Source organism: Streptomyces sp. Ag109_O5-10 (assembly GCF_900105755.1).
Taxonomy (GTDB): Bacteria; Actinomycetota; Actinomycetes; order Streptomycetales; family Streptomycetaceae; genus Streptomyces.
Genome location: NZ_FNTQ01000001.1, coordinates 7,649,020 through 8,102,490, shown reverse-complemented (window position 1 = coordinate 8,102,490; position 453,471 = coordinate 7,649,020). Strand labels below are relative to the sequence as shown.

The 453,471-nt window shown below is 72.2% G+C and carries 403 protein-coding genes, 7 tRNA genes, 3 rRNA genes, 5 pseudogenes and 3 riboswitches (2 of these 421 cut by a window edge); of the genes and pseudogenes, 160 read left to right on the top strand and 258 right to left on the bottom strand.

Annotated features, from left to right (window positions below; translation table 11 throughout):
* The 4 genes from BLW82_RS36960 to BLW82_RS36945 form a co-directional block, all read left to right on the top strand.
* Window positions 1-1,506 carry the 3' portion of a sugar ABC transporter ATP-binding protein gene (locus tag BLW82_RS36960; RefSeq protein WP_093505963.1) on the top strand. 114 nt of this gene lie to the left of the window's left edge, so only the last 1,506 of its 1,620 coding nucleotides appear in the window; the start codon falls outside the window, past its left edge; the stop codon is at window positions 1,504-1,506.
* Window positions 1,503-2,600, top strand: a complete 1,098-nt coding sequence (locus tag BLW82_RS36955; RefSeq protein ID WP_093505962.1) for an ABC transporter permease — start codon at window positions 1,503-1,505, stop codon at window positions 2,598-2,600. The genes BLW82_RS36960 and BLW82_RS36955 overlap by 4 nt, the downstream gene beginning before the upstream one ends.
* A complete protein-coding gene (locus BLW82_RS36950; protein WP_093505960.1) occupies window positions 2,597-3,775 on the top strand; it encodes a substrate-binding domain-containing protein in 1,179 nt (392 codons plus the stop codon). The genes BLW82_RS36955 and BLW82_RS36950 overlap by 4 nt, the downstream gene beginning before the upstream one ends.
* 104 nt (window positions 3,776-3,879) lie before the next feature.
* The gene (locus BLW82_RS36945) at window positions 3,880-4,503 is read left to right on the top strand and encodes a DedA family protein (RefSeq protein WP_093508466.1); all 624 of its coding nucleotides are present in this window, start codon (window positions 3,880-3,882) and stop codon (window positions 4,501-4,503) included.
* A gap of 224 nt (window positions 4,504-4,727) precedes the next feature.
* On the opposite strand, the gene BLW82_RS36935 is transcribed toward BLW82_RS36945, so the two are convergent.
* Window positions 4,728-5,747 (bottom strand): Lrp/AsnC family transcriptional regulator, encoded by a 1,020-nt coding sequence (locus BLW82_RS36935; RefSeq protein ID WP_093505956.1) that lies wholly within the window; start codon window positions 5,745-5,747, stop codon window positions 4,728-4,730.
* A gap of 193 nt (window positions 5,748-5,940) precedes the next feature.
* Here BLW82_RS36935 and BLW82_RS36930 point away from each other — a divergent pair, with 193 nt between their 5' ends.
* Window positions 5,941-7,533, top strand: a complete 1,593-nt coding sequence (locus BLW82_RS36930; protein ID WP_177233185.1) for an MFS transporter — start codon at window positions 5,941-5,943, stop codon at window positions 7,531-7,533.
* Between the two features lie 4 nt (window positions 7,534-7,537).
* On the opposite strand, the gene BLW82_RS36925 is transcribed toward BLW82_RS36930, so the two are convergent.
* Complete coding sequence (locus BLW82_RS36925) at window positions 7,538-8,869, bottom strand: enolase C-terminal domain-like protein (RefSeq protein ID WP_093505954.1); 1,332 nt, start codon at window positions 8,867-8,869, stop codon at window positions 7,538-7,540.
* 256 nt (window positions 8,870-9,125) lie between these two features.
* On the opposite strand from BLW82_RS36925, the gene BLW82_RS36920 reads away from it, so the two are divergent.
* Together BLW82_RS36920 and BLW82_RS36915 are read left to right on the top strand one after the other, a co-directional pair.
* Window positions 9,126-9,494, top strand: a complete 369-nt coding sequence (locus BLW82_RS36920; RefSeq protein ID WP_093505952.1) for a DUF779 domain-containing protein — start codon at window positions 9,126-9,128, stop codon at window positions 9,492-9,494.
* Between the two features lie 141 nt (window positions 9,495-9,635).
* Complete coding sequence (locus BLW82_RS36915; RefSeq protein WP_256216067.1) at window positions 9,636-10,808, top strand: phosphodiester glycosidase family protein; 1,173 nt, start codon at window positions 9,636-9,638, stop codon at window positions 10,806-10,808.
* 21 nt (window positions 10,809-10,829) lie between these two features.
* On the opposite strand, the gene BLW82_RS36910 is transcribed toward BLW82_RS36915, so the two are convergent.
* From BLW82_RS36910 to BLW82_RS36890, 6 genes are all read right to left on the bottom strand, one after another.
* Window positions 10,830-11,024: a hypothetical protein gene (locus BLW82_RS36910; protein ID WP_093505948.1), complete on the bottom strand. Its 195-nt coding sequence runs from the start codon at window positions 11,022-11,024 to the stop codon at window positions 10,830-10,832.
* A 101-nt stretch (window positions 11,025-11,125) separates the two neighbouring features.
* Window positions 11,126-11,269, bottom strand: coding sequence for a hypothetical protein (locus BLW82_RS44710; RefSeq protein WP_177233184.1), 144 nt, complete (start codon window positions 11,267-11,269; stop codon window positions 11,126-11,128).
* Window positions 11,270-11,350: 81 nt separating this feature from the next.
* On the bottom strand, window positions 11,351-12,424 hold the full coding sequence (locus BLW82_RS36905) for an acyl-CoA dehydrogenase family protein (protein ID WP_093505946.1): 1,074 nt from the start codon (window positions 12,422-12,424) through the stop codon (window positions 11,351-11,353).
* Window positions 12,421-13,602 (bottom strand): acyl-CoA dehydrogenase family protein, encoded by a 1,182-nt coding sequence (locus BLW82_RS36900; RefSeq protein ID WP_093505944.1) that lies wholly within the window; start codon window positions 13,600-13,602, stop codon window positions 12,421-12,423. The genes BLW82_RS36905 and BLW82_RS36900 overlap by 4 nt, the downstream gene beginning before the upstream one ends.
* Entirely contained in the window at window positions 13,599-14,567 is a 969-nt protein-coding gene (locus BLW82_RS36895; RefSeq protein WP_093505942.1) for an NADPH:quinone oxidoreductase family protein, read from the bottom strand. The genes BLW82_RS36900 and BLW82_RS36895 overlap by 4 nt, the downstream gene beginning before the upstream one ends.
* A gap of 120 nt (window positions 14,568-14,687) precedes the next feature.
* A complete protein-coding gene (locus tag BLW82_RS36890; RefSeq protein ID WP_093505940.1) occupies window positions 14,688-15,260 on the bottom strand; it encodes a helix-turn-helix domain-containing protein in 573 nt (190 codons plus the stop codon).
* 78 nt (window positions 15,261-15,338) lie between these two features.
* On the opposite strand from BLW82_RS36890, the gene BLW82_RS36885 reads away from it, so the two are divergent.
* From BLW82_RS36885 to BLW82_RS36865, 5 genes are all read left to right on the top strand, one after another.
* Complete coding sequence (locus tag BLW82_RS36885) at window positions 15,339-16,274, top strand: NAD(P)/FAD-dependent oxidoreductase (protein WP_093505938.1); 936 nt, start codon at window positions 15,339-15,341, stop codon at window positions 16,272-16,274.
* 54 nt (window positions 16,275-16,328) lie between these two features.
* Window positions 16,329-17,867: an ATP-dependent DNA ligase gene (locus tag BLW82_RS36880; protein WP_093505936.1), complete on the top strand. Its 1,539-nt coding sequence runs from the start codon at window positions 16,329-16,331 to the stop codon at window positions 17,865-17,867.
* Complete coding sequence (locus BLW82_RS36875; protein ID WP_093505934.1) at window positions 17,864-18,331, top strand: NUDIX hydrolase; 468 nt, start codon at window positions 17,864-17,866, stop codon at window positions 18,329-18,331. Before BLW82_RS36880 ends, BLW82_RS36875 begins: the two co-directional genes overlap by 4 nt.
* 75 nt (window positions 18,332-18,406) lie before the next feature.
* Complete coding sequence (locus BLW82_RS36870; protein WP_093505932.1) at window positions 18,407-19,792, top strand: NADP-dependent succinic semialdehyde dehydrogenase; 1,386 nt, start codon at window positions 18,407-18,409, stop codon at window positions 19,790-19,792.
* A 25-nt stretch (window positions 19,793-19,817) separates the two neighbouring features.
* On the top strand, window positions 19,818-20,048 hold the full coding sequence (locus BLW82_RS36865; RefSeq protein ID WP_089105419.1) for a DUF6213 family protein: 231 nt from the start codon (window positions 19,818-19,820) through the stop codon (window positions 20,046-20,048).
* 61 nt (window positions 20,049-20,109) lie between these two features.
* On the opposite strand, the gene BLW82_RS36860 is transcribed toward BLW82_RS36865, so the two are convergent.
* Window positions 20,110-20,772 carry a thiaminase II/PqqC family protein gene (locus tag BLW82_RS36860; RefSeq protein WP_093505929.1) on the bottom strand — a complete coding sequence of 221 codons (663 nt, stop codon included), beginning with the start codon at window positions 20,770-20,772 and terminating at the stop codon, window positions 20,110-20,112.
* A gap of 184 nt (window positions 20,773-20,956) precedes the next feature.
* Here BLW82_RS36860 and BLW82_RS36855 point away from each other — a divergent pair, with 184 nt between their 5' ends.
* The 3 genes from BLW82_RS36855 to BLW82_RS36845 are packed head-to-tail and all read left to right on the top strand — an operon-like array spanning window position 20,957 to window position 23,817.
* Window positions 20,957-22,024, top strand: coding sequence for a type III polyketide synthase (locus tag BLW82_RS36855; RefSeq protein WP_093505927.1), 1,068 nt, complete (start codon window positions 20,957-20,959; stop codon window positions 22,022-22,024).
* A 2-nt stretch (window positions 22,025-22,026) separates the two neighbouring features.
* Entirely contained in the window at window positions 22,027-23,289 is a 1,263-nt protein-coding gene (locus tag BLW82_RS36850) for a cytochrome P450 (RefSeq protein ID WP_093505925.1), read from the top strand.
* Between the two features lie 6 nt (window positions 23,290-23,295).
* Window positions 23,296-23,817 carry a cupin domain-containing protein gene (locus BLW82_RS36845; protein WP_093505923.1) on the top strand — a complete coding sequence of 174 codons (522 nt, stop codon included), beginning with the start codon at window positions 23,296-23,298 and terminating at the stop codon, window positions 23,815-23,817.
* A 109-nt stretch (window positions 23,818-23,926) separates the two neighbouring features.
* Here the strand turns inward: BLW82_RS36845 and BLW82_RS36840 are convergent, their stop codons facing one another.
* Window positions 23,927-25,153: an acyl-CoA dehydrogenase family protein gene (locus BLW82_RS36840; RefSeq protein ID WP_093505921.1), complete on the bottom strand. Its 1,227-nt coding sequence runs from the start codon at window positions 25,151-25,153 to the stop codon at window positions 23,927-23,929.
* A 173-nt stretch (window positions 25,154-25,326) separates the two neighbouring features.
* Here BLW82_RS36840 and BLW82_RS36835 point away from each other — a divergent pair, with 173 nt between their 5' ends.
* Complete coding sequence (locus BLW82_RS36835; RefSeq protein ID WP_093505920.1) at window positions 25,327-25,971, top strand: TetR/AcrR family transcriptional regulator; 645 nt, start codon at window positions 25,327-25,329, stop codon at window positions 25,969-25,971.
* Window positions 25,972-26,089: 118 nt separating this feature from the next.
* On the opposite strand, the gene def is transcribed toward BLW82_RS36835, so the two are convergent.
* Window positions 26,090-26,629, bottom strand: coding sequence for a peptide deformylase (gene def / locus BLW82_RS36830; protein WP_093505918.1), 540 nt, complete (start codon window positions 26,627-26,629; stop codon window positions 26,090-26,092).
* A gap of 151 nt (window positions 26,630-26,780) precedes the next feature.
* Here def and BLW82_RS36825 point away from each other — a divergent pair, with 151 nt between their 5' ends.
* From BLW82_RS36825 to BLW82_RS36805, 5 genes are all read left to right on the top strand, one after another.
* Window positions 26,781-28,019, top strand: a complete 1,239-nt coding sequence (locus tag BLW82_RS36825) for a Mur ligase family protein (RefSeq protein WP_093505916.1) — start codon at window positions 26,781-26,783, stop codon at window positions 28,017-28,019.
* A 20-nt stretch (window positions 28,020-28,039) separates the two neighbouring features.
* Window positions 28,040-28,768 (top strand): type 1 glutamine amidotransferase, encoded by a 729-nt coding sequence (locus BLW82_RS36820; protein WP_093505915.1) that lies wholly within the window; start codon window positions 28,040-28,042, stop codon window positions 28,766-28,768.
* Window positions 28,769-28,948: 180 nt separating this feature from the next.
* Entirely contained in the window at window positions 28,949-29,974 is a 1,026-nt protein-coding gene (locus tag BLW82_RS36815; protein WP_093505913.1) for a 6-phosphofructokinase, read from the top strand.
* Window positions 29,975-30,173: 199 nt separating this feature from the next.
* Window positions 30,174-31,124: a cytochrome c oxidase assembly protein gene (locus BLW82_RS36810; RefSeq protein ID WP_093505911.1), complete on the top strand. Its 951-nt coding sequence runs from the start codon at window positions 30,174-30,176 to the stop codon at window positions 31,122-31,124.
* A 44-nt stretch (window positions 31,125-31,168) separates the two neighbouring features.
* A complete protein-coding gene (locus BLW82_RS36805) occupies window positions 31,169-31,348 on the top strand; it encodes a hypothetical protein (protein ID WP_093505909.1) in 180 nt (59 codons plus the stop codon).
* A 137-nt stretch (window positions 31,349-31,485) separates the two neighbouring features.
* On the opposite strand, the gene BLW82_RS36800 is transcribed toward BLW82_RS36805, so the two are convergent.
* From BLW82_RS36800 to BLW82_RS36785, 4 genes are read right to left on the bottom strand one after another with little or no spacing between them, the layout of a single operon-like run.
* Window positions 31,486-32,667 carry a sensor histidine kinase gene (locus BLW82_RS36800; RefSeq protein ID WP_093505907.1) on the bottom strand — a complete coding sequence of 394 codons (1,182 nt, stop codon included), beginning with the start codon at window positions 32,665-32,667 and terminating at the stop codon, window positions 31,486-31,488.
* Window positions 32,664-34,376: a sodium/solute symporter gene (locus tag BLW82_RS36795; RefSeq protein WP_093505905.1), complete on the bottom strand. Its 1,713-nt coding sequence runs from the start codon at window positions 34,374-34,376 to the stop codon at window positions 32,664-32,666. Before BLW82_RS36795 ends, BLW82_RS36800 begins: the two co-directional genes overlap by 4 nt.
* A 42-nt stretch (window positions 34,377-34,418) precedes the next feature.
* Window positions 34,419-34,787 carry a hypothetical protein gene (locus BLW82_RS36790; RefSeq protein ID WP_093505903.1) on the bottom strand — a complete coding sequence of 123 codons (369 nt, stop codon included), beginning with the start codon at window positions 34,785-34,787 and terminating at the stop codon, window positions 34,419-34,421.
* 2 nt (window positions 34,788-34,789) lie between these two features.
* The gene (locus BLW82_RS36785) at window positions 34,790-35,539 is read right to left on the bottom strand and encodes a LytR/AlgR family response regulator transcription factor (RefSeq protein WP_093505901.1); all 750 of its coding nucleotides are present in this window, start codon (window positions 35,537-35,539) and stop codon (window positions 34,790-34,792) included.
* Between the two features lie 111 nt (window positions 35,540-35,650).
* On the opposite strand from BLW82_RS36785, the gene BLW82_RS36780 reads away from it, so the two are divergent.
* From BLW82_RS36780 to rocD, 3 genes are all read left to right on the top strand, one after another.
* A complete protein-coding gene (locus BLW82_RS36780) occupies window positions 35,651-36,136 on the top strand; it encodes an Lrp/AsnC family transcriptional regulator (protein WP_093505900.1) in 486 nt (161 codons plus the stop codon).
* 145 nt (window positions 36,137-36,281) lie between these two features.
* Window positions 36,282-37,091: a dimethylargininase gene (gene ddaH, locus BLW82_RS36775; RefSeq protein WP_093505898.1), complete on the top strand. Its 810-nt coding sequence runs from the start codon at window positions 36,282-36,284 to the stop codon at window positions 37,089-37,091.
* Between the two features lie 29 nt (window positions 37,092-37,120).
* A complete protein-coding gene (gene rocD / locus BLW82_RS36770; RefSeq protein ID WP_093505896.1) occupies window positions 37,121-38,341 on the top strand; it encodes an ornithine--oxo-acid transaminase in 1,221 nt (406 codons plus the stop codon).
* Between the two features lie 44 nt (window positions 38,342-38,385).
* Here the strand turns inward: rocD and BLW82_RS36765 are convergent, their stop codons facing one another.
* On the bottom strand, window positions 38,386-39,003 hold the full coding sequence (locus tag BLW82_RS36765; protein WP_093505894.1) for a DUF305 domain-containing protein: 618 nt from the start codon (window positions 39,001-39,003) through the stop codon (window positions 38,386-38,388).
* Window positions 39,004-39,083: 80 nt separating this feature from the next.
* A complete protein-coding gene (locus BLW82_RS36760) occupies window positions 39,084-39,491 on the bottom strand; it encodes a DUF6153 family protein (RefSeq protein WP_093505892.1) in 408 nt (135 codons plus the stop codon).
* A 395-nt stretch (window positions 39,492-39,886) separates the two neighbouring features.
* Here BLW82_RS36760 and BLW82_RS36755 point away from each other — a divergent pair, with 395 nt between their 5' ends.
* Window positions 39,887-41,107 (top strand): metallophosphoesterase, encoded by a 1,221-nt coding sequence (locus tag BLW82_RS36755; RefSeq protein ID WP_093505891.1) that lies wholly within the window; start codon window positions 39,887-39,889, stop codon window positions 41,105-41,107.
* Window positions 41,108-41,231: 124 nt separating this feature from the next.
* On the opposite strand, the gene BLW82_RS36750 is transcribed toward BLW82_RS36755, so the two are convergent.
* Complete coding sequence (locus BLW82_RS36750; protein WP_093505888.1) at window positions 41,232-41,921, bottom strand: response regulator; 690 nt, start codon at window positions 41,919-41,921, stop codon at window positions 41,232-41,234.
* On the bottom strand, window positions 41,918-43,612 hold the full coding sequence (locus BLW82_RS36745; protein WP_256216066.1) for an ATP-binding protein: 1,695 nt from the start codon (window positions 43,610-43,612) through the stop codon (window positions 41,918-41,920). The genes BLW82_RS36750 and BLW82_RS36745 overlap by 4 nt, the downstream gene beginning before the upstream one ends.
* A gap of 258 nt (window positions 43,613-43,870) precedes the next feature.
* On the opposite strand from BLW82_RS36745, the gene BLW82_RS36740 reads away from it, so the two are divergent.
* The 3 genes from BLW82_RS36740 to BLW82_RS36730 all read left to right on the top strand — a co-directional run bounded on the left by BLW82_RS36740 (window position 43,871) and on the right by BLW82_RS36730 (window position 46,759).
* A complete protein-coding gene (locus BLW82_RS36740; protein WP_093505884.1) occupies window positions 43,871-44,731 on the top strand; it encodes an ABC transporter ATP-binding protein in 861 nt (286 codons plus the stop codon).
* Window positions 44,728-45,609 carry an ABC transporter permease gene (locus BLW82_RS36735; RefSeq protein WP_093505882.1) on the top strand — a complete coding sequence of 294 codons (882 nt, stop codon included), beginning with the start codon at window positions 44,728-44,730 and terminating at the stop codon, window positions 45,607-45,609. Before BLW82_RS36740 ends, BLW82_RS36735 begins: the two co-directional genes overlap by 4 nt.
* Window positions 45,610-45,670: 61 nt before the next feature.
* The gene (locus BLW82_RS36730) at window positions 45,671-46,759 is read left to right on the top strand and encodes an ABC transporter substrate-binding protein (protein ID WP_218162392.1); all 1,089 of its coding nucleotides are present in this window, start codon (window positions 45,671-45,673) and stop codon (window positions 46,757-46,759) included.
* Between the two features lie 233 nt (window positions 46,760-46,992).
* On the opposite strand, the gene BLW82_RS45820 is transcribed toward BLW82_RS36730, so the two are convergent.
* On the bottom strand, window positions 46,993-47,298 hold the full coding sequence (locus BLW82_RS45820; RefSeq protein WP_256216065.1) for a hypothetical protein: 306 nt from the start codon (window positions 47,296-47,298) through the stop codon (window positions 46,993-46,995).
* On the opposite strand from BLW82_RS45820, the gene BLW82_RS45815 reads away from it, so the two are divergent.
* The gene (locus BLW82_RS45815; RefSeq protein ID WP_371131518.1) at window positions 47,185-47,961 is read left to right on the top strand and encodes an ABC transporter permease; all 777 of its coding nucleotides are present in this window, start codon (window positions 47,185-47,187) and stop codon (window positions 47,959-47,961) included. The two genes, BLW82_RS45820 and BLW82_RS45815, sit on opposite strands and share 114 nt — an antisense overlap.
* Window positions 47,962-48,037: 76 nt before the next feature.
* Entirely contained in the window at window positions 48,038-48,760 is a 723-nt protein-coding gene (locus BLW82_RS36720) for a lysophospholipid acyltransferase family protein (RefSeq protein ID WP_093505878.1), read from the top strand.
* Window positions 48,761-48,832: 72 nt separating this feature from the next.
* Here the strand turns inward: BLW82_RS36720 and BLW82_RS36715 are convergent, their stop codons facing one another.
* The 8 genes from BLW82_RS36715 to BLW82_RS36680 form a co-directional block, all read right to left on the bottom strand.
* A complete protein-coding gene (locus tag BLW82_RS36715) occupies window positions 48,833-50,437 on the bottom strand; it encodes an alpha/beta hydrolase (RefSeq protein WP_177233183.1) in 1,605 nt (534 codons plus the stop codon).
* Window positions 50,438-50,566: 129 nt separating this feature from the next.
* A complete protein-coding gene (locus BLW82_RS36710; protein WP_093505876.1) occupies window positions 50,567-51,328 on the bottom strand; it encodes an urease accessory protein UreD in 762 nt (253 codons plus the stop codon).
* Window positions 51,325-52,002 (bottom strand): urease accessory protein UreG, encoded by a 678-nt coding sequence (gene ureG / locus BLW82_RS36705; protein ID WP_093505874.1) that lies wholly within the window; start codon window positions 52,000-52,002, stop codon window positions 51,325-51,327. The genes BLW82_RS36710 and ureG overlap by 4 nt, the downstream gene beginning before the upstream one ends.
* Before the next feature lie 188 nt (window positions 52,003-52,190).
* Window positions 52,191-52,868: an urease accessory protein UreF gene (locus tag BLW82_RS36700; RefSeq protein WP_093505872.1), complete on the bottom strand. Its 678-nt coding sequence runs from the start codon at window positions 52,866-52,868 to the stop codon at window positions 52,191-52,193.
* Window positions 52,869-52,883: 15 nt separating this feature from the next.
* Entirely contained in the window at window positions 52,884-54,605 is a 1,722-nt protein-coding gene (locus BLW82_RS36695; RefSeq protein WP_093505870.1) for an urease subunit alpha, read from the bottom strand.
* Window positions 54,598-54,909: an urease subunit beta gene (locus BLW82_RS36690; RefSeq protein ID WP_093505868.1), complete on the bottom strand. Its 312-nt coding sequence runs from the start codon at window positions 54,907-54,909 to the stop codon at window positions 54,598-54,600. The genes BLW82_RS36695 and BLW82_RS36690 overlap by 8 nt, the downstream gene beginning before the upstream one ends.
* 11 nt (window positions 54,910-54,920) lie before the next feature.
* On the bottom strand, window positions 54,921-55,223 hold the full coding sequence (locus BLW82_RS36685) for an urease subunit gamma (RefSeq protein WP_037782101.1): 303 nt from the start codon (window positions 55,221-55,223) through the stop codon (window positions 54,921-54,923).
* A 423-nt stretch (window positions 55,224-55,646) separates the two neighbouring features.
* Window positions 55,647-55,937 carry a type II toxin-antitoxin system Phd/YefM family antitoxin gene (locus BLW82_RS36680; protein ID WP_093505866.1) on the bottom strand — a complete coding sequence of 97 codons (291 nt, stop codon included), beginning with the start codon at window positions 55,935-55,937 and terminating at the stop codon, window positions 55,647-55,649.
* A gap of 140 nt (window positions 55,938-56,077) precedes the next feature.
* Here BLW82_RS36680 and BLW82_RS36675 point away from each other — a divergent pair, with 140 nt between their 5' ends.
* From BLW82_RS36675 to BLW82_RS36665, 3 genes are all read left to right on the top strand, one after another.
* A complete protein-coding gene (locus BLW82_RS36675; protein WP_093505864.1) occupies window positions 56,078-56,713 on the top strand; it encodes an ATP-dependent Clp protease proteolytic subunit in 636 nt (211 codons plus the stop codon).
* Window positions 56,714-56,720: 7 nt separating this feature from the next.
* Window positions 56,721-57,029: a hypothetical protein gene (locus BLW82_RS36670; RefSeq protein WP_093505863.1), complete on the top strand. Its 309-nt coding sequence runs from the start codon at window positions 56,721-56,723 to the stop codon at window positions 57,027-57,029.
* Window positions 57,030-57,390: 361 nt separating this feature from the next.
* Window positions 57,391-57,575, top strand: a riboswitch (cyclic di-AMP (ydaO/yuaA leader).
* A 3-nt stretch (window positions 57,576-57,578) separates the two neighbouring features.
* Window positions 57,579-58,052, top strand: coding sequence for a C40 family peptidase (locus tag BLW82_RS36665; RefSeq protein ID WP_093505861.1), 474 nt, complete (start codon window positions 57,579-57,581; stop codon window positions 58,050-58,052).
* Between the two features lie 37 nt (window positions 58,053-58,089).
* Here BLW82_RS36665 and BLW82_RS36660 read toward each other — a convergent pair whose 3' ends face one another.
* The gene (locus tag BLW82_RS36660) at window positions 58,090-58,545 is read right to left on the bottom strand and encodes an ATP-binding protein (RefSeq protein ID WP_093505859.1); all 456 of its coding nucleotides are present in this window, start codon (window positions 58,543-58,545) and stop codon (window positions 58,090-58,092) included.
* 212 nt (window positions 58,546-58,757) lie between these two features.
* Between BLW82_RS36660 and BLW82_RS36655 the strand changes: the two are divergent.
* Both BLW82_RS36655 and BLW82_RS36650 read left to right on the top strand, forming a co-directional pair.
* Window positions 58,758-59,617: pseudogene (locus tag BLW82_RS36655) on the top strand (helix-turn-helix domain-containing protein).
* A 9-nt stretch (window positions 59,618-59,626) separates the two neighbouring features.
* Window positions 59,627-59,854, top strand: a complete 228-nt coding sequence (locus BLW82_RS36650; RefSeq protein WP_093505857.1) for a DUF397 domain-containing protein — start codon at window positions 59,627-59,629, stop codon at window positions 59,852-59,854.
* Window positions 59,855-59,963: 109 nt separating this feature from the next.
* Here the strand turns inward: BLW82_RS36650 and BLW82_RS36645 are convergent, their stop codons facing one another.
* Window positions 59,964-61,091 (bottom strand): 8-amino-7-oxononanoate synthase, encoded by a 1,128-nt coding sequence (locus BLW82_RS36645; RefSeq protein WP_093505855.1) that lies wholly within the window; start codon window positions 61,089-61,091, stop codon window positions 59,964-59,966.
* Between the two features lie 147 nt (window positions 61,092-61,238).
* Between BLW82_RS36645 and bioB the strand changes: the two genes are divergently transcribed.
* Genes bioB through bioD form a run of 3 tightly spaced genes read left to right on the top strand, consistent with a single transcriptional unit; the run spans window position 61,239 to window position 64,448 of the window.
* Window positions 61,239-62,450, top strand: a complete 1,212-nt coding sequence (gene bioB, locus BLW82_RS36640) for a biotin synthase BioB (protein ID WP_093505853.1) — start codon at window positions 61,239-61,241, stop codon at window positions 62,448-62,450.
* Window positions 62,443-63,729: an adenosylmethionine--8-amino-7-oxononanoate transaminase gene (locus BLW82_RS36635; RefSeq protein WP_093505852.1), complete on the top strand. Its 1,287-nt coding sequence runs from the start codon at window positions 62,443-62,445 to the stop codon at window positions 63,727-63,729. The genes bioB and BLW82_RS36635 overlap by 8 nt, the downstream gene beginning before the upstream one ends.
* A 2-nt stretch (window positions 63,730-63,731) precedes the next feature.
* Entirely contained in the window at window positions 63,732-64,448 is a 717-nt protein-coding gene (gene bioD, locus BLW82_RS36630) for a dethiobiotin synthase (protein ID WP_093505850.1), read from the top strand.
* Between the two features lie 151 nt (window positions 64,449-64,599).
* Here the strand turns inward: bioD and BLW82_RS36625 are convergent, their stop codons facing one another.
* Window positions 64,600-66,774: a helix-turn-helix transcriptional regulator gene (locus BLW82_RS36625; protein WP_093505848.1), complete on the bottom strand. Its 2,175-nt coding sequence runs from the start codon at window positions 66,772-66,774 to the stop codon at window positions 64,600-64,602.
* Window positions 66,775-66,890: 116 nt separating this feature from the next.
* On the opposite strand from BLW82_RS36625, the gene BLW82_RS36620 reads away from it, so the two are divergent.
* A complete protein-coding gene (locus BLW82_RS36620; RefSeq protein WP_093505846.1) occupies window positions 66,891-67,577 on the top strand; it encodes an esterase/lipase family protein in 687 nt (228 codons plus the stop codon).
* Window positions 67,578-67,656: 79 nt separating this feature from the next.
* Window positions 67,657-68,340 (top strand): class I SAM-dependent methyltransferase, encoded by a 684-nt coding sequence (locus BLW82_RS36615; protein WP_093505844.1) that lies wholly within the window; start codon window positions 67,657-67,659, stop codon window positions 68,338-68,340.
* Between the two features lie 19 nt (window positions 68,341-68,359).
* Here the strand turns inward: BLW82_RS36615 and BLW82_RS36610 are convergent, their stop codons facing one another.
* A complete protein-coding gene (locus tag BLW82_RS36610) occupies window positions 68,360-68,734 on the bottom strand; it encodes a fic family toxin-antitoxin system, toxin component (protein WP_093505843.1) in 375 nt (124 codons plus the stop codon).
* A gap of 4 nt (window positions 68,735-68,738) precedes the next feature.
* Window positions 68,739-68,990: a toxin-antitoxin system HicB family antitoxin gene (locus tag BLW82_RS36605; protein WP_093505841.1), complete on the bottom strand. Its 252-nt coding sequence runs from the start codon at window positions 68,988-68,990 to the stop codon at window positions 68,739-68,741.
* Between the two features lie 152 nt (window positions 68,991-69,142).
* Here BLW82_RS36605 and BLW82_RS36600 point away from each other — a divergent pair, with 152 nt between their 5' ends.
* A complete protein-coding gene (locus BLW82_RS36600; protein ID WP_093505839.1) occupies window positions 69,143-69,931 on the top strand; it encodes an ABC transporter ATP-binding protein in 789 nt (262 codons plus the stop codon).
* 4 nt (window positions 69,932-69,935) lie between these two features.
* Window positions 69,936-72,503: an ABC transporter permease gene (locus BLW82_RS36595; RefSeq protein WP_093505837.1), complete on the top strand. Its 2,568-nt coding sequence runs from the start codon at window positions 69,936-69,938 to the stop codon at window positions 72,501-72,503.
* Window positions 72,504-72,921: 418 nt separating this feature from the next.
* On the opposite strand, the gene BLW82_RS36590 is transcribed toward BLW82_RS36595, so the two are convergent.
* The 3 genes and pseudogenes from BLW82_RS36590 to BLW82_RS36580 all read right to left on the bottom strand — a co-directional run bounded on the left by BLW82_RS36590 (window position 72,922) and on the right by BLW82_RS36580 (window position 76,556).
* Window positions 72,922-74,514, bottom strand: a complete 1,593-nt coding sequence (locus BLW82_RS36590) for an FAD-dependent oxidoreductase (RefSeq protein WP_177233182.1) — start codon at window positions 74,512-74,514, stop codon at window positions 72,922-72,924.
* Window positions 74,511-75,238: pseudogene (locus tag BLW82_RS36585) on the bottom strand (class I SAM-dependent methyltransferase). The gene BLW82_RS36590 and the pseudogene BLW82_RS36585 overlap by 4 nt, the downstream one beginning before the upstream one ends.
* Before the next feature lie 70 nt (window positions 75,239-75,308).
* Entirely contained in the window at window positions 75,309-76,556 is a 1,248-nt protein-coding gene (locus BLW82_RS36580) for a lycopene cyclase family protein (protein WP_093505835.1), read from the bottom strand.
* Between the two features lie 350 nt (window positions 76,557-76,906).
* Between BLW82_RS36580 and BLW82_RS36575 the strand changes: the two genes are divergently transcribed.
* The 5 genes from BLW82_RS36575 (at window position 76,907) to BLW82_RS36555 (ending at window position 83,858) form a co-directional block, all read left to right on the top strand.
* The gene (locus tag BLW82_RS36575) at window positions 76,907-78,361 is read left to right on the top strand and encodes a polyprenyl synthetase family protein (RefSeq protein WP_256216063.1); all 1,455 of its coding nucleotides are present in this window, start codon (window positions 76,907-76,909) and stop codon (window positions 78,359-78,361) included.
* Window positions 78,358-80,133: a phytoene desaturase family protein gene (gene crtI / locus BLW82_RS36570; RefSeq protein WP_093505833.1), complete on the top strand. Its 1,776-nt coding sequence runs from the start codon at window positions 78,358-78,360 to the stop codon at window positions 80,131-80,133. Before BLW82_RS36575 ends, crtI begins: the two co-directional genes overlap by 4 nt.
* Window positions 80,130-81,158 carry a phytoene/squalene synthase family protein gene (locus BLW82_RS36565; protein WP_093505831.1) on the top strand — a complete coding sequence of 343 codons (1,029 nt, stop codon included), beginning with the start codon at window positions 80,130-80,132 and terminating at the stop codon, window positions 81,156-81,158. Before crtI ends, BLW82_RS36565 begins: the two co-directional genes overlap by 4 nt.
* The gene (locus BLW82_RS36560) at window positions 81,155-82,162 is read left to right on the top strand and encodes a Rieske (2Fe-2S) protein (RefSeq protein WP_093505829.1); all 1,008 of its coding nucleotides are present in this window, start codon (window positions 81,155-81,157) and stop codon (window positions 82,160-82,162) included. The genes BLW82_RS36565 and BLW82_RS36560 overlap by 4 nt, the downstream gene beginning before the upstream one ends.
* A 322-nt stretch (window positions 82,163-82,484) precedes the next feature.
* Window positions 82,485-83,858: a cryptochrome/photolyase family protein gene (locus BLW82_RS36555; RefSeq protein ID WP_093505827.1), complete on the top strand. Its 1,374-nt coding sequence runs from the start codon at window positions 82,485-82,487 to the stop codon at window positions 83,856-83,858.
* 308 nt (window positions 83,859-84,166) lie between these two features.
* On the opposite strand, the gene BLW82_RS36550 is transcribed toward BLW82_RS36555, so the two are convergent.
* From BLW82_RS36550 to BLW82_RS36535, 4 genes are all read right to left on the bottom strand, one after another.
* The gene (locus tag BLW82_RS36550; RefSeq protein ID WP_093505825.1) at window positions 84,167-85,177 is read right to left on the bottom strand and encodes a MerR family transcriptional regulator; all 1,011 of its coding nucleotides are present in this window, start codon (window positions 85,175-85,177) and stop codon (window positions 84,167-84,169) included.
* Between the two features lie 79 nt (window positions 85,178-85,256).
* Entirely contained in the window at window positions 85,257-85,853 is a 597-nt protein-coding gene (locus BLW82_RS36545) for an RNA polymerase sigma factor (protein WP_093505823.1), read from the bottom strand.
* A 150-nt stretch (window positions 85,854-86,003) separates the two neighbouring features.
* On the bottom strand, window positions 86,004-88,127 hold the full coding sequence (locus tag BLW82_RS36540; RefSeq protein ID WP_093505821.1) for an MMPL family transporter: 2,124 nt from the start codon (window positions 88,125-88,127) through the stop codon (window positions 86,004-86,006).
* Window positions 88,128-88,279: 152 nt separating this feature from the next.
* Window positions 88,280-88,843, bottom strand: a complete 564-nt coding sequence (locus BLW82_RS36535; RefSeq protein ID WP_371131517.1) for a MarR family winged helix-turn-helix transcriptional regulator — start codon at window positions 88,841-88,843, stop codon at window positions 88,280-88,282.
* Between the two features lie 130 nt (window positions 88,844-88,973).
* Here BLW82_RS36535 and BLW82_RS36530 point away from each other — a divergent pair, with 130 nt between their 5' ends.
* The 7 genes from BLW82_RS36530 to mug all read left to right on the top strand — a co-directional run bounded on the left by BLW82_RS36530 (window position 88,974) and on the right by mug (window position 95,379).
* Window positions 88,974-89,393 carry a GNAT family N-acetyltransferase gene (locus tag BLW82_RS36530; RefSeq protein ID WP_093505819.1) on the top strand — a complete coding sequence of 140 codons (420 nt, stop codon included), beginning with the start codon at window positions 88,974-88,976 and terminating at the stop codon, window positions 89,391-89,393.
* Between the two features lie 360 nt (window positions 89,394-89,753).
* Window positions 89,754-91,091: a hemolysin family protein gene (locus tag BLW82_RS36525; RefSeq protein WP_093505817.1), complete on the top strand. Its 1,338-nt coding sequence runs from the start codon at window positions 89,754-89,756 to the stop codon at window positions 91,089-91,091.
* The gene (locus BLW82_RS36520) at window positions 91,088-92,101 is read left to right on the top strand and encodes a hemolysin family protein (protein ID WP_093505815.1); all 1,014 of its coding nucleotides are present in this window, start codon (window positions 91,088-91,090) and stop codon (window positions 92,099-92,101) included. The genes BLW82_RS36525 and BLW82_RS36520 overlap by 4 nt, the downstream gene beginning before the upstream one ends.
* 79 nt (window positions 92,102-92,180) lie before the next feature.
* Complete coding sequence (locus BLW82_RS36515) at window positions 92,181-92,963, top strand: SGNH/GDSL hydrolase family protein (RefSeq protein WP_093505813.1); 783 nt, start codon at window positions 92,181-92,183, stop codon at window positions 92,961-92,963.
* A 10-nt stretch (window positions 92,964-92,973) separates the two neighbouring features.
* On the top strand, window positions 92,974-93,318 hold the full coding sequence (locus BLW82_RS36510; RefSeq protein WP_093505811.1) for a DUF4326 domain-containing protein: 345 nt from the start codon (window positions 92,974-92,976) through the stop codon (window positions 93,316-93,318).
* Between the two features lie 73 nt (window positions 93,319-93,391).
* Window positions 93,392-94,837 (top strand): adenylosuccinate lyase, encoded by a 1,446-nt coding sequence (gene purB, locus BLW82_RS36505; RefSeq protein ID WP_093505809.1) that lies wholly within the window; start codon window positions 93,392-93,394, stop codon window positions 94,835-94,837.
* Window positions 94,834-95,379, top strand: a complete 546-nt coding sequence (gene mug / locus BLW82_RS36500) for a G/U mismatch-specific DNA glycosylase (protein WP_093508461.1) — start codon at window positions 94,834-94,836, stop codon at window positions 95,377-95,379. Before purB ends, mug begins: the two co-directional genes overlap by 4 nt.
* A 4-nt stretch (window positions 95,380-95,383) precedes the next feature.
* Here the strand turns inward: mug and BLW82_RS36495 are convergent, their stop codons facing one another.
* Window positions 95,384-95,824, bottom strand: coding sequence for a hypothetical protein (locus tag BLW82_RS36495; protein ID WP_093505807.1), 441 nt, complete (start codon window positions 95,822-95,824; stop codon window positions 95,384-95,386).
* A 239-nt stretch (window positions 95,825-96,063) separates the two neighbouring features.
* Between BLW82_RS36495 and BLW82_RS36490 the strand changes: the two genes are divergently transcribed.
* Entirely contained in the window at window positions 96,064-97,221 is a 1,158-nt protein-coding gene (locus tag BLW82_RS36490) for an ROK family transcriptional regulator (protein WP_093505805.1), read from the top strand.
* Window positions 97,222-97,309: 88 nt separating this feature from the next.
* Here the strand turns inward: BLW82_RS36490 and BLW82_RS36485 are convergent, their stop codons facing one another.
* On the bottom strand, window positions 97,310-98,071 hold the full coding sequence (locus tag BLW82_RS36485; RefSeq protein WP_093505803.1) for a GntR family transcriptional regulator: 762 nt from the start codon (window positions 98,069-98,071) through the stop codon (window positions 97,310-97,312).
* Window positions 98,072-98,631: 560 nt separating this feature from the next.
* Between BLW82_RS36485 and BLW82_RS36480 the strand changes: the two genes are divergently transcribed.
* The 3 genes and pseudogenes from BLW82_RS36480 to BLW82_RS36470 all read left to right on the top strand — a co-directional run bounded on the left by BLW82_RS36480 (window position 98,632) and on the right by BLW82_RS36470 (window position 101,845).
* Entirely contained in the window at window positions 98,632-99,462 is an 831-nt protein-coding gene (locus BLW82_RS36480; RefSeq protein WP_093505801.1) for an alpha/beta fold hydrolase, read from the top strand.
* Window positions 99,463-99,693: 231 nt separating this feature from the next.
* Window positions 99,694-99,879: pseudogene (locus tag BLW82_RS36475) on the top strand (alkaline phosphatase); the annotation flags it as partial.
* A gap of 526 nt (window positions 99,880-100,405) precedes the next feature.
* Window positions 100,406-101,845, top strand: coding sequence for a GNAT family N-acetyltransferase (locus tag BLW82_RS36470; protein ID WP_256216062.1), 1,440 nt, complete (start codon window positions 100,406-100,408; stop codon window positions 101,843-101,845).
* Here the strand turns inward: BLW82_RS36470 and BLW82_RS36465 are convergent.
* On the bottom strand, window positions 101,842-103,113 hold the full coding sequence (locus BLW82_RS36465) for a trans-sulfuration enzyme family protein (RefSeq protein WP_256216061.1): 1,272 nt from the start codon (window positions 103,111-103,113) through the stop codon (window positions 101,842-101,844). The genes BLW82_RS36470 and BLW82_RS36465 overlap by 4 nt on opposite strands.
* 59 nt (window positions 103,114-103,172) lie before the next feature.
* On the opposite strand from BLW82_RS36465, the gene BLW82_RS36460 reads away from it, so the two are divergent.
* The 6 genes from BLW82_RS36460 to BLW82_RS36435 all read left to right on the top strand — a co-directional run bounded on the left by BLW82_RS36460 (window position 103,173) and on the right by BLW82_RS36435 (window position 109,466).
* On the top strand, window positions 103,173-103,664 hold the full coding sequence (locus BLW82_RS36460; protein WP_093505797.1) for an Lrp/AsnC family transcriptional regulator: 492 nt from the start codon (window positions 103,173-103,175) through the stop codon (window positions 103,662-103,664).
* A gap of 33 nt (window positions 103,665-103,697) precedes the next feature.
* Complete coding sequence (locus tag BLW82_RS36455) at window positions 103,698-105,386, top strand: DUF885 domain-containing protein (RefSeq protein ID WP_093505795.1); 1,689 nt, start codon at window positions 103,698-103,700, stop codon at window positions 105,384-105,386.
* Window positions 105,387-105,773: 387 nt separating this feature from the next.
* Window positions 105,774-106,445 carry a hypothetical protein gene (locus tag BLW82_RS36450; protein WP_093505793.1) on the top strand — a complete coding sequence of 224 codons (672 nt, stop codon included), beginning with the start codon at window positions 105,774-105,776 and terminating at the stop codon, window positions 106,443-106,445.
* Between the two features lie 148 nt (window positions 106,446-106,593).
* Window positions 106,594-106,821, top strand: coding sequence for a ferredoxin (locus tag BLW82_RS36445; RefSeq protein ID WP_093508459.1), 228 nt, complete (start codon window positions 106,594-106,596; stop codon window positions 106,819-106,821).
* Window positions 106,808-108,202 carry an NAD(P)/FAD-dependent oxidoreductase gene (locus BLW82_RS36440; protein WP_093505791.1) on the top strand — a complete coding sequence of 465 codons (1,395 nt, stop codon included), beginning with the start codon at window positions 106,808-106,810 and terminating at the stop codon, window positions 108,200-108,202. The genes BLW82_RS36445 and BLW82_RS36440 overlap by 14 nt, the downstream gene beginning before the upstream one ends.
* Window positions 108,203-108,236: 34 nt before the next feature.
* On the top strand, window positions 108,237-109,466 hold the full coding sequence (locus BLW82_RS36435; RefSeq protein ID WP_093505789.1) for a cytochrome P450: 1,230 nt from the start codon (window positions 108,237-108,239) through the stop codon (window positions 109,464-109,466).
* 7 nt (window positions 109,467-109,473) lie between these two features.
* On the opposite strand, the gene BLW82_RS36430 is transcribed toward BLW82_RS36435, so the two are convergent.
* Both BLW82_RS36430 and BLW82_RS36425 read right to left on the bottom strand, forming a co-directional pair.
* Entirely contained in the window at window positions 109,474-109,989 is a 516-nt protein-coding gene (locus BLW82_RS36430) for an immunity 21 family protein (RefSeq protein WP_093505787.1), read from the bottom strand.
* 47 nt (window positions 109,990-110,036) lie between these two features.
* The gene (locus tag BLW82_RS36425; RefSeq protein WP_093505785.1) at window positions 110,037-110,510 is read right to left on the bottom strand and encodes a rhodanese-like domain-containing protein; all 474 of its coding nucleotides are present in this window, start codon (window positions 110,508-110,510) and stop codon (window positions 110,037-110,039) included.
* Window positions 110,511-110,648: 138 nt separating this feature from the next.
* On the opposite strand from BLW82_RS36425, the gene BLW82_RS36420 reads away from it, so the two are divergent.
* Complete coding sequence (locus tag BLW82_RS36420; protein ID WP_093505783.1) at window positions 110,649-111,095, top strand: Lrp/AsnC family transcriptional regulator; 447 nt, start codon at window positions 110,649-110,651, stop codon at window positions 111,093-111,095.
* Between the two features lie 213 nt (window positions 111,096-111,308).
* Here the strand turns inward: BLW82_RS36420 and BLW82_RS36415 are convergent, their stop codons facing one another.
* The 8 genes from BLW82_RS36415 to BLW82_RS36380 all read right to left on the bottom strand — a co-directional run bounded on the left by BLW82_RS36415 (window position 111,309) and on the right by BLW82_RS36380 (window position 120,842).
* The gene (locus tag BLW82_RS36415) at window positions 111,309-114,299 is read right to left on the bottom strand and encodes an AAA family ATPase (protein ID WP_093505781.1); all 2,991 of its coding nucleotides are present in this window, start codon (window positions 114,297-114,299) and stop codon (window positions 111,309-111,311) included.
* Between the two features lie 34 nt (window positions 114,300-114,333).
* Window positions 114,334-115,497 (bottom strand): exonuclease SbcCD subunit D, encoded by a 1,164-nt coding sequence (locus BLW82_RS36410; RefSeq protein ID WP_093505779.1) that lies wholly within the window; start codon window positions 115,495-115,497, stop codon window positions 114,334-114,336.
* A gap of 211 nt (window positions 115,498-115,708) precedes the next feature.
* A complete protein-coding gene (locus BLW82_RS36405; protein ID WP_093505777.1) occupies window positions 115,709-116,470 on the bottom strand; it encodes a cupin domain-containing protein in 762 nt (253 codons plus the stop codon).
* Complete coding sequence (locus BLW82_RS36400; protein WP_093505775.1) at window positions 116,464-117,390, bottom strand: DUF6807 domain-containing protein; 927 nt, start codon at window positions 117,388-117,390, stop codon at window positions 116,464-116,466. The genes BLW82_RS36405 and BLW82_RS36400 overlap by 7 nt, the downstream gene beginning before the upstream one ends.
* Window positions 117,387-118,505, bottom strand: coding sequence for a Gfo/Idh/MocA family protein (locus tag BLW82_RS36395; protein ID WP_093505773.1), 1,119 nt, complete (start codon window positions 118,503-118,505; stop codon window positions 117,387-117,389). Before BLW82_RS36395 ends, BLW82_RS36400 begins: the two co-directional genes overlap by 4 nt.
* A 347-nt stretch (window positions 118,506-118,852) precedes the next feature.
* Window positions 118,853-119,479, bottom strand: coding sequence for a YigZ family protein (locus BLW82_RS36390; RefSeq protein ID WP_093505771.1), 627 nt, complete (start codon window positions 119,477-119,479; stop codon window positions 118,853-118,855).
* A gap of 35 nt (window positions 119,480-119,514) precedes the next feature.
* The gene (locus tag BLW82_RS36385; RefSeq protein ID WP_093505769.1) at window positions 119,515-120,060 is read right to left on the bottom strand and encodes a SixA phosphatase family protein; all 546 of its coding nucleotides are present in this window, start codon (window positions 120,058-120,060) and stop codon (window positions 119,515-119,517) included.
* On the bottom strand, window positions 120,057-120,842 hold the full coding sequence (locus BLW82_RS36380) for a hypothetical protein (protein ID WP_093508458.1): 786 nt from the start codon (window positions 120,840-120,842) through the stop codon (window positions 120,057-120,059). Before BLW82_RS36380 ends, BLW82_RS36385 begins: the two co-directional genes overlap by 4 nt.
* Before the next feature lie 206 nt (window positions 120,843-121,048).
* Here BLW82_RS36380 and BLW82_RS36375 point away from each other — a divergent pair, with 206 nt between their 5' ends.
* The 3 genes from BLW82_RS36375 to BLW82_RS36365 all read left to right on the top strand — a co-directional run bounded on the left by BLW82_RS36375 (window position 121,049) and on the right by BLW82_RS36365 (window position 124,639).
* Window positions 121,049-121,462 (top strand): CoA-binding protein, encoded by a 414-nt coding sequence (locus BLW82_RS36375; protein WP_093505767.1) that lies wholly within the window; start codon window positions 121,049-121,051, stop codon window positions 121,460-121,462.
* Window positions 121,463-121,702: 240 nt separating this feature from the next.
* A complete protein-coding gene (locus BLW82_RS36370; protein ID WP_256216060.1) occupies window positions 121,703-123,340 on the top strand; it encodes an APC family permease in 1,638 nt (545 codons plus the stop codon).
* 75 nt (window positions 123,341-123,415) lie between these two features.
* Complete coding sequence (locus tag BLW82_RS36365; protein WP_093505765.1) at window positions 123,416-124,639, top strand: 4-hydroxybenzoate 3-monooxygenase; 1,224 nt, start codon at window positions 123,416-123,418, stop codon at window positions 124,637-124,639.
* A gap of 30 nt (window positions 124,640-124,669) precedes the next feature.
* Here the strand turns inward: BLW82_RS36365 and BLW82_RS36360 are convergent, their stop codons facing one another.
* Window positions 124,670-125,035 (bottom strand): ArsR/SmtB family transcription factor, encoded by a 366-nt coding sequence (locus BLW82_RS36360; RefSeq protein ID WP_177233181.1) that lies wholly within the window; start codon window positions 125,033-125,035, stop codon window positions 124,670-124,672.
* Window positions 125,036-125,191: 156 nt separating this feature from the next.
* Here BLW82_RS36360 and BLW82_RS36355 point away from each other — a divergent pair, with 156 nt between their 5' ends.
* Window positions 125,192-126,400 carry a cation diffusion facilitator family transporter gene (locus tag BLW82_RS36355; protein ID WP_371131442.1) on the top strand — a complete coding sequence of 403 codons (1,209 nt, stop codon included), beginning with the start codon at window positions 125,192-125,194 and terminating at the stop codon, window positions 126,398-126,400.
* 111 nt (window positions 126,401-126,511) lie between these two features.
* Here BLW82_RS36355 and BLW82_RS36350 read toward each other — a convergent pair whose 3' ends face one another.
* From BLW82_RS36350 to BLW82_RS36335, 4 genes are all read right to left on the bottom strand, one after another.
* A complete protein-coding gene (locus BLW82_RS36350) occupies window positions 126,512-127,066 on the bottom strand; it encodes a YbaK/EbsC family protein (RefSeq protein WP_093505761.1) in 555 nt (184 codons plus the stop codon).
* 31 nt (window positions 127,067-127,097) lie between these two features.
* Complete coding sequence (locus BLW82_RS36345; protein WP_093508455.1) at window positions 127,098-127,670, bottom strand: helix-turn-helix domain-containing protein; 573 nt, start codon at window positions 127,668-127,670, stop codon at window positions 127,098-127,100.
* Window positions 127,671-127,796: 126 nt separating this feature from the next.
* Window positions 127,797-128,645, bottom strand: a complete 849-nt coding sequence (locus BLW82_RS36340) for a DUF1206 domain-containing protein (protein ID WP_177233180.1) — start codon at window positions 128,643-128,645, stop codon at window positions 127,797-127,799.
* Between the two features lie 83 nt (window positions 128,646-128,728).
* Window positions 128,729-129,493, bottom strand: a complete 765-nt coding sequence (locus tag BLW82_RS36335) for an acyltransferase (RefSeq protein ID WP_093505759.1) — start codon at window positions 129,491-129,493, stop codon at window positions 128,729-128,731.
* 106 nt (window positions 129,494-129,599) lie between these two features.
* On the opposite strand from BLW82_RS36335, the gene BLW82_RS36330 reads away from it, so the two are divergent.
* Window positions 129,600-130,127, top strand: coding sequence for a gamma carbonic anhydrase family protein (locus tag BLW82_RS36330; protein ID WP_093505758.1), 528 nt, complete (start codon window positions 129,600-129,602; stop codon window positions 130,125-130,127).
* Window positions 130,128-130,189: 62 nt separating this feature from the next.
* Here BLW82_RS36330 and BLW82_RS36325 read toward each other — a convergent pair whose 3' ends face one another.
* Window positions 130,190-130,834, bottom strand: a complete 645-nt coding sequence (locus BLW82_RS36325; protein WP_093505756.1) for a DedA family protein — start codon at window positions 130,832-130,834, stop codon at window positions 130,190-130,192.
* A 199-nt stretch (window positions 130,835-131,033) separates the two neighbouring features.
* Between BLW82_RS36325 and BLW82_RS36320 the strand changes: the two genes are divergently transcribed.
* On the top strand, window positions 131,034-132,026 hold the full coding sequence (locus tag BLW82_RS36320) for a lysylphosphatidylglycerol synthase transmembrane domain-containing protein (protein WP_093505754.1): 993 nt from the start codon (window positions 131,034-131,036) through the stop codon (window positions 132,024-132,026).
* A 9-nt stretch (window positions 132,027-132,035) separates the two neighbouring features.
* On the opposite strand, the gene BLW82_RS36315 is transcribed toward BLW82_RS36320, so the two are convergent.
* The 7 genes from BLW82_RS36315 to BLW82_RS36285 all read right to left on the bottom strand — a co-directional run bounded on the left by BLW82_RS36315 (window position 132,036) and on the right by BLW82_RS36285 (window position 148,490).
* Window positions 132,036-133,091: a class I SAM-dependent methyltransferase gene (locus BLW82_RS36315; RefSeq protein ID WP_093505752.1), complete on the bottom strand. Its 1,056-nt coding sequence runs from the start codon at window positions 133,089-133,091 to the stop codon at window positions 132,036-132,038.
* Complete coding sequence (locus tag BLW82_RS36310) at window positions 133,075-134,265, bottom strand: glycosyltransferase (protein ID WP_093505750.1); 1,191 nt, start codon at window positions 134,263-134,265, stop codon at window positions 133,075-133,077. Before BLW82_RS36310 ends, BLW82_RS36315 begins: the two co-directional genes overlap by 17 nt.
* Window positions 134,262-135,077: an alpha/beta fold hydrolase gene (locus BLW82_RS36305; RefSeq protein ID WP_093505748.1), complete on the bottom strand. Its 816-nt coding sequence runs from the start codon at window positions 135,075-135,077 to the stop codon at window positions 134,262-134,264. The genes BLW82_RS36310 and BLW82_RS36305 overlap by 4 nt, the downstream gene beginning before the upstream one ends.
* Before the next feature lie 3 nt (window positions 135,078-135,080).
* The gene (locus BLW82_RS36300) at window positions 135,081-135,398 is read right to left on the bottom strand and encodes an acyl carrier protein (RefSeq protein ID WP_093505746.1); all 318 of its coding nucleotides are present in this window, start codon (window positions 135,396-135,398) and stop codon (window positions 135,081-135,083) included.
* Complete coding sequence (locus tag BLW82_RS36295; protein WP_093505744.1) at window positions 135,395-140,254, bottom strand: type I polyketide synthase; 4,860 nt, start codon at window positions 140,252-140,254, stop codon at window positions 135,395-135,397. Before BLW82_RS36295 ends, BLW82_RS36300 begins: the two co-directional genes overlap by 4 nt.
* A 1-nt stretch (window position 140,255) precedes the next feature.
* Window positions 140,256-147,164: a type I polyketide synthase gene (locus tag BLW82_RS36290; RefSeq protein ID WP_093505742.1), complete on the bottom strand. Its 6,909-nt coding sequence runs from the start codon at window positions 147,162-147,164 to the stop codon at window positions 140,256-140,258.
* Between the two features lie 720 nt (window positions 147,165-147,884).
* A complete protein-coding gene (locus BLW82_RS36285; RefSeq protein ID WP_093505740.1) occupies window positions 147,885-148,490 on the bottom strand; it encodes a CGNR zinc finger domain-containing protein in 606 nt (201 codons plus the stop codon).
* 290 nt (window positions 148,491-148,780) lie between these two features.
* On the opposite strand from BLW82_RS36285, the gene BLW82_RS36280 reads away from it, so the two are divergent.
* Together BLW82_RS36280 and BLW82_RS36275 are read left to right on the top strand one after the other, a co-directional pair.
* Window positions 148,781-149,506, top strand: a complete 726-nt coding sequence (locus BLW82_RS36280) for a flavin reductase family protein (RefSeq protein WP_093505738.1) — start codon at window positions 148,781-148,783, stop codon at window positions 149,504-149,506.
* Window positions 149,507-149,609: 103 nt separating this feature from the next.
* A complete protein-coding gene (locus tag BLW82_RS36275; RefSeq protein ID WP_143063733.1) occupies window positions 149,610-150,626 on the top strand; it encodes a hypothetical protein in 1,017 nt (338 codons plus the stop codon).
* Here BLW82_RS36275 and BLW82_RS36270 read toward each other — a convergent pair.
* Complete coding sequence (locus BLW82_RS36270) at window positions 150,621-151,271, bottom strand: DUF1707 SHOCT-like domain-containing protein (protein ID WP_093505734.1); 651 nt, start codon at window positions 151,269-151,271, stop codon at window positions 150,621-150,623. The genes BLW82_RS36275 and BLW82_RS36270 overlap by 6 nt on opposite strands.
* Window positions 151,272-151,459: 188 nt before the next feature.
* The gene (locus BLW82_RS36265) at window positions 151,460-153,304 is read right to left on the bottom strand and encodes an RICIN domain-containing protein (RefSeq protein WP_256216059.1); all 1,845 of its coding nucleotides are present in this window, start codon (window positions 153,302-153,304) and stop codon (window positions 151,460-151,462) included.
* A gap of 417 nt (window positions 153,305-153,721) precedes the next feature.
* On the opposite strand from BLW82_RS36265, the gene galU reads away from it, so the two are divergent.
* Window positions 153,722-154,669 (top strand): UTP--glucose-1-phosphate uridylyltransferase GalU, encoded by a 948-nt coding sequence (gene galU / locus BLW82_RS36260; RefSeq protein WP_093505730.1) that lies wholly within the window; start codon window positions 153,722-153,724, stop codon window positions 154,667-154,669.
* A 93-nt stretch (window positions 154,670-154,762) separates the two neighbouring features.
* Here galU and BLW82_RS36255 read toward each other — a convergent pair whose 3' ends face one another.
* Window positions 154,763-155,200, bottom strand: coding sequence for a DUF4442 domain-containing protein (locus BLW82_RS36255; RefSeq protein ID WP_093505729.1), 438 nt, complete (start codon window positions 155,198-155,200; stop codon window positions 154,763-154,765).
* Window positions 155,201-155,342: 142 nt separating this feature from the next.
* Between BLW82_RS36255 and BLW82_RS36250 the strand changes: the two genes are divergently transcribed.
* Window positions 155,343-156,341 (top strand): DUF8017 domain-containing protein, encoded by a 999-nt coding sequence (locus BLW82_RS36250; RefSeq protein ID WP_093505727.1) that lies wholly within the window; start codon window positions 155,343-155,345, stop codon window positions 156,339-156,341.
* A 138-nt stretch (window positions 156,342-156,479) separates the two neighbouring features.
* Window positions 156,480-157,808 (top strand): MFS transporter, encoded by a 1,329-nt coding sequence (locus BLW82_RS36245; RefSeq protein WP_093505725.1) that lies wholly within the window; start codon window positions 156,480-156,482, stop codon window positions 157,806-157,808.
* Here BLW82_RS36245 and BLW82_RS36240 read toward each other — a convergent pair.
* Together BLW82_RS36240 and tuf are read right to left on the bottom strand one after the other, a co-directional pair.
* Window positions 157,770-158,615, bottom strand: a complete 846-nt coding sequence (locus BLW82_RS36240; protein ID WP_093505723.1) for a spermidine synthase — start codon at window positions 158,613-158,615, stop codon at window positions 157,770-157,772. The two genes, BLW82_RS36245 and BLW82_RS36240, sit on opposite strands and share 39 nt — an antisense overlap.
* Window positions 158,616-158,797: 182 nt before the next feature.
* The gene (gene tuf / locus BLW82_RS36235) at window positions 158,798-159,967 is read right to left on the bottom strand and encodes an elongation factor Tu (RefSeq protein WP_093505720.1); all 1,170 of its coding nucleotides are present in this window, start codon (window positions 159,965-159,967) and stop codon (window positions 158,798-158,800) included.
* A 314-nt stretch (window positions 159,968-160,281) separates the two neighbouring features.
* Between tuf and BLW82_RS36230 the strand changes: the two genes are divergently transcribed.
* Window positions 160,282-161,046, top strand: coding sequence for a TVP38/TMEM64 family protein (locus BLW82_RS36230; protein WP_093505718.1), 765 nt, complete (start codon window positions 160,282-160,284; stop codon window positions 161,044-161,046).
* A gap of 94 nt (window positions 161,047-161,140) precedes the next feature.
* Here BLW82_RS36230 and BLW82_RS36225 read toward each other — a convergent pair whose 3' ends face one another.
* Window positions 161,141-162,313: a thiolase family protein gene (locus BLW82_RS36225; protein ID WP_093505716.1), complete on the bottom strand. Its 1,173-nt coding sequence runs from the start codon at window positions 162,311-162,313 to the stop codon at window positions 161,141-161,143.
* Window positions 162,314-162,416: 103 nt separating this feature from the next.
* Between BLW82_RS36225 and BLW82_RS36220 the strand changes: the two genes are divergently transcribed.
* The gene (locus BLW82_RS36220) at window positions 162,417-162,887 is read left to right on the top strand and encodes a winged helix-turn-helix transcriptional regulator (protein WP_093505714.1); all 471 of its coding nucleotides are present in this window, start codon (window positions 162,417-162,419) and stop codon (window positions 162,885-162,887) included.
* Window positions 162,888-162,905: 18 nt separating this feature from the next.
* Here BLW82_RS36220 and BLW82_RS36215 read toward each other — a convergent pair whose 3' ends face one another.
* Both BLW82_RS36215 and BLW82_RS44705 read right to left on the bottom strand, forming a co-directional pair.
* Window positions 162,906-163,835 (bottom strand): DUF6807 domain-containing protein, encoded by a 930-nt coding sequence (locus BLW82_RS36215; RefSeq protein WP_093505712.1) that lies wholly within the window; start codon window positions 163,833-163,835, stop codon window positions 162,906-162,908.
* Complete coding sequence (locus tag BLW82_RS44705) at window positions 163,832-164,002, bottom strand: hypothetical protein (protein ID WP_177233179.1); 171 nt, start codon at window positions 164,000-164,002, stop codon at window positions 163,832-163,834. The genes BLW82_RS36215 and BLW82_RS44705 overlap by 4 nt, the downstream gene beginning before the upstream one ends.
* A gap of 336 nt (window positions 164,003-164,338) precedes the next feature.
* Here BLW82_RS44705 and BLW82_RS36210 point away from each other — a divergent pair, with 336 nt between their 5' ends.
* A complete protein-coding gene (locus tag BLW82_RS36210; protein ID WP_093505710.1) occupies window positions 164,339-165,214 on the top strand; it encodes an undecaprenyl-diphosphate phosphatase in 876 nt (291 codons plus the stop codon).
* 176 nt (window positions 165,215-165,390) lie between these two features.
* On the opposite strand, the gene BLW82_RS36205 is transcribed toward BLW82_RS36210, so the two are convergent.
* Window positions 165,391-165,765, bottom strand: a complete 375-nt coding sequence (locus BLW82_RS36205) for a nuclear transport factor 2 family protein (RefSeq protein ID WP_093505708.1) — start codon at window positions 165,763-165,765, stop codon at window positions 165,391-165,393.
* A gap of 51 nt (window positions 165,766-165,816) precedes the next feature.
* The gene (locus tag BLW82_RS36200) at window positions 165,817-166,524 is read right to left on the bottom strand and encodes an alpha/beta fold hydrolase (RefSeq protein ID WP_093505706.1); all 708 of its coding nucleotides are present in this window, start codon (window positions 166,522-166,524) and stop codon (window positions 165,817-165,819) included.
* A 134-nt stretch (window positions 166,525-166,658) separates the two neighbouring features.
* Here BLW82_RS36200 and BLW82_RS36195 point away from each other — a divergent pair, with 134 nt between their 5' ends.
* Together BLW82_RS36195 and BLW82_RS36190 are read left to right on the top strand one after the other, a co-directional pair.
* Window positions 166,659-167,483 (top strand): helix-turn-helix domain-containing protein, encoded by an 825-nt coding sequence (locus BLW82_RS36195; protein WP_093505705.1) that lies wholly within the window; start codon window positions 166,659-166,661, stop codon window positions 167,481-167,483.
* Between the two features lie 250 nt (window positions 167,484-167,733).
* Window positions 167,734-167,913, top strand: coding sequence for a hypothetical protein (locus BLW82_RS36190; RefSeq protein WP_093505703.1), 180 nt, complete (start codon window positions 167,734-167,736; stop codon window positions 167,911-167,913).
* A 12-nt stretch (window positions 167,914-167,925) separates the two neighbouring features.
* On the opposite strand, the gene BLW82_RS36185 is transcribed toward BLW82_RS36190, so the two are convergent.
* Window positions 167,926-168,666 carry an SDR family oxidoreductase gene (locus BLW82_RS36185; RefSeq protein WP_093505700.1) on the bottom strand — a complete coding sequence of 247 codons (741 nt, stop codon included), beginning with the start codon at window positions 168,664-168,666 and terminating at the stop codon, window positions 167,926-167,928.
* A gap of 71 nt (window positions 168,667-168,737) precedes the next feature.
* The gene (locus BLW82_RS36180) at window positions 168,738-169,358 is read right to left on the bottom strand and encodes a phosphotransferase family protein (RefSeq protein WP_093508453.1); all 621 of its coding nucleotides are present in this window, start codon (window positions 169,356-169,358) and stop codon (window positions 168,738-168,740) included.
* On the opposite strand from BLW82_RS36180, the gene BLW82_RS36175 reads away from it, so the two are divergent.
* Window positions 169,266-169,802: a DinB family protein gene (locus BLW82_RS36175; protein ID WP_093505698.1), complete on the top strand. Its 537-nt coding sequence runs from the start codon at window positions 169,266-169,268 to the stop codon at window positions 169,800-169,802. The genes BLW82_RS36180 and BLW82_RS36175 overlap by 93 nt on opposite strands.
* Window positions 169,803-169,862: 60 nt before the next feature.
* Here the strand turns inward: BLW82_RS36175 and BLW82_RS36170 are convergent, their stop codons facing one another.
* Window positions 169,863-170,426: a dihydrofolate reductase family protein gene (locus BLW82_RS36170; protein ID WP_093505696.1), complete on the bottom strand. Its 564-nt coding sequence runs from the start codon at window positions 170,424-170,426 to the stop codon at window positions 169,863-169,865.
* Window positions 170,427-170,592: 166 nt separating this feature from the next.
* Here BLW82_RS36170 and BLW82_RS36165 point away from each other — a divergent pair, with 166 nt between their 5' ends.
* Both BLW82_RS36165 and lnt read left to right on the top strand, forming a co-directional pair.
* Entirely contained in the window at window positions 170,593-171,078 is a 486-nt protein-coding gene (locus tag BLW82_RS36165; protein WP_093505694.1) for a nuclear transport factor 2 family protein, read from the top strand.
* Window positions 171,079-171,154: 76 nt separating this feature from the next.
* On the top strand, window positions 171,155-172,729 hold the full coding sequence (gene lnt / locus BLW82_RS36160) for an apolipoprotein N-acyltransferase (protein WP_093505691.1): 1,575 nt from the start codon (window positions 171,155-171,157) through the stop codon (window positions 172,727-172,729).
* On the opposite strand, the gene BLW82_RS36155 is transcribed toward lnt, so the two are convergent.
* On the bottom strand, window positions 172,647-173,558 hold the full coding sequence (locus BLW82_RS36155) for a Gfo/Idh/MocA family protein (RefSeq protein ID WP_093505689.1): 912 nt from the start codon (window positions 173,556-173,558) through the stop codon (window positions 172,647-172,649). The two genes, lnt and BLW82_RS36155, sit on opposite strands and share 83 nt — an antisense overlap.
* A gap of 98 nt (window positions 173,559-173,656) precedes the next feature.
* On the opposite strand from BLW82_RS36155, the gene BLW82_RS36150 reads away from it, so the two are divergent.
* The gene (locus tag BLW82_RS36150) at window positions 173,657-174,169 is read left to right on the top strand and encodes a DinB family protein (protein ID WP_093505687.1); all 513 of its coding nucleotides are present in this window, start codon (window positions 173,657-173,659) and stop codon (window positions 174,167-174,169) included.
* Window positions 174,170-174,281: 112 nt separating this feature from the next.
* Window positions 174,282-174,755 (top strand): hypothetical protein, encoded by a 474-nt coding sequence (locus BLW82_RS36145; RefSeq protein ID WP_093505685.1) that lies wholly within the window; start codon window positions 174,282-174,284, stop codon window positions 174,753-174,755.
* 15 nt (window positions 174,756-174,770) lie between these two features.
* Here the strand turns inward: BLW82_RS36145 and BLW82_RS36140 are convergent, their stop codons facing one another.
* From BLW82_RS36140 to BLW82_RS36110, 7 genes are all read right to left on the bottom strand, one after another.
* Window positions 174,771-175,271 carry a hypothetical protein gene (locus BLW82_RS36140; protein WP_093505683.1) on the bottom strand — a complete coding sequence of 167 codons (501 nt, stop codon included), beginning with the start codon at window positions 175,269-175,271 and terminating at the stop codon, window positions 174,771-174,773.
* Between the two features lie 337 nt (window positions 175,272-175,608).
* Window positions 175,609-176,295 carry a uracil-DNA glycosylase gene (ung, locus tag BLW82_RS36135; RefSeq protein ID WP_093505681.1) on the bottom strand — a complete coding sequence of 229 codons (687 nt, stop codon included), beginning with the start codon at window positions 176,293-176,295 and terminating at the stop codon, window positions 175,609-175,611.
* 93 nt (window positions 176,296-176,388) lie between these two features.
* The gene (locus tag BLW82_RS36130; RefSeq protein ID WP_093505679.1) at window positions 176,389-177,966 is read right to left on the bottom strand and encodes an ABC transporter substrate-binding protein; all 1,578 of its coding nucleotides are present in this window, start codon (window positions 177,964-177,966) and stop codon (window positions 176,389-176,391) included.
* A 211-nt stretch (window positions 177,967-178,177) separates the two neighbouring features.
* On the bottom strand, window positions 178,178-178,939 hold the full coding sequence (locus tag BLW82_RS36125) for an SDR family oxidoreductase (RefSeq protein WP_093505677.1): 762 nt from the start codon (window positions 178,937-178,939) through the stop codon (window positions 178,178-178,180).
* Between the two features lie 31 nt (window positions 178,940-178,970).
* Window positions 178,971-179,732 carry a 3-oxoacyl-ACP reductase FabG gene (gene fabG, locus BLW82_RS36120; protein ID WP_093505675.1) on the bottom strand — a complete coding sequence of 254 codons (762 nt, stop codon included), beginning with the start codon at window positions 179,730-179,732 and terminating at the stop codon, window positions 178,971-178,973.
* A gap of 148 nt (window positions 179,733-179,880) precedes the next feature.
* On the bottom strand, window positions 179,881-180,297 hold the full coding sequence (locus BLW82_RS36115; protein ID WP_177233346.1) for a DUF3037 domain-containing protein: 417 nt from the start codon (window positions 180,295-180,297) through the stop codon (window positions 179,881-179,883).
* A 29-nt stretch (window positions 180,298-180,326) separates the two neighbouring features.
* Window positions 180,327-181,091 carry a HipA family kinase gene (locus BLW82_RS36110; RefSeq protein ID WP_093505671.1) on the bottom strand — a complete coding sequence of 255 codons (765 nt, stop codon included), beginning with the start codon at window positions 181,089-181,091 and terminating at the stop codon, window positions 180,327-180,329.
* A 530-nt stretch (window positions 181,092-181,621) separates the two neighbouring features.
* Between BLW82_RS36110 and BLW82_RS36105 the strand changes: the two genes are divergently transcribed.
* Window positions 181,622-182,122, top strand: a complete 501-nt coding sequence (locus BLW82_RS36105; protein WP_093505669.1) for a Rieske (2Fe-2S) protein — start codon at window positions 181,622-181,624, stop codon at window positions 182,120-182,122.
* A 3-nt stretch (window positions 182,123-182,125) separates the two neighbouring features.
* On the opposite strand, the gene BLW82_RS36100 is transcribed toward BLW82_RS36105, so the two are convergent.
* Window positions 182,126-182,773 carry a cysteine hydrolase family protein gene (locus BLW82_RS36100; RefSeq protein WP_093505667.1) on the bottom strand — a complete coding sequence of 216 codons (648 nt, stop codon included), beginning with the start codon at window positions 182,771-182,773 and terminating at the stop codon, window positions 182,126-182,128.
* An 88-nt stretch (window positions 182,774-182,861) separates the two neighbouring features.
* Between BLW82_RS36100 and BLW82_RS36095 the strand changes: the two genes are divergently transcribed.
* The gene (locus tag BLW82_RS36095) at window positions 182,862-183,329 is read left to right on the top strand and encodes a pyridoxamine 5'-phosphate oxidase family protein (protein ID WP_093505665.1); all 468 of its coding nucleotides are present in this window, start codon (window positions 182,862-182,864) and stop codon (window positions 183,327-183,329) included.
* Window positions 183,330-183,352: 23 nt separating this feature from the next.
* Here BLW82_RS36095 and BLW82_RS36090 read toward each other — a convergent pair whose 3' ends face one another.
* Window positions 183,353-184,255 carry a LysR family transcriptional regulator gene (locus BLW82_RS36090; protein WP_093505663.1) on the bottom strand — a complete coding sequence of 301 codons (903 nt, stop codon included), beginning with the start codon at window positions 184,253-184,255 and terminating at the stop codon, window positions 183,353-183,355.
* 75 nt (window positions 184,256-184,330) lie between these two features.
* Between BLW82_RS36090 and BLW82_RS36085 the strand changes: the two genes are divergently transcribed.
* A complete protein-coding gene (locus BLW82_RS36085; protein WP_093505661.1) occupies window positions 184,331-185,284 on the top strand; it encodes a DMT family transporter in 954 nt (317 codons plus the stop codon).
* A gap of 138 nt (window positions 185,285-185,422) precedes the next feature.
* On the opposite strand, the gene BLW82_RS36080 is transcribed toward BLW82_RS36085, so the two are convergent.
* Window positions 185,423-186,751 carry an aminotransferase class I/II-fold pyridoxal phosphate-dependent enzyme gene (locus tag BLW82_RS36080; RefSeq protein WP_093505659.1) on the bottom strand — a complete coding sequence of 443 codons (1,329 nt, stop codon included), beginning with the start codon at window positions 186,749-186,751 and terminating at the stop codon, window positions 185,423-185,425.
* A gap of 35 nt (window positions 186,752-186,786) precedes the next feature.
* On the opposite strand from BLW82_RS36080, the gene BLW82_RS36075 reads away from it, so the two are divergent.
* Window positions 186,787-187,476 carry a pyridoxamine 5'-phosphate oxidase family protein gene (locus BLW82_RS36075; protein WP_093505657.1) on the top strand — a complete coding sequence of 230 codons (690 nt, stop codon included), beginning with the start codon at window positions 186,787-186,789 and terminating at the stop codon, window positions 187,474-187,476.
* Window positions 187,477-187,559: 83 nt separating this feature from the next.
* On the opposite strand, the pseudogene BLW82_RS36070 reads toward BLW82_RS36075, so the two are convergent.
* Window positions 187,560-188,527 (bottom strand): annotated as a pseudogene (locus BLW82_RS36070) (DMT family transporter).
* A 46-nt stretch (window positions 188,528-188,573) separates the two neighbouring features.
* Window positions 188,574-189,179, bottom strand: coding sequence for a Clp protease N-terminal domain-containing protein (locus BLW82_RS36065; protein WP_107408590.1), 606 nt, complete (start codon window positions 189,177-189,179; stop codon window positions 188,574-188,576).
* A 152-nt stretch (window positions 189,180-189,331) separates the two neighbouring features.
* Between BLW82_RS36065 and BLW82_RS36060 the strand changes: the two genes are divergently transcribed.
* Both BLW82_RS36060 and BLW82_RS36055 read left to right on the top strand, forming a co-directional pair.
* A complete protein-coding gene (locus BLW82_RS36060) occupies window positions 189,332-189,574 on the top strand; it encodes a hypothetical protein (protein ID WP_371131530.1) in 243 nt (80 codons plus the stop codon).
* A gap of 113 nt (window positions 189,575-189,687) precedes the next feature.
* The gene (locus tag BLW82_RS36055; RefSeq protein WP_093505655.1) at window positions 189,688-190,116 is read left to right on the top strand and encodes a type II toxin-antitoxin system Rv0910 family toxin; all 429 of its coding nucleotides are present in this window, start codon (window positions 189,688-189,690) and stop codon (window positions 190,114-190,116) included.
* A gap of 72 nt (window positions 190,117-190,188) precedes the next feature.
* Here BLW82_RS36055 and BLW82_RS36050 read toward each other — a convergent pair whose 3' ends face one another.
* The gene (locus tag BLW82_RS36050; RefSeq protein ID WP_093508451.1) at window positions 190,189-190,824 is read right to left on the bottom strand and encodes a PadR family transcriptional regulator; all 636 of its coding nucleotides are present in this window, start codon (window positions 190,822-190,824) and stop codon (window positions 190,189-190,191) included.
* 168 nt (window positions 190,825-190,992) lie between these two features.
* Here BLW82_RS36050 and argG point away from each other — a divergent pair, with 168 nt between their 5' ends.
* On the top strand, window positions 190,993-192,441 hold the full coding sequence (gene argG / locus BLW82_RS36045) for an argininosuccinate synthase (RefSeq protein ID WP_093505653.1): 1,449 nt from the start codon (window positions 190,993-190,995) through the stop codon (window positions 192,439-192,441).
* Between the two features lie 629 nt (window positions 192,442-193,070).
* Window positions 193,071-193,883, top strand: a complete 813-nt coding sequence (locus BLW82_RS36040) for a PhzF family phenazine biosynthesis protein (protein WP_093505651.1) — start codon at window positions 193,071-193,073, stop codon at window positions 193,881-193,883.
* Here the strand turns inward: BLW82_RS36040 and BLW82_RS36035 are convergent.
* Together BLW82_RS36035 and BLW82_RS36030 are read right to left on the bottom strand one after the other, a co-directional pair.
* The gene (locus BLW82_RS36035) at window positions 193,873-194,673 is read right to left on the bottom strand and encodes a CPBP family intramembrane glutamic endopeptidase (protein ID WP_093505649.1); all 801 of its coding nucleotides are present in this window, start codon (window positions 194,671-194,673) and stop codon (window positions 193,873-193,875) included. The two genes, BLW82_RS36040 and BLW82_RS36035, sit on opposite strands and share 11 nt — an antisense overlap.
* A 200-nt stretch (window positions 194,674-194,873) precedes the next feature.
* Window positions 194,874-196,394 carry a glutamate-cysteine ligase family protein gene (locus tag BLW82_RS36030; protein ID WP_093505647.1) on the bottom strand — a complete coding sequence of 507 codons (1,521 nt, stop codon included), beginning with the start codon at window positions 196,392-196,394 and terminating at the stop codon, window positions 194,874-194,876.
* 556 nt (window positions 196,395-196,950) lie between these two features.
* Between BLW82_RS36030 and BLW82_RS36025 the strand changes: the two genes are divergently transcribed.
* The gene (locus BLW82_RS36025; RefSeq protein WP_093505645.1) at window positions 196,951-197,535 is read left to right on the top strand and encodes a hypothetical protein; all 585 of its coding nucleotides are present in this window, start codon (window positions 196,951-196,953) and stop codon (window positions 197,533-197,535) included.
* A 277-nt stretch (window positions 197,536-197,812) separates the two neighbouring features.
* Window positions 197,813-198,019 (top strand): DUF5999 family protein, encoded by a 207-nt coding sequence (locus tag BLW82_RS36020; protein WP_093505643.1) that lies wholly within the window; start codon window positions 197,813-197,815, stop codon window positions 198,017-198,019.
* Between the two features lie 105 nt (window positions 198,020-198,124).
* On the opposite strand, the gene BLW82_RS36015 is transcribed toward BLW82_RS36020, so the two are convergent.
* The 8 genes from BLW82_RS36015 to BLW82_RS35980 all read right to left on the bottom strand — a co-directional run bounded on the left by BLW82_RS36015 (window position 198,125) and on the right by BLW82_RS35980 (window position 207,828).
* A complete protein-coding gene (locus BLW82_RS36015) occupies window positions 198,125-199,177 on the bottom strand; it encodes an endo-1,4-beta-xylanase (protein ID WP_093505641.1) in 1,053 nt (350 codons plus the stop codon).
* Window positions 199,178-199,206: 29 nt separating this feature from the next.
* Window positions 199,207-200,040: a carbohydrate ABC transporter permease gene (locus BLW82_RS36010; protein WP_093505639.1), complete on the bottom strand. Its 834-nt coding sequence runs from the start codon at window positions 200,038-200,040 to the stop codon at window positions 199,207-199,209.
* Window positions 200,037-201,032, bottom strand: a complete 996-nt coding sequence (locus tag BLW82_RS36005; RefSeq protein ID WP_093505637.1) for a carbohydrate ABC transporter permease — start codon at window positions 201,030-201,032, stop codon at window positions 200,037-200,039. Before BLW82_RS36005 ends, BLW82_RS36010 begins: the two co-directional genes overlap by 4 nt.
* Before the next feature lie 8 nt (window positions 201,033-201,040).
* Complete coding sequence (locus tag BLW82_RS36000) at window positions 201,041-202,336, bottom strand: extracellular solute-binding protein (protein WP_093505635.1); 1,296 nt, start codon at window positions 202,334-202,336, stop codon at window positions 201,041-201,043.
* 158 nt (window positions 202,337-202,494) lie between these two features.
* Entirely contained in the window at window positions 202,495-204,027 is a 1,533-nt protein-coding gene (locus BLW82_RS35995; RefSeq protein WP_093505633.1) for a glycoside hydrolase family 43 protein, read from the bottom strand.
* 98 nt (window positions 204,028-204,125) lie between these two features.
* Complete coding sequence (locus tag BLW82_RS35990; protein ID WP_093505631.1) at window positions 204,126-205,949, bottom strand: amino acid permease; 1,824 nt, start codon at window positions 205,947-205,949, stop codon at window positions 204,126-204,128.
* A 149-nt stretch (window positions 205,950-206,098) separates the two neighbouring features.
* Window positions 206,099-207,433 (bottom strand): diaminopimelate decarboxylase, encoded by a 1,335-nt coding sequence (gene lysA, locus BLW82_RS35985; protein WP_093505629.1) that lies wholly within the window; start codon window positions 207,431-207,433, stop codon window positions 206,099-206,101.
* A 47-nt stretch (window positions 207,434-207,480) separates the two neighbouring features.
* Window positions 207,481-207,828: an SAV_915 family protein gene (locus BLW82_RS35980; RefSeq protein ID WP_093505627.1), complete on the bottom strand. Its 348-nt coding sequence runs from the start codon at window positions 207,826-207,828 to the stop codon at window positions 207,481-207,483.
* A 366-nt stretch (window positions 207,829-208,194) separates the two neighbouring features.
* Here BLW82_RS35980 and BLW82_RS35975 point away from each other — a divergent pair, with 366 nt between their 5' ends.
* Window positions 208,195-208,683 carry a universal stress protein gene (locus tag BLW82_RS35975; protein ID WP_256216058.1) on the top strand — a complete coding sequence of 163 codons (489 nt, stop codon included), beginning with the start codon at window positions 208,195-208,197 and terminating at the stop codon, window positions 208,681-208,683.
* A gap of 27 nt (window positions 208,684-208,710) precedes the next feature.
* On the opposite strand, the gene BLW82_RS35970 is transcribed toward BLW82_RS35975, so the two are convergent.
* From BLW82_RS35970 to BLW82_RS35940, 7 genes are all read right to left on the bottom strand, one after another.
* Window positions 208,711-211,251 (bottom strand): sensor histidine kinase, encoded by a 2,541-nt coding sequence (locus BLW82_RS35970; RefSeq protein ID WP_093505625.1) that lies wholly within the window; start codon window positions 211,249-211,251, stop codon window positions 208,711-208,713.
* A 1-nt stretch (window position 211,252) separates the two neighbouring features.
* Window positions 211,253-211,936: a response regulator gene (locus BLW82_RS35965; protein ID WP_093505623.1), complete on the bottom strand. Its 684-nt coding sequence runs from the start codon at window positions 211,934-211,936 to the stop codon at window positions 211,253-211,255.
* Window positions 211,937-211,940: 4 nt separating this feature from the next.
* Window positions 211,941-212,609 (bottom strand): potassium-transporting ATPase subunit C, encoded by a 669-nt coding sequence (locus BLW82_RS35960; RefSeq protein WP_093508450.1) that lies wholly within the window; start codon window positions 212,607-212,609, stop codon window positions 211,941-211,943.
* A 5-nt stretch (window positions 212,610-212,614) separates the two neighbouring features.
* Complete coding sequence (gene kdpB / locus BLW82_RS35955) at window positions 212,615-214,714, bottom strand: potassium-transporting ATPase subunit KdpB (protein ID WP_093505621.1); 2,100 nt, start codon at window positions 214,712-214,714, stop codon at window positions 212,615-212,617.
* A gap of 29 nt (window positions 214,715-214,743) precedes the next feature.
* Window positions 214,744-216,408, bottom strand: coding sequence for a potassium-transporting ATPase subunit KdpA (gene kdpA, locus BLW82_RS35950; RefSeq protein ID WP_093505619.1), 1,665 nt, complete (start codon window positions 216,406-216,408; stop codon window positions 214,744-214,746).
* Between the two features lie 7 nt (window positions 216,409-216,415).
* On the bottom strand, window positions 216,416-216,505 hold the full coding sequence (kdpF, locus tag BLW82_RS35945; RefSeq protein WP_016434100.1) for a K(+)-transporting ATPase subunit F: 90 nt from the start codon (window positions 216,503-216,505) through the stop codon (window positions 216,416-216,418).
* Between the two features lie 297 nt (window positions 216,506-216,802).
* A complete protein-coding gene (locus BLW82_RS35940) occupies window positions 216,803-218,644 on the bottom strand; it encodes an APC family permease (RefSeq protein ID WP_093505617.1) in 1,842 nt (613 codons plus the stop codon).
* 286 nt (window positions 218,645-218,930) lie between these two features.
* Between BLW82_RS35940 and BLW82_RS35935 the strand changes: the two genes are divergently transcribed.
* Window positions 218,931-219,431: a hypothetical protein gene (locus BLW82_RS35935; RefSeq protein ID WP_093508449.1), complete on the top strand. Its 501-nt coding sequence runs from the start codon at window positions 218,931-218,933 to the stop codon at window positions 219,429-219,431.
* Here BLW82_RS35935 and BLW82_RS35930 read toward each other — a convergent pair.
* Together BLW82_RS35930 and BLW82_RS35925 are read right to left on the bottom strand one after the other, a co-directional pair.
* Window positions 219,409-221,229, bottom strand: a complete 1,821-nt coding sequence (locus BLW82_RS35930) for a potassium channel family protein (protein WP_093505615.1) — start codon at window positions 221,227-221,229, stop codon at window positions 219,409-219,411. The genes BLW82_RS35935 and BLW82_RS35930 overlap by 23 nt on opposite strands.
* A 186-nt stretch (window positions 221,230-221,415) precedes the next feature.
* Entirely contained in the window at window positions 221,416-223,935 is a 2,520-nt protein-coding gene (locus BLW82_RS35925; protein ID WP_093505613.1) for a sensor histidine kinase, read from the bottom strand.
* Between the two features lie 182 nt (window positions 223,936-224,117).
* Here BLW82_RS35925 and BLW82_RS35920 point away from each other — a divergent pair, with 182 nt between their 5' ends.
* Window positions 224,118-225,677: a Na+/H+ antiporter gene (locus BLW82_RS35920; protein WP_093505611.1), complete on the top strand. Its 1,560-nt coding sequence runs from the start codon at window positions 224,118-224,120 to the stop codon at window positions 225,675-225,677.
* Window positions 225,678-225,701: 24 nt separating this feature from the next.
* On the opposite strand, the gene BLW82_RS35915 is transcribed toward BLW82_RS35920, so the two are convergent.
* Window positions 225,702-227,114 carry a hypothetical protein gene (locus tag BLW82_RS35915; RefSeq protein ID WP_093505609.1) on the bottom strand — a complete coding sequence of 471 codons (1,413 nt, stop codon included), beginning with the start codon at window positions 227,112-227,114 and terminating at the stop codon, window positions 225,702-225,704.
* Window positions 227,115-227,874: 760 nt separating this feature from the next.
* On the opposite strand from BLW82_RS35915, the gene BLW82_RS46390 reads away from it, so the two are divergent.
* From BLW82_RS46390 to BLW82_RS35880, 7 genes are all read left to right on the top strand, one after another.
* On the top strand, window positions 227,875-228,387 hold the full coding sequence (locus tag BLW82_RS46390; protein ID WP_177233176.1) for a hypothetical protein: 513 nt from the start codon (window positions 227,875-227,877) through the stop codon (window positions 228,385-228,387).
* 137 nt (window positions 228,388-228,524) lie between these two features.
* On the top strand, window positions 228,525-230,480 hold the full coding sequence (locus BLW82_RS35905) for an APC family permease (protein WP_093505607.1): 1,956 nt from the start codon (window positions 228,525-228,527) through the stop codon (window positions 230,478-230,480).
* Between the two features lie 139 nt (window positions 230,481-230,619).
* Window positions 230,620-231,141, top strand: a complete 522-nt coding sequence (locus BLW82_RS35900) for a hypothetical protein (RefSeq protein WP_093505605.1) — start codon at window positions 230,620-230,622, stop codon at window positions 231,139-231,141.
* A 50-nt stretch (window positions 231,142-231,191) separates the two neighbouring features.
* Window positions 231,192-231,587: a TOBE domain-containing protein gene (locus BLW82_RS35895; protein WP_093505603.1), complete on the top strand. Its 396-nt coding sequence runs from the start codon at window positions 231,192-231,194 to the stop codon at window positions 231,585-231,587.
* Window positions 231,588-232,074: 487 nt separating this feature from the next.
* Window positions 232,075-232,899, top strand: a complete 825-nt coding sequence (gene modA / locus BLW82_RS35890) for a molybdate ABC transporter substrate-binding protein (RefSeq protein WP_093505601.1) — start codon at window positions 232,075-232,077, stop codon at window positions 232,897-232,899.
* On the top strand, window positions 232,896-233,744 hold the full coding sequence (modB, locus tag BLW82_RS35885; RefSeq protein ID WP_093505599.1) for a molybdate ABC transporter permease subunit: 849 nt from the start codon (window positions 232,896-232,898) through the stop codon (window positions 233,742-233,744). The genes modA and modB overlap by 4 nt, the downstream gene beginning before the upstream one ends.
* Before the next feature lie 10 nt (window positions 233,745-233,754).
* Window positions 233,755-234,981: an ABC transporter ATP-binding protein gene (locus tag BLW82_RS35880; RefSeq protein WP_256216057.1), complete on the top strand. Its 1,227-nt coding sequence runs from the start codon at window positions 233,755-233,757 to the stop codon at window positions 234,979-234,981.
* A gap of 48 nt (window positions 234,982-235,029) precedes the next feature.
* On the opposite strand, the gene gcvP is transcribed toward BLW82_RS35880, so the two are convergent.
* Window positions 235,030-237,915: an aminomethyl-transferring glycine dehydrogenase gene (gene gcvP, locus BLW82_RS35875; protein ID WP_093505597.1), complete on the bottom strand. Its 2,886-nt coding sequence runs from the start codon at window positions 237,913-237,915 to the stop codon at window positions 235,030-235,032.
* 177 nt (window positions 237,916-238,092) lie between these two features.
* Window positions 238,093-238,186: riboswitch (glycine riboswitch) on the bottom strand.
* 113 nt (window positions 238,187-238,299) lie between these two features.
* Between gcvP and BLW82_RS35870 the strand changes: the two genes are divergently transcribed.
* A complete protein-coding gene (locus tag BLW82_RS35870; RefSeq protein ID WP_177233175.1) occupies window positions 238,300-238,680 on the top strand; it encodes a PRC-barrel domain-containing protein in 381 nt (126 codons plus the stop codon).
* A gap of 221 nt (window positions 238,681-238,901) precedes the next feature.
* On the opposite strand, the gene BLW82_RS35865 is transcribed toward BLW82_RS35870, so the two are convergent.
* The 14 genes from BLW82_RS35865 to BLW82_RS35800 all read right to left on the bottom strand — a co-directional run bounded on the left by BLW82_RS35865 (window position 238,902) and on the right by BLW82_RS35800 (window position 255,758).
* Complete coding sequence (locus tag BLW82_RS35865; protein WP_093505593.1) at window positions 238,902-240,266, bottom strand: DNA polymerase IV; 1,365 nt, start codon at window positions 240,264-240,266, stop codon at window positions 238,902-238,904.
* A 79-nt stretch (window positions 240,267-240,345) separates the two neighbouring features.
* A complete protein-coding gene (locus tag BLW82_RS35860) occupies window positions 240,346-241,527 on the bottom strand; it encodes an IS30 family transposase (protein WP_107408616.1) in 1,182 nt (393 codons plus the stop codon).
* A gap of 274 nt (window positions 241,528-241,801) precedes the next feature.
* Window positions 241,802-242,446: a MerR family transcriptional regulator gene (locus BLW82_RS35855; RefSeq protein ID WP_093505591.1), complete on the bottom strand. Its 645-nt coding sequence runs from the start codon at window positions 242,444-242,446 to the stop codon at window positions 241,802-241,804.
* Between the two features lie 297 nt (window positions 242,447-242,743).
* Window positions 242,744-243,217, bottom strand: coding sequence for a bifunctional nuclease family protein (locus BLW82_RS35850; RefSeq protein ID WP_026253112.1), 474 nt, complete (start codon window positions 243,215-243,217; stop codon window positions 242,744-242,746).
* Between the two features lie 91 nt (window positions 243,218-243,308).
* On the bottom strand, window positions 243,309-244,046 hold the full coding sequence (locus BLW82_RS35845; protein ID WP_093505589.1) for a transcriptional regulator FtsR: 738 nt from the start codon (window positions 244,044-244,046) through the stop codon (window positions 243,309-243,311).
* A gap of 41 nt (window positions 244,047-244,087) precedes the next feature.
* Window positions 244,088-244,918, bottom strand: coding sequence for an FHA domain-containing protein (locus BLW82_RS35840; protein WP_218162391.1), 831 nt, complete (start codon window positions 244,916-244,918; stop codon window positions 244,088-244,090).
* Between the two features lie 190 nt (window positions 244,919-245,108).
* Complete coding sequence (locus BLW82_RS35835; RefSeq protein WP_093505586.1) at window positions 245,109-245,942, bottom strand: DUF881 domain-containing protein; 834 nt, start codon at window positions 245,940-245,942, stop codon at window positions 245,109-245,111.
* A gap of 5 nt (window positions 245,943-245,947) precedes the next feature.
* Window positions 245,948-246,280 carry a small basic family protein gene (locus BLW82_RS35830; protein ID WP_046727248.1) on the bottom strand — a complete coding sequence of 111 codons (333 nt, stop codon included), beginning with the start codon at window positions 246,278-246,280 and terminating at the stop codon, window positions 245,948-245,950.
* Window positions 246,277-247,188 (bottom strand): DUF881 domain-containing protein, encoded by a 912-nt coding sequence (locus BLW82_RS35825; protein ID WP_256216055.1) that lies wholly within the window; start codon window positions 247,186-247,188, stop codon window positions 246,277-246,279. Before BLW82_RS35825 ends, BLW82_RS35830 begins: the two co-directional genes overlap by 4 nt.
* A gap of 108 nt (window positions 247,189-247,296) precedes the next feature.
* Window positions 247,297-249,792 (bottom strand): mannose-1-phosphate guanyltransferase, encoded by a 2,496-nt coding sequence (locus BLW82_RS35820; protein WP_093505584.1) that lies wholly within the window; start codon window positions 249,790-249,792, stop codon window positions 247,297-247,299.
* Between the two features lie 125 nt (window positions 249,793-249,917).
* Complete coding sequence (locus BLW82_RS35815; RefSeq protein ID WP_093505582.1) at window positions 249,918-250,526, bottom strand: cardiolipin synthase ClsA; 609 nt, start codon at window positions 250,524-250,526, stop codon at window positions 249,918-249,920.
* A gap of 112 nt (window positions 250,527-250,638) precedes the next feature.
* A 5S ribosomal RNA gene (rrf, locus tag BLW82_RS35810) occupies window positions 250,639-250,755 on the bottom strand.
* 69 nt (window positions 250,756-250,824) lie between these two features.
* Window positions 250,825-253,932, bottom strand: a 23S ribosomal RNA gene (locus tag BLW82_RS35805).
* 301 nt (window positions 253,933-254,233) lie between these two features.
* Window positions 254,234-255,758 (bottom strand): 16S ribosomal RNA (locus tag BLW82_RS35800).
* The 16S, 23S and 5S rRNA genes sit together here, the layout of an rRNA operon.
* Window positions 255,759-256,307: 549 nt before the next feature.
* Here BLW82_RS35800 and BLW82_RS35790 point away from each other — a divergent pair.
* The gene (locus BLW82_RS35790; RefSeq protein ID WP_093505579.1) at window positions 256,308-256,757 is read left to right on the top strand and encodes a PTS sugar transporter subunit IIA; all 450 of its coding nucleotides are present in this window, start codon (window positions 256,308-256,310) and stop codon (window positions 256,755-256,757) included.
* 114 nt (window positions 256,758-256,871) lie between these two features.
* Window positions 256,872-258,542 carry a phosphoenolpyruvate--protein phosphotransferase gene (gene ptsP, locus BLW82_RS35785; RefSeq protein ID WP_093505577.1) on the top strand — a complete coding sequence of 557 codons (1,671 nt, stop codon included), beginning with the start codon at window positions 256,872-256,874 and terminating at the stop codon, window positions 258,540-258,542.
* An 80-nt stretch (window positions 258,543-258,622) separates the two neighbouring features.
* On the opposite strand, the gene BLW82_RS35780 is transcribed toward ptsP, so the two are convergent.
* Both BLW82_RS35780 and BLW82_RS35775 read right to left on the bottom strand, forming a co-directional pair.
* Window positions 258,623-259,516 carry a hypothetical protein gene (locus tag BLW82_RS35780; RefSeq protein ID WP_093505575.1) on the bottom strand — a complete coding sequence of 298 codons (894 nt, stop codon included), beginning with the start codon at window positions 259,514-259,516 and terminating at the stop codon, window positions 258,623-258,625.
* 86 nt (window positions 259,517-259,602) lie between these two features.
* On the bottom strand, window positions 259,603-261,579 hold the full coding sequence (locus BLW82_RS35775; RefSeq protein ID WP_093505573.1) for an acetoacetate--CoA ligase: 1,977 nt from the start codon (window positions 261,577-261,579) through the stop codon (window positions 259,603-259,605).
* Window positions 261,580-261,793: 214 nt separating this feature from the next.
* On the opposite strand from BLW82_RS35775, the gene BLW82_RS35770 reads away from it, so the two are divergent.
* Complete coding sequence (locus BLW82_RS35770) at window positions 261,794-264,154, top strand: glycoside hydrolase family 31 protein (protein ID WP_093505571.1); 2,361 nt, start codon at window positions 261,794-261,796, stop codon at window positions 264,152-264,154.
* A 10-nt stretch (window positions 264,155-264,164) separates the two neighbouring features.
* Here BLW82_RS35770 and BLW82_RS35765 read toward each other — a convergent pair whose 3' ends face one another.
* Window positions 264,165-264,698, bottom strand: coding sequence for an NUDIX domain-containing protein (locus BLW82_RS35765; protein ID WP_093505569.1), 534 nt, complete (start codon window positions 264,696-264,698; stop codon window positions 264,165-264,167).
* 195 nt (window positions 264,699-264,893) lie between these two features.
* Here BLW82_RS35765 and BLW82_RS35760 point away from each other — a divergent pair, with 195 nt between their 5' ends.
* The 5 genes from BLW82_RS35760 (at window position 264,894) to glpK (ending at window position 269,403) form a co-directional block, all read left to right on the top strand.
* Window positions 264,894-265,340: a Zn-ribbon domain-containing OB-fold protein gene (locus BLW82_RS35760; RefSeq protein WP_093505567.1), complete on the top strand. Its 447-nt coding sequence runs from the start codon at window positions 264,894-264,896 to the stop codon at window positions 265,338-265,340.
* Window positions 265,337-266,527, top strand: coding sequence for a lipid-transfer protein (locus BLW82_RS35755; RefSeq protein WP_093505565.1), 1,191 nt, complete (start codon window positions 265,337-265,339; stop codon window positions 266,525-266,527). The genes BLW82_RS35760 and BLW82_RS35755 overlap by 4 nt, the downstream gene beginning before the upstream one ends.
* Before the next feature lie 59 nt (window positions 266,528-266,586).
* Window positions 266,587-266,802, top strand: a complete 216-nt coding sequence (locus BLW82_RS44695; protein ID WP_093505563.1) for an EAL domain-containing protein — start codon at window positions 266,587-266,589, stop codon at window positions 266,800-266,802.
* 236 nt (window positions 266,803-267,038) lie between these two features.
* A complete protein-coding gene (locus tag BLW82_RS35745) occupies window positions 267,039-267,776 on the top strand; it encodes an MIP/aquaporin family protein (protein WP_093505561.1) in 738 nt (245 codons plus the stop codon).
* A gap of 109 nt (window positions 267,777-267,885) precedes the next feature.
* Entirely contained in the window at window positions 267,886-269,403 is a 1,518-nt protein-coding gene (glpK, locus tag BLW82_RS35740) for a glycerol kinase GlpK (RefSeq protein ID WP_093505559.1), read from the top strand.
* A gap of 61 nt (window positions 269,404-269,464) precedes the next feature.
* On the opposite strand, the gene BLW82_RS35735 is transcribed toward glpK, so the two are convergent.
* The 5 genes from BLW82_RS35735 to BLW82_RS35715 are packed head-to-tail and all read right to left on the bottom strand — an operon-like array spanning window position 269,465 to window position 277,390.
* Window positions 269,465-270,070 carry a GTP-binding protein gene (locus tag BLW82_RS35735; RefSeq protein WP_093505557.1) on the bottom strand — a complete coding sequence of 202 codons (606 nt, stop codon included), beginning with the start codon at window positions 270,068-270,070 and terminating at the stop codon, window positions 269,465-269,467.
* A 34-nt stretch (window positions 270,071-270,104) separates the two neighbouring features.
* Window positions 270,105-273,695, bottom strand: coding sequence for a hydantoinase B/oxoprolinase family protein (locus tag BLW82_RS35730; protein ID WP_093505555.1), 3,591 nt, complete (start codon window positions 273,693-273,695; stop codon window positions 270,105-270,107).
* Window positions 273,696-273,719: 24 nt separating this feature from the next.
* Entirely contained in the window at window positions 273,720-274,115 is a 396-nt protein-coding gene (locus BLW82_RS35725; RefSeq protein ID WP_093505553.1) for a DUF742 domain-containing protein, read from the bottom strand.
* A gap of 9 nt (window positions 274,116-274,124) precedes the next feature.
* Window positions 274,125-274,559 (bottom strand): roadblock/LC7 domain-containing protein, encoded by a 435-nt coding sequence (locus BLW82_RS35720; RefSeq protein ID WP_093505551.1) that lies wholly within the window; start codon window positions 274,557-274,559, stop codon window positions 274,125-274,127.
* Complete coding sequence (locus BLW82_RS35715) at window positions 274,556-277,390, bottom strand: nitrate- and nitrite sensing domain-containing protein (protein ID WP_093508447.1); 2,835 nt, start codon at window positions 277,388-277,390, stop codon at window positions 274,556-274,558. Before BLW82_RS35715 ends, BLW82_RS35720 begins: the two co-directional genes overlap by 4 nt.
* 433 nt (window positions 277,391-277,823) lie before the next feature.
* Here BLW82_RS35715 and BLW82_RS35710 point away from each other — a divergent pair, with 433 nt between their 5' ends.
* Window positions 277,824-278,294, top strand: coding sequence for a hypothetical protein (locus tag BLW82_RS35710; RefSeq protein WP_093505549.1), 471 nt, complete (start codon window positions 277,824-277,826; stop codon window positions 278,292-278,294).
* Between the two features lie 14 nt (window positions 278,295-278,308).
* On the opposite strand, the gene BLW82_RS35705 is transcribed toward BLW82_RS35710, so the two are convergent.
* From BLW82_RS35705 to BLW82_RS35690, 4 genes are all read right to left on the bottom strand, one after another.
* Window positions 278,309-282,919 (bottom strand): hypothetical protein, encoded by a 4,611-nt coding sequence (locus tag BLW82_RS35705; RefSeq protein ID WP_093505547.1) that lies wholly within the window; start codon window positions 282,917-282,919, stop codon window positions 278,309-278,311.
* A 63-nt stretch (window positions 282,920-282,982) separates the two neighbouring features.
* Window positions 282,983-283,852, bottom strand: coding sequence for a hypothetical protein (locus BLW82_RS35700; protein ID WP_093505545.1), 870 nt, complete (start codon window positions 283,850-283,852; stop codon window positions 282,983-282,985).
* 106 nt (window positions 283,853-283,958) lie between these two features.
* On the bottom strand, window positions 283,959-285,488 hold the full coding sequence (locus BLW82_RS35695) for a hypothetical protein (protein ID WP_093505543.1): 1,530 nt from the start codon (window positions 285,486-285,488) through the stop codon (window positions 283,959-283,961).
* A 167-nt stretch (window positions 285,489-285,655) separates the two neighbouring features.
* The gene (locus BLW82_RS35690; RefSeq protein WP_093505541.1) at window positions 285,656-286,351 is read right to left on the bottom strand and encodes a GntR family transcriptional regulator; all 696 of its coding nucleotides are present in this window, start codon (window positions 286,349-286,351) and stop codon (window positions 285,656-285,658) included.
* A 174-nt stretch (window positions 286,352-286,525) separates the two neighbouring features.
* Between BLW82_RS35690 and BLW82_RS35685 the strand changes: the two genes are divergently transcribed.
* The 5 genes from BLW82_RS35685 (at window position 286,526) to BLW82_RS35660 (ending at window position 291,086) form a co-directional block, all read left to right on the top strand.
* Complete coding sequence (locus BLW82_RS35685) at window positions 286,526-287,845, top strand: MFS transporter (protein ID WP_093505539.1); 1,320 nt, start codon at window positions 286,526-286,528, stop codon at window positions 287,843-287,845.
* Window positions 287,842-288,690 carry a putative hydro-lyase gene (locus BLW82_RS35680; RefSeq protein WP_093505537.1) on the top strand — a complete coding sequence of 283 codons (849 nt, stop codon included), beginning with the start codon at window positions 287,842-287,844 and terminating at the stop codon, window positions 288,688-288,690. The genes BLW82_RS35685 and BLW82_RS35680 overlap by 4 nt, the downstream gene beginning before the upstream one ends.
* A gap of 19 nt (window positions 288,691-288,709) precedes the next feature.
* Entirely contained in the window at window positions 288,710-289,468 is a 759-nt protein-coding gene (locus BLW82_RS35675; protein ID WP_093505535.1) for a LamB/YcsF family protein, read from the top strand.
* Between the two features lie 134 nt (window positions 289,469-289,602).
* Window positions 289,603-290,220 (top strand): 5-oxoprolinase subunit B family protein, encoded by a 618-nt coding sequence (locus tag BLW82_RS35665; protein WP_256216249.1) that lies wholly within the window; start codon window positions 289,603-289,605, stop codon window positions 290,218-290,220.
* Window positions 290,217-291,086, top strand: a complete 870-nt coding sequence (locus BLW82_RS35660) for a 5-oxoprolinase subunit C family protein (protein WP_093505533.1) — start codon at window positions 290,217-290,219, stop codon at window positions 291,084-291,086. The genes BLW82_RS35665 and BLW82_RS35660 overlap by 4 nt, the downstream gene beginning before the upstream one ends.
* A gap of 91 nt (window positions 291,087-291,177) precedes the next feature.
* Here BLW82_RS35660 and BLW82_RS35655 read toward each other — a convergent pair whose 3' ends face one another.
* The 5 genes from BLW82_RS35655 to BLW82_RS35635 form a co-directional block, all read right to left on the bottom strand.
* Window positions 291,178-292,029 (bottom strand): SGNH/GDSL hydrolase family protein, encoded by an 852-nt coding sequence (locus tag BLW82_RS35655; RefSeq protein ID WP_093505531.1) that lies wholly within the window; start codon window positions 292,027-292,029, stop codon window positions 291,178-291,180.
* Window positions 292,026-293,255 carry a glycosyltransferase gene (locus BLW82_RS35650; protein ID WP_093505529.1) on the bottom strand — a complete coding sequence of 410 codons (1,230 nt, stop codon included), beginning with the start codon at window positions 293,253-293,255 and terminating at the stop codon, window positions 292,026-292,028. The genes BLW82_RS35655 and BLW82_RS35650 overlap by 4 nt, the downstream gene beginning before the upstream one ends.
* Window positions 293,252-294,382 carry a glycosyltransferase family 4 protein gene (locus BLW82_RS35645; RefSeq protein WP_093505527.1) on the bottom strand — a complete coding sequence of 377 codons (1,131 nt, stop codon included), beginning with the start codon at window positions 294,380-294,382 and terminating at the stop codon, window positions 293,252-293,254. Before BLW82_RS35645 ends, BLW82_RS35650 begins: the two co-directional genes overlap by 4 nt.
* A gap of 264 nt (window positions 294,383-294,646) precedes the next feature.
* Window positions 294,647-296,065, bottom strand: a complete 1,419-nt coding sequence (locus BLW82_RS35640; protein WP_093505525.1) for a HEAT repeat domain-containing protein — start codon at window positions 296,063-296,065, stop codon at window positions 294,647-294,649.
* Between the two features lie 301 nt (window positions 296,066-296,366).
* The gene (locus BLW82_RS35635) at window positions 296,367-296,759 is read right to left on the bottom strand and encodes an ankyrin repeat domain-containing protein (protein ID WP_093505523.1); all 393 of its coding nucleotides are present in this window, start codon (window positions 296,757-296,759) and stop codon (window positions 296,367-296,369) included.
* A 341-nt stretch (window positions 296,760-297,100) separates the two neighbouring features.
* Here BLW82_RS35635 and BLW82_RS35630 point away from each other — a divergent pair, with 341 nt between their 5' ends.
* Both BLW82_RS35630 and BLW82_RS35625 read left to right on the top strand, forming a co-directional pair.
* Window positions 297,101-297,295, top strand: coding sequence for a hypothetical protein (locus BLW82_RS35630; protein ID WP_093505521.1), 195 nt, complete (start codon window positions 297,101-297,103; stop codon window positions 297,293-297,295).
* Window positions 297,296-297,331: 36 nt separating this feature from the next.
* The gene (locus BLW82_RS35625; RefSeq protein WP_093505519.1) at window positions 297,332-298,891 is read left to right on the top strand and encodes a hypothetical protein; all 1,560 of its coding nucleotides are present in this window, start codon (window positions 297,332-297,334) and stop codon (window positions 298,889-298,891) included.
* Between the two features lie 127 nt (window positions 298,892-299,018).
* Here the strand turns inward: BLW82_RS35625 and BLW82_RS35620 are convergent, their stop codons facing one another.
* Window positions 299,019-300,521, bottom strand: a complete 1,503-nt coding sequence (locus BLW82_RS35620; RefSeq protein WP_093505517.1) for an SCO1417 family PLP biosynthesis transcription factor — start codon at window positions 300,519-300,521, stop codon at window positions 299,019-299,021.
* A gap of 165 nt (window positions 300,522-300,686) precedes the next feature.
* On the opposite strand from BLW82_RS35620, the gene BLW82_RS35615 reads away from it, so the two are divergent.
* From BLW82_RS35615 to BLW82_RS35600, 4 genes are all read left to right on the top strand, one after another.
* Complete coding sequence (locus BLW82_RS35615; protein ID WP_093505515.1) at window positions 300,687-301,340, top strand: membrane protein YczE; 654 nt, start codon at window positions 300,687-300,689, stop codon at window positions 301,338-301,340.
* Window positions 301,337-302,104: a glycerophosphodiester phosphodiesterase family protein gene (locus BLW82_RS35610; protein WP_093505513.1), complete on the top strand. Its 768-nt coding sequence runs from the start codon at window positions 301,337-301,339 to the stop codon at window positions 302,102-302,104. The genes BLW82_RS35615 and BLW82_RS35610 overlap by 4 nt, the downstream gene beginning before the upstream one ends.
* A 41-nt stretch (window positions 302,105-302,145) precedes the next feature.
* On the top strand, window positions 302,146-303,492 hold the full coding sequence (locus BLW82_RS35605) for an MFS transporter (RefSeq protein ID WP_107408588.1): 1,347 nt from the start codon (window positions 302,146-302,148) through the stop codon (window positions 303,490-303,492).
* 255 nt (window positions 303,493-303,747) lie between these two features.
* Window positions 303,748-304,122, top strand: a complete 375-nt coding sequence (locus BLW82_RS35600; RefSeq protein ID WP_010046329.1) for an RNA polymerase-binding protein RbpA — start codon at window positions 303,748-303,750, stop codon at window positions 304,120-304,122.
* A 115-nt stretch (window positions 304,123-304,237) separates the two neighbouring features.
* Here BLW82_RS35600 and fxsA read toward each other — a convergent pair whose 3' ends face one another.
* The 4 genes from fxsA to BLW82_RS35580 all read right to left on the bottom strand — a co-directional run bounded on the left by fxsA (window position 304,238) and on the right by BLW82_RS35580 (window position 308,613).
* Entirely contained in the window at window positions 304,238-304,801 is a 564-nt protein-coding gene (gene fxsA, locus BLW82_RS35595) for an FxsA family membrane protein (protein ID WP_093505511.1), read from the bottom strand.
* A 78-nt stretch (window positions 304,802-304,879) separates the two neighbouring features.
* Window positions 304,880-305,674 carry a polyprenol monophosphomannose synthase gene (locus BLW82_RS35590; protein WP_093505509.1) on the bottom strand — a complete coding sequence of 265 codons (795 nt, stop codon included), beginning with the start codon at window positions 305,672-305,674 and terminating at the stop codon, window positions 304,880-304,882.
* Between the two features lie 616 nt (window positions 305,675-306,290).
* Window positions 306,291-307,907, bottom strand: a complete 1,617-nt coding sequence (locus BLW82_RS35585) for an amidohydrolase (RefSeq protein WP_093505507.1) — start codon at window positions 307,905-307,907, stop codon at window positions 306,291-306,293.
* Window positions 307,908-308,172: 265 nt separating this feature from the next.
* Window positions 308,173-308,613, bottom strand: coding sequence for an Lrp/AsnC family transcriptional regulator (locus tag BLW82_RS35580; RefSeq protein ID WP_093505505.1), 441 nt, complete (start codon window positions 308,611-308,613; stop codon window positions 308,173-308,175).
* A 267-nt stretch (window positions 308,614-308,880) separates the two neighbouring features.
* Between BLW82_RS35580 and BLW82_RS35575 the strand changes: the two genes are divergently transcribed.
* The gene (locus BLW82_RS35575) at window positions 308,881-309,333 is read left to right on the top strand and encodes a hypothetical protein (protein ID WP_093505503.1); all 453 of its coding nucleotides are present in this window, start codon (window positions 308,881-308,883) and stop codon (window positions 309,331-309,333) included.
* A gap of 1 nt (window position 309,334) precedes the next feature.
* On the opposite strand, the gene BLW82_RS35570 is transcribed toward BLW82_RS35575, so the two are convergent.
* Window positions 309,335-310,438, bottom strand: a complete 1,104-nt coding sequence (locus tag BLW82_RS35570) for a phosphotransferase family protein (protein ID WP_093505501.1) — start codon at window positions 310,436-310,438, stop codon at window positions 309,335-309,337.
* 14 nt (window positions 310,439-310,452) lie between these two features.
* Window positions 310,453-311,553 carry an Rv3169 family protein gene (locus tag BLW82_RS35565; RefSeq protein ID WP_093505499.1) on the bottom strand — a complete coding sequence of 367 codons (1,101 nt, stop codon included), beginning with the start codon at window positions 311,551-311,553 and terminating at the stop codon, window positions 310,453-310,455.
* A gap of 146 nt (window positions 311,554-311,699) precedes the next feature.
* On the opposite strand from BLW82_RS35565, the gene BLW82_RS35560 reads away from it, so the two are divergent.
* Window positions 311,700-311,951, top strand: a complete 252-nt coding sequence (locus BLW82_RS35560) for a hypothetical protein (RefSeq protein WP_177233174.1) — start codon at window positions 311,700-311,702, stop codon at window positions 311,949-311,951.
* Here the strand turns inward: BLW82_RS35560 and BLW82_RS35555 are convergent.
* Window positions 311,914-313,086, bottom strand: coding sequence for an acyl-CoA dehydrogenase family protein (locus tag BLW82_RS35555; protein ID WP_093505497.1), 1,173 nt, complete (start codon window positions 313,084-313,086; stop codon window positions 311,914-311,916). The genes BLW82_RS35560 and BLW82_RS35555 overlap by 38 nt on opposite strands.
* A gap of 330 nt (window positions 313,087-313,416) precedes the next feature.
* On the opposite strand from BLW82_RS35555, the gene BLW82_RS35550 reads away from it, so the two are divergent.
* Window positions 313,417-314,658: a glycoside hydrolase family 18 protein gene (locus BLW82_RS35550; protein ID WP_093505495.1), complete on the top strand. Its 1,242-nt coding sequence runs from the start codon at window positions 313,417-313,419 to the stop codon at window positions 314,656-314,658.
* A gap of 92 nt (window positions 314,659-314,750) precedes the next feature.
* Here BLW82_RS35550 and BLW82_RS35545 read toward each other — a convergent pair whose 3' ends face one another.
* The 5 genes from BLW82_RS35545 to BLW82_RS35530 all read right to left on the bottom strand — a co-directional run bounded on the left by BLW82_RS35545 (window position 314,751) and on the right by BLW82_RS35530 (window position 319,914).
* A complete protein-coding gene (locus BLW82_RS35545) occupies window positions 314,751-315,410 on the bottom strand; it encodes a TetR/AcrR family transcriptional regulator (RefSeq protein WP_093505493.1) in 660 nt (219 codons plus the stop codon).
* A gap of 53 nt (window positions 315,411-315,463) precedes the next feature.
* Window positions 315,464-315,604 carry an SCO1431 family membrane protein gene (locus BLW82_RS43575; protein ID WP_107408622.1) on the bottom strand — a complete coding sequence of 47 codons (141 nt, stop codon included), beginning with the start codon at window positions 315,602-315,604 and terminating at the stop codon, window positions 315,464-315,466.
* 95 nt (window positions 315,605-315,699) lie between these two features.
* Window positions 315,700-317,127 carry a peptidase C39 family protein gene (locus tag BLW82_RS35540; RefSeq protein ID WP_093505491.1) on the bottom strand — a complete coding sequence of 476 codons (1,428 nt, stop codon included), beginning with the start codon at window positions 317,125-317,127 and terminating at the stop codon, window positions 315,700-315,702.
* Between the two features lie 294 nt (window positions 317,128-317,421).
* Complete coding sequence (locus tag BLW82_RS35535; RefSeq protein WP_256216248.1) at window positions 317,422-318,876, bottom strand: amino acid permease; 1,455 nt, start codon at window positions 318,874-318,876, stop codon at window positions 317,422-317,424.
* Between the two features lie 87 nt (window positions 318,877-318,963).
* The gene (locus tag BLW82_RS35530) at window positions 318,964-319,914 is read right to left on the bottom strand and encodes a hypothetical protein (protein ID WP_093508444.1); all 951 of its coding nucleotides are present in this window, start codon (window positions 319,912-319,914) and stop codon (window positions 318,964-318,966) included.
* 242 nt (window positions 319,915-320,156) lie between these two features.
* Here BLW82_RS35530 and BLW82_RS35525 point away from each other — a divergent pair, with 242 nt between their 5' ends.
* Together BLW82_RS35525 and BLW82_RS35520 are read left to right on the top strand one after the other, a co-directional pair.
* Window positions 320,157-320,777 (top strand): uridine kinase family protein, encoded by a 621-nt coding sequence (locus BLW82_RS35525; protein ID WP_093505487.1) that lies wholly within the window; start codon window positions 320,157-320,159, stop codon window positions 320,775-320,777.
* A 430-nt stretch (window positions 320,778-321,207) separates the two neighbouring features.
* The gene (locus BLW82_RS35520; RefSeq protein WP_093508443.1) at window positions 321,208-323,070 is read left to right on the top strand and encodes an AAA family ATPase; all 1,863 of its coding nucleotides are present in this window, start codon (window positions 321,208-321,210) and stop codon (window positions 323,068-323,070) included.
* Between the two features lie 90 nt (window positions 323,071-323,160).
* Here the strand turns inward: BLW82_RS35520 and BLW82_RS35515 are convergent, their stop codons facing one another.
* The 10 genes from BLW82_RS35515 to BLW82_RS35470 all read right to left on the bottom strand — a co-directional run bounded on the left by BLW82_RS35515 (window position 323,161) and on the right by BLW82_RS35470 (window position 332,420).
* The gene (locus BLW82_RS35515; protein ID WP_093505485.1) at window positions 323,161-324,249 is read right to left on the bottom strand and encodes a hemolysin family protein; all 1,089 of its coding nucleotides are present in this window, start codon (window positions 324,247-324,249) and stop codon (window positions 323,161-323,163) included.
* Window positions 324,246-325,574, bottom strand: a complete 1,329-nt coding sequence (locus BLW82_RS35510) for a hemolysin family protein (RefSeq protein ID WP_093505483.1) — start codon at window positions 325,572-325,574, stop codon at window positions 324,246-324,248. The genes BLW82_RS35515 and BLW82_RS35510 overlap by 4 nt, the downstream gene beginning before the upstream one ends.
* 256 nt (window positions 325,575-325,830) lie before the next feature.
* The gene (locus BLW82_RS35505; RefSeq protein WP_093505482.1) at window positions 325,831-326,286 is read right to left on the bottom strand and encodes a PH domain-containing protein; all 456 of its coding nucleotides are present in this window, start codon (window positions 326,284-326,286) and stop codon (window positions 325,831-325,833) included.
* Window positions 326,287-326,300: 14 nt separating this feature from the next.
* Window positions 326,301-327,149, bottom strand: a complete 849-nt coding sequence (hisG, locus tag BLW82_RS35500) for an ATP phosphoribosyltransferase (RefSeq protein WP_093505480.1) — start codon at window positions 327,147-327,149, stop codon at window positions 326,301-326,303.
* Between the two features lie 60 nt (window positions 327,150-327,209).
* Window positions 327,210-327,482: a phosphoribosyl-ATP diphosphatase gene (locus BLW82_RS35495; protein WP_093505478.1), complete on the bottom strand. Its 273-nt coding sequence runs from the start codon at window positions 327,480-327,482 to the stop codon at window positions 327,210-327,212.
* Between the two features lie 34 nt (window positions 327,483-327,516).
* Window positions 327,517-328,002: a 6,7-dimethyl-8-ribityllumazine synthase gene (gene ribH / locus BLW82_RS35490; RefSeq protein WP_093505477.1), complete on the bottom strand. Its 486-nt coding sequence runs from the start codon at window positions 328,000-328,002 to the stop codon at window positions 327,517-327,519.
* A gap of 49 nt (window positions 328,003-328,051) precedes the next feature.
* Window positions 328,052-329,344, bottom strand: a complete 1,293-nt coding sequence (locus BLW82_RS35485; protein WP_093505475.1) for a bifunctional 3,4-dihydroxy-2-butanone-4-phosphate synthase/GTP cyclohydrolase II — start codon at window positions 329,342-329,344, stop codon at window positions 328,052-328,054.
* A complete protein-coding gene (locus BLW82_RS35480; RefSeq protein WP_093505473.1) occupies window positions 329,341-329,991 on the bottom strand; it encodes a nicotinamide mononucleotide transporter family protein in 651 nt (216 codons plus the stop codon). The genes BLW82_RS35485 and BLW82_RS35480 overlap by 4 nt, the downstream gene beginning before the upstream one ends.
* On the bottom strand, window positions 329,988-330,608 hold the full coding sequence (locus tag BLW82_RS35475; RefSeq protein WP_093505471.1) for a riboflavin synthase: 621 nt from the start codon (window positions 330,606-330,608) through the stop codon (window positions 329,988-329,990). The genes BLW82_RS35480 and BLW82_RS35475 overlap by 4 nt, the downstream gene beginning before the upstream one ends.
* A 156-nt stretch (window positions 330,609-330,764) precedes the next feature.
* Window positions 330,765-330,895: riboswitch (FMN riboswitch) on the bottom strand.
* A 274-nt stretch (window positions 330,896-331,169) separates the two neighbouring features.
* Window positions 331,170-332,420, bottom strand: a complete 1,251-nt coding sequence (locus tag BLW82_RS35470) for an ROK family transcriptional regulator (RefSeq protein ID WP_093505469.1) — start codon at window positions 332,418-332,420, stop codon at window positions 331,170-331,172.
* 130 nt (window positions 332,421-332,550) lie between these two features.
* Between BLW82_RS35470 and BLW82_RS35465 the strand changes: the two genes are divergently transcribed.
* Window positions 332,551-333,765, top strand: a complete 1,215-nt coding sequence (locus tag BLW82_RS35465) for an MFS transporter (RefSeq protein ID WP_093505467.1) — start codon at window positions 332,551-332,553, stop codon at window positions 333,763-333,765.
* Here BLW82_RS35465 and BLW82_RS35460 read toward each other — a convergent pair.
* Both BLW82_RS35460 and BLW82_RS35455 read right to left on the bottom strand, forming a co-directional pair.
* On the bottom strand, window positions 333,725-334,183 hold the full coding sequence (locus BLW82_RS35460; protein ID WP_093505465.1) for an acyl-CoA thioesterase: 459 nt from the start codon (window positions 334,181-334,183) through the stop codon (window positions 333,725-333,727). The two genes, BLW82_RS35465 and BLW82_RS35460, sit on opposite strands and share 41 nt — an antisense overlap.
* An 86-nt stretch (window positions 334,184-334,269) precedes the next feature.
* Window positions 334,270-335,529: an alginate lyase family protein gene (locus tag BLW82_RS35455; protein WP_093505463.1), complete on the bottom strand. Its 1,260-nt coding sequence runs from the start codon at window positions 335,527-335,529 to the stop codon at window positions 334,270-334,272.
* A 132-nt stretch (window positions 335,530-335,661) separates the two neighbouring features.
* On the opposite strand from BLW82_RS35455, the gene BLW82_RS35450 reads away from it, so the two are divergent.
* From BLW82_RS35450 to BLW82_RS35440, 3 genes are all read left to right on the top strand, one after another.
* The gene (locus BLW82_RS35450) at window positions 335,662-337,041 is read left to right on the top strand and encodes a uracil-xanthine permease family protein (RefSeq protein WP_093505461.1); all 1,380 of its coding nucleotides are present in this window, start codon (window positions 335,662-335,664) and stop codon (window positions 337,039-337,041) included.
* 87 nt (window positions 337,042-337,128) lie between these two features.
* Window positions 337,129-337,824: a DUF5995 family protein gene (locus tag BLW82_RS35445; protein ID WP_093505459.1), complete on the top strand. Its 696-nt coding sequence runs from the start codon at window positions 337,129-337,131 to the stop codon at window positions 337,822-337,824.
* 85 nt (window positions 337,825-337,909) lie between these two features.
* Window positions 337,910-338,839 (top strand): LLM class F420-dependent oxidoreductase, encoded by a 930-nt coding sequence (locus BLW82_RS35440; RefSeq protein WP_093505457.1) that lies wholly within the window; start codon window positions 337,910-337,912, stop codon window positions 338,837-338,839.
* Window positions 338,840-338,943: 104 nt separating this feature from the next.
* Here the strand turns inward: BLW82_RS35440 and BLW82_RS35435 are convergent, their stop codons facing one another.
* From BLW82_RS35435 to BLW82_RS35390, 10 genes are all read right to left on the bottom strand, one after another.
* A complete protein-coding gene (locus BLW82_RS35435) occupies window positions 338,944-340,641 on the bottom strand; it encodes a flavin monoamine oxidase family protein (RefSeq protein ID WP_093505455.1) in 1,698 nt (565 codons plus the stop codon).
* A gap of 54 nt (window positions 340,642-340,695) precedes the next feature.
* On the bottom strand, window positions 340,696-341,484 hold the full coding sequence (locus BLW82_RS35430) for a carbon-nitrogen hydrolase family protein (protein WP_093505453.1): 789 nt from the start codon (window positions 341,482-341,484) through the stop codon (window positions 340,696-340,698).
* A 148-nt stretch (window positions 341,485-341,632) separates the two neighbouring features.
* The gene (locus BLW82_RS35425; protein WP_093505451.1) at window positions 341,633-342,013 is read right to left on the bottom strand and encodes a DUF742 domain-containing protein; all 381 of its coding nucleotides are present in this window, start codon (window positions 342,011-342,013) and stop codon (window positions 341,633-341,635) included.
* 7 nt (window positions 342,014-342,020) lie between these two features.
* Window positions 342,021-342,476, bottom strand: coding sequence for a roadblock/LC7 domain-containing protein (locus BLW82_RS35420; RefSeq protein ID WP_093505449.1), 456 nt, complete (start codon window positions 342,474-342,476; stop codon window positions 342,021-342,023).
* Window positions 342,466-344,766, bottom strand: coding sequence for a sensor histidine kinase (locus BLW82_RS35415; RefSeq protein WP_093505447.1), 2,301 nt, complete (start codon window positions 344,764-344,766; stop codon window positions 342,466-342,468). Before BLW82_RS35415 ends, BLW82_RS35420 begins: the two co-directional genes overlap by 11 nt.
* Window positions 344,767-344,862: 96 nt before the next feature.
* Entirely contained in the window at window positions 344,863-346,314 is a 1,452-nt protein-coding gene (locus BLW82_RS35410; RefSeq protein ID WP_093505445.1) for an HAD-IA family hydrolase, read from the bottom strand.
* 42 nt (window positions 346,315-346,356) lie between these two features.
* Complete coding sequence (locus BLW82_RS35405; protein WP_093508442.1) at window positions 346,357-347,433, bottom strand: ABC transporter ATP-binding protein; 1,077 nt, start codon at window positions 347,431-347,433, stop codon at window positions 346,357-346,359.
* Window positions 347,434-347,438: 5 nt separating this feature from the next.
* Window positions 347,439-348,257 (bottom strand): ABC transporter permease, encoded by an 819-nt coding sequence (locus BLW82_RS35400; RefSeq protein ID WP_093505443.1) that lies wholly within the window; start codon window positions 348,255-348,257, stop codon window positions 347,439-347,441.
* The gene (locus BLW82_RS35395) at window positions 348,242-349,141 is read right to left on the bottom strand and encodes an ABC transporter permease (RefSeq protein ID WP_093505441.1); all 900 of its coding nucleotides are present in this window, start codon (window positions 349,139-349,141) and stop codon (window positions 348,242-348,244) included. Before BLW82_RS35395 ends, BLW82_RS35400 begins: the two co-directional genes overlap by 16 nt.
* A complete protein-coding gene (locus BLW82_RS35390) occupies window positions 349,138-350,298 on the bottom strand; it encodes an ABC transporter substrate-binding protein (protein WP_093505439.1) in 1,161 nt (386 codons plus the stop codon). The genes BLW82_RS35395 and BLW82_RS35390 overlap by 4 nt, the downstream gene beginning before the upstream one ends.
* A gap of 237 nt (window positions 350,299-350,535) precedes the next feature.
* On the opposite strand from BLW82_RS35390, the gene BLW82_RS35385 reads away from it, so the two are divergent.
* A complete protein-coding gene (locus BLW82_RS35385) occupies window positions 350,536-351,276 on the top strand; it encodes a GntR family transcriptional regulator (protein WP_093505437.1) in 741 nt (246 codons plus the stop codon).
* 171 nt (window positions 351,277-351,447) lie between these two features.
* Here the strand turns inward: BLW82_RS35385 and BLW82_RS35380 are convergent, their stop codons facing one another.
* From BLW82_RS35380 to BLW82_RS35360, 4 genes are all read right to left on the bottom strand, one after another.
* Complete coding sequence (locus BLW82_RS35380; RefSeq protein ID WP_046726552.1) at window positions 351,448-351,900, bottom strand: Lrp/AsnC family transcriptional regulator; 453 nt, start codon at window positions 351,898-351,900, stop codon at window positions 351,448-351,450.
* A 284-nt stretch (window positions 351,901-352,184) separates the two neighbouring features.
* Complete coding sequence (locus BLW82_RS35370; RefSeq protein ID WP_177233173.1) at window positions 352,185-353,627, bottom strand: GuaB1 family IMP dehydrogenase-related protein; 1,443 nt, start codon at window positions 353,625-353,627, stop codon at window positions 352,185-352,187.
* 312 nt (window positions 353,628-353,939) lie between these two features.
* Window positions 353,940-354,608: an alpha/beta hydrolase gene (locus BLW82_RS35365; protein WP_218162390.1), complete on the bottom strand. Its 669-nt coding sequence runs from the start codon at window positions 354,606-354,608 to the stop codon at window positions 353,940-353,942.
* 5 nt (window positions 354,609-354,613) lie between these two features.
* The gene (locus BLW82_RS35360) at window positions 354,614-355,579 is read right to left on the bottom strand and encodes a Dyp-type peroxidase (protein WP_256216053.1); all 966 of its coding nucleotides are present in this window, start codon (window positions 355,577-355,579) and stop codon (window positions 354,614-354,616) included.
* Window positions 355,580-356,005: 426 nt separating this feature from the next.
* On the opposite strand from BLW82_RS35360, the gene BLW82_RS35355 reads away from it, so the two are divergent.
* Together BLW82_RS35355 and BLW82_RS35350 are read left to right on the top strand one after the other, a co-directional pair.
* Window positions 356,006-357,322, top strand: coding sequence for an MFS transporter (locus BLW82_RS35355; protein ID WP_093505427.1), 1,317 nt, complete (start codon window positions 356,006-356,008; stop codon window positions 357,320-357,322).
* A 63-nt stretch (window positions 357,323-357,385) separates the two neighbouring features.
* The gene (locus BLW82_RS35350; RefSeq protein ID WP_093505425.1) at window positions 357,386-357,976 is read left to right on the top strand and encodes a TetR/AcrR family transcriptional regulator; all 591 of its coding nucleotides are present in this window, start codon (window positions 357,386-357,388) and stop codon (window positions 357,974-357,976) included.
* An 87-nt stretch (window positions 357,977-358,063) separates the two neighbouring features.
* Here BLW82_RS35350 and BLW82_RS35345 read toward each other — a convergent pair whose 3' ends face one another.
* The 4 genes from BLW82_RS35345 to BLW82_RS35325 form a co-directional block, all read right to left on the bottom strand.
* Entirely contained in the window at window positions 358,064-359,107 is a 1,044-nt protein-coding gene (locus tag BLW82_RS35345) for a sugar-binding transcriptional regulator (protein ID WP_177233172.1), read from the bottom strand.
* 78 nt (window positions 359,108-359,185) lie between these two features.
* On the bottom strand, window positions 359,186-359,872 hold the full coding sequence (gene rpe / locus BLW82_RS35340; protein ID WP_093505421.1) for a ribulose-phosphate 3-epimerase: 687 nt from the start codon (window positions 359,870-359,872) through the stop codon (window positions 359,186-359,188).
* A 741-nt stretch (window positions 359,873-360,613) separates the two neighbouring features.
* Window positions 360,614-361,306, bottom strand: coding sequence for a response regulator (locus BLW82_RS35330; RefSeq protein ID WP_093505419.1), 693 nt, complete (start codon window positions 361,304-361,306; stop codon window positions 360,614-360,616).
* Window positions 361,303-362,913 (bottom strand): sensor histidine kinase, encoded by a 1,611-nt coding sequence (locus tag BLW82_RS35325; RefSeq protein ID WP_371131441.1) that lies wholly within the window; start codon window positions 362,911-362,913, stop codon window positions 361,303-361,305. The genes BLW82_RS35330 and BLW82_RS35325 overlap by 4 nt, the downstream gene beginning before the upstream one ends.
* A 137-nt stretch (window positions 362,914-363,050) precedes the next feature.
* Here BLW82_RS35325 and BLW82_RS35320 point away from each other — a divergent pair, with 137 nt between their 5' ends.
* Together BLW82_RS35320 and BLW82_RS35315 are read left to right on the top strand one after the other, a co-directional pair.
* Window positions 363,051-364,037, top strand: coding sequence for a Bug family tripartite tricarboxylate transporter substrate binding protein (locus BLW82_RS35320; RefSeq protein WP_093505415.1), 987 nt, complete (start codon window positions 363,051-363,053; stop codon window positions 364,035-364,037).
* A gap of 150 nt (window positions 364,038-364,187) precedes the next feature.
* Complete coding sequence (locus BLW82_RS35315; RefSeq protein WP_093505413.1) at window positions 364,188-365,633, top strand: GntP family permease; 1,446 nt, start codon at window positions 364,188-364,190, stop codon at window positions 365,631-365,633.
* Between the two features lie 202 nt (window positions 365,634-365,835).
* Here the strand turns inward: BLW82_RS35315 and BLW82_RS35310 are convergent, their stop codons facing one another.
* Together BLW82_RS35310 and fmt are read right to left on the bottom strand one after the other, a co-directional pair.
* Window positions 365,836-367,254 carry an RsmB/NOP family class I SAM-dependent RNA methyltransferase gene (locus BLW82_RS35310; protein WP_093505411.1) on the bottom strand — a complete coding sequence of 473 codons (1,419 nt, stop codon included), beginning with the start codon at window positions 367,252-367,254 and terminating at the stop codon, window positions 365,836-365,838.
* An 86-nt stretch (window positions 367,255-367,340) separates the two neighbouring features.
* Window positions 367,341-368,273, bottom strand: a complete 933-nt coding sequence (fmt, locus tag BLW82_RS35305; protein WP_093505409.1) for a methionyl-tRNA formyltransferase — start codon at window positions 368,271-368,273, stop codon at window positions 367,341-367,343.
* Between the two features lie 452 nt (window positions 368,274-368,725).
* Between fmt and BLW82_RS35300 the strand changes: the two genes are divergently transcribed.
* Complete coding sequence (locus tag BLW82_RS35300) at window positions 368,726-369,271, top strand: hypothetical protein (RefSeq protein ID WP_093505407.1); 546 nt, start codon at window positions 368,726-368,728, stop codon at window positions 369,269-369,271.
* An 88-nt stretch (window positions 369,272-369,359) separates the two neighbouring features.
* On the opposite strand, the gene BLW82_RS35295 is transcribed toward BLW82_RS35300, so the two are convergent.
* The 14 genes from BLW82_RS35295 to pyrR form a co-directional block, all read right to left on the bottom strand.
* Window positions 369,360-371,519 (bottom strand): primosomal protein N', encoded by a 2,160-nt coding sequence (locus BLW82_RS35295; protein WP_093505405.1) that lies wholly within the window; start codon window positions 371,517-371,519, stop codon window positions 369,360-369,362.
* A 405-nt stretch (window positions 371,520-371,924) separates the two neighbouring features.
* Complete coding sequence (metK, locus tag BLW82_RS35290; protein WP_093505403.1) at window positions 371,925-373,133, bottom strand: methionine adenosyltransferase; 1,209 nt, start codon at window positions 373,131-373,133, stop codon at window positions 371,925-371,927.
* Window positions 373,134-373,372: 239 nt separating this feature from the next.
* Window positions 373,373-374,578: a bifunctional phosphopantothenoylcysteine decarboxylase/phosphopantothenate--cysteine ligase CoaBC gene (gene coaBC / locus BLW82_RS35285; protein WP_093505401.1), complete on the bottom strand. Its 1,206-nt coding sequence runs from the start codon at window positions 374,576-374,578 to the stop codon at window positions 373,373-373,375.
* A gap of 97 nt (window positions 374,579-374,675) precedes the next feature.
* Complete coding sequence (gene rpoZ / locus BLW82_RS35280) at window positions 374,676-374,948, bottom strand: DNA-directed RNA polymerase subunit omega (RefSeq protein WP_005319902.1); 273 nt, start codon at window positions 374,946-374,948, stop codon at window positions 374,676-374,678.
* Window positions 374,949-374,999: 51 nt separating this feature from the next.
* Complete coding sequence (gmk, locus tag BLW82_RS35275; RefSeq protein ID WP_093505400.1) at window positions 375,000-375,593, bottom strand: guanylate kinase; 594 nt, start codon at window positions 375,591-375,593, stop codon at window positions 375,000-375,002.
* 60 nt (window positions 375,594-375,653) lie between these two features.
* Window positions 375,654-375,977, bottom strand: a complete 324-nt coding sequence (locus BLW82_RS35270) for an integration host factor (protein ID WP_003977346.1) — start codon at window positions 375,975-375,977, stop codon at window positions 375,654-375,656.
* Window positions 375,978-376,255: 278 nt separating this feature from the next.
* Window positions 376,256-377,101 (bottom strand): orotidine-5'-phosphate decarboxylase, encoded by an 846-nt coding sequence (gene pyrF, locus BLW82_RS35265; RefSeq protein ID WP_093505398.1) that lies wholly within the window; start codon window positions 377,099-377,101, stop codon window positions 376,256-376,258.
* Window positions 377,098-378,204 (bottom strand): quinone-dependent dihydroorotate dehydrogenase, encoded by a 1,107-nt coding sequence (locus tag BLW82_RS35260; protein ID WP_093505396.1) that lies wholly within the window; start codon window positions 378,202-378,204, stop codon window positions 377,098-377,100. Before BLW82_RS35260 ends, pyrF begins: the two co-directional genes overlap by 4 nt.
* 147 nt (window positions 378,205-378,351) lie before the next feature.
* Window positions 378,352-381,663 carry a carbamoyl-phosphate synthase large subunit gene (carB, locus tag BLW82_RS35255; protein WP_093505394.1) on the bottom strand — a complete coding sequence of 1,104 codons (3,312 nt, stop codon included), beginning with the start codon at window positions 381,661-381,663 and terminating at the stop codon, window positions 378,352-378,354.
* The gene (gene carA / locus BLW82_RS35250; RefSeq protein ID WP_093505392.1) at window positions 381,656-382,798 is read right to left on the bottom strand and encodes a glutamine-hydrolyzing carbamoyl-phosphate synthase small subunit; all 1,143 of its coding nucleotides are present in this window, start codon (window positions 382,796-382,798) and stop codon (window positions 381,656-381,658) included. Before carA ends, carB begins: the two co-directional genes overlap by 8 nt.
* Entirely contained in the window at window positions 382,795-383,364 is a 570-nt protein-coding gene (locus BLW82_RS35245; RefSeq protein WP_093505390.1) for a PH-like domain-containing protein, read from the bottom strand. Before BLW82_RS35245 ends, carA begins: the two co-directional genes overlap by 4 nt.
* A complete protein-coding gene (locus BLW82_RS35240; protein ID WP_093505388.1) occupies window positions 383,361-384,647 on the bottom strand; it encodes a dihydroorotase in 1,287 nt (428 codons plus the stop codon). The genes BLW82_RS35245 and BLW82_RS35240 overlap by 4 nt, the downstream gene beginning before the upstream one ends.
* A 5-nt stretch (window positions 384,648-384,652) precedes the next feature.
* On the bottom strand, window positions 384,653-385,633 hold the full coding sequence (locus BLW82_RS35235; RefSeq protein WP_093505386.1) for an aspartate carbamoyltransferase catalytic subunit: 981 nt from the start codon (window positions 385,631-385,633) through the stop codon (window positions 384,653-384,655).
* Window positions 385,634-385,718: 85 nt separating this feature from the next.
* The gene (pyrR, locus tag BLW82_RS35230) at window positions 385,719-386,318 is read right to left on the bottom strand and encodes a bifunctional pyr operon transcriptional regulator/uracil phosphoribosyltransferase PyrR (protein WP_093505384.1); all 600 of its coding nucleotides are present in this window, start codon (window positions 386,316-386,318) and stop codon (window positions 385,719-385,721) included.
* Between the two features lie 253 nt (window positions 386,319-386,571).
* On the opposite strand from pyrR, the gene bldD reads away from it, so the two are divergent.
* On the top strand, window positions 386,572-387,075 hold the full coding sequence (gene bldD, locus BLW82_RS35225; RefSeq protein ID WP_093505382.1) for a transcriptional regulator BldD: 504 nt from the start codon (window positions 386,572-386,574) through the stop codon (window positions 387,073-387,075).
* A gap of 285 nt (window positions 387,076-387,360) precedes the next feature.
* Here the strand turns inward: bldD and nusB are convergent, their stop codons facing one another.
* The 13 genes from nusB to BLW82_RS35155 all read right to left on the bottom strand — a co-directional run bounded on the left by nusB (window position 387,361) and on the right by BLW82_RS35155 (window position 400,442).
* A complete protein-coding gene (gene nusB / locus BLW82_RS35220) occupies window positions 387,361-387,792 on the bottom strand; it encodes a transcription antitermination factor NusB (protein ID WP_093505380.1) in 432 nt (143 codons plus the stop codon).
* 2 nt (window positions 387,793-387,794) lie between these two features.
* Window positions 387,795-388,361 carry an elongation factor P gene (gene efp, locus BLW82_RS35215; protein WP_046726575.1) on the bottom strand — a complete coding sequence of 189 codons (567 nt, stop codon included), beginning with the start codon at window positions 388,359-388,361 and terminating at the stop codon, window positions 387,795-387,797.
* Window positions 388,362-388,413: 52 nt separating this feature from the next.
* A complete protein-coding gene (locus tag BLW82_RS35210; protein ID WP_093505378.1) occupies window positions 388,414-389,520 on the bottom strand; it encodes an aminopeptidase P family protein in 1,107 nt (368 codons plus the stop codon).
* A gap of 399 nt (window positions 389,521-389,919) precedes the next feature.
* Window positions 389,920-390,729 (bottom strand): Pro-rich N-terminal domain-containing protein, encoded by an 810-nt coding sequence (locus BLW82_RS35205; RefSeq protein WP_093505376.1) that lies wholly within the window; start codon window positions 390,727-390,729, stop codon window positions 389,920-389,922.
* 142 nt (window positions 390,730-390,871) lie between these two features.
* On the bottom strand, window positions 390,872-391,963 hold the full coding sequence (gene aroB / locus BLW82_RS35200) for a 3-dehydroquinate synthase (protein WP_093505374.1): 1,092 nt from the start codon (window positions 391,961-391,963) through the stop codon (window positions 390,872-390,874).
* The gene (locus BLW82_RS35195) at window positions 391,960-392,442 is read right to left on the bottom strand and encodes a shikimate kinase (RefSeq protein ID WP_093508441.1); all 483 of its coding nucleotides are present in this window, start codon (window positions 392,440-392,442) and stop codon (window positions 391,960-391,962) included. Before BLW82_RS35195 ends, aroB begins: the two co-directional genes overlap by 4 nt.
* A 32-nt stretch (window positions 392,443-392,474) precedes the next feature.
* On the bottom strand, window positions 392,475-393,659 hold the full coding sequence (aroC, locus tag BLW82_RS35190) for a chorismate synthase (RefSeq protein ID WP_093505372.1): 1,185 nt from the start codon (window positions 393,657-393,659) through the stop codon (window positions 392,475-392,477).
* 166 nt (window positions 393,660-393,825) lie between these two features.
* Window positions 393,826-394,668: a shikimate dehydrogenase gene (locus BLW82_RS35185; RefSeq protein WP_093505370.1), complete on the bottom strand. Its 843-nt coding sequence runs from the start codon at window positions 394,666-394,668 to the stop codon at window positions 393,826-393,828.
* Window positions 394,649-396,367, bottom strand: coding sequence for an endolytic transglycosylase MltG (gene mltG, locus BLW82_RS35180; RefSeq protein ID WP_093505368.1), 1,719 nt, complete (start codon window positions 396,365-396,367; stop codon window positions 394,649-394,651). Before mltG ends, BLW82_RS35185 begins: the two co-directional genes overlap by 20 nt.
* Before the next feature lie 123 nt (window positions 396,368-396,490).
* A complete protein-coding gene (ruvX, locus tag BLW82_RS35170; RefSeq protein ID WP_093505364.1) occupies window positions 396,491-396,955 on the bottom strand; it encodes a Holliday junction resolvase RuvX in 465 nt (154 codons plus the stop codon).
* Between the two features lie 14 nt (window positions 396,956-396,969).
* Window positions 396,970-399,642, bottom strand: coding sequence for an alanine--tRNA ligase (gene alaS, locus BLW82_RS35165; RefSeq protein ID WP_093505362.1), 2,673 nt, complete (start codon window positions 399,640-399,642; stop codon window positions 396,970-396,972).
* Complete coding sequence (locus BLW82_RS35160) at window positions 399,642-399,989, bottom strand: hypothetical protein (RefSeq protein ID WP_093505360.1); 348 nt, start codon at window positions 399,987-399,989, stop codon at window positions 399,642-399,644. Before BLW82_RS35160 ends, alaS begins: the two co-directional genes overlap by 1 nt.
* A gap of 12 nt (window positions 399,990-400,001) precedes the next feature.
* Window positions 400,002-400,442 carry a DUF948 domain-containing protein gene (locus BLW82_RS35155; protein ID WP_093505358.1) on the bottom strand — a complete coding sequence of 147 codons (441 nt, stop codon included), beginning with the start codon at window positions 400,440-400,442 and terminating at the stop codon, window positions 400,002-400,004.
* A 146-nt stretch (window positions 400,443-400,588) separates the two neighbouring features.
* On the opposite strand from BLW82_RS35155, the gene BLW82_RS35150 reads away from it, so the two are divergent.
* Window positions 400,589-402,754 carry an ATP-binding protein gene (locus BLW82_RS35150; RefSeq protein WP_177233171.1) on the top strand — a complete coding sequence of 722 codons (2,166 nt, stop codon included), beginning with the start codon at window positions 400,589-400,591 and terminating at the stop codon, window positions 402,752-402,754.
* 27 nt (window positions 402,755-402,781) lie between these two features.
* Here BLW82_RS35150 and rpsD read toward each other — a convergent pair whose 3' ends face one another.
* From rpsD to BLW82_RS35135, 3 genes are all read right to left on the bottom strand, one after another.
* Window positions 402,782-403,396 (bottom strand): 30S ribosomal protein S4, encoded by a 615-nt coding sequence (gene rpsD / locus BLW82_RS35145; protein ID WP_093505354.1) that lies wholly within the window; start codon window positions 403,394-403,396, stop codon window positions 402,782-402,784.
* A gap of 309 nt (window positions 403,397-403,705) precedes the next feature.
* The gene (locus BLW82_RS35140; RefSeq protein ID WP_093505352.1) at window positions 403,706-405,061 is read right to left on the bottom strand and encodes a replication-associated recombination protein A; all 1,356 of its coding nucleotides are present in this window, start codon (window positions 405,059-405,061) and stop codon (window positions 403,706-403,708) included.
* A 59-nt stretch (window positions 405,062-405,120) separates the two neighbouring features.
* Window positions 405,121-405,777: a vitamin K epoxide reductase family protein gene (locus BLW82_RS35135; RefSeq protein WP_093505350.1), complete on the bottom strand. Its 657-nt coding sequence runs from the start codon at window positions 405,775-405,777 to the stop codon at window positions 405,121-405,123.
* 146 nt (window positions 405,778-405,923) lie between these two features.
* On the opposite strand from BLW82_RS35135, the gene BLW82_RS46385 reads away from it, so the two are divergent.
* Window positions 405,924-406,145 carry a hypothetical protein gene (locus BLW82_RS46385; protein WP_143063732.1) on the top strand — a complete coding sequence of 74 codons (222 nt, stop codon included), beginning with the start codon at window positions 405,924-405,926 and terminating at the stop codon, window positions 406,143-406,145.
* Between the two features lie 265 nt (window positions 406,146-406,410).
* On the opposite strand, the gene hisS is transcribed toward BLW82_RS46385, so the two are convergent.
* Together hisS and BLW82_RS35120 are read right to left on the bottom strand one after the other, a co-directional pair.
* Entirely contained in the window at window positions 406,411-407,673 is a 1,263-nt protein-coding gene (gene hisS, locus BLW82_RS35125; protein ID WP_093505346.1) for a histidine--tRNA ligase, read from the bottom strand.
* A gap of 11 nt (window positions 407,674-407,684) precedes the next feature.
* Complete coding sequence (locus BLW82_RS35120; protein ID WP_093505344.1) at window positions 407,685-408,395, bottom strand: MBL fold metallo-hydrolase; 711 nt, start codon at window positions 408,393-408,395, stop codon at window positions 407,685-407,687.
* A 178-nt stretch (window positions 408,396-408,573) separates the two neighbouring features.
* Here BLW82_RS35120 and BLW82_RS35115 point away from each other — a divergent pair, with 178 nt between their 5' ends.
* Window positions 408,574-409,395 carry a peptidylprolyl isomerase gene (locus tag BLW82_RS35115; RefSeq protein ID WP_093505342.1) on the top strand — a complete coding sequence of 274 codons (822 nt, stop codon included), beginning with the start codon at window positions 408,574-408,576 and terminating at the stop codon, window positions 409,393-409,395.
* A gap of 135 nt (window positions 409,396-409,530) precedes the next feature.
* Window positions 409,531-410,760, top strand: a complete 1,230-nt coding sequence (locus BLW82_RS35110) for a DUF349 domain-containing protein (RefSeq protein ID WP_093505340.1) — start codon at window positions 409,531-409,533, stop codon at window positions 410,758-410,760.
* 74 nt (window positions 410,761-410,834) lie between these two features.
* Here the strand turns inward: BLW82_RS35110 and BLW82_RS35105 are convergent, their stop codons facing one another.
* The 15 genes from BLW82_RS35105 to pgsA form a co-directional block, all read right to left on the bottom strand.
* On the bottom strand, window positions 410,835-413,363 hold the full coding sequence (locus tag BLW82_RS35105) for a RelA/SpoT family protein (protein ID WP_093505338.1): 2,529 nt from the start codon (window positions 413,361-413,363) through the stop codon (window positions 410,835-410,837).
* Between the two features lie 229 nt (window positions 413,364-413,592).
* Window positions 413,593-414,132, bottom strand: coding sequence for an adenine phosphoribosyltransferase (locus BLW82_RS35100; protein ID WP_093505336.1), 540 nt, complete (start codon window positions 414,130-414,132; stop codon window positions 413,593-413,595).
* Window positions 414,129-415,238 carry a protein translocase subunit SecF gene (gene secF, locus BLW82_RS35095; RefSeq protein WP_093505334.1) on the bottom strand — a complete coding sequence of 370 codons (1,110 nt, stop codon included), beginning with the start codon at window positions 415,236-415,238 and terminating at the stop codon, window positions 414,129-414,131. The genes BLW82_RS35100 and secF overlap by 4 nt, the downstream gene beginning before the upstream one ends.
* Window positions 415,239-415,241: 3 nt before the next feature.
* Entirely contained in the window at window positions 415,242-417,047 is a 1,806-nt protein-coding gene (gene secD / locus BLW82_RS35090) for a protein translocase subunit SecD (protein ID WP_177233170.1), read from the bottom strand.
* Window positions 417,048-417,188: 141 nt separating this feature from the next.
* Window positions 417,189-417,719, bottom strand: a complete 531-nt coding sequence (yajC, locus tag BLW82_RS35085; RefSeq protein ID WP_093505330.1) for a preprotein translocase subunit YajC — start codon at window positions 417,717-417,719, stop codon at window positions 417,189-417,191.
* Between the two features lie 281 nt (window positions 417,720-418,000).
* A complete protein-coding gene (ruvB, locus tag BLW82_RS35080; RefSeq protein ID WP_093505328.1) occupies window positions 418,001-419,080 on the bottom strand; it encodes a Holliday junction branch migration DNA helicase RuvB in 1,080 nt (359 codons plus the stop codon).
* Window positions 419,081-419,107: 27 nt separating this feature from the next.
* Window positions 419,108-419,713: a Holliday junction branch migration protein RuvA gene (ruvA, locus tag BLW82_RS35075; RefSeq protein WP_093505326.1), complete on the bottom strand. Its 606-nt coding sequence runs from the start codon at window positions 419,711-419,713 to the stop codon at window positions 419,108-419,110.
* Window positions 419,710-420,249 carry a crossover junction endodeoxyribonuclease RuvC gene (gene ruvC, locus BLW82_RS35070; RefSeq protein ID WP_093505324.1) on the bottom strand — a complete coding sequence of 180 codons (540 nt, stop codon included), beginning with the start codon at window positions 420,247-420,249 and terminating at the stop codon, window positions 419,710-419,712. Before ruvC ends, ruvA begins: the two co-directional genes overlap by 4 nt.
* A gap of 125 nt (window positions 420,250-420,374) precedes the next feature.
* Window positions 420,375-421,127, bottom strand: a complete 753-nt coding sequence (locus BLW82_RS35065) for a YebC/PmpR family DNA-binding transcriptional regulator (RefSeq protein ID WP_093505322.1) — start codon at window positions 421,125-421,127, stop codon at window positions 420,375-420,377.
* 52 nt (window positions 421,128-421,179) lie between these two features.
* On the bottom strand, window positions 421,180-421,782 hold the full coding sequence (pdxT, locus tag BLW82_RS35060) for a pyridoxal 5'-phosphate synthase glutaminase subunit PdxT (RefSeq protein WP_093505320.1): 603 nt from the start codon (window positions 421,780-421,782) through the stop codon (window positions 421,180-421,182).
* Window positions 421,783-421,785: 3 nt separating this feature from the next.
* A complete protein-coding gene (gene pdxS / locus BLW82_RS35055; RefSeq protein WP_093505318.1) occupies window positions 421,786-422,691 on the bottom strand; it encodes a pyridoxal 5'-phosphate synthase lyase subunit PdxS in 906 nt (301 codons plus the stop codon).
* A gap of 104 nt (window positions 422,692-422,795) precedes the next feature.
* Window positions 422,796-423,347 carry a LemA family protein gene (locus tag BLW82_RS35050; protein WP_093505316.1) on the bottom strand — a complete coding sequence of 184 codons (552 nt, stop codon included), beginning with the start codon at window positions 423,345-423,347 and terminating at the stop codon, window positions 422,796-422,798.
* Window positions 423,348-423,485: 138 nt separating this feature from the next.
* Window positions 423,486-424,667: a glycosyltransferase family 4 protein gene (locus BLW82_RS35045; RefSeq protein ID WP_093505314.1), complete on the bottom strand. Its 1,182-nt coding sequence runs from the start codon at window positions 424,665-424,667 to the stop codon at window positions 423,486-423,488.
* Window positions 424,664-425,572 (bottom strand): phosphatidylinositol mannoside acyltransferase, encoded by a 909-nt coding sequence (locus BLW82_RS35040; protein ID WP_093505312.1) that lies wholly within the window; start codon window positions 425,570-425,572, stop codon window positions 424,664-424,666. The genes BLW82_RS35045 and BLW82_RS35040 overlap by 4 nt, the downstream gene beginning before the upstream one ends.
* Complete coding sequence (gene pgsA, locus BLW82_RS35035; protein ID WP_093505310.1) at window positions 425,569-426,246, bottom strand: phosphatidylinositol phosphate synthase; 678 nt, start codon at window positions 426,244-426,246, stop codon at window positions 425,569-425,571. The genes BLW82_RS35040 and pgsA overlap by 4 nt, the downstream gene beginning before the upstream one ends.
* Window positions 426,247-426,526: 280 nt before the next feature.
* Between pgsA and BLW82_RS35030 the strand changes: the two genes are divergently transcribed.
* Together BLW82_RS35030 and BLW82_RS35025 are read left to right on the top strand one after the other, a co-directional pair.
* Complete coding sequence (locus BLW82_RS35030; protein ID WP_093505308.1) at window positions 426,527-428,725, top strand: elongation factor G-like protein EF-G2; 2,199 nt, start codon at window positions 426,527-426,529, stop codon at window positions 428,723-428,725.
* A 152-nt stretch (window positions 428,726-428,877) separates the two neighbouring features.
* On the top strand, window positions 428,878-430,521 hold the full coding sequence (locus tag BLW82_RS35025; RefSeq protein ID WP_093505306.1) for a hypothetical protein: 1,644 nt from the start codon (window positions 428,878-428,880) through the stop codon (window positions 430,519-430,521).
* Between the two features lie 110 nt (window positions 430,522-430,631).
* Here the strand turns inward: BLW82_RS35025 and BLW82_RS35020 are convergent, their stop codons facing one another.
* Window positions 430,632-431,195, bottom strand: a complete 564-nt coding sequence (locus BLW82_RS35020; protein WP_093505304.1) for an HIT family protein — start codon at window positions 431,193-431,195, stop codon at window positions 430,632-430,634.
* Window positions 431,196-431,262: 67 nt separating this feature from the next.
* Here BLW82_RS35020 and BLW82_RS35015 point away from each other — a divergent pair, with 67 nt between their 5' ends.
* Window positions 431,263-431,922 (top strand): potassium channel family protein, encoded by a 660-nt coding sequence (locus BLW82_RS35015; protein WP_093505303.1) that lies wholly within the window; start codon window positions 431,263-431,265, stop codon window positions 431,920-431,922.
* 27 nt (window positions 431,923-431,949) lie between these two features.
* On the opposite strand, the gene thrS is transcribed toward BLW82_RS35015, so the two are convergent.
* From thrS to BLW82_RS35000, 3 genes are all read right to left on the bottom strand, one after another.
* Window positions 431,950-433,926, bottom strand: a complete 1,977-nt coding sequence (gene thrS, locus BLW82_RS35010) for a threonine--tRNA ligase (RefSeq protein ID WP_093505301.1) — start codon at window positions 433,924-433,926, stop codon at window positions 431,950-431,952.
* Window positions 433,927-434,037: 111 nt separating this feature from the next.
* Window positions 434,038-435,273 carry a hypothetical protein gene (locus BLW82_RS35005; RefSeq protein ID WP_093505299.1) on the bottom strand — a complete coding sequence of 412 codons (1,236 nt, stop codon included), beginning with the start codon at window positions 435,271-435,273 and terminating at the stop codon, window positions 434,038-434,040.
* On the bottom strand, window positions 435,270-435,836 hold the full coding sequence (locus BLW82_RS35000) for a DUF4365 domain-containing protein (protein WP_093505297.1): 567 nt from the start codon (window positions 435,834-435,836) through the stop codon (window positions 435,270-435,272). The genes BLW82_RS35005 and BLW82_RS35000 overlap by 4 nt, the downstream gene beginning before the upstream one ends.
* 169 nt (window positions 435,837-436,005) lie before the next feature.
* Here BLW82_RS35000 and BLW82_RS34995 point away from each other — a divergent pair, with 169 nt between their 5' ends.
* Window positions 436,006-436,731: a 3'-5' exonuclease gene (locus BLW82_RS34995; RefSeq protein WP_093508440.1), complete on the top strand. Its 726-nt coding sequence runs from the start codon at window positions 436,006-436,008 to the stop codon at window positions 436,729-436,731.
* A 196-nt stretch (window positions 436,732-436,927) separates the two neighbouring features.
* On the opposite strand, the gene BLW82_RS34990 is transcribed toward BLW82_RS34995, so the two are convergent.
* The 5 genes and pseudogenes from BLW82_RS34990 to BLW82_RS34970 form a co-directional block, all read right to left on the bottom strand.
* Window positions 436,928-437,002, bottom strand: a tRNA-Val gene (locus BLW82_RS34990).
* Between the two features lie 39 nt (window positions 437,003-437,041).
* A complete protein-coding gene (locus tag BLW82_RS34985) occupies window positions 437,042-437,488 on the bottom strand; it encodes an SRPBCC family protein (RefSeq protein WP_093505295.1) in 447 nt (148 codons plus the stop codon).
* Window positions 437,489-437,745: 257 nt separating this feature from the next.
* A pseudogene (locus BLW82_RS34980) lies at window positions 437,746-438,239 on the bottom strand (ABC transporter substrate-binding protein); the annotation flags it as partial.
* 860 nt (window positions 438,240-439,099) lie between these two features.
* A tRNA-Val gene (locus BLW82_RS34975) sits at window positions 439,100-439,171 on the bottom strand.
* A gap of 76 nt (window positions 439,172-439,247) precedes the next feature.
* Window positions 439,248-439,697: a TIGR02611 family protein gene (locus BLW82_RS34970; protein ID WP_093505293.1), complete on the bottom strand. Its 450-nt coding sequence runs from the start codon at window positions 439,695-439,697 to the stop codon at window positions 439,248-439,250.
* A gap of 191 nt (window positions 439,698-439,888) precedes the next feature.
* On the opposite strand from BLW82_RS34970, the gene BLW82_RS34965 reads away from it, so the two are divergent.
* Window positions 439,889-440,302, top strand: coding sequence for an SsgA family sporulation/cell division regulator (locus tag BLW82_RS34965; protein ID WP_004002642.1), 414 nt, complete (start codon window positions 439,889-439,891; stop codon window positions 440,300-440,302).
* A gap of 263 nt (window positions 440,303-440,565) precedes the next feature.
* On the top strand, window positions 440,566-441,126 hold the full coding sequence (locus tag BLW82_RS34960; RefSeq protein WP_093505291.1) for a CGNR zinc finger domain-containing protein: 561 nt from the start codon (window positions 440,566-440,568) through the stop codon (window positions 441,124-441,126).
* Window positions 441,127-441,232: 106 nt separating this feature from the next.
* On the opposite strand, the gene BLW82_RS44690 is transcribed toward BLW82_RS34960, so the two are convergent.
* Together BLW82_RS44690 and BLW82_RS34955 are read right to left on the bottom strand one after the other, a co-directional pair.
* The gene (locus tag BLW82_RS44690; protein WP_167450005.1) at window positions 441,233-441,385 is read right to left on the bottom strand and encodes a hypothetical protein; all 153 of its coding nucleotides are present in this window, start codon (window positions 441,383-441,385) and stop codon (window positions 441,233-441,235) included.
* Window positions 441,386-441,642: 257 nt separating this feature from the next.
* Window positions 441,643-442,098, bottom strand: coding sequence for a hypothetical protein (locus tag BLW82_RS34955; protein WP_093505289.1), 456 nt, complete (start codon window positions 442,096-442,098; stop codon window positions 441,643-441,645).
* Between the two features lie 230 nt (window positions 442,099-442,328).
* Here BLW82_RS34955 and BLW82_RS34950 point away from each other — a divergent pair, with 230 nt between their 5' ends.
* Entirely contained in the window at window positions 442,329-442,847 is a 519-nt protein-coding gene (locus BLW82_RS34950; RefSeq protein ID WP_093505287.1) for a DsbA family protein, read from the top strand.
* 7 nt (window positions 442,848-442,854) lie between these two features.
* On the opposite strand, the gene BLW82_RS34945 is transcribed toward BLW82_RS34950, so the two are convergent.
* From BLW82_RS34945 to BLW82_RS34935, 3 genes are all read right to left on the bottom strand, one after another.
* A complete protein-coding gene (locus tag BLW82_RS34945) occupies window positions 442,855-443,679 on the bottom strand; it encodes a GNAT family N-acetyltransferase (protein ID WP_093505285.1) in 825 nt (274 codons plus the stop codon).
* Between the two features lie 75 nt (window positions 443,680-443,754).
* Window positions 443,755-444,576: an aminotransferase class IV gene (locus tag BLW82_RS34940; protein ID WP_093505283.1), complete on the bottom strand. Its 822-nt coding sequence runs from the start codon at window positions 444,574-444,576 to the stop codon at window positions 443,755-443,757.
* 101 nt (window positions 444,577-444,677) lie between these two features.
* Window positions 444,678-445,742 (bottom strand): chorismate-binding protein, encoded by a 1,065-nt coding sequence (locus BLW82_RS34935; RefSeq protein ID WP_093505281.1) that lies wholly within the window; start codon window positions 445,740-445,742, stop codon window positions 444,678-444,680.
* Between the two features lie 178 nt (window positions 445,743-445,920).
* On the opposite strand from BLW82_RS34935, the gene BLW82_RS34930 reads away from it, so the two are divergent.
* The 5 genes from BLW82_RS34930 to BLW82_RS34910 all read left to right on the top strand — a co-directional run bounded on the left by BLW82_RS34930 (window position 445,921) and on the right by BLW82_RS34910 (window position 446,390).
* Window positions 445,921-445,993, top strand: a tRNA-Gly gene (locus BLW82_RS34930).
* 38 nt (window positions 445,994-446,031) lie between these two features.
* Window positions 446,032-446,105, top strand: a tRNA-Cys gene (locus tag BLW82_RS34925).
* A gap of 1 nt (window position 446,106) precedes the next feature.
* A tRNA-Val gene (locus tag BLW82_RS34920) sits at window positions 446,107-446,178 on the top strand.
* Window positions 446,179-446,212: 34 nt separating this feature from the next.
* A tRNA-Val gene (locus tag BLW82_RS34915) sits at window positions 446,213-446,284 on the top strand.
* A 34-nt stretch (window positions 446,285-446,318) separates the two neighbouring features.
* A tRNA-Val gene (locus BLW82_RS34910) sits at window positions 446,319-446,390 on the top strand.
* Between the two features lie 50 nt (window positions 446,391-446,440).
* Here the strand turns inward: BLW82_RS34910 and BLW82_RS34905 are convergent.
* The 4 genes from BLW82_RS34905 to BLW82_RS34890 all read right to left on the bottom strand — a co-directional run bounded on the left by BLW82_RS34905 (window position 446,441) and on the right by BLW82_RS34890 (window position 448,830).
* Window positions 446,441-446,758 carry a TFIIB-type zinc ribbon-containing protein gene (locus BLW82_RS34905; RefSeq protein ID WP_093505279.1) on the bottom strand — a complete coding sequence of 106 codons (318 nt, stop codon included), beginning with the start codon at window positions 446,756-446,758 and terminating at the stop codon, window positions 446,441-446,443.
* A 100-nt stretch (window positions 446,759-446,858) separates the two neighbouring features.
* A complete protein-coding gene (locus tag BLW82_RS34900; protein WP_093505277.1) occupies window positions 446,859-447,815 on the bottom strand; it encodes a phosphotransferase family protein in 957 nt (318 codons plus the stop codon).
* A 355-nt stretch (window positions 447,816-448,170) separates the two neighbouring features.
* On the bottom strand, window positions 448,171-448,347 hold the full coding sequence (locus tag BLW82_RS34895; protein ID WP_093505275.1) for a hypothetical protein: 177 nt from the start codon (window positions 448,345-448,347) through the stop codon (window positions 448,171-448,173).
* A gap of 207 nt (window positions 448,348-448,554) precedes the next feature.
* Window positions 448,555-448,830 carry a hypothetical protein gene (locus BLW82_RS34890; RefSeq protein ID WP_093505273.1) on the bottom strand — a complete coding sequence of 92 codons (276 nt, stop codon included), beginning with the start codon at window positions 448,828-448,830 and terminating at the stop codon, window positions 448,555-448,557.
* A 196-nt stretch (window positions 448,831-449,026) separates the two neighbouring features.
* On the opposite strand from BLW82_RS34890, the gene BLW82_RS34885 reads away from it, so the two are divergent.
* Window positions 449,027-450,373: a serine/threonine-protein kinase gene (locus tag BLW82_RS34885; RefSeq protein ID WP_177233342.1), complete on the top strand. Its 1,347-nt coding sequence runs from the start codon at window positions 449,027-449,029 to the stop codon at window positions 450,371-450,373.
* Between the two features lie 6 nt (window positions 450,374-450,379).
* Here BLW82_RS34885 and BLW82_RS34880 read toward each other — a convergent pair whose 3' ends face one another.
* The 3 genes from BLW82_RS34880 to cobT form a co-directional block, all read right to left on the bottom strand.
* Window positions 450,380-451,198: a TrmH family RNA methyltransferase gene (locus tag BLW82_RS34880; protein ID WP_093505269.1), complete on the bottom strand. Its 819-nt coding sequence runs from the start codon at window positions 451,196-451,198 to the stop codon at window positions 450,380-450,382.
* A gap of 79 nt (window positions 451,199-451,277) precedes the next feature.
* Window positions 451,278-452,510, bottom strand: a complete 1,233-nt coding sequence (gene cobA, locus BLW82_RS34875) for a uroporphyrinogen-III C-methyltransferase (protein WP_093505267.1) — start codon at window positions 452,508-452,510, stop codon at window positions 451,278-451,280.
* Between the two features lie 677 nt (window positions 452,511-453,187).
* Window positions 453,188-453,471: the 3' portion of a nicotinate-nucleotide--dimethylbenzimidazole phosphoribosyltransferase gene (cobT, locus tag BLW82_RS34865; RefSeq protein ID WP_093505263.1), read on the bottom strand. 3,541 nt of this gene lie beyond the right edge of the window; 284 of the gene's 3,825 nt are visible here — the last part of the coding sequence; its start codon lies beyond the right edge, outside the window; the stop codon is at window positions 453,188-453,190.

Sequence of the window (453,471 nt, the reverse complement as noted above, 5' to 3'; positions counted from 1 at the left end):
GGGCTGGCCAAGCGGTTCGGCGGGACCCGCGCACTGGACGGGGTCGACCTCGATGTCCGGGCCGGCAGCGTCCTCGCCCTCCTCGGCCCCAACGGCGCCGGAAAGTCGACCCTCATCAAGGTGCTCGCCGGGGTCCATCACGCCGACGCGGGATCGGTCACGGTGGCCGGGCATCCGCTCGGCAGTCAGGCCGCGGCCCGCAGCATGTCGTTCATCCACCAGGACCTCGGGCTCGTGGAGTGGATGACCGTCGCCGAGAACATCGCCCTGACCACCGGATACCCGCGCCGCGCCGGACTGATCTCCTGGCGGCGGACCCGGGAGCGCTGCGCCGGAGCCCTGGAAGCGGTCGCCGGACACCTCGATCCGGACACTCCGGTCGCACGGCTCGGGCCCGCCGAGCGTTCCCTGGTCGCCGTCGGCCGGGCACTGGCGGCCGGTGCCCGGCTCGTCGTGCTCGACGAACCGACCGCCCGCCTGCCCGCGGCGGACTGCGCCCGGCTCTTCCGCGTCCTGCACGACCTGCGGGACCGGGGACACGGCATCCTCTACGTCACCCACCGCATGGACGAGGTGTACCAGGTGGCCGACGCCTTCGCCGTCCTGCGCGACGGCCGGCTGGTCAGCCACGGACCGCTGGCCGGCCACGCCCCCGCCCTGCTGGTCCACGACATCGTCGGCACGGCAGCGGCCCGCGACCTCGTCGGCACGGAACCGGACCACCCGCCTGCCCCCACCGCTCCCACCGCCCCCGCGCCCGCCCTCCTGGTCCTCGACGGCACGCGGACCGCGGGCACCGCGCCGGTCACCGCGGAGCTGCGGGCCGGGGAGGCGCTGGGCCTGGTCGGGCTCTCGGGCGCCGGACACCAGGAGCTGGGCCGCGCACTCGCCGGTGCCCGGCCCTTCCTCGGCGGCCGGGTCCTGCTGGGCGGGCGGCCCTACCGGCCCCGTACGGTCGCGGACGCCGTCGCGGCCGGGGTCGGCCTGGTGCCCGGCGACCGGCAGCGCGAGGGCTGCGCGATGCAGCTGACCGTGCGCGAGAACCTGCTCGCCAACCCCCGGGCGGCCGGGCGGCACGCGCTGCGCTGGACCGGTCCGCGCCGCGAACGTGCCCGGGCCGCGGAACTGATCGAGCGGTTCGCCGTGCGGCCCCGCGACGGCGAGGCTCCCCTCGCCACCCTGTCCGGCGGCAACCAGCAGAAGGTCCTGATCGGCCGCTGGCTCGGTGTGCACCCGCGGCTGCTGGTCCTGGAGGAGCCGACCGCGAGCGTGGACGTCGGCGCCAGGGCCGCGGTCCACCGCCTGCTCGACGACGCGCTGGCCGGCGGTCTCGCGGTCCTGCTCGTCTCGACCGACTTCGAGGAGGTGGCGGGCGTGTGCCGGCGCGCCCTGGTGTTCGTCCGCGGCCGCGTGACCACCGAGCTGAGCGGTGCGGACCTCACGGTCACCGGACTCACCCGGGCGGCCTCGGCCCTGCCGGCCCCCGGAACCGGCGCGGGCTCATGACCGCCGCCGCGCTCCCGCCGTCCGCGCCGCGTTCCCGGCCGCCGCGGCGGGACACGGTCCGGCGCCTGGCGGCCTCCTACGGCCTGCTGGTCCTCACCGCGCTGCTCGTCGTGGTCTTCTCCCTCGCGCTGCCGCACACGTTCCCCACCCGGGACACCCTCGACTCGGTCCTGTCCAACCAGTCGATCCCGGCCGTCCTCGCGCTCGCCGCGATGGTCCCCATCGTGACCGGCTCCTTCGATCTCTCCCTCGGCTACGGTCTCGGCCTGGCCCACGTCATGGTGCTGTGGCTCGTCGTCGACGGCGGGTGGCCCTGGCCCTGGGCCTGCCTCGCGGTGATCGCCGGGGGCGGGGTGGTGGGGGTGCTCAACGGCGTGGCCGTCGAGTTCGGCCGGATCGACTCGTTCATCGCCACCCTCGGGACCGGCAGCATGCTGTACGCCGTGACCGGCTGGGTCACCGGCGGCGGCAGGATCGTCCCCGGGCCTGCCGGTCTGCCGGCCGCCTTCACCGGCCTCTACGACTCCACCCTCCTCGGCCTGCCGCTGCCCGCGTTCTACGTCCTCGCCCTCGCCGCCGTCCTCTGGGTGGTGCTGGAGCGGCTGCCACTGGGCCGGTTCCTGTACGTCATCGGTGCCAATCCGCGCGCCGCCGAACTGGTCGGCATCCCGACCCGCAGGTACACCGTCCACGCGTTCGCCGCCTCGGGGCTGATCGTCGGCTTCGCCGGGGTGCTGCTGGCGGCCCAGCAGCAGATCGGCAATCCCAGCGTCGGCCTCGACTACCTGCTGCCCGCGTTCGTCGGCGCGCTCCTCGGCTCCACCGCGATCAGACCCGGCCGTCCCAACGCCCTCGGCACACTCGTCGCCGTGGCCGTGCTCGCCGTCGGCCTCACCGGCATCGGACAGCTCGGCGCCGACTTCTGGACGGTCCCGCTGTTCTACGGCGGCACGCTGCTGCTCGCCGTCGGCCTGGCCGGCTACTCCGCCCGCCGGCTGCGCACCGGGGCCGACGCGGCCCGCGACGCACCGGCCGCCGCGCCGCGCCCGCCGACGGCGGCGTCCGGAGGCGGCACCGCGGGCACCGCGCCATGACCCCCGTCACGTCCCCCGCCAGGGCCGCCCGCCCGCGCAGGGCCGGCGCTCCCCGGACCGTCGCCCTCGCCCTGCTGGCCGGGGCAGCCGCCCTGGCCGGCTGCCGGCACGGCTCGTCGGACGGCCCCGGGACCGCCACCACCGGCCCCGGCGGCTGTCCCGCCGTCCAGGCCTCGGCGGGGGCCGCCGTCGCGCGGGCGGAGCGGACCGGGACCACCTGGGACGGACCGGCCACCGGCCCCCGGGCGGTGTCCGGCCGGACGGTCGTCTTCGTGGCGGAGACCATGACCAATCCCGGCGTCGCGGGCGTCGCGAACGGCCTGCGGGAGGCCGCGCGCGTCATCGGCTGGGACGTCAGGGTGATCGACGGGGCCGGCAGCCCCGCCGGCATCCAGGCGGCCATGAGCGAGGCCGTGGCCCTGCGGCCCTCGGGCATCGTCGTCGGCGGCTTCGATCCGGGCTCGACCGCGCGGCAGGTCGCCGAGGCCGGCGCGGACGGCATCCCGCTCGTCGGCTGGCACGCGGTCGTCGCCCCGGGCCCCAGCAGACGGCCCCCGCTCTTCACCAACGTCACCACCCGGGTCGAGGACGTGGCCGGCATCAGCGCGCAGTGGATCATCGCGCACTCCGGCGGCCGGGCCGGGGTCGTCCTGTTCACCGACGCCTCGGTCCCGTTCGCGCGGACGAAGTCCGACCTGATCAGGGCGGAGCTCGCCACCTGCGCGGGGGTGCGGCTGCTGGCGTACGAGAACATCCCGATCCCGGACGCGAGCAGCCGCACCCCGCGTGAGATCGCCTCGCTGCTCGCCCGCTTCCCGGACACCTGGACGCACTCCGTCGCCATCAACGACCTGTACTTCGCCGACGCCGCCCCCGCCTTCCGCGCGGCGGGCCGCAAGGGCACCGGGCCGCCGTTCAACATCGGGGCCGGGGACGGCGACCCGTCCGCCTTCCAGCGCATCGACAGCGGGCAGTACCAGGCCGCCACCGTTCCCGAGCCGCTGTCGCAGCAGGGCTGGCAGATCGTGGACGAGTTCAACCGCGCCTTCGCCGGCCGCCCGGCCAGCGGCTACGTCGCTCCCACCCACGTCTCGACGGCCGCCAACAGCGCGGGAGCCACCACCTGGGACCCACCGGGCTACCGGGAGGCCTACCGGAGGATCTGGGGCAGATGAGGCCCGGGAGGCGTCCGGCGCGCGGTGTCGTGGAAGGTGTGGCGGCGTTCCTCACGGGACACTTGGGGGAGACGGCCGGCGAGCGGGGCGGGGAGGCTAGCGTGGTGATCGCCGTCAATCCGACGGACAGCGGCTCGCTGCTCGCTGCCTTCGGTGCGCTGGGCGTCCTGGCGGTGATCTTCGCCGAGTCGGGGCTGCTGGTCGTCGGTTTCTTCCTGCCGGGGGACACGCTGCTGTTCCCGGCCGGTGTGCTGTGCGCGGCGACCGCGGACCGGGCGCCCCGGCTGGAGCTGTGGCAGGTGCTGGTGTGCGCGGCGGTCGGCGCGGTGGCGGGCGGGCAGGTCGGCTATCTGATCGGCCGGCACGGCGGACGGCCGCTGCTGGCCCGTACCTCCCGGCGGCGGGTGCGGGAGGGCGCCGCCCGCGCGGAGCGGCTGCTCGCCCGCTACGGGTACGGCAAGGCGCTGGTGATCGGCCGATTCGTGCCGATGCTCCGGTCGGTGCTGCACCCGGCGGCCGGGGCGCTGGGGGTGCCGGTACGGCCGTTCACCCTGTGGCAGGCCGTCGGCGGGGTCCTCTGGTCCCAGAGCTTCGTCCTCGCCGGGTACGCGCTGGGTTCCTCGGTCTCCCACATCGACCGCTATCTGCTGCCGCTGGTCGGCGCGATCGTCGTAGTGTCCCTGCTGCCGCTGCTGCTGGAGGCCCGCCGGGCCCGCCGCCACCGCTGACCGGACGGCCGCGGAGGGCGGCGGCCGGGTCGGTCCGCCGCCGGCAGGACCGGCCGGAAGGGGCAGCCGCGGCCGGGCGCCGTGTCGAGTTCGAGGCGGCCGCGACGGCCCTCGGCGATGGTCGCCGCGACGGCCGGGCGCCAGGCCCTCCGGAGGGTCGCCGGGGCCGTCGGCCAGGTCACGGGCGTCATGGTGACGGTGGGCGGCGGAACGCGGGCCGGCTTCTAGCCGGACGCCGAAGGCCCGGTCTGGACGGACACCGGCGGCACCAGTCGGCCCCGGGAGATGAGCGATGCCGCCTTCTTGAGGGGGCGGGCCCGCATGCTGACGCTGTAGCCGTCGATCCCCGAGGTCGCGGCCACGCGCGTGGTCAGATAGCGGTAGAAGTCGTCGGGGTCCCGGGCGACGACACTGACCAGCAGGTTGTACTCGCCGGTGACGGCCCCCGCGAACGGGACCTCGTCGTGGCGGGCGAACTCCTCACCGACCCGCTCCAGATGCGCGGGGGCCACGCGCAGCCAGACGGTGGCGTTGAGGGGGAAACCCAGGTGCTCCGGCAGCAGTTCGACCTCGTATTCAAGGGTGCCGGAGCCTTCCAGGGCCTCCAGCCGGCGGGCGACCCGGGCCGCCGACCAGCCGGTGCGCTCGGCGAGGCGGGTGTGGGTGGTACGGCCGTCCTCGGCGAGCGCGTCGAGCAACGGGGCGTCCTCCTCCGCGGGAAGCGGCGGGGGCGCGGCGGCGGGCGCCGGCCGTTCCGCGGTGAGCAGCCGGACCTGCTCGGCGTCCAGGCTGTCGCCGAAGCCTGTCCACTCGGCGGTGCCGGGAGCGCCGTACTCGTGCAGGAGCAGGTCGACACTGACGTCCAACACCGAGGCGGATCTCGGCAACTGCCGGAACAGGGTGTCGTCGCGCTCCGTGTCGAGCGGCGAGCGGATCACGCAGAAGATCTCCGAGCCGCCCGAGGCCAGGTGGGCGTAGGAGATGTCGGGGCGCCGGGCCAGCGCGTCGGCGAGCGGGCCGACCCGGTCGGGGCGGCAGCGGACCCGGGCCACCCATTGCGCGGAGCCGTACACCCGGGGGTTGACGAGTCCCAGCACGCGCAGCGTGCCACTGCGGCGCAGCGCCTGGTAGCGGCGGGCCGCGGTCTGCTCGGAGACGCCGGCCACCTCGCCGATCCGGCGGAAGGGCAGCCGGGGTGCGCACTGCAGGGCACGGAGGATCTTTCTGTCCACGATGTCGAGCATGGCGGAAGTCTGCCACGAGGATACGGGGATGATGGAGGTTTCTGTAGCCGGAGCACCCCTTGGTTGGTGGTTGCGGGTGCGCAGACCGGATGCTGTGGCGGCGGGTTTCCCCTCGGAAGCCCGTTCGACACAGGCCGCCGGACACGCCGGTGGCCTTCGACCGCGGTGCGGTGCGCCGCGAAGGAGTATCTCCGTGAACGTCACGACACCGGCGAGCGCGCCGGTCGAGCGGCGGGCGGCCACGATCGTCATGGCCTGCCTGGGCGTCTTCGTCGCCTATCTTCCGGTCACCACCGTCGCCGTGAGCCTGCCCGCCCTGCAGGCCGCGTTGAACGCCTCGACCGCGCAACTGTCCTGGGTGCAGGACGCGTTCGTGCTGCCGATGGCCGCGTTCATCCTGACCGCGGGCGTCGTCGGGGACGTCCACGGGCGCAAGAAGGTGTTCCAGGCGGGCCTGTTGTCCTCGACGGCGGGCGCGGTCACCGCCCTGTGCGCACACTCGGTCGAGGTCGTCTGGGCCGGACAGGCCCTGGCCGGCGTGGGCGCGGCCGCGCTGCTGCCGACCACGCTGGCGCTGATCAGCCATGCGGTGCCGGACCACCGGGAGCGCGGCAAGTTCATCGGCATCTGGGCCACCTGCCTGACAGCGGCCCTGGCCGTCGGTCCGCTGCTCGCCGGGGTGATCGTCCAGCACTTCTCGTGGCGCTGGATCTACCTGCCGACCGTGCCCGTCGCGCTCCTGGCCGTCGCCGTCGCCGCCCGGCAGCCGACCGACTCGCGGGCACCGCACGGGCGCCGCCTGGACTGGCCCGGCCAGCTCACCGCGACGCTCGCGGTCACCGCCCTGGTGTACGGCGCGATCGAGGGCGGGGCCAGTTCGTTCACCGACGTCAAGGTGATGGTGGCGCTGTTCACGGCCGTGGTCGCGGGTACCGGGTTCGTGCTGGCGGAGCGGCGCAGCGACAGCCCGATGCTGGACCTGAGCCTCTTCCGCAGCCCCGCCTTCACCGCCACCACGCTGGTCGCCACGACCAGTTTCCTTGCGCTGATCGGCTTCTTCTTCGTGCTCAGCCTCTACTTCGGCATGGTGCAGCGGCTCGACACCCTGCAGGCCGCGTGGCGGCTGCTGATGGTCAGCGGGGCGGCCCTGCTGGTCGGCGGACCGGCCGGGCGGCTGATGCACCGGATATCGGCCCGGGTGATGATCACCGGTGGCCTGCTGGCGGTCACCGCCGCCCTGTTCGCGCTGACCGGCCTGACCGCCGGCACCTCGTTCGGCTCGGCCGCCTGGCGGCTCGCCCTGCTGGGCCTCGGCATGGGCTTCGTCATGACGGCGATGACCGCGACCGCGGTGGCCTCCGTACCGCACCATCTGGCGGGTATGGCGGCCGCGGGCAACAACGCCTTCCGGCAGGTCGGCGGTGCCCTCGGCCCGGCCGTGATGGGCGCGCTGCTCACCACCCGGGCACTGGACGCGCTGCCCGGTCACCTCACCGACGCGGGTGTCACCGGAGCGGCGCAGGACCGGATCGTCACGACGGCGCAGACGGACGGCCTCGGCGCGGTCGCCGGGCTGGACCTGGGCGCCCGGACCGGGCGGACGATGGGCGCGCTCGGCGACTCCTTCCTGGACGGCATGCGCCTGTGCCTGGTCACGGCGGGGAGCCTGACCCTGCTGGCCGCCCTGGTCGCGGTGGTCCTGCTGCGCGCGCCCCGGCAGCAGCTCACGTTCCGGGCTGCCGGGCAGACCACGGCCGAGAAGTCCTCGGCCGCGCGGGGCGCCTGACGGCTCACCGCACCAGGCACGGCCGCTTGGCGTCGAAGCTCCAGTCCGCCACGAGGTACTGCATCCCGGCCGCGTCGTCCCGGCCCGCCCCGAGGTTCAGCTCCTCGTGGCGGGCATGGGCCGCGAGCAGCCGGTCCATGTCGAGCCGGACGCCGAGCCCGGGGGCGTCGGTGACGGCGACCTCGCCGCCGGTGATCCGCGGCGGTTCGACGGTGAGCCGCTCCTGGCCCTCCTGCCAGATCCAGTGCGTGTCCAGGGCGTTGTAGTCGCCGGGGGCCGCGGCACCGCAGTGCGCCATCATCGCGAGCGAGATGTCGAAGTGGTTGTTGGAGTGGCAACCCCAGGTCAGCCCCGCCTCGTGGCAGAGCTGGGCCACCCGTACCGACCCCTGCATGGTCCAGAAGTGCGGGTCCGCCAGCGGGATCGACACCGACTGCAGGGCGAGGGCGTGGGTGAGCTGCCGCCAGTCGGTGGCGATCATGTTGGTCGCGGTGGGCAGCCCGGTGGCCCGGCGGAACTCGGCGAGGATCTCCCGCCCGGAGTAGCCGCCCTCGGCCCCGCAGGGGTCCTCGGCGTAGGCGAGGGTGCCGAGCAGCGGGCGGCACAGTTCGACGGCCTCGCGCAGGGACCAGGCGCCGTTGGGGTCGAGGGTGATCCGGGCCTCGGGGAAGCGGTCCTTCAGCGCCCGGACGGCCTTGACCTCCTCGGCCCCCGCCAGCACGCCGCCCTTGAGCTTGAAGTCACGGAAGCCGTAGCGGTCGTAGGCCGCCTCCGCCTGGCGGACGACGGCCTCCGGGGTGAGGGCCTCCTCGCGGCGGATGCGGTACCAGGGCACGTCGGAGTCGGGTTCGCGGAGGTAGTCCAGGTCCGTGCGGTCCGGGTCGCCGACGTAGAAGAGATAGCCGAGGACGCGGACCGAGTCGCGCTGCTTGCCGTCGCCGAGCAGGGCGGCGACGGGGACCTCCAGGTGCTGGCCGAGCAGGTCGAGGAGCGCGGACTCGACGGCGGTGACGGCGTGCACGGTGGTGCGCAGGTCGAAGGTCTGCGCGCCGCGGCCCCCGGCGTCCCGCCCCGCGAACTCCTCTCCCACGGCCCGCAGCACCCGCTTGTAGTCCCCCAGCCTGGAGCCGACCACCAGGGACCCGGCGTCCCTCAGGGTCCTGGTGATCGCCTCCCCGCCGGGTACCTCACCGAGCCCGGTGCGGCCCTCGGAGTCCTCGACGACCACGACGTTGCGGGTGAAGTACGGGGCGTGCGCGCCGGAGAGGTTGAGCAGCATGGAGTCCCGGCCTGCCACCGGATACACGGAGAAGCGGGTGACGACGGGCTGGCTCATGGGCGAAACGTCCTTACTGCTGGAGAGGCTTCGCGCGAGCCTCTGTCTACGTATGAAGATGAAGGCTATGGATGCGGACGCATTCCAGTCAACGGGCGGGCTCGCGAAATCGGCAGCATCACTCCTAAATGCCAACACAATTCGCTAATCGGAAACTTCGCAGCTCGGGCCGACCGCTCGACGACGCGTGCTGGACGCGCCCCTGACGCCGCGTGAGACTGAGGGGATCCGACGCCCCCGGCCCAGGACGGTACCCATGGACGACGACAGGACCGCGCCCGCGCGCGTCGAACTCACCCCGCAGGCCGCCGAGCTGGTGCGCCGGCTCCACGCGGAGCACGGGCCGCTGATGTTCCACCAGTCCGGCGGCTGCTGCGACGGCAGCGCGCCCATGTGCTATCCGGACGGCGAGTTCCGTACCGGCGGCTCGGACGTGCTGCTGGCCGAGCTGGCGGTGGACGGGGTCGAGGAGCCGGTCACCTTCTGGATGTCCCGCAGCCAGTACGAGGCCTGGAGCCACACCCGGCTGATCGTGGACGTGGTACCCGGAAGGGGGAGCGGTTTCTCCCTGGAGGCACCCGAGGGGGTGCGTTTCCTCACCCGTTCTCGCGTAGTCGACGGCTAGCCGCCCCGCGGGCCACTCTCGTCTGCTGCACTTCCTGAGTCCCAGGAACTTGACGAGACTTCAGGGGGTGCGGTGACGCATCGTCGGAGACGGCTTGCAGCGACGACCCGAACTCTGTGCACGATTCTCACCACGTCCGGCGTGCTGGCCGGTGCGGCCCTCGTGGGGGCGGCACCGGCCGGCGCCGCGTCGGGCGCCGGCCGGATCGCGTCCGGCGTCGCCTACCGGCAGTTCGACCTCTCCGCGGCCAAGGGCACGGTCCACGTCCATCTGCTGACCGTCGACCTGACCGACCCGCACGTCCACGTCGACCTGCTCTCGCCGGGCGCGGTGGCCGCACGGTCGCCGGTGTCCGCGATGGCGGACGCGGCGGGCGCGGTCGCGGGCGTGAACGGCGACTTCTTCAACATCAACGAGACCCAGCACCCGGGCGTCCAGGTGACCGGTGCGAGCGTCGGTCCGGCGATCGCGCACGGCAGGGTGCTCAAGGCGGCGGTGCCGACGGCCCAGCGGTTCGGCCCGTCGCTGCCGCCGGGGACCGCCACCACCGACGTCCTCGGCGTCGGCGTGGACCGCCGGGCCCGGCTCGACCGGCTGACCCTGGTCGGCACGGTCCGCACCCCCGGCGGCACCCTGGCGCTGCGGGGGCTCAACCAGTACGCCCTGGCGCAGGGTTCCGTCGGTGCCTACACCGCCGCCTGGGGCTCGGCCTCCCGCAAGCGCGCCACCTGCGGCTCGGACACCGACCGGGCCGCCGGGTGCAGCACCGACACCTACGAGGTGCAGGTCCGCGGCGGCAAGGTCGTCGCCACGTCCGCCGGCCCGGGCAGCGGTGCGATCGCCGCGGGCACCACCGTCCTGCTGGGCCGGGAGGCCGGCGCGGACAGGCTGCGCGCCCTCACCAAGGGCGAACGGGTCACGGTGCGCGAGCGCATGGCGCCCTCCGCTTCCAAGATCCCGTACCGCTTCGCCGTCGGCGGCTACCCGGTGCTGCGGGACGGCGAGCCGCTGGCCGGTCTCGACGCCACCACCGCGGCGGTGCGCACGGCCGTCGGCTACGCGAACGGTGGGCGCAGGCTGCTGCTGCTCGCGCTGGACGGCGCGGTGGCCTACCGCAGGGGCCTGACCATCGCTGAAGTAGCGTCCGAAATGCGGCAGTTGGGAGCGGCCGACGCGTTCAGCCTGGACGGCGGCGGCTCCACGACCATGGTGGCCCGCACCGCGGGCGCGAAGACGGTGAGCGTGCTCAACCACCCGACCGAGAGCCCGGCACGCGCCGTGGCGAACGGGATCGGGGTCTTCTGGAAACCCTGACGGAACCCCCGGGCGGCAGGCTCAGGGCCGCAGACTGCTGACCAGGTCCGCGGTCGCGGTGAGCCCGCTGGTGATGGTCGGCGCCATGCTGGTGCTGGCCAGGAAGAACCCGAACAGCATGCAGACCAGGGCGTGCGAGATCTTCAGCGCGCCCTGGCGCATGAAGATCACGGCCAGCAACAGGAGCAGCAGCACCACAGAGATGGAAACGGCCACGCGAACCTCCTCCGCCACGCCCGTTCCGGGGCGTTCGGCCGCAAGTGTGGCGTAGCGGAGGGTGGGGCCGTGCGGTTGACACGGCCCCCGTTCGAGTGGTGTTACGACCCGGCGTGGTTGTCCGGGAAGGCATCCGGACCTGCCAGGCCGTCGGTGCCGAAGTGGTCGGTTCCGGCGGCCGGCAGTTCACCCCACAGCGCGTCGCGGCCGGGCCCGGCCACGTCGGGGGTGTTCCAGAAGCGCACCGTCTGATCAGCGGGGCCGAAGGGGACGGGCGCCGAGGTGCCGAGGCCGGTGAGCCGGCCGTCGTGGCCGAGGGCCGAGAATCAGGGCGCCTGAAGATCGACCAGTTCGGCCAGGGCCTCCCGATGCGCCCCCGCCGTACCGAAGGCGATCGAGTCAGCCTTCGCCCGCTTCAGATACAGGTGGATCGGATGTTCCCAGGTCATCCCGATCCCCGCATGCAGCTGCAGCGCCTCCTCGGCGGCGTGCACGGCAACCGGCCCCGCATAAGCCTGCGCAACGGCCACCGACACCTCGGCATCACCGCCGGAGGCCAGCGCGTCGGCCGCACCGCGCGCCGCCGCACGCAGGTTCACGACCTCCAGCCACAACTGCGCCAGCCGGTGTTTGACCGCCTGGAACCCGCCCACCGGCCGGTTGAACTGCTTGCGCTCCTTGAGGTACCGCACGGTCTCGGTCAGCGCCCACTCGGCGACGCCGAACTGCTCGGAGGCCAGCAGCCCGGCCCCGGCCCGCAGCGCCCGCCGTACCGCGGGCTCCGCGTCGCCCACGCGCCGTCCCGGCGCCCCGTCCAGGGTGACCGTGGCGAGCGGCCGGGTCAGGTCGAAGGACACCTGCGGGGTGACGGTCACGGCACCCGCCTCGACCGCGTACAGCCCGCCGTCGTCCCCGGGCACCAGCAGCACGTCCGCGGCGACCGCGTCCGCGATCCCGGTCAACTCGCCGTGCAGACGCCCGTCCTCGACACGTACGGCCTGGAACTCGCCGCCCGGCGCGACGTGCAGCCCCACCGCCAGCGCCCCGACGGTCCGCCCGGACGCCAGCTTCCCGAGCAGCTGCCCGTCGCCGCAGGCCAGCAGCGCCTCGGTCGCCACCACGGCACTGGTCAGATACGGCACGGGCGCCACCGCCCGCCCCAGCTCCTCCAGGACGACGGCGACCTCGCGGTGCGAGGCACCCTGGCCGCCCAGTTCCTCGGGGACCAGCAGCCCGGCGAGACCCATGCCCTCGGTGAGGGCCTTCCAGGCGGCCGGGTCGTACGGGGTGTCGGACTCGGTGCGGGCGATGACGCCCGGCGCGTCGCAGTGGTCGGCGAGCAGGTCCCGCACCGCGGCCCGCAGTGCCTCTTCCTCCTCCGAGTACAGCAGATCCGTCATCGGGCCAGGTCCTTCCAGGCGACGTCCTTGTCGGTGCGCGGTTCGGCCGGCAGGCCCAGGACGCGCTCGGCGACGATGTTCAGCAGGACCTCGCTGGTCCCGCCCTCGATGCTGTTGCCCTTGGCACGGAGGTAGCGGTAGCCGGCGTCGCGGCCGGTGAAGTCCACCAGTTCGGGCCGCCGCATGGTCCAGTCGTCGTACAACAGGCCTTCCTCGCCTCGGAGTTCGACCTCGAGGCCGCTGATCTCCTGGTTGAGGCGGGCGAAGGCGAGCTTCATGCCGGCGCCCTCGGGGCCGGGCTGGCCCGCGACGAGCTGCTGGCGCAGGCGCTCGGCGGTGAGGCGGGCGACCTCGGACTCGACCCACAGCTTCAGCAGCCGCTGGTGCAGGTCGTGGGTGCGCAGCTCGGGGCGTTCGCGCCAGGTCTTCGCGACCGGGCCGATCATGCCGCCCTCGCGGGGCAGCCGCATGCCGCCGATGGCGACGCGCTCGTTGTTCAGGGTGGTCTGCGCGACCCGCCAGCCGTCGCCGATCGCGCCGAGGCGACGGGAGTCGGGGATACGGACGTCGGTGAGGAAGACCTCGTTGAACTCGGCCTCGCCGGTGATCTGCCGCAGCGGGCGGACGTCGACGCCGGGGTCGGTCATGTCGCAGATGAAGTAGGTGATGCCCGCGTGCTTGGGCACGTCCGGGTCGGTGCGGGCGATGAGGATGGCCCAGCGGGAGTTGTGCGCGCCGGAGGTCCACACCTTCTGGCCGTTCACCACCCATGCGTCGCCCTCGCGGACGGCGCGGGTGCCCAGCGCGGCCAGGTCGGATCCGGCGCCCGGCTCGCTGAACAGCTGGCACCAGACCTCCTCGCCGATCCACAGCGGTCGCAGGTAGCGCTGCTTCTGCTCCTCCGTGCCGTACTTGAGGATGGTCGGCGCGGCCATGCCGAGCCCGATGCCGTTGCGGCGGGAGTCGTTGTCGGGAGCGCCCGCGGCTTCCAGTTCGGCGTCCACGACGGCCTGGAGGGAGCGCGGGGCGCCGAGGCCGCCGAGGCCCTCCGGGTAGTGCACCCAGGCCAGTCCCGCGTCGAAGCGGGCCTTGAGGAAGTCGAGCCGGTCCGTCGAGGCGGGCGGGTACGCGGCCAGCAGCTCGGCGGTGCGGCGCGTGAGTTCGGCGGCGTCGGTCATGCTGCGGCTCCGTTCGGTACGACGGTGACCCGGCCGGTGGTGACGCCGTCGCCGACCCGCTGGACGGCCGCCGCGGCCTCGGACAGCGGGACCCGCTCGCTGACCAGGGGCTTGATGGCGCCCTTGGCGGCCAGCTCGGTGAGCTGCCGGTGGCAGTCCAGGATCAGCCTGGGGTTCTTGGTGGCGTACAGGCCCCAGTGCAGGCCTTGGATGGAGTAGTTCTTCACCAGGGCGTGGTTGAGCGCCGGGCTGGGGATGGTGCCGCTGGCGAAGCCGACGACCACGATCCGGCCCTCGAAGGCGACGACCTTGGTGGACTGGGTGTAGGCGTCGCCGCCGACCGGGTCGTAGATCACGTCGGCGCCCCGGCCGCCGGTGGCCTCCTTGACGGCCGCGACGACGTCCTCGGCGCGCCGGTCGACGACGACGTCACAGCCCTGTTCGCGGGCGACGGCGGCCTTGTCGGCGCCGCCGACCACGCCGATCACGCGCGCCCCGGCCGCCTTGCCGAGCTGGACGGCCGCGCTGCCGACCCCGCCGGCGGCGGCGTGCACGAGCAGGGTCTCGCCGGCCTGGAGGGCCGCCCTGCGGTGGAGTCCGAACCAACCCGTCTGGTAGCCGATGTGCAGCGCGGCGGCCTCGGCGTCGTCCAGCGCGTCCGGGGCGGGCAGCAGCGCGGCGGCGTCCGCGACCGCGTACTCGGCGAAACCGCCGTGCGGCAGCGCGGGGTTGGCGATCACCCGGCGTCCGTCCTCGGTCTCGCCGCAGATCTCGACGCCCGGGGTGAACGGCAGCGGCGGACGCACCTGGTAGTGGCCCCGGCACATCAGGACGTCGGGGAAGTTGATGTTGGCGGCACGCACCCTGAGCAGCACCTGGCCGTCGCCGGGCGTGGGCCGCTCCACCTCCTGGAGCCGCATCACCTCGCTCGGCTCGCCGTTCTCGTGCACTTGCCATGCCTGCATGCGGTGCCTCCACGGGACTGCGTCGACTGCGTCGTCCGACCGTCGTCTGACCGGGTCCACCGCATACTAAGCGGTCGCTTGCCATGGAGGGAACAGCCGCCCGGGGCAACGCCGGATTCGTCACGCCCGCTTCGGCCGCGCCCGCACGTGCATCCGCTCCCCCTGGGGCCCGAACAGGCTGAGGAACTCCACCGGGCCCTCCCCCGTCGACCCGAACCAGTGGGGCACCCGGGTGTCGAACTCGGCTGCCTCCCCCGGGCCCAGCACGACGTCGTGCTCCCCCAGCACCAGCCGCAGCTTCCCGGACAGCACGTAGAGCCACTCGTAGCCCTCGTGGGTGCGCGGCTCGGGTTCCAGCTTCCGCTGCGGCTCGACCACCTTGAAGGCCTGGAGGCCGCCGGGCTGCCGGGTGAGCGGCAGGAAGGTGCGGCCGTACCGCTCCATCGGCTTGGCCCGCACCCGGGGATCGCCGGCCGGCGGGGCGCCGACCAGTTCGTCCAGGGGCACCTGGTGGGCCTGCGCGATCGGCAGCAGCAGCTCCAGGCTGGGTTTGCGCAGCCCGGACTCCAGCCGGGAGAGGGTGCTGACCGAGATACCGGTGGTCTCGGAGAGGGCGGCGAGGGTGACCTCACGCTCCTTGCGGAGCCGGCGCAGCCGGGGCCCCACGCCCGCGAGGACGTCGTCCGTAGTCATGCCTGCATTGCAGTTTCGGCAAAGACGTTTGTCAATCCGGCAGTACCCGGGCGACCCTCGGCCGCGGAGGTGGTCACCATGACCGACACGTACGAGGTGGTCGTCGTCGGAGGCGGCGCGGCCGGACTGTCCGCCGCGCTGGTGCTGGGCCGGGCCCGGCGCCGCACCCTGGTCGTCGACGCGGGCGAGCCGCGCAACGCCCCGGCGGCCCACATGCAGGGCTTCCTGTCCCGCGACGGCATGCCGCCCGCGGAGTTCCTGGCGGTGGGCCGGGAGGAGATCGCCCGGTACGGGGTGGAGCTGGTCCGGGACCGAGCGGTGGACGCGACGAAGGACGAGGCGGACCGCTTCGCGGTGGTGCTGGCGGGCGGCCGGACGGTCCGGGCCCGGCAGCTGGTCGTCGCCACCGGCCTGAAGGACGAGCTCCCGCCCGTCCCCGGGGTGGCCGAGCGCTTCGGCCGGGATGTGCTGCACTGCCCGTACTGCCACGGCTGGGAGGTCCGCGACCAGGCGTTCGGCGTGCTGGCCACGACCCCGATGAGCGTGCATCAGGCGCTGATGGTCACCCAGTGGTCCAAGGACGTGACCCTCTTCCTGCACCGGGTCGAGGAGAGGGAGCTGACCGACGACGACCTGCGGCGGCTGGCCGCGGCCGGGGTGCGGGTGGTGCCGGGCGAGGTCGCCGGGCTGCGGGTCGAGGACGACCGGCTGACCGGCGTACGGCTCGCCGACGGCGGCGTGCACGACCGGGAGGCGCTGTTCGTCGCGCCCCGCCCGGTCCCGCAGAACGCGCTGTTCCGCGCGCTCGGCGCGGAGCCGGCCGAGACCCCCTTCGGCACCTACCCGGTGATCGACGAGCTGGGCCGGACGACCGTGCCGGGACTGTGGGCGGCCGGCAACGCGAGCGGTTTCGCCGAGCAGGTGGTCAACGCGGCGAGCCGCGGCTACCGGGCCGGCGCGGCGATCAACGGCGAGCTGCTCTTCGCGGACCTGGACGCGGCCGTGCGGGCGTAGTCCGGGCGCGTACGTGGTGGTGTGGTCGGGGCGCACCCGGTGCACCATGGCTGCATGCTGCTGACCCGGCTCGCCGAAGTGTCCCGGGAGGTCGCCGCCACCGCGGCCAGGTCCCGCAAGACCGCGCTGCTCGCCGAACTCTTCCGGGAGACGGCTCCCGACGACGTCCCGGTCGTCATCCCCTACCTGGCCGGCCGGATCCCGCAGGGCCGCCTCGGCGTCGGCTGGAAGGTGCTGAGCCGGCCCGTCCCGGCGGCCGGCGAACCGTCCCTCACCGTGCGCGAGGTCGACGCCCGGCTCAGCGAGCTCGGCAAGGTCTCCGGGGCCGGTGCGCAGGCCGAACGGGTCCGGATCGTGGGCGAGTTGATGGGCGCGGCGACGGCGGACGAACAGCGCTTCCTGCTGGGGCTGCTCTCCGGCGAGGTGCGCCAGGGTGCCCTGGACGCGGTCGCGGTCGAAGGGCTCGCGCAGGCGACCGGCGCGGACCCGGCCGACGTCCGCCGGGCGGTGATGCTCGCCGGGTCCCTCCAGACGGTCGCGGCGGCGCTGCTGGCGGACGGCCCGCCGGCCCTGGACCGCTTCCGGCTCACCGTCGGCCGCCCGGTTCTGCCCATGCTGGCGCACACCGCCTCCTCGGTCGCCGAGGCGGTGCAGAAGCTGGGCGGCTCGGCGGTCGAGGAGAAGCTGGACGGCATCCGGGTCCAGGTCCACCGGGACGGCGACACGGTACGGGTCTTCACCCGCACCCTGGACGACATCACCGACCGTCTTCCCGAGGTGACCTCCGCCGCACGCGCGTTGGGCGGCGACCGGTTCGTCCTGGACGGCGAGGTGATCTCCTTCGGCGCGGACGGCCGGCCCCGTTCCTTCCAGGAGACGGCGGGCCGGGTCGGCTCCCGGACCGACGTGGCGAAGGCGGCCCGTCAGGTCCCGGTCTCCCCGGTCTTCTTCGACGCGCTCTCGGTCGACGGCCACGACCTGCTCGACCTTCCGTTCGCCGAACGGCACGCGGAGCTGGCCCGGCTGGTCCCCGAGCCGATGCGGGTGCGCCGGGCGCTGGTGGCCGGGCCGGACGACACGGCGGCCGCCGAGGAATTCCTCGCGGCCGCCCTCGCTCGCGGCCACGAGGGCGTGGTCGTCAAGTCGCTGGACGGCCCCTACAGCGCGGGCCGCAGGGGCGCCTCCTGGCTGAAGGTGAAGCCCGTCCACACCCTCGACCTGGTCGTGCTGGCCGCCGAGTGGGGCCACGGCCGCCGCACCGGCAGGCTGTCCAACCTCCACCTCGGCGCCCGCAACCCGGACGGCACCTTCGCCATGCTCGGCAAGACCTTCAAGGGCATGACCGACGCGGTGCTGCAGTGGCAGACCGCCCGGCTCAAGGAGCTGGAGGTCTCCGACGACGGCCGGCTGGTGACCGTGCGCCCGGAACTCGTCGTCGAGATCGCCTACGACGGCCTGCAGCGCTCCTCCCGCTACCCGGCCGGCGTCACCCTGCGCTTCGCGCGCGTCGTCCGCTACCGCGAGGACAAACGGCCGGAGGAGGCAGATACGGTGGAAACCCTGCTGGCCGCGCACCCGGAGGTACGGCGTTGACGGAGCCGAGGCGAAGCGCCGGACTGCTGTTGTTCCGGCATACCGGCGAGGGCGTCGAGGTCCTGCTCGGCCATATGGGCGGCCCGTTCTTCGCGAAGAAGGACGCGGGCGCCTGGACCGTCCCCAAGGGCGAGTACGAGCCGGACGAGCCGGCCTGGGACGCGGCCCGCCGCGAGTTCCAGGAGGAGCTGGGGCTCGCACCGCCGGACGGGACGGCGATCGAACTGGGCGAGGTGCGGCAGACCAACGGCAAGATCGTCACCGCGTGGGCGATCGAGGCGGACCTGGACCCGGACACGATCGACCCCGGCACCTTCGTGATGGAGTGGCCGCCGCGCTCGGGCCGGATCCAGGAGTTCCCCGAACTGGACCGGGTGGCCTGGCTGAGCCCGGACCGGGCCCGCGAGGTGATCGTCAAGGCACAGGCGACGTTTCTCGACCGGCTGGCGGAGCACTCGGGCTGAACGGAGCCCCATACGTTGCGGCCGACCCGGCCGCGCGCGAAGGTCTTAGCAAGCCCGCTCCCAGGGAGGTCAGCCATGCCCATCGCGACGGTCAACCCGGCGAACGGCGAGACGCTCGAAACGTTCGAGCCCATGGACGAGGACGAGCTCGAACGCCGGCTCGAACTCGCCGAGGCGACGTTCCGCACGTACCGCACGAGCACCTTCGCCGAGCGCGCCCGGCTGCTGCACGCCGCCGCCGGTCTGCTGGAAGCGGACCTGGACGACATCGCGCGCACCATGACCACCGAGATGGGCAAGCCGCTGAAGCAGGCCCGCGCGGAGGCCGCCAAGTGCGCGAAGGCGATGCACTGGTACGCCGACCACGCGGAGGAGCTGCTGGCCGACGAGGAGCCGGCGGACACGGACGTGAAGGACTCGGGCGCGTCCCGGGTGCGGGTGCGCTACCGGCCGATCGGGCCGGTGCTCGCCGTGATGCCGTGGAACTTCCCGCTCTGGCAGGTGGTCCGCTTCGCCGCACCCGCGCTGATGGCGGGCAACGTGGGCCTGCTCAAACACGCGTCCAACGTCCCGCAGACCGCCCTGTACCTGGAGGACCTGTTCCACCGGGCCGGCTTCACCGAGGGCTGCTTCCAGACCCTGCTGATCGGGTCCGGCGCGGTCGACGACATCCTGCGCGACGAGCGGGTACGGGCGGCGACGCTCACCGGCAGCGAGCCCGCGGGCCGCGCGGTCGCCGCCACCGCCGGCGAGATGATCAAGAAGACGGTCCTGGAACTGGGCGGCAGCGACCCGTACGTGGTGATGCCCTCGGCGGACGTCGACCGCGCCGCGCGGATCGCGGTGACGGCGCGCGTGCAGAACAACGGGCAGTCGTGCATCGCCGCGAAGCGGTTCATCGTGCACACCGACGTCTACGACGCGTTCGTCGAGAAGTTCGTGGCCGGCATGGCGGCGCTGCGCATGGGCGACCCGATGGACGAGGCGACGGACGTCGGGCCGCTCGCCAGCGAGCAGGGGCGCAAGGACCTGGAGGAGCTGGTCGAGGACGCCAAGCGGTCGGGTGCCCGGGTGCTGTGCGGCGGGGAGCGGCCGGACGGGCCCGGCTGGTTCTACCCGCCGACCGTCCTGGCCGGGATCCACCGCGACATGCGCATCCACCGCGAGGAGGCGTTCGGGCCGGTGGCCACGGTGTACCGGGCCGGGGACCTGGACGAGGCGATCCTCATCGCCAACGACTCACCCTTCGGACTGAGTTCGAACGTGTGGACGCGGGACGAGGCCGAGGTCGACCGGTTCGTACGGGACCTGGAGGCCGGTGGCGTGTTCGTCAACGGCATGACCGCCTCCCACCCGGCGTTCCCGTTCGGCGGGGTGAAGCGGTCCGGATACGGCCGTGAGCTGTCCGGGCACGGAATCCGGGAGTTCTGCAACATCACGACCGTTTGGCAGGGTGCGTGAGGGTTGCGCGACTACGATCCCGAGTGTGAACCGCGAAGTGACCCTGCCTCTGATCGTCGACGACCGCGGGACCTTGCAGGTTGCCGCGGCCGACGTGAGTAAGTTGTTGCGGACGTTGGGGGCACGGTGGCTGCGTCTGGTGGAGGCCGACGAGGGCGGGCTGGACGAGGACACGGTGGCCGCGCTGACCATCGAGCTCGCGAAGCTCGCCGACCGGATCGACGTGGCCTGTATCGCCCACAGCAGTGGGGAGTAACGGTCGTTCGGGCGGGTGCCGGCCGGTGGGGGCTTGTCGCGCGGTTCCTCCCCCGGCGCCCCTAGGTACGTGAAGTGAGGGACGTCCAGAACATCACCTCGTACGCCTGGAGCAGGCGGCCGTAGGCGTACACCCGCTTCTCGTCCAGGCGGCCCGAGTCCAGTCCCGCCCGCACCGCCTCCGCCGCCTGTGCGTCCAGCGCCGGAGCCGGGGTCGCGAAGAAGTCGAAGAAGGCGCAGGCCTCGTCGGTGAAGCCGTAGTGGGTGCGCAGGCCCTGCGCGATGCTCGCGCAATACGTGCCCCACGTGGCGAAGTTGGCCGTGATGGCGAGGACGGCGTCCGCCGGGGCCGCGTTGAGGGCCAGCCAGGAGATGTACGCCGGGTACGCCTGGCAGCCCGGCAGGGGCTCGTACGCCCGCATGCGCTCGTCATCCACTTCGCACGCCTCGGCGAACGCGCCCAGCCGCTCCGCCGCCAGTTCCTCGCCCCCGGCCAGCAAGGTGAAGAACCCGGCGGCCGCCGGCTCCTCGGAAGCGCGCTGCGCCAGATGCAGGAACGCGCGCCGGTCGGCGGGGATCACACGGTGTTGTTCCAGGGCGAGTGCGGCGAGTGTCTCCCGACTCGCCCGGCCGCCGGCGACGAGGGGGACCAATGGATTGGCGTTCGAGTCCGGGGCAAGCTCTGACCTGGTCTTTTCCAGCATTTCCGCGGCCGTGCCGGGCATCGCGTCCTCCTCGTGCGGATAGCTCTGTGCTGCTCCGACCCTGACACGGGGTCACCGGTTCGGAGTAGTCCGGCGAGAGATCGTCGCCCTCACGGGTGATCGTGAAGGAACCACCTCCTGAGGTGAACCACCTCTCTGACCGGTCGGGCCAAACCCGCCGGAAGGCTGAAAGCAGGCACGGTTCATGGCGACTTTGTGCAAACCCTCAGTGTCGGTCCCGGAGTACGTGATCACGATGGAGGAGACGCTGGAACTGGCGCGCTCCCACCACGAGAACCACCCGCAGCTGCCGCTGGCGCTGAGACTGATCGAGAACACGGGCGTACGCACCCGGCACATCGTGCAGCCGATCGAGGAAACCCTGAAGCACCCCGGCTTCGAGGAGCGCAACAAGCTCTACGAGACCGAGGCCAAGGCCCGGGTCCCCGCAGTCATCCAGCGGGCGCTCGACGAGGCCGAACTGCTCACCACCGACATCGACGTGATCATCTACGTCTCGTGCACGGGCTTCATGATGCCGTCGCTCACGGCCTGGCTGATCAACGAGATGGACTTCGACTCCACCACCCGCCAGATCCCCATCGCGCAGCTCGGCTGCGCGGCGGGCGGAGCGGCGATCAACCGGGCGCACGACTTCTGCTCGGCGTACCCGAACGCCAACGCCCTCATCGTGGCCTGCGAGTTCTGCTCGCTGTGCTACCAGCCGACCGACCTCGGCGTCGGCTCGCTGCTCTCCAACGGCCTCTTCGGTGACGGCATCGCCGCCGCCGTGGTCCGCGGCCAGGGCGGCACGGGCGTCGAACTCGAACGCAACGGCTCGTACCTGATCCCGAAGACCGAAGAGTGGATCATGTACGACGTGCGGGCGACCGGGTTCCACTTCCTGCTGGACAAGCGGGTCCCCGCGACCATGGAGCCGCTGGCTCCGGCTCTCCAGGACCTGGCGGGGATGCACGGCTGGGACGCGTCCGACCTGGACTTCTACATAGTCCACGCGGGCGGCCCGCGAATCCTGGACGACCTGAGCAAGTTCCTCCAGGTCGACCCGCACGCCTTCCGGTTCAGCCGGTCCACGCTCACCGAGTACGGCAACATCGCGAGCGCCGTCGTCCTGGACGCGCTGCGCCGGATGTTCGACGAGGGCGGTGCCGAGCACCAGGCGCGCGGCCTGCTTGCCGGGTTCGGTCCCGGCATCACGGCGGAGATGTCGCTGGGTCGCTGGCGGCGTCCGGGCGGAGAGGCGGCGCGATAGAGATGGCACTCACCGAACCGCTCGACCCCGCCGGCGAAGCCGCAGAGGAGGCCGCCGGTGCGGCCACCCGCGCGGCCGCCTGCCCGGTCCGGCACTGGGAGGTGCCGGACCTGGCGGGGGTGGACTTCGACCCCACCCTGGCGGAGCTGATGCGGGAGGGCCCGGTCACCCGGATCCGGCTTCCCAACGGCGAGGGCTGGGCGTGGCTGGTCACCCGGTACGACGACGTGCGGATGGTGGCCAACGACCCCCGGTTCAGCCGTGAGGCGGTGACGACGCAGCCGGTCACCCGGCTCGCCCCGCACTTCATCCCGGACCGCGGCGCGGTCGGCTTCCTGGACCCGCCCGACCACACGCGGCTGCGCCGCACGGTGGCCCCCGCGCTCACCTCCAAGGGTGTGGAGCGGGTCCGGGAGAAGGCCCGCCTGATGCTGGACGAGCTCGTCGACGAGCTCGTCCAGGACGGCCCGCCCGCCGACCTCACGGCCACGGTGCTCAGCCCGTTCCCCATCGCGGTGATCTGCGAGGTGATGGGCGTACCGGCCGCCGACCGGGACACCATGCACATCTGGACCCAGTTGATCCTGTCCTCCAGCCACGGCAAGGAGGTCAGCGAGGAGGCCAAGCGCGAGATGAGGGCCTACTTCGCCGAGCTCGTCGAGCTGCGGGAGCACAGCACGAGCGAGGACGTGTGCTCACTGCTGGGCGCCGCCGTGGGCCGCGGCGAGGTGACGCTGGAGGAGGCCGTCGGTCTCGCCGTCCTCCTCCAGATCGGCGGCGAGGCGGTCACCAACAACAGCGGGCAGATGCTCTACCTGCTGCTGACCCGCCCCGACCTCCTCGACCGGCTGCGCACCGAGCCGGCGATCCGCCCCCGGGCGCTCGACGAACTGCTGCGCTGGATCCCGCACCGCAGCGCGGTCGGGCTGTCCCGGATCGCCACGCGGGACGTGGAGATCGGGGGCGTACGGATCCGCGCGGGCGACGCGGTCTACGTCTCGTACCTGGCCGCCAACCGCGATCCGGAGGTCTTCCCGGACCCCGAGACGATCGACTTCACCCGCAGTCCCAACCCACACGTCTCCTTCGGGTTCGGCCCGCACTACTGCCCCGGCGGCCGGCTCGGCAGGCTGGAGGAGGAACTCCTCCTCGACGCCCTGCTCGACCGGCTGCCCGGCCTGCGGCTCGCCGTACCTCCGGAGCAGGTGCCCTTCAGGAAGGGCGCGCTGATCCGGGGACCCGAAGCACTACCGGTGACCTGGTGAGTGCCCATGACCACAGCCGAGGGACTCCTCGTCCCACCGGGACACGGGCGCGTGGTCCACACGCCGGCCCAGCGCGTCACCTTCAAGGTGACGGGAACGCACTCGCGGATGGCCTCCACCTTCGAGGTGGACGTCCCGCCGGGCTTCGACGTGGGCGCCCATGTGCACACCCGCAGCGAGGAGCTGTTCTACGTCCTCGAAGGCGAGCTGGACGTCCTCGCCTTCGAGCCACGCATCCGCACCCCCGACAACTGGCAGAAGTGGGAGTCGAGTTCGGGCACGAGGGTGGTACGGGCAACCCCGGGCACGCTGATCGCCGTGCCCCCCGGCTGCCCGCACGCCTTCGCCAACCCGACGGACGCCCCCGCGCGGATGTTCTTCCAGTCCTCCCCGCCACCCGACCACGAGCGCTACTTCGAGGAACTCCTGGAGATCCTGGGCAGCGGCGGTCCTCCGGACCACGAGGCCATCGAGATACTCCGCAAGCGCTACGACATCGAGCAACTGACCCCTCTGAAGCACCGGTGAGGAGTTCGCCCGGGGGTGCTGGGGGTACCCCCGGCCGAAAGCTGGGGGAGGAGCTGCGCGGGCAGCCACGACGCACGGCCGGCCCGCGACGCACCCGCACCCCGCGGCGTTACCGGATCGGCATCCCCGACAAGGTACGGGCGATCACCAGGCGCTGGATCTCACTCGTCCCCTCGAAGATCGTGTAGATCGCCGCGTCCCGGTGCATCCGCTCCACCGGATACTCCCGCGTGTACCCGTTCCCGCCCAGGATCTGGATCGCCTGGGCGGTCACCTTCTTCGCCGTCTCGCTCGCGAACAGCTTCGACATCGAGCCCTCGGCCGCGGTGAACGGCTTCCCGTTCACCGCCATCCAGGACGCCCGCCACACCAGCAGCCGGGCCGCGTCGACGGCCGTCCGCATGTCGGCGAGCTGGAACGCAACGCCCTGGTTGTCGATGATCGGCCGCCCGAACTGCTCCCGGGTCACGGCGTAGTCGAGGGCGACCTCGTAGGCGGCGCGGGCCGTACCGACGGCCATCGCGCCGACGGCGGGCCGCGAGGCCTCGAACGTGGCCATCGCCGCGTTCTTCACCCGCTCACCGCCCGACTTCGCCCGCTCCCGGGCCCTGGCGAGGCGCTCGTCCAGTTTCTCCTTGCCGCCGAGCAGGCAGGACCCGGGCACCCGGGCGTTGTCCAGGACGACCTCGGCGGTGTGCGAGGCACGGATCCCGTGCTTCTTGAACTTCTGGCCCTGGGACAGGCCGGGCGTCCCCGGCGGGACGATGAAGGAGGCGTGGCCCTTGGAGCCGAGCTCCGGGTCGACGACCGCGACGACGACGTGGACGTTGGCGATGCCGCCGTTGGTCGCCCAGGTCTTGGTGCCGTTGAGCACCCACTCGTCCTTGGCCTCGTCGTAGACGGCCCGGGTGCGCATGGAGGCCACGTCGGAGCCGGCGTCGGGCTCGGAGGAGCAGAACGCGGCGACCTTCACGTCGTTGGTGTCGCCGTACATCTGGGGGATCCAGGTGCCGATCTGCTCCTCGGTGCCGTTGGCGAGGACGCCGACGGCGGCGAGGCCCGTGCCCACGATGGACAGGGCGATGCCCGCGTCGCCCCAGAACAGCTCCTCCATGGCCATCGGGATACCGAGGCCGGTGGGGTCGAAGTACTGCTGGGCGTAGAAGTCCAGGGAGTAGATGCCGACCTTCGCGGCCTCCTGGATGACCGGCCAGGGAGTCTCCTCACGCTCGTCCCATTCGGCGGCTGCGGGACGGATCACGTCGGCGGCGAAACCGTGCAGCCAGTCCCGGACCTCCTTCTGTTCGTCGTTGAGTTCCATGGTGAACTCGGCCATGACCCCTCCAGCGGCGGCGCATAATGTGTTACTAGCGGTAACCCGAGTCTGTTACTCGTCGGTAGGAAAAGTCAACTCCCAAGGTCACCTCGGCAGCCAGTTCGAGAGCAGATGGCTGTCAGGTGTTAGTTTGCGCAGGCGTCACCGAAAAGAGCACGGGGTGGGGAGAGCACATGGACACCACGCAGCGGACCGAACAGCAACGGTCCGCCGACCGCCGACGGCGCGAGCTGCTGGAGGCCGCCGACCGGGTGGTGCTGCGCGACGGCCCACAGGCTTCCATGAACGCCATCGCGGCGGAGGCGGGCATCACCAAACCCATCCTCTACCGCCACTTCGGCGACAAGAGCGGGCTGTACGCGGCACTGGCCAAGCGGCACACGGACGCGCTGCTGAACTCGCTGCGGGCCGCGCTGGACGCTCCGGCGGAGCGCCGTGAGCGCGTCGAGGCGACCCTGGACACGTACCTCGCGGCGATCGAGGCGCGGCCTCAGGTGTACCGGTTCCTGATGCATCCCGCCGAGGGCGGCACGGGGGCCGACCAGGGGTTCGACGTGGGGAAGCACTCGGCTCCGCTGCTGCGGCGGATGGGCGAGGAGCTGGCGCAGGTCATCGAGGACCGGCTGGACCTCGGGCCCGGGAGCCAGCAGCTGGCGCGGGTGTGGGGGCACGGGATCGTCGGGATGATGCATGCCGCAGGGGACTGGTGGCTGGGGGAACGGCCCTGTTCTCGTGCGGAACTGGTGAAGAGTTTGGCGGACCTTTTGTGGGGGCGGCTCGCTGCGGCCGGGGACAAGATCGGCGGCCCGGGGTTCTGAGGGTCGGGTTTCGGCTGACCGCCGGTGGGGGCTCGTCGCGCCCACGCGGCGGTGGCCGCACGTCGAATGCGGCGGTGGCCGTACATCGAATACGGCCCCGCGCCCCCGGTGTCTCTCCTCACCGGCGCCACGAGGAGGTGGCCACCTGGCGCATCAGCCTGCGCTTGCGCCAGCCCGTGACATGGTCGGCGTAGACGCGGCCCTCCAGGTGGTCGGTCTCGTGCTGGAGGCATCTCGCGAAGAAGCCCGTGCCGTGGACGGTGATCGGCTCCCCCGTCGCCGTGAAGCCCTCGACCACCGCGTGGTCGTACCGCTCCGTGCCCGCCTCCAGGCCCGGCAGGGACAGACAGCCCTCGGGGCCGCGGAGTGTGATGCCGTCCGCCGCCACCAGGCGGGGGTTCACGACGTGGCCCAGGTGCCGGACGTCCTCGTCGTCGGGGCAGTCGAAGACGAACACCCGCAGTGGCTCGCCCACCTGGTTCGCCGCCAGGCCCACACCCTCCGCCGCGTACATCGTCGCGAACAAGTCCTCCACGAGCCGGGAGAGTTCGGGGCCGAACTCGGTGACCTCCGCGCAGCGGGCGTGCAGGACGGGGTCGCCGAGCAGGGTGAGGGGCCGGACCCGCCCGTGGGCGCCCGGAATGGAACCGTGTCGCATGGCCGCAAGGGTACGGTTCGGGTGGGCCCCTGCTCGCCGCGCAGGCATGGGCCGGAATTCGGGTGTGCGAATGGATCTCGATAGGCTGAGGTGCACACCACGTTGCCGGATGGCTCAGGCGCGGCGCGTACGCAAGGAGGATCGAGAACTGATGGCAGGCAACTCGGACCCGCTCACGCCGCGGGCCAAGCTGGCCGTGACCGCGGGCAAGGCGGTCGCGGCGGCGTCCCGGGCAGCGGGGCGCGGCAGCGGATCCGTGATCGGTGGCCGGGTGGCGCTCAAACTCGACCCCGACCTACTCGCCCGGCTCGCCCAGAACCTGGACGTGACCCTCGTCTCGGCGACGAACGGCAAGACGACGACCACCAGGCTGATCGCCGAGGCCCTGAAGGCCGCGGGGCCGGTCGTCTCCAACGCGCTCGGCGCCAACATGCCTGCCGGTATCACCTCGGCCCTGGCGGGCGGCTCTGAGTCCAAGTTCGGTGTGATCGAGGTCGACGAGAAGTACCTGGCCGGGGTGGCCCGGGACACCGACCCGAAGTGCATCGCCCTGCTCAACCTCTCCCGGGACCAGCTCGACCGCGCCGCCGAGACCCGCATGCTCGCCGAGAACTGGCGGGAGGGGCTGGCCGGGTCGAAGGCCGTCATCGTGGCGAACTGCGACGACCCGCTGGTGGTCTGGGCCGCGTCCTCCTCCCCGAACGTGATCTGGGTCGCCGCCGGGCAGATGTGGAAGGACGACGCCTGGTCCTGCCCGTCCTGCGGCGGTGTGATGCAGCGGCCCGGCGACGACTGGTTCTGCGGCGAGTGCGGGTTCCGGCGGCCGACGCCGAGCTGGGTGCTCTCCGGGGACCACGTGCTCGACCCGCACGGGTCGGCCTGGCCGATCCACCTGCAGCTGCCGGGGCGCGCCAACAAGGCGAACGCAGCCTCCTCGGCCGCCGTCGCCGCGGTCTTCGGGGTGCCGCCGCAGGTCGCCCTGGAGCGGATGTACCAGGTGCAGGCCGTCGCGGGACGCTACGACGTCGTCCAGTTCCAGGGGCGCGACCTGCGTCTGCTCCTCGCCAAGAACCCGGCCGGCTGGCTGGAGACGTTCTCGCTGATCGACCCGCCGCCGGCGCCGGTCATCCTCTCCGTGAACGCGCGCGGCGCCGACGGCACCGACACCTCCTGGCTGTGGGACGTCGACTACACGCGCCTGACCGGCCACCCGATCTTCGTGCTCGGTGACCGCAAGCTGGACCTCGCGGTACGTCTCGAGGTCGCGAACCAGCACTTCCAGGTCTGCGACTCCCTCGACCAGGCGGTCCAGATGTGCCCGCCGGGCCGGATCGAGGTCATCGCGAACTACACCGCGTTCCAGGACCTGCGCCGCCGCGTCGGCAACTGACCACGAAGGACGAACCGTTCATGAGCGACAACCAACTGCGGCTGGTGTGGATCTACCCCGACCTGCTCAGCACCTACGGCGACCAGGGCAACGCGCTCGTCGTGGAGCGCCGGGCCCGGCAGCGCGGTCTCGACGTGGCCCGGCTGGACGTGCGCAGCGACCAGCCGATCCCGACCTCCGGCGACATCTACCTGATCGGCGGGGGTGAGGACCGTCCGCAGCGGCTCGCCGCCGAGCGGCTGCGCCGCGACGGGCACCTGTACCGGGCGGTGGAGAACGGCGCGATCGTGTTCTCCGTGTGCGCCGGCTACCAGATCCTCGGGCACGAGTTCATCAACGACCTCGGGCAGCGCGAGCCCGGTCTCGGCCTGCTCGACGTGACCACCGTGCGCGGCACCGGCGAGCGGTGCGTCGGTGACGTCCTCGCCGACATCGACCCGCGGCTCGGGCTGCCCCCGCTCACCGGGTTCGAGAACCACCAGGGCGTCACTCAGCTCGGCCCCACCGCCCGCCCCCTCGCCCGGGTCCAGCTGGGCAAGGGCAACGGCACCGGGGACGGCACGGAGGGCGCGTACAACGACACCGTCTTCGGCACGTACATGCACGGTCCGGTGCTCGCCCGCAACCCGCTCATCGCGGACCTGCTGCTGAAGCTGGCGCTCGATGTGAACGCGCTGCCGCCGATCGACGACCGCTGGTACGAGGCACTGCGCAACGAGCGCATCGCGGCCGCTCAGCAGCCCGCCTGAGCTGCGTCGGAACGGCCGGTCCCGGGCCCGCCTGACAGGGTGTCCGCTCACATGTGCGGGCGCGTCCAGCAGGCGGACGCCCGGTACGGAATGACCCCCTTGCGCCGGTAGGGTGGCCGCGATGTCAGCCGGACAGCGTGGTCCGGTCTCCGGCCCACGTGGAGAAGGTTGTTTCGGGCTATGCGCATTGGTGTCCTCACCTCCGGCGGCGACTGCCCCGGCCTGAACGCCGTCATCCGGTCCGTCGTGCACCGCGCCGTCGCCGACCACGGCGACGAGGTCATCGGCTTCCGGGACGGCTGGAAGGGCCTCCTGGAGTGCGACTACCTCAAGCTCGACCTCGACGCCGTGGCCGGCATCCTGGCCCGCGGCGGCACCATCCTCGGATCGTCCCGGGTCCAGCCCTCCCATCTGCGGGACGGCGTGGAGCGGGCCAGGGGCCATGTCGCCGAGCTCGGCCTCGACGCGATCATCCCGATCGGCGGTGAGGGCACGCTGAAGGCGGCCCGGCTGATGTCGGACGCCGGCCTGCCGATCGTCGGCGTCCCGAAGACCATCGACAACGACATCGCCGTCACCGACGTGACCTTCGGCTTCGACACGGCCGTGGGGGTCGCCACCGAGGCCCTCGACCGGCTGAAGACCACCGCCGAGTCCCACCAGCGGGTGCTCGTCGTCGAGGTCATGGGCCGGCACACCGGCTGGATCGCCCTGCACTCCGGGATGGCGGCCGGCGCCCACGCCATCGTCGTCCCCGAACGGGCCTTCGACATCGAGGAGTTGGCCCGCCGGGTCGGCGAGCGGTTCGAGGCGGGCAAGCGGTTCGCGATCGTCGTCGCGGCGGAGGGAGCCAAGCCGAAGCCGGGCACGATGGCCTTCGACGAGGGCGGCAAGGACATCTACGGCCACGAGCGGTTCGCCGGGATCGCCCGGCAGCTCTCCATCGAGCTGGAGCAGCGGCTCGGCAAGGAGGCGAGGCCGGTCATCCTCGGGCACGTGCAGCGGGGTGGTACGCCGACGGCGTACGACCGCGTCCTGGCGACGCGGTTCGGCTGGCACGCGGTGGAGGCGGCGCACCGCGGGGAGTTCGGTCACATGACCGCGCTGCGGGGGACCGACATCGTGATGGTGCCGCTGGCCGAGGCGGTGGAGACGCTGAAGACGGTTCCCGCGCAGCGCTACGACGAGGCGGAGACCGTGCTCTGAGGGACCTCGCCGCAGGAGGTTCTGATTCGTTGCCCGGTGCGGGTGCGTTGTGGCTGGTCGCCCGGTTCCTCCCGCGGCCTTCGGCCTGGGGGCACCCCTGAGTCGGCTGCCCGGCCCCCGGTCGCACGTGCGGTCGGCGGCGGTTCTAGTCTGGGGTCGGCAGTAAACGTACAACCCCCCACGAATCAGGAGCCGCCGGATGGATCACAGCGGGCACGGCATGACGATGGATCTGCCGCCGTTCACGCTGGGGCGCGGGCTGGACTGGTCGGCGGATCCCTTCTTCCTCGTCGCCTGCCTCGCGGGGCTGGCGCTGTACGGGTGGGGTGTGGTGCGGCTGCGGCGGCGCGGGGACGCGTGGTCCGTGGGGCGGACCGTGTCGTTCGTCGTGGGTGTGCTGACGATCATGCTCGTGATGTGCACCAGGCTGAACGACTACGGGATGGTCATGTTCAGCGTGCACATGGTGCAGCACATGATCATCAGCATGCTCTCGCCGATCCTGATCCTGCTGGGCGCCCCGATGACCCTGGCGCTGCGTGCGCTGCCCGTCGCCGGGCGGGGCCGGAAGGGGCCGCGTGAGCTGCTGCTGGCCCTGCTGCACAGCCGGTACATGCGGATCATCACCCATCCCGCCTTCACGATCCCGCTGTTCATCGCGAGCCTGTACGCGCTCTACTTCACACCGCTCTTCGACTTCCTGATGGGCTCCAAGGCCGGGCACATCGCGATGATGCTGCACTTCCTCGCCGTCGGTGTCGTCTTCTTCTGGCCGATCATCGGCGTCGACCCGGGGCCGCACCGCCCGGGATACCTCATGCGGATGCTGGAGCTGTTCGCGGGCATGCCGTTCCACGCGTTCTTCGGCATCGCGTTGATGATGGCGTCGGAGCCGATGGTGGGGACCTTCAAGAACCCGCCCGCCTCGCTCGGCATCGACGCGCTCTCCGACCAGAACGCGGCCGGCGGGATCGCCTGGGCGTTCAGTGAGGTCCCGTCCGTCCTGGTGCTGATCGCCCTGCTGTTCCAGTGGTACGGCTCCGAGCAGCGCCAGGCCCGGCGTACGGACCGGGCCGCCGACCGGGACGGCGACAAGGAGCTCGAGGCGTACAACGCGTATTTGGCCTCATTGAACGCACGCGAGGGCTGAGCGGGGCACCATGGAGGGAGTCGGACCATGAGGAGGGTGTCGCGATGCCCGGTTCTGCGAACGGCTCGGACGGTGCCACCAAGGCGATGGGGGTGCTCACCGTCGGCGGCCTCGTCGTGGTGACGGCCTACACGGTGGCCCTCGGCAGCAACGGCTGGCTCTGGTTCGGCTGGGTGGTCCTGGGCCTGCTGACCCTGGCGATGGTGGTCACCCAGAGCAACTGACCCAGCCGAACCGTCCCGGCGCCCCCGCCCGCAGCGCCCCGTAAGGGGCGCCGGGAGTACCCCCGGCCGAAGGCCGGGGAGGACTGCGCGACCAGCCCCGACGGCGCCGCACCCGAACAACGGCGCGCCGCGGGGCGCTAGTGCACCCCGGGCTGGTATTTGGGCAACCGCGCGGTGATCTTCATACCCGCACCGGGCGCCGTCTCGATCACGAGCCCGTGGTCGTCCCCGTACACCTGGCGGAGCCGGTCGTCCACGTTGGACAGGCCGATACCCCCGGAGGGGCTCGTCTCGCCCGCGAGGATGCGGCGCAGCAGCACGGGGTCCATGCCGGCACCGTCGTCCTCGATGACGACCAGGGCCTCGGCGCCCTCGTCCTGTGCGGTGATCTGGATGCGGCAGGTGCCGGTCTTGCCCTCCAGGCCGTGTTTGACGGCGTTCTCCACCAGGGGCTGGAGGCAGAGGAAGGGCAGCGTGACCGGGAGCACCTCGGGGGCGATCTGGAGGGTGACCGTGAGGCGGTCGCCGAAGCGGGCCCGGACCAGTGCCAGGTAGTGGTCGATGGCGTGGAGCTCGTCGGCGAGGGTGGTGAAGTCGCCGTGCCGGCGGAACGAGTAGCGGGTGAAGTCGGCGAACTCCAGCAGCAGCTCGCGGGCGCGTTCGGGATCGGTGCGCACGAACGAGGCGATCACCGCGAGCGAGTTGAAGATGAAGTGCGGGGATATCTGGGCGCGCAGGGCGCGGATCTCGGCCTCGATGAGCCGGGTGCGGGAGCGGTCGAGGTCGGCCAGCTCCAGCTGGACGCTGACCCAGCGGGCGACCTCGCCGGCCGCCCGGACCAGGACGGCGGACTCGCGGGGGGCGCAGGCGACCAGGGTGCCGTGGACGCGGTCGTCGACGGTGAGCGGGGTGACCACGGCCCAGCGGACCGGGCAGTCGGGGGTCTCGCAGTGCAGCCGGAAGGCCTCGCCGCGGCCGGACTCCAGCGGCCCGGCGAGCCGCTCCATGATCTCGGTGCGGTGGTGGTCGCCGACGCCGTCCCAGACCAGCAGGTTCTCGTGGTCGGTGAGGCAGAGCGCGTCGGTGCCGAGCAGGGTGCGCAGCCGGCGGGCCGAGCGGCGGGCGGTCTCCTCGGTCAGGCCGGCCCGCAGCGGGGGCGCCGCGAGGGCGGCGGTGTGCAGGGTCTCGAAGGTGGCGTGCTCGACGGGGGTGCCGAGACCGCCGAGGTTCTCCGGGCGGGCGGTGCGGCGGCCGAGCCAGAAGCCGGCCGCGAGGAGCGGGAGGACGGCCACGAGGAGGCCCGCCAGGAACCCGGTCACGCCTTGACCTCCGCGCGCAGCTCTTCCGGCAGGTGGAAGCGGGCCAGGATCGCGGCCGTGCCGGGCGGTACCCGGCCCGGGGTCGCCAGGGAGACCAGGATCATGGTGAGGAACCCGAGCGGGACCGACCAGAGCGCGGGCCAGGCCAGCAGGGCGTGCAGGTCGCCGGTGCCGGGCGGGTCGGCCATCGTCGCGGCCACCGCGCAGAACGCCGAACCACCGCCGGCCAGCATCCCGGCGGCCGCGCCGGGCGGGGTGAGCCGGCGCCACCAGATGCCGAGGACCAGCAGCGGGCAGAAGGAGGAGGCGGACACGGCGAAGGCGAGGCCCACGGCGTCGGCGACCGGCAGACCGCCCACCAGCACGCTGGCGGCGAGCGGTACGGCCATGGCGAGGACGGTCCCGAGCCTGAAGTGCCGTACGCCGCGGGACGGCAGGACGTCCTGGGTGAGGACCCCGGCGACCGCCATGGTGAGGCCGGAGGCGGTGGAGAGGAACGCGGCGAAGGCGCCGCCCGCCACCAGTGCGCCGAGCAGGTCGCCGCCGAGGCCGCCGATCACCCGGTCGGGCAGCAGCAGGACGGCGGCGTCCGTCTCGCCGGTGAGGGTGAGTTCGGGGGTGTAGAGGCGGCTCAGGGCGCCGTAGACGGGCGGCAGGATGTAGAAGAGGCCGATCAGGGCGAGGACGGCGACCGTGGTGCGGCGGGCGGCGACCCCGTGCGGGCTGGTGTAGAAGCGGACGACGACGTGCGGCAGGCCCATGGTGCCGAGGAAGGTGGCGAGGATCAGGCCGTACGTGGCGTACAGCGGGCGCTCCTCGCGGCTCTCGGCGAGCGAGGTGGACATGCCGCCGTTGGTGCCCCGGTCGGTGACAGGGACGCGGGTGCCCCTGGTGAAGGTCAGGCGGGTGCCGGCGGCGATGCGGTGGGTGCCCTCGGGGAGGGTGACCCGGGTGTCCCGGAGCGGGCGGCCGTCGACCGTGCCGGAGACGGTGACCGTGAGCGGGCGGTCGAGCCGGAGGGAGAGGCCGTCCTGGACGTCCACGACGCGCTGGGCGCGGAAGGTGGCCGGTTCGTCGAAGGCGTGGACGGGGGCGCCGGCGCGCTGCCAGGCGAGGACGAGGAAGAGGGCGGGGACGAGCAGGGCGGTGAGCTTCAGCCAGTACTGGAAGGCCTGTACGAAGGTGATGCTGCGCATGCCGCCGGCGGCCACCGTGGCGACCACGACCACGGCGACGATGAGCCCGCCGAGTGCGTCGGGGGCGCCGGTGAGGACCGTCAGAGTGAGTCCGGCGCCCTGGAGTTGGGGCAGCAGGTAGAGCCAGCCGACGCCGACGACGAACGCCCCGGCCAGCCGCCGTACGGTCGGCGAGGCGAGCCGGGCCTCGGCGAAGTCGGGGAGGGTGTAGGCGCCGGAGCGGCGCAGCGGGGCGGCGACGAAAAGGAGGAGGACGAGGTAGCCGGCCGTGTAGCCGACCGGGTACCAGAGCATGTCGGGGCCCTGCACGAGGACCAGTCCCGCGATGCCCAGGAAGGAGGCGGCGGAGAGGTACTCGCCGCTGATCGCGGCCGCGTTGAGGCGCGGGCCGACGGTGCGCGAGGCGACGTAGAAGTCGGAGGTGGTCCGGGAGATGCGCAGTCCGAAGGCGCCGACGAGGACGGTCGCGACGACCACGAGGGCGACCGCCGGGACGGCGTAACTGGAGTTCATCTGGCCTCGTCGCAGTTCATCCCGCGTCGTCGCGGCTGGAGTTCATCGGTCCCACCGGTCCTCGACGAGGCGGACGAAGTCCGCCTCGTTGCGTTCGGCCCGGCGCACGTACCAGCGGGCGAGCAGGATCAGCGGGGCGTACAGGCAGAAGCCGAGCACCAGCCACTCCAGGCGGCGCGCCTCGGGGGCGGCGGAGAAGACCAGCGGGAGCGGGCCGACGAGCAGCACGAGGACGGCGAACACGACCAGTGCGGCGCGCAGTTGGCTGCGCATGAGGGAGCGGACGTAGGTGTGGCCGAGGGTGGTCTGCTCGTCGATCTCGGTGCGCGGGCGGTAGTAGCCGGAGGCACGGCGGCTGCGGCGGGGCGGCCCGGTGACGGTGACCCGGCGCTCGGCGGGGTCGGCGGCCATCGTCAGGCCCTCCTCATCAGCAGGTCCCGCAGTTCGCGGGCGTGGCGCCGGCTGACCTGGAGTTCCTCGGCACCGACCAGGACGCTCACCGTGCCGGCGTCCAGGCGGAGTTCGCCGACGTGGCGGAGGGCGACGAGGTGGCGGCGGTGGATGCGGACGAAGCCGCGGGAGCGCCAGCGCTCCTCCAGGGTGGACAGCGGGATGCGGACCAGGTGGCTGCCGCGCTCGGTGTGCAGGCGGGCGTAGTCGCCCTGGGCCTCGACGTGCGTGATCTCGTCCACCGCCACGAACCGTGTCACGCCGCCGAGTTCGACGGGTATGTGGTCGGGGTCGGGCTCGTGCACGGGTATCCGGGGTGCGGCGCCGCGCAGTTCGGCGGCCCGGCGCACGGCCTCCGCGAGGCGTTCCTTGCGGACCGGCTTGAGGACGTAGTCGACCGCCTTGAGGTCGAAGGCCCTGACCGCGAAGTCCTCGTGGGCGGTGACGAAGACGACCAGTGGAGGCCGGGCGAAGCCGGTGAGCAGCCGGGCCAGGTCCAGGCCGTCCAGGCCGGGCATCTGGACGTCGAGGAAGACGACGTCGACGGCCTCGGGACCCTGGGGTCCGGACTCCAGGGCCCGGGTGATGCGGCGCAGTGCCTCGGTGGCGTCCCCGGCACCCTCGACGCTGCCGATGCGCGGATCGGCGTTCAGCAGATACAGCAACTCCTCCAGCGAGGGGCGTTCGTCGTCGACGGCGAGGGCGCGCAGCATGAACGGAGTGTAGGCGGCACAACGCGGCGCTGGACATGTGCCGGACGTGGACGTTCGCGCCGGACGATGTGGTGCTCCCGAACCGTCCTCGCCCGTGGTTACAGTGCGGGCATGAACAGCGGCACCGCCCCCTTCGACGACCTCGACCGGAAGATCACCACCGCGTTGATGGCGAACGCGCGGACCAGTTTCGCCGAGATCGGCGCGGCCGTCGGACTCTCCGCGACGGCCGTGAAGCGCCGGGTCGACCGGCTGCGCGAGACCGGTGTGATCACCGGGTTCACGGCCACCGTCACCCCGGCGGCCCTCGGCTGGCGTACGGAGGCGTACGTCGAGGTGTACTGCGAGGGCGCGGCCCCGCCGCGGCGGCTCGCGGAGGTGGTCCGCAACCATCCGGAGATCACCGCGGCCATGACGGTGACCGGCGGCGCGGACGCCCTGCTGCATGTGCGGGCCCGGGACGTGGACCACTTCGAGGAGGTGCTGGAGCGGATCCGGGTGGAGCCGTTCATCCGGAAGACGATCAGCGTCATGGTGCTGTCGCATCTGCTGCCGGAGAGCCCGGAGGCCGGGGCCACGCACCCCGTACCGGAGTAAACGCACCGATGCTGCGTTTGTACGACCGGAGACGCAGCGTTCCTGCGCTGACACGCAACATTTATTTCTTGTCGCCCGTATCCGACGCTTTCTACCTTGGTGTCAACCCTCAGTCGACACCGCGGGAAAGCGGAGGAACCCCTCTGTGTCCGAAAGCCGTGTGCCGCGCCTCAGGCGCTTCCTTGTCTGCGAACCCAGACATTTCGCCGTGCAGTACGCGATCAATCCGTGGATGAACCCCGACACCAGGGTCGACGTCGACCTGGCCCAGGAGCAGTGGACCGCGCTGATCGGCGCCTACCGCACCCATGGCCACAGCGTCGACCGGCTGGAGCCGGTCCCCGGCCTGCCCGACATGGTGTTCGCCGCGAACTCGGCGGTCGTCGTCGGCGGCCGCGTCTTCGGCTCGCTCTTCCACGCGCCGGAGCGGCGCCCGGAGTCCTCCCACTACGACCTCTGGTTCAAGACCGCGGGCTACGACGTGTACCGGCCGGGCTCGGTGGTGGAGGGCGAGGGCGACCTGGTCTGGACGGGCCGGTACCTGCTCGCCGGTACCGGTTTCCGCACCACCCGCGAGGCGCACCGCGAGGCCCAGGAGTTCTTCGGGCATCCGGTGATCAGCCTGACCCTGGTGGACCCGTACTTCTACCACCTGGACACCGCGCTGTTCGTCCTCGACGACGACAACATCGTGTACTACCCGGAGGCCTTCTCCCCCGGCAGCTGCGAGGTGCTCCGCCGGCTGTTCCCCCAGGCGGTGCTCGCCACCCGCGACGACGCGCTGGCCTGGGGCCTGAACTCGGTCTCCGACGGCCGCCACGTCTTCATCGCGCCGCAGGCCGAGGCGCTCGCCGCCCGGCTCTCCGACCAGGGCTACGAGCCCGTCCCCGTCGACCTGTCGGAGTTCCACAAGGCAGGCGGCGGCATCAAGTGCTGCACCCAGGAAATCCGCTGACATCCGCCGAGGACCAGGAGATCCCCCTGATGACCGCACCCGCACGCGCACGCACCTCCGCCGAGCTGATCGAGGCGGAGGGCCCGGTCCTCGCGCACAACTACCACCCGCTGCCCGTCGTCGTCGCCCGCGCCGAGGGCGCCTGGGTGGAGGACGTCGAGGGCCGCCGCTACCTCGACATGCTGGCCGGTTACTCGGCCCTCAACTTCGGCCACCGCCACCCTGCGCTGATCGAGGCCGCGCACCGCCAGCTGGACCGCCTCACCCTCACCTCGCGCGCCTTCCACAACGATCGGCTCGCCGAATTCGCCGAACGGCTCGCCGCGTTGACCGGTCTGGAGATGGTGCTGCCGATGAACACCGGGGCCGAGGCGGTCGAGTCCGGGATCAAGGTGGCCCGCAAGTGGGCCTATGACGTGAAGGGCGTCCCCGCCGACCGGGCCACGATCGTCGTCGCCGCGGACAACTTCCACGGCCGTACGACCACGATCGTCAGCTTCTCGACGGACGAGACGGCCCGCGCGGGCTTCGGTCCGTTCACCCCGGGCTTCCGGATCGTGCCGTACAACGACCTGGCCGCGCTGGAGGCGGCGGTCGACGAGACCACGGCGGCGGTGCTGATCGAGCCGATCCAGGGCGAGGCCGGGGTGCTCATTCCCGACGACGGCTATCTGACCGGGGTGCGCGAGCTGACCCGCCGCAAGGGCTGTTTGTTCGTCGCCGACGAGATCCAGTCCGGCCTCGGCCGCACCGGCCGCACCCTGGCCGTCGACCACGAGGACGTCGTCCCGGACGTGCTGCTGCTCGGCAAGGCGCTGGGCGGCGGGATCGTGCCGGTGTCCGCGGTGGTGGCCCGCCGGGAGGTGCTGGGGGTGCTGCACCCGGGCGAGCACGGTTCGACGTTCGGCGGCAATCCGCTCGCGGCGGCGGTCGGCACGGCGGTCGTCGAACTCCTCGAGAGCGGCGACTTCCAGCGCCGGGCCGCCGAGCTGGGCGTGGTCCTGCGGGACGGCCTGACGGAGCTGGTCGGCAACGGCGTGGCCGGTTTCCGCTCGCGCGGCCTGTGGGCGGGCGTCGACGTGGACCCGGCGATCGGCACCGGGCGGGAGATCGGCGAGCGCCTGATGCGCGAGGGCGTCCTGGTCAAGGACACCCACGGCTCCACGATCCGGCTGGCCCCGCCGCTGACCGTCACGGCGGAGGAACTGCGGTCGGCACTGGGGGCGTTGGAGAAGGTGCTGGGAGCCTGAGCCAGGGGTGGCCGCACCCGTGGGCGCGGCCACCCCGGCCTCCGTCAGCCCTTGCCGAGGAGCTTGTTCATCTCCTTGATCTCGGCGTTCTGCGCGGTGACGATGGCGTCGGCCATGCTCGTGGCGGGACCGTAGGCGCCCTTGGCCTTCTCGGTGCCGGCCATCTCGACGGCACCCCGGTGGTGCTCGACCATCATGGTCAGGAACATCGAGTCGAAGTCCGTCCCCCTGGCCTGCTTCAGCATGGTCATGTCCTTGTCGGACATCATCCCGGCCATGCCGGCGTGGCCGCTGTGGTCCATGCCCGCCATGGGCACGTCCTCGCCCCAGGCCTTCAGCCAGCCGGTCATGGTCCTGATCTCCGGGTCCTGGGCCTTCTCGATCCGGGCGGCGAGGCCGCGCACCTGGGCGGAGGAGCCGCGGTCGACGGCGAGCCCGGCCATCTCCAGGGCCTGCTGGTGGTGCGGGATCATGCTCTGCGCGAAGGACACGTCCTGCGCGTTGTGGGCACCTGCGGTGGCGGAGGCGGTGGCGCCGGCCGCCGCCGAGTGGGACGCGTGCGTGGCGTCGGCGCCGTCGTCACCGCTGCCGCACGCGGTGAGCGCGAGGGCGGCGGTCACGGTGAGCGCGACGAGGACGGCACGGGTACGTGTGCTGGTCATGCTGGATCTCCTGCGATGAGTGTGAGTGGGCACGCGGGAGCACGACCGCTGCGCTGTGTGCGCGGCCGGCTCGGGTGCCTCTAGATCCGCAGGAGTTGGAGTTCGGCCAGGTCGGGGGGTGCTCGGGCACCGTCCGGTGCGGTGGCCTGGCGGGAGGCGGCCCGGCAGGCGGCCGCGAGGACGGGAACCGGGTCCGGGACCGGCGCGGGCACCGCGGGTCCGCCGCTGACCGCACCGGAGGCGCAGGTCGCGTCGGCGTGGTGCGCGTGGTCGCCGCCGCAGTGACCGTCGTCGCCGGAGCAGCCGTCGTACGCGGTGACCACCACCGCGGGACGGGGAACGGCCCGCTCGTGGCCGCCGCCCATTCCCATGAGGCCGCCGGGCGCCAACGCGTGCATGCCGAACAGCCCGGCCAGCAGCCCCAGTACGAGCAGCGCACGCCGACGCCGGTGCGGCGGTCGGGGGGCAGTCTGCTCGGTGGGGTGCATCGGGCCCATCCTATGCACACCCTGAGAACCGACCGCCCCAGGCACGCCCCGGCCGACGGCCTCGACCGCCTTTCGAAGGGGCCGGTCATAAAGGTCCCCAGAAGGGCGGTCACACGGCGCGGACGCCCCCGACGGCCCGGCGGGACGCGTCGGCTGCCGGGCCGCCGCGTTCGGCAGCGGGTCCGCCGAGTCGGTCACCTCGGGCTGTGGTCATCCTCGTCTCCCTTCTCCTGACCGGTAGACGCACGCCGCCCGCGGAACGTGAGATGTGATTCGGTGCCGTCGCGGACCGCGGCCGCGGCACCTCGGCAGCGGAGCGCGATCACGGGGCGGAGACGGCCCGAGGACGACCGGATACAGTGCGCGGGACGGCAGCCTGGGCAGAGAGGGCAAGCGTGACCGACACCAGCAACACCCGACCCGCCGACAGCGAAGCGCCGGCCCCGCGGCAAAACCAGGTGCTCCGCCTGGTGCGCTTCCTCCCCCTGATCGCCCCCGTCCTGCTGTGGGCCGTGCCCTGCTGGCTGCTCCTGTACGCCGGCCAGCACTGGCCGCTGCCCGTCACGTCGGCCGGCACCGCGCTGTTCGCCCTCGGCCTCGTCGGCATGCCGCTCGCGATGGTGCGCGGCCACGGCAAACGCCAGCAGGACCGGGCGGCGATACTCGGCGACACCCTGCTGGGCACCAGCTGGGTCCTGTTCACCTGGTCCGTCCTGCTCGGCGTCCTGCTGCGGCTCGCCCTGGCCGTGGCCGGCGTCGGCGAGGGCCAGGACCGGGCCCGCATCGTCACCTGGGCCGTCCTCGGCACGACCGCCGTACTGCTCGCCTGGGGATACGCCGAAGCCCGCCGCGTGCCACGCGTGCGCCGCCTCGACGTGCAACTCCCCCGCCTGGGTGCCGGGTTGGACGGCCTGCGCGTCGCCCTCATCACCGACACCCACTACGGCCCGCTCGACCGCGCGCGCTGGTCGGCACGGGTGTGCGAGACGGTGAACACCCTGGACGCCGACGTGGTCTGCCACACCGGCGACATCGCGGACGGCACGGCCGACCGCCGCCGCGCCCAGGCCGCCCCCCTCGGTACCGTGCGGGCCACCCGGGCCCGGGTCTACGTCACCGGCAACCACGAGTACTACAGCGAGGCCCAGGGCTGGGTCGACCTGATGGACGAGCTGGGCTGGGAGCCGCTGCGCAACCGCCACCTGCTGCTCGAACGCGGCGGCGACACCCTCGTGGTCGCCGGCGTGGACGACGTCACCGCCGAGTCCTCCGGCCTGGCCGGCCACCGCGCCCACCTCGCCGGAGCCCTGGACGGCGCCGACCCCGACCTGCCCGTCCTGCTCCTGGCCCACCAGCCCAAGTTCGTCGACCGGGCGGCAGCCGCCGGCGTCGATCTCCAGCTCTCCGGCCACACCCACGGCGGCCAGATCTGGCCCTTCCACCACCTGGTCCGCCTCGACCAGCCCGCCCTCGCCGGCCTGAGCCGGCACGGCGCCCGCACTCTCCTCTACACCAGCCGCGGCACCGGCTTCTGGGGGCCGCCGTTCCGCGTCTTCGCCCCCAGCGAGATCACCCTGCTCGTACTCCGCTCCCCGCACCCGACCACGTCGGCGTAGCCGAAGAAGTTCCCCGGGCGGCGCGGAGGCGGCTGTCTTCGCCCGGGTCCACGAGTGGGAGGCCGCCGCCCAGCGCCACCGACACGCGCCCGGCGCTCACTCCCGCCGCCCTGTCCTGACCGGCTCAGTGCGCGGCGCGGTAACGGTGCTCGGGGCGTCCGGTGGCTCCGTAGCGCAGTTCCAGCCGGACCATGCCCTCCTTGACGAGGTAGGAGAGATAGCGCTGGGCCGTGGCACGGGAGACCCCGGTGCGTTCGGCTGCCTCCGCGGCCGACAGGGCGTCGCGCGTGGTGCGCAGGGTCTGGTGCAGCAGGGCGAGGGTAGGCGCCGAGTGGCCCTTGGCGGGGACGCGGGGCACGGCCGGCGGGCGGGCGGCGCTGAACAGGGCGTCCACGTCGGCCTGGTCGGTCTCCGGGACGGTACCGAGGGCGTCCATGCGGTGCTGGAGCTCGCGGTAGGCGGTGAGCCGTTCGGCGAGGTCGGGCGCGCCGAAGGGTTTGACCAGGTAGCCGACAGCGCCCAGTTTCATCGCGGTCCGTACCGAGGTGATGTCCCGGTCGGCGGTGATCATGATGGCGTCGGGCCGGTCGCCGCCCTCGTCTCCGCTCAGGCGGCGCAGGACGTCGAGTCCGCTGCCGTCGGGCAGGAAGATGTCGAGCAGCAGCAGGTCCGGGTGGAGGGTGCGCACCGCGTCGAGCGCCGCGTCCACGGTCGCCGCCTGGCCGACCACCTCGAAGCCCCTGACGCGGGACGCGTAGTCGCAGTGGATGCGGCTGACCCGGAAGTCGTCGTCCACCACCAGGGTCCGGATCACCAGCGGTCACCTCCCGCGATGCCTTCCGGCGCGCCCACCGGCACCGGCAGAGCCGTGGTGAACAGGGCGCCCCGCGGGGCGGGGGCTGTGTCGGGCACGGGCAGCGTCACGGTGAAGACCGCGCCCGGCCCCTCGCTGACCGTGATCGTGCCGCCGTGCCGCTGCACCAGCCGGTGGACGAGGGCGAGTCCCAGGCCGCGCCGCGCGGTGCCCCGGTCCGGACGGGTCGACCAGCCGTCCTCGAAGATCGACTCGGTGGCGCCCGGCGGAATGCCCGGCCCGGTGTCGGCCACCTCCACCCGCACCACGTCGACGGCCTCGATCAGCGACAACCGCACCTCACAGCCGCTCGGCCGCGCCGGTGCGTTCGTCGACGCGTCGATCGCGTTGTCCAGCAGGTTGCCGACGATGGTCAGCAGCCGGCGCAGATGCGGCGGGTCCTCGCCCAGGGCGGAGTCGTCGCTGAGGACGATCCGCACCCCGCGTTCCGCGGCCACCGTGGTCTTGGCGACGATCAGTCCCACGAGCAGCGGGTTGCCGACCCGTTCCCGGACGGACTCGGTCAGCGCCTGCTCGGCGCCGGCCGTCTCGACGGCGAACTCGTAGGCGGCGCCGTGGTCGCCGATGTCCAGCAGGCCGGCCACCGTGTGCATCCGGTTGGTGAACTCGTGCTGCTGGGCGCGCAGCGCGTCGGTGAGCCCGCGCACCGAGTCCAGCTCGCGCAGCAGCCCGATGAGCTCGGTGCGGTCGCGCACGGTGACCACGGCGCCCAGCTCACGGCCGTGCAGGGCCACCGGCATCCGGTTGACGACCAGGCAGTGGTCGTCGGTGAGCACGCTGATGTCACTCCCGGTCAGGGTGCCGTCCAGGGCGCGGCGCAGCCGCCCGTCCGGCAGCACCTCCGCCAGCGTGCTGCCGAGCGCGGTGCCCAGGCCGAGCAGGTCGCGGGCCTCGTCGTTGACGACCGTGATCCTGCCCTCCGGATCGAAGGCGACGACTCCCTCACGGATGCCGTGCAGCATCGCCTCGCGGTCCTGCAGCAACCCGGCGATCTCCTCCAGCTCCAGTCCGAACGTCGTCCGCTTGAGCCGCCCGGCCAGCAGGAACGCGGCCGCCGAGCCGAGCGCGACGGCGATGGCACTGTACAGGCCGAAGGTCGGCAGCTCGTGCCACAGCTCGCCCAGCACGTACTGCTCGGGGATGCCGGCGGACACCTCGCCGACCAGCTTGCCGGTGGGCCCGCGCAGCGGAGCCTTGCCGTTGGCGGACCGCCCGGTCGCGCCCTGGTCGGTGCCGACGTGCGGCTTGCCGTCCAGCACCACGATCGGATCACCCGTCGGTTCGCCGACCAGCGCCGGGTCGGGATGGGAGTGGCGGATGCCGCGCAGGTCGAGCACGACCACGTACGACGCTCCCGACGCCCTGCGGATCCGCTGGGCCACGGTCTGCACCACGTCGCCGCCGCCCCCGTACTCCATGGCCTGCCGGATCTGCGGGTCGGCGGCCGTGGTCTGCGCGATGTCCAGCGCCCGCTGCTCGTAGGCGCGGTCGATCTCGCCCCGCTGCGCGAAGGCGAACAGCACGAAACCGATCAGCCCGGTCAGCGCCAGGATGGCCAGCTGATTGGCCAGAATCCGCGCGGAGAGCCGCCCCCTCCCGCCACGTCCGACCGGGATACGGATCGGTTTCACCAGTGTCCCTCGTGTCTCTCGCCTGTCGTACGCCCGCCGGGCGCGGCCTGTGCACCGTACCCGTGGTGGCGTGATTGTGCCCCCGGCCCCGGCCCGCTGCCCACCCCCGGATCGCTGAGCAGAACGAGCAGAAGTCCGGCTAACACGGCTTACGCGAGATACGGATGAAACAGCGACGTAACACCGGGCGGCCCCTAGCGTCTGCCTTCCTCGACCCCCGAGGTTCGACCCCCGAGGTCAGGAAGGAGACAAACCCAGATGGCTTCGCGAAACGATGCCGCGGTGAGTCCGGTCGCCGGGAAAGCCGGCCAGGACAGCGCGCGAGTCGAGATCTCCGGGCTCACCAAACGATTTCTGACTCCCGCCGGTGAGGTGTTCACGGCGCTGCAGGACGTCTCGTTCACCGTGGAGCCCGGCCAGTTCTGCGCGGTGGTGGGCCCGACCGGCTGTGGCAAGTCCACGACGCTGGGCATGGTTTCCGGCCTCGACCGGCCCAGCGAGGGCTCCGTCAAGGTCGGCGGCCGTGAGGTGGACGGCGTCACCGACGGCGTCAGCTTCATGTTCCAGGCCGACGCGCTGCTGCCCTGGAAGACCGTGCTCGGCAACGTCCTGATGGGCCCCGTCTTCCGCAGAGTACCCAAGCAGCAGGCCCAGGCATCGGCACGCGACTGGCTGCGCCGGGTGGGCCTCGCGGGGTTCGAGGACCGCTATCCGCACCAGCTCTCCGGCGGTATGCGCAAGCGCGTGGCGATGGCCGCGGCGCTGATCAACGAACCCCGGATCCTGATCATGGACGAGCCGTTCGGCGCCCTGGACGTGCAGACCAAGGCGATCATGTCCACCGAGCTGCTCGGCCTGTGGGAGCAGATCCGCCCGTCGGTCATCTTCATCACCCACGACCTCGACGAGGCCGTGGCGCTCGCCGACCGGGTCGTCGTCATGACATCCAGCCCCGGCTCGGTCAAGGCGGTCTTCGACATCGACCTGCCGCGCCCGCGCGGCTCGGTCCAGGAGATCCGCTTCCAGCCCCGCTTCATCGAACTTCAGCACCAGATCTGGGACTCGCTGCGCGAGGAGGTGGAGCGCGCCTACGCACGCACCGCAGGAGGTACGGCATGAGCACGGCGTCCGCAGTTTCCCCCGCTCCCGTCGAGGGCGGCGCCCCTGTCTCGGCCGGAGCCCTCGCCAGACGCGCTCGTCGGCGCCGCGCCGCCCAGGTCTGGGCCGGCCGCGTCGGCCTCGCGGTCCTGGTCGTCGGAGGCTGGCAGGCGTTCACCACCTGGGGAATCGTCGACCCGTTCTTCTTCGGGCAGCCCTCCGGTATCGCCAAGCGGCTGGTCGACCTCTTCCGGCACGGCACCGAGTTCGGGTCCTTCTACGCGAACATCTGGACGACGATCCAGGAGGCACTCGCCGGCTTCGCCGTCGGGGCCGTCGCCGGTGTGGTGTTCGGTGTCGCGCTGGGCCAGAGCCGCTTCCTCGCCGACGTCCTCGGCCCCTACATCAAGATGGTCAACGCGATCCCACGGATCGTCCTCGGCTCGATCTTCATCGTCGCGTTCGGCATCGGCGTGCTGCCGAAGATCCTGCTCGCCGCGGTGCTGGTGTTCTTCATCGTGTTCTTCAACGCCTTCCAGGGCGTGCGCGAGGTCGACCGCAACATCCTCGCCAACGCCAGGGTGCTCGGCGCCTCCCAGCTGCAGATCATCCGGCACGTCACCGTGCCCTCCGCGCTCACGTGGATCATCGCCAGCCTGCACAGCGCCTTCGGTTTCGCCATCGTCGGCGCGCTGGTCGGCGAGGTGCTCGGCGCGCAGAGCGGCCTGGGCCTGGTCATCAAGACCGCGCAGAACAACTTCGACCCCAACGGGGTGTTCGCGACGATGCTCGTCATCTCGGTCATCGTGCTCGGCGCCGAGTGGGTGATCGGCAAGCTCGAACGCCGGCTGCTGTCCTGGCGTCCGCCGGCCCCTTCCGAGGCGTCGAACGCCCTCTGACTCCTCCCTTCCCTTCCCCCGTTCTCCCCTGTCCGACCTCAGAAAAGGAATGTGGCCAGCCATGTCCAGACGACCCGCCACCGTTGCCGCGTCTCTCCTCGCCGTTCTCGCCCTCGGCGCGGTCAGCGCCTGTTCGAGCAACTCCGGCAGCACCACCGCGAGCAGCGGCGGCACACCGACCGTCAAGCTCATGGTCGGCGGCATAGACAAGCAGATCTACCTGCCCTACCAGCTCGCCCAGAACCTCGGCTTCTACAAGAAGTACGGCGTCGACGTCCAGCTCAGCACCGAGCAGGACGGCGGTGTCGGCGCCGAGGAAGCCATGGCCTCGGGGCAGGTCGACATGGCGGGTGCCTGGTACAACCACACGATCGAGTTCCAGGCGAAGGGCAAGGCGGTCGAGGACGTCGTCCAGCTGTCCGGCGCGCCGGGCGAGCGGGAGATGTGCACCAAGAAGTCGGGCGTCACCTCGGGCGCCGACTTCAAGGGCAAGACCCTGGGCGTCACCGACCTGGGCTCGGGCACCGACACGCTCACCCAGTTCCTGGCCGCCAAGAAGGGCGTCAAGACGAGTCAGTTCCACCGGATCGGGGTCGGTGCGGGTTCCACCGCCATCGCCGCGCTGCAGAACGGCAAGGTCGACTGCGTGATGACGACGCAGCCGACGGTCGCCGCGATCCAGAAGAAGGGCGTCGGCACCTCCGCGATCGACCTGGCCACCACGCAGGGCGCCACGGCGGCGATGGGCGGTGCCTACCCCGCGGCCAGTGTGCTCGCCCGCACCGACTGGGTGGACGCGCACAAGGACACGGTGCAGAAGGTCGTCGACGCGCTGGTCGCCACCATGCACTGGATCAACTCGCACAGCGCGGCCGACATCGCGAACAAGCTGCCGGTGTCGTTCGTCTCGAACCAGCTGGTGACCAAGGCCGACTACATCACCGCCCTGACCGAGGACAAGGGCCAGTTCCTTCCGGACGGCATCATGCCGGCCGGCGGTCCGAAGACCTCCCTGGCCACGGAGCAGCTCGTCGGCAACGTGAAGGGCTCGGTGGACCTCAGCAAGACGTTCACCAACGACTTCGCCGTCCAGGCCAACAAGACGGAGGGCTTCAAGACCACCACGACGCCGGCAGGACCGACCGGCTGATCCCCACCGGACGGGGCCGCCCGGGTGACATCGACCCGGGCGGCCCCGCGGCATGCTCACCCGCTTGCCGCCGCCCCGTGTGTCCCGTCCTGCGCGGCCCCGGGCGACACCGTCGACCTGCGCATCCAGGACGCGCGCACCAAGTCGCTGCGCACGGTCCCCTTCCACCACGCCGGCATCGCCAAGGAGTTCCCCACCGCCCCCAAGGACAGCTTCTTCGTCGCCAACGCCGCCTACGTCGCCCAGGCCACCGGTGACGGCTCGGTCGGCGCCTTCCTTCTCGACACCGGTGGCACGAACCAGCAGCGGATCGCCGCCCACCCGCGGGGGCAGCTCGGTACCCGGGCCACCGTCACCGGCCTCACCCAGACCCGCGGCACCGTCGGCACCAGTCTGACCTCCGTCGACCTGGCCGGGCTCACCGCATCGAGCTCGCCTTCGCCGTCCTGCTCGCCGCCGGGGCCGGCGGCCTGGTCCTCGCCCTCGGACTCGCCGAACGCCGCCGCACCTTCGCCATCGCCACCGTCCTCGGCGCGCAACGACACCACCTGTGTGGCATGGTCCTCTCCGAGGCCCTGCTGCTGGCCGTGGTCGGCCTGGCCGGAGGCGCCCGCATCGGCTGGGCCTTGTCCGAGACGCTCGTCAAGGTCCTCACCGGCGTCTTCGATCCACCCCCCGCGGCCCTGTCGATCCCCGGTGCCTACCTGGCACTCACCCGGGGCGGCGCGGACGGGCGGGCGGCCGGTCCGGCTGCCTCGCATCACCACGTTGCGGGGGCACGGGTACCGGATGGAACAGGAACCTGCTCCGCCGGACTGATAACGCGCCCACGGCGCCCCCGGTACGGCGGACACCTCGAAGGCCGGCACGTGCCGGAGCCGCCGAATGGACCGATCCGCCGCCCGCGCCAGGGCAAGCACCATGGGAAAGGTGCGTCAGGGTGTCCGCTTGTAGTGACCCGGCCTCGTATCGCTGGGACACTGAACCGAAGATCCAGAAAATCTCGACAGCATCCGCCCCGGGTACATCGCAGCCCACCGACCAGGCCCAAACCCCACGCACGACGACGTAAGGACGCGAAAGCCCCGTCACCCGGCACACCGCCGCACCGGCCGAGCACCTGTCCGGTCGGCAGGCAGGCCGGCCAGGGGTCAGCTCAAGGATGGCGAAACACGGCGACGGACGACCACGGGCGCACATGAGCCACACGCTGTGAAAGCACTAATGAACTGGGACCACACCAGCCCACAGGGGAGCTGGCAAAGTGAGGGGCGAGCCGTGTTCTACTACCTGCTCAAGTACGTACTGCTGGGGCCGCTGTTGAGAGTGGTGTTCCGGCCGCGGATCGAGGGCCTGGAACATGTGCCGGCGACCGGACCGGCGATCATCGCCGGCAACCACCTCTCCTTCTCCGACCACTTTCTGATGCCGGCCGTCCTGAAGCGGCGCATCACCTTCCTCGCCAAGGCCGAGTACTTCACGGGGCCCGGGCTGCGGGGCCGGCTGACCGCCTTCTTCTTCCGCAGCGCCGGGCAGATCCCGGTGGACCGCTCCGGCAAGGAGGCCGGTCAGGCCGCGATCCGGGAGGGGCTCGGGGTACTGGGCAAGGGCGAGTTGCTCGGCATCTATCCGGAGGGCACCCGCTCGCACGACGGCCGCCTGTACAAGGGCAAGGTCGGGGTGGCCGTGATGGCGCTGCGGGCCGGTGTCCCGGTGATCCCCTGCGCGATGATCGGCACCTTCGAGGCCCAGCCGCCCGGAAAGGTCATCCCGAACGTCCACCCCGTCGTGATCCGCTTCGGCAAGCCCCTGGAGTTCTCCCGCTACGCCGGGATGGAGCACGAGAAGGCCGTCCTGCGCGCCATCACCGACGAGATCATGTACGCCATCCTGACCCTGTCCGAGCAGGAGTACGTCGACGAGTACGCGGCTGTCGTCAAGGCCGGACAGGCGGCGAAGGGCGAGAAGGAGCGCAGGTTCCCGCGGGCGCCGCTGAGTTGAGGCGGTGGGCGCAGCGGTGAGGGGCGGCCGGAGTTGTTCCGGCCGCCCCTCGTCGTCGTACGGGAGCGGTGGTTACGGCTGCGGGGTGGCGTGCGGGGTGCAGGTGACGTCCGCGCCGTCCAGCCTGCCGGTGAGCAGGTAGGTGTCCACACGGCTGTTGATGCACGGGTTGACCAGGCCGGTCACGCCATGCGAGCCCGCGCCCTGCTCGGTGATGAGGCGGGAGCCCTGGAAACGCCTGTGCAGTTCGACGGCGCCGGGGTACGGGGTGGCGGCGTCACGGGTGGACTGCACGATCAGCACCGGCGGCAGCCCCTTGTGGGTCCTGACCTCCACCGGGGTCTGCTGCTGGACCGGCCAGGTGGCACACGGCAGGTTGAGCCAGGCGTTGGCCCAGGTCATGAAGGGGTACTGCTTGTTGAGCTCGGTGTTGTCGCGGTTCCACCTGTGCCAGCCGGTGGGCCACTTGGCGTCGGTGCACTCGACGGCGGTGTAGACGGCGTTGCCGTTCTCCGAGGTGGCGTTGCCGGCGGTGTCGGTCAGGTCCGGGGCGGCGGCGTCGACCAGGGCCTGGGTGTCACCGGCGAAGTACTTGGCGAACACCGTGGCGACCGGGACCCACGAGGAGTCGTAGTACGGCGCGCTCTGGAAGAAGCCGATCAGCTCGGCCGGTCCGACGACCCCGCCGATCGGGTTCGCCTTGGCGGTGGCGCGCAGCTGGAGCCACTTGGCCTGGACGGCGTCCCGCGTGGTCCCGAGGTGGAAGGCGGAGTCGTGCGCGGCGACCCAGTCCTCCCAGTCCTTCCAGCGGCCCTCGAAGGCGACGTCCTGGTCCAGGTTGGCCTGGTACCAGATGTTCTTCCGCGACGGGTTCACGACGCTGTCGACGATCATCCGGCGCACGTGGCCGGGGAACAGCGTTCCGTACACCGCTCCGAGGTAGGTGCCGTAGGAGACACCTAGGTAGTTGAGCTTCTGCTCGCCGAGCGCGGCCCGGATGACGTCCAGGTCGCGGGCGCTGTTCGCGGTGGTCATCTGCTGGAGCATCGCGCGGCCGGTGCGCTCGGCGCAGCCTTCCGCGTACTGCTTGGCCAGCTTGCGCTGGGCGGTCTTGTCGGCCTCGGTGTCCGGCACCGGGTCGGCCTTGGGGGCCTTCACGAACTCCTGCGGGTCCTGGCAGGAGATGGGCGCGGAGTGGCCGACACCGCGCGGGTCGAAGCCCACGAAGTCGTACGCCTTCGAGGCGTTGACCCACAGGGGGTTCTTGGTGGTGACCCGGAGCGGGAAGCGCATGCCCGAGGCGCCGGGGCCGCCGGGGTTGTAGACGAGCGCGCCCTGGCGCTCCGCCTTCGTACCCGTGTTGCCTATTCGGTCGACGGCGAGCCTGATCTGCTTGCCGTAGGGCTCGGTGTAGTCGAGCGGCACGCTGACCCAGCCGCACTGGACGGGCTTGGTCAGGGCCCAGTCGGCCGGGCAGTCGGCCCAGTCGATCCCGGCCTTGGCGGCCCGTGCGGCGGCGATCGCCGCGCCCTGCTGCGCGCGGTCCTGGCCGCCGTGCCGGGCCTCGGCGCCGGCGGCGGGTGCCGCGAGGGCACCGGCGATCAGGCCGGCCGTGACGAGCACTCCGGCCGAACCGAGCGCCAGCGTCCGGCTCCTCGATCTGAAGTTGTCCCTCAAGTGGGCCCCTCCCCGTACATCATGGCGAATGGTCAGGGGAGATCCTTCCGGCTGTGAGGTCCCTGAGAACAGGCCTCAACAGCCGTCTTTACCAATCCGATAAGCGGACGTCGGTGTCCCGCTGAGCGATCAGCCGCCCAACTGGGCCAACGCCTCGTCCAGGACCCGGCGCAGCCGCAGCGCATCGCCCGCCACCGCACTCACCAGCACCGCGGGCCCGGCGAGCGGCATGAGCGCGGCCCCGTCCCCCAGCATCCGTGCCCCCATCGGGTGTTCCGCGAACTCCGGCCGGACGATGACGAGTTGCCCGACCGCGCGATGTCCCGCCAGCACGGCGGCGCCGTCCCAGCCGCCCGGCGCCCCGGGCCCGCAGGCCAGCTCCTGATCCAGCACGGCCCTCCCGGCCACCCGCACGGTGAGCCGGCTGCCGAGCCGGCCCGGCTCCTCCCCCGCCCGCCCGAGCACCTGCTCCTCCCGCACCACGAGCCGCCCCCGTGCGCCGACCTCGACGCGTGTCGTCACGCACAGCTCACTCCCCTTGGCCGAGATCAACTGCTCGGGCAGCCAGCGCAGTTCACCGCCGTCCGCGACATCGAGCCGTACGTCGTAGCGCGCCTCCTCCTTTACCTGCCCCGGCAGGGCGATGGTCGCGGCGGCCGACCCGACGGACAGCCGGGCCCCTTCCTCGACCCGGACCTCGATCCCGAACCGGTCCCCGCCGAGGGGCCCGCTCATCGCCCCGACGACCATCACCCGGGCCTCGGCCCCGCTCCCCCGGGTCCGCCGCAGCGCGAGCGGCCCCTCGCCCTCCAGCACCGGGAGCGAGGTACCGCCCCGCCCGTCGTCCCGCGCGACGATCCGAGCGACGGCGCTGACGCCCCTCCCCGTCATACGGTCCACGCCACGAGCCGCTCCCGCACCCACGCGGCCACGTCCGCGACGCCGGCCTCGCTGCGCAACGACTGGAAGACGACGGGCAGTTCGGCCCGCTGCGCCTTGGCGTCCACGGCCATCCGCGCCAGGTCCGACCCGACGTAGGGCGCCAGGTCCGTCTTGTTGACGACCAGCAGATCGGCGGTGGTCACCCCCGGCCCGCCCTTCCGCGGGATGTCGTCCCCTCCCGCCACGTCGATCACGAAGATCTGCGCGTCCACCAGCCCCTTGGAGAAGGTGGCGGTGAGATTGTCCCCACCCGACTCGACGAGGATGAGGTCCAGCGGCCCGACCGCGTCCTCCAGGTCCTCCACGGCTTCCAGATTGGCCGAGATGTCGTCCCTGATCGCGGTGTGCGGACACGCCCCCGTCTCGACGGCGGCGATCCGCTCCGGCGGCAACACGGCCTCCCGGAGCAGGAACTCGGCGTCCTCGCGGGTGTAGATGTCATTGGTGACGACAGCGAGCGACAACTCGTCCCGCAGAGCCCGGCACAGCGCGGCGACGGTGGCGGTCTTCCCGGACCCCACGGGCCCACCGAGCCCGATACGGAGGGCACGGCGGGACCCGTCGGCCCGGTGGGCGTCGGCGCTGAGGGCGGCGGGACCGTGGTGGTCATGGTCGAGATGCATGTGCGGCTCCTAAGTGATACTCGGCCTTCTGACAGGCCGGTTCTGCAACTTCCAGCTCGTCCGGCGTTCGAGGGCGAGGCCGGAGGCCGATGCGGGGTCCGGGGGCGGCAGCCCCCGAACCGGGCGGTCGAAGGGTGCCCACCTCCGGAGGACGGGGCGGGTAGGGGTGGCGGAGGCGAGAAAGCCCCCTACGACGCGAACAGCCGCACCGCCCACCCCGCATGCCACTCCGCCCCGATCTCCGCCAGCGGCGCCGACGCCGCGGGCAACGCGTCGACCCCCGCCCCCGCGACCACCTCCCGCGCCGCCTCCACCCCCCGGTCGACCACCCGGTCCACCTCTCCCGCCAACCGCGCCAGCACCCCCGTCGCCTGGAACGGATCCAGCCCCAGCAACCGCACCACCGCCGTCGCCGGCCCGCTCACGCACTCGTACGCCACGCAGTACGCCGCGTCCTCCGCCGAGAGTCCGGCCGCCCTGGCCACCACCCCCAACACCACCGGCTGATGGACCCCTTTGGGGAACTCCCGTGCCAGGGCATCGAGTTCGGCACAGGGCCAGGCCACCCGCGCCGCCCGCAGCAGTTGCCGCCCGAGCCTGCGCGCGGCGCCCCGCAGCGCGGCCGACGGCGTCCGCGCGTCGGCCGCCGCGTCCAGCTCCCGCACGCCCGCACCGAGCACCGCGGCCGCCGCGAACGCCCCGGCCACCAGCCCGGCCGTGTGCAGCCGTCCCCGGCAGTACTCCTCCAGGCTCGCGGCCCCGGTGATCCGGCCGGCCTTGACGGCCGCCTCCGCCCCGCCGGAGTGCGCATGCCCTCCGGCGGGAAAGCGGCCGTCGGCCAGCACCAGCAACGCTGCACGGGACACCGCACCCACCCGCTCTCAGAAGAGGAAGTAACGCTGGGCCATGGGAAGTTCGGCGGCCGGTGTCGCCTCGACCAGCTCTCCGTCGATGTGCACGGCGAAGCTGTCGGGGTCGACCCGGACGTGCGGGCGCGCGTCGTTCTCCCGCATGTCCGCCTTGGTCACCCCGCGGGTCGACTCGATGGCGACGAACCGCTTTCCGAGCTGCAGCCGCTCCGGCAGGCCGTCCTCGATCGCCAACGGGGCGACGAAGTTGAAGGAGTTGGCGGCAGGCGCGCGCCCGATCGCGCCGTACATCGGGCGCGGCAGGATCGGCTGGGGCGTCGGGATCGACGCGTTGGCGTCGCCCATCTGGGCGTAGGCGATCTGGCCGCCCTTGAGGACGACCTGCGGCTTGACCCCGAAGAACGCGGGCTCCCAGAGCACGAGGTCGGCGAGCTTGCCGGTCTCGACCGAGCCGATCTCGCGGGCCAGCCCCTGCGCGAGCGCCGGGTTGATCGTGTACTTGGCGACGTACCGCCGTACCCGGTGGTTGTCGGCCCGCCCGTCCCCCGGCAGCGCGCCCCGCCGCCGCTTCATCACGTGCGCGGTCTGCCAGGTCCGCAGGATCACCTCGCCGACCCGTCCCATGGCCTGGGCGTCGGAGGAGATGATCGAGATCGCGCCGAGGTCGTGGAGTATGTCCTCGGCGCCGATGGTCGACGGCCGGATCCGCGACTCGGCGAAGGCCAGGTCCTCCGGCACCGCCGGGTTGAGGTGGTGGCACACGATCAGCATGTCGAGGTGTTCCTCGGCGGTGTTCACCGTGTACGGCCGGGTCGGATTGGTCGAACTCGGCAGCACGTGCGGTTCGGAGACGACCGTCATGATGTCCGGCGCGTGCCCGCCGCCCGCGCCCTCGGTGTGGTACGCGTGGATGCCCCGCCCGCCGATCGCGGCGAGGGTGTCCGCCACGAAGCCGGCTTCGTTCAGCGTGTCCGTGTGGATGGCGACCTGGATGCCGGTCCGGTCGGCGACGGTGAGCGCCGCGTCGATGACGGCCGGGGTCGACCCCCAGTCCTCGTGCAGCTTGAGCCCCAGTGCCCCGCCCCGGATCTGGGAGAGCATCGCCTCGTGCGAGACGGTGTTGCCCTTGCCGAGGAAGCCGATGTTGAGCGGGTACTGCTCCATCGCCTCCAGCATCCGGGCGAGGTGCCAGGGGCCGGGGGTGACGGTGGTCGCCTTCGAGCCCTCGGCGGGCCCGGTGCCGCCGCCCACCAGCGTCGTGATCCCGGCCGCCAGCGCCTCGTCGGCGATCTGCGGGCAGATGAAGTGGACGTGCGCGTCGACGCCGCCCGCAGTGAGGATGCGTCCGTTGCCGGCGATGACCTCGGTCTCGGGGCCGATCACCAGGTCGGGGTGGACGCCGTCCATGGTGTCGGGGTTGCCGGCCTTGCCGATGCCGGTGACGCGGCCGTCGCGGATGCCGATGTCGGCCTTGACGATGCCCCAGTGGTCGATGATCACGGCACCGGTGATGATCGTGTCGGGGGTGCCGTCTGCGCGCGTAGCACGCGACTGGCCCATGGACTCGCGGATGACCTTGCCGCCGCCGAAGACCGCCTCGTCCCCGGCGAGTCCGGGGCCGCCGGAACGATCCTCCTCGATCTCGACGACCAGGTCGGTGTCGGCGAGCCGGATCCGGTCACCGGTGGTCGGTCCGAACAGGTCGGCGTAGGCGGCGCGGGAGATCTCAGGCATCGAGGGCACCTCCGGTCTCGCCCCGCAGCCCGGGGACCACCCGGGCGCCGGTGAGCGGCACGAGTTCGACGTCGACGGGGATGCCGGGCTCGAAGCGGACGGCGGTGCCGGCGGCGACGTTCAGCCGCTTGCCGCGGGCCGCGTCGCGGTCGAACTCCAGTCCGGGGTTGGCCTCGGCGAAGTGGTAGTGGGAGCCGACCTGGACGGGCCGGTCGGCGGCGTTGAGGACGGTCAGCCGGGTGACCTCACGGCCCGCATTGAATACGACGGGCCCCTCGGCGAAGAGCACCTCTCCGGGAATCATCGGCGGCCTCCTCAGACGATCGGGTCGTGGACGGTGACGAGCTTGGTGCCGTCCGGGAAGGTCGCCTCGACCTGGACGTCGTGAATCATCTCGGGGATGCCCTCCATGACGTCGTCCCTGGTGAGCAGCTTGCGCCCGGAGGCCATGAGTTCGGCGACGGTTCGGCCGTCCCGCGCGCCTTCGAGGATGTGCGACGTGATGAGGGCGACTGCCTCGGGGTGGTTCAGCCGGAGCCCGCGGGCCCGGCGCTTCTCGGCCACGTCGGCCGCCACGTGGATCAGCAGCCTCTCTTGCTCGTGCGGGGTCAGTTGCACGTCCCACCTCACAGTCCTCGCTCCGGACCGTGCGGGGCCCGGTTGCCGCGGCCACCGCGACGGATTGGGCTCACGGACCGAATCCGGCTGGGAAAACCCCAGGTGGCGTGGATCGGCAGGCTAGTTCGCCGGAGTTTCGGCGACGTTAACCGGACCTTGATCACTTCATGGCCGGGCCATGAGTCCCACGGCGGGCGCGCGGGAGGGTGTACCACCCGAACGGCCCTCACCCGGACGCTCGGGGAGCGCCGGCGACAGGGATCGTCGGGCCGCCTCGACGACGCGCGTTCTCACACGTGCCGGGCGCTCAGAACGTGCCACGACGCGCGGTCTTTCGTCCGTGGCACCGTCGGGGCTGGTCGCGCGGTTCCTCCTCCAGCCTTCGGCCGGGGGGACCCCCGGCACCCCTGACGGGGCGCGGCTTCAGGCGCCCGCCGCCCCCCGGTGCTCCGCCGCGATACCGAAGCGGCCCCGCTCCGGACGTACGGCTGCGGTGGTCTCCCGGACCGTGGAGACCGAGCTGACGACATGATCCACGTGCTCCTCGGCCGGTTCCGGGAGCTCTTCGAGGCGTTCGAGGTCGGCGGCGGAGACGAGGGCGACCAGCGGCTTGCCGTGGCGCGTCACGACGACGCGCTCACCGCCGTACACCACCCTGTTGATCAGTTCGGCGAGCTCAGCCCTGGCTTGGGTCACCGGAATCTCGTAGGCCATGAACCCAGCTTACGGGGCACCCCGGACATCACATCTTGTTCGGCGACAGCGGAATCCCCCCTCGATGATCTGTACGTCCTGTACATTTTCAACAGAGAGCCCGGCCACCGGGCTGCCTCAGTCGCGAGGAGGGGTACGCCATGATCCGACCGTCCGCCCGCTACGTCCTGCCCGAGTTCACGGAACGCACGGCCGCCGGGCAGCGCACCCTGGATCCGTACTCGAAGCTGCTGGAGGAGCGGATCGTCTTCCTCGGCACGCCCGTCGACGAGGTCTCGGCCAACGACGTGATGGCCCAGCTCATGTATCTGGAGTACGCGGCTCCGGAGCGGGACATCTCGCTGTACATCAACTCCCCGGGCGGGTCCTACAGCGCGATGGCCGCGGTCTACGACACGGTCCAGTACGTGAACTGCGACGTGGAGACGGTCTGCCTCGGACAGGCCGGGGCGTCGGCCGCGGTGCTGCTCGCGGCCGGCACACCGGGCAAGCGGTCCGTCCTGCCCGGCGCGCGCATCGTGCTGCAGCAGCCGTCGCTGCCGGAACCGGTACAGGGCCAGCCGAGTGATCTGGCCATCCAGGCGGCGGAGTTGGACCGGGTCCGGGTGATGATCGAGGCGATGCTCGTCCGGCACACCGGACGTACGGCCGAACAGGTGCACCACGACCTGGAGCGGGACCTGGTCCTGGACGCGCCGCAGGCGCTGGCCTACGGACTGGTGGACCGGGTGATGCCCACCCGCCGGACGCTGCCCGGCCTGCCGGACGGGGAGTGAGCGGCCGATGCTGCCGCCGGAGCTTCCGCCGCTGCCCGCGCTGACCCGCGCCGAGGGCGAGCTGATCGACCGTTATCTGGACGTGGTGGATTTACTCGGCCGGATCAATCCGGCGCGGAACGAGGACACCTACCGTGGGCTGCGCGCCGCGCAGGCGCTGGTGCGCGCGGCGTCCGAGCTGCGTGACGCCCTGGCCCTGATGCATCTGCGGGGCGAGACGGAGCTGCACGGGGACACGCTGGCACGCGCGTTGCGGGTGCTCGACGGCGAGCGCCGGACCGCTCGCGTCGTACTCCCGCCCGACTGCGTACGGTGACACCCGCCGGACTCCGGTCCGGCCCGTCGACGGCACGAGCGGGCCGGAGTCGAAACGACCCAAAGGGGTTACCGCCGTTCGGCGGAGCGCGGCGTGGTTTTACCCGACCCGGGAAGCCGCTCAGGTTGCCTGCGCGCGAGTGCCCGCGAGCGGCTTCCGCGCAGGTCCGGGGCTACGCAGGGGAGTTGACGAAGAATCGAACACAGGGCTGTCCACCCGAACGGGTGGGTGGTGAGTAACCCCACAAATCCCCGGTTCCGTTGGGATTTTCGGACACACGTGAGTGAAGATCCCTGTCTGACGACAAGCCCCCGCCACAGCGGCGGGGCGGTCCGGGCGGACGCCGAGTCCTGCCGCCGCCCGGATTGACCCGTCGACAGAAGTGCATCGGCAGGAGTGGAGGACCCAAGCACGACGGGTCGACGGCACGGTCGCGCCATGACCGGGCCGAGCAGCCCTTGGGGTGAAGCCGTGGCGACACGGCCGGGCAACTTCGCCAGCCCGAATCCGACAGGTCATCCTTCACAGGCGGCTGACGAAGGGTTGCGCATGACTGCGCTCAATCGTGTTCCGTCGCTGATGGCCCGGGCCGGTACGGCCTCGGCACTGACCATCGCCGCCGTGGGCGGTTCGATCGTGATACCGGGTGTCGCCTCCGACGCCTCGGCCGCCACGATGGCGACGAAGGCACTTCAGGTCGCCGCCTCGAAGAAGGGCTCGCCCTACAGGTGGGGCGCCACCGGACCGAACAGGTTCGACTGCTCCGGGCTGACGCTGTACTCGTTCAAGAAGGCGGGCAAGACCCTGCCGCGTACGGCTGCCCAGCAGTACAACAAGACCCGTCACGTCTCGGCCGGCAACCGCAGGGCCGGGGACCTGGTCTTCTTCCACTCGGGGTCCAGCGTGTACCACGTCGGCATCTACGCCGGGAAGGGAAAGATCTGGCACGCCCCGAAGACCGGGGACGTGGTCAAGCTCCAGAAGATCTGGACGCGAAGCGTCTGGTACGGCCGGGTCAGCTGACCCGTTCGCACGGCGGCCGGCCGGCAGGAACTCAGGGCTACGGTTCCTGCTGGCCGGCCGTCGTGACGCTCGTGGGGACCGTCCAGGGCAGTTCGATGGACACCGTCTTGCCGCCCTCCCGGGTCGGTCGTACTTGCAGTTTGCCGCCGCACTCGGCGGTCAGCCAGCGGATGATGACCATGCCGCGCCCGTTGTCCTGCTGGACCGCGGCGGGGAGTCTCTTGGGGAAGCGCGGATGGCTGTCCGTGACGCCGATGCGCAGCTGTTCGTCCCGGTCGAGCACGAGGTCCACGGTGAAGGTGGGTGACTGCCCGAAGGTGTGCTGCACGGCGTTGGTGGCGAGTTCGGAGACGATGAGGCGCACGGTGTCCGCGGTCTCCGTCTCCGGTGGCAGCCCCCACTCCGCGAGGGTGTCCAGCACGTAGGAGCGGGCGGCGGAGACCGAGGCGGGATCGCTCGGCAGGGTGACGGATGCTTCCAGGTGGTCTGCCATGGCGACGTCGTCCCTTTCCTCGGGACCGGAGTCCGACACGGAGCGGATGGTTCGAGTACGGTCCCGGACTGGTGCTTCTTCGCCAGACTGCCATTACCGGGCCGGTCACGAGGAGCGATCCACCAAGATATGCATATATCTGTCGCTCGAAGCGGTGAACTCTGCGACCTCAGACCGTATTTGGGCGGCTCGGAAGGAGTAAGGAGTAGCCCATGCAGAACGGTCCCGCGGTACGCCGCCGGAAACTGGGCGCCGAACTGCGCACACTGCGCACCGGCGCCGGCCTCACGAGCGGTGAGGCCGCCCGTCTGGTGGGCTGGCATCAGTCGAAAGTGAGCCGGATCGAGACCGGCGCCAGCGGTGTGAAACCGGCCGATGTGCGGTTACTTCTGGACGCCTACGGCGTGGCGGAGGGGCAACTGCGGGAGTTGCTGCTGGTGTTGGCGGGGTCGGAGGACACGGCGGGCCGGCACCACTGGTGGCACGCCTACCGCGGGGTCCTGCCGCCCGCCTACCGCGACTTCATCAGCCTGGAGTCACAGGCAGGCACGATGCGCACGCTGGAGACCCTGGTCGTGCCAGGGCTGCTGCAGACCCCCGAGTACGCGCGCGCGGTGACCCGGGCGGCCATGGACGGGCGCGCCGACGACTCCCTGGACACCCTGGTGGAGGTGCGCCTGGCCAGGCAGGACGTGCTGCACAACGATCCGCCGCTGGAGCTCAGCGCGGTCCTGGACGAGGCGGTGCTGCGCCGGGAGGTGGGCGGCCCCGGTGTGATGGCGCGGCAGCTGGAGCGGCTCATGGAGGCGGCCCGGCTGCCCCAAGTACGGCTCCAGGTTCTGCCGTTCGCGGCCGGAGCACATATCGGCATCACCGGACCTTTCGTAATCTTCTCATTTCCGAGCACTTCTGATCTGGACGTGGTTGTTATCGACCAGTTGACGAGTAGCCTCTACCTGGAGCGGAAAGAAGACCTCCAGGCCTACACGGAGGCCTTCGACACGCTCCGGATCCACGCCCTTTCCCCGAGGACTCGTTGGATTACATCGCCGCAATAGCTGACGGCGCGTAAGGAGGCACCATGACTGCACTGCCTCGGAACGTACCTTCAAGTGCTGATCTGCACGGACTGCGGTGGCTGCGCAGCAGCTACAGCACCGGAGCGAACAACTGCGTGGAGACGGCACGGCCGCGCTCCGGCCCGTCGGCCGGACTGCTCGCCGTGCGCGACTCCAAGGCTCCGGCCGGACCCGTACTGCTCTTCTCCCCCGAGAGCTGGGCGGGTTTCACGGCGGCACTCGCCGACTGATCAGCCCCGGAGGAGTCTGATCGAGGCGAACGAAATCGATCAGACTCGCACCCAACCGTTCCCGACTCCCTGTCCGCTCGCGAGCCAGGCCCGGCCGTGTCCCGCCGACTCATGGTCGTGTCTCGCCGATCACACGTACAGCGCGTTCGATCTCGGCCCCGGAGAGGTCCGCACGGGCGGTCAGCCTGAGCCGTGAGATGCCGTCCGGCACCGACGGCGGGCGGAAACAGCCCACGGCCAGGCCTGCCGTCCGGCAGTCGGCCGCCCACCGCACGGCCTGCTCCGGGGACGGGGCCCGCACGGAGACCACCGCGGCGTCCGGACGCACCGCTTCCAGACTCGCGGCGGTCAGCCGTGCGTGCAGTTCCGCGGCCACCTCGCGGGCCCGCGCCGCACGCGCGGGCTCGCGGCGCAGCAGCCGCAGGGCCGCCAGCGCCGCCCCCGCCGCGGCGGGGGCCAGACCGGTGTCGAAGATGAAGGTCCGGGCCGCGTTGACCAGGTGGTCGATCACCCGGGCCGGCCCCAGCACCACCCCGCCCTGGCTCCCCAGCGACTTCGACAGGGTCGCCGTGACCACCACGTCGTCGGCCCCGGAGAGCCCGGCGGCGTACGGCGCGCCCCGCCCGCCGTCCCCCAGCACCCCGAGCCCGTGGGCGTCGTCGACGAGCAGCCCGGCGCCGTGCTCCCGGCACGCCTCGGCCAGCGCCGCCAGCGGTGCCGCGTCCCCGTCGACCGAGAACACCGTGTCGGAGACGGCCACGGAGGGCCCCTCGTGCGTCCCGAGGGCCTTGCGTACGGCGTCCGGATCGGCGTGTCCGACGACCTGGGTGGCGCCCCGGGCCAGCCGGCAGCCGTCGATCAGGGAGGCGTGGTTGAGGGCGTCGGAGACGATCAGGGAGCCGTGCGGGCCGAGCGTGGTGACGGCGGCGAGGTTGGCCGAGTAACCGGAGGAGAAGACCAGGGCGGCCTCGAACCCGCAGAATTCGGCCAGCTCCCGCTCCAGCTCGGTGTGGAGTTCCGTCGTGCCGGTCACCAGCCGGGAGCCGGTGGAGCCGCCGCCCCAGGTCCGGGCCGCCCCGGCGGCGCCCTCGGCCACCTCGGGGTGGTGGGCGAGGCCCAGGTAGTCGTTGCTCGCCAGGTCCAGCAGGGGCGAGTCGGCGGGGCGGGGGCGCAGGGTCCGTACGAGTCCGGCGCGGCGACGCTGTTCCGCCTGTTCGTCGATCCAGCCGAACGCCATGACCCCTCCGGTGAATTTGTAGGCAGTGGACAGACCCTAGCGGGATCACCAGGCGCCCACTGTGTGGCAATACCCACACGTCGAACTGACAGGGTTGTGCAAACTCTCCTTGGCCCGGAGCAGCCTCGTAGTACAGGATCGGCTCTCATGGACCTGCTGAACACGCTGGTGGACAAGGGGCTTCGGCGCGAGCTGCCGACCCGCGACGAAGCGCTCGCCGTACTGGCGACCTCCGACGACGACGTGCTCGACGTGGTGGCCGCGGCCGGCAAGGTGCGCCGGCACTGGTTCGGCCGGCGCGTGAAACTCAACTACCTGGTCAACCTCAAGTCGGGCCTGTGCCCCGAGGACTGCTCCTACTGCTCGCAGCGGCTGGGCTCCTCCACCGGGATCCTGAAGTACAGCTGGCTGAAACCCGACGAGGCCTCGAAGGCGGCCGCCGCGGGCCTGGCCGGGGGCGCCAAGCGGGTCTGCCTGGTGGCCAGCGGACGCGGTCCGACCGACCGGGACGTGGACCGGGTCGCGGGCACCATCAGGGCCATCAAGGAGCAGAACGACGGCGTCGAGGTGTGCGCCTGCCTCGGCCTGCTCTCCGACGGCCAGGCGGAACGGCTGCGGGAGGCGGGCGCCGACGCCTACAACCACAACCTCAACACGTCCGAGGGGACGTACGGGGACATCACGACCACGCACACGTACGCCGACCGGGTGGACACGGTCAACAAGGCGCACGCGGCGGGTCTGTCGGCCTGCTCCGGTCTGATCGCCGGCATGGGCGAGAGCGACGCGGACCTGGTCGACGTGGTCTTCTCGCTGCGCGAGCTGGACCCGGACTCCGTTCCGGTGAACTTCCTGATCCCGGTCGAGGGCACCCCCCTGGCCAAGGAGTGGAACCTCACCCCGCAGCGCTGCCTGCGCATCCTGGCGATGGTGCGGTTCGTCTGCCCCGACGTGGAGGTGCGGATCGCGGGCGGCCGCGAGGTCCATCTGCGCACCATGCAGCCGCTCGCGCTGCACCTGGCCAACTCGATCTTCCTCGGCGACTACCTGACCACCGAGGGCCAGGCCGGCCAGGCCGACCTGGAGATGATCGCGGACGCCGGGTTCACGGTGGAGGGCGCCGACGAGGTGACGCTGCCTCAGCACCGGGCGGAGGTCCGGGGCGGCGGCTGCGGGTCGCACGGGGCCGGGAGCGCCGCCGGGTGCGGGTCCCACGCCGAGGACGGTTGCGGTTCGGTGTGCGGCTCCCACGAGGGCACCGCCGAGGGTGCGGCCGTCCCCGCCGTCAACGAACCGCGCACCGACCTGGTCTCGGTCCGTCGCCGGGGAGCCGGAACGGACCTCGCGCCCAATGCCTGAGCCCGGCCTCGGCGTCCCCGAGCTGCTGGAGCTCGACCGCCGGCACGTCTGGCATCCGTACGGCCCGATGCCCGGCCGGGCCGAACCGCTCGTCGTGGAGTCGGCGAGCGGGGTCCGGCTGCGGCTCGCGGACGGCTCCGGCGAGTTGGTCGACGGGATGTCGTCCTGGTGGTCGGCGATCCACGGCTACAACCACCCGGTGCTCAACGAGGCCGCACGCGACCAGCTCGGCCGCATGAGCCACGTCATGTTCGGCGGGCTCACCCACGAGCCCGCCGTCCGGTTGGCGAAGCTGCTCGTCGACATCACGCCGGCCGGCCTGGAGCACGTCTTCCTCGCCGACTCGGGGTCGGTGTCGGTCGAGGTCGCGGTGAAGATGTGCCTGCAGTACTGGCGCTCCCTCGGCCGCCCCGCCAAGCAGCGCCTGCTGACCTGGCGCGGCGGCTACCACGGCGACACCTGGCAGCCGATGTCGGTGTGCGACCCCGAGGGCGGGATGCACGAGCTCTGGTCCGGCGTGCTGCCCCGCCAGGTGTTCGCGGACGCCCCGCCCGCGGAGTACGACGAGCCGTACGCCGAGCACCTGCGGTCCGTGATCGAGCGGCACGCGCACGAGCTGGCCGCGGTGATCGTGGAGCCGGTGGTGCAGGGCGCCGGCGGGATGCGCTTCCACTCCCCCGCCTACCTGCGGGTGCTGCGCGAGGCGTGCGACGCGCACGACGTCCTGCTGGTGTTCGACGAGATCGCGACCGGCTTCGGGCGCACCGGCGCGCTGTTCGCGGCGGACCACGCGGCCGTCGCCCCGGACGTGATGTGCGTCGGCAAGGCGCTGACCGGCGGCTACCTGACGATGGCCGCGACCCTGTGCACTCACCGGGTGGCCGACGGGATCTCGCGGGGCGAGGTCCCGGTGCTGGCGCACGGGCCGACGTTCATGGGCAACCCGCTCGCGGCCTCGGTCGCCTGCGCCTCGCTGGGGCTGCTCCTCGGCCAGGACTGGCCGGCGGAGGTCAAGCGGATCGAGGCGGGGCTGCGGGAGGGCCTGGCGCCCGCCCGGGAGTTCGCCGGGGTCCGGGACGTCCGGGTCCTCGGCGCCATCGGGGTGGTCCAGCTGGACCACGAGGTCGACATGAAGGCCGCCACCGCGGCCGCCGTGCGCGAGGGCGTGTGGCTGCGGCCGTTCCGCGACCTCGTGTACACGATGCCGCCGTACGTCACGGATGACGCGGACGTGGCACGGATCGCGCGCGCGGTGTGCGCCGCCGCGCGGGAGGGATGAGCATGCCGATCCTGGTGATCACGGGGACGGGCACGGAGGTCGGCAAGACGGTCACCACGGCCGCGGTCGCCGCCGCCGCGCTCGCGGCGGGCCGCTCGGTGGCGGTGCTGAAGGCCGCACAGACGGGGGTACGGCCCGACGAGCGCGGGGACGCCGACGAGGTCGCGCGGCTCGCGGGTGCCGTGACGGCGGCCGAAGTCGCCCGTTTCCCGGAGCCGTTGGCGCCGGGCACGGCGGCCCGCAGGGCGGGGCTGGCCCCCGTGCGGCCGCGGGACGTGGCCGAGGCCGCCGCCAAGCTGGCCACCGAGCACGAACTGGTGCTGGTCGAGGGCGCGGGCGGCCTGCTCGTCCGCTTCGACGCGGCGGGCGGCACGCTGGCGGACGTGGCCCGGCTGCTGGACGCGCGGGTGCTGGTGGTGGCGTCGGCCGGGCTCGGCACGCTGAACACCACCGAGCTGACCGCCCGTGAACTGCGCCTTAGGGAGCTGGAGTTGCTGGGCGTGGTGATCGGGAGCTGGCCGGACTCCCCGGATCTGGCGTCGCGGTGCAATGTCGCCGACCTGCCGGAGGTCGCCGGAGCACCGCTGCTGGGTGCGCTGCCCGAGGGAGCCGGGGCGCTGGCGCCCGCGCACTTCCGTGCGGTGGCGCCGAGTTGGCTGTCGGCGCGGCTGGACGGAAGCTGGGACGCGGAGGCGTTCCGGGAGCGGGAAGCACCGTAGCGGCGGGCCGCGTCGGTCGGGTACGGCTGTGTGTGGGGGCTGGTCGCGCGGTTTCCCCGCGTCCCTGAAGGGGTGCTGCACCAGCACCCCTCCTTTGGGGGCGCGGGGAACTGCGCGACCAGCCAGGACGGCGCCGCACCCGGCCGACGGTCTAGGGCGACTCCCCCAGCAGCCGTACCAGTTCGATCCGGGAGCGGATCCCCAGCCGGCTGAAGACCCCGCGCAGATGGTGGTCGATCGTGCGCGGGCTGAGGTTGAGACGGTCCGCGATCTCGCGGTTCGTGGCGCCCTCGGCGGCCATTCGGGCGACCATCAGCTGCTGGGCGGTGAGTACGGCAGCCGGGTCGGTCCCGGAGTGCGCCGTCAACGGAGTACCCAGGGCGCGGAGTTCGGCGCGCGCCTGGGCGGCGCAGTGCGGGGCGTCGAAGGACTCGAAGGCCTCCAGGGCGCTGTGCAGCCGGTCGCGGGCCTCGGTGCGCTGCCGCAGCCGGCGCAGCGCACCGCCGAACAGCAGCTCGGTGCGGGCGCGTTCGAAGTCACGGGTGCCCCGGGCGTGCAGGTCCAGTGCGCAGCGGTAGTGCTGGACCGCCTCGGCACCCGGGGCAAGCAGGGCCCGGCAGCGGGCGCTGAGCGCGAGCTCGTCGGGGCTGCGGACGGCGGTCGCCCAGCGGTCGTAGTCGGCGTGCGCGGCACGGGCGACCCGGGTGTCCCCGGTACGGACGGCGGCCTCGACGTAGTGCGGGGTGGCCAGGTGCCGGATGGCCCGGTGGCCGTGTCCGGGGCCGAACCCGGCGAGGGCGCGCAGCCGGGCGGCGGCCGCCGGGAAACGGCCGCCCGCCAGGTCGAGGAAGGCGAGCGCCCACTGGGCGAGGGCGGCGGGCAGACCCAGTCCGTGCGCCAGGGCGTGCGAGCGGGCGGCCGCCGCGCGCTCCCGGCAGGCCTCCTCGTCCCCGGTGACGGCGGCGAACATGGCGAGCGCGGCCTGGAGATGGCAGGCCCCGTTGTCCTGCCCGGTGGCGTACGCCTGGCGCAGGGCCTCCTGGGCGGCGGCCTCGGCGGCCCGGGGGCGGCCGGTCCAGAAGTCGGCGTAGGCACGGAACTCCATCGCCTGGGCGACGGTCCCCGGGATGCCGCGTGACCGGGCGGAGGCGGCGGCCCGGAGGGTGGCGGCGACGGCCCGGGTGTGGTCGCCGAGCAGCAGCGCGGCGATGCCGGAGTGGATCAGCAGCGCGGGGTCGCCGCCGGGCCCGCAGCGACCCGCGGTGCTCTTGAGGAGGACCCGGGCGTCGGCGTAGCGGCCTTCGACGGCGCGGGCGAGGGCGGCGAGGATGCCGGCCGGCGGGAGGTCGAGCCACTGGGCGAGGACATGGGCCTCGCGGCAGCGTCTGAGGTCGCCGGTGTAGAGGGCGGCCTCGGTGGCGAGGGCGAGGAGTTCCACAGCGTCGGCGGAACGTTCCTGCCTGACGGCGGCGCTGAGCAGGGCGTCGAAGGCCTCGGCGGCGTCGCCCGCCCTGAGGGCGAGGACGCCGTTGAGGGCCGTGTTGTCCGTGCGGGCGGCCAGCCGTCGCGCCCGGTCGGGTTCTCCGGAGCGCCAGGCGTCGGCGGCGGCCAGGGCGAGCAACCGGGCCTCCTCGGCCGGGTCGGGGCAGAGCTCGGCGGCCCGTTCGGCGAGGGCGCGGGCCAGGGCGGGGCGTCTTTCGGAGCGGGCCCGGTCGGCGGCGGTGCGCAGTTCCGCCGCGAGCCGGGCGCTGGGGCCGAGGGCGGCGGCGCCCCGGTGCCAGGAGCGGCGGGCCGTCTCGCCCTTGCCGCCGAGTACCCGGGCGAGCAGCAGGTGGGCCGCGCGCCGGTCGGCCGGTGAACCGGTCTCGTAGGCGGCGATCCGGGTCCAGGGGTCGCGGAAGAACACCCCGCAGACACCGGCGTGGGCGACGCCGGCCGCCTCCGCGGTCTCCAGCGGGCGGGTGTCGAGCCGGCCGGCGGTGACCGCGCGCAGGAAGGCGTGGGTGGCGACCGGGTACTGGTCGGCTGCGGCGAGCAGCAACAGCAGCCGGGTCTCGTCGGGCAGGGCGCGGATCTCCCGGCGCAGGGCGTGAAGCAACTCCGGTGCCATTTCGGCCGGTTCGACCGGCAGCGGGTCGGCGCCGGTGGCCTGCCGTCCGGTGAGGCGCGGCACGAGTTCGGCCACGGCGCGCTGGTCCTCGTACACGACTCGTGCCACTCGGACGCGGACGCCCTCGGGGAGCGCCGGAGCCGGGCACGGCCCCGCCTCGGTCGGCTGCGGTGGCGAAGTGCGGTCAAGGTGTGGGGGGTTCACCGGTATCACCACACCAAAGATGTTACTGGCGAGTTAGTTGCTTCGTAAAGACTGGCGACTTCGCCGATGCGGCGCGCCTAGACCCGTCCCGACACTCCTGAACAACCCCACCCGTTTCAGGAGGCATCATGCAACGCGCCGAGCGTCGCATCGCAACCGCTCTGTCGGCGGTAGCCGGTTCGCTCCTTCTGTCCCTCCCCCTGAGTGCCGGCACCGCGCAGGCCGCGAGCCACGAGCCGATCGTGTTCGTGCACGGCCTGAGCGGCGACTCCAGCAGCTGGAACGACTGGATCGCGGACTTCGAGGCGGACGGCTACTCGTCGTCCGAGCTGTACGCGATCTCGTACGACTGGACGAAGTCGAACGTCACCACGGCCTCGACGCTGTCGACGTACATCCAGTCCGTCCTCTCCAGGACCGGTGCCTCGAAGGTGGACCTGGTGGTGCACTCCATGGGTGCGCTCAACAGCCGCTACTACCTCAAGAACCTCGGCGGGACCTCGTACGTGGACCACTTCGTGTCGGTCGCCGGGGTGAACCACGGGACCAGCGTCGCCTCGCTGTGCGGGTGGCTGTACACCTCCTGCAAGGAGATGACGACCGGCAGCTCGTTCCTGACCGCCCTGAACTCCGGTGACGAGACGCCCGGCGGCGTCTCGTACGCGGCGTACTGGTCGGACTGCGACGCGGCGATCGACCCGGACACCTCGGCGGAGCTGAGCGGGGCGACCAATGTCGACGTCGGCTGCATCTCGCACACCGACATGAACGACGACCACGGGGTCTACGAGCAGGTGCGCGACTTCATCGGCTGAGCCGTCGGCGGCAGCGGGGGTGCGACGGGCCGCAACGGGGGACAATCACCGTAGACCCGCTTCCGTCGGGAGGTCCGTCATGCGGCTGATGTCCGCCGGCGCCGGGACACCGGCGCGGGATCCCGTCCACCACCCGCTGTTCGCGCGCTTCTACGCCCGCTGCAGCATGGCCGCCGAGACCGGACTCGGTATGGCGGCGATCCGGGAGCGGCTGCTCCTTGGGCTGTCCGGGCGGGTGATCGAGATCGGCGCGGGCAACGGGCTCAATTTCGCCCGGTATCCCGGTTCGGTCGCGGAGGTCGTGGCGATCGAACCGGAGCGCACCCTGCGGCAGTTGGCCGCGGAGGCAGCGGTGCGCGCCGATGTCCCGGTGGACGTGGTGCCGGGCGCGGCGGAGGCGCTGCCGGTGAAGAGCGAGGCGTTCGACGCGGCGGTGCTCTCGCTGGTGCTGTGCAGTGTCCGGGATGTGCAACGGGCGCTCGCGGAGGTACGGCGGGTGCTGCGGCCGGGCGGTGAGCTGCGGTTCTTCGAGCACGGCGCGGGCGGTGGCCCGGCGATGCGGTTCTCCCAGCGGGCCCTGGACCGGACGGTGTGGCCGCTGCTGGTCGGCGGCTGCCATCTGTCCCGGGAGCCGGTCGCCGAGCTGCGCGCGGCCGGGTTCGAACTCGGCCCCTACCGCCGGGTGTTCCTGCCGGAACACGGCCCGCGGCTGCCCTCCTCGTACTGCGCGCTGGGCGTCGCGCGCAAGCCTTCGGAGGCCTGATCACGGACCGTCGAGCCGGTCACAGGCTCCAGCGGCGCAGTTCCTCGGCGATGTCCGCGACGCTCGCCTCGCCGTTCTTCACCAGCCGGGCCAGGTCGCGGACCTGCTCGGGCGAGGTGACGACCTTGAGGCCGCTGGCGACCAGGTAGGCGTAAGCGACCGAGGACGCGAACAGGGCGTTCGAGCGCTCCAGGGCCGGGACGTGGATCAGCAGCTGGAGCAGGGCCGCGGCGCGGGCCTGCGGGGTGTCGTAGACGGGGACGTCGAATATCTCGGCCCGGTGCCTGGCGACGGCGGCGATCAGCGCGCCCCAGTCGGTGACCTGCGGGTCACCGGGGGTCTTCTGTTCGGCGAGCATGAGGAGCCAGGCGAGGTCGATCGTCAGGTCGCTCAAGGGATCAGTGGTGGCCTTCGGTCTTGTCAGACGTGTCGGTAGCCTGCGTCTCGCCGAACTCCTCGGCGAAGACGGACTCGTACTGCTTCATGAAATCGGCGGCGGCCTCGACGAAGGTGCGGCCTGCCTCACCCGTGTCCTGCATGACCAGTTCCTCTATGTAGCGGTTGACGCTCACACCGCGCGCGAGAGCGCGTTCGCGGGCCGCCCTGGCGGTGCCCTCGTCCACGCGCACGTTCAGCTGGGTCTTCGCCATACCTCGAAGCTAGCGCGGACGCGCTAGCAATGCCAGCGCGCATCGGAATCGAAAAGTGGTACCGGCTGTGGGACGGGTCACACTACGCTCGACCCGGACAAAGAGGCCGGACGGAGAAGTCGGACGACCGTCGTCGAAACGGGGAGGCAGTCTTGTCCACAGCAGCTGCGGAGGCGCCGGCCGCCGACGGGGTCGCGGCCCGTGCGCGCGGGCTGACCAAGGCGTACGGCGCGGGTGAGACGGCGGTGCTCGCACTGGACTCGGTGGACGTGGACATCGCGCGCGGACGCTTCACCGCGGTGATGGGGCCCTCGGGTTCCGGCAAGTCCACCTTGATGCACTGCCTGGCGGGGCTGGACACCGTGTCGGCCGGCCAGATCTGGCTCGGCGGCACCGAGATAACGGGGCTCAGGGAGCGCGAGCTGACGCGGCTGCGCCGGGACCGGATCGGGTTCATGTTCCAGTCGTTCAACCTGATCCCGACGCTGAACGCGGCCGAGAACATCACCCTGCCCATGGACATCGCGGGCAGGAAGCCGGACGAGAAGTGGCTGGACCAGGTCATCGACACGCTCGGGCTGCGGGACCGGCTCGGGCACCGGCCCGCGCAGCTCTCCGGCGGCCAGCAGCAGCGGGTGGCCTGCGCGCGGGCGCTGGCCTCCCGCCCGGAGCTGATCTTCGCCGACGAGCCGACCGGGAACCTGGACTCGCGGGCGGGTCTGGAGGTGCTGGGCTTTCTGCGGGAGGCGGTCGACCAGCTCGGCCAGACGGTCGTCATGGTGACCCACGACCCGGGCGCCGCGGCCCACTCCGACCTGGTCCTCTTCCTGGCGGACGGCCGGATCGTGGACCGGATGGAGGGGCCGACGGCGGACGCCGTACTGGAACGCATGAAGCGTTTCGACGTGGGACGCGGGTCCGCCGGACCCGAGGAGGACTGAGCCGGTGCTCAAGGCGACCCTGCGCAGCTTCCTGGCGCACAAGGGACGGCTGCTGCTGTCCGCGCTGGCCATCGTCCTGTCCGTGGCGTTCGTCGCGGGCAGCCTGATCTTCTCCGACACCGTCACCCGCACCTTCGACCGGCTGTTCGCCTCCACCTCCGCCGACGTGACGGTCGAACCGAAGGCGGACCTGAAGTCGCCCGTGCCGACCGGCGCCGTGCAGACCGTGCCGGCCGCGCTGGCGGGCGAGATCGCCAAGGTCGACGGGGTTGCGGCGACCCATGCGGACGTGTCCGTACAGAACATCGTGGTGGTCGACAGCCACAACAAGTCGGTCGGCCCGACCACCGGCGCCCCGACCATCGCCACGGACTGGTACCTCACCCACCGCAGCCCCCTGAAACTGACCTCGGGACACGCCCCGCGGGGCGCCGGCCAGGCCCTGCTCGACGCGGACACCGCCGCCGGGAAGCACGTGCGCATCGGCGACACCCTCACCGTGCAGGCCCAGCCCGGCACCTTCGAGGTCGAGGTCGTCGGCATCGCCACCTTCACCACCACCAACCCGGGCGCCGCCCTGGTCTTCCTCGATCCGGCGGTCGCCGCCAGGGAACTGCTGGGCACCCCCGGCCGGGCCACCAGTATCTCGGTGGACGCGGCACAGGGGGTGACGGACGCCCGGGTCAAGAGCCGTATCGGCGCGGCGATCGGGACCGGCAGGTACGACCTGAAGACCGCGGACGAGCAGGCGAAGTCCTCCGCCGCCGACCTCGGCGGCTTCCTCGACGTCATCAAGTACGTGATGCTGGGGTTCGCGGGCATCGCGACCCTGGTCGGCATCTTCCTGATCGTCAACACCTTCTCCATGCTCGTCGCCCAGCGCACCCGCGAACTGGGCCTGCTGCGCGCGTTGGGCGCCGACCGGCGGCAGATACGGCGGTCCGTGCTCACCGAGGCGGTGCTGCTCGGTCTTGTCGGCTCCACGCTGGGTCTGGGCGCCGGGATCGGGCTGGCATTCGGGCTGATCGGGCTGATGAGCGCGTTCGGCATGCACCTCAGGGCCGCCGAGATGGTCATCGGCTGGGAAACGCCGGTCGCGGCGTACGTCGTGGGCGTCGGCGTCACGTTCATCGCCGCGTACCTGCCCGCCCGGCGCGCCGCCGCCGTGTCGCCGATCGCGGCGCTCGTGGACGCCGACATCGCCGGTGTGGGCAAGCCGCTCAGGGTGCGGGCGATCACCGGCTCGGCCGTCGGGGCGCTCGGGGTCGCCGCCCTGGCGGGGTGCGCGACCGCGGCCAGGACGGCTTCGGCGGCCTCGCTGCTGGGGCTCGGGGTGATCCTGACCCTGATCGCGACCGTCATCGCGGGCCCGCTGCTCGTCCGGCCCGTCATCCGGGTACTCGGCGCGGCCTTTCCCGCCCTGTTCGGTTCGGTCGGCCGGATGAGCCAGCGCAACGCCCTGCGCAACCCGCGCCGTACCGGCGCCACCGCCGCCGCGCTCATGGTGGGACTCGCCCTGGTCGGCGGGATGTCGGTGGCCAGCGCCTCCATGTCCAAGTCCTTCGACCAGCAGATCGACAAGACGCTCGGTGCCGACTTCGTCGTCCAGAACGGCAACTTCCTGCCGTTCACCCAGGAGATCACCGACAAGGTCCGCGGCACCGAGGGCGTGGGGCTGGTCGTACGACAGCGGTTCGCGCCGGTGGCGGTACGGCTGCCGGACGGAAAACGGGTCACCACCACCGCCGCCGGGTACGACCCGCGGGTCGACGAGGTCGCCCACGTCGTCTACCGGGGCGGCGACACCGCGGCGGCGCTGGCCGACGGCAGCCTCGGCATGGACGTCGGCTTCGCGAAGGACCACCAGGTCCGCCTCGGCACCGTGCTGCCGGTCGAGTTCCAGGGCGGCAGGTCCGCCGAGATGAGGGTGGGCGCCCTCACCGACCAGGGCACCGGTGGCGGATTCGGCACGCAGGGCGGCTTGTTCTTCGGCATCGCCACCGTGGAGAAGTACGTCCCCGGCGGCCAGGACTCGGCGCTGTACGTCAACCGGGCCCCGGGCACCGGCGCCGATCAACTGCGCTCCCGGCTGGAGCAGACGCTGGCGCCGTATCCGCAGGTACAGGTGCGTGACCAGGCCGACTACAAGAAGCTGGTCCACGACCAGATCGCGGTCCTGCTCTACCTGGTGTACGCGCTGCTCGGGCTGGCGATCGTCATCGCGGTGCTCGGCGTGGTCAACACCCTCGCCCTCTCGGTCGTGGAACGCACCCGGGAGATCGGGCTGCTGCGCGCGATCGGGCTGGCCCGGCGGCAGTTGCGCCGGATGATCCGGCTGGAGTCGGTGGTGATCGCGGTGTTCGGTGCGGTGCTGGGCCTCGCGCTCGGGCTCGTGTGGGGCGTGTGCACCCAGCAGGTCCTGGCGCTTCAGGGCATGAAGGCGCTGGCCGTCCCGTGGGGCACGATCGTCGCGGTGGTGATCGGCTCGGCGGTCGTCGGGGTCGTCGCCGCGCTGCTGCCGGCGTTGCGCGCCTCGCGCATGAACGTGCTGGCCGCCATCGCGCACGAGTGAGCGACGCGCCGCCGTCTCTTCCGCGTCGGGGCCGACCTGCTGCCGGCGGCGCGCCCGGCGCAGGCGCGCCGGGGAACCCGGGTACGGCACGCGGTGGAGCCGCTGCCGCCCGCCGGAGCCGATTCGCTGTGGGCCGGGCCAGGCGGGTCCGGTGCGGTCCCGCGGGGCCGTTCAATGCGGCCGCAGGCGCGCCGGGGAACCCGGGTACGGCACGCGGTGGAGCCGCTGCCGCCCGCCGGGGCCGATTCGCTGTGGGCCGGGCCGGGCGGGTCCGGTGCGGTCCCGCGGGGCCGTTCAGTGCGGCCGCAGGCGCGCCGGGGAACCCGGGTACGGCACGCGGTGGAGCCGCTGCCGCCCGCCGGGGCCGATTCGCTGTGGGCCGGGCCGGGCGGGTTCCGGTGCGGTCCCGCGGGGCCGTTCAGGGCGGCCGCTGGCCGCCGGTGAGCGTCCGCCCCCGTGTGGCCAGAGCCCTGAGGAGCGCGCTCCGCCCGCGGTCCGGCACCGTCCACAGCGTCTGGCCCCGCACCCCCCACTGCTCCAGCAGGGCGTTGGCCGCGAGGAAGCCGCTCGTGGCCGCCCGTTCCATGAGCGCCACGGGCAGGCCGGTGCGGACCAGGTCGCCGGCCACGAACAGTCGGGGGTGCGGGGTGCGGACGGTGGGGCGGTCGCCGTAGCCGCCCACCGGGAACAGGGGGCAGTCCTCGCGCCACTCGTGACGGGCGTCGACCACCGTGGCCTTGGTGGTCTCCGAGTAGACGCGGTGCAGTTGCCCGAGGAGGCGCTTGTGGTCGACGTCCCGGGCAACTCCGGGCGGTACGGCGTAGGCGTGCAGTTCGACGACGGAACCGCCGGTGCGCGCGCTCCAGCGTGCCGCCTCGTCCTCGTAGCGTTCCAGCACGCTGATGTTGTCGAGGGTGCCGAAGCCGCTGGTGCCGAGGAAGCCGGGCCGGTCGGGTGCGACGGGCCGGTCCAGCCACACCCGGCTCACCAGGAAGGGCGGGGCGGTACGCAGCTGTCCGATCCGCTCGCGCCAGGGCGCGTCGCCCAGGTGCCCGCTGTGCTCGACCAGCGAGCGGAGCCCCGAACTGTCCAGGGCGAGGACGACCCCGTCGTAGGGCCGCTCGTCCCGTTCCGAGGCGACCACGAGACGGCCGTCCGGGGTGGGTGTGATGTGCTCGACGGCCGTGCCGGTGCGCACCTGCGCGTGGTGCCGGGCCAGGTAGCCGGCGAGCGGGTCCCACAGGGCGGCCGGAAAGGGGGCGCGGGGCACGTCGAACAGCAGGCCCTCGGCAGAGCCGAGGAAGTAGATGTGGAACATCAGTGCCATCTCGGCCGCCGACAGCTGACGCGGATCGGCGAAGAAGCTCCGGGAGAACACCTCGAAGGCCAGGTGCCGGGCGTCTGCGGGGAATCCCACGACGTCCAGGAAGTCGTGGGCGCTGGTGCCGTCCAGCTGGTCGTACACCTCGGGCACGCGCACGTCGAGCAGGGGCAGGGCCGCACGCGGAGCCATGGCGCGCAGGTCCGCGAGCCGGAAGGAGGGGCTCAGTGCCGCGAAGCCGAGCGCGCTGAGCGGCGGGGTGCGCGGGACGTGCCGGAAACTGTCGCGCAAGCCGCCGGCGTGCAGCAGCGGGTAGTCCGGAAGGCCGGTGAGGCGCTCCAGGCCCGGGTCGGTCCGGCGCAGCAGTCCGCGCAGGTTGTAGTACTGGCGGAAGAACGCGTGGAAGCCGCGGCTCATGGTCACCCTGGTGCCGTCGCGCAGTTCGGTCGGCCAGCCGCCGACCCGCCCGCCGAGGTACGGCCGCTTCTCGTACACGGTGACGGCCACCCCGCGCTCGGCGAGCGCGGTGGCGGCGGCCAGGCCGGCGATGCCCGCGCCGACCACCGCCACCGACGGCGGGCTTCCCTGCACCCGGGAGGCGCCGGGCCGGGCCGGCAGGATCCGGGCCCGGCGGTCGCGTCCCCGGCGCGCGGCGCCCTGGTGTGCGGTGCCCTGGTGTGCGGTCCTCATGCGTCCTCCCGGGGGCCGGGGGCCCGGCGCGCGACGAAGGTGTGGGTGATGCCGGTCTGCCAGCCCGGCAGGGGCAGGGCTCCCACCTGGTCGAAGCCGGCCGCGCCGAGCCTCCGCGCGAAGCGCCCGGCGGTGTCGAACTCGACCACGCTGCGCCACAGATGCCGGTACAGCGGCCCGTCCCCCAGCAGGGTCGCCACGGGCTGTACGACACCCCGGCACACCAGTGTCCACACCGCGCGATCGGCGCGCCGCCCGCGGAGGGCGTACTCGTGCACGGCGAGCCGCCCGCCCGGCCGCAGCAGCCCGTGCACGGCGGCGAGGACGGCGTCGGGATCGGTGACGTTGCGCAGGAGGTAGGCCGCGAACACGGCGTCGAAGGGGCCGCGCACCCCGGCCTCGGACAGCCGCTCGGCGGGGGCGTGCACGAAGGTCACCCCGTCCGCCCACGGCTTGGCCGCGGCCCGCCGGAGATGCCGGCCGAGGCGTCCACGGCCGTGACGTCGGCGGCGGGCAGGACGCGGCGCAGTGCGGCGGTGGAGGCGCCGGTACCGCAGCCGAGGTCGAGCAGGCGCAGCCCCTGCCCCCGTCCGGGCAGGCCGAGCCGCCGCACCGAGCGGCGCAGGTGGGCGTGGTAGCCGGGGTTGACGGCCACGAGCGTGTCGTAACTGCGGGAGGCGTGGTCGAAGGCGGCGGCGAGGTCGTCGTCGCGCAGCAGCGTCATGCGGTCTCCGTCGGGAGGAGGTGCGGGGCGGGTGGGTCCGGCGCGAGGCGGGCGGCGCCGGCGACCGGGGTCAGGCGGGCGGCGGATGCGGCTCGGTGGCGGAATGCGCCGACGGATGCGGCGGCGCGGGTGGGTCGAAGGGGCGGCGGGGCAGTCGGGGCAGCTCCAGGGCGGAGCGCAGCATCGGGCCGACGGGCGCGTGCAGGCCGATGCGCAGGTCCTCGTGCAGGCGGGTGCCTCCGTCGAGGAAGCGCAGCAGCCGTGCCATGGGCACGCGGGCGAACAGCCGGCCGAACAGTTCCGGGCCGTCGGCGCGGCCGCTGTCCAGGGCCCGCAGCAGGACGGCGTCCATGGCGCGGGAACGCGCCGAGTGGGCGGCGGGCGGCATCGGGCGGCGTCCGCGGCGCAGGGCCTCGGCGACGGCAGTCGTCTGGCGCTGCAGTCCGGCGAAGGTGTACCCGGTGGCGGGGCGGGTGGCTCCGCCGGCGGCGCCGATGCGGAAGACCGAGGCTCCGCTCTGCCGGGGGATCGGCGCGTCGGTCATCGGGATGACGCCGGTCTCGGTGGCCAGGACCTGCCGTTCGCCGATCCGCAGCACCTCGTCGGCGTAGTGCCGTACGGCGGCCTCGTAGCGCTCCCGCGTGAGGACGTGCCGGGAGAACTCGGTGTACTCCACCAGCGCCTCGCACGGCCCGGTCGGCAGGACGTAGCCGAAGGACAGGCCGTGGTCGGGCTGCGGGGTGCGGAAGTCCATCAGCTCCACGACGGCCGGGTCGAAGGCGGGCCGGGCGGTGCGCACGAACCAGCCGTGGAAGTGCTGGAGCAAGGTGGTGCGTGCGGCCGGCAGGCTGCCCGGTGGGCGGGAGTCGAGGACCCAGCGGGCACTGAGCAGCCGCGCCCGGCCGTCGGCCTCCCGCAGGTGGAGGTGCGTGCCACCGGGCACGTCCTCCACCGCCTCGACAGTCGCTTCCAGGCGCCGGACGTTGGGGCTGCGGGCCAGGTCCCGGGAGACCAGGCGCTCGAAGTCGCCGGAGCGGATCATGCGGTAGCGCAGCGGGGCGATCCCCCCTTCGACCGGGGCGCCGGTGCGCGGGCGCACCCGCAGCCGCTGCCACTCGGCTCGCACCGCCGCGTCGAACCGTCCGGGTCCCGCCGCCCAGTAGCACCAGGTCCGTGGTGGCGGCCGCAGCGGTCCGGGCGGCGCGTCGACCAGCACCACGGACGGTGTCCGCAGGCCCGGCACGCTTCCGGCGAGCCGGTGGGCCAGCGACAGCCCGGCGGCGCCCGCACCGACGACGGCCACGTCAGTCTCCGGCACGGCCTCTCCTTTCCTCTGCTTCCTCGGCTTCGCTTCCTCGGCGTTCCGGTCCGGTCCGCGGGCGACTCGCGACGGCGGGTCCTGCGGCGAGGCCGCGCTCCGGACGGGCGGTCGGCGGACACGGCGCCCGCTCTCGGCTGCCCCGGCCTGGTCTTCCGGATTGTGTACCCCGGCGGATGCAGGCACCTCCCTGACGGCGAGCGGCCGAACGCCGGAGACGGCACGGTGGAGTGGGCGGCCCCGGTGGCCGCCGCGATCGCGTGACACGTGCGCGCATCCGTCCGCGCCGCCCGCGCCGAAGCAGACGGGTGACGGGAACGACGGACACAGACACGACGGAGGGAACCGGTATGCGTCCCACGCACGCGAAGGACCACCCCGCAAGCGCGCCGCCGCGGCCGATGGCGGCCGCGCCCGTGGCGGCACTTGCGCGCGGGCCGGTGGCCGACGGCGGAGAGGGACCCGGCAGGACCGAGGCGGGCCCGGTGGCGGGCGGACCGCTGCCCGCCGGGTCCGCCGAGGTGCGTGAGGTCGACGCCGATGTGCCCGGCGCTGTCGGCCGGATGCTCGACCATGTGCTGGCGGAGCGCCTGCGCCGCGCCCGGCTGGCGGATCCCCTGTTCACCGAGGAACTGGCCGAACGAGTGGCGCGCTTCACTCTGCAGGGTGGCAAGCGGACGCGCGCGCAGTTCGTGTGGTGGGCCTCGCGGGCCTGCGGGGGCCGGGACCCGGCGGCCGCGGCGGCGGCCCTGCACATCGCAGCCGCCCTGGAACTGCTCCAGACGTGCGCGCTCGTCCACGACGACGTGATGGACCGGGCCTCGCTGCGGCGTGGCCGGCCCGCGCTGCACACGGACCTGACCGACAGGTTCGCCGGCGAGGTGGGACCCGAACGGGCCGGGCGGTTCGGGCAGTCGGCGGCGGTCCTCGCCGGGGACCTGGCGCTGGCCTGGGCCGACGACCTGGTGGCGGAGTCGCCGCTGGCGCCCTGGACCGGGGTGGTGGTGCGGCGGCTGTGGAGCGACATGCGCACGGAGATGGTGGCGGGCCAGTACCTGGACGTACAGGGCCAGATCACCGCGGCGCGGTCCCTGCCCCGCGCGCTGCGCGCCGCCCGCCTGAAGAGCGCCCTGTACTCCGTGGAGCGGCCCCTCGCCCTGGGGGCCACCGCGGCGGGCGCGGACGATCTGACGCTACGTCGGCTGTGCGAGGCCGGACGCTGTGTGGGCATGGCGTTCCAGCTGCGCGACGACCTGGACGACGTTTTCGGCGACCCGCTGGAGACCGGCAAGGCCTGCGGCGGCGACATCCGGGAGGGCAAACCGACCTATCTGGTCGCGGTCGCCCGCGCACGTGCCGAGACGGCCGGCGACGGCGCCGCACTGGGCGTCCTGGACCGCTGGCTCGGTGCCGCGGCGCTCACCGGGCGAGGTCTGGACGAGGTGCGGGACGTGCTGGTCGCGACGGGGGCGCGCGCCACCGTGGAGAGCAAGATCGACCGGCTTGCCGCGCAGGGGCTGCGGCACTTCGACGGCGCCCTGCTCGACCCGGAAGGCGCCGGACCCCTGCGCGCCATGCTGGCGGCGGCGGCCGGGAGGCGGTCGGCGGAAGCCGGACCGGGAAGAGCCGGACCGGGAAGGGCCGGCCCGGGCGAAGCCGGACCGGGCGAAGCCGGACCGGGCGAAGCCGGACCGGGCGAAGCCGGACCAGAGGAAGCGCGGCCGGGGGATGCCGTCCTACGCCGGCGGGCCGTGCACGGTCCCTACGCGTCCGGTGCCCGCGGCGGTGCGGGGAGTGGCCGGTGACCCGCACCCTGCCCGGTCCCACGGACCACGTGGTGGTCGTCGGCGCCGGACTGGCCGGTCTGTCGGCGGCGTTGCACCTGCTGGGTGCCGGACGCCGGGTCACCGTCGTCGAGCGCGACAGGCTGGCCGGCGGCCGGGCCGGACGCCTCGACCTGGCCGGCTACCGGATCGACACCGGCCCCACCGTGCTGACCATGCCGGAGCTGGCCGACGAGGCGTTCGCCGCCGTCGGCGACAGCCTGTACGAGCGGGTCGAGCTGATCCCCCTGCACCCCGCCTACCGGGCCCGCTTCGCGGACGGCAGCAGCCTCGACGTGCACACCGGCGCGGACGCGATGGCCGCGGAGGTGGAACGCTTCGCCGGAGCGGCGGAGGCGGCGGGCTACCGGCGGCTGCGCGAGTGGCTCCAGCGGCTGTACCGGGCCCAGATGGGCCGGTTCATCGACGCCAACTTCGACTCACCGCTCGGTCTGCTCAACGGCGACCTCGCCCGGCTGGCGGCGCTGGGCGGCTTCGGCCGCCTGGACGCCCGGATCGGCCGCTTCCTGAGCGACGAGCGGCTGCGCCGGGTGTTCTCCTTCCAGGCCCTGTACGCGGGTGTGCCCCCGGAGCGGGCGCTGGCCGCCTACGCGGTCATCGCCTACATGGACACCGTCGCCGGCGTGTACTTCCCCCGGGGCGGCATGCACGCCCTGCCCCGGGCGATGGCGGAGGCGGCCGCCGCGGCAGGCGCCGATCTGCGGTTCGGGCAGCGGGTGACCCGTCTGGAGCGGTCGGGCGAGCGTGTCACGGCCGTCGTCACCGACACCGGCCGCGTCCCGTGCGACGCGGTCGTCCTCACCCCGGACCTGCCGGTCGCCTACCGCCTGCTCGGCCGCCGGCCGCGCCGACCGCTCGGACTGCGCCACTCTCCCTCGGCGGTCGTGCTGCACGCCGGCACGGACCGGACCTGGCCCCAGCTCGCCCACCACACGATCTCGTTCGGCGCGGCGTGGCGCACCACGTTCGACGAACTCACCCGCGCCGGACGGCTGATGAGCGATCCGTCGCTGCTCGTCACCCGCCCCACCACCACCGATCCCGGCCTCGCGCCGCCGGGCCACCACCTGCACTACATCCTCGCTCCGTGCCCCAACACCGACATCGGCCCGGGCGCGGCGGCGTGGTCCGACCTCGGCCCGCGCTACCGGGACACGCTGCTGCGGGAGCTGGAGCGGCGCGGACTGGACGGCATCGAAGCCGCCATCGAGGAGGAGTGCCTGATCACCCCGGCCGACTGGCACGCCCAGGGGCACGCCGCCGGCACCCCCTTCTCCGCCGCCCACACCTTCGCGCAGACCGGGCCGTTCCGGCCGCGCAACCTGGTGCGCGGCACCGAGAACGCGGTCCTGGCCGGCTGCGGGACCACGCCTGGCGTGGGGGTGCCCACCGTGCTGCTGTCGGGGAAGCTGGCCGCGGCCCGTGTCACGGGCGTACCCGGCCGTCGAAGCCGTCGCGCGCGCCCCGCCGCGACCGCCGCCACCGGCCCGACCGGTGCCCCGGCCCCCACGGGCTCCCCGGGCCCGTCCGTGTTCCGGCCTGCCGGGCAGCGGTCCGCGGCCGTCCGCCCAGCTCCTGAGGCACCTCGCGACCGCTTCTCCGCCCCGCTGGAGCCGCGGGCCTCCTCGCCGGACTCCCCGGCCGACCCCTCGGCCGCCGCACAGCGGCCTCCGCTGCCGGAAAGCCCTCCGGCCGACCCGCCGGCCCCCGCGACCGAAGGCAGGACACGATGACCGACCGAGAGCTGGACGCGGCGGGGATCAGCGACGCGGCGCTGCGCGCGGCCTACCGCCACTGCCGCGCCCTCAACGCCCGGCACGGCAGGACCTACTTCCTCGCCACCCGGCTGCTGCCCGTCGAGCGGCGGCCCGCCGTGCACGCCCTGTACGGCTTCGCCCGCTGGGCCGACGACATCGTCGACTCCCTCGACCCCGGCGCCGGACCCGACGTGCGGGTGCGGGCGCTGGCCCGGCTCCAGGAGGACCTGGAGGAGGGGCTGCGGCAGGGCGGCGGACAGCCGGTGGTGCGCGCGCTCGCCGACACCGCCCGCCGCTACGCCATCGACCACACCCACTTCCGGGACTTCATGGCCGCGATGCGCTCCGACCTGGTCGTGACGGCCTACCCCACCTACGCCGACCTGCGCGCGTACATGCACGGCTCGGCCGCGGTGATCGGGCTCGAGATGCTGCCCGTACTGGGCACGGTGGTGCCGCGGGAGGAGGCCGCGCCGTACGCCGCGGCGCTCGGTGTCGCCTTCCAGCTGAGCAACTTCCTGCGGGACGTCGGCGAGGACCTGGACCGCGGGCGCGTCTACCTGCCCGCCGACCTGCTCGCCGCCAACGGCGTGGATCGGGAGCTGCTGGCCTGGAGCCGCGCGACGGGCCGCCCGGACAGCCGGATCACCGAGGCGCTCAGGGAGTTCGAGGCGCTGACCCGCGGCGTGTACCGGGCGGCGATGCCCGGTGTCGAACTGCTCGACCCGGTGGCGCGGCCCTGCATCCGCGCCGCGGCCGTCCTCTACGGCGGCATCCTGGACGCAGTCGCCCGCGACGGATACGCCGTGCTGCACCGGCGGTCGGTGGTGCCGCGGCGACGCAGGGCGGCGGTCGCGGCCGACGGGCTGGTCCGGGTGGCGGCGGCCCGGCTGCGCGCGCGGACCGTCCCCGGACACCGCCCGCCCCCTTCCGCCCGCGCCCTGCCCGCAGCCGCGTCCTCGCCGACGGCGGCCGTCCGCTCCACCGAGGAGGTCGCGTGAACCGCCGCCGCCTGCCGCTGTCGCTGCGCCGGACCGCCGTCTCCTGGGAGCGTCAGCGGCCCACCTGGCAGGAGGCGCGGCCCGGGCTGATCGCCGGGGCGCTGAAACGGGCGCAGGCCCGTCCGTCCGGGAACTGGTACGTCGTCGGGGCCTCTAGCGCCCTGCGGGGCGACGGCAAGCTGGCGCGGACCGTGGCGGGGCAGGAGGTCGTGGTGTGGCGGGGTCCCGACGGGCGCCCCGTCGGCGGGCCGGGTATCTGCCCGCACCTGGGAGCACCGCTGCGGGACAGTCCGGTGCGCTGCGGCACGCTGGTGTGCCACTGGCACGGACTGGCCCTGGACGGCGGCCCGTACGGGGGCTGGTCGCCGCTGCCGGTGCACGACGACGGGGTACTGGTGTGGACCCGGCTGGACGCGGTGGGCGGCGAGCAGCCGCTGGACGCACCGGTCGTCCCGCGGCGGCCCGAACCCGCGCGCACCCTGGCGGCCGTGTACACGGCGGTGGGGGTCTGCGAGCCCGAGGACGTGGTGGCCAACCGGCTCGATCCGTGGCACGGGGCGTGGTTCCACCCCTACTCGTTCGTCGACCTGACCGTGGTGGACGCACCCGGCGGCCCGGCCGGCGCGGTGGACGACGCCCCGGACACGCTGACCGTCGACGTGTCCTTCAAGGTGGCAGGGCGGCTGGTGGTGCCGGTCCGCGCCGTCTTCACCGCGCCCGAACCCCGCACGGTCGTCATGCGCATCACCGAGGGCGAGGGGGCGGGCTCCGTCGTGGAGACACATGCCACGCCGCTCGGCGCGGACGGGACGGGCCGGCCGCGCACCGCCGTCGTCGAGGCGGTGCTCGCCGCCTCGCACCGCCCGGGTTTCGCGGCCGCCCGCCGGGCCGCACCGCTGCTGCGTCCCCTGGTGCGCGCCGCCGCCGCGCGGCTGTGGCGGGACGACCTGGCCTACGCCGAGCGCCGCTGGCAGCTGCGGTCGACGGGCCGCTTCCCGGGCTGAGCGGCGACTGGCTTCGCACGAGGAGGCGGACACGCGTGAGTCCGGTTCGGCGCGAAGGATCTTCCGCCGGGTGGCCCCGTGCCCGGTCCAGGCGTCGGTCGGCTCGCCCGGAGGACGGACCGGATTCCGCACGGCCCGTCCTCCGGGTGACGACGCCGCCTCCTCGCCGGGTGCCTGACGCCTTCCGGGACATGGCCTCGCCGGCCGCCGCGGATGCGTCGGCACCCGGACGGGGGACTTCCGGCGGCTCGCCGCATCCGGCAGCGGCCGACGGGGCGAAGCCATCCCAGAGTGTCCTCACAGGAAGTGGAAGCGAGTCCCCATGCAGACCTCGGTCGTCGTGTTCACATGTGATCTGCGCCTGTCGGACCACCCTCCGCTGCGCGCGGCCCTGCACGGCGGAGGCCGGGTGGTACCGCTGTTCGTACGTGACCCGGCCGTGGACGCGGCGGGATTCGCAGCGCCGAACCGGCTCGCGTTCCTCTCCGACTGCCTGCGGGACCTGGACGCCCGGCTGCGGGAGCGGGGCGGCCGACTGGTGCTGCGTGAGGGCGACACCGTCACGGAGGTGTGCCGGGTGGCCGCCGAGGCGGACGCCGACGAGGTGCACATGGCGGGTGACGTGAGCGCCTTCGCGCACACGCGCGAGCGGCGGCTGCGCCGGGCGCTGGAGGCCGACGGGCGGCGCCTGTACGTGCACGACACGGTCTGTACGGCCGTGGCGCCGGGGGCGGTGACCCCGGCCTCCTCCGACCATTTCGCGGTCTTCACGCCGTACTACCGCCGCTGGTCCGCGCAGGGGCTGCGGGATGCGCTGGACGCGCCGGGCGCGGTCGCCGTGCCGGAGCAGGTGGGGTCCGCCCCGCTGCCGAAGCGCGGCGACGTGAACGGGGTGTCGCCCGGGCTCTGCGCGGGCGGTGAGACCGAGGGACGGCGCAGGCTCACCGCGTGGCTGCGCTCCGGCGTGGCCCAGTACGAGGAACGCCACGACGACCTGGCGGGCGACGCCACCTCCCGGCTCTCCCCCCACCTGCACTTCGGCACCCTGTCACCGGTCGAGGTGGTGCACCGGGCCCGCAGGGCCGGCGGCGCGGGCGCGGAGGCGTTCGTACGGCAGGTCGCCTGGCGCGACTTCAACCGACAGGTGCTCGCCGCACGCCCCGACGCCGCCGCACGCGACTACCGCACCCACCGCGACCGGTGGCGCGGCGGGAGGGACGCGGAGGCGGACGCGCAGGCGTGGCGGGAGGGACGCACCGGCTACCCGATCGTCGACGCGGCGATGCGCCAGCTGCGCCACGAGGGCTGGATGCACAACCGGGGGCGGCTGCTGGCGGCGAGTTTCCTGGCCAAGACGCTGTACGTCGACTGGCGGGTGGGCGCCCGGCACTTCCTGGACCTGCTGGTCGACGGCGACATGGCGAACAACCAGCTGAACTGGCAGTGGATGGCCGGCACCGGCACCGACACCCGGCCCAACCGGGTGCTCAACCCCGTCACCCAGGCCAAGCGGTACGACCCGGACGGAGCGTACGTGCGGCGCTGGGTGCCGGAGCTGGCGGAGGTGAAGGCGGCCTCCGTGCACGAGCCGTGGAAGCTTCCGGCGCAGGAGCGCGCGAGCACCGGTTATCCCGAGCCGGTGGTGTCCCTGGCGGAGGGCCTGGACCGCTTCAAGCGGGCCCGGGGGCGCGCCTGAGGGCCGGCCGCAGGACATCCGCCACCCCTCGTCGAGCGCGCAGGCCACACCCAACACCCAGCGCATGCCCGCGCACCGCCGGCCGGACACGGGGACTTCCCGTACCGGCACCGGCGGCTGCCGTCCGGCGATGCCCGCATGCCACGCGCGGTGCGCGGCCGGTACCGGCTCGGCGGCCTCGACGAGGTGCCGCGGCAGGAGAGGGGCTGCGCACGAGCGAGGCGCCCGCCGTGACGGGATGGGCCCCCGACGGCTCGGGATCGCGGCCCGGCGCACCGCGGTGGGCTGACGGGAACGCGTCCGTTGGCTCACCCGGCGGTGCACAGGGCGCGCAGCGCCTCGACCGCCTGCGCCAGTCCGGCCGGCCTGAGCACGCCGGCCGGCTGGGACCGGCTCCAGCCGGGGCCGCCCAGCAGCACCGCCGGACCGCGCCGCGTCCCCTTCATGCCCCAGCGCTGCCCGGCGATGTGCCGGGCCAGGGCCGGAGCCGCCCGTGCGCTCTCCTGGGCCCACAGCACGACCGCGACCGGACCGAGCCGGCGCACCGCCGCGTCCAATGCCTCGACGGGCACCGCGGCTCCCAGCATGCGTACCGGCAGACCCTCGCGACCGAGCGCCGCGTGCAGCGCCTCCAGGGGCAGGGTGTGCTGCTCCCCGGGCGCGCAGGCCAGCAGGACGCAGCCGGCCGCGGGCGGGACCACGGGGACGGCCGGCGCCGCGCTGCGGCGCAGCACGGTGGAGACGTGCCAGGCCAGCAGGTGCTCCACTTCCACGTACTGGTCCTCGGAGGACGCCCAGCGGCGTCCTACGGCGTGCAGGGTGGGGACCATCACTTCCTGCCACGCGACCACGACGCCGTAGCGCTCGACGGCGGCGGTGAGCTGCTTCTCTAGCGCAGGGGCGTCCAGCCGTACGGCGGCGCGGGCCAGCCCGCGGCATTCCTGACGGACGTCACCGAGAGGCAGCGCGCCGGCCGCCCGCGACCGCCCCTGTGGGGCGGTCGGAACGGCGGCGGCCTCGGCCGCGGAGGGCGGGCCGGCGGCGACCGTACGGGCGGCGCGGGCCGCGTCGGCCGGCGGGACACCGGTCGCCGTCAGCCGGCACATCTCCTCGATCGTGGCCACGTCCGCCGCCGTCCAGCGACGGTGCCCGCCCTCGGTGCGCGCGGTCGGTCCGATGCCGTAGCGGCGGTCCCACGAGCGCAGGGTCATGGGCGACACGCCGAGGCGGCGGGCCAGCACACCGGTGGTCAGACCGGCGCCGCCCGGTACGGCGGGCGGCTCGGACGGAGGCTGCCCAGTGACGTTCACGCTGGTCATGTGTTTCTCTCCCCGGCCTGGTTCCGGTCCGGCGCACCGGAGCGGGCTCCGCCCGCTCGCCGGTGCGCGAGCCGTCCGGTCAGCGTGCGCGCTCCACGGCCTCGGCGTCCAGGTTCCGGCCCAGGCGCTGCAGACCGCGCCGGGCGTGACTCTTGACCGTACCCAGCGGCCAGCCGGTGACGTGGGCGATCTGCGTCTGCGTCAGGTCACCGTAGAACGCCAGGCACAGCACCCGCCGCTGGGCCTCGGGAAGCCGGCGCAGCTCCCGGGTGACGTCCACGCGGTCGAGGACCGTGTCCTGGGTGTACGACGGATCCGGCGAGCGGGCCGACTCGCGCGCCGCCGCCGCGGCGACGTCCGTGCGCCGGGTGCGGGCGGACAGCGCATCGGCGATCTTGCGCCGGGCGATGCCCACGAGCCAGGCGGGCAACGGCCCACGGCCCGGACGGTATCCGTGGCGGCCGCGCCAGGCGGCGAGGAACACCGTCTGGGTGACGTCCTCGGCCTCCGCACCGTCGCACAGCGACTGCCGGGCCAGGGACAGGACGAGGGGTGCCCAGCGACGGTAGACCGCCTCCAGACCGCTCTCGTCCCCGGCCGCGAAGCGCAGGGCCAGATCGTCGTCCGGGTCCGCCGTGGGCCTGGGCGGGGCTTCGGTCACAGCCATTGCGGTCATCCGGTTGCTCCTTGCGCGGGATGGTTCCCTGCCTCACCGCCACGGTCCGTCCGGCATCCCGGCGCCAGCAACTCGCATCGAGTCTGCATCGAGTTCTCTCGGGCGGCCCGCCGAGCCGCCGAGCCGCCCTGGCCGCCCGGACCGCGCCCGTCAGGCGCCGTTCTCCCCCCGGAGGAAGGCTCGGGGTCGCCGCTCCGGTGCGGCTGAGCGGCCGTCCGGCTCCCCCGGCCGGGTGGGCCACCACACGCGGTCCCCGGCGTCCCGCACGAGCGCCGGGACCAGCAGGGAGCGCACCACCAGGGTGTCCAGCAGCACGCCGAAGGTGACGATGAAGGCGATCTGGACCAGGAAGGCGAGCGGAATCACGCCGAGCGCCGCGAAGGTGGCGGCGAGCACCGCACCGGCGGAGGTGATGACCCCGCCGGTGGTGACGAGCCCGCGCCGAACGCCTTCGGCGGTGCCGCGCCGCAGGGTCTCCTCGCGGACCCGGGACATCAGGAAGATGTTGTAGTCGACGCCGAGGGCGACCAGGAAGACGAACCCGTAGAGCGGCACCGACGGATCGGTGCCGCGGAAGCCGAACAGGTCACGGAAGACCAGCGCTGCCACGCCGAGGGTCGCGGTGAAGTTGAGGGCGACGGTCAGCACCAGCAGGACGGGCACGGCGAGGGAGCGGAGCAGCAGCACGAGGATGGTCAGGATGACGGCGAGCACCACCGGGACGATGACGGTACGGTCGCGTTCGGCCGCGCGCAGGGTGTCGTACTGCTGCGCGGTGTAGCCGCCGACCAGGGCCTGCGCGCCGGGCAGCGCGTGCAGCGCCGTGCGCAGCCGGGCCACGGTGTCGCGGGCGGCCTGCGTGTCAGGAGCCGCGTTCGCGGTCGCCTCGAATCCGACCCGTCCGCCCGCCACGCGCGAACCGGCCGCCGGACGGCCCTGGGCGCCCGCCGCGGTCACCGCCGCGATGCCGTCGGTCTCACGCAGGGTCCGCTCCACGCGGTCGGCGGAGGCGGCGTCGGCGAGGACCACCACCGGGGTGCCCGCGCCGGCCGGGAAGTGCCGGGCCAGGGTCTGCTGGGCGGCGACGGACGGTACGTGCCGTACGAACGTCTCGTCCAGCGGCACGCCCCGCGAGTCCAGGGTGAGCGCGCCCGCCGAGCAGACGAGCAGTCCGGTCAGGGCGAGCGCCCACACCCGCCGCGGCGCCCGGTCGACCAGGCGCGCGATGCGCTGCCACAGTCCGGTGGCGCCGGCCCCGCTCGCGGACCTGGCCGGCCAGTAGGCGAGGCGGCCGAGGACGGCCAGGACGGCCGGCAGGAAGGTCAGCGCGCTCAGGGCCGCGCAGACGATCCCGACGGCGCCGACCGGCCCGAGGGCGCGGTTGTTGGTGAGGTCGCTCAGCAGCAGGGCGCCCAGACCGAGGGCGACGGTGCCGGCGCTGGCCAGGACGGCCGGCGCCGAGCGGCGCAGGGCGGCGCGGGCGGCGGCGTGACGGCCCCGCCCGGCGGCGAGCTCCTCCCGGCAGCGGGCCGTGACCAGCAGCGCGTAGTCCGTCGCGGCGCCGATGACGAGGATGGACAGGATGCCCTGCACCTGCCCGTCCACGCGCACCAGACCGTGGTCGGCCAGGGCGTAGACGACGGCACACGCCAGCCCGAGGGCGAAGACCGCGCCGGTGATGACGACGAGCGGCAGCAGCAAGGAGCGGTAGACCAGCAGCAGGATGACCAGGACGGTGGCCAGGGCGACCGCGAGCAGCACCCCGTCGATGCCGGAGAAGGCGTCCGCCAGGTCGGCCTGGGTGGCCGCCGGTCCGCCCAGCTGCACCCGGGTACCGGGCACCGTCTCGGCCGCCGCCCGCACCCTGTGCAGCGCGGGTGCGAGCCGGTCGCCCAGATCGGGGCTCAGCGGCACGACGGCCTGGAGGGCGGCGCGGTCCTGCGAGGGCAGGGCCGGGGAGGGGGATCCGGCCGTCCCGGGCGCGCCCGCGAGCGCGGCCATCGCCGCGGTGGCCGACCGCTGCTGCCCGCTGACGGCGCCCCCGCCGTCGGCGGTCCACACCACGATCACCGGCAGGGACTCGCGCTGCCGGAAGGCGGCCTGCTCGCGCAGGACGCGGGTGGACTCGGCGCTGCGCGGCAGGAAGGCGGCCTGGTCGTTGGTGGCGACTTCACCGAGCCGTCCGGCGAAGGGCCCCAGGAGCGCCCCGACCACCAGCCATACGGCGATCACGGCGAACGGGGCGAGCTTGCGGATGCGGCGGTGCGGCGGCATGGGACTCCTCGGGACGACGGACAGCGGGAGAAGGCTCAACCATGAACAATCTCAATGATTGAGTAATAGCAGGGAGGGTGTTTCACCGCTGCTTCTTGTCGGGCCGGGGCTCCGGATGCACCCTGCCGCCTCCCCCGGACGCGGACAGCGCCTCAGCGGCCGGCAGGATCCCCGGGCACCTGGGCCAGGGCGTCGTTCAGCGCGGTCAGGAACCGCAGGGCCACGGTCAGCTCGTCCGCGCCGAAGTCCGCGCCGACCCGGCGCAGAGCGTCGGCGAGAGGACGGAAGTGGGTACGGGCGGCGGCGCGGGCGTCGTCGGCGTAGTGGAGGTGGACCACGCGGCGGTCGGCGTCCTCGCGCACCCTGCGGACGTGCCCGGCGCGCTCCAGCCGGTCGACGCAAGCGGTGACCGCGCCGGAGGTGAGGCCGAGCAGGGCACGCAGCCTGGTGGGGGTCATCGGCTCGGGAGCGTCGAGGATGGCTGCCAGCGCCTGCACGTCGGTGGCGTGCAGGTTCTGCCGGGCCGCGTACTGCTGGACGACCCGACCGATCTCGCCGTGCATGCGGCGCAGCTGCACCGCGAAGGCGGACAGGTCGCCGGGGAAGGCGGGGAGGTCACCGGGCCCGGCGGCCGCGGCGTGCCGGCCACCGGCGGCAGGGGACGCCCCCGCGGCGGCCCCTCCGCGCCGCCGCGGCGGGTGCCCTCCGCCCGTCACCGTGTCCACCGGCGCATCGTACCCGGGCGCGGGTCACGGCCGGCCCGCATACGTATCCGGTACGCCGACCGAAAGCCCCGCCGGCAAACCCGTTCGCCGGACGGGCGGGCGCTCTGCTTGGCTCACCCCCATGAGCGATCTCCGCATCCGTCACGCCACCTTCCGGGACATCGACACCGTGCTGCGGTTCTGGCGTGACGCCGCAGAAGGAACGAGCATCAGCGACGACCACGACGGAGTGGCCGGGCTCATCGCACGAGACCCGGAGGCCCTGCTCCTGGCCGTACGCGACGACCTCCTCGTGGGAACCGTCATAGCCGGCTTCGACGGATGGCGATGCTCCGCCTACCGACTGGCCGTCCGTCCCGGCCTCCGTCGGCAAGGCATCGCCACCGCCCTGCTGCAGGCCGCGGAACAACGCTTCGCCGCCCTGGGCGGGCGACGCGTCGACGCCATGGTCCTGGAAGCCAACGAACGGGCTCACCACACATGGGCCGCGCGCGGCTACCTCCGCGAGGACCACTGGCGACGCTGGGTGAAGCCCCTCTAGGTCCAGGCGGCGGCACGCTCGCGGGCGCGAAGGCTGTCAGGGAGCGGTGCGCCCGGCCGGGCGGGCCGTGCGGAAACGCGGTCGTGTCGGCCAGCCACGAGACCGGCCACCATGCCGGCGCGCCGCCGGGTACCTGCCGCAGCGCTGGGTACCTGCCGCAGCAAAAGAGCGGCGGGTGGGGCCCGGCGGAGGGCACCGAGTCCGACCCCGCTTTGCCGATCCTTTACCATTGGGGAGTCGACCGGTACCTCCATGAAAGGTGTGTGAGCGTCCAGCCATGGGCGAGCCTCCCAGTCCTGTCCGTAGGCAACGCCGCGCGGTCCCGACCGCCCTGTCCGACCATGGGACGGAGGTGACCCGATGACCGAAGTGCTCCTCCTGCTGGTGGCGATCCTGCTGTCGCTCGCCTGCGGCGCCTTCGTCGCGGCCGAGTTCTCGCTGACCACCGTGGAGCGCGGCGAGCTGGAGCGTGCCGCGCAGCGCGGCGAGCGCGGCGCGGCCGGCGCCCTCAAGGCCGTACGGAACCTGACGTTCCAGCTGTCGGGGGCGCAGCTCGGCATCACGGTCACCAACCTGGTCGTCGGCATGCTCGCCGAGCCCTCGATCGCCAAGCTGCTGGCCGGCCCGCTGGAGGCGGTGGGCATCGGGGCGTCGGCGGCGAGTTCGCTGGCGCTGGTGATCGGCACCGCGCTGTCCACGGTGTTCCTGATGGTCGTCGGCGAGCTGGTGCCCAAGAACTGGGCTATCTCCTCGCCGCTGACCGTGGTCAAGCGGGTGGGCAACGCCCAGCGCTGGTTCAGCGCGGCCTTCCGGCCGTTCATCACCCATCTGAACAACACGGCGAACCGGCTGGTACGGCGGCTGGGCATCGAGCCCACCGAGGAGCTGGCCTCCGCCCGCGGGCCCCAGGAGCTGGCCGCACTGGCCCGGCACTCCGCCAGGCAGGGCGCGCTGGAGCCGGACACCGCGGAACTGTTCGTGCGCACCCTCAACCTGGCCGATCTCACGGCCGAGAACGTGATGACCCCGCGCGTCCAGGTCGTCGCCCTGGACGTCAGGGCGACCTGCGAGGACGTGGCGAACGCGACCCGCGCGACCGGCCTGTCCCGCTTCCCGGTCTACCGGGACAACCTGGACTCGGTCGTCGGCACCGCCCACATCAAGGACATCGTGACCCTGCCCGTCGAGGAGCGGGCCCGGACCCGGGTGGCCCAGGTGATGCGCGAGCCCCTGCTGGTCCCCGAGTCCCTCACCGTCGACCGCCTCCTGGACCGCCTCGGCGGCCGGCGCACCATGGCCGTCGTCATCGACGAGTACGGCGGCACGGCCGGGGTCGCCACCCTGGAGGACATCGTCGAGGAGGTCGTCGGCGAGGTCCGCGACGAGCACGACCCGCACGAGACGCCCGACCTCGCCCCGGCCGGCGCCGACGCGACGGGCCGCGCGCTCTACTCGGCGGACGGCGCGGCCCGCATGGACCAGCTCGCCCGCGTGGGCCTGCGGGCGCCCGAGGGGCCGTACGAGACGCTGGCCGGGCTGATCGCGGCCCAGCTGGGCCGGATACCCGAGACCGGGGACACCGTCGAGGTCGCCGGGTGGCGTCTCGACGTGGTGGACGCGTCGGGGCGGCGGGCGGCCCGCGTGCTGCTCCACGCACCGCCCGCCGACGGGACGACGGAGCGGGAGGGGCAGCGGTGACCGCCGTCCAGTTGCTGATCGGTTTCGCGACGCTGGTCGTGAACGCCTTCTTCGTCGGTGCCGAGTTCGCGCTGATCTCCGTGCGCCGCTCCCAGATCGAACCGCACGCGGAGGCGGGCGACCGGCGGGCCAGGAGCGTGCTGTGGGGCCTGGAGCACGTGTCCGCGCTCCTTGCCGCCGCCCAGCTCGGCATCACGCTGTGCACGCTGGTGCTCGGTGTGGTCGCGGAGCCCGCGATCGCGCATCTCCTGGAGCCGGTGTTCCACGCGGTCGGCGTGCCCGCGAGCGCGGGCCACGTCGTGTCCTTCGTGATCGCGCTGTCGCTGGCGACCTACCTGCACATGCTGCTGGGCGAGATGGTGCCGAAGAACGTGGCGCTGGCCGAGCCGGTGCGCAGCGCGCTGCTCCTCGGCCCTCCCCTGGTCGCCCTGTCCCGAGCGCTGCGCCCGGTGATCTTCACGGTCAACGCCTTCGCCAACGGCCTGCTCACACTGCTCCGGGTGGAGACCAGGGACGAGGTCTCGGCCACCTTCACGGACGCCGAGCTCGCCGAGATCGTCAAGGACGCCAGTGAGGCGGGCCTGATCGACGACCGGGCCCAGGAGCGGCTGCACGACGCCCTGGAACTGGGCCGCCGGCCGGTGCGGGACGTGGTGGTGCCGCTGGAACGCGTCGTCTACGCGCGCGTAGGCGTCACCCCGGAGGAGCTGGAGCGGCTGTCGGCCGAGTCGGGCTTCTCCCGCTTCCCGGTGGTGGACGAGGGGCGGCGGATCGTCGGCTACCTGCACGTCAAGGACGCGCTGGACGCCTCGCCCCGGGACGAGCCGTTCCGGCTGCGGGACATGCGGCCGATCGCGCGGGTGCGGGAGGAGACCCCGCTGGACGACGTGCTCACCGCGATGCGCGGCAGCCGCACCCACCTGGCGGGCGTGCTCGGCGACGACGGGCGGCTGGCGGGCCTGGTGACCATGGAGGACGTGCTGCGGGAGCTGTTCGGGCAGCATGCGTAGGCCGCACCGGCGGAGGGGCCGGCGCCGGAGGGAGTGACCGACCGGCGGGTATGCGCCTCGGGATACCATCTCTGTCGCCATGCAGAAGAACCCGGTGCCTCCCGCACACTCCAGCCTGGTCGCGATCGGCGACTCCTTCACCGAGGGCATGTCGGACCTGCGGCCCGACGGCTCCTACCGGGGCTGGGCGGACCTCCTCGCCGCCCGGATGGCCGCCCGCACCCCCGGCTTCCGCTACGCCAACCTCGCGGTGCGCGGCAAGCTGATCGGACAGATCGTCGAGGAGCAGGTCGACGTGGCGGTCGCGATGCGGCCCGACGTGATCACGCTGGTCGGCGGCCTCAACGACACGCTGCGCCCCAAGTGCGACATGGTCCGGGTCCGCGACCTGCTCACCGAGGCGGTCGAGCGGCTGGCGCCGGCCTGCGAGCAGCTGGTGCTGATGCGCAGCCCCGGCCGCCAGGGCCCGGTCCTGGAGCGGTTCCGGCCGCGCATGGAGGAGCTGTTCGCCGTCGTCGACGAGCTCGCCGGTAAGCATGGTGCCCTCGTCGTCGACCTGTACGGGGCGCCCTCGCTGGCCGACCCCCGGATGTGGGACGTGGACCGGCTGCACCTGACGGCGGAGGGGCACCGCAGGGTCGCCGAGGCGGTCTGGCAGACCCTCGGCTACGACCCCGAGGACACCGGGTGGCGCACGCCGATCCCGGCCACGGTGCCGCCCGGCTGGGTCGCGCGCCGCGTCGCGGACGCCCGCTTCACCCGGCAGCACCTGCTGCCGTGGATAGGCCGCCGCCTCACGGGCCGCTCCTCCGGCGACGGCCGCGCGCCGAAGCGCCCGGAGCTGCTGCCGTACGAGGCGTAGGGTCACCGCCGTGCCCACCCGGGTGATCAACGTCAGGGGCCGCATCCACGAGTTCGGCCCCCGGCTGGAACACGCCCCCGCGCACGTCGTCTACGTCGGCCGCCGCTGGACGATGGGCGGCTGGGATCTCCCCCGCCACCCCCTGTACAACCCCTTCGCCTACGACACCCCGAAGAAGAAGCGGGACGGCACCCGGGCCGAGGTGATGGCGATGTACCGGGCGTACCTGCTGGAACGGCCCGAGCTGCTGGAGCTGGTGGCCGGCCTGCACGGGAGGACCCTGGCCTGCTGGTGCGCGCCCGAGCCGTGCCACGCGGACGTACTGGCCGAGCTGGCCGGCGTCCAGGAGCGGTGACGCGGCTCTCGTACGTTCGCACGAGCGGGCCCGCGGGGCTGGCCTGCAGGAATCGCCAGTAGAATCCGTACACGTGACTTCAGCCGCGCCCGCCAAGCCCCGCATTCCGAACGTCCTCGCCGGACGCTACGCCTCCGCCGAGCTCGCCACGCTCTGGTCCCCCGAGCAGAAGGTGAAGCTGGAGCGGCAGCTCTGGCTCGCCGTGCTGCGGGCCCAGAAGGACCTCGGGATCGAGGTGCCGGACGCGGCGATCGCCGACTACGAGCGGGTGCTCGACACCGTGGACCTGGCGTCGATCGCGGAGCGCGAGAAGGTCACCCGGCACGACGTGAAGGCGCGGATCGAGGAGTTCAACGCCCTCGCCGGCCACGAGCACGTGCACAAGGGCATGACCTCCCGGGATCTGACGGAGAACGTCGAGCAGCTGCAGATCCGGCTCTCGCTGGAACTGATGCGCGACCGTACGACGGCCGTCCTGGCCCGTCTGGGCAGGCTGGCCGGCGAGTACGCCGAGCTGGTCATGGCCGGGCGCTCGCACAACGTGGCCGCCCAGGCCACCACCCTCGGCAAGCGCTTCGCGACCGCCGCCGACGAGCTCCTTGTGGCCTACGGCCGCGTCGAGGAACTCCTCGGCCGCTACCCGCTGCGCGGCATCAAGGGCCCGGTCGGCACCGCGCAGGACATGCTGGACCTGCTGGGCGGGGACGCGGCGAAGCTGGCCGAGCTGGAGGACCGGATCGCGCGGCACCTCGGCTTCTCGCAGGCGTTCACCTCGGTCGGCCAGGTGTACCCGCGCTCGCTGGACTACGAGGTGGTGACCGCGCTCGTGCAGCTGGCCGCGGCGCCGTCCTCCCTGGCCAAGACGATCCGGCTGATGGCCGGGCACGAGCTGGTCACCGAGGGCTTCAAGCCGGGCCAGGTCGGGTCCTCGGCGATGCCGCACAAGATGAACACGCGGTCCTGCGAGCGCGTCAACGGCCTCATGGTGATCCTGCGCGGCTACGCCTCGATGACCGGCGAACTGGCCGGTGACCAGTGGAACGAGGGCGACGTGTCCTGCTCGGTGGTGCGCCGGGTGGCCCTGCCGGACGCCTTCTTCGCGCTCGACGGACTGCTGGAGACGTTCCTGACGGTCCTCGACGAGTTCGGCGCCTTCCCGGCCGTCATCGCCCGGGAGCTGGACCGCTACCTGCCGTTCCTCGCCACCACCAAGGTGCTGATGGGCGCGGTGCGCGCCGGGGTCGGCCGGGAGGTCGCGCACGAGGCGATCAAGGAGAACGCCGTCGCCACCGCGCTCGCGATGCGCGAGCAGGGCGCCGAGCGCAACGACCTGCTCGACAAGCTCGCCGCCGACGAGCGGCTGCCGCTGGACCGCGAGCAGCTGGCGGCGCTGATGGCCGACAAGCTCTCCTTCACGGGCGCGGCCGCCGCCCAGGTCGGCGTCGTCGTCGGCCGGATCGAGGAGATCGTCAAGCAGCACCCCGAGGCCGCCGGTTACACCCCCGGAGCGATCCTCTGACCCGCTTCACCCAGGCGGAGCTGGAGGCCGCCCGCGACCGGCTCGTCCCTGACGTGCTCGCGGACGGCCTCCACGTCCTGTTCTGCGGCATCAACCCGGGCCTGATGACGGCGGCCACCGGCCACCACTTCGCCCGTCCCGGCAACCGCTTCTGGCCGGTCCTGCACCTGTCCGGCTTCACCCCGCGGCTGCTGAAGCCCGCGGAACAGGGCGAGTTGCTGTCGTACGGGCTCGGCATCACGAACGTGGTGGCGCGGGCGACCGCGCGCGCCGACGAACTGAGGGCCGCGGAGTACGCCGAGGGCGGGCGCCTGCTGACGGAGAAGGTGACGCGGGTGCGCCCGAGGTGGCTGGCAGTCGTGGGCGTCACGGCCTACCGGGCCGCCTTCGCCGACCGCGGGGCCCAGGTGGGGCCTCAGGAACGGACGATCGGGGACACCCGGGTGTGGGTCCTGCCGAACCCCAGCGGCCTGAACGCGCACTGGACTGCGGCGACGATGGCGGAGGAGTTCGGGCGGCTGCGGGCCGCCGCGGAGGGGTAGCCGGTCACGGCGGGTCCAGGACCGTGACGACGGCCAGCAGCTGAAAGGGCAGCTCGCGGTCCCACTGGGAGACGCCGAGGCCGACCCGGCGTCCGGTGTCCGTCCGCCACAGCTGCACGTCCGGCACGTGGTCGCAGAGGTGCGCCCACGGTTCGCCGACGTCCTCGCCGTCCATGGCACGCTCCAAAACGCTGTCCAGACCGACCACCTGCGCAGGCCCCCACCGCTCGCCGAGCCGTTCCCCCAGCGCGTCCCGGTCGGCCTCGAACCGCGCCTCGGTCTCCTCCCACTCGCTTCCGTCGTCCTCGTAGAAGTCGCCGCTCGTCTCCAACGCGGCCATCAGGTACCCCGGTCCGCCGGTGCCGACATCGGTCCGGCCGTGTTCCGCCGGGAACTCCCGGGCGCACAACTCGTCGATCAGGGCGAGGCACTTCGCGATGTCCATGCGATCCAGTGAAGCGGGGGCCACTGACACCCGGTCGATCGCCGGGCCGCGCGCCTGCGCGGAGCGGTGACCCCGGCTCGAAAACGGCACGCACCGGGGACGGCGGCGTACGGGTCGGAATCCGCCGGGCCCTGCCGATCGCGCATCTGCGGCAGATCGGGGGCGTCCGGCACTCGCCGGGGTCGTCGGCGTCGAAGTACGATCCGGCCAACGTGCAGGGCTAGCAGGGAGGACGGACGTTGGCGGGGTTGACCGGCGGTGATCCGTCTCTGCTGCGAAGGATCAATTCCGCAGTGGTGCTGCATGCGTTGCGGGCCACCGACTGTGCGACGCTCACCGAGATCACCCGGGTGACCGGGCTGTCCCGGCCGACCGTCGAGGGGGTCGTGGAGGGGCTCATCGAGGCCGGACTGGTCGTCGAGACGGTGGCCGACGAGGGCGCCACCCGGAAACAGGGGCGGCCGGCGCGGCGGTTCCGGTTCCGCGCCGAGGCCGGACACCTGCTCGGCCTGGAGATAGGCCCGCACCGCGTCGCCGCCCTCCTGTCCGACCTGGACGGGCGGGTGCTGGGGGCGCAGGCCAAGGAGGTCGGCGAGACGGCCGGCGCGGACGAGCGGCTGGAGCGGCTGCGCACCGCCGTCGCCGAGCTGCTGCGCCGGGCCGGGGTGGCGCGCAGTTCGCTGCGGGCCGTCGGGGTCGGCACGCCCGGCATCGTCGAGGCGGACGGCCTGGTGCGGCTGGGGACCGCGCTGCCCGAGTGGACGGGACTGCGACTCGGCGAGCGGCTGAGCCGGTCCTTCAAGTGCCCGGTCCTGGTGGAGAACGACGCCAACGCGGCGGCGGTGGCCGAGCACTGGAAGGGCGCCGCCACCGATTCCGACGACATGGTGATGGTGATGGCCGGGCTGAGTCCGGGCGCCGGATCGCTGATCGGCGGGCGGCTGCACCGGGGGTACGGCGGGGCGGCCGGGGAGATCGGCGCGCTGCATCTGCTTGGCCGGGAGGTGACCCCGGAGACGCTGCTGTCCACCACGGACGAGCCACTGCACCCGCTGGACGAGCAGGCGGTCGCCGAGGTGTTCGCGCTGGCCCGCAAGGGGGACGCGCGGGCGCGGGCGGCCGTCGACCGGTTCATCCAGCGGCTGGTCCACGACGTGGCCGCGCTGGTGCTGGCGCTGGACCCGGAGCTGGTGGTGATCGGCGGCTGGGCGGCCGGTCTGGACGGCGTCCTGGAGCCGCTGCGCCGGGAGCTGGCCCGGTACTGTCTGCGGCCGCCCCGGGTGGCGCTCTCGCTGCTCGGTGAGGCGGCGGTGGCGACGGGCGCGCTGCGGCTCGCCCTCGACCACGTGGAGGAACAGCTGTTCGCGGTGGACGGAACGGTCACCGCGCGCCGCTGAGCGGCTGTGCCGGGCCGGGGACACGTCGCGCCCCGGACCGCGCCCCGGAGGCTGGTCCGGGGCGCGGTCCGGGCGTCCGGCGCGTTGGCTAGGAGGCCTGCCGCTCGGGGCCGTGGTGGATCTCCACGCCGCCGGTGTCACCGAAGGTCAGCCGGCAGGTGTCCGCGCGGTAGGTGGCGACGGAGAGCGCGGCGGTACGGCCGGCGGCGAGGAACCGGGTGGTGACGACGAGCACCGGGGCGCCGGGAAGACGGTCGAGCTCCTTGGCGTCGTCCGCGCGGGCCGAGCCGAGTTCCACGGCGCGGTCCTGGCCCTCGAGCTCCAGGCGCTGCAGCTCACGCAGGACCGCACGCGCGCGGGCCGCTCCGGACGGCGCGTCGATCGCCGTCAGCTCCGGGACCGAGTCCGCCGGGATGTAGAGCAGCTCGGCGGCGACGGGCTGGCCGTGCGAGACGCGGGAGCGGCGCACGATGTGCACGGGCTCCTCGGGGCCGGTCTCCAGGGCGGCCGCGACGGCGGCGGGCGGCACCGCGAGGGTGCAGTCGCCGGGCTGCCATGCGTCCCCGGCGGCGCCGGGCCAGGCGTGCTGGTCGGTGCCGACCGCCACGCCCACGCGCGGGGGCGCGACCGTCGTGCCGACACCGCGGCGGCGCTGCAGCCGGCCCTCCAGTTCGAGCTGTTCGAGGGCCTGGCGGAGGGTGGCGCGGGCCACGCCGAAGCGGGCGGCGAGGTCGCGCTCGTTGGGCAGGATCTCGCCGACCGAGAACTCCGAGTCCAGTGCCTCACTGAGCACGGTCTTGAGATGCCAGTACTTCGGTTCCGGCACCGATTCCAGCTGCGTGGTCCCCACCCTGTCCTCCGCAATCGCCGTGGTCCGGCGGCGTTTTAGCGCCCTTGTTTATTAAAGGTTGTTTTACTTATCTGCGACCATAGGGCGGCACGGACCCTTGGTCAAGACCAATCCTCGATCCCTTGACCTACGCATAGAAAGCGGTGCCACAGAGCGTTCACGAGGCGTTCGCGCGGGTGCGTTTTCGTGACATGGCGGCAAAGCTCCCGTCGCTCGGCGGGAGGCGCCCGGAGCAGGGCGAGCGGCGGCCGGCGCCGCGGGCGGCGGCCGTCTCGTGTCCGACACGTCCTCGCATGTCAAGGCTGAATCGCGGCGCGTCTCGCACCCTCGGCCCAGAATGATCCGGAGACCGCTCGCGACCGGTGATCCCGGTACGGAGGCGGCCGGTGCGGTGAACCGGGGACACGGGCGCGGCATCCCGACGCACGTCCGGAACCGTCCGCGGTGCGTTGACGGGGCGCGTCGGCGTACGACACACCCCCATCGGGGACTACCCGCGAGTAGCAATTGCTGACAAGCTGTCTACGGCGTCCGCCGAAGTCGCCAGACGAGGAGCCCCCATGTCCGCCACCGTCTCGTTCAAAGCCCCGGCCGCGCACGGCCGGCAGGATGTGACCGTCTCGTACGCGCGCGTGGGCCGCGGCGAACCACTGGTCCTCATCCACGGCATAGGGCATCACCGGCAGGCCTGGGACCCCGTGGTGGACATCCTCGCGACCGAGCGGGACGTGATCGCCGTGGACCTGCCCGGCTTCGGCGCCTCCCCGGCCCTGCCCGACGGCCTCGCCTACGACCTGCCGACCACCAACGCCCTGCTCGGCGCCCTGTTCGAGGCCCTGGAGCTGGACCGGCCGCACGTGGCGGGCAACTCGCTCGGCGGGCTGCTGGCGCTGGAGCTGGGCCGCGAGAAGCTCGTACGGTCCGTCACCGCGCTCTCCCCCGCCGGGTTCTGGTCACAGGCCGAGCGGCGCTACGCCTTCGGTGTGCTCATCGCCATGCGGCGGATCGCGGAGCGGCTGCCGCTCCCCCTGGTCGAACGGCTGTCCCGGTCGGCCGCCGGTCGGGCCGCCCTCACCAGCACCATCTACGCCCGCCCGGCGCGCCGTTCACCCGAGGCCGTGGTCGCCGAGACGCTGGCCCTCGCGCAGGCCAGCGGATTCGCCGAGACCCTGCGGGCGGGCGCCGCCGTCCAGTTCACCGACGACGTCCCCGGCATCCCGGTCACCGTGGGCTGGGGCACCCGGGACATGCTGCTGGTGCGCCGCCAGGGGGTCCGGGCCAAGCAGATCATCCCCAAGGCCCGGCTGGTCCGGCTGCCCGGCTGCGGCCACTGCCCGATGAACGACGACCCGGCGCTGGTCGCCCGCGTCATCCTCGACGGCAGCCGCTGACCGGCACCCGGTCGCCGACGCCGGGTCGCCGCGGGCGGACGGCGCCTGTCGGCGGACGGCACGGTGTGGCGCGGGGCGGAGCGACGGTGCGGGCCGGAGAGCCGTTGCGTGCGCCGGGCGGCGGCCGGGGTCGCGACGGCCGGACCGGAACGACCGCGAGACGGCGGCCTCCTCCGGAGGGACAGGGCTTGCAGGAGCGGTCAGTTGGTCACCCGCGGTGTGCGCGTCGGCGGCCCTGACCCTGTGTTCGTCAAGGCGCCGACCGCCTCGAACGTGTCACCCGCCGAGGGCTGCCAGTCCTTCGGCGAGGTCGACATCGACGGCGGCGACGGCGACGAGCTGACGGTGCGTCTGCGCGCGTACGGCGGCACCGTGCCGGCCACGCGGACCCTGCAGCCGGGCCCGGTCGGCCAGTAACTCCCGTACGCTTTCCACAGGGCCGCGCGCCGGCGTCATCCCCCGGTGCGCGGCGCTGCCGCATCCTGCGAACCGGCCCGCCCGCAAGGCGTCTTCGGGTGCGTTTTCGCCGGTCAGCCGACTGTCAGTGGTCGAGGCGTTCCGGCGGTTGGGCCGGCCGGTGACCGCCTTCGGGGAGAGCCGGTGCTGCCACCACTGGGGCAGGAGAACCACGCACACTGGCCGGCCGCGCTCCCGGAGCGACGTGAGCTGGTAGCCGTGCGCCGGGTGCAGGACCCGTCCTGGAGCGCCGTGAACGACCAGCGGCGCCTGACCGCCGCCCTGCCGCCGCTCGCCGAGTCCGGCGGCCCGGCGCGGCTCGTCCCGGCTGGTGGTCCAGGCCCGTCGGCTGCGGGGCGCCCTGACCATGATCACGGCAACTGTTGAAAACGGCACAAAGACCGCGTAAGCATCCTTTACCCATCGGTCACAGAGCGTTCGTGATCACGCAACACCGTTGCTTCACAGTGGCTGCATGAATCGAGACATGTCTGATGTGACACGCACGAGGAACGGACGCCCCGTGCACCACTGGCGGCGGGACGTCGTCGAACTCGCCGCCCTGTTCACGGCGGTCGCGGTGGCCGACGGGGTGGCCAATCTGGTCGGGCACGGGCCCGACGGCCCGGCCCTGCTGGTGATCTCGGCGCTGGTGCTGGCGGCGACGGCCGGCTTCCACGTCTGGTGGGCGAGGCGCCCAGGTCACGCACCGCCGGTGACGGATACCGATACCGGCGCCCGGCCCGGCGTTCCCGAGGCACGGCAGGCCGGATCCGGCGCGGGCGCCTCGGGAACCGGCGACCGGCCGAGCACGCTGTGGCGGCTGCGGACGACGGTGCGGGACGAGCCCGGTTCGCTGGCCGCGCTGTGCGGCGCGCTCGCCGGGCACCGGGTGGACATCCTGAGCCTGCAGACGCATCCGCTGGGTGACGGCACCGTGGACGAGTTCCTGCTGCGGGCGCCGGGTGGACTGACCGCAGGCGAGATCACGCGGGCCGTCGCGCTGGCCGGGGGCACGGACACCTGGATCGAGCGGGCCGACGCCCACGATCTGGTGGACGCGCCGACCAGGGTCCTCGGTCTGGCCACCCGAACTGCCCTGGACGCAGCGGAACTTCCGCTGGCCCTCCGGCAGTTGTTGGGGAGGTGCACGATCCGCTCGCTCCCCGCCCACCCGGTCGGCGGGGCCCGGAGCCCCGAGGCGGTTCCCGTCGAGGGGGCGCTGGAGGACACCGTGATGCGGCTGCGTGCGCCGGAGGGGGGAGTGATCACCGTGGAACGGCCGTATCTCCCGTTCACGCCGACCGAGTTCGCGCGGGCGCGGGCGCTGGTGGAGCTGGACGCGCGGCTCGGACCGCGCATCCCGCGCGGCCAGGACGTGATCTCGCTGCCCGCGGGCAGCGAGATCACGGTACGCCGGGCCGACACCGGTGACCTGGAGGCGGCGAAGGCGATGCACGAGCGCTGCTCGCCGCGGACGCTCGGGCTCCGCTACCACGGGCCGGTCGGGGACGCCGACCGGTACCTGAACCACCTGCTCAGCCCCCGCTTCGGCCGGACGCTGGCCGTGCAGACCGCGTCGGGCCGGATCGTCGGCCTCGGGCATCTGCTGTGGGACGGGGACGAGACCGAGGTGGCGCTCCTCGTCGAGGACGACTGGCAGCGGCGCGGTATCGGCGGCGAACTGCTCGGGCGGCTGGTGAGGATGGCCGTCGAGGCGGGCTGCGAGAGCGTGTACGCGGTGACGCAGGCGTCCAACACGGGGATGGTGGCGGCGATGCGGGGGCTGGAGCTGCCGTTGGATTATCAGATCGAGGAGGGGACGCTGGTCATCACGGCGCGGCTCGCTGCGGAGTCGGCGGGCGCCGTGACCGCCGCGGGGCGGCTTTCCGGTGCGGGTGAGTGGGGGAACGCCGAAGCGCCCTAGCGCTCGGGGTGGTCCTGCGGCTGCGGGTGCGCGGGGGCTGGTCGCACGGTTCCCCGCGCCCCTTGCGGGGCGCTGCGGCTGACGGGGATCTCAAGCACCCCCAGCGCCCGGTCCAGGTCCGCCCACAGGTCGTCCACGTCCTCCAGGCCCACCGACAGCCGCAGCAGCCGGTCGCTCACGCCGGCGTCCCGGCGGTCTCCCTCGTCGACGACGCGGTGGCTGATGGAGGCCGGGTGCTGGATGAGGGTGTCGACGCTGCCGAGGCTGACGGCGGGGGTGATCAGCCGTACCCGGGAGATGACCTCGTGCGGGTCGTCGTGGACCTCGAAGGCGATCATCGCGCCGCCCAGTCGCGGGTAGTGGACGCGGGCGACGCGCGGGTCGGCGGTGAGGCGGCGGGCCAGTTCGGCGGCGGTGGCGGAGGCTGCCCGGACCCGGACCGGGAGGGTGGCCAGCCCGCGCAGCAGGAGGTAGCCGGCGAGCGGGTGCAGGACCCCGCCGGTGGCGAACCGTATCTTCCGGAGCTGACCCGCGAACTCCTCGTCACAGGCGACCACGCCGCCGAGCACGTCGCCGTGGCCGCCGAGGTACTTGGTGGCACTGTGCAGCACCAGCCGGGCGCCGAGTTCGGCGGGGCGTTGCAGCACGGGGGTGGCGAAGGTGTTGTCGGCGAGCAGCGGCACCGTACCGCAGGCGTGGGCGACCGCCCGCAGGTCGAGTTCGGCGAGGGTCGGATTGGCCGGGGACTCGACCAGCACCAGGCCGGTGTCCGGGCGCAGGGCGTCGGTGATCCCGGCCGGGTCGGTCCAGGTGACCTCGGTGCCGAGGAGTCCGGCGGTGAGGAGATGGTCGCTGCAGCCGTAGAGGGGCCGTACGGCGACGACATGACGCAGGCCGGCGGCGGCGCGGGCGAGGAGGACGGCGGTGAGGGCGGCCATGCCACTGGCGAAGGCGACCGCGGCCCCGGTGCCCTCCAGGACGGCCAGGGCGGTCTCGAAGCGGGCCACCGTCGGGTTGCCGAGGCGTCCGTAGACCGGCGGTCCCGCCGGGTCCGCGCCGTCGGCGGCGAAGGCGTCGATGCGGGCCGCCTCGGCCCGGCTGTCGTACGACGGGTAGGTGGTGGACAGGTCGATCGGCGGGGCGTGCAGGCCCTGGCGGGCGAGGTCGTCGCGGCCGGCGTGCACGGCCTCGGTGGCCAGGGCGCGGGGCGCGCGGGAGAGGGGGCCGCCGACGGGCGCCGGGGTGTCGTAGGTGCTCGCTGTGTCCATGACGGAAGGGTGAACAACCGACGGGGTGGGTGCGATGAACCCCGTGCTACGTTCGGCCCGTGGCCGATTCCGTCGTACTGGATCCGGTCGATCTGCATCTGCTGCGGCTGTTGCAGAACGACGCCCGGACCACCTACCGCGACCTCGCCGCCCAGGTGGGCGTGGCGCCGTCGACCTGTCTGGACCGGGTGACCCGGCTGCGCCGCTCGGGGGTGATCCTCGGGCACCGCCTCGAACTCGATCCGGCCAAGCTCGGGCGTGGTCTGGAGGCGCTGCTGTCGGTGCAGGTCAGGCCGCACCGGCGGGAGTTGGTGGGTCCGTTCGTGGAGCGGATCCGGGCGCTTCCGGAGTCGCGGACGGTGTTCCATCTCACCGGTCCCGACGACTATCTGGTGCATGTGGCCGTGGCGGACATGACGGACCTGCAGCGGCTCGTCCTGGACGAGTTCACGGCCCGCCGGGAAGTGGCCCGGGTGGAGACCCGGCTGATCTTCCAGAAGTGGGAGTGCGGGCCGCTGCTTCCGCCGGTGTCGTCGGTTCAATCCCCGTGACGGGCGGCGGTCCGTCGTACGAGGATGGACCGCATGTCACAGACCAGTAACCCGCTGCCCCGTCAGGTCGCCGACACCTTCGTCGACGAACTCATCGCCCTCGACCCGATCACCGGTACCTTCCTCGGCGACAAGGAGAGTTCGGGCCGGCTGCCCGACAACTCGCCGGCCGGCGCTGAGGCGCTCGCCCGGCTCCAGCGCGACACGCTCGCCAAGCTCGACGAGGCGGAACGGCAACCAGGTGCCGACAGTGACATCGAGCGTCGCTGCGCGCGCCTGCTGCGCGAGCGGCTCAGCGCCTCCCTCGCCGTGCACGAGGCCGACGAGAGCCTGCGTTCGGTCAGCAACCTGAGCTCGGCCGCGCACGCGGTGCGCCAGGTGTTCACGGTGACGCCCACCGCCACCGAGGAGGACTGGACGGCGGTCGCCGAGCGGCTGCGCGCGGTGCCTGCCGCGCTGGAGGGCTACCGGCAGTCCCTCGAACTCGGCTTGGAGCGGAAGCTGTACGGCGGTCCGCGCGCCACCGCGACCTTCGTCGGGCAGCTCGGCGAGTGGGCCGACACGGGCGACGGCAGGAGCTGGTTCGAGCAGTTCGCGGCGTCCGGCCCCGAGGCGCTGCGAACCGAGCTGGACACGGCGGCCCGCTCCGCCACCGAGGCCGTGGTGGCGCTGCGCGACTGGATGCGGGACGTGTACGAACCCGCGGTCGAGGGCGCGCCGGACGTGGTGGGCCGGGAGCGGTACGCCCGCTGGGTGCGCTACTTCAACGGCACCGACCTCGATCTGGACGAGGCGTACGCGTACGGCTGGTCCGAGTACCACCGGCTGCTCGGCGAGATGAAGGCCGAGGCCGAGAAGGTCCTGCCCGGCGCGGCCACGCCGTGGGTGGCGCTGGCACACCTGGACGAGCAGGGCACCCACGTCGAGGGTGTCGACGAGGTGCGCGGCTGGCTGCAGTCGGTGATGGACGAGGCCATCGAGAAGCTGGACGGCACCCACTTCGACCTGGCCGAGCGGGTGCGCCGGGTGGAGTCCCGGATCGCTCCGCCCGGCAGCGCGGCGGCCCCGTACTACACCCCGCCGTCGGACGACTTCTCGCGCCCGGGCATCACCTGGCTGCCGACCATGGGCCAGACCCGGTTCCCGGTCTACGACCTCGTGTCGACCTGGTACCACGAGGGTGTGCCCGGCCACCACCTCCAGCTGGCGCAGTGGAAGCACGTCGCCGGGAACCTCTCCCGCTACCAGGCGAGCGTGGGCATGGTCAGCGCCAACGCCGAGGGCTGGGCGCTGTACGCGGAGCGGCTGATGGACGAACTGGGCTTCCTGACCGACCCGGAGCGCCGCCTCGGCTACCTGGACGCGCAGATGATGCGGGCCGCGCGGGTCATCGTCGACATCGGCATGCACCTGGAGCTGACGATCCCGGACGACTCCCCGTTCCACCCCGGGGAGCGCTGGACCCCCGCGCTGGCGCAGGAGTTCTTCGGAGCGCACAGCAGCCGGCCCGCGGACTTCGTGGAGAGCGAGCTGACCCGCTACCTGTCCATGCCGGGGCAGGCCATCGGCTACAAGCTGGGCGAGCGGGCCTGGCTGCTGGGCCGGGAGCAGGCCCGGGCGCGGCGGGGCGCCGGCTTCGACCTCAAGTCCTGGCACATGGCGGCCCTCTCGCAGGGCTCGCTGGGCCTGGACGACCTGGTGGACGAGCTGTCGCAGCTGTGACGGTACGGGCCGCCCGCGCCTGACCGAGCGACGGCGACGAGCGCCGGCGACTAGTGCCGCGGCAGGCAACGTTTGCCCGTCAAGGAGCGGCGTCCGGTGCGTGCTCTCGGCGTGCCGGCCGGAAGTCCTCGTACTGGATGTACTTGGGCTTTCGGCTGGTGCGGCGAGAGTGCGTGCCGGGCGTCGTGACGGGGCGAACGTTGCCTGTTGCGGCACTAGCGACGACAGCGAGCCGGCACCGAGCGGGCGCCCACTGCCGGTGGGCGTCCGACGGCGGCCGCGACCGGGTCGGCGCGGTCTGCCGTTCGGGTGTGTTCCGGTGGCGGCGGCCGGAGCCGGCGGGCTTGCTGGTCCCGGGGGCCACCGGAGACAGGAAGCGAGCCGCGGATGCAGACCGCCACGCACCCGAGGGAGCCGTTGCGGGCGCCGCGCGCCGCGGGCATGGCGGGGGTCGTCTTCGCCCTGCTGCTCGCCGCCGCCATGGTGCTGATCCGGCTGGCCATCCCGCAGGGCGCCGACGCGGTCACCGTCCAGCACCCGGATCCCGGCCGGCGCGAGGCCGTCCGCACGGCCCTCCTGCTGGTGCCGTTCGCCGGCATCTTCTTCCTGTGGTTCGTCGGCGCCGTCCGCTCGCACGTCGGCGACGCCGAGGACCGCTTCATCGCCACCGTGTTCCTCGGCAGCGGCCTGGTCTTCACGGCCATGATCTTCGCCGCCGCCGCGGTGGCCTCGGCCGTCCTCGACACCGCTCATCCCGCGGGCACCTCGCCGTCCCGGCCCACCTGGGACTTCGGCCAGCACCTCGCGTACACGCTGTTGACCGGGTACGCGATGCGGATGGCCGCCGTCTTCACGTGCTCCACCTCGGTGATCGGGCACCGCCTGCGCATCCTGCCGCGCTGGCTCACGCTGGTCGGCTTCCTCACGACCGTCGTCCTGCTGTTCGTGTCGTCCGCGGTGCCGTGGGCCGAGCTGGTGTTCCCGGCGTGGTCGCTGCTGCTCAGCGTGTACATCGTCGTGGCGAGCTTCCGCCGCTCCGCGGCGGCCCCGGCGGTCTGACGCGCCGCTCACCCGATCGGCGGGCTCCGGCGGGCGACGGCGGGACCGGGCTCCCATGCTGGCGTGCGGGGAGTCCTCCGCCGTCCGGCACTGGGACGACGGACCGCGGTACGCACCCGGAGCTGGCCACCGGAAGGGCGGAGCCATGATGCGTCTTGTCGTCGACCTCAACAGATGTCAGGGATACGCGCAGTGCGCGTTCCTCGCCCCGGACGTCTTCACCATGCACGGCGAGGAATCCCTCGTCTACAACCCGCAGGCCGAGCAGGAGCACCGCGAGCGGGTGGCGCGTGCCGTGGCCGCCTGCCCGGTGCAGGCGATCACCGCCGACGGCCTGGACGGATTCGCGGGAGGGGCCTCCGATGCCGCCCACTGACTATCTCGACTGGCTGCGCCGCGAGGGCCGGATCGTGATCGTGGGTGCCTCGCTGGCCGGGCTGCGGGGCGCCGAGACGCTGCGGGCCGAGGGGTTCGCCGGGGAACTCACCCTGATCGGTGACGAGCCGTACGAGCCCTATGACCGGCCGCCGCTGTCCAAGGCGGTGCTGCTCGGCAGGGCGGTCCCGAACCACACGGCGCTGCCGCACCGCAGGGAGATCGACGCGAAGTGGCGGCTGGGCGTGGCGGCGACGGGCCTGGACGTCGAGGCCAAGCGGGTCCGGCTGGCCGACGGCGACGAGGTCGAGTACGACCGGCTGCTGATCGCGACCGGCGTGCGGGCCCGGCCCTGGCCCAAGGAGGACGAGGCCCGTCTGGAGGGCGTGTTCACGCTGCGCACCCGGGACGACGCCGCGACGCTGCTGCGGCGGCTGAAGGCCGGGCCGCGCCGGGTGTTCGTGATCGGCGCCGGGTTCACCGGGTCGGAGATCGCCTCGGCCTGCCGCGAGCAGGGCATCGCGGTCACCGTCGCGGAACGGGCGGGCGCGCCCCTGGTGGGCGCCCTCGGCGGGGTGATCGGCGCGGTGGCGGCCGAGCTGCACCGCGAGAACGGCGTGGACCTGCGGACCGGCGTCCAGGTCACCGCGCTGGAGGGCGACTCGGCCGGGCGGGTGCGGGCGGTCCACCTGTCCGACGAGTCCATCGTCGAGGCGGACGTGGTGATCGTGTCGCTCGGCGCCATCCGCAACACCGACTGGCTGGCCGGATCCGGGCTCGGCGCGGGGCCGCGGGGCATCGCCTGCGACGCGGGCTGCCGTGCCTTCGACTTCCGGGGCATCGTCACCGACGACGTCTTCGTCGCCGGCGACGTCGCCCGGTCCCCGCACGCGCTCTTCGGCTACCAGTTCCTGTCCCTGGAGCACTGGGGCAACGCGGTCTCCCAGGCCGAGACCGCCGCGCACAACATGATCAGCCCGAGCGCCGAGCGGCGGCCGCACCTGTGGGTGCCGGCGTTCTGGTCGTCGCAGTTCGGGGTGAACATCAAGTCGGTCGGGGTGCCGCCGATGGGTGAGCAGATCATGATCACCCAGGGTTCGCTGGCCGAGCGGCGGTTCGTCGGGGTGTACGGCTACCAGGGCCGGACGATCGCCGCGGTGAGCTTCGACAACGCGCGGTGGCTGGAGTTCTATCAGCGGCAGATCGAGAAGGCCGGGCCGTTCCCGGTGGAGTTCCCGACCGTGGACCGCCGTCCCGAGGGACGGGTGCCGGTGGACGCCGACTTCCCGGACCCGGCCCTGCCGACGCACGCCCCCATGGTGACCCTCAGCGGCTACTCGCCGACCGACACGCAGCTGATCTTCCACCCCGCCCGCCACTGACCGCGACCCGGCCCCGACGCTCCAAGGAACTGTCATGACGCAGACCTCGATGTTGCGCCAGATCACCGACTTCGCGAACCGCGCCGACCCGTATCCGCTGTACGAGGAGCTCCGCAAGACCCCGGTGCTGCACGAGGAGGAGGACGGCCCCTACGTGATCAGCACCTACCACGACATCGAAGCCCTGCTCCACGATCCGCGGATCAGCTCCGACGAGTCCAACGTGATCGTGGGCAGGGACGACGAGCTGTCCGGCCCGGAGGCCACGGGGCTGCCGCCGAGCTTCATCCGCCTCGACCCGCCCGAGCACGACCGGCTGCGCCGGATCGCCAACAGCTCCTTCGGGCCGCCCCACCAGCCGCACCGGATCGACAACATGCGGGGCCAGCTGGAGGAGATCGTCACCGAGCTGATCGACGGTCTCGGAGACGCCCGGGAGTTCGACCTGGTCGACCAGGTCGCCTACCCGTTCCCGGTCACCGTGATCTGCCGGCTGCTCGGCGTGCCGCGCGAGGACGAGCCGCGGTTCCGGGCCTGGGTCGACCCGATCGTGGCCGGTCTGGACCCGGACAGCCGCACGGCCGACGAATCCGCGAAGACCGCGCAGGAGGCCCGGCTGCAGCTCGGCATGTACCTGAACGGACTGGCGGAGCAGCGCACCAAGGAGCCGCGCGACGACATGTTGTCCGACCTGGTGCACAGTCACGGCCCGGACGGCGCCATGACGACCATGGAGGTGCTCAGCACGTCGGTGCTGCTGCTGATCGCCGGCCACGAGACGACGGTCAACCTCATCACCAACGGCATGCTGACGCTGCTGCGGTACCCGCAGTACCTGGAGCGGCTGCGGAACGATCCGGGGCTGTCGGTGCGGATCGTGGAGGAGCTGCTGCGCTACGAGCCGCCGGTGCAGTTGCTGCCGCAGCGCACCTGCATCGCCGACCTCGAGGTGCACGGGGTGACCATCCCCAAGGGGTCGCGGATCTGGCTGGTCCTTGCCGCCGGCAACCGGGACCCGCATCGGTTCACCGATCCCGACCGGTTCGACCCGGACCGCCAGGACATCCAGCACCTCGGCTTCGGCAGCGGCATCCACAGCTGCTTCGGCGCCCCGCTGGCCCGCCTGGAGGCACAGATCGCGCTGTCGCAGCTGGCCCGCCGGCTCGCCAACCCGCGCCTGGTGGAGGACCCGCCGCCCTACCGCCCGAACGCGGTGCTGCGCGGGCCGCGGCACCTCAACATCGCCGTCGACGGCATCAAGTGACGGGCGCTCAGGACGAGAGCCGGCGCAACTGCACCAGGCCCAGCCAGGTTTCCGGGCCGGGTCTGGTGTAGGCGGCGCGCACCGCGTAGGTGCCGGGTTCCAGCGGGACCCGCAGATGGTCACCGCCCTCGGCCTCGCCACCGGGCCAGGCGGAGTCGAACAGCACGACGGGGCCTGGGACCTGCCAGCGGATCTCGTTCTCCCACGCGGCACCGTCGAGGGCGGCGGGCACCTGGGCCAGAAGTTCCTCCTCCGAGTCGGCGGCGGACCACCGTACGAAGGTGCCGTGGTCGGGCAGGAAGGACGTCGAGGCGGGTTCGTCGCCGAGGACCAGGGCGGTGCTGTCCCCGACCGGGAGCAGTCCGACGTAGCCGTCGACCTCGCAGGCCCGGTCGTAGTCGGTGGCCAGCTCCTCGCTGTCGGCGCCGGCCCAGAACGGCAGGACCGTCTCCGGAACCGCCACCAGTGGGCCGCCGCCCGACTCCACCCACTCCACCGCGCCTGGATCCCCATATCGAGTCATGGGGTGAACCTACACGGACAGCGACGGCACAGGTTCGCCGCCGGGAATCAGCAACCGCAGTCGCCCGCGACGGGTGCGGTCAGCGGGTCGGGGGCGCGGCGCTCACGGCCCTGCCAGGTCTCGAACTCGAACCCTTCACGCACCCAGTACTCGAACCCGCCGAGCATCTCCTTGACCTGGTAGCCGAGTTCGGCCAGGGCGAGGGCGGCGCGAGTGGCGCCGTTGCAGCCGGGACCCCAGCAGTACGTCACCACGGGCACGGTCCTGTCGAGGAGTTGGGGCGCCTGGTCGGGGATGAGCGCGGTGGGCAGGTGGACGGCGCCCGGGATGTGGCCCTGGTCCCAGGACTCGGTGGAGCGGGAGTCCAGGACGACGAAGCCGGGGTCGCCGCCGGCGGCGAGGGCGGCGGCCACGTCGGAGACGTCGGCGTGCCAGGCGAGGCTCGCCCGGAAGTGGGCGGCGGCCTCGGCGGGCGCGGCGGGGGCGACGCGCAGGACGGGGTTGAGGGTGGTGCCGGTCATGTGGGGCCTTTCGCCGGCCGCCGTCAGTGCGGCGGATCTCTCCGTGGCCGCAAATCTACGAGGGTGCCGGGGCGCCCTGAAGGTGCGATCCCCGGCTCCGCCCTTGTCCGGCCGGGGATTCCCTGTTATCCATCCCCCATGACCGAGTTTTCCCCGGACGCCACCGACCGGCGCATCCTCGACGTCCTGCAGCGTGAGGGCCGGGCCAGCTTCGCCGAGCTGGCGCGGGCCGTCGCGATGTCCCCGAGCGCGGTGACCGAGCGGGTGCGCCGGCTCGAGGAGGCCGGCGTGATCCAGGGGTACGCGGCGGTGGTCGACCCGGAGCGGCTCGGCCTGCCGATCCTCGCCTTCGTCCGGCTGCGCTACCCGAACGGCAACTACAAGCCCTTCCACGACCTGGTCGCCGCCACCCCCGAGATCCTGGAGGCGCACCACGTCACGGGCGACGACTGCTTCGTCATCAAGGTCACCGCCCGTTCGATGCGGCACCTGGAGGAGGTCTCCGGCCGCATCGGCGCACTGGGCTCGGTGACGACGAGCGTCGTCTACTCGTCGCCGCTGCCGCGCCGGGCCGTCGGCACCTGAGGGTTCCGCGGGAGTGCCGGGACAGGCCGTCGGTCGACCGCGGTTCCGTCGTGGCTGGTCGCCCGTTCCCCCCGCCTCTTCGGGGGCGCTTCCCCTGGCGGTCGGCGCCTTGCGTGAAGTCGGCTGGAAAACTGCCCCCGCAAGCGGCGCGGGAACTGCGCGCCCCGCCCCCGCCCGCCCACGGTGAAGGAACCGCGCCCAGCGGGGCACTCCTCAGACCCCGCGCTGCCGCAGGGTCGAGCCCGTTCTCCCCTTCGAGACCTCCAGCTGGGCGTGGATGCGGCGGCGCAGGTCGGCGACGTGGCTGACGATGCCGACGCTGCGGTCGCGTTCCCGGAGGGAGTCGAGGACGTCGAGGACCTCGTCCAGGGTCTGGTCGTCCAGGCTGCCGAAGCCCTCGTCGATGAAGAGGGTGTCGAGGCGGACGCCGCCCGCTTCGTCGGTGACGACGTCGGCGAGGCCGAGGGCGAGCGCGAGGGACGCGAAGAAGGTCTCGCCGCCGGAGAGGGTGGCGGTGTCCCGTTCGCGCCCGGTCCAGGCGTCGACGACGTGCAGTCCGAGGCCGCTGCGTCCGCGTCCGGTGCGGTCGTCGGAGTGGACCAGGGTGTAGCGCCCGGACGACATGCGCCGCAGGCGTACGGTCGCGGCGGCGGCGACCTGTTCCAGGCGGGCGGCGAGGACGTACGACTCCAGGCGCATCTTTCGCTCGTTGTCGGCGGAGGTGCCCGCGGTGAGGCCGGCCAGGCGGGCGACCCGGTCGTACTCCTCGCGCAGCGGCGCCAGTTGCCGTACGCCCGCGGTGGCGCGGGCCGAGAGCGTGTCGAGTTCGGCGCAGCTGCGGGCGGCCCGGTCGCGGGCGGAGGCGGCGTCGCGCAGGCGCTGGGCGGCCAGGGCGGCGGTGCGCTCCGCCGTGCCGAGGTCGGCGGGCGGCCGCTGGGCGGCGGCCGCGGTGTCGGCCTCCGCGAGGACCGCACGCACCGCGGCCTCCTCGGACTGCCACTGGTCCAGGCGCCGTTGGAGTTCGCGGTGGGCGGTGTCGTCGAGGAGGGCGGCGGCCGCTGCCTGCGGGGTGTCGAAGCCGGCCCGGTAGGCGGCGTCGGCGAGCCGGGCGTCGGTGTCCTTCAGGTGCCGGGCGGTGTCCTCCGCGGCGCGCGCGATGTCGGCGGCGTCGGTGAGCAGTGCCACCTGCCGCTCCAGCTGCGCGGCCCGCGCGGACACGCTGCCGGCACTCCCCCGGGCCTGGGTCAACTCCTCTTCGAGGGCCGCGAGTTCCGCGTCGAGTCCCTCGCGGCGGGTAAGCCGTGCGGCGGCCCGGAGCTCGGCCTGCTGCCGGTCGGCCAGTCGGCGCTCGCGTTCCTGCTCGGCCAGCCGCAGCTCCTCGTGCGCCGCGTGCAGGACGGACCCGGCCCGCCGGGCCTGCGTGTACTCCTGTTCCAACTCCTCGGCCTGGGAGGCAAGCCGCTCGGTCGGGATGTCGCCCGCCTCGGCGGTGGCGGCGGCGAGCGCCTCGCGTGCGGTGGCGAGCCGCCGTTCGTCCCGGGCGCGCTCTTCGTCGGCGCGCTGCACGGCGGCGAGCGCGCGTTCCTCGGCCTCGCGGTCGACGTGACCCGCGAACTTCTCCGCCGGAGCCGGGTGTTCGGTTGCTCCGCAGACCGCGCACGGCTCTCCCTCGGTCAGCTCGGCGGCGAGCTCGGCGGCGATGCCGTTCAGCCGCTGTTCCTTGAGGTCGAGCCAGTGCGTCCGCGCGTCGACGGCACGCTGCGCGGAGGCGAGGGCGGTGCGCTGGGCCTCGTCGGTGTCCCGGCCCAGCTCGTCCCGGAGCCGCGCCGCCACCAGCCGCCGCCGGGCGGGGTCGCGCTGTACGGCGAGCTGCTCGGCGCGGGTCGCGGCCTCCTGGGCGGCGTCGACCCGGGCCTGGAGTTCCGCGCGCCGGGCGTCCCAGCCGGCGAGCCAGCCCGCGGCCTCGCGCAGCGTGTCCTCGTCGTCCCGCTCCTGCCGGTCGAGCCGGTCCCGTTCGTCGGCGGCCTCGGCGAGCCGTCGCTCGGCCCGGCGCGCGGACTCCAGCCCGCCCAGCTCCTCCGCGGCCCGGCGGGCGGCGCCGGAGAGCCCCGCCGCACCGGCTTCGGCGAAGCTCTCCGGCAGCAGCGCCCGTGCGCGCGCCTCGGCGCCGGAAGCTCTTCGGTGCTCCTCCTCGGCGGCCTCCCGCAGCTCCAGCGCCGGCGCCACCGCTTCCGCCTTCCGGGCCCGCTCCATCCGCGCCTGCGCCGCCCGGTGGTCTCCCGCCCGCTCCTCCAGCCGTACGGCCCGCTGCCGGGCCTCTGCGAACCGGGTCTGCAGTCGGGCCAGTTCGCGGGCCTCGGCAAGGGCGCGGTCGGCGGCGAACTGGGCGGACTCGGCGGCGGTGAGCCGGCAGTGGGCGACGGCGAGGCGCTCCCGCGCGGTGCTGCGGGCCACGGCCGCGGCGGCCAGGACGGCCGCGGCAAGGCCGGGCTCGCCCGGGGCCAGCTCCGGCAGCTCCATCGCGTCGCCGGCCTCCTGCTGCATGCGGTGCGCGTCGGCCAGCAGCGCGGAGTCGCCGTCCCGGACCCTGGCCTCGGTCGTCTTCCGGCGTTCGGCGAGGCGCTTCTCGACGTCGGCGAAACGCTGGGTGTCGAAGAGCCGGCCGAGCAGCTGGCCGCGGGCGCCCGCGTCGGCGCGCAGGAAGCGGGCGAAGTCGCCCTGGGGCAACAGGACGACCTGGCAGAACTGCTCGCGGCTCATGCCGAGCAGCTGGGTGATCTCCTCGCCGACCTCCTGGTGGGAGCGGCTGAGGTCCTTCCAGGCGCGGGTGGTCGTGTCGTACTCGCGCAGCCAGGTCTGGGCCTTGTCCAGGGTGGTGCCCGCGCCGCGTTTCTTGGGGCGCTCCCAGGGCGGCTGCCGGGTGATCTCCAACCGGCGTCCGGCGACGGTGAGTTCGAGACGGACCTCGGTGCGGGTGGCGGGGTCGGCGTGGTCGCTGCGCAGGGTGAGGCCCTGGCCGCTCTGGCGGGCGCCGGGGACAGTGCCGTAGAGGGCGTAGCAGACGGCGTCCAGGACGGAGGTCTTCCCGGCGCCGGTCGGGCCGTGCAGGAGGAAGAGCCCGGCGGTGGAGAGCGCGTCGAAGTCGACGCTCTGGGACCCGCCGAACGGTCCGAAGGCGGTGATGTCGAGCCGGTGGAGCCTCATGCGGCCGCCTCCTCGCAGGGGCTCGGGTGCGCTGTCACCGGGCCACCTCGCGCACCGTGCCGTCCGCGCGCACCGCGTCGAACGCCTCGCTCAGGACGGCCAGTTCGTGTTCGTCGGGGCCCGCTCCGCGCACGTGGGCGACGAAGTCCTCGGCGATCTGCCGGTCCGTGCGGCCGGCCAGCCGACGGGCGTAGGAGACGTCGGGGTCGTCCGGGGCTCGGTCGGGGTCGAAGACCAGGCTGAGGGTGTGCGGGAACCGATCGGTGAGGCGGGCCATGGGGTCGGCGGGGCGGACCGGGTCGGTGAGGGTGGCCTCGACCCAGGCGTCCTCGTGGGGGGTGAGGGCGGGGTCGGCGAGGAGGTCGTCCAGGGTGCCGCGGAGGCGGGCCAGCGGGCGCGGGACCGGGCAGTCGAGGCGTTCGGCGGTGACCGTGCCGTCGGCGGCGAGATCGACGAGCCACATGCTCTTGCGGTGGCCCGCCTCGGAGAAGGAGTACGCCAGCGGGGAGCCCGAGTAGCGGACGCGATCGGTGAGGGTCTGGCAGCCGTGCAGGTGGCCGAGGGCCACGTAGTCGACGCCGTCGAAGACGCCGGCCGGGACGGCGGCGACGCCGCCGACCGTGATGTCCCGTTCGCTGTCGCTGGGCTCGCCGCCGGTGACGAAGGCATGCGCGAGGACGACCGAGCGGGTGCCGGCCGTGCGGGCCGCGAGATCGGCGCGGACCCGGTCCATGGCGGCGGCCAGCACCGTCTCGTGGCCGGCCCGCTCGACCGCGAACTCGTCCTTCACCAGGGCGGGTTCGAGATAGGGCAGGCCGTAGAACGCGACGTCCCCGTAGGCGTCGGCGAGCACGACCGGGGTGCCGCAGGCCGACGGTTCGGTGCGCAGGTGGATGCCGGCGCGGTCGATGAGACCGGCGCCGACGCCGAGGCGGCGGGCGGAGTCGTGGTTGCCGGAGATCATCACCGTGGGCACGCCCAGGTCGGCGAGCCGGTGCAGGGCGTCGTCGAACAGCTCGACCGCGGCGAGCGGCGGCACCGCGCGGTCGTAGACGTCCCCCGCCACCACCACGGCGTCGACTTCGTGCTCCCGGACGGCCGCCACGAGGTGGCCGATGAACTCGGACTGGGCGCCCAGCATGCTGACACGGTGGAACGCCCGGCCCAGATGCCAGTCGGAAGTATGCAGGATTCTCATGAAACCACCCCGACCTGCACCCTGACCCCTATTGAACCTGTATGACCCGTATGAACCAGCACGGGGACCCCCGGCAACGCCTGCCACGCTAACGCATATCACCCCCTGATCCACCACGGACCTCACGTTCCCCGGGCCCGCACGGCATCGGCGGTCGCCAGCGCCCGCGGCGGCCGGACACCCCGGCCGCCGCGATCCCCCCGGGCCCCGGTTACTCGCCGCCGTACGGGAGGGTCGTCCCCGGCAGGTCGTACGCGTCACGGCGGCCGCACATCCCGAATCCCCCGAGCCGGGTGGGCGCGGCCTCGTGTGCGGTCGCCGCGTCGAGGTACGAGGTTTCGCCGGCCTCCAGGGCGTCCAGCTGGGCGTCCGTGCGCTCGGCGGCGGCGAGCGCACCGGCCCGCCACAGCTCGCGCCAGCGCGGCACCTTCGCACGCACCAGCCGGGCGGCGGCCCGCTGGAACTCCGCGTACGGGCCGCCGTCCCCGGCGACCAGCGCCTCCCGCAGGACGAGGTAGCCCTCGACGGCGAGGTCCCGGCGCCGGCGGGCGGCCCGCGCCGTCTCCGCTCCGGTGCCCGGTGGCAGCGTCGCCGCGGCGGCGTACCGTTCGGGATCGGCGAGCACCTCGGGCGGGAAGGTGAAGACGGCGTCCCCGGCCTCCGGCAGTCCGCCGTTCTGCATCAGCACGGTGATGCGCAGACCGCCGCCCTGCACCATGCGGTGCACGGTGCCCGGGGTGAACCAGGCGACGGACCCGGGCTCCAGCGGGATGTCCCGGTAGCCGTCCGGGCTGAGCGTCTGTACGGCGCCCCGCCCGCCGGTGACCACGTACGCCTCCGTGCACACCAGGTGGAGGTGCGGGCTGCCGCCGCGGACCCCGTCGGCGGCCTGCCATTCGTAGGCGCTGAGGTGGGACAGGCCGACGGCGCCGGGCAGCGGGTGCGGGAGCGCCGGCTCCGGTGCGCTCACCACGGCAGGCCCGCCAGGTGGGCGGCGACGCGGTCGGCGTCCCAGGCGCCGTCGGCGAGGACGATCCGGTACCGGTAGGCAAAGAACTCCCCGGGCGGCAGGTCGAACTCCTCGAAGAACGCCCAGGAGAACGCGGCCGTGGGGATCGGTTCCGCGCGCACGAACCAGTGCGACTCGTGGATCGCCGTCCGTGCGTCGAGGTTCTCGGGCGCGTGGGCGAAGACGATCGTGGAGTGGCCGTCCACCTCGTCGTGCTCGGTGGTGTAGGCGAGCCAGGGGCCCTGGGTGCCCATCAGCTTCTCGGCGCCGGTGACGGCGTCCGGGCCGAACGCGGTGCCGCCGGTGAAGTCGCGGGGGCCGCGCCACTGGAGCCCGGTGTATCCGGCCATCTCGCGGCCTTCGGTGGTGGGGGAACCGAAGGTCAGCGGCGCGTCGCGGACGTTGGTGAGGCGGATGGCCCAGTCGAGCGCCCAGGCGCCGGCCTCCTCGTCGACGGAGTGGACGGTGAGCCCGCGCACCTCCCGGGCCCACTCGGCGCCGCCGTTCTCCACCCAGGTCAGTTCCTCGGTGAAGGAGAGCCGGTCGTCCGCGACGGCGAACCCGGTGAACCCGTCGTGCCGCATCGAGCCGACCCGGTCCGGCAGCATCTGGTAACCCTGCCCGTGGACGTAGGTGTTGCCGCCCCAGAAGTTCTGCCCGGACAGGTGGCTGGCCGTCATCTGCAGGCCCTTGTGCCAGCGGTGGTCGCTCGGCCGGTAGCCGGTGACGGTGCGGCCCGCGAGGGTGCGCACCGGGTGGGCGTACGGCTTGCGCGCCTCGTAGGCCTCCGGGTCGGGGCGGTAGACGTACCGCAGGATCTCGGTGCCGTCCGGCGCCTGGACCGCGATGTGCTCGCCGTGGACGTGGCTGACGCGGATGCTCATGCGCGCTCCTCGGTGGGGGCCCAGTGCGGGTGGTCGCCGTGCATGGCTGCGTAGTAGGGGTCGCCGGGGCCGATCTCGCCCGCGTGCACGGGGCGCCCCGTGAACGCCGACTTGTAGAGCGCGGCGGCGAACTCGAGGGTGGCGCGGGCGTCGGGGCCGCTGCCCGGCGGCCGTACGCCCGCGTCGAGGGCGTCGAGGAGGGCACCGAGCTGCGCGGTGTGCGAGCTGGGCACGTCCGTCTCCGGGGTGCGCCAGGCGGCCGCGCGCGCGGCGGGGACGTGCGGGGCCGGGGTGTAGACCCAGTCCTCGTTGCGGTGCCCGTACAGGTGGGTGAGTTCGACGGTGGCGTCCGCACAGTCGACGCGGACGCGGCTCACCTCCTGAGGGGACAGCACGCTGTTGACGACGGTCGCGAGCGCGCCGTTCGCGAAGCGGACGAGGGCGGTGGACACGTCCTCGCTCTCGGTGTCGTGGACCAGGCGGGCCGCCATGGCGCGGATCTCCGTCCACGGGCCGAGCAGGTGCAGCAGCAGGTCGTACTGGTGGATGCCATGGCCCATGGTCGGGCCGCCGCCCTCGCTCGCCCAGGTGCCGCGCCAGGGCACGGCGTAGTAGGCGGCGTCCCGGTGCCAGGTGGTCTGGCAGTGCGCGACCAGCGGGGCGCCCAGCCCGCCGCCGGTGATCAGCTGCCGGGCGTGGACGGCGCCGGAGCCGTAGCGGTGCTGGAAGACGACGGAGGCGTAGCCGCCGGAGGCGGCCTCGGTGGCGGCGATCTCGTCGTACTCGGCGAGGGACAGGCACAGCGGCTTCTCGCAGAGCACCCAGGCGCCCGCCTTCAGTGCGGCCACCGTCTGGTCGCGGTGCAGGGCGGGGGGTGTGCCGACGAGGACGAGGTCGGGGCGTACGGCGTCGAGCATGTCCTCGACGGAGGTGTAGCCGGCGACGTCGCCGCCGGCGAGTTCCCGGAAGGCGTCGAGGCGGGCCTGGTCGACGTCGACCGCGGCGGCCAGTGCGGCGCGGTCGGCGTGGGCGGTGAGGGCGGGCAGATGGCTGCCGCTGACGATGGAGCCGGTGCCGATCACGGCGACACGGCGGCGGGTCGGGCGCGGGGGCATGCGGTCCTCCATGGGAGTGCCGGGGACCAAGACGCCGGGAAAGCGCTTGCTCTCGGAGGGACCCTAGATCCGGAGGAATGTCAGGACAACCCCCCACGCAGCGATGGCCGGGAGAAGCGGGCGAGGCGGCCGGGCGGCCACACGGTGGCAGGGCCCGGGAACGCCGTTCGATCGGCATGCGCAGGCGACTTGGTAATCACGCAATGTGAACGCCGGTTCATCCGATCTGCCCGACTGAAAGCTTTCAACACTGTCCGGTAAGACGAACACGGCACTTGCCGGCTTCCAGCCGAGCCGGGCCGGTGCGCACGGCCGCGCACGGTCGAGGGCCGGGTGTCCCCGCTCCGTCACGCGTCCCCGTAGGCCTCCCCGCCCAGTTCGAGGGTGGCGGTGCCCGCCGTCGCGTCGGCGAGCCAGGCGCGGAAGGTGTCCACGTCGGCGTCCGGAAGGCCGATCTCGATGGCGACGGCCTCGCCGTAGCGGACGTCGCGGACCTCGCGGCCGGTGGCGCGCAGGTCGTTCTGGACCTTGCCGGCCCGCTGGTGGTCGACGGTCACCGTGGCCAGCCGGAAGCGGCGCCGGGTGCGGGTGCCGACGGCGTCGAGGGCCTCGCCGACCGCGCCGCCGTAGGCGCGGATGAGGCCGCCGGCGCCGAGCTTGACGCCGCCGTAGTAGCGGGTGACGACCGCGACGACGTACCGCATGTCCCGGCGCAGCAGCATCTGGAGCATGGGGACGCCCGCGGTGCCGCCCGGTTCGCCGTCGTCGCTCGCCCGCTGGGTGGATGCGTCGGCGCCGATGACGTAGGCCCAGCAGTTGTGGGTGGCGTCGGCGTGCTCCCTGCGGACCGCCGCGACGAAGTCCTGGGCCTCCTGCTCGGTGGCCGCCGGGGCGAGGGCGCACAGGAAGCGGGAGCGGTTGACCTCGGTCTCGTGCGTGCCCGCGCGGGCCACTGTGCGGTACTCGTCCTGCATCCGCCCACCCTATGCGGACCCCCGCCGCTCCCCCTTCACCCCTCCTTGCGGCCCCGGGCCACGGTCACCTCCGTCAGCAGGGCCGTCCCGGGGACGAGAGCCGCCCACGTCGTGCCGTGCCAGGCGAGGACGGCGACGGCGGACGTCGGGAACTTCTTGCGCACCTGCTCCAGGGTGTCGTCGAGGCCGTCGCCCGCGAGGTCGAGGACGAGTTCCTCCAGGCCGGGGTTGTGGCCGACCAGCAGCAGCGTCTCCACCTCGGCGGGCACCTCGTGGACGACCGCCAGCAGGTCGGGTACGTCGGCCGCGTACAGGCGCGGGTCGTGGCGGACCGGGGGCGGTGTGCCCCACTGGGCGGAGGCCAGTTCCCAGGTCTGCCGGGCGCGTACCGCGGTGGAGCACACCGCGAGGTCGGGCAGGCAGTCGGACTCGGCGAGGGCACGGCCGGCGGCGGGGGCGTCGCGGCGGCCGCGGGCCGCGAGCGGGCGCAGGTGGTCCGGGACGCCCTCGGGCCAGGCGGACTTGGCGTGCCGCAGCACGACCAGGCGGCGCAGCGGGCCCGCGCCCGCCCGGGTGATCACGCGGTCCGCCCGAGGTCGCGGGTGAGGTCGAGGGCGAGCAGCCGGTCGGCGTAGGCGCAGGTCTCGAAGCGGGCGCCGTCCGGGATCTCGGGCTGGTTCTCCATCCAGCGCAGCACGCCGAGCACCCCGGGGACGTCGAGGTCGTCCTCCCAGGCGTCCCGCAGCCGTCCCCGCACCTTCTCGGGCACCGGCCGTGAGGGACTGCGGGCCCATTGCGCCACCGACTGCCGCAGCCTGCCGAGCCGGCGACCGGCCGCGTCGAGGGCGCCGGCGCCGAGGTGGACGGCCGTGCCGCGGGGGGCGTCGAGGAGGGCGAGCCGCAGTGCGGCGGGATCGTCCAGCGTGCCGAGGACACCGGCGTCGGGGCCGTCGGCGGGGGCGACGGCGACGGTCACGCCGGTCCCGGGCACGGTGCCGGTCCCGGGCACGGTGCCGGTCCCGGGCACGGTGCCGGTCCCGGGCACGGTGCCGGCCGCGGCCGTCACACGGACGACCTGTGCCTCGCCCAGTCCCGCGGCGAGGTCGCGGCCGTCCTCGAAGGGGCGGATGCCGAGGGTGGTGGCGGCGGCGTGCAGCTCGGCCTGGTGGTGGTCGGCGGTGAGCAGGGGCAGGACCGGGGTGCCGCCGAGTTCCAGTGCGCGCAGCAGGAGGTCGGTGGTGAGCAGGACCCGCAGCGCCGTCAGGTCGTACCCGGACGTGTGGACCTCCACCCGGGTCAGGGCACGGCGGGCGGAGACGGCGGGGACGGTCTCACCGGACTTGGCGTCGAGGATGCGCAGCACGGGCTGAGCGTAGGCGGGCGGCGGGCCGCGCGCAGGCACCTTGCGACGATTCAGGTCACCGTGGCGGGACATGCGGGACATGCGACACCCCCTGCCGCCCGGGCTGTCCCGCCGGTACTGCGCGGACCCGGTCCCCGGCCGGGGAATCCGGGTCCGGCGCCCGCTGTTGCCCACGGCGGATGTTCCCCAAGGCGAGGAGGCCGACGGTGTACGGCGACGAAGCGACGATCCGCAGGATTCTGACCGGGACGGGTGACACCTGGGCGGTGGTCGGCCTGTCATCCAACCGGGGACGGGCGGCGTACGGGGTGGCGCAGGTGCTGCAGCGGTTCGGCAAGCGGATCGTGCCGGTCCATCCCAAGGCGGAGCCGGTGCACGGCGAGCAGGGCTACGCGTCCCTCTCGGAGATCCCCTTCGAGGTCGACGTCGTCGACGTCTTCGTCAACAGCGAGCTCGCCGGTGCCGTCGCGGACGAGGCGGTGGCGAAGGGTGCGAGGGCGGTCTGGTTCCAGCTCGGGGTGGTCGACGAGGCGGCGTACGAGCGGGTGCGGGCCGCGGGTCTGGACATGGTCATGGACCGCTGCCCGGCCATAGAAATTCCTCTGCTGGACCGGGACTGAGCCGGAACAGAACGGGATTTGAGGAAAATCTGAGCTTGCCTGTCTTACCCTCTTCTCACTTAACACAACTGAATACGGACATTCTGTGACCCTCACTGACCTGTGCAAAAGCTTTGGCCAAGACAGGAAAGATCGAGGGTCAAATCTTGGGCAACACTCTTCTCGGCCTGCCGCGTGCGCCCTTAACTTGTGCCCTCTTGCTCGTTAAATCTGCGTTCAGAAACTGAGAGGCCACTTGACATGGTGAGTGTCGAGAATGCCGCGACGGAGGACATCACACCTTCGGGCGGTCTGAGGCGGGACGTCGGGCTGATCGGCCTGATGTGGGCCTCTGTGGGCTCGATCATCGGCTCCGGATGGCTGTACGGCGCGCATGACGCGGTGATGCAGGCCGGTCCCTCGGCGATCATCTCGTGGGTGATCGGCGCGGTCGCGATCGTGCTCCTGGCACTGGTGCACGCCGAGCTCGGCGGCATGTTCCCGGTGGCGGGCGGCACCGCCCGCTACCCGCACTACGCGTTCGGCGGCCTGGCCGGCATGTCCTTCGGCTGGTTCTCCTGGCTCCAGGCGGCGACCGTGGCGCCGATCGAGGTCGAGGCCATGATCGGCTACGCCGGTCACTGGAAGTGGGCCCAGGGCTTCCAGCACGCCGACAAGACCCTGACCGCCAGCGGTCTGCTGGTCGCGATCCTCCTCATGGCGGTCTTCGTCGGGGTCAACTTCTTCGGCGTCCGGGCGCTGGCGCACACCAACAGCGCCGCGACCTGGTGGAAGATCGCCGTGCCGCTGGCCGCGATCTTCATCGTCGCCGCCACCAACTTCCACCCCGCCAACTTCCACTCGGAGGGCTTCGCCCCCTTCGGTGCCAAGGGCGTGCTCGCCGCGATCAGCACCAGCGGCATCATCTTCGCGCTGCTCGGCTTCGAGCAGGCGATCCAGCTGGCGGGCGAGAGCCGCAACCCGAAGAAGGACCTGCCGCGCGCCACGCTCGGCTCGGTCGCGATCGGTGCCGTCATCTACGTCCTGCTGCAGGTCGTGTTCATCGGCGCGCTGTCGCACAGCTCCTTCGCGCACGGCTGGGCCCACCTCGCGTACAAGGGCGACAGCGGTCCGTGGGCCGGCGTGGCCACCATGGTGGGCCTCGGCTGGCTGGCCTGGGTGCTCTACGTGGACGCGATCATCTCCCCCGGAGGCACCGGCCTGATCTACACCACGGCCACCTCCCGCGTCTCCTACGGCCTGGCGAAGAACGGCTACGCGCCGAAGATCTTCGCGCGGACCGACTCGCGCGGTGTGCCGTGGTTCGGGCTCATCATGTCCTTCGTGACCGGCGTGATCTGCTTCCTGCCGTTCCCGAGCTGGCACGAGCTGGTCGGCTTCATCACCTCCGCGAGCGTGCTGATGTACGCGGGCGCCCCGCTGGCGTACGGCGTCTTCGCCGACAAGCTGCCGGGCCTGGAGCGCCCGTACCGGCTGCCCGCAGGCAAGCTGGTCTCGCCGGTTGCGTTCGTGGTGGCCAACCTGATCATCTACTGGGCCGGCTGGGGCACCCTGTGGCGGCTCGGCCTGGCGATCGTCCTCGGCTACCTGCTGCTCGGCGGCTACGCCTGGTACGCCCACAGCAAGAACCTGCCGGACGCGCCCCGGCTGGACTTCAAGGCCGCGCAGTGGCTCCCCGTCTACCTGGTGGGCATGGGCCTGATCTCCTGGCAGGGCGGCTTCGGCGGTCGGGGGAACCTCCCGCTGTGGTGGGACATCGTCGTCATCGCGGCCTTCTCGGTGGTCATCTACTACTGGGCCAGGGCGACCTCGTCCACGACCGAGGACATCGAGCGCAGCATCGACGAGGTCGTGGTCACGGACGCCCCGGCGCACTGACCCCTCCTCCTCACCCGCGTCCCGTCAGCCACGGTGGCACTGCCGTGGCTGACGGGACACCGTCATAATGCGGGGGTGACTCACCCCTCCCCCCACCACAACTCCCCCGCCGAGGAACGCCGTACGGTCGTCGTCGTGGGCGCCGGGCCCGCCGGGCTGACCGTCGGGAACATCCTGCGGGCCGCCGACGTCGACTGCGTGGTCCTGGAGACCGAGAGCAGACAGTTCATCGAGACCCGGCCGCGAGCCGGGGTCATCGAGGAGTGGGCGGTCCGCGGGCTCCGGCAACGCGGCCTGGGCGACGGCCTGGCGGCCCGCGCGCAGATGCACAGCGAGTGCGAGTTCCGCTTCGGCGGCGACCGGTTCCGGTTCGACTACACCGAACTGACGAATCATCACCACTACGTCTACCCGCAGCCGTTGCTGGTGACGGACCTGGTCCGGGAGTACGCCGACGTGCGCGGCGGGGACATCAGGTTCGGGGTGCGGGACGTCGCGCTGCACGACCTGGAGACGGACCGGCCCGCCGTGACCTACCTCGACCCCGCGACCGGCGAACGGCAGGTCCTGCGCTGCGATTTCGTGGCGGGCTGCGACGGCGCGCGCGGGGTGACCCGGGACGCGATACCGCAGGGGCGGGTGCGCGTCGCCCGGCAGGACCACGGCGTCGCCTGGCTGGCGCTGCTCGCCGAGGCGCCGCCGTCCTCGGACTGCGTGGTGTTCGGCGTCCATCCGAACGGTTTCGCCGGGCACATGGCGCGCAGCCCCGAGGTCACCCGCTACTACCTGCAGTGTTCGCCGGGCGACGACCCGCAGGACTGGTCGCACGACCGGGTCTGGGACGAGCTGCGCGAGCGGCTCGGCGCGGCCGGGGCGCCGCCGCTCACCGAGGGGCGGCTGATCGAGAGGCGTCTGCTGGACATGCACGACTACGTGGTCGAGCCGCTGGTGTGCGGCCGCCTCTTCCTGGCCGGTGACGCCGGGCACCTGACCGCGCCGATCGCCGCCAAGGGCATGAACCTCGCCCTGCACGACGCCTTCCTGCTGGGCGACGCGCTCGCCGCGCGGGTCACGAAGGACGACGGCACCGGTCTGGAGGGCTACTCCCATGCCTGCCTGCGCCGGGTCTGGGACTACCAGGAGTTCTCCCGGTTCCTGTCCGGCATCTACCACGGCACGGCCTCCGGCGACCCGTTCCTCGCGGGCACCAGCCTGGCCCGGCTGCGCAGGCTGTTCACCTCACGCGCGGCGGCGACGGCCTTCGCCGAGCAGTACGTCGGTGCGGCCGCCGCCTTCTGAGAGCGCCTGCCGACGGCCTCCGGCCGATGCTCAGCCGTCCGCCTCGGCAGTGGTCTCGGTCAGCCGGTGGTCCGCCACCTTCAGCGCCTCCTCGACGAGCGTCCGCAGGTGACCGTGGCGCAGCGAGTACACCACCCGCCGCCCCTCCTTGCGCGTGCCCACCAGACCCGCGAGCCGCAGCCGGGCCAGATGCTGGCTGACGGCGGGCCGCGCGGCGCCGCACACCTCCGTGAGCGTGCTGACGTCGGCCTCCCGCTCGGTCAGGGCGTGCAGCAGCGTGAGCCGGGTGCGGTCGCCGAGCAGGGCGAGGAGTTCGGCGGCGAGCGCGAACTGTTCCTCGCCCGGGGTGCGCGGATGCGCATGATGCGCAGGTGATAGGTGCAAGCGTGCGCTCATACGCACATAATGGCGTCGTGGGCGCCCCGTGTCCACGTCCCGCGCACCGGAGAGGGGAGCCGCATGAGCGACCGGCACCATCACGAACACGCACACGCGGGTGACCGTCATCCCCACGAGCACGCACACGCAGGTGACCGTCATCCCCATGAGCACGTGCCCACGGACGACCGCGACCGCCACGAGCACGCACACGTGGACGACCGCCCCCATGACCGCCACCGGCACGGCGACCCCGGCCACGACAGCCACCACGGCCACGACCACGACCGGCGACACGGCCACGACCACGACCGGCGACACGGCCACGACCACGACCGGCGACACGGCCACGACCACCAGGACGGCCACTCGCACTCCCACCCCCCTTCGGCACGCCTGCGGCACCGCCTCGTCCATCTCCTGAAACCGCACTCGCACGAGACGGCCGACAAGCTCGACCCCGCGCTGGAGTCCTCGGCACGGGGCATGCGCGCGCTCTGGCTCTCGCTGGCCGTGCTCGGCACGACCGCGCTCGTACAGGCGGTCGTCGTGGTCCTGTCCGGCTCCGTCGCCCTGCTCGGGGACACGGTGCACAACGCGGCTGACGCGCTGACCGCCGTACCGCTGGGCATCGCCTTCGTCATCGGGCGCCGCGCCGCGAACCGCCGCTTCACCTACGGCTACGGTCGGGCCGAGGACCTCGCGGGGATCGCGATCGTGCTGACGATCACCGCGTCGGCCGTCTTCGCCGCGTGGACGGCCGTCGAACGGCTGCTGGATCCGCGTCCGGTCACGCACCTGACGGCCGTCGCGGTGGCCGCCCTCGTCGGGTTCGCGGGGAACGAATGGGTGGCCCGGTACCGGATCAGGGTGGGCCGGGAGATCGGGTCGGCCGCACTGGTGGCCGACGGACTGCACGCCCGAACCGACGGGTTCACCTCGCTTGCCGTGCTGCTGGGGGCCGGCGGCGCCGCCCTCGGCTGGCAACTCGCGGATCCGCTGGTGGGGTTGGCGATCACCGCGGCGATCGCGCTGGTGCTGCGGGACGCGGCGCGCGAGGTGTTCCGGCGGGTGATGGACGCGGTGGACCCGGAGTTGACCGACCGGGCCGAGCGGGCGCTGCGCGAGGTGCCGGGGGTACGGGCCGTGGGTGAGCTGCGGTTGCGGTGGATCGGGCACCGGCTGCGCGCCGAAGTGGCGGTCGTGGTCGACGGCGAGGCGACGGTACGGCAGGCGCATGCCGTCGCCGTCGCGGCGGAACACGCGCTGCTGCACGCCGTACCGCGACTGACGGCGGCCCTGGTGCACGCGGATCCGGCACCGGCGCCGGGCCAGGCGGACCCGCATCTGGCGCTGGCGCATCACGCGCACACCGTGTCCTGAGCGCTCCCGCCGGACGTGCCGCCGCCGTCCGGCTGCGGCACCGTCGTGGGTGGTCGCGCGGTTCCTCCCCCAGCCTGCGCCCGGGGCCCCAGCGCCGCTCTGCCGAACCGCTCAGACGCCCAGCCCCTCCAGCACCACCGCGCCCGGCAGTTCGGCGAACGCCTCGCCCGGGACGAGCAGTTTGCCGCGCCGCCGGCCGCTGCCGACCAGGACATAGGGCAGGTCGACCACGGCCGGGTCCACCAACAGGGGCCAGTCGCGCGGGAGCCCGATCGGGGTGATGCCGCCGTACTCCATGCCGGTCGCGCCGGTCGCGGTGTCCACCGAGGCGAACGAGGCCTTGCGGGCGCCGAGTCGGCGGCGCACGACGCCGTTGACGTCCACCTTGGTCGTGGACAGCACCAGGCAGGCCGCCAGGGTGGTCTCGCCGCCGCGCCTGCCCGCCACCACCACGCAGTTGGCCGACGCGCCGAGCAGATCGCGCCCGTAGTGCTCGACGAAGACCGCGGTGTCCGCCCACCGCGGGTCGGTCTCGACGTAGACGATCCGGTCGGCGGGGACGGCACCGGTCCAGCGGCGTACGGCCTCGGCGACCGGCGCGGTCAGCTCGTCGAGGCAGTCCGGGGCGGGGACGGCGGTGTCGAAGTCTCCGATGGGTGCGCGCATGTCCGCACGCTAACAGCCCGGTCCGGCGGGCTCAGGGAACGGGCGGCACGGAGACCGTCATCACCATCTCCATCGGCACGTCCCCGGTGTTGCCGTACACATGGGCCGAGTTGGCCTCGAAGGAGGCGCTGGCGCCGGTCGGCACGCGGTAGTCGACCCCGTCGACGGTGAGGGTCAGTTCACCGGCGGTGACATGGACGATCTCCACCGTGCCGGAGGGATGCGGCTCCGACGGGCTGCTCTCGCCGGGCATCAGGCGCCAGTCCCACATCTCCAGCGGGCCGGGCGCCTCGGTCCCGGCGAGCAGCCGGTTGAAGCTGCCGGCCTCGGTGTGCCACAGCCGTACGGCCTTCTCGACGGGGACGATCTGGACCTTCGGGCCCTGCTCGTAGTCGAGCAGCGTGGTGATGCTGACGCCGAGCGCGTCACCGATCTTGACGACGGTGCCGATGCTCGGGTTGGTGCGGGCCTGCTCGATCTGGATCAGCATGCCCCGGCTGACCCCGGCCCGGGCCGCGAGCACGTCCAGGGTGAAGCCGCGCACCGCCCGCCAGTGCTTCACGTTGCGGGCCAGGGACTGGGTCAGCAGGTCGAGGTCCGACACGTTCCGTCCATCGTCGAGGGCATCGCGGTCCATTATTTTCGAGTGCAGGGTTCGGTCAAATGTACTACGGCGGGGTGTACCTGACCGTGCACCGAACTGTACTGCGAAGCCGTGCCGTTCCCGGCATCAGATCCTGCGCCAGCGTGCGCTGCACCACGAGAAGACGCCGAAGGCCGCCAGACCGAGCGCGATCGCGGCGAGCAGCCACGGACCGGCGGGCAGATCGCGGAACGCGCGCAGGGTGTCGTCCATGCCCTTGGCCTCGCCGGGCCGGTGCCTGACGGCCGCGACGACCGCGAACACCCCGGCGACCGCGAAGACGACCCCGCGTGCCGTACCCCCGGTCACCCCGAAGGCATCGGTGAACCGCCTGGCCCGCGAGGACATGGCAGCGGTCCGCAGGTTCTCCCGGAACTTCAGCCGGACGGCCCGGACGGCCATCCACAGCCCGGCGGCCACCACACCGGCCCCGGCCACGCCCACGAGCCACTGACCGCCCGGCCAGCCCAGCACCAGGGCGGTGACGTCCTCCGTCCGCCGGTCCGAGGAGCCGCTGCCGCTGCCGCGGTCCCCGGCCGCGTACGACAGCACCGAGTAGCAGGCGAAGACGTAGAAGACGCACCGGCCCGCCGCGGCCGCGCGCTTGGACGGCTCGGCGCCCTTGGGTCCCGCTCCGCCGAACACCGCCTCCGACAGGCGCCACAGCGCCATGCCCGCGAGCGCCACGGCCAGGACCACCAGCAGCGCCGCCCCGAAGGGCCGGCCGGCCAGTTCCTCCAGGGCACCGCCGCGATCGGCCTGCTGTCCACCGCCCCCGCCCTGCGCGAACGCGATCCGCAGGGCGATCACGCCCACCAGTACGTAGATCAGCCCGCGGGCGGCGAACCCGGCCCGTGCCGCCACGGCCAGCGCCTGGCTGTGCGCCCCCCGAGCGGCAGCGCCGCGTCCCCGCAGTGTCCATGCCCGTGCATCCATACCTCGCCGGTGCCCCGGTCCCCCGGTCCGACACCTCACCGGACGTAGTCAGCCCCGGGTGAAAGCGGCGGCCGCGGCCCGGCTCAGCCCTCGGGCTCCAGCTCGGCGAGCCGTGCCACGTCCGCCTCGTCCAGCTCCGCCAGCGCGCGCAGCTGCTCCGGGGTGGTGCCCGCCGGAATCGGCACCGGCGGGGGCGTGCGCAGCGGCGGCTGCCAGCCCGTCTCGGGCGTCCAGCGGCGCACCACCCGGGCGGGCGCACCGGCCACCACGGCGTGGTCGGGCACCACACCCCGGACCACCGCACCGGCGGCCACCACCACGTTCCGGCCGATCCGCGCGCCCGGCAGGATCACCGCGCCCGTGCCGATCCAGCAGCCTGCGCCGATCTCCACGGGCTCCATGCGGGGCCACTGCCGGCCGATGGGCTCGTGCGGGTCGTCGTAGGAGTGGTTGGTGGAGGTGACGTAGACGTACGGGCCGAAGTAGCAGTCGCTGCCGATGGTGACCGTCGTGTCCGCGATGACGTGACTGCCGCGGCCGAGGACCACACCGTCGCCGATGCGCAGGATCGGGTCCGGGCCGAGGTCGAGGTCGGGCATCAGGCCCGCGGTGAGCGTGACCTGTTCGCCGACGATGCAGTGCGAGCCGAGGTGGATCCACGGTTCGCCGAAGACCGTGCCGAGCGGGAAGGCGAGCCGGGTGGCCTCGCCGAGGGCGCCGAAGCGGAAGCGGCCGGGATGGTCGGCGGTGACGGATCCGGTGCGCTGCACCCAGGCCCAGGCCGCGTGCACTGCGCGTTGGGCGAGGTGGCGGCGCCAGGACGAGAACGTGTTCTTGGGCTTCGGCACGCAGTCACGCTACTCAGCGGGCCCCGACTTGGAGAGGGTGGGCTGCTGTGATCTTCGCCCCAGGTGGTGGCGTAGGTTGCCGGGGAATCGACGACGGGAGACGGTGATGACGCAGCGGGCGCTGATCGTGGGGATCGGGGGGCGCGAGCCGAAGGTCGGGGCCGACGTGTTCGTGGCGCCGACCGCCTCGGTGATCGGGGACGTGACGTTGGAGGCCGGGGCGAGTGTCTGGTACGGGGCGGTGGTGCGGGGGGACGTGGAGAGGATCACCGTGGGGGCGCAGGCGAACGTCCAGGACAATGCGACCCTGCACGCGGACCCGGGGTTTCCGGTGCGTGTCGGGGAGCGGGTGTCCATCGGGCACAACGCGGTGGTGCACGGGGCGACCGTCGGGGACGACTGCCTGATCGGGATGGGGGCGACCGTGCTGAACGGTGCCGTGATCGGGGCGGGGTCGCTCGTCGCGGCGCAGGCTCTGGTGCCGCAGGGGATGGTGGTGCCGCCGGGGTCGATGGTGGCGGGGGTGCCGGCCAGAGTGCGGCGCGAGCTCAGCCGTGAAGAGCGGGAGGGGGTGACCCTCAACGGGACCTTCTACGCGGAGTTGGCCGCGGCGCATCGCAGGGTGCATGAGTAGGTCGTGGGGCGGGTGCGGGCGCGTGGGGCTTCTCGCGCAGTTCCCCGCGCCCCCAAAAGCATTTACTCCCCGGCGCTCACAGGTTCGGCTTCCTTCTCCGTCACCTGGAGCTTCTTCGCCCTGCGGCGGACGACCAGCATCGATGCCAGGCCGAAGAGGACCGCTGCCGCCAGGCCCGCGTACGAGAACCGCTTCAGCCAGTCCTCGGCGACGAGGCCGACGTAGTAGACGACCGCCGTCGTGCCGCCCGCCCAGCAGATGCCGCCGAGGAGGTTGGCGGTGAGGAACTTCCAGTAGGGCATGTGGAGGACGCCGGCCAGGGGGCCCGCGAAGATGCGCAGGAGGGCGATGAAGCGGCCGAAGAAGACCGCCCACATGCCCCACTTCTCGAAGGAGCGCTCTGCCGTGGCGACGTGGCCCTCGCTGAAGTGTCTCGGGAACCTCTTCCCCAGCCAGGCCAGCAGCGGACGGCCGCCCTTGCGGCCGATCGCGTAGCCGATGGAGTCGCCGACCACCGCGCCCGCGGTCGCGCAGGCGCCGAGGACGAACGGGTTGATCCCCGAGTGCTGGGAGGAGAGCAGCGCGGCGGAGACCAGGACGATCTCGCCCGGCAGCGGGATGCCCAGGCTCTCCACGCCGATCACCAGCGCCACCACGGCGTAGACGGCGACCGCAGGCACCGAGTCGAGCCATTCCTGGACGTGCACCGCCGGATCCTCCCCTGTCGTGTGCTCCTTCCCCAGGAAGGCTACCGGGTCGGCCGGGTACCACCGCGCCCGTGGCACCGGCCCGCCCCCCTGCCTTCGTTTTTCGAACATCCGGCTGTCATACGGGGCGGGAAGGCTCCCCGGCGTCTGCCCGCCTGCGGCTCCCCACCGCAGGCCGCCGTGGAAGGACAACGTCCCCGTGTCCTCACTCTCCTCACTGTCACCGCCCCGCCCCGACGCGCCCGTACGTCCGCTGCCGGCGGCCTCTTCGACGGCGGGCCGGCCGCTCCGGCTCGCCCTGTGCCTGTCCCCGCTGCTCATCGCCGTGGTCTGGGGGCTGACCCACCAGTCCCTGCTGTACGAGGGCGTCACCCGGCTCGCCCGCGCCGAACCGGCGTGGCTGCTGGCCGCGGGCGGTTTCACCTGCCTGACCTGGGTGGCGGCCGCCTGCATGCGGCAGGGCGCGGTGCCCGACCGGCTGCCGCCGGGGCTGTTGCTGGCCTCGCAGTTCGCCGCCGGTGCCGCCAACCACGCGCTGCCCGCCGGACTGGGCGCGCACGCCGTCACGGTGCGTTTCCTGCGCACCCGGGGCGTCCCCATGGAGCGGGCCACCGCGTCGATCGCGCTGTACTCGGTGGCGAAGTCGGGTGCGAAGACGGTCGTGCTGATCGGGTTCCTGCTGTCCTCGTCGGCGTGGCGGCGGCTGGGCGAGCTGGTGCCGGACGGCGTGGTGCTGATCCCGGTCGCCGCGGTACTCACCCTGATGGGCGTGGCGACGGCCGTCGTACCTCCGCTGCGGCGGCCGATCACCGGCATGGTGCGGACCGCGTTCACCGACGCCCGGACGGTGCACGCGCGGCCCGCCCGGGTGCTGGCCCTGTGGGGCGGGGCCACCGCGATGCCGCTGGTGCAGGCATGCGTGCTGGCCTGTACCGGGGAGGCGCTCGGGCTCGGGCTGTCCTGGGGCACCGTGATCTTCGCGTACCTGGCGGCGGGCACGGCGGGAGGGGCCGTGCCGGTGCCCGGCGGGGTCGCGGTGGACGCGGCGCTGGTGATCACGCTGGTCGCGTTCGGCTCCCCGGTGGCGGTGGCCACCGCGACCGTGATCGGCTACCGCGTCCTGACCGACTGGATTCCGCTGCTGCCGGGCGCTCTCGTCCTGTCGGCGATGATCCGCGCGAAGGTGCTGTGAGGCGGGGCGTCAGTCGCGGCGGGCCACGATCCGGTAGGCGTTGGAGACGCGCAGGCGGCGGGAGAGCGGCCGTACGGCGACGCGGTCCAGGAGGGTACCGGCGATCAGCGCCGGGATGCCCGCGATGAGCAGGGCCGCGCGGAGCGTCTTCTGGAGCGTGCCGGGCGGGGTCGGCAGCCACGGGGCGTCGTCGGGCGGGGCGGTGTGGTCCAGGGCGAGCCAGACGGCGGCCAGCAGGTCGACGGGGTCGTGGGCCTCGGCGTGCTCCTCGGCGACGACCGTGAAGCCCAGGCCGGTGAGGCGTGCACGCAGGTTGGCGACCGGGACGAAGTGCAGGTGCTGCGGCTGCAGCCAGGGCAGCCACCAGCGGCCCAGCAGGCGGGCGTAGCGGCTCTCGGGGTCCGGGACCTCGATGAGGAGGTGGCCGCCGGGGCGTACCGTCTCGTGGGCGGCGCGCAGTTCGCGGTCGGGGTCGGTGCTGTGCTCCAGGTAGTGGAACATGCTGACGACGTCGTAGTGGGCGGCCAGTTCGGGGGCGAGGTCGGGGAAGGCGCCGCGGTAGGCGTGCTCGACGCGGCCCTCGCGGGCGGCGAGTTCGACACCGTCGGTGAAGTCGAGGCCGTCGAAGGCGGTGCCGGGCAGCACCTCGCGGGCGGCCTCGCAGAAGTGGCCGTGGCCGGTGCCGACGTCGAGCCAGTTCTTGGGGGTCGCATCGTGCGGGACCATGGACCGGGCGCGGCCCTGGTACATCTTGGTCCGGCCGCCGAAGGTGCCGCTCATCTTCTGCTCGCCCAGGCCGTCGTAGAAGTCCCGGTAGTAGAACTCCAGGCCCGTCTCGTTCAGGCGCGGGTTCTGGAAGGCGTGACCGCATTCCTGGCAGCGGTCGAGGACGAAGGCGCCGGGCTTGTGCTGGAGCAGGTCGGTGGTGCGCAGCCGGGTGGTCAGCCGGTCGGAGGCGCACCAGGGACAGGTGGTGCGCCGGGGTTCGAAGAAGCGGTCGGTGCCCTCGGCGAGGTCCCGCTGGTAGGCGGAGCGCAGCGCCTCGACGTCACTCTGCTTGCTCATCGGGTCTCCTTGCGTGCGGGCCGGCTGCGAGGGCTTCCAGGTGGGCAGCGGCGGCCGGTGCGCCGCCCGCCGCGCGGAAGGCGGTGCGGATCCTGGCAGCCGCGGTGCGCGGGCCGGGCTCGTACAGGACGGTGTCGAGGGCCTCGCCGAGCCGCGGGGCGGTGACCCGGCCGAACCGGACCCGCAGGCCCGCGCCGGCGTCGACGACCTGCCCGGCGATCACCGGCTGGTCGTCGCGGATGGGCGCGACGACCAGCGGGACGCCGTGCCACAGGGCCTCGCACACGGTGTTGTGGCCGGCGTGGCAGACGACGGCGTCGACCCGTTCCAGGAGCGGGAGCTGGGGCAGCGAGGGCAGGATCAGGATGTCCTTGTCGTCGGCCGCGGGGGGCAGGGTGCCACCGGGGTCGGCCACCAGCGCCTGGACCCGGTCGGCCCGGTCGCGTACGGCGGCCACGCACTCGGCCAGGAACCGCCCGCCCACGTCCGCGTTGGCGGTGCCGAGGGAGATCAGGACCCGCTCCCGGCTCGGGTCGAGCCAGTCCCAGCAGAACCCGTCGGCGACCGGCCGCTCGGAGACCGACGGGCCCACGTAGCGGACCGCAGGCCGGTCGGTGGGGCCCGCCAGTTCGGGGGTGGTGAAGGCGAGGGTGAGATACGGCGAGAAGCGCGGATCGGCGGTGCCCGCCGGGTCACCGAAGTGGCCGCGCAGCTCCGCGAGCCGGTCCCGGAGCCACTCGGCGACCCTGGGGATGCCGTCGTAGGCGCCGCCGAACTCGGCCGAGGTGGTCGCGGAGGTCGCCCACGGCAGCCCGAGCCGCTCGGCCACCAGGGCCCCGGCGAAGGCCTGTTGGTCGGCGACCACCACATCGGGGCGGAACTCGTCGACGGCCGCCGCCACGCCGGGCGCCATGGCCTCCGCCAGCGGCACCAGGAACCACTCCCAGAGGAACTTCAGCGCCTCCGCGCCCCGCAGGTCGGCGGGCCGTTCGCCCGCCAGGGCGCCCGCGCAGGGGAAGACCGTGGCCTCCGGACCGGCCAGCCGGTGCACCAGCCCGGCGTCCGCGCAGACCCACGCCACCCGGTGTCCGCGCGCGGCGAGTTCGGCCGCGACGCCGACGGCCGGGTTGATGTGCCCGACCAGGGGCGGTACGGCGAACAGGAAGCCGCTCACCGGACCCCGGCCCGTACGCCGCCGCTGACCGAGTGGATCAGCTCCAGGATGTGTCCGCCGACCGTGCCGGACGCCTCGACCAGCACGGAGTGCTCGTGCCCGGGCAGCACCACCGACCGGTAGTTGGCGAGCAGGGCCTCCTTCAGCGGGACCACCTCGACCAGGTCGGAGTCCCCGCCGTACACGCCGAGGACCGGGCAGCGTACGGCGCTGATCTGGTCCTCGGTCAGGACCCGGCTGGCCGGGATGTCCCGGCCGAGGCTGGTCTCGCGGGCGAGGCGGGCCGCGCCCTTGGCGAGGCGGGCGGTGTTGCGGCTGCGGTTGGCGGTGATCCAGGCGATCGCGTCCGGCTCGTTGTGGGCGAGTTCGGTGACGACCCGGTGCAGGATGCCGCCGAGTTTGGTGGCCCAGGCGGCGGTCGCCGGTTCGGACTCGATGAGGGTCAGGCTGGCCGCGCGCTCCGGGTGGCGGGCCGCGTAGCCGAAGGCGATGGTGCCGCCGTAGGAGTTGCCGACGAGGTGGACCGGGCCGGTGATCGACAGGTGGTCGAGCAGGGCCTCCAGGTCGTCGATGTTGTGGTCGAGGGTGTAGCCGCCGGACGGGCGGCCGCTGCGGCCGTGGCCGCGCAGGTCGTACATGACCACGTCGAGGCCGGAGGCGGCGAAGGCGGGGGCCACGGTGAAGTAGTAGCTGGCCAGGCTGTCGGTGAGCAGCCCGTGGACGAGGACCACGGTGGCGACCGGGGTACGGCCCTCCCCGGGACCCATTCTCTGTACGTGCAGCCGGACGTCTCCGGTGTCGACGATCGCCATGGGTCAGCCCGCCTCCGTGGCCTTCAGGCTCCACACCACGTACTCGACGAGCCGGCCGACGGTCAGTTCGATGATCTCGTCGAACTCCATCCCGGCCAGGAACTCGGCGAAGTTGACCCGCTTCCCGTACCGCTCCTCCAGGAGTCCGGCCAGGGTGACCAGGTCGATGCTCTCCAGCTCCAGGTCGCGGTTGAAGGTGGTGCTCATGCCGATCTCGGCGTCGTCGTCGCCGTACTCCTCCAGGAGGGTGCGGAGCATCCCCGCGAGGTCGGCGAGCACGGCCTCCTCGTCGGCGCGGATCTCGGGCTCGGTGGGATTCATCGTGGGTCCTCCTCGGGGTCTGCGGCTGCCGGTCCGGTGGTCCAGGCCACGACGTAGTCGCGGTCCGGCAGTGCGGGGGTATTGCGGACCGGCGCGCAGCGCACCGGGTAGGCGCGTTCCAGGCGGCCCGAGACCAGCAGCCGGCTGCCGTCGGGTGCCGCCTCCAGAACGGTGAAGTCCCGTGGCCTGCCGTCGAATCCGGTGCCCTCCGCCTTGGCGACGGCCTCCTTGGCGGCCCAGAAGCGGGTGAACCACAGCGCCGGCGGCCCGTCGGCGTCGGCGGCGGAAAGTGCGTGCAGCAGGCGGAGTTCGTCCGCGCCGAGCGCGACCTCCATGGCCGCCGGGTCCCGGTCGGTGACCTCTTCGAGGTCGATGCCCGGACCGGGTCCGGGGGTGTGCGGGCGTACGATCGCCACCGCCGCCTCGGCCCGGTGGGCGAGCGAGACGTCCAGCGCGGGCAGCGTGCGGCCGTGCACGCCGACCACGTACGGGCGGCCCAGCTCGTCGTTGTGGACGCGCAGTTCGGCCGGGAAGACCGGGCCCTCGCCGTGCTGCCAGAGCCACTGGCGTACCGCGTCCTTGGCGGCGATGCGGCCCAGCAGCCACTGCCTGCGGCCGCGTGGCGGGTGCGCGGCGTATTCCGAACGTTCGGCGCCGCCCAGGGAGTTACGCATGATCAGCTCACGGGAGGCCAGGTCCGGCCAGCGTTCGTGGAGCAGGGTCCAGCCGCCGGGCCGGGCCACGGAGAGGGTGTGGCGGTCCGGGAAGCGCTCGACGGGGCGGGTGTGCGGGTCGTTGTCGAAGCGGCGGTCCTGCCAGCCGTCGATCCGGGCCCAGACCCGGTCGCCGACGGTGAGTTCCACGTCCGCCTCCAGGACGGTGTCGGTGAGCGAGGTGATCCGCACCAGGCAGCCGACCTCGGTGCCGGGGGCGGGGTGCGGGCCGTGGAAGCGCATCCTGCGCATCTGCACCGGGAAGACGACGGTCCGCTCGGTGCGGGTGGACATGATCCAGTAGCCGAGGATCTGACCGACGTTGTCGAGCAGGGCGCCCGGGGCGGTGGGCGTGGTGATCACGCCGCGGACGTGCCGGTCGCCGATCGCGGTGAGTTCGGTGACGCCCTGGAACGCCGGGCCGTGGAACATCCAGCGTTGGGCGTACAGTTCGGCGGCCGTGTGGTCGGGGGCGCGCTCGGGAGCCGGGGGCCGGGCGGGTCCCGCGGACGGCGCAGTGCGGTCCGCGGCCACCTCCACGACCGCGCGGGCGGTGGGGCCGAAGGTGACCGTGACGCGGCCGGGACCTTCGGGGCTGACGGTGACCTGGACGTCGACGGCTGGTGTGGCGGTGAGCCAGCGGTCGAAGCGGGCTCCGTGCACGGCGACCGCCCGCAGTCCGGTGGCGGCCTCGGCCGCGTCCACCATGTGCTGGACGATCGTGGTGGCGGGGACCACCGGCCAGCGGTCCTCGGTGTCGGGCCAGCCGGGGCGCTGCGGGAAGAAGCAGTGGTCGAGGAGGTGCGGCATCGCCTCCGGGGACACCCGGAGGGTGGTGCTGCGCGAGGTGGGGAGCGGTGGTGAGGGAGGTCCGGCGGGCTGGGGCGCCGCGGGGGCGGGGATGCGGGGCAGGGCCCGGGAGGCGGTTCCGGCCGCCGTGCCCGCCACGGTGCCGGACGCGGTGTGGGGCACGGTTCCGGACGCGGTGTGGGACACGGTTCCGGACGCCGTGCCCGCCACGGTGCCGGACGCGGTGTGGGGCACGGTGCCGGACGCCGTGCCCGCCACGGTGCCGGACGCGGTGTGGGGCACGGTTCCGGACGCGGTGTGGGACACGGTTCCGGACGCCGTGCCCGCCACGGTGCCGGACGCGGTGCGGGACACGGTTCCGGACGCCGTGCCCGCCACGGTGCCGGACGCGGTGCGGGACACGGTTCCGGACGCGGTGCGGATCGCGGTGAGGACGGCCGCTGCCGTGTCGGCGGTTTCCCGGAGCAGCGCGTCGAGTTCGGCGGCTGCCGGGACGCGGGCGGCGAGGTCGTCCAGCGGGGAGGGCCCGGCGGGTGTCCGCAGGCTGCCCAGCGCGGCGCGGAGTGCGGGCAGTTCCGGGCCGTCCAGGGACACCAGCGCGCCGCCCAGGTCGAGCCGGACGGGCGGTCGCTGTCGTGGCGGCGTGGCGGTGCCGGCCGTGCTCGGGACCGTCGGCGCGACGGCGGCACCGGCGGTCCACAACGCGGTCGCGACGCGCCGGAGTTGGGCCAGGCCGGAGCGGTGCGGGGAGTTGGCCGCCACGGCGAGGTGGTCGCGGTCGCCGAGGGTGTCACCGATCAGGGAGGCCAGCTGCCCGGGGCCGGTCTGGACGAAGACCCGGTGCCCGGCGGCGTACAGGGCCTCGACCAGCTGCCGGAACCGGACCGGCTCCAGCAGGTGCCGGACGAACAGCTCGCGTACCTCCGCCTCGGCCGCGGGGAAGGGGGCCGCGGTGGTGCCGGACCAGACCGGGACGGCCGGCGGGTGCAGCCGGAAGCGCTCGGCGGCCTCCCTGATGGGGGTGAGGTACGGCGCCAGCATCGGGGTGTGGAACCCGGACCGGAAGGGCAGCACCTGGCACAGCACGCCGTCGGCGCGGAAGGCGCGGACGAAGTCCGCCACGGCCCGGTCCGGGCCGCAGACCATCGACTGGTTCGGCGCGTTGTCGTGGGAGAGGACGATCCCGGCGTCGCTCCAGTCCGCGCCGAGTGCGGCGAGGACCCGGTCGGCGGGGGCGCCGACGGCAGCGAAGGCCAGGCCCGGGACGGTGACCGCGTCGGGGTCGAACCCGGCCATGAAGGCGTCGACCTGGTCTCCCGAGTACAGCCCGGAGGCCACCATCGCGGTCCACTCGCCGACGCTGTGCCCGGCGACCGCGTCCGGCACCACGCCCATCCGGCGCAGCGCCGAGTCCAGCAGCCGCCCCACGCCGACGACACCGAACCCATGACGGCCTACGTCCCCGACCCGCACGGCATCCGTGGCGGGGCCGGTGACGGCGGGGAGGCCGAAATGCGTGGCGATGTCGTCGACGCGGGGAGTGAACTCGCCTTCCAGGCCGGGGAAGACGAAGGCCAGCCTGCCGGTGCGCAGCAGCGGGGCGGGCCGGAACCAGACGTCGTTGCGGCCCTGCCAGGCGCGGCCCTTGCCGACCGCGCGCCGGGCGAGGGCGAGCCGTCTGGCGGTGGGTTCGACGATGCCGAGGCGGACCGGTCCCGCCTCCGGGTGGGTTCCCTCGGGGGCGAGACCGGCGGCGAGGACGGCGGAGTCGTCGGCGGCGAGGAGCGCGGTCAGCTGCCCGGGGGTGTCGGCGGCGAGCAGGAGGACGCGCTCGGGTTCGGCGACCTCGACGCTGTCCGCGATGCGGGGAGCGGCCGCTTCCGGGCCGCGGCGGCCGGCGGCGGCGCGACGGCCGGGGGCCTCCTCCAGCACCACGTGCGCGTTGATCCCGCCGAACCCGAAGGCGTTCACCGCGGCTCTGCGGACCGGCTGTCCGGGGACGGTCTCCCAGGGCGCGGACCGGTCCAGGGTGCGGAAGCGGGTGGCGGCGAGGGCCGGGTGCGGGTCGTCGCAGTGCAGGGTGGGCAGCAGGGTGGCGTGGTGGAGGGCCAGGGCGGCCTTGACCAGCCCGGCGACTCCGGCGGCCGGCATGGTGTGGCCGATCATCGACTTCACCGAGCCCAGCACGGCCCGGTCGCTCTCGCCCTTGCTCGGTCCGAACACCTCGGCCAGTGTGGTGAGTTCGGCCGCATCACCGGCCGGGGTGGCGGTGCCGTGCGCCTCCAGGAGGCCGACCGAGTGCGGTGCGGCGGGGTCGAGTCCCGCGGCCCGCCAGGCCTGGCGCACGGCGTGGGTCTGGCCGCCGGGGTCGGGGTTGACGAGTCCGGCGGTACGGCCGTCGCTGGCCACGCCGGTGCCGCGGATCACGGCGTAGACGCGGTCGCCGTCGCGTTCGGCGTCGGCGAGGCGCTTGAGGACGACGACCCCGGTGCCCTCGCCGATGAGGATGCCGTCGGCGTCGCGGTGGAAGGGGCGGATGCGCTGGCTCGGGGAGAGCGCGCGCAGCTGGGAGAAGACGCTCCACAGGGTGATGTCGTGGCAGTGGTGCACTCCCCCGGCGAGCATCAGGTCGCAGCGCCCGGTGGTGAGTTCGGTGACGGCCTGGTCGACGGCGACCAGCGAGGAGGCGCAGGCCGCGTCGACGGTGTAGGCGGGGCCGCGCAGGTCGAGGCGGTTGGCGATCCGGGAGGCGGCGAGGTTGGGCACCAGGCCGATCGCGGACTCGGGACTGGCGGGGCCGAGCCGCTCGGTGAACGCCTCGCGCACCCGGGTCAGTTGGCCGGGCGTGAGGCCGGGCAGCAACTCGCCGAGGGTGCGGACGAGCTGCCCTGCGGTGCGGACCCGCTGGTCGAGCCGGACCAGGCCGGGGGTGAGGTAGCCGCCCCGGCCCAGGACCACGCCGATCCGGTGCCGGTCGGGCAGCCGGTCCGCGCCGCCCGCGTCGGAGATCGCCGCCGCGGCCACGTCGAGGGTGATCAGCTGGTCGGGTTCGGTGCCGTGGACGGAGCTGGGCATGATCCCGTACCGGGTGACCTCCACCTCGGCCGGCCCGTCCACGAAGCCGCCGCGCCGGCAGTACACCTGGTCGGGGACGGCGGGCCCGTTGGCCGAGCCGGGCCGGTAGTACTCCGCGTCCCAGCGGTCCTCGGGCACCTCGCCGATCGCGTCCACGCCGTCGCGCAGGTTGGTCCAGTAGGCGTCGAGGCCGGCGGCGCCGGGGAGCAGCACCGCCATGCCCACGATCGCGACCGGTGTCCGGCGGTCGTCGGTCATGTCACCAGCCCGAGGCGGTGTAGACGACGGCGCGGACGGACTCCTCGCCCCAGGCGAGTTCCCGCAGCAGCGCGGCGGTGCCCTCCTCGGGGTCGATCAGCCGGACGCCGCGGCGCGCGTACTCGCGTCCGAGTTCCGGGCTGACCATGCCGGTGTGTCCGCCGACGGGCGCCCAGGGCCCCCAGTGCACGGTCAGCGCGCGGTTCCCGGTGCGCTCCGCCCAGCCGGCGCCGAGGCTCTCCAGGGCGTCGTTGGCGGCGGCGTAGTCGGCCTGGCCGCGGTTGCCGAGGACGGCCGAGATGCTGCCGAACAGGACGGCGAAACCTGGGCCGTTGGGAAGCTCCTCGAGGGCGGCGAGCAGGGTGGCCGCGCCGGTCGTCTTGGTGCCGTACACCCGCTGGAAGGACTCCGGGGTCTTCTCTGCGATCAGCCGGTCCTCGATCACCCCGGCCGCGAAGACGACCCCGTCGAGGCGGCCGTGGTCGGCGTGGATCTCCTTGACGGCCTGGAGGGCGGCGTCGCGGTCCCGGAAGTCGACGGCGTGGTAGCGGGCCTCGCTGCCGAGCGCGCCCAGTTCGCCGAGGGTGGCGCTGATCTCCCGCTGCGCCAGGAGCAGTTCGGCCTCGCGGTTGATCTCGGCGGGCTTCAGGCCACCGCGGGCGGCGAGGGCGGCGCGGAGTTCGGCGGGGGTGTGGGCGGCGGCGGTGTCCGGGGCCTCGGGACCGTTGGGCGCGGGGGTCCGGCCGAGCAGTTCGATGCGGCAGCGGCAGGCGGCGGCGAGGGTGGCCGCGAACTTCGCGGTGATGCCCCGGGCGCCGCCGACCAGCAGCACCACCGAGTCCCGGTCGAGACCGAGGGCCGCGGCCTCGGCGGCTCCCGCCCCGGCCGGTCCGGCCCCGGTGCCGCCGAGCGCGCCGGGCGCCGCCTCGACCAGTTCCAGGCCTTGTCGGCCGGTGGCCGTGCGCAGGACGACGGGGGCCGGTTCCGGTGCGAGCAGTTCGGCGAACAGGGCGTCGGCGACCGCCTCCGGTGCGGTGTCGACGAGGGTCACGACCCGGGCGACGGTGTCCGGGTACTCCCTGGCCACGGTGCGGAACAGCCCGTGCAGGCCCGCCGAGCGTGCCGCGTCCGGGCCGTCGGCGGGGCGGACGGCCAGCAGCCAGCGCGGGCTCCGGGCCAGGGCCGCCCGCAGGACCGGGTAGGCGTCGGGTAGCACGGGGCTGTCGCTGCCGGGGAGCGCGCCCAGGTACAGCACGCCGTCCACGGGTCCGTCCGCCTCCCCGAGCAGGTGGTCCGCCTGGACCGTCACGGCCTCGGCGCCGTGTCCGGCGAGCCGTGCCGCGAGCCGCGCGCCGCCGTCCCCGAGGACGAGGAACCGCCTGCCGGACAGCACTGCCGCCGGGTCGGCCACGGCGTCCGGCTCGGCCAGCGCCACGGGCCGCATCTCGAACCGCTTGGGTGCCTCGCCCGACGGGATCTCGTCGGCCGTGGCTGGGTGGGGCGCCGGTATGCCCGGTCCGACGCCCGGCTCCGTCACGGCGGCGGCCGCGACGACCGGCTCGGCCACGGCGGCCGTCCCGTCGGTGGTGGCCGAGGCCGGGCCCGCCGACGCCGAGGCCGGTCCCGCCGCGGCGGGGGTCGTCTCCTCCTCCCCCGTGCCGACCCGTGCCCTCAGCCAACTGGTGACGGCCGCGGCCGTGCGCGCCTTGGCCAGCTCCTCCAACTCCGCGTCGTCCAGCGTCTCCGCGCCGCCCGCGACACCGAGTCGCTTCGCCAACTCACCCGCGATCTCGGCCCGCTTGATCGAGTCGATGCTCAGGTCGGCTTCCAGATCGAGGTCGGGCTCGATCATGTCCACGGGGTAGCCGGTGCGCTCGCTGATGATCTCCAGGACGACCCGCTCGACGTCGGCCGTCGGCTCGGGTTCGATCGCGGGGACGGCCGCGGGCGCGGGGGTGGGTTCCGTCGACTGCGGCTGGGTCACCATCACTTCGCCGGCCGTCAGCTGCTGGAGCACCGGCGCGGCCGGCGCCTGCACCTGGGCCGCCCCGAAGTAGGTGAGCAGTACGTCGCGCTGGGCGGCGACCATCTCCCGGCTGGTGCGCAGGAACTCGGAGATCAGCGCGTCGCGGTCGGCGGGGGCGCCGTGCGGCTGGTTCGTCGTCACAGTCGTCGTCTCCACGACTCGTCGGGCCGGTGCGAGGGCACCGGGCAGGAGGTCTCCGTCGGCGGTGCGCACGAGCTGTCCGTCGACCGTCCAGCCGGGCCGTTTCGGCGCCGGGGTCCGGACCGCGTCCACGGCGTCCCGGCCGCGCAGCAGCCAGGCGGTGCGTACCGGTGCGCCGGCCGCGGCCAGCTGGGCGAGCGCGTCGAGCCAGCCGCGCAGTCCGCTGCCGGCACGGGGCTCGCAGGCCACCGTGGTATGCGGGCGGTCACCGAGGATCTGCCCGACGAGCCGGGTGAGGACGGCCCCGGGCCCGGCCTCCACGAAGACGCGGGCCCCGGCCTCGTACATCGCCTCGATCTGGGCGGCGAAGGCGACGGGTGAGCCGATCTGGGCGGCGAGTTCGGCGCGTACCGCGTCGGCGTCGGGCCGGTAGGGGGCCGCCGTGCGGTTGGACCACACCGGGAACTCGGGCGGTCGTACGACCGTGTCCGCGAGGACCTCCGCGAACCGGTCGCCCGCCCCTGCCACGACCGGGCTGTGGAAGGCGCAGGCCACCGGGATCCGCTTGGCACCGAGGCCTGCCGCGCGCAACAGCCGTACCGCTTCGGTCACTTCGTCGGTCGGACCGGAGATGACGGTCTGGCGGGGCGAGTTGTGGTTGGCGACGACCACGGAGGCGGGGGCGTCGGCGGTCCGCAGGGCGTGCGCGACGTCGTCCGCCGAGCCGGACACGGCGGCCATGGTGCCGGGTTCGTCGCCGGCGGCGGCCAGGATCGCGGACGCGCGTTCGGCGCTCAGCCGCAGCAGGGTCTCGGGGGCGAGGGCGCCGGCCGCGCTGAGGGCGACGAGTTCGCCGTAGCTGTGCCCGGCGGCCATGTCGGGGCGGACGCCGGCCGCCGTCAGGAAGGCGTGGGCGGCGAGGCCGGTGATGCCGAGGGCGGGCTGGGCGGCCCGAGTGTCGGTGAGGGCGGCCCGGCGGCGCTCGCGGGTGTCCTCGTCGAAGGCGGCCGGCGGGTAGAGGGTGTCGGCGTGGGCGCGGCCGAGCTGGAGGTAGTGCTGCAGTTCCGGGAAGGCGATGAGGAGGTCGGCGAGCATGCCGGGGCGCTGGCTGCCCTGGCCCGGGAAGAGGAAGGCGACCTTGGCGTCGGCGTCCCGGGGCCCGTCGGCCAGGTGGATCCCGGCGCCGGGGTCGTGCTCCCCCGCGAGGACCCGGCGCAGCTGTGCGGCCAGCCCGGCGACGTCGGACGCGACCACCGCGGCCCGTACCGGATCGTGGGAGGCGTCCGCGCGGCGGGCGGCGGCGAACGCCAGGTCGCGCAGCCGCCAGGAGCCGGACGAGGCGGCCCGCAAGATCTCCTCGACGCCCCGGTGCGCGGCCCTGTCGTCCCGCCCCCGGAACACGAACAGCTCGGCGGGCCAGGCGTCCAGACCCTGCTCGGGCGGTACGGCGCTGTCGTACGCGCCCAGCACCACGTGGAAGTTGGTGCCGCCGAAGCCGAACGCACTCACCCCGGCCATCCGTTCGGCGGGCGGGACCGCCCAGGGCCGGGCCTCGGTGTGGAAGGCGAACGGGCTGTCCGCCTCCTTCCAGGCCTCGTTGGGGCGGTCGAGGTGCAGGGTGGGCGGCTTGACGCCGGTGTGCAGGGCGAGGGTGGTCTTGATCAGCCCGGCGAGTCCTGCGGCGCACTTGGTGTGCCCGATCTGGGACTTGACCGACCCGAGCCCGCAACCGCCGCTCACCGCTCCAGCCTCCGCGAACACCTCGCTGAGGATGGTGAGTTCGGTGCGGTCGCCGACGACGGTCCCGGTGCCGTGCGCCTCCACCAGGCCCACCTGCGCCGGGGAGACGCCGGCGTTGCGGTACGCGCGCAGCAGCGCGGCCCGCTGGCCTTCGGGGCGGGGCGCGGTCAGGCCCAGGGACCGGCCGTCGCTGGACGAACCGAGCCCCTTGATCACGCCGTAGATCCGGTCGCCGTCGCGCTCGGCGTCGGCCAGTCGTTTCAGGACGACGCAGGCCACGCCCTCGCCGAGGGCGATGCCGTCGGCGGAGCCGTCGAAGGCGCGGGAGCGGCCGGTCGGGGACAGGGCGTGCACCGAGGAGAAGAGGACGTAGTCGTTGATGCCGTTGTGCAGGTCGGCGCCGCCGCACAGGACGGTGTCGCTGGTGCCGGCGGTGAGTTCCTTGCAGGCGACGTCCACGGCGGCCAGCGAGGAGGCGCAGGCGGCGTCCACGGTGTAGTTGGCGCCGCCCAGGTCCAGGCGGTTCGCGATCCGCCCGGAGATGACGTTGGCGAGCATGCCGGGGAAGGAGTCCTCGGTGAGCCCGGGAAGCTGGTCCGCCAGGCCGTCGGGGACCTTGCCGTAGTAGGAGGGCAGTACGGCGCGCAGGGTGGCCGCGTTGGAGAGGTCGCTGCCGGCCTCGGCGCCGAAGACGACGGAGGTGCGCGACCGGTCGAACTCCCGTCCGCGGGCGCCGTATCCGGCGTCGTCCAGGGCGCGCCGGGCGGCCTCAAGGGCGAGCAGCTGGACGGGCTCGATGTGGCCGAGGGAGGCGGGCGGGATGCCGTAGCCCAGCGGGTCGAAGGGGATGGGCGGCAGGAAGCCGCCCCACTTCGAGGTGGTGGAGCCGTCGGCGTGGTGCACGGCCGGGTCCCAGCGCTCCACCGGCACCTCGGTCACCGCGTCGTGTCCGGCGACCACGTTCGCCCAGAAGGTGGCGAGGTCGGGGGCCCCGGGGAACATGCAGGCCATGCCGACGATCGCGATGTCGAGCGGGGCGGGGGCGGGGAGCCGGGCCGGCCGTGCCACCGCCGTCGTCCGCCGGGCCAGGAGGTCGGCGGCTCCGTCGGTCACGGCGTGGTGCAGGGCGGCCACGGTGGTGGTCACCGAGCGCAGCACGGCGACCTCTCCGGCCATGAACATCCCGTCGGAGAACTGGCGTTGCTCGTCGACGGGCGTCAGCCGGCCGCCGGCCGTCCGGTCGACGCCCTTGCTGGCGATGCGCAGCCGGCCGACGTTGAGCCGCTCCAGCTCCTCCCACACCCGTCGGCCGGGTATCCCGCTGTCCCGCAACTCCGCCTCGCGCTCGCGGTAGTTGAAGGTGAACGGGCTGGGCACGCAGCGGGTGGCGTGGCCGGGGGCGGTCTCCAGCAGTGCGGTCGAGGCGGCCGCGACGACCTGGCGCTGGAACAGCGGCTGGATGGCGCCCCGGTCCACGGCCTCCTCGGTGAAGAGGTAGGCGGTGCCCATGAGCAGGCCGACGGCCGCGCCCCGGGCGGTGAGCGGCGCGGCGAGCGCGGCGACCATCGCCGCGGAGCGTTCGTCGTGGATGCCGCCCGCGAAGAAGACCTCCAGACCGTCCACGTCCGGGAAGTCCTCCAGGACGGCGAGCTGGGCCTCCCAGAGCGGGAAACTCGCGCGCGGTCCGACGTGGCCACCGCACTCGGAGCCCTCGAACACGAACTTCCGGGCCCCGGCCTCCAGGAACTGCCGCAGCAGCCCGGGGGAGGGCGCGTGCAGGAAGGTGCTGATCCCGGCCCGCTCCAGCGCCTCGGCCTGCGCGGGCCGACCGCCCGCGACGACGGCGTGGCTGGGCCGCAGCTCCCGTACCGCTTCGAGCTGGGCGTTCCTGAGTTCCTCGGGCGCGAAGCCCAGGACGCCGACGCCCCAGGGCCGTCCGTCGAGCGCGGCCTTGGCCTCGGTCAGCATCTCGCGGGTGCGGGCGCCGTCGGCGAGGGCGAGCGCGAGGAAGGGCAGCGCCCCGTCGTCGGCGACGGCGGCGGCGAAGGCGGCCCGGTCGCTCACCCGGGTCATCGGGCCCTGCGCGACGGGCAGCCGGGTACCGAGGGCACGGCTCATGGCGGAGGTGCCGGGCCGCAGCGCCTCGACGGCGTCGGTGTCCACGCCGATCGCCGCCGTCAACTCCCTTACGGTCCGTCGTACATCGCCCCAGCGCTCGGCGAACCGTGCGGCGAGGAAGCCGTCCTGGCCCACCGGGAGCAGCTGGGTACGCAGGTCGTCGGCGCCGAGCAGCGCGGCGACCGCGGCCGGGTCGTCGGCGGGCGGCCGCACGGCGTCCGGGCCGCGGCGGTGCAGGATCCGGTGGCCGGCCACGACGGCCGTCTCGGAGCCGTCCAGGGAGCGCAGTGCGGCCGCCGTCGCCTCGGGGAGCCGCGACTCGGCGAGCAGGGCCAGTTGGCTGTCGAGGACCACCCCGGCCGCGCCGCCGGCCACCGCGGCCGCCGCGGTGCGCGGCCCGATGCCCCCGGCGGCCCAGACCGGCACGTTCAACTCGGTTGCGCCGAGCAGCTGCTGGAGGAGGACGAAGGTGCTCAGGTGGCCGACCCGGCCGCCGCTCTCGGCGCCCCGGGCGATCAGCCCGTGCGCTCCTGCCGCGACCGCCGCACGCGCTTCGGCCAGGTCGGTCACCTCGGCCAGCACCCTTGTGTGCGGGGCGAGTTCGGCGATGCTCCAGGGGGCGTCGGCGGCCCGGACCACGGTGTCGGGCGCCGGGCCGAGTTCGTCCGGGGCGAGGGCGCAGCCGGCGGCGACCCGCACGCCGTACGGTCCCGGTGCCGCCCGTCTCAGGCCGGCCAGCGCCTCCCGGGCTCTTCGGTCGCCGCGGCCCAGGTCGAGGACGCCGAGTCCGCCGGCGGCACAGACCGCTGTGGCGAGCCTGGCGTCGGGTGCTCCGAAAGGGGTGATGCACATGATCAGGTCGACGGCACGCACAGGGGACGTCATGACGCTCCGAATAATCGGGAGGACAGCACGGTGGGGGATGTGTGCGGCGGAAAGCTCGTGGTGAGGCCACCGGAAACTAGCGAGTTCATTACTCGCGGGTCAATAACGGAGGGGACCCGTCACGTCCGGTAGTATTGATTCGGCCAGCGGGAGGAATTCACCGCAAGAGCCGAAAACCCGAGCAATCCACTGCGGATCGGCGACCGCGCGGGACCTGGATCCCTGGCGGCACACCGCCACAAGCCCGTCAAAGCGCACCGGCCATTCACTCGGCACTCATCGCGACGCAACGCGCCGTGCGGCCGCGCCGAGCTCTGTAAATTCGGGATGACTTCGGTCCGCTGGCTCGATCGTGGCACACCGGAAACCCGCGGCGAACGCCGCTGCGCAACCCCTCACCCAATCCTGACAAAAATTTGTCGTCAACCACATCACTTCAAATGAAACACACGCCGGGGAAAATTCTTGTAAACCCTTGAAGTAAGCGGCCGGAAAGCCCTTGCCCGCCGGCCGTTCCTTGACAGGAATTCAGCAGTGGCCGCCGCCCACCCGCACGCCACAGGAGGGGTCCGGCCCCGACAGGAACCGAGGACGAGGCGGGGTTGACTCTCCGGGACCGGGACCGGGACCGGGAGGGCGGGCCGCCGAAACGGATCGGCGGCCCACCGACGAGGGTCAGCCGTCCGCCGGGCGGCCGGTGTGCCGCCTCCCGTCAGGCCTTCAGGGCCGGCCCGTGTCCGCCCGTTTGCGTGCCCGGTAGTTGCGCAGGTTGGCCGCGTTGCCGCAGACGTGGACGTCGTGCCAGACCCCACTGTTGTTGCGGGAGCGGTCGTAGAAGGCGGACAGGCAGCGGGGGTTGCGGCAGGACTTCAGGCGGCGCAGCGTGTCGGTGCACTGCGCCTGGTAGACCTCCGTCAGGGCGAGTGAAGCCACCTGCCGCCAGCCCGTGCCGCGAGGCTCGGCGTGGACGACCCCGTGCTCGTCGAGCCGCAGCGCCGTGGGCAGGGTCAGCACCGATGCCGCCGGGCCGGGCTCGGTCGCCGGGTCGCCGGACCGGCCGTGCAGGCTCTCGAACAGGTCATGACGGAAGCCGCGCAGGCCCTCCACATCCTCGCCCGTCAGTTCGATGCCAGGTGCGGCCCGATGGGTGACGTCGCTCCAGCTCCGCAACGCCTGGCCGAGCCAGGCACGGGCGTCCTCGGGGGTCTGCAGCAGGTCGGGCTTGCGCGGCTTGCCGGCCGACAGCGTGTTCAGCAGGTCCTGCACGAAGGCCAGCCCGCCGGGGGCGGGCTCGAGGCCGTAGCGAGCGGTGGCGGTCCAGGACATCGGCGGATCTCTTTCCGTGACGGAGCCGCGACGTCGCACCCGTCCAGCTCCTCCAGCCGAAAGTAACCCAGGTCATCGACATGGCCAAAGTCGGCACGTCTATGTCCTCAGCAGGCGACGTCGTGCACCCACTGGGCAACGGACGAGGTCGGCGTCACACCAGGACGACATATGCATAGGGCATACACTTCTGTCGATCGGCGTTGTGTCCGATATCGGGCGTTCGGCATCGCCCCACGAGTCGCTCCGCTACGGCACGGAGCGCGCCGCCATCCGACGGAGGTCCGACAATGATCATTGACGCTGCGGAACTGGACGCCGCCCACGCCTACAAACTGCTGATCGGGAGCATCATTCCGCGACCGGTTGCCTGGGTCAGCACGGTGTCGGCCGAGGGCGTGGCCAACCTCGCGCCCATCTCCTTCTTCACCGCGGTGGGCAGGAAGCCGCCCATGGTCTCGATCACGCTGCAACCGCGGGCGGACGGCGTCACGCTGAAGGACACCTTCGTCAACATCCGTGACACCGGCGAGTTCGTCACCAACCTCGTGACGCTGCCGCAGGCGGAGGCCATGCACGGTTCGGCGTTCGGGTACGAGGCGGACGTGGACGAGTTCGAGGCGCTCGGCCTGGGCAAGTCGCCGTCCGAAGTGGTCCGCGCCCCCCGGGTCGAGGATGCGCCGATCTCCTTCGAATGCGTCGTCGACCGGATCATCCCCGTCGGCGACGACAAGGTCGACCACGTGGTGTGGGGCCGGGTGGTGCGCTTCCACATCCGGGACGACCTCTACCTGGACCGCGGCCGGATCGACACCGCCGCCCTGCCGGCCGTGGGACGCCTGGCCGCCGAGTACACGCTGGTCGAGAACGTCTTCACCACTCCCCTGGACGAGGACCTGGTGTCGGCGAGGCACGGCCGACGGATGCGGCGCCTGGACGGACGACCCGCCGACTGGTCACCGATCGACACCGGGGAGTGGTCCCCGTCCGGAGCCACGACCGCCCCCGGAAGGTGAGCGGCCGCCGCCGACCACAGGGCCACTGATCACCCCGGCCCCCAGCCCTCCCCCACACACTCCCGCTCCCGTCGTTCCACCACATGTCATGGAGAAACCCCGAGTGCGTCCCAAGCCCCACCCGCCCCAGTCCCACCCGCCCCACCCCGCGCAGCACAGGCGTCGGCGTCCGGTCCGGGTGTGGCTGCAGCCGTTCCTGATCGGCCTGGTCATCGTCTCGGCCTTCGTCAGCTGCTACATCGGGCTCACGCGCGATCCCCAGCCCCACCGGATCCCCGTGGCGGTCACGACTCCCAAGCTGGCGGACAAGGTCCAGCAGGCCATGGGGGACTCGCTCGACGTCTGGCGCGCCCACTCGGCCACCGAGGCCCGCGACGCGCTGCGTCACCGCGACGTCGTGGCCGTGCTCGGCAGCGGCCCGCACGGCAAGGGCCTCGAACTCGACGTCGCGAGCGCGAACGGCCTGTCGACGACCAGCGCGGTCACCAAGCTCGCCACGGCCTACGCGCACGGCGCCGACCGGCACCTCGGCGTCTCCGACCTGGTGCCGCTCGCCCGGTACGACGCCCGGGGCCTGGCCGGGTTCTACGTCTCCTTCGGAGTGACCCTCTCCGGCTTCGCCCTCGCCCAGAACGTCGTGGGACTGAGCGGCCTGCTCAAGCTCCGGCACCGCTTCGCCCTGATGGCCGCGTTCGCCGCGGCCTCCGGCCTGGTCGCGGCAGCGATCGCCGGCCCCGTTCTCGGCGCCGTTCCCGCCCCCTACCTGCCGCTCGCCTTCGTCCTGGCCCTGCTGGCCGCCGCCGCGGCCTTCACCACGAAGATGCTGGCCACCTACGTCGGCCCGCTCGGCATCCCCCTCGCCACCCTGTTGCTGCTGACCGTCGGAAACTCCACCAGCGGCGCCACCATCGGCATCAACCTGATGCCGAGCGGCGCCCGCGCCCTGTCGGAGCTGCTGCCGCCCGGCGCCGCCGTCCGCGCCATCGCCGACCTCAGCTACTTCGGCGGCTCCCACGTCCTCGGCCCACTGGCGACACTCGTCCTGTGGGCCGCGGCATCCGCATTCCTGCTGGCCTTCCGCGCCGCCAAGCAGAGCCCGACCCCGGCAACCAGCTCATGACCCGGACCTGCGCAGCAGCCACTGCGCCACAGTCCGTCGCGGGGGCCGCACCACGACACGGCCGTGGGCCTTCTGGCCGGCCAGTTCCACGCGCAGAGTGACCGGCGTTCCCGGACTAGCGGGCGGCTGACGGTACTTGGCCTTGGTGTGCACCAGTTGCAGACCGTCGGTGTCGACCAGGATGCCCGGCCTCGTGATCAGCGTCAGCGTCTTCCCCGTCATGGCCACGTCGATCCGCAGGGTGTCGTGCGTGATCACGGCATCCGTGAAGTCGAGCGTCACCGCGCAGTACGTCACGGCGAGCTCCAACCTGCGCGGTACCACCCAGCGCCCCGTGCGCTCGATGGCTCCACTGTGGACCTGTTCGATCCGCACCACGTCCTTGACTTCCGCTCCGAGCGCCCCGAACGCGGCCGAAACGGGCGGCAAGTCGGCGGTGAGCGTGGCCAGTTCGCTGAGAGTCCGCGCCGACAGGGCGGCTTCCAGGCGCTCGTCCAACTCGTCCGCGGTCAGCAGGCCGTCCCCGGCCGCGATACGCAGCACGTCCACCACCCGGTCCCGGTCGGCGTGCGAGGCCCGCAGCTCGGGCGGCGAGCCGGGGCCGGGCCCGGGCCGCTTCCCGGTGGGCGAGATCTCTCCCGGCATGGTTCCGTCCTGATCCTGTCGAAAGCTGTCCGCGCGACGCGGGCAACGGCGCGGACAGCAGACTAACGCCACATCGCGACACGGCTCCCGGCCCGACCGGGCCGCATGCAGCCGGAGCGGCTCAGGACGCGCGACCGCCACGCACCGCGCACCACCGCGACCAGCCCGGACGTCGTACCGGTCCGCCGTCAGCCGAGCAGGCCACCCACCCCGTTCACGACGGCCGGTACGGAGTCCAGGACGTCCGTCATGGTCGTCGGTACGGAGTGCAGGACGTCGCCGACCGATGCCGATCGCGCGCCGACGGGTTCGCCGGGCGTGGTCGGTGTGGCGGAGACAGGAGGGTGCCGGTCCGCGGCCTGTGCGACCCGCGTGCCGTACGGCTCGCCCGGTTCGGCGGACCGCTCCTGCGGAGCGGGCGGCTGCGCGGGGATTCCCGTCGGCCCGGCCCTCCGGGGCCCGGGCGGTGCGGGGAGCGTGGCGCCAGGCGAGTCGGGCGTCTGCGCCGGACCGCCGCTCCCGGCCTCCAACTCCCATCGCTGGCGCACCGATCCGTTCCGCCCGGCCACGACCACGCGCGTGCCGTCCGCGGCCAGCGCGAGGTCCTTGTCCCAGCGGAGCAGGAGCTCGCCGCGCACCGTCAGGTCGTAGGACACCTCCCCCGCGTGCACCAGGCAGTAGGAGACCACGACTCTGCGCGCACCGGGGTCGGCGGCGAGGCAGAGGGTGGGGTCGAGCGCGCTGCGCAGCATGCCGTCGTCCTGGTACGACCACTGCTGGGACCCGGCGTCCGAACACAGGCCTAGCAGCAGTTCCGCCCCGGTCCGCACCTGGCCGCCGCGCACGTCGAGGCAGCGCCCGGTGTCGAGGCTGCGCAGCCTGCCGTGCGCGATCTCGACGGGCTCGCCCACCGAGGCCGGGGACGCGGAGCCCGTGGAGGGCGGGTTCACGGCGGGGCCGGAGCCGGTGGTGCCGGCGCTGGGGGCTCCCCAAGTGGCCGTACCGGAGCGGGGGACGCCGTTGTCGTCGGACCAGCCCTTGGCCACCAGCACGGTGGCGAGGAGGGCGAGGGAGACCAGGCCGGCACCGGCCAGCAGGACCGTGCGCCGTCCGCTCCCGGCCGCGGTGCGGTGCCGTCCGCCGGGAGCCGTGGCCGGAGGCGAGGCCTCGGCCGCGGCCTCGCCTCCGGCCGGCCGGGCCTCGGCGACCCCGCCGGGTCCGGGCCGCGAGTCGAGATAGCGGCGGGCGCCCCAGCCGAGCACGGTCTCGGCGAGCAGCACCTCGAGGCCGCCGTCGAAATGGCTGAGTTGTTCGGCGGCGTGCCGGCAGTAGCGGCACTCGGTGAGATGCCGCTGCACATCGGGGAGCAGAGCGCCGCCCCGGCGAATGGGGACATCGAGCAGCCGGTTGTAGAAGCGGCATTCCTGCGAGGGCGCGAGTTCCCGGTGGGCGCGCACCAATCCGGTCCTGAATTGTTCGCGGGCCTGGCCCAGGGCGGCCGTCGCGGTAGCGGTGTCGACACCCAGCAGACCAGCGGGTATGTTTATGGGTTCGGCTTCGACCTCGGTGTGCCAGAGGAGGCATTGCGAGGCCCCCGAAAGGGCCTGGAAAGCACGTTCGGCGAGTTGCCGTCTTTCCGGGGTGCCGGGTCTTGCGGCACTGAGTCCTCGGCCACCGGTGGTCTTGCGCAGTTCCGGCGCGACCACCGATACGGCCTCGTCCGCGGCCCACGCGCGGACGGTCTCGCGTACCGCCACCAGGAGCTGTGGACGCAGGGCGCCGCCGGCCGGACGGCCGAGGACCCGCTCGAAGGCGGCGCTGGCGACGAGCTGGGCGGTGGGGGTGACCGCGGCGAGGCAGACCACGGCGTAGTCGCAGGTGGCACGCCAGTGCCGGGCCAGCAGCAGGGCGACGGCGTGATGCCTGTCCGCGGGGGCGCCGGTGAGCTGGGCGACGAGATTGCGGTCGGACTCCGCCGGGGTCGAACCTGGACGGGGCGAGTAAGGCGGGCGTGGGGGGTAGGGCGATTGCACTGAACCGTTTCCTTCCGGGCCGCAGGACGGCATGCGAAATGGCGCCCTGACGGAATGCAGTGCCGATTGGTGCATACCTTTTGGGGTCCCTTACGGCGGCCGGCCTGCCGGCCGTACCGTTCTGTGGACCCTCCCGCGGGGTGGCTCACCTTTGCACACAGGCCTCACGGGAAACAAGAAGTCGAGGTGACCGAAGTTCAAAAAGGCGTGAATTCAGATAAGTTACCGACGGTATCCGCATCCGGCCCGGATTCAGCGGCGGCAGGGGTTCAACTTGTGTGCGCCCAGGACCCGATGGCACACGAAATCTCCAACTCCCGGACGGCCGGGGTGACCAGGGACGGAACGCCGGGTTCCACAGCCGCCTCCCACGCTTCTCCCGGCCCTCTCTCATCCCGGTGGGCCAGCATGTGCCGCATGATCGCCCCCCACTCCCCCGCCCCGTCGTCGCCCCGGCCGGTCCGCAAGGCCGTCGTCCCGGCCGCCGGGCTCGGCACCCGGTTCCTGCCCGCCACCAAGGCGACCCCGAAGGAAATGCTGCCGGTCGTCGACAAGCCGGCCATCCAGTACGTCGTCGAGGAGGCCGCCCAGGCCGGGCTCGACGACATCCTCATGGTCACCGGCCGGCACAAGCGGGCCATCGAGGACCACTTCGACAACGCCTTCGAGCTGGAGCGGGCGCTGGCCGCCAAGGGCGACACCGTGCGCCTGGACGCCGTACGCGACCCCGCTCGGCTCGCCGACATCCACCACATCCGCCAGGGCGACCCGCTCGGTCTCGGCCACGCCGTGCTGTGCGCCCGGCACCACGTGGGCGGCCAGCCCTTCGCGGTGCTCCTCGGCGACGACCTGATCGACGCCCGCGAGACCCTGCTCCGCCGGATGCTGGACGTCCGCGACCGGCACCACGGCAGTGTCGTCGCGCTGATGGAGGTCGACCCGTCCCAGGTCCACCTGTACGGCTGTGCCGCGATCGAGCCGACCGGCGAGGACGGCGTGGTCCGGGTGACCGGCCTGGTGGAGAAGCCGTCCCCGCGGGACGCGCCCGGCAACTACGCGGTCATCGGCCGCTACGTCCTCGACCCCGAGGTGTTCGAGGTCCTGGAGCGGACCGCCCCCGGCCGCGGCGGCGAGATCCAGCTGACCGACGCGCTGCAGGACCTGGCGGCGGCCGGCACGGTCCACGGGGTGGTCTTCGACGGACTGCGCTACGACACCGGCGACAAGGCCGACTACCTGCGCACGGTGGTCCGGCTCGCCTGCGAACGCCCGGACCTGGGGCCGGAGTTCACGGCATGGCTCAAGGAGTTCGTGGCGGGCCCGGCAGAGCCGGGGGCCGGGCGCGAGGAGAGCCGCGCCGCCTGAGCGGCTCCGGCGCCGGCCGGGGTGAGGGTCCGGCGACCCTCACCCCGGCCGGCAGGTGACAACGACGCCCGGCAGCGGCGCCGGGCCGGTCGGTCAGCCGTTGGGACGCAGCGTCCAGACAACGGTCATCTCACCGGTGACCGCGCCGTCCTCGCGCGTGATGGCGACGGCGACCGGAAACTCGGGACGCTTGCCCGCGTCGAGTTCGGCGACGACGTCCGCGATCGGGCGGCCCAGGGTCGCGGTGGCCCTGACCGGGCCGAGGGCGACCTTCTTGTAGGAGATCTCGGCGCTGACGGCCAGCGGCACGGCCCGGGAGAGCTGGTCGCCGAAGGCGGCGATCACGATCGCGCCGCTCGCGGACTCGGCGAGGGTGAACATCGCGCCCGCGTGCGGGCCGCCGATGTGGTTGTGGAAGTCGCCCTGGTCCGGCAGGGACAGCACGGCCCGCTCCGGAGTGGTCTCCAGGTACTCCAGGTTGAGGGTCCGCACCATCGGGACCGTGGCGGCGAGCATCTCGCCGATCGACATCTGGTCAGTGCTCATGACATCTATGTTACTAGCGGGTAGCAGGGTCTGACCAGAGCGGTTCCCGTGATCGTTCGTGAGGGTCGTCATGGCGGGCCACGGCCCCCGCCCTGGACCGGACCGGGCGGCACTAGGGTTACGAGCCATGTGGCCAGAGCAGCAGCCGCCAGGGGGCGAGCAATACCCGCAGAGCAACCCGTACCAGCAACCGGGTTACCAGCAGCCGAATCCGTATCAGCAGCCCGGCTACCAGCAGTATCCGCCGCAGGGCGGGTACGGGCAGCAGCCGCAGTGGGGCCCGCCCGGCCCCGCCGGCGCTCCGCGGCCACCGCAGGGCGGGGGCGGCGGCGACCGCACGAAGCTGGTCGCGATCATCGCGGCGGTGGCCGTCGTGGCGGCGGCCGGGGTGACCGGGTTCCTGGTCCTCGGTGGCAAGAAGGACGACAAGGCGGACACCGGAGGGAACCGGCAGGTGAGCCACTCGCCCACCGTCAGCGCCTCCGCCTCATCGCCGGCGGACGACGATCCGCGCGGCGGCGAGACCGAGAAGCCGACGATCGCGGGCTGGAAGACCGTCGTGAACCCCAAGTGGGGCACGGCCTTCGACGTACCGGCCGACTGGGAGGTCCTCACCCCGGGCACATCCATCGGCTTCGAGGACAAGGGCGGCAAGCCGATCATCACGATGTCGGCGCCCGCGCAGTACAAGTCGAAGTGGTGCACGAGCGACGACGACAAGGACGGCAGGACCGAGGACACGTCCCTGGCGGGGGTGGGCACCAAGGGCGAGAGCGGCGCGAAGAGCCCGGGCGACGCGGCCGTCACGGAGGTCCCCTGGTGGGTGTACGGCGGCTACACGTACCCGGACAAGAAGACCATCACCTACGACAAGAAGGCCACCGCCTACACCACCGCGTCGGGCCTCAAGGGCGCCTACGCCTGGGCGCGTTCGACGGGCAGCCCGCAGAAGGGCAAGTGCGCGAGCGACGGCAAGGCGATCACCTTCGGCTTCGAGAACTCGGCCGGCGACCTGGTGTCGTGGGACTTCTACGGCGCCAAGGGAGTCGGCGGCGAGGTCCCCACGGCGACGATCATGAAGATCCTCAGCACGGTCCGGCTGCACGGCACCCCGACCGGAAGCTGACGGCGGCCGGGGACCGGACGGCGAAGGCCCGGACGCCCAGGGGCCGGACCCCCGGGCAATCCGATTCCCGGACGCCCGGGGGCCGGACCCCCGGGAATCGGATTGGCAAGGCGGGCTCCCGGCAGGGATAGTCGGTCGGTGACCTCAGCCTCCGACTTCCCCGGCCCCCCGGGTGCCCCCGGCACCGCCTCCCGCCTGCGCAGACCCGCCTGGGCGGGCCGCAACTACAGCCTGCTGACCGCGGCGACGATCGTGACGAGCCTGGGCGCCAACGGCTCCCTGATCGCCGCCGCCTTCGCGGTGCTGGACGCGGGCGGCGACGGCGGGGACGTCGGACTGGTGGCCGCAGCCCGCACCTTCCCGCTGGTGCTTTTCCTGCTCGTCGGCGGCGCCGTGGCGGACCGTTTCCCCCGCCACCGCGTGATGGTCGCGGCGAACACCCTCAACTTCCTCTCCCAGGGCGCCTTCGCCGTCCTCGTGCTCACCGGCGACCCCCGCCTGTGGCAGATGATGATGCTCACCGCGCTGGGCGGCACCGGCCAGGCGTTCTTCAGCCCGGCGGCGGAGGGCATGCTGCTGTCCTCGGTGAGCGGCGAACAGGCGGGCCGTGCGTTCGCGGTGTTCCGGATGGCGATGCAGAGCGCCGCCCTCGGGGGCGCGGCCCTGGGCGGCGCGCTGGTGGCGGCGGTGGGCCCCGGCTGGGTCCTGGCGGTGGACGCGGCGGCGTTCGCGGTCGCCGGTGCGCTGCGTTCGTTCCTCGACGTCAGCCATATCCCGCCGCGCATCCCCGGCGGGGGGATGCTGGCCGATCTCCGGGAGGGCTGGCGGGAGTTCGCGGGCCGTCCCTGGCTGTGGGGGATCGTCGTCCAGTTCTCGATCGCGAACGCGGTGGTGGGCGCCGCGGACGCGGTCTACGGCCCGCTGGTCGCCCGCGACAGCCTGGGCGGACCGGGCCCGTGGGGCCTGGCACTGGCCGCGTTCGGCGCGGGTACGGTGGCCGGCGCCCTGCTGATGACCCGCTGGAGACCCCGCCGGCTCCTGTTCGTCGGCACCCTCTGCGTCTTCCCGCTGGCGCTCCCCTCCGCGGCGCTCGCGGTACCCGTCTCCGTGGGAGTCCTCTGCGCGGTGATGTTCGTGGCGGGCACGACGGTCGAGGTCTTCGGCGTCTCCTGGATGACGGCGCTGCACCAGGAGATCCCCGAGGAGAAGCTCTCCCGGGTCTCGGCCTACGACTGGTTCGGCTCCGTCTCCCTGCTGCCCCTGGCCACGGCGCTGGCGGGCCCCGCCGAGCAGGCCTTCGGCCGCGGTCCGGCGCTGTGGGGCTGCGCGGGCCTGGTCGTCGCCGTCACGGCCGCGGTGCTCCTCGTCCCGGACGTGCGCAACCTCAACCGCCGCACGGTCCCGGTCACCGCCCGGCCGTCGGCCGCCTCAGCCGATCCCGAACGCTCCGCCGGGGGGCTCGGGTGACGGTACGGCGTCCGCGTCCCCGACCGGCCGGGCCGCGCCGACGAACTCCCGCAGCGCGAGCCCGTGTTCGACCCGTGCCGGAAAGGCGTCGGCAGCCGTACGGCGGGCCAGCGCGCCGGCGTCGAGCGGCCGGTGCGAGGCGATGAGCACGGCGTTGCCGAACCGCCGCCCGCGCAGCACACCGGGTTCGGCGATGAGCGCCAGTTCCTCGAAGACGGTGCCGAACGTGGCGAGTTGGGAGCGCAGGAAGCCGAAGGGGGCGGAGTCCGCGAGGTTCGCGAGGTAGACCCCGTCGCCGCGCAGCACGCGCCGGGCCTCCTTCGCGTACCCCAGCGAGGTCAGATGCGCGGGGATGCGGGACCCGCCGAAGACGTCGGCGACGATCACGTCCGCCGAACCTGCGGGCGCAGCTTCCAGCCAGCCTCGCGCGTCGGCGGCGTGCAGGGCGATCCCGGTGCCGTCCGCCAGCGGCAGATGCTCGGTGACCAGTTCCAGCAGCTCCCGGTCGGCGTCCACGACGTCCTGCCGGGACCCGGGCCGGGTCGCCGCCACGTACCGGGGAAGCGTGCAGGCACCGCCACCGAGATGCAGCACGTCCAGTGGCACACCGGCCTCCGCCACGGCGTCCAGTACATACCCGAGCCGCCGGGCGTACTCGAACTCGAGATGCGTCGGCTCGTCGAGGTCCACGTACGACTGCGGCGCCCCGTCGACGGTCAGCAACCAGGCCCGCTCCCGATCGACGTCGGGCATCAGCTTGGCGGTCCCGTGCCCGGTGACCCGGACGACGGGTATGGATTCGTTCACCTCTCCATTGTGCGGCGCCGACGCCTGCCCGGGGGCGCGGGGGCGTGCGGCTCCGCGCGCGGGCGCCACCGGCGACACCCACGCCCGCTCTCATGCCAACGGGGACACCCGCGCCCCCAAAGGGGCGCGGGGAACCGCGCGACCGGCCCCCACCGGCCCGCAGTCCCCCACACACCGCAACCTCACTCCACGGAGGTCACGGTCCCCGCCCCCACGGTCCGGCCGCCCTCACGGATGGCGAACCCGAGCCCAGCCTCCAGCGGCACGTCCCGCCCCAGCTCCACGGTCATCTCCACCGTGTCCCCGGGCCGGGCGACCGCCGCCTCGCCGAGGTCGACGTCCCCGACCACATCCGCCGTACGGATGTAGAACTGCGGCCGGTACCCCGTCGAGACGGGAGTCGTACGACCCCCTTCGCGCCCCGACAGGACGTAGACCCGCGCCGAGAACCGCCGGGCCGGCACCACGCTCCCCGGCGCCGCGACCACGTGTCCCCGCCGCACCGCGTCCCGGGGCACGCCCCGCAGCAGCAGCGCCACGTTGTCCCCGGCCTGCGCCTCGTCCATCGGCTTCCCGAAGGTCTCCAGGCCGGTGACGACCGTCTCGACGTCCGCGCCGAGCACCTCGACCCGGTCCCCGACCCGCACGGTCCCCCGCTCGACCGCACCGGTCACGACGGTCCCGCGCCCGGTGATGGTGAGCACGTTCTCCACCGGCAGCAGGAACGGCGCGTCCAGGTACCGCTCGGGCATCGGCACGTACGTGTCCACCGCGTCGAGCAGCGCCTCGATCGACGCCGTCCACCGTGGCTCGCCCTCCAGCGCCTTGAGCCCGGAGACCCGTACGACGGGCACGGAGTCGCCGCCGTAACCGTGCGCGCTGAGCAGCTCGCGGACCTCCAGCTCGACGAGCTCGACCAGCTCCTCGTCGGCCGAGTCCGCCTTGTTCAGCGCGACCACCACGTGGTCGACGCCCACCTGCCGGGCGAGCAGCACGTGTTCGGCGGTCTGCGGCATGATCCCGTCGAGCGCGGAGACCACGAGGATCGCGCCGTCCAGCTGCGCGGCCCCGGTGACCATGTTCTTGACGTAGTCGGCGTGGCCCGGCATGTCCACGTGGGCGTAGTGCCGGGTGTCCGTCTCGTACTCGACGTGCGCGATGTTGATGGTGATGCCGCGGGCGGCCTCCTCGGGGGCCCGGTCGATGCGGTCGAACGGCACGAACGTGCCGGTGCCGCGCTCGGCGAGGACCTTGGTGATGGCGGCGGTCAGGGTGGTCTTGCCGTGGTCGACGTGGCCCATCGTGCCGATGTTGAGATGCGGCTTGGTGCGGACGTATGCCGTCTTGGGCATGGCTGTACCTCGAAGCTTGTCCGGAGGAAGAGCGGGGACCCCGAGGAACTGCCCGACCCTCCCCCTGCGGGGTCCGCCGGACTTTCCGGGGAGGGTCAGCTTCGGGCGCCGTCGACAGCGGCCGTGAGAACGGGAACGGCAGCCTTCGGCGCATCCGCGACTGCGGATGCTGCGACGAGGAAGGCGAACCGGAACATGAGACAGATCATGTCCGACGCGTCGCCCCACGTCGAACGGTTTTTTCGCGGCTCCGGTCCACCCAAGGGACAGGAGCCGTACGGCGATCACACATCCGCTTCGGTTAGTGTCACCGAATGCTCGATGCCAACCGCTCTGGCACCGCCACGGCCTCTCACCAAGCCACCGCCAGGGAGCTGACGATCGCCGTGCCCGCTCCGCCGGGCTTCGGCGCCCGCTGCACCCGCGTGCTGCTGTCGCCGTGGTCCCGGCTGTCCCTGCTCGTCGCGCTGCTGGCGGCGGCCGGGGCGTCGGTGCTGCTCTTCGAGCCCCAGAAGCTGATGACACAGGGCTGGCCGCCACACGTGGCGGGCACCACCGCGGTGGTGGTCTTCGCCGTGGCGTACGGCCTGATCACGGTGGCGTTCGTGCCCCGGCCGCTCCTGAACCTCGCGGCCGGCGCGCTGTTCGGCTCGGCCCTGGGCATGGGCGCGGCCATGGCCGGCACCGTGCTCGGGGCGTGGGTCTCCTTCGTGCTCGGCCGGATGCTCGGCCAGGAAGCACTGCGCCCGCTGCTCCGCGGACGGCTTCTCAAGGCGGCGGACAACCAGTTCAGCAAGCACGGCTTCCGCTCGATGCTGGCGGTACGCCTGTTCCCCGGCGTTCCCTTCTGGGCCGCGAACTACGCGGCCGCCGTCTCCCGCATGCGCTGCACGCCGTTCCTGGTCGCGACCGCCCTCGGCTCGATCCCGAACGTCGCCGCCTACGTCGTGGCAGGCGCCCGCGCCTCGACCCCGACCTCCCCGGTCTTCCTGATCTCGGTGGCGGCGATCGTCGTCCCCGCGCTGGCCGGAGCAGTGGTGGCCTGGCGAAAGCGCCACCACCTGCGCCCCAGGCGCTAGCACGCCCGCGGGGGCGCGGGGCACTGCGCGACCAGCCCCCACGGCGCCGCCGGCCGCTCGTCGACCCCAGCGGCGCCCCACTGGGCGCACGGCCCTACCGAACCGCCTCCAGGATCATCGCGTTGGCCAGTCCCCCCGCCTCACACATGGTCTGAAGGCCGAAGCGAGCGCCGCGTTCCCGCATCGCATGCACCAGCGTCGTCGTCAGCCGAGTCCCGCTCGCCCCCAGCGGATGCCCCAGCGCGATGGCCCCGCCGTGCACGTTCACCTTCGCGAGATCGGCCCCGGTCTCCTGCCGCCAGGCCAGCACCACACTGGAGAACGCCTCGTTCACCTCGAACAGGTCGATGTCCCCGATGCCGAGCCCGGCTCGCCGCAGCACCTTCTCCGTCGCCGGGATCACGCCGGTCAGCATGAGCAGCGGATCAGAGCCGGTGACGGCGAAGTCGCGCAGGCGGGCCAGTGGCCGCAGCCCGAGCCTCGCCGCGGTCTCACCGGAGGTGATCAGCACGGCGGACGCGCCGTCGTTGATCGGGCTCGCGTTGCCCGCGGTCACGTTCCACTCGATCTGCGGGAACCGCTCGGCGAACCCGGGGTCGTAGTAGGCGGGCTTGAGCCCGGCGAGGATCTCGGCGGTGGTCCCGGGCCGTACCGACTCGTCGCGGGCGACCCCGTCCAGCGGCGCGACCTGCGCGTCGAAGAGTCCCGCCGCCCACGCGGCCGCCGCCTTCCGGTGCGAGGAGACCGCGAAGTCGTCCATCTCGGCCCGGCTGATCGACCACTTCGCGGAGATGAGCTCGGCGCTGATGCCCTGCGGGACCAGGCCCTCCGGGTAGCGCGCGGCGACTCCGGGCCCGAAGGGGTCCTTGCCGGCCGGCACGTTCGACCACATCGGCACCCGGCTCATCGACTCGACGCCGCAGGCGATCACGATGTCGTAGGCACCGGACATGACGCCCTGCGCGGCGAAGTGCACGGCCTGCTGGGAGGAGCCGCACTGACGGTCCACGGTGGTCGCCGGGACCGTCTCGGGGAAACCGGCGGACAGCAGGGCGTACCGGGTGGTGTTCATGGCCTGCTCGCCGACCTGGTCGACGGTGCCGCCGATCACGTCGTCGACGAGGGCGGGGTCGATGCCCGAGCGCTCGACGAGGCTGCGCAGGGTGTGGGCGAGGAGTTCGACGGGGTGGACGTGCGCCAGGGACCCGTTCGGCTTGCCCTTGCCGACGGGGGTGCGCACGGCTTCGACGATGACAGCGTCACGCATCTCGGGGACCTCGATTGCCAGTCTCGATTACCGGTGAGTAGGAAATCCGAACCCACCATAACTCCGAGGGTTGGAAAATCCAACCCTCCTCTAGACTGGCCCCATGGCCGCCCCCAAGGACCCCCGCCCGTGTTCGATCGCCGACGCCCTGGCGCTCGTCGGCGAGAAGTACTCCCTGCTGGTCCTGCGGGAGGTGAGCCTGGGCAACGGCCGCTTCGACCAGCTGGTGCGCAACATCGGCGCCCCGCGCGACATCCTGGCCACCCGGCTGCGCCGGCTCGTCGACGCGGGGATCCTCACCAAACGCGTCTACAGCGAGCGGCCGCAGCGCTTCGAGTACCTGGCCACCCAGGCGGGTGTCGAACTGCAGCCGGTCCTGTTGACCCTGATGGCCTGGGGCGACCGCCACCTGCACCCGGACGGCGACCGCCCGATGGTGATCGAGCACGGCTGCGGGGAGACACTCACCCCGGTCGTCACCTGCGCGGCCTGCGGCGACCCGGTGCGACACGGCGACTCGACGGCCCACCCGCAGACACCGGGCTGGACCGTCACCGGGCCGGAAGCCGCCTGAGGGGCCGCTCCCCCGCCCTCACCACGGATGCGCCGCCAGGTATCCGGCGATCTCCGCGCGCCCCCAGGCGCCGTCGGCGACGACGACCCGGTAGCGGCGCCTGAGGGTGTCGCCGGGGGCGAGCGCCAGCTCCTCGTGGAAGGCCCACGAGGGCGCGATGCCGGCGAACGGGTCGGTGCGCACGAACCAGTGGGCGGGATGGCCGCCGCCGGTGCCCAGGTGGTCGTTCTCCGGCGCGTGTTCGAAGACGACGGTGGCGTGTCCGTCGGCGCCGTCGTGCTCGCCGGACAGGGCCAGCCAGGGGGACTGGGAGCCCATGTGCTCCGGCCCCTCCCCCTCCGGGCCGATGATCCGGCCGTCCCGGAAGGCTCGCGGGCCGCGCCAGAACAGGCCGGTGTAGCCCGCCTGTTCACGCCCGGCGGTGGTCGGGCTGCCGAACAGCAGCGGTTCGGCACGGCGGTTGGTGATCGCACTGGTCCACGTCAGCGCCCAGGACCGCGCGCCGGGATCCACGTCATGCACCTCGATACGGCGCCGCTCCTCCGCCCACAGCGTTCCGTCGTACGGATGCCAGGTCAGCCGTTCCGCGACGACCAGGCGGCCGCCGCCGGAGGACAGCTCCTCGAACCCGGCGTGCCGCATCGAGCCGACGCGCTCGGGGATGGCCACGTAGCCCTGCCCGTGGATGTACGAGTTGCCGCCCCACAGGTTCGCGCCCGACAGGTGCGATGCGGTCAGGGAGATGCCCTTGTGCCAGCGGTGGTCGTTGGGCCGGTAGTCGGTGACGACGTCCCCGGCGAGGGTGCGCACCGGATGGAGATAGGGCCGCGGCGCCTCCCAGGCCCTCTCGGGCCGGTAGACGTACGAGAAGAGCTGCACGCCGGTGACCGGCTCGGTCACGGTGACCCGGTCGCCGTGGGTGTGGGTGATCCGCAGCTCGTCGCTCACGCGGACACCTCCGCACACACCGGCGCCCCGCCCGGGGCGTCCCCGGGCGGGGCCGCGGCCGGCCGGGCCGGGACGGGCGGACGGGAGCCGCGCCCGATGGCACCGGCGACGGCGGCCCGGACGCGGCGGCCGGCGAAGGGAGCCGTGGAGCGGGGGGAGCGGGGCATGTACGTGATCAGGACTCCTCGGGCGTGTACCGGCGGTGGGCGAACTCCCGCCCGAAGTGCGCCGCACCCGCACCCCGATGTGCGGAGCAAGCGCTTTCTCCTGCAGAAACGTATGCGGCGGCACCTTGACCGGTCAACACCCCGTGGCCGCCGGTCCGCTTGCCGAACCCCTGTGTCCCCGCTGCCACCGCGGCCCGCTACGCTGCGGTCGACGCGCATGATCATGTGCGCCCGAGTGTTTCACGTGCAGCCGTGTGAGCATCCGGGCCGGCGTGAGGCGCGTGCCCGCGCGACCACCAGCCCGCCCCCTCCTCATCCCTGGGACGCCGTACCTTCATGTCTTGGTTTGAATCGCTGGTCCTCGGACTCGTCCAGGGGCTGACCGAGTTCCTGCCCGTCTCCTCCAGCGCGCACCTGCGGCTGACCGCGGCCTTCTCCGGCTGGAAGGACCCGGGGGCCGCCTTCACGGCGATCACCCAGATCGGCACGGAGACCGCGGTGCTGATCTACTTCCGCAAGGACATCGGGCGGATCGTCTCGGCCTGGTTCCGCTCGCTGTCCGACAAGGCGATGCGGCGCGACCACGATGCCCGGACGGGCTGGCTGGTGATCGTGGGCTCGATCCCGATCGGTCTGCTGGGCGTGACGCTGAAGGACCAGATCGAGGGCCCGTTCCGCGACCTCCGCATCACCGCGACCATGCTCGTCGTCGTGGGCGTCGTCATCGGCATCGCCGACCGGCTCGCCGCCCGCGACGAGACCGGCGGCCGGCACCGGGCCCCGAAGCAGCGCAAGACGCTCGAGAACCTGAGCGTGAAGGACGGCCTGATCTACGGCCTCTGCCAGGCCTGCGCCCTGATCCCCGGCGTCTCCCGCTCCGGCGCCACCATCAGCGGCGGCCTGTTCATGGGCTACAGGCGCGAGGCGGCGGCCCGCTACTCCTTCCTGCTCGCCGTCCCGGCGGTGCTGGCCTCCGGCGCCTTCGAGGTCAAGGACTCGGTGAGCGAGGGCCATGTGGACTGGGGCCCGACCCTGTTCGCGACGGTGATCGCGTTCGTGTCCGGCTACGCGGTGATCGCGTGGTTCATGAAGTGGATCTCCAACAAGAGCTTCATGCCGTTCGTCTGGTACCGCGTCGCCCTCGGCATCGTCATCATCGCCCTGGTCTCGGCGGACGTGCTGAGCCCGCATGCGGCGGAGTCGGCGAGTTAGGCGCCTCGCCACAAGCGCCGCGGTGTGCCGCCGGCCGGCCGCGGCGCCGTCGTGGCTGGTCGCGCAGTTCCCCGCCCCCCTTGCGGGGCACTGCCGCCCCCTGGGCGCTCCGCTTGGAACACCGGGCCAGACCCTTCGTCACCGCGGCAGCATCGTGGCGCCCCTTCGGGGTGCTGTCAGCCGTGGTCGGTGGCGAGGGTGCCCTGGTGGTAGTAGACGCGCCAGCCGGTGTTCGTGAGGCGCCACAGGGAGCTGCGCCAGGCGCGGCGGCCCTGGTTGTCCGCGAAGTAGGTCAGGTGCACGATGCCCGGGGCCAGGACGGTCCCGGACATCTCGCTCACCTCGACAGGTGACTCGGGGGACACCGATCCGCCGCTGGTCACCGCCAGGATCGACGTCGCGTCCCAGTGCCGGCCGGACACCCCGACCTCGGTGAACTCCGGATCGAGCAGTGCCTGGACGAGGTCCGGGCGGGCGCGTACCTCGGGGTCGAGGAGCCTCAGCTCCGCGTCGATGGCCGCCTGCACCGCCCGCTGGTCCTGTTCCGTCATACGCCGACCCTATGGACGGACGGCTGCCGTGCCCAGCGGATCCCGTCCGGGTCAGCCCAGCCTGAGCAGCAGGGCGGTGAGTTCGGCCGGCATGGTGATCATGCAGTCGTGGCCGGTGGGCAGTTCCCACACCGGCTCGGTCGCGGGGACCGGCCGCCGGACGATGCCCTCCGGGACGTTCGCCACGCAGTGGATGTGGGTGCGCGGGATCGCGCGCACGGCAGGATCGTCCAGGCGCACCGGCTGCTGCAGGGTGCGCACCGGCTGGTCGGACAGCAGACCGCGCAGCCACGCCACGTCCGCCGCCTCGGTCACCCCGAACAGGCCGTAGGGCGGCGGCAGTTCGGGCAGCGGCGGGACCCGCCAGCCACTTCCGGACGCGAGGGCCCCGCCGATCAGCTCCCGGGTCGCGGGCTGGACGTCGGCCGCGGTCTCGCCGTGCTCCGGGACCATCGCGTCGAGGTAGACCAAGTGCCCGATGCGGTCGGGGACTTCGTTGGCGGCGGCCGTGACGACCAGTCCCGCGTAGCTGTGCCCGACGAGGACGACGTCGGTGAGGTCCTCGTCCCTGATCAGCCCGACCACGTCGGCCACGTGTGTGTCGAGGCCGACGTCCGGACCGAGCAGACGTGCCTTCTCGCCGTGACCGGTCAGGGAGGGTGCGTACACCCGGTGCCCCGCCGCCGCCAGCAGGGGGACCACCCGCTCCCAGCACTCCCCGCTGTGCCAGGCACCGTGCACCAGCAGATACGTCGACATGATCGCGCTCCTCGGTAAGTTCGCCGCTGTTCACCCGCAACGCTCGCGGCCCGGCTCCGGGCGGGGCAGAGCCCTGCCGATCCTGGGGGTGACAGGACCAGGCACGAGCCCGACGGCGGCGTTACGGTGGCCGGATGGCCGACGAACCGAACCTGCTGGGCGCCTACGTGCGCGCCCGCCGCGAGCTGGTCACGCCGGAGCAGGTCGGCATCCCCGTGCTGGGGGTCCGGCGGGTGCCGGGCCTGCGCCGGGAGGAGGTCGCGATGCTGGCGGGCATCAGCGCCGACTACTACCTGCGCCTGGAACAGGGCCGCGACCGCAACCCCTCCGTGCAGGTCCTGGAGTCGCTCGCACGCGTGCTGCGGCTCGACGAGGACGCGACGGCGTATCTGCTCAGCCTGGGCGCCGCCCGGCCCCGCAGGCGCCGGCGCCGGGCCCGCAAGGAGACCGTCCCGCCCGGCGTCGCCCAGCTCGTCGCCGGTCTCCCGCTGCCTGCGCTGGTCGAGGGCCGGTACTTCGACGTCCTCGCCGTCAACGCCCTCGCGACCGCCCTGTCACCGCGCTTCGCGGTCGGCGCCAACCGGCTTCGGGACATCTTCCTCGACCCCGCCGAGCAGGCCCTGCATCCCGGCTGGGAGGAGGCCGGTGCCGGCATGGTCGCCGGCTTCCGCAGCTCCGTCGGGACCGACACGGACGATCCGCGTGTCATCGAGCTCGTCGGCGAACTCTCCGTCGCCAGCCCGCACTTCAGCCGCCTCTGGGCCCGCCACGACGTGGCCTCCTGCGACGGCGCGGCCAAGCTCGTCGACCACCCCCGGGTCGGCCGGCTGCGGCTGAACCGGGAGCGGCTCGACGTCAGCGGCGCGGCAGGGCAGACCCTCGTCGTCTACCACCCGGATCCGGGGAGCAGCAGCGCCGAGAAGCTCGCCCTGCTCGCCTCGACGCTGCCGACGGGGTGACGACGGCCGGCCGCCGCATCTCGGCCAACCCCCGGCTTCCGTCGTTCTCCAGGGATTCGAGGCCACCGCACCCGCTCCGGCGAGGACGAAGTCCTGCACAGGGGCACAAGGCCGCCCGGAGCCCCGACGATACGCCTGGCACATGCCAAGGCTCGGCCACCCGCCAACCCGGTCGCCCGTGACCAACCCCATACGGTCTGCGTAGTGGCCCGGTAGCGCACGGTCAGTTCTTGCCCCTACGCTGTGTCGCATGTCCCCCGATTCCCGAACCCCTGGTTCCGTGCGTTCTGCCGCCGAGATCAACGAGCACATCCGGGCGCTGTGGCTTCGTGCGGGCGGAACCCTGTCGACGCAGGAACGGTCGGAGTACGAGCTGCTGGTGGTCGAGTGGGCCGCGGCGATCCGCGACCAGATCATCGAGGCGGCCTGAGCGGCCGGGGGTTCAGCGGCCGCCGGAGACGCGCAGCACCGTGCCCGTCGCGTAGGAGGCCTCGGGCGACAGCAGCCAGGCGATCGCGGCGGCGATCTCCTCGGGTCGGCCGGCCCGGCCCAACGGCGTGGTGTGACCGACCCGTTCGGCCCTGCCGGGGTCGCCCATCGCCGCGTGGATCTCGGTGTCGATCACGCCGGGTGCCACCGCGTTGACCCTTACGCCGTCCGGGCCGAGTTCCTTGGCGAGGCCCACGGTGAGCGCGTCGACGGCCGCCTTGGTCGCCGCGTAGTGGACGTATTCGCCGGGGCTGCCGAGGGTGGCGGCCGCCGAGGAGACGTTCACGATGGCACCGCTCCCCCGGGCCGCCATCAGCCGGGCGGCACGGCGCGAACACAGCAGCGTGCCCAGCAGGTTGACCTCCACCACCCGGCGGAGGTCGGCGGTCGCGGCGTCTGCCAGCCGCCCGAACGGCCCGGTCACGGCGGCGTTGTTCACCAGCCCGGTGACCGCCCCCAGTTCCCGCTCGGCCGTGTCGAAGAGCCCTTCCACCTCGGCTTCCACGGACGTGTCCACCCGGACCACGGCACAGCGCGCCCCGCCCTTCCGCACCCCCTCGGCGACCGCCTCGGCGGCGTCCCCGTCTCGGACGTAGCCGATCACCACGTCGTGGCCGTCCGCCGCGAGCCGCAGACAGGTCGCCGCGCCGATACCCCGGCTGCCACCGGTGACCACCGTGACGGGACGTGCCATCTCAGACCTCCTCGAACCGGCCGGACGACGATCTTACGACCACGGACGCGCGAACACCGGCCCGCAACGGCTCACGGCCCCGGGCCGCCGAGATCGCGAGCCGCCCGGATCCGGCCGAGCCACTCCTTGCCCAGCCGACGCCCGTCGGGGAGTCGGTCGTCCTTGTCCCAGCGCCACGGGGTGACCACCGCCGGCCCGAGGACCCGGCACTGGCGCAGCAGCTCCTGATCGGCCCCCGGGCAGTACTCGCCCACCTCTTCGGGCGCGTGCGCGAGGTCGAACTCGACAGGTCCACGGCAGCACGTCTCCAAGTCGACGAACAGCAGCCCGCTCTCCGTGCTGAGCACGTTGCCCGGGTGCGGTTCGACGTGCAGCGGCTGCACGGCACCCGCGCGCACACCGACCGCGCGCCGCGGGCTCCGCAACGCGTCGCCGAGCAGAAGCCGGCGGCATCGGGCGATGAGTTCCGGTGCGAGGAGAGGTCTTGTCGGGCGGACATGGCTTCGAGGTGCCGGCGGACCGGCAGAGCGGCGGCCGGTCCTGGACGGTGGGCGCGTGGGAACGCGACCAGGCTTGACGACCGGTGAGGAGACTCCAGCATGAGCGACATCGTGGTCCGGAAGATCGTCCGGCCCGAGCGCGCGGTATCGGGCCCGTGGCTGGAGGTGATCGCCTCGAATCTCGACTATCACCGGGCGACCTTCCTGTGGAAGTGCGAGGGCCTCTCGGACGAGCAACTGCGGCTACGTCCCGTGCGGTCGTCGGCGTTGACCCTGCTGGGTCTGATGCGCCATCTGCAGGGAGTCGAACGCGCTTGGTTCCAGCGGACGCTGGCCGGCACGACGCCTCGCTTCTCTCCCTACCGGACCTACGTCACCGCAGACGGTGGCGAGTGGTACGACGAGTCGGACACGACGTCGGCCAGGGACGTCTACGACGACTACCTCAAGGCGTGCGAGGAGTCGCGGCAGCTGTTCGCGAAAGTGACCGCCGACCTCGCGCGCATCGTTCCGAACCCGGAATTCGGTGACACCGATGTGCGGTTCGTCCTCCAGCACGTGATCGAGGAGTACGCCCGCCACGTCGGCCACGCGGACCTCCTCCGCGAGGCCGTCGACGGTGTCACCGGCGAGTGACCGGTCACGGCGACCACCTGCGGTCACCCCCGGGCACATGGGCCTGCCGCCGTGACAGCGCTAGCGTGCCACGCGGTGGCGAAGGTAGACGACGCCTGAGCCGAAGGTGCGGGATTCGACGAGTTCAAGGTCCACCCGGCGCTCGTGCCGGGGAAAGTACGGGATGCCGCCGCCGACCAGCACCGGGTGGACCCGGACCCGGTACTCGTCGATCAGGTCCAGCGCGGCCGCCTCCGCGGCGAGAGCCGCGCCGCCGATCGCGATGTCGCCCTCGCCCGGCTCTGCCCGCAACCGCCGGATCTCCTCCGCCAGGCCGCCGGGGACCAGGCGGGCGTTGCCCTGTACCGCGCGCAGCGTGGTGGAGAACACCACCTTGGGGAGCCGCTTCCAGATCTCCGCGAACTCCAGCGTCGAGAAGCCGAGCGACGGGTCCTGGTCGGCGGTCTCCCAGTACAGCATCGTCTCGTACAGCCGTCGCCCCAGCAGGTGGACGGCGAGGCCCCGGACCTCGTCGGTGGCGAGGCGGAAGAGCTCCTCGTCGGGCGCCGTCCAGTCGAAGTCGCCGTCCGGCCCGACGATGTAGCCGTCGAGCGAGACGTTCAGCGAATAGGTCACGCTGCGCATCGGGAGTCCTCCTCGGTATCGGGTTCGCCAGTACGACCGCCGGCCCCCGCAGGACTCATCGGTACGACGCGTCGGACAACTCGGCGGCCTTGCGGTCCGGTTCGAACATCACCGAATATCGTCCGCGCCCCTTGGCTCCGCCCGCCCGGTGCCCAACACTGAGCCGATGACGCAGCGTGTGGAGCTCGCGACCGTGATGGACCGGCTGGCCGTGGACGAGATGGTCACCGAGTACGCGGTGGCCGTCGACGACGGGGACTGGGCGGCGTACCGGAGGCTGTTCACGGCGGACGGGCGGGCCGACTACCGCTCCGCCGGCGGGATAGAGGGCGATGCCGGGCAGGTGGCCGGGTGGCTCGCGGAGAACCTGGCCCTGTTCTCGATGCGGCAGCATCTGATCGTCAACCGCCGGGTGCGGTTCGGGATCCTGGACCAGGACACCGGCGACACGGCCCGTCTGCAGGCCGACTACGTCAACCCGATGCGCTTCGCCGGCGGCGACGCCGCTTCCACCGCGCCGGACTTCGTGTGCGGCGGCCGTTACTCCTTCGCGTTCCTGCGCACCCGGGACGGCTGGCGGCTGCGTCAGGTCGTGGTCGAGGAACGGTGGCGCAGGCTGCCCGAACCGCGTGCGGTGGCCGTGTCCGACTGACCGCGCGCCCCTGCCCCCTGTCGGAGCCCCGGCCCGGTCCCGCACACTGGAAGGACCCGCAGGCAGGAGGCGATGGATGAGGACCGTCGAGCGCTGGCTCACCTCCCCGTGGCGGCGTTCCTGCGCCGGGGCACTCGCGGGGGCGCTGCCGGTGCTGGCCTTTCCGGCGCCGTCACTGTGGTGGTTCGCGTACGTCGCGCTGGTTCCGTGGCTGCTGCTGGCCCGCTCGGCGCCGACCGGGCGGCGGGCCGCGTACGACGGCTGGTGCGGCGGGTTCGGGTTCATGGTGGCCGTGCACCACTGGCTGCTGCCGAGCCTGCACGTCTTCATCTTCCTGATCGCCGGTCTGCTGAGCGTGTTCTGGGCGCCCTGGGGCTGGGTGACGCGCCGGCTGCTCGGCGGGGTGCCGTCGCCGGGGCGGGCCGCGGCCGCGGTGCTGGTGCTGCCCTCGGGCTGGCTGATGGTGGAGCTGGTGCGGTCCTGGCAGGGGCTCGGCGGCCCGTGGGGCATGCTCGGCGCGACCCAGTGGCAGGTGACACCGGCGCTGCGGCTGGCCTCGGTCGGCGGGGTGTGGCTGCTGAGCTTCCTGGTGGTGGCCGTCAACGTCGCCGCCACCGTGCTGGTGTCCGTGCGGGAGGCCCGGGTCCCCGCGGTGGCCTCGCTGGTGGCCACGGCCGCCGCGACCTCGGCCGCCTGGGTGTGGTCGCCGCGCCCGGACGTCGACGGCAGCGTCCGGATCGCCGTCGTCCAGCCCGGCATCGTCGACGGCACCGACAGCGGCGGCCGGCGGTTCGACCGGGAGGAGCAGCTGACGCGTCAGCTGGCCGGGCACCGTCCCGACCTGATCGTCTGGGGCGAGAGCAGCGTCGGGTACGACCTCGGGGACCGGCCCGATCTGGCGCGGCGGATCGCCGCCCTCTCCCGGGAGACCGGCGCGGACATCCTGGTCAACGTGGATGCCCGGCGTTCCGACCGGCCCGGCATCTACAAGAGTTCCCTCCTGGTCGGCGCCGACGGCCCGACCGGCGACCGGTACGACAAGATGCGGCTGGTTCCGTTCGGCGAGTACATACCGGCCCGCTCGCTGCTCGGCTGGGCCACCTCGGTCGGCAAGGCGGCCGGCGAGGACCGGCGGCGCGGTACCGGGCAGGTGGTGATGGACGTCGGACACGGGCTGCGGATCGGACCGATGATCTGCTTCGAGACGGCGTTCCCCGACATGAGCCGGCACCTCGTCCAGGACGGCGCTCAGGTGCTGGTCGGCCAGTCGTCGACCTCTTCCTTCCAGGGCGGCTGGGCCCCCGAGCAGCACGCCTCGCTGGCCGCGCTCCGGGCCGCCGAGACTGGCCGCACGATGGTGCACGCCACGCTGACCGGGGTGTCCGCCGTGTACGGACCGGGCGGCGAGCGCATCGGCCCGTGGCTCGGCACCGACGCGAGCACCGCCCGGGTCTACCAGGTGCCGACGGCCCGCGGGGTCACCCCGTTCGTGCGGTTCGGCGACTGGCCGGTGGACGGCGCGCTGCTGGTGCTGGCCGCGTACTGCCTGGCCGAGGGGATGCGGACGGTCAGGCTGCGCCGGAGTGCCGCCGAACCTCTCGTACCACCTGCTCGCACAGCTCGTGAGTCGCCAGTGCGTCCCGGGCGCTGAGCACCTTCCCGGCGCGGACGGCGTCCAGGAAGGCGAGCACGGCCTGTTCGATGCCGCGCTGCCGGGCGACCGGCACCCAGTCGCCGCGCCGGCGGACCGTCGGCTGGCCCTTGTGGTCGACGACCTCGGCGAGGTTGAGGACCTGGCGCTTGGTGTCCTGTCCCGAGACCTCCAGGATCTCCTCCGCCGAGCCGCTGAGCCTGTTCATCACGCCGAGCGCCGTGAAGCCGTCGCCGGCGAGCTGGAGGACGACGTGGTGCAGCAGGCCGTCGGCGACCCGGGCCCGGACGGTCACGTCCTCGACCGGTCCGGGGGCGAGGAAGCGCAGGGTGTCGACCACGTGGATGAAGTCGTCGAGGATCATCGTGCGGGGTTCCTCGGGCAGCCCCACGCGGTTCTTCTGCATCAGGATCAGCTCGCGCGGGTGGTCGGCGCACTGCACATAGCCGGGGGCGTGGCGCCGGTTGAAGCCGACGGCCAGCGACACGTTCCGCGCCTCGGCGAGTGTCACGAGGCGTTCGGAGTCGGCCATCCGGTAGGCGAGAGGCTTGTCGACGTACGTCGGTACGCCCGCCTCGAGGAGCCGGGTGACGATCTCGGGGTGGGCGACCGTGGCCGCGTGCACGAAGGCGGCGTCGAGGTCCTGGGCGAGGAGGTCGTCGAGGGTCGCGTGCCGGCGGTCCTCGGGCAGGTGGAGGCTGTCTCCGATCCGGGCGAGGGTGGCGCGGGTGCGGGTCTGGAGGTGGAGTTCCAGCCCCGGCTGCACGGCCAGCACCGGCAGGTACGCCTTCTGCGCGATGTCGCCGAGTCCGATGCAGCCGACCTTCACTGACGCTCCCCTAGCGGTTGTCCACACGTGCCTGCGCAAAAGCATACGGGCCGATAATCCGTGGTGGGACCGGCCGTGGGTGCGCCAGGATGCCCGGTATGACGACCGAACGCCGTGCACCCGACGTCGACGCCGACGAACGCAGCATGCTGGAGGGCTGGCTGGAATTCCACCGGCAGACCCTCGCGGTGAAGTGCGAGGGCCTGACCGACGCCCAGCTGCGGACCCCCTCCGTGGAACCCTCCCCGCTGACCCTGATGGGGCTGGTGCGGCACATGGCCGACGTGGAGCGATCGTGGTACCGCAGGGTCCTCGCCGGGGAGGAGGCGCCGCCGCTGTACTTCACCGACGAGGACCCGGACGCGGAGTTCCGCCTCACCGAGGCGCACACCTGGCAGGAGGCGTACGCGGTCTGGCAGGCCGAGATCGAGGCCGCCCGGCGGGCCGCGGCCGGCTTCGGTCTGGACGACCTGTCCAAGGGCCGTCACCGCCGCAGCGGCGAACAGTTCAACCTCCGCTGGATCCACACCCACATGATCGAGGAGTACGCCCGGCACAACGGCCACGCCGACCTGATCCGGGAGCGGATCGACGGCGCGACCGGCGAATGACGTCAGCCTGACAGCCGCCCGTCCCCCGTACGGGGCACGAGATCACCCGTGCGGGGCACCAAAGTCTTGTCGACGGTGTCAACCCCCGCGCCGAACCAGCAGAGTTGCGCGGGTGCATCGAACGACGACCACCGCAGCGCTCCTGGTCACCGTGACCGTCTCGGCCCTCTCCGGCTGTGTGACGGTCCAGCACCCGGCGGCACCCGGCCCGCCTCCGGGTACGGCGCCCTCGCTGCCGTCGGTGCCACGCCCGGACGGCAGCGCCGAGCCGCGCGTGGTGCAGGCCCCGGTCAAGGAGGCCCTGGAGATGGTCGGCCCGTCCCGGCCGTCCCACCGTGCCGCACCGGCCGCCCCGCACGCCCCGGCGCCCGCTCCCCCGGCCGGGCGTCGCCCGCCGGCGGCTCCGCGTTCCGTCACACCGCATCCCCCCACCGCCCGCCGGCCGCACAGCCCGCAGGCCGGCCTCCCCGGCCTCTCCCACTCCGTCCCGAATCCCCCGGACGTGTGCGCCCTCGGCGAGCAGTACGGCGGCTGGGCCGCCGACAGCACGCAGGCACGCGTCTGCCAGCAGGCGTACGGGCACTGACAGCCCGGCGCGGCGCTATTTCGGCCGCTGTCGCGGTGGGCCCCAGGACTCGCCGCCGGGGTCGCCCGCGTCGCCGAGCCGCAGCTCCAGGCGGCTGATCGCGGCCCGGACCCCGTCGCCGTACCCGTCGTCACCGAGGGCCACGGAGGCGCCACGGGCCCGGTGCAGGTGGCTGCGGGCGGCCTCGGTACGGCCGAGCTTCACGTAGTCGGCGGCGAGGTTCAGGTGCAGGGAGGGGTAGAAGCCGCGCAGCCGCGCGTCTCCCTCCGCCTCGTCCGCCGCGGACAACGCCCGCAGATCCCATGCGAGTTCGTCGGACGGGTCGTCCTGGGTGTCGGCGAGGTAGTGGGCCAGGGTGCAGCGGTGCAGCGGCTCGCCGTGCTCGCCGTGCTCCGCCCACAGGTCGAGCAGGCGCCCCCGGGCCTCCTCGCGGTCCCCGGCGTGGTGCAGCATCACGACCTGCCCGATGCGCGTGAGCACGGCATCGGGTGCCGTGCGCTCCTGTCGCTCCGCCACGGGGCCCTCCGGGCTGTAAGCCGTTGTGTGCTGCCGACGGTAAACGGCGCCGTCAGCTTTTCTTGTCAGGCGGCGCCGCTGGACCATGGGCCGGTGGTCAGCCGCGGGCCCGCGGGGGGCTGGTCGCGCAGTTCCCCGCGCCCCCTACGGGGCGCGTTGCCCCACGGTCGGCTGCGAGGCGCCCTCGTGGTGGCGACGCTTGACGGCGGCGCCGGGGGTGATCGGCAGGTGGCGGCGTTGGACCGCGGCCCGGTGGTCGGCCGCGAGTCCGTGGGGGCTGGTCGCGCGGTTCCCCGCGCCCCCTACGGGGCGCGTTGTCCTCCGGTCGGCTACGAAGTCAGCCCAGGTCCGGGATCCGCCAGTCGATCGGCTCGTGGCCCTGGGCCGCCACCGCCTCGTTGATCTGGGTGAAGGGACGGGAGCCGAAGAACTTCTTCGCGGAGAGCGGGGACGGGTGGGCGCCCTGGATCACCACGTGCCGGGTCTCGTCGATCAGCCGGAGCTTCTTCTGCGCGTAGCCGCCCCAGAGGACGAAGACGGCCGGGTCGGGCCGCTCGGCGATCGCGCGGATCACGGCGTCCGTGAACTTCTCCCAGCCCTTGTTCTTGTGCGAGTTGGCCTCCCCGGCGCGGACCGTGAGGACCGCGTTGAGCAGCAGCACGCCCTGCCGGGCCCACGGCATCAGATAGCCGTTGTCCGGCACGGACTCCCAGCCGAGCTCCTCGCGCATCTCCTTGTAGATGTTCCGCAGGGACGGCGGGATCCGCACGCCGGGGCGGACGGAGAAGCACAGCCCGTGGCCCTGGCCCTCGCCGTGGTAGGGGTCCTGGCCGAGGATGAACACCTTGACCTGGTCGAACGGCGTCGCCTCCAGCGCGGCGAAGACCTCTTCGCGGGGCGGGTAGACGGGACCCTTCGCCCGCTCGTCCTCGACGAACTCGGTCAGCTCCTTGAAGTAGGGCTGCTGCAGCTCGTCGCCCAGAACCCCGCGCCAGGACTCGGGCAGCATGGCGATGTCGGTCACGTCAACGTCCTCACGAATTGCGGTCACTTGCAGATCCTGCCGGTACCGGAAAACCTACAGGCGACCACTGACAACGGGTGCCGGACGGCGGTTTCACCAGCTGGTCTTGCGGTGCAGCTCCCACATCATCATGATCGTCGACGGGTCCAGCGCCTTCTCGCCGCCGGAGACGTCGTCGCTGGCCGCGACGTACTGCCGCCCCTGCCAGAGCGGGATGAGCCGGGCGTCGTCGACGAGGATCCGCTGGGCCTCCTCGAAGTCCTTGACGACCGCGGCGCGGTCGCTCTCGCCGCGGGACCGCGGCAGCAGCCTGCCGGTGATCACCGGGGACGGGTACGGCGTGCCGAGAGCGTTCCGCTCGCCGACGAAGGGCGCGATGAAGTTGTCCGCGTCGGGGAAGTCCGGGAACCAGCCGCGGCCGAACACCGGGTACTCGCCCTTCTCGTACCCGACGACGTAGGTCTTCCAGGGCCGGCTCCTGAGGGTGATGGTGAACAGCCCGGAGTCGTCGAGCTGCTGCTTGAGCTCCTGGAACATCCGGCCGGTCTCGGAGCCGTAGCGGTCGGTGGTGTACCAGAAGGTGAGCGGGACGCGCCGGGTGATACCGGCGTCGGTGAGGATCCTGCGGGCCTTGGCTGTGCTGGGGTCGCCGAAGTCGTCGAAGAAGCCGGTGGTGTGGCCGGTCAGGCCCGCCGGGACCATGGAGTACAGCGGGTCGACGGTGTCCATGTAGACGGAGTGGGCGATCGCGGCGCGGTCGACGAGCTGGGCGACGGCCTTGCGCACGGCCGGCACCTTGGCCCACGGGTCCCTGGGGTTGAAGACCAGGTAGCTGATGTCGGTGCCGGTGCCGTCGATCAGCTGCAGGTCGGTGCTGCTGTGCGCCTCCAGGGCCACGATGTCGGAGGCGGCGAGACCGCGGTAGGTGACGTCGATGTCCCCCGAGCGCAGGGCCTTGACCATGGTGGCCGAGTCCTGGAAGTAGCGGATGGTCACCGCGTCGTTCTGCCGGTCGGCGAAGCCCCGGTAGTTGTCGTTGCGGACCAGCTCGGCCCGTTCGCCGTCCTCGTAGGACTTGAGGGTGTACGGCCCGGAACCGTACACGGAGGCGTCCGTGCGCAGCGAGTGGGCGGGGTAGTCGTCCGGATCGACGATCGACATCGCCGGGGTGGCGAGCACGAACGGGAAGGTGGCGTCGGGCTTGTTGAGGTGGAAGACCACCTCGCGGTCGCCGGTCGCCTGCACCCGGTCGAGGCTGCCGAGCAGTCCGGCCGGGCCGCTGGGCGCGTTGATGCTCCGGATCCGGTCGACGGAGTACTTGACGGCCTGGGCGTCGAGCGTGGCGCCGTCCGCGAACTTCAGGCCGGAACGCAGCTCGCAGCGGTACGTGCGGGAGCCGGAGTCCGTGAAGGCGCAGTTCTGCGCGGCGTCGGGCCGCGGTGTGGTGGCCCCGTCGGGGTAGGCGAGCAGTGTCTGGTAGACGTTCCGGAACAGCTCCCAGGAGCCGTCCCACGATCCTGCCGGGTCAAGGGTGCTGGGGGCGCTGGTGGTGCCGACGACGATCGGCCCGCTGTTGTCCGTGCTGCTGCCGGAGAACACCCCGCACCCGGCCACCAGGGCGATGGACGCGACCGCGGCGACTCTTCGCGGACCTCGGTTCCGGTTGAACACGCGCACGCTCCTCGATCCGCCGCACCAGGGGTCGGCGGCCGACCATACCGCAGCGTTGCGCGCGTTGAAGTACCCCGGAAACACGGGCGTTGATCGAATGTGCTAAGACGACGTTGTCATCCTCCTGTGTGGATCTCGTACGGCCGCGCGGGCGCCGTTTTCCTCACAGATGCGGCAGATGTCTGTGACGAAAACGACGCCCGACGGTCTGTCAGGCCATGCCGGCGTTGAGGAAGATGCCGCCGTCGACGACGAGTGTCTGGCCGGTGATCCAGTCGGACTGCTCCGAGGTGAGGAAGGCGGCGGCGCCGCCGATGTCGGAGGGCACGCCGAGCCGCTTGAGCGGGTAGCCCGCGGCGGCCTCCGCCTCGCGGCCCTCGTACAGGGCCTCCGCGAACTTGGTCTTGACGACCGCGGGGGCGATGGCGTTGACCCGGACGCCGGGGGCGAACTCGTGCGCCAGCTGCTGGGTCAGGTTGATCATCGCGGCCTTGCTGATGCCGTACGCGCCGATGAACGGCGAGGCCGACAGGCCGGCGACGGAGGCGATGTTGACGATGGCGCCGCCGTTGTCCTTCTGCCAGGCGTGCCAGGTCTTCTGGGCGAAGCCGAGGGCGGAGACCACGTTGGTCTCGAACACCTTGCGGGCCACGTCCAGGTCGACGTCGGCGATCGGGCCGAACACCGGGTTGGTTCCGGCGTTGTTGACCAGGTAGTCGACGCGGCCGAAGGCCGCCATGGCGCGTTCGACGACCTCGCTCTGGTGGGCCAGGTCGTGCGCCTTGCCGGCGACGCCGACGACGCGCTCGGCGCCGAGGCTCTCGACGGCCTCCTTGAGGGTGTCCTCGTTGCGGCCGGTGATGACGACGCGGTCACCGCGGGCGATCATCGCCTCGGCGATGCCGTAGCCGATGCCGCGGCTCGCGCCGGTGACGACGGCGACCTTGCCGGACAGCTCGGGCAGTTCAGTCATGTCAGTGTTCCTCAGGTTCCCCGGTGTGCGGCTAGTCGAGCGGTCCGCCGGCCACGTACAGCACCTGGCCGGAGACGAAGCCCGCGGCCTCGTTCGTGAAGAAGGCGATGGCGTTGGCGATGTCCTCGGGCTCGCCGACGCGCTGCACCGGGATCTGGGTGGCCGCGGCGGCCTTGAACTCCTCGAAGCCCATCTTCACGCGCTCCGCGGTGGCCTTGGTCATCTCGGTGGCGATGAAGCCGGGGGCGACGGCGTTGGCGGTGATGCCGAACTTGCCGAGCTCGATGGCGAGGGTCTTGGTGAAGCCCTGCAGACCGGCCTTGGCGGCGGAGTAGTTGGCCTGGCCGCGGTTGCCGAGCGCCGAGGAGGAGGACAGGTTGACGACCCGGCCCCAGCCGGCCTCGACCATGTGCTGCTGGACGGCCTTGGTCATCAGGAAGGAGCCGCGCAGGTGCACGTTGAGGACCGTGTCCCAGTCGGACGCGGACATCTTGAACAGCAGGTTGTCGCGGAGCACGCCGGCGTTGTTGACCAGGATGGTCGGGGCGCCCAGCTCCTCGACGACCCGCGTGATCGCGGCGGCGACCTGGGCCTCGTCGGAGACGTCGGCACCGACCGCGATCGCCTTGCCGCCGGCCGCGGTGATCTTCTCGACGGTGTCCTTGCAGGCGGCCTCGTCGAGGTCGATCACGGCGACCGCGCGGCCCTCGGCGGCCAGTCGTACGGCGGTGGCGGCGCCGATGCCGCGTGCGGCACCGGTGACGACGGCCACCCGCTGCTCAGTGCTGGACATTGCTGTTTCTCCTCGCCCTTGAGAACACCTGGGTACACCTGGTCGAGAACCCGGCCGTAATGGTGAGCGACCGCTTAGTACCTTCGACAGACGTGACGCTAGAAGCCCTGGCACGCGGTGTCAACGTCACTCCGCGCAGTGTGATCCATTACCTCACCAGGACGTCCAGCAACCGCTCCGTCTCGGCGGCCGGGTCGCGGGTGAGCCCGGTGTGCACGGGTCCCGGCTGCACGACCGTGGAGCGGGGCGCGACCAGCCAGCGGAAGCGCCGCCCCGGGTCGTCGCCGGCCGCGTGACCGGCCGCCGCCCCGCCCGCGCAGATCCCCTCCACCGCGCCGAGCGCGGCCCGCACCCCGGCGACGTCCGCCTCCGGGTCCAGGGCCAGCAGCCGGGCCTCGTCGAGATGGGTACGGGCGCCGACGTAGCCCTTGGCCCGGCAGTACACGAGTACGCCCGCGTTGATGCACTCGCCGCGCTCCACGCGGGGTACGACGCGCAGCAGGGCGTACTCGAAGACGTCCCGGTCGCCGCCCTGGCCGGACCGGGTGATGTGGCGCTCGGTCATGCGTCCGGCCACGTTGATGTGGGTCTCGCTCACTTGGCCCCCTCGATGCCGGTGATGCGCTCGTGAATGACGGCGGCCCGGGCGAGCAGCGGCCGCGCGTAGGTGCGGCGCAGGTCGTCGGGGGTGTCGAAGCCGGGCTCGGCGGTGAGCCAGACGTCCGGGATCTCGGCAGTGACCTCGGCGAGCAGGTCCTCGGTGACCAGGGGCGCCAACTCGGCGGCGGCCGCCCGGACATCGGGGCCGAACCCGCTCAGCGCGTGGTCGGCGGCGTCGTACGGACGGGCCGCGGACGCCTCCGCGGCCGGCCAGTTGTGCTGCCAGATCATGGTGGCGCCGTGGTCGATGAGCCACAGGTCGCCGTGGTGGACCAGCAGGTTGGGGTTGCGCCAGGAGCGGTCGACGTTGTTGACCAGCGCGTCGAACCAGACGATCCGCCCGGCCTCCGCGGGGCTCACCGCGAAGGCGATCGGGTCGAAGCCGAGGGCACCGGAGAGGAAGTCCATGCCGAGGTTGGTGCCGCCGCTGCCCCGCAGCAGGTCCTGCACCTGTTGTTCGGGTTCGCCGAGCCCCAGCACCGGATCCAGTTCGACGGTGACCAGCCGGGGCATCCGGAACCCGAGCCGGCGGGCGAGTTCACCGCAGACGACCTCGGCGACCAGCGTCTTGCGGCCCTGCCCCGCGCCGGTGAACTTCATGACGTACGTGCCGAGATCGTCGGCCTCGACGAGCCCCGGCAGCGAACCGCCCTCGCGCAGGGGCGTGACGTAGCGGGTCGCGGTGACTTCTCGCAGCATTTTCCCAGGCCATCCAGCTTCTCAACCAGGCAGTCGGCGACCGGGGGGCCTCCGGCACGGAGTGAGCATAGTAACCGAGCGTGACAGCCGGGCGAGATCCGGGACCGGGAGCGGCCGCCCCCGCCGGGCGCTCGGCGTCCATCTCGCCTCCGCCCGGAAGGAACGGCGGCACCCACGGCTCGGACGGGTCGACCTGGACCACCCGGCCATGGCCGACGCCCATGGCGAAAAGCTGTCACTGGTCGTCCTTCTCACCGCCGAAGCGAACGGCGCCCGATGATCCACCGCTGTTCAACGGAGTACGGGCCAGGTCACGGCGCCCTTCCGCCGCGCCGGTCCGGCGGACCGGCGGCCGGGGCGCGTCGGTTTCGCCGCGTCGCAGGTCAGGACCGACAGCGAACCGACAGCGCCGCTTTACCGAAGCCTCATGTCCAGGTGGTCACTATCTGGATGCCGTCTGAACAGGTGGTGCCCGAAGACCGTACCCCTGGACGGATCAACGAGAAGCTCCGCGGAAGGGAACCCCTCACATGACCAGCGCACCGCTCAACCCCTCGGCCAGCCCGGCTCGCCGCACCGTCATGGTGGCGGCCGGAGCGGCAGGGCTCGCCGCCGCGCTGACCGCCTGCGGGTCGTCGGACGACGGCTCGTCGAGCTCGACCACCACGAACGGCAACGCGGGCGGTGGCTCCACCACCCAGGACAGCAACGGCTCGGCCGGCGGCTCCACCGCCGCGGCCGGTGGCAGCGCGCTCGCCAAGACCACGGACATCCCCGAGGGCGGCGGCACGATCTACAAGGACCAGGCCGTGGTCGTCACCCAGCCCACGTCGGGCACGTACAAGGCGTTCTCGACGAAGTGCCCGCACGCCGGCTGTGCGGTGACCAGCATCGCCAACGGCGAGATCGTCTGCCCCTGCCACGGCAGCAAGTTCGCCATAGCGGACGGCAGCGTGAAGCAGGGCCCGGCGACCACGGGTCTGACGGCCGCGAACATCACGGTCTCCGGCGACCAGATCTCGCTGGCCTGATCCTCAGGACCGCCTGCGCGGTTGTTTGAGGCAGCCGAGCACCTCGTCCGTGGTCGCGACCGTGGCGACCAACGCGAGGGTGTTGCGGACCATCGCGGGGGTGTACTCGGGGGGCACTCCCGCGACGGCGTCGGCCGGGACGACGGCCGTGTAGCCCCGGTTGACCGCGTCGAACACGGCATTGGGAACGGCCACGTTGGCCGAGACACCGGTGACGACCAGGGTGCGGCAGCCGAGGTTGCGCAGCAGCGGGTCGACCTCGGTGCCCTGGATCGGCGACAGGCCGTGCAGCCGTCGTACGACGAGGTCCTCCTCCCACACCTCGATGGGGGGCGCGACGCGGACCGCCGCGGTGCCGGAGAGCTGCTGGACGGGCAGCCGTTCGGCGGCGCGGAACAGGCGGGCGTTGCGGTTCGCGCCACGGCCGTCCGGACGGCGTTCGGCGATCGCGTGGATCACCTGGACACCGGTGTCGTGCGCGGCGGCCACAAGGCGGGCGATGTTGTCGAGAGCCCCCGACGTCCGTGCCTCGCGGGCGAGTTCGGGCAGCGCACTGTCCGGGCCCACCACACCCTGCTGGCACTCGACGGTGAGCAGCACGGTGCTCACGGGGTCGAGGAGTTCCGCGAGCCGTTCGTACGACGACGGCATGACGCCCCCTTCCACCTTGGTGCGGGGCGGGTGACACTAACCGCCATCGCGCGGGAACGGAAGAAGAGACAGAAGAAGAGGGGGCCGCATGACCGTCACTCAGCGCCGGGGCCGGAAGATCATGATGACGCCCGGTGAGCTGGACGAGTTCCTCACCACACAGCGCACCTGCCGGGTCGCGACCGTCTCGGCGTCCGGTGCTCCGCACGTGAGCGCCCTGTGGTTCGCCTGGGACGGCACGTCCCTGTGGCTCTACTCGGTGGTGCGCAGCCAGCGCTGGAAGGACCTCAGCCGTGATCCGCGGGTGGCGGTCGTCGTCGACTCCGGTGAGGAGTACGACCAGTTGCGCGGCGTCGAGCTGAGAGGGACCGTCGAGTTCGTGGGCGAGGTCCCGCGCACCGGCGAACTGGTCGCCGAACTCGACTACGTCGAGACGGTGTTCGCGCGCAAGAACTTCGGCCTGGACGAGATGCCGCACGACGGACGGCACGCCTGGGCGCGGCTCACCCCGACGAAGACGGCCTCCTGGGACTTCCGCAAACTGGGCTCGGCCTAGAGCGCGGTTCGAGGGGAGCCGCCTCAGGCGATCGCCTCGGCAGCGCCGCGCAACTCCTGCACCGCCGCCCGGATCGAGGGGCGGCGGTCGGCGTCGGCCCGCCAGACGACGTACACATGGCGGCGCACCCGCTGCTTCAACGGCACCATGACCACGCCGTCCGGCACCGGGTGCCGGCCCAGCAGCGGGGCGATGCAGACGCCCAACCCGGCCGCAACCAGGCCCAGTTGGGTGTGCGTCTCGGCCGCGCGGTGCCCGACGATGGGCTCGATGCCGCGCGAGCGCAGCGTGAACATCAGCCACTCGTGGCAGAACTCGCCCTCGCCCCAGGTGATCCACTGGTCCTCGGCGAACTCCCCCAGGTCCACCTCCTCGCGGCCGGAGAGCCGGTGCCCGGCCGGCAGCGCCACCTCGGCCGGGTCGTCCAGCAGGGGCGCCTTGACCAGCCCGTCGGGCACCGGCATCGGCTTGTTGTACCAGTCCAGGACGACGGCGAGGTCGAGGTCGCCGCGGACGACCCCGGCGACGCCGTTCTCCGGTTCCAGTTCGCTGGAGCGGACGCGCAGCGCCGGGTGCCGGGCGCGCAGCGCGGCGAGTGCGGCCGGGAACAGGCCACGGGCTGCCGTCGGGAACGCGGACAGCCGCAACTCGCCGACGACCTGGCCCCGGTGCGCCTCCAGGTCGGACTGGGCCAGCTCGACCTGGGAGAGGATCCGGGCCGCGTGCTCGGCGAGCAGCCGGCCGGCGTCGGTGAGCCGGATGCCCCGGCCGTTCTTCGCCAGGAGCTGCTGGTCCACCTCGCGCTCCAGCTTGCCCATCTGCTGCGACACCGCCGACGTGGTCACGTGCAGGGCCTCGGCGGCGCCGCTGACCGAGCCGTGCCGGGCGAGGGCGTCGAGGGTGCGCAGGCGTTCCAGGTTCAACATGTAAGCGATTCTAAGAGGTACCCGGTGAGAAATCTCGATTGTGCTACAAGGTTTCCCTCCCGCATCGTTGCGGGCATGAGCACCGTGACCTCCGCCGCGACCGGCAAGCCCGCGCTTGCCACCGCCGCCTCCCGCCCCCGCCTCGACTGGCGGCTGCGCTTCGGCGCCCTCTCCCTGATCTGGGGCTTCAGTTTCCTCTTCATCAAGGTCGGGACGGAGGGCTACGCACCGTTCCAGGTCACGCTCGGCAGGCTGGTGTTCGGTACCGCGGTCCTCGCGGCGGCGATGGCCGTGAAGCGGCAGCGGCTGCCGCGAGGCGCCCGGACCTGGAGGCATCTGGCGGTCGCCGCGTTCCTGCTCAACGCGCTGCCGTTCTCCCTGTTCGCCTACGCGGAGCTGACCATTCCGTCCACCCTGGCCGGGATCTGCAACGCGACCTCGCCGCTGTGGGGGATGGCGCTGTCGCTGGTGGCCCTGTCGGAGGACCGGCCGACGCGGGTCCGGTTCGCCGGGCTCGGCCTGGGGTTCGTCGGTGTCCTGACGGTGCTGGGGGCCTGGGAGGGCTTCCACGGACTGGACGTCACGGGGACGCTCATGGCGCTGCTGGCGTCGCTGAGTTACCCGATCGGATGGATCTACGTCCGGCGGACGCTGGCCGGTACGGGCGACTCGCACCTGGCGATGACCGGCGCGCAGCTGTTGCTGGCGACCACGCAACTGGCCGTGGTGACACCGTTGTTCACGTCCTTCCCGGCGCACTTCGCGCTCGTCCCGCTGCTGGCGATCGCCGCGCTCGGCGCACTGGGGACGGGCCTGGCGGTGCTCGTCCAGTACGGGCTGGTGGCGGAGGTGGGCCCGACCACGGCCCAGATGGTCACCTACTTCATTCCGGTCATCGCCGCCGCGGCGGGGGTCGCGGTGCTGGGCGAGTCGCTCCGGTGGAGCACGCCGGTGGGCGCGGTGATCGTCCTGGCGGGAGCGGCCCTCACCCAGGCGAGGCAGCGTCCTCGGCGGGGCGCGGCCGGCTGAGCGGGTCCGGCGAAGCGCCCCCGAAGGGGCGCTGGGGGGCACCCCGGGCCGAAGGCAGGACGAGGAACTGCGCGACCAGCCACGACGGCGCCCCGGACGGCAGACCACACCGCACTCACGGCACTTCCAGCGGACCGCTCAGGCCTGGACGCGACCCTTCGCCGGCGTCACCGCCCTCGCCACCGCCGCCGCCAGCGGACCGGCCTCCTCCGGGGTCAGCGTCGAGACGGTGACCCGGATGCCCGGCGGGGTCGCCAGGCGGTAGCGGGCGCCCGGGGCCACCGCCCAGCCTTCGAGCAGCAGCCGGGACACCGCGCCCGTCTCGTCCGGGACCGGGACCCAGACGTTCATGCCGCTGCGGCCGTGCGCCTCGACACCGTGGTCCGCGAGCGCGTCGACGAGGAGGTCGCGGCGGGCCCGGTACGCCGCCGCCACCGCGGGGCCGTCCACCACGCCGTCGGCCCACATCCGGACCACCGTGCGCTGCAGCAGGCGGCTCACCCAGCCCGGGCCCAGGCGCTGGCGCCCCCGCACCCGGTCGACCGTCACCTCGTCGCCGGTCAGGGTCGCCAGACGCAGGTCCGGGCCGTAGGCCTTGGCGACCGAGCGGACGAAGGCCCAGTGGCGGGCGACGCCGGCCAGGGGGTGCAGGGGGAGGTCGACGATGCCGTGGCCGTGGTCGTCCTCGATCAGCAGGGTGTGCGGGTGCGCGCGCAGGACGGCCCGCAGGGCACGCGCGCGTGCGGCGCTCACCGCGGCACCGGTGGGGTTGTGCGCCCGGGCCGTGACGATCAGGGCGCGCGCCCCGGACTCCAGGGCCCGGCGCAGGGCGTCGGCGCGCGGCCCCTCGTCGTCGACGGCCACCGGGACGGTGCGCAGCCCGAGCGCGGGGATCAGGTCGAGGGTGCGGCCCCACCCGGGATCCTCGACGGCGACCGGGTCGCCGGGCTTGAGGTGCGCCAGCAGGACCCGTTCGGCCGCGTCCAGGGAGCCCGAGGTGACCGTGAGCGGCCCGTCGGGCACGCCGTCGGCGGCCAGCTCGGCGCGGGACATCCGCTCCAGCTCCGGCTCGACCGGGTCGGCGCCGTAGAGGACCGGGTCGCGGTCGCACTCGGCCGCCACCGCCGCCAGGACCGGCGCGAGGGCGGGGAGCAGCGCGGGGTCGGGGTTGCCGGAGGACAGGTCGCGCACCCCCGCCGGGACGTCGGGGAGCTGGTCCCGTCCGGTGGTGGCCGGCTTCGGCCGGACCCGGCTGCCCCGCCGACCGGCCGTCTCGATGACCCCGCGCTCGCGCAGGGTGCGGTACGCGGCCGCGACCGTATTGGGGTTCACCCCGAGGCGGCCCGCCAACTCCCGCATCGGGGGCAGCAGTTGCCCCGGCTCCAGCTCCCCGGCACCCACCGCGCGCTCGACGCTGGCCGCAATCTCTGCTGCGCCGCGCCCTTCGATCGGATATTCTCCTATCACAAACAAGATTATGCACTAGTGCAATGGAGTCCGCAATGGAGACAGCCGCACCGGGGACCGTCCCGGCCCAGCCCGCCGCCTACGCGAAGACCGGCCGCACCGTTCCCACCCGCTCCGCCGAGCGGGCCTCGTACGACAGGGAGCTGGTGCACTCGATCCTCGACGAGGGCTACCTCTGCCACCTCGGCTTCGTGCGGGACGGCGCGCCGGTGGTGCTGCCGACGCTGTACGGCCGGGTCGGCGAGGTCCTCTACCTGCACGGTTCGACGGGTTCGCGTCCGCTGCGGATGACCGGCCAGGCCGATCCCGGACTCGCGGTGTGCGTGACGGTCACCCACGTCGACGGCCTCGTGCTGGCCCGCTCCGCCTTCCACCACTCGGTCAACTACCGCTCCGTGGTGGTGCACGGCATCGCCCACCAGGTCACCGACCCCGAGGAGAAGAGCCGCGCGCTGGACGCCCTGGTCGACCACGTGGTGCCGGGCCGGGCCGCCGACTCCCGCCCCGCCAACAGGAAGGAACTGGCCGCGACCGCGGTGATCCGCCTCGACCTGAACGAGGTCTCCGCCAAGACCCGCACGGGCGGCGCGAACGACGAGCCGGAGGACATGGACCTCCCGCACTGGGCGGGCGTACTGCCGCTGCGCAAGGGATACGACGCTCCGGTGGCGAACGGCGACCTGGCGGCGGACGTTCCGGTGCCGCCGTACCTGACGGGCGCCTGAAACAAGGCTGACGCGCCCCCCACAGGGGGCGCGGAGAACCGGGCTCCCAGCCACGACGGACCGCGGCGGTCGCCGCGACGCGCTCAGGCCGAGGCGACCGGTTCCTTCGCCGAGCTCCGGCTGACCACCGGCTCCGGCACCGGAGCGGAGGACTGTGCGATGAACGCGCCCAGCAGGACCACGGCTCCCCCCACCACCTGCGCCGCCCCCAGCCGCTCCCCAGCAGCACCCACGCCAGCCCGGTCGCCACCACCGCCTCCAGGCAGGCCACCACCCCCGCCACCTGCGGAGACAGCCGCCGTACCGACACCACACCCGTGCCGTACGCGACGACCGTCGCGACCAGCACGATCCAGCCCAGCAGGACGGCCGCCGGCACGACAGCACCGTTCATCCGCGCGGAGCCGCCCAGTACGGACCAGTCCATCTCCCACGGCCGGGCCACCACGGTGAGCAGGCCCGCCCCGATCAGCAGCCCGTAGGCGATCACCCCCAGCGGATCCGCCCCCTCGCCCCCGCCGTGGTCGGCCAGCACGAAGTACCCCACCTGGCAGCACGCCGCCGCCAGCGCCAGCACCAGCCCCAGCGCGTCGAACCGCAGCCCCGACCACACCTCCACCACACAGGCGAGGCCGCCCGCCGCGAGGACGACGCCGAACGCGGCGGCGCGGGTCACCGGCCGTCGCTGCACGAACCGGACCCAGCCGAGCACCAGCGCGGGAGCGAGGTACTCCACGAGCAGCGCCACACCCACGGGTATCCGGGAGATGGCGGCGAAGTAGCAGGCCTGGACGCCGGCCACGGCGAGCAGGCCGAACCCGGCGAGCAGCACCGGCCGGCGGCGGGGCAGGTCGCGGTGGCGGACGGCGACCGGCAGCATCACCAGGGCGGCGCCCGCCACCCTGAGCCACACCACCTGCAGCGGCGCCAGCCCGGCCTCGATCAGGGGCTTGGCCGCGACGCCGGAGCCGCCGAAGGCGAGCGCCGACGCGAGGGCGAGGGAGAGCCCGAGGCCCTTTCCATGGCTGCTGTCAGTGGTGTGCACCGGCACATGATGCCAGCAGGCGACATGAGCGTCACCCCGTATGACACCTGTCTCAACGGCTGGACGTGCGGCGCTCCCCCTCGGCGTCCCGGACCGCCCCGGCCGTACCGACCACCCCGGCGCCGTCTGCCCGCACGGCCAGATCACCCGCGGCCACCCCGGCCCGCTCCAGCACCTCGACGGCCCGGGACTCCGGATCGAGGACCAGACCCACGAGCAGGTCGATGCCGTCCGGGTGGGGCACGCCGCGGCGCCGGGCGCGGCTGCGGGCGTACTCCAGGGCGGCCGCGGCCACCGGGGACCAGACGCCGTCGCCCCTGCCCTCGGCTCTTCCCCCGGCGTGCGGGAGGGCGGGCAGCGCGCCGGAGTCCTCGACCCCGCCCTGCCAGCGCAGGCCGTAGCCGATGCTGCGCTGCACGAGGTAGCCGAGCAGGCGGGCCAGTTGCGGAGCGTCGCCGACGACGGCACGCACTTCGGGGTCGTACTCGATCAGCGAGTGCAGCAGATGGGCGGTGTCGACCTGGCGGTCCCCGTCCCGCACGGCCCGGCGGCGGGCACCGGCGACCACCGCCGCCGTCCCGTCACCGAGCCCGGCATCGTCGTCCGCGTGGATACCGCCCTGGTCCTGGGCGGACTGGCGGGGAATACGGGGTTGCACACCCCTTACCTCATCAATCCCAGGGGCCCGCGTCATCGGCAGGGGGAAGCATCTTCACGTCCCACGCAGAGTGGACGCGGATGGCCGGAATCTCCTCCTTGCGGAGGAGATCAGACCGATTCCGGCCACCGGGGCGCGCGCCGTCGTGCCGCGTGCCCCGTACGCAACCGTCGCGCATCCGCCGGACGTCTCCCCCTGACGTGGAGAGCGGGTGCTGTTGCTGGCTGGTCGCCCTGCCGGCGGTCGACGGCAGGCAGTACGTGTACCGGGTCTACGCCCCGGCGGACGCGCTGCTCGCGGACCTGTTCTGGGACGCCTGGCACTGCCACGACGAGAGCGCGTTGCCGCGCGCGTGGGATCTGTTCGACGCGGCGCTGATACGGCGGGTCGGCTGAGCGGCCGGGCGCTCCCCGACCGGCACATTTCCTGACGGTTCATCAGTATTGAATGTTCGGGCCCCTGCGGCTACGTTCCGCGACACCGTAGCCCGACACGAAGGGGTGGCCCGATGGCCGAAGTCAGCGCGGAGGCACGCATCCAGGCACCGGCCGAGAGGGTGTGGGCACAGCTCACCGACTGGTCGGCGTACGGCGAGTGGAACGCGACCCACACCAACTTTCCCAAAGGCGGCCCCGAGACCCTGGCGGTGGGCGGCACCTTCCAGGAGAACATGAAGCTGATGGGCTTCCCGGCGGAGGTCGAGTGGACCATCGAGGAACTGGAGCCGGCGCGGGTACTGGCGATCCGCGGCAAGGGCCCGATGGCGGTGACCGTCGCCACGCGCTACACGCTGACGCCGGACGGGGACGCGACGGGGGTGCGGATCGACGGCGAGTTCACGGGCGCCGCCGTGTCGCTGATGGCGGGCAAGCTCAAGGACTCGGCGACGGCGGCCCTCAACGAGTCACTGCGCAAGCTGGACGGCCTGGTCGCCTAGGGGCTGTCCGGCGGAGACGGAGGCGCGCCCCGCGGATCACTCCGCGGGGCGCACCCGTCTCCCGCCCGAGGGTCAGTCCTCCTCGGCGAGGATGAGGTACAGCTTCTTGCGGCTCTCGTTGATGACGGCCAGCGCCTTCTCGCGCTGTTCCTTGCTGCCGGTCTTCCAGACCTGCCCGAACGCCTCCATCAGACCGAAGCCGGCCTGCCGGATCTCGCTCAGGGCCTCGAAGTCCACCCCACGGGAAGCCTCTTCCCAGGGGGCGTCGGGGCCCTCGGCGGCGGCGGTCCGGCCGCTGTCGGTGAGGGAGAACAGCTTCTTGCCGCCCTCGCTCTCGCTGGCGATCAGCCCTTCGTCCTCCAGCAGCTGAAGGGTGGGGTACACCGAGCCGGGGCTGGGCTTCCACGCGCCGCCGCTGCGCTCGGCGATCTCCTGGATCATCTCGTAACCGTGCATCGGGCGGTCCTTCAGCAGGGCCAGGATCGAGGCCCGCACGTCACCGCGCCGCGCCCTCCCCCTGGGACCACCGCGTCCGCGCGGCCCCCAATGACCCGGTCCGAAACCGGGCCCGCCGGGACCGAAGCCGGGGCCCCCCGGGCCGAAGGGCCCGAACGCCGCACGCCGTCCGTCACGTCCACCGAAGCCGCCCCGCCCGTGCGGGTGAGGGCCGGCCTGACCATGTCCACGCTCGAATCCGTGGGAACGCATCGCCATCACTCCATCCATCGTTGATCTGTCGCGTACCTTTCGCGATGCCTCAACGATATATCGCAAGCGTTCGGGAGACAAGGCCCTGGAGCAGCACTCCGGCAAGCCCCCCGGCGAGCCGCCAACAGGGACGTTGCATGACCATGCGTCCTGATGCATAATCTTCCTATGTCCAAGGTCCTCACCTCCCTTCCCGTCGGCGAGCGCGTCGGCATCGCCTTCTCCGGTGGGCTCGACACCTCGGTCGCGGTCGCGTGGATGCGCGACAAGGGCGCCGTCCCGTGCACCTACACCGCCGACATCGGCCAGTACGACGAGCCCGACATCGCCTCGGTGCCCGGCCGTGCGCACACCTACGGCGCCGAGATCGCGCGTCTGGTCGACTGCCGGGCCGCGCTGGTCGAGGAGGGCCTCGCCGCGCTCACCTGCGGTGCGTTCCACATCCGCTCGGGCGGCCGGGCGTACTTCAACACCACGCCGCTGGGCCGCGCCGTCACCGGCACGCTGCTGGTGCGGGCCATGCTGGAGGACGACGTCCAGATCTGGGGCGACGGGTCGACCTTCAAGGGCAACGACATCGAGCGGTTCTACCGGTACGGCCTGCTCGCCAATCCGCACCTGCGGATCTACAAGCCCTGGCTGGACGCGGACTTCGTGACCGAGCTCGGCGGCCGCAAGGAGATGTCCGAGTGGCTGGTGGCCCACGGGCTGCCGTACCGGGACAGCACCGAGAAGGCGTACTCCACCGACGCCAACATCTGGGGCGCCACGCACGAGGCGAAGACCCTGGAACACCTGGACAACGGCATCGAGACCGTCGAGCCGATCATGGGCGTGCGGTTCTGGGACCCCGAGGTCGAGATCCTGCCCGAGGACGTGACCATCGGCTTCGACCAGGGCCGTCCGGTGACCGTCAACGGCAAGGAGTTCGGGACCGCCGTCGAACTGGTCATGGAGGCCAACGCGATCGGCGGCCGGCACGGGCTCGGCATGTCCGACCAGATCGAGAACCGGATCATCGAGGCCAAGAGCCGGGGCATCTACGAGGCGCCGGGCATGGCGCTGCTGCACGCCGCCTACGAGCGGCTGGTCAACGCGATCCACAACGAGGACACGGTCGCGCAGTACCACAACGAGGGCCGGCGGCTCGGGCGGCTGATGTACGAGGGCCGGTGGCTGGACCCGCAGGCGCTGATGATCCGGGAGTCGCTGCAGCGGTGGGTCGGCGCGGCGGTCACCGGTGAGGTGACGCTGCGGCTGCGGCGCGGCGAGGACTACTCGATCCTCGACACGACGGGGCCGGCGTTCAGCTACCACCCCGACAAGCTGTCGATGGAGCGCACCGAGGACGCGGCGTTCGGTCCGGTGGACCGGATCGGCCAGCTGACCATGCGCAACCTCGACATCGCCGACTCCCGGGCGAAGCTGGAGCAGTACGCGGGGCTGGGCCTGATCGGCTCCGCCAACCCGGCGATCGGGGCGGCGCAGGCGGCGGCCACCGGTCTGATCGGCAGCATGCCGGAGGGTGGCGCCGAGGCGATCGCGTCCCGCGGGGAGGCTACGCCGGACGCGGACGAGTTGCTGGACCGGGCGGCGATGGAACTCGGCACGGACTGAGCGTTCCGCTCAGGGGGGCCGACCTGGTGACAGGTCGGCCCCCTTTCGTCTTGCCGGGGGCGCTCGGGCGTCGACGCCGTCAGACACCGGTCGAGTGGCCGGCGCGGCGCCGTCGTGGTTCTCGCGCAGTTCCCCGCGCCCCTGCAGGGCGCGACCGCCGTCCATCAGCCGGCGCGGCGCCGTCGTGGCTCTCGCGCGGTTCCCCGCGCCCCTGCAGGGCGCGGCCGCCGTCCGTCAGCCGGTGCGGCGCCGTCGTGGTTCTCGCGCGGTTCCCCGCGCCCCTGCAGGGCGCAGCGGCCGTCCATCAGCCGGCGCGGCGCCGTCGTGGCTCTCGCGCAGTTCCCCGCGCCCCTGCAGGGCGCGACCGCCGTCCATCAGCCGGCGCGGCGCCGTCGTGGCTCTCGCGCAGTTCCCCGCGCCCCTGCAGGGCGCAGCGGCCGTCCATCAGCCGGCGCGGCGTCGTCGTGGTTTTCGCGCGGTTCCTTCCCCAGACTTCCAGCCGGCGGCCTTGACGGGGTCCTCAGCCGCGGGTGGGCGGCACCCCCGTTCGGCCGCGCCTGGAGGAAAGGGGCCAGGGGCACAGGATTGGCCTTGGGCGGGTGCGGTGTGCGGGGCCTAGCTTCTTGGGCATGCGGATTCGAATCGTCGATGCCTTTGCGGAGCGGGCGTTCTCCGGGAACCCGGCCGGAGTCGTGCTGCTCGACTCCTTTCCCGACGACGGCTGGATGCAGAGCGTCGCCATGGAGGTGAACCACGCCGAGACCGCGTTCGCGCACCCGCTGCCTAAGGACGCCGACGCGGACTGGGCGTTGCGGTGGTTCACGCCGGTCACGGAGGTCGCGATGTGCGGGCATGCCACGCTGGCCACCGCGCACGTGGTGCACACCACGGGGGCGCACGAGGGACCCGTGCGGTTCGCCACCCGGAGCGGGGTGCTGATCGCCTCGGCCGGTCCGGACGGAGCCGTCACGCTGGACTTTCCGACCGCGCCGCTCACCCGGGTCGACGTGCCCGACGGCGTCGCCGGGGCGCTCGGGGCGGACCCCGTCGCCGTGTTCGACACCGGAGCAGACATCGGCGACCTGCTCGTCGAACTCGCCGACGAGAGGACGGTCCTCGGTCTCTCCCCGGACCACAGGAACCTCGGCGCCCACTCCTCGCGCGGAATCATCGCCACCGCCCGCGCCGAGGACCCGGCCAAGGGGTACGACTACGTCTCCCGCTGCTTCTTCCCGAACGTCGGGATCGACGAGGACCCGGTGACCGGGAGCGCCCACACCGCCCTCGCGCCGCACTGGTCCGGGCGGCTGGGGAGGACCGATCTCACGGGGCTGCAGGCCTCCCGCCGCTCCGGGCTCGTCCATACCTCGCTGCGCGGTGACCGCACGCTGCTGACCGGGCGCGCGGTCACCGTCATCGACGGCGAACTGCTCACGCCGTAGGCAGCCAGCCCACCTTGCCCGCGAGCAGCGCGTAGCCGACGAACGCACCGATGTCGAGCAGGCTGTGCGCCACGACCAGGGGACCCACCCGCCCCCACCGCCGGTACAGGTAGACGAAGACCACGCCCATCACCATGTTGCCGACGAAGCCGCCGATCCCCTGGTAGAGGTGGTAGGAGCCGCGCAGGACGGAGCTGGCCACCAGCGCGGTGCCGGCGGTCCAGCCCAGCTGGTCGAGCCGGCGCAGCAGGTAGCCGACCACGATGACCTCTTCGAGGATCGCGTTCTGCATCGCCGAGAGGATCAGCACGGGGTACTTCCACCACACGTCCGGCAGTGCCTCCGGGACCACCGTGAGGTTGAAGCCGAGGCCGCGTGCGGCCAGGTAGAAGGCGATCCCGGCGCTGCCGATCACCGAGGCGATCGCCGCGCCGCGTCCGAGGTCGGGCCAGGGGCGGGTGCGGTCGAAGCCCAGCGTGCGCAGGCTCGCGCCCTCGCGCAGGAGGAGGTGGGCGACGAGGAGGACGGGGACAAGTGCCGTGGCGATGCCGAAGAGCTGCCAGGCCAGGTCAAGCCAGGGGCGGCCCGGCGCGGCCGACGCGTTGAGGGTCGCCGCCTGGTCCTTGAGGCCGCCCGGCTTGGTGACCGACCCGATGAAGCTGATCAGGGCGGACACTCCGCTCGCCCCGAGCGAAAGCCCCAGGACGAGCAGCGTCTCGTCCCTGAACATCCGCCGCGAGGGCCGCTCCAGTGGATAGGCACCGGCCACCTGATCCGCCTCCACCTGCACCCCTGACTCCAGTCGAGCAAACCCACGCCCCACGGTCATCCTCACCACGGGACACCACAGCTTGCCCGATCAACCTGAAGCAGACGCGACCGACCCCCGCGGCAGCGCCCCCTTAGGGGCGCGGCGAACTGCGCGACCAGCCCACACGGCACGGCACCCGGCAACGCACCGCACCCCTCACGGCGCGAGCCCCGTCGGCCTCACCCCACCGGCACCGGCTCCAATAACCCCACCGGCCACGTATGCACCGGCTCCCCCTCGTTCATCAGTTCCGCGTACCGCCGCGTCATCGCCGCCAGCGCCGCGTCCCTCGGCAGCCCCCGCTCCAGTGCCCGGTGGAACGTGGCCGCCTGCCAGGACGCCCCGTTGACCCGCCTGCGGCACCGTTCCTCGATCACGCCGAGGTAGAAGTCCCGGTCGGCGGGCTCCACCCCCCACGCGTCAAGACCCGCGTGAGCCAGCGGCAGGAGCTCGTCGCGGACCAGGGTGACCGCGTCCACCTCGGCCGTACCGCCGCCGTACCGCGCCCGCCTCGGCCAGACCAGGCGCGCGTCGATACCGTCGCGGCACGCCCTGTCGAAGTTGGCCTCGGCCGCGGCGAACGGCAGCCGTGTCCACACCGGGCGGGACTCCTCCGCGAGGGCGCGCACCAGGCCGTAGTAGAACGCCGCGTTGGCGACGATGTCGGTGACGGTGGGGCCGGCCGGCAGCACCCGGTTCTCGACGCGCAGGTGGGGGACGCTGTCGGCGATGCCGTAGACCGGCCGGTTCCAGCGGTACACCGTGCCGTTGTGCAGGACGAGTTCCGCGAGCTTCGGCACCCCGCCCGCGTCGAGGACGGCGAGCGGGTCCTCCTCGTCGCAGATCGGGAGGAGGGCCGGGAAGAAGCGCAGGTTCTCCTCGAACAGCTCGTACGCCGAGCTGATCCAGCGTTCGCCGAACCAGGTGCGCGGCCGGACGCCCTGGGCCTGGAGCTCCGGCGGGCGGGTGTCGGTGGCCTGGAGGAACAGCGGGGGGCGGGACTCGCGCCACAGTTCGCGGCCGAAGAGGAACGGCGAGTTCGCGCCCACGGCGATCTGTGCGGCCACCGCCGCCTGCGCCGCGTTCCACACGTCGGCGAAGCGGGCCGGGGTGACCTGGAGGTGCAGCTGCACGGAGGTGCAGGCGGCCTCCGGGACGATCGACTTCGACGTGCACACGAGGTGCTCGACGCCCTCGATGTCGAGCAGGAAGTCCTCGCCCCGGGCGGCCACGATCTGATCGTTGAGCAGGGTGTAGCGGTCCACCTCGGAGAGGTTCGCGGAGACCAGGTCGTCCCGCTCCAGGGTGGGCAGGATGCCGGTCATCACGATCCCGGCGTCCACCTCGCCCGCCTTGCGGTCGGCGTACGCCAGCGAGGTGCGGAGTTCCTCGGCGAGCCGGTCGAATACCCGCCCGTCGAGCCGGTGTGGGGCAATGTTCACCTCGAGGTTGAACATGGCGAGTTCTGTTTGGAAATCACGGCTCGCGATACGTTCCAGAACCTGTCCGTTCAACATTCTCGGCATGCCGTCGGAGCCCGCCAGATTCAATTCGATCTCGACTCCCATGAGGTTCTTCGGGCGATCGAACCGCTTCTCCACCAGCAGCCGCTCCAGCCCCGTCAGGCAGTCCTGGAGCTTTTCGCGGTAGTGCCGGCGATCGGACAGGTCGAACCGGCCCGCCACGACCTTCTCCCCCATCGAAGGGTCCCTCCTCGAATGGGCGGGCCGGGCTTCCGGCCGCCGGTGTCCCGAGTCCAGGTGGGATGATGCCCAGCGGAAGCGATCGATAACGTCGCGCGCGGCACCAGCACCCGCTACTCTGTTGGAATGTGTCCTGCGGCACATTCACGAGGCATGACGCCGCATGCAACTGCGGGTTCCCCGTTCCCCTCGTGAAAAACGCCGACGACATCCGGCCGACCGCGACAGCCTCGAAAACCGAGGTCAGCGAGGTTCCGAAGGGCCGGAAATCGGGAGGATTCCACACCAATCGTTGGCCGAATTGCGCCTTGCTCTCTTTTGTGAAACGGCCCGGTGAAACACCATCTGAACAGGCGTCGTATAAACTCCGCGAACAAGGCAGAAGGCTGGCGCCCATGGTCTGGTTCCTGCCGCCTGAGCGACGTGCGGCAGGCAACGCCCGCACCTCTCGTCACCGAACCGGGCCCCCGCCTCTCTGACTTCCTGTGAGCTGACAGCGCCGTCCGCCCCTGCCCTCGCGCCGCCGCGCCTGTCGAACGAGAGGCGACCCACCATGCCGCTGCAAGTCCCTCCTGCCCCCGCACCCGCACTGCGTTCCGTCCTCACCGCCCTCGGTTCCCCCACCGCGGTCCGCGAGGCCCGCACCCCCTCCCTGCGCTCCGCCCAGGGCCCCACCACCCCCGAACTCCCCCTTCCCGTGCACGTCATGGACCGGATCACCCCGGAGGGCGTGTCCGCCACCCGGCTGGCCGGCTGGCGCTTCCTGATCCGCTGCGGCGACCGGGCGGTGGCCGCGGCGGAGACGATGCTCACCCCGGACGGCTGGGCCTTCTCGCACTTCTTCGAGGGGCCCTACATCGCCTCCACCGAGCGCGCCCTGCACCAGGCCGAGGCTCTGCAACAGACGTACCAGCCGCGCCTGTTGTCCCTTCCGGGCCTCTACATGCTCACCCTGTGGCTGCACGGCGACTGCACCGCGGACGGCGCCGAGGGGCACCCGGCCGCCACCGACCTGCTGGTCCCGCTGGCCCCCGCCCCGCCCGGTATCGCGGCCCACCACCCGCACCTGGTCGCCGAGCTCCTCCCGGTACTGACCCACCGCATCGCCCAGGCCCCCCTGCTCATCACGCCCGCCTGAGCTCCGCGACCGCCGTACCCCGCCACTGCCGGACAAGTGGCGGGGTACGGGCGGGTACGGGGCCCACCGTCCGGACTAGCCCTATCCGGCCATGCAGAACCATCCGAATCGGCAACCCTGCGGAGCTGAACCGTCCGCGTGGGTGACGCGTCTCCAACCTGTGAGAAGCGGTGCAGCGAAATCCCTGCGGAGCAACGCCCGGAGGGCAACACTGGTTTCCGACCGACTCATCAGCACGGGGGACGACATGACCACGACCGAGCGAGAGACCCTATCCATGTGCCAGCACCAGCCGCCGTGTCCGACCGCCGAATCCGCCGACCGGGAGTCCGCCCGCCTCATGGCGCACCACCCGGAGCAGGGATGGAGCCTGCTGTGCAACGGCGTTCTGCTCTTCGAGGACACCGGTGAGCTCCTGCCCGACGGCCAGATCATCGCGCCGCACCGCCCGCTCGGTGCCGCCCGCGTGGTGACCGCCGCCTGACGGACCACCGCACCACCCCGGGCGGCCCCGCCGCTCCGCCCGGCGACCAGCAGGGGCCGGACGCACACACGGTGCGCACCGGCCCCGACGTGCGTCCGGGGACGGTCACCCGGTGTAGCCGAGCGCTGCGCGCAGCGCGACGTAGGCCGGTTTGGGGGCGAACTGCTCGTCCCAGGGCAGGGCCGCGCCCTCGCCGGGGAAGAACGCCGGGATCCACGAGTACTTGTCCGTCCAGTCCCAGACGGTGATGCCGACGCACCGGCGCACGGCCAGACACGCCTTGGTCAGGTCCGCGTACCAGGCCGCCTGCTCGGCCAGCTTCGCGTCGGTGGCCGGCAGCTGCATCCGTACGTCCACCTCGGTGAGCGCGGTGTCCAGGCCGAGGCGGGAGAAGCGGCGGAGGTTGTCCTCCAAGGTGGCCGGATAGCCGTACTGGAGGGCGAGGTGAGCCTGGAAGCCGATGCCGTCCAGCGGCACGTGCTCCGCCTTCAGCTGCCGGGCGAGCGCGTAGTAGGCGTCGCTCTTCGCGCCGAGGCCCTCGATGTTGTAGTCGTTCAGGTAGAGCCTGGCGTGCGGGTCGGCCTGGTGGGCCCAGCGCAGCGCGTCGGCGATGTAGCCGGGGCCGAGCGTCTTGTACCAGAGGGTCTCGCGGTAGCTGCCGTCCTCGTTGAAGGCCTCGTTGACGACGTCCCAGGAGTAGACCTTGCCCCGGTAGTGCCGCACCTCGGTCTGGATGTGCTTCTTCAGGACGGCGCGCAGTTCGCCGGCCGTCCAGTCGCGCGAGGTGAGCCAGTCGGGCAGCTGGCTGTGCCAGACCAGGGTGTGGGCGCGGACCCGCTGGTGGTTCTTGCGGGCGAGGTTCACGATCTGGTCGCCGTTGGTCCAGTCGAAGACGCCCTGCTGGGGTTCGGTGGCGTACCACTTCATGCCGTTGCCGGGCGTGATCATGTCGAACTCGGTGCCGAGGAGCTTCGTGTAGGCGGTGTCGGTGAGTTCGGGGTTGTCCGTGGCGCTGCCGAAGTAGCGGCCGTGGCGCTGGGCCAGTTCGGCGAGGGTGGGCTGCCGGCCGTGGGCCTGGGCGGCAGGGCCGGTGGCCACTCCGGCCGCGACGAGTAGGGCCGCGAGGGCAGCGGCGATGCTGAGCCGGGTACGGGACATGGTGCGACTCCTGTCCGTGGAAGGGGTGTTCAGCCCTTGGTGGCGCCGGCGGTGAGGCCGCCGACCAGCTGGCGCTCGGCGACCGAGTAGAAGGCCAGGGCGGGGACCATGGCGAGGACCAGGTAGGCGAAGACCCGGGCGGTGTCGGTGGCGTACTGGCCCTGGAACTGCTGCACGCCGATGGGGACGGTCCACCAGGTGGAGTCGGTGAAGACCAGCAGTGGCAGGAAGAAGTTGTTCCAGCTGGCGACCACCGCGAGCACGGAGACCGTGCCGAGCGCCGGCCGGGCCATGGGCAGCAGGACGCGCCAGAAGAAGGCGAACGGCCCGCAGCCGTCGAGCGTGGCCGCCTCCTCCAGTTCGCCGGGGATCTCCCGGAAGAAGCCGCGCAGGATGATGATGGTCATCGGCAGCCCGAACGCGGCCTGCGGGAGGATCACGCCCAGCGGGTTGTCCAGCAGGTTCATCGAGCGCAGCAGCAGGAAGAGGGGCAGGGCGGCCACCGCGAAGGGGAACATCAGTCCCATCGTGAACACGGTGAACAGCACCTCCCGCCCGCGGAACGCGAACCGCGCGAAGGAGAAGGCGGCGAGCGCCGACACCGCGACCACGAGGACGGTGGTGGCGACGGCGATCAGCGTGCTGTTGCCGAGCAGCCGCCAGAACGCGCCGGAGCCGAGGATGCCGGTGTAGTTGGAGGTGACCCAGGACTCGGGCAGCCCGACCGGGTTGCGGGACAGCTCGCCGGTCGTCTTGAACCCGGAGAGCAGGGCGTACAGCAGGGGTACGACCATCAGCGCGCCGACGACGAGGAGGACCAGGTGCACCGGCAGCGACCGTACGGTCTTGCGGCTGTCGCTCATGCGCCGTCCCCCCGCATGTTCGTGGTGGCGCCCGCCAGGTCCCGGCGGAGCACGAACCGCTGGTAGGCGAGGGCGAAGACGAGGCTGATGCCGAACATGGCCACGCTGATCGCGCTGGCGTAGCCGACCTGGTAGCGCTTGAAGCCGTACTGGAACATGGTCACGGCCATGGTCTCCGAGTGGTGGTCGGGGCCGCCGGCGGTGACCACCCACACCAGGTCGAAGAGCTGGATGGAGCCGATCACCGACAGGAAGACGCTGATCCGCAGGGTGGGGGCGAGCAGCGGCAGGGTGACGTGCCGGAAGCGCTGCCAGGGCGAGGCGCCGTCGACGGTCGCGGCCTCCGTCAACTCGGCCGGGACGGACTGGAGTCCGGCCAGGTAGAGCATCATGTGGAAGCCGAAGTACTTCCAGGTCATGACCAGGAAGAGGGTGGCCATGACGGTGGAGGGGTCGGCGAACCACTTTCCGCCGAGCGCGCCGAGGCCGAGGTCGCTCAGCAGGTGGTCGGCGAGCCCGTCGTCGGGGGCGAAGATCATGCCGAACAGCACGCCGGTGATCGCCTCGGAGAGCACGTACGGGGCGAAGAACAGCATCCGGTAGCCGGCCCGGCCGCGGATCCGCTGGTTGAGCAGGACCGCCATGGCGAGCGCGAACGGCAGTTGCAGCGCCAGTGACAGCACGACCAGGAGCAGGCAGCGCCACAGGTCGCCGAGGAAGACGTCGTCCTGGAAGAGCCGGGTGAAGTTGTCGGTGCCGGTGTAGTCGGAGGGCATGCCGAAGCCGCCCCAGCGGAAGAACGCGGCGTACAGCGCGAACAGGATCGGCAGCAGGACGAGGACGCCGAACAGTGCCAGGGCGGGCAGCTGGAAGCCCACCGCGGTGAGCCAGTGCAGCAGCCGGCGCCTGGTACGCGTCCGGCCCGCGGGCGGGAGCGGCTGGGGCGCGGCGTCCGGTCCCGACCGGGTGCCGGGCAGGTAGGCCGAGGTCATCGGGCGGCCTACTGCTCTTCCCTCGCGGTCTTGGTGATCGCCTGCGTGACCTGTTCTGGCGACTTGGAGCCGGCGATCAGCCCGGCCACGCTGTCGTTGATCTGCTGGCCGACGGCGGGCGCGTACGCCTGGTCGAGGTAGAGCTGGAAGCCGGTGGCGGCCTTCAACTGCGCCTGCACGGCCTTGGTGTTGGGGTCGCTCAGCGCCTTCTCCGCGCCGGGGACCACCGGGAGGGTGTTGGTCTTCTCGACGAGCACCAGATCGGTGGTCTCGGAGGCGAAGAACTTCAGGAAGTCGACGGCTTCCTTCGGAGCACCCTTGCGCAGGGCGTGCCCGCCGCCACCGCCGAAGACCTCGGTGATGGCGCCCTTGCCGCCGTCGACCGCGGGGAACGGGAAGAAGCCGAGGTCCGGGCCGAGGCCCTTGCCCGCGTCCGCCTCCACCACCGGGGCCCACTGGCCCATCAGCTCCATGGCCGCCTTTCCGTTGCCGACGGCGGCCGCCTGGCCGGTGGGCGTGGAGTAGGCCGCGCCGAGGAAGCCCTTCTGGAACGGCTGGAGATCGACGAGGTCCTTCAGGTGCTGTCCGGCCTGGACGAACCCGGTGCCGGTGAAGTCCTTGTCCTCATCTGCCTTCCGGAGGGCGTCGATACCGGCCGTTCGCATCGCCAGGTACGCCCAGTAGTACATACCTGTCCAGCTCTCCTTGCCCGCGAGGGCGAGCGGGGTGATGCCGGCGGTCCTGAGCTTCCGCACGGCGTCGAGGAATCCGCTCCACGTGGTGGGAGGTTCGCTGATCCCCGCCGTCTTGAAGTGGGCCTTGTTGTACCAGAAGCCGATCATGCCGATGTCGAACGGAATGCCGTACAGCTTCTGGTCGATCAGGTACGGCTGCTTGGCGACCGACAGCATCCCGTCCGCCCAGGGCCTGGTTCCGTCGGTGAGGTCCTCGACGAGGCCGGCGTCGACCTGCTGCTTGAGGACCCCGCCGCCCCAGGTGTGGAAGACGTCCGGGAGTTTGCCGGAGGCTATGAGCGCCGTCATCTTGGATTTGTAGGCGTCGTTCTCCAACTGCACGATCTTCAGCTTCACGTGCGGGTTCTGGGCCTCGAACTTCCTGGCCAGGCCCGCCCAGACGCTCTTGGTCGGCTGAGTGGTGGCGATGTTCCACCACTCGACCGTGACCTTCCCCGACGACGCGGAACCGCCGTCGCCCGAGCCGCAGCCGCTGAGGGCGGTCACGCCCAGACCGGCGGCCGCGGTGGCCGCCAGGAATCCGCGCCGGGACAGTGCGGGGTCGCCCATGATGCGCTCCTTGGGGTACGGGACGATACGGGACGACCGACGCCGTCCTGGATCGGCGATGCTGCGGGTCCGTCGCTTTCGAAACATTCGACACTTTCACCGAACGTTCAGAACGGGGACTCTAGAAAGGCGCATCAGGAGCGTCAAGGTGTCGCGCATCAGCTCATCGGCGTGTAGGCGAACCAGTCGAAGGCGGCCCGTCCTTCGGTGACGTACATGCCGATGACCCGGCCGGTGAACCCGCCCGCCACCTCGGTGGAGAGATACCGGCCGTCGAGTTCGGCCAGCCGGACGACACCGTCGGGTGTTTCGATCGAAAGGGTCACGGCGTCGGGTCCGGCGGGACGGACGCCGGTCGCGTCGCCGTGCGGCCCGGGCGCGGTGGCGGTGGGCGGCGGAACCCGGGTCGTACGGGTCTCGATCACCAGGGTCAACGGGCCCGGCGGTACCGCCCGTTCGGCGATCCGCTGCCGCACCGGCCCGATCCGTGCGACCACGCTCACCACTCCCCCGCTCACCTCCAGGTCGTAGTGGTGGGCCTCGTCGACACGGACCGTCAGACCCGCGCGTCCAGGGCCCGGTTCGTGCAGGGCGGCGGCCCGGCAGTCGGCGTGCTGCTGGCGCCGGCCGACGAAGGTGTGCCCGGCGCGGTCGAGGCTGTCTCCGGTGGCGGTGAGCACCAGCCACCCCGGGCGCTCGGTCAGCGACCAGGACCCGTCCGGCCGGCTGCGCGGGGAGATCCAGTGCGGTGCGAGGTCCGGGGCCGTGAAGTCGTCCCGTGCCGGCGGTTGTCCGACCGGGTGCCAGGCTGCCGGGGCCTCGTGCCGTTCCCGAACCGGGCCCATGCGCGGCCAGCCGTCCGCCCACTCCACCGGGGCCAGGAAGGTCTCCCGGCCGAGCACGTGGAACTCGGGGAACCAGCCGCGCGGCCGGGTGCCGAGCAGCACCGCCCACCAGCTGCCGTCGGCCGCCTGCACCAGGTCGGCGTGCCCGGTGCTCTGGACCGGCTCCCGGGTGCCCCGGTGCGAGACCAGCGGGTTGCCGGGCGCCGCCTCCCAGGGGCCGCGCGGCGAGCGGGCGCGGGCCACCGACACCCCGTGCCCGAGCGCGGTACCGCCCTCGGCGACCAGCAGGTACCACCACTCCCCGACCCGGTACAGGTGCGGCGCCTCCGGGTCGCGCAGCCCCGTCCCGGACCACATCGGCAGCGGTCCCTCCAGCACCTTGCCGGTCCTGGTGTCGATCCTGGCGACCGCCACCCCGGCCACCGCGCACCAGCAGTCGCCGTTCTCGTCCCAGGCGAGGTCCGGGTCGATGCCGGGGACGTCGACCCACACCGGGTCGGACCACGGCCCCTCGGGCCGCTCGGCGGTGACGAGGAAGTTGCCTCCCGCGCCGACGTTGGTCGTGATGACGTGGAAGAGCCCGTCGTGGTGCCGGATCGTCGGGGCGTACACGCCGCCGGAGGCCGGGGTGTCGGGGGGCAGGGTCAACTGCCCCGGCCGGTCGAGGACGTTGCCGAGCTGCCGCCAGTGCACCAGGTCCCGGCTGTGGAAGAGCGGGACGCCGGGGAAGTACTCGAAGCTGGAACAGACGAGGTAGTAGTCCGTCCCGACCCGGCACACGCTCGGGTCCGGGTGGAAGCCGGGGACGACCGGGTTGCCGTAGGTCCGCAGCTGCGTGTCCCGCATGGGTGCCCCTTCCAGGCCGCGCCGAAAGTTTCGGCGAGGTCGGCGAACATTACGGGGCGCACTGTAGGAGGCGGCTCAGGGGGCCGACAAGGCGGCCGTCAGACCTTCAGCCGGTACGGCAGCAGGCACACCACGACGTCGGTGCGGGCCCGCAGCACGGTGGCGAGGAGCAGGCCGCGCTGGTTCTGCAGGATCTGGTAGCGCCGGTGCCTCGGCTCCACCTCCGTGATGAGCACGGCGACTTGACGGCCGTCCGTCGCCGCCCGCTGCACGTAGTCGACGACCGGCTGCACCAGTGAGCGGTGCGGGCTGTCGATGATGTCGAGGCGGACGCCGGGGTTCCAGCGCGCCCAGGCCTCCTCCAGCGCCCGGGCCCTGGCCGGGTCGGCGTGCACCGCGACCGCGACCACCTCGTCGCCGAGGGCGAGGGCGGCGCCGAGGGCGTGCCGGGCGAGCTTGCTGACCTCGCCGACCGGCACGATCACCAGGCTGGCGGTGGGCCGGTCGGGCGGTTCCGGGATGCGGCCGAGGCCCAGTTCCTCGCCCACCTCGGTGTAGTAGCGCTGGATGCGGGCGAACAGCAGCATCATCAGCGGGACGGCGAGCACGACCACCCAGGCGCCGGAGAGGAACTTGGTGAACAGCAGGATGACCCCGGCCAGGGTGGTCAGCACGGCACCGGTGCCGTTGATCAGCGCGCGGCGCTTCCAGCCGGGCGGGCGCCGGGTCGCCCAGTGCCGGACCAGGCCGGACTGGCTGAGGGTGAAGCCGATGAAGACGCCGATGGCGAAGAGCGGGAGCAGCCGGTGGGTGTCGGCGTCGGTGGCCAGCAGGAGCAGCATGGCCAGCAGCGCGAGGGCCAGCACGCCGTAGCGGTAGACCGGGCGTTCGGCGCGCAGGCCGAAGAGATGGGGCAGCCGGTGGTCGCGGGCGAGCAGGCTCATCAGCACCGGCAGCCCGCCGAAGCTGGTGTTGGCGGCCAGGCACAGGACGAGGGTGACGAGGAGGTTGGTGGCGTAGTAGGGCCAGCCGGTGCCGTAGGCGCCCGCGGTGAGCTGGGCGAGGACGGTGACCCCGCCGCGCGGGGCAACGTGGTCGCGGTGGATCAGGACGGCCAGCCCGATCAGCATGATCCCGAGCAGCGCGCCGAGCATCAGCTCGGTGCGCTGGGCGCGTTTGACGCTCGGGGTGCGAAAGGTCGGCACGGCGTTGGCGATGGCCTCGACGCCGGTCAGGGCCGAGCAGCCGGACGAGAACGCCTTGAGGATCACCAGCGCGCCCAGTGCCTCGGTCGCGTGCACGGGCTGTTCGGTGCCGACGACGGCGACCGGGTGTCCGCGCAGCAGACTGAGCAGGACGACACCGAGGATCGCGACGATGAACAGGAGCGTCGGCAGCATCAGCACCCGGGCGCTCTCGGTCACGCCGCGCAGGTTGACGGCGGTCAGCAGGGCCAGGCCGACCAGGCAGACGAGCAGCTTGTCGTGGGCGAGGGCGGGGAAAGCCGAGACCAGCGCGTCGGCGCCGGCGGCGAGGCTGACGGCCACGGTGAGGACGTAGTCGACGACCAGGCTGGCGGCGGCCAGCAGGCTCGCGGTGGCGCCGAGGTCGGTCCTGGCGACGGCGTAGGCGCCACCGCCGTCCGGGTGTACGGCGATGACCTGCCCGTACGACACGACGAGCGCCGCGAGCAGGAAGGTGATCGCGAGGGTGATGGGCAGGGTGGCACTGAGCGCCCCGGTGCCGGCGACGACCAGGGCCAGCACGATCGCCTCGGGGCCGTACGCGACGGAGCTGAGCGCGTCCAGGGAGAGCGCGGCCAGGCCTTCCAGGCTGGTCAGGCGGTGCTTGTCGCCCTCACCCTCACCCGGGCGCAGTGGGACCCTCGGTCGCAGTTCACGGCGTGCCAGGCCATACGCCATCGGTACCTCATCACGGCCGGTGGGACGGTCGGCAACAGTGTCCTCCGTGCCGTGTCCGCGCGCCCGTGGTGCCGGTCCCCGGGCGGGTCGGCCGGCGTGAGTGAGGGAGGGCCGGCCCGCCCGGGAGCCTTGCGCGGGGTCGGGCCGGACTACAGCCCGACGTCGCGGCGGCGGATGTCGTCCAGGGACTCGCGCCGGACCAGCAGCCGGGCGTGGCCGTCGCGGACGGCGGTGACCGGCGGACGGCCGACCAGGTTGTAGCCGGAGGCCATGGAGAGGTGGTAGGCGCCGGCCACCGGGACCGCGAGCAGGTCGCCGGGGCGCACGTCGGAGGGGAGTTCGACGTCGGCGGCCAGCACGTCGCCCGCCTCGCAGTGCCGGCCGACGACGGTCACCGGGGCGGTGGGCGCCGCGCTCGCGCGGCCGATGAGCCGGGGCGCGTAGCGGACGCCGTACAGGGCGGGCCGCGGGTTGTCGCTCATGCCGCCGTCGACGGCGACGAAGGTGTGGGCGCCGGTCTTCTTGACGGCGAGGACGCGGTACACGGCGATCCCGGCCGGGCCCACGACGGCCCGCCCCGGTTCGATGATCAGCCGGGGTACCGGCAGCCCGGCCGCCGCGCACGCGTCGGACAGTTCGGCGCGCACCTTGCGGGCCAGGGCGGTGAGGTCGAGGGCGGCCTCGCCGGGCCGGTAGGCGATGCCGTGGCCGCCGCCCAGGTCCAGCTCGGCCAGGACCAGCCCGTGCTGTTCGTACAGCCGGGCCATGAGCCCGACCACCCGGCGCACGGCGGCGAGGTACGGCTTGACGCTGGTGATCTGGGAGCCCAGATGGCAGTGCAGTCCGGTGAGTTGGAGCTGCGGCTGGTCCAGTATCCGGGCGATGGCGTGCTGGGCGTAGCCGTCGGCGATGGACAGGCCGAACTTCTGGTCGTCGGTGCCGGTGCGGATCTTCTCGTGGCCGCCCGCGCTGATCCCGGGCACCACCCGGACCATGACCTTCTGGTGCCCGTCGGGGCCGACGGCGGCGGCGAGCCGGGCGATCTCGGAGGGGCTGTCGATGACGATCCGCCCGACGCCGAGGCGCAGCGCGGTCTCCAGGTCGCGCGGCGACTTGGCGTTGCCGTGCAGCACGATCCGCTCCGGCGGGAACCCGGTGGTGACCGCAAGCTCCAGCTCGCCGGCCGAGCAGACGTCCAGGCCGAGCCCTTCCTCCTCGGTCCAGTGGACCATCGCCCGGCACAGGAACGCCTTGGCGGCGTAGAGGACTTCGGCGTCGGGGAAGGCGTGCCGGTAGGTGCGGCAGCGCTCGCGGACCTCGTTCTCGTCGAGGACGTAGACGGGGGTGCCGAAGCGGTCGGCGACCTCGGCGAGCGGGACCCCGCCGACGGCGAGGTCGCCGGGCCGGGGCTCGGTGGTGGAGGCGGGCCACACCGACAGATCGGCGGGCGTGGTGGTGACGACGGGTTCGTGCAGGGTGGTCATCGACCGCTCCCCTCTCAGACTCGGAAGAATCACGCGGTTCACGCGGCTCAGGCGGTGCGGACGGTCCGCAGGGTGACGGCGGGGCGCGGGAGCGGCGCGACCGGCGCGGGGGCCGGCGCCGACAACTGCGGGTCGACGGTCACGGTGGTGACGCCGAGCGGTGCGGCCAGGGCACGCAGCGCGGGTTCGGCGAGCCGGATCCAGGCCTGGTCGGGGCCGAGCGTGGCGGCGAGTGCGCGGGCCGAGGTGAAGCCGACGGCGGTGCGCCCGCCGAGCGGGGTGCGGAAGAGCCGGACGGCGCAACCCGCGGGTCCCGGCCGGACCGGTACGAACAGGGGTCCGGCCGGGGAGCGATCGGAAGGCTCCGGGTCGTCACCGCACAAGAGTTCTGACATGGCATGCCTCCTGGCACAGGAAGGAACTGGTGCCCCGGCGGCGGGGAGGCCGGCCAGGGCTTGCCCAAGACGCTATGCCCGCTTCCGGCATCACTCCGATGCCTCATGACGGGACGCTGACGGTGATCGCGGCGACGTTGACGGAACGCTGACGGACCGGAGTCGGTGCTGGTGGCGGCCGCCACAGCGGACCGTCAGGGGCGTGCCAAGAAGTGCCCCGGACCCTGGCCGTCACCCGTTCGGCGCAGTGTCATGGAACCGGATCGGGGTATCCGTCCGGCCCGGAATGTGCCCGGGGACAGCCAGGGAGGAACGGTGGAGTCATGTCCGGTTACGACGCCTGCGCCCGTCCGGGTCGTGGTCGGCGTGAGCGGTTCGCTGGGCAGCGTCACGGCCCTGTCCCGGGCCGCCGCGGAGGCCCGGCGCCGGGACGCGGAACTGTGGCCGGTGCTGGCGTGGCAGCCGCCGGGCGGTGAGCTGGCGACGCGGCGCTCGCCGGCCGCGACGCTGATGGTCGACGAGTGGCAGCGGATGGCCCGGCAGCGGCTGCTCGACGTGCTGGACGAGGTCTTCGGCGACGTCGGCCCCGGCACCCCGGTGCACGGACTCGTGGTGCGCGGCACCCCGGGGCTGTCCCTGGTGGAGGTGGCGGACCGGGACGACGACGTGCTGGTCGTGGGCGCGGGCCGGCGCGGCTGGCGCCGGGCCTTCTCGGGCCGGGTGGCCCGCTACTGCCTCTCCCACGCGCGCTGCCCGGTGCTGGCCGTACCGCCGTCCCCGCTGGAGGAGACGCTGACCGCCGCACACCGCCGCAACAGCTGGCATCTGCCGCTGGACTCACGGCAGTTGTCGTAACACCGAACCGTGCCGCAGGCCGTCGCGCTACGACGTCACCGCCGCCGGCAGGTCCGGCCGCCCCGGTCTGCGGCCCGGTGCGGTGGGCAGGGTCAGCACCATGGTGAGGCCGCCGCCGGGGGTGTCCTCGGCGGTCAGCGTGCCGCCGACCGCCTCGGCGAAGCCGCGGGCCACGGCCAGGCCGAGCCCCACCCCCGCGCCGCGCGGTGAGTCGCCGTACCGCTGGAACGGCTCGAAGATGCGTTCCTTGGCCTCGTCCGGGACGCCGGGCCCGCGGTCCACGACGCGCACCTCCACCCGGTCGGCCAGGGAACTGGCCTTCACCAGCACGGGGGTCTCGCCGGGGCTGTACTTGACGGCGTTCTCGACCACGTTGGCGACGACCCGCTCGAGCAGCCCCTTGTCGACGTTCACCATGGGCAGCGTCTCCGGGATGTCCAGTTCGACGCTGTCCTCGGGGACCCCGCCGAGCGCCATCGGCACCACCTCGTCCAGGTCGGCCTCGCGGACGATGGGCGTGACGGTGCCGGTCTGCAGGCGGGACATGTCGAGGAGGTTTCCGACGAGGTGGTCGAGGCGGTCGGCGCCGGCCTCTATGGCCTCCAGGAGCTCCGCCCGGTCCTGCTCGGACCACTCGACGTCGTCCGAGCGCAGCGACGACACCGAGGCCTTTATGCCGGCCAGCGGGGTGCGCAGGTCATGGCTGACGGCGGCGAGCAGGGCCGTACGGATGCGGTTGCCCTCCGCCAGCTCCTTCGCCTGGTCCGCCTCCTGCTGGAGCCGCTGCCGGTCGAGCACGACGGCCGCCTGCGCGGCGAACGCGGCCAGCACCCGCCGGTCGGAGGCCGGCAGCACCCGCCCGGACAGGGCGAGGGTCATGTGGTCGCCGACCGGCACGTCGACGTCCGCCCCTTCCGGCGACCGGCAGGGCCGCGGCCCGACACTGCCCGCGCGGGTCCAGGGCGCCACGTCGGCCGCCCGCTCCAGGAGGGCCACCGACTCCATGCCGAACGTCTCCCGCACCCGCTCCAGCAGCGCCTCCAGGCTGGTCTCCCCTCTGAGCACGCTGCCCGCGAGGAAGGACAGGATCTCCGACTCGGCGCGCAGCCGGGTCGCCTGCTGGGTGCGCCGGGCCGCGAGGTCCACCACCGAGGCCACGGACACCGCGACCCCGACGAAGATCGCGATGGCGACGATGTTCTCCGGGTCGGCGATGGTCAGGGTGTGGACGGGCGGGGTGAAGAACCAGTTGAGCAGCAGGGAGCCGACGACCGCCGAGGTGAGCGCCGGGAGCAGTCCGCCGAGCAGGGCAGCGGCGACCGTCAGCGCGAGGAACAGCAGCATGTCGTTGGCGAGGCCCACCTCCGGTGCGGCGGAGGTCAGCAGCCCGGTGAGCAGGACCGGCCCGAGGACACCGGTCAGCCAGCCCCAGATCAGCCGGGACCGGCCGAGCCGCGCCGAACGGCCCAGCGGGAGCCGCCCCTTGCCGGCCTCGTCGTGGGTGATGAGGTGGACGTCGAGGTCGGGTCCGGAGTCCCGGGCGACCGTGGCGCCGACGCCAGGGCCGAAGACGTACTGCCAGCTGCTGCGCCGGGAGACGCCGAGGACGATCTGGGTGGCGTTGACGCCGCGCGCGAAGTCGAGGAGCGCGGCCGGGACGTCGTCGCCGACGACGTGGTGGTAGGTGCCGCCGAGGTCCTCGACGAGGGTGCGCTGGACGGCGAGTTCCTTCGGGGAGGCGGAGTTGAGGCCGTCGCTGCGCGCGATGTAGACGGCAAGCACCTCGCCGCCGGCGCCCTTCTCGGCCAGCCGCGCCGCCCGCCGGATGAGGGTCCGTCCCTCCGGGCCGCCGGTCAGGCCGACCACGATCCGCTCCCGCGAGCCCCAGATCTTCGAGACGCGGTGTTCGCTGCGGTACGCGTTCAGGTACTCGTCGACCCGGTCCGCGACCCAGAGCAGGGCGAGTTCGCGCAGGGCGGTGAGGTTGCCGGGCCGGAAGTAGTTGGAGAGGGCGGCGTCGACCTTGTCCGGCTGGTAGATGTTGCCGTGCGCCATGCGGCGGCGCAGCGCCTGCGGCGACATGTCGACCAGCTCGATCTGGTCGGCCCGCCGGACCACCTCGTCGGGCACGGTCTCCTGCTGCCGTACCCCGGTGATGGACTCGACGACGTCGCCTAGCGACTCCAGGTGCTGGATGTTGACCGTCGAGACGACGTCGATCCCGGCGGCCAGCAGCTCCTCGACGTCCTGCCAGCGCTTGGCGTTGCGGGAGCCCGGGATGTTGGTGTGCGGGAGTTCGTCGACGAGGGCGACCTGGGGGCGGCGGGCGAGGACCGCGTCGACGTCCATCTCCGTGAACACCGCGCCCCGGTACTCCAGTTCCCTGCGCGGGATCTCCTCCAGGCCGTGCAGCATCACCTCGGTGCGCGGCCGGTCGTGGTGCTCGACGAACGCCACGACACAGTCGGTGCCGCGTTCGATCCGGCGGTGGGCCTCGGAGAGCATGGCGTAGGTCTTGCCCACGCCGGGTGCCGCGCCGAGGTAGATCCGAAGCCTGCCGCGTGCCATGTCATCCTTCGAAGCGGTAGCCCATGCCGGGCTCGGTGATCAGGTACCGGGGGTTGGAGGGGTCCGCCTCCAGCTTGCGGCGGAGCTGGGCCATGTAGACCCGCAGGTAGTTGGTCTTGTTGCTCCGGGTGACGCCCCACACCTCGCGCAGCAGGTGCTTCTGGGTGACGAGCCGGCCGGGGTTGGTGACCAGTATCTCCAGCAGATGCCACTCGGTGGGGGTGAGCCGGACGTCGTGACCGGCCCGCACCGCCTTCTTGGCGAGCAGGTCGACGGTGAAGTCGGCCGTCTCCACCCGGGTGGTCCGGGGGGCGAGCGGGGTTTCCTCGGTGCGGCGGACCGCGGCCCGCAGCCGGGCGAGGAGTTCGTCCATGCTGAACGGCTTGGTGATGTAGTCGTCGGCGCCCGCGTCCAGCGCGGCGACCTTCTCGTCGGAGGCCTGTCGCGCGGACAGCACCAGGATCGGTACGCGGGTCCAGCCGCGCAGCGCCTTGATGACGTCGACCCCGTCCATGTCGGGCAGTCCGAGGTCGAGCATCACCACGTCCGGCTGACGCGCGGCCGCCAGCCGGAGGGCCGTGGCGCCGTCGGGCGCCGCGTCCACTCCGTACTGGCGTGCCTGCATGTTGATCACGAGTGCCCGTACGAGCTGGGGGTCGTCTTCCACGACCAGCACTCGGGTCATCGGCTCAACTGCCCTTGGTCAGGTCCTTGAGCGCGATGTCGAGTTCGAGGACGTTCACCCGGGGCTCGCCGATGAAACCGAGCGTGCGGCCCGTGGTGTGGTCCTTGACCAGCTTCTCCACCTGGGCGAGGGACAGGCCGTTCCTCTCGGCGACCCGGTGGACCTGGAGCTCGGCGTAGGCCGGGGAGATGTCCGGGTCGAGGCCGGAGCCAGAGGAGGTGACGGCGTCGGGCGGCACCTGGGACACCTCGACGGTGTATCCGGGCACCGAGTTGTCCTTGACGACGGCGGCCTGGGCGTCCTTTACCTGCTGGACGAGGACCTTGTTGTCGGCGGCGAGGTTGGTCGCACCCGAAAGGATCAGCTTGTACTGGGTGTTGACGCTGTTGCTGCCGAGCCCGTTGGCCGGGCGGCCCTGGAACCACTTCAGGTCCGCGTCCGGGGTCTCCTGGCCCTTCTTCAGCGGGAGGTTGTACGACTGCCCGATCAGGGACGAGCCGACGACCTTGCCGTCCGCCTTGATCTCGGAGCCGTTCGCCTTGTTGTGGAAGGCGGCCTGGGCGATGCCGGTGACGACCAGCGGGTAGACGACGCCCGTCACCAGGGTCAGCACGAGCAGGGCCCGCAGGCCCGCCCAGAGCAACCGGGCGGTGTTGGTCACGGAGTTGTTCATGGTCATCAACCGATTCCGGGGATGAGAGAGATGATCATGTCGATGATCTTGATGCCGATGAAGGGCGCGATCAGGCCGCCGAGACCGTAGATCCCGAGGTTGCGGCGGAGCATCCTGTCCGCGCTCACCGGCCGGTACTGCACGCCCTTCAGGGAGAGCGGCACCAGCGCGATGATGATCAGCGCGTTGAAGACGACCGCGGACAGGATCGCGGAGCTGGGCGAGGACAGGTGCATGATGTTGAGCTTGTCCAGGCCCGGGTAGACCACGGCGAACATGGCCGGGATGATCGCGAAGTACTTCGCGACGTCGTTGGCGATGGAGAACGTGGTCAGCGCACCGCGCGTGATCAGCAGCTGCTTGCCGATCTCGACGATCTCGATGAGCTTGGTCGGGTTGGAGTCGAGGTCGACCATGTTGCCGGCCTCCTTGGCGGCCGACGTACCGGTGTTCATCGCCACGCCGACGTCCGCCTGGGCCAGCGCGGGGGCGTCGTTCGTGCCGTCACCGGTCATCGCGACCAGCTTGCCGCCGGCCTGCTCCCGCTTGATGAGGGCCATCTTGTCCTCGGGGGTGGCCTCGGCGAGGAAGTCGTCGACGCCCGCCTCCTCGGCGATGGCACGCGCCGTCAGCGGGTTGTCGCCCGTGATCATGACGGTCTTGATGCCCATCCGGCGCAGTTCCTCGAACCGCTCGCGCATGCCCTCCTTGACGACGTCCTTGAGGTGGATGACGCCCAGGACCCGGGCGCCCTCCGCGTCGTCGACCGCGACCAGCAGCGGGGTGCCGCCGGACTCGGAGATGGCGTTGGCCAGGGTGTCCGCGTCCTCGGCGACGGTGCCGCCCTGCTCGCGGACCCAGGCGACGACCGAACCGGCCGCGCCCTTGCGGATCCTGCGGCCGTCGACGTCCACACCCGACATACGGGTCTGGGCGGTGAAGGCGATCCACTCGGCGTGCGCCAGCTCGCCCTGGTGCCGCTCGCGCAGCCCGTACTTCTCCTTGGCGAGGACGACGATGGAGCGACCCTCGGGCGTCTCGTCGGCCAGCGACGACAGCTGGGCGGCGTCCGCCACCTCGGCCTCGGCGACCCCGCCCACCGGCACGAACTCGGAGGCCTGGCGGTTGCCGAGGGTGATGGTGCCGGTCTTGTCCAGCAGCAGCGTGGAGACGTCACCGGCGGCCTCGACCGCGCGCCCGGACATGGCGAGCACGTTGCGCTGCACCAGCCGGTCCATGCCGGCGATGCCGATCGCGGAGAGCAGCGCGCCGATGGTGGTCGGGATGAGGCAGACCAGGAGGGCGACCAGCACGACCATCGTCAGGTGGGTGCCCGCGTAGTCGGCGAACGGCGGCAGGGTGGCGACGGCCAGCAGGAAGACGATGGTCAGCGAGGCGAGCAGGATGTTCAGCGCGATCTCGTTGGGCGTCTTCTGCCGGGCCGCGCCCTCGACGAGGCTGATCATCCGGTCGATGAAGGTCTCGCCCGGCCTCGTCGTGATCTTGATGACGATCCGGTCGGACAGCACCTTCGTACCGCCGGTCACCGCGCTGCGGTCACCGCCGGACTCGCGGATGACCGGGGCCGACTCACCGGTGATCGCCGACTCGTCGACGGAGGCGACGCCCTCGACGACGTCACCGTCACCGGGGATGATGTCGCCGGCCTCGCAGACGACCAGGTCACCGATCCTCAGCTCGGTGCCGGGCACCTGCTCCTCGCTGGAGCCGGTCAGCCGCCGCGCGACGGTGTCCGTCTTCGCCTTGCGCAGGGTGTCGGCCTGGGCCTTGCCGCGGCCCTCGGCGACCGCCTCCGCGAGATTCGCGAAGATCACGGTCAGCCACAGCCAGGCGCTGATGGTCCAGCCGAACCAGTCGCCCGGGTCCTTGAAGGAGAAGACCGTGGTCAGGACCGAGCCGACCCACACCACGAACATCACGGGCGACTTGACCATCACCCGCGGGTCGAGCTTGCGGCAGGCCTCGGGGAGGGACTTGACCAGCTGCTTGGGGTCGAACAGGCCCGCGCCGACACGTCCTTCGGCGGGCTTGTGCCCGGTGGGGACGTCGCTGTGCGGCGCGCGGGTCGGGGTGGCTGTGGACATGGAGTCCTCTGACTTCCGGGTACGGGTGGTCATGACGCCAGCCCCTCGGCGAGCGGGCCCAGCGCGAGGGCCGGGAAGTAGGTCAGACCGGTGATGATCAGGATCGCGCCGACGAGCAGGCCGGTGAAGAGCGGCTTCTCGGTGCGCAGGGTGCCGGCCGTGACCGGGACGGGCTTCTGCTCGGCGAGCGAGCCGGCCAGCGCCAGCACGAACACCATGGGCAGGAAGCGGCCGAACAGCATCGCGAGTCCGGTCATGGTGTTGTACCAGTCGGTGTTCGCGTTCAGGCCGGCGAAGGCCGAGCCGTTGTTGTTGGCCGCCGAGGTGAAGGCGTACAGCACCTCGGAGAACCCGTGCGCGCCCGGGTTGAGCATGGAGTGCGGCGGGGTCGGCAGGGCCATCGAGGCCGCGGTGAAGACGAGCGCGAGCGCAGGCGTGATCAGGATGTAGATCGCCGACAGCTTGATCTCGCGGGCACCGATCTTCTTGCCCAGGTACTCGGGCGTACGGCCGACCATCAGGCCGGCGATGAACACCGCGATGATCGCCATGATCAGGATGCCGTAGAGGCCGGAGCCGGTGCCGCCGGGCGCGATCTCGCCCAGCATCATGCCGAGCAAGGTGATGCCGCCGCCGAGGCCGGTGAAGGAGGAGTGGAAGGAGTCCACCGCACCCGTCGAGGTGAGCGTGGTCGACACCGCGAAGATCGACGAGGAGCCGACCCCGAAGCGGACCTCCTTGCCCTCGTACGCCCCGCCCGCGGCCTGGAGCGCCGCGCCGTGGTGCGCGAACTCGGTCCACATCATCAGGGCGACGAAGCCCAGCCAGATCGTGAACATCGTGGCGAGGATCGCGTAGCCCTGCTTCACCGAGCCGACCATCACACCGAAGGTGCGGGTCAGCGCGAACGGGATCAGCAGGAGCAGGAAGATCTCGAAGAGGTTGGTGAAGGGCGTCGGGTTCTCGAAGGGGTGCGCGGAGTTGGCGTTGAAGTAACCGCCGCCATTGGTGCCCAGCTCCTTGATGGCCTCCTGGGAGGCCACGGCCCCGCCGTTCCACTGCTGCGAGCCGCCCATGAACTGCCCGACCTCGTGGATGCCCGAGAAGTTCTGGATGGCGCCGCAGGCGACCAGGACGACGGCGGCGATCGCGGCGAACGGGACCAGGATGCGGATCGTGCCGCGCACCAGGTCGGCCCAGAAGTTGCCGATCTCACCGGTGCGCGAGCGCGCGAACCCGCGCACCAGCGCCACGGCGACGGCGATACCGACGGCCGCGGAGACGAAGTTCTGGACGGCGAGGCCGGCGGTCTGCACGACGTGACCCATGGTCTGCTCGCCGTAGTACGACTGCCAGTTCGTGTTGGTCACGAAGGAGACGGCCGTGTTGAACGACTGCGCCGGGTTGACCGAGGAGAAGTTCAGCGAGCCGGGCAGGATGCCCTGAATCCGCTGGAGCAGGTAGAGGAAGAGGACGCCGATGAGGGAGAAGGCGAGGACCCCGCGCAGGTAGGCGGGCCAGCGCATCTCGGTGTCGGGGTTGGCGCCGATCCCCTTGTAGATCCACTTCTCGACCCGCCAGTGCTTGTCGGAGGTGTAGACCTTGGCCATGTAGTTGCCGAAGGGGATGTAGCACAGCGCCAGCGCGCCTATGAGCGCGACGAGCTGGAGCACGGCGGCGGTTACGGGACCCATGGGTGTCTCAGAACCTCTCCGGGAAGATCAGGGCGAGGACGAGATAGCCCAGCAGGGCGACGGCCACGACGAGGCCGACGATGTTCTCGGCGGTCACAGCTTGGTCACCCCCTTGGCGACGAGTGCCACCAGCGCGAAACCCGCGAGCACGGTGACGACGAAGGCCAGATCGGCCATCGTGAACTCCTGGATGAGGTGTGGAACGGACTTGGACTGTTAGAGGAAAGCGTCTTTCTGGCCGGTTTCGGCCGCCGTTGACGGGTCCCTTACGGCGGTGTTCACGCCTTTGACGGGACTCTGACGCGGCCGCGACCGACCTGCGACCGGAGGCCGCCGTTCGGCGGCCGAACCCCCCTGAACTGGGGGAACGCCGGCCTCAGGCGCACCGAGCGGATCAGGACAGCCGGAACCGCAGCCGGCAGATCACCGCGTCGGTCTCCTTGCGCACGGCATGCGCGACGACGGCACCGCGCTGGTTCTGCAGCAGCCGCTGCCAGAGCCGCTCCGGCTCGGTCTCCGGGATCAGCACGGTCACCTGGGTGGCAGGCTCGGCCGCGGTCACCTCACGGACGTAGGCGGCGACGGGACGGCCCAGGGTGCGCCGCTCGCAGCTCAGCCGGACCAGCGGCACCCCGGGGTCCCAGGCGGCCCAGGCGCGCTCCAGGGCGTGCAGCTGGGCCCGGTCCTCGGGGTCGGGATGGCAGACGGTCACGGCCCGCACCTCGTCGCCCAGGGAGGCGGCCGCGGAGAGCGCCTGGGAGGTGAGCCGGGACAGCGACGACACCGGCACGATCACGACCGACCGCTCCCGGTGCGGCGGGGCGGGGATCCGCCCGAGCCCGAGCCGTTCCCCGATCCGCCCGTAGGCACGGTGCACGGTGACGAAGGCACCGACGAGCAGCGGCAGCATGACCACGACGAGCCAGGCGCCCGCGGTGAACTTGCTCGCGGTCACGACGACGGTCGCCACGCCCGTCAGGACCGCCCCGAACCCGTTCAGCAGCGCCTTCCCGCGCCAACCGGTCCCCCGCTCCAGCCGCCAGTGCCGCACCATCCCGACCTGGGCGACGGTGAAGCCGACGAAGACCCCGATGGCGAACATCGGCACCAGCGTGTTGGTGTCACCGCCGGAGAAGACCAGCAGCGCGGCCGACACCACGGCCAGGGCGAGCACACCGTGCCGGTGCACCTGCCGGTCGGCCTTGAGCGCGAAGACGTGCGGCAGGTAGTTGTCCCGGGCGAGCAGCTTCAGCAGTACGGGCAGCCCGCCGAAGCTCGTGTTCGCGGACAGCGCCAGCAGGATCATCGTGGCGAACTGGATGACGTAGAAACCCCAGTTGTGGCCGAGCGAGGCGTCGGCGAGCTGGGCCAGGACGGTCACGCCCGCGACCGGCTGCAGATGGAACCGGGCGATCAGCACCGAGAGCCCGACCAGCATCGCGCCCAGCACCGCGCCCAGGGCGACCTCGGCGTGCTGGGCGCGCCTGACGCGGGGCACCCGGAAGGAGGGCACGGCGTTGGCGATGGCCTCGACGCCGGTGAGGGCGGCACAACCGGAGGCGAAAGCTTTCAGCAGGAGCAGGGCGCCCACGCTGGAGGCGTTGTCGGCGAGCGCGGAGGCATGTCCGGCGGCGGTGACCGTACTGGCCGGCGCGGACCGGAGGAGCCCCGCCACGATCAGCACGAAGACCGACCCGACGAACACCGCCGTCGGCACGATGAACGCCTTCGCCGACTCCACGACGCCCCGCAGGTTCACCCCGGTGACCAGCACCAGCACGGCCAGGCACAGCACCAGCCGGTGCGGGTACAGCGCCGGGAAGGCCGAGGTGAGGGCGGCGACCCCGGCGGTGACGGCGACGGCGACGTTCAGCACGTAGTCGAGCACCAGGGAGGTGGCGGCGACCAGACTGGTGCGCGCCCCGAGGTGGGTGCGGGCCACGGCGTAGGATCCGCCACCGTCCGGGAAGGCCGCGATGACCTGCCGGTACGAGGCGACGAGCACCGCCAGCAGGGCCGCGATCGCGAGCGTGACCGGCAGCGTGAAGCCGAGCCCGTGCGCACCGGCGGCCGCCAGCACCAGCACGATGGCCTCCGGCCCGTACGCCACCGACGCCATCGCGTCCAGCGACAGCGCGGCGAGGCCGGTCACGGCGGTGAGGCGGTGCCGTTCCCCGGTATCGGGCGGCTCCTCACCGGCGGGCACGGCCCCCGGCTCGGCGGTCAGTACGGACATGGGCGGGGCTCCTTAACGAACGGGACACACGTCTCGCGCGCGGGAGTACCGCGCGCGATGCGACCAGGTTCTGTCCCGCCCCGACCGGCTCCGGCACTCCCTTGCGCGTTCTTCGCGCGGGAGACGGCGACTTTGACGCGCCCTTGACGGCAACGCCCCTGAAAGGGGCGCGGGGAACTGCGCGACAAGCCCCCACCGGCCCGCACGGACCCACAACCGTCAGAGTCCCGTCAAGGACATGCCCCGCCTGCTGACGCCGCGCACCGCCGCTCCCTACCGTCGCCCCATGCAGCCCTCCGAGGACCCCCGCTGGTCCAAAGACGTCTACGCATCGGCCCGTTGCGCAGGCGCCCTCCTCGCCCTGCTCCTCCTGATCGACTGGGAATCAGGGACGTTCACCTGGTGGCGCGGCACCCTCTGGACCACCCTCGCCCTGCTCCTCTTCGCCGCCCTCTGCCCCGCCAGGGTCCGCGCCGGCGACGGCTGGCTCACCTCACGCCGGCTGCTGCGCACCCGCAGGGTCCGCACCGACCGCCTGGTCTCGGTCCGCCGTCTCGACGGCATCTCGCCCCGCCTGCTGCTCCGTGACGCCTTCGGCGACCGGCTGGAGATCGACCCCCAGGTCCTCGTCGACAACCCCGACCTGTGGCTGCGCGTCGACGCGGGCGCCCGCAGGGCCGCGGCGGCCGGCACCCTGCTCTGCGGCTCGACCGCCCTGACCCGCCTCGGCGAACAGGTCGAGCGCGAGAACGCGCGGGGCGTCTTCAGGGCGTCGGGCCTGGACTAGCAGCCCCCGTCATCAGCACATCGAGCCCGCGCCGCGTGGTGGCCATCACCACCCGGTCCCCCACCGCCAGCACCCGCCCCTGCGCCGGCCGCCAGTCGAAGGCGGGCTGCCCCGGGGCGCCCCCGCCGGCCGGCCCCACCGCCAGCACCCGCCACTCCCGGCGCCGGAACGCCTGGTGCACCGAACGCCCCTCCAGCTCGGGGTGCCCGGCCACGTCCACGCAGGTGAACAGCAGCGACCCGCGCTCCACGGGCATCACCCCCAGCACATGGCGGCCCATCATCGCGGCGGCGAACGACGGCGCGGCCAGCGCCGAAACGCTTCTGCTCCGGGTGAGGGCGTCCGGGTAGGACGCTCTCAGCGTGCGCTGGACGGTCGCGGCGAAGGCGTCGTCGTACAGCCGGGTGACCACCCGCACCGCGGGGTTGGCCTCCCGGACGGTCATCACGATGTCGAGGTTCTGGCCGTCGTCGCGGGTCAGGACGAGCAGCGAGCCGCACTGCCGGACCCGGGCGAGTTCGAGGACGCCGGGGACGGTGGCGTCCTCCAGGACCAGTGGGACGCCGAGTTCCCTGGCGAGGGCGACGCCCCGGGCGCGCGGGTCCCGCTCGATGGCCACGACCTCGTGGCCGGTGGTGCGCAACCGGTCCAGCACCCGGGTGCCGACCATCCCGAGCCCGACGAGGACGATGTGGCCACTGACGTCGTCATCGGGCGGATGGTTGACCGAGGCGGTGCGGAACGCCTCGGTGGCGTTCATGGTGGCCGCGACCACGAGCGGCAGCACGGCGAGCCCGACGAAGCCGGCCAGGAGCTGGAGTATGCGGCGGGCGGGCGACTCCTCGGTCGCCGGATCGCCCATCGTGAAGATGTCGAGCAGGGGCAGATAGAAGTTCTTCCACCAGGGACGCTCGTCCGCGAACAGCGCGGTGGCGGTGGACAGGGCGACCACCACGGCGGCCAGCGAGCCGTAGACGGCGGCCAGTTGCCGGGAGCGGAAGACCCGCCACGGCAGGTGGGCGAACCGGGCCCGCAGCCAGCGCACCGGCCGGAACCGCCGGGCGCGGCGGGCCGGTTCGGCGGTGTCGAGGTGGACGACCTCCTCCAGCATGAGCCGCCCGTGCGTGAACTGCCGGTGGTACGCCGTCCGGTCGTCCGGCAGCAGCAGGGTGCCGTCCTCGCCGGCCGTCTCGGCGCTGTCCTGGCTGGCCGGGTCGTCCTGGTGGGCGCCGGAGAGCACGGCGAGGGTGGCGAGGTCGGTGGCGTGCGTCGGGGTGCCCGCCGGCCGTACGACACCGCGGAAGACCTTGCCCTCGACCTGGAGGGTGTGGCCGTGGCCCACGGCGGCCGCCGCGACCAGTTCCGGTACGGCGGTGTCGGCGTCGGAGAGCACGGTGGTGGAGGTGTCCGGTGCGGGGGCTTCGCACAGGCCCGCCGCCCGGTCCAGGAGCCGCTCCAGATGGCTGCCCCGCTCCCGGTTGAACATCCGCACGACCAGCCGTACGGAGGGGTTGACCGCGCGGGCCACCAGGGCCGCGGTGACGTTGGCCTGGTCGTCGCGGTAGGTCAGGGCGAGCGCGGCGGCCCGTGCCACGCCGGCCGCGCGCAGGGTGGCCTCGTCGGGGCGGGCCGAGATGTGCAGCTGGACGGCGGACGTCGGATCATGGTGCAGGGCGGCGACCCGGGCACCGTGCTCGTCGTCGGCGGACGGCAGGACCACGGTGACGATCTCGCCGCACACGGCGTCCAGTTCGACGGCAAGCCGGTGCGCGAGGCCGTCGTCGCCGCAGATCACCATGTGGCCGGTTCGCTCTCCGGATGCCGCTGGTACGAGCAGGGTTGACGTCACATCAGCCTGAACGGCACCGGCCGTGACGCCGGTTCCGGCCGGACCGCCGCCCGCCGTTCAAAATTCCGCCAAGAACATGCCAAGAAGGTGGAGCATGAGCAGTCGCAGGCCGGTGGGACCCCGGCGGCCCACGGGTCAGGCCGCGCCCACCGGCCCCTCCGCGGCACCTCCGACGTGCTGCGGTGTCCGGAAGGGCTGGGCCCGGTCGGCCAGGGGCAGCGAGACGACCATGGTCAGCCCGCCGCCCGGGGTGTCCTCGGGGGTCAGCGTGCCGTCCATCGCCTCGGTGAGCCCGCGGGCGAGGGCGAGGCCGAGCCCGAGGCCGGTGGTGTTGTCGGTGTCGCCGAGCCGCTGGAAGGGCTCGAAGAGCCGGTCGCGGCCGCCCGCGGGCAGACCGGGACCCCGGTCGATGATCCGCAGCTCGGCGCGCCCGGCCAGCGCGCTCGCCGTCACCAGCACCCGCGTGCCGGGCGGGCTGTAGCGGGCCGCGTTGCCCACCAGGTTCGCGATCACGCGCTCCAGCAGCGGCGGGTCGGCCAGCAGCGGGGGCATGTCCTCCAGTTCGCCGTGCACCTCGGCCGTCGGGGTGTCGGCGAGGGCGGTCGGGAGCACCTCCTCCAGGGCCGTGGCCCGCAGGTTGAGGGTGAGGACACCGGCCTCCAGGCGGCTGAGGTCGAGGAGGTTGTCGACGAGCCGGCTCAGCCGGGCCATGGACTCATCCGCGGTGGCGAGGAGTTCGTCGCGGTCCTCCGGGGAGAACTCCACCTCCCGGCTGCGCAGCGAGGTGACCGCCGCCCAGCCGGCCGCGAGCGGGGTGCGCAGGTCGTGGCCGACGGCCCGCAGCAGCGCGGTGCGCATCCGGTCGGCGGCGCGCACCGGTTCGACCTCGGCGGCGGCCTGGGCGAGCCGGGCCCGCTCCACCGCCGACCCGACGTGCGCGGCGAACGCGGCGAGCACCCGCCGCTCCGATGAGGAGGGCGTACGGCCGCGCAGGACCAGGTAGTTGCCGGGGCCCGCGGGCACGGAGGTGGCGTCGGCGCCGTCCGGCGGTTCGTCGACGAGTGCGGCGGAGTCCATGCCGAAGGTCTCGCGGGTGCGTTCCAGGAGCGCCGGAATGGTCTGGCCGCCGCGCACGATGCTGCCGGCCAGCGACGACATGGTCTCCGCCTCGGCGGTGGCCCGCGCCGCGCGCCTGGACAGCCGCAGCGAGCGGTCGACGACGGCGGCCACGGTGGCGGCCACGACCGCGAACACCACAAGTGCCAGCAGGGCGTTGGGGTCGTCGAGGGTGAACTGGCCGATGGGCGGGATGAACCAGTAGTTGAGCAGCAGGGACGCGGTGACGGAGGCGATCACGGCGGAGGTCACCCCGCCTATGCAGGCCACGCCGACCACCGCGAGCAGGAAGAGCAGGGCTTCGCTGGTCAGGTTGACGGTGCCGCGCACCTGGGCGAGGGCGACGGTCAGCAGGACCGGGAGCACCAGCCCCGCGACCGGTCCGGCGATCAGGCGGCCGGTGGACAGGGTGCGGCGGCGGGAGGGCAGCAGGGTGCCGCGGCCGGCCCGCTCGTGGGTGACCCGGTGGACGTCGATGTCGCCGGAGAGGGCGGTGACGGTCTCCCCCGTGCCGGGTCCGGTGAGGAAGCGTTCCAGGCGGCCCCGGCGGCTGGTGCCGAGGACGAGCTGGGTGGCGTTCTCGGCGCGGGCGAAGTCCACCAGGGCGGCGGCCACGTCGTCGCCGACCACCGAGTGGTAGCTGCCGCCGAGGTCCTCGACCAGCCGGCGCTGCCGGGCCAGCGAGGCGTGCGAGACGCCGGCGGCCAGGCCGTCGCTGCGGGCCACGTGCACGGCGAACAGGTCGCCGCCCGCCGACCGGTCGGCGATGCGCGCGGCCCGTCGTACCAGTGTGTCGCCCTCGGGGCCGCCGGTCAGGGCGACCACCACGCGCTCGCGGGTATCCCACACCCCGCCGATGGCGTGCTCGGCGCGGTAGGACTGGAGGGCCTCGTCGACGCGGTCGGCGACCCAGAGCAGGGCCAGTTGGCGCAGGGCGGTGAGGTTGCCGGGGCGGAAGTAGTTGGCGAGGGCGGCGTCGATCTTCTCGGGGGCGTAGATGTTGCCGTGCGCCATGCGGCGGCGCAGGCCCTCGGGCGGGATGTCGACGACCTCGATCTGTTCCGCCTTGCGGACCACGTCGTCGGGCACCGTCTCGTGCTGCGGCACCCCGGTGATCTTCTCGACGACGTCTTTCAGTGATTCGAGGTGCTGGATGTTGACGGCGGTGATCACGTCGATGCCCGCCGCGAGCAGGTCCTCGACGTCCTGCCAGCGTTTGGGGTGCCGACCGCCGCCCGGGATGTTGGTGTGCGCGAACTCGTCGACGATCGCCACCTGGGGGCGACGCGCGAGCACGGCGGCGACGTCCATCTCCTCGAACTCGCCTCCCCGGTAGTCGCAGCGCAGCCGTGCCACGACCTCCAGGCCGTCGATCATGGCCTCGGTCCAGGGGCGCCCGTGGCACTCCACGAACGCCACCGCCACGTCCGCGCCCCGGGACGCGCGGCGCTGGGCCTCGTCGAGCATGCGGTAGGTCTTGCCGACCCCTGGGGCGGCCCCGAGGTAGACCTTCAGTCGTCCGCGCGGTACATCGTTCATCACCTCAAAGAAAAGCGCGCCGCAGGGCCATGGGCCTGCCTCTTGACGTGTCTCTGGCGCCGCTGACGAGGACGTTGACACTGTCTTGACGGCCCTTGGCCGGATAGGGTGAGGGCGGTGTGCCGGGAAGTCTGGTCGGCCGGGAGTCACAGTGGCTCCTGCTAGGGCCCCAGGGGGACGGCATGCGCAGCGTGGGTACGGTTCTCGCACTCGTGGTACTGGCCACGGTGGTGGCGACCTTCGCCCGCCGATGGCGGATTCCCGCCCCCTCCCTCCTCGTCGTCGCGGGCCTCGCCGTGGCCCTGCTGCCGGGCACCCCGGCGATCCGGGTCAGCCCGGAGGTCATCGGCCTCGTCGTCCTCCCGCCGCTGCTCTACGCCAGCGCGGAAGAACTCTCCTGGCGCGAGCTGCGGGCGGTGTGGAAGCCGGTCGGCGTGCTCGCGGTCGGCCTGGTGCTCGCCTCGGCCGCGGCCGTCGGGGCGGTCGCCTCCCTGGTCACCCCGCTGTCCTGGCAGATGGCGCTGGTCCTCGGTGCGATCCTCGCCAGCACCGACCCGGTCGCGGTGACCGCGCTCGGCCGTCGGCTCGCCCTGCCGCCCAGGGTCCAGATGCTGGTCCAGGCCGAGAGCCTCTTCAACGACGCGACCTCCCTGGTCCTCTACCGGGTCGCGGTGGGCGTAGCGGTGGCCTCTGCGGCGGCGGACTGGGGGGCGGCGGGCGGCGAGTTCCTGCTCCTCGCGGGCGGCGGCACGCTGATCGGCGCTCTGGTCGCCGCGGTCGTCGTGGTGATCCGGCGGCGTACCGAGGACCCGGTCCTGGAGACGGTGATCTCCCTGGTCACGCCGTACACGGCCTACGTCCTGGCCGAGGCCGCGCACACCTCGGGCGTCACCTCGGTGGTCGTGGCGGGCGTGGTCCTGGGCGGCCGCGGCGACCGGCTCACCGACGCCCGCATAAGGCTCCAACTGCACGCCGTCTACGGCACGGTGGTCTTCCTGCTGGAGAGCGTGGTCTTCAGTCTGATAGGGCTCGCGCTGCCCGCCCAGGTGCGGGCGCTGTCCGACGGTGACAGGGCCTGGCCGCTGTACGCGCTGGCGGTGGCGGGCACGCTGATCGCGGTACGGCTGCTGTGGCTGGCGCCGCTGTCGGCGGTCGTGCAGCGCAAGGGCGGCATACAACGGCCGAACTGGCGGGTGCCGGTGGTACTGACCTGGGCCGGCACCCGGGGCGTGGTGCCGCTGGCGGCCGCGCTGTCGATCCCGGCGACGGCGAAGGACGGCTCGGCGCTGGCCGAACGGCCGTTGGTCCTGGTCCTCACCACGTCGGTCGTGGTCGTCACCCTGGTCGTGCAGGGCTTCTCCCTGGCCTCGGTGGTGCGCCGCTCCGGCATCGCCCTGGAGCCGGACCACACCGAGCGCGAGGAGGCCGCCGCCCGCTGCCGGCTGGCCGCCGCGGGCATCCGGCGCCTGGAGGAGCTGTCCGAGCTGGAGGCCGTACCGGACGTGGTCCTCGACCGGCTCCGGCGTGGCCTCAACGCCCGCCTCGACGACGCCCGCGACCGCCTCACCGACAACACCGTCGAGTCGGCCGACCTGGTCTACCGGCAGCTGCGCCGCGACCTGATAGCGGTGGAGGCGGCGGAGCTGCGCCGGCTGTACGACGAGCACACGATCAGCGACACGACCCGCAGAAGGCTGCAGCGGTCCCTGGACCTGGAGGAGGCGCGGCTGGCGGACGCGTAGCTTCCACTGGCAGGGGGCCGGCGCTCAGCGGAACTCCGCCAGCCGGGGCCGGAGCCCCAGCCCGGCCAGCGCCATCGCGAGCAGCAACAGCGCACCGGCCCAAGGCAGTTGGCCGGTCAGCTCGCTCCGTCCCGCGGCCACCGACTCGTCGAAGTGGGCACGGTTGATGCCGGTCACCTCGTCGAGCGCGGTCATCCAGGCACCGAAGTGCGCGTTGGACGTGCCCGCCTCCCAGCCCATGCAGAACTCCACCGCGTGCTGCTCCTCGCCGGCGGCGAGCAGTGCGCGGATCTTCCGGTCGTCGCGCTCGTAGGCGGCGTACGCGTCGACCGTCTTCTCGGCCGCGGCCCGCTCGCCGGGGAAGGTGATGTTGTCCAGCTCGCGCCGGAACTCACCGGTGAAGCGCAGGTCGGTGGGATCGGCGCGGTAGGCCTGCCAGGTGGTCGCGAGGCCGGCGTCGTACGTGGCCGGCGTGGCGCCGTGGACGCCGTACAGCTCCTGGGACTTGCTGAGGAAGGAGTCCGCGTACTTGGCGCGGCGCTGCGGGTCGAGGAGGTAGCGGCTCTCGTCGGCGTTGGCGTCGTAGGCGATCGCGCGGGCGCGGGAGAGGGCGACGACGGAGTCGAAGGCGTCGTGCCGGGCCACTTTCAGGTCGGACGCGGAGGCCGAGAGGAACTGGGTGCCGAGGCCGACGGCGACCAGGGCGCACGCGGTGGCGGCCAGGAGGGCCGGGTTGAGGTTCCGGCGGAAGCGGCGGGCCAGGTACCACTGCAGGACGCCGAGGACGGCCAGGAGCAGCAGACCGAGGACGAGGACCACGACGTGCTGGGCGGAGAGTGCCGAACGGGCGGCCGCGTAGTGGGAGTCGAAGGCCGCGTCGTTGGAGGAGACCAGCTTGCGCGCGTCCGGCAGGAGGCTGGTGCGCAGCAGGTCGGTCGCCTCCCGGTAGTCGGTGATCGCGTCCGGTTTGCCACCGGCGCGGCGGTCGTTCTCCAGGGCCCGGCCGATGAGCTCCTGGTACTGGGCGAAGTCGTCGGTGATCGACTCCACGATCTTCTCGTCGGCGCGGTTCCCCTGGGCGGCCGCCGCGAGGGTGCGCAGGTCGTGGCCGATCTCGCGGCGGGCGTCGCCGTACAGGGTGACGGCCTTGGTGTGCGGGGTCTCCAGTGCGCCCTTTCCGCCGTCCCCGCTGGACAGCAGGATGTTGGCGGCCTGGGCGTCCATGTCGTTGAGGGCCAGGTTGAGGGAGGCCGCGCTGGTGGTGCGGGGGGCGTCTCGGTCGGCCACGTCGTCCCAGGTGCCGTTCGCGGCAAGCCCGGCGGCGAGAAGCAGGATCCCCAGGGCGACGACAAGCAGGACCGTGGCCGCGCGCAGAAGGCGCAGCCGGGCCGGAACGGTAGCCCGGAAACGGCGGCGCAGAGCGGCCCGCGCAGCCACGATCCGCTTCCCCGGGCGCCTGGCGGGCCCCGGGGTCGGTACGGGCGACGGGACGACCACGGCTTGCCGTGGCTCTTCGACAGCCTCCGCCGGAGGTCTGTTTGCCGTGCCGGCCGTGATGGTCACGGTCCCCTCCCAGGTACCCGCCACGGACGGTCGCCCGTCCCCCGTGCCGATCAGTCTGCGACCGGATCCGGCCGCGACCGGTCCGCCTTGATGGGCTCCTGACGCCCCTTCAGGCGGGTTTGACGGGACCTTGACGGCCGGCCCGCGACTCCCGTACGGGATCCGCAAATCCCGTGCCGAACCGGCATGTTCCTCATCCACCGGTGGATGGATTCTCGGTCGGCCGCCCGAGCAGGGCGCGGGCGTCAGCGGCCTCACGGCCCCGGACCGCGGATCCGATGCGGACCGTGCGGCGGCCGGGGGCCCGTTCCGCACGCCGGGCGCCCGCGCACCGCACCCGACAGCGTCCCGTCGGCGTCCGTGCGCCCGCCGTGCGGTGCCTGGGGCCCCGGGCACCGCACGGTCCCGGGGGCCCACCACCCCCTGTCGTCTCACGAAGGTCCTCATGTTGCGCGCCGCTCCCGAGCAGGCCCCGCCGTCCCGTGCCTCGCGTCCGTCCCGTCCGAAGTCGAAGGGGGCCACGTAACACCGGACCCCGAGCGGATTCTTCGAACCCGCCCAGCTCGTCCGCTCCTTCCCCGACGCGCTGCGCGAACCGCATCCACGGGACCTGGTCAGGAATCCGGTCCTGTTCGTGGTCTCGGTGGGAGCCGCCCTGACCAGCCTGTCCGCACTGCTGCATCCGGCCGTCTTCACCTGGGTGATCAGCTTCTGGCTGTGGCTGACCGTGATCTTCGCCGACCTCGCCAAGGCGGTCGCCGAGGGCCGAGGCAAGGCCCAGGCCGCGTCCCTGCGCAAGGCTCGCACCGACACGGTGGCGCTGCGGCTCCTCGACTGGCGCTACGGCACGGACGCGCGCGCCGCCCGCACCGAGGCGGCCGCCGCCACCGAGCTGAAACAGCCGTCTGTTGGCCTGGACCGCCGGCTTCCGCCTGGTCCGCGCATATGTGCACTACGCGGTGGGCAGTCCGGTCGTGCGCGAACAGCTGAGCGCGTGAGAGGGAGCGGGCAGCACGTCGCACCGGATAACGCTCGGTGTCCGAAACCCGGCACCCGCTCGCCGCCCCCCGTACAGCCCAACGTCCCCCCGCAGCCTCCGGGCCACGTCTTCTTGATGCCCGACCAACGCCTGCCAGGGCATTCTTAACGCAAGCTTGACGCCCAGGACCTCTCGATCCGTGGGCCCACGCGTCACTCTCTGCTTACGCTGGTGCCGCCGTCCGCGTGATGGCCGGAATCGAACTGCCCCGCACCTCACCGCGCCGGACACCAGGAGCCGACCCCATGGCCACGACCGAACACCCCCCTCCCAGTCGCCTGCGCGCCTGGATGCTGGAGGGGCTGTCCGACATGGGCAAGGGCGGCGGCCACACCGGCCCCCACGCACAGCCCGAACCCCCGCACCAGGGCCAGCGCTGGTGGCGGGTGATGTGCCTGACCGGTGTCGACTACTTCTCCACCCTCGGCTACCAGCCGGGCATCGCCGCCCTGGCGGCCGGCCTGCTGTCGCCGATCGCGACCATCGTGCTCGTCGTGGTCACCCTGGCCGGCGCCCTGCCGGTCTACCGCCGCGTCGCCGAGGAGAGCCCGCACGGCGAGGGCTCCATCGCCATGCTGGAGCGGCTGCTCTCCTTCTGGCAGGGCAAGCTCTTCGTGCTGACGCTGCTCGGCTTCGCCGCCACCGACTTCCTGATCACCATCACCCTGTCGGCCGCGGACGCCTCCACCCACCTGGTGGAGAACCCGCACCTGACCGACTTCCTGCAGGGCAAGCAGATGGTCATCACGCTGTTCCTGGTGGCCCTGCTCGGCGCGGTCTTCCTCAAGGGCTTCCTGGAGGCGATCGGCGTCGCGGTAGCCCTGGTCGGCATCTATCTCGCCCTCAACGTCGTCGTCGTGATCGTCGGCTTCTACCACGTCATCACCGCCGAGCACGTCATCACCGACTGGTCCAGCGCCCTCACCCAGGAACACGGCAACGTCTTCGTCATGGTCGGCGTCGCCCTGATCGTCTTCCCGAAACTCGCCCTGGGCCTGTCCGGCTTCGAGACCGGTGTCGCCGTCATGCCCCACGTCAAGGGCGAACCGGGCGACACCGAGCAGCAGCCCACCGGGCGGATCCGGGACACCAAGAAGCTGCTCACCACGGCCGCCCTGATCATGAGCTGCTTCCTCATCGCGACCAGCTTCATCACCACGCTGCTCATCCCGGAGAACGAGTTCAAGTCGGGCGGCAGCGCCAACGGCCGTGCGCTCGCCTACCTGTCCCACGAGTACCTCGGCAACGTCTTCGGCACGGTCTACGACGTCTCGACGATCGCCATCCTGTGGTTCGCCGGCGCCTCCGCGATGGCCGGCCTGCTCAACCTGATGCCCCGCTACCTGCCCCGCTACGGCATGGCCCCGCACTGGGCCCGTGCGGTGCGCCCGATGGTCATCGTCTTCACGCTGATCGCCTTCCTGGTGACCTGGATCTTCGACGCCGACGTCGACGCGCAGGGCGGCGCCTACGCCACCGGCGTGCTGGTGCTGATCAGCTCCGCCGCGGTCGCGGTGACCATCGCCGCCCGCAAGGCAGGACAGCGGAAGTGGACGATCGGGTTCGGGATCATCGCGGCGGTCTTCCTGTACACGACCGTCGTCAACGTCATCGAGCGCCCCGACGGTGTGAAGATCGGCGCCTGCTTCATCGTCGGCATCATGCTCGTCTCGCTGCTCTCCCGCCTCGCCCGCGCCTTCGAGCTGCGCGTGACGAGCGTGACCCTCGACGACATGGCGGAACGATTCATCCGCGATATGGCCAGCCGCAAGATGCGGTTCATCGCCAATGAGCCGGACCGGCGCGACAAGGCCGAGTACCGCGACAAGATCGAGCAGATCCGCGCCGACAACGACATGCCCGAGCAGGAGGACTTCGTCTTCGTCGAGGTGACGGTCACCGACCCCTCCGAGTTCGAGGCGGGCCTGACCGTGCGCGGCGAGGTCCTGCACAACCGCTACCGCGTGCTGACCCTGGAGTCCGCCTCCATCCCCAACGCCCTGGCCGCGCTGCTGCTGCACGTCCGGGACGAGACCGGCTGCATCCCGCACATCTACTTCGAGTGGACCGAGGGCAACCCGTTCGCCAACTTCCTGCGCTTCTTCCTCTTCGGCCAGGGCGAGGTCGCCCCGGTCACCCGGGAGGTGCTGCGCGAGGCGGAGCCGGACCGCGACCGGCGGCCGCGGGTCCACACGGGCTGAGGGCCGGCCACCAGCACCGGGCACCGGACAGAGGGCGCGGGACACGGGGCGTAAGAATCCCGTCAATAACCGCTCGGTCCGCATAAGAACCCTGTCAGCGGTGGCTCCCCCGCCGCCACCGCCGCCTACCGTCGGCCCCATGGAGGACAGAAGACCCGGAGGGCGGGCGGCCGGTGACCGCACCTGGCGGGGCGGCGCACGACTGGCCGTCGGCTCCGCCCTCGGCTTCGGCGGGCTGACGTTCGCCGTGGACTGGGACGCCGGCACCCTCACCCCGGCCCGCGCCCTGCTCTGGGTCACGCTCTCGGCCGCCATCCTCGTCGTGCTGCTGCCGGCCCGCGTCACGGCGGGCCCCGGCTGGCTGGCCGTCCGAGGCGCGCTGCGCCGCCGTACCGTCCGCACCGATTCCCTCGTCTCCGTCGGCCAGTACGGGGACGTCGCCGCGCATCTGGTCCTGCGCGACACCCGGGGCAACCGGCTGGAGCTGGACCCGGCCGTCCTGCACGCCAACCCGCTGCTCTGGCACGAACTGGACACCGGTGTCCGCCGCTCCGTGGAGCGGGGCACCCTGCGCCGCGGCACCGAGGTGCTGGCACGGCTCGGCCACGAGATCGACGACACGAACGCACGCGCGGTCCTGGCGGCTTCCGGCCTCACCTGACCGGCGACCCCACGCCCTCGCACCCCGCCACCCGGCCCTATGGTGAGCCCATGCCCTCCTACACGATCGGCCAGGCGGCACGGCTGCTCGGCGTCAGCCCGGACACCGCCCGCCGCTGGGCCGACGCGGGCCGGGTGGCCACCCACCGCGACGAGGGCGGCAGGCGACTCATCGACGGCACGGACCTCGCCGCGTTCTCCGTCGAACTGGCCAAGGCCGGCACCGCCGAGGAGGACGCCTCCTTCACCTCGGTCCGCAACGCCTTCCCCGGCATCGTCACCGCGATCAAACTCGGCGACGTCGCCGCCCAGGTCGAGATCCAGGCCGGCCCGCACCGCCTGGTCTCCCTGCTGACCCGGGAGGCGGTCGAGGAACTCGGCCTGGAGGTCGGCATGGAGGCCACCGCCCGGGTGAAGTCCACGAACGTGCACATCGACCGCGTCTGACGGGCCGCCCGCACAGCAGGGCGGCCCACAGGTCCAGCCGGCCACTCGGCCGGGACAGGTCCCGGCCGGTGAAGTGCTCCACCCACAGGAACCCGCCGCGTCCCGCGGCGGTGAGGACTTCGTACAGACGCGGTCGGGTGAAGGCGTGGTGCTGGACTCCGCTGCCGGCGCACTCGAAGCCGGCGCGCACCCTCGCGCTGGGCAAGCGCACGGGATCGGGCACGGTCAGCCGGGCCGGTCGTGCGAGGTCTCCGGTGCGGGCGAGTTCGGCGAGCGTCGTGTGCGGCCGGCTCCCGGATGACGGTACCCGCGGCACGTCGCCGTAGAAACGCACATGCCAGCCCCAGTCCGAAAGTATGCAGCTCATGCGATGTGACAGAAGACTTACGCCTGGCAACTGCGGCAGTATCATCGCCACGCGGGCTGATAGACAGGTCGCAGCAGGGCGCGACAGATCGTTCACCGGATCCAGAGGAGTTCACTCGTGATGACCCGTTCCGTGCGCCGGACCCGGTGGACGCTCCAGGTGGCCGGTGCCTCGGTCGCGGCCCTGCTGGCCCTGAGCGCCTGCTCCTCCTCCGACGACGAGTCGTCGGCGACGACGACGGACACCTCGGCGCCGGCGACACCCAAGCTGTCGGGCTCGATCACCGTGTTCGCGGCGGCCTCGCTGCAGGAGAGCTTCACGACCCTGAAGGCCGACTTCGAGAAGGCCCACCCGGGCACCAAGGTCGACTTCAGCTTCGGCGGCAGCGACACCCTCGCCGCGCAGATCACCAGCGGTGCGCCGGCCGACGTCTTCGCCGCCGCGAGCGCCAAGACCATGGCGATCGTGGCGGACAGGAAGGACACCGCCACCACGCCGGCCACCTTCGTCCGCAACCAGCTGGAGATCGCCACCCTCCCGGGCAACCCCGACAGGATCTCCTCCCTGAAGGACCTGACGAAGTCCTCGCTGAAGGTCGTGCTGTGCGACAAGACGGTGCCGTGCGGCGCCGCCGCGCAGAAGGCCCTGGACGCCGGCAAGATCAAGCTCACCCCGGTCTCCTACGAGGAGGACGTGAAGTCCGCCCTCAACAAGGTGGTCCTGAAGGAGGCCGACGCGGCGGTCGTCTACCGGACCGACGTGAAGGCAGCCGGCAGCAAGGTGGAGGGCGTGGACTTCCCCGAGTCCGCCGACGCGATCAACGACTACCCGATCGCCCTCCTCAAGAACGCCCAGAACCCCACGCTGGCCAAGGCGTTCATCGCCCTGGTGCAGTCCGCCGAGGGCCAGAAGGTGCTGAACGACGCCGGGTTCCTCAAGCCATGACGAAGGCCGACCATTCCGGCGCTGCGGCCGGCACCCTCCCGGGCGGCCCACGACGCCGGCGCGTTCGGCCGGCCGTACCGCTGCCGCTCCTGCTCCCCGGAGCGGTAGCTCTGGTCTTCCTGCTCCTGCCGCTGGTCGCCCTGCTGGTGCGGGCCCCCTGGCGCGGCCTCCCGTCCCTGCTGACCAGTGCGGAGGTCTGGCAGGCCCTCCAGCTCTCCCTCATCTGCGCCACGGCGGCGACGGCCGTCAGCCTCGTCCTGGGCGTCCCCCTGGCCTGGCTGCTGGCCCGCACGGAGTTCCCCGGCCGGGGGTTCGTCCGGGCGCTGGTCACCCTCCCCCTCGTCCTCCCGCCGGTGGTCGGCGGTGTGGCCCTGCTGCTCGCCCTCGGCCGCAACGGGGTGGTGGGCCAGTGGCTGGACTCCTGGTTCGGCATCACCCTGCCCTTCACCACGGCCGGCGTGGTCCTCGCCGAGTCCTTCGTGGCCATGCCCTTCCTGGTGATCAGCGTCGAGGGCACGCTGCGCGCCGCCGACCCCCGTTACGAGGAGGCGGCCACCACCCTGGGCGCCTCCCGCTTCACCGCGTTCCGCCGGGTCACGCTTCCCCTCATCGCCCCGGGCATCGCGGCCGGCTCGGTCCTGGCCTGGGCCCGCGCGCTCGGTGAGTTCGGAGCGACGATCACCTTCGCCGGCAACTTCCCCGGCCGCACCCAGACCATGCCGCTCGCCGTCTACCTCGCCCTCCAGAACGACCCCGACGCGGCGATCGCGCTCAGCCTGGTGCTGCTGGCGGTGTCGATCGCGGTACTGGCGGCGTTGCGGGATCGTTGGATGACGGCATCATGAGGACGACCCGGTGGACGACGCCCCGATGACCAACTCACATCCCGTATCCGCGGACGGCACCCAGCCTCCCCACGGCCTGCCGACGTCCGCCGACGCCACGCAGCCACCCCAGCGGCCGGCCGCAGCCGCCGACGGTACACAACCCGCCCACCGCGCGCGGCCCACCACGCACCCGCACCCGCACCCGCACCCGAAAACCGGCGGCCTCCACGCTCGCCTCGTCGTCACCCGTCCCACCTTCCACCTGGACATCACCCTCACCGCCGCCCCCGGCGAGGTCGTCGCCCTCCTCGGCCCCAACGGCGCCGGAAAGACCACCGCCCTCCGCGCCCTGGCCGGCCTCATCCCCCTCACCACCGGTCACCTGCGCCTCGACGGCACGGAGTTGGACCGCACGCCCCCCGAATCCCGCCCGGTCGGCGTCGTCTTCCAGGACTACCTCCTCTTCCCCCACCTCACGGCCCTCGACAACGTCGCCTTCGGCCCCCGCTGCCACGGCGCGACCAAGACCGAGGCCCGCGCCCAGGCCGCCGCCTGGCTCGACCGCATGGGCCTCGCCGAACACGCCGGCGTCAAACCCCGCCGCCTCTCCGGCGGACAGGCCCAGCGCGTCGCACTGGCCCGCGCCCTGGCCACCCGCCCCCGCCTGCTGCTCCTGGACGAGCCCCTCGCCGCCCTCGACGCCCGTACCCGCCTCGACGTGCGGTCCCGGCTCCGCCGTCACCTGGCCGAGTTCGAGGCGGTCGCGGTCCTGGTCACGCACGACCCGCTGGACGCCATGGTGCTGGCCGACCGCCTGATCGTCGTGGAGGAGGGCCGCATCGTCCAGGAGGGCACCCCCGCCGACATCGCCCGCCACCCGCGCACCGACTACATCGCCCACCTGGTCGGTCTCAACCTCTACCGGGGCCGGGCGGAGGGCCACACGGTCCAGCTCGCCGCGGGCCCCGCGATCACCACCAGCGAAGTCCTCACAGGAGACGTCTTCGTCGCGTTCCCGCCGAGCGCCGTCACCCTCTTCCGGGACCGCCCCACCGGCGCCAGCGCCCGCAACCTCTGGCGCTGCGAGGTCGCCGGCCTGGAGACCCACGGCGACCAGATCCGCGCCGACCTGACCGGCGGACTCGCCCTCGCCGCCGACCTCACCACGGTCGCGGCGGCCGAACTGGACCTGCACCCGGGCGTCGCGGTCTGGGCGACGGTGAAGGCGACCCAGACGCACGCGTACCCGGCGTGAAAACGGGAGGCCCCGCCGGAGCGGGGCCTCTCGCGTCGTGCCGGTGCGTCAGTCCTCGTACGCGTCCAGCGGCGGGCACGAGCACACCAGGTTCCGGTCGCCGAAGGCCTGGTCGATCCGGCGCACCGGCGGCCAGTACTTGTCGGCGGCGGACACCCCGGCGGGGAAGACGGCCTCCTCGCGGCTGTACTCGTGCTTCCACTCGCCGCCCAGCGCGGCGGCGGTGTGCGGAGCGCCACGCAGCGGGTTGTCGTCGGCGGACCACTCGCCGGCCCCGACCTTGTCGATCTCCGCGCGGATGGCGATCATCGCCTCGCAGAACCGGTCCAGCTCGCCGAGGTCCTCGGACTCGGTCGGCTCGATCATCAGCGTGCCGGCCACCGGGAAGGACATCGTCGGCGCGTGGAAGCCGTAGTCGATGAGCCGCTTGGCGACGTCGTCCACGCTCACCCCGGTCGCCTTGGTCAGCGGCCGCAGGTCGATGATGCACTCGTGCGCGACGAGGCCGCCGGGCCCGGTGTAGAGCACGGGGAAGTGCGGCTCCAGCCGCTTGGCGACGTAGTTGGCGCTGAGCACGGCCACCTGGGTGGCCCGCTTCAGTCCCTCGCCGCCCATGAGCCGGACGTAGGCCCACGAGATCGGCAGGATCCCCGCCGAGCCCCACGGCGCGGCCGAGATCGGCCCGACACCCGTCTCGGGACCGGCGGCCGGCTGCAGCGGGTGGTTCGGCAGGTACGGCGCCAGGTGGGCCCGTACGGCCACCGGACCGACGCCGGGACCGCCGCCGCCGTGCGGGATGCAGAAGGTCTTGTGCAGGTTGAGGTGGGAGACGTCGCCGCCGAAGTGGCCCGGCTTGGCGACCCCGACCAGGGCGTTGAGGTTGGCCCCGTCGACGTACACCTGTCCGCCGGCCTCGTGCACCTGCGCGCAGATGTCGGCGACGTGCTCCTCGAACACCCCGTGCGTGGACGGGTAGGTGATCATCAGCACGGCGAGCTCGTCGCGGTACTGCTCGATCTTCGCCCGCAGGTCGGCGACGTCGATCTCGCCGTCCTCGGCGGTCTTCACGACGACGACCTTCATGCCCGCCATGACGGCACTGGCGGCGTTGGTCCCGTGCGCGGACGAGGGGATCAGGCACACGGTCCGCTGCGCGTCGCCGTTGGCACGGTGGTACGCGCGTACGGCGAGCAGGCCGGCGAACTCGCCCTGCGAGCCGGCGTTGGGCTGCAGCGACACCTTGTCGTACCCGGTGACCTCGGCGAGCCGTTCCTCCAGCTCACGGATGAGGGTCAGGTAGCCCTGCGCCTGCTCGGCGGGCGCGAACGGGTGCAGCTGGCCGAACTCGGGCCAGGTGACCGGTTCCATCTCGGTGGTCGCGTTGAGCTTCATGGTGCACGAGCCCAGCGGGATCATGCCGCGGTCCAGCGCGTAGTCCCGGTCGGCGAGCCTGCGCAGGTAGCGGAGCATCGCGGTCTCGGAGCGGTGCCGCTGGAAGACGGGGTGGGTCAGGTAGCCGTCGGTGCGCAGCAGCGCCTCGGGCAGCGTGTCCTCGGTGGCGGCGTCCAGCGCCTCGACGTCGCCCTCGACGCCGAAGGCCGTCCAGACGGCGCTCAGCTGGGCGCGCGTGGTGGTCTCGTCGCAGGCCATGGAGACGTGGTCGGCGTCGACGAGCCGGAGGTTGACTCCGCCCTGACGGGCGGCGGCGACGATCCCCGCGGCCTTGCCGGGCACGCGCGCGGTGAGGGTGTCGAAGTAGGCGCCGTGCACGATCTCGACACCGCCGGCCGTGAGCCCCGCGGCGAGGATCGTGGCGTAGCGATGCGTCCGCTGGGCGATGGCCCTCAGTCCCTCGGGCCCGTGGTAGACGGCGTACATGCCGGCCATCACGGCGAGCAGCACCTGCGCGGTGCAGATGTTGCTGGTGGCCTTCTCCCGCCGGATGTGCTGCTCGCGGGTCTGCAGCGCCAGCCGGTACGCCTTGTTCCCGTCGGCGTCCACGGAGACGCCCACGAGCCGCCCGGGCAGGCTGCGCGCGAACTTCTCGCGGACCGCCATGTAACCGGCGTGCGGCCCGCCGAAGCCCATCGGCACACCGAACCGCTGGGTGGTGCCGACGGCGATGTCGGCCCCGAGCTCGCCCGGCGAGGTCAGCAGGGTCAGCGCGAGCAGGTCGGCGGCGACGGTGACGAGCGCGCCCGCTTCGTGCGCCTGCTCGACGACGGCCCTGATGTCGCGTACGGCACCGGAGGCGCCGGGGTACTGGACGAGCACCCCGTTGATCTCCCGCCCGGCGAGCTCCGCCGGAATGCCCTCGGCGAGGTCGGCGACCACGACCTCCACGCCCGTGGGCTCGGCCCGGGTCTGTATCACGGCGATGGTCTGCGGCAGCGCGTCCGCGTCGACGACGAAGACGCCCTTCTTGTTCTTGCCCATGCGCAGCGACAGGGCCATCGCCTCGGCTGCGGCCGTGCCCTCGTCGAGCAGCGAGGCACCGGAGGTGGGCAGCCCGGTGAGGTCGGCGACCACGGTCTGGAAGTTCAGCAGCGCTTCCAGGCGGCCCTGGGAGATCTCCGGCTGGTACGGCGTGTAGGCCGTGTACCAGGCGGGGTTCTCCATCACGTTGCGCAGGATGACGGGCGGCGTGAAGGTCCCGTAGTACCCCAGGCCGATCATCGAGTCGAGCACCTGGTTCCGGTCGGCCAGGGACCGCAGCTCGGCCAGCACCTCGGCCTCGGTGCGGGCGCCGGGCAGGTCGAGCCGGTCGGCGTTCTTGATCACGTCCGGCACGGCGGCGGCGGTCAGCTCGTCGAGCGAGCCGTAGCCGACCTGGGCGAGCATCTTGGCCCGGGCCTCGTGGTCGGGGCCGATGTGGCGCTGCTCGAAGGGAATCCCCTGCTCAAGTTCGGAGAGCGGGATGCGCTGGGCGGTCATTGCGGAGGCCTCCTGGTCTGACGCGACCTTCGAGGGGTACCCCGGCACGGGTACCCCGACGGCCTCCCCCTCTGTCATCGGACCTGAGAGCTTCGCCGGTGTGCCCTTGCGGACCACCGGCTTGCACCGTCGGTGAGCGCGGACACCGTCGACGTCCGCCCTGCTTTCCAGAGTGACCTCGTCCGTGCGGTACGTGAGCCTGAGAGATTCCGGGGAGGATTTGCTCCTTCGGCGCCTCCGGTTTCCCGGAGGACTCTCCCGCACGGGGTCAGCAGCCACCGCCAGCGTACCAGCGGGGGCAACACCGGAGCCTTCGAGTGGCCGCCTCCTTCAATGTGCTCTTTTGTAGTGCTTACGGATGAGTTGCGACCAAGTGGAGGGCCCGTGCAGACCGACATCGATCCGCGCAACCTGATCGGCCGCAAGGCGTTCGACCGCAACGGCACGAAGATCGGCACGATCGACGAGGTGTACCTCGACGACGCGACGGGCGTGCCGGAGTGGGCGGCCATACGCACCGGCCTCTTCTCCAGGGACGCCTTCGTCCCCCTGGAGCCCAGCGAACTGGTCGAGGGCACCCTTAAGGTCCCCTTCGACCGCGCCCTGATCAAAGACGCCCCCGACTTCGGCGTGGGCCGCCACCTCTCCCCGGAACAGGAGCTCCAGCTCTACCACCACTACGGCCTGGACACCGCTGCCCCGCCCCCCGCCCACCCGGACCGCGACTTCGGCAAACTGGCGGGAACGGAGGACGCGGGGGCGTGAGGCCGACGGTTGGCTGCGGGTGAGCGGGGGTCGCTCGCGCGGTTCCTCCCCCAGCCATCGGCTGGGGGTACCCCCAGCGCCCCTGGCGGGGCGCTGCCCAGCCGTTTCCTGCACAGCCACTTAGTTGTTCTGCGGGCAGGCGTGCCGCAGAGGCGGCACGGGTGGGCGCAGCGGCACCTGCAAGCGCCGGCAAGCGTCCCGCCCCCGTCCGGCATCCACGGTCACGTACGCACCCCGTCCACCGGGATCCCCGGCACCAGCGGCAACGGCTCCGCCGGCTCCAGCTCGGGGTCGTCGACCCGAAACGTCCGCACTCTCCCGGGCCCCACCGCCCCCGGCGTCTCGAACCGCACCGTGACCCGCCCCAGCCCACTGCCCTGCACCCATCCGTGCCCGTGCTCGGCATGCCGCACGTCGTGCCCGGCGGGCCACCTCCGCTCGGCGACCACCTGCTCCTCGGCGACCGGCTCCGCAGCCTCGTCCTCCGCCGCGAACTCCGCCGCCCCCTCCCCGGCCGCCGCCTGCGCGAACAGGTCCTCCTGCGTGTAGTCGGCCAGCCCCGTCACCCCCACCCCCAGCAGCCGCACACCCCCCGTCGTGTCCACCGAGTCCAGCAGCCGCGCCGCCGCCTCACGCACCACCCCCGGGTCGTCGGTCGGCCCCCTGAGCGTCTCGGACCTGGTGAGCGTCGAGAAGTCGTACCGCCGCACCTTCAGCACGATGGTCCGCCCGGACAGCCCGGCCCCCCGCAGCCGCCGCACGCACCGGTCGGCCAGCCGCTGCACCTCCATCCCCACCCGCAGCCGGTCGTGGATGTCCACGTCGTAGGTGTCCTCGACCGACACCGACTTGGCCTCCCGCTCGGCCACCACGGGCCGCTCGTCGTGCGCGAGCGCCATCGCGTACAGCGCGTGCCCGTGGGCCTTGCCGAGCAGCCGTACCAGTTCGTCCTCCCCCGCCTCGGCGATCTCCTCGACCGTGGTGATCCCGGCCCGCCGCAGGTGGTCCCCCGTCGCCGGCCCCACCCCCGGCAGGGTCCGCACGGTCATCGGCCCCAGCATCGCCCGCTCCGTGCCCGGCTCGATCAGCACCAGCCCGTCGGGCTTGGCCTGCTCGGAGGCGATCTTCGCGAGCATCTTCGAGGCGGCGAGCCCGACGGACCCGGAGAGCCCCGTGACGGCCCGTATGTCGGCGCGCAGCCTCTCCCCCACCAGTCGCGCCGACACGGCGTCCCAGGCCACCTCACCGGCCTCCAGGTCCACGAAGGCCTCGTCCAGGCTGAGCGGCTCCACCAGCGGCGAGAGCCCGCGCAGCAACCCCATCACCTGCTCGCTGACCGACCGGTACAGCCCGAAGCGCGGCACCAGGTACGCGGCGTTCGGCGCCAGCCGCCGTGCCTGGCCCATCGGCATCGCGGAGTGCACCCCGAACACCCGGGCCTCGTAGGACGCGGTGGCCACCACACCGCGCGGTCCGAGCCCGCCCACGACCACGGCCTTCCCGCGCAGGCTCGGCTTGGACGCCTGCTCCACCGAGGCGAAGAAGGCATCCATGTCGAGATGCAGGATCGTGGGCGCGTTTCTCACATCTCCGATGCTGCACCACGCCACTGACAATGCCCCGGCACGGTGGCGGATTCTCGGGATCCCCGCAACACCTGATGGCTTATGCGGCCATCAGTAGATCACGCAGACGCTCGGCTGGGGTTCTCCAGCCGAGCGTCTTGCGTGGCCGACCGTTGAGCTGCTGGGCGACGTGTTCAAGGTCTGCGGGACTGTGCGCGGACAGGTCGGTGCCCTTGGGGAAGTACTGCCGAAGCAGGCCGTTCGTGTTCTCATTCGAGCCGCGCTGCCAGGGCGAGTGGGGGTCGCAGAAGTAGACCGGCACGCCGGTGGCCACGGTGAACTGCTTGTGCGCGGCCATTTCGCAGCCCTGATCCCAGGTCAGCGAACCGCGCAAGTGCTCGGGCAGGGCCTGGATCAGCGGCACCAGCACATCGCGGACTTCCCCGGCCGTGTGTCCGCCGGGCAGATGTCCGAGCATGACGTAGCGGGTGGAGCGCTCGACCAGGGTCACTATCGCGCTCTCGCTGCGTGGGCCGACGATCAGATCGCCTTCCCAATGACCGGGAATCGCTCGGTCCTCAACCTCCGGCGGCCGCTCGGAGATCATCACCATCTCGTCGAAGAAGCGGCGAGTGCGCTGCTCCGGGCTGCGGTGAGGCTTGCGGCGGGTGCGCCCGGTGCGCAGCGCGACCGCGACCTGGCGGCGCAGGCCGCCTCGGGCCTGGACGTAGATGGCCTGGTAGATCGTCTCCGGACTCACCCGCATACTCTCGTCGTCGGGGAACTCGATGGCCGCAGTGTGACTGATCTGCTCCGGTGACCAGCGTTCGCGCAGCCTGTCCTCAACGTATCGACGCAGCGGACCGTCTGCGGCGAGCTTGGATGCCTTGGGCCGGGCGCGGCTCTCGGCCCATGCCCGCTGGGCCCTGTGCGGCCGGTAGACGCCGTCGACCGCCCGGGTGTCGATCTCCCGCTTGACCGTGGACGCCGGCCGCCCCAGAGCCCGCCCTATCGCCCTCAACGAGTGGCCGGCCCGGTGCATGTCAGCGATCGTCTCCCGCTCGGTCACGGTCAGAAACCGGGGGTGCAGCTGCGCGTCGACCGCTGCGAGAAGCGGCGGCTTGATGATGGTCACACCGGTCTTATAGACGATCAAGCGTCCGTCAGGACGCAGCCGGGAGTGGCCGATCTGGCGGATGCCCTGGTCCCAGTCCTCGGCGGTGCGCTCGTGGACGCCGACCTGCGCGGCGGCATCCCGGCGCCGAACTCCAGCCGCACGCAGCCGCTCGTACTCCGCCCGGCCTTGATGGCCAGACCTGCCGGGCTTCCCACGACCGCGGACACCGGCCTTACGGGCCCACCCGAACGCCGTGTTGCGGTTCACCCCGACTGCCCGAGCCGCCAGGGTAACGCTGCCGCCCTCCCGGTCCAGCGCCTCGAAGAACCTCGCCTTCAACACCTCGAAATCCACGATCCCCGCAGCTCCCTGAACTCCAGGGTGTTGCGGGGATCAGTAGAACTTGCCGGTCCCCGGCCGGGGCATTGTCAGCGGGCCTTCAGACCGCCCGGTTGCGCCGCCGGGCCAGTTCGTCCGCGGGGTTGTGGCCGACGAGCGTCTCACCGGTGTCGACGCGCTCGCCGTGCAACTGGGAGAGCGCGTTCTCCACGTCCCGCCACACCACGCCGACCGCGATCCCGAAGATGCCCTGACCGCCCTGGAGCAGGGCGTGCACCTCGTCCGGCGAGGTGCACTCGTAGACCGTGGCACCGTCGCTCATCAGGGTCATGCGCTCCAGGTCGCGGAAACCGCGTTCTCTCAGGTGCTGGACGGCGGTGCGGATGTTCTGGAGGGAGACCCCGGTGTCCAGGAACCGCTTGACGATCTTCAGGACGACGACGTCCCGAAAGCTGTACAGACGCTGGGTGCCCGACCCGTAGGCGGGCCGCACGCTGGGCTCGACCAGGCCGGTGCGGGCCCAGTAGTCGAGCTGCCGGTAGGTGATGCCGGCCGCCGCGCAGGCCGTGGGCCCGCGGTAGCCGATCTCCTCGGTGGCCATGGACGCCGCCCCTCCGCCGCTCGGCACTGCGGTCGGCCGCTGCGGGGCATGACCGGCAATGCTGCTGTGAAGCGGGGACGGACCGCTCTCCCCGAAACCGCGTCCGGGGGCACCCCCAGCCAAACCGTCGCCGCTGCTTCTCACGCCGACCTCCGTCCTTGACCTGCCTTCTCGACGGTAGGCAGTCACCAGGGGTGCGTCAACGATCGCCACACTCGGCACGCCGAGTGATAATCACCCTAGGAGTGGTTTCCCGTGCCCCACCGCGGGGAAAGGCTAGCCGAATGCTCTGTCGGGAGGCCGTAGGACGCTCTCAATGGCCGCTGGCAATTGCCCACGAGTTTCGGCTGTGAGCTGCCCCGAACCGGCTCGTCAGGGGCCTTCTGACACGGAACCGGCCCGTCACCGACCTCCCGGTGGGTGACGGGCCGCTCTGGTCCCTCACTGGCTGCTGGTGCCGAAGTCCTCGGGTGAGATCTGGTCGAGGAACTCGCGGAACTTCTCCACCTCGTCCTCCTGCTCGTCCGGGATCGCGATGCCCGCGTCGTCCAGCACCGTGTCGCTGCCGTAGATCGGCGTTCCGGTGCGCAGCGCAAGCGCTATGGCGTCGGACGGCCTGGCGCTCACCTCGACCCCACTGGCGAAGACCAGCTCCGCGTAGAAGACGCCCTCACGCAGATCCGTGATGCGTACTTCGGTGAGCTCCTGGCCGACGGCCTCCAGCACGTCCTTGAACAGGTCGTGCGTCAGCGGCCTGGCGGGCGCCATGCCCTGCTGGGCGAATGCGATCGCCGTCGCCTCCCCCGGCCCGATCCAGATGGGGAGGTAACGGTCGCCTCCCACTTCGCGCAGGAGCACGATCGGTTGGTTGGAGGGCATTTCCACCCGGACACCTACGACATCGAGCTCGTTCACACAGCAACCCTAGGCCGTGCCCGGGACGTTTGGGTAGTCGGGCCCGGAACGCGCGCCCGATCCGGCCTCCGCCCGGGTCCTGTCGTGGTGCTCACGGCAGCCGCACCCCCAGCGCCGTCTGCATCAGCGCGGCATGCAGCTTCACGGTGAGCGCCGCCAGCTCCTTCGTACGGGCCTCGGCATGGGCCCTGGTCTGCGGATTGCGGTGGCGCTTGAGCGGCGCCACCACCTGGTCCACCAGGCCGGCCTCCCGGTCGGCGGCGGCCTTCATCGCCCGCAGATGGCGCGGCTCGATCCCGAACCGCCCCAGCTCGGCCACGAGCGAGGCCACGGTGACCGTCTCGGCGTCGTACACGCCGTCCTCCAGCGGAGCGATCAGTCCGTACGACTCCCACTCCGCGAGGCGCGTCTCGTCGATGTCGGCGGCCGCTAGCAGCTCGTCCCGGCCGATCCGCGCCACCGTCGGCGCCTCGGGAGCCATCGGCACGGCCTCGCCGTCCCGCTGCCGCCCCAGAACGGGCGGCTGTACCGCCTCGCCGCGCTCCATGGCCTCCAGGTACTCCCGGATGACCTTGAGCGGCAGATAGTGGTCCCGCTGCATCCGCAGGACGTGTCCCAGACGCTCCACGTCCCCGGCGCTGAACTTCCGGTACCCGGAAGGGGTACGGCGCGGCTCGATGAGCCCCTCCGACTCCAGGAAGCGGATCTTGGAGATGGTGACTTCGGGGAACTCGTCGCGCAGCACGTTCAGCACCGTGCCGATGCTCATCAGCCCGGATTCCGTGGCGGCGGTGCCGTGACCGGAACCGCCGCTCGGTGTGTGCAGCATGGACCTTCTTCCCTGGGGTCCCCCAGGCGAGCTCCGGAGGGTCAGATGCCCTGCCGGCTCGCGTAGAAGACCAGCCGGTACTTGCCGATCTGGACCTCGTCACCGTTCGACAGCGCGACCTGGTCGATGCGCTCCCGGTTGACGTACGTGCCGTTGAGGCTGCCGACGTCGGCCACCGTGAACGAGCCGTCCGGCTGCCGCCGGAACTCCACGTGCCGGCGCGAGACCGTCACGTCGTCCAGGAAGATGTCGCTCTGCGGGTGGCGGCCGGCCGTGGTCAGGTCGCTGTCCAGCAGGAACCGGCTGCCCGAGTTCGGGCCCCGGCGCACGACCAGCAGCGCGGAGCCGAGCGGCAGCGCGTCGACCGCCGCCTGCGCCTCGGGAGAGAGCGACGGCATCTGGGTCTGACCGGTGACCTCGGCGTCGTAGGCCTCCAGGCCGGAGATCGAGATCGTCGACGTCGTCTCCGACGCACGCTCGGGGACGGCGCCCGCACGCAACGGGGCTCCGCAGTTGGAACAGAAGCGGGCGTTCTCCGCGTTGCGGTTACCGCACCTCGTACAAACCAGGGCCGACATGGACGGATCCTCCTGCCGCGGCTGCCCCGCCGGGGCGTTGGACGCGTACGGGCCGGAGGTGAACCCTCCACCCGTACCTGAGGTTGACGGTTGCCCGAAACCTATGTCGCCGGACCTGGACGGGTCAACTGACGGCGCGCCCTGACCTCCCGAAATGTCACCCCCCGGACCAGCCACCTGGTCCCGGAACAGCGGGCGCTGGCCCTCCGCGTCGGGCTGTGCCCGATGGCGCGCGGTCGCGTTGTCGCTACCCTCTCGCGCGCTCTTGCCGAACAACTTCGCAAACAACTTCACGGGCGATTCCCCTTGACCGAAACAGACCCGCCCGTGGGGCAGGACGAACCCTGACTGAATAGACCGGCCGACCCGGACAACCACACAACGTCCGTATCCACCAGACAGTTTCCACCACGCACCGGTTTCCCGGTGCGCCGACCCCCCGCATCCTCATGCCCTCGCCGGATGTCCCCCATGCACCGCCGGTTCACTGCGAGGACGACCGAGCGTAGTCAGGCTGCTTCGCCGGTCGCAAGGCATCCACGACGATCTTGGCGGATCGCTCGACGGTCACAGTCGCCTGCTCCTTCTCCAGGGTCTGCACCACGCCTCCGGGGATGTTCAGAGCCGGTTCGAGGTCCTGCGGCTTGCCGATCACCTTGAAAACGTAGGGCTGGGTGATCTTGTTCCCGTCGACGCTCACGCTCTTCCCGGAGTCGGTGAGATAGGTGCCCGCGACGACCCGGACCCCGTCGACCTGGATCGCCTCCGCACCGGCCGCGCGCAGTTCCTGGATCGCATCGAGCAGCATGTCCGCCTGTACCGTCCCCTTCGGGTCGTCGACCGTCATCGTGATGCCAGGACCCTGCGCCGCCACGGTGCCCGCGAGAATACCGAGTTGCCGCTCCTTCTCGGCCGTCTGCCTGCGGGCCTCCGCCGCCTGGTCGGAGCTGCTCTGCAACTCCTGACGCTGCTTTTCGAGTCCTGTCTTCTCGTCCTCAAGACGCTGAGTACGGTCGTCCAGTTCATCGAGGATGCGGACAAGATCTTCCTGACGGGCCCCGCGCAGCGCGCTGTCACTGTCGCTGTTCGACGCCACCTGCACGGCGAGCCCGAACCCGAGCCCGAACAACAGCACGGCGACGATCAGTTGGGCCCTGCTCACGCGTGGCGGCCACAGCCCCTGGAACAGCCTCTCCCGGCCGGTCACCTTGGCCTCCGGCGCCGGCGCGGCGGACTCGGCCTCCGGCACCGCGGGCGAAACCTCGGCCGGGAGTTCTCTGCGCAGCCGGTGCTCCGGCTCCTTCTCGTGCTCACCCATGCCGCTCACGCCCGGAACACGTGCCGTCGGATCGCCGCGGCGTTGGAGAAGATGCGGATACCGAGGACCACCACGACCCCCGTGGACAGCTGCGAGCCCACTCCCAGCTTGTCGCCGAGGAAGACGATCAGCGCGGCCACCACCACGTTGGACAGGAACGACACCACGAAGACCTTGTCGTCGAAGATCCCGTCCAGCATGGCCCGCAGACCGCCGAAGACGGCGTCGAGCGCCGCGACGACGGCGATCGGCAGATACGGCTCGACGACCGCCGGAACCTCAGGCCGGACCAACAGTCCGGCCACGACGCCCACGACGAGGCCAAGTACGGCGATCACGATGTGCCCTTCTCCGTCTTCTCGGTGTACGGCTGTGCTGTACGTACGATCACGCTGGGCGCGGCGGGCAACCGGACGTCACTCTCCGTGGAGATGGTCGCCCGGATGTCGAAGTTCTCCTCCAGGGCATGCAGGTACAGCCCGTCGGGGCTGTCCTGGAACCTGGAGCCGAGCTTCTCCCCGTCCCCCACCGCCAGCACCGTGTACGGCGGTACCAGCGGCCTGTTGTCGACAAGTATCGCGTCCCCCGCGGCCCTGATCGCGGACAGGGCCGTCAGCCGCTGCCCGTTGATCGAGACCGCCTCGGCGCCGGAGGCCCACAGCCCGTTCACGACGCGCTGCAGGTCATGGTCCCGCACCCGGCCGGTGTCGGAGAACCCGGAGGTCTCCCTCGGATTGTCGACGCCGCCGCCCGAGGAGGCCTCCTTGGCGTCGTTCACCACCAGCTTCACGCCGGGGCCGTGCACCGCCGTGGCGCCCGACAGGACGTCCACCAGGTCCGCCTGCCCGCTGCCGCCGCTCTCCTTCAGCGCGTCACGCTGGCGGGCGCTGACGTCGTCCCGGAGCTTGTCGACACCTGTCTCCAGCTTGTCGGCGGCCGCCGTCTCCCGGTCGACCCTGTCGATGAGCTCCTGACGCTCCTTGGCCACCACGGGCGCCGTCACACGCGCCTGCGCCGCTCCCACGGTCACCACCAGGGCCGCCAGCACCAGACCGCCGGCGAGGCCCAGCCTCGCCCGGAGGGTCTTCGGCATGCCGCCGCCCTCCCCACGGGCGCGCTTCCGGGCGGCCGCCTCGGCGTACCCGTCGTCGAGGCTGTGGTCCATGACGTTGGTGATCAACGACATGGAGGCGTCCGGGCGCGACGGCCGGGCGGCGCTGCTCCGAACGGGGGGTTGCTGCGGCATGCCGCACATCGTCGCACGTTGCGGCGGGTACCTCCGAACGGCCCCACCGGCGTGCCGGACCGGCCCCCGTGGGGACACCTGTCCGGCACGCACGCGTGCAGCGGTTTTTTACCGTCCGGCGCTGTCCACCGTCGCCGACCACTCGTCCAACAGAGCCTGCGCGGACGCGTCGTCGGGCCCCTCGGCCCACAGATGGGTGACCGCCTCCGCCGGGTCGGGCAGCACCATCACCCAGCGCCCGTCGGGCTCCACGACCCGCACCCCGTCGGTCGTGTCCACGAACCGGTCTCCGGCCGCCTCCACGACACGCCGCATGACCAGCCCCTTGACAGCCCACGGGGTGGCCAGGTCCCGCTTGAGGACGTGCGCCTTCGGGATCCGGGCGTCGATCTGGCTGAGCGTGAGCTGCGTCCGCGCCACCAGACCGATCAGGCGTACGAACGCGGCCGTACCGTCGTAGACGCTGCTGAACTCGGGGACGATGAACCCGCCCTTGCCGTCACCGCCGAAGATGGTGCCTTCCTCGCGCCCCACGCGCGTGAGGTCGTCAGGAGAGGTGGTCGTCCACTCGACCTGGGTGCCGTGGTACGCCGCCACCTGCTCGGCGATCCTGGTCGTGGTCACCGGAAGCGCCACCCGGCCGCTGCGCCGCTCGGCGGCGACCAGGTCGAGCATCACCAGGAGCGCACGGTCGTCCTCGATGATGCGGCCCTTCTCGTCCACCAGGGACAGCCGCTCACCCACCGGGTCGAACCGCACACCGAACGCGGCGCCGGACGACGCCACGATCTCACCGAGCCGTACCAGCCCGGCCCGCCGCTGGTCGGCGGTCTCCGTGGGCCGCGCCTCGTTCAGACCGGGGTTGATGGTCAGCGAGTCCACACCGAGCTTGCCGAGCAGGCTCGGCAGCACGAGTCCGGCGCTGCCGTTGGAGGCGTCCACGACGACCTTGAGGCCCGACTCGGCGACCCCGGTCGTGTCGACGTTCCGCAGCAGCGACCCGGTGTAGGAGTCGAAGACGCTCGCCGGGAAGTAGAGGTCGCCGATCTCCCCGGGGAACGCGCGCCGGTACTCCTGCCGAGCGAAGATGCGGTCCAGCTTGCGCTGGCTGGCCTGGGAGAGGTCGGCGCCCTGCCCGTCGAAGAACATGATGTCGACGGAGTCCGGCACCCCGGGCGAGGTCCGGATCATGATCCCGCCGGCACTTCCCCGCCCCGTCTGCTGCCGGGCCACGGGCAACGGCACGTTCTCCAGGTCGCGTACGTCGATGGCACTCGCCTGGAGCGCGGAGATCACCGCCCGCTTGAGCGCACGGGCACCACGGGAGTGGTCACGGGCCGTCGTGACGGTGGACCCCTTCTTCAGGGTGGTCGCGTACGCGCCGGCCAGCCGTACGGCCAGTTCCGGGGTGATCTCGACGTTCAGGATCCCGGAGACGCCCCGGGCGCCGAACAGGTGGGCCTGTCCCCGGGACTCCCAGATCACCGACGTGTTGACGAAGGCGCCGGCCTCGATGGTCTTGAAGGGATAGACCCGGACATTGCCCTGAACGATCGATTCTTCACCGATCAGGCACTCGTCACCGATGACCGCGCCGTCCTCGATCCGCGCGGCCCGCATGATGTCGGTGTTCTTGCCGACGACACAGCCCCGCAGATTGCTGTGCTGCCCGACGTACACGTTGTCGTGGACGACGGCCCGGTGCAGGAAGGCGCCGCTTTTCACGACGACGTTGGATCCGACGACGGTGTGTTCCCGGAGTTCCGCGCCGGCCTCCACCTTGGCGTAGTCACCGATGTACAACGGCCCGCGCAGATCGGCGTCCGCGTGTACCTCGGCACCCTCGGCGACCCATACGCCCGGAGATATCTCGAAGCCGTCGATGTCGACGTCGACCTTGCCCTCCAGGACGTCGGCCTGCGCCTTCACGTACGACTCGTGGGTGCCGACGTCCTCCCAGTAGCCCTCGGCGACATAGCCGTAGATGGGCTTGCCTTCCTTCATCAGCTGGGGGAAGACGTCACCGGACCAGTCGACGGGAACGTCGGCCTCGACGTAGTCGAATACCTCGGGCTCCATGACATAGATGCCCGTGTTCACCGTGTCGGAGAAGACCTGGCCCCAGGTCGGCTTCTCGAGGAAGCGCTCGACCTTGCCCTCTTCGTCGACGATGGTGATACCGAATTCCAGCGGATTGGGCACACGCGTCAGGCAGACCGTGACGAGCGCTCCCTTTGCCTTGTGGAAGTTGATCAGTTCGGTGAGGTCGAAGTCGGTCAGCGCATCGCCGGAGATGACGAGGAAGGCATCGTCCTTCAACGCCTCTTCGGCGTTCTTGACGCTTCCGGCTGTACCGAGTGGCTTCTCCTCGTTGGCATAAGTGAGCTCCATACCGAGCTCCTCGCCGTCCCCGAAGTAGTTCTTGACCAGCGATGCCAGGAACTGCACAGTGACGACGGTCTCGGTGAGCCCATGCCTTTTGAGCAGCCGCAGCACGTGCTCCATGATCGGCCGGTTGACGACCGGAAGGAGTGGCTTGGGCATGCTGGAGGTCATGGGGCGAAGGCGTGTGCCTTCACCACCGGCCATCACGACGGCCTTCATGTCGGAAGCGTCCTCCTCTAAGAGATGACGGTCTAGCCGACTTCACCCGTCAGATTGTCCCGCACTTTTCCGCCGCGGGCCATCGAAGCCAAGCGAGGGCCACTGGGGCCGGACAATCGCCGAGCTCAATCGGCTGTGGCGTCCGCGCGAACCAGGCGGCGGACTTGCACTACGTAGAGCACTCCTGCCCACCAATAGAGCGTTGTACCCCATCCAGCGAACGCCCATCCGAAAACAGCAGCGAGTGACGAGATCCAACCGCTTCCGTCACTGAGCAGGAGCAGCGGGAACGCGTACATCAGATTGAAGGTCGCGGCCTTGCCCAGGAAGTTCACCTGGGGTGGCGGATAGCCGTGCCGGCGGAGGATTCCCACCATCACCAGCAGAACCAGCTCACGCAGCAGCAGCACCGCTGTCAGCCAGAGGGGCAGAATCTCGCGCCAGGTGAGGCCGAGCAGCGTCGACAGCACGTAGAGCCGGTCCGCCGCGGGGTCCAGTAGCCGGCCGAGGCTGCTGATCTGGTTCCAGCGCCGGGCGAGTTTGCCGTCCAGGTAGTCGCTGACGCCGCTGAAGAGCAGCACCAGCAGGGCCCAGCCGTCGCTCTTGGGCCCGCCGAACTCGGGCCTGAGGATCAACCACAGGAAGACGGGTACGCCGACCAGACGCGCCATGCTGAGGATGTTCGGGATGGTGAGGACACGGTCCGTCTGGACACGCGTCTCCTGTACCTCCACCCGGGGGCCTCCTGTGGTGGGAAACGAGCCAACTTTGCTCCCTGACCCTACCTCAACGCAAAAAAGCTCTGGCTCTTGGGCTAGTTGCCCAAGAGCCAGAGCTCTAAAGGGAGTTCGGCGGTGTCCTACTCTCCCACAGGGTCCCCCCTGCAGTACCATCGGCGCTGTGAGGCTTAGCTTCCGGGTTCGGAATGTAACCGGGCGTTTCCCTCACGCTATGACCACCGAAACACTATGAAGTCAGACCGGAAAAAACACGGTCGTTGCCTCAGAACTAACACAGTGGACGCGAGCAACTGAGGACAAGCCCTCGGCCTATTAGTACCGGTCACCTCCACCAGTTACCTGGCTTCCAGATCCGGCCTATCAACCCAGTCGTCTACTGGGAGCCTTACCCCATCAAGTGGGTGGGAGTCCTCATCTCGAAGCAGGCTTCCCGCTTAGATGCTTTCAGCGGTTATCCCTCCCGAACGTAGCCAACCAGCCATGCCCTTGGCAGAACAACTGGCACACCAGAGGTTCGTCCGTCCCGGTCCTCTCGTACTAGGGACAGCCCTTCTCAAGACTCCTACGCGCACAGCGGATAGGGACCGAACTGTCTCACGACGTTCTAAACCCAGCTCGCGTACCGCTTTAATGGGCGAACAGCCCAACCCTTGGGACCGACTCCAGCCCCAGGATGCGACGAGCCGACATCGAGGTGCCAAACCATCCCGTCGATATGGACTCTTGGGGAAGATCAGCCTGTTATCCCCGGGGTACCTTTTATCCGTTGAGCGACGGCGCTTCCACAAGCCACCGCCGGATCACTAGTCCCGACTTTCGTCCCTGCTCGACCCGTCGGTCTCACAGTCAAGCTCCCTTGTGCACTTACACTCAACACCTGATTGCCAACCAGGCTGAGGGAACCTTTGGGCGCCTCCGTTACTCTTTAGGAGGCAACCGCCCCAGTTAAACTACCCATCAGACACTGTCCCTGATCCGGATCACGGACCCAGGTTAGACATCCAGCACGACCAGACTGGTATTTCAACGACGACTCCACAACCACTGGCGTGGCCGCTTCAAAGTCTCCCAGCTATCCTACACAAGCCGAACCGAACACCAATATCAAACTGTAGTAAAGGTCCCGGGGTCTTTCCGTCCTGCTGCGCGAAACGAGCATCTTTACTCGTAGTGCAATTTCACCGGGCCTATGGTTGAGACAGTCGAGAAGTCGTTACGCCATTCGTGCAGGTCGGAACTTACCCGACAAGGAATTTCGCTACCTTAGGATGGTTATAGTTACCACCGCCGTTTACTGGCGCTTAAGTTCTCAGCTTCGCCCACCCGAAAGTGAGCTAACCGGTCCCCTTAACGTTCCAGCACCGGGCAGGCGTCAGTCCGTATACATCGCCTTACGGCTTCGCACGGACCTGTGTTTTTAGTAAACAGTCGCTTCTCGCTGGTCTCTGCGGCCACCCCCAGCTCGAGGAGCAAGTCCTCTCACCAAGCGTGGCCCCCCTTCTCCCGAAGTTACGGGGGCATTTTGCCGAGTTCCTTAACCATAGTTCACCCGAACGCCTCGGTATTCTCTACCTGACCACCTGAGTCGGTTTAGGGTACGGGCCGCCATGAAACTCGCTAGAGGCTTTTCTCGACAGCATAGGATCATCCACTTCACCACAATCGGCTCGGCATCAGGTCTCAGCCTTAAAGTGCGACGGATTTACCTACCGCACGGCCTACACCCTTACCCCGGGACAACCACCGCCCGGGCTGGACTACCTTCCTGCGTCACCCCATCACTCACCTACTACAAGTCTGGTCCGTCGGCTCCACCACTCCCCTCAACTCCGAAGAGATCAGGGCGGCTTCACGGACTTAGCATCGCTCGGTTCGATGTTTGACGCTTCACAGCGGGTACCGGAATATCAACCGGTTATCCATCGACTACGCCTGTCGGCCTCGCCTTAGGTCCCGACTTACCCTGGGCAGATCAGCTTGACCCAGGAACCCTTAGTCAATCGGCGCACACGTTTCCCACGTGTGAATCGCTACTCATGCCTGCATTCTCACTCGTCAACCGTCCACAACTACCTTCCGGTGCTGCTTCACCCGGCAGACGACGCTCCCCTACCCATCCCAGAAGGCGTTGGCCCTATATTCTGGAATGACACGACTTCGGCGGTACGCTTGAGCCCCGCTACATTGTCGGCGCGGAATCACTAGACCAGTGAGCTATTACGCACTCTTTCAAGGGTGGCTGCTTCTAAGCCAACCTCCTGGTTGTCTCTGCGACTCCACATCCTTTCCCACTTAGCGTACGCTTAGGGGCCTTAGTCGATGCTCTGGGCTGTTTCCCTCTCGACCATGGAGCTTATCCCCCACAGTCTCACTGCCGCGCTCTCACTTACCGGCATTCGGAGTTTGGCTAAGGTCAGTAACCCGGTAGGGCCCATCGCCTATCCAGTGCTCTACCTCCGGCAAGAAACACACGACGCTGCACCTAAATGCATTTCGGGGAGAACCAGCTATCACGGAGTTTGATTGGCCTTTCACCCCTAACCACAGGTCATCCCCCAGGTTTTCAACCCTGGTGGGTTCGGTCCTCCACGAAGTCTTACCTCCGCTTCAACCTGCCCATGGCTAGATCACTCCGCTTCGGGTCTTGAGCGTGCTACTCCAACGCCCTATTCGGACTCGCTTTCGCTACGGCTACCCCACACGGGTTAACCTCGCAACACACCGCAAACTCGCAGGCTCATTCTTCAAAAGGCACGCAGTCACACCACAAGGATGCTCCCACGGCTTGTAGGCACACGGTTTCAGGTACTATTTCACTCCCCTCCCGGGGTACTTTTCACCATTCCCTCACGGTACTATCCGCTATCGGTCACCAGGGAATATTTAGGCTTAGCGGGTGGTCCCGCCAGATTCACACGGGATTTCTCGGGCCCCGTGCTACTTGGGTGTCTCTCAAACGAGCCGTCAATGTTTCAGCTACGGGGGTCTTACCCTCTACGCCGGACCTTTCGCATGTCCTTCGCCTACATCAACGGTTTCTGACTCGTCTCACAGCCGGCAGACTGCAAAAGAGAGATCCCACAACCCCGTATACGCAACCCCTGCCGGGTCTCACACGCATACGGTTTGGCCTCATCCGGTTTCGCTCGCCACTACTCCCGGAATCACGGTTGTTTTCTCTTCCTGAGGGTACTGAGATGTTTCACTTCCCCTCGTTCCCTCCACACTGCCTATGAGTTCAGCAGCGGGTGACAGCCCATGACGACTGCCGGGTTTCCCCATTCGGAAACCCCCGGATCAAAGCCTGGTTGACGACTCCCCGGGGACTATCGCGGCCTCCCACGTCCTTCATCGGTTCCTGGTGCCAAGGCATCCACCGTGCGCCCTTAAAAACTTGGCCACAGATGCTCGCGTCCACTGTGCAGTTCTCAAACAACGACCAGCCACCCGTCACACACCGCTTACGCGATGCTTCACCGGGGCCGGCGACTGAAGGAACATCATTCCCTCAGACACCCAACAGCGTGCCCGGCCAACTCCCGTCCGGAGATCATGCGTTCCACGCTCTGACGAGCAGTACTAGCAGCCTCCGACCCGAAAACCTGGCCGAGTAGTCAACGTTCCACCCATGAGCTGACCACCGTCGGACATTTGCCGACGTAGTGGCTCTGGCTGCCTTGCGGCAGCTAGATGCTCCTTAGAAAGGAGGTGATCCAGCCGCACCTTCCGGTACGGCTACCTTGTTACGACTTCGTCCCAATCGCCAGTCCCACCTTCGACAGCTCCCTCCCACAAGGGGTTGGGCCACCGGCTTCGGGTGTTACCGACTTTCGTGACGTGACGGGCGGTGTGTACAAGGCCCGGGAACGTATTCACCGCAGCAATGCTGATCTGCGATTACTAGCGACTCCGACTTCATGGGGTCGAGTTGCAGACCCCAATCCGAACTGAGACCGGCTTTTTGAGATTCGCTCCACCTCACGGTATCGCAGCTCATTGTACCGGCCATTGTAGCACGTGTGCAGCCCAAGACATAAGGGGCATGATGACTTGACGTCGTCCCCACCTTCCTCCGAGTTGACCCCGGCGGTCTCCCGTGAGTCCCCAGCACCACAAGGGCCTGCTGGCAACACGGGACAAGGGTTGCGCTCGTTGCGGGACTTAACCCAACATCTCACGACACGAGCTGACGACAGCCATGCACCACCTGTACACCGACCACAAGGGGGCGCCTGTCTCCAGACGTTTCCGGTGTATGTCAAGCCTTGGTAAGGTTCTTCGCGTTGCGTCGAATTAAGCCACATGCTCCGCCGCTTGTGCGGGCCCCCGTCAATTCCTTTGAGTTTTAGCCTTGCGGCCGTACTCCCCAGGCGGGGAACTTAATGCGTTAGCTGCGGCACCGACGACGTGGAATGTCGCCAACACCTAGTTCCCACCGTTTACGGCGTGGACTACCAGGGTATCTAATCCTGTTCGCTCCCCACGCTTTCGCTCCTCAGCGTCAGTAATGGCCCAGAGATCCGCCTTCGCCACCGGTGTTCCTCCTGATATCTGCGCATTTCACCGCTACACCAGGAATTCCGATCTCCCCTACCACACTCTAGCTAGCCCGTATCGACTGCAGACCCGAGGTTAAGCCTCGGGCTTTCACAATCGACGTGACAAGCCGCCTACGAGCTCTTTACGCCCAATAATTCCGGACAACGCTTGCGCCCTACGTATTACCGCGGCTGCTGGCACGTAGTTAGCCGGCGCTTCTTCTGCAGGTACCGTCACTCTCGCTTCTTCCCTGCTGAAAGAGGTTTACAACCCGAAGGCCGTCATCCCTCACGCGGCGTCGCTGCATCAGGCTTTCGCCCATTGTGCAATATTCCCCACTGCTGCCTCCCGTAGGAGTCTGGGCCGTGTCTCAGTCCCAGTGTGGCCGGTCGCCCTCTCAGGCCGGCTACCCGTCGTCGCCTTGGTGAGCCATTACCTCACCAACAAGCTGATAGGCCGCGGGCTCATCCTTCACCGCCGGAGCTTTACAACCCAGGAGATGCCTCCCAGGCTCATATCCGGTATTAGACCCCGTTTCCAGGGCTTGTCCCAGAGTGAAGGGCAGATTGCCCACGTGTTACTCACCCGTTCGCCACTAATCCCCACCGAAGTGGTTCATCGTTCGACTTGCATGTGTTAAGCACGCCGCCAGCGTTCGTCCTGAGCCAGGATCAAACTCTCCGTGAATGTTTACCCGTAATCGGGTCGACACCACGAGAGCGGAACAGTCGGAGGAATGATCCGACCGTTCACAGCGTCCTCGCTGTGTATTCTTCAAAGGAACCACGTCCCAGCCATGACGGCCGGAGACGGGGTATCAACATATCTGGCGTTGACTTTTGGCACGCTGTTGAGTTCTCAAGGAACGGTCGCTTCCTTTGTACTCACCCTCTCGGGCTTTCCTCCGGGCTTCCCTTCGGTGTTTCAAACTCTATCAGTGTTTTTCCGGCCCTCTGACCACCTTCCCGCAGACATGCGGAAGGCGACCCCGAGTTGGGATCTGACAAGTTTGGGTGCTGCCGGGTGGCAGTGCTTTATCGCACCGCTTGGCCCCAGGCAGGAGTACGACTGTACACGGGGCCTCGAAGGCCGCGCAAATCCAATAGGTTGGTGGTCTAGACCACTAGCTGGTAGCTTCCATGCGGAACCGCCACTTCATCTGACATACGCTGCTGCTCAGCGCCGTCCGGACAAGCAATGACGGCCATGAACAGCTCCACTCCCGGGAGGCTTCCCATGACCACCGTGACGTCCCCGCTCGCCGGACGCGCCGTCGGACTGGCCGCAGTGCCGGATCCGGTCTTCGCCGGGGCCATGGTCGGCCCGGGTACCGCCATCGACCCCGCGCGTGAGCCCTCCGAGGTCGTGGCGCCCGTGGACGGAGTCGTCGTCTCCCTCCACCCGCACGCGTTCGTCGTGGTGGACGAGAGCGGCCACGGCGTGCTCACCCATCTCGGTATCGACACCGTGCAGCTCAACGGTCAGGGCTTCGAACTGCTCGTCAACAAGGGCGACACCGTGACCCGCGGCCAGGCCGTGATCCGCTGGAACCCGGCCGAGGTCGAGGCCGCCGGCAAGTCCCCGGTCTGCCCCGTCGTGGCTCTGGAAGCCACCGCCGACTCCCTCTCCGACGTCCGTGAGGACGGTGACGTGAAGTCCGGCGACGCTCTCTTCGCCTGGAACTGATTCGTCCCGGACCGACGACCGACCCACCGCCGTCCTGTCGTAATAACGGAAGTGGCGGCAACCACGACAACCACCGCGGCGGCGGGACCCGCCGCACTATCGGAGACGGGTGAGATGGAGACAACGCTGCGAGGCGTCGGTGTGAGCCACGGTGTGGCGATCGGCGAGGTTCGGCACATGGGAACGGCGGTTCTGGAGCCGCCTGCCAAGCAGATCCCCCCGGAAGAGGCGGAGCGGGAGCAGGGACGTGCCCGTCAGGCCGTGGATGCGGTGGCGGCCGACCTGATGGCGCGCGGCAATCTGGCCGGCGGCGAGGCGCAGGCGGTGCTCGAGGCGCAGGCCATGATGGCGCAGGATCCCGAGCTGATGTCCGACGTGGACCGCAGGATCGCCGTCGGCAGCACCGCCGAGCGTGCCGTGTACGACGCGTTCGCCGCGTACCGCGAGCTGCTGGCCGGAGCGGGCGAGTACCTCGCCGGCCGGGTGGCCGACCTGGACGATGTGCGGAATCGTATCGTCGCCCGGCTGCTGGGCGTGCCGATGCCGGGTGTCCCGGACAGTGACGAGCCGTACGTGCTGGTCGCGCGGGATCTGGCGCCGGCGGACACGGCACTGCTTGACCCGGCTCTGGTACTGGGCTTCGTGACCGAGGAGGGCGGCCCGACGAGCCACAGCGCGATCCTCGCGCGGGCACTCGGGGTGCCTGCCGTGGTGGCGCTGCCGGGCGCCGGGGAACTGGCCGAGGGCATCGTGGTTGCCGTCGACGGCAGTAGCGGCGACATCTTCGTGAACCCGAGTGCGGAGCGGAAGGCCGCGCTGACGGCGGCGGCGGCCGAGCGGAAGGCGGCGCTGTCCGCCGCGACCGGCCCGGGCGCGACCGCCGACGGGCACAAGGTGCCCCTGCTGGCCAACGTGGGCGGCCCGGCGGACGTGCCGGCCGCGGTGGAGGCCGGTGCCGAGGGTGTCGGTCTGTTCCGTACCGAGTTCCTGTTCCTCGACGACAGCAAGAGCGCTCCTTCCGAGGAGAAGCAGGTCGAGGCCTACCGGCAGGTGCTGGAGGCGTTCCCCGAGGGCCGGGTCGTCGTGCGGGTGCTGGACGCGGGCGCGGACAAGCCGTTGGACTTCCTGACGCCGGCGGACGAGCCGAACCCGGCGCTGGGCGTGCGTGGTCTGCGGGCGCTGCTCGACCACCCCGAGGTGCTGCGCACCCAGCTGACGGCCTTGGCGAAGGCGGCCGAGGGGCTGCCCGTCCACCTTGAGGTCATGGCGCCGATGGTGGCGGACCGTGCCGACGCGAAGGCGTTCGCGGACGCCTGCCGGGAGGCGGGGCTGCGGGCCAAGTTCGGCGCGATGGTGGAGATTCCGTCGGCCGCGCTGCGGGCGCGCTCGGTTCTCCAGGAGGTCGAGTTCCTGTCGCTGGGAACCAACGACCTGGCCCAGTACACGTTCGCCGCCGACCGTCAGGTCGGTGCGGTGTCGCGGCTGCAGGATCCGTGGCAGCCGGCGCTGCTCGATCTGGTCGCGATGTCGGCGGAGGCGGCGCGGGCCGAGGGCAAGAGCTGCGGCGTGTGCGGTGAGGCCGCGTCGGATCCGCTGCTGGCCTGTGTGCTGACGGGTCTGGGTGTCACCTCCCTCTCCATGGGCGCGGCGTCGATTCCCTACGTCCGGGCGATGCTGGCCAAGTACACGCTGGCCCAGTGCGAGCGGGCCGCGGCGGCCGCGCGCGCCACCGACAGCGCGGACGAGGCTCGTGTGGCGGCGCAGGCGGTGCTGTCCGGCGAGTAGGCGGCCACGGCCGTGACCGGCTGTCTTTGCGGTGTCTTGCCGGGGGCGCTCCACCTGCGGGTGGGGCGCCCCCGGTGGTTTCAGTGGTGGTGGCCGGAGGGCGTGTCCTGGTCGCCCAGGTCCGGTGGCGCGCAGTAGTCGACGTCGGATTCCGGTGAGATGAGGTCTCCGGATTCGACGTCGGTGCAGTAGGCGTCGAAGACCTCGCCCGCGGTGAGGGGGCCGAGGTTGTCGCCGCGCAGCCGCCAGCCGTAGACGCGGTCGGGGACGCCGGGGGCGCTGGTGCGCATGACGAGTCCGCCGGGGCTGTTGGTGGCGAGGCCGAGGGCGAGCACGCTGGTGAATTCGAGGGCTTCGGCCTCGTCGAGGTGGGTGGTGCCGTCGCTGTTCCGGTCGGCGTGGAGGACGGTGACGAGGGTTTCCGGTGGCCTGGAGACGCTGCACACGAGGTGCCGGTTGCCTGCCGGGGCGGTGTCGAGGATGCGGGTCAGGAGGTGCGAGGCGCGGGTGAAGGCGGCACGTCCGACGTCCTCGCCGCAGGTGGGGCAGGGGCCGAGGCGGGCGAGGAGGGTGCTGGCGTACTCCCAGGTGGCCTGTCGTACCGCCTCGTCGACGAGGGCGGGCACGAGGTCGGTGAGGGGTCGGCCGTCGTAGGGGACGGTGGGGCCGGTGGCCGCGAGTCGGGCGGTGAAGCGGGTGCGGCTGGCCGGGTCGTCGGGGTCGAGGCCGGCCGCGGTGCAGAACTCGGCGTACTCCTCGGGGTCGAACAGGGCGAGGGTGGTGTGGGTGCCCTGTGCGGCTCGGGTCCTGAGGAGGGCTTCGACCTGGCGGAGGTAGGTGAGGTGGTCGTCGAAGGTGAAGGTGCGGTAGCGCCGCATGGCGCGGAAGTCGTGTTCGTCGGTCAGCAGGCCGATGGTGCCGGCGATCTCGCGGCGCAGGACGCGTCGCATGGTCCGGTGGTCGGTGTGCGCCATGGTTCCCCCTGAGTGCGGTCGATCTATGCTCACTCACAGTAACCGGCACCACTGACAACGGCGGACGAGCGGGCACGGAGCGGCTGTCAGGCGCGCTTGCGGGCGAGGTCCTCGAAGTAGCTCAGCAGGTCGAGGTTGTCGATGGAGCCGGGGTTGACGGCCTTTTCCAGGGGTGCGCCCTGGAGCAGGCGCTTGACGGGGACCTCGATGCGCTTTCCGGTGAGGGTGTGCGGGACGCCGGGTACCTCGATGACCTCGTCCGGGACGTGGCGGGGCGAGAGCTGTTCGCGGATGGCCTGCTTGATACGGCTCAGCAGGGCCTCGTCGAGGACCGCGCCGGGGGCGAGGTGGACGAAGAGGGGCATCCAGTATCCGCCGTCGGGCTGTTCGACCCCGATGACGAGGGACTCCTTGATCTCGGGGAGGCGCTCGACGACCTCGTAGATGTCGGCCGAGCCCATCCTTACGCCCTGGCGGTTGAGCGTGGAGTCGGAGCGGCCGTGGATGATCACCGTGCCGCGGGCGGTGACGGTGATCCAGTCGCCGTGGCGCCAGACGCCGGGGTAGGTGTCGAAGTAGCTCTCGTGGTAGCGGCTGCCGTCGGGGTCGTTCCAGAAGCGGATCGGCATGGAGGGCATGGGGTTGGTGACGACCAGTTCGCCCACTTCGTCGATGACGGGGTGGCCTGCCGGGTCCCAGGCCTGGAGGTCGGTGCCGAGGCCGGGGGCCTGCAGTTCGCCGGTGTGGACGGGGAGGGTGGGCACGGCGCCTGCGAAGCAGGAGCAGACGTCGGTGCCGCCGCTGACGGAGGCGATCCAGAGGTCGGCCCCGCTCGCCGTGAACTCGTCGTGCAGCCAGCGGAAGCCGTCGGGGGGCAGCGGTGACCCGGTGGTGGCGACGCACTTCACCCGGGAGAGGTCGTGGTCGCGGGCGGGGTGCACGTCGGCCTTGCGGCAGGCCATCACGTAGGCGGCGGAGGTGCCGTAGAGGGTGGCTCCGGTGCGTTCGGCGACGCGCCACTGGGCGCCGGTGTCGGGGTAGCCGGGGCTGCCGTCGTACAGGACGATCGTGGTGCCGGTGAGGAGGCCGGAGACGAGGAAGTTCCACATCATCCAGCCGGTCGAGGTGTACCAGAAGAAGCGGTCGTCGGGGCCGAGGTCGCAGTGCAGGCCGAGTTGTTTGAGATGTTCGACCAGGATGCCGCCCTGGGACTGGACGATGGCCTTGGGCAGGCCGGTAGTGCCGGAGGAGTAGAGCACCCACAGGGGGTGGTCGAACGGGACCTGTTCGAACTCCGGCTCGGTGTCGGCGGCGGTCAGGGCCGACCAGTCCAGGGCCCCTTCGGGGGCGGGGGTGCCGAGCAGCGGGATGTGGACGACGGCGCGCAGGGTGGGCAGGTCACGGCGGAGTTCGGCGACGATCTCGCGTCGGTCGTGTTCCTTGCCGCCGTAGCGGTAGCCGTCGACGGTGAACAGGACGACGGGTTCGACCTGCTGGAAGCGGTCCAGGACGCTGCGGGCGCCGAAGTCGGGGGCGCAGGAGGTCCAGACGGCGCCCACGGCGGCGCTGGCGAGCAGGGCGACCACGGCCTGCGGGACGTTCGGGAGGTAGCCGCTGACCCGGTCGCCGGGGCGGACGCCGAGGGCGCGGAGTTCGGCGGCCAGGGAGCCCACCTGGCGGCGCAGCTCCGCCCAGGTGACCGGGCGGGGTTCGTGGGTCTCGTCGACGTACAGGAGGGCGGGTTCGTCCGCGCGGGCGGCGGTGGCGCGCAGGGCGTGCTCGGCGTAGTTCAGCCGCGCGCCGGGGAACCACTCGGCGCCGGGCATGGCGCGGTCGCCGAGCACGCGCGTGTACGGGGTCGAGAACCGCACGTCGAAGTACTCCGTGACGGCCTTCCAGAAGGTGTCGAGGTGGTCGACGGACCAGCGGTGCAGGGCCGGGTACCCGCCGTCGGCCGGGGCCTGGTGGTGTTCCGCCGCCCAGGACTGGAACCTGGTGATGCGTGCCTGGGCGATCCGTTGCGGATCGGGCTGCCAGAGCGGCTGGGGGTTCGCGGACGACATGGGGCGGCTCCCGGGCTTCTGCGCTTTGTGTGCGTGGGACGCGCACGGGCTGGGGTGTGCGCGTGACGCGGCTGACAGGGACGATGCCATGTGATCGACTTCTGCACCAGGGTGCGCTCCACATAGTCCGTGTCGTGAAGATGTGGTCCCGGCGCGGGTGAACGCCAGTTGAACGGCACGCCGGTGCGGAGTGCCGAGTGGCAGGGTGAGCAGCATGGACGGTCGTGGCCTGGTGCGTTCGGTAAGAGTGGTCGGTTCGAGCAAGGCGGCTCAGGGGTTGCGTACCGTACGGGCCGCGTGGCGCAGGAGGCGGATCGATGCCGCCGGGCTGCCCGCGCGGGGGGCGGAGCGGGCCCGGGTTCCGGGTCAGGTGCAGGGCGCGGAGCCCGGGCCGGGGGGCGGTGTGATCCGGTTCAGCCGGTCCGAGCTGCGGATCACGGTCGCCGTGAACGGGGCCGTCTTCTGGGGCTGGGACGGGGCCGGGCCCGAACCGTCGTACGCGCTCGCGGGGCGCTGTCCGGAGCCGGATCCGCGGGCGGTTCTCGAACCGGACACCGACGGCGGCTGGCGGGTCGTGGCGGAGCGGGTGACGGTGAGTGTCTCGCGGCACGGCGCGGTGGAGGTGTGCACGCCGGGTGGCGTGCTGCTGCGGCGGGATCTGCCGCCGCGCTGGTGGGAGCCGGTGGGCGGGGGCGCGGCGCGCTGGGTGCAGCGCTCGGAGGTGGCCGCGGACGCGCGGTTCTTCGGGCTGGGCGGGCGTGCTTCGGGGCCGCGGCTGCGAGACGGCACGTACCGGTTGTGGAACACCGATCCCGGCCGTGCCTTCGGGCCCGGTGACGATCCGCTGTACGTCACGATGCCGGTGCAGCTGGTGGTGGCGGACGCGGCGGCGCACCTGATGTTCCACGACAGTTCCTGGGACGGGACCGTGACGCTCCGGGAGGGCGAGGAGGGCGCCGGTTCCGGGCACGACCGGACCGGGCGCTGTGAGCTGCGGATGGACGGCGGTCCGCTGCGCTGCTGGGTGATGGTGGGCACCCCCGCGCGCGTGCTGCACACGTGGGCCTCGCTCACGGGAGCGCCCGCGCTGCCGCCGGCGTGGGCGCTGGGCCATCACCACGCGCGCTGGGGTTTCGGCAGTGAGCAGGAGGTGCGGCGGATCGTCGCCGGTTACCAGGAGCGCGGTCTGCCGCTGGACGCCGTCCATCTGGACATCGACCACTACGACGGCCACCAGGTGTTCACGGTCGATCAAGAGCGTTTCCCGAAGCTGTCGACGCTGGCGGAGGAGTTGCGGCGGGACGGGATCCGGCTGGTGTCGATCGTCGACCCCGCGGTGAAGGCCGAGCCGGGCAACCCGGTCTACGACAGCGGGACGGCGGTCGACGCCTTCGTCCGTGATCCGTCGGGGCGGACGGTGGAGGGGGTGGTGTGGCCCGGGGAGGCGGTCTTCCCCGACTTCACGGACGCGCGCGTGCGCGCGTGGTGGGGCGGGCTTTACGAGGAGCGCCTCGCGCTGGGGTTCGCCGGGTTCTGGCACGACATGAACGAGCCGACGTCCTTCACCGCGTTCGGCGAGTCGACGCTGCCGCGCTCGGCGCGGCACGCCCTGGAGGGGCGCGGCGGCGACCACCGGGAGGCGCACAACGTCTACGCGCTCTGCATGGCGCGGGCGGCCTACGAGGGTCTGCGCGGACTCGTGCCCGGGGAGCGGCCGTTCCTGTTCTCCCGCTCGGGCTGGGCCGGTGTGCAGCGCTATGGCGGCACGTGGTCCGGTGACGTCGCCACCGGGTGGCCGGGGCTGCGCGCGTCCCTGTCGCTGGTGCTGGGTCTCGGGTTGTGCGGAGTGCCGTACTCAGGGCCGGACGTAGGCGGTTACGACGGGAGTCCGTCGCCGGAGCTGTTCCTGCGCTGGTTCCAGCTGGGCGCGTACCTGCCGCTGTTCCGTACGCACGCGAGCATCGGGGCGGGGCGCCGGGAGCCGTGGGAGTTCGGGAGCGAGGTGCTGGAGCACGCGCGCGTGGCGCTTGTCGAACGGCGGCGTCTGCTGCCGTACTTCATGACGCTGGCGCAGCTGGCCCGGCGGACCGGAGCGCCGTATGTGCGGCCGGTGTGGTGGGGGGCGCCGGAGGACCGGGCGCTGCGTGACTGCGAGGACGCGTTCCTGCTGGGCGACGCCCTGCTGGTGGCTCCGGTGCTGGATCCGGGCGCCGACCGGCGTGCGGTGCAGCTGCCCCGGGGCCGCTGGTACGACACGGTGACCGAGCAGGCCTACGAGGGTCCCGGGCAGGTGCTCGTCGATGCCCCGCTGTCGCGGATCCCGGTGCTGGCGCGCGCGGGTGCCGTCCTGCCCGTGCGGGACGAGGACGGCGGGACGCGGCTTGAGGTGTGGGCGCCTGCCCGGGGGCGGACCGGAGGCGGGCTGTTCGTGCCGGACGCGGGCGACGGCTGGGAGGAGCCGGAGATGGAGCGTTACGTCGCCCGCTGGGAGGGCCGGCAGGTGGTGGTCCGACGCGACGACGAGAGCGGCGTGAGCAAGCCGTCCCGGCCCGTCCGGGTCAGAGGGCTGGGCTGAGCCGGCGGGCTCAGTATCGGCCCTCGAACCACGCGCGTACGGCCACGCTGTGCAGAGGGAAGGCGAGTTCCTCGGGGCGGCGCAGCAGGTGCCAGCCGTCGGTCTCGTCGGTCGCGCCCGACGGCGGGAGGCCTTCGGCCGGGCGTTCCGGCAGGAGGCCGAACAGCAGCAGGTGCCCGTCGGGCGAGCTCATGGCGTCGACGAGCCGTACGTCGCGGGCGGCCGCGTCGATGCCCGTCTCCTCCTTGAGTTCGCGGACGACGGCGTGCCGCCAGTCCTCGCGGTCGTCGACGTAGCCCCCGGGCAGCGCGGTGCCGCCGCGGGCGGGCGCCACGGTGCGGGTGATGACGACCAGGGCGGTGCCCTTCGTGTCGTAGACGGGCTGGAGGGCGATCGCCACCGGCAGCGGGTTGCGGTAGGCGACATGGCCGCAGGCCGGGCAGGTGCGGGGCCAGCCGGAGATTCCCTCTCCGTAGGCCGCTCCGCAGCTCGAACAGTGCGAGCCCGGAGCAGAGTTGGCAATTGGGTGCTGATTTTCGGACACGCGCGGACTTTATCCGATCAGGAGTACGGCGTCTTACGGTCACTGGAACACCCTCTTCCGGAAGTGAACCGACACGTGGCGGCCCCGGAACCGGAAACGCGCGGCCGGCCGAGGGGCGCCGACGCGGCCTGCCCAATCCCGGCCGCCCGTGGCACACTTCTGACGTTCCGTCAGATCTCGTGTCCTGGAGGAGCTTTGTCGCGTAGACGCACACCGGCGGCCGACGGCTGGTTCACGGGCGAGGGGGACGGCTTCCGGCTGCTGGGAACCCGCTGTGCGGCCTGCGCCTCGGTCTTCTTCCCGCGCGAGGACGCCCACTGCCGCAACCCCGGCTGCGCGGGCGGCGACCTGGAGGAGGTCCCGCTCTCCCGGCGCGGGCGGATCTGGTCGTACACCGACAGCAGGTACCGTCCCCCGTCACCCTATGTGAGCGATCCGGAACTTCCGTGGGAACCGTACGCGTTGATCGCTGTGGAGCTGGAGCCCGAGCGGATCGTGGTGCTGGGGCAGGCGGTTCCCGGGATCACCGTCGCCGATCTGGCGGTGGGCATGGAGGTCGAGGTCGTCCCCGGAGTCCTGAGTGAGGACACGGAGACGGCCTGGACGACCTGGCACTGGCGGCCGACGGGGGTGGCGGCATGACGGCGGACGTGGCGGTGCTCGGCGTGGGCATGCACCCGTGGGGCAAGTGGGGCCGGAGCTTCGTCGAGTACGGAACGGCGGCGGCCCGCGCGGCGCTCGCGGACGCCGGACTGGAATGGCGGGACATCGGCTCGGTCGTGGGCGCGGACACGGTGCGCGGCGGGTATCCGGGCTATGTGGCGGGCGCGACCTTCGCCAGGGCGCTGGGCTGGCAGGGGGCGCGGGTCGCGAGCGTGTACGCGGCGTGCGCGTCCGGGGCCCAGGCGGTCGCCGCGGCGCGGGCGCAGATCCTGGCGGGCCTCGCGGACGTGGTGCTCGTGGTGGGCGCGGACGCGGCGCCCAAGGGTTTCTTCCGGCCCGCCGGAGGAGACCGGCCCGACGATCCCGACTGGCTGCGCTTCCGGCTGCTGGGGGCGACGAACCCCACGTACTTCGGTCTCTACGCGCGCCGCAGGATGGCGGTGTTCGGGGACACCCCCGAGGACTTCGCCCTGGTCAAGGTCAAGAACGCGGCCCTGGGAGCACTCAACCCGTACGCCCGCTACCGCAGGCGGGTCACCGCAGAGGAGGTCGCCGCGTCCCAGGTGGTCGCCGATCCGCTGCGGCTGCTGGACATCTGCGCCACCTCCGACGGCGGGGCCGCGCTGGTGCTGTCCAGCCTGGAGTTCGCCCGCCGGCACGGGGCACCACGGCCGGTGCGGATCCGCGCCGTGTCCACGGTCACGCCCCGCTATCCCAGCACGGTGCTGGACCTGCCGGACATCGCCACGGACTCCGCGGCGGCGGTGGAGCCGCCCCCGGAGCCCTTCCGGGCCTCGATCGCGCGGGCCGCCTACCAAGAGGCGGGCATCGGCCCCGAGGAACTGTCCCTCGCCGAGGTGTACGACCTGTCCACCGCGCTGGAGTTGCAGTGGTACGAGGATCTCGGGCTGTGCGCGGAGGGCGAGGCGGCGAAGCTGCTGCGCGAGGGCGCGACGGCACCGGGCGGCCGCATACCGGTGAACGCCAGCGGGGGGCTCGCCTCCTTCGGGGAGGCGGTGCCGGCCCAGGCGATCGCCCAGGTCTGCGAGCTGACATGGCAGTTGCGGGACGCGGCGGGCGACCGGCAGGTGGCGCACGCGCGCGTGGGGATCACGGCCAACCAGGGGCTGTTCGGGCACGGATCGTCCGTGATAGCGGTGCGCTGACGGGGCGGATGTGACCGCAGAGGTGCACAACCTGCGTGACCACCCCGAAATGAACCGAAATGAAGAGGGATCGCCGCACCGGAGCTCCTCGCGAGGAGCTCGGCGCCCTGGTGGCCGTCGAGGGCGTGGAGACCGAAATCCAGCTCGCGGCCGCACTGTCCGCCGGGGCACAGCCGGCGCAGGGCGAGCTGTTCGCGCCCCGGCCACAGGTGCGCTCCGGCGGTTGCCTGTCATCGTTGCCGTCGGCGACCTTGACGCCCCCCGGGTGCCGGTGAAAACTTCCGGTGTCGGTCGACATCGCCGTACATTCTCGGCGTATTCAGGCACTGCGCCATGAGCCGCTCCTGCCTCGAAGCTCCCTCTCCCATGGGCGATTCGGCCGTTACGGCACGCTCGTCATGGACGCCGGGCGGGGCGCGGGACCTTCCCTGCCTTCGGCTGACGTCGCCAAGGGAACCGGTTCTGCTCAAAGCGCCGGGGTCGATCCCCGGCCAGCGCCCTAGGAGCCGCCATGAGCAACGGAGACATCTTCGTCGGCGAAGTCATCGGCACGGCCATCCTGATCCTGTTCGGCGCGGGTGTCTGCGCCGCGATCACCCTGAGACACTCCAAGGCCCAGGCCGCGGGGTGGGTGGCCATCGCGTTCGGCTGGGGATTCGGTGTCCTCGCCGGCGCCTACACGGCCGCTCCGCTCTCCGGCGGGCAGCTGAACCCCGCGGTCACCATCGGCATCGCCGTCGACACCGGGAAGTGGGGCAAGGTCTGGGTCTACCTGCTCGGACAGTTCGTCGGCGCGATGCTCGGCGCCGTCCTGACGTACCTGGTCTACCTGGCCCAGTTCCAGGCCAACGTGCCCGACGAGGAGTCGGGCGAGGAGCCGACGCCGACACTCGGCATCTTCTCCACCATCCCGGAGATCCGGAACCCGGTCGCCAACCTCGTCACCGAGATCATCGCGACGATCGCGCTGGTCCTGCCGATCCTTGCGTTCGGGCTGACCAAGGGGCTCGGCGAGTCCGGCACCACCGTGCTGATCGTCTCGCTGCTGGTCGTCGGCATCGGGCTGTCGCTCGGCGGCCCCACCGGCTACGCCATCAACCCGACGCGCGACCTCGGCCCGCGCCTGGTGCACACCTTCCTGCCGATCCCCAACAAGGGCACCTCGGACTGGGGTTACGCCTGGATACCGGTCGTCGGGCCCCTGATCGGCGGGGCGCTCGCGGGCCTGATCTACAACGCGGCCTTCTGACTCGGCGCGGACGTCCCGGGCCCGCGCCGTCCCCCGGCCCGACGCGCCCGCGGCTCCGCGCGGCCCTCCCACCCACGAAGCCTTCCGACCCAGCGACCAAGGGGTAGCCATGACGGACACCGCCGAGAAGTACGTCGCCGCAATCGACCAGGGCACCACGTCGAGCCGCTGCATCATCTTCGACCACGGCGGCGCGATCGTCGCCGTCGACCAGCGCGAGCACCGCCAGATCTTCCCCAAGCCGGGCTGGGTGGAGCACGACGCCACCGAGATCTGGTCCAAGGTGCAGGCCGTGGTGGCCGGGGCGCTCGCGGGCGCGGGGCTGCGCCCGGACCAGCTGAGCGCGCTGGGCATCACCAACCAGCGCGAGACGACCGTGCTGTGGGACCGCGCCACCGGCAAGCCCGTGCACAACGCGATCGTCTGGCAGGACACCCGTACCGCGGCCCTGTGCCGTGAACTCGGCGGCAGCGACGGCCAGGACCGCTTCCGCGAGCAGACCGGTCTGCCCCTGGCCAGCTACTTCTCCGGCCCCAAGGCGGCCTGGCTGCTCGACAGCGTGCCAGGGCTGCGGGACCGGGCCGAGCGCGGCGAGATCGCCTTCGGGACCATCGACTCCTGGCTCATCTGGAACCTCACCGGCGGCACCGACGGCGGCCGCCACGTCACCGACGTCACCAACGCCGGGCGCACCATGCTGATGAACCTGGAGACCCTCCAGTGGGACCCCGCCATCCTCGCCGCGATGAACATCCCCGAGGCCGTGCTCCCCGAGATCAGGTCGTCCGCCGAGGTGTACGGCACCGCCGTCGGGCAGCTCGCCGGGGTCCCGGTGGCGTCCGCCCTCGGCGACCAGCAGGCGGCGGTCTTCGGGCAGGCCTGCTACGACGTCGGCACGGCGAAGAACACCTACGGGACGGGCAGCTTCCTGCTGCTCAACACCGGCAACCGGCCGGTGCCGTCCAAGAGCGGGCTGCTGACGACGATGGGCTACCGGATCGGCACCGAGGCGCCGGTGTACTGCCTGGAGGGTTCGATCGCCATAACGGGCGCGCTCGTCCAGTGGTTCCGCGACCAGCTCGGCATCATCCGCACCGCCGACGAGATCGAGACACTGGCGGCGAGCGTCGACGACAACGGCGGCGCCTACATCGTGCCCGCCTTCTCCGGCCTGTTCGCGCCCTACTGGCGCTCCGACGCGCGCGGGGTCGTCACCGGGCTGACCCGCTACGTCACCAAGGCGCACCTCGCCCGTGCGGTCCTGGAGGCGACGAGCTGGCAGACACGGGAGGTCGTGGACGCGATGTACCAGGACTCGGGGGTGCCGATCACCACCCTGAAGGTCGACGGCGGCATGACGAAGAACAACCTCCTGATGCAGCACCAGGCCGACGTCCTCGGGGTACCGGTGATCCGGCCCCGGGTCTCCGAGACGACCTGTCTGGGCGCCGCCTACGCGGCCGGCCTGGCGACCGGCGTGTGGAACGACCTGGACGAGCTCAGGTCGCACTGGCAGCAGGACATGGAGTGGACGCCCACGATGACGGCACCGGTACGCGAACGGGAGTACGCGAACTGGCGCAAGGCGGTGGAGAAGAGCTTCGGCTGGCTGGAGGACGGCGAGTAACCACCCCCCGGACCACGGCCCGTACCCCGGTCGGCGAGGGTACGGGCCGTGCCGCCGCCGTTCAGGTGGTGACGGTCTGCCGGTGCGCCGCCGCGTACGCCATCGCATGCCGGACGACGCCGATGAGCACCTCCTTGACCGACGCGCGATCCCGGGCGTCGCAGAGCACGACCGGCACGTCCGGGTCGAGATCGAGCGCCTTGCGGACGGACTCCACCGGGTAACGGGACGCGCCCTCGAAGCAGTTGACGCCGACGAGGAAGGGTATGGAACGCCTCTCGAAGTAGTCGACGGCGGCGAAGCAGTCCTCCAGGCGGCGCGTGTCGGCGAGTACCACGGCTCCCAGCGCGCCTTCGGACAGCTCGTCCCACATGAACCAGAACCGTTCCTGGCCGGGCGTGCCGAACAGGTACAGCACCAGGTCCTCGCGCAGGGTGATGCGGCCGAAGTCCATGGCGACGGTGGTGGTGTGCTTGCCCTCGACGCCGGAGGTGTCGTCGACCGGTCGCCCGGCCTCGGTGAGCAGTTCCTCGGTGCGCAACGGCCGGATCTCGCTGACCGCGCCGACCAGGGTCGTCTTGCCCACGCCGAAGCCGCCGGCCACGAGGATCTTGAGCGTGACGGGCTCGACCGGGGGCTTGCCACGCTCAGATCGCCCGAAGATCATCGTTTTCTTCTCCTGCTCGGTGAAGTCGTTGGGGTCATTGCTGGGTTCTGGTGCCGGGTGACGGGCGTCCGTATCCGCCGCCGCCCGGGGTTTCCACGACGAGCACGTCGTCGGGGCCTACGTCCGCGGCACCGCTGCCGCCGAGTTCGGTGACCGTACCGTCGGCCCGCTCCACCCGGTTGGCGCCGAGAGCGCCGGGCTCGCCGCCTGCCATGCCGTACGGCGGTACCCGGCGGTGCTGGGAGAGGGTGGAGACGGTCATGGGTTCGAGGAAGCGGACGCGGCGGATCGCGCCGTCCCCGCCGTGCCAGCGGCCCGCGCCGCCGCTGCCTTCCCGGACGGCGAACTCGTCGAGGCGGACGGGCAGCCGCCACTCCAGGACTTCCGGGTCGGTGAGCCGGGAGTTGGTCATGTGGGTCTGTACGACGCTCGCGCCGCGGAAGCCGTCACCGGCTCCGGAACCGGAGGCGACGGTCTCGTAGTACTGGTGGCGTTCGTTGCCGAAGGTGACGTTGTTCATGGTCCCGGAGCCCTCGGCCTGCACTCCGAGCGCCGCGTAGAGTGCGCCGGTGATGGCCTGGGAGGTCTCGACGTTGCCCGCGACGACGGCGGCCGGCGGCTCGGGAGCGAGCATGGAACCGGGCGGCACGACGATGTCGAGGGGGCGCAGGCAGCCGTCGTTGAGCGGGATGTCGTCGGCGACGAGGGTGCGGAAGACGTACAGCACGGCCGCGTTGACGACGGCGAACGGGGCGTTGAAGTTGGTGGCGAGCTGGGCGGAGGTGCCGGTGAAGTCGATGGTCGCGCGCCGGTTGTCGCGGTCCACGCGCACGCGCACCCGGATGACCGCGCCGGAGTCGGTCTCGTAGGCGTAGGCGCCGTCGTCGAGGGCGTCGATCACCCGGCGGACCGCTTCCTCGGCGTTGTCCTGGACGTGCCGCATGTAGGCCTGGACGACGTCCAGCCCGAACTCCTCGATCATCCGGCCGACTTCGTCGACGCCCTTGCGATTGGCGGCGATCTGGGCGCGCAGGTCGGCGAGGTTGGTGGGGATGTTGCGGGAGGGGTAGCGGGCCTCGGCCAGCAGCCGGTGCGTCTCGGTCTCCCGGAAGCGGCCGTTCTCGGCGAGCAGCCAGTTGTCGAAGAGGACGCCCTCCTCCTCGATGGTGCGGCTGTTCGCCGGCATCGAGCCCGGCGCGATGCCGCCGATCTCGGCGTGGTGGCCGCGGGAGGCGACGTAGAAGAGGATCCGGTCACCCTCCGTGGCGAAGACCGGTGTGATCACGGTGACGTCGGGCAGGTGGGTGCCGCCGTGGTACGGGTCGTTGACGGCATAGGTGTCGCCGGGGCGCATGGAGGTGCCGCGGCGGCGGATGACCTCCTTGACGCTGGTGCCCATGGAGCCCAGGTGGACCGGGATGTGCGGGGCGTTGGCCACCAGGTTCCCGTCGGGGTCGAACAGGGCGCAGGAGAAGTCGAGGCGTTCCTTGATGTTGACGGACTGGGCCGTCGACTCCAGACGGGCGCCCATCTGTTCGGCGATCGACATGAACAGGTTGTTGAAGACCTCGAGCAGAACCGGGTCGGCTTTCGTGTCGAGATCGGAACTCTGTGTGACCGTCGCGCGTTCCATGACCAGATGCCCGTCGTCGGTCGCCGCGGCCCGCCAGCCGTCGTCGACGACGGTCGTGGCGCCGGCCTCGGTGATGATCGCCGGGCCGGTGACGGATTCGCCGGGGGGCAGGCCCTCGCGGCGGTGGAGGGGTACGTCGTGCCAGGCGCCGCCGGTGTGGAGGCGGACGGTCTCCGGGGCGGCGGGAGCGCCCTCGTACGGGGCGAGGGCGGAGAGATCGGGGGGCCGGGTGATGCCGGTGGCTTCCACGGACAGGGCCTCGACGACGACCGGGCGGTCCAGCGTGAAGGAGTACGTGGCGCGATGACGCTCTTCGAAGGCGTGCTTCATCGCGTCGGGCTCGGTGAGCTCGACGGTGAGGGTGGTGTCGGTGCCGTCGTAGCGGAGCTGGGCGCGGCGGGTGACTTCCACGCGGTCCTCCGGGACGTCCTCGGCGAGGAGTTCGGCGCGGGCCGCGGCCTCCAGGTCGTCGGCGGTCCTGCGGATGCCGGCCATGGCGGCGGGCTCCAGGGGGGCCTCGACGGACTGTTCGCGCATGGCGGTGGTGTCGGCGAGCCCGATACCGAGCGCGGAGAGGACTCCCGCCATGGGCGGCACCAGGACGGTGCGGATGCCGAGCGAGTCGGCGACCATGCAGGCGTGCTGTCCGCCGGCCCCGCCGAAGGTGGTGAGGGCGTAGCGGGTGACGTCGTGGCCCTTCTGGACGGAGATCCGCTTCACGGCGCTCGCGATGTTGGCCACGGCGATGCTCAGGTAGCCCTCGGCGACCTGTTCGGGGGTGCGGTCGTCGCCGGTTCGCTCGCGGATCTCCCGGGCGAGCCGGGTGAAGCGGGCGCGGACCAGGTCGGCGTCGAGCGGCTGGTCCCCGCCCGGCCCGAACACCCGGGGGAAGTGGGCCGGCTGGATCCGGCCGAGCATGACGTTGGCGTCGGTGACGGCCAGCGGGCCGCCGCCCCGGTAGCAGGCCGGTCCGGGGTCGGCGCCGGCCGAGTCCGGGCCGACGCGGTAGCGGGAGCCGTCGAAGTGCAGCACCGAGCCGCCGCCCGCGGCGACGGTGTGGATGTCCAGCATGGGGGCGCGCAGCCGGACGCCCGCGATCTGCGTGGTGAAGACCCGTTCGTAGCCGCCCGCGAAGTGGGAGACGTCGGTGGAGGTGCCGCCCATGTCGAAGCCGATGACCCGGTCGAAGCCGGCGAGCTGCGACATCCGGGCCATGCCGACGATCCCGCCGGCCGGACCGGAGAGCACGGCGTCCTTGCCGCGGAACTGCCCGGCCTCCGCGAGGCCGCCGTTGGACTGCATGAACATCAGCCGGACGCCTTCGAGCTCGTCGGCGACATGGCGGACGTAGCGGCGCAGCACGGGCGACAGGTAGGCGTCGACGACGGCGGTGTCGCCGCGCGGGACGAGCTTCATCAGCGGGCTGACCTCGCTGGACAGCGAGATCTGCGGGAAGCCGGTGCGGGCGGCCAGCTCGCCGATCGCCTGCTCGTGGGCGGGGTACAGGTGGCTGTGCATGCAGACGACGGCGACGGCCCGGATCCCGTCGTCGTACGCGTCCTGGAGCGGGCCCGCCAGGGCGTCCAGGTCGGGTGCGCGCAGCACGGTGCCGTCGGCGGCGACCCGCTCGTCGGCCTCGACGACCCGTTCGTACAGCAGGCCGGGCAGGTCGATGCGGCGGGCGAAGATGCGGGGGCGGTTCTGGTAGGCGATGCGCAGGGCGTCGCGGAAGCCGCGGGTGACGACGAGGAGGGTGCGCTCGCCCTTGCGTTCGAGAAGGGCGTTGGTGGCGACGGTGGTGCCCATCCGGACGGCGTCGACGGGGGCACCGGAGCCTTCCAGCAGCTCGCGCACGGCGGCCACGGCGGCGTCGGTGTAGCGCGCGGGGTTGTCGGAGAGCAGTTTGTGGGTGAGCAGCCGGCCGTCCGGGCGCCGTGCGACGACGTCGGTGAACGTCCCGCCGCGGTCGACCCAGAACTGCCAGCCTGTCACGTCACTACTCCGCTTCCGCGCCGGTCACAGCGCCCGGAGGCCGTTGATCACGTCGCGCAGAATACTCTCGTCGACCAGCTCGGCCGGGGGTACCGGCCGGTTGACGTGGACGAGTTCCCCGTCGACGAGGTCGCCGACGAGGACCCGGACCACTCCGACGGGGAGGTCGAGTTCCGAGGCCAGCTCGGCGACCGACTGCGGTGTGTCACGGCAGAGCTCGACGATGTCCACGTGCTCCGGGGACAGCGTCCGGTCGTCGTCCGCGTCGTCCACGTGCGGCTCCGTGACGACCACCGCGATCAGGTCGAGCCGGTGCTGGACCGCACTGGTGGTGCGGCCCCGTGTCATGGCGTACGGACGGACGACCGGTCCGGCCTCGTCGTCGAACCAGTGACTTCTTCCCTGACCGTCTCCGCTCATGTCATCCCACTACCCGCCCTGGGGCAGATCGGTGCGCGGAGCGGACCCCAGATGTACGCCGACCCTCTTGACCAGGAGCGTCATCTCGTACGCGACCTGGCCGACGTCGGAGTCGGCGTCGGAGAGGACGGCGAGGCAGCTGCCGTCGCCGGCGGCCGTGACGAACAGGAAGGCGTCGTCGAGCTCGACGACGGTCTGCCGGACGCTGCCGGCCTCGAAGTGGCGGCCCACGCCCTTGGCGAGGCTGTGGAAGCCGGAGGACACGGCGGCCAGGTGCTCGCTGTCCTCTCTGGTGAGGTCCTTGGAGACGCCGGTGGGCAGGCCGTCGCCGGAGAGGACGACGGCCTTGCGGATGCTGGCGACCCGGTCCACGAGGTCGTCCAGCAGCCAGTTCAGCTCGCCCTTGTTCGTCGCCGTGTGGCCGGTCGCCTTCGGATCGGTCATCGACCGTCCCCCTTAGTCGTTCCTTGTGCTGTGCTGTCCCGGGAGCCGTCGCCCTCGGCGTTCTCCGCACGGCCGCGCTGCCAGCCGCGCTGGAGCGAGCCCATGCGGCTGCGGACCTCGTCGGCGTCGCGCTCGACGGGTTCCGGGTCACGCGCGGTGGATTCTGCGGGTCCCTGTCGCAGCTGTGGGGCCAGGTTGGCCTGCCGTACCCGCCTGGGCAGCGACCGGGTGCCGGACGCGGCCTCCGGTGATGTGCTGCCGGGGGGCGGGACGGAGTCGTCGGTGCCGCTGCCGGGGGCGTCCGCGGAGCGGCGGGTGAGCCGGGGCAGGGTGGGGGGCCCGGCGGGTAGGTCCGGGCCGCCGGCCCTGGACGCCGTGCGCTCCTCGCCGCGGTCGGGCGGGGTGACGGTGCGCTGCGGGGACGCGTCGGTGCGGCGGCGGGAGGGCAGCGGGGCTGGACCGCCGGGTTCGGGGCGGCCCTGGTCGGCCGGGGCGCGCTCGTCCGGGCCGACCCGGCGGGGGCGCGGCCCGGTGACCGGCTTGCCGTGCGAGCTGACCAGCTTGGGCGTCCGCCGTACCGGCAGTGGCACAGGGCCGTCGGGGTGCTCGTCGCCGAAGCGGTCGGCGGTCTCGCGGGCCGGGTGGTGGAGATCGGTCACGGCGGGCGTGGGGTCGTCCGCGGCGTCGGCGAGGGAGCGGCGGGGGCGGAACAGGCCGCCGCGCTCGCTGTCGTCGTCGGTGAGAGCGCCCGGGAAGCCGTCCAGCGCGTCGAGGTCGACGGGCGCCTCCAGCTCGACCGGGCCGTCCAGCAGTGCGGCCGGCAGGCCGGGCCGTTGCCCGGGAAGCTGGGCCAGGGAGGCGGCACGGCCCTCTTCGGGTTCGGCCTTTCTGGCCGGGAGGCCGCGGTCGAGCCGGAAGCCGACCCCGTTGGTGTCGGGGACGTCGTCGGTGAGCAGCACGTCGGGGATGAAGACGACGGCGGTGGTGCCGCCGTAGGGGGACGGCTGGAGCGAGACGCGGACGTTCTGGCGCTGGGCGAGGCGGCTGACCACGAAGAGGCCGAGCCGGTCGGTGTCGGAGAGCTCGAACTCGGGTGTCTCGGCGAGCCGCAGGTTGGCGTCCAAGAGCGCCTCGGCCGCCATGCCGAGACCCCGGTCGTGGATCTCCAGGGTGAAGCCGTTGGCGACGCGCTCGCCGAGGACCTGCACGGCGGTGTGCGGCGGTGAGAACACCGTGGCGTTCTCCAGGAGTTCGGCCACGAGGTGGGTGAGGTCGGCGACGGCGGGGCCGGTGACGGCGACGCGGGGCAGTCGGCGGACCTCGATGCGCTCGTAGTCCTCGACCTCGGCCACGGCGGCGCGCACCACGTCCATCAGCTGGACGGGCCGGCGCCACTGCCGCGAGGGCGCGGCGCCGGAGAGGATGACCAGTCCCTCGGCGTGCCGGCGCATACGGGTGGTGAGGTGGTCGAGGCGGAAGAGGTCGGCGAGTTCGTCGGTGTCCTCGGTCCTGCGTTCCATGGCGTCGAGCAGGGTGAGCTGCTTGTGCAGCAGGACCTGGCTGCGGCGGGCGAGGTTGACGAAGACCTCGGAGACGCCGGCGCGCAGTTCGGCCTGTTTGACGGCGGCCTCCACGGCGGCGCGCTGCAGGGTGTTGAGGGCCTGGCCGACCTCGCCGATCTCGTTCTTGTCGTACTCCAGGCGCGGGACCTCGGTCTCCACGTCGACCTGTTCGCCCGCGGAGAGCCTGCGCATCACGCTCGGCAGCCGGACCCCGGACGCCTCGTGCGCCTCCTGGCCGAGCAGCCGCAGGTCGCGGATGAGGCTGCGGCCGACCCGGACCGAGACGACCAGCGAGAACAGCACGGCGACCACACCGAGGACGCCGACGACGGCCGCCTGGACGATCACGGTGACGGAGACGGGCCGGGCGCGGTCCTGGAAGCGGTCGGCGACCTGGTCGTCGAGGGTGCGCAGTTCGCCGAGCACGGTGCCCGCGCTGGCGTCCCAGCTCTTGGCGCCGACGTCGTTCGGCAGGCCGGACCCGGCGGCGAGGACGGACTTCTCGGCGGCCAGCAGGGGGGCGGTGGTGGCGCTCCTCCAGAAGCGGTCGAAGCGGTCGCGTTCGCCGGCCGGCAGCAGCGGGAGGCTGATGTCGTAGAGGAGGGTGCGCTGGGCGATGAGGTCGGAGATCTGGCGGGTCTCCTCCCGGGAGACCTTCCCGACCACCAGGGCGGAGCCGAGCAGGGCGTCCTCGCGGGAGACGAGCTCGCGGGCGCGGGTGATGTTGACGAGGGCGCGGGCCTGCTCGTCCATCTCGACGTCGTCGATGCCGTCGAGGGAGCCGAGCAGCGCGTAGCAGGGGTCGACGACCGCGTTGTAGAGGCCGAAGGCCTGGGCGCGGTCCACGGTGCCCTGCTCGACGCTGCGGCGCAGCGGGGCGATGCCGTCGAGACCGTCGAGTTCCGCGGTGAGGCGGTCGTCGTCGGCGGCGTCCAGGCCGTCGCGTACGCGCTGTTCCCCGGCGTGCCTGCGGAGCTCGGCCACGGTCTCGTCGGTGGCGGCGCGGGTGCGGTTCAGGGCGCTGAGCGCGTCGGAGGCGCGCGGGTCGGCGAGATAGACCAGGGTCTGCCGGCGTTCCTGCTGGAGAGCGCGGACCGCGTCCTCGGTGGGGTAGCCGACGTCCTCGACGACCGCCGACACGTGGAACAGGTGGGTGACCTCGCGTCCCGTGAGCACGGCCGCGAATCCCCAGACGGCGGTCAGGGACACCAGCGGCACGAGAAGCAGCGCCACGATCTTCCGGCGGATCGACTTCCCGCGAAAGCGCATGGCCTCCCCCAGCTCGACCCCCGCCGGCCGGGGGTACACGTGTACGTCAACAAACGGCGCGAGCCTACTACCGTCACAGGGATAACTCGAAGAACCGTCCGGGCGGTGAACTTCCGCCTGAGTGGTGGGACATGACGGACAGGAAGGACGAGTTGTCCGGGCATTGCGGGAGATTGCCACCGCGATCGCGTCGACTTCACGCGAGTGGGGCGGGAACGGCACGAAGGATCAGTTGGCCGGAATTTTTCCCTGGTCGGGAATCATCGGGCGAGTTCGTTCGTCCTTGTAGACGGGTGATGAGTGCGGATTCGGCCACAGGAGCCGCCTCTCTGACCCGGGCGGCGTAAAACAGCGCAAGCCGGGCAGCCAATGGGGAGCCGGGGTCGTCGGACACCGGTGCGAGGGCTTGTCGGCGGTGGGGAGTGACACCTTGATGGGGACGGCTGAGCGGCGCCTGGCGCCCGAGGACGGCGCGGGCACGCACTCGACGGTGCGGCAACAGCAGGCGCAGTACCGGACGTTGTGGGTCGAGGAGCCTGCCAAGCGGTACCGGATGCCGGACCCGGTGCGGACGGCGGCGGTGCGGTCGGTGATCATCATCGCTGTCACGCTGTTCCTGGCCATGGTGGCGTTCTTCTGCACGATGGCGGAGTCCTGGCTGGCGTTCCCGATGGTGATCAGCAGCGTGGTGAGCACGGTGGTGGCAACCTGGAGCGCGGTCGACGTCCTGGTGACCCGTCAGGTGTGGAACCAGCGCTACGGCGTGGTCTCGCAGCCGAGCAGCACGGCCCGTGCGCTCCGCCGCGAGCGGCGCGCGGCCCGGCGACAGGAGCGGGCCGCCGGGCGCGAACAGGAGCGGATACGGCGGCGGGGCGGCCAGGCGGGGCAGCTGACGCACCCCTGACGGGGGACCGTCCGTCAGGCCGACGGCTTCCGGAACATCCGGGTGGCGGTGATCTCGCTGTGCACGGCCTCCCCCACCTGCGGCTGCTGTGGCAGCCCGGGCCGGAGGTGCTCCTCCACGCTGATGTACTTGAGGCCGGCCCGTAGGTCGGCGTCGTTCCGCAACCGGATGACCAGGGGGAACTCGGCCAGCGCCGTGGTGTCGAACAGCCCGGTCGTGTACAGCAGTTGCACACCCAGCGCGTCCGAGACGGCCCGCTGGAGCTCCAGCAGGTACGTCGCGTTGGCGCGCCCGATGGGATTGTCGAGGAACAGCGTCCCCGCGTGCCGGTGCTTGTCCCGGCCCCGGTCGTTGGAGCGCAGTGCGGCCATCGTGCAGTACAGGGCGATGGCCGCGGTCAGCAGCTGACCGCCGGAGAACACGTCCCCCATCTGCCCCACCGGCACCCGCTCCGCGCGCAGTACCGCGTCCGGCTTGAGGATCTCGACGGCGACGCCCCTCGGCTGCAGGGCGGCCGCGACTCCCCTGAGCAGGAGGGACATTCCGTCCCGTCGCAGATCGGAGTTCTTCTTCACGGCGGCCCGGGTGGCCTCGTCGATGACCTCGCCGAGCCGCTCGGTGAGCGTGGCCTGGTCGGGCTCCTCGAAGCGGATACGGAGGAACTCCTGCCCGGACCACTCGCCGAGCCCCTCGGGCAGCCGGGAGAGCCGCTGGGCGGACCGCAGGGTCGCCAGCGCGGACTCGACGAGCCCTCGCAGCCGGTCCACGATCGAGTCCCGGTTCCGCTCCAGCTGGGCCAGTTCGTCGGTCAGCACCCGCAGCCGCGGTGCGAAGGCGTCCGCCCACTTCCGGGCGTGCTCGGGCAGCGCGGAGGCGGGCAGCTCCCGGATCTGCTGGCGTGCGGGGGTCCGCACCGCCTCGAACCGGGTGGCGTTGGCGTGCCGTACAAGGACGTCGCTCGCCTCGCGGACGGCGGACTCGGCGGCGGACAGGTCGCCGGCACAGCCGCGCAGCGACCTGCGGGCCTCGGCGGCGGACTGCCGGGCCTCCTCCAGGCTGCCGGGGTACGGCTCGGGCTCCTCCTGCTCCTCGTCGGCGGTGTGCTCGCGCAGCAGGTCGCGGAGCATGGCGGCGATCTCCTCGAAGCCGCCCGCCGCGTCCTCGGCCGCGCGGTGCGTGTCCAGCAGCTCGGTGTGCGCCTCCCGGGCCTGGGCCAGCGCCTCGGTGCGGGCGGCCAGTTCGGCCGTCGCCGTGCGCAGCAGTGCCTGGGCGTGCTCGGCGTCGCGGGGCTGGAGCTCGTCGGGCAGTTCGGTGTGCGCCTCGCCGTCCTCGGGGGCGTGCCGCTCGGCCTCGCCGCGGAGCCGCCCGAGCTGCTCGCTCGCGGTGGACATGCGGGTCTCCAGGAGCTGCACCAGTTCCTCCGCGCGGGCGGCGGCGGCCTGCCGGGAGGGCCCGTCGGAGCCGTCGGGCGACTGCAGCAGCTGTTCGGCGCGGGTGCGGACCTTGTTGGTCAGCCGTTCCAGTTCCGCCAGGGCGGCGCTCTCGTCGCTCTCCGCGCGGGCCTGCTCGGCACGCAGGTCGGCGCCGACGCCGACCTTCTCGTAGACCTGCGAGGCGGCCCGGTAGGCCTCGCGCAGAGCGGCCAACGGGGGCGACGAGCTGGGGGCGTCCTCGTCGGCCTCGGGCATGTCGTCGGGGGCGCCGGCGATCTCGGAGCGCTCGGCGCGCAGCGTACGGGCGGTGCGGCGGGCGTCGTCGGCGGCGCGCTGGGCGGCCCGCCGGTCCTCGTCGGCGACGCGGGCGCGCTCCAGGCAGGACTGGGCGCGGGCCTCCGACTCGGTGGCCTCGTCGGCGAGTTCACGCAGCCTGACCTGCCAGCCGGCCCGCTCACGAAGCCGGAACGCGAGGCCGGCGAGCGCGTCGGCCGCGCGCCGGGCCCGCTGCGCGGCCTCCTGCCGTTCGTCGCGCAGCTGCGCGGCCTCGGCGGCGGCCTCCTCGGCCTCCGCCCGCGCGGTCCGGGCCTCGGCCAGCTCGGCCTCGGCCTCCGCCGCGAACACCCGTGCGTCCCGGGCCTCCTGTGCCAGCTCCCCGAGCCGCCCGGCCGGGCAGCCGGTGCGCCAGGAGGCGAGCCGCGCGGCCAGCTCGCGATCCTTGCCGAGCCGGGCGGCGAGGGCACGGATCTCCTCGTCCCGCTCGGTGGCCCGCGCGCGCAGCGCCTGCCGCTCCTCGTCGGCGGCGTGCTCGTCGTGCATGGCCGGGTTCGGCGGCACGAGGAACACGTCACCTGGGGTGGCGTCGGCGGCCGGGGCCGGGGCGAGCAGGGCGGCGGCGGTGCCGACGGCAACGGCGGAGCGGGGCAGCAGGGCCGCCTCGGTGAGCGCCTCGCGGGCGCGGGCGTGTGTGCCGGGGTCGGTGATGACGACGCCGTCGACGAGTTCGGGGCGGGCGGCCAGCACGCGCGCGTGGTCGGCGGGGTCGACGGCCTGGGCGAGGTAGCGCCAGCCGGGCAGGGCCGGGATGCCGTGCTCGCCGAGGAACTCGACGGTGGCCAGCACGTCGGGGCCCGGCGGCAGCAGCCCGCCGTCGCCGAGGGCGCCGAGGATCCGGGAGTCGTCGGCGGCGGCGGTCCGCAGGTCGAACAGCTGCCGCTCGGCGGACCCGACGGCGTCGTCGAGCAGCTCCCGCAACTCGTCCGCGAACCGGTCGAGTTCCTCGGGCGCGAGGGCCGTGGGGATGTCGTCGCCGCCCTCGTGGCGGGGCCGCGGAATGGCGGTGCGGGAGCCGGTGAGACCCAGCAGCTCGGTGAGCCGCTCCTCCGCCGCGAGGCCCTCGGCCAGGCGTCTCTCGGCGTCGTACGTCCGCTCGGCCGCGGTCGCCGCGTCCGCGGCCCGGGCGGCGGTGAGTTCGGCGCGGGACTCGGCGGCGGCCGCCTCGCGCGCGTGCTCGCCCGCTCGGTGGGAGGCCTCACGGGCGGTGTCCCAGGCGGCCACGGCCGTCTTCTCGGCGTCGCTCGCCGCGAGGGCGGCCCTGGCCGGGTCGGCGTCCGGGGCACTGTCGTCGAGCCAGCCCGCGCGGACCGCCTCGGCGGTCTCCTGCTCGACCTCGCCGAGCCGCTGCCTGAGGTGCCCGGCCTCGCTGCGGGCGCGCTGTGCCTCGGTGGCCGCGGAGGTCGAGTCCCGGTACGCGCTGTCGCTGACCTCCTGGAGTGCGGCCGAGCGCTCCTCCTCCTCGTTGGCGAGGGTCTCCGCGCTCCCGGCGGCCGCGTGCAGGGCCCGGACGAGTGCGACGGCGGCCTTGGCGCGGGCGGCGAGGGCGGGGGCCGCGTCCCGCTCGGCCTCCTGGATGGCGGCGGCCACGCGCGCGACGCGGTCGGCGGCCGCGCGGTGGCGGAGCACGGCTTCGGCGGCCTGCCAGGCCGAGTGCAGGGTGCGCGCGTCGGCCAGTTCGCGCTTCTGCCCGGCGGCGGACTTCTCACCGGCGGCGAGCGCCAGGGAGGCGTGCCGGTAGGCGAGTTCGGCGGCGATCAGCGCGCTGCGCTCGCGGGCGCCGTCGGAGTGCGTGACGGCGTGGGCGGCGGCCGTGACCCGCTGGGCGAGGTCGGCGGCGCGCATCCGCTCCTGCGCGCCCCGCGCGGACAACCGGCGCGCCAGCGTACGGGTACGGCGTTCGGCGCCCGCGTGGATGTCACGCGCGCGTGACCGTGCCTCCGCGGCCTCCACGATCCGCCCCAGCAGGTCCACCGACCCGGCGGTGAAGTCCCGTTCGGCGATCAGCTCGGCGCGCCGCCCGAGTTTGTTGCCGAAGCCGCCGACCAGGTCGGCGAGTCCGTCGGTGTCCCGGGTGTCGGTCACGGCCCGCAGCAGCAGGTCGGTGAAGTCGGAGTCCTTCTTCACCGCGAACAGGCCCGCGGCCTCGCCCTCGTCGGCGTTCATCTCGCGCTGGTAGCGGAAGAGTTCGGGGTCGAGACCCAGGTCGCCGAGGTGCTCGATCCAGCGGTCGTGGATCTCCTCCCAGTGCACGTCCAGGTGCGGGTACGCCTTGCCGGCCTCGGTGATGGCGTCCCGGAAGCCCTTCATGGTGCGCCGCCGCCCCTGGGCCCCGGAGGTGCCCTCGACGGGCTGTCGTACCGCGGTGGACTCGGCGACCGGCAGGTTGTCCAGCGAGAGCCCCGGGCCGGGCCGGAACGAGTACCAGGCCTCGGCGAACTTCCGCGGGTCGTTCGAGACCTGCCGTCCGCGCCATTCGCTCGCCTTGCCGACGACCACGCACTCGCCGGTGAGGGTGTGCTGCCACTCCAGGGCGACGTGCCCGCAGTCGTCGGCGAGCAGGAACTTGCGCAGCACGCCCGAGCTCGCGCCACCGAGGGTGTTGCGGTGACCCGGCAGCATCACCGAGAAGATCAGCTTGAGCAGCACCGACTTGCCGCCGCCGTTCTCCAGGAAGAGCACGCCCGCGGGGGCGGGCCGGCGCGGCGGGCCGACCGGCTCCTCCTCGAAGAACTCCGCCTGGGTCGGCGCGGGGTCGGGCACGGGCTCGCCGACACCCCGCAGGTCCAGCACGGTGTCGGCGTAGCGCGCACCGGCCGGCCCGATGGAGTAGAGGCGGACCCGGGACAGCTCGTACATGGCGGACTCTCGTAAGACGTGGGAAGACGGTGGTGACGGCTCGGAGGGGGCTTCGGGAAGGGCTCAGGAGTGGAACGGCAGGCCCGCGTCGGCGACCAGGTCCAGGTCCTCGGTGGCGTCGGCGGGCAGCAGGCTGGCCGTGCCGTCCGTGACCGGGACGACGCCGAGTTCCAGCAGCTCGGCCATGGCGGCGCTGCCGGCCATGTCCCGCACCTGGAGCTGGTAGCGGGCCGTGGTGCGGTACGTGCCGCCCTGGTCGTCGCCGGTGCGCTGGAGGAACCCGGAGTCGGTGAGGAAGACGACCGCCTTGCCGATGATGCCGGTGGTGGAACCGGCCAGCCGGCGCGCGTCCTTGGTGGCACCGGTCGCGCTGCGTCTGGCCCAGATCCGCCAGGCGGCCTCCAGGCCGGGCGCGTCGGTGGCCGGGTCGGTGTTCTCCCCCGCCTCCTCCGCCCGCTCCTCCAGCCGCCTGCAGGCCTGCCGGACGAAGGCGTCGACGCCGTTGACGGTGATCCGCCCGATGTAGCCGTCGTCGGCCAGGTCCTCGGGGCGGGGGAAGGCCAGCGCGGCGACGGCGAGATGGGCGAGGCCGTGCAGGAAGCGGTCGCTGCCGTCCGCCGACGTACGACGCGCGTAGTCGCCCATGCGAACGGCGAACACCGAGTCCTCGGCGGCCGTCACGGCCATGCCCGCCCGGGGTGACACCTCGAGCACCACCAGCCCCAGCCCGGCGGCGACGGCATCGGCGAGCCGCGCGAACGGGGGGTCCTCCCGGTAGCGCCGCAGCAGCTCCGTGTACTCCTGGTCCCGCGCGGGCTGCAGCTTGGGCTGCAGCCCGAAGGCGACGAGCCGAGCCGCGTCGGCGGCGTCGGCGGGCGTGACGGCAGCACTCGCCGGCGCGACAGCCGCCTCAGCCTCGACGTACTCGCTCACAACGACAACTCCCTCATCTTGACAACGGGCGGCGGCGCAGGCGCCCCGCCAGGGGCGCGGGGAATCGCGCGACCAGCCCCCACCGGCCCGCACCCGGCACACGACATCACGCCGCCTCGGTCCGATCCGCAGCCATCCCCGCCGCGTCCAGCAGAGCCGTCCCGACGATCAGATCGGCACCACCGAAACCGGCGTCGTCCAGCTCCGTACCGTCGTCCACCGCGAACAACAGCTTCTCCTCGCCCTGCCGATAGGCGGAACCGACGGCCGGGCTGGCCGCGTGCACCGCCAGCAACGCGACGAGGTAGGCCAGATCCTCGCCCCCCACGCGCCGCGCCTCCGCCAGCAGCCCCGAAAGCCGCCGGGGCGCGTCGGCCGGGAGGTCCAGCAGCCGCATCGCCTGCGTCAGCTGCTCCTCGCTGAACCGGCTGTCGTCCGGCGTGGCGATGAGGTCCGGCTCCGGCATCTCCGCGCCCAGGTGCTCCCGCTCCACCGGCGGCGTGAGCAGTATGTCGACGAGGTCGCCGACCCGCACCGACACCGGTGTGCGCAGCCCGGTCCCGCGCGCGAAGAACGCCCCCGTGACCCGGCTCGCCTGCTCCAGCGGCAGCGGCAGCAACGGCGCGAGGAGATGGCCGTACAGGTCCGTCCCCGACGTCGTCATGGGCGTCGCGAACGCCTGCCGGTCCTGCTCCGCGCGGAACAGCGGCCCCGCCTCCAGCAGTCGCGACTGCAACTGGGTGTGCCGCCGGATGCAGTCCTTGACGATGTCGACGAGCTCGGCGGCGCGCCGCTTGTTCTCGGGCTCCTCGGTCTCGTCGCGGGCCTTGCGGATGTTGGTGAGGATCGCGTTCTCGTGCCGGTAGCGGTCGGCGACGTGGTCCAGGGCCTCGGCGATCATGTCGGGGACGGCGTTGAGCCAGTCCACCGCGCGGACGTTGCGCCGGGTGGCCTCCAGGGCCCGGCGCAGGCTCTCCGAGTACTGGACGGTCCGGTAGCGGGCCTGCTCCGCCGCGAGCTGGGCGTCGGCGAGCCGGCCGCGGTTGACCAGCACCTCCAGCTTGACCTCGGCGGCGATCTGGGCGCTGGTCACGTCCGTGTCGAGGGCGCCGACGAGGACGTTGACCGCCTCGTCGGTGGTGCGGAGGTACACCGTGCCCTCCGGTCCCGGCACCTCCTCGATGAGCTTGAAGTCGTAGTCCCGGCGGACGTACGACCCGTCCGGCGCGAAGGTGCCGTACACCGCGCGGAAGCCGCGGTCGACGCTGCCGACGTTGATCAGGTTCTCCAGGACCCAGCGGGCCACGCGCTCGTGCTCGGCGACGGGGCGGTGCGGGGTCTGGGCGGAGATGCGCGGGATCAGCCGGGCGACGATCTGCTCGTGGTCGGCGCCGGTGTCGAAGTCCATGTTCAGGGTGACCAGGTCGATGGCGGAGAGGGCCACCTCCGCCATCCCGTACACCGAGTACTCGCCGGCCAGGTTCGCCTTGCGTGCGTCGAGGTCGTGCAGCGGCGCCGTGCAGGCGAGCGCGCGCAGCCGCCGCGCCAGCCCCTCGTCGGCGGCCGGGCCCGGTGCGGGGCGCGGCCCCGCACTGAGCTGGGGCGGCACGCTGTCCGTCGATGCAGGCGAAGTCACGGTGCACAGACTAGGTCCTGGGTCTGACATCGGCCCAAACGACGCAGGTGGCTCCGCCGGTGGGGCCGGGTACTGCGGGGTGGTGGTCAGGGTGCGGGCCGGTGGGTGCTGGTCACGCGGTTCCCCGAGCCCCTTACGGGCCGCAGAACCTTACGGGGCCCAGAACCTTACGGGGCGCTGTCCACGCGGCGGCGGTAGACCTCCACCACTCGTTCCAGGGAGTCCGTGAGGTAGGTCTCCAGCAGGCGTTCCGCGGCGCGCCTGTCGCCGCGCTGGAGCGACTCCAGGATCTCCCGGTTGCGGGTCAGGTACGGCTCGTGCAGGGCGTGGGGGTCGTCGACCACGTGGAAGGCGAGGCGGAGTTCCGCGAAGACGCTGCGCATCAGTTCATCGGTGCGTTCGCTGCCGGCCAGGGCGACCAGTTCCCGGTGGAAGTGGATATTGGCCGTACCCACCGCTTTCCAGTCATCCTCGGTGGCCGCCGACTGCCCCTCGGCGACCGCCGCCGACAGGCTCTCCAGGGCGTACGGCGGGTCGCCGAGGCCGCGTACGACGGCGCACTCGACGAGGGCGCGCGTGCGGTAGATGTCCTCGACGTCCTCCACCGTCAGGACCCGGACGAAGACGCCCCGGTTGAGTTCGTGGACCAGCAGGCGTTCGTGGGTGAGCAGCCGGAACGCCTCGCGCAGGGTGTTGCGGGAGACTCCGAGCGCGCCGCCGATGCCGTCCTCCGACAGGCGGGTGCCTGGCGGGAAGTAGCCGTCGGCGATACGGCTCCTGAGGATGTCGGAGACCCGTTCCGCGGTGCTGGTCCGCCCGAGGAGGGCGCGGTCGTCGGCCAGTCCCGTCAGCTGCTCTGCCATGCCCGGAATTCAACCGCAGACACAGGAACGAAACAACGCGGGTATTGAAGGATCGTTGAACGATCCTCTACGGTGCTCCTCACGCTCACCTTGGTGCGGCCGTCGTGACGGCCGCCGGTACGGCCCCGCACTGCTCAGTCCCCGCACCCTCCGTCCCTCATCTGCGAGGTGCCCATGAGCACGACTCCTCCACCGCAGGCCCTGTCCTCCGATGCGCACCCGGGCGAGGGTGAACGCAGCGCCGAGGACGGCCTGTTCGGCTGGCTGCGCCCCCTCGGTCCACGCGGCCGACGTGCGTTCGCCGGAGCTTTCGGCGGATATGCCCTGGATTCGTACGACTACTTCACCCTGCCGCTGAGCATGGTCGCGCTCGCGGCGTACTTCGGCCTGGACAGCGGCCAGACCGGCCTGTTCACCACCGTCACCCTGGTGGTCTCCGCGGTCGGTGGCGCCGCGGCCGGCGTGTTCGCGGACCGGGTGGGCCGGGTCCGCGCGCTGATGATCACGGTGATCACCTACGCGGTCTTCACGGTCGCCTGCGGCTTCGCGCCCAACTACGAGACCCTGCTGGTGTTCCGCGCGCTCCAGGGCCTCGGCTTCGGCGGCGAGTGGGCGGTCGGCGCGATCCTGGTCGCCGAGTACGCGAGCGCCCGCCACCGCGGCCGTACGCTCGGTGCCGTCCAGAGTTCCTGGGCCGTCGGCTGGGCGCTCGCCGCGATCGTGTACACGCTGGTCTTCTCGTTCGTCGGCGACGACCTGGCCTGGCGGGTGATGTTCTGGACCGGCGCGCTGCCCGCGCTCCTCGTGCTGTGGCTGCGCCGCCGGGTGCACGACGCCCCGCAGGCGGTCGCGGTACGCGAACAGAGCCCCCGGCGCGGCTCGTTCGTCGCCATCTTCCGGCCGGGCACGGCCGACGCGCCCGGACTGCTGCGCACCACGGTCTTCGCGGGCCTGCTGTCCACCGGTGTGCAGGGCGGCTACTACACGCTGGCCACCTGGGTGCCGACCTACCTCAAGACCGAGCGCGGACTGTCGGTCGTCGGCACCGGCGGCTATCTGACCTTCCTGATCTCGGGAGCCTTCCTCGGCTATCTGACCGGCGGGTACCTCACCGACAGGCTGGGCCGGCGCCGCAACATCTGGCTGTTCGCGGTGGCGTCGGCGGTCTGCGTGCTGGCGTACGCGAACATCCCGGGCGGTGCCAACACGCTGCTCCTGGTGCTCGGTTTCCCGCTCGGCTTCTGCATGTCGGCGATTTTCAGCGGCTTCGGGTCGTACCTGAGCGAGCTGTACCCGACGGCGGTGCGCGGCACCGGGCAGGGCTTCACGTACAACGCCGGCCGCGCGGTGGGCGCGGTCTTCCCGACCCTGGTGGGCTTCCTGGCCGACAGCTGGGGCGTGGGCGGTGCGCTGGTCTTCGGCGCGGCCGGCTACGCACTGGCCGCCGTGGCCCTGTTCGGACTGCCGGAGACACGCGGGAAGGAACTGGCGTGAACCGCACGGAAGAGCTCCTTGCCGCCCGTACCGCGGCGGACCTGCCCGTCGCTCTCGTCGACGAGCACGCGCACGCGTGGAGCCCGAGAAGCGCCCGGGCGCGTTTCCGGGATGGCCTCACGGGCCCCACGGCCGGCGTCGCGGCCGGGCACACGCAGGCCAACCTGATCTCGGTGCCCGCCGACTGGGCGTACGACATGCTGCTGTTCTGCCAGCGCAACCCGAAGCCCTGTCCGGTGCTCGACGTCACCGACGCCGGTGCGACCGGCACCGAACTCGCCCAGGGCGCGGACCTGCGTACCGACCTGCCGCGCTACCGGGTGTGGCGGGACGGGGAGCTGGTGGACGAACCCACGGACGTACGGGCGTACTGGCGGGACGACCTGGTGTCGTTCCTGCTCGGGTGCAGCTTCACGTTCGAGTGGGCGCTGGCCGGGGCCGGGGTGCCGATCCGCCACGTCGCGCAGGGCCGGAACGTGCCCATGTACGTGACCAGCCGGCCGTGCCGTCCGGCGGGACGGCTGCGCGGGCCGATGGTGGTGTCCATGCGCCCGGTGCCGCCGCAACATCTGTCCGCCGCGATCCGGGAGAGCAGTCTGCTCCCGGCGGTGCACGGCGGGCCCGTGCACTGCGGCGATCCCGCCGCGCTGGGCATCGCCGACCTCGGCCGGCCCGACTTCGGCGACCCGGTGGACGCCGAGCCTGACGACATCCCGGTGTTCTGGGCCTGCGGGGTGACCCCGCAGGCGGCGGTGACGGCGTCCCGGCCGCCGTTCGCCATCACCCACGCACCGGGCCAGATGTTCATCAGCGACGCCCGCGACGAGCAGTACCGCGTGGCCTGACAGGAGAGACGACGCACCTATGACCCCGATCGACCTGAACGCGGACCTCGGCGAGGGCTTCGGCCGCTGGCGGCTCACCGACGACGAGCAGTTGCTGTCCGTCGTGACCAGCGCCAATGTGGCCTGCGGCTTCCACGCGGGGGACGCGGCCACCATGCGCCGGGTGTGCGAGCTGGCGGCCGGGCGCGGGGTGAGGATCGGCGCCCAGGTCTCCTACCGGGACCTGGCGGGGTTCGGGCGGCGCGCGATGGACGTGCCGCCCGCCGAGCTGGCGGCCGAGGTGGCCTACCAGATCGGCGCCCTGGAGGTCTTCGCGCGGGCCGCCGGCGCGCGCGTGGCGTACGTGAAGCCGCACGGCGCGCTCTACAACCGGGTCGTGCACGACGGGGAACAGGCCGCCGCGGTGGTCGACGGCGTGCTCCTCGCGGACGCCTCGCTGCCCATGCTGGGGCTGCCCGGTTCCCGGCTGCTGGCGCTGGCGGAAAAGGCGGGGCTGCCGACGGTCACGGAGGCGTTCGCGGACCGTGCCTACACCGATGAAGGGACGCTCGTCCCGCGTGGGCGCGAGGGCGCGGTGGTGAGCGACCCGGACGCGGTCGTCGAACGCTCGGTGGAGCTGGCGCGCTCCGGCACGGTCACCGCGCACTCCGGCGCGCGCATCGCGGTGTGCGCCCGCTCGCTCTGCCTGCACGGCGACACTCCGGGCGCTGTGGAGCTGGCGCGCAGGGTGCGCGCGCGGCTCACGACGGAGGGCGTGACCGTGGCGGCCTTCGCATGAGCGCGAACACGAGCACGGGCGCGGGCGCGAGCACGGGCATGGGCGCCAGCTCGGGCGCGAACACGAGCATGGGCGCCAGCTCGGGCACGGGCGCCAGCTCGGGCGCGAGCACGGACCGTCCCTCGGCCGTGTCCCTGACGGTCCACCCGGTCGGCGACGACGCCCTCCTCGTCGAGGTCGGGTCCGGAGCGCAGGCCCAGGCCCTGCACGCCGAGTTGCTGCGCCGCCGGGCGGAGGGCTCGCTCACGGTCCGCGAGATCGTGCCCGCCGCCCGCACCGTCCTGCTCGACGGTCTCGGCGACCCGGCCCGCCTGGCCGCCGAACTGGCCACCGCCGTGGTCCCGCCCGCTCCCCCGCGCGCGCGTGCGGCGGTCGAGCTGCCCGTGCGCTACGACGGTCCGGACCTCGCCGTGGTCGCCACCCACTGGCGGGTTCCCGAGCGGGAGGTGGCCCGCATCCACGCGGGCACCGAGTTCACGGTCGCGTTCTGCGGCTTCGCGCCCGGCTTCGGCTACCTCACCGGACTGCCCGCCCGGTACGACGTGCCGCGCCGGGCCACCCCGCGCACCTCGGTGCCCGCGGGCGCCGTGGCGCTGGCCGGGCCGTACACCGGTGTCTACCCGCGCTCCTCGCCGGGCGGCTGGCAGTTGATCGGGACGACGGAGGCGGTGCTGTGGGACCACGCGCGCGTGCCGGCCGCGCTGCTGGCGCCGGGGACGCGCGTGCGGTTCGTGCCGGTGGGGGACGTATGACCGACCGCGCGCTCGTCGTCGTACGGGCCGGTGCGCTGACCACCGTGCAGGACCGGGGGCGGCCAGGACACGCGCATCTGGGGGTGCCCCGCTCCGGGGCGCTGGACGCGCCCGCCGCGGCACTCGTGAACCGGCTGGTCGGCAACGCACCGGACGCGGCCGTTCTGGAGACGACGCTGAACGGCTGTGCCGTGCGGCCGCGTTCGGCGGTCGTGGTGGCGGTCGGCGGCGCGCCGTGCCCCGTCACGGTGGGCGGGCGTCCGGCGGCCTGGGGTGCGCCGGTCGTCGTTGCGGCCGGGGAACTGCTGGAGGTGGGAACGGCCCGTTCCGGCGTACGGGGCTACGTGGCCGTCTCCGGCGGGATCGCGGTGGAACCGGTGCTCGGCAGCCGGTCCACGGACCTGCTCTCCGGGCTCGGTCCCGCCCCGCTGGCGGACGGCACGGTGCTGCCGCTGGGCACACCCGTGGGACCGCACGCGCGCGTGGATGTCGTACCGCAGCCGTCCCCGCCGGCGGAACTCGTGCTGCGGGTGACGCTCGGCCCGCGGGCCGACTGGTTCACGGAGGAGGCCGTCCGGGCGTTCACCTCGCGCGCGTACCGCGTGTCGTCGGCGAGCAACCGCATCGGGCTGCGCACGGAGGGGCCCGCCCTGGACCGGGCCCGTACCGGTGAACTCCCCAGCGAGGGCATGGTTCTCGGCGCCGTGCAGGTGCCGCCGGACGGGCGTCCGGTGGTCTTCCTGGCCGACCATCCGACCACCGGCGGCTATCCGGTGATCGCGGTGGTCCGCACCGCGGACCTCCCGGCGGCGGCCCAGGCGGTCCCGGGCATCCCGGTCCGCTTCGTGGCCGTACGCCGTCGCTGAACCGCCGTACCACGTCGTGCCGCGCAGCCGAACCGGCGTACCGCGCGGCCGAACCGGCGTCCGGCGTGGCTGGATCATCGCGGTGGCCTCGTCACGCGGCGTCCGCGGGCCGCTCCGGCGGCTGGAGGGCGGCCAGCGCGGCGGAGACCGCGGCGGACGCGCTCAGGTCCAGGCGGGCGCTGGTGCCCCTGCGGCGGTGCCGCATCTCGTCGACGGCCAGCCGCAGCAGCTGGGGCAGCAGGTCCCGGCAGCGCCTGATCACCCAGGCGCTGCCGGCCGTGGCCAGCCAGAAGAGGCTCGCTCTCTTCGTCGGCGGCGGGAACTCGGGCTCGGCGGACGGCGCCGTCCCCGTCGCCATGCCCAGCGGGGCGAGCAGGGCGTGGAAGCGGACGGCGAGCTGCCGGTGCCCGCGCTCGCACGGGTGCAGCCGGTCCGCGCTCCACATCTCGCGGTCGGTGAGCCAGGCGCCCTCCGAGGCGTGCAGGTGGACCGCCCCGTACCGCTCGGACAAGGCGTGCACCACCGCGTTGACCGCACGTCCCCGGCGGGCCAGCGGCCGGGCGAGGGCGCCCGGGAGCCCCCACATCGCACCGGGGTCGGGCAGGCAGGCCGTGAGCAGGGTCGCGCCCCGCTCGGTCAGGGCCGCGTAGACCTTGTCGAGCCGTTCGGCCACCGCGTGGATGTCGAACGTGCAGCGCAGGGTGTCGTTGACGCCTATGACGACGGCGACGATGTCGGGGCGCAGTTCCAGCGCGACCGGGGTCTGGCGTTCCAGCACGTCGCGCGTCTGTGCACCGCTGACCGCGAGGTTGGTGAACTCCACCTCCTTCGCGGCGAGTCCGCCGGCCAGCAGCGCGGCCCAGCCGCGCCACCCGTCGCCGGCGGGATCGCCCACGCCCTCGGTCAGCGAGTCGCCGAGCGCCACGAAGCGAACCGTTCTCATGCCACGCCCTCCGGCACGACACGACGGACCGGCGCCGTCGTTCCGCTCTCGTCATGACTGTGGTCAAGGCTCTCGTCACGACGGGACAGCACCGGCGCGTCGTGGGCGGCGAGGAACGCCTCCACGGCCGTTTCCCAGCCGAAGCACTCCGCACGCGCGCGTGCCGTTTCCCGGCGCTCGGCCGCGGGCCGCTCCAGGAGCGTCTCCACGGCGTCGGCGAACGCCTCGCCGCGGTCGGCCGCGGTGGCGCCGGCCGAACCGATCACCTCGGGCAGCGCGGAGGAGGCGCTGGCGACGACGGGCGTCCCGCAGGCCATGGCCTCCAGGGCGGCCAGTCCGAACGTCTCGGCGGGTCCCGGCGCCAGGGCCACGTCGGCGGACGCCTGCAGCGCGCCCAGGCTGTCCCGGTCGGAGACATGCCCCAGGAAGGTCACCGGCAGCCTGCGCTCCCGCACCCGCTGCTCCAGGCGTTCCCGCAGCGGCCCGTCGCCGGCCACGACCAGGATCACCCGGCGGCCGCGCCGTGCCAGCGCCTCGACGGCGTCGATCGCGGTGCCGGGCCGCTTCTCCACGGACAGCCGCGAGCACATGACGAGCAGCGCCTCGTCCTCGCGCGCGTACCGGGCCCGCAGGTCGAGGTCGCTCAGCGAGGGATGGCGGCCCGTGAGGTCGACGCCCAGGGGGGCGCGTACGACGTTGCGCGCGCCGATGCGGATGAACTCGCGCTCCGCGAACTCGGTCGTGCACACCACGCGCGCGTACGTGTGCGCGGTACGGATGTTGAGCGCGTCGGCGGTGCGCCGGGACATGTTCTCGGACATGCCCCAGGTGCGCAGGACTCCGTCGGCGGTCTCGTGGGAGACCATCACGGCCGGGATCCGGGCGCGCCGGGCCCAGCGGCCGGTCCAGCGCAGGGTGGTGCGGTCGGACACCTCGAGGCGGTCCGGGGCGAGGTGTTCCAGGAGGCTCTGCACCCGCTTCCTGTCGACGAGGACGCGGTAGCCGCCGGTGCCGGGCAGCAGCGGGCCGGGCAGCGTGATGACCCGGCCCTGCTCCTCGTACCGGTCCGAGTAGCGCTCGCCCGGCACGACCAGCACCGGCTCGTGCCCGGCCGCCACGAAGCCCTTGCCGAGTTCGCGCAGTGCGGTGCGCAGGCCGCCGGAGGCGGGGGCGACGAAGTTGGCCAGCCGGACGATGCGCAGGGGGCCCGGCGAGGTGGCGCTCATGCCGCCACCACCGGCCGGCGCGCCGCGAGCACGTCCTCGTAGTGGCCGATCAGCTGGTCGCCGACGGCGGCCCAGGTGCGGCCCTCGACCGTGGTCCGCGCGGCGTGGCCGAACGCGGCCCGCGTCCCGGCGTCGGCGACGAGGCAGGCCACGGCCTCCCGTACGGCACCGGCGTCGCGGGGCGGGACCAGGAACCCGGTGCGGCCGTGGTCGACCAGGTCGATCGGACCGCCGACGGCGGGCGCCACGACCGGGACACCGCTGGCCATGGCCTCCTGGACGGTCTGGCAGAACGTCTCGAAGGGGCCGGTGTGCGCGAAGACGTCGAACGAGGCGAAGATCCGCGCGAGGTCGTCGCCGGTGCGGCGGCCGAGGAAGACCGCGCCCGGCAGCGCCTCGGTGAGGTGGGCCTGGGCGGGCCCGTCGCCCACGATCACGACCTTCACGCCCTCCAGGCCGCAGACCCCGGCGAGGAGTTCGACCTGCTTCTCGGGGGCGAGACGGCCGACGTAGCCGACGATGACCTCGCCGTTCGGGGCGATCTCGCGGCGCAGGGCCTCGTCGCGGAACTCGGGGCGGAAGCGGACGGTGTCCACGCCACGCTGCCACAGCCGGATGCGGGGCACCCCGTGCGCCTCCAGGTCGCCGATGGAGGCGGTGGACGGGGCGAGGGTGCGGTCGGCGGCGCCGTGCACGGACCGGATCCGCCGCCACGCGGCCGCCTCGCCGGCGCCCACGTAGGTGCGGGCATATCCGGCCAGGTCGGTCTGGTAGACGGCGACGGCCGGGATGCCGAGCCGGGCGGCGCCGGCCATGCCGCGGACGCCGAGGATGAAGGGGCTGGCCAGGTGCACCACGTCGGGGCGGTGCTCGATCAGCGCGGCGGCGAGCTTACGACTGGGGAGAGCCACGCGGACCTGGGGATAGCCCGGGAGCGGAAGGGAGGGGACGTGGACGACAGGGCAGGGCGCGGCGGCCGCGGCGAGCCTGTTTCCGGGGGCGGGGGCCGGAGCGACGACGAGGGGAGCGTGACCGCGGTCGACGAGGTGTCGGGCGGTCTGGAGCGCGCAGTGGGCCACGCCGTTCACGTCGGGGGGAAAGGATTCGGTCACGATGACGACACGCATACCGGTGTTGTCGCCGTGCTGGACGTGGTCGCGTCAAAGTGGATCTTTCCGACGGTTAAACGTCCCATGAGCGTTGCCCTGCACACCCGAGCGGGCCAACCGGCGTCCATGCCCGGCTGCCCCGGCGGTCACCGGCCGTTCACCCGGCGGGCGGTCGTCCGCGTGTGGAACGTGTACGGGATCCCCCGTGGTTCCCGTGCTTCCCGAGGTGCGGCGGGTGTCCGATGCAGTGATATGTCACCTGGCAGCCGGGTCCGGGAGATGTCACATGGCAGCCGGGTCCGGTCCGATACGGCTGCGTACGGCCGTCTGCACCTCCGCCTCCTCGGCGGGGTCGGCGGCGAGCCGGCGGAGCTGTTCGACGACCCGGGCGTCACCGGTCTCGGCGTGCCGGGCGGCGAGCTCGCGGGTGGTCTCCTCACAGTCCCACAGACATTCGACGGCGAAGCCGGTGGCGAAGGAGGGGTCGGTGGCGGCGAGGGCGCGGGCGGCGCGGCCACGCAGGTGGGACGAGGCGGTCTCGCGGTAGACGTGGCGCAGGACGGGGGCGGCGCAGACGATGCCGAGGCGCCCGGTGCCGTCGACGAGGGTCCACAGCGTCGGCGCGTCCGGGCCTTCGCCGCGGACGGCCTCCCGCAGCGCGGCGAGCACCAGTTCGCTGTCCTTGGTTCCGCCCCGGCAGGCGAGCATCCGGCCGGCGGCGGCGCCGAGCGGGTCCGGCCGGTGGGCCCAGCCGCGTGCTCGGTCGACGGCGGCGACACTGCGCATGCGTTCGAAGGCGTCGACGGCGGCCTCCACGACCGTGACCGTGCCGTCGGCGACCGCGGCCTCGATCAGGTGCAGCGCGTCGGGGTCGTTGCTGTCGGCGAGGTAGCGCAGTGCGGTGCAGCGGGCTCCGTCGGTGCCGTCCTTGGCGGCCTGGAGGATCTCCGGCCGGTCCTCGGGACCGGCGACGGCGACCAGACAGCGGGCGGCCGGCACATGGAGGGCCGCGCCCCGCTCGATGCCCTGCTGGGCCCATTCGAAGACGGCCCGCACGCTCCACCCCGGCCGGGGCCCGGTGGGCCGCAGCTGGCGCTGCCAGCGGTCGAAGCAGCCGGCCTCCTGCGCGGCACGCACACGCGTGGCGATGGGTTCGCGAGGATCCTCGGCCCACAGCCGCCAGGGCCGTGGCTCGAACGCGTCCCGTACGGCGGCGGCCAGCTCGGCCTCGCCCTCGGTGTCCGTGGTGAAACGGCCCAGCACCGGGACGGCGAGGGCGCGCAGGCCCGCGTCGTCGTCGCGCAGCGCCAGCTCGTCCAGGGCCCACGCCCAGTTGGAGCCCGTCGCGGCATACCTGCGCAGCAGGTCGAGCGCGTCCCGCCTGCCGTAGGAGGCGAGGTGCCCGAGGACGGCCAGCGCGAGGCCGGTGCGGGACTCCTCGGTGTCGAGGACGTCCTCGGCGTCGAAGAGGTGCGCCTCGACGGCGTCCAGCTCGCCGTGCAGGTCGAGGTAGAGCCGGGCGTAGTACAGGGAGCGGTTCTCCACCTGCCAGTCGTGGCGGGGGTCGTGGAGCACGCAGTGGTTCAGCGCCGCGAGCGCCTCGGCGCGCGGGGCGGTGAGCGCGTGCAGCGTGCCGTCGCCACGGCCCCGCTGCAGCAGGCCGAGCAGCGTACCGCTGGGCGCTATGACCGGATCGAACATGGGAAACAGCCTCACATCAAGCGTCGACGCAACCGGAGAACACGCACTACCTGGCCGCGTGACACAACGTCGGAGCGCCCGCCGTCTCTTGCTTGCTGTAGACCATTTCTCTCTGCCTCTCGTCAGTGGCCCATGCGGGCCGCATCACGGCCCGCGCGGTGCGGCAACACCTGCCCAGCCATCGCGTCCGTGAATCACGACGTCATGATGACTCGGCACTTCGACCTGCCGCGACCGAAATTTCGGCGGCCCTGTACCGCCTCCCCCGTTTTGTGTGTTTTAGCTGGTCAGAACAGATGGGTCAGGAGGTGCCGAACAGTTCCAGAACCTCCGTCTTGCCGAACATCCGCGCGGTGTCGACGGCCGAGGGCGTGCCCGCCGCGGGGTCCGCGCCGGCCTCCACCAGCACCTTGACGACGTCCGTCTCGCCCTTGAAGACCGCTCCGGCGAGTGGCGTCTGGCCTCGGTCGTTGACGCGGTCCGCCTCGGCGCCGCGGGCGAGCAGCTCACGCACCGCCGCGGCGTGGCCGTGATAGGCGGCGAGCATCACGAGGGAGTCGCCGCGGTCGTTGGTGAGGTTGGCCGGAACGCCCGCGTCGAGGTACGCCACGAGCGCCTCGGTCCGCCCCTGCCGGGCCAGATCGAAGATCTTGGTCGCCAGCTCCACGACCTCGGGGTCGGGGGCTTCGCTCATCGGCCGGACCGCCTCTCCTGTGCACTGCGGGGACTATCGCGGACTGGGGGAGCGTACGGCAACGGGCGGGCCGCGGCGCCGTACGAGTGAATCGCCAGCGTACTGGCTCAGCGGTGCACATGACCGGATCTGCCCGAGGTAAAGATCACCGCAACCCCGCCGCGCGACCACTTTCCCGCACCACGGGGCGGCCGATCCGGCCAACACAGAGCAAGAATGATCGGCCGAATGGGTGAAATAAGTCCAGATTCACCCATTTACACCTTTAATCGTATGGATACCTGCTGTGATCCTGGAAGAGCTCATGGTGACTGTCCCCCTTCGACACCAGGAGATCTCAAATGATCCTCTCCATCTCAGGCGTCATCGTGCTCGGCATCGTCGTCTTCCTCTTCTTCCGGAAGGACGGACTGAAGCCGTCGCACGCCACGGTCTCGGCGCTCTTCGGCTTCTATCTCTCCAGCACGGCCATCGCACCGAGCATCAAGGCAGGCGGCGAGAGCCTGGCGAGCCTGCTCGGCGGCATCAAGTTCTGACGCCCCACCGCCCGTACGCACCGTGAGGAGACAGCAGTGGCCCGGCGCCCTCTCCCCCGCATTCTGAGCAACGGCGGCGCGCAGCTCGCCCGGAGCCGGGAGCTGGCCCGGACGGCCGCCGACAACGCCACCGACGTTCTCCACCCCCTCATCACCGTGACCCGAGGGCTGAGCCGGCTGGCCGCGGCCGGGCGGCGCAGATGGGCGGAGACACCCAAGGACAAGCGCGGGCCGCTCCTGTTCCTGGCGGCCTCGGTCGTCCTGGTCGTGGCGCTGGTGCCGTACGGACCGCTGCTCGCCGTCATCACGCTGATGGCGGCGAGCGCCTGGCAGGGCCGCGACCGCACCCCACCCCCGTCGGAGGGCCCCGACGAGTCGCAGACCCAGCGGCTCCAGTCCCTGTACGAGGCCCTGGTGCCGTACTTCTCGGCCGCCGAGGACCCGGCGCCGCTGTACGCACACGGCGGGGAGTGGGACAAGGCCTTCCTCGCCCACGAGTTCGACGACGCGGGGCGCCTCGGCCAGCTGCTGCTCCGCTACCCCGCGTACTTCCCGGACGGCGAGCCGCAGGCCCGCGCGCGGATCGAGAACCTGCTCACCGCGAAGTCCGGACGGGGCCGCGAGTACCACTTCGCGTGGGACGAGGAGGGCAACCGGCTCACGGTGACCGTCCTCGCCCCGCTGCCCACCGACATCGCCGCGCAGCGCTTCGTCACCGCGCCGGGCGAGACGGTCCTCGGGTTCACCGACCCCGGCGAGGTCCAGCGCACGCTTCCGCTCGGGTACGGCGACGAGCAGCGTGACGTACCGCCGGTCGTCTGGCGCACCGGCGCCCGCTCCACCGAACCGCACCTGCTGGTCATGGGCCGCCCCGGCAGCGGTACCTCGACCCTGCTGCGCTCCGTCGCCCTGCAGGCCCTCCAGTACGGGGACATCCTCGTCGTCGAGGGCGGCGGCACCGGCGAGTACATGTGCCTCGCCGGCCGGGACGGGGTCCTCGCCGTGGAGTGCGGGCTCGCCGGGGCCCTGGCCAGCCTGGAGTGGGCCGCGAACGAGACGGAGCGGCGGCTCATCGCCCTCAGCCGCGCACGCCAGGCGGGCCACCCGCCGCCGGACGACTGCCGGCGGCCCCTGTGGATCCTCCTCGACCGCCCCAGCGCCTTCGTCCACCTGGCCGCGGCGGACGGCCACAAGGACCCGCAGGCCCTCCTGGCGGCTCCCCTCCGGCACGGCCGCGCGGCCAACGTCACCGTGGTGGTCGCCGAGCAGCTCGACAACGCGGACGTGTTGAGCGAGGCGGTACGGCAGCACGCGTGCGCGCGTGTCGTGCTGGGACCGGCGCTGCCGGACGAACTGGCCGCGGTGCTGGGGGCGCCGCCGCACACGACGCCGTTGGCGCAGGTGCCGCCGGGGCGGGGGTACGCGCGGCTGGGGCACGGTCCGGTGCTGCGGCTTCAGGTGCCGTCGACTCCGGATCCGTACGACGACGCGACGAGCGAGGTGGACCGGGAGGCGGTGCTGGCCCTGTTGCCGCCGAGGAGCGAGGGGGTGGAGCAGGCGGGGATGCCGATGGAGGCCGCGGTCGCCGAGGGCTGAGCCGGTGGGGACGGTCACCGGTGCTTGCCGGGTGCCGCCCGCGCCCACCCGTGCGGCCCCAGCGGGCACGACGCCCGCGGCTTGATGAGCCGGCACCAGCGCCCGCAGCCGAAGCGCTGCCCCACCGCTACGCCACAAAAGTCCGCGGTGCCTCGCCGCTCCCCCCACTCGTCCCCGACTCCACCAACCGCGCCGCCGCGGCCAGCCGTGCCGCCGCCTCGTCCGCCACCGCTCCGCCCACGGTGAACGGAAGGCGCACATAGCCCTCGAAGGCCCCGTCGACGCCGAACCGCGGACCGGACGGGACGCGTACCCCCACCCGTTCCCCCGCCTCCGCCAGCCGCGAGCCCGACAGGCCCCCGGCACGGACCCACAGGGTGAGGCCGCCCCTGGGCACCTCGAACTCCCACTCCGGGAGCTCCCGCCGTACCGCCGTCACCAGCGCCTCCCGGTTCTCGCGGGCCTGGGCCCGGCGCAGGTCGACGGCCTGGGCCCAGCCCCCGGTGCTGAACAGCCAGTTCACCGCCAGCTGCTCCAGCACCGGTGTGCCCAGGTCGGCGTAGGCCCGCGCGGCGACGAGACTGCGGATCACGTCGGGAGCCGCCCGTACCCAGCCGATGCGCATGCCCGCCCAGAACGCCTTGCTGGCGGAGCCCACGGTGATGACGGTGGAGCCCGCCGGGTCGAAGCCGCAGACCGGGCGGGGCATCTGCACGTCGTCGTCGAGCCACAGCTCGGTCATCGTCTCGTCGGCGACCAGCACCGTGCCCGCCGAGCGCGCCGCGTCCACCAGCCGGCGCCGCTGGTCGTCGTCGGCGAGCGCCCCGGTGGGGTTGTGGAAGTCGGCGACCACGTACGCGATCCGGGGCGCCGCCTCCCGCAGCACCTGGCGCCAGCGGTCCAGGTCCCAGCCGCTCAGCCCCTCGGCCATCGCCACCGGCACCAGGCGGGCGCCCGCCTCCCGCATCAGCTGGAGGATGTTGGCGTAGGACGGCGACTCGACGGCGATGCGTTCGCCGCGCCCGCCGAAGAGGTGGCAGATCGCGTCGATCGCGCCCATCGCACCGGTCGTGACCATGATCTGCTCGGGCATGGTGGGGATCCCGCGCGCCGTGTAGCGCTCGGCGATCATCGACCGGAGGACGGGGAGGCCGGCCGGGTAGTCGCCGTGGGTGTGGGCGTACGGGGGGAGTTCCTCCAGGGCGCCCTGGACCGCGCGGGTCAGCCACGGCTCGGGGGCCGGCAGCGCGGCGCAGCCCAGGTCGATCACCGAGCCGAGCGCCTCGGGGGGCAGGGGTTCCAGGCCGCGGGCCGGGAGCGGGTTGCCGGCCGGGACCGCGGTCCAGCTGCCCGCGCCCCGGCGGGACTCCAGGAAGCCCTCCGCCCGCAGCGCCTCGTACGCCGCCGCCACCGTCGTACGGCTGACGGACAGGGCGAGGGCCAGTTCGCGTTCGGCGGGCAGCCGGGCGGCGACCGGGACGCGGCCCTCCAGGACCAGCAGCCGGATGCCGTCGGCGAGGGCGCGGTAGGCGGGCGGCCGCCGGGTGCCGGGGCCGGCCGGGCGGTCCTGCTGCGAGTTGAGCAGCCGGGCGAGCTGCGCGGGCCCCACCGCAGAGGTCCACTGCGCCATGTGAATCAGTCCACCTTCCCCGAATTGGCCATGGATGGCTTTCCCTTCCAAGCCACAGAGTGACATGAGCCAGTCCACCTTTGCCACCGCCACCTTCTCCACCGCCGCTATTCCACCGCTGACCGCTGCTCTTTCCACGCCGGCTTTTCCACCAGGGGGTGCCTGTTGTCCACGCAAGGCCGTCTCGGGCGACGGTTGGTCCAGCTCTACGCGGGACTCACGCTGTACGGCGTCAGTTCCGCGCTGCTCGTCGAGGCGGGCCTGGGCCTGGAGCCCTGGGGCGTACTGCACCAGGGACTCGCCGGTCACACCGGAATGAGCATCGGCACGGTGTCGATCGTCGTCGGGGCCGCCGTGCTGCTCCTGTGGGTCCCGCTGCGCCAGCGGCCGGGACTCGGCACGGTCTCCAACGTCTTCGTCATCGGCCTCGCCATGAACGCGACGCTCGCCGTCCTCCCCGACGCACACGCGTTCGCCGTGCGGATTCCGCTGATGGCGGCCGGCATCGTGCTCAACGGGGCGGCGACCGGCCTGTACATCGCGGCGAGCTTCGGGCCCGGCCCGCGGGACGGCCTGATGACGGGGCTGCACCGGCGTACCGGCCGCTCGATCCGGCTCATCCGTACGGCGATCGAGGTCGCGGTGGTGGTCACGGGGTTCGCGCTCGGCGGGACGGCCGGCGTCGGCACCCTGCTCTACGCCGTGTCCATCGGCCCCCTGGCCCAGCTGTTCCTGAGGGTGTTCGCCGTCCCGGCGGCACCCGGCCGCAGCACGGTCGTTGCCACGGAGTCACCCGAGCGCGCGATACTGCGCGAGTGAGCACGCTGATCCGCCACCCGTACCTGGACCACCCCGGCCCCATCGCCTTCGCCCATCGGGGCGGAACCGCGGACGGCCTGGAGAACACCGTGGCGCAGTTCCGGCGCGCGGTCGAACTCGGCTACCGGTACATCGAGACCGATGTGCACGCCACGGCGGACGGCAGGCTCGTCGCCTTCCACGACGACACCCTGGACCGGGTCACCGACGGGGCCGGCCGGATCGCCGACCTGCCGTGGGAGGACGTGCGGCAGGCGCGTGTGGCGGGCCGCGAGCCGCTTCCCCTGTTCGAGGAGCTGCTGGAGGAGTTCCCGGACGTCCGCTGGAACGTGGACGCCAAGGCGGAACCGGCCCTGCGGCCGCTCCTCGGCCTGATCGAGAAGACGGACTCCTACGACCGGGTCTGCGTCGGGTCGTTCTCGGAGGCACGGGTGCTGCGGGCACAGCGGCTGGCCGGGCCGCGCCTGGCCACCTCGTTCGGCACGCGCGGTGTGGTCGGGCTGCGGCTGCGCTCCTGGGGACTGCCCGCATCGGTGCGCCGGTCGGCGGTGGCCGCCCAGGTGCCCGAGTCCCAGTCGGGGGTCCCGGTGGTCGACCGGCGCTTCGTGCGCGCCGCCCACGCGCGCGGGCTGCACGTCCACGTCTGGACCATCAACGAACGCGAGCGGATGCACCGGCTCCTGGACCTGGGAGTCGATGGCATCATGACCGATCACATCGACACGTTGCGTGAGGTCATGCAGAAGCGCGGCGTCTGGTTCTGAGGCGCGCGGGCGGTAGTGCTGCGGGAGAGGCAAGGGCGCGGGTGGGCACCGAAACCGTGCAATCGGGGGTCTTCGACGAGGGCACCGAACTGCGGCGCGAACAGCGCGGCTGGTATTTCTACGACTGGGCGTGCTCGGTCTACTCGACGAGTGTCCTGACCGTGTTCCTCGGTCCGTACCTCACGTCGGTCGCCGACCACGCGGCGGACGCCGGCGGCTACGTCCACCCGCTGGGCATCCCCGTCAGGGCGGGCTCCTTCTTCGCCTACTCGGTCTCCCTGTCGGTGATCCTCGCGGTCGTGCTCATGCCCCTGGTGGGCAGCGCGGCCGACCGGTCGGGCCGCAAGAAGCAGCTGCTGGGCGTGGCCGCGTACGCCGGGGCCGCGGCGACGACGGGCATGTTCTTCCTGGACGGCGACCGCTATCTGCTCGGCGGTCTGCTGCTGATCGTCGCGAACGCCGCCCAGTCCGTCGCCCTGATGCTCTACAACTCCTACCTCCCCCAGATCGCCCCGCCCGAGCAACGCGACACGATCTCCGCCCGGGGCTGGGCCTTCGGCTACGTGGCCGGCTCACTGGTGCTGATCGTCAACCTGGTCCTCTACTCCGCACACGACTCCTTCGGCCTCTCCGCGACGGAGGCGGTCCGCATCTGCCTGGCCGGGGCGGGCCTGTGGTGGGGCGCCTTCACCCTCGTGCCACTGCGCCGGCTGCGCGACCGGGGCGGCCGCGCGGAGGGGGCGCCGGCTCCGGGGCTGCGTCAACTCGCGGCGACGGCCCGGGACATGCGCCGCCATCCGCTGACGCTCTCCTTCCTGCTGGCGTACCTCGTCTACAACGACGGCATCCAGACCGTGATCTCCCAGGCGTCCGTCTACGGCTCGCAGGAGCTCGGGCTCGGTCAGTCGACACTCATCGGCGCGGTCCTGATGGTGCAGGTGCTGGCCGTGGCGGGGGCGCTGACGATGGGGCGGCTGGCCAGGACGTACGGGGCGAAGCGCACGATCCTGGGATCGCTGGTGGCATGGACCGTGACGCTGGCGGCCGGGTACTTCCTGCCGGCCGGCGCGCCGGTGTGGTTCTTCGCCCTCGCCGCCGCCATCGGTCTCGTCCTCGGCGGCAGCCAGGCCCTGTCCCGCTCCCTGTTCTCCCATCTCGTTCCGCCCGGAAAAGAAGCCGAGTACTTCGCGGCGTACGAGATGAGCGATCGGGGGATGAGCTGGCTGGGACCGCTGTTGTTCGGGATCACCTACCAGCTGACCGGGAGCTACCGCTCGGCGATCATCTCGCTGGTGGCCTTCTTCGTCATCGGGTTCGCGCTGCTCGCGCGGGTGCCGGTGCGGCGGGCGATCGGCGAGGCCGGCAACCCGGTTCCGCGGAAGATTTAGCGTTCAACGCGGAAGGGCGGTAGTGTACGCGTTTGGCCTGCCAGGCGTACCGTTACTGCGCGTCAAAGATGCCGAAACGCTGGGTGACATCTGTTAGCAGATGTGACAAACCGGGCGCTGGTGGGTACAACAAGGGGCGGCTACGACGGCGACGCATGACCCGGAACGGGAATCTTTACCGCCGACCGGACGTTGACCGGATGACGACGACAGCGACACCTGTCCTGTGGGCGACAAGCCCGGGAGGCACGATTCATGAGTGAGCGAGCTCTTCGCGGTACGCGCCTCGTGGTGACCAGCTACGAGACGGACCGCGGTATCGACCTGGCCCCGCGCCAGGCCGTGGAGTACGCATGCGAGAAGGGGCACCGGTTCGAGATGCCCTTCTCGGTCGAGGCGGAGATCCCGCCGGAGTGGGAGTGCAAGGTCTGCGGGGCCCAGGCACTCCTCGTGGACGGTGACGGCCCTGAAGAGAAGAAGGCCAAGCCCGCGCGTACCCACTGGGACATGCTGATGGAGCGGCGCACCCGTGAGGAACTCGAAGAGGTCCTTGAGGAGCGTCTGGCGGTTCTGCGTTCCGGGGCGATGAACATCGCGATTCATCCCAGGGACAGCCGCAAGTCCGCATAGCCCGTGCAGTTCCGCTAAGCGGAAGCCGACACAAACAGCCGAGGGCGCCGTACGTTCTGTGAACGTACGGCGCCCTCGGCCGTTGTGCGGCAGGCACGTTGTGCGGCAGGCACGCTCACCGCGTCAGCGGCGGCCGCTCCCCCGTCGGCTCGTCACCCGGCCGGGGGCCGTCGTTCCGGATGACCTCGCCCTGGACGACCTTTCCGTCCGGGCGGTGCATGCGGACCTGCTGGAAGGCGTCGCCCAGGGTGCCGGGGGCGGAGGCGCGGAGCGTGCGGTCGAGGGTGCGCTCGGCGAAACGCGAGACGGCCTTCTGGACCGGGGGCAGCAGGAGCAGCAGGCCGAGGGCGTCGGAGACCAGGCCGGGGATCATGAGGAGCAGGCCGCCCAGCATCATCAGGCCGTTGCCACCGCCGCGCTCCGGGGAGCCGCCGCGCTGGATCGCCTCGTTGAGGCTCCGGAAGGCGCGCCGGCCGGCCCGCTTGATGACCACCGAACCGGCGACGAAGCCCGCCACCAGCAGCAGGAAAACGGTCATGCCGCCCGCCGCGCCCGCGACCACCGTCAGCAGCCAGATCTCCAGCACCAGCCACACCGCGAGACCCAGCGGCAGGTATCTGCCGAGCCGGGAGCGGCGGGGCCGGGTGGTGTACGGAGGTGTCTGCGCGCCAGTCGTCATGCACCCAGTGTGCCTGTGCGCGGCTCAGTGCGGCATAAGAGGATGATCAACCGGAACTGTGGGCTTCCCGGCCGTCGGCTAGGAAGGCCCGCCCTTGCCGGTCATGCGGCCCAACCGGTCGGTGACGCCCCACGAGGTGACCCGCCACAGCGCCTCGACGAGGATGTCGCGGCTCATCTTGGAGTCGCCGAACTCCCGCTCGACGAAGGTGATGGGCACTTCGACGACCTGATAGCCGGCCTTGATCGCGCGGCGCGCCAGGTCGACCTGGAAGCAGTAGCCCTGCGAGGCGACCTCGTCGAGCCCCAGGCCCTCGAGGGTCTCGCGGCGGAAGGCGCGGTACCCGCCGGTGATGTCCCGCAGCGGAAGGCCGAGGGCGAGCCGGGAGTACAGGGAGCCGCCCCGGGAGATGAACTCACGGGACTTCGGCCAGTTGACCACCCGGCCGCCGGGCACCCAGCGGGAGCCGAGCACCAGGTCGGCGCCCTTCAGTGCGGTCAGCAGCCGGGGCAGTTCCTCCGGCTGGTGGGAGCCGTCGGCGTCCATCTCGACGAGCACGCCGTAGCCGTTGTCCATGCCCCAGCGGAAGCCGGCGAGGTAGGCGGCGCCGAGGCCTTCCTTGCCCTTGCGGTGCAGTACCTGGACGTGGTCGTCCTCGACGGCCAGTTCGTCGGCGAGCTTGCCGGTGCCGTCGGGGCTGTTGTCGTCCGCCACCAGCACGTGCGCCTCGGGGACGGCCTGGCGCACCCGGCCGACGATGGACTTGATGTTCTCCGCCTCGTTGTACGTGGGAATGATCACCAAAGCCGTGCCGAGCGGACCGAACCGCCTCCCCTGGGACTGTGCCGCAAGGGTTCCGTCGCCGTCGTTCACTGCTGCCCCTTCATGTCGTACGCAGGGGACCACCATAGTGGCCGCGGCCTGCACTGACGCGACGGCTCATTCGGATGGTGGTGTCGATTCCGCAAGAACGGGGTAAGGATGCCCGTTTCGGGTGGCGGCCATACGTGCTTTCGCCACTCTGTTCCCCTGCGGATGGGGGCCCGGCGCCCTTCGGGCCGACCTGGGACCCGCTGGCTGCGGGTCGACCGAAAGCCGTTGTCTACTGAGCTCCGGGCCCCACCCGGGTCACACCTCCCGACCGGCCGGAACGTTCCCCCGTCGGCGCGGGCGCTGAGCCTGGCTCCCAGTGACGGTGCCCCGGTGCGGCACACCGTCCCTGACCCAGCGGCGCTGCGACGAGTGCGCGAACTGCTCCCCGGTCGGGCGTCCGGTGGTGGACTCCGCCGAACCTACCGGCCCGCTGCCGCTGGCTGTCAACAGCCGTTTGACCTGCGGACATTCCCTCAAACCCCTGGTCAGCGCAGAGGATGCGCAGGTCGCGCGACGCAGGGTCGGCCGTCGATCACGGCCGCGCCACCCCGGGAGATCACTCGCCCGGCCGTACGAATGTGGGAGGTCACTCGCCCGGTCGTACGAATGTGTGAGGTCACTCGCCCGGTCGTACGAACACGGTCCGGCCGCCCACCACGGTGCGCAGACAGACCGGCAGCTCGCGGCCGGGGCTCAGGTCGGGCAGGCCCGGGGTGCCGGAGCGCGGGTCGGTGGACCAGCGGGCGACCCGGTCGTCCGGCGCCTGCACCACCAGTTCGTCGGTGCGCCAGACCGCGTAGTCGGCGGGCGCTCCCGGCACGAGGACGCCCGCGTCGTCCCGGCCGATCGCGCGCCAGCCGCCGCGGGTGTGCGCGGTGAACGCGGCACGCACGGAGACCCGGTGCCCGGGCGTGTGGTGGAAGGCGGCGGCCCGGACGGTCCCCCAGGGATCGAGCGGCGTGACGGGACTGTCGGAGCCGAAGGCGAGCGGGACGCCGGCCTTGAGGAGGGCGGCGAAGGGGTTGAGGGTGCGGGCCCGGCCGGCGCCGAGCCGCTGGGCGTACATGCCGTCCGGGCCGCCCCACAGCGCGTCGAAGGCGGGCTGCACGGACGCGATGAGGCCGAGTTCGGCGAAGCCCGCGATGTGTTCGGGCGTGAGCATCTCGGCGTGCTCGACGCGGTGCCGGGCGGCGCGCACGCGGGCCGGGCCGACCTTCTCGGCGGCGGCGCGCACGCCCTCCACGACGGCGGTCACGGCGGCGTCGCCGATGGCGTGGAAGCCGGCCTGGAGACCGGCCTCGGTGCAGGCGGTGACGTGGGCCGCGACGGCGGCCGCGTCCAGATAGGCGGACCCGGTGCTGTGACCGGCGTCGGCGTACGGCTCGTGCAGGCAGGCGGTGTGGGAGCCGAGGGAACCGTCGACGAACAGGTCTCCGGCGGCGCCGAGCGCGCCCAGCCGACGGGCCGTGGCGATGCCTTCGTCGTCCGCCTCTGCCCAGTAGCCGACGACGCGCGGTCCCGGCCGTTCCTCGGCGAGCCGCAGCAGCCCGGTGAAGTCGTCCTCGGAGGAGATCTTCGGCCCGCCGCACTCGTGCACGGTGCCGATGCCGAGCGAGGCCGCGTGCGCGAGGGCGGTGCGCTGGGCCTCGGTGCGCTGGGCGGGCGTCACGGCCGCGAACGCGGCGGTGCGGACGGCGTGGTGGGCGTCGCTCGTCAGCGGGGCGTCCTCCCGGGGCACCGCACCGGCGACCATGTCCAGCAGGGCCGTGGTGACGACCGCCGAGTGGACGTCGATACGGGAGAGGTACAGGGGGCGGCCGCCGGTGGCCGCGTCCAGTTCGGCGCGGGTCGGCGGGCGGCCGTCGGCCCAGCGGGCTGCGTCCCAGCCGTGCCCCAGCAGCACCCGGTCGTCCGGGCGGGCGGCGGCGAAGTCCCTGACCAGCGCCAGGGCCGCGGCCAGCGAGGTGGCCCCGGACAGATCGAGGCCGCTCAGCGCGAGACCGGTGGAGGTGGTGTGGACGTGGGCGTCCGTGAAGGCGGGGGTGACCAGCGCCCCGTCCAGGTCGACGACCTCTTCGACCCCGTCCGCGAACGCGTCGGCGGCCCCCTCCGACCCGACCCAGGCGACCTGCCCCCGCTCCACGACCATCGCGGTCGCGAACGGATCGGCGGGACTGTGGACCTCGCCGCGACGGAGAAGAACGGTCTGGGGCTCGGGGCTGCGCTCACTCATGGGGACCAGTCTCGCCCCTCACGCCGATCACTCCGAACGGGGGCACCCCGAACGCGCCCCTCAGGGGCGCTGGGGGCGCCCCCGGCCGAAGGCCGGGGGAGGAACCGCGCGACCGGCCACGACGCACCCGCAGCCGACACCCGTCCGCACTCGGGCCATGTTCCACGGCACACGGCACTGCCGGCCGTGCCCATCCGCTCCGCCCTGCGGAACGCCTGCCCACGGCGGGGGCGGTGGCGGGTGGCAGGCAGCGCCAGCGGTCCGCTCAGATCTTTGGTGGTCGGGCCTCGTACGGCGTCGACAGCACCACTGTCGTCCGGGTCGAGACCCCCGCCAGGCCGCGCAGCCTGGCCAGGAGTTCCTCCAGTTCGTGCGGGGTCGACACGCGCACCTTGAGGATGTAGTTCTCGTCGCCCGCCACACTGTGGCACGCCTCGATCTCGGGGACGCCGGCCAGGCGGTCCGCGATGTCGTCGGGGGCGCTGGGGTCGAACGGTTTCACCGAGATGAACGCCGTCATCGGCAGCCCGATGGCCTCCGGGTCGACGACCGCGGCATAGCCGCGGATGACGCCACGCTGCTCCAGCCGGCGCACCCGCTGGTGCACGGCCGACGTGGACAGACCCGTGGCCTTGCCCAGGTCCGTGTAGCTCATCCGCCCGTCCTTGACGAGCAGCTGCACGATTTGACGGTCCAGCTCCTCCATGGCGCAAAAACTACAGTGCGCCTGATCTCCACGGATAGCTCAGCGGCCCAGGTCATGGCCGGTTCGTGATGTCAGGGAGCGTCGGCTGCGGGGCGCCCGGCGGACAAATCCACCGCAGCGGGCACCTGCGTACGGCATGTGACGAACGCCACAGCCCTGGAACAGGCTCCGTGATGTCCTCGTGATTACCGCGGAGAGCGGACGGGAAGTGCTTGCTGTGGTCGAGGCCGCAGCGCCGTAACGGCCCAGCCCGAGGGGGAGTTACCCATGCAGAGTCTTAAGCGCCCTGGTCGTTCCGTGTCCAAGCGCCCGCAGTTGGTGGTCGAGCCCGAGCCGGAGGGCGTCGAACCCGACGCCTACGAGGCCGAGGAACTGGACGCCTACGACACCTTCGAGATGTTCCGGGTGATCTGCCCGGACTGCGCGCAGTCCATCGCGCTGCTGGCGGACGAGGAGTTCCTGCCGGAGCACGCGCTGTGCGCCTCGCCGTGGAACCCGTTCGGCCTCACGGTCTGTGCCGGCACGGGCCGCGCGGCGGACGACGTACCGTCCGCGGACGAGTCGGCCGAGCCGCAGGAGCAGGAGACCGCCCTCCTGCTCACCCTCCCGCAGGGTCTGGACTGGCGGACGCAGCCCTTCTCGCACGTCGGCGGCCCGGGCTCGCGCCCGATGCGCGTACCGGCGCTGCGCCCCGGCCGCGCTCTCCGTCAGGCTGCCTGAGTCACCGCACCGCGTCCCAGTACCTGCCCTGCACCAGGGCGCGCAGACTCCCGTGGTGCAGGATCAGCGTGTCCGGATCCGCGGGGACGGAGGCCTCGCCGAAGTGCACCTGGCGGTAGGCGATGCGCAGCATCACGATCGCGTGCCGCAGGGCGGCGTAGAGGGTGTAGAACTCCATGTCCCGCGGGATGTGGCCGGTCAGCCGGGCGTAGCGGGCCTCGACCCGGTCGCGGCGCAGGAACGCGGGCAGTCCCGGCTGCCCTGAGGCGGCCGTGAGGTCCTGGAAGAAGCGGTGCAGGTAGACCGCCCAGCCGAGGTCCACCTCGCGCGGGGCCACGGCCGCCATCTCCCAGTCGAGGACGGCGACAGGGTCGAACCCGTCGTACACGACGTTCCCGATCCGGGCGTCGCCCCAGTTGAGGACGGGCGTGCCGGGTTCGCGCGGCCACAGGTCCGCCAGCCTGTCGAAGGCTGCCTCGATCAGGGGTGAGCGGGCGAGTCCGTCCACCACCCAGTCGTAGTAGCGCCGTTGGGACTCGACATGCCGGTGCAGGGCCCCGCCGTCCCCGGGAAGAGCGAGGAACTCCGCCTCGGAGACGGGGGCTTGGTCGTGCAGTCTGGCCAACAGGCCGACAGAGGCGGCTTCGAGGTGCTCGCGTTCCGTGTCGGTCGCCGCATGCAGCCAGTTCCCCTCGTACGTGTAGGGCATGACGTCGGGCGGGACGCGCCCCTCGACGCGCTCCATCACGAAGAAGGGCGCGCCGAGCGGTCCGGGGTCCTCCTCCAGCCACAGGACGCGGGGCACGGGCAGATCCGTGCGGTCGGCGACCAGCCGCATGGTGCGGTACTGGCGGGTGAGGTCGTACGACGGGAAGACCGTGTACGCCGACGGATCCGCCGCCAGTCGCAACGCGCACGCCCGCACCGGCGGTTCGGGATGCTCGATCTCGAAGAGCAGGGTCTCGCTGGACATGCCGTTGGAGGCGGGAACCGTGACACCGGTGGCCTTGGCGCCGGGGAGCCGGAGGTCCAGCCAGGCGGTCAGCCGGCGTGCGAGGTCCTCCGGGTCGCGGGTGCTGGTGCGTGGACGCGGTTTCGTCGTCATCCCGGCCTCCTCCTTCAGGGCGCCACCGAGTCGAAGCCGGCGAAGCCGCTGGGATCGTGTCTGCCGTACGATCCGTGCTCGAAGATGCCGTGGCCGGTCTGTCCGTCGAGGCGGAAGCGGGCGGAGTGGTCGGTGACGCCGTAGGCGGCGCGGGGGTGCGGCGCGGTCAGGTCGTAGGTACGGCGGTCCACCCAGCCCCGGCCCTGCCAGGTGCCGTGCTGCCAGTCGTCCGCCGGTGGGTAGCCGGCCCCGACCGCGAGCGGTGAGGAGGCGAGGATCTCCACCTCCAGTTCCTGGGGTTCGCGCGGGTCGCCGAGGTGGACGACGGCACGCTCGGGGTGGCGGGTGCCGGAGCGGTAGGCGATCTCGGTCCGCGGCCAGCCGAGCTGGCGGTCGCGGTCGCCGGGGCGGACCAGGGTGGCGTCGTTCAGGGTGCGGTAGCCGTCGGCGTCCTCCTGGGTGATGACCATCAGGAAGCGGTCCTCGAAGCGGACCGGGCACCAGATCCAGTGGAAGCCCTCGGTCGGGTTCTCCTCGGCGAGCCGCCCGCCCTCCTCCCCCGGGACCGGGCGGACGCCCCAGCTGCGGTCCCGGGTGCCGGTCCAGCCGCCCGGATCGACGCGGAACTCCTCGCCGCCGGCCCGGATCACCCCGGACACTCCCCCGGCCTGCACGAACCTGCGGCCCTCCAACGTCAGCCGGCAGCCCCGGCGTTGCAGGTGGTGCGGCTCCCACAGGGCCGGGAAGCCGGCCGCCCAGACGAGGTCGCAGGAGAGGGTGTCGTCGTCGCAGGTCAGGCGGATGCGCCGGAGCGGCTCCTCGACCTCGATGCGCAGCGGGCCGACCGCGAGCCGCATCCGGTCGTCACCGAGGGCGTCCGAGGCGCGGACCGCGTGCAGGGTGTCCCCGGTGCGCAAGGTGGCGTAGGCGTCGATCACCCCGACGTTCGGGTAGACGCCGAGGCCGAGGATGAACAGGGCGCGGCCGTCGTGGTCGAGGACGTGGAAGATGCAGCGGTCGTAGGCGTTCCGGTCCCCGGTGGCGACGTGCTTCATGGAGAGCGGGACCTGGTGCACGGGGTACTCGTCGAGCGGTACGGGACGGTCGTCGGCCATGGCGGGCCTCCCCGGAGGCTGGAGACGGTCCGGCTGACGGTACGTCAGAAAACGAAGGGGGGCCAGATCCGGGAACGGACGTCCGCGAACTCACGCACGATTCGGGGGACCGGTGACCAGGGCGACCGTCCCCGCGTTGGCCGGGCATGACGACCACCCACACCGCTCTCGGCCGTCAGCGCCGGATCTTCGTGCCCCCGCCCGCGGCGTCGCTGCCGCCGCCCTCGCCGCAGGATCCGCCCATCTACCGCGATCTGATGCGGACCTGGGCCGACCGGGGCCGCGCCCTGCCGGGCCGCCACGACCCGGAGTGGGTCAGGCTGGCGGCGCCGACGGTCACCCGCGGGCAGTTCAGCGAGTTCAGCGACTTTCCGGCCCCGCCACGTGACGGGCGATGACCATCCGCTGGATCTGGTTGGTGCCCTCGACGATCTGCAGGACCTTGGCCTCGCGCATGTAGCGCTCGACCGGGAAGTCCGCGGTGTAGCCGTAGCCGCCGAGTATCTGGACGGCGTCGGTGGTGACCTTCATCGCGGTGTCGGTGCAGTGCAGCTTGGCCATGGCGGCCTGCTTGGCGAACGGCCGGCCCGCGTCGCGCAGCCGGGCCGCCGCGAGGTAGAGGGCCCGGCCTGCCTCGATCTGGGTGGCCATGTCGGCGATCATGAAGCGCAGGCCCTGGAAGTCGGCGATGGGATGGCCGAACTGCCGTCGCCCGGTGGCGTAGCCGACCGCCTCGTCCAGGGCGGCCTGGGCCAGGCCGATGGCGCAGGCCGCGATGCCGAGCCGCCCTGAGTCCAGGGCGGAGAGGGCGATGGCGAAGCCCTGGCCCTCCTCGCCGAGACGGCGGTCGTCGGGGACCCGGACGTCGTCGAAGTGGACCTGGGCGGTGGGCGAGCCCTTCATGCCCATCTTCTTCTCGGGCGCCGCGCCGCCGAGGCCCTCGGCGTCGCCGGGGACCAGGAAGGCGGTGATCCCGTGCGAGCCCTCGGCGCCGGTGCGGGCCATGACCGTGTAGAAGTCGGCGACGCCGCCGTGCGTGATCCAGGCCTTGGTGCCGTTGATCACCCAGGAGTCGCCGTCCCGGACGGCCCTGGTGCGCAGGGAGGCGGCGTCCGAACCGGAGGCCGGCTCGGAGAGGCAGTAGGCACCGAGCAGGCCGCCGCCGAGTATCGCGGGCAGGTGCTCGACCTGCTGCTGCTTGGTCCCGTAGGCGGCGAGCGCGTAGCTCGCGAGGGTGTGCACGCTGACACCGAGGCCGACGGTGAGGCGGGCCGCGGCCAGTTCCTCCAGTACTTGGAGGTAGACCTCGTAGGGCTGGTCGCCGCCGCCGTACTCCCCGTCGTACGGCAGCCCGAGCAGGCCCGACTCGGAGAGCAGGGTGAAGACCTCGCGCGGGAAGCGCCCGGCGTCCTCCTCCTCGGCCGCCTTCGGCGCGATCTCGCGCCGGGCGATCTCACGGACCAGCCTGAGCAGGTCCCTCGCCTCGTCCGTCGGCAGTTGACGCTCCACCGGCTGCGGGTCGCGGTCGGACATGGCGTCGGTCTCCTCCCTGTCGGGCAACGACGGTCACGGCCCGTGGGATAGGGGCGGCTCCGCCTGTCGTACGAGTGCGGCCGAGGTCGGCGTTCCGGGTCTCGGAAGCTGCTGACCTGCGGCTGCGCAGTGAGTATGCCCGATCGGGGACGTCTCGTCACCAGTTAACGACCGCTTACTCCAGGAATACCGGGCCGACATCCGAAAGCCGCGAAATTGGTCCGAACCATTGACCCGACTGGTCTAGTCCTCCTAAGGTTCATGACCAACGCTTTACCGCGTTCATGCCAATCGGCGCGCGTTCCCCTCTCCCCCAGGAGGAGACACCCGATGCACACCTTCCACCGCTCCCGGTTCCGGGCGCTGCTCTCCGCGGCCTGTTGTGCCGTCCTCGGCGCCGGGCTGCTGGCCGGCGCGGGCACCGCGTCCGCGGCCGCCCGGTCCGCCCCGTCCGCCCCCCAGGTACAGGCCGGCTCCAAGGTCGTCGGCTACTTCACGGAATGGGGCACCTACGACCGCAAGTACCTGGTCAAGAACGTCGAGACCTCCGGCTCGGCCGCGAAGCTCACCCACATCAACTACGCCTTCGGCAACGTCACCGGCGGCAAGTGCGCGATGGGCGACTCCTACGCGGCGACCGACCGCACCTACACCGCCGCTGAATCCGTGGACGGCGCGGCGGACACCTGGGACCAGCCGCTGCGCGGCAACTTCAACCAGCTGCTGAAGCTGAAGAAGAAGCACCCGAACCTCAAGATCCTCTGGTCCTTCGGCGGCTGGACCTGGTCGAGCGGCTTCGGCGAGGCGGCCAAGGACCCGACCGCCTTCGCCCAGTCCTGCTACGACCTGGTCAAGAACTCCAAGTGGGCCGGTGTCTTCGACGGCATCGACATCGACTGGGAGTACCCGAACGCCTGCGGCAACACCTGCGACACCAGCGGCCGGGACGCGTTCCGCAAGGTGATGGCGGCGCTGCGCGCGAAGTTCGGCAGCGGCTCGCTCGTCACGGCGGCGATCACCGCCGACGCCACCGGCGGCGGCAAGATCGACGCGGCCGACTACGCGGGCGCGGCGCAGTACGTCGACTGGTACAACCCGATGACGTACGACTATTTCGGCGCCTGGGCCTCGACCGGCCCGACGGCCCCGCACTCGCCGCTGAACTCCTACTCGGGCATCCCGACGGCGAACTTCTACACCTCGGCGACCATAGCCAAGCTCAGGGGTCTCGGTATCCCGGCCGCCAAGCTGCTGCTCGGCATCGGCTTCTACGGCCGCGGCTGGACCGGGGTCACCCAGGCGGCGCCCGGCGGCTCGGCGACCGGTCCGGCGGCGGGCACGTACGAGGCGGGCATCGACGACTACAAGGTGCTCAAGACCAAGTGCCCGGCGACCGGCACGGTGGGCGGCACGGCGTACGCCAAATGCGGGAGCGACTGGTGGAGCTACGACACCCCGGCGACCATCGCGACCAAGATGACCTACAAGAACCAGCAGGGCCTGGGCGGCACCTTCTTCTGGGAGCTGAGCGGCGACACCGCGAACGGTGAGCTGATCAAAGCCATCACCTGACCCCGGTCACGGGGCCTGGGGCGGGGGAACCACGAGCCCTCCGCCCCAGCGGCCGGTCCGGCGGGGCGGCGCGGCGCACCGGCTCAGGTGCGTCAGCCGTCCCGGCGGGCCGGAGCCGGGGCGCGATAGGAGGGGTCCAGTTCCTCGATGGCTCGCATGGTGCCGCCGAGCGTCTTGACCAGCAGCTCGCACATGGTCTCGCGGGAGAGTTCGGGACGGTCGATCCAGTCGAGGGTGACGCCCTCCACGCTGCACAGCCAGGCGAGCAGACCGACCCTGGCGAGCGGGGCGATGTCGGCACGGCCGTAGGCGCCCTCGGCGATGGTCGCGACGATCGCCTCGCGCACCCCGTCCCGGATGGCGTGCACCTCGGTGTCGAAGCCGACACCGCCGCTGACGATCGTGCGGTACGCGGCCTGGTGGTGCTCGGCGTAGCGCAGGTAGCTGTCGATGGTCCGGTGGACGCGGTCCACCTGGGGCAGTTCCAGGCCGCTCGCGGCATAGGTGACCAGGTCGGCGACGGAGTCCTGGATGATCGCCAGGTAGTAGCCACGCTTCGACTGGAAGTAGTAGTAGATCAGCCCTTTGGCGACATGCGCCTGCTTCGCGATGTCGTCCATGGAGAGCGCGTCGTACGAGGTGTCGGCGAACAACTTCCGCCCGATGGCGATGAGTTCGGCGCGACGAGCCACGGAACGCTCGGTGCCGCGCGCCCGGGGACGGGCGGCGGCACGTTGTTGACTGATATTCAATTTCGACCCTGGTCTCAACGGGCTGCGGGACATCCGCAGTATGTCAGTTCAGGTCACAGCAGACCGAGTTGAGTCACCAACATGGCGACGACCACGACGAGAGCCCAGCCCATGACATGTTCCAGAACCTTCGGGCCGTCGTCCTGGGGGCCGCCGGTACGGGCGCGGGCGGCGGTGGCGGAGTGCGTGGTCATGAAGTCCACCATGCCATCGATTGCGGCTTTTGCGGCGGAGAGCTTGGTCACAGAGAGCGGCCCCCGGGATGCCCGGGGGCCGCTGTCGTGCCCGGTCAGCGCACGCCGACCGCCGCGAGCGCCTTGACCTGGGCCGGGTTCGGGCAGGCCGGGAAGTACAGGTAGCAGACACCTCCGGTGCCGGAGACGACCTTGCCACTGGCGTTGTACCGCTTGGTCCGCAGCCAGATGTTCTCGAACTCCCGGCGCAGGTAGACCCGCCGCACCGCGTCGTCGTCGGCCGAGCACGGGTCGTTGGCGATCACGTCGCCGTCCGCGGTGAAGCCGATCACGGTCATCAGGTGCCCGGAGGTGCCGTAACCGGCGCCCGTCAGCTCCGCCGCGAGGAACGACTGTGACGTGATGGCCGGGATGCCGGCCGCGATCAAGGTCTCCAGGTCGGTGAGCGAGGCCAGTCGCGTTATCACACCCTGCAGGCCCTGGTACGTCGACGCGTAGGCGGCGTTGAACGGCCAGTTGCCGCAGCCGCCGTACTGGTAGTCGTAGGTGTAGCGGGCCGCGTAGCAGACCTGCGGGTCGGCGAAGGACGGGTCGACCCAGGCCAGCTGCGCGGCGGTGGGCCGGCCGCCCCAGTACTCGACGATCATCTGCGAGGAGGTGGGGCTGCACCAGGCCTCGCCGCCGTTGTCGTACTCGGGGTACTGGCCCTTGTGGATCTCCTGCGAGTAGCGCGGGACCGTGAGTTCCTGGGCCAGGCCCGGGGTGGAGGCCGGCACGGTGAAGCGGTCCGGGATGTCGGAGCCCATGGCGCCGAGCCGCCAGACCGTCGGGGTGAGTTTGGTGCCCGGCCTGCGGTAGAGGGTCAGGCGCAGCTGGTACGAGGTGAGGCGCAGGCCGGTCGTCGCGTCGTCGATGGCGAAGGTGTCGGTCCAGACGGTGCTCTTGCCGTCCTTCTGTCCGTCCACCGAGGTCCGCTTGATGTCCTGGTCGCCGGCCGCCCAGCGGCCCATGACGTACCAGGGGGTGGCGGTGCCGTCCGAGTAGGTGCCGTGCAGTTCGACCTGGATCCAGGTGCCGGCCGGGGTGTCCGCGTTCCAGGAGGCGATGGTCTCGGTGGCGGGGACGGCGAGCCGGTGCACCGGGCCGGTCCAGGTGGCGTACTCCCAGGTGGACGTGGTGCCGGTGTGGGGGTCGGTGTAGGAGGTGGTGCCGGCCGGGGTGCCGATCACCACGCCGGGGCGGGCCCCGGCGACGGCGCCGGCGCCCTTGGCGGTGCCGGTCTTCCAGTCGCTGTAGGTCGTCCAGGAGCGGTAGTCGATCGGGCGGGTCCCGTCCCGGCCGTGGTGGCCGGGACGGCCGTGCCCGGCACGGCGGGTCTCGGTCCGGGCGGTGGCGTCGGCGTCGGTCTCCGGCGCGGCGACCGCGGGCACCGCGGGCACCACGCCCTGGGCCACGGCCGCCGCCGCGACGGAGGCGGCGGCTGTCAGAAGGGTTCTGCGGGACGGCTGTTCGGCTCTGCTCATGGGTGGAGGACCCCCAGGTGTGCGCGTCACGGCTGATCCGGAGTAGTGCCGCAACAGGCAACGTTCGCCCCGTCACGACGCCCGGCACGCACTCTCGCCGCACCGGACGCCGCTCCTTGACGGGCAAACGTTGCCTGCCGCGGCACTAGGTCAGTGCGCCAACTATGGAGCAGGCGCCATGCCCCTGCCAGCACTTCAGCCCATGCCACGCCCACCAACATTGGTCTCGTCCGCTGAAAGGGGCCCGGCGCGGTCGCCGGGGCCCCTCCCGTGGCCATAGGTGCCCTCACCGGCTCAGATGAGGTCCATCGCGGCGACCTCGTCGGGGCGGCCGTAGCTGACCGGGCCCTGGAAGCGGCGGCGGGCGGTGGCGAACCACCAGACCGTGGCGACGGCCAGGACGACGGCCAGTGCGATCGGCGCGTAGTTGAAGGAGTCGACGGTGATCGGCGAGGCCTGCGGCAGCATGAACAGGATGCTGCTGAGCAGGATCCAGACCACCGCCAGCCAGCCGACCGGCCTGCTCCAGCGGCCCAGGTTCCACGGCCCCGGCTGGAATGCGTCGCCCAGGCGCAGCCGCAGGAACACCGGCACGGCGTAGGCGAGGAACAGGCCGACGACGTTGACGCTGACGATCGCGGTGAACGCCGTGTGCGACCACCAGCCCGGCACCACCAGGGCGACCGAGCAGGCCACCGCGAGCCAGACGGCCTTGACGGGGGTCCGGGTGCGGGGCGAGACCGAGTGCCAGAGGCGGGAGCCGGGCATGGCGCCGTCCCGGGAGAACGCGAAGATCTGCCGGGTGTTGCTGGTGAGGTTGGCGAGGCCGCAGAAGAGCATGGCGCCGATGACGACGAGCAGCATCGCCTTGGCCCACCCCATGCCCAGTCCGTCGATGAGGATCTGGACGGGGGGCGCGGAGGAGCCCGCCACCTTGGTGTAGTCGCCGATGCTGTACACCAGGGCGAGCATCAGGATCAGGCCGGTGATCGCCGAATAGCCGATGGACCGGATGATCCCCCTGGGCGCGTTGACGGTCGCCTGGACGGTTTCCTCGGACATGTGGAAGCTGCCGTCGAAGCCGGTGAAGGTCCAGCTGGTGACCAGCAGCCCGAGCAGGCCGCCGTAAAGGCCGTTGGTGAAGCCGGTGTTGTTCACGAAATGCGTCACGAAGGACGCCGACCGATGGTGGTCCGGCAGCACGATCAGTGTGCTCACGATCACCACGAGTCCGATCAGCAGCCACCAGACGGAAATCCGGTTCAGGACGGCGACCAGCTGCACGGTGTAGGTGTTCGCGAGCCCCTGGACCACGATGATCACAGCTGTGATCAGGACCGTCTGGTGGGCGGTCGGCGTGTACGAGGGCCACTGCAGGGCGACGAAGGCCTGGACGAAGGTGGCGGCCGCGTAGCCGGTGGCCGCGGTGCCGCCGATCTGGCCCACGAAGTTCAGCCAGCCCGTGTACCAGGACCAGGCGCCCCTGTGCCGCTTGGCGAGTTTGCCGGCGGAGAAATAGAGGGCGCCGCTCGTCGGATAGGCGGAGGCAACTTCCGCCATCGCGGCGCCGATGCACAGCACCATCACACAGACGCCGATCCAGCCGAACACGAGAATGCGGGGGCCGCCCGCGTTCATGCCGAATCCGAAGGACGAGAAGATCCCGGAGAGAATATTGATGATGGTGAAGGAGATGGCGAAATTGTCGAAAGCCTGGAATCGGCGGGTGAGTTTCCGCGGATACCCCATCGCGTGCAGGGTCGCGTCGTCGTCGAGCGTGACGGGATCCGCTGGGCGTTCTGACACGTGCCGGCCTTTCTCTCGGAATCTCGGACTCTAGGAGGGGACGGGCAGGCCGCAGGCGCGGCGGGCCCGGGAGAGCTGGTCGGCCGGTTCGCCGAAGACGCTCCAGGGCATGCGGGAGGCGTACGGCCCCATGGCCGTGAAGACCGCCCGCGCCTCGAACACGCACTGGGCCATGACCAGCGCATGCGCGAGGTAGGCGAGGTCGAGCACCGGGGTGAAGCGGTATGCGGTGACCGTGGGCAGCCAGTTGTGGTAGATCGACAACGCGGTGCTGCGCCACTGGGGCTGTTCCCAGACCCGCTCGGCGAGCAGCTGAGTGGGGTTGTGGCTCTCCACCAGCGCGACCAGCGGCAGCACCCGCAGCGCGGAGTCGGCGGGGGCGCGCTGGGCGAGGAAGGCGGCGACGTCCCAGGCCGCGTTGACCGAACCGCCGTACCGGGTGAAGAAGAAGGACAGGAAGCGGTGGTGGGCCTCGCGGTGCCAGGGATCGAGACCGAGGGTGTGCGCGAACAGCCGCCACGGACCGGACGGGGAGGTCAGCAGGCCGCCCGGGGCCGGGTCGTGCGGGCGGTGCAGCCGGGCCATGGCCAGCTTGGCGGCCCAGGGCGTGGGATCGGCGGGATTCACGGCGCTGGCCCGGTCGCAGGCGGCGAGGGCGATCCGTTCCAGCGCCTCGGCCCGCTCGTCACGGGCGTCGGCCGCCCGGATCGCCCGCTGGACGGCCACCCGGGCCCACATCAGCGCGGACTCGGGGCCCGGCTCCTCGGCCAGCCACCGCTCGACCAGATCGGTGCCGGCCGCCTCGGAGGCGAGGACCAGGGAACGGTGCGCGCGCAGGGCGAAGTCGGCACGTGTCTCGGCCAGCGCCTCACGGGCACTCAGATATCTTCCGGCGCGCACGTCCACGCATACGCTCGCGAGCAAGCGGTCGTCGGCCGCCGGGTGCCATACGTAGTGCCCCTCGAATAACTCCGCGGCCATCTTCCCCTGTCCGTCCCCGTCCGACGCGTGCACCCGGCACCTTACTCAGGGCCGGGCACACCGGAAACGCACGAGATCGACATATCGGTCAGCCGGTCGGAAATATTGACGGCCGCGGTGGGGAACGGCTCGAAATTGGTTCAAGCCGATACTTTCCCGGGGCCGTAAACACCCGCTATGCGCCGCACTACTAGAATGTTTCCGGAAAACACCCCACACCGCAGCACACCTCGGGAACGGTCATTCACCAGCTCGCCTCCGCACTCCGGGCCCTGCCCCCCTCCTGCGGCCCGGTCCGCCTCGTCGGCGTCGACGGGCACGCCGGGTCCGGGAAGAGCACGTTCGCCGGCCGACTGGCCGGCGCCCTCGGCGGGGCGCCGGTGCTGCACCTCGACGACATCGCCAGCCACGAGGAGCTGTTCGCCTGGACCGGCCGGCTGCTGGCCCAGGTGATCGAGCCACTCGGGCACGGCGGGACGGCGCACTACTCCCCCTACGACTGGCACACCCGCCGCTTCGGCCCGCCCCGCCCGCTGGAGCCGGCACCGGTGATCCTCCTCGAGGGCGTCGGCGCCGGCCGCCGGGCGCTGCGCCCCTTCCTGGCGCGGCTGCTGTGGATGGAACTGCCGCACGAGGAGGCCTGGACACGGGGCAGGGCACGGGACGGCGCGGAGCAACGGGACTTCTGGGTCCAGTGGGTCAGGGCCGAGTGCGAACACTTCTGCGAAGACCCCTCCAGGCCGTACGCCGACCTGCTGGTGACACAGTCACAAAAGGGATATGAGGTGCTGCCGGGACCTGCGGAGACACTTGGACCGGACCAGTCCATCACCCACCGTGACGGACCGTCCGCTGTGTGCTGAACTTGTGAAGACGGGCCGCCAAGAAGTTGCCCGAGTACCTCAACTCTGCTTGACCGGGGGGCCGTACAGGACTTACGTTCTGAATGAGCGGCCGTTCGGAGCCGCCTTGCAGACGCGAAGCCCCCGGTTGTTCCCCCGTGATCGGGGGCTTCGTTCTGCCCTTTACCCCTTTTGCGTGCGCGGCGCGCGCCCCCACGCTCACGCTCGGTCACCGACTCGTGTGCGCCCCGTCTGCCCCCACCTCGCCAAACGGCCCGTGCGGCACCCTTCGGCAGGCGGTGGAACCGCAGGTACGATGCCCTCGGTGCGACCTTCGAACGGCTGCTTCGCGCACCTGCAACTCCGGTCCGCGGCACAGCGGTTCGACCAACTGTGGCCATCGGGGGGAGCCCGGGGGCCGACCACGGGGGCACGGTTTGTGGGGGACGTGATGGAATTCGGCACGCAGGGCCCCGAGGCCCCGGCCGACCTCGCCTGGCTGCGAGGTGTGGACGCCTACACGATGGGCGCCTATCCGCAGGCCGAGGAGGAGTTCCGCGCCGCGGTACGCATGGATCCCGGGATGGCGGACGCCTGGCTCGGACTGCACGCGCTGCGCGTCGACACGACGACCGCGCTGCTGCGGATGTTCCGGCACCGGGAGCGCTTCGGCGAACAGCGCGGCCGGCATCGCCGCGCCCTGAACTCCTGGTACTGGCTGGGCTGGTGGGTGCAGCCGGTGCTCGAGAGCCCGCGCGATCTCCTCCTCGCGCACGCCTCGCACTGGCTGGACGGCCGGCACGTCCCGGAGCTCGACCGGGCCCTCGCCGGGCTGCCGCCGGTGGACGCCGACCCCCAGGTCCGCTTCCTGCACGCCTGCCGGGCCTACCTGGTCAAGGACTGGGAGCAGCTGGTACGCCACACCGACCCGCTCCTCGACGACCCCATGCTCGGCATCGAGGCGGGCCTGTTCGGCGGCATGGCCCGGGTCCGCCTCGAAATGTACGGCCAGGCGGAACCGCTGCTCTCCGCCGCGCTGATGCGCTGCCGCAGCGAGCAGCCGCAGCGCAAGGAGCTGCGCTACTGGCTGGCCCGGGCGCACGAGGGCACCGGCCGCAGCGCCGCCGCACTCCCCCTCTACCGGGCCGTCCACCGCGTCGACCCCGCCTTCATGGACACCTCGGCACGGCTGGCCGCGATAGCCGAGGGCGACGGGTACGACGACACCGCCGACTTCGCGTCGATCACCCTCACCGGTGCCGGGCAGGACGTCGTGGACGGGCCGGACATGCTCGACCCGCTCTTCGGCACCGAGGGGCGCGATCTGCGGCTCGAGGACCCGGAGCCGCCGGCCGGGGCGATGCCGTCGGTGATCGACCCCGCGGTGCGTGAGAAGGCCGTGCCCTCGCCCCCGCTGCCGGCCGGCCCGACCGACCCCGCATTACTCGAGGAGGCGCTCGCCGAACTGGAGCGCATGGTCGGGCTCGAACCCGTGAAGCGGCAGGTCAAGGCGCTGTCCGCGCAGCTGAACATGGCCCGGTTGCGAGCCGGGCAGGGACTGCCGGTGCAGCCGCCGAAACGCCACTTCGTCTTCTCCGGGCCATCCGGCACCGGGAAGACCACGGTCGCCCGCATCCTCGGCCGGGTGTTCTACGCGCTGGGGCTGCTCGGCGGGGACCATCTCGTGGAGGCGCAGCGGGCCGACCTGGTCGGCGAGTACCTGGGCCAGACCGCCGTGAAGGCGAACGAACTGATCGACTCCGCGATCGGCGGCGTGCTCTTCGTCGACGAGGCCTACTCCCTCTCCAACTCCGGTTACGGCAAGGGGGACGCCTACGGCGACGAGGCGCTGCAGGTGCTGCTGAAGCGGGCCGAGGACAACCGGGACCACCTGGTGGTGATCCTGGCCGGCTACCCGGAGGGCATGGACCGCCTGCTGGCCGCGAACCCCGGGCTCTCCTCGCGCTTCACCACGCGGGTGGACTTCCCTTCCTACCGCCCCCTCGAGCTGACGTCGATCGGCGAGGTGCTGGCCGCCGAGAACGGGGACGCGTGGGACGAGGAGGCGCTGGACGAGCTGCGGTCGATCGCCGGGCACGTGGTGGACCAGGGGTGGATCGACGAGCTGGGCAACGGGCGGTTCCTGCGGACGCTGTACGAGAAGAGCTGTGCGTACCGGGATCTGCGGCTGTCGGCGTATCCGGGGGTGCTGTCGCGGGACGACCTGGCGACGCTGCGGCTGCCGGACCTGATGCAGGCGTACGGCGAGGTGCTGTCGGGGAGGGGCCCGCAGGATCCGGCGGCCGGAATGTAGGTGCGGGTGGGGTGAGGGCGCTCAGCAGCCCCGTAAGGGGCGCGGGGAGCTGCGGGCCGGCCCCCGCCGGCCCGCAGCTCCCCCACCACCTCAGCCCGCCATGATCTCCTCCGGCTCCCCGCTGGAACGAGGCTCGGGCGCCCTGGCCGACGTCGGCTGCTCCCGGTGCGCCGGGTCCGTCACCTCGCCGACCAGCAGCTCAAGGACGTCCTCCAGGGCCGCCAGGCCGAGAACGCGGCCGTTCGCGTCGGCCACCTGAGCGAGGTGGGTGGCGGCCCGCCGCATCACGGTCAGCGCGTCGTCGAGGGGCAGCTCGGCTCGCAGTGTCGTCATCGGACGCCATATCTGCTGCGGAACCGCCCGGTCCGAGTCCTCCAGGTCGAGCACGTCCTTCACGTGCACGTAGCCCATGAAGGCACCCGACTCGGCCGCCACCGGGAAGCGGGAGTAGCCGGTGCGGGCGGTGAGCTCGACGATCTGGCCCGGGGTGACCGACGGCGGGACCGTGATCAGGGACTCGCGGCGCAGCAGCACGTCCGTCACCGGGCGGGAGCCCAGCTCCAGCGCGTCCTCCAGGCGCTCCTGCTCCTCGGGGTCGAGGAGGCCCGCCTGGCCGGAGTCCTCCAGGAGCCGGTTGAGCTGCTCGCTGGTGACGACGGCCTCGACCTCGTCCTTCGGCTCGACCCGGAACAGCTTGAGGATGCCCTGGGCGCAGGCGCCGAGCGCGACGGTGATCGGCCGGCATACGCGGGCGAAGGCGACCAGGCCGGGGCTCAGCCACAGCGCCGCCTTCTCGGGCGCCGCCATCGCCAGGTTCTTGGGCACCATCTCGCCGACGACCAGGTGGAAGAAGACCACCCCCGCCAGTGCGATCACGTAGCCCAGCGGGTGGATCACGCCTTCCGGCAGACGCACCGCCTCGAACAGCGGCTCCAGCAGGTGGGCCACCGTCGGTTCGGCGACCGCGCCCAGCGTCAGCGAGCAGACGGTGATGCCGAACTGGGCCGCGGCCATCATCTGCGGGAGGCGTTCCAGGCCGTAGAGGACCTGGCGGGCCCGGGCGGTGCCCAGGGGTTCGATCTGGCTGCGGCGGACGGAGACGAGGGCGAACTCGGCGCCGACGAAGAAGCCGTTGGCCAGGACCAGCAGGCCGGCGAAGAACAGTTGGAGGACGCTCATCGGGCGGCCTCCGCGACGGCGGGGGCGGTGCGGACCAGGCGGACCCGTTCCGCGCGGTAGTGGCCGACCCGGCGGACGGACAGCCGCCAGCCGGGCAGTTCGGCACGGTCGCCGGGCGCCGGGATCCGGCCGAGCAGGTCGGCGACCAGGCCGGCGACCGTCTCGTACGGGCCCTCGGGCACGTCGAGTCCTATCCGCTGGAGGATGTCGACGCGGACGCTGCCGTCGACGTCCCACGCGGGCTTGCCGTCCTGGGACGGGGCGGACGCGAGTTCCGGTGCGTCGGGGCTGTCGTGCTCGTCGCGGACCTCGCCGACGAGTTCCTCGACGATGTCCTCCAGGGTGACCACGCCCGCCGTACCGCCGTACTCGTCGACGACGACCGCGATCGGCTGCTCGGAGCGGAGCCGGGCGAGCAGGGGCTGGACCGGGAGGGTCTCGGGGACCAGCAGGGCCTTGCGGGCGATGCGGCCGACCGGGGTGCGCAGCCGGTCGTGGACCGGGACGGCCAGCGCGTCCTTGAGGTGGGCCATCCCGACGATCTCGTCGATCTTCTCCCGGTAGACCGGGAAGCGGGACAGGCCGGTGGCCCGGGTGAGGTTGACGACGTCCTCGGCGGTCGCCGTGTCCTGGAGGGCGCTGACCTTCACCCGGGGGGTCATGACGTGCTGGGCGGTCAGCTCGCCCAGGGACAGGGTGCGGACGAACAGGTCGGCCGTGTCCTGCTCCAGGGCACCGGCCTGGGCGGAGTGCCGGGCCAGGGAGACCAGTTCGCCGGGGGTACGGGCGGAGGCCAGTTCCTCGGCCGGCTCGACGCCGAGGGCGCGGACGAGCCGGTTGGCGACCGTGTTCAGCGCCGCGATGACCGGGCGGAACAGGCGGGAGAAGCGGGCCTGCGGGCCGGCGACGAACCGCGCGACCTGGAGGGGCTTGGAGACCGCCCAGTTCTTGGGTACGAGTTCGCCGATCACCATCTGGATGGCCGAGGCGAGCAGCATGCCGACCACGACGGCTATCCCGGAGACCGCGCCGTCGGGCAGGCCGATCGCGGTCAGCGGGCCGCGCAGCAGCCCGGCCAGTGCCGGTTCGGCGAGCATGCCGACGACGAGGGAGGTGATGGTGATGCCGAGCTGGGTGCCGGAGAGCTGGAAGGACAGCTCCTTCAGCGACTCGACGACCGTACGGGCGCGCCTGTCGCCGTCGGCGGCGGCCTTCTCGGCCTCGGGCCGCTCCACGGTCACCAGGCCGAACTCGGCGGCCACGAAGAAGCCGTTGGCGAGGATGAGCAGGAACGCGGCTGCCAGGAGCAGCAGGGGGGTGGTCATGATGCCGCCGCCTCCGAAGCCTCGCGGACTGCGGTAAGGCGGTCCGCGGTATGTCGGGAGGGGGCGGCGCAGGTACTACAGGACGATCCGTCCATCGCCGGAGAGGGTCACTCCTCGGGTAGCAGGAACCCCTGTGCGCGGGACGCGCGACAGGGGTGGAGGCGGGACGTGAAAAGCCTCCGCCAACAGATTAATCAAGACAGGGGCCGGTGCGGCAGGGGCGACGGCCCGGAGAGGTCCCCGAAGTTGCGTGATTTCAGCCCTGATGCTGTTCGGGGTCGTGGCTCGCGTGGGCCTCGGCGAGGGCGCGCAGGGCCGTGGCGTCGGCGATGGCGCGCCGCTTGGCGATGCCCGGCTGGATGCCGAGCGCGGGCAGGCTGGTGCCGTCACTGAGGTTGAGGAACACCCACGGGTCACCCGGGCGGAGGTTCACCTGGATGATCTCCGCCCACTCCAGGCGCCGCTTCCCGGCGATGTTGACGACGGTGACCCCGGACTCGTCGGCGACCACCTTCACCCGGGCCAGCTGGGCCAGCACCCAGAAGATCAGCGCGCCGGTGATGACGAAGCTGAGCTTCTCCCCCGGGCCGAGCTGCTCCAGCAGCAATGCGACCCCGGAGATGGTGGCGAAGATCGCGACACCCGCGGTGAGCAGGATCACGCGGGTGAGGCCCGGCCGGAAGGTGACGGGCAGCGAGGGAAGCTCGGACATCTCGCGCGGGCCCCTCAGAGGCGGCAGGCGTGGATCGCCGTGGTCAGGATGGCGCGGGCGCCGATGTCGTACAGGTCGTCCATGATCCGCTGGGCGTCCTTGGTGGGGACCATGGCGCGGACGGCGACCCAGCCCTCGTTGTGCAGCGGGGAGACGGTCGGCGACTCCAGGCCGGGGGTGAGGGCGACGGCCTTCTCCAGCTGCTCGACCCGGCAGTCGTAGTCCATCATCACGTACGTCCGGGCGACCAGGACGCCCTGGAGGCGGCGCAGGAACTGCTGGACCTTGGGTTCCTCGACGTCGGCGCCGGTGCGGCGGACGACGATCGCCTCGGACTTCATGATCGGCTCGCCGAAGACCTCCAGGCCGGCGTTGCGCAGCGAGGTACCGGTCTCGACGACGTCGGCGATGACCTCGGCGACGCCGAGCTCGATGGCGGTCTCGACGGCGCCGTCCAGGTGGACGACGGAGGCGTCGACGCCGCTGTCGGCGAGGTGCCCCGCGACGATGCCCTCGTAGGAGGTGGCGACCGTCTTGCCCTTGAGGTCCGCCAGGCTGTTCGCCTCGCCGGGCTTGGCGGCGAAGCGGAAGGTGGAGCGGGCGAAGCCGAGCGGCAGGATCTCCTCGGCGTTGGCGCCGGAGTCCACGAGCAGGTCGCGTCCGGTGATGCCGATGTCGAGGCGGCCGGAGGAGACGTAGATCGCGATGTCGCGGGGGCGGAGGTAGAAGAACTCGACGTCGTTGACCGGGTCGACGATGCGCAGTTCCTTGGACTCCCGCCGCTGCCGGTAGCCGGCCTCATGCAGCATGTCCGCCGCAGGCCCTGAGAGGGAACCCTTGTTGGGGACGGCGATGCGCAGCATGAGGTCGGCTTCCTTTGCTCGAAACTTTGCCCGAAAAAGATGGTTCTGTCGGAAAGGGTTCTACAGGCGGGCGTAGACGTCGTCCAGCGAGATGCCGCGGGCGACCATCATCACCTGGACGTGGTACAGCAGCTGCGAGATCTCCTCGGCGGCCGCTTCCTTGCCCTCGTACTCGGCGGCCATCCAGACCTCCGCGGCCTCCTCGACGACCTTCTTGCCGATGGCATGGACCCCCTTGCCGACCAGCTCGGCGGTGCGGGAGGTGGCGGGGTCGCCGTGGGCGGCCTTGTGCTGGAGCTCGGTGAAGAGCTCCTCGAAAGTCTTGTTGGACATGGTGAACGCCAGACTACGCCAATCGCCGCGTCGCTCAGTGCCAGGGTTCGGATACTGAGCGGAGGGTGGCCGCCGTCGCCACCGCCGCCGTCACCGCCTCGTGGCCCTTGTCCTCGTGGGAGCCCGGCAGGCCGGCACGGTCCAGGGCCTGCTCCTCGTCGTCGCAGGTGAGTACGCCGAAGCCGACGGGGACGCCGGTCTCGACGGCGACCTGGGTGAGGCCCTGGGTGACGCCCTGGCACACGTACTCGAAGTGCGGGGTGCCGCCGCGGATGACGACGCCGAGGGCGACCACCGCGTCGTAGCCGCGACCCGCGAGGGCCTTGGCGGCGACCGACAGCTCCCAGGTGCCGGGAACCCGGAGCAGGGTCGGCTCGTCGATCCCCAGGTCGCGCAGGGCGCGCAGGGCGCCGTCCACCAGTCCGTCCATCACCTTCTCGTGCCACTGGGACGCGATGACCGCGACCCGCAGGTCGCTGACATTGCGTACGGACAGTTCAGGTGCACCCTTGCCGCTCACGTCTCTCCTCAGTGCTGTTTCTCTACTGGTGGCCGCAGCCGGCCACGGTCTACTGGTTGCCGCAGGTGGACAGCGCCGGGGGCGTGTCCAGCCAGGGCAGGTCGTGGCCCATCCGGTCCCGCTTGGTGCGCAGGTAGCGGAGGTTGTGCTCGCCCGCCTGCACGGGCATCGGCTCGCGACCGCTGAGCCTGAGGCCGTGGCTCAGCAGCGCGTCGCTCTTGTCGGGGTTGTTGGTCATCAGGCGGACGCTGCGCACCCCGAGGTCGGCCAGGATCTGGGCGCCGGCGCCGTAGTCGCGGGCGTCGGCGGGCAGGCCGAGTTCGAGATTGGCGTCGAGGGTGTCGCGACCGCGCTCCTGGAGCTCGTAGGCGCGCAGCTTGGACAGCAGGCCGATGCCGCGCCCCTCGTGGCCGCGCAGGTAGACGACGACGCCCCGGCCCTCGTCCTGGATGCGCTCCAGGGCGGCGTCGAGCTGGGGTCCGCAGTCGCAGCGGGCGGAGCCGAAGACGTCGCCGGTGAGGCACTCGGAGTGGACCCGGACCAGGACGTCCTCGCCGTCGCCGATCTCGCCGTGGACGAGGGCGACGTGCTCGACGCCGTCGGTGGTGGAACGGTAGCCGTAGGCGGTGAAAGTGCCGTGCTTGGTGGGCAGGTTGACCTCCGCCTCGCGGCGCACGGTGGGTTCGGCGGCCCGGCGGTAGGTGACCAGGTCCGCGATGGAGATGATCGTCAGGCCGTGCTTGCGGGCGAACGGGATCAGCTCCGGCAGGCGGAGCATCCGGCCGTCCTCGCCGGCGATCTCCACGATGGCGCCGGCCGGGCGCAGGCCCGCGAGGCGGGCCAGGTCCACGGCGGCCTCGGTGTGGCCGTTGCGGACCAGGACCCCGCCGGGCCGGGCGCGCAGCGGGAAGACGTGGCCGGGGCGGACGAGGTCGGCCGGCCCGGCCTCGCCGCTCGCCAGCAGCCGGAGCGTGGTGGCGCGGTCGGCGGCCGAGATGCCGGTGGTGACGCCGTGCGCGGCGGAGGCGTCCACGGAGACGGTGAAGGCGGTCTTCATGGACTCGGTGTTGTCACCGACCATCTGCGGCAGGTCGAGCCGGTCCAGTTCCTCGCCCTCCATGGGGGCGCAGATCAGGCCACGGCACTCGCTCATCATGAAGGCGACGATCTCGGGGGTGATCTTCTCGGCGGCGATGACGAGGTCGCCCTCGTTCTCGCGGTCCTCGTCGTCGACGACCACGATCGGGCGGCCGGCCGCGATGTCGGCGATGGCCTGCTCGACCGGGTCGAGCGTGAGGTCCTCGACGTCGTCGGCGCTGTACAGGATCGGTGCCGCGGTCATGCGGGTGCTCCTTCCAGAGCGGGCCGCGTGCCCTGGCGGGAGCGCAGCCACCAGTCGCGCAGGCCCCACAGGACGAGCGCGCCGTAGATGACGTAGACGAAGCCGGAGAAGGCGTAGCCGTTGGTGAAGTTGAGGGGGACGCCGACCGCGTCGACCAGGAGCCAGGCGATCCAGAACTCGACCATGCCGCGGGCCTGGGCGTACATGGCGACGACGGTGCCGACGAAGATGTAGGCGTCCGGCCAGGGGTCCCAGGACAGGGACGGGTAGGCCTTGAAGAGCAGGGCGACGGCGACGGTGCCGGCGGCCGCGGCGGCGACCATCGCGCCGCGTTCCCGCCAGGTGGCGAAGCGGGGCGCGATGTGGCCGTCACCCCCGTCTTCGACCCGCCCCTTGTTGCGGTTCCACTGCCACCAGCCGTACAGGGCGACCACCATGACGACGACCTGCTTGCCCGCGCTGCCGGCGAGGTGGCCGTAGAAGGCGGTGAACAGGACCAGGCCGGAGAGGAACTGCACCGGCCAGGTGAGCAGCGAGCGGCGCCAGCCGAGGGCGAGGGTGATCAGGCCGAGGATGTTGCCGGTCATGTCCGACCAGATGATGTGCTGGCCGAAGAGGGTGAAGGCGTCGGAGTTCAGCCAGTTCACCGGTTCGCTCCCTGCGTGTCGGCGGGCCGCGTGTGCGCGAGCAGGCGCTCCACGTACTTGGCGACGACGTCGACCTCCAGGTTGACCGGGTCGCCGGGCTGCTTGCGGCCGAGGGTGGTGAGGTCGAGGGTGGTGGGGATCAGGCTGACCGTGAAGTAGTCGGAGCCGGCCTCGACGACGGTGAGGCTGATGCCGTCGACCGTGATCGAGCCCTTCTCGACGACGTAGCGGGCGAGGTCGGCCGGGAGGGAGACCTTGACGATCTCCCAGTGCTCGGAGGGGGTGCGGGCCAGGACCTGGCCGGTGCCGTCGACATGGCCCTGCACGATGTGGCCGCCGAGGCGGGAGCCGACCGCGGTGGGGCGCTCCAGGTTGACGCGGGAGCCGACGTCCAGGGCACCGAGGGAGGAACGCTTGAGGGTCTCCGCCATGACGTCGGCGGTGAACTCGTCGCCCTCGTGCTCCACGACGGTCAGACAGACGCCGTTCACGGCGATGGAGTCGCCGTGCTGCGCGCCCTCGGTCACCACGGGGCCACGGAGCCGGAAACGGGACGCGTCGCCGAGGTTCTCGACGGCGGTGACCTCACCAAGCTCTTCGACGATTCCGGTGAACACTTCCCGGGTCCTCCTGCCTCAACGGGGCACGGACTCCGGGGCCTGTCGACAGACGACAGAATGGACGGACGATCACACCGAGGGCGACGCCGAGAAGGTCCCGTCCGTCACGGACGAGACCAGATACGGCGGCGCGCACACGTGGATGCTCGCCCGCCGCGCACTGCCTCCCATCCGGACTTTAACCGTCGGTCCAGGAATTTCACCTGGTCAACCGGCCGCTGGAAGCGGACGGGTCGCGGACTGTAACCGCCGGTTCGGAGTTTCACCGACCCCGGAGTGCGCTGCTTCTGGTACACGGCCAGTGTGCCACGCCCGGTGGCGGTCCATACAGGGGCGGCGTGTGGGGTGCCTCACAGCTCCTGCCGCTGGACTTCCCAGACGCGCCGCCGTGTGCCCAACTGGCGCCCGGACCAGGACTCTTGACCGTGGTTCACATCTATTGACCCCACTGGTCTAGTCCTTTTAGGGTTCGAGCGGACCCGGTGGCGGTGACGACGGCCCTTGCCCGTCGCCGGGCCCGCCCAATCCGGGCTGTCCGCGTCGGCGCGCGGCACGGGGTCAGCGGTCGGGTGCCGCGAAGAGTTCGTCCTGGGCCCGCTCACGGGCCGTCAACAGGGCACCGCGCAGGACGGCCGCGCCGCCCAGGGCGCCGGCGCGCACCTCGGTGGCCAGCGGGGACATGCGTCGCAGTCGCGCCTCGACCCGCGCGGCGAGCGCGGCGCCGCCGGCGGGGCCGATCTCACCGCCGAGCACCACGCAGCCGGGGTCCAGGACGGCGACGACGGCGGCGACGCCGAGGGCGATGCGGTCGGCGAGGGTGTCGAGGAAACGGACGTGTGCCGGGTTCGGCCGGTGGCCCGCCGCGGCGCCGTCGGGGCTGGTCGCGCGGTTCCCCGCGCCCCCGTGGGGCGCGTCCGCGGCGGCCTCGGCCACCAAGCTCGCGGCGGTCGCACCGGCCGGCCCCACGCCGCACTCCCCCGCCAGCTCCACGACGGCCGCCGCTCCCACCAGCGAGTGGTAACCCCCCGAGCAGTCCGTCGCCGTGGGCAGTCCGGTCGTGCCCGGTACCGGCAGGAAGCCGATCTCGCCCGTGCCGCCGGAGGCACCCCGGCGCAGGCTGCCGTCGAGGACGACGGCGGCGCCGCAGCTGCTGCCCAGCCAGAGCAGGACGAAGGTGTCACGGTCCCGGGCGGCGCCCTCCCGCTGTTCGGCGAGGGCGGCCAGGTTGGTCTCGTTCTCGACGTCGATCCGGGCCTGCGGGAACCGTTCCTGGAGGGCGGCGACGAGCCCGCGGTGCCAGGCGGGCAGGCCCGCCGAGTCGCGGAGTTCACCGGTCGCCGGGTCGACGAGCCCGGGCGCCCCGATGCCCACGGTGTGCAGTCGCCCCGCGTCCCCGGACGCCCCCGCCTCCTTGGCCGCGCGTTCCACCAGCTCCACCGCCTGTCCGACGGCCGCGGCCTCTCCCTCCTCCGGCACGACCGGTACCGACCCGTCCGCCAGCACCCGCCCCACCAGGTCGGAGACCAGCACCGAGACGCTCTCGGTGCGGACGTCGAGGGCGGCCAGGTACGCGCGGTCGGCGACGATGCCGTACAGCCGGGCGTTCGGCCCCCGGCGCTGCTCGCCCGCTTCGCCGACCACCGTGATCAGGCCGGACACGGTGAGCCGTTCGACGAGGTCGGCGACGGTCGGCCGGGACAGCCCGGTCAGCTGCTTCAACTGCCCTGCCGTCAGCGGGCCTTCCTGCTGGAGCAGGCTCAGTGCGAGCCGGTCGTTGATGGCCCGGGCGGTGCTCGGTGATGCGGGCATGACGGGCATCCTCCCAGATCCCTGTGGCCCAGGACGGCCACATGACGCCCTATCTATCAGGCAGGGTCCCTGATAATTTACGCGGACAGCGGGGGCAGCGGGGCGGCACCCACCGGGGAGGGGCAGGACCATGAAAGACGTGGGCTACGAGCGGCACGGGGTGAAGCGGGCGCGATACGCCGTCGCGGCCGTGTTCACCGTGCACGGTGCCGTCACCGGCTCGTTCGCCACCCGGGTGCCGTGGGTCCAGGACCATGCCTCGCTCAGCGCCGGGCAGTTGGGCTTCGCGCTCGCCTTCACGGCGTTCGGCGCCTCGTGCTCGATGCCGCTGGCCGGCCGGATCAGCCACCGCTTCGGCAGCCGTACGGCGCTGCGCGGGCTGATCGCGATGTGGACGCTGTCGCTGGTCCTGCCGTCGCTCGCCACCAACCTGTACCTGCTGTGCCTGGCGATGTTCGTGTACGGCGCGAGCGCCGGCATGGCGGACGTGGTGATGAACGCGCTCGGTGTGGAGATCGAGCGGGTGCTCGACCGGTCGATCATGTCCGGGCTGCACGGCATGTGGAGCGCGGGCACCCTGGTCGGCTCGGCGGCCGGCACCGTCGCCGCGCACCTGGGCACGGACGCGCGCGTGCACTTCGCCCTGGCCTCGGCCGTTCTCACCGCCCTCGGCGTGCTGGCGGCCGGCTTCGTCCCGGACGTCAGGGCCGGCGAGGACGAGGAGCCGCCGCCTCGGTTCACGCTGCCGCCCCGGTCGGCGCTGCTCATCGGCACGGTGGGCTTCTGCGCGGTGTTCGCGGAGGGGGCGAGCCTGGACTGGTCGGCGGTGTTCCTGCGGGACCGGATGGACGGTTCGGCCGGGCTCGCGGCGGCCACCACCACCGGGTTCATGCTGGCCATGGCGGTGGCCCGGATCAGCGGGGACGCGGTGGTGAACCGTTTCGGCGCGGTCCGTACCGTGCGGGCCGGGGGTGTGCTGGCCGCGATCGGCGGACTGCTGGTGGTCCTCGCCGGGCAGCCGGCGGTGGCGATGACCGGGTTCGCGCTGATGGGGCTCGGCATCGCGGTGGTCGTACCGCTGTGCTTCGCGGCCGCCGGGCACGCCGGGCCGAACCCGAGCCAGGCCATCGCGGGCGTGGCGACGATCACCTACACCTCGGGCCTGGTCGCGCCCAGCCTGATCGGCGGAATCGCCCAGGCGACCAGTCTGGTCGTGTCGTTCTGCGTGGTCACGGCGCTGGCACTGGGTCTCGTGGTGTTCGCGGGCGTGCTGCGCGCCGGGACGCGGGGCTCCCGTGCGGAGGTCAGCCCCGAGGCCGCAGCAGTTCCCGGGCCACGGCCCTGAACGCCTCGCTCCAGGGCGCGGGACGCAGGGTGGCCGCGTCCAGCCGGACGAGCACCCGGGTGCCCCGCGCGTAGGTGGTCGCGCCGTCCGGCGAGCAGAAGCGGAAGCCGTAGGTCAGGCCGGTGCTGCCGAGCCGTTCCAGCCAGAGGTGGACGGCGTAGGTGCCCGACCTGGTGACCGGCGCCTCGTAGCCGATCAGCAGCTCCCTGACCACGTTGCAGGCGTCGCCGGCGGCGGCCCAGTCGCCGTCGAAGCGGATGCCGTGCTCCTGCCACAGCTCGGTCCAGGCGCGCTCGACCAGCAGCGGGTAGCGGGCGTTGTGCAGCATCCCGAGCGCGTCGAGGTCGTCGAAGTGGACGCTGACCGGCAGCAGCCGGCCGTAGGAGAGGGCGGGGGCGGGCAGGGCTTCGGCGGTCACGGGTGGGGCTCCTGGGCACTGGACGAAGCGGTGGGGACACTCCATCCTAAGCGGACGCTCAGGAGCCCCGGTCGGGACGGCGCCGGTCAGCCCGCGATCGAGTCCAGCTGCTCGGCGGCCGGGCGCAGCGCCCAGAGGTCACCGCCGGGCGGAGTCTCCAGCCCCCGCACCGCCTTCTGGGCCGCCTTGTCGCCGGCGTCGGCCGCCGCGTGCACGACGTCGCTCGCCGCGTACCGGTGGAACTCCAGCTCCGGGTACGGCCAGGCGGCTGCCCCGGTCGCGGCCGGCAGCAGGTAGTCCACGGCCTTGAACAGGCTCTGCCCGTCCGGCCCCCGGTAGCTCCAGAGGTTCACGCCGACGTGCCGGCCGATGGCCGCGAGCCGGGTGTAGGCGACGAGGTCGAAGGTCGAGTAGTGCCAGCTCCTGGTGCGGGCCAGTTCCTGCGGCTGGCTGCCGTCCCCCGCGATCTGCGGGTCCATCCGCTTCGCCCGCGCGTCCAGCACGGTCTTCCTGGCCAGCGCCTTGTCGCCGGTCGCGTAGGCGAGGGCGGCGAGCTGCATGTCGTAGAAGGTGCCGTGGTTGTTGGCGGCGGCCCCCTCCTCCGTGCCGAAGGCGCTGTCCTTGAGCCAGCCGAGGAAGTCGGTGTTCCAGCTCCGCATCCCCGCCCGGTCGCCGGCGCTCCAGCCGGGGGCCCCGGTGCCGAGGATCGCCAGCGCGTCGACCACGCTCGTGTACGACTGGGAGAAGTCGATGATCCCGATGGCCCGGCCGTCGTACTTGCACGGGATGAACTGGGCGTGGTCCAGGTTCGGGTTCATCCGGGTCGCCGGGTCGAGGAACCAGGTGCGCAGGATCTGCCCGGCCTTCTCGGCGTACTCCCCCTTGCCGGTGTAGTACCAGGCCAGGGAGAGGTCGTAGGCCGAGTCGAAGACCTTCTCGACGTCCTGGCGGTCGGTGCCGCTGTCGACCTCGGGATTGCGCTGCCCGTCGCGCTGGACGTAGGGGCAGCCCCAGGGGTTGTCGGCGGTGGGCGTGGTGGTGGGCCACCAGTAGGGGGCCTGGCTGAGGTAGTCGTGCACGTCGCCGCCCGGGGCGGGCCTGGGCTTGTCGACGACCGTCCAGGGACCCTGGTCCAGCCAGGTGTCGGCGCGGGTGGTCAGGTCCCGCAGGGCGCGCCGCAGCCGCGGGTCGCCGTCGCGCAGTTCGGCCCTGGTGTGCTGGAGCCGGGCGCCGTCGAGGACCGCGGTGTCCGGGGCCTTGGCCGCGGCATGGGCGGAGGGGACGAGGACCGCTCCGAACGCCACCAGGGTCGCCAGCAGGACGGCCGCGCGGGATCTTCCACTCATCGGGTACTCCGATCGACCTGAAATCAGATATATGAACTCAGTTCATGAGTAGGACCGTGTGAGCGTAGGACCGCACCGTAGCCGTGACAATGGTTCGGACCGTATTCACGTACAAGGAAAGCGAAGCCCACCATGGATCTCGGCGTCCGCTGGAAACTGCACGGCGACGGGCGCACGCCCGCGCCCGGAGCGGTGGTACGCCCCGACGAACGGCTCTCCTGGCCGCGGACGGTCGGGCTCGGCGCCCAGCATGTGGTCGCCATGTTCGGCGCGTCCTTCGTCGCTCCGGTCCTGATGGGCCTGAACCCCAATCTCGCGATCATGATGTCCGGCGTCGCGACCGTGCTCTTCCTGCTGGCGACGCGCGGCCGGGTGCCCAGCTATCTGGGCTGTTCGCTGTCCTTCGTCGGGGTGTCCGCCGTCATCCGCGCGCAGGGCGGCACCAGCGCCACCGTGACCGGCGCGGTCTTCGTGGTCGGGGCCGTGCTGTTCCTGGTCGGACTGGCCGTCCAGCGCTTCGGTGCCCGGATCATCCACGCCGCGATGCCGCCGATCGTCACCGGCGCGGTGGTGATGCTGATCGGCTTCAACCTCGCGCCGGTCACCGCCTCCACCTACTGGCCGCAGGACCAGTGGACGGCCCTGCTGGTGATGGCGTTCACCGGTCTGGCCGTCGTCTGTCTGCGTGGTTTCTGGTCCCGCATCGCGATCTTCCTGGGCCTGGTCTTCGGGTACGCCCTGTCCTGGGCCCTCGACCGCGTCTTCGGCCGGATCCACTCCGTGGGCCCGAGCGGCCAGGTCACCGACCACTGGCGCCTGGACCTCTCCGGGGTGGGCAAGGCCGACTGGATCGGGCTGCCGTCATTCCACGGCCCCACCTTCCAGTGGTCGGCGATCCTCGTCGCCCTGCCCGTGGTCATCGCCCTGGTCGCCGAGAACACCGGGCACGTCAAGGCGGTCGGCGAGATGACCGGCGACCCGCTCGACGACAAGCTGGGCACGGCGATCTCGGCCGACGGCGTCGCCTCGATGCTCTCCACCGCCGTGGGCGGCCCGCCCAACACCACCTACTCCGAGAACATCGGCGTGATGGCCGCGACCCGCGTGTACTCCACCGCCGCTTACTGGGCCGCCGCCGGCTTCGCGCTGCTCTTCGGCGTCTGCCCCAAGTTCGGCGCGATCGTGGCCGCGATCCCGGGCGGGGTCCTCGGCGGCATCACGGTCATCCTCTACGGCATGATCGGCCTGCTCGGCGCCCAGATCTGGCTGCACGCGAAGGTCGATCTGCGCAATCCGCTGAACCTGGTCCCGGCGGCGGCCGGCATCATCATCGGCGTCGGCAACGTCAGCATGAAGTTCACCGACACCTTCTCCCTCAGCGGCATCGCCCTCGGCACCCTGGTGGTCATCGTCGGCTACCACGTCCTGCGCGCCCTGGCCCCGGCCCACCTCAAGGGAGCCGAACCGCTCCTCGACGAGGGCACCAGTTCCTACGACGACGACCGGCCGTAGCACCGCCCGACGGGCCCGTTCCCCCGTTCCGGGGAAGCGCCGGGCCCGTCGGCACGCGCGCCGGGGCGGAGCTGGGACCCTTCTCCCATGGCGCAGTTGCACCACCTCACCGCTCCGGTCGGCACCGTCGTCGCCCGGATGCGCGCCCTGGACACGGCCCTGCCCGGGCGGGACGGGATCGCGGTCTTCAACCGTGTCTACCTCGCCGTCACGGAGGAGGTCGAACGGCGCCTGGACGCGGGCCGGTTCGCGGACCCCCGAGCCGCGGCGACCCTGGACGTGCGGTTCGCCGAGCGCTACCTGGCCGCCGTGGACGCGGAGGCGGCGGGCCGCCGGCCCCCGGCCTGCTGGCGGCCGTTGTTCCAGTTCCGCCGCCATCCCGGAGTCCGCCCGCTGCAGTTCGCGCTGGCCGGCATCAACGCGCACATCGGGCACGACCTGGCGCTGGCCGTCGTGGACGCCTGCCACACGCTCGGCCGCGAACCGGCCGACCTGGAGGACGAGTTCGACCGCGTGGGCGACCTGCTCGTCTCGCTGGAGGAGCGCGTCCGCGAGGACCTGATGCCGGGTCCCGACCTGCTCCAGATCGCCGACCCGCTGACGCATCTGCTCGGCTCCTGGAGCCTGGAGCGGGCCCGGGACGCGACCTGGGCGGCGGCCCGGGCGCTGTGGGCGCTGCGCGGGTTCGGGGACCTGGCCGAGGAGTTCACCGAGCGGCTGGACGCGGCGGTGGGCCTGACGGGCCGGATGCTGCTCACCCCGATGCGCGGCTGGGTGGCCTGATCCGACCTCCCCCACCCCCGCACCGGAATCCCCGGACGGCCGCCCTGCGTTGACAGCAGGCACCCGACTGCAAAGGAGCACCGGCATGACCACCCGGCTCGGTTTCGGCCTTCCCCAGATGCGGCAGTACTCCCTCGGCACCGACGTTCCCGACGTGGCCCGCGCCGCCGAACAGATCGGCTACGACAGCCTGTGGGTCTTCGAGCGGGCCCTGTTCCCGGAGCCCGCCACCCAGGGCCTCTACAACGTCCCGGGCCTCCCCTGGCCCGACGAGTACCGGAGCGTGGCCGAGCCCCTGGTCACGCTGAGCCTGGCCGCCGCGGTCACCGAGCGGGTGCGGCTGGGCAGCAGTGTCCTCGTGGCGCCGCTGCACAACCCCTTCCAGCTGGCCCGGTCCCTGGCGACGCTGGACGCGGCGAGCGGCGGCCGGGTGCTGGCGGGCTTCGGCACGGGCTGGTCGCTCGACGAGTACGCGGCCGCCGGAATCCGGCCGTTCGAGGAGCGCGGCAAGGTGCTCGACGAGCTCATCGACGTCTGCCGGGCGGTGTGGGGACCCGACCCGGTGCGTTACGACGGGCAGCTCACGAAGATCGCCTCCGCCGTGGTCGGCCCCAAGCCCGCCCGGCCGATCCCGATCCTGCTCGCGGCGAGCAACCGGAAGGCCCTGACCCGGCTGGTCGACCGCGCCGACGGCTGGCTGCCGGTGGGCCTGGGCGCCGAGCAGCTCGCGGCGCAGTGGCAGGGCGTGCAGGACCTGGCCGCCGAACGCGGCCGGACGGAACCGCTGCAGACGGTCCTGCGGGTCAACGCCACGTACACGCCGAAGGCGTACGACGGCTCCGACCGCAGCCCCTTCCAGGGCAGCGTCGACCAGATCGTCGAGGACCTGGTGGCGCACGCGGCGGTCGGTCTGGAGGAGATCCTGATCGACCTGGAGGCCACCCCGCGCGACGCCCAGGAGCTCAAGGACGTCGGCGCCGAGGTCTACGAGAAGGCGCGGGCCGCCGGGGTCTGAGCGGCCCGCCCTGTCGCCGGTCGTCTGCGGCACCGTCGTGGCTGGTCGGGCAGTTCCTCCCCCGGTCTTCGGCCGGGGGCACCCCCAGCGCCCCTTCGGGGCGCTCAGTCCTCGGGAAGCTCGACCGGCGCGATCTCGTCGTAGACGTCACCGGGGCCGGGGTTGGCCGCGTCGGTGGTGCCGCCGAAGTGGTGCATGACGCCCCAGACCGCGTTCAGCGCGGTCTGGACGGCGCCCTCGGCCCAGCCCGCCGTCCAGGAGATGTCGTCGCCCGCGAGGAAGATGCCCCGCTTGTCGTCGGGCAGCGAGTCCTGCATGAAGTGCGTGAACAGGCGCCGCTGGTAGCGGTAGTGACCGGGCAGGTTGGCCTTGAACGCGCCCATGAAGTAGGGCTCGTTCTCCCAGGACACGGTCACGGGGTTGCCGATGATGTGCTTCCTGATGTCGACCCTCGGGTAGATCTCGCCGAGTGACTTCAGCATGACCTCCATCCGCTCGTGCGCGGACAGCGGCAGCCACTTCAGGCTGTCGTCGCACCAGGTGTAGGAGAGGCAGATCACGGCGGGCTTGTCCGGCCCGTCGTCCAGGAGGTAGGTCCCACGCGTCATGCGGTCGGTGAGCGTCATCGACATGACGTCCCGGCCGGTCTCCTCGTCCTTGTCCAGCCAGAACGGCCTGTCGACGGGCACGAACAGCTTCGAGGACTCCATGTAGTGGGTGCGCTCGATCGCGGTCCAGTGGTCGATCGGGAAGAGCGAGTCGTCGCAGGCGATCTTGGCGAGCAGCATCCAGGACTGGGCGGTGAAGACCGCCGCCTGGTAGGTGCGGATGTCGCCGTTGGCGTCCGTGACCGTGATCCGGTTGCCGGTGGTGCGGTGCAGCCGGGTCACGGCGGGCCGGGGCTCGCCGTTCTCGTGCAGCTTCGCGAGCGACGTCCCGTACGGCCAGTGCACGATCTTCTCCGGCTCGCGCTCCCAGAGCCTGAGCGGCAGCTGCTGGGAGCCGCCGACGATGCCGCGGTGGTGGTCGTCGGCCTCGGTGTAGACGACCCGCAGGATCTCCAGGATGGAGTTGGGGAAGTCGGTGTCCCAGCCGCCGGTGCCGAAGCCGACCTGGCCGAAGATCTCGCGGTGCCGGAAGGACCTGAAGGCCTCGGAGTCGCAGAGGAAGCCGTAGAAGGTCTGGTTGTCGAGCTTCTCGACGAGCTTCGCCCAGATCTCGCGGATGCGCGGCACGTCGCGCTCGCGCATCGCGCGGTTCATGTCGGAGAAGTCGGCCCCCTCGTCCAGGCACCTGTTCCAGGCGTCGGCGACGTCCCGGTAGACCTGCGGGAGGTCCTCGGCCGTCTCGGCGTAGTGCGACTCGCCCTTGAGGTCGACGACGGTCGAGGGGGTCGCCTCCGCGAGGGGGTTGGGGAAGGGCCGGGTCTCGAGGCCCACCAGGTCGATGTAGTGCTGGAGGGCGGTGGAGGAGGGCGGGAAGCGCATCGCGCCCATCTCGGCGGTCAGTGCGGGGTCGCAGCCCTCGAAGCCGACGGTCCGCAGCCGGCCGCCGATCTTGTCTGCCTCGTAGACGACCGGCTTCAGGCCCATCTTCATCAGCTCGTAGGCCGCCACGATGCCGGACAGGCCGCCGCCGATGACGGCGACCTCGGTGCCGTGCTCGGTCGCCGGGATCTGGCCGAGGCCCGCCGGGTGGGCGAGGAAGTCGTCGTAGGCGTAGGGGAAGTCCGGGCCGAACATGGTGATCGGCGGCTGCTGCTCGTCGGCGTGCTCGACGGCGTTGGGCACCGTGGACGTCATGGGGTACGGACTCCTTGCGAAAAAGCGAAAGGGGTGAAGAAGGGCGGGGGGAGGTCAGGCCAGGGAGCCGTAGAGACCGGGGCGGCGGTCCTTCAGGTACGGGTTCGCCTCGCGGGAGGCGGCGAGGAGGGCGGGGTCGAGGTCGGCGAGGACGAGTTCCTCGGTGCGGCCGGCCCGGGCGCGGGCGACCCCGTCGGGTCCGGCCAGCGCGGAGAGCCCGAAGAACTCGAACTCGCCTTCCTGGCCGACGCGGTTGGCGTAGGCGACGTACATCTGGTTCTCCCAGGCCCGCACCGGGACCAGGGACTCGGCGACGATCTCGAACGGGTGCATGTTCGCCGTCGGGACCAGCAGCAGGTCGGTGCCGGCCAGGGCGTGGGCGCGGACCAGCTCCGGGAACTCCACGTCGTAGCAGATCATGATCCCGACGGTGAGGCCGTTCAGCCGCGCCTGGACGACCGGCTGGTCGCCCGGGGTGAAGTGGTCCCGCTCGAAGCCGCCGAAGAGGTGGGACTTGCGGTAGTTCGCGAGCCGGGTGCCGTCGGCGGAGATCAGCTGCGCGGAGTTGTGGACCTGGTCGCCGTCGCGCTCCGGGTAGCCGTAGGTGATCGCGAGGCCGTGCCGGTGGGCCAGCTCGGCGACCGCGTCCGCGCTGTCGCCGTCGGCCGGCTCGGCGAGGCGGGCGATGTCGTCGCCGATCGCGTAGCCGGTGAGGAACATCTCCGGGGCGACGAGCAGCGCGGCGCCCGCGGCGGCGGCCCGGCCGGCGGCCTCGTCGAGCACCTTGAGGTTCTCGAAGGTCGAGCCGGGGCGGCCGGAGCTCTGGAGCAGGGCGGTGCGCATGCGGATCCTCACCGGGTACGGAAGGAGGTCTGGGGGGTCAGTTAGACCGTACGGTCGGCGGGCCGGACCGGACAAGGCTGAGCCGTTGCGCGTGGCCGAGCGGTTCGTTGCGTGGGACGGGGGTCCGGTGGCGATTCGTTGCGCGGGGTCACAGCTCCCGCAGCCGCTCCACGATCACTTTCAGCAGTTCGGGGTCGGCGGCGGCCCCGGCCGCCGCCACCCGGCGCGGCTCCCCGATGCGGACCAGTCCGGCCTCGGCGAGATCGGCGAGCAGCACGCGTACGACGGTGAGCGGCAGGTCGGCGTCCGCGGCGAGCTCGACGACGGGCCGCGCCCCGCGGCGCACCAGGGCGAGCAGCGCGGCGCGGGCATGGTCGACCGCCGCCTGGGACGCGTCCGCTTCGAGGGCCGTGACCTGGGACAGCAGATCGATGGAGTGCTTGCCGGAGGGCTCGGTACGGCCCCGGGTCACGGTGTAGGGGCGGACCAGGGACCCGGTCTCGTCCTCGTACCAGTGCTCGTCGCTCACCGGAGGATCAGGGGGCCGAGCGTGCGGCCGCGTCGAGGTGCCGGCCGAGGCGGCGGACCAGCAGGGCCATCTCGTGGGCCAGCTGGCCGACGTCGGTGCGGACGTCGCTGAGCACGGCGAGCCGGCTGCCGTGCCCGGCCGGGGTGACGAAGAGGTAGGCGTCGTCGAGCATCACCATGGTCTGCCGCACCTCCCCGGCGTCGAACCGGTCCCCCGCGGAGCGGGCCAGGCTGTGGAAGCCGGAGCAGACGGCCGCGAGGTGCTCGATGTCCCGCCGCCGCATCCCCTCGGAGTGGCTGAGCGGCAGTCCGTCGGCGGTGAGCAGCACGGCCTGCCGGACGTGCTCGGTCCGGGCGACGAGGTCGTCGAGCAGCCAGCCGAGGTCGCTGCCGGGCCGGGCCGCGGGCCCGGAGCCGGGGGCTGCCGTGGTGCCCGGCGGCTGGGGCCGGTCGTCACTGGTCATCGTCGGCACGCGTCCCTTCCTCGGTGTGGTCCGGCTCCTCGGGGCCGGTCGGCAGTCCTCTGCGTCCCCGGTCCAGGCCGCGCTGGAAGGCTCCGAAGACCGCCCGCATCTCGTCGGCGTCCAGGTCGCGCGCCACGCCGGGAGCCTGCTCCGTGCGCAGCTCGGGGGCGAGGGAGCCCTGGCGGGTGCGGGTGGGCAGGGCCGGGGGCGGCGGTTCGGTACCGGGAGCGGAGGTCTCGGACCGCCCCGTCCCGGACTGCGCCAGCACACCGACCGCCGACGCGGGCCGGCGCCCGTGTCGCTCCACGGACGCCGTTCGTCCTCGTTCCTCTGCGGACGGCCGCCGTCCGCCCCGCTCCCCGTCCCCTCGGCCGCCCTCCGGCTCCACTTCGGCCAGCACCGTCCCCGGCAGCAGCACCACCGCCGTCGTCCCGCCGTACGGCGACTCGCGCAGGGACACCCCGATGCCGTGCCGGGCGGCCAGGCGGCCCACGACGTAGAGGCCGAGGCGCTCGTGGCGGGTCGGGTCGAAGGCGTCGGGGTCGGTCAGGGTGCGGCCGGCCTCGGCGAGCTGGTCCGCGTCGAGGCCGAGTCCCCGGTCGTCGATCTCCAGGGTGAATCCGCGGCCGGCCCGGCCGGTGCGCAGGGTCACCTGGGTGTGCGGCGGCGAGAACACCGTCGCGTTCTCCAGCAGCTCGGCGAGCAGGTGCACGACGTCGGCGACGGCGTCCGCGGCCACGCCCACCTCGGGCATCGGCGGCACCATGACCCGCGGGTAGTCCTCGATCTCGCCGACCGCGGAGGACACCACGTCGGCGATCGGCACGGGCCGCCGCCAGCGCCGCCCGGGGGTCGCGCCGGAGAGGATGATCAGGCTCTCCGCGTGCCGGCGCATCCGGGTGGTGAGGTGGTCGATGCGGAACAGCTCGCCCAGGACGGCCGGGTCGTCGGTGCGCCGTTCCAGCGTGTCGACGAGTTTCAGCTGGCGGTGGACGAGCGCCTGGTTGCGTCGGGCGATGTTGAGGAGGACCGCGAACAGGCCCCGCCGCAGCGTGGCCTGCCTGATCGCGGCCTCGACCGCGGCCAGCCGCGCCCGGTTGAACGACCGGGCGACGTCCCCGATCTCGTCCTCCCCCGCCTCCCCCGCGGCCAGCGGCGGCGCCTCGGTGACCGCGTCCACGTCCTCGCCCGCGCTCAGCCGCTCCATGAGGGCGGGCAGTTGACGTGCGGTGAGCAGGTCGGCCGCGTCCCGCAGGAGCTCCAGGCGGCGCGAGACGCGGCGCGCCCCGCGGACCGCGAACCACAGGGACAGGCCCACCGCCGCGAGCCCGGCCGCGCCCACGACGGCCGCCTTGGCCAGCTCCCGGTAGGCGAAGGCCCGGCCGCGGGCGGCGGAGTTCTGGGCGGCGTGGGTGCACAGCAGCATGTACTGTTTGACGGCCCGGTCGGTGGTCGACCGCCAGGTGTCCGCGGCGACGGCCGCACCGGCCCGGTCCGCGCCGGCCCGCCGCAGCGCGTCCTCGCCGCGCACCAGCGAGCGGTACAGCGCGCCGCGCTGGAACGTCTCGAACAGGGTCCGCGAGTCCGCCGGCAGGTCGGGGACGTAGGTCCGCTGGAAGACCCGCCGGTCCTCGACGGTCGCGGTGAGGGCGTCGTACTGCCCGCCGGTGAGCCGTCCGGCGGCCCGTGCTCCCGCGACCAGCGCGTCCTCGCGGGAGACGAACTCCCGCACCCGCACCAGTTCGACGACGACCTGGGACTCCCGGGCCAGCTGTCCGGCCTGGAGCGCGCTGAGGGCGGACTCGACGTCGAAGCCGGGCTCCACCAGGGCGCTGTAGCCGGCGACGGCGCCGTCCCAGGAGATCTTCCGGGACAGCACCTGCCCGCGCAGCTTCTCCAGCCTGCCGGTGGCGGTGACCATCGCGTCGAGGACCGCGCGCTGCCGGTCGCTGAGGCGCCCGCGGTCACCGTCCCGGATCGCGTCCCGCATGGCCTCCACCGCCCGGTCGGTGCGCCGCTGCTGGGCGAGCAGGCCGGCGGCGGCCGCCGGGTCGGTGCGGGCGCCCAGGTAGGCCGCCGACAGCCGCCGTTCGATCTGGATCTGCCCGACGGCGGTGTCGACGGGGGTGCCGAAGTCGTCGTACACCCCCTGGACGCGGATCAGCGCGCGCAGCTCGCCGGTGACGGACACCATGGCGAAGCTCCACAGGGCAGTCAGGGCGACTACCGGGGCGAGCGCGAGCGCCACGATCCGCGTGCGGACGGTGGTGGGTCGGCCGGGCCAGCGCATGGTTACCTACCGGTGTTACCAGTCAGTAATGGGGAGGCCCGCACAACCTACGGGATCGTCACCCCGTCCGCAACGGTTGCCCCGGGTAACCCCTGATCACGGCTCGACGGCGAACGTGGTGACGACGGCAGCGTGGTCGGACGGCCAGTCGTTGCCGGCCACCTCGGGCCAGGGCGCCGGGGTGCCGGCGACCCAGGTCCGGGAGCCGAGCACGCGCAGCCCCCTGTGCAGCACGTAGTCGATCCGGTCCTGCGGTTCGGGCCGCCCGCTGCCGTCCTCGTGGACGGGGTGGATCGGCGACCAGGTGTGGCCGGGCGCGGCGGCCGGGTCGGGGTGCGCCTCGCGGTAGGAATCGCGGAACCCGGCCTCCTCGGCGGCCCTGGTCACCGGCCACTCGACGGCCGGCCAGTCCAGGTGGGACGGGCAGTTGAAGTCCCCGACGAGCACCACGGGTACGTCCGTGTCCCCGATCCGGCGCAGGGTCTCCCGCATCTGCCCGAGCCGGACCTCCTCGTGGGCGGTCAGCCGGTCGGCGCCGAGCCCGTCGAAGTGGAACTCGTAGGGCCCGTACGGCGTGTAGTGCAGGTGCGCGGTCCAGATCTCGACCTCGCGGCCGGGGCGGACGGCGATCCGCACCCCGGCGGCGCCGTAGAAGCCGACATCCGGGTCGCCGAGGCGGGCGGTGATCGGGTGGCGGCTGATGACGCCGAGGTTCTCGCCGGCCGTGTGGTGGTGCCAGCCGAGGGCGGCGGCGAGTTCCCGCGCGCTGGTCCCGGCGGTCTCCTGGAGGCCGACGACGTCCGCGCCCGCGTCCATGATCGCCTTGACCTGTTTGGCCCGGTGGTCGTCGACCGGGCTGCCGCCGAGCCACAGGTTCCAGGACATCACCCGCAGTTCCGGCACGGCCATGTCGCTCAGCTCCTTCGGGGTGACCCCGACCAGCGTGTCCCGCACGGTCCGGCCGGGCGCGCCGCCGATCGGGGCGAGCGAGGGCACGGCCAGCACGGCACAGCCGGCGGCCTCGGCGGAGGCGACCCCGGTCTCGGTGTCCTCCACGGCCACGCAGGCGGCCGGGTCGACGCCGAGGGCACGGCAGGCGGCGAGGTACGGGTCGGGGGCGGGCTTGGTGCGGCCGGTGTCGTCGGCGGTGACGGACGCCGCGAACCGGCCGGGGCCGAGGGCGTCGAGGACGAGATCGGCGACCGCGCGTGGGGACGCGGTCACCAGGGCGGTGGGGACGCCGGCCGCGGCCAGCGCGTCCAGCAGGGCGAGGGCGCCGGGGCGGGGCACGATGCCGGTGCGGACGCGGTCGGCGAACTCCCGGTGCAGCGCGGCGGCGAGGGCCGCGGCCGGCCGGCCCGTGGCGGCGGCGAGCCAACCGGCGGTGTGCTCCACCGGCCGGCCGAGCACCTCCGGCTCGTCGGCCTCGGTGAGCGGCCGCCCGGCGACCTGTGCCACCGCCTCCCACCACAGTCGCTCGGTGTCGACGAGCGTGCCGTCCATGTCGAACAGGACGGCCTGGAGCGGGAGTCGTGGGTGGGGGGTCACGTTGTTGTCATTCCTCACGTGGTGGGGGGACTTCGGGAAGCGTCACTTCTGGACGCGTGGCGCCACGAGCACCGGCCGCTCGGGCAGGGACACGCGCACGGCGGACCCGGCCCCCAGCTCGGCGGCCTCGTGGGCGGGCAGGTCGGCCTTGGCCTCGGTGCCGTCCGCGAGCCGTACGGTGACCCGGACGACCGCGCCCAGGAAGGCGGTGGCGACGACGGTGGCCGTACCGGCGCCGTCCCCGCGCACCTGGACCGCCTCGGGCCGCACGAGCACGTCGACCTCGCCGGCGCCCGGCGCCTGCCCGTCGACCGGCAGTCGCTGCCCGAGGATCTCGACGGTGCCGTCCTGGACCGTCCCCGGGATCCGGCTCATCGTGCCGACGAACTCGGCGACGAAGGCGGTGGCCGGGCGGCCGTACAGTTCGGCGGGTTCGGCGCACTGTTCGAGCCGCCCGGCGCGCATCACGGCGACCCGGTCGGCGACGGACAGCGCCTCCTCCTGGTCGTGCGTCACGAACAGGGTGGTGATGCCGAGTTCCTGCTGCAGGCGGCGGATCTCCTCGCGGAGCGTCAGCCGGACCTTGGCGTCCAGGGCCGACAGCGGCTCGTCGAGGAGGAGCACGCGGGGCCGCAGGGCGAGGGCCCGGGCGAGCGCGATGCGCTGCTGCTGGCCGCCGGAGAGCTGGTGCGGGAACCGCTCCCCCTTGTCGCCGAGCCCGACCAGGTCCAGCAACTCGGCGGCCCGCGCCCGCCGTTCACTCGTGCGCACCTTGCGCATCCGCAGCCCGAAGGCCACGTTGTCGACGGCGTTCAGGTGCGGGAAGAGGCTGTACGACTGGAAGACCATCCCGGCGTCGCGGCGGTGGGCCGGGACGTGGGTGACGTCCTCGCCGTCCACCAGGACGGCGCCGGAGTCGGGGTGTTCGAAGCCGGCGAGCATGCGCAGCGCGGTGGTCTTGCCGCAGCCGGACGGGCCGAGCAGGGCCAGGAACTCGCCCGGCTGGACGGTCAGGTCGAGTCCGTCGAGGGCGACGGTGGCGCCGAACTCGCGCCGCAGCGACCGGAACTCGACGGTCGCGGCCTTCTCGGCGGCCTTCTCAAGGGTGGCGGTGGTCATGGTGGTCATCCCCGGGAGGAAGCGGTTCGGTCGCGGCCGCCGGCACCGGCGAGCGCGAGGAGCAGGGCCCAGGTCACCAGGAGGCTGAGCACGGAGACGGCGACGGACATCTGGGCCTGGGAGCCGCCGACGTTGTAGATCCACACGGCGAACGGCTCGAAGCCCAGCAGCCGGGCGACCGTGAACTCGCCCAGCACCAGGGCCAGGGTGAGGAAGGACGCGTTCAGCAGCGCCCCGCGCAGGTTGGGCAGCACGGCGCGGACGAGGGCCTGCGGCCAGTTGGCGCCACAGCTTCGGGCGGCCTCGACGAGGGTGCGCACGTCGATCGCGCGCAGCCCGGCGTCCAGCGCCCGGTAGACGAAGGGCAGTGCCATCACGACGTAGGCGAGGACCAGGACGACCGGGAAGGTCGGGTTCTGGACGGCGACGAACGTCTCGAACAGCGGGGTCCTGGACAAATAGTCCGGCCCCCACTTGAGCACGGTCACGATGCCGGCGACGAACGCGATCGGCGGCACCACCAGCGGCAGCGAGCACACGATCTCGACCACCGGCCGCAGCCTGGGCGCGCCGAGCCGCAGGGCGACCACGGCGGGCACCATCAGCAGCAGGACGACGACGATGGTGGCGACGGCCAGCTCCAGCGAGAGCAGCAGGCTGGAGGTGAACCCGTCGGCGGACAGGATCTGGGTGTAGGCGTCGAAGGTGACGCCCTGACCGGGCACGTCCACCGTGAAGAGGACGGAGGCGCCCAGCGGGACCAGGAAGTAGAGGGCGGCCAGGCCGAGGACGGCCCAGCGCCAGGGGGTCAGGCGTCGAGCCATCGGGCGCTCCGTCGTTGCAGGGGCAGGTACACGGCCATCACCACGCCGGCCACCAGCACCATGTCCAGGCTCAGGGCGAGGGCCACGTTCTCCTGGCCGACCAGGACGTTGCCGGAGAGGGCGTCGGCGATCTGGAGGGTGACCAGCGGGACCGCGCTGCCGACCATCGCGGCGGCGGTGGCGTAGGCGGCGAAGGCGCTGCCGAAGAGCAGCACCAGCCCGCCGAGCAGCGAGGGCGCGAGCACGGGCAGGGCCACGAACCGCCAGTACTGCACGCCGGTGGCGCCGTTGTTGAGGGCGGCCTCGCGCCACTGGGCGCGCAGTCCGTCGAGGGCCGGGGTGATGGTGAGGACCATCAGCGGGATCAGGAAGTACAGGTAGACCAGGACGAGCCCCCAGAAGCTGTACAGGTTCCAGCCGTGGTCCGCGAGGTGCAGGTGCACGGTGAGCACACCGGCGTTGCCGAGGGTCGCGACGAACGCGAACGCCAGCGGCACACCGCCGAAGTTGGCGAGCACGCCGGAAGCGGTGAGCACGGCCTCGCGCAGCGCCCGGGAGCGCGAGCTGACGACGGCCTGCGCGAGCGGCAGCCCGAGGACGGCGGCGATGACGGCGGAGAGCGCGGACAGCTTGACGCTGCCGGCGAGGGCGGTGAGGTACGGCCCCTGGAGCGAGTCGCCGAGATTGCTCGCGGTGTACGAACTCACGCCGCTGGCCGGGTCCTTGACCGTGAAGGCGCCGTTCAGCATGGCGACGGCCGGCAGCCCGAAGGCGACGGCCGTGAAGGCGAGGAGCGGGACGACGGCGAGCCAGCCGGGGGCGCGGCGCCGCCGCTTCTGGGAAGCGGCGGACGCCACGTCGGCCCGCGTGAGCGTGGCCGTCATCCGGAGACGGCCTTCGACCAGCCGGTCGAGAGGACCGTCTTGGCCTTGTCCTGCTGGGCCTCGGTCGGGAAGGTGGGCGTGCCGGTGACCGGGGGCAGCTTGGCGGCGGCGGTCTTGTCCAGCGTGCCGGCCTTCTCCATCGAGGACATCAGGACCGGGCGGGCGTAGCCCTTGAGCCACAGGTTCTGGCCCTCGGTGCTGTACAGGTACTCCTGCCACAGGCGGGCGGCCGCCGGGTGCGGGGCGTCCTTGTTGATGGCCTGGGAGTAGTACTGGGCGTACTGGCCGTCGGTCGGGATGGCCACCTTCCAGTCGACGCCCTTGGACTTGAACTCGTCGGCGTAACCGGCGTTCAGGTAGTCCCAGTCGATGGAGATGGGCGTCTCGCCCTTCTCGACGGTGGCCGGGGTGGACTCGACGGGCGTGTAGTTGCCGTTCTTCTTCAGCTTGGCGAAGAAGTCGAGGCCGGGCTGGATGTCGTCGAAGGAGCCCTTGTCGGCGAGCGCGGCCGCGTAGACGCCGCCGAACGCCGAACCGGACTTGGTCGGGTTGCCGTTGAGGGCGACCTGGCCCTTGTACTGCGGCTTGAGCAGGTCGGCGAAGGTGGTCGGACAGGTCTTGACCCGCTTCGCGTCGCAGCCGATCGAGATGTAGCCGCCGTAGTCGTTGTACCAGCGGGCCTGCGGGTCCGCCTGGCCCGTGGGGATGTCGGAGAACGAGGTCACCTTGTACGGCGCGAGCAGCCCCTGCTGGGCGGCGCTGAGCGCGAACGACGAGCCGAGGTCGAGCACGTCCGGCGCCCGGTCCTGGCCCTTGCGCGAGGTCACGGCGTTGATCTCGTCCTGGCTGGAGCCGTCGGGGCTCTCGTCCTCGATCTTGATGCCGTACTTCTTCTGGAAGCCGTCGATGATGGCGCCGTAGTTCGCCCAGTCGCGGGGCACGGCGATGATGTGCAGCGCGCCCTCCTTCTTGGCGGCGGCGATCAACTTGTCCATGCCGCCGAGGTCGGCGGCGGAGGTGGCGGTGGCGGCGTTCTTGCCGTCGGAGGTGGTGGACGACGCGTTGTCGGGGGCGGCGCCGCAGGCGCTGAGGGCGAGCGCGGCTACGGCGGCGAGGGAGCCGCCGAGGAGGGCGGTTCTCGGCAGGGACACGGTCACGGTCTCTCCAGGGAGTACGCACGAGGGTGGGTGGCGCTGTGGGCGGCGCCCGGCGAACTTGTCTGAACAAGTTGGCTCACAGTACGCCCGGCGTGGGTGTCGGGACTGTGAACTCCGGAAAAATCCTGGCCCCCAATTCCCTGCACATTCCTGGGCGGTCCCGGGCTGACACGAATCACCTGGGAACGTCGATTAGGGTGGTCACGCTGTGCACAGCGGCCTACTCAGAGGGGAAGCATGACGGCGCGACACGAGGAGATCGCCGACGAGCTGCGGCGCGCCATCGACCGTGAGGAGTACACCGTCGGCAGTCGGCTGCCCTCGGAGACGGAACTCGCCGCGGAGTACGGCGTCTCCCGCGGCACGGTCCGCCAGGCGGTCGCCGCGCTCACCGCCGAGGGGCTGATCGGCTCCCGCCAGGGCGCCCGCCGGGTGGTCCTCGCCAGCCGCCGCAGCCAGAGCTTCGCGGAGCTGCGCAGTTTCGCCCAGTGGGCGAAGGCGATGGGCCGTGCGGCGACGGGACACGTGGTGTCCCAGGAGTACCGGCCGGCCGGCCAGGAGGACAGCGTCCGCCTCCAACTGGGCCTCGGCACGCCCGTGTTGCACGTGCTGCGGGTACGCGGACTCGACGGCGAACCGGTGTTGCTTGAGCGCACGGTGTACGCGGACTGGATCTCCACGGCGGTCGAGGCGATAGAGCCGGACTGCCCGTCGGTCACGCAACGCCTGTACGAGGAAAAGGGGTTGGTCTTCGCGTACGGCGAGCACGTCATCGACGCGGTGGCTGCGGGGGCGCAGGACGCCGAGCTGCTGGGCATCCGCCGGACGAGCCCGCTGCTGCGGGTGCGACGGGTGACGACGACGCGGGAGGGCCGGCCGGTGGAATGGTCCGACGACCGCTACCGGTCGGATGCGGTGAGCTTCAGCGTGCACAACTCCATCGGGAACAACGCGCTGGCGAGGAAGACCGCGGAGTAGGGCTCGGGGGGTGCGGTGGCGTGGCGGGTGCCGGTGATTCGTGGCTGGTCGCGCAGTTCCCCGCGCCCCTGACGGGGCGCCGAGTGGACGCCCCTGAAAGGGGCGCGGGGAACTGCGCGACCAGCCCCCACCGGCCCGCACCCGGCACTCGGCCGCGCCCCTACGCCACTCTCACCCAGGCGCACCGGACGAGAAACGGCGCAGCAACGGCGACAGCACCAGCACGGACTTGGTCCGCTCCACGAACGGCTCCCCCGCGATCCGCTCCAGCACCCGCTCGAAGTGCCGCATGTCGGAGGCGAAGACCTGCACGACGGCGTCGGCCTCACCGGTGACCGTCGACGCGGCGACCACCTCCTGGTAGCGCTCCAGGCCCCGTTGGATGGTCTCCGGGGACGTGTTGCGCCGGCAGTAGATCTCGACGAACCCCTCGGTCTCCCAGCCGAGGGCCGCGGGATCGACCCGTACGGTGAAGCCGGTGATCGCTCCGGTGGCGCGCAGCCGGTCCACGCGCCGTTTGACGGCAGGCGCGGACAGGCCGACCAGTTGCCCGATGTCCGCGTAGGAGCGGCGGGCGTCCTCGGCGAGGGCGTGCACGATGCGTTCGTCGAGATCGTTCAGCAAGGGGTCGTTCAGCTTTCAGGTGGTGCAGGACGGGACCGGCGGTAGCCGTGTACGAAGTAGAACACGGGCCCGACGGCGACCCGCCCGGCACCGCGCCTCCGCGCAGCGGCTAGTTGTACTCGGCCAAGAGGTTGGTAACGTTTGCCCGTCAAGGAGCGGCGTCCGGTGCGTGCTCTCGGCGTGCCGGCCGGAAGTCCTCGTACTGGATGTACTTGGGCTTCCGTCCGGTGCGGCGAGAGTGCGTGCCGGGCGTCGTGACGGGGCGAACATTGCCTGTTGCGGCACTAGCTCCAGCTGGCGTGCAGCGGCTTGCCTTCCGCGTACCCGGCGGCACTCTGGATCCCCACGATCGCCTTCTCGGCGAACTCCTCCAGGGACCCGGCGCCGGCGTAGGTGCAGGACGACCGCACGCCCGCGATGATCGAGTCGATCAGGTCCTCCACGCCCGGCCGGGCCGGGTCGAGGAACATCCGGGACGTGGAGATGCCCTCCTCGAAGAGCGCCTTGCGGGCCCGGTCGTAGGCCGACTCGTCCGACGTGCGGTTGCGCACCGCCCGCGCCGAGGCCATGCCGAACGACTCCTTGTAGAGCCGCCCGTCGGCGTCCTGCTGGAGGTCGCCCGGGGACTCGTAGGTGCCGGCGAACCAGGAGCCGACCATCACGTTGGACGCCCCGGCGGCCAGGGCCATGGCGACGTCACGGGGGTGCCGGACACCGCCGTCGGCCCACACGTGCTTGCCGTACTTCTTCGCCTCGGCGGCGCACTCCAGGACCGCCGAGAACTGCGGCCGGCCGACGCCGGTCATCATGCGGGTGGTGCACATGGCGCCGGGGCCGACGCCGACCTTGATGATGTCCGCGCCCGCGTCGACGAGGTCCTTGACCCCCTGCGCGGAGACGATGTTGCCGGCCGCGATCGGGACCTGCGGGTCGAGGCCGCGCACCAGCCTGATCGCGTTGATCATCGACTCCTGGTGGCCGTGCGCGGTGTCGATGACGAGCGTGTCGACGCCCGCGTCGAGCAGTTGCTTGGCCTTGTCCGCGAAGTCCCCGTTGATGCCGACGGCGGCGGCGATGCGCAGCCGGCCGTGCGCATCGGTCGCCGGGGTGTACAGGGTGGCGCGCAGGGCGCCCTTGCGGGTGAGGATGCCGGCGAGCTTGCCGTCCCGGTCGACCGCCGGGGCGTAGCGGCGGTTGGCGCCGTCCAGCTTGTTGAAGGCCTCGCGGGGGTCGATGTCCGCGTCGAGGAGGAGCAGGTCGCGGGACATGACCTCGGCGAGCTGCGTGAACCGGTCGACGCCGGTGAGGTCCCGGTCGGTGACGACGCCGACGGGGCGGCCGTCCTCGTCGACGACGACACCGGCGTTGTGCGCCCGCTTCGGCAGCAGGGCCAGCGCGTCGGCCACGGTCTGGTGCGGGGCCAGCACGATCGGGGTGTCGAGGACCAGATGGCGGCTCTTGACCCAGGTGATGACATCGGTGACCACGTCGATCGGGATGTCCTGCGGGATCACGACGAGTCCGCCCCGCCGGGCCACCGTCTCGGCCATCCGGCGGCCCGCGATCGCGGTCATGTTCGCGACGACCAGCGGGATGGTGGTGCCCGTGCCGTCCGGCGAGCCGAGGTCCACGCCCTGACGGGAGCCGACCGCGGAGCGGCTCGGCACCATGAAGACGTCGTCGTACGTCAGGTCGTACGCGGGCTGGATGTCATTGAGGAAACGCACGTGCCGCACATCCCAGTCGATCAGAGGTGACCCCCGGACCGGCCGGCCAGAGGGAAAAGCACGTACTTCATTGTCCCATGCCGGCCGGCGCGTCATGCCCGGGACGAACGTCCAGCCAGGTCAGAGCCCGTTCAGAGGAATCTACAGGGGGCTTCGGTGGGGTCGCCCCTGGGCCAGGGCGACGGTCGGCGCGGGTTCGTTCGTCGGCGGACGCGGTGGCAGGTCGAGGGCGGAGGCGGCCCGGTCCATGAGGCGGGCCTTGTCGGTGACCCCGGCGAGGTCGAGGGTGACCGGATGCGGGCTCTCGTCGTCTCAGTGCCGTCCGAGTGGGGTCGCGGGGGCGGTCTGTTCGGCCAGCCAGGTCGCCGCCGAACGGGTCCAGGTCGAGGCCTCTCCCGCGCCGTGGGCGAGGCCCAGGCTGTGCGGGCCGTGCGGGTAGACGTGCACGGTGTGGGGCACGTCGTGGGCGGCCAGGGCCGTGGCCAGGCGGTAGGTGTGCTGGGGCCACACGTACGGGTCCTCGGCCGTGTGCCAGAGGAAGAACGGGGGCGCCGACGGGGTCACCAGCGCGTCGAGCGAGGTGGCCCGGCGCAGTTCCGGCGGGGCGTCCTCGCCCAGCAGGACGTCGCGGGCGGGCCGGTAGGTCTCGGTCTCCATCGAGGTGACCGCGTAGCCGAGCACGGCGAACTGCACCGCCGTCCGCGCGTCGCCGTCCGCCGCCAGGGCGGCCAGACCCGCGAGGTGCCCGCCCGCCGAGAACCCCACGAGCCCGATCCGGCCGGCCCCGGCGGCGCGCAGCCGCCGGATCTCGGCACGCAGCGCCTCCAGGGGCGCCGGATGCCGGACCCCGAGGGGATAGCGGAAGACGCTCGCCTCGATGCCCAGCCCCAGCCCGGTGAGCCACTCGGCCACCGGCTCCGCCTCGTGCTCGGCGTACTGCACGTAGCCGCCGCCCGGCAGCACGATCACGTGCGCGGACACCGTTCTCACCGTCCCCCCTCGCCGGCCGCGGGGAGCGCGGGCAGGTCGTCGAGGAAGTCGTCGGACGGCACGAAGAAGAGGGTGCCGGTGACCGCGGTGGAGAAGTCGAGGATCCGGTCGTGGGCGGCGTCCTCGGTGCCGAGGAACATGTTGCGCAGCATCCGCTCGATGACGTCAGGTGTCCGCGCGTACCCGATGAAGTAGGTGCCGAACTCGCCGCCGCCGGGGCTGCCGAAGGGCATGTTGTCGCGCAGGATCTTCTGCTCCTCGCCGTCCGGTCCGGTGACCGTGTTCAGGCCCTTGTGGGAGGCCGGCTCCTCCAGTTCGATGTTGGTGGCCTTCGTACGCCCGATGATCCGCTCCTGCGTCTCGACGGGCAGCGCGTTCCAGGCGTCGAGGTCGTGGAGGTACTTCTGCACGACCACGTAGCTGCCGCCGGCATGGCCGGGATCCTCGGCGCCGATCAGGACGGCCCTGCGGGCGGCGGCGCCGACCGGGTTCTCGGTGCCGTCGACGAAGCCCAGCAGGTCGCGCGCGTCCAGGTACTTGAAGCCCGGCACCTCGTCCTCGACGGTCACCGCGTCGCGCAGCCGGTGCATGATCTCGGCGGCGAGCCCGAAACACAGGTCGAAGCGGGTGGCCCGGATGTGGAAGAGCAGGTCGCCGGGGGTGGCGACCGCGGTGTGCCGGGGGCCCGCCAGGGGCCGGAAGGGGTGCAGCTCCGCCGGGCGGGGATGGTCGAAGAGCCGGTCCCAGGCCTCGGAGCCGATCCCCGCCACACAGCTCAGCGCCGCTTCCGGCGCGCCGAACCCGAAACTGCGCTGCAGCGCACGGAGATCGCCCAGCACCTCTCGCGCCGCGCCCTCGCCGCCGGGGCGGACGGTGAGCACCAGGAAGATCGCGGCGCTGGTCAACGGACCGAGCACCGGCTGTGGTTCGGCTTCCGGCACGGACTGGGGTTCAGTGGTCAACGCGTCCTCCCGATGCGATGGGCACACGGCCTGCCGTACACATACTCGGGGTTGACGGCGTTCAGTCGGCGAAGACGCTCCAAGTGACGGCGACCTTCCCCGCGCCGTGCGGCTCACAAAGCGCGCAGGAAGCCGCCGAGGTGCCGGGCGACCAGGTCCGGTGCCTCAGCGGGGACAGGTGGCCCACGCCGTCCATTTCGCCGAGGGATGCGGTGGGACGAGGGGCAGCGCCCACCGCCGGGCGTTCCGCGAACCCCGCGCCGCGGCCTGACCGCGCCGGCGCCCGAGAATTCTCGAAGAACCTTTCCCCTGCCGGAATAGACAGACCGGTCTATAGGGTTGACCAGGCATGTTAGACAGACCGGTCTACTCACTCAGTATCTCCGAACCGTCGCTCCTCGGCCCCGTCCCCGCGAAGGATCTCCGATGAACCACCTCGCATCGCACGAGCGAACCGAGCGCACCGAGCGCGCCACGGCAGCGCGCAGGCCCATCCCCCCGCGCGTGGCGTTCTACGTGCTCGCCTCCGTCGTCGTCTCCTTCCTGGCCGCATCGAGCGCGCCCACCCCGCTCTACGCGACCTACCAGGCCGAGTGGGGCTTCAGCCCGATCACCACCACGGTCGTCTTCGGCGTCTACGCGATCGCCGTCCTCTCCGGCCTGCTCGTCCTCGGCAAGCTGTCCGACCACGTCGGCCGCCGCCCGGTCCTGATCACCGCGATCGCCGCCCAGGCGGCCGCCATGCTGCTCTTCTCCACCGCCGGGGGCGTCGGCGAACTCCTCGTCGCCCGCGTCGTGCAGGGCCTGTCCACCGGCGCCGCGCTCGGCGCCGTCGGGGCCGCGATGATGGACATCAACCGCTCCCGCGGCACCATGGCCAACGCCTTCGCCCCCGGCCTCGGCACGGCGACCGGCTCGCTGGTCAGCGGCTTCGTCGTGCAGTACCTGCCCGCCCCCACCCACACGGTCTACCTCGGCCTGCTGGCCGTGTTCGCCGCCCAGGCCGTCGCCATCGCCCTGATCGACGAGACCGTCACCAAGCAGCCGGGTGCCCTGGCCAGCCTGGTGCCCGAGATCAGGCTCCCGCGCACGGTCCGTGGCGCGGTCCTCGCGGCGGCGCCCGTCGTCTTCGCCGTCTGGGCCCTCGCCGGGTTCTACGGCTCGCTCGGCCCGTCCCTGGTCCGCACCCTGGTCGGCTCCACCTCCGCGGTCTGGGGCGGTCTCGGCCTCTTCGTCCTCGCGTTCGTCGCGGCCGTCTCGGTCCTCGCGCTGCGCAAGGCACAGTCCACGACCGTGATGTACACCGGCATCGGCGCGCTCGTCGCCGGGGTCGCCCTGACCCTGCTCGCCGTCGACCGGAGCGCTCCGGCGCTGTTCTTCGTCGGTACGGCCGTCGCCGGCCTCGGCTTCGGCAGCGGCTTCCAGGGCGGCATCCGCACCGTGCTGCCGCTGGCCAAGTCGCACGAGAGCTCGGGCGTGCTGTCCCTGCTCTTCGTCGTCGCCTACCTCGGCATGGGCGTCCCCTCGGTCGCCGCAGGCACGCTGGTCGTGCACGGGGGCGGACTGGTCCCGACCTCCGAGGAGTACGGCGCGGTGGTCATCGGCCTCGCGCTGCTGGCCCTGGCCGCCCTGCTGGTGCGCGGCAGGCCGCAGATCGCGCCCGGCGTGAAGGTGGCGTCCGGCGGCACGCAGACGGTGCCGGTCCGGGCGGAGCAGCCCGAGCACGTCACACGGACACGATGACTGAGTAGACCGGTCCAGTCAGCCATAGACTCGGAATCCGGAAGTGTCGGGAAGGTGAGTGGCATGACGAGGACGTCGGCCGATGCCAAGGCCCCCACCGCCCGGGAGCGCCTGCTCTCGGCGGCGAACGAGCTGTTCTACGCGGAAGGCGTGCAGTCGGTCGGGATCGACCGGATCATCGAGCGCGCCGGGGTCGCCAAGGCCTCGCTGTACAACACCTTCGGCGGCAAGGACCAGCTCATCCGCGCCTACCTCGACTCCCGGCACACCCGGCTGACGGAGCGGCTGCTGCGGGCCGTCGACGGCGCCGGCAGCCCGCGGGACCGGCTGCTGGCCGTCTTCGACGCGCAGACCGAACTGTTCGCCGAGCGGGACTACCGCGGGTGCGCGTTCATGGCGGCCAGCGCCGAGGCCAAGCACGGCAGCACCATCGAGGAGGCCTCCGACGTCTCCCGCGCCTGGGTCCGCGCCCTGTTCACCGACCTCGCCCGGGACGCCGGCGCCCCGGATCCGGAGGCACTCGCCCGCCGCCTGCGCCTGCTCTACGACGGGAGTGTGGTGGCCGCACGGATGGACCGCGACCCGTCGGTGGGTGCGGTCGCCCGGGAGGCGGCCGCCGTCCTGATCGACGCGGCGCTGCCCGCCGAGGAGTGAGAGCCCTCCCCGCTGCGGGCCTGCTCGTCCGCCGCGGCAGCGTTGTCACGCCGGCCGCCGCGGCACTGCCGTGCCCCCTGCCTCCGGTCAGGGACCGTCCGGGTCCGCGCGGTTCAGGGCGGGCTTGGGAGGGGTGCCCGCCGTCATCAGGTAGTCGGCCGCCGAGGTGTCGGTGACGAGGCTGGTGACCAGCCCCGACCGCAGCACCGCGTCGATCGCGGCCGCCTTGCGCTGCCCGCCCGCGATCGCGACGACCTCCGGGATCCGGCGCAACTGGTCGGCCTTGACCGTGATGCAGCGTTCCCCCAGGTCGCGCCCGACCCGGCGGCCCTCGGCGTCGAAGAGGTGCGCGGCCATCTCGGCGGCGACGCCCAGCGTGGCGTAGTGCGCGCGTTCCTCGTCGCTGAGCATGTCGTGCACCGTGGAGATACCCGGCTCCCAGGAACCGATGGAGACGCAGGCGACGGTGACCTTGTCGAAGTACTCGAAGGCCCGGGCGATCCCGGTCTGGTTGCGCAGCGCCGCCGCGGTGGCCGCGTCCGGCAGCAGCATCGGGGCGTAGATGGGATGCGCGTCGCCGCCCGAGACCTGGGCGGCGCGCCGGACCGCCTCGACCGAGCCGCGCTCGGAGGTCCCGGCGTCGTACACGCCGGTCAACTGCACCACCGTGCAGGGGGGCAGCCGGTCCAGCGCCGCCGCCATGTGGATGGTGGACCGGCCCCAGGCGAGGCCGAGTACGTCTCCCTCGCTGACGAGTTCGCCGAGCAGGTCCGCGGCGACCTCGCCGAGGTTCTCGGGGTCGGGGGTCTCCTCCGCCTCGGCCGGGGACTCGACCACGACGGCATGCCGCAGTCCGTACCGGGCACGGAGCGCGTCCGAGCGCTCGGCGTCCAGTTCGGCCGGTACGCGGATCTCGATGCGTACGAGATCCCTTTCGAGGGCAGTCTCCAGTACCCGGGCCACTTTGAAGCGGCTGACGCCGAACTCCTCCGCGATCTGGATCTTGGACTTGCCTTCGAGGTAGAAGCGGCGGGCCATGGCCGCCGCCTGCACCAGCTCTGCGGGTCCCATCCGCATGGCTGACCGGCCCGCCGACATACCCGACACGGCCATCTCCTCACTGCTGTTCACACTCTGGATACGCCGTTCATCCTTGCAGATCCGGCGCACTTGATCAGCCCTGATCGGAGCCGTTCACGTTCCCGTACCTCAGTGGTCGCACGCCCACGACGCCTGGGCGGTGGCCGTCGCCGCCTGGGTGCGTAGTGCACGTACCGCCTCTGCCGGGTCGTTTGCCCCGTACACCGCGGAACCTGCCACAAAAACGTCGGCTCCTGCGTCCGCGCACCGTTCGATCGTCGACGCGGAAACTCCACCGTCGACCTGGAGCCACAGCTCCAGTCCGTGCTTGCTGATCAACTCCCGGGTGCGGCGGATCTTCGGCAGCATGATGTCGAGGAACGACTGGCCGCCGAAGCCCGGCTCCACCGTCATGACCAGCAGCATGTCCAGCTCGGGGAGCAGGTCCTCGTACGGCTCGATGGGCGTGGCGGGCTTGAGCGCCATGGACGCGCGGGCGCCCTTCGCCCGGATCTCCCGGGCGAGCCGCACCGGGGCGGCCGCCGCCTCCACGTGGAAGGTGACGGAGGAGGCCCCCGCTTCGACGTACTGCGGCGCCCATCGGTCAGGGGCCTCGATCATCAGGTGGCAGTCCAGCGGGGTGTCCGTCGCACGGGCCAGGGACTCTACGACTGGCACACCGAGCGTGAGGTTCGGGACGAAGTGGTTGTCCATGACGTCGACGTGGAGCCAGTCGGCGCCTTCGACCGCCCTCGCCTCGTCCGCGAGGCGGGCGAAGTCGGCGGACAGGATGCTGGGGTTGATCTGCACGGCCATGCCCCAAGCGTGCCATGCCCCGACGGGGTGGGCCGAATGGGGTTCGGAGTGGTTGCGGCTTAGTGTCGGCCGCGGGCGGGTGGGGGTTGCTCGCGCAGCTCCCCTGCGCCCCTTTCGGGGCGCTGCCCGGCCGCAGCCTCCCTCGGCCTGCACGGAGCCTTCTTCGGCGGTTGGGCCGCGGGTCCGCTGTCGGCGGATGCGGCCACAGACAGCCGTCCTGAGCGTCGTCCGCCCACCGTCACGACCGGGGTGCGGCGGTGCCGGCCCCAGGTGCGTCCTTGGGGCGGCCGCCGGTGACGGCCTGCTGTCGCACTCGGCGAACCGCCGCGCGGGCACCTGAGGGCTGAAGCCGAGCCGGTGCATCGGCAGCGTGGCCACCCGGGCGGCCGTCCGCGCCTGGTCCTCCACCCAGCCGTGCGCGGCCGGGCCCTGCTCGAAGTACGCGGCCGGCTTTTCCAGACAGCGTGGGGACAGGCGGCAACGCGACCCGCTCGGGCCGCGGGAGGCAGAGCATGTGGACCGCCGTCCCGCCACAACCGGTGCCATGGACCTCGTCGTGTCGTTCTCGGCTGACCCGTGCGGGGTACCGGTGAGGCACGCCAGATCGGCTGCCAGGGCCATGACGTGGTGTCCGAAGTCGTTGGTGTGGAGCCGGTTATCGGCTAGGCGGCGGTCAAACGCAGCGGCGCCACGACCGCGCCGGTGTCGGCGGCGCGTCGTACGCTCAGCAGCACCCGTCTCTCAGTCTCGCCAGCCATACCGCCGCTCGGGCCGGCCGGCGGCGCCGTAACGCAGGGAGACGTCCGCCGTGCCGGTGGTGTGGAAGTGCTCCAGGTAACGGCGGGCGCTGACGCGGGAGATACCGGCGGCGGCCGCGCACTCGGCGGCCGACAGGGTGCCGTCCGCCTCGCGGAGCGTGCGTTCGACGAGGTCGGCGGTCTCCACGCTCAGGCCCTTCGGGAGTCTGGCGACAGCAGCGGGGACAGACCCTGCGGACAGAACCCGGTCGATGTCGGCCTGGCCGCGCACCACCGCGGTGAGAAGCCGGCCGCGCCGTGCGGCGTACCGGTCCAGGCGGGGCTTCATGTCCTCATAGTCGAAGGGTTTGAGCAGGTAGTCCACGACACCGTGGCGGAGCGCGCCGCGCACGGTGTCGGCCTCGCGCGCAGCACTGATGACCATGATGTCGCAGTCGTGTCCCGCGGTGCGCAGCCGCGGGATGACGTCCAGGCCGAAGACATCGGGCAGATAGAGATCGAGGAGAACGAGATCCGGGCGCAGTTCGTCGATCGCGCTGATGGCCTGCTCACCAGTGCCCGCGGTGCCGACGACCCTGAACGGCGGCACCCTCTCGACGAAGGTGCGGTGGACCCGAGCCACCATGAAGTCGTCGTCGACGACGAGAACATCGATCGTGCCGGAGGTGTCCGTCAACGTGTTGCTCCTTCCTCGATCGCTTCCGTTGAGTGGCTCACGGACATGCGCGCGGTGAACCGGGCGCCTTCGGCGGTGTTGGTCACCCTGATCTCCCCGGCCCGTCGTTCACAGACGAGCCGGGTGAGGGCAAGGCCGATGCCACGCTCGCCCTCCGCGGCGGCCTTGGTGGTGAACCCGTGGTGGAAGACCTCCTGGGCAAGTTCGGGAGCCACGCCCGGGCCCGAGTCGCACACCACGATCTCCACGCTGGACGCGTCCTGCCGGAGTTCGACCTCGATCCAGGGTTCCCGGTCGTCGAGGCCGCTTCCGGCTGCGGCGTCGATGGCGTTGTCGACCAGGTTGCCGACCACGGTCGCCACGTCGGCGGCGTCCTCCGAGGCGAGCCGGCCGAGGGAGGTGACGTCCGAGATCCTCAGGGTGATCCTGCGTTCGGCCGCGAGGGAGTCCTTCGCCATGAGGAGGGCGGCGATGGCGGGATCGTGGATGCGGCGGCCGATGGTCATGTCCAGGGACTGGCGGCGCCGGGTGAGCGCACGGACGTAGCGTACGACCTCGTCCTGCTCGCCGATCTGGATGAGTCCGGAGATGGTGTGCAGCTGGTTGGCGAACTCGTGCGTCTGGGCCCGTAGCAGCTCGGACGTGCTGCGGAAGGACCCGATCTCGCGTTCCAGCCGAGCCAGTTCGGTGCGGTCCCGCAGCGTGGTCACCGAGCCGAGCAGGCGGTCGTTCTTCGTGACGGTCATCCTGTTCATCACCAGCACGCGACCGTGCCGTATGACCACTTCGTCGGGTCCGTGCTCCGCTTCGGGCCGGGTGCCGGTGAGCACGTCGTGCAGACGGCCGTCGATGCCAAGGTCGTCCAGCGTCCGGCCCACGCACTCCTCGGGCAGGTCGAGCAGCTGTCTGCCCACCTCGTTCACCAGGGTGAGGCGCTGCTGGGGATCCAGGGCGACCACGCCCTCGGCGATCCCGTACAGCATGGCCTCGCGGTGCTCGGCGAGGCCGGTGATCTCGCGCGGCTCCAGACCGAGCGTCTGCCGTTTGACCCGTCGGGCCAGCAGCCAGGAGCCGGCCAGACCGAGCCCGCTGGCGATGCCCAGGTAGGCGAGGAGATAGGAAGACGCACCGCTGAGCCGCTGCCACACCGTCGGGGACGCCTCCCCGATCATGACGATGCCCAGGGTCCGCCCCAGGTCCCCGCTCGCCGCGCCGAGCACCGGCACCTGCGCCACCAGTTCGCGGCTGCCGTCCCAGGTGAGCGAGCCGGACCAGCCTCGTCCGCGGGCCACCCCCGGTCCGAGCCGCAGCCGGTCACCGATGACCGTCGGGTTGGTCGAACTGACGATGCGCCCGGAGGAGTCGGCGATCGTCACGGAGGTGACCCCGGACTGCACCAGCGTGGAATGCGTCAGCGGGGCCAGCGTCTCCTCCGGCGCCGGACGCGGGAGCTGGTTGCGCACCAGTGGGTTGGCAGCCAACTGCTCGGCCAGCGCACTCACGCGGCGGCCCTCGACCCGGCTGAAGGTGGCCTCCGACTGGGCGAGCGAGAGCGCCGCGACCGCCAGCAGCACGACCACGACGATGGCGAGCTGCAGCGCCAGCATCTCGCCCGCGAGGCTATGACGCCGAAAACCGGTGACCACAACGAACTCAATCTCTACTGCTGACACAAACTGGGCGGCTCGCACCGCGGGCCGCACAATCATGACGTCCATCGCGACGGCTGCGGAAGGGAGGTGCCATGAGAGGTCGCTCGCACGCCCTTCGCGGCGCCCTCCTCGCGCTGTCACTGCTCCTCGGCACCGGGTGCCAGGTGCTGCCCGACGGGGAACCGGCCGACACCGGGCTGCGGATCATGGTTCCGAACACCCCCGGTGGCGGATACGACACCACGGCCCGGACGGTGGCCCGCGTGCTGCAGGAGACCGGTGTGGAGTCCGGCGTGCAGGTCTTCAACCTGCCGGGAGCAGGCGGCACGGTGGGCCTGCAGCGCATCGTGAACGAGCGGGGCAACGGCAGACTCGTCTTGCAGATGGGGCTCGGAGTGATCGGTGCGTCGCACGTGGCACACACGAAGGCGTCCATCAACGAGACCACCGCGCTGGCCCGGCTGGTCGAGGAGGCCGGCGCGGTGGTCGTGCGCCGTGACTCGCCCTACCGGTCGATCGACGATCTGATCGCCGCCTGGAAGAGGAACCCCGCGCGCTTGAAGGTCGGGGGCGGATCCTCACCCGGCGGACCGGACCACCTGCTGGCCATGGAGTTGGCCAAGGCCGTCGGTATCGGCCCGCACCGGGTCGGCTACGTCGCCTACGGCGGCGGTGGCGGCGACCTGCTGCCCGCTCTCCTCGACGGCAAGGTCGACTTCGCCACCACCGGCTTCGGCGAGTTCCTCGACCAGATCGACGCCAGTCAGCTCAGGGTCCTGGCGGTGACCAGCCCACGACCGAACGACGCACTGCCCGGAGTACCGACCCTCAAGGCGTCCGGCATCGACCTGGTCTTCAGCAACTGGCGGGGAGTCGTGGCGCCGCCCGGCATCCGAGGCGCCGACCGGAAGCGGTGGATCGAAGCGCTGGCAGCGATGCACCGGTCCCGGCAATGGAAAGCGGAGCTCCGCCGCCACGGCTGGACCGACGCGTTCACCACCGGCGACGCCTTCGCCGCGTACCTGTCCGAACAGGACACGTCGGTGGCCCGTCTCGTCAGGGATCTCGGACTGGACTGACCGGGCTGCCGCCCGCCCCTCCCGGCACAAGCCGCACCACCACCCTGCTGCGCTGCGGCTCACTTCGGCATGCCCATCACCTGTCCATCTGTCCATCTGTCCACCTGTCCACCTGTCCACCTGTCCACCTGTCCATCGAAAGGCACCCGCATGACCACGCACACCTGGTGGTTGCTGCTCATCCTCACCATCGCGATCACGGCCCTGATCTACCTCATCAACTCCCGCTTGCGCATCCATCCGTTCGTCGCGCTCATCGTCGTCGCTGTCGGCACCGGCCTCGCCGCCGGCGAGCCCGTCACCAAACTGGTGGGATCCCTCGAGGACGGTGCCGGCGGCACCCTCGGAGACGTGGGCATCACCCTGGCCCTGGGCGCCATGCTCGGGCGCCTGCTGTCCGACTCGGGCGCCACCGACGCCCTCGCCCACGCCCTGATCGACCGCTCCAGCACCCGCGGGCTGCCCTGGCTGGTCACCGCCGCGGCGTTCGTGATCGGCATCCCGATGTTCTTCGAGGTCGGCCTGATCGTGCTACTGCCGCTGATCTTCAGCGTGGCGCGCAGGCTGGAATCCCAGGGCGGCACGCAGGGCTCCCCGTACGTCCTGCTCGGCGTACCGGCCATCGCCGCGCTGTCCACCCTGCACGGCATGCTGCCGCCGCACCCGGGTCCGCTCACCGCCATGACCGGTCTCCACGCCGACCTGGGCCTCACCGTGGTCGTCGGCTTCGTCTGCGCCGTCCCCACCGTGATCCTGGCCGGCCCCGTCTACGCCCGGTGGATCGCGCCGCGCCTTGCCGAGGTTCGCCCGGACGAGGCTCTTGTCGCGCAGTTCACGGGTGCGTCGCATTCCGTCCGAGCGACGTCGCCTGTCAGCGTGACGGTCGGCGCTCCGCATGCGTCATCGGCGGACACGGACGTCACGTCCCGTTCCCGGATACCGACCGGATTGGCCGTCACCGCGGTGCTCGTCCCTGTCGCCCTCATGCTGCTGCGTACCCTCGCCGAAACGGTGCTCGACGAGACGAGCACCGTGAGTTCCGCGCTGACCTTCCTGGGCGAGCCCGTCGTGGCGATGCTCGCCGGGCTGCTCTTCGCTCTCGGCGTGACCACTCTGGGCACGGGCCGCTCCGGCGAGGAGGTCCGCGCATCCCTGACGGACAGCCTGAAGTCCATCGCCGCCATCCTGCTCATCATCGGCGGCGGTGGTGCGTTCAAGCAGGTTCTCCAGGACTCCGGCATCGGCGACGCGATCGCCTCCGCCGCCAAGGGGGCGCATCTGAACGTCATCGTGCTGGGCTGGCTGATCGCACTCCTGCTGTCGCTGACCACCGGTTCCGCCACCGTCGGCATCGTCTCCGCCACCGGCATCATCGCCCCCATGGTCAGCGGGGGCGGCCTGGAGGCATCGCTGCTCGTGGTGGCCATCGGGGCAGGCTCCCTCGGGCTGAACTACGTGAACCACGCCGGATTCTGGCTGGTCAAGGAATCCTTCGGCATGGATCTCACTCAGGCCACGAAGACACAGACGGTGGTGCAGACCCTGGTGAGCGTGCTCGGCCTCGGAATGGCGCTCCTCCTGTCCGTGTTCGCCTGACAGCCACCGAGCGGGGTGCGTCGTGGAGGTGCACACCGCTCAGTGGGTCTCTTCGAGCTGGTCCCTGATCAGGTGGCAGACCGTGAGGCGCAACGAGCGAGGCCCCCGAGCTGTTGACCGAGATGTCTGACGTCTCGACCACGCCGCTCGGGGACCTCGTAGGTCATCTGTCCTGCCGCACCACCTGCAAAGTCCCCCGCCCTCAGCCGGTCCTCCGGATCAGTGCCAGGTACATCGCGTCGGTGCCGTGCAGGTGCGGCCACAGCTGCACGTCCGGCCCCTCGCCCAGCTCCGGCGCCCCCGGCAGCAGCGGACGCGCGTCCACGAGCTCGGTGTCCGGGCGCTGCTTCAGCACGTCCTGGACCACCGCCCGCGTCTCCGCCAGGTGCGGGGAGCACGTGGCGTACCCGACCACCCCGCCCACCCGCACCGAGTCGATCGCGGTCAGCAGCAGCGCACGCTGCAGCGGACCGAAGGTGTCGAGGTCCTCGGGGCGGCGCCTCCAGCGTGCCTCCGGGCGGCGCCGCAGCGCGCCCAGGCCCGTGCAGGGGACGTCCATCAGGACCCGGTCGAAGGTGCCCGGGCGCCACGGCGGCCGGGTGCCGTCGGCCGCGATGACCTGGTACGGCCCCGGGTTGCCGTGCAGCGCCTTCTCGACCAGCCCGGCCCGGTGCGGCTGCTTCTCGGAGGCGAGCAGCACGGCCCCCCGCTCGGCGGCGAGCGCGGCGAGCAGGGCGGCCTTGCCGCCGGGGCCTGCGCAGCCGTCGAGCCACTTCGCGTCCGGTCCCTCGACGGGCGCGTTGGCGAGCGCGAGGGCGACCAGCTGGCTGCCCTCGTCCTGCACGCCGGCCCGGCCCTCGTGCACGGCCGTGATGGCGCCCGGCTCCCCGCCCTCGGCGAGCCGCACGGCATACGGCGACCAGCGTCCCGGTACGGCGGCCTCCTCGCCGAGGAGCTCCTCGGTGGTGGCCCGCCCCGGCCGGGCGACCAGGGTCACCTCGGGCCGCTCGTTGTCGGCGGCCAGCAGTTCCTCGATCCCCGCGCGGCCGCCCCCCAGCGAGTCCCAGAGGGCGGAGACGACCCACCGCGGATGCGAGTGCACCACGGCCAGATGGTCCTCGGGGTCCTGGTCGTAGGCCGGTGCGACCTTCGCGATCCAGCCGTCCAGGTCGTCCTGGGCGACCTTGCGGAGCACGGCGTTGACGAACTTGGCCCGTCCGTCGCCCAGCACCACCCGGGCCAGCTCGACGGAGGCGGAGACGGCGGCGTGGCTGGGGATCCGCGTCCCGAGCAGCTGGTGCACACCGAGGCTGAGCACGTCGAGGACCGGCGGGTCCACCTCGCGCAGCGGCCGGTCGACGCACTCGGCGATGATCGCGTCGTACGTCCCCTGGCGGCGCAGCGTCCCGTACACCAGCTCGGTCGCGAGCGCGGCGTCCCGCCCGTCGAAGTCGCCCTTCTCCCGGGCCTTGCGCAGCAGTGGCGGCAGCACGAGGTTGGCGTACGCGTCCCGCTCGTCCACGGCGCGCAGCGCCTCGAAGGCGAGGACGCGGACGGGGTCCTTCTGGGGACGGCGGTAGGGCTTGGCGGGCCTGCGCGGCCGCCGGGACTGCTCGCTCACGAAAAAGGTGCTCCGGGTATGGGAATGAGGCGACTCCCAGCGTACGCCGCGCACGCCGGAAAGCCGCTGGTCGGGAAAAGGGGGGCTCAGTCGCCGAGGGTCTCCCCGGCGCCGATGCGCACGCCACGAGCCCAGTCGGCGGCCCGCATCGGCTTCTTGCCCTGGGCCTGCACCCAGAGCAGTTCCACGGCGTACGATCCGGTCCCCACGTGCACGCTGTTCTTCCCGACGGCGATCTCTGCGGGGCCGAGGTCGGTCCGCTCGGGCACCGGCGTGACCTGGATGAGCTTGAGCCGCTCGCCGCGGAAGGTGGTCCAGGCACCGGGGGCCGGGGTGCAGCCCCGCACCACCCGGTCGACCCGCAGCGCCGGAGCCGACCACACCACCTTCGCGTCCTCGACAGTGATCTTCGGCGCGAGGGTGATGCCCTCCCCCGGCTGCGGTACGGCCTTGAGCGTGCCGTCCTCGATACCGTCCATGGTCGCGGCGAGCAGCCCGGCCCCGGCGAAGGCGAGCCGGGTGAGCAGGTCACCGCTCGTGTCGGTGGGCCGGATCTCCTCGGTGACGGTCCCGTAGACAGGCCCGGAGTCCAGCCCCTCCTCGATGAGGAAGGTGGAGGCGCCCGTGATCTCGTCCCCCGCCATGACGGAGTGCTGCACGGGGGCCGCCCCGCGCCAGGCGGGAAGCAGCGAGAAGTGCAGGTTGACCCACCCGTGGACGGGCACGTCGAGCGCGACGCGGGGCAGCAGCGCGCCGTAGGCCACCACCGGGCAGCAGTCCGGCCCGATCTCCCTCAGCCGCTCCAGAAACTCCGGCTCGCGCGGCTTGAGCGGCCGCAGCACCTCGATCCCGGCCTCCATCGCCCGCTCGGCCACGGGCGAAGCGACCAGCCTGCGCCCCCGCCCGGCCGGCGCATCGGGCCGCGTGACCACGGCGGCCACCTCGTGCCGTCCGGAGGAGATGAGAGCGTCCAGAGCGGGAACGGCGACTTCGGGGGTACCGGCGAAGACAAGCTTCATGGGCGACTGCGACCCTCTCGAACGGCATCAGCACGGGCAACAAGCAAGTCTATGCCGCACCGATCAACCACCGCCCCAGCCCACAGCCCACCAACGGCCCCGGACGACAGCCGACGAACGCGCAACCCGCCGACGCCGAACACCCCCACAAGCCGGCCAGCCCCGCCGCCGACCGGAACAGACGGCACGCAGGCGGGCACCACACAACGACCCACGAACCCGCAACCCGCCGACGGCGAGTACCCCCGCCGGTCGCTCGACCTCTCTGCCGACCGGGACGGGTGGCGCGCGGGTGGGAGAACACCCGGTGGTGCAAACCCGGCGTACGCATATGCCCACACGCCCCCACACCGTGACCAGCGGAGCGCCCACGCGTTGGTCAAGAGAGAGTTGACCACAACGGGCCGCATACGCGGCCCATTCCTTTCAACGCCGGTTCGAGAGGCTTGTTCATGGCCGACCACGCAACCCACGACGCCCAGGCCCGGGCCAGCCTGCACTTGCTGGTGCGGGACATCGAGCGGGTCCGCCGCCAGGTGGACGCACTACGCACGCTCACCGCCCAGTTGGGCAACGTCTACCGCCCGCGCCGATCCGGCCCGTCCACGGGCTTCGTCGTCTACGGACGCGCCCCCGCCCCGACGGTGCGGCTCGCCCAGGAACTCCGGGACAGTGTCGAAACCCTGGTCACGGCCGCCGTGGACTTCGACCGCTCGCTCGGCTTCTCGTGGGACGCGGTCGGCTCCGCGCTCGGCGTCACCAAGCAGGCGGTGCACCGCCGTTACGGCGCCCGCCGCGCCGCGTCCCAGACGGTGGCGGCCGATCCCGACCGGTCCACGGAAACGTCTGGCACCCGCACGGTCAACGTGGCCGGCGGCCTGCCCACGGTACCCACCGTCCCGGCCGCCCGCTCCATGCCGACCCAGCCGACCGCGGGCAGCCCCGCCCTCCGCGACGAGGCCAGGCCGACGGCCTTCCCCGGCCCGCGCAACGGCTGACGCACGCAACGGCTGCCCTCGGCAAGAACCGGCGGCCCACCGCTCCTGCCCTCCCGGCACGCATCCGGGAGGGCAGCCGTCTGCCGGTTCACCCGATGTCCGGCGGATCGATCCGCACCCGCACCGCCTCCTCGCCCCCGGCCCCGCTCCCTCGCGCCATCCGGGCGGCCTGCGCCGACTTCAGGGCGGCGGCGAGCGCCGCCCCGCTCCCCGGCGGCACCCGTACCAGCACCCGCTCCCAGTGCTCCCCCGGCGGCGGCGCACCCGCCCGCCGAGGCGCCCCGGCCCGCACCACAGGTACCGGAACCGGCCCCAACACCTCGGCGTCCGACGGCAGTTCGGCCGTACCGAGGAACCCGGCGAGCGCCTCCGCCGTCCCCGACACCGCCGCCATCCGCGACACCGGCGGAAACCCCAGCTCCGCCCGCTCGCCGAGCTCCCGCACCGCGTGCCCGACGGGATCCCACCGCACCAGCGCCTGCACGGGCCGCAGCGTCGGCTCCGCGACGACGACCACGGTGCCCCCGTCCGGCTGCGGCCGCACCAGCGCCCCGGCCGCGATCCACCGGCGCAGCGCGTCCTCACCGGCCCGCAGGTCGGGCCGCCCCAGCATCGCCCAGCCGTCCAGCAGCAGGGCCGCCGCGTAGCCGCCCTCGGCGACCGGCTCGGCACCCGGTGTGCTCACGACCAGCGCGGGAGTCCCAGGCACGGTGTCCAGCACCTGCTCGCGTCCCGAGGTCCGTACCGGGACGGTGGGAAAGGCCCGCCCCAGCTCCTCGGCGGTCCGCCGGGCCCCGACCACCTGGGCGCGCAACCGGAAGCCGCCGCACTCGGGGCAGTGCCAGTCGTTCTCCGCCCGCCCGCACCATGCGCACTGCAGCGCCCCGGCGTCCCGCGCCTCCAGCGGACCGGCACAGTGCCGGCAGCGGGCCGGCGCCCGGCACTGGGCGCAGGCCATCCTCGGCACGTACCCCCGCCGGGGCACCTGCACCAGCACCGGCCCGTGCCGCAGCCCGTCCCGGACGGCCTGCCAGGCGAGCGTGGGCAGCCGGGCGGCGCGCGCGGCCTCGTCCCGCGCGAGGTCTCCGTCCCCGACCGTCCGCACCAGCGGCGCGAACTGCCGCACCTGTTCTCTGCCCGCCACCAGGGGCCGCGCCCAGCCGTTCTCCACGAGCTGCGCGGCCTCCACCGTGCAGCTCCAACTCCCGAGCAGGGACGCGCACTTGTCGAGTGCCGCCCGCAACAGCAGCACATCCCGCGCATGCGGCTGCGGGGCGTGCTGCTCGCTGTGGCTGTCGTCCCCGTCGTCCCAGATCGCGACGAGCCCGAGATCCCGCACGGGCGCGAACATGGCGGCCCGGGTCCCCACGACGGCCCGCACCGACCCGCGGCTGACGGCGAGCCACTGCGCGTACCGCTTCTCGGGCCCGGCGTCGGCCGTGAGCAGCGCATGTCGCCCCTCGCCCAGCACCTCGGTCAACGCGGCGTCGACCCGCGCGGCGGCCCGGCCGTCCGGTACGACGACCAGTGCGCCGCGTCCGGAGGCCAGCGTGGCGGCGACGGCCCGGGCGATCTCCTCGCTCCAGCCGGGACCGGGCAGGGCGTTCCACACGGCGCGCGGTGCGCCGCCGGAGGCCAGCGACTCGACGAAGGCGGCCCCGTGCTCGTACCGCGACCAGCTTCCGGCACCCGGCACGGGCGGCGGCGGAAGCGGCTCGGGCGAGGACCTCTTCTCGGCCCGCGCGCTGCGCGGCGGCACGGCCAGCTGGAGCACATCCGCGAGGCTGCCCGCGTACCGGTCGGCGACCGCGCGTGCGAGCCGCAGCAGTTCCTCGCTCAGCACCGGCTCGGGCGACACCACCTGGGCCAGCGCGGCCAGCGGCCCCGCGTAGTCGGACTCGGCGAGCCGCTCGACCAGGAACCCGTCGATGAGCCCCCCGCCCTCGCGGCGCCCGTCCCGCACCCGGTGCCGACCGGCCCCGAACCGCACCCGCACCCGCACCCCGGGCTGCGCGTCGGCGTCCAGCTCGGCGGGGACGGCGTAGTCGAAGTAGCGGTCGAGATGGAGCACGCCCTTGTCCACGAGCACCCGCGCGACCGGCAGCCGCTCGGCCAGCTCGGCACCCCGCCAGGTCCTTGGCTTGGCCCGGGGCACCTTGGCTCCCCGCACGCTCTCCCGAATGAGCGCGAGCTGCTCCGGCGGCGCCCCTCCGGCGCCCCCGCCCCCCTGCTCGTTCTCGCTGCTCACCCTTGCATTCTTACCAAACGCCACTGACAGCCGGCGCCGCCCGAGTTCACTCCGGCTGCGGAACGCCATGACGGCATTTTCATCTGCCTTGGGCCACTCGGCCATACCGGTCAGGAACCGGCAGCAGGATTCGAACCTGCGTGGGCACAGCCCGGAAGAAGGATCCGCGGCCCCCGCACCGGGCGGCGCCGGTGTCCCGAGGTCAAGTCGACAGCGGTGGAACACACCAGCTTCACCGCGCGCCTGTGGGCACACTCCACGGAAGTAACCGCGGCCGTCGCACCGGGACGTCGTCACCCTACTGATCAGCCGGTCCCGTCGGCCAGCCGATTACACCGGCCCGGACACGCCGAGGCCCGGCTCCGCCGAAAGGGAGCCGGGCCTCGGTCGAGGTGGTTGCGGGTCTTACAGACCCACGGCCGCGCGCAGGGCGTCCACGCGGTCCGTGCGCTCCCAGGTGAAGTCGGGAAGCTCACGGCCGAAGTGGCCGTACGCGGCGGTCTGGGCGTAGATCGGGCGGAGCAGGTCGAGGTCGCGGATGATGGCGGCCGGACGCAGGTCGAAGACCTCGTCGATGGCCTTCTCGATCTTCTCGTGGTCGACCTTGGCCGTGCCGAAGGTCTCGACGAAGAGACCGACGGGCTCCGCCTTGCCGATCGCGTAGGCGACCTGGACCTCGCAGCGGGCGGCCAGGCCGGCGGCGACGACGTTCTTGGCGACCCAGCGCATGGCGTAGGCGGCCGAGCGGTCGACCTTGGACGGGTCCTTGCCGGAGAAGGCACCGCCGCCGTGGCGGGCCATGCCGCCGTAGGTGTCGATGATGATCTTGCGGCCGGTCAGGCCCGCGTCGCCCATCGGGCCGCCGATCTCGAAGCGGCCGGTGGGGTTGACCAGCAGACGGTAGTTCTCGGTGTCGAGCTTGATGCCGTCGTCCAGCAGCGCCTTCAGCTCCGGCTCCACGACGAACTCGCGGATGTCGGGGGCGAGCAGCGACTCCAGGTCGATGTCGGAGGCGTGCTGGCTGGAGACCACGACCGTGTCGAGGCGGACGGCCTTGTCGCCGTCGTACTCGATGGTGACCTGCGTCTTGCCGTCGGGGCGCAGGTAGGGGATGGTGCCGTTCTTGCGGACCTCGGAGAGGCGCTTGGAGAGCCGGTGCGCCAGGAAGATCGGGAGCGGCATCAGCGTCGGCGTCTCGTCCGTCGCGTAGCCGAACATCAGGCCCTGGTCGCCGGCGCCCTGCTTGTCGAGCTCGTCCTCGTCGCCCTCGACCCGGGTCTCGTAGGCCGCGTCCACGCCCTGGGCGATGTCCGGGGACTGCGCGCCGATCGAGACCGAGACGCCGCAGGAGGCGCCGTCGAAGCCCTTCTTCGAGGAGTCGTAGCCGATCTCCAGGATCTTGTTGCGGACCAGCGTCGCGATGTCCGCGTACGTCTTGGTCGTGACCTCGCCGGCCACGTGCACCAGGCCGGTGGTGATCAGCGTCTCGACGGCGACCCGGGAGGTCGGGTCCTCGCGGAGCAGCGCGTCGAGAATGGTGTCGCTGATCTGGTCAGCGATCTTGTCGGGGTGACCCTCGGTCACGGACTCCGAGGTGAACAGGCGACGGGACACAACGCTCCCTGGGGTTGCAGCGGCTGCTGTCTGATCATTGGCGGACGACACGGGGGCTGCACCCGGGCGTCGTCCGAGAACAGTTTATCGGTCGCACTCGGCCGCCGGCCTACCTGTCTCGACACTCGGAAGTGCTGTGACCTGCGGCACGGGCATTCTGCCCAATGGTCGGCGGCCTTGACCAGAGCCCCCGCACCGCAATGTCGTGTCTGGGAGAGTTGACATATGGCTGCAATAAGTTAACCCAAACGGGCCGTCACGAGGTCCCAGACGATGTCGGCGAGAGCCTCCTTCGGCCCGTGCGGCACCGGCGTCTCGCTGCCGTCGGCGCCGAGCACCACGGCCTCGTTCTCCTCGGAGCCGAAGGTCTTGCGCTCTCCCACCTCGTTCACCACGAGCAGGTCGCAGCCCTTGCGGGCCAGCTTGGTCCGGCCGTTGGCGAGGACGTCGTCGGTCTCGGCGGCGAAGCCGACGATCACCTGTCCGGACCGCGCCCGGTCGGCCGAGATCTCCGCGAGGATGTCCGGATTCCGCACCAGGACGATCGGCTCGGGTTCCTGGCCGTCCTTCTTCTTGATCTTTCCGGCCGCGTAGACCGCGGGGCGGAAGTCGGCGACGGCGGCGGCCATCACCACGGCGTCGGCGTCGGCGGCCGCCTTCAGCACCGCCTCCCGCAGCTGCACGGCCGTACCGACCGGGACGACGTCCACGCCCGCCGGGTCGGGCAGTCCCGTGGTGTTGGCGGCGACCAGCGTCACGCGGGCGCCGCGTGCGGCGGCCGTGCGGGCGAGGGCGTAGCCCTGCTTGCCGGAGGAGCGGTTGCCGAGGAAGCGGACGGGATCGAGGGGCTCCCGGGTGCCGCCGGCGGAGACGACGACGTGGCGGCCGGCCAGGTCGGGCTCCGCCGCTCCTCTCACCAGGATGCGCCGGCAGGCCTCGAAGATCTCCGCCGGGTCGGGGAAGCGGCCCTTGCCGGTGTCGACGCCGGTGAGGCGGCCGACCGCCGGGTCGATCACGACGGCGCCGCGGCGGCGCAGCGTGGCCACGTTCTCCTGGGTGGCCGGGTGCTCCCACATCTCCGTGTGCATCGCGGGGGCGAAGACGACCGGGCAGCGGGCGGTGAGGAGGGTGTTGGTGAGCAGGTCGTCGGCGAGGCCGTGGGCGGCCTTGGCGAGCATGTCGGCGGTGGCCGGGGCGACGACGACCAGGTCGGCGTGCTGGCCGATGCGGACGTGCGGGACCTCCTCGACGTGGTCCCAGACCTCGATGGAGACCGGGTTGCCGGAGAGGGCGGACCAGGTCGCGGCCCCGACGAAGTGCAGCGCGGAGGCGGTGGGCACGACCCGGACGTCGTGACCCGACTCCGTGAACCTCCGCAGCAGCTCACAGGCCTTGTACGCGGCGATGCCGCCGCTGACCCCCAGCACGACCTTCGGCTTGCCCACCGGGCCTCCACTCGTCGAATCCATGACGCCATCACACACCACAGGCCCGGCAGTCGGCCGCCGGGCCTGTGGATAAGTCAACCGCAATACGAAAGTACTACTGCGCCGGGCCCTCGATGGCCTCGGACGTCAGCAGACCCGCGTTGATCTCGCGCAGGGCAATGGAGAGCGGCTTCTCGTGGACGTGGGTGTCGACGAGCGGACCGACGTACTCGAGGAGGCCCTCGCCGAGCTGCGAGTAGTACGCGTTGATCTGACGGGCGCGCTTGGCCGCGTAGATCACGAGGCTGTACTTCGAGTCGGTGGCCTCGAGGAGCTCGTCGATCGGAGGGTTGATGATGCCCTCGGGCGCGGTGATGGAAGAGGACACGCTCTGCCTTCCGATGGATGGGAAAGATTCAGTCTGAATGATCAGCGACGATCACACAACGTCCATCAAGGCTAGCAGCTCGCGCGCCACGTCCTTGACAGAGGTGTTGACCAGGGTTTCGTCGAACTCCGGCTCGGCCGCGAGCTCGACCCTGGCCGCGTCCAGCCGCCGCTCGATCACGTCGGGCGCCTCGGTGCCGCGCCCGGTGAGCCTGCGCACCAGCTCCTCCCAGGACGGAGGGGCCAGGAACACCAGCCGGCCCTCCGGCATGGTCTCGCGGACCTGCCGGGCGCCCTGGAGGTCGATCTCCAGGAGAACCGGCACGCCGGCCTCCAGGTGCTCGAGGACCGCGGCGCGCGGGGTGCCGTAGCGGTTGCCGGCGAATTCGGCCCACTCCAGGAGTTCGCCGTTGGCGATCAGTTTGTCCATCTCCTCGTCGGAGACGAAGAAGTAGTGGACGCCGTGCTTCTCACCGGGGCGGGGCTTGCGCGTGGTCGCCGACACCGAGAGCCAGACCTCGGGGTGTTCCTTGCGCATATGGGCGACGACCGTGCTCTTGCCGACCCCGGAGGGGCCGGAGAGCACGGTCAGCCGCGGACGATCGTCCGGGGGCTCGGGGGTCGTCCCCCGGAATGTTGCAGCCATGCAGCGATTATTCCAGCAATCGCAGGCCGTCCGGGACGGCCCTCCCGGACGGCCCCGTGATCAGGAGCCGGTGCTGCCGAACTCGCGCTCCAGGGAGGCGATCTGGTTGGAACCGAGACCACGCACGCGGCGGCTCTCGGAGATCCCGAGTCGCTCCATGATCTGCTTGGCGCGGACCTTGCCCACGCCCGGCAGGGACTCGAGCAGGGCGGAGACCTTCATCTTGCCGATGACGTCGTTTTCCTGGCCCTGCTTGATGACCTCGTGAAGAGAGGCGCCGGAGTGCTTGAGTCGATTCTTGACCTCGGCCCGCTCCCGGCGAGCCGCGGCGGCCTTTTCGAGCGCGGCTGCGCGCTGTTCAGGGGTAAGGGGCGGAAGAGCCACGCCTACGTCACCTCGGATGTCGAACTGTCGGATACGGACCGGTGAGGAACCTAGTCGCCCCACACCTGGGGAGCTACGAGCAACACGCTTGCCCGTTGACTCTGCTCGGAGACTAGCGGGCAAGTCCGCCGGAGTCAGCGAGAACAGCGGAAAAGTCCTGGTCAGCCTCCGTCAGGCCAGACATTTCAGACATACTGCCCCGGATTTGAGGATGTATTCACGATCGGGCAGTCGCCGAAGTGCCCGGCGAAGCGCTCTTCGGCGACTCGTCGGAGCCCTCACCGACCTGCGACGACATCCCGGATCTCGCCCGCGAACCGCTCCGCGGCCGCGCGCAGGGCCCCGACGTCGGGACCGTGACGCAAAACACCTCGGCTCACGTTTGGAACCACGTTGCGCACCGCGGGCCCGAAGACCGTGGGCAGGTCGGCCGCCGTCGCCCCCTGCGCGCCGACGCCCGGCGCGAGGAGCGGACCGTTGATGTCGAGGTCGTACGACGACAGGTCGCCGACCGTGGCGCCGACGACGGCGCCGAAGGAACCCAGCGGCTCCTCCCCGGCGTTCTCGGCGGCGAGGTGGGCCAGCATCGTCGCGCCGACCGTCCGCCCGTCGGCGCGCACCGCGTGCTGCACCTCGGGGCCCTCCGGGTTGGAGGTGAGCGCCAGCACGAACAGGCCGGCCCCGCTCTCCCTGGCCAGCGCGACGGCGGGGCTGAGCGAGCCGTAGCCGAGGTACGGGGAGACGGTCAGGGCGTCCGAGAACAGCGGGGCGTCCTTGCTCAGGAAGGCCTCCGCGTATCCGGCCATGGTCGAGCCGATGTCGCCGCGCTTGGCGTCCATCACGACCAGCGTCCCGGCCGCCCGCGCCTCCTCCACCACCCGCTCGAGGACGGCGATGCCGCGCGAGCCGAACCGCTCGAAGAACGCGCTCTGCGGCTTCATCACGGCGACCCGGTCGGCCACCGCCTCGACGACGGTGCGGCTGAACCGCTCCAGGCCCGCCACGTCGTCGTGCAGACCCCACTCGTAGAGCAGCGAGGCGTGCGGGTCGATGCCGACGCACAGCGGACCACGCTCGTCCATCGCGCGGCGCAGCCGCGCGCCGAAGGGCTCCAACGGGCTCATACGGTCTTCCTCACGTCGGCGCCGACCGCGTCGGCGAGGGTGGCGTACGGACTGGTGCGCAGGCGGGCGGCGAGGCCCTTGTGAACGGCGCGGCTCCAGAAGGGGCCCTGGTAGACGAAGGCGCTGTAACCCTGGACCAGCGTGGCACCGGCGAGGATGCGCTGCCAGGCGTCCTCGGCGTCCTCGACACCGCCGACGCCGACCAGGGTGATGCGGTCGCCCACGCGCGCGTACAGCCGCCGCAGCACCTCCAGGGAGCGCGCCTTGAGCGGTGCCCCGGAGAGCCCTCCGGTCTCCTTCACCAGGGCGGGATCCGACCGCAGCCCGAGCCCCTCGCGCGCGATCGTCGTGTTGGTGGCGATGATCCCGTCGAGACCCAGCTCCACGGCCAGGTCCGCGACGGCGTCGACGTCCTCGTCGGCGAGGTCCGGCGCGATCTTCACCAGGAGCGGCACCCGGCGGTTCGCCGCCACGCGGTCGGCGGCCTCGCGCACGGCCGTCAGCAGCGGGCGGAGGTGATCGACGGCCTGGAGGTTGCGCAGGCCCGGCGTGTTCGGCGACGACACGTTCACGACCAGGTAGTCCGCGTACGGCGCGAGCCGCTCGGCGGACTTCACGTAGTCGCCGACGGCCTCGGCCTCCGGTACGGCCTTGGTCTTGCCGATGTTGACGCCCACGACGGTCCTGAACACGGCCTGACGGGTCGCCAGCCGCGCGGCGACGGTCAACGAGCCGTCGTTGTTGAACCCCATCCGGTTGATCAGCGCCCGGTCGGCGACGAGCCGGAACATCCGCTTGCGGGGGTTGCCGGGCTGCGCCTCCCCGGTCACGGTCCCGATCTCGACGTGGTCGAACCCGAGCATCGACATCCCGTCGATCGCCACCGCGTTCTTGTCGAACCCGGCCGCCAGCCCGAACGGCCCGTGCATCCGCAGCCCGAAGGCCTCGGTGCGCAGCTCCTTGTAGCGGGGAGCCAAGGCGGCGGCAACGAAGGTGCGCAGCACCGGGATCCGGGCGGCGAGCCGGATCCATCGGAAGGCGAGGTGGTGGGCGGCTTCGGGATCCATCCGCCGGAAGACGAGCTGGAAGAAGATCTTGTACATCAGTGGTCCTCATACGGAGGGGGGACGCCGTCTCCGGAGTCCCCCCTCAGCGGAGCGCCCTGAAGGGGCGCGGGGCAGTGCTCAATCTGCGGCTCCGCCGCGTGGGCGCGACCAGCCGCAACCGGCCCGCAGCCTCACTACGGCCTCTCAGTCCCTCGCGGCCGTCAACCTCTCCGCATGCTCCTGGAGCGACCGCACCCCCACGTCCCCGTGGTTCAGGGCATCGATCCCCTGCACAGCCGCCGCCAGCGCCTGCACGGTCGTCAGACACGGCACCGACCGGGCCACCGCGGCCGTCCGGATCTCGTACCCGTCCAGGCGACCCCCGGTGCCGTACGGCGTGTTGACGATGAGGTCCACCTCGCCGTCGTGGATGAGCTGCACGATCGTCCGCTCGCCGTTGGGGCCGATCCCCTCCGACTGCTTGCGGACGACCGTCGCGTTGATGCCGTTGCGCTTGAGCACCTCGGCCGTGCCGGAGGTGGCCAGCAGCTCGAAGCCGTGGGCGACCAGCTCGCGCGCCGGGAAGATCATGGAGCGCTTGTCGCGGTTGGCGACGGAGATGAACGCGCGGCCCTTGGTGGGCAGCGGCCCGTACGCCCCGGCCTGCGACTTGGCGTACGCCGTACCGAAGACGGAGTCGATGCCCATGACCTCGCCCGTGGAGCGCATCTCCGGGCCGAGCACCGTGTCGACGCCCCGCCCGTGGATGTCGCGGAACCGCGACCACGGCATGACCGCCTCCTTCACGGAGATCGGCGCGTCGAACGGCAGCTCGCCGCCGTCGCCGCGGGCCGGCAGCAGCCCCTCGGCGCGCAGTTCGGCGACGGTCGCGCCCAGCGAGATCCGGGCGGCCGCCTTGGCCAGCGGCACCGCGGTCGCCTTCGAGGTGAAGGGAACCGTGCGGGACGCGCGCGGGTTGGCTTCGAGGACGTAGAGGATGTCCCCGGCCATCGCGAACTGGATGTTGATCAGACCCCGTACACCGACACCCTTCGCGATGGCCTCGGTCGAGGCCCGCAGCCGCTTGATGTCGAAGCCGCCGAGCGTGATCGGCGGCAGGGCGCACGCCGAGTCGCCGGAGTGGATACCGGCCTCCTCGATGTGCTCCATGACGCCGCCCAGGTACAGCTCCTCGCCGTCGTAGAGCGCGTCGACGTCGATCTCGATGGCGTCGTCCAGGAACCGGTCGACGAGGACCGGACGGGTGGGACTGATCTCGGTCGACTCGGCGATGTACGCCGCCAGCCGGGCCTCGTCGTAGACGATCTCCATGCCGCGCCCGCCGAGCACGTACGACGGGCGGACGAGCACCGGGTAGCCGATCTCGTCGGCGATGGCCTTGGCCTCGGCGAAGGTGGTGGCCGTGCCGTGCTTGGGGGCCGGCAGGCCCGCCTCCGCGAGGACCCGGCCGAAGGCGCCGCGGTCCTCGGCGGCGTGGATCGCCTCGGGGGACGTACCGACGATCGGCACGCCGTTGTCCTTGAGCGCCTGGGACAGGCCCAGCGGGGTCTGGCCGCCCAGCTGCACGACCACGCCGGCGACCGGTCCGGCCTGCTGCTCGGCGTGCACGATCTCCAGGACGTCCTCCAGGGTGAGCGGCTCGAAGTAGAGCCGGTCGGAGGTGTCGTAGTCCGTGGAGACGGTCTCCGGGTTGCAGTTGACCATGACCGTCTCGTAGCCGGCGTCGCTCAGCGCGAAGGACGCGTGCACGCACGAGTAGTCGAACTCGATGCCCTGGCCGATGCGGTTGGGGCCGGAGCCCAGGATGATGACGGCCGGCTTCTCGCGCGGCGCGACCTCGGTCTCCTCGTCGTAGGAGGAGTAGAAGTACGGCGTCTTCGCGGCGAACTCGGCGGCGCAGGTGTCGACCGTCTTGTAGACCGGGCGCACGCCCAGCGCGTGCCGGACCTCGCGGACCACGTCCTCGCGCAGGCCGCGGATCTCGGCGATCTGCTGGTCGGAGAAGCCGTGCCGCTTTGCGTCGGCGATCAGCTCGGCGCTCAGTTCCGCCGCCTCGGCCAGCTCGTCGGCGATCTCCTTGATCAGGAAGAGCTGGTCGACGAACCACGGGTCGATCTTCGTGAACTCGAAGACCTCCTCGGGCGTGGCGCCCGCCCGGATGGCCTGCATGACCGTGTTGATCCGGCCGTCGGTGGGCCGTACCGCCTCGTGCAGCAGCGCCTGCTTGTCGCCGGGCTCGCCGACGAAGGTGAACTGGCTGCCCTTCTTCTCCAGCGAGCGCAGCGCCTTCTGGAAGGCCTCGGGGAAGTTGCGGCCGATGGCCATCGCCTCACCGACCGACTTCATGGTCGTGGTCAGCGTGGAGTCGGCGGACGGGAACTTCTCGAACGCGAAGCGCGGGGCCTTGACGACCACGTAGTCGAGCGTGGGCTCGAAGGAGGCCGGAGTCTCCTGCGTGATGTCGTTGGGGATCTCGTCGAGGGTGTAGCCGACGGCCAGCTTCGCCGCGATCTTCGCGATCGGGAATCCGGTCGCCTTGGAGGCGAGCGCTGAGGACCGGGACACACGCGGGTTCATCTCGATGACGATGACCCGGCCGTCCTCGGGGTTCACCGCGAACTGGATGTTGCAGCCGCCGGTGTCGACGCCGACCTCGCGGATGACGGCGATGCCGACGTCGCGGAGGATCTGGTACTCGCGGTCGGTCAGCGTCATCGCGGGCGCGACGGTGATCGAGTCGCCGGTGTGCACGCCCATGGGGTCGAAGTTCTCGATGGAGCAGACGACCACGACGTTGTCGTGCTTGTCGCGCATCAGCTCCAGCTCGTACTCCTTCCAGCCGAGGATGGACTCCTCCAGGAGCACCTCGGTGGTCGGGGAGAGCGTGAGGCCCTGCCCGGCGATCCGGCGCAGCTCCTCCTCGTTGTGGGCGAAGCCGGAGCCGGCGCCGCCCATGGTGAAGGACGGGCGGACGACGACCGGGTAGCCGCCGCCGAGCTCCTCGACGCCCGCGATGACCTCGTCCATGGTGTGGCAGATGACCGACCGCGCGGACTCGCCGTGCCCGATCTTCTGGCGGACCGCCTCCACGACCTCCTTGAAGAGGTCGCGGTCCTCACCCTTGTTGATGGCCTCCACGTTGGCGCCGATCAGCTCGACGCCGTACTTGGCCAGGACGCCGTTCTCGTCGAGCGAGATGGCGGTGTTGAGCGCCGTCTGGCCGCCCAGGGTGGGCAGCAGCGCGTCGGGCCGCTCCTTGGCGATGATCTTCTCGACGAACTCCGGGGTGATCGGCTCGACGTAGGTCGCGTCGGCGATCTCCGGGTCGGTCATGATCGTCGCCGGGTTGGAGTTGACCAGGATGACCCTGAGGCCCTCGGCGCGCAGCACGCGGCAGGCCTGGGTCCCGGAGTAGTCGAACTCGGCGGCCTGGCCGATGACGATCGGGCCGGAGCCGATGACCAGGACGGACTGGATATCGGTGCGCTTAGGCACGCTGGCCCTCCATCAGGGAAACGAAGCGGTCGAACAGGTAGGCGGCGTCGTGCGGGCCGGCTGCCGCTTCGGGGTGGTACTGGACGGAGAAGGCCGGCTGGTCGAGCAGCTGCAGCCCCTCCACGACGTCGTCGTTGAGGCAGACGTGCGAGACCTCGGCGCGGCCGAACTTCGTGTCGCTGACCTTGTCGAGCGGCGCGTCGACGGCGAAGCCGTGGTTGTGCGCGGTGACCTCGACCTTGCCGGTCGTCCGGTCCTGGACCGGCTGGTTGATGCCCCGGTGGCCGTACTTCAGCTTGTAGGTGCCGAAGCCGAGCGCGCGGCCGAGGATCTGGTTGCCGAAGCAGATGCCGAAGAGCGGGGTCTTCCGCGCCAGCACGGCGGTCATCAGGGCCACCGGTCCTTCGGCCGTGGCCGGGTCGCCGGGGCCGTTGGAGAAGAACACGCCGTCCGGGGAGACGGCGTACACGTCGTCCTCGGTGGCGGTGGCGGGCAGCACGTGCACCTCGATGCCGCGCTCGGCCATCCGCTGCGGGGTCATGCCCTTGATGCCGAGGTCGATGGCGGCGACGGTGAACCGCTTCTCCCCGACCGCGGGGACCACGTACGCCTCCTTGGTGGCGACCTCCTCGTACAGCGAGGCGCCCTTCATGTGCGGCTGGGCCTGCACGCGCGCGAGGAGCTCGGCGTCGGTGGCGATCGCCTCGCCGGAGAAGACGCCGGCGCGCATCGAGCCGCGCTCGCGGAGGTGGCGGGTGAGGGCGCGGGTGTCGATCCCGGAGATGCCGACCACGCCCTGCGCGACCAGTTCCTCGTCCAGCGACCGCTTGGCGCGCCAGTTGGAGGGCACGCGCGCGGGGTCGCGCACGACGTAACCGGAGACCCAGATGCGGCTGGACTCGTCGTCCTCGTCGTTCCACCCCGTGTTGCCGATCTGCGGGGCGGTGGCGACCACGATCTGGCGGTCGTACGACGGGTCGGTCAGGGTCTCCTGGTAGCCGGTCATTCCGGTGGAGAAGACGGCCTCGCCGAAGGTCTCCCCCACGGCCCCGTAGGCGCGGCCGCGGAAGATCCGGCCGTCCTCCAGGACGAGTACGGCGGGAACCTTGCCGGTTCCCCTGGTGGAGGTCGTCATCGTTCGGCGCCTTCCGTGCTGGGTGTCTTGATCATGGAGTTGACGGCGTCGACCCACTCGGTGTGCTCGGCCGCCTGGTCGGAGCGGAATCCGGAGTCGATCAGCCGGTCGCCGTGCTGCCAGGTCACCACGAGGAGTCCGCCCTCGGTGAGGACCTTGCCCGCGATGCCCTTGCCGAGCAGGGCTTCGCGGAGCGCGTCGGCGGGGATGAAGAAGTCGGTCGCGCCGGGGCGTACGACGTCCAGGCCCGCGTCGGTCAGGGTGAGCTCGACCCGGCTGCGGGAGCCGAGACCGCGGGCCACGATGCGGTCCAGCCACTGCCCGGCGGTGGTGGAGCCGTGGTAGCGGCCGCTCATCGTCAGTCTCACGGCACCGGGGTCGTCCGGCGCGCTGGGCAGCTCCGGGAGGTCGCCCTGGAGGGTGCCGCGCCACTTCCAGCCCTCGCGCATCAGCCAGTAGACGAGCGCGACGAAGAGGGCGAGGCCGACCAGCCAGCCGATGCGGGCGGACCAGTCGGTGACCGCGGCCGACTTCTTCTCGTCGGCCAGCAGGATCAGAGGTGTCACGTCAGCTTCCCGTCCACGAGCGTCGCCTTGCCCCGCAGCCACGTGTGGGTGACACGGCCCGGCAGCTCGCGTCCCTCGTACGGGGTGTTGCGGCTGCGCGAGGCGAAGCCCGCGGGGTCCACCAGGCCACGGTATTCCGTGTCGACCAGGGTGAGGTTGGCGGGCTCGCCTGCCGAGACGGGGCGGCCGTGACCGGCGGCCTGTCCGATCCGCGCGGGCTTGACGGACATGCGGTCGGCGACGCCGGCCCAGGTCAGCAGGCCCGTGTCGACCATGGTCTCCTGCACCACCGACAGCGCGGTCTCCAGGCCCACCATCCCCATGGCGGCCGCGGCCCACTCGCAGTCCTTGTCCTCGTGCGGGTGCGGGGCGTGGTCGGTGGCGACGATGTCGATCGTGCCGTCCGCGAGGGCCTCGCGCAGGGCCAGGACGTCCCGTTCGGTGCGCAGCGGCGGGTTGACCTTGTAGACCGGGTTGTACGACCGGACCAGCTCGTCGGTGAGGAGCAGGTGGTGCGGGGTGACCTCGGCCGTGACGTCGATGCCCCGGGACTTGGCCCAGCGCACGATCTCGACCGAGCCGGCGGTCGAGAGGTGGCAGATGTGGACGCGGGAGCCGACGTGCTCGGCGAGCAGCACGTCGCGCGCGATGATCGACTCCTCGGCGACGGCGGGCCAGCCCCCGAGCCCCAGCTCGGCGGAGACGACGCCCTCGTTCATCTGGGCGCCCTCGGTCAGCCGCGGCTCCTGGGCGTGCTGGGCCACGACCCCGCCGAAGGCCTTCACGTACTCCAGGGCGCGGCGCATGATCACGGCGTCGTCGACGCACTTGCCGTCGTCGGAGAAGACGGTGACCCCGGCGGCCGACTCGTGCATGGCGCCCAGCTCGGCGAGCTTCCTGCCCTCCAGGCCGACGGTGACGGCGCCGATGGGCTGGACGTCGCAGTAGCCGTGCTCCCGGCCGAGCCGGTAGACCTGCTCGACGACGCCGGCGGTGTCGGCGACCGGGAAGGTGTTGGCCATGGCGAACACGGCCGTGTAGCCGCCGCTCGCCGCGGCGCGGGTGCCGGTGAGGACCGTCTCGGAGTCCTCGCGCCCCGGCTCGCGCAGGTGGGTGTGCAGGTCGACCAGGCCCGGCAGCAGCACCTTCCCGGCGGCCTCGACGACCTCGGCGCCCTCGGCGGACAGCCCGGAGCCGACCGCCTCGACGACCTCGCCGTCGATCAGGACGTCCTGCGGCTCACCGCCGAGCACCTTCGCACCACGGATCAGGATCTTGCTCATGGGTCTTACTTCTCCTCGGTGGTGCGGGCGTGGCTGACGGCGGGTTCGTTGCCGCCGAGCAGGAGGTACAGAACCGCCATCCGGATGGAGACTCCGTTTGCGACCTGCTCGACGACGGTGCAGCGCTCGGAGTCGGCGACCTCGGCGGTGATCTCCATGCCGCGGACCATCGGGCCGGGGTGCATCACGATGGCGTGCTCGGGCATCCTCGCCATGCGCTCGCCGTCGAGGCCGTAGCGCCGCGAGTACTCGCGCTCGGTGGGGAAGAACGCCGCGTTCATGCGCTCGCGCTGGACGCGCAGCATCATCACGGCGTCGGACTTGGGCAGTACGGCGTCGAGGTCGTACGACACCTCGCACGGCCACCGCTCGACCCCGACCGGTACCAGGGTGGGCGGGGCGACCAGGGTGACCTCGGCGCCGAGGGTGTGCAGCAGGTCGACGTTGGAACGGGCGACCCGGCTGTGCAGGACGTCGCCGACGATGGTGATGCGCTTGCCGGCCAGGTCCTGCCCCGTCCCGGCGTCCCGGCCCACCAGGCGGCGGCGCATGGTGAAGGCGTCCAGGAGGGCCTGGGTGGGGTGCTGGTGGGTGCCGTCGCCTGCGTTGATCACGGCCGCGTCGATCCAGCCGGAGGTGGCCAGCCGGTAGGGCGCCCCGGAGGCGCCGTGCCGGATGACGACCGCGTCGACGCCCATCGCCTCCAGGGTCTGCGCGGTGTCCTTCAGGGACTCGCCTTTGGAGACGCTGGACCCCTTGGCGGTGAAGTTGATGACGTCGGCGGAGAGGCGCTTCTCGGCGGCCTCGAAGGAGATCCGGGTGCGGGTCGAGTCCTCGAAGAAGAGGTTGACGACGGTGCGGCCGCGCAGGGTCGGCAGCTTCTTGATCGGCCGGTCGGCGACCCGGGCCATCTCCTCGGCGGTGTCGAGGATCAGGACGGCGTCGTCGCGGGTGAGGTCGGCGGCCGAGATGAGATGACGCTGCATCTGTCAGGCTCCGTAAGGAAGTTCACATATCGGGAGATTGCGGGCAGGCGTGGGCGCACCGGGGCGGTGCGGGTCCTTACGCCTGCTACGGGGTCGGCTTCGCGCCGAGCAGCACGGTGTCGCGACCGTCCTCCTCGGCGAGCAGGACCTTGACCGTCTCCCGCAACGACGTGGGGAGGTTCTTGCCGACGTAGTCGGCGCGGATGGGCAGTTCGCGGTGGCCGCGGTCGACGAGGACCGCCAGCTGGACCGCGCGGGGGCGCCCGATGTCGTTCAGGGCGTCGAGGGCGGCGCGGATGGTGCGGCCGGAGAAGAGCACGTCGTCGACGAGGATCACGAGCCTGCCGTCGATGCCGTCACCGGGAATCTCGGTGCGGGCCAGCGCACGCGGTGGGTGCATGCGCAGGTCGTCGCGGTACATGGTGATGTCGAGCGAACCGACGGGCATCTTGCGGTCGGTGATCTGCTCCAGCTTGGCGGCGAGCCGCTGGGCGAGGAAGACACCGCGGGTCGGGATGCCGAGGAGCACCACGTCGTCGGCGCCCTTGGCGCGCTCCACGATCTCGTGGGCGATGCGGGTCAGGACCCGCGCGATGTCCGGGCCCTCGAGAACGGGCCGCGCGTCGGATGCCCGCACCGCGGTGTCGGGCGTTTCCTGCTGGTCCGGCTTTTCCTGCTTGTCCATACGAAACGGACCCCCTTCTCCGCCTCACGGGACGGACCTTAAAGGACGTCGGATTTGCGCCATCCACCGTAGCAGGTGACCGAGAGGCCTCCGATCACCCCCCTGGCGTAATCGGTCATCGCTCCCACGGAAGAGTCGGTGCGGACCATTCGGCTTGACGCAGCAGAGTAACGCTGCGTAACCTCACAGTGAGTTACCAGCCGCGCGGCAGGAACCAAGGCCGGCCGCGTCGACACAGTGTCCGGGGAGCTATATGTCCAGCGAATACGCCAAACAGCTCGGGGCCAAGCTCCGGGCCATCCGCACCCAGCAGGGCCTTTCCCTCCACGGTGTCGAGGAGAAGTCCCAGGGTCGCTGGAAGGCCGTGGTGGTCGGTTCGTACGAGCGCGGCGACCGTGCCGTGACCGTACAGCGCCTTGCAGAGTTGGCGGATTTCTACGGGGTCCCGGTGCAGGAGCTCCTGCCCGGCACGACGCCCGGCGGTGCCGCCGAGCCCCCGCCGAAGCTGGTCCTCGACCTGGAGCGGCTGGCCAACGTGCCGGCCGAGAAGGCGGGACCCCTGCAGCGCTACGCGGCGACGATCCAGTCCCAGCGCGGTGACTACAACGGCAAGGTGCTGTCGATCCGCCAGGACGACCTGCGCACACTGGCCGTCATCTATGACCAGTCCCCCTCGGTCCTCACCGAGCAGCTGATCAGCTGGGGCGTCCTGGACGCGGACGCCCGCCGCGCGGTGGCCAGCCACGAAGAGGCCTGACCCGCACCACGACTGAGCAGAAACGTGCCGCCGGGGTGGCCGGAACTCGACGGTTCCGGCCACCCCGGCGTCTTTTGTCATCGCCCTTCCCCCGGTGGGCGACGGTTGCCCGCCCGACCAAGGGGCGCTGAGGTACCCCCTGGCCGACGGCTGGGGGAGGAACTGCGCGACAGGCCCCACACGGCCCGCAGCCGCCCTGCCACCGCACCACCCACCCCACTGGGCACACGAACGCCGGAGGGCCTGCAGCGAGGCACGCTGCAGGCCCTCCGGCGTCTCGTCGGCTCACGCCTCGCGGCGCAGCGACGGCTTCAGCTCCTTCAGGCGCCCCAGAAGCCCGTTCACGAACGAGGGCGACTCGTCCGTGGAGAACTCCTTCGCGAGCTGCACCATCTCGTCGAGGACGACGGCGTCCGGCGTCTCGTCGACCCAGATCAGCTCGTACGCGCCGAGGCGCAGGATGTTGCGGTCGACGACCGGCATCCGGTCCAGCGTCCAGCCGACCGCGTACTGCGCGATCAGCTCGTCGATACGCGTGGTGTGCTCGGCGTAGCCCTCGACCAGCTGCATCGTGTACTCGCTCACCGGCGGCTGCCGGGTGTCGTCCCTGGAGAGCCGGATCCAGTCCGCGAGCACGGTCAGGACGTCGGCCCCGCGCTGGTCGCCCTCGAAGAGGATCTGGAAGGCTCGCTTGCGGGCCGTGTTGCGGGCAGCCACGGTTAGCTGTTCACCCGGCCGAGGTAGTCGCTCGTGCGGGTGTCGACCTTGATCTTCTCACCGGTCGTGATGAAGAGCGGGACCTGGATCTGGTGGCCGGTCTCCAGGGTGGCCGGCTTGGTGCCGCCGGTGGAGCGGTCGCCCTGGACGCCCGGCTCGGTCTCCTGGATGGTCAGCTCGACGGCGGCCGGAAGCTCGACGAAGAGCACCTCGCCCTCGTGCTGGGCGACGACGGCCGTGAAGCCCTCGATCAGGAAGTTCGCGGCGTCGCCGACGGTCTTCCGGTCGATGTGCAGCTGGTCGTACGTGTCCATGTCCATGAAGACGAAGTACTCGCCGTCCATGTACGAGAACTGCATGTCGCGCTTGTCGACAGTGGCCGTCTCGACCTTGACGCCGGCGTTGAAGGTCTTGTCGACCACCTTGCCGGACAGCACGTTCTTGAGCTTGGTGCGCACGAAGGCGGGGCCCTTGCCGGGCTTGACGTGCTGGAACTCGACGACGGACCAGAGCTGGCCGCCTTCGAGCTTGAGCACCAGGCCGTTCTTGAGGTCGTTCGTGGAAGCCACGGTTGCGGAATCTCCTGGACTGACGTGGACGACCCCGGGGCACGCACCTTGCCTAGAGTGCGAGCAGCTCCTTGGTCGTGATGGTGAGTAGCTCGGGTCCGCCGTCCGCCTCGGGGCGTACGACGAGCGTGTCATCGATCCGGACGCCGCCCCGGCCCGGGAGGTGGACCCCCGGTTCGACGGTGACCGGCACGCAAGCGTCCAGTTTACCCATGGCTGAAGGGGCGAGCTGCGGGTCCTCGTCGATTTCGAGTCCGACGCCGTGTCCGGTGACGGGTTGGAGGCCTTCCGCGTAGCCCGCGGAGTCCAGTACCTGGCGGGCGGCGCGGTCGACGTCGCGGTGGGCGGCGCCGGGAACCAGGCTCTCCCGGCCGGCCCGCTGGGCGGCGAAGACCAGGTCGTAGAGGTCGATCTGCCAGTCGGCGGGGGAGGTGCCGATGACGAAGGTACGGCCGATCTCGCAGCGGTAGCCGCGGTAGGCGGCGCCGAGGCAGACGGTCAGGAAGTCGCCCTCCTCGACCCGCCGGTCGGTGGGGCGGTGGCCGCGGCGGCCGGAGTTCGGGCCGGTCGCCACGGAGGTGGGGAAGGCCGGGCCGTCGGCGCCGTGGTCGACCAGGCGGCGCTCCAGCTCCAGGGCGAGGTGGCGTTCGGTACGGCCGACGAGGATCGACTCCAGGAGTTCGCCGAGGGCCTGGTCGGCGATCTCGGCGCCGATGCGGAGGCAGGAGATCTCCTCCTCGTCCTTGACGACCCTGAGCTGCTCGACGGTGCTGCCGAGGTCGATCAGGCGGAGGGCGGGGGCGACGGAGGCGAGGGCGCGGTGCCGGGCCACGGTGAGGTGGTGCTCCTCGACGGCGAGGGTGTCGGCGTCCTGGGCGGCGGCGAGGTCGGCGGCGGCCACGGCGGGGTCGCCGCCGGGTCCTGCCAGCAGGTGCGGCCGCAGGGCCTCGTCGGGGCGGGCCTCACCGGGGCGGTCGTCCGGCGGGCCGGGGCAGACGAGGAGGTCCTCGCGTCTGCCGAGGAGCAGGACGGAGCCCTTGGGGGCGGCGCCGGCGAGGTATCTCACGTTGGCCGGGTGCGAGATGACGGCGGACTGGCTGCCGGCCGCGTGGCAGCGTTCCCTCAGCCTGGTTCGGCGGGCCGCGTACACGTCTGACATGAGTCGAGCGTAGGAGGGGTGGGCGGTTTGTGCCGGTTGAAAGGGGCCGAGTGGGGTGGCTGGGCGCCGTTTTCGGGTGCGGGTGCGTGGAGGTTTTGCGCAGTTCCCCGCGCCCCTTCGAAAGACCGGTCGCGTTTCGGCTGCCCGCCGGTGGGGGCATTCGCGCAGTTCCCCGCGCCCCTGGAAAAACCGGTCGTGTCTCGGCTGCCCGCCGGTGGGGGCATTCGCGCAGTTCCCCGCGCCCCTGGAGAAACCGGTCGTCTTTCGGCTGGCTGCTGGTGGGGGGGCAGCCGCGCGGTTCCCCGCGCCCCCGCGAAAGACCGGTCGCGTTTCGGCTGTGGGGCGGTGGGGGTGAGCGCGCGGTTCTCCGTGCCCCTGGGGTTCTCCGGTGGGTCCTCGTTACCAGGTTGGGGGGCTGGCTATTGCTCGGGTCAGGACCTCGTCGAGGACTCGGGCCGTTGCTGGGACGTCGAGCTGGGAGTTGTCGATGATCGGGAGGCCGGAGCCGTACCAGCCGGCCATGCGGCCGTGGATGCGGGCCACCTCCTCGTCGGTGAGGCGGCGGTTGCCCGTGCGCTCCGCGTTGCGCTCGAGGACGATGTCGAGGCCGGGGAGGAGGACGACCGGGAGGAGGCCGGGGCCCACGTGCCGCTTCCAGCCGCCGAGGCCGACGACCGGGCGGTCCGGGAAGACGGCGTCGTCGAGGATGCACGAGATGCCGTTGGCGAGGAAGTTGCGCGCGGCGAAGCCGCAGGTGCGGCGGGCGAGGCGGTACTGGGCCTCGGAGTGGTCGTTCCATCCGGACTGGGGGTCGGCGAAGCCGGAGCGGACCCACTCGCGGACGTCGTCGAGGCTGATGTGGGCGGTGGGGACCCGCCGGTGGTCGGCCCAGTACTTGGCCACGCTGGTCTTGCCCGCACCGGCGGGGCCGATCAGGAGGACGGCCAGGGTTGTGCTGGTCGGGTCGGGGACCGTGGCGGCGGGGGGCGGGCTCGGCATGCCCACCGGGGCGCCCGGCGGCAGCGGGACGTGGCCCGTGGTCTCGGGCGGCAGCGGGGGCAGCGGCGGCTGCGGGGGCGCGGCCGGTGGCGGCGGGACGGGCGTGGGGCCCTGCGGCGCTCCCGGGTGCTGTGCGGCCGGCTGCCAGCCGGTCGGTCCCTGCCCCGGCTGATGGGGCGGCGGCAGCGGAGATCCCACTGCGTGCTGCATCCGGTGCCACTCCGTCTCGTGATGTTCGGCCGCGCTCGTTACCGAACGGTACCGCCCCCGGTGGTCGTTTGGTGAAACGGCCGGGGGCGGTCCGAAGTGCCCGTGCCGGGAGGCTGATCGGGCGGAAGGAACAGTCGCGGACCTACTGCCCGACCTCGCCGTACGCGGCGAGCAGCACGGCCGGGTCCGGGCCCTCCAGGACGGTCGGCTTGGCGAGGCCGTCCAGGACGATGAAGCGGAGCAGGTCGCCGCGGGACTTCTTGTCGACCTTCATGGTCTCGACCAGCTTGGGCCACTGGTCGTAGCGGTAGTGCAGCGGGAGACCGACGGACTCCAGGACCGTGCGGTGGCGGTCGGCCGTCGCGTCGTCCAGGCGGCCGGCCAGCCGGCCCAGTTCCGCGGCGAAGTGCATGCCTACGGCGACCGCCGCGCCGTGCCGCCACTTGTAGCGCTCGTTCTTCTCGATGGCGTGGCCGAGCGTGTGGCCGTAGTTGAGGATCTCGCGCAGGCCCGATTCCTTGAGGTCGCAGGAGACGACCTCCGCCTTCACCCGGATGGAGCGCTCGATCAGTTCGGCCGTGTGCGGGCCGGCCGGGGTGCGGGCGGCCTCGGGGTCGGACTCGATGAGCTCCAGGATCACCGGGTCGGCGATGAAGCCGGCCTTGATGATCTCGGCGAGTCCGGAGACGTAGTCGTTGACCGGGAGCGAGTCGAGGGCGGCCAGGTCGCACAGGACGCCCGCCGGGGGGTGGAAGGCGCCGACCAGGTTCTTGCCCTCGGCCGTGTTGATGCCGGTCTTGCCGCCGACCGCCGCGTCCACCATCGCGAGGACGGTGGTCGGGACGGCGATCCAGCGGACGCCCCGCAGCCAGGTCGCGGCCACGAAACCGGCGAGGTCCGTGGTCGAACCGCCGCCCACGCCGACGACGATGTCGGAGCGGGTGAAGCCGGACTGGCCGAGCGCCTTCCAGCAGTAGGCGGCCACCTCGGCGGTCTTGGCCTCCTCGGCGTTGGGCACCTGGATGGCGACGGCCTCGTAGCCCTGCTCGGCCAGGTCGGCGCGGAGCGCGTCGCCCGTCTCGGCGAGCGCCTCGGGGTGGATCACGGCCACCCGCTTCACCCTGTCCCCGATCAACCCGCCCAGCTCGCCGAGGAGCTGACGGCCCACCAGGACCTCGTACGGCTCGGTGCCCGCCGTGCCGCCGACCTGGATCCGGGTGACTGCCTCGCTCATGCTTCCTTCAACTCCAGTGCGTCCAGGGCTGCTTGGGTGACCTCTTCGGGCGTACGGCCGTCGGTCGCCACGACGGCCGTGGCGACCTCCTCGTACAGGTGCCGCCGCGCCTCCATCAGCTCGCGCCACTGCTTGCGCGGGTTGATGGCGAGCAGGGGCCGGGCCGCGTTCAGGCCGGTGCGCTTGACGGCCTCCTCCACGTCCATCGAGAGGTAGACCACCGTGCGGCCGGCGAGCAGACCACGCGTCTCCGCGTCGAGGATCGCGCCCCCGCCGAGCGCGAGGACGCCCTCGTGCTCGGCCAGCGCCGCCCGCACCGCCCGCTTCTCGATCGCCCGGAAGGCCGGCTCGCCCTCGGCCACGAAGATGTCGGCGATGGCGCGGCCCTCGGCGGTGACGATGTCCTCGTCGGTGTCCCGGTAGCCGACGCCGAGCCGCTCGGCCAGCAGCAGCCCGACCGTGGACTTGCCCACGCCCATCGGCCCGACCAGCACCACCCGCGGTGCGCCGGTCACCGGATGGCCAGGTTCTCGAGGTACGACCGGACGTTCCGGCGGGTCTCGGGGACCGAGTCGCCGCCGAACTTCTCCGCGACCGCGTCCGCGAGGACGAGCGCGACCATCGCCTCGGCGACGATTCCGGCGGCCGGCACCGCCGACACGTCCGAGCGCTGGTGATGGGCCTGGGTGGCCTCGCCGGTCGCCACGTCCACGGTCTGCAGGGCCCGCGGCACGGTCGCGATCGGCTTCATCGCGGCCCGGACACGGAGCAGCTCGCCGGTGGACAGGCCGCCCTCGGTGCCGCCCGCGCGCCCGGAGACACGGCGGATGCCCTCGGACGTGCTCACGATCTCGTCGTGCGCCTTCGAGCCCGGCACCCGGGCCAGCTCGAAGCCGTCGCCGATCTCCACGCCCTTGATCGCCTGGATCCCCATCAGGGCCCCGGCGAGGCGGGCGTCCAGCTTCCGGTCCCAGTGCACGTGCGAGCCGAGGCCGACCGGGACGCCGTAGGCCAGCACCTCCACCACGCCGCCGAGCGTGTCGCCGTCCTTGTGCGCCTGGTCGACCTCCGCGACCATCGCCTTCGACGCGTCCGCGTCCAGGCAGCGCAGCGGGTCGGCGTCCAGCTTCTCGACGTCCGCGGGGGTGGGGTAGACGCCGGCCGGCGCCTTCACGGAGCACAGCTCGACGACGTGCGAGACGATCTCGATGCCGGCCGTCTCCTTCAGGTACGACCGGGCCACCGCGCCCAGCGCCACCCGGGCGGCCGTCTCCCGCGCGGAGGCCCGCTCCAGGACCGGCCGGGCCTCGTCGAAGCCGTACTTCTGCATGCCGGCGAGGTCGGCGTGACCGGGGCGCGGGCGGGTCAGCGGGGCGTTGCGAGCCAGCCCGGCGAGGATCTCCGGGTCGACCGGGTCGGCCGCCATGACCTGCTCCCACTTGGGCCACTCGGTGTTGCCCACCATGATCGCGACCGGGGAGCCGAGGGTGAGACCGTGCCGGACGCCGCCGAGGAAGGTGACCTCGTCCCGCTCGAACTTCATGCGCGCACCGCGGCCGTAGCCGAGCCGCCGCCGCTCCAGGTGGTCGGCGACCATCTCGGTCGTGATCGGCACGCCGGCGGGAAGGCCCTCCAGCGTCGCGACAAGTGCGGGACCGTGGGACTCCCCCGCGGTCAGCCAACGCAGCCTGCTCAACGATGCTCCTCAGTGCTCGCGCCCTGGTACTGCCCTGCGTACACGCGTCCTCGCGTACGGCGACGGCCGACCGGGTGGGCGTGGTCCGGTCCGTCATGTCCGATCCTCCCACGTCCGGGCCCTCGACCCGGCGCCCGGTCCAGCAGACGGACGCGGATCCGTCAGGTCAGCGCTCGGCGAGCGCCTTCTCCCCGGCCCGGCGCATGGCGTCCAGCGGCGCCGGGCTCCGACCGGTCATCTGCTCGACCTGAAGCACCGCCTGGTGCACCAGGAGGTCGAGGCCGCTGACGACGGCGCCTCCGAACATCGACCAGCGGGCGGCCAGCGCGGTGGGCCAGGGGTGGTAGAGGACGTCGAAGAGGGTGGTGGGGCACTCCGGCACGGCGCCGGCGAGGGCGTCGGTGGTGCCGGCGGGGGTGGTGGCGATCACCAGCGGCGCGTGCAGGGCCTGCTCCGCGTCGGCCCAGTCGGCGGTGCGGACCTCGACGTCGAGCCGCTCGCCCCAGTGCCGCATCTCGGCGGCGCGCTCCGCGCTGCGGACGTAGGCGACGACCTCGCCGGTGCAGATCCGGGCCAGGGCGGCCAGCGCGGAGGAGGCGGTGGCACCGGCACCGAGGATGGCGGCGGAGCCGACCTGTTCGATTCCGTGCTCGCGGAGCGCGGCGACCATGCCCGGAATGTCGGTGTTGTCGCCGAGGCGGCGTCCGTCCTCGGCGAAGACGACGGTGTTGACCGCGTCGACCGAGGCGGCCGTCTCGCTGATCTCGTCGACCAGCGGGATGACCGCCCGCTTCAGCGGCATGGTCAGCGACAGCCCCGCCCACTCCGGTCCCAGCGACGCGAGGAAGCCGGGCAGCCCGGCCTCGTCGACCTCGAAGCGCTCGTACGACCAGTCGGCGAGGCCGAGTTCGCCGTACGCGGCCCGGTGCAGCACCGGGGAGAGGGAGTGGGCGATGGGCTTACCGAGCACGGCGGCCCGGCGGGCGTCGTCAGTTGCCCGAGTTGGCATTGAATTTTTCCTTGAGCTGCTGGAATTCCGCGTAGGTCTTGGCGAATTCGGTGTTGTTCTGGCCGTCTGTCGCCACGAAATAGATCCAGCCCTCGTCGGTCGGATTCAGTGCCGCCTTGAGCGCGTCCTCGCCGGGGTTGCCGATCGGACCGGGCGGAAGCCCCTTCTGGGTGTACGTGTTGTACGGGTCCCTGTTGCTGTTGATCTCCGACTCGCTGATGTGGATGTTGCTGGTGCCCTTCAGGTAGTTGAAGGTCGAGTCGAATTGCAGCTTCTGGTTCGTCTCGGTGTTCGTGGGCTTGAGACGGTTGTAGATCACTTCCGCCATCTTGCGGAAGTCGTCGTGCGTCTTTCCTTCGGCCTGAACGAGGCTCGCGACCGTGATGACCTGCAGCGGGCTGTCCAGATCGTACTTCTTGGCCTCCGCCTCCAAGTCGTAGGCGGCGTACTCCTCCTTGGCCGCGGCGACCATCTGTTTCAGCACCGCCTCGGGCTTCATGCCCTTGGCCGCGGGATAGGTGCCCGGGTAGAGGAATCCTTCCAGCGGGTCCATGATCTTGCTGTTGGAGTTCGCGTAACTCGGCAGGCCGAGGGTCTTGTACTGGGCCTTGGCGGCTTTCTTGGAGGTGCCGGGGGAAAGGCCGAGTTTCTTGTCGAGCGCCACGTAGACGGCCGTCGCGCGCTCGCCCGGGGTGACCACCACATTGGCCTGGCTCTTCGGGTCGAGCATCAGCAGCACACAGCTCGCGGCGGACATCTCCTTCTTGAGCGTGTAGGCGCCCGCCTGGATCGTGTCGCCCCTCGTGTTCTGGTTCTGCGCGTGGACGAACGCGTCGACGCTCTTGACGACGCCGGCCTCCTTCAGGCGGCGGCCGATCTCGTATCCGCCGGCCCCCTTGGGGATCTGGACGGTCACGGTCTCGGCGGAGCCGCTGCCCGCGTAGTCCGGGGCCGCGCCGAAACGATTTTGGTAGAAGTGCCAGCCGAAGTAGCCGACGGTGGCCGCGCCGCCGCCGAAGACCAGGCAGACCACGAGGCAGGCACAGCCGCTGCGGCGTTTCTTGGCGCCCTTGCCCCCTTTGGCGTCCTTGCCGCGGCCACCACCGCGGCGTCCTTTCGGATCGTCGTCCCCGTCGTCGTCATCGTCGTCGGCGCCGGTGAAGAAGGGGTGCTGCTCCTCTTCCCCCTCCTCGACGGCGGGATCCGGCTGCGCTTCCGGCTCGGGGCGCCGGCGGCCGGGCGGCTCCGGGGGCGGGTAGGCGTCCTCGGTGCCGTAGAAGTCGGGCTGCTCGGCGCCGTAGGCCGCGGGCTGCTGACCGTAGGGGTCGCCAGGGTCGGCGGCGTAGGGGACGTGGCCGTGGGTGCCGGTCGCGTCCCAGGTGCCCTGGTGGTACTGCTGCGGGGCGTGGCCGACGTACTGCTGCTGGTCGTACTGCTGCTGGCCGTGCCCGTCGGCGTAGCGGAGTTGGCCCTGCTCGTCGTAGTACGCGTACTGCTGCTGGTCGTACCCGCCCTGCGGGTACTGGCCCCAGTCGCCGTACTGCTCCTGCTGCGACTGCTGCGGGTAGTGCTGCGGCTGGCCGCCGTAGGGGGACTGCTGACCCACGTGGGCCTGCTGTCCTCCCCACCCGTCGTCCCCGTACAACGGGTCCTCCGGGTGCCACGGTTCGGAGCCTGGGCCCCGGCCATACTCAGTCATCGATCCCCTAGAGCCGCGAGGCGGCGCGTCACGCGGCTGGTGGGCCGACCGACCGTTCCGCCTCTTGCTGTGCGGTGGCTGTTCGAAAACCATCGCATCGCGCGGAACGTTACCGTATCGCGATCAGATGACTACTTCGACGCCCTCGCCGGGTGGTTTACCTGACACCCGTTCGGATTCCAGCGCCTGCTGGAGGATGATCACAGCGGCTGCCTGGTCGATGACCGAGCGTCCCTTCTTGGACTTCACCCCCGAGGCCCGCAGCCCCTGACTGGCCGTCACGGTCGTCATCCGCTCGTCGACCAGCCTGACCGGCACCGGTTCGACACCCTTGGCCAGCTCCTGCGCGAAGGCCCGGACCTTGACGGCGGCCGGGCCCTCGCCTCCCTTCAGGGAGCGCGGGAGTCCGACGACGACCTCGACGGGTTCGTACTCCTCGACCAGTTGCCGCAGCCTGCGGTGGGCCGCCGGGATGTCCCGGCCGGGGACCGTCTCGACCGGGGTGGCGAGGATCCCGTCGGGGTCACACGAGGCGACCCCGATCCGGGCGTCCCCGACGTCGATCGCGAGTCGACGTCCTTTGCGCATTTCCGACCGTTTCCTTACTTGGCGGTCTCGGTCACGAGGCGTTCGACGGCGTCGATGGCCTCGCCGACCGCGGCCGGGTTCTGGCCGCCGCCCTGGGCGACGTCCGGCTTGCCGCCACCGCCGCCGCCGAGCGTCTTGGCGGCGGTGCGGACCAGGTCACCGGCCTTGAGGCCGCGGTCGCGGGCGGCGTCGTTGGTGGCGATGACCGTGAGCGGCTTGCCGTTGTTGACCGTGAACAGGGCGACCACGGCGGCGCGCCCGCCCTGGATGCGGCCGCGCACGTCGAGAACGAGCTTGCGCAGGTCGTCCGGGGTGGTGCCGTCCGGGAGCTGGCCGGTCACCACGGCGATGCCGCGGATGTCCTTGGCGGACTCGACGAGGCCACCGGCGGCCTGCAGCACCTTCTCGGCGCGGAACTTCTCGATCTCCTTCTCGGCGTCCTTCAGCTTGCCGAGCATCGCGGAGACCTTCTCCGGCAGCTCCTCCGGGCGGCCCTTGATCAGCTCCTGGAGCTGGGCGACGACCGTGTGCTCACGGGCCAGGAAGTTGTAGGCGTCGACGCCGACGAGGGCCTCGATACGGCGTACCCCCGAGCCGATCGAGGACTCGCCGAGCAGCTTCACCAGGCCCAGCTGGGAGGTGTTGTGGACGTGGGTGCCGCCGCACAGCTCCTTGGAGAAGTCGCCGATGGTCACCACGCGGACCCGCTCGCCGTACTTCTCGCCGAACTCGGCGATGGCGCCCTGCTTCTTGGCCTCGTCGATGGCCATGACGTCGGCGCGCACGTCGAGGTCGCGGGCGAGCACCTCGTTGATCTTCTGCTCCACGTCGGTCATCACGGCCGTCGGAACGGCGGACGGCGAGCCGAAGTCGAAGCGGAAGCGGCCGGGCTGGTTCTCCGAACCGGCCTGGGCGGCCGTCGGGCCGAGGGCGTCGCGCAGCGCCTGGTGGGTGAGGTGGGTGGCCGAGTGGGCGCGGGCGATGGCGGTCCGGCGCCGGGAGTCGATCGCGGCGTGGGCCTTGGCGCCGACCGTCACCTCGCCGACCAGCACGACGCCCTTGTGGACGTAGACGCCCGGGACCGGCTTCTGGGTGTCGCGGATCTCGATGACGGCACCGGTGTCGACCCTGATCCGGCCGGTGTCGCCGATCTGGCCGCCGCCCTCGGCGTAGAACGGGGTACGGTCCAGGACGATCTCGACCTCGTCGCCCTCACTGGCGGCCGGGGAGGAGACGCCGTCGACGAGGATGCCGACGATCGTGGTCTCGCCCTCGGTGTCGGAGTAGCCGATGAAGTCGGTCTCGCCGGTCCTGTCGGCGATCTCGCGGTAGGCGCCGGCCCCGGCGTGCCCGGTCTTCTTGGCCTGGGCGTCGGCCTTGGCGCGCTCCCGCTGCTCCTTCATCAGGCGGCGGAAGCCCTCCTCGTCCACCGAGAGGCCCTGTTCGGCGGCCATTTCGAGGGTGAGGTCGATCGGGAAGCCCCAGGTGTCGTGGAGCAGGAACGCCTTGTCGCCGGCGAGCACGGAGCCGCCGGACTCCTTGGTCTCGGTGACGGCCGTGTCGAGGATGTTGGTGCCGGCCTTCAGCGTCTTGAGGAAGGCGTTCTCCTCGGCGACGGCCACCTTCTCGATGCGCTCGCGGTCGGTGACCAGCTCCGGGTACTGCTGGCCCATCATGGCGATCACGGTGTCGATGAGGTCGAGGACGACCGGGCCGGTGGCGCCGAGGAGGCGCATGTTGCGGATGGCGCGGCGCATGATGCGGCGCAGCACGTAGCCGCGGCCCTCGTTGCCGGGGGTGACGCCGTCGCCGATGAGCATGACCGACGTGCGCATGTGGTCGGTGACGACGCGCAGCGAGACGTCCGAGGCGTGGGCGTCGCCGTAGCGGACGCCGGTCAGCTCGGTGGCCTTCTTGATGACGGCCATGGACGTGTCGATCTCGTACATGTTCTGCACGCCCTGCAGAATCATGGCGAGACGCTCCAGGCCGAGGCCCGTGTCGATGTTCTTGCTGGGCAGCTCGCCGAGGATCTCGAAGTTGTCCTTGCCGATGCCCTCGCCGCGCTCGTACTGCATGAAGACCAGGTTCCAGATCTCCACGTACCGCTCGTCGTTGACGGCCGGGCCGCCCTCGACGCCGAACTCGGGGCCGCGGTCGTAGTTGATCTCGGAACACGGGCCGCACGGGCCGGGGACGCCCATGGACCAGTAGTTGTCCTTCATGCCGAGGCGCTGGATGCGCTCCTTCGGCACGCCGATGACCTCGTGCCAGATGCGCTCGGCCTCGTCGTCGTCCTTGTAGACGGTGATCCACAGCCGGTCCGGTTCCAGGCCGTAACCGCCCTTGTCCTGGGGCGTGGTCAGCAGCTCCCAGGCGTACTTGATGGCGCCTTCCTTGAAGTAGTCGCCGAAGGAGAAGTTGCCGCACATCTGGAAGAAGGTGCCGTGCCGGGTGGTCTTGCCGACCTCTTCGATGTCGGGGGTGCGCACGCACTTCTGCACGCTGGTGGCGCGCGCCCACGGCGGCTTGACCTCACCGAGGAAGTAGGGCTTGAAGGGCACCATGCCGGCCGGGACGAGGAGCAGAGTCGGGTCGTCCGCGATGAGCGACGCCGAAGGGACGACGGTGTGCCCGCGCTCCTCGTAGAAGCTCAGCCAGCGGCGGCGAATCTCAGCCGACTCCATCAGTGGTCCTCATTCCGGTTGTACGAGTACGTCGTCCTGTCATCGGCGTACTTCGGGTTGCTGCGGTTCTCGATGGCGGCGAACCGCCGGGGTGCGGGGAGTTCGGGGTCAGCGTTGATACCGAGCGCGTCGCCCAGTTCCTCCTCCCGCTGGGCCATGTTGTCGCGGACGTCCAGCGCGAAGCCGATCGCCCGGTCCTTGATCCGGTGACCGGTCTCCAGGGCCTTGTTCGCGGCGGTGGCGGCGAGGCTCTCGGGGGTCAGCTGCCTCAGCTTGCGGTTGACCTTGGTGGTGGCCCACACTCCGGCGGCGACACCGGTGGTGAACCAGAACGTACGGCGGAACATATGGCCTGGCTCCTACTTTCCCCGGTTCTTCCGCCGGGCGGCCGGGACCGTCCGGCCCACGATCACCGTACGCCCGGGCTCCTTCACGGGCACGTCCGCCTTGCGGCCGGCCAGTGCCCGGCGCACGCCGTAGCCGAAGGCCGCGACCTTGACCAGGGGGCCGCCGAAGGTGGAGGCGACCGTGGTGGACAGCGCGGAGGCGTTGGACGTGACCTCCTGGACGTCGGAGGCGATCGCGTCGACCCGCTCGATCTGGGTCTGCGCGGAGCGGACGGCCGCGGAGGCGTCGGCGAGCAGCGGGACGGCCTGATCGGTCACGTCCGCCACGAGCTTGGTCGTCGCCTTGAGCGTCTGGGCCAGCCTCACGAGTGCCACCGCGAGGAAGGAGACCAGGATCGCCCAGAAGACGGCCACCAGGATCCCGGCCACCTCTCCACCGGACACCGCGCGCACCCGCTTCCCGCTCTTCCGCGAAATCGACTGAGCACTGAGCCTATCGCGCGGGACGTGCGGGTCCGTACCGGATTACCGCGCGCGAGCGGCGGAGTTGCGGGAAGCGGCTGTACGGACCGAACACGCTTGAGTACGCTCCGTGTCCCATGCGAGGTCCTCAGCGCCCCGGCCCTTCGGCGGACGGCAATCTACCCCTGGAACTGACCGCGTTCGTGGGCCGCGCGGCCGAACTCGGCGAGCTGACCCGGGTCCTGGAGTCCAGCCGGCTGGTGACGGTGACCGGGCCGGGCGGCGTGGGAAAGTCCCGGCTGGCGGCCCGGGCGGCGGCCGGTGCCGCACCCCGGGACGGGGTCTGGCGGGTGGATCTGGCGCCGGTGCGCGATCCGGAGTTCGTGGACTACGCGGTCGTGGAAGCGCTCGGGCTGACCGACCACACCACCCGGCTGCCGCGCGAGACCCTCGTCGATCAGCTGGCCGGCCGCCGGATCCTGCTGCTGCTCGACGGGGTCGAGCATCTGGTCGACGCGTGCGCCGGGCTGGTGGCCGGGCTGCTGCGGCAGCTGCCGGACCTGGCCGTGCTGGCGGTGGGCCGACGGCCGCTCGGGGTCGCCGGCGAGCGGCTGTTCCCGCTGGGGCCGCTCGGCGCGGACGAGGCGGTGGAGCTGTTCGCCGAGCGCGCCGGGCGGCAGGGGCTCCAGGTGCGGGACTGCCCGGAGGTGCGCGAGGTGTGCCGGCGCCTGGACGGGATCCCGCTGGCGGTCGAGCTGGCGGCGGGGCGGCTGCGGGCGCTGTCGCCCGGGCAGTTGCTGGCGCGGCTCGACGACCGGTTCCGGCTGCTGACCGGCGGCGGGCAGGACGCGCTCCCCCGCCACCGGACGCTGCGCACCGCGATCGGCTGGAGCCACGAACTGTGCACGCCCGCCGAGCGGTTGCTCTGGGCCCGGCTGTCGGTGTTCGCGGGGACCTTCGACCTGGAGGCCGCCGAGTACGTGTGCAGCGGGGACGGGCTGGCGGCCGAGGAGGTCCTGGACGTGCTGACGGAGCTGCTCGCCCAGTCGGTGGTCTCGCGTGCGGAGACGGGGTCGGGCGTGCGCTACCGGATGCTCGACACCGTGCGGGCGTACGGCGCGGACTGGCTCGCGGCGGCGGGGGACGCGGAGCGGCTGCGGCGCCGGCACCGCGACTGGTTCATGGGGCTGGCGACCTGGTGCGAGCTGGAGTGGTTCTCGCCGCGGCAGGGCGAGGTGGCCGCGCGGGTCGAGGCCGAACTGCCGAATCTGCGGTCGGCCCTGGACCGCTGCCTGACCGAGCCGGACGAGGCGCACCTGGGGCAGTACCTGGCGGGCTCGCTGTGGTTCTGCTGGGCGGGCTGCGGGCGGCTCTCGGAGGGGCGGCGCTGGCTGGAGCGGAGTCTGGAGCTGGACTCGGAGTATCCGCGGTCCCGGCTGAAGGCGCTGTGGGTGCTGGGCTACGTGGCGATCCTCCAGGGCGAGGCGGTGCCCGCCCTCGCCGCGCTCCGGGAGTGCCGTGCGGAGGCCGAGGTGGCCGCCGACCCGACGGCGGTGGCGTACGCGGAGCACCGGACGGGCTGTCTGGCGCTGGTCACGGACGACATGGCGCGCGCCGAGACGCTGCTGCGCTCGGCGCTGGTCCGCTACCAGGAGATCGGCGAGCTCAACAGCAATGTCCTGATGGGCCAGGTCGAGCTGGCGATGACCAGGGCGTTCCGCGGCGATCTGGCGGACGCGGTGCGGCTGTGCGAGGACGTGCGCCGGGTGTGCGAGGACCACGGCGAACGCTGGGCCCGCTCGTACGCGCTGTACGTGCTGGCGTACGCGGCCTGGCAGGACGGCGACCACGCGGCGGCCCGGGAGCTGCTGACCGACTGCCTGGTCCACGCCCACGGTTTCCGGGACCTGCTGGGTTCGGTGCTGGCGATCGAGCTGCTCGCCCTGGTGACGGTGGCGCAGGGTGATCCCGCGGAGGCGGCGGTGCTGCAGGGCGCCGCCGGGCGCATGTGGCCGTCGGTGGGCCTGCCGCTGTTCGGCTCGGCGCACTACAACGCCCCGCACCAGCTGTGCGAGGCGACGGCCCGGCGGGCGCTGGGCGACGAACGGTACGCGGAGTGCGTACGGCAGGGGGCACTGCTGGACCGGGAGGCGGCGGTGGCCCGGGCGCTGGAGTACTTCGGCGTGCGTCCGGTGGACGTACTGCCCGCGCCCCGGGGGCCGGTACGGCGGCAACCGGACGGCGCCGGCATGCGGAAGCCCGCCGCCTCGCCCACCCGGAAGGGCGGGGAGACGGCGGGCTGACGCTGAGCTGCTACATCCGGCCGGTGATCAGCGGGCGTAGTACTCGACGACGAGCTGCTCGTCGCAGATGACCGGAACTTCCTTGCGGTTCGGCTCGCGGTCCAGGCGGAACGCCAGGGCCTTGAGGTTCACCTGCAGGTAGCGGGGGGTCTCGCCGTCGGGGGCGAAGCCGCCCTCACGGGCGATCTGGAAGAGCGTCTTGTCCTTGGAACGGTCGCGGACCTGCACGACGTCGTCCGGGCGGACCCGGAAGGACGGCTTGTCGGTCTTCTGGCCGTTGACCTGGATGTGGCCGTGGACGACCATCTGGCGGGCCTGGTAGATCGTGCGGGCGATGCCCGAACGCAGGACCAGCGCGTCGAGGCGGCGCTCCAGCTCGACGATCAGGGCCTCACCGGTCTTGCCCTGCACCTTGGAGGCACGCTCGTAGGCACGGACCAGCTGACGCTCGGAGATGTCGTACTGCGCGCGCAGACGCTGCTTCTCCAGCAGACGGACCTTGTAGTCCGAGTTCTGCTTGCGGCCACGGCCGTGCTCACCCGGCGGGTAGGGGCGGGCCTCGAAGTACTTGACGGCCTTCGGGGTCAGCGCGATGCCGAGGGCACGCGACTTCTTGACCTTGGGGCGGGACTGGTTCGCCACTGTCTCTTTCTTCCTTCTGATATTCGGCTTGTCAGGGTTGAGGGAGGTCGCAATCCGCAGCCGGGGAAACCCTCCGGATCCCGTTGCCGGGTCTGGTGGGCAGCCGCTCCCCTGGTCTGGGCACATACGTGCAGCACGCGAGTGGCCCACCGACCGGTCCCATCGTCTGTGACCCGATGGATGGTGGTGGGCTGCCCGCGACACCGTTCGACGGTGCGCGACGCTCCTGGAGCCCCCTGACGGGGGTTCCGGCCGGCTGTCCCGCTCTGACTGCGCGGGACTCGGCGCTCGGGGAAGTCTACAGGCTGCTCAGGACCGCCTGCGACCGAGGTGCTTCCTGGTCCACTCGACCGCGTCGGCGTACCGGGCCTCGGAGCCGTGCCGGGTCGGGGTGTAGTACTCGCGGTCCCGGACGGTGTCCGGGGCGTACTGCTGCTCGGCGATGCCCTCGGGCAGGTCGTGCGGGTAGACGTAGCCCTGCGCGTGCCCGAGCTTGGCCGCGCCCTTGTAGTGGCCGTCGCGCAGGTGCGGGGGCACCTGGCCGGCCAGGCCTCCGCGGACGTCCGCCAGCGCGGCGCCGATCGCGGTGGTCGCGGAGTTGGACTTGGGGGCGAGCGCGAGGGCGATGGTGGCGTGGCTGAGGGTGAGGGCGGCCTCGGGGAAGCCGATCATGGCGACGGCCTGGGCGGCGGCCACGGCTATGGGCAGGGCGTTCGGGTCGGCGAGGCCGATGTCCTCGCTCGCCGAGATCATCAGGCGGCGGGCGATGAAGCGGGGGTCCTCACCGGCCTCGATCATGCGGGCCAGGTAGTGCAGGGCCGCGTCCACGTCGGAGCCCCTGATGGACTTGATCAGGGCGCTGGCGACGTCGTAGTGCTGGTCGCCGTCGCGGTCGTACTTCACCGCGGCCCGGTCGACGACCTCCTCCAGGGTGCCCAGGCCGATCTCCGTCTCGCCCTTGTCGAGGGCGGCCCCGGCGGCGGCCTCCAGGGCGGTCAGGGCACGGCGGGCGTCGCCGCCGGCGATGCGCAGCAGGTGCTCCTCGGTGTCCGCGGGGAGGGCGACGGCCTCCTTGAGGCCCCGCTCATCGGTGAGGGCCCGGCGCAGCAGGCCCCGGACGTCGTCGTCGGTGAGCGGTTCGAGGGTGAGGAGCAGGGAGCGGGAGAGCAGCGGGGAGATCACCGAGAAGTACGGGTTCTCGGTGGTCGCGGCGATCAGGGTGACCCAGCGGTTCTCGACGGCCGGGAGCAGGGAGTCCTGCTGGGCCTTGCTGAAGCGGTGGATCTCGTCCAGGAAGAGGACGGTCTCCTTGCCGTATCCCCCGGTGGCGCGGCGGGCGCCGTCGATGACCGCGCGGACCTCCTTGACGCCCGCGGTGATCGCGGAGAGCTCCACGAACCGCTTGTCGGTCGCCTTGGAGACGACGTACGCGAGGGTCGTCTTGCCGGTGCCGGGCGGCCCCCAGAGGATCACGGACGACGGTCCGGCCGGGCCGCCGGAACCGGCGCCGACCAGTCTGCGCAGCGGGGATCCCGGCTTGAGCAGGTGCTGCTGGCCCACCACCTCGTCGAGGGTGCGCGGGCGCATCCGTACCGCCAGGGGGCTCCCGGTCGGGTCCTTCTCCTGGCGTTCTTCTGCGGCGGCGGTGAACAGGTCGGGTTCCACGCTGAAACCCTAAGTCACGGCACTGACAATCCGGCCCGGGCCGCCTGTGGCCCCGGTCGTCAGCTGGTCCAGAAGTCCCACCAGCGGGTCAGGATGAGCATGCCGATGATGCCGATGTGCAGGACCGGCAGCACCCAGGTGAACTCGCCGAAGAACGACTTCAGCCAGTTCGGGGCCGGCAGGAAACCCTTGCGGATGTTGAAGGAGGTCACGTACCAGAACATGGTGATCGTGGCGACCCAGGCCAGCGAGCACCACAGGCACAGCGCGTTGATCCGGTACAGGGACTGGAACTGCAGCCAGGTGCAGAAGCCCACGCCGAAGAGCGTGCCGAAGTTGAAGGTCAGCCAGTACCAGCGCGGGAAGCGGGCGCGGGCCAGCAGGCTCATGCCGACGCAGATGACGATGCCGTAGCAGACCAGGCCGAGCATCGGGTTCGGGAAGCCGAAGGCGGCGGCCTGCTTGGACTCCATGACGCTGCCGCAGGAGACCACCGGGTTGAGGCTGCACCCGGGGGTGAAGGTCTTGCCCTCGACCTTGGCTTCCAGCAGCTTGAACTTGTCGATCGTGATGACCCAGGCGGCCAGCAGGCCCGCGGCGCCGGTGATGATCAGCAGCAGCGCGAAGGCGAGACTGCCGCCCTCGGTGCGCTGCGCCGCGGAGGCGTGCTCGGGCTCGGGCTCGGTGGAGACGTCCTTGACTGTCGTCTTGCTCATCACGCCGATTCCGTGTGTTTGAGAGTTGGAACTTCTTCGGGCAGGGGCCATTGTGCCGCACGAGGCACCCTCTCCACCGTTCGGTGGACATAAGGAAGTACGCACGGACGCCCCGAAAAGCTCGGTTCCGGCCGATGCTCGGAGCCATGACAGCACACGGAAACGAACGCGCGGTGCGCGTCCGCGGGCTGCGCAGGCGGTACGGCGGCGTGACCCCCGTGACCCCGGTGGACGGCATCGACCTGGGCATCCGGCGGGGCGAGGGTTCGGCCTGCTCGGACCCGGCGGCGGGCACGCGCGCGGGGCGATCCCGGGTGGGCATCGCCCGGCAGGACGAATCGGCGCCCGCCGAGTTGACGGTCCGGTGATTCGCGCACTGATCCCAAGGCGGACAGCCGGATCAAGGCTTCTCGCGCGGCCGGCGCCGCCGCCTGGACGTGGCGCTCGCCGTGCTCGGCGGCCCCGAGCTCCTGCTCCCGCTCCCGGACGAGCCGACGACCGGCTTGCGCGCAGCGTACGAATGCCGCGCACACCCACTCGGAGAGATCGACAAGGGTTTACCGTGCCGGTCAACTGCGTTGGTTCTGCGACGAGTCGACCGGCCGATGGCAGGGGCGCCGGCTACCCGGCCCGTCAGCCGAGCCTCGACTCCAGCTCCGCCACGATCTCGTTGACGCCCACCGCCGACTGCTCGCCGGACTCCATGTCCTTCAACTGGACGACGCCCTCGGCGAGGTCCCGTTCGCCGGCGACGATCGCGTAGCGGGCACCGCTGCGGTTGGCGTTCTTCATGGCGCCCTTGAGGCCCTTGGCGCCGTAGGAGAAGTCCGCCGCGATGCCCACCCGGCGCAGCTCCGTGACCTTCGCGAAGAGCACGCGCCGCGCCTCCTCGCCGAGCGGCACCGCGAACACGCTGGTGGCGGACGGGATGTCGAGTTCGACACCCTCGGCCTCCAGCGCCAGCACCGTGCGGTCGACGCCCAGGGCCCAGCCGACGGACGGCAGCGCGGGGCCGCCGATCATCTCGGAGAGGCCGTCGTAGCGGCCGCCGCCGCCCACCGCGGACTGGGAGCCCAGGCCGTCGTGGACGAACTCGAAGGTCGTGCGGGTGTAGTAGTCCAGGCCGCGGACCAGCTTCGGGTCGTCCTCGAAGGCGACGCCCGCCGCCGTGATCAGCTCGCGGACCTCCTCGTGGTAGGCCTTGCAGGCGTCGCAGAGGTAGTCGCCCAGCAGGGGGGCGCCGCCGAGCTGCCTCTGGACCGACTCGCGCTTGTCGTCCAGGACGCGCAGCGGGTTGATCTCGGCGCGGCGGAGGGTGTCCTCGTCCAGGTCCAGGCCGCGCAGGAAGTCCTGGAGCGCCGCGCGGTACACCGGGCGGCACTCCTTGTCGCCCAGACTGTTGAGCAGGATGCGGAAGTTCCGCAGGCCCAGCGAGCGGTACGCCTGGTCGGCCAGGATGATCAGCTCGGCGTCCAGGGCCGGGTCCTCGGCGCCGATCGCCTCGGCACCGACCTGCGAGAAGTGGCGGTAGCGGCCTGCCTGCGGCTGCTCGTACCGGTAGTACGAGCCGGAGTACCAGAGCTTGACCGGAAGGTTGCCCTGCCGGTGCAGGTTCGCCTCCAGAGCGGCGCGCAGGACCGAGGCGGTGCCTTCGGGCCGCAGGGCCAGCCTGTCGCCGCCCTTTGTCTCGAAGGCGTACATCTCCTTGGTCACGATGTCGGTCGACTCGCCGACACCGCGTGCGAACAGCTCGACGTTCTCGAAGCCGGGCGTCTCGATGAAGCCATAGCCGGAGTTCCGCAACGGTCCGGCGATCGCCTCGCGCACCGCGAGGAACTTCGCGGACCGGGGCGGGATCAGGTCGTACGTGCCCTTGGGGGCCTGAAAGGTGCTCACGGAAGTTCTCGTCACATTCCTCGTCGGGGAGCGTCGGCTTGCGCTCCCTGGCCGGCGGCCACCTGCCGCAAGTAGGCGTTGGTGGCGCGCTCCTGGCCGATGGTCGTCTGGGGGCCGTGGCCGGACAGCACCACGGTGGAGTCGTCGAGCGGCAGGCAGACACGGGCCAGCGAGGCCAGCATGTCGTCCATGGAACCGCCCGGCAGGTCCGTGCGTCCGATGGAGCCGGCGAAGAGCAGATCGCCCGAGAAGAAGACCGACGGGACGTCGGCCGTCTCCGGCATCTGGAAGGTCACCGACCCCCTGGTATGGCCCGGCGCGTGCGCGACGGAGAACTCGAGTCCGGCCAGCTCCAGCTTGGCGCCGTCGGCCAGTTCGAGGACGTCGTCCGGCTCCCCCACGGTCAGCTCGCCCATCAGCGGCATGCCGATGGACCGGCCGAGCGCCTTCTCGGGGTCGCTCAGCATGTACCGGTCCTCGGGGTGGATCCAGGCCGGTACGTCGTGCGCTCCGCAGACGGGGACGACCGAGGCGACGTGGTCGATGTGGCCGTGGGTGAGGACGACGGCGACGGGCTTGAGCCGATGCTTCCGCAGTGCTTCCTCGACGCCTTCGGCGGCCTGGTGGCCGGGGTCGATGATCACGCACTCCTCACCGGCGGCGGGGGCGACGAGATAACAGTTCGTCCCCCAGGCCCCGGCGGGGAACCCGGCAATGAGCACGATCGTCCTTCGTTGTGTCGATTCGGGTGGCTGCAAGCTGTGGTCCAGAGCCTACCGGCGCTGCCGTTTCCTCAGCGAACCCATATACGGTACGGGGCTACACGCAGTGGTCGGCTCACACAGCGCACAGGACGCACGCGTACCGGTCGACATACGACACGCATGAGGAGAGAACCCGGTGGTCAGCCAGGAGCAGCGGCGGCGTCAGCTCGCCCGGGAGAAGTTCTTGCGGCAGCAGCAGCGGCGTACCAGCGCACGACGCAGAACACGCATGCGCAACTCCGTGATCGCGTCAACACTCGGCGTGCTCGTGATCGTCGGCGTCACGCTGTACACGACCGGTGCGTTCAAGAAGGACGACAAGGTGAACGCCGGCTCGGAGACGACGCCGAGCGCCGTGCCCAGCGCCAGCAAGGCACCGGACCCGTGCGAGAAGGCCGCGGCCGGCTCGGTGAAGAAGATGAGCTGGAAGAAGGAGCCGGCGATGACGATCGACGCGTCGGCGAAGTACACGATGACGCTGTCGACGACCTGCGGCGACATCGGCATCGCGATGAAGACGTCGGCGGCTCCGCACACCGTGAACTCGTTCGACTTCCTCGCGTCGAAGGGCTACTTCGACCACAGCAAGTGCCACCGGCTCACCACCAACGGCATCTACGTGCTGCAGTGCGGCGACCCCACGGGGACCGGAAGCGGCGGTCCCGGATACACGATCCCCGACGAGAACCTGAAGGACACGAGCCTCAAGGGCGGCATCTACCCGGCGGGTACGGTCGCGATGGCCAACACGGGCCAGAAGCACACCGGTGGCAGCCAGTTCTTCCTCGTCTACCAGGACAGCCAGTTGCCGCCCAGCTACGCCCCGTTCGGCACGGTCGACGCGGCCGGGATGAAGATCCTCAAGAAGATCGCCGCCGCCGGTGAGACCACGGGACAGGGTGACGGAGCCCCGAACGCGACGGTCGTGATCAACAAGGCCACGGTCACGAAATCCTGACCACGAACTGCGAAATTTCGGTCGCGCGGGATGCGGACAGGCAACCCGCCGGTCGCCTATGTTGGCCGTGACGAAACTGTGGACGATGCCCGGGGGCGCTGAGGCCCCTCGCGGGCATCATGTGGAGGAGGCGCTGTGAGCAGCGACCCGTGGGGCCGCGTCGACGAGACGGGGACCGTGTACGTGCGTACGGCCGACGGCGAGCAGGTCGTCGGGTCCTGGCAGGCCGGCTCCCCTGAGGAGGCGCTGGCCTACTTCGAGCGCAAGTACGAGGGCCTGGTTGTCGAGATCGGCCTCCTCGAAAAGCGAGTACAGACCACCGACCTGTCCGCGAAGGACGCCCAGGCCGCCATCGACCACCTGCGCGAGCAGGTGGAGGCGCACCACGCGGTCGGTGACCTGGAGGCGCTGCGCACCCGGCTGGGCGAGCTGGTGAAGACCGTGGACTCGCGCCGCGAGGAGCGCAAGGCGCAGCGTGCCAAGCAGTCCGACGAGGCCCGTCAGGCCAAGGAGGACCTGGTCACCGAGGCGGAGCAGCTGGCACAGTCCGACCAGTGGCGGGCGGCCGGTGAGCGGCTGCGGTCCCTGGTGGACACCTGGAAGGGCCTGCCGCGCCTGGACCGCAAGTCGGACGACGAGCTGTGGCACCGCTTCTCGCACGCCCGGTCGGCGTTCTCCAAGCGTCGCAAGGCGCACTTCGCGCAGCTCGACGCCCAACGCGAGGACGCCCGCAAGGTCAAGGAGAAGCTGGTCGCCGAGGCGGAGGCGCTGTCGGACTCGACGGACTGGGGTCCGACGGCCGCGCGCTACCGCGAGCTGATGGCCGAGTGGAAGGCCGCGGGCCGGGCCCAGCGCGAGCACGAGGACGACCTGTGGAACCGCTTCCGCGGCGCCCAGGACGTGTTCTTCGCGGCGCGCGGTTCCGCCTTCGCGGAGCGGGACGCGGAGCAGACGGAGAACCTGAAGCTGAAGGAGGAGCTGGCCGCCGAGGCCGAGAAGCTCCTGCCGATCACGGACCTGAAGTCCGCTCGGTCCGCCTTCCGCTCGATCAACGAGCGGTGGGAGGCCATCGGCCACGTGCCGCGCGACGCGCGGCCGAAGGTCGAGGGCCGGATGCACACGGTCGACCGGGCCATCCAGGAGGCCGAGGAGGCCGAGTGGCGCCGGACCAACCCGGAGGCACGCGCGCGTGCCGCGGGCCTGACCGGCCAGCTGCAGGCCGCCGTCGACAAGCTGCGGACGCAGATCGACCAGGCCCGCGCCCAGGGCAACGCGTCGAAGGCGGAGAAGCTGGAGCGTGAGCTGGAAGGCCGCCAGGCGCTCCTGGACCAGGCTCTGAAGGGCCTCCAGGAGTTCGGCGGCTAGCCGGACAGGACACACGACGAGAGGGGCCCCGTACGCGGCGTACGGGGCCCCTCTCGTCGTGTGCCTGACCGCCGCTAGGAACGGTTGCGCGCCGAGGTGACCCGGTAGACGTCGTACACGCCCTCCACGCCCCGTACGGCCTTCAGGACGTGGCCCAGGTGCTTGGGGTCGCCCATCTCGAAGGTGAAGCGGGAGGTGGCCACCCGGTCGCGGGAGGTCTGGACGGCCGCGGAGAGGATGTTGACGTGCTGGTCGGACAGGACGCGGGTGACGTCGGAGAGGAGCCGGGAGCGGTCCAGGGCCTCGACCTGGATGGCGACCAGGAAGACCGAGGACTGGGTGGGCGCCCACTCGACGTCGAGGATGCGCTCGGGCTCGCGGGACAGTGACTCGACGTTGACGCAGTCGCTGCGGTGCACCGAGACCCCGCTGCCGCGCGTGACGAAGCCGATGATCGGGTCGCCGGGCACGGGGGTGCAGCAGCGGGCCAGCTTGACCCAGACGTCGTCGACGCCCTTCACGACCACACCGGGGTCCTGGCTGCTGCGCCGCTTGCTGCGGCGGCCGCGGGTCGGCGGGACCGCCTCGTCCATCTCCTCGGTGGCCGCCTCCTCGCCGCCGAGCGCCTGCACCAGCTTCTGCACGACGTTCTGCGCGGCCACATGACCCTCGCCGATCGCCGCGTACAGCGAGGAGATGTCCGGGTAGCGCATCTCGTGCGCCAGCGTCACCAGCGAGTCACCGGTGAGGATGCGCTGGATCGGCAGGTTCTGCTTGCGCATCGCGCGGACGATGGCGTCCTTGCCCTGCTCGATCGCCTCGTCCCGGCGCTCCTTGGAGAACCAGCCGCGGATCTTGTTGCGGGCCCGCGGGGACTTGACGAAGCCGAGCCAGTCCCGGGACGGTCCGGCACCGGTGGCCTTGGAGGTGAAGACCTCGACCAGGTCGCCGTTGTCCAGCGTCGATTCGAGCGGGACGAGGCGGCCGTTGACCCTGGCGCCTATCGTGCGGTGGCCGACCTCGGTGTGGACCGCGTACGCGAAGTCGACCGGGGTGGCACCGGCCGGGAGCGCTATGACGTCGCCCTTGGGCGTGAAGACGAAGACCTCGTTGCGGGACAGGTCGAAGCGCAGGGACTCCAGGAACTCGCTGGGGTCCTCGGTCTCCTTCTGCCAGTCCAGCAACTGCCGCAGCCACGCCATGTCGTTGAGGTGGTCGTCCTTGCCCTTGCCGGACGACTTGGGCACGTCGCTACGGACCTTGGAGGCGCCGGCCACGGCCTCCTGCTTGTACTTCCAGTGCGCCGCGATGCCGTACTCGGCGCGACGGTGCATGTCGAACGTGCGGATCTGGAGTTCGACGGGCTTGCCGTTGGGGCCGATGACCGTCGTGTGCAGCGACTGGTACATGTTGAACTTGGGCATCGCGATGTAGTCCTTGAAGCGCCCCGGAACCGGGTTCCAGCGCGCGTGGACGGTGCCCAGGGCCGCGTAGCAGTCGCGGACGGTGTCCACCAGGACGCGGATGCCCACCAGGTCGTAGATCTCCGCGAAGTCCCGGCCGCGGACGATCATCTTCTGGTAGACGCTGTAGTAGTGCTTCGGGCGGCCGGTGACGGTCGCCTTGATGCGGGCGGCGCGCAGGTCGGCCTGGACCTCGTCGGTCACTATCGCCAGGTACTCGTCGCGCTTGGGAGCGCGCTCGGCGACCAGGCGGACGATCTCGTCGTACATCTTGGGGTAGAGGATCGCGAACGCGAGGTCCTCCAGCTCCCACTTGATGGTGTTCATGCCCAGCCGGTGGGCGAGCGGCGCGTAGATCTCCAGGGTCTCGCGCGCCTTCTTCTCCTGTTTCTCGCGCTTGAGGTAGCGCATGGTGCGCATGTTGTGCAGGCGGTCGGCGAGCTTGATGACCAGGACGCGCGGGTCCTTGGCCATGGCGACGACCATCTTGCGCACGGTCTCGGCCTGCGCGGCCTCGCCGAACTTGACCTTGTCCAGTTTGGTCACGCCGTCGACGAGCAGCGCGACGACGTCGCCGAAGTCGCGGCGCAGGTCCTCCAGGCCGTACTCGGTGTCCTCGACGGTGTCGTGCAGCAGGCCCGCCATCAGGGTCGCCGGGTCCATGCCCAGCTCGGCGAGGATCGTGGTCACCGCGAGCGGGTGGGTGATGTACGGGTCGCCGCTCTTGCGCTTCTGGCCGCGGTGCCAGCGCTCGGCGACCTGGTAGGCGCGCTCGATCTGGCGGAGCGTGGCGTTCTCGATCTTGGGGTCGTTGCTGCGGACTATGCGCAGCAGTGGCTCCAGGACCGGGTTGTACGGGTTCGCGCGCTGCACGCCGAGGCGGGCCAGGCGCGCACGGACGCGGTTGGAGGAGCCGGAGCGGGCGGGCTGGCCGCTGTTGGGGCGGGACTCGGGGCGCTCGGGCGGGGCCGGCTTCGGGCGCGAGGTCTCGGCCGACTTCTCGACCGGCGCGGACTGGGCGTGCTCGACCGGCCCATGGGTGTCGTTCTTCGTCTGCGACACGTTCGGCGCGGGCTTGGCCGCGGGCGCCGAGGCGGGCTCGGGCTTGGCGGCTGTCAGTGGCTGGGCCTCGTCTGGCAAGAGGACTCCTCGTGCGCGATCCGGGTCCCCCGGTCAGGCTCCGGAGTGCCCATGGTAGCGATCCTGGGCCATGTCATCGCCTGCAGGCCGGAGGGAGAACCGTATACGGGAGGAACACCGGAGGCTGCCGTGGGATTCCACCGGGGTGTCCTGCGGGTGCTCCCGGGCCCCGTGGAACGCGGACGGCCGCCCCCGAGAGGGCGGCCGTCCGGTCCGGTCGTACGAGCGCTCAGACCTGGAGGAGGGCCTCCAGCGGCGCTCCCCGCAGGGCCGGCTCCAGGCGGCCGCGGCCGCCCAGGAAGCCCAGCTCCATCAGGACCGCGACGCCCGCGACCTCGGCGCCGGCGCGGTGGATCAGCTGGATCGCGGCCTCGGCGGTGCCGCCGGTGGCGAGCACGTCGTCGACGATCAGGATCCGGTCGTCCGCCCCGAGGTCCTCGGCGTGCACCTCGATCTCGGCCGAGCCGTACTCCAGCTCGTAGGCCTGGCGGAGGGTGGCTCCGGGGAGCTTGCCCGCCTTGCGGACCGGGATGAAGCCGAGGCCGGCGCGGACGGCGACCGGGGCGCCCAGGATGAATCCCCGGGCCTCCAGGCCGACGACCTTGGTGGCGCCGGTGCGCTCGGCGATCTCCGCGAGGGCGTCGGTGAGCGCGGTGAACGCGGCCGGATCCGCCAGGAGCGGGGTGATGTCCTTGAACATCACGCCCTGCTCCGGGTAGTCCTCGACGTCCCGGATACGGCTGCGCAGCAGTTCCTCGATGTCGGTCACCGGCGCTTCCCCGACGGGCGGCCGCGGCCGCCGCGGTTGCGGGACGCGGGCTGGTTGCGCGGGCCGACGACGGCCGGGGCGGCGTCGTCGGACCCCTCGGAGCCGCCGACCCGGGCCTCGGCCATCTCCTCCTCGGCGGTGGCCTGGGCGCGCTTGGCGAAAACGCGCTTCCGGAGCGCCTTCATCTGCGGCTCGGCCTCCTTGAGGTCGGCGACGAGCGGCGTGGCGATGAAGATCGACGAGTAGGCACCGGCGGCGAGACCGACGAACAGCGACAGCGAGATGTCGTTGAGCGTGCCCGCGCCGAGGAAGCCGCCGCCGATGAACAGCAGGCCCGCGACCGGCAGCAGCGCGACCACCGTGGTGTTGATCGAACGGACCAGGGTGCCGTTGATCGAGTGGTTGGCGATGTCGCTGTAGGTGAAGCGGGTCTGCTTGGTGATGTCCTTCGTCTGCTCCTTGAGGCTGTCGAAGACGACGACCGTGTCGTAGAGCGAGTAACCGAGGATCGTCAGCAGACCGATGACCGTGCCGGGCGTGACCTCGAAGCCGACCAGGGCGTAGATACCGGTCGTGATGGTGATGTCGTGGATCAGCGCGACCAGGGCCGCGACCGCCATCCGCCACTCGAAGGCGATCGCCAGGTAGACCACCACGAGGACCATGAAGATGCCGAGGCCCTCCCAGGCCTTGTTGGCGATCTCGTCACCCCAGCTGGGGCCAACCAGGTCGGAGTTGATGGACTCCGGGTCCACGTTCATGTCCCTGGCCAGCTTGGCCTTGGTCGCGTCCGACTTCTCGGTGTCCATGCCGGCGATCTGGATGCGCAGACCACCCGTGCCGAGCTTCTGCACGACCGCGTCGTGGCCGGAGGCCTGCTGCGCGTAGGTCTCCGCCTGGGACACCGAGACGCTGGTCTTCGAGGTGGTGAAGACGGCGCCGCCCTGGAAGTCGATGCCCATGTTCAGGCCGCGCACCGCCAGGCCGACGATGGCCGTGATGGTGATCAGGATGGAGACGCCGTACCAGATCTTGCGCTTGCCGACGAAGTCGTAGCTGATCTCGCCGCGGTGGAGTCGGGCGCCGAGGTTGCCGAGTTTCGACATCGCTCACGCTTCCTTCGGGTCGACAGGGCCGGCGGTGGGGCCGGCGGGACGGCGGGTGCGGCGCAGCGGGGCCTTGGCGCCCAGGCCCTTCGGGTCGAGGCCCGACCACTTGTGGCCGCTCGCGAAGAACTTACGCCGGGCGAAGAGCGTCATCAGCGGCTTGGTGAAGAAGAAGACGACGACCACGTCGAGCACGGTGGTCAGACCGAGGGTGAACGCGAAGCCCTGGACCTTGCCGACGGTCACGATGAACAGCACGGCGGCGGCCAGGAACGACACGAAGTCGGAGACCAGGATGGTGCGCCGGGCGCGCGGCCAGGCCCGCTCGACGGCTGGGCGCAGCGTGCGGCCCTCGCGGATCTCGTCCCGGATGCGTTCGAAGAACACGATGAACGAGTCCGCCGTGATGCCGATCGCGACGATCGCACCGCAGACCGCGGGCAGGTTCAGCGCGAAGTGGATCGTCGGGCCGAGCAGCGACATGATCGTGTAGGTCAGGACCGCGGACACCAGCAGCGAGGGGATCGCGATCAGCGACAGGCCGCGGTAGAAGGCCACCAGGTAGATGATGACCAGCGCGAGGCCGATGGCACCGGCCAGCAGACCGGCGTGCAGCTGCTGACCACCGAGGGCGGCGGTGACCGTGGTGACGCTCTCCGTCCTGAAGGAGAGCGGGAGCGCGCCGTACGACAGCACGTTGGCGAGGCTCTGGGCCTCTTGCTGGGTGAAGCTGCCGGAGATCTCCGCCGAGCCGCCGGTGATGGACTGGCTCACGGTCGGGCTGGAGACGACCTCGCCGTCGAGGACGATGCCGAACTCGTTCGTCGGCTGGGAGGTGTTCTTGGCGAGCTCGCCGGTGACGTCCGCGAACTTCTTGGATCCGCTGCCGGTGAAGGTCATCTGGACCTGCCAGCCTGCGGCGCCCTGCGTGTCGAAGACGGCCTGGGCCTTCTTGACGTCGGTGCCGTCGACGCGGGCCGGGCCGAGCACGTACTTGAACCAGGCGTTGCCGATCTTGCCGCAGGCCACGGTGGTGTCGGTCGGCTTGGCGCTCTTGCCTGCGGTGGCGCGCTGGGCGGCCTTGGTGCAGTCCAGCGCGGTGTACTCGGCCTGAAGCTTCGAGGCCGCGGCGGAGGCGCTGGCAGAGGCGCTCGCGTCGGCCGAGGAGGTGGCGGAGGGGCTCGCCGAGGAGGAGGCGGACGCCGAGGACGACGGCGTGGAGCCGGCCTTCAGGGCGTCGGTGACCGCGCGGCCCTGCGAGGTGGCCGAGGAGGACGGCGAGGCGGACGACCCGGTCGCCTTCTGGGACGTCGACGCACTGCTCGACGGGGACGCGCTCGGGGAGGCGGTGGAGTTGCCGCCGGCGGACGCGCTCGGGGAGGCGCTCGACGCCGGGGCGCCGCTGGCCTCCTGGGCCAGGACCGGGCGGAAGTACAGCTTCGCGGTGGTGCCGACCTGCTGGCGGGCCTCTGCGGAGTTCGTGCCCTTGGGGATGTTGACGATGATGTTGCTGGTGCCCTGGGTCTGGACCTCTGCCTCGGACACACCCAGACCGTTGACACGGCGGTTCATGATCTCGACCGCGGTGTTCATGTTGGTCTTGTTGATCGCGTTGGGCTGGCCCGGCTCGTTCCTCGCCTGCAGCGTGATGCTCGTACCACCGGCCAGGTCGATACCGAGACGCGGAGTGGTGTTTCCGGAGGCGAACATTCCGCCGGTGAGCGCCACGATGGCGATCAGGATGAGGGCCAGCGAGCGCCCTGGCTTGCTCTGGGCGCTCGCGCTCCGGCCCCTCTTAGGTGCTGCCACCTTCTCGTACTCCCTCTCGGGCCGCCGCGCGCCTGGTCGGTGCGGTCGGCCATGACATGGTGTCGGGACCCCGTGCGGGAAACAGACGCGCCCGGGGTGCGAGGTGCGTGTGGGATCTACGCACCGCTCCCCGGGACACGGCTACTTCGCGTCGGAGTCGCCGTCGGTCTTCTTCGGCTCTTCGTCGGCCTTCGCCTCGGCGGTCGCGGACTCGGCCGGCCCGTCGGTCTTCTCCACGGCCTCGGCCTCGTCCCCGGCGGCGTCCTTCTTCCCGAGGTCGACGGCCTTGTCGTCGGAGGCGGCGGCAGCGTCGGCAGGCGCGTCGTCGGTCTCGGTGAGGGAGGATGCGTCGTCCGGGACGACGTCGGCGTCGGACTTCAGGTCGTGCTCGACGCCGTGCACGATGCGGTTGTACTCGTCGTCCGTGAGGATGGCGCCGATCGCGTTCTTCGCGAAGAGGAGGTCGACGCCCGGCCCGGCGTCGAGGAGGACCGTGTCCTCGTTGACTTCCTTGACCGTCGCGTACATGCCCCCGATGGTACGGACCCCGTTGCCGGGCTGGATCTCGTTCCGCATCTGCGTGGCCTGCTGCTGGCGCTTCCGGGTGGAACGCGTCATCAGGAACATGGCCGCGATGAGGACGATGAACACGAGAAGAGGCAAGCTATTCACGGGACGGAATTTCCTTCGCGCAGCCGCGGCGGTGAGCGGCCTGGATGATGGGGGTGTGGTGGGCGCCGCCCGCAAAGGCGGCATCGGCGGAGTCTAAGCGAGTCCGCGCGCATGGAACAACGCTCAGCATGGCACCTGGGTTCCTGGGCCCGCCAATGCCCCGCCGTCACGAAGCGATCACGTCTGCGGCCGGAACCCGGTCCGCGGACGGCGGTCCGTCCGGGCGGGGAGGCCCGCGAATCCCCGAGCCGGGCCCCGGTCACGAGGGGCTCGGCACGTTCTCATTGTGAGGTGCCGAACAGGTCCTGCTGGCCCGTTCCGCCCGCCGCGCCGCGCGGGGCGGTCAGGCCAAGGTGGGCCCAGGCGGCGGGGGTGGCGACGCGGCCGCGGGGGGTGCGGGCGAGCAGGCCCTCGCGGACCAGGAAGGGTTCGGCGACCTCCTCGACCGTCTCCCGCTCCTCCCCCACCGCGACGGCGAGGGTGGACAGGCCGACCGGACCGCCGCCGAACAGCTTGAGCAGGGCTTCCAGGACCGCGCGGTCCAGCCGGTCCAGGCCGCGCTCGTCCACCTCGTAGACGGCGAGCGCCGCGTGCGCGATCTCGCGGGTGATCAGCCCGTCCGCCTTGACCTGCGCGTAGTCGCGGACCCGGCGCAGCAGCCGGTTCGCGATGCGGGGCGTGCCGCGGGAGCGGCCCGCGATCTCGGCGGCGCCGGCCGGCTCGATCTCGACGTCCAGCAGGCTGGCCGAGCGGTGCACCACCCGCTCCAGCTCGCGCGGCTCGTAGAACTCCATGTGCGCGGTGAAGCCGAAGCGGTCGCGCAGCGGGGGCGGCAGCAGACCCGCGCGCGTGGTCGCGCCGACCAGGGTGAACGGGGGCAGCTCCAGGGGGATGGCGGTGGCACCCGGGCCCTTGCCCACGATGACGTCGACGCGGAAGTCCTCCATCGCCATGTACAGCATCTCCTCGGCGGGCCGCGACATGCGGTGGATCTCGTCGAGGAAGAGGACCTCGCCCTCCTGGAGGGAGGAGAGGATCGCGGCCAGGTCGCCGGCGTGCTGGATGGCGGGGCCCGAGGTGATGCGGATCGGGGCGCCCATCTCGGCCGCGATGATCATGGAGAGAGTGGTCTTGCCCAGGCCGGGGGCGCCGGAGAGCAGCACGTGGTCGGCGGTGGCGCCACGCGCGCGTGCCGCGCGCAGCACCAGGTCGAGCTGCTCGCGGACCTTCTCCTGGCCGATGAACTCGCCGAGGTCCTTGGGGCGCAGGGCGGCCTCGACGGCCTGGTCCTCGCGGTCGGCGACGGCGCCCACCAGCCGCTCCGCGTCGGCGCCGGTGTCGGTCGGGTCGTCCCAGTTCATAAGTGATGTGCCTCAGCGGTGGTGGGGTCAGCGGGCGCGGTTGAGGGTCTGCAGGGCGGCCTTGAGCAACTGGCCGACCTGGGGCGGGCCCCCGGCGGCCTCGGCCTGCGGGGCGACGGCGGTGACGGCCTCGTCGGCCTCCCGGGTCGCGTAGCCGAGGCCGATCAGGGCGGCGTGCAGCTGGTCGCGCCAGCCCTGGCTGATCGGCGCACCGATCGCGGGGGCGCCGACGGGCTCGCCGAGCCGGTCCTTCAGCTCGAGGAGCAGCTTCTGCGCGCCCTTCTTGCCGATGCCGGGAACGGCGATCAGCGCCTTCTCGTCACCGGTGGCGACCGCGCGGCGCAGCGCGTCCGGGCTGTGCACGGCGAGCATCGCCTGGGCGAGCCGCGGCCCGACCCCGCTCGCCGTCTGGAGCAGCTCGAAGACCTGGCGCTCGTCGTCGTCCACGAAGCCGTAGAGCGTGAGCGAGTCCTCCCGTACGACCAGGGAGGTGGCCAGCTTGGTGGGCTGGCCCATGCGCAGCCCCGACAGGGTGTTGGGGGTGCACTGGACGGCGATGCCGATCCCGCCCACCTCGACGACCGCGGAGTCCGGGGCGAGGGCGGCGACCGGGCCGCTGACGAAGGCGATCATGCCGTACGGCCTTTCGTTGCGTTGGCTGCGTGCAGGGCGACGGCCTGCTGGAGTCGGTTCTGCGCGGGCGCGCGCCAGATGTGGCAGATGGCGAGCGCGAGGGCGTCGGCGGCGTCGGCGGGCTTCGGCGCGGCGCTGAGCCTGAGCAGCCGGGTGACCATGGCGCCGACCTGAGCCTTGTCGGCGCGTCCTGAACCGGTGACGGCGGCCTTGACCTCGCTGGGCGTGTGCAGGGCGACGGGGATGCCCCGGCGGGCGGCGCACAGCATGGCGACGGCGCTGGCCTGGGCGGTGCCCATCACGGTCCGTACGTTGTGCTGGCTGAACACCCGCTCCACGGCGACGTATTCGGGCCGGTGCTCGTCCAGCCACTGCTCGATGCCCTGCTCGATGGCGACGAGGCGATGGCCCAGTTCGGCGTCCACGGGCGTCCGTACGACCCCCACGCCGACCATGGTGAGCGGTCGCCCCGCAACACCCTCGACCACCCCGACACCGCACCGGGTCAGCCCGGGGTCCACCCCCAGTACACGCACCGCGCCCCCTCCCTTCGGTCACCTGTTTGTGCAGGCTAGCGGGTGCCACCGACAACGGCCGACATGACGACGGGCCGACGGGTGTGTCCCGTCGGCCCGCTCGGTCGGCTCAGCCCGCGGCGGCGCTACGCGTCGACCTTCTCCATGACCTCGTCGCTGACGTCGAAGTTGGCGAAGACGTTCTGGACGTCGTCGCTGTCCTCCAGGGCGTCGATCAGCTTGAAGATCTTCTTGGCGCCCTCCTCGTCCAGCTCGACCTGCATGGTCGGGACGAAGTTGGCCTCGGCGGAGTCGTAGTCGATGCCGTTGTCCTGGAGGGCGGTGCGGACCGCGACCAGGTCGGTGGCCTCGCTGAGCACCTCGAAGGACTCGCCCAGGTCGTTGACCTCCTCGGCACCCGCGTCCAGGACGGCACCCAGGACGTCGTCCTCGGACAGCTCGCCCTTGGGGACGATCACGACGCCCTTGCGGTTGAAGAGGTACGACACCGAGCCCGGGTCGGCCATCGAGCCGCCGTTGCGGGTCATGGCGACGCGGACGTCGGAGGCGGCGCGGTTGCGGTTGTCGGTGAGGCACTCGATGAGCACCGCGACGCCGTTCGGGCCGTAGCCCTCGTACATGATCGTCTCGTAGTCGGCGCCGCCGGCCTCGAGGCCGCCACCGCGCTTGACCGCGGAGTCGATGTTCTTGTTCGGGACCGACTGCTTCTTCGCCTTCTGGATGGCGTCGTAGAGGGTCGGGTTGCCGTCGATGTCGACGCCGCCCATCCGGGCCGCGACCTCGATGTTCTTGATCAACTTCGCGAAGAGCTTGCCGCGCTTGGCATCGATCACGGCCTTCTTGTGCTTCGTCGTAGCCCATTTAGAGTGGCCGGACATCTGCCTGTCTCCTTCGCGTAACCCATCCAAACAACGAACGCCAGAGATCCTACTAGGACTCCGCCGCCCGGTCCGCGTGCACCATGTCGACGAACAGGGAGTGCACGCGGTGGTCGCCGGTGAGTTCCGGGTGGAACGACGTGGCGAGCGCGTTGCCCTGGCGGACCGCGACGATGTGGCCCTCGTGCTCGGCCAGCACCTCGGTCTCCGCACCGACGGACTCGACCCAGGGGGCGCGGATGAACACCCCCTCTACAGGATCGCCGCCGATCCCGCGGACGTCGACCGCCGCCTCGAACGACTCGTTCTGCCGCCCGAAGGCGTTGCGGCGCACGATCATGTCGATGCCGCCGATGGTCTCCTGGCCCGAGCGCGGGTCGAGGATCTTGTCGGCGAGCATGATCATGCCCGCGCAGGTGCCGTAGACGGGCATTCCGCCGCGCACGCGCGCGCGGAGGGGCTCCATCACGCCGAACAGGACGGCCAGCTTGGAGATGGTGGTGGACTCGCCGCCGGGGATGACGAGGCCGTCCACCTCGGCGAGTTCCTCGGGGCGCCGGACCGGCCTGGCCACGGCGTCCGCCGCGGCCAGGGCGATGAGGTGCTCCCGTACGTCGCCCTGGAGGGCCAGGACGCCTATGACAGGAGTGTTCATGGGTTACCAGCCGCGGTTGGCGTAGCGCTCGGTCTCGGGCAGGGTGTCGCAGTTGATGCCGACCATGGCCTCGCCGAGGTTGCGGGACGCGTCCGCGATGATCTTCGGGTCGTCGTAGAAGGTGGTCGCCTTGACGATGGCGGCGGCGCGCTTGGCCGGGTCGCCGGACTTGAAGATGCCCGAGCCGACGAAGACGCCCTCGGCGCCGAGCTGACGCATCAGGGCCGCGTCGGCCGGGGTGGCGACGCCACCGGCGGAGAACAGCACGACCGGCAGCTTGCCGAGCTCGGCGACCTCCTTGACCAGCTCGTAGGGGGCGCGCAGCTCCTTGGCTGCGGCGTACAGCTCGTTGTTGTCGCAGCCGCGCAGCTTGGCGATCTCGCCCTTGATCTGGCGCAGGTGCCGGACGGCCTCGACGACGTTGCCGGTGCCGGCCTCGCCCTTGGAGCGGATCATGGCCGCGCCCTCGGCGATGCGGCGCAGGGCCTCGCCGAGGTTGGTGGCGCCGCAGACGAAGGGCGTGGTGAAGGCCCACTTGTCGGAGTGGTTGACCTCGTCGGCCGGGGTGAGGACCTCGGACTCGTCGATGTAGTCGACGCCGAGCGACTGCAGGACCTGGGCCTCGACGAAGTGGCCGATCCGGGACTTGGCCATGACCGGGATGGAGACGGCCTCGATGATGCCCTCGATCATGTCCGGGTCGGACATCCGGGCCACCCCGCCGTCCTTGCGGATGTCGGCCGGGACCCGCTCCAGGGCCATGACGGCGACGGCGCCCGCGTCCTCGGCGATCTTCGCCTGCTCCGGCGTGACGACGTCCATGATCACGCCGCCCTTGAGCTGCTCGGCCATGCCGCGCTTCACACGGGCGGTGCCGGTCTCGGGGGTCTGGTTCTCACTGGTGGACACGGGTGACCTCACTCGCTGAAAGAGGGTTTCTGCAGATACCGAGGAAACGCGAGTGGACCAGTCCACAGCAAGGGCCAATGGGAAGGCGGTGGATCGTTTTCCGGTCAGGCCGCGCGCTCGACCAGCGCGGCAGGCGGTTCGTCGTCCATCTCGAAGGCCAGCGGGAAGGGGGCGTGCCCGGCCAGCCGGAACCAGCGGACCTTGCGGTGTTCGCGCAGCCGCCGCGCCGCGCCGACGGCGTCGTTGTGGAAGCGGCGGGCCATCGGCACTCGGCGTACGGCCTCGGCCAGCTCGCTCGCGGCGGCGTCGCCGCCGGGAGCCACCCGGACCTCCTCGACCTGCTGCGGGTGCTCGAAGACGGCCCGCAGAGCCTGGCTCAGCTCGCTCTCCGCGACCTCCCGCTGCTCCTCCTCGGCCTGCCGGGCGGCGTGCGCCGCCTCGTACAGCACGATCGAGGAGGCAGGATCAAGCACCCCCGAGGTCGCCAGTTCCTGGGCCACCGAGGCCCGCCGCAGCAACTGCGCGTCGAGCGCGGCCCGCGCCGCGTCGATGCGCGCGTGCAGCCGGTCGAGCCGGCCGGCGGTCCAGCTCAGGTAGAGGCCGATCACCACGAGGGCGGCAAGAATCCAGAGGGTCCAGACGAGGGAAGCGCTCACGGGCGGAACGCTATAGGAGACGCTCGCGAAGGCGCGCCCCCGAAGGGCGCGGGGAGCTGCGCGACCAGCCAGGACGGCCCCGCACCGGTAAGACGGCGGACGCCGCGGACCACGTCGCGGCCCTTCCGGCGCGTGCGCCTAGTCCCGCGCCAGCCCGAAGCGCGCCCGCAGCCCCGACCGCTCGTCCGCCGCCACCGCCGCCGCGCCCGCCGTGACCGTCTCGTAGACGGACAGGATGTCCGCGCCCACGGTGGACCAGTCGAAGCGCCGCACGTGCGCGCTGCCGCGCTCGCGCAGCGCGGCCCGGCGCTCCGGGTCCGCCAGGAGCCGTACCGCCGCCTCGGCCAGCGCGTCCGCGTCCTCGTTGGCGAAGAGCTCACCCGCCGCCCCCTGGTCCAGGACCTGCGCGAAGGCGTCGAGGTCGGAGGCGAGGACGGGAGCGCCCGCGGACAGGGCTTCGACCAGGATTATCCCGAAGCTCTCGCCGCCGGTGTTGGGCGCGATGTACAGGTCGAGGCTGCGCAGGAAGCGGGCCTTGTCCGTGTCGCTGATCATGCCGAGGAACTCGACGCGGGAGCGCAGCTCGGCGGGAAGGGACTCGACCGCGGCCTCCTCGTCGCCCCGGCCGGCCACCAGGAGCCGGGCCCCCGGGCGGGCGGCGAGGATTTTGGGCAGGGCCCTCATCAGGACCGGGAGGCCCTTGCGGGGCTCGTCGATGCGGCCGATGAACCCGATGGTGTCGCCCGGGCTTCCCGCCCCTCCTGATTGCCACTCGGGGCGCGGCTCGGCTTTCGCGAAGAAGTCGACGTCGACGCCGTTGGGGATCACGACGGCGTCGCCGCCGAGGTGCTCGACCAGCGTGCGGCGGGCGTACTCGCTGACCGCGATCCGGGCGCTGATCTTCTCCAGGGCCGCCTGGAGGATCGAGTACGCAGCGATCATCGCGCGGGAGCGCGGGTTGGAGGTGTGGAAGGTCGCCACCATGGGGCCCTGCGCCGCCCAGCAGGTCAGCAGGCCGAGGGACGGCGAGGTCGGCTCGTGGATGTGGACCACGTCGAACGCGCCGTCGTGCAGCCAGCGGCGCACCCGCGCGGCGGACAGGAAGCCGAAGTTGAGGCGGGCCACCGAGCCGTTGTAGGGCACCGGGACCGCGCGGCCGGCCGAGACGACGTAGGGCGGGAGCGGGGTGTCGTCGTCGGCGGGGGCGAGCACGGAGACGTCGTGGCCGAGGCGGATGAAGTACTCGGCGAGGTCCCGGATGTGGAACTGGACGCCACCCGGGACGTCCCAGGAGTAGGGGCAGACGATGCCGATCCTCACGACGGTCCCTTCGCGGGGTCGAGGTCCGCGAGCCACAAGCGCTGGAGCATGTGCCAGTCCTCCGGATGGTCGGCGATCCCGGTGGCGAAGGCGTCAGCCAGCGCCTGTGTCATGACAGACGTCTTCGCGGCCCGGTCACCTGACTCGGGTACCTCGATCGGGGCGTGCACCCGGCCCTGCAGGACGGGGGTGTCGTCGTACCAGAGCGTCACAGGCAGCAGTATCGCGCCGGTCTGCTGGGCCAGCAGGGCCGGTCCGGCGGGCATCCGCGCGGTGTCGCCGAAGAAGTCGACCTCGATGCCGGAGGCGGACAGGTCGCGGTCGGCGACCAGGCAGACCAGGCCGCCGTCGCGCAGCCTGCGGGCCAGGGTGCCGAAGGCGGAGCCGCCGCTGTGCGGCAGGACCTCCATGCCGAGGCCCTCCCGGTAGGCGACGAAGCGGTCGTAGAGCGTCTCGGGCTTGAGACGTTCGGCGACCGTGGTGAACGGCGTCCGCAGTTCGGTGGTGACCCAGGCGCCGGCCAGGTCCCAGTTGGCCAGGTGCGGCAGCGCGAGGATCACACCCCGGCCGGAGGCGAGGCCCTCGGTGAGGTGGTGGACGTCCTTGGGGACGAAGCCGCCGCGGATCCGCTCCTCGCTCCACGACGGCAGCCGGAAGGACTCCATCCAGTAGCGCAGGTACGAGCGCATGCCCGCCCGGGAGAGCTCGCGCAGCCGCTCGGGGCTCGCGTCGGGCCGCACGCGCGCGTAGTTGGACTCGAGCCGCTGGACGCCCTTGCCGCGCTGCCTCCAGGCAAGGTCCGCGATGGAGTTGCCCAGGCGCACGGCGACCGGTTCGGGGAGCTTCTTGACGGTGCTCCAGCCGAGACCGTACAGAGCGTCGGTGATCCGGTCGGCGGTGGTCACTGCCCGGCCTCGCTCCCGTGCGGGGCCTTCTCGCGCTCGGCCGCGGCCTCCGCCTCGGCGGACTCCCGGCGGACCGTGACGACCCGCTGGACGAGGGTGACCAGGCTGCCCACGGCGACGATCCACAGCGCGATCGGAAGGAGGATCTGGATACCCGGCACGCCGAACTTGTGGAAGCCGGCCAGACCGGCCGCCACCAGCGAGATCACCAGGCGCTCGGCGCGCTCCACGAGACCGTTGACGGCCACCGGCAGCCCGATCGACTCGCCGCGCGCCTTGGTGTACGACACCACCTGGCCGCTGGCCAGGCAGAAGATGGAGACCGCGCACAGGACGTCGTTGTTCCCGTTGCCCGCGTACCAGAGGGCGAAGCCGCCGAAGATCGCGCCGTCGGCGACCCGGTCCAGGGTGGAGTCCAGGAAGGCGCCCCAGCGGCTGGTGCGGCCCAGCTGGCGGGCCATGTTGCCGTCCACCAGGTCCGAGAACACGAACAGCGTGATCACGATCGTGCCCCAGAAGAACTCGCCCCGGGGGAAGAAGACCAGCGCGCCCGCGACCACTCCGGCCGTGCCGAGGAGCGTGACCGTGTCCGGGCTCACGCCCCGGCGGATGAGAAACGCGGCGAACGGTGTGAGGACACGCGTGAAGAATGCACGCGCGTACTTGTTCAGCATGGCCTTCCCGACGGTCGTTGCGCCGTGCGGCCCCTGCTGGCCACCCCGGCTGGCCCATCGTAGCCACGCGCGCGTGGGTGCGACGGGCGGGCACTCGCAGACGGGACAGGCGGCCCGGCCGGACGGGTCCCGGGGGCGCGATCACGTCCTTCGTATGGACGCACCGTGACGGGAGTGGAAAGCTCGAATAACCGCGGGCGCCATCGGAGCCGCCACCGCACGCGGCCCGCCATGCTCGCCCGCGCCCACAGAGACCTCACCGTGCACGGGAGGCAAAACCATGGGCGACAAGGTCAAGGAACACCCCGGAGCCGCCGGCAGGGCAAGGGCGGCCGACCACCCCGCGTCTGTACGGAATGTGGTGCTGGTCGGCCACTCCGGATCGGGCAAGACCACCTTGGTGGAGGCGCTCGCGCTCACCGCGGGAGCGGTGAACCGGGCGGGCCGGGTGGAGGACGGCGGGACCGTCTCGGACTACGACGACATCGAGCACCGGCAGCAGCGCTCCGTACAGCTGTCGCTGGTACCGGTCGAATGGAACGGAATCAAGATCAACATCCTGGACACCCCGGGATACGCCGACTTCGTCGGTGAGCTGAGGGCCGGTCTGCGCGCGGCGGACGCGGCCCTCTTCGTCGTCTCGGCCTCGGACGGGGTGGACGGCTCGACCCGGATGGTGTGGGAGGAGTGCGCGGCCGTCGGCATGCCGCGCGCGATCGTCGTCACGCACCTGGAGGCCGCCCGCGCGGACTTCACGGAGATGACCCGGGTGTGCGCCGAGGCGTTCGGCGCCGACGACCCCGACGCCGTGCTCCCGCTCTACACGCCGCTGTACGGCCCGCAGGGCCCGGACGGGCACGCGCCCGTGACCGGCCTGGTCGGGCTGCTCACGCAGAAGCTGTTCGACTACTCCACCGGGGAGCGCAAGGAGTCCGAGCCGGGCCCCGACCAGCTGCCGGACATCGAGGACGCCCGCAACCGGCTGATCGAGGGGATCATCTCGGAGAGCGAGGACGAGACGCTCATGGACCGCTACCTGGGCGGCGAGCAGATCGACCTCAAGACGCTGATCGAGGACCTGGAGCGGGCCGTGGCACGCGGGGCCTTCTTCCCCGTCCTGGCCGCCGCACCGGCCGCCGACGGCGCCCGCCAGGGCCTCGGCACGGTCGAGCTGCTGGAACTCGTCACCGGCGGCTTCCCGACGCCGTTCGAGCACCCCACTCCGGGGGTCACCACCATCGACGGCACACCGCGCGACATCAAACCGTGCGACACCGACGGCCCGCTGGTCGCGGAGGTGGTGAAGACCGCGTCCGACCCGTACGTCGGCCGGGTCTCCCTGGTCCGGGTCTTCTCCGGCACGCTGCGCCCCGACGAGACCGTCCACGTCTCCGGGCACGGCCTCGCCGACCGCGGCCACGAGGACCACGACGTCGACGAGAAGATCGGCGCGCTGTCCACGCCGTTCGGCAAACAGCAGCGCCCGGTCACCCATGTCATCGCCGGTGACCTGGCGTGCGTGGCCAAGCTCGGCCGCGCGGAGACCGGCGACACGCTCTCGGGCCGGGACGACCCGCTGCTCATGGAGCCGTGGGAGATGCCCGACCCGCTGCTGCCGCTCGCCATCGAGGCGCACAGCAAGGCCGACGAGGACAAGCTCTCCCAGGGCCTCGCCCGCCTCGTCGCCGAGGACCCGACCATGCGGCTCGAACAGAACCAGGACACCCACCAGGTGGTGCTGTGGTGCCTCGGCGAGGCGCACGCGGACGTCGCCCTCGAACGGCTGCGCAGCAGGTACGGCGTCCAGGTCGACGTCGTACCCCACAGGGTGTCCCTGCGGGAGACGTTCGCCGGGAAGTCCGCCGGGCGCGGCCGGCACGTCAAGCAGTCCGGCGGGCACGGGCAGTTCGCGATCTGCGAGATCGAGGTGGAACCCCTGCCGGGCGGCTCCGGCATCGAGTTCGTCGACAAGGTGGTCGGCGGCGCGGTGCCCCGGCAGTTCATCCCCTCGGTCGAGAAGGGCATCAGGGCCCAGGCCGTCAAGGGGGTGGCCGCCGGCTACCAGTTGGTCGACGTGCGGGTCACCCTGCTCGACGGCAAGGCGCACTCGGTGGACTCCTCCGACGCCGCCTTCCAGACGGCGGGCGCGCTGGCGCTGCGGGAAGCCGCGGCGGACGCGAAGATCCATCTCCTGGAACCGGTGGCCGAGGTGTCCGTGCTGGTCGGCGACGACTACGTGGGCGCGGTGATGAGCGACCTGTCCGGGCGGCGCGGCCGGGTGCTCGGCACCGAGCAGACCAGCGGCGGGCGCACCCTGATCAAGGCCGAGGTACCGGAGTTCGAGATCGGCCGCTACGCGGTCGACCTGCGCTCACTGTCGCACGGTACGGCGCGTTTCAGCCGGTCCTACGCCCGGCACGAGCCGATGCCGCCGCAGATCGCCGAGAGGATTCGCGAACAGGCCAAAGTCACCTCCTGACCAGGTGCGCAAGGGGCGTTCGGCGGGCGGCTTCGGCCGTCCGCCGACGCTTGTCGGTGGCTGGAGATACTCTGACTACTTGATCAACAGGTGTGCGGAGTACGGAAGTCGGGAAGGCCGCAGAAGCGGGACGGCGGCAAGTGGGGGCGGGAATGAGCTTCGAGGACTTCTTCGGGCCACAGGTGCCCAGGCCGGGCGGCGAGGCGCAGGCACCGACCTACGCCCTGGCCTCGGCGGCCTACCGGGACACGCCCATGGAGGAGATCAAGAAGGCCGACAACGAGTGGCACCAGTCCGAGGTCAAGGAAGGCCGCAAGTGGGCCAAGATATTCCGGCCCAACTTCGGTGAGGCGTACTCCCAGGCGGTCATCGACCGCATGCTGGGCGTCGACCGCAAACCCCTCGTCCAGTCCTTCGGCAGCGAGCCCCAGGTGGTCGTCGAGCACTGCCTCGCCGCCAACCGCATCCGCCGGGAGCGCGACAACCGGCTCAGCGCCGTCATGTTCCTGTTCGGCGTGCTCTTCCTGCCCGGCCTGCTGATCTGGCTGGGCGTCTTCCAGCTCCGGGCCACCATGCTGAAGGCCGGCGACAAGCGGGTCTCCGGGCTCGGCAGCGCCCTGCTGGCGGGCGTCGGGGTCCTCGCCGTCATCTTCCTGATCCGGATGCCCCTCGCCGGGTTCTGGGGCTGGTACGCGCGCGGCTGCGTCGTGCTCCCCGTCGTCGGCTGGTACCTGGCCAAGCGGCTGTGCGAGCGCACCGCACGGGACCTGCGCGAGGCCTGGGACGGCCTGCTCTCCGGGGGCAGTGTCGGCGCGAAGGTCCCCGAGGCGGTGCCGACCAGCCCCGACCAGGCCGCGGCCGAGCAGCTGCGCCAGTCCCTGGCCCGGCTCAGCGCCGAGCAGCAGTCCAACTCGGTCTTCTACGCCGGCCCCAAGGGCATACTCGGCATGGGCACCCGCTGGGGCTCCTGGCACCTCGCGGAGGAACTTGTCCCGCTCGATCCGGTCAAGGGCATCCACGAGTTCCGCGCCTGGACGGTCGTCCGGGAGATCGAGAAGGAGCTGAGCGTGCTGCACCGGCAGCACCTGAAGACCGGCGGCTTCCCGACACCCCAGGTCAAGCACTGGATCGTCACCCATGTCGGCGAGGGCGCCAAGGAGGTCTCCCGGCCCGAGGGGACCGACTACCTGGTGGGGCCCGCCGACGTCGAGCGGATCTGCAACAGCAACCACTTCGGCAAGGGCGAGCGGCACTACCTGGGCGTGCAGTGGCCGCACCTGTGGGACGGCGGCCTGATCATCACGATGATGGCCACCGTGACCGTGCTGAAGGAGACTCTGCGGATCGAGGTCACCGGACACGCCCTCGGCCCGGTCAACGGCCTGTTCAGCAGCAAGCCCGAGGCCCCCACCAAGACCGTCGCCAAGACCGTCCGGTTCTGGGAGACCCGCACGATCAAGCTGCCCCTGGTCACTCCGGACGAGGTGGTCCGGCTCGCGGCGCGGGCGTCGGTCAGCTGGTATCCGCCGCTGCTGAAGTGGCTCGGCGGCTCCATAGGCCTGCCCGAGCCGTTCGGCCTCCGGCACGCCTGGGCCGACCAGCCGTGGAAGCACCGCTTCATGGCCGACGACGCGCTGCGCGCGGCCACGCCGGTGCTCAGGGCGGTGCACCGGGCCGCGTTCACCGTGCTCAAGGAGCACGACGTCAACATGGACAAGTTCAACGCACGGGCCGGAGTGCTCAGCGGGTCGGTCCAGGAGGCGTCACCGAAGAAGGCCGACACCTACGACGCGTGAGCCTCCGGCGGTTCGGCCGAAGGGGCGGGTGCGGACACCGGCCCCTGGGGGCTGCCGCTCCCGGACCCCCGCTTCGGGACGGCCTCGTCCTCAGCCGCCGGACGGGCTGCTCAAGGTGACGTCGGCCAGGCCTCGGCCAGCATCTTGCGGGTGTCCGCCAGGAGCTGGGGCAGCACCCGGGTGTGGCCCACCACCGGCATGAAGTTCGTGTCGCCGCCCCAGCGCGGCACGATGTGCTGGTGGAGATGGGCGGCGATGCCGGCGCCCGCCACCGTGCCCTGGTTCATGCCGATGTTGAAGCCGTGGGCGCCGGACGCGGTGCGCAGCGCGGTCATCGCCTGCTTGGTCAGCTCGGCCAGCTCGACCGTCTCCGGCCCGGTCAGGTCCGTGTAGTCGGCGACGTGCCGGTACGGGACCGTCATCAGGTGGCCGCCGTTGTACGGGTAGAGGTTGAGCACCGCGTAGACGTGCTCGCCGCGCCGGACGATCAGGCCGTCCTCGTCGGACTTGGCCGGGATCGAGCAGAAGGGACAGCCGTCGTCGGCACCCGGGCCGGTCGGCTTGTTCTCACCCTGGATGTAGGCCATCCGGTGGGGCGTCCACAGGCGCTGGAACGCGTCCTGCGTCCCCACTCCGATCTGCTGCTCCGGCTCACTCGTCATGCTAGGCAGCATATGGCTTCGCCCGTTCGCGGCGTGTCGAGGGGGCCCGGGGAAACAGCCCGGCGGCGAAGCTGGGCGGATGGACGACGACAGCCGGCTGAACCGCTGGGACCGGAGGACCGACCTGGTGCTCGGTGTCGCGTCGCTGGTCTTCCTCGGCTCGTACGCGGTGCACGTGCTGCTGCCCCGGCTGCCGAACGCGGCGCACGTCTTCTTCCTGGCGCTGCTGTACACGGCCTGGGCGATGTTCGCCGTCGACTACGCGGTGCGCTGGCGGCTCAGCGGCGAGGGACCGGGGTTCGTCCGACGGCACTGGCTGGACACGCTCGTGCTGGTGCTGCCCCTGCTGCGGCCGGTGCGGGTGGTGCGGACCTACGAGTCGATCCAGCGGCGGCGCGGGGAGCCCCGGCTCTCGTTGCACGCACGCGTGGCGGCCTACTCGACGCTGTCGATCTCGCTGCTGGGCTTCTCCGGCGCCCTCGCCGTCTACCAGGTCGAGCGCTCGGCCCCGCACGCCAGCATCCGCACCTTCGGCGACGCCCTCTGGTGGACCTGCTCGACCCTCTCCACGGTCGGCTACGGCGACTACGTCCCGGTGACCACACTCGGGCGGTTCGTCGCCGCGGGGATGATGGCCTGCGGTCTGGCCCTGCTGGGCACGGTCACGGGGTCGTTCTCGTCCTGGATGCTGCAGCGGTTCGCGCTGAACGAGGACGAGCGAAGGCCCCCGGAGAGCTGATCTCCGAGGGCCTTCGACGGAGAGGGATCAGACCTGGGTCCGCTCCTCGACCACCTTCACGATCTTGGCGATGGCGTCGTCGAACGGGATGCCGTTCTCCTGTGAGCCGTCACGGTAGCGGAAGGAGACCGAGCCGGCCGCCATGTCCTCGTCGCCCGCGATGACCATGAAGGGCACCTTCTGCTTCTGGGCGTTGCGGATCTTCTTCTGCATGCGGTCGGAGGACGCGTCCACCTCGACCCGCAGGCCCTGCTTCTTCGCCTGGGCGGCGAACTTCTGCAGGTACTCGACATGGCCGTCGCCGATCGGGATGCCCACCGCCTGGACCGGTGCCAGCCACGCCGGGAAGGCGCCCGCGTAGTGCTCCAGGAGCACCGCGAAGAACCGCTCGATGGAGCCGAACAGGGCGCGGTGGATCATCACCGGGCGCTGCTTGGAGCCGTCGGCCGCGGTGTACTCCAGGTCGAAGCGCTCGGGCAGGTTGAAGTCGAGCTGGACGGTCGACATCTGCCAGGTGCGGCCGATGGCGTCCTTGGTCTGCACGGAGATCTTCGGGCCGTAGAAGGCGGCGCCGCCCGGGTCGGGGACGAGCGGGAGGCCCTGCTTCTCGGCGACCGCGCGGAGCGTCTCGGTCGCCTCCTCCCAGACCTCGTCGGAGCCGACGAACTTCTCCGGGTCCTTGGTGGACAGCTCCAGGTAGAAGTCGGTGAGGCCGTAGTCGCGCAGCAGGTTCAGGACGAAGGTGAGGGTCTTGTCGAGCTCCTCCGCCATCTGCTCCTTGGTGCAGTAGATGTGCGCGTCGTCCTGGGTGAAGCCGCGGGCCCGGGTCAGGCCGTGCACGACGCCCGACTTCTCGTACCGGTACACCGTCCCGAATTCGAAGAGGCGCAGGGGCAGTTCACGGTAGGACCGGCCGCGCGCGTCGAAGATCAGGTTGTGCATCGGGCAGTTCATGGGCTTGAGGTAGTAGTCCACGCCCTCGTCGAGCTGCATGGGCGGGTACATGCCGTCGGCGTACCAGTCCAGGTGCCCGGAGGTCTCGAAGAGCTTCCCCTTCGTGGCGTGCGGGGTGTAGACGAACTCGTAGCCCTCCTCCTCGTGCCGGCGACGCGAGTAGTCCTCCATGACCCGGCGGATCACGCCGCCCTTGGGGTGGAAGACGGCGAGGCCGGAGCCGATCTGCTCCGGGATGGAGAACAGGTCCAGCTCGTTGCCCAGCTTGCGGTGGTCCCGCTTCTCGGCCTCGGCGAGGAAGTCGAGGTACTCCTTCAGCTCGTCCTTGGAGGGCCAGGCGGTGCCGTAGATGCGCTGCAGCATCGGGTTCTTCTCGCTGCCGCGCCAGTAGGCGGCCGCGTTGCGCATCAGCTTGAACGCGGGGATCAGGCGGGTGGAGGGCAGGTGGGGACCGCGGCAGAGGTCCTTCCAGCACAGCTCGCCGGTCTTGGCGTCCAGGTTGTCGTAGATCGTCAGCTCGCCGGCGCCGACCTCGACGTCCGCGCCGTCGTCGCTGGACGCGGAGCCCTTGAGGCCGATCAGCTCCAGCTTGTACGGCTCGTCGGCCAGCTCGGCGCGGGCCTCCTCGTCCGTGACGACCCGGCGCGCGAACTTCTGCCCGCGCTTCTGGATCTCCTGCATCTTCTTCTCGATGGCCTTGAGGTCATCGGGGTGGAAGGGCTTCTCGACGTCGAAGTCGTAGTAGAAGCCGTCCTTGACCGGCGGGCCGATGCCCAGCTTGGCCTCGGGGAAGAGCTCCTGGACGGCCTGGGCCATGACGTGCGCGGTGGAGTGCCGCAGGATGTTGAGACCGTCCTCCGAGGAGATCTCGACGCCCTCGACGGTCTCGCCGTCCCGCACTTCGTACGCGAGGTCCTTGAGCTCACCGGCCACCCGGGCGGCGATGACTGCGCGCTCGCCGGCGAAGAGCTCGGCGGCCGTAGTGCCCGTCGTCACCACGCGCTCTTCCCGCTCGGAATCGCGTTGGATGATCACACGGACGTCTGACACCGGTCTCTCCTGACTGAAGACGAATGCGGGCGCCGTACCAGGAGCGCGCGCCATACCGGATCGTACCGACCCGGCACCGTCGACCGCTAAACGGTTACCCGCCGTCCCCGGTCAGTCGCAGTCGTCGCCGCTGCACGCCTCCTCGAAGAAGTCCAGGTTCTCCTGGAGCGACTTCATCAGCCGGTCCCGCTCGGCCTCGTCCACCTGGACCGGTGCGACCCCGAAGGCGCCGGACAGCCGCCGGAAGCCGCCCCGGCTCTCCAGCCGCCCGTGCACCCTTACCGGAAGACCCACCAGGTGGGCCTGCCCGGCGATCCGGTAGTCCTCCTCGTCGAGGGTGACCCGGACGTAGGGCACCTCGGCCCCGGCGATCACCCGCAGCCGTACGGCGCCCTCGCCGCGCGGCTCGGAGCGGCGCATGCGGACGACGGTGCCGGCGAGGCGGACCGCGACCGAGGGTTCGTCGCGCAGGTAGCGGGCCCCGGCCTCGCGCAGCACGGGCAGGTCGCCGGGTGAGAACTCGATGGGCTCGGGGGTGGCCGCGCAGTCGTCGGGGACGCCGGCGCCCGGCGCCCAGGCCACCGAGACGCGGGCGCCTTCCGTGCCTCGTACGAGCGTGACTAGGGCGTCGGTCAGCTCCCGGCTCACGCCCGCCTCGACGGCGCTGTCGAAGGCGTCCATGCCGCCGGTGGCCCGCTGGTAGTCGATGGCCTCACGGGCGGCGTACAAGGCCTGGTGGAGGCGTACGGCGAGGGGCCGGCCGGTGCCGACGGGCACGAAGGCGGCCAGGCCGCGCCCGCCGTCCGCCGAGCCGACGAGGACGGACTCCAGCATCGCGGCGGCGGCGCGTTTGTGCCGGGCACCGTAGTAGCCGGCCCGCGCGCGCGTGGCGAGCGCGCCGGCCAGCAGGGTCTGCCGGGCGGCGGTGCGCAGCTGCTCCTCGACCGTCCAGGACGCGGCGTCCGCCGCTCCGCTCGGCACGTCCCGCCACCAGCGGATCTCGTCGCTGGGTACGGCGAGCCCGACCAGCACCTCGCGCGCGGCGGGAGTACCGCTGCGCACGAGAGCCGTGAGCGCCTCCCCGAGCAGGTCGTCACTGTCCGGGAAGGCGCGGCTCTCGGGTACCAGCAGGCTGGTGCCGGTGCCGCCCGGTCCGGGTGGGGTCCAGCGGCCGTAGCGCCCCGGTGCTCCCCCGCGCCGCTGCCAGCCGTGCCGGCGCAGCAGGGCGCCGAGCACGGCCGGGTCGACCTCGGCGGGCTCGGGGGGACGGTTCCAGTGCGGACCGTGGAGGTCGTCGGGATGCGGCCGGACCTCCCGCAGCTGCTCCTCGTACGGACGGTGCCTCATGGTCTGCCTCCCGTCCCGACCCGCGTCATGATCTCGCAGAGCGCACGGTCGTCGAAGATGCGCGAGGTCGGAACGCGCACGGTGGTCCGGTGCCGGCCGGTGATCGGGTGCCCTGCCAGGTTGACCCAGTAGCAGCAGTGGCGCAGATCGAGCCGGTCGTGGCTGGCGCGCAGCCAGTCGTCCTGGGAGCGCGGTACCAGCATCACCACCAGGATCTTGTGCACCGACACCGGTGTGCGGGCGAGCTTGCGCAGGTGATCGTTGTCCAGCGTGAAGGAGAAGAAACGTCCCGGCGGGTTGGGTGCGATCTGGTACGTGCACTTGAGCTGCACCTTGATCGTCACCTCGTCGTCGACGGTGTGACCGGGCGAGCCGTGGCTGACGTGCCAGTCGATGCCGTTGTCCGGGAACGGCTGCGACAGCGAGCAGCCGGCCGCCGCCGCGACGGCATGCAGATAGCCCACCTGCAGTGTCTCCATGCAGGCGGTGGTCGCGAGTGTGCCGCGATGGGGGCCCGTACGTTCGGGCAGCAGCCCGCCCCGTTCGGGCTGCGCTATCGCCATGACCAACAGCCTTCCCAGCCAAAGAGTTTCCCCGTGGCGGGCCGCTGAACTGCAAAGACCCGCACTCCTGTTGTGTCCTTCCGGCGTACGTCGCAAACGGCCCGGGTATCACCAAACGGGCAGAAGACGGAACGTCATCTGCCGTGGGTGAACGAGGAGTTGTATGGGCATGACGTGCTGGTACGAGGGGCCCTTGGCGGCCTTCGACACGGAGACCACGGGCGTGGACGTGGAGACCGACCGCATCGTGTCGGCCGCGGTCGTCGTCCAGGACGCCCCGGGCACCCGCCCCCGGGTGACCCGCTGGCTGGTCAACCCGGGTGTGCCGGTGCCGGAAGCGGCGACGGCGGTGCACGGGCTGACGGAGGAACACCTGCAGCGCAACGGCCGCTGGCCGGCGCCGGTGATGCATGAGATAGCCGAGGAACTGGCCGAGCACGCGGCGATGCACCGCCCCCTGGTGGTGATGAACGCGCCGTTCGATCTGACGCTGCTGGACCGGGAGTTGCGCCGGCACCGGGCGTCCGCACTGGACCGCTGGTTCGAGGCGAGCCCCCTGCTCGTCCTCGATCCCCGGGTCCTGGACAAGCATCTGGACCGCTACCGCAAGGGCCGCCGGACCCTGACCGACCTGTGCGCGCACTACGAGGTCACCCTCGAGGGCGCGCACGACGCGGGCGCGGACGCGCTCGCGTCCCTGGAGCTCGTACGGGCGCTGGGCCGCCGTTTCGCGGCCCGCCTGGAGCGCCTGACCCCGGCCGAGCTGCACACCCTGCAGATGACCTGGCACGCGGCGCAGGCACGTGGCCTCCAGGCGTGGTTCACCCGCAGCGGCACACCGGAGACGGTGAGCCAGGACTGGCCGCTGCGGCCGGAACTGCCGACGGCGGCGTGACGGGCGGGGCGCCACCACCGGCGCCCCGCCCGACGGACGGCGTGCTCGGCCTCGGTGTCCCCGCGTTCCGATGGCGCCGGTGCTCCTCGGTCGCGGCCCTGATCCGGGAGCCGGCGTCCAAGGGCGGCCCTTACGTGACGGCGCCGGTCCGGGGAACGAACAAGGCCGGTCCGCTGGTGCGGACCGGCCTTCCCGGTGGTGGGCGATACTGGGTTCGAACCAGTGACCTCTTCGGTGTGAACGAAGCGCTCTCCCACTGAGCTAATCGCCCGGGAACGGAGAGAACGATACAGGTACCGGCAGGTTTCGTTCAAACCGCTTGGAGGTGCCTGAGCAGTCCGCGCCGTCCCGCCCGCATCATCAGCCAGTGGTTGGCGCGGAAGAACGGCCGTCCGGGGACGGCGAGTCGGCGCAGCAGCGGCTTGTTCACGTCGACGACCTGGTCGTAGCGGGCGAGGGTGCCGGCGCCGTCGGCGGTGAGCGTCCAGCGGGACCAGCCCTCGATGTCACCGGTCATCGCGGCCTCCAGCAGGCCGGCCCCTGGATCGCGTCGCGTCTCCCGCGCCGTGAACGTCATGTCGTACGGAAGGACGGAACGGATCGTGATGAGTCCCGTCGTGTCGTTCAGCCGGTTCACCGACCGCACCTGCGGCCACCAGCTCGGATACTCCTCGACCCGCTCCAGCGCGGCGTAGACGGCGGCGCACGGCACCGGCAGGGACCACAGGGTGCGGAAGCGGTAGTGGGTCCAGTCCATGGGCGGAGTCTGCCCGGCCGGCCTAACTGAGTACGCGTACTCATGCCTCTGTGGAGTGACCTGGACCACACTCGCCGGTACGAGCGCCGCCGCCCGTGCGACGGCGCTCCCCCACCCCCATGCGAGGGCATCTCGTCGCCGAGGACGAGGCCCGCCTTGACGCGGTTGCAGCCGTCGGTCCACCACTCCGTCAGGTCGGCCTTGCAGCAGTCGTCTCAGGTCCAGCCCGCGTGCGGCTCGACGTCGGCTTCCTCTTAGACCTTCTTGTCGATGACCAGCGCCCTGGTGCCGGAGCCGACGGGGATTCCGAGCTGCTTTCCGTCGACCTCGCCCACCTTGGTCACCCCGGCCCGGAAGTGATCCAGGCTCAGATTTCCTGCCCGACCCTGTGACTTGAGGTCGAGCCGAATTCCGCGCTTGTCGTACTTCCGGAGAAAGGTGACGGCATTTTGGAAAACGTCCGGGGGATTTCCGCCGGCCACCCGGGTCTGGAACTTCTCCCAGAACGACGCGTACGTCTGAAAGTCGGCCTTGACCTTGATCTTCGGGTACCTCTTCCCGAAGAGCGCGATGGTCTTGTTGATCTTCTGCGCGCACTCCTCGGCACCCCCCACGAGTAACGGATCGTCACCGCCCCGCCCCCCGAGCCGGTGCCGCCTCCCCACCCGGCCGTCGCGGCAAGCCCGAGAGCCGCCGGGGCCCCGGCCGGCTTCAGGATGGTCCGCCTCTCCACATTCCTGCTGGTTCCCAGAGTCGGACCCCTCCCCGCGGCGTCGCCGACGTCTGGATGAATCGTTTCAATCAGGCGCTTGCTGGCACACGTTACGGAGGGGCCGGTGAGGCGTCATCGATGCGGACAGGAATTTCTTGCGGGCGGGGTCGGCGGGACGGGGCCGGGCGGGACGTGCGCGGGAGGGCGGAGGCGGAGGACGTCGCAGGTGAGGGGCGCGTGGCCGAGGGGCCGAACGCGAAGTGGGGCACGGGAGGCTTGGGTTACGGGTTGACTTCGGTGGGCGGGGGCGGTGGGGGCGGGCTGGGCCGAGGCGAGTAGTGGTCGGAGGGGTGAAGCCTCGGCAGACGGCGCGGATGCCCGCCGCACGGCGCTCGGGACGCCGAGTGTCTACGCCCTCACCGTCACCCTCGCCATCACCGCCCCTCTCGCCTTGGCCCTCGCCTTCGCCCGCCTCGACAGCCGTCGCGAGCGCTTGAGTGAGCGCAGGGCGACCGGGCCGGCGCGGAGGCGGGACGGGCGAAGACACGAGTTCCCGACGGCCTGGGGGCTCGCCGGGCCGCCGGCCGCCGCACCGGCGGCCACTGCACCGCAGGCCCGCAAACCTGCCCACCCGCACACCCGCACCCACACCCGCGGGCGAAGGGCTGCGGCGGCAGATGCTGAGCCCACAGGGACGCGTCTCTCGGGCTCGGCCGCTCGGGAGGCCTCGCACGGGCACCGTGCCCTTCGCATGCCGCGCAGGCCGCACCGTGCGGTCGGCCCGACCGCGGTCGCGCCTGCCGGAGGCGGCCGTCGCCGCCGTGATCGCGGCAGCCCTCCCCGAGGCACAGAACGACCGCGGCCCACCTGCTGTCTCGCAGGTGGGCCGCGGTTCCGGGTGGGCGATACTGGGTTCGAACCAGTGACCTCTTCGGTGTGAACGAAGCGCTCTCCCACTGAGCTAATCGCCCGGGCGCAGGAAGAACATTACCCCATGTCAGGGGGTACCCCCGACCAGTCGCCGGGGGCCTGGTGGCGACGGCCGGATCACTCCTCGATCTTCCAGGGCATCACGATCCCGAACCTGGAGAGGTAGATCCCGGCCCCGGCGGCCACGACCACCAGGCCGATCGTCGTGAGCGTGATGTTGCGGCGGCGCACCTTGGGGTCGAGGGCCCTCTGGGCCGCCTCCGTGACCTTGCGCTTCGTCCATCGGAGCACCAGCTGGGCCCAGACGAACTCGGTGGCCCAGATCGCCATGCCGGCGAAGATGATCACCCAGCCGGGGCCGGGCAGCGGCAGCAGGACGATGCCCGCGGCCACCACGGCCAGGCCGATCACGAAGACCCCGACCTGCCAGCTCAGGTGCAGCATCCGGCGCGCCCTGACGAACTCGGGCGCGCGCGATCCGAGCCCACGCTCGTCACGCGTCCCGTCCGCCCCGCCGCCGTCCGAGGCCACGGCAGCCTCGCCCGGTTCGTTACTCCCCGTATTCATACGACCAAACACTACCTGAGCGATTCCGGTCACCGGAATGGTCGTAGATCGCGTTCAGGTTCTCGGCCGGAAGAGTTACGTAAACACACGCAAAACACTCAGAGGGGTTTACAACGGCACCGTAGGTGGCATGTCGATTTCGCCGACGTGCGAATCCCCGAGCGCACACTGAGCGAAAGGCCCTGGCGCTTATGAACACCACGGTCAGCTGCGAGCTGCACCTGCGCCTCGTTGTGTCGAGCGAGTCATCCCTGCCTGTCCCCGCAGGCCTGCGGTACGACACGGCCGACCCCTACGCCGTGCACGCCACCTTCCACACCGGAGCCGAGGAAACCGTCGAATGGGTGTTCGCCCGCGACCTCCTCGCCGAGGGGCTGCACCGCCCAACCGGCACCGGAGACGTCCGCGTCTGGCCGTCCCGCAGTCACGGTCAGGGCGTCGTGTGCATCGCCCTGAGCTCCCCGGAGGGAGAAGCCCTGCTGGAAGCCCCGGCACGGGCCCTGGAGTCCTTCCTGAAGCGGACGGACGCCGCCGTGCCCCCGGGCACGGAACACCGCCACTTCGATCTCGATCAGGAGCTTTCGCACATCCTGGCGGAGAGCTGAGGCCACGCCCCCTGCAAGCCGCCCGGCGCCGTCCACTCGGGGAGACGGCTCGGGCCTAGACAACCGCATACGGCAGCACCGGCGCCGCCACCGTGATTCGGTCACGGGGCGGCGCCGGCGTGCCCGTGGAACCGCCGGGGGGCGGTGTGCGTTGTACCGGTCAGTCACGAGTGGGACAGGGCACGGTGCGGGGCCGCCGTATGTCGCTACCATCGGCCACCATCGGCGGGCGCCCGCCCGACCCTCAGGCCAGGGAGCGAAACGTGCTGATCACCCACGACACCCGGTGTTCTCTCGACGCCGTGGTGGATCTGGTGAACACCTTGCCGGAGGACGACGCGGCGGCGGACGGTCTGCCCGATGTCGCGGCCCTCCAGCATTTCGTACGAAACCACGACATCAGCGATGTGGGTGTGCTGTCGGAGTTCGACCTGTCGGCGGTGCGCAAGATCCGCGGCCGGTTCGCGGGCATCTTCGCCGCCCCGGACGCCAGGACCGCCGCCGGGATGATCAACGAGCTGGTCGCGGCCGCGGGGACCACTCCCCGGCTCACGGACCACGACGGCTACGACTGGCATGTGCACTACTTCGCGCCCGGCGCCTCGGTGGCCGACCACCTCGCCGCCGACTGCGGGATGGCACTCGCGTTCTTCGTCGTCGCCGGGGAGCAGGAGCGGCTGCGGCGCTGCGAGGCACCGGACTGCCGACGCGCCTTCGTCGACCTTTCCCGTAACCGTTCGCGCCGTTACTGCGACAGCCGGACCTGCGGAAACCGCCTGCATGTCGCCGCGTACCGGGCACGCCGCAAGGAGGCGGCGGGCTGATCGGGCAGCCGTCGGCGACAGGGGCCCAGGTCGGGCGCACCGACGGGTCGCGGGGTGGATGCCGACGCCGGTCCCGGCGGGTGGCGCCAGGACGGGCGGGTACGGCTCACAGCCACAGCAGGTCGTGCAGCGCAGCCATGAGGAGCAGACACCCGATCACCGCTAGGAAGATCATCAGCGGTGGCTGGGAAAGGGCGAAGAGGCACCCGCGGGGCTCGTCCTTCGGCGGCGCGGCCTCGCTCTGTTTCGTGTCCAGCATCTCGCTGCGATGATGTCCCAGCGAGCACCCGCCACGCGATCAACACGCCCGGAATGGGCGGGAGTTCACTGAATTCCGCGATGTCCGTTTCGCTTCCGCCCACCCTCTGCACACTTCCGCCCGGGCCGTGGGCGCACTGTGTCGTTTCAATGCCTCATGCGATTGTCATATGCATGCGCTCGCACCCCGGCTGAACTGGGTCGCCCGGTGTCCTGCCGGGGCCGCCCCCGCGCCCGGTCCGCCGCCTTCGCGGTCTGTCATATCCCGTGCTTCTTGAGGATGGCCTCGATGTCGCTGAAGTCGTCACCGGAGCCGGTGCCGCGGGGCGCCGCCGCGGGCCTGGACTCCGCGCGGGTGGCCGGACTCAGGGACGGTGCCGAGGCGGCGGGTGCGACGGCGTCGCGCTCCGTGCTCCGGGCGGCCGCCTTCCGCTCGGCGCGGGTGCCACGGGTGCCGCCGCGCCGGCGCTCCACGGCGCGGGTGGTGGCGAACAGGGCCCACGCAGCGCCGAGCACACCGAAGCCGGCCCAGGCGGTCGGGCTGAAGGCGGTGTCGGCGATCCAGCCGACCACGCCCGTCATCACCAGGCCGATGGGAACGAGGGAGTAGGCGGCGGTACGGGCCGCCGCCAGGTACCGCTTGCGATAGGCGGTGACCACGGCGATGCCCAGGCCTGCCGCGGACACGGCGGAACAGACTGTCTCGGCGATCATCCGGTCCTCCTGCGGGCTGGGTCGGGCGGACGGAGTGCGTGCCCCGCCCCTTCCATCGTGCACCGCGCCGCCCGTGCGATCCATGTCCAGGCCCGACAATCAGGGGCATCTCGGGGTCCCCTCCGGGGCACCTCCACCTCAGGGACGAGCTGCGGCCGCACCCGGCGTCGCCGCCCGCCCCCAGCCGTCTCGATTGGGTGGACGGAGCACGGCCTGGAAGACTGGCCGGCATGAACGACTCCCCCGCGCGCGCCGACGCCCCGGTCCTCGACGTCTGGTGCGAACTCCAGTGTTCGGACTGCCGCAGCGCCCTGGACGACCTCCGCGCCCTGCGTGCCCGGTACGGTGACCGGCTGGAGCTGCGGCTGCGGCACTTCCCGCTGGAGAAGCACAAGCATGCCTTCGCCGCCGCGCAGGCCGCCGAGGAGGCCCTGGTGCAGGGCAGGGGCTGGGAGTACGTCGAGGCGGTCCTCGGCCGGGTCGAGCGGCTGGACCGCGAGGGCGAGCCGTTCCTGGTCGAGGTGGCCGGCGAACTGGGCCTGGACGCCGAGGAGTTCGACACCGCGCTGATCGACGGCCGGCACATTCTGGTCGTGGACGCCGACCAGGCCGAGGGCAAGGCCATCGGCGTGACCGGCACCCCCACGTACGTCATCGGCGGCGAACGCCTCGACGGCGGCAAGAGCCAGGAGGGCCTGCGCGAGCGCGTGACGGAGATCGCCGACCGGTTGCTGGCCGAACAGGAGTGACCGGGCCTCAGATCAGGTTCTTGTAGAGGATGCAGGAGACGGTGACGTACCCCAGCGACTCGTAGAGCCGTTCGGCCGGGGTGTCGCCTGCGAACACGGTGAGACCGAGGACGGGTCTGCCGGCGGCGATCGCCTGCTGCTCCGCCAGCAGCATCAGGGTGCGGCCGTGTCCCCGGCCACGGTGGGCGGCGTCGGCCTCGACGTCGTACACCCAGGCCTGGTCCCTCCAGAAGGCCACCCACAGGGTGCCGACGCGTGTCCCCTCGTGTTCGAGGACGGTGAGCCGCACGTCCTCGGTGGCGAGCCCGCCCGGCAGCAGCCGCTCGTGGTCGCGCCGCGACTTCTCGCGTGCCTCGGTTTCGGGCAGGCCCCGCTCGATCCACCTGCGCGCGTACGCCTCGGACTCGTGGGCGAGCCACTCCTCGAACTCGGCCTCGGTCAGGGCGCGGCCGAGGCTGCCGGCCGGCAGCGCGGGCTGGGTGTCGCCGAGGTGCTTCTCCATCCTGCGGTGGCGCGGGACGTACCCGAGCGCCGTGACGAGCCGCAGCGCCGGCTCCGCGGCGGCCGGGACGCTCACCTCGATCTGCCGGCAGCCCCAGCCCCGTGCCACCTCCTCCGCGGCGAGCGCGGCCACGGTGCCTCGGCCCCGGTGCCGGTCGGGCTCCTCGATGCGCAGGTCGGCGATCCGGGCCACGCGGGCCCCGAGATTCGGCGAGGTGCCGAGGTGGAGGGTGCCGACGGGCCTGCCGTTCACGCACACCTGGAAGTGCCGGGACGGCGCCCCGTCGGCGCCGTGCTGAAGCGGCTCGGTCGGCCGCAGGGTCGTGGTCATCAGCCGTGTTCTACCCGCCCGGGAGGGTGACGTCAGCCCGACGAGGCCCCGCCGCTCAAAGCCCCGTGGCGGCTCTCAGGGATCCAGGTCCTCACCCGAGCGCTCGTCGAAGACGCGCATGGCCTTGGCGGTCACCGGGCCGGGGGCGCCGGGGAGCGCACGGTCGTCGACGCGGTGCACGGCCTGGACGTCGCGCAGGGTGGAGGTGAGGAAGATCTCGTCCGCCCGCTCCAGGACGTCCATGGGCAGCTCGGTCTCACGGGCGCCGGTCCACTCGGCGGTCAGGGCGCGGGTGATGCCGGCCAGGCAGCCGGAGGAGACCGGCGGGGTGTGGATCTCGCCGTCGAGGACGACGAAGACGTTGGAGCCGGTGCCCTCGCAGAGCTGTCCGACCGTGTTGGCGAACAGGGCCTCGGAGGCGTCGTGCCGGTGGGCGCGGGCCAGGGCGACGACGTTCTCGGCGTAGGAGGTGGTCTTCAGGCCGGTGAGCGCGCCGCGCTCGTTGCGGGTCCACGGGACCGTGATCACGGCGGTGGAGTCGGCGCGGCGACCGGTCTCGCCGAGGGCGACCACCAGGGTCGGGCCGCGGTCGCCGCGGTCGGAACCGAGGGGACCGTGACCGCCGGTGTAGGTGATGCGCAGCCGGCCCAGCTCCATCGGGTTGGCCGCGAGGACCGCCGCGCAGGCCCGGCGGACCTCGTCGTGGTCGGGGTCGGGCAGGCCGAGGCCCCGGGCCGAGCGGGTCAGCCGGTCGAGGTGGCGGGTGAGCGCGAAGGGCCGTCCCCCGGTCGCCTTCACCGTCTCGAAGATGCCGTCCCCCACGGTCAGCCCGTGGTCGAAGACGGAGACACGCGCGGACTCCACGTCCTGCAACCCGCCGTCCAGCCAGATCTTCACTGCTCTCTACCTCTACAAGTCAGCGTCCGATGCGTCGGATGCGCCAGGTGCATCCGACGCGGCGGACCGGCCGGGGTCCGAAGGTCGTCGGCCGGGCCGGCTCAGCACCCGGGATCCCCTTCGTTCATGTCATACGTACCCGACGCTATCGCGAGCAGCCGGGCGGCCTTCAGTTCGGTCTCCCGCCACTCGCCCTCCGGGTCGGAGCCCCAGGTGATCCCGGCGCCGGTACCGAACCGGAGCTCGTCACCGTCGCCGGACCGGTCGATCCAGAAGGTGCGGATGCCCACGGCCAGCTCGCCGACGCCCCGGTCCGCGTCCACCCAGCCGATGCCACCGCAGTACGGGCCGCGCGGCGCGGTCTCCAGGGCCTCGATGATCCGCAGGGCGCTCGACTTGGGCGCACCGGTGACCGAGCCGGGCGGGAAGGCCGCGGCGAGCAGGTCGGGCCAGCCGGCGTCGGCGCGCAGCTCGCCCCGGACCGTGGAGACGAGGTGGACCAGCCCCGGGTGCTTCTCCACGGCGCACAGGTCGGGGACGCTCACGGTGCCGGTGGCGCAGACCCGCCCGATGTCGTTGCGGACCAGGTCCACGATCATCACGTTCTCGGCGTAGTCCTTCTCCAGGAGGTCCGCCTCGGTACGGCCGGTCCCCTTGATGGGCCCGCTCTCGACGGTCCGCCCGGTCCGGCGCAGGAACAGTTCGGGCGAGGCGGTGGCCGTCTCCACGCCGTGCGCCGGGAGGCGAATCGTTCCGGCGTACGGCGCCGGGTTGCCGCGGGCGAGCAGAGCGGTCAGGGCGTCCACGTCGGCGTCCGGGTCTACCGGCGCCGACAGCACGCGGCAGAGGTTGGCCTGGTAGACCTCGCCGGCCGCGATGTGGGCACGGATCCGCCGCACCGCCGCCGTGTACGCGGCGCGGTCGAGGGACGACGTCCAGTCACCGGCCGCCGGGCCCCGCCACCGCCCCGGCACCGGCGCGGGCACCGGTTCCTCCCGTACCTCACCGAAGCGGGCGCAGGTCAGCCGCCCCTCGAAGTCCGCGCAGACGGCCCAGAAACCGGACGAGTCCAGGGCCGCGGGATCGCTGGTCACGTCGAGGAGACCGGTGGCGACACGGCCGCCGAACCGGGCGAGAGGAGGGAGAGGGGGAGGACGACGAAGCACGTCGTCGAGTCTATGGCGGGTGTCCTGGCGGTGGCCCGGGCATGTCGTCAAGGGTGCCCTGACCACGGCATCCGCCGGGACCGGCGCAGCACGCTGCGCAAACGCGTTTTTGTGCTGGCCCGGGAATCCGCTAGAGTTCAACACGTCGCCGGGACGCGAGAGCCGACCGAAACGACAGGCGGACGTAGCTCAGTTGGTAGAGCGCAACCTTGCCAAGGTTGAGGTCGCGAGTTCGAGCCTCGTCGTCCGCTCGAAGGAACTAGGGGTCTTCCCGATCCCCTACACTCCTGGTGGAGTGGCCGAGAGGCGAGGCAACGGCCTGCAAAGCCGTCTACACGGGTTCAAATCCCGTCTCCACCTCCAAGGACGATTAGCTCAGCGGGAGAGCGCTTCCCTGACACGGAAGAGGTCACTGGTTCAATCCCAGTATCGTCCACTGGATCCTGGCCGGAAGGCCGTGGATCTGTCCCGCGCGATTAGCTCAGCGGGAGAGCGCTTCCCTGACACGGAAGAGGTCACTGGTTCAATCCCAGTATCGCGCACGCAGTGCCCGTGATCAGCGGATCATGGTCCCAAGGACGATTAGCTCAGCGGGAGAGCGCTTCCCTGACACGGAAGAGGTCACTGGTTCAATCCCAGTATCGTCCACACAGCAAAGAGCCCCGGCCGTCTCGTACGGCCGGGGCTTCTTCGTGGGCTCAGCTGGAGAAGAGCATGTGCGCCCAGCTCTTGTGCCCGTGGTGACCGTGGCCGCCGTAGTGCCCGCCGTGACCACCGCCGTGACCACCGCCGTGGTGGCCGCCGCCGTGCGGGGCGCCCCAGGCCGGCGCGGGCGGGGCCGGGTACGCCTGCGGAGCCGGCGGCGGCACGGGCTTGGACCACTGCGCCTCCAGCTGGGTCAGCGCCTCCAGCTCGCCGTAGTCGAGGAAGATGCCCCGGCATCCGCTGCACTGCTCGATCTGGACGCCGTTGCGGTTGTAGGTGTGCATCGGCGCATGGCACTTCGGACACTGCATGGTCGGCTCAACTCCTCGCCGGTGAAAACTGCTTCACGTTCTTCCAGGACAGACTCCGTCCGACCCTGGCCGGTTGCAGCGTACTTCGGGAAATCGTGCGTCAACCGGGCTGGACGAAGGGGCATTCCGGTGCCATCCGGGCACAGGCGTCGATCAGGGACTGCTCCACCTCGTCCAGGGGGCGGCCCGCCGCGATCGCCTTCGCGAGGTAGCGCGCACCGGTCTGGACGGTGAGGGCGCGGGCCGGGACGTCCAGGGCGGGCCAAGGGTCGCCGTCCTCCGGTACGGCCGGGCCGCCGGCCGCGCGGTAGGCACCGAGGAAACGGGTCCACTCGTCGGGCGGGAGAAGGCCGCAGGCGTACCAGGACGCGGGCCGGGCGAGGTCCCAGGCGGGGTCGCCCAGGCCGAGATCGTCCACGTCGATGAGGCGCCACGGGCCGTCCGGCGCCGGATGCCGGACCAGTTGGCCGAGGTGCAGGTCGCCGTGGCAGAGGGTGCGGGGGCGGCCGGGCGTGGCCGGTGCTTCCGCGCGGGCCCAGGCGGGCAGGGCGGACCAGGCGCGCAGGAGAGGCTCGGCGGCGGGGTGGGCGCCCGCGGCGGTGAGGGCCTGCCTGAGCCGCGCCATCGCGTGGGCCGCCTTGGCGGGGCCGCGCATCGGGGGCACGGCCCCGGGGACGGGCGGGGTGCGGTGGAGCCGGGCGAGAAGGGCGGCGGCGGCTTCCCAGGGGGCGGCCTCCGGGGCGTCGGGGTCCACGGGGGCGCCGTACGGCCAGAGGGTGACGGGCCGGTCGTCGACGAAGGCGGTGGGGGCCGGGGCGAGAGGCGGGAGGAAGACGTCGGGGAGGCGGGCGGCGACGGCCAGACGGCGGGCGAGGGCGGTGGGGTCGGTGTCGGGGGCGTGGGCCTTGGCGACGGTCGCCGCATGGCGGAGGACCGTGGTGTCGGGGCGGTGGGCGAGGGTGGCGGTGGCTGCGCCGCAGTGGCAGGGGGCCGCCGGGTCGGGGTGGGCGGCGGCCAGGACCTTGGCGGTCAGCTGGGGCAGAACGTCTGCGGTCATGGGGTCCCCCGGGAGGTGCGGCTGCGCTGCGGTGAGAGTACGTGGGGCGCGGGGGCCGGGGTACCGGCGCTTCGCTCGCCCCCGGTTGCGGGCCGCCTCCCCCAGCTCTCGGCCGGGAAGCCTCCAGCGGCACGACTGCCCCGCAGCCGGGTTTTCAGGGGCGCGGAGAACTGCGCGACAAGCCCCCACCGGACCGCAGCCGACGACGCACGCCGCGGCCCCGCAGAAAAAGCAATGCCGGCGCAGCTCCCCAGCTGCGCCGGCATTTTGCCGTCCGCCGCACCCCCGTCCCCACGGGGTTTCATATGGGTGGATGTCCCCGCCCGGACCGCTCTTCCGGGCCTGAGGTCGCCGCTCAGCGCCCCAGCATCACTCCCACGGACGACGCCTGTGTGGCCACTGTCTCCCAGCCGTCGAAGACGACGAGGAGCAGGACCGCCAGGGGCAGGGCCATCAGCGTCGCCACCAGCGGGTGGCGACGGCCCTCTCGGCGGGGGCGGGTGGTGTGTCTCCGCTGAGCCGTAAGAGCCATGGTCCCTCTCCTGACCGTTCAGTTGTCGTTGGCAGCGGCGGGTGTCTGACCTCGGGGGACGAGTGCTGCACCCGCCGCTTGACCTCAAATCTAGGCGCGTGCCACCTCGCGGACGTCATGCCCTCGTACCGAATCGCGGGCCTCCGAGAGGATGAGCCGTGACCTGCGGTCTACTCCCCTGGGTGGAGACGCGCCCCAGGTCTCGTCCTACCCCTCGGGGTCTTCCCGGAGGGGGTGCCCGGTCCTTCCCGGTTTTTCCGAGCTGTCCTCTCGGGGCACCGGCTGTTCCACGAGAGCCAGGACCCGGGTCGCCATGAAGCGCGCGGTCCGGACGACGGTGCCGTTCCGCGTGACTTCGCTCACTTCCACCACACCTCGCCGTACCGCTGTCTCCACCCGGCGGCCCGCCCGGCTCGCCACCACCTCGTACGTACGGGTCGTGTCGCCGGCGTCCACGACTATCTCCACGCGGTCACCCTTCACAGCATCAATCCCCCTTCTGTGACGGCCTGTTGGAGCAGACGAGTGCTCAAAGGCGCCGATAACGGCGCCTTCCTGACCACTCCTCAAGTCTCGCACCCGGCACTGACAATCCGTCGGGCCGAGAGGGCGCGGCCTCTGCGCACGGGCGGCCCGGTAAACGTAAGCTGTGCCACGTCAGACGGACCGGGCAGCGGGGATGAACATGGCGATGATGCGCCTGAGGCGCGAGGACCCGCGCGTCGTCGGCTCGTTCAGGCTTCACAGAAGGCTCGGCGCCGGCGGCATGGGCGTGGTCTACCTCGGTTCCGACAAGAAGGGGCAGCGGGTCGCGCTGAAGGTGATCCGGCCCGATCTGGCGGAGGACCAGGAGTTCCGGTCCCGTTTCGCCCGTGAGGTCTCGGCGGCCCGGCGGATCAGGGGCGGCTGCACCGCGCGGCTGGTCGCGGCGGATCTGGACGCCGAGCGGCCGTGGTTCGCCACCCAGTACGTGCCCGGCCCCTCGCTCCACGACAAGGTCGCGGACGACGGCCCGCTGGGCGCGGCGGACGCGGCGGCGGTCGGCGCGGCGCTCTCCGAGGGCCTGGTCGCCGTGCACGAGGCCGGGGTCGTGCACCGGGATCTCAAGCCTTCGAACATCCTGCTGTCCCCGAAGGGGCCGCGGATCATCGACTTCGGCATCGCCTGGGCCACCGGGGCCTCCACCCTCACCCACGTGGGTACGGCGGTGGGCTCCCCCGGGTTCCTCGCGCCCGAGCAGGTGCGCGGGGCCGCCGTCACCCCCGCCACGGACGTGTTCTCGCTCGGCGCGACCCTCGCCTACGCCTCGACCGGCGACTCGCCCTTCGGGCACGGCAGTTCCGAGGTGATGCTCTACCGGGTCGTCCACGAGGAGCCGCAGCTGCACGGCGTGCCGGACGCGCTCGCGCCACTGGTACGGGCCTGTCTGGCGAAGGACCCGGAGGAGCGGCCGAGCACGCTGCAGTTGTCGCTCCGGCTGAAGGAGATCGCCGCGCGCGAGGCGCAGGGGCTGGCCGACGTACGGCCGCCCGTGCCGCGTGCCGCGGAGGCGGACCGGCCCACCGGACGGCTCGCCGACACGTACTCGACCTACCCGGATCCGCAGCGCACCCAGCGCCGGCCGCAGTCCTCGCCGGGTGCGTCGGGCGCGCAGGCGCGAGGCAACGCCCCTTCGCGCGGCGGCAGCGGTCCGCGCCCGCTCGGCGGTGTGCCGTCCCGGCCGAACGGCGCGCGCCCCACGCCCGCCCCGCGCGGCAACGGCACCCGGCCCGGGAACGGGAGCGGGAGCCGGCCCGCGTCGCGCGGTGGCAACGGGCGTCCGGCGCCGCGCCCCACGGGTACCGGACGGCGGCCGGCCAATCCGAGGCTGCTGCGCCAGCGGCTGTTCGTGTTCGTCGTCGTGACCGTGCTGGTGGCGCTGGGGATCGCGCTGGCCCAGGGCTGCTCCGGGCCCGCCCGCGGGATGGGCGTGCCCGGTGTCGGCGGCGGTGCCCTGGCTGTGAAGGCCGTGGCCCTCAGGGAGTAACGGCTCCTACGCCTCGGGGCGGCCGGCCGTCACCGCGTAGAAGGCGACCGCGGCCGCCGCGCCCACGTTGAGGGAGTCGACGCCGTGGGACATCGGGATGCGCACCCATTCGTCGGCCGCGACCAGGGCCTGGGTGGAGAGACCGTCGCCCTCCGCGCCGAGCATGAGAGCGACCCTGTCCATCCGGTGCGGGGCCGCCTCGTCCAGGCTGCGGGCCTTCTCGTCCGGGGTGAGGGCGAGCAGCGTGAACCCTGCCTCGCGGACCGAGTCCAGCCCCTTGGGCCAGGTGTCGAGACGGGCGTACGGCACGGAGAAGACCGCGCCCATGGAGACCTTCACACTGCGCCGGTAGAGCGGGTCGGCGCAGTCCGGGGACAGCAGTACCGCGTCCATGCCGAGCGCCGCCGCCGAGCGGAAGATCGCGCCGATGTTGGTGTGGTCGTTGACCGACTCCATGACGACGACCCTGCGGGTGGTGCGCAGCAGTTCGGTCGCCGTCGGCAGCGGCTTGCGCTGCATGGAGGCGAGGGCGCCGCGGTGCACGTGGTAGCCGGTGACCTTCTCGGCGAGCTCCGGGCTGACCGCGTAGACGGGGGCCGGGAGTTCGTCTATGACGTCGCGCATGACGTCGACCCACTTGGCGGACAGCAGCATCGAACGCATCTCGTAGCCCGCGTCCTTCGCCCTGCGGATGACCTTCTCGCCCTCGGCGATGAACAGGCCCTCGGCCGGCTCGCGCTTGCGGCGCAGCTCGACGTCGGTCAGGCCCGTGTAGTCACGGAGGCGCGGGTCGTCGGGATCCTCAACGGTGATGAGATCGGCCACAGGGTGATACTGCCTTGTCCGGGGTGGGGTGCCAATGGTCTGGAGCGGGTTGTGTTACCCGGGGTTACGCCGATGCCCTTCAGGGCGCCGCCGACGGGCCGACGTTCACGACCTCGCCGATCACGATGACCGCGGGCGGTTTCACCTCCTCCGCGCGGACCACCTCCGCCACCGTGGCGAGGGTCGCGTCGACCCGGCGTTGAGCGGCCGTCGTGCCCTCCTGGACCAGGGCTACCGGGGTTTGCGGGGACTTCCCGTGCGCGACCAGGGTCTCGGCGATCTTCCCGATCTTGTCGACGCCCATGAGGACGACGAGGGTCCCGGTCAGCTTCGCGAGGGACGGCCAGTCGGCCAGCGAGCGCTCGTCGTCCGGGGCGACGTGGCCGCTGACCACAGTGAACTCGTGTGCGACGCCCCGGTGGGTGACCGGGATGCCCGCGGCGGACGGTACGGAGATCGAGCTGGAGATGCCGGGGACGACCGTGCAGGGAATGCCGGCCTCGGCGAGCGCCTGGACCTCCTCCATGCCCCGGCCGAAGACGTAGGGGTCGCCGCCCTTCAGTCGTACGACCGACTTGCCCTGCTTGGCGTGTTCGATCAGGGCGTTGTTGATGGCCTCCTGGGCCATGTAGCGGCCGTACGGGATCTTCGCCGCGTCGATCACCTCCACGTGCGGCGGGAGTTCGGCGAGGAGGTCGCGGGGGCCGAGACGGTCGGCGATGACGACGTCGGCGGCGGCCAGCAGGCGCCGGCCGCGGACCGTGATCAGGTCGGGGTCGCCGGGGCCGCCGCCGACCAGGGCGACGCCGGGGGTGCGGGTGCGGTGGTGGGGGGCGACGAGGGTGCCGTCGCGCAGGCCCTCGACGACGGCGTCCCTGATGGCGGCGGTGTGGCGGGGGTCGCGGCCGCGCGCGTCGGTGGTGAGGACGGCGACCGTGACGCCCTCGCTGTGGCCGGTGGCCGGAGTCCAGGCGGTGGCCTGGTCGGCGTCGTCGGAACGCACGCACCAGACGCGGTGGCGCTCCGCTTCGGCGGAGGCGGCGGTGTTGGCGGCGGGGTCGCTGGTGGCGATCAGGGCGTACCAGGCTTCGCCGAGGTCGCCGTCCTGGTAAGGGCGCCTTTCCCAGGTGAGCTCGCCGGCGTCGGCCATCGCCTCGACGGAGGGGGTGACCTCGGGGGACACGAGGGTGATGTCGGCGCCGGCCGCGATGAGGGCGGGGAGACGGCGCTGGGCCACCTGGCCGCCGCCGAGGACGACCACGCGGCGGCCTGAGAGGCGGAGGCCTACGGGGTAGGCGGGGTGTTCGGCCATGAGGGGGGCGGCTCCCTGGTGGTGGCGGTGGCGCAATGCCCTGACGTGCGGATTTTACGGGGCGGGGGTTTTGCGCGGCGCAGGTGTCCGGTGGCTGGGCTGCATGGCCGGGTGCACGGCAGCGGGTGGTTGTGCCCACCCGTTCCGCCCCGGCGGAACGACTGCCCACAACCACCTGGTCGGCCGACAAGGAAACCAGCGCAACGGCCCCGCAGCCAACAGCCACCGCCGACAACCAGCAACCAGCAAAGCAGCCAGCAGCCAGCAGCCAGCAGCCAGCAGCCAGCAGCCAGCAGCCAGCAGCCAGCAGCCAAGGAAACCGACGCAGCCGCCTCGCGGCCACTGCCAACCAGTCCAGGCCACCGCTCCCGACTCCCGGCCTCGGCTCCCGGCAGTCGGCTCCCGGCTCCCGGCTCCCGGCGACCAGCCTCGGCTGCCGACGTCGGCCTCTGACGACCAGTCGCAGCCACCGGCCACCGGCTCCCGCTCCCGGCGACCAGCCTCCGCCCCCGGCAGTCGGCTGTCGGTCTCTGGCGGCCGGTTTCCGACCGCCGGATTCGGGCGGCCGGTGGTCGACCGACGGCGTCTGGCGACAGGCGTCCGGTGGACGGGCGTTGGTGACCCGCGGGCGACGGCAGGCCGCACGCGGTCGGTCAGCTGTCGTGGGAACGCCGTTCCTACTTCTCCGTGACGCCCGCCGAGTCGAAGGTCGCCACCTCGTGCATGGCCCTTGCCGTGCTCTGGACCAGGGGAAGGGCGAGCAGGGCGCCGGTGCCCTCGCCCAGCCGGAGGTCGAGGTCGACCAGGGGCCGCAGGCCCAGCTTGTTCAGGGCTGCGACGTGGCCGGGTTCCGCGCTGCGGTGACCGGCGATGCAGGCGGCGAGGACCTCGGGGGCGATGGCGCGGGCCACCAGTGCGGCGGCGCCGGCGCTGACGCCGTCCAGGATCACCGGCGTGCGCA

Bases quoted from the DNA above. Each gene is read 5' to 3' on its own strand.
- BLW82_RS36860 (WP_093505929.1), bottom strand. From the start codon at position 20,772: ATGCCCGGCACGGCCGCGGAAATGCTGGAAAAGACCAGGTCAGAGCTT.
- BLW82_RS35240 (WP_093505388.1), bottom strand. From the start codon at position 384,647: ATGAGCAAGATCCTGATCCGTGGTGCGAAGGTGCTCGGCGGTGAGCCG.
- BLW82_RS36175 (WP_093505698.1), top strand. From the start codon at position 169,266: ATGAGCGACATCGTGGTCCGGAAGATCGTCCGGCCCGAGCGCGCGGTA.
- BLW82_RS36410 (WP_093505779.1), bottom strand. From the start codon at position 115,497: ATGAGAATCCTGCATACTTCCGACTGGCATCTGGGCCGGGCGTTCCAC.
- BLW82_RS35430 (WP_093505453.1), bottom strand. From the start codon at position 341,484: ATGCGCACCGCCCTGCTCCAGAGCTCCGGCCGCCCCGGCTCGACCTTC.
- BLW82_RS36090 (WP_093505663.1), bottom strand. From the start codon at position 184,255: ATGTTGAACCTGGAACGCCTGCGCACCCTCGACGCCCTCGCCCGGCAC.
- BLW82_RS36730 (WP_218162392.1), top strand. From the start codon at position 45,671: ATGTCCAGACGACCCGCCACCGTTGCCGCGTCTCTCCTCGCCGTTCTC.
- BLW82_RS36735 (WP_093505882.1), top strand. From the start codon at position 44,728: ATGAGCACGGCGTCCGCAGTTTCCCCCGCTCCCGTCGAGGGCGGCGCC.
- BLW82_RS35185 (WP_093505370.1), bottom strand. From the start codon at position 394,668: ATGCCAACTCGGGCAACTGACGACGCCCGCCGGGCCGCCGTGCTCGGT.
- BLW82_RS36575 (WP_256216063.1), top strand. From the start codon at position 76,907: ATGCGTCCCACGCACGCGAAGGACCACCCCGCAAGCGCGCCGCCGCGG.
- BLW82_RS36695 (WP_093505870.1), bottom strand. From the start codon at position 54,605: ATGCCTGAGATCTCCCGCGCCGCCTACGCCGACCTGTTCGGACCGACC.
- BLW82_RS35520 (WP_093508443.1), top strand. From the start codon at position 321,208: ATGGAATTCGGCACGCAGGGCCCCGAGGCCCCGGCCGACCTCGCCTGG.
- BLW82_RS35205 (WP_093505376.1), bottom strand. From the start codon at position 390,729: ATGCAGCACGCAGTGGGATCTCCGCTGCCGCCGCCCCATCAGCCGGGG.
- BLW82_RS35210 (WP_093505378.1), bottom strand. From the start codon at position 389,520: ATGTCAGACGTGTACGCGGCCCGCCGAACCAGGCTGAGGGAACGCTGC.
- BLW82_RS35940 (WP_093505617.1), bottom strand. From the start codon at position 218,644: ATGTCCGTACTGACCGCCGAGCCGGGGGCCGTGCCCGCCGGTGAGGAG.
- BLW82_RS44695 (WP_093505563.1), top strand. From the start codon at position 266,587: ATGAAGAGGGATCGCCGCACCGGAGCTCCTCGCGAGGAGCTCGGCGCC.
- BLW82_RS35300 (WP_093505407.1), top strand. From the start codon at position 368,726: ATGGCCGACCACGCAACCCACGACGCCCAGGCCCGGGCCAGCCTGCAC.
- BLW82_RS35930 (WP_093505615.1), bottom strand. From the start codon at position 221,229: ATGGTGATCTGCGGCGACGACGGCCTCGCGCACCGGCTTGCCGTCGAA.
- BLW82_RS35020 (WP_093505304.1), bottom strand. From the start codon at position 431,195: ATGCTGCCTAGCATGACGAGTGAGCCGGAGCAGCAGATCGGAGTGGGG.
- BLW82_RS36230 (WP_093505718.1), top strand. From the start codon at position 160,282: ATGCTCGATGCCAACCGCTCTGGCACCGCCACGGCCTCTCACCAAGCC.
- BLW82_RS36190 (WP_093505703.1), top strand. From the start codon at position 167,734: ATGTCCCCCGATTCCCGAACCCCTGGTTCCGTGCGTTCTGCCGCCGAG.
- BLW82_RS36900 (WP_093505944.1), bottom strand. From the start codon at position 13,602: ATGACCGACGCCGCCGAACTCACGCGCCGCACCGCCGAGCTGCTGGCC.
- BLW82_RS35690 (WP_093505541.1), bottom strand. From the start codon at position 286,351: ATGGCAGAGCAGCTGACGGGACTGGCCGACGACCGCGCCCTCCTCGGG.
- BLW82_RS36305 (WP_093505748.1), bottom strand. From the start codon at position 135,077: ATGGCGATCGTCGACACCGGAGACGTCCGGCTGCACGTACAGAGAATG.
- BLW82_RS34900 (WP_093505277.1), bottom strand. From the start codon at position 447,815: ATGACCGCAGACGTTCTGCCCCAGCTGACCGCCAAGGTCCTGGCCGCC.
- BLW82_RS35000 (WP_093505297.1), bottom strand. From the start codon at position 435,836: ATGGCGATAGCGCAGCCCGAACGGGGCGGGCTGCTGCCCGAACGTACG.
- BLW82_RS35465 (WP_093505467.1), top strand. From the start codon at position 332,551: ATGAAAGACGTGGGCTACGAGCGGCACGGGGTGAAGCGGGCGCGATAC.
- BLW82_RS35415 (WP_093505447.1), bottom strand. From the start codon at position 344,766: ATGCGCTGGCCCGGCCGACCCACCACCGTCCGCACGCGGATCGTGGCG.
- BLW82_RS35320 (WP_093505415.1), top strand. From the start codon at position 363,051: ATGAGAGGTCGCTCGCACGCCCTTCGCGGCGCCCTCCTCGCGCTGTCA.
- BLW82_RS36645 (WP_093505855.1), bottom strand. From the start codon at position 61,091: ATGGCGTTCGGCTGGATCGACGAACAGGCGGAACAGCGTCGCCGCGCC.
- BLW82_RS35575 (WP_093505503.1), top strand. From the start codon at position 308,881: ATGCAGAGTCTTAAGCGCCCTGGTCGTTCCGTGTCCAAGCGCCCGCAG.
- BLW82_RS35450 (WP_093505461.1), top strand. From the start codon at position 335,662: ATGGATCTCGGCGTCCGCTGGAAACTGCACGGCGACGGGCGCACGCCC.
- BLW82_RS35775 (WP_093505573.1), bottom strand. From the start codon at position 261,579: ATGTCGTCCGCGAACCCCCAGCCGCTCTGGCAGCCCGATCCGCAACGG.
- BLW82_RS35235 (WP_093505386.1), bottom strand. From the start codon at position 385,633: ATGCAGCGTCATCTCATCTCGGCCGCCGACCTCACCCGCGACGACGCC.
- BLW82_RS35530 (WP_093508444.1), bottom strand. From the start codon at position 319,914: ATGGCCGCGGAGTTATTCGAGGGGCACTACGTATGGCACCCGGCGGCC.
- BLW82_RS36315 (WP_093505752.1), bottom strand. From the start codon at position 133,091: ATGAGCAAGCAGAGTGACGTCGAGGCGCTGCGCTCCGCCTACCAGCGG.
- BLW82_RS35350 (WP_093505425.1), top strand. From the start codon at position 357,386: ATGACGAGGACGTCGGCCGATGCCAAGGCCCCCACCGCCCGGGAGCGC.
- lysA (WP_093505629.1), bottom strand. From the start codon at position 207,433: ATGACCACCCTGCACGAACCCGTCGTCACCACCACGCCCGCCGATCTG.
- BLW82_RS35455 (WP_093505463.1), bottom strand. From the start codon at position 335,529: ATGAGTGGAAGATCCCGCGCGGCCGTCCTGCTGGCGACCCTGGTGGCG.
- BLW82_RS36710 (WP_093505876.1), bottom strand. From the start codon at position 51,328: ATGACGGGGAGGGGCGTCAGCGCCGTCGCTCGGATCGTCGCGCGGGAC.
- BLW82_RS36285 (WP_093505740.1), bottom strand. From the start codon at position 148,490: ATGTCCTGGACCGCCACCGCTCGCTACGGCCTCGAGCCCGCCCCCGGC.
- BLW82_RS35565 (WP_093505499.1), bottom strand. From the start codon at position 311,553: ATGGCCGACGACCGTCCCGTACCGCTCGACGAGTACCCCGTGCACCAG.
- BLW82_RS35385 (WP_093505437.1), top strand. From the start codon at position 350,536: ATGACGGCGCGACACGAGGAGATCGCCGACGAGCTGCGGCGCGCCATC.
- BLW82_RS35660 (WP_093505533.1), top strand. From the start codon at position 290,217: ATGACCGACCGCGCGCTCGTCGTCGTACGGGCCGGTGCGCTGACCACC.
- pdxT (WP_093505320.1), bottom strand. From the start codon at position 421,782: ATGAACACTCCTGTCATAGGCGTCCTGGCCCTCCAGGGCGACGTACGG.
- gmk (WP_093505400.1), bottom strand. From the start codon at position 375,593: ATGGCTGCAACATTCCGGGGGACGACCCCCGAGCCCCCGGACGATCGT.
- BLW82_RS36105 (WP_093505669.1), top strand. From the start codon at position 181,622: ATGACCAGCGCACCGCTCAACCCCTCGGCCAGCCCGGCTCGCCGCACC.
- BLW82_RS36415 (WP_093505781.1), bottom strand. From the start codon at position 114,299: ATGAGGCTCCACCGGCTCGACATCACCGCCTTCGGACCGTTCGGCGGG.
- BLW82_RS36465 (WP_256216061.1), bottom strand. From the start codon at position 103,113: ATGGACACAGCGAGCACCTACGACACCCCGGCGCCCGTCGGCGGCCCC.
- BLW82_RS36795 (WP_093505905.1), bottom strand. From the start codon at position 34,376: ATGAACTCCAGTTACGCCGTCCCGGCGGTCGCCCTCGTGGTCGTCGCG.
- BLW82_RS35400 (WP_093505443.1), bottom strand. From the start codon at position 348,257: ATGGCTCGACGCCTGACCCCCTGGCGCTGGGCCGTCCTCGGCCTGGCC.
- BLW82_RS35640 (WP_093505525.1), bottom strand. From the start codon at position 296,065: ATGTTCGATCCGGTCATAGCGCCCAGCGGTACGCTGCTCGGCCTGCTG.
- BLW82_RS35720 (WP_093505551.1), bottom strand. From the start codon at position 274,559: ATGACCGATCCGAAGGCGACCGGCCACACGGCGACGAACAAGGGCGAG.
- BLW82_RS36950 (WP_093505960.1), top strand. From the start codon at position 2,597: ATGACCCCCGTCACGTCCCCCGCCAGGGCCGCCCGCCCGCGCAGGGCC.
- BLW82_RS36895 (WP_093505942.1), bottom strand. From the start codon at position 14,567: ATGCAGGCATGGCAAGTGCACGAGAACGGCGAGCCGAGCGAGGTGATG.
- BLW82_RS36890 (WP_093505940.1), bottom strand. From the start codon at position 15,260: ATGACTACGGACGACGTCCTCGCGGGCGTGGGGCCCCGGCTGCGCCGG.
- BLW82_RS36200 (WP_093505706.1), bottom strand. From the start codon at position 166,524: ATGTCGACGTATCTGCTGGTGCACGGTGCCTGGCACAGCGGGGAGTGC.
- kdpA (WP_093505619.1), bottom strand. From the start codon at position 216,408: ATGGGTCCCGTAACCGCCGCCGTGCTCCAGCTCGTCGCGCTCATAGGC.
- BLW82_RS36150 (WP_093505687.1), top strand. From the start codon at position 173,657: ATGACGACCGAACGCCGTGCACCCGACGTCGACGCCGACGAACGCAGC.
- mltG (WP_093505368.1), bottom strand. From the start codon at position 396,367: ATGACTGAGTATGGCCGGGGCCCAGGCTCCGAACCGTGGCACCCGGAG.
- BLW82_RS35715 (WP_093508447.1), bottom strand. From the start codon at position 277,390: ATGCGCTTTCGCGGGAAGTCGATCCGCCGGAAGATCGTGGCGCTGCTT.
- BLW82_RS36870 (WP_093505932.1), top strand. From the start codon at position 18,407: ATGCCCATCGCGACGGTCAACCCGGCGAACGGCGAGACGCTCGAAACG.
- BLW82_RS36790 (WP_093505903.1), bottom strand. From the start codon at position 34,787: ATGGCCGCCGACCCCGCCGAGCGCCGGGTCACCGTCACCGGGCCGCCC.
- aroB (WP_093505374.1), bottom strand. From the start codon at position 391,963: ATGAGCGAGGCAGTCACCCGGATCCAGGTCGGCGGCACGGCGGGCACC.
- BLW82_RS36920 (WP_093505952.1), top strand. From the start codon at position 9,126: ATGGACGACGACAGGACCGCGCCCGCGCGCGTCGAACTCACCCCGCAG.
- rpe (WP_093505421.1), bottom strand. From the start codon at position 359,872: ATGGCCGTGCAGATCAACCCCAGCATCCTGTCCGCCGACTTCGCCCGC.
- BLW82_RS36515 (WP_093505813.1), top strand. From the start codon at position 92,181: ATGCAGAAGAACCCGGTGCCTCCCGCACACTCCAGCCTGGTCGCGATC.
- BLW82_RS35485 (WP_093505475.1), bottom strand. From the start codon at position 329,344: ATGACCGCGGCACCGATCCTGTACAGCGCCGACGACGTCGAGGACCTC.
- BLW82_RS44690 (WP_167450005.1), bottom strand. From the start codon at position 441,385: ATGCTGGACACGAAACAGAGCGAGGCCGCGCCGCCGAAGGACGAGCCC.
- BLW82_RS36445 (WP_093508459.1), top strand. From the start codon at position 106,594: ATGCGTCTTGTCGTCGACCTCAACAGATGTCAGGGATACGCGCAGTGC.
- BLW82_RS36395 (WP_093505773.1), bottom strand. From the start codon at position 118,505: ATGCCCCCGCGCCCGACCCGCCGCCGTGTCGCCGTGATCGGCACCGGC.
- BLW82_RS35845 (WP_093505589.1), bottom strand. From the start codon at position 244,046: ATGCTGCACACACCGAGCGGCGGTTCCGGTCACGGCACCGCCGCCACG.
- BLW82_RS36885 (WP_093505938.1), top strand. From the start codon at position 15,339: ATGACCGACACGTACGAGGTGGTCGTCGTCGGAGGCGGCGCGGCCGGA.
- BLW82_RS36765 (WP_093505894.1), bottom strand. From the start codon at position 39,003: ATGACCAGCACACGTACCCGTGCCGTCCTCGTCGCGCTCACCGTGACC.
- BLW82_RS36425 (WP_093505785.1), bottom strand. From the start codon at position 110,510: ATGACCGGCACCACCCTCAACCCCGTCCTGCGCGTCGCCCCCGCCGCG.
- BLW82_RS35995 (WP_093505633.1), bottom strand. From the start codon at position 204,027: ATGCGGGACACGCAGCTGCGGACCTACGGCAACCCGGTCGTCCCCGGC.
- BLW82_RS35970 (WP_093505625.1), bottom strand. From the start codon at position 211,251: ATGGCACGCGGCAGGCTTCGGATCTACCTCGGCGCGGCACCCGGCGTG.
- BLW82_RS36780 (WP_093505900.1), top strand. From the start codon at position 35,651: ATGAACAGCGGCACCGCCCCCTTCGACGACCTCGACCGGAAGATCACC.
- BLW82_RS35025 (WP_093505306.1), top strand. From the start codon at position 428,878: ATGAGCTTCGAGGACTTCTTCGGGCCACAGGTGCCCAGGCCGGGCGGC.
- BLW82_RS36005 (WP_093505637.1), bottom strand. From the start codon at position 201,032: ATGACCTCGGCCTACCTGCCCGGCACCCGGTCGGGACCGGACGCCGCG.
- BLW82_RS34895 (WP_093505275.1), bottom strand. From the start codon at position 448,347: ATGGCTCTTACGGCTCAGCGGAGACACACCACCCGCCCCCGCCGAGAG.
- BLW82_RS43575 (WP_107408622.1), bottom strand. From the start codon at position 315,604: ATGACCACGCACTCCGCCACCGCCGCCCGCGCCCGTACCGGCGGCCCC.
- BLW82_RS36480 (WP_093505801.1), top strand. From the start codon at position 98,632: ATGTCCGCCACCGTCTCGTTCAAAGCCCCGGCCGCGCACGGCCGGCAG.
- BLW82_RS36000 (WP_093505635.1), bottom strand. From the start codon at position 202,336: ATGGGCGACCCCGCACTGTCCCGGCGCGGATTCCTGGCGGCCACCGCG.
- BLW82_RS46385 (WP_143063732.1), top strand. From the start codon at position 405,924: ATGACAGCACACGGAAACGAACGCGCGGTGCGCGTCCGCGGGCTGCGC.
- BLW82_RS35445 (WP_093505459.1), top strand. From the start codon at position 337,129: ATGGCGCAGTTGCACCACCTCACCGCTCCGGTCGGCACCGTCGTCGCC.
- BLW82_RS36690 (WP_093505868.1), bottom strand. From the start codon at position 54,909: ATGATTCCCGGAGAGGTGCTCTTCGCCGAGGGGCCCGTCGTATTCAAT.
- BLW82_RS34905 (WP_093505279.1), bottom strand. From the start codon at position 446,758: ATGCAGTGTCCGAAGTGCCATGCGCCGATGCACACCTACAACCGCAAC.
- BLW82_RS36785 (WP_093505901.1), bottom strand. From the start codon at position 35,539: ATGCTGCGCGCCCTCGCCGTCGACGACGAACGCCCCTCGCTGGAGGAG.
- BLW82_RS35495 (WP_093505478.1), bottom strand. From the start codon at position 327,482: ATGTCCAACAAGACTTTCGAGGAGCTCTTCACCGAGCTCCAGCACAAG.
- BLW82_RS35960 (WP_093508450.1), bottom strand. From the start codon at position 212,609: ATGAACAACTCCGTGACCAACACCGCCCGGTTGCTCTGGGCGGGCCTG.
- BLW82_RS36210 (WP_093505710.1), top strand. From the start codon at position 164,339: ATGTCTTGGTTTGAATCGCTGGTCCTCGGACTCGTCCAGGGGCTGACC.
- BLW82_RS36025 (WP_093505645.1), top strand. From the start codon at position 196,951: ATGCCGCTGCAAGTCCCTCCTGCCCCCGCACCCGCACTGCGTTCCGTC.
- ruvA (WP_093505326.1), bottom strand. From the start codon at position 419,713: ATGATCGCCTTCGTCAGCGGCCCGGTCGCCGCCCTCGCCCCGGACTCC.
- BLW82_RS34965 (WP_004002642.1), top strand. From the start codon at position 439,889: ATGAACACCACGGTCAGCTGCGAGCTGCACCTGCGCCTCGTTGTGTCG.
- ruvB (WP_093505328.1), bottom strand. From the start codon at position 419,080: ATGAACTGGGACGACCCGACCGACACCGGCGCCGACGCGGAGCGGCTG.
- BLW82_RS36280 (WP_093505738.1), top strand. From the start codon at position 148,781: ATGATCATTGACGCTGCGGAACTGGACGCCGCCCACGCCTACAAACTG.
- BLW82_RS36420 (WP_093505783.1), top strand. From the start codon at position 110,649: ATGACCGAGTTTTCCCCGGACGCCACCGACCGGCGCATCCTCGACGTC.
- BLW82_RS35470 (WP_093505469.1), bottom strand. From the start codon at position 332,420: ATGCCCGCATCACCGAGCACCGCCCGGGCCATCAACGACCGGCTCGCA.
- BLW82_RS35440 (WP_093505457.1), top strand. From the start codon at position 337,910: ATGACCACCCGGCTCGGTTTCGGCCTTCCCCAGATGCGGCAGTACTCC.
- hisG (WP_093505480.1), bottom strand. From the start codon at position 327,149: ATGCTGCGCATCGCCGTCCCCAACAAGGGTTCCCTCTCAGGGCCTGCG.
- BLW82_RS35925 (WP_093505613.1), bottom strand. From the start codon at position 223,935: ATGAACGATGTACCGCGCGGACGACTGAAGGTCTACCTCGGGGCCGCC.
- BLW82_RS36935 (WP_093505956.1), bottom strand. From the start codon at position 5,747: ATGCTCGACATCGTGGACAGAAAGATCCTCCGTGCCCTGCAGTGCGCA.
- galU (WP_093505730.1), top strand. From the start codon at position 153,722: ATGATCGCCCCCCACTCCCCCGCCCCGTCGTCGCCCCGGCCGGTCCGC.
- ptsP (WP_093505577.1), top strand. From the start codon at position 256,872: ATGGAGACAACGCTGCGAGGCGTCGGTGTGAGCCACGGTGTGGCGATC.
- BLW82_RS36360 (WP_177233181.1), bottom strand. From the start codon at position 125,035: ATGAGCGCACGCTTGCACCTATCACCTGCGCATCATGCGCATCCGCGC.
- BLW82_RS36680 (WP_093505866.1), bottom strand. From the start codon at position 55,937: ATGGCCTACGAGATTCCGGTGACCCAAGCCAGGGCTGAGCTCGCCGAA.
- pgsA (WP_093505310.1), bottom strand. From the start codon at position 426,246: ATGCTGAACAAGTACGCGCGTGCATTCTTCACGCGTGTCCTCACACCG.
- BLW82_RS35540 (WP_093505491.1), bottom strand. From the start codon at position 317,127: ATGAGCAGAGCCGAACAGCCGTCCCGCAGAACCCTTCTGACAGCCGCC.
- BLW82_RS36110 (WP_093505671.1), bottom strand. From the start codon at position 181,091: ATGCTGCGAGAAGTCACCGCGACCCGCTACGTCACGCCCCTGCGCGAG.
- BLW82_RS36525 (WP_093505817.1), top strand. From the start codon at position 89,754: ATGACCGAAGTGCTCCTCCTGCTGGTGGCGATCCTGCTGTCGCTCGCC.
- BLW82_RS36125 (WP_093505677.1), bottom strand. From the start codon at position 178,939: ATGACTGAACTGCCCGAGCTGTCCGGCAAGGTCGCCGTCGTCACCGGC.
- BLW82_RS36195 (WP_093505705.1), top strand. From the start codon at position 166,659: ATGGCCGACGAACCGAACCTGCTGGGCGCCTACGTGCGCGCCCGCCGC.
- modB (WP_093505599.1), top strand. From the start codon at position 232,896: ATGACGAAGGCCGACCATTCCGGCGCTGCGGCCGGCACCCTCCCGGGC.
- BLW82_RS36290 (WP_093505742.1), bottom strand. From the start codon at position 147,164: ATGACGTCCCCTGTGCGTGCCGTCGACCTGATCATGTGCATCACCCCT.
- BLW82_RS36665 (WP_093505861.1), top strand. From the start codon at position 57,579: ATGACTGCGCTCAATCGTGTTCCGTCGCTGATGGCCCGGGCCGGTACG.
- BLW82_RS36225 (WP_093505716.1), bottom strand. From the start codon at position 162,313: ATGCGTGACGCTGTCATCGTCGAAGCCGTGCGCACCCCCGTCGGCAAG.
- BLW82_RS36650 (WP_093505857.1), top strand. From the start codon at position 59,627: ATGACTGCACTGCCTCGGAACGTACCTTCAAGTGCTGATCTGCACGGA.
- BLW82_RS34955 (WP_093505289.1), bottom strand. From the start codon at position 442,098: ATGATCGCCGAGACAGTCTGTTCCGCCGTGTCCGCGGCAGGCCTGGGC.
- BLW82_RS35905 (WP_093505607.1), top strand. From the start codon at position 228,525: ATGGCCACGACCGAACACCCCCCTCCCAGTCGCCTGCGCGCCTGGATG.
- BLW82_RS36270 (WP_093505734.1), bottom strand. From the start codon at position 151,271: ATGCCGGGAGAGATCTCGCCCACCGGGAAGCGGCCCGGGCCCGGCCCC.
- BLW82_RS36295 (WP_093505744.1), bottom strand. From the start codon at position 140,254: ATGACCGACGACCGCCGGACACCGGTCGCGATCGTGGGCATGGCGGTG.
- BLW82_RS36055 (WP_093505655.1), top strand. From the start codon at position 189,688: ATGGCCGAAGTCAGCGCGGAGGCACGCATCCAGGCACCGGCCGAGAGG.
- BLW82_RS36370 (WP_256216060.1), top strand. From the start codon at position 121,703: ATGGTGAGTGTCGAGAATGCCGCGACGGAGGACATCACACCTTCGGGC.
- BLW82_RS35620 (WP_093505517.1), bottom strand. From the start codon at position 300,521: ATGGCGCAGTGGACCTCTGCGGTGGGGCCCGCGCAGCTCGCCCGGCTG.
- BLW82_RS35585 (WP_093505507.1), bottom strand. From the start codon at position 307,907: ATGAGTGAGCGCAGCCCCGAGCCCCAGACCGTTCTTCTCCGTCGCGGC.
- BLW82_RS36340 (WP_177233180.1), bottom strand. From the start codon at position 128,645: ATGGATGCACGGGCATGGACACTGCGGGGACGCGGCGCTGCCGCTCGG.
- BLW82_RS36635 (WP_093505852.1), top strand. From the start codon at position 62,443: ATGCCTGAGCCCGGCCTCGGCGTCCCCGAGCTGCTGGAGCTCGACCGC.
- BLW82_RS35725 (WP_093505553.1), bottom strand. From the start codon at position 274,115: ATGAGCGGAGACGGTCAGGGAAGAAGTCACTGGTTCGACGACGAGGCC.
- BLW82_RS35635 (WP_093505523.1), bottom strand. From the start codon at position 296,759: ATGAGCGAAGCCCCCGACCCCGAGGTCGTGGAGCTGGCGACCAAGATC.
- BLW82_RS36590 (WP_177233182.1), bottom strand. From the start codon at position 74,514: ATGAGGACCGCACACCAGGGCACCGCACACCAGGGCGCCGCGCGCCGG.
- BLW82_RS36085 (WP_093505661.1), top strand. From the start codon at position 184,331: ATGAGCACCGTGACCTCCGCCGCGACCGGCAAGCCCGCGCTTGCCACC.
- BLW82_RS35895 (WP_093505603.1), top strand. From the start codon at position 231,192: ATGCCCTCCTACACGATCGGCCAGGCGGCACGGCTGCTCGGCGTCAGC.
- BLW82_RS35570 (WP_093505501.1), bottom strand. From the start codon at position 310,438: ATGACGACGAAACCGCGTCCACGCACCAGCACCCGCGACCCGGAGGAC.
- argG (WP_093505653.1), top strand. From the start codon at position 190,993: ATGTCCAAGGTCCTCACCTCCCTTCCCGTCGGCGAGCGCGTCGGCATC.
- BLW82_RS35705 (WP_093505547.1), bottom strand. From the start codon at position 282,919: ATGTACGAGCTGTCCCGGGTCCGCCTCTACTCCATCGGGCCGGCCGGT.
- BLW82_RS36250 (WP_093505727.1), top strand. From the start codon at position 155,343: ATGTGGCCAGAGCAGCAGCCGCCAGGGGGCGAGCAATACCCGCAGAGC.
- BLW82_RS35580 (WP_093505505.1), bottom strand. From the start codon at position 308,613: ATGGAGGAGCTGGACCGTCAAATCGTGCAGCTGCTCGTCAAGGACGGG.
- BLW82_RS35550 (WP_093505495.1), top strand. From the start codon at position 313,417: ATGCACACCTTCCACCGCTCCCGGTTCCGGGCGCTGCTCTCCGCGGCC.
- BLW82_RS36020 (WP_093505643.1), top strand. From the start codon at position 197,813: ATGTGCCAGCACCAGCCGCCGTGTCCGACCGCCGAATCCGCCGACCGG.
- def (WP_093505918.1), bottom strand. From the start codon at position 26,629: ATGCGACACGGTTCCATTCCGGGCGCCCACGGGCGGGTCCGGCCCCTC.
- BLW82_RS36855 (WP_093505927.1), top strand. From the start codon at position 20,957: ATGGCGACTTTGTGCAAACCCTCAGTGTCGGTCCCGGAGTACGTGATC.
- BLW82_RS36740 (WP_093505884.1), top strand. From the start codon at position 43,871: ATGGCTTCGCGAAACGATGCCGCGGTGAGTCCGGTCGCCGGGAAAGCC.
- BLW82_RS36440 (WP_093505791.1), top strand. From the start codon at position 106,808: ATGCCGCCCACTGACTATCTCGACTGGCTGCGCCGCGAGGGCCGGATC.
- BLW82_RS36540 (WP_093505821.1), bottom strand. From the start codon at position 88,127: ATGCCGCCGCACCGCCGCATCCGCAAGCTCGCCCCGTTCGCCGTGATC.
- BLW82_RS35555 (WP_093505497.1), bottom strand. From the start codon at position 313,086: ATGTCCGACCGCGACCCGCAGCCGGTGGAGCGTCAACTGCCGACGGAC.
- BLW82_RS35675 (WP_093505535.1), top strand. From the start codon at position 288,710: ATGACCCCGATCGACCTGAACGCGGACCTCGGCGAGGGCTTCGGCCGC.
- BLW82_RS36615 (WP_093505844.1), top strand. From the start codon at position 67,657: ATGCGGCTGATGTCCGCCGGCGCCGGGACACCGGCGCGGGATCCCGTC.
- BLW82_RS36095 (WP_093505665.1), top strand. From the start codon at position 182,862: ATGACCGTCACTCAGCGCCGGGGCCGGAAGATCATGATGACGCCCGGT.
- BLW82_RS36015 (WP_093505641.1), bottom strand. From the start codon at position 199,177: ATGTCCCGTACCCGGCTCAGCATCGCCGCTGCCCTCGCGGCCCTACTC.
- BLW82_RS35935 (WP_093508449.1), top strand. From the start codon at position 218,931: ATGCAGCCCTCCGAGGACCCCCGCTGGTCCAAAGACGTCTACGCATCG.
- fxsA (WP_093505511.1), bottom strand. From the start codon at position 304,801: ATGACGACTGGCGCGCAGACACCTCCGTACACCACCCGGCCCCGCCGC.
- BLW82_RS35160 (WP_093505360.1), bottom strand. From the start codon at position 399,989: ATGTTCCGCCGTACGTTCTGGTTCACCACCGGTGTCGCCGCCGGAGTG.
- BLW82_RS35770 (WP_093505571.1), top strand. From the start codon at position 261,794: ATGGACGGTCGTGGCCTGGTGCGTTCGGTAAGAGTGGTCGGTTCGAGC.
- BLW82_RS44705 (WP_177233179.1), bottom strand. From the start codon at position 164,002: ATGCCCCGCTCCCCCCGCTCCACGGCTCCCTTCGCCGGCCGCCGCGTC.
- BLW82_RS35505 (WP_093505482.1), bottom strand. From the start codon at position 326,286: ATGTCCGAGCTTCCCTCGCTGCCCGTCACCTTCCGGCCGGGCCTCACC.
- gcvP (WP_093505597.1), bottom strand. From the start codon at position 237,915: ATGACCGCCCAGCGCATCCCGCTCTCCGAACTTGAGCAGGGGATTCCC.
- BLW82_RS35135 (WP_093505350.1), bottom strand. From the start codon at position 405,777: ATGAGCAAGACGACAGTCAAGGACGTCTCCACCGAGCCCGAGCCCGAG.
- BLW82_RS36840 (WP_093505921.1), bottom strand. From the start codon at position 25,153: ATGGCCGAGTTCACCATGGAACTCAACGACGAACAGAAGGAGGTCCGG.
- BLW82_RS36220 (WP_093505714.1), top strand. From the start codon at position 162,417: ATGGCCGCCCCCAAGGACCCCCGCCCGTGTTCGATCGCCGACGCCCTG.
- BLW82_RS35990 (WP_093505631.1), bottom strand. From the start codon at position 205,949: ATGGCGTATGGCCTGGCACGCCGTGAACTGCGACCGAGGGTCCCACTG.
- cobA (WP_093505267.1), bottom strand. From the start codon at position 452,510: ATGGCCGAACACCCCGCCTACCCCGTAGGCCTCCGCCTCTCAGGCCGC.
- BLW82_RS36495 (WP_093505807.1), bottom strand. From the start codon at position 95,824: ATGGACATCGCGAAGTGCCTCGCCCTGATCGACGAGTTGTGCGCCCGG.
- BLW82_RS36810 (WP_093505911.1), top strand. From the start codon at position 30,174: ATGGATCACAGCGGGCACGGCATGACGATGGATCTGCCGCCGTTCACG.
- BLW82_RS35645 (WP_093505527.1), bottom strand. From the start codon at position 294,382: ATGCGTGTCGTCATCGTGACCGAATCCTTTCCCCCCGACGTGAACGGC.
- BLW82_RS36075 (WP_093505657.1), top strand. From the start codon at position 186,787: ATGGAGACAGCCGCACCGGGGACCGTCCCGGCCCAGCCCGCCGCCTAC.
- BLW82_RS36660 (WP_093505859.1), bottom strand. From the start codon at position 58,545: ATGGCAGACCACCTGGAAGCATCCGTCACCCTGCCGAGCGATCCCGCC.
- tuf (WP_093505720.1), bottom strand. From the start codon at position 159,967: ATGCCCAAGACGGCATACGTCCGCACCAAGCCGCATCTCAACATCGGC.
- fabG (WP_093505675.1), bottom strand. From the start codon at position 179,732: ATGTCCAGCACTGAGCAGCGGGTGGCCGTCGTCACCGGTGCCGCACGC.
- BLW82_RS36530 (WP_093505819.1), top strand. From the start codon at position 88,974: ATGAGCGATCTCCGCATCCGTCACGCCACCTTCCGGGACATCGACACC.
- bioB (WP_093505853.1), top strand. From the start codon at position 61,239: ATGGACCTGCTGAACACGCTGGTGGACAAGGGGCTTCGGCGCGAGCTG.
- BLW82_RS35710 (WP_093505549.1), top strand. From the start codon at position 277,824: ATGGGGACGGCTGAGCGGCGCCTGGCGCCCGAGGACGGCGCGGGCACG.
- BLW82_RS35560 (WP_177233174.1), top strand. From the start codon at position 311,700: ATGACGACCACCCACACCGCTCTCGGCCGTCAGCGCCGGATCTTCGTG.
- BLW82_RS35630 (WP_093505521.1), top strand. From the start codon at position 297,101: ATGATCCTCTCCATCTCAGGCGTCATCGTGCTCGGCATCGTCGTCTTC.
- bldD (WP_093505382.1), top strand. From the start codon at position 386,572: ATGTCCAGCGAATACGCCAAACAGCTCGGGGCCAAGCTCCGGGCCATC.
- BLW82_RS36550 (WP_093505825.1), bottom strand. From the start codon at position 85,177: ATGACCAGCGTGAACGTCACTGGGCAGCCTCCGTCCGAGCCGCCCGCC.
- BLW82_RS35965 (WP_093505623.1), bottom strand. From the start codon at position 211,936: ATGACCCGAGTGCTGGTCGTGGAAGACGACCCCCAGCTCGTACGGGCA.
- ureG (WP_093505874.1), bottom strand. From the start codon at position 52,002: ATGCATCTCGACCATGACCACCACGGTCCCGCCGCCCTCAGCGCCGAC.
- BLW82_RS36435 (WP_093505789.1), top strand. From the start codon at position 108,237: ATGACGCAGACCTCGATGTTGCGCCAGATCACCGACTTCGCGAACCGC.
- BLW82_RS34885 (WP_177233342.1), top strand. From the start codon at position 449,027: ATGAACATGGCGATGATGCGCCTGAGGCGCGAGGACCCGCGCGTCGTC.
- BLW82_RS35685 (WP_093505539.1), top strand. From the start codon at position 286,526: ATGAGCACGACTCCTCCACCGCAGGCCCTGTCCTCCGATGCGCACCCG.
- BLW82_RS36815 (WP_093505913.1), top strand. From the start codon at position 28,949: ATGCGCATTGGTGTCCTCACCTCCGGCGGCGACTGCCCCGGCCTGAAC.
- BLW82_RS35600 (WP_010046329.1), top strand. From the start codon at position 303,748: ATGAGTGAGCGAGCTCTTCGCGGTACGCGCCTCGTGGTGACCAGCTAC.
- BLW82_RS35260 (WP_093505396.1), bottom strand. From the start codon at position 378,204: ATGTACAAGATCTTCTTCCAGCTCGTCTTCCGGCGGATGGATCCCGAA.
- BLW82_RS35790 (WP_093505579.1), top strand. From the start codon at position 256,308: ATGACCACCGTGACGTCCCCGCTCGCCGGACGCGCCGTCGGACTGGCC.
- BLW82_RS36255 (WP_093505729.1), bottom strand. From the start codon at position 155,200: ATGTCGATCGGCGAGATGCTCGCCGCCACGGTCCCGATGGTGCGGACC.
- BLW82_RS35780 (WP_093505575.1), bottom strand. From the start codon at position 259,516: ATGGCGCACACCGACCACCGGACCATGCGACGCGTCCTGCGCCGCGAG.
- BLW82_RS34970 (WP_093505293.1), bottom strand. From the start codon at position 439,697: ATGAATACGGGGAGTAACGAACCGGGCGAGGCTGCCGTGGCCTCGGAC.
- BLW82_RS35195 (WP_093508441.1), bottom strand. From the start codon at position 392,442: ATGGGCGTGGGCAAGTCCACGGTCGGGCTGCTGCTGGCCGAGCGGCTC.
- BLW82_RS36620 (WP_093505846.1), top strand. From the start codon at position 66,891: ATGCAACGCGCCGAGCGTCGCATCGCAACCGCTCTGTCGGCGGTAGCC.
- BLW82_RS35325 (WP_371131441.1), bottom strand. From the start codon at position 362,913: ATGCTGGCGCTGCAGCTCGCCATCGTCGTGGTCGTGCTGCTGGCGGTC.
- BLW82_RS35405 (WP_093508442.1), bottom strand. From the start codon at position 347,433: ATGACCACCGCCACCCTTGAGAAGGCCGCCGAGAAGGCCGCGACCGTC.
- BLW82_RS36820 (WP_093505915.1), top strand. From the start codon at position 28,040: ATGAGCGACAACCAACTGCGGCTGGTGTGGATCTACCCCGACCTGCTC.
- BLW82_RS35825 (WP_256216055.1), bottom strand. From the start codon at position 247,188: ATGCCGCAGCAACCCCCCGTTCGGAGCAGCGCCGCCCGGCCGTCGCGC.
- BLW82_RS36165 (WP_093505694.1), top strand. From the start codon at position 170,593: ATGACGCAGCGTGTGGAGCTCGCGACCGTGATGGACCGGCTGGCCGTG.
- BLW82_RS36880 (WP_093505936.1), top strand. From the start codon at position 16,329: ATGCTGCTGACCCGGCTCGCCGAAGTGTCCCGGGAGGTCGCCGCCACC.
- BLW82_RS35650 (WP_093505529.1), bottom strand. From the start codon at position 293,255: ATGAGCGCCACCTCGCCGGGCCCCCTGCGCATCGTCCGGCTGGCCAAC.
- BLW82_RS36170 (WP_093505696.1), bottom strand. From the start codon at position 170,426: ATGCGCAGCGTGACCTATTCGCTGAACGTCTCGCTCGACGGCTACATC.
- BLW82_RS36760 (WP_093505892.1), bottom strand. From the start codon at position 39,491: ATGCACCCCACCGAGCAGACTGCCCCCCGACCGCCGCACCGGCGTCGG.
- fmt (WP_093505409.1), bottom strand. From the start codon at position 368,273: ATGAAGCTTGTCTTCGCCGGTACCCCCGAAGTCGCCGTTCCCGCTCTG.
- BLW82_RS36100 (WP_093505667.1), bottom strand. From the start codon at position 182,773: ATGCCGTCGTCGTACGAACGGCTCGCGGAACTCCTCGACCCCGTGAGC.
- BLW82_RS36845 (WP_093505923.1), top strand. From the start codon at position 23,296: ATGACCACAGCCGAGGGACTCCTCGTCCCACCGGGACACGGGCGCGTG.
- BLW82_RS36330 (WP_093505758.1), top strand. From the start codon at position 129,600: ATGACGCAGCGGGCGCTGATCGTGGGGATCGGGGGGCGCGAGCCGAAG.
- BLW82_RS36850 (WP_093505925.1), top strand. From the start codon at position 22,027: ATGGCACTCACCGAACCGCTCGACCCCGCCGGCGAAGCCGCAGAGGAG.
- BLW82_RS36825 (WP_093505916.1), top strand. From the start codon at position 26,781: ATGGCAGGCAACTCGGACCCGCTCACGCCGCGGGCCAAGCTGGCCGTG.
- BLW82_RS36350 (WP_093505761.1), bottom strand. From the start codon at position 127,066: ATGCGCGCACCCATCGGAGACTTCGACACCGCCGTCCCCGCCCCGGAC.
- BLW82_RS36470 (WP_256216062.1), top strand. From the start codon at position 100,406: ATGTCTGATGTGACACGCACGAGGAACGGACGCCCCGTGCACCACTGG.
- BLW82_RS35535 (WP_256216248.1), bottom strand. From the start codon at position 318,876: ATGGGGTATCCGCGGAAACTCACCCGCCGATTCCAGGCTTTCGACAAT.
- BLW82_RS36450 (WP_093505793.1), top strand. From the start codon at position 105,774: ATGCAGACCGCCACGCACCCGAGGGAGCCGTTGCGGGCGCCGCGCGCC.
- BLW82_RS35735 (WP_093505557.1), bottom strand. From the start codon at position 270,070: ATGATCTTCGGGCGATCTGAGCGTGGCAAGCCCCCGGTCGAGCCCGTC.
- BLW82_RS36835 (WP_093505920.1), top strand. From the start codon at position 25,327: ATGGACACCACGCAGCGGACCGAACAGCAACGGTCCGCCGACCGCCGA.
- BLW82_RS36670 (WP_093505863.1), top strand. From the start codon at position 56,721: ATGCTGCCGCCGGAGCTTCCGCCGCTGCCCGCGCTGACCCGCGCCGAG.
- BLW82_RS35065 (WP_093505322.1), bottom strand. From the start codon at position 421,127: ATGTCCGGCCACTCTAAATGGGCTACGACGAAGCACAAGAAGGCCGTG.
- BLW82_RS35315 (WP_093505413.1), top strand. From the start codon at position 364,188: ATGACCACGCACACCTGGTGGTTGCTGCTCATCCTCACCATCGCGATC.
- BLW82_RS35395 (WP_093505441.1), bottom strand. From the start codon at position 349,141: ATGACGGCCACGCTCACGCGGGCCGACGTGGCGTCCGCCGCTTCCCAG.
- BLW82_RS34995 (WP_093508440.1), top strand. From the start codon at position 436,006: ATGACGTGCTGGTACGAGGGGCCCTTGGCGGCCTTCGACACGGAGACC.
- BLW82_RS35515 (WP_093505485.1), bottom strand. From the start codon at position 324,249: ATGAGCGTCCTCCAACTGTTCTTCGCCGGCCTGCTGGTCCTGGCCAAC.
- BLW82_RS35420 (WP_093505449.1), bottom strand. From the start codon at position 342,476: ATGACCAGTGACGACCGGCCCCAGCCGCCGGGCACCACGGCAGCCCCC.
- BLW82_RS35015 (WP_093505303.1), top strand. From the start codon at position 431,263: ATGGACGACGACAGCCGGCTGAACCGCTGGGACCGGAGGACCGACCTG.
- BLW82_RS36555 (WP_093505827.1), top strand. From the start codon at position 82,485: ATGCAGACCTCGGTCGTCGTGTTCACATGTGATCTGCGCCTGTCGGAC.
- BLW82_RS34950 (WP_093505287.1), top strand. From the start codon at position 442,329: ATGAACGACTCCCCCGCGCGCGCCGACGCCCCGGTCCTCGACGTCTGG.
- BLW82_RS35655 (WP_093505531.1), bottom strand. From the start codon at position 292,029: ATGAGAACGGTTCGCTTCGTGGCGCTCGGCGACTCGCTGACCGAGGGC.
- glpK (WP_093505559.1), top strand. From the start codon at position 267,886: ATGACGGACACCGCCGAGAAGTACGTCGCCGCAATCGACCAGGGCACC.
- BLW82_RS35920 (WP_093505611.1), top strand. From the start codon at position 224,118: ATGCGCAGCGTGGGTACGGTTCTCGCACTCGTGGTACTGGCCACGGTG.
- BLW82_RS35745 (WP_093505561.1), top strand. From the start codon at position 267,039: ATGAGCAACGGAGACATCTTCGTCGGCGAAGTCATCGGCACGGCCATC.
- BLW82_RS36430 (WP_093505787.1), bottom strand. From the start codon at position 109,989: ATGACTCGATATGGGGATCCAGGCGCGGTGGAGTGGGTGGAGTCGGGC.
- BLW82_RS35755 (WP_093505565.1), top strand. From the start codon at position 265,337: ATGACGGCGGACGTGGCGGTGCTCGGCGTGGGCATGCACCCGTGGGGC.
- BLW82_RS36675 (WP_093505864.1), top strand. From the start codon at position 56,078: ATGATCCGACCGTCCGCCCGCTACGTCCTGCCCGAGTTCACGGAACGC.
- BLW82_RS35355 (WP_093505427.1), top strand. From the start codon at position 356,006: ATGAACCACCTCGCATCGCACGAGCGAACCGAGCGCACCGAGCGCGCC.
- modA (WP_093505601.1), top strand. From the start codon at position 232,075: ATGACCCGTTCCGTGCGCCGGACCCGGTGGACGCTCCAGGTGGCCGGT.
- BLW82_RS35820 (WP_093505584.1), bottom strand. From the start codon at position 249,792: ATGAAGGCCGTCGTGATGGCCGGTGGTGAAGGCACACGCCTTCGCCCC.
- BLW82_RS34945 (WP_093505285.1), bottom strand. From the start codon at position 443,679: ATGACCACGACCCTGCGGCCGACCGAGCCGCTTCAGCACGGCGCCGAC.
- BLW82_RS36905 (WP_093505946.1), bottom strand. From the start codon at position 12,424: ATGACGGATCTGCTGTACTCGGAGGAGGAAGAGGCACTGCGGGCCGCG.
- BLW82_RS36010 (WP_093505639.1), bottom strand. From the start codon at position 200,040: ATGAGCGACAGCCGCAAGACCGTACGGTCGCTGCCGGTGCACCTGGTC.
- BLW82_RS34985 (WP_093505295.1), bottom strand. From the start codon at position 437,488: ATGGACTGGACCCACTACCGCTTCCGCACCCTGTGGTCCCTGCCGGTG.
- BLW82_RS36545 (WP_093505823.1), bottom strand. From the start codon at position 85,853: ATGACCGCAATGGCTGTGACCGAAGCCCCGCCCAGGCCCACGGCGGAC.
- BLW82_RS36805 (WP_093505909.1), top strand. From the start codon at position 31,169: ATGCCCGGTTCTGCGAACGGCTCGGACGGTGCCACCAAGGCGATGGGG.
- BLW82_RS36565 (WP_093505831.1), top strand. From the start codon at position 80,130: ATGACCGACCGAGAGCTGGACGCGGCGGGGATCAGCGACGCGGCGCTG.
- BLW82_RS36050 (WP_093508451.1), bottom strand. From the start codon at position 190,824: ATGCGTTCCCACGGATTCGAGCGTGGACATGGTCAGGCCGGCCCTCAC.
- BLW82_RS36955 (WP_093505962.1), top strand. From the start codon at position 1,503: ATGACCGCCGCCGCGCTCCCGCCGTCCGCGCCGCGTTCCCGGCCGCCG.
- alaS (WP_093505362.1), bottom strand. From the start codon at position 399,642: ATGGAGTCGGCTGAGATTCGCCGCCGCTGGCTGAGCTTCTACGAGGAG.
- pyrR (WP_093505384.1), bottom strand. From the start codon at position 386,318: ATGGACAAGCAGGAAAAGCCGGACCAGCAGGAAACGCCCGACACCGCG.
- rocD (WP_093505896.1), top strand. From the start codon at position 37,121: ATGACCGCACCCGCACGCGCACGCACCTCCGCCGAGCTGATCGAGGCG.
- BLW82_RS35835 (WP_093505586.1), bottom strand. From the start codon at position 245,942: ATGGGTGAGCACGAGAAGGAGCCGGAGCACCGGCTGCGCAGAGAACTC.
- BLW82_RS36925 (WP_093505954.1), bottom strand. From the start codon at position 8,869: ATGAGCCAGCCCGTCGTCACCCGCTTCTCCGTGTATCCGGTGGCAGGC.
- BLW82_RS35510 (WP_093505483.1), bottom strand. From the start codon at position 325,574: ATGACCACCCCCCTGCTGCTCCTGGCAGCCGCGTTCCTGCTCATCCTC.
- BLW82_RS35030 (WP_093505308.1), top strand. From the start codon at position 426,527: ATGGGCGACAAGGTCAAGGAACACCCCGGAGCCGCCGGCAGGGCAAGG.
- secF (WP_093505334.1), bottom strand. From the start codon at position 415,238: ATGTCGAAACTCGGCAACCTCGGCGCCCGACTCCACCGCGGCGAGATC.
- kdpB (WP_093505621.1), bottom strand. From the start codon at position 214,714: ATGTCCACAGCCACCCCGACCCGCGCGCCGCACAGCGACGTCCCCACC.
- BLW82_RS36205 (WP_093505708.1), bottom strand. From the start codon at position 165,765: ATGACGGAACAGGACCAGCGGGCGGTGCAGGCGGCCATCGACGCGGAG.
- BLW82_RS36300 (WP_093505746.1), bottom strand. From the start codon at position 135,398: ATGAATCCCACCGAGCCCGAGATCCGCGCCGACGAGGAGGCCGTGCTC.
- BLW82_RS36390 (WP_093505771.1), bottom strand. From the start codon at position 119,479: ATGCAGGACGAGTACCGCACAGTGGCCCGCGCGGGCACGCACGAGACC.
- BLW82_RS36400 (WP_093505775.1), bottom strand. From the start codon at position 117,390: ATGAGCATCCGCGTCAGCCACGTCCACGGCGAGCACATCGCGGTCCAG.
- BLW82_RS35435 (WP_093505455.1), bottom strand. From the start codon at position 340,641: ATGACGTCCACGGTGCCCAACGCCGTCGAGCACGCCGACGAGCAGCAG.
- BLW82_RS35005 (WP_093505299.1), bottom strand. From the start codon at position 435,273: ATGAGGCACCGTCCGTACGAGGAGCAGCTGCGGGAGGTCCGGCCGCAT.
- BLW82_RS35980 (WP_093505627.1), bottom strand. From the start codon at position 207,828: ATGTCAGAACTCTTGTGCGGTGACGACCCGGAGCCTTCCGATCGCTCC.
- BLW82_RS35150 (WP_177233171.1), top strand. From the start codon at position 400,589: ATGCGAGGTCCTCAGCGCCCCGGCCCTTCGGCGGACGGCAATCTACCC.
- lnt (WP_093505691.1), top strand. From the start codon at position 171,155: ATGAGGACCGTCGAGCGCTGGCTCACCTCCCCGTGGCGGCGTTCCTGC.
- BLW82_RS36115 (WP_177233346.1), bottom strand. From the start codon at position 180,297: ATGACCGAGCGCCACATCACCCGGTCCGGCCAGGGCGGCGACCGGGAC.
- BLW82_RS36185 (WP_093505700.1), bottom strand. From the start codon at position 168,666: ATGGCACGTCCCGTCACGGTGGTCACCGGTGGCAGCCGGGGTATCGGC.
- BLW82_RS36030 (WP_093505647.1), bottom strand. From the start codon at position 196,394: ATGGGGGAGAAGGTCGTGGCGGGCCGGTTCGACCTGTCCGATCGCCGG.
- BLW82_RS35900 (WP_093505605.1), top strand. From the start codon at position 230,620: ATGGAGGACAGAAGACCCGGAGGGCGGGCGGCCGGTGACCGCACCTGG.
- BLW82_RS36040 (WP_093505651.1), top strand. From the start codon at position 193,071: ATGCGGATTCGAATCGTCGATGCCTTTGCGGAGCGGGCGTTCTCCGGG.
- pyrF (WP_093505398.1), bottom strand. From the start codon at position 377,101: ATGAGCCCGTTGGAGCCCTTCGGCGCGCGGCTGCGCCGCGCGATGGAC.
- ruvX (WP_093505364.1), bottom strand. From the start codon at position 396,955: ATGCGCAAAGGACGTCGACTCGCGATCGACGTCGGGGACGCCCGGATC.
- BLW82_RS36605 (WP_093505841.1), bottom strand. From the start codon at position 68,990: ATGGCGAAGACCCAGCTGAACGTGCGCGTGGACGAGGGCACCGCCAGG.
- carA (WP_093505392.1), bottom strand. From the start codon at position 382,798: ATGACGACCTCCACCAGGGGAACCGGCAAGGTTCCCGCCGTACTCGTC.
- bioD (WP_093505850.1), top strand. From the start codon at position 63,732: ATGCCGATCCTGGTGATCACGGGGACGGGCACGGAGGTCGGCAAGACG.
- BLW82_RS36455 (WP_093505795.1), top strand. From the start codon at position 103,698: ATGTCACAGACCAGTAACCCGCTGCCCCGTCAGGTCGCCGACACCTTC.